Source organism: Pseudomonas sp. S2_H10, from assembly GCF_054668285.1.
Map to the genome: position 1 here is coordinate 1 of NZ_CP162754.1, position 461,373 is coordinate 461,373.

391 protein-coding genes and 18 pseudogenes are annotated in these 461,373 nt (G+C 59.7%); 170 read left to right on the plus strand and 239 right to left on the minus strand.

The annotated features are described in order from the left end of the window. The 13 genes and pseudogenes from AB4O16_RS00005 to glgA all read right to left on the minus strand — a co-directional run. Positions 1–340, minus strand: a pseudogene (locus AB4O16_RS00005) (RHS repeat-associated core domain-containing protein); the annotation flags it as partial. 377 nt (positions 341–717) lie between these two features. Beyond that, entirely contained in the window at positions 718–1,857 is a 1,140-nt protein-coding gene (locus tag AB4O16_RS00010; RefSeq protein ID WP_460156648.1) for an RHS repeat domain-containing protein, read from the minus strand. Between the two features lie 196 nt (positions 1,858–2,053). Then, a complete protein-coding gene (locus AB4O16_RS00015; protein WP_160386499.1) occupies positions 2,054–3,121 on the minus strand; it encodes an autotransporter domain-containing protein in 1,068 nt (355 codons plus the stop codon). Between the two features lie 333 nt (positions 3,122–3,454). Beyond that, positions 3,455–4,804, minus strand: coding sequence for an RHS repeat-associated core domain-containing protein (locus tag AB4O16_RS00020; RefSeq protein WP_460156649.1), 1,350 nt, complete (start codon positions 4,802–4,804; stop codon positions 3,455–3,457). Between the two features lie 98 nt (positions 4,805–4,902). Beyond that, positions 4,903–6,174 carry an RHS repeat domain-containing protein gene (locus tag AB4O16_RS00025; RefSeq protein WP_460156650.1) on the minus strand — a complete coding sequence of 424 codons (1,272 nt, stop codon included), beginning with the start codon at positions 6,172–6,174 and terminating at the stop codon, positions 4,903–4,905. Positions 6,175–6,264: 90 nt separating this feature from the next. Further along, positions 6,265–7,065, minus strand: a complete 801-nt coding sequence (locus AB4O16_RS00030) for an endonuclease/exonuclease/phosphatase family protein (RefSeq protein WP_460156651.1) — start codon at positions 7,063–7,065, stop codon at positions 6,265–6,267. A gap of 78 nt (positions 7,066–7,143) precedes the next feature. After that, on the minus strand, positions 7,144–7,902 hold the full coding sequence (locus AB4O16_RS00035; protein WP_460156652.1) for a PIG-L deacetylase family protein: 759 nt from the start codon (positions 7,900–7,902) through the stop codon (positions 7,144–7,146). Between the two features lie 218 nt (positions 7,903–8,120). After that, positions 8,121–10,283, minus strand: coding sequence for a glycogen debranching protein GlgX (gene glgX, locus AB4O16_RS00040; RefSeq protein ID WP_160386491.1), 2,163 nt, complete (start codon positions 10,281–10,283; stop codon positions 8,121–8,123). Positions 10,284–10,397: 114 nt separating this feature from the next. Then, complete coding sequence (locus AB4O16_RS00045) at positions 10,398–10,733, minus strand: DUF2934 domain-containing protein (RefSeq protein WP_160386489.1); 336 nt, start codon at positions 10,731–10,733, stop codon at positions 10,398–10,400. A gap of 21 nt (positions 10,734–10,754) precedes the next feature. Further along, positions 10,755–13,550: a malto-oligosyltrehalose synthase gene (locus tag AB4O16_RS00050; RefSeq protein WP_460156653.1), complete on the minus strand. Its 2,796-nt coding sequence runs from the start codon at positions 13,548–13,550 to the stop codon at positions 10,755–10,757. Then, a complete protein-coding gene (gene malQ / locus AB4O16_RS00055) occupies positions 13,547–15,625 on the minus strand; it encodes a 4-alpha-glucanotransferase (protein ID WP_460156654.1) in 2,079 nt (692 codons plus the stop codon). The genes AB4O16_RS00050 and malQ overlap by 4 nt, the downstream gene beginning before the upstream one ends. After that, positions 15,622–17,412, minus strand: coding sequence for a malto-oligosyltrehalose trehalohydrolase (gene treZ / locus AB4O16_RS00060; RefSeq protein WP_460156655.1), 1,791 nt, complete (start codon positions 17,410–17,412; stop codon positions 15,622–15,624). The genes malQ and treZ overlap by 4 nt, the downstream gene beginning before the upstream one ends. Before the next feature lie 12 nt (positions 17,413–17,424). Further along, positions 17,425–19,008, minus strand: coding sequence for a glycogen synthase GlgA (glgA, locus tag AB4O16_RS00065; RefSeq protein WP_160386481.1), 1,584 nt, complete (start codon positions 19,006–19,008; stop codon positions 17,425–17,427). Between the two features lie 558 nt (positions 19,009–19,566). Between glgA and AB4O16_RS00070 the strand changes: the two genes are divergently transcribed. Then, positions 19,567–20,379 (plus strand): crotonase/enoyl-CoA hydratase family protein, encoded by an 813-nt coding sequence (locus AB4O16_RS00070; protein ID WP_160386479.1) that lies wholly within the window; start codon positions 19,567–19,569, stop codon positions 20,377–20,379. 6 nt (positions 20,380–20,385) lie between these two features. Further along, the gene (gene nudC, locus AB4O16_RS00075; protein ID WP_460156656.1) at positions 20,386–21,216 is read left to right on the plus strand and encodes an NAD(+) diphosphatase; all 831 of its coding nucleotides are present in this window, start codon (positions 20,386–20,388) and stop codon (positions 21,214–21,216) included. Here the strand turns inward: nudC and AB4O16_RS00080 are convergent. The 3 genes from AB4O16_RS00080 to AB4O16_RS00090 form a co-directional block, all read right to left on the minus strand. Beyond that, the gene (locus AB4O16_RS00080; protein WP_104448285.1) at positions 21,184–21,963 is read right to left on the minus strand and encodes a TSUP family transporter; all 780 of its coding nucleotides are present in this window, start codon (positions 21,961–21,963) and stop codon (positions 21,184–21,186) included. The two genes, nudC and AB4O16_RS00080, sit on opposite strands and share 33 nt — an antisense overlap. 208 nt (positions 21,964–22,171) lie before the next feature. Beyond that, positions 22,172–22,648, minus strand: a complete 477-nt coding sequence (locus AB4O16_RS00085; RefSeq protein ID WP_160386475.1) for a nuclear transport factor 2 family protein — start codon at positions 22,646–22,648, stop codon at positions 22,172–22,174. Positions 22,649–22,705: 57 nt separating this feature from the next. Then, positions 22,706–23,269 carry a TetR/AcrR family transcriptional regulator gene (locus AB4O16_RS00090; RefSeq protein WP_460158103.1) on the minus strand — a complete coding sequence of 188 codons (564 nt, stop codon included), beginning with the start codon at positions 23,267–23,269 and terminating at the stop codon, positions 22,706–22,708. A gap of 215 nt (positions 23,270–23,484) precedes the next feature. Here AB4O16_RS00090 and pssA point away from each other — a divergent pair, with 215 nt between their 5' ends. Further along, a complete protein-coding gene (pssA, locus tag AB4O16_RS00095) occupies positions 23,485–24,828 on the plus strand; it encodes a CDP-diacylglycerol--serine O-phosphatidyltransferase (RefSeq protein ID WP_160386471.1) in 1,344 nt (447 codons plus the stop codon). Positions 24,829–25,011: 183 nt separating this feature from the next. Here pssA and efeO (AB4O16_RS00100) read toward each other — a convergent pair whose 3' ends face one another. Genes efeO (AB4O16_RS00100) through efeU form a run of 4 tightly spaced genes read right to left on the minus strand, consistent with a single transcriptional unit; the run spans position 25,012 to position 29,211 of the window. Beyond that, positions 25,012–25,836, minus strand: a complete 825-nt coding sequence (efeO, locus tag AB4O16_RS00100) for an iron uptake system protein EfeO (protein WP_160386469.1) — start codon at positions 25,834–25,836, stop codon at positions 25,012–25,014. 26 nt (positions 25,837–25,862) lie between these two features. Beyond that, a complete protein-coding gene (gene efeB / locus AB4O16_RS00105) occupies positions 25,863–27,146 on the minus strand; it encodes an iron uptake transporter deferrochelatase/peroxidase subunit (protein ID WP_460156657.1) in 1,284 nt (427 codons plus the stop codon). Further along, positions 27,143–28,363 carry an iron uptake system protein EfeO gene (gene efeO, locus AB4O16_RS00110; RefSeq protein WP_460156658.1) on the minus strand — a complete coding sequence of 407 codons (1,221 nt, stop codon included), beginning with the start codon at positions 28,361–28,363 and terminating at the stop codon, positions 27,143–27,145. The genes efeB and efeO (AB4O16_RS00110) overlap by 4 nt, the downstream gene beginning before the upstream one ends. 8 nt (positions 28,364–28,371) lie before the next feature. Continuing rightward, entirely contained in the window at positions 28,372–29,211 is an 840-nt protein-coding gene (gene efeU / locus AB4O16_RS00115) for an iron uptake transporter permease EfeU (RefSeq protein ID WP_460156659.1), read from the minus strand. Between the two features lie 674 nt (positions 29,212–29,885). Between efeU and AB4O16_RS00120 the strand changes: the two genes are divergently transcribed. Further along, positions 29,886–30,902, plus strand: coding sequence for an AraC family transcriptional regulator (locus AB4O16_RS00120; RefSeq protein WP_460156660.1), 1,017 nt, complete (start codon positions 29,886–29,888; stop codon positions 30,900–30,902). A gap of 2 nt (positions 30,903–30,904) precedes the next feature. Here AB4O16_RS00120 and AB4O16_RS00125 read toward each other — a convergent pair whose 3' ends face one another. From AB4O16_RS00125 to AB4O16_RS00150, 6 genes are all read right to left on the minus strand, one after another. Next, on the minus strand, positions 30,905–31,450 hold the full coding sequence (locus tag AB4O16_RS00125) for a GNAT family N-acetyltransferase (protein WP_460156661.1): 546 nt from the start codon (positions 31,448–31,450) through the stop codon (positions 30,905–30,907). 27 nt (positions 31,451–31,477) lie between these two features. Then, positions 31,478–31,948 carry an LEA/WHy family protein gene (locus AB4O16_RS00130; protein WP_460156662.1) on the minus strand — a complete coding sequence of 157 codons (471 nt, stop codon included), beginning with the start codon at positions 31,946–31,948 and terminating at the stop codon, positions 31,478–31,480. 65 nt (positions 31,949–32,013) lie between these two features. Next, positions 32,014–33,477 carry a nucleobase:cation symporter-2 family protein gene (locus tag AB4O16_RS00135; protein ID WP_160387432.1) on the minus strand — a complete coding sequence of 488 codons (1,464 nt, stop codon included), beginning with the start codon at positions 33,475–33,477 and terminating at the stop codon, positions 32,014–32,016. Between the two features lie 97 nt (positions 33,478–33,574). After that, positions 33,575–34,282: an HPP family protein gene (locus tag AB4O16_RS00140; RefSeq protein WP_460156663.1), complete on the minus strand. Its 708-nt coding sequence runs from the start codon at positions 34,280–34,282 to the stop codon at positions 33,575–33,577. A gap of 160 nt (positions 34,283–34,442) precedes the next feature. Further along, positions 34,443–35,621 (minus strand): MFS transporter, encoded by a 1,179-nt coding sequence (locus AB4O16_RS00145; protein WP_460156664.1) that lies wholly within the window; start codon positions 35,619–35,621, stop codon positions 34,443–34,445. A gap of 156 nt (positions 35,622–35,777) precedes the next feature. Beyond that, positions 35,778–37,157, minus strand: a complete 1,380-nt coding sequence (locus AB4O16_RS00150; RefSeq protein ID WP_160387438.1) for a UDP-glucose dehydrogenase family protein — start codon at positions 37,155–37,157, stop codon at positions 35,778–35,780. 256 nt (positions 37,158–37,413) lie between these two features. Here AB4O16_RS00150 and AB4O16_RS00155 point away from each other — a divergent pair, with 256 nt between their 5' ends. Next, the gene (locus AB4O16_RS00155; RefSeq protein WP_460156665.1) at positions 37,414–38,352 is read left to right on the plus strand and encodes a site-specific integrase; all 939 of its coding nucleotides are present in this window, start codon (positions 37,414–37,416) and stop codon (positions 38,350–38,352) included. A gap of 4 nt (positions 38,353–38,356) precedes the next feature. On the opposite strand, the gene AB4O16_RS00160 is transcribed toward AB4O16_RS00155, so the two are convergent. The 7 genes from AB4O16_RS00160 to AB4O16_RS00190 form a co-directional block, all read right to left on the minus strand. After that, positions 38,357–39,427 carry an ABC transporter ATP-binding protein gene (locus AB4O16_RS00160; protein ID WP_460156666.1) on the minus strand — a complete coding sequence of 357 codons (1,071 nt, stop codon included), beginning with the start codon at positions 39,425–39,427 and terminating at the stop codon, positions 38,357–38,359. Then, positions 39,424–41,022 carry an ABC transporter permease gene (locus AB4O16_RS00165; RefSeq protein ID WP_460156667.1) on the minus strand — a complete coding sequence of 533 codons (1,599 nt, stop codon included), beginning with the start codon at positions 41,020–41,022 and terminating at the stop codon, positions 39,424–39,426. The genes AB4O16_RS00160 and AB4O16_RS00165 overlap by 4 nt, the downstream gene beginning before the upstream one ends. Before the next feature lie 4 nt (positions 41,023–41,026). Beyond that, positions 41,027–42,040 carry an iron ABC transporter substrate-binding protein gene (locus AB4O16_RS00170; RefSeq protein WP_460156668.1) on the minus strand — a complete coding sequence of 338 codons (1,014 nt, stop codon included), beginning with the start codon at positions 42,038–42,040 and terminating at the stop codon, positions 41,027–41,029. Between the two features lie 278 nt (positions 42,041–42,318). Beyond that, on the minus strand, positions 42,319–42,876 hold the full coding sequence (locus AB4O16_RS00175) for a PqiC family protein (protein ID WP_460156669.1): 558 nt from the start codon (positions 42,874–42,876) through the stop codon (positions 42,319–42,321). 17 nt (positions 42,877–42,893) lie between these two features. Beyond that, the gene (locus tag AB4O16_RS00180) at positions 42,894–44,570 is read right to left on the minus strand and encodes a PqiB family protein (RefSeq protein WP_160387449.1); all 1,677 of its coding nucleotides are present in this window, start codon (positions 44,568–44,570) and stop codon (positions 42,894–42,896) included. Next, positions 44,551–45,207 (minus strand): paraquat-inducible protein A, encoded by a 657-nt coding sequence (locus tag AB4O16_RS00185; RefSeq protein WP_460156670.1) that lies wholly within the window; start codon positions 45,205–45,207, stop codon positions 44,551–44,553. The genes AB4O16_RS00180 and AB4O16_RS00185 overlap by 20 nt, the downstream gene beginning before the upstream one ends. Then, positions 45,204–45,800 (minus strand): paraquat-inducible protein A, encoded by a 597-nt coding sequence (locus AB4O16_RS00190; protein ID WP_160387453.1) that lies wholly within the window; start codon positions 45,798–45,800, stop codon positions 45,204–45,206. Before AB4O16_RS00190 ends, AB4O16_RS00185 begins: the two co-directional genes overlap by 4 nt. A gap of 350 nt (positions 45,801–46,150) precedes the next feature. On the opposite strand from AB4O16_RS00190, the gene AB4O16_RS00195 reads away from it, so the two are divergent. Continuing rightward, positions 46,151–47,803 carry an arylsulfatase gene (locus AB4O16_RS00195; protein ID WP_160387454.1) on the plus strand — a complete coding sequence of 551 codons (1,653 nt, stop codon included), beginning with the start codon at positions 46,151–46,153 and terminating at the stop codon, positions 47,801–47,803. 54 nt (positions 47,804–47,857) lie between these two features. Here AB4O16_RS00195 and AB4O16_RS00200 read toward each other — a convergent pair whose 3' ends face one another. The 3 genes from AB4O16_RS00200 to AB4O16_RS00210 all read right to left on the minus strand — a co-directional run bounded on the left by AB4O16_RS00200 (position 47,858) and on the right by AB4O16_RS00210 (position 51,774). Beyond that, a complete protein-coding gene (locus AB4O16_RS00200) occupies positions 47,858–49,159 on the minus strand; it encodes an NAD(P)/FAD-dependent oxidoreductase (RefSeq protein WP_460156671.1) in 1,302 nt (433 codons plus the stop codon). Further along, the gene (locus tag AB4O16_RS00205; protein WP_160387458.1) at positions 49,156–50,244 is read right to left on the minus strand and encodes a polyamine ABC transporter substrate-binding protein; all 1,089 of its coding nucleotides are present in this window, start codon (positions 50,242–50,244) and stop codon (positions 49,156–49,158) included. Before AB4O16_RS00205 ends, AB4O16_RS00200 begins: the two co-directional genes overlap by 4 nt. 171 nt (positions 50,245–50,415) lie before the next feature. Beyond that, positions 50,416–51,774: a glutamine synthetase family protein gene (locus AB4O16_RS00210; protein WP_007974329.1), complete on the minus strand. Its 1,359-nt coding sequence runs from the start codon at positions 51,772–51,774 to the stop codon at positions 50,416–50,418. A 161-nt stretch (positions 51,775–51,935) separates the two neighbouring features. Between AB4O16_RS00210 and AB4O16_RS00215 the strand changes: the two genes are divergently transcribed. Continuing rightward, the gene (locus AB4O16_RS00215) at positions 51,936–52,868 is read left to right on the plus strand and encodes a helix-turn-helix domain-containing protein (RefSeq protein ID WP_460156672.1); all 933 of its coding nucleotides are present in this window, start codon (positions 51,936–51,938) and stop codon (positions 52,866–52,868) included. Here AB4O16_RS00215 and AB4O16_RS00220 read toward each other — a convergent pair. Next, positions 52,865–53,452 (minus strand): cupin domain-containing protein, encoded by a 588-nt coding sequence (locus tag AB4O16_RS00220; RefSeq protein ID WP_160387462.1) that lies wholly within the window; start codon positions 53,450–53,452, stop codon positions 52,865–52,867. The genes AB4O16_RS00215 and AB4O16_RS00220 overlap by 4 nt on opposite strands. Before the next feature lie 177 nt (positions 53,453–53,629). After that, entirely contained in the window at positions 53,630–55,585 is a 1,956-nt protein-coding gene (locus AB4O16_RS00225) for an oxidoreductase (protein ID WP_460156673.1), read from the minus strand. A gap of 315 nt (positions 55,586–55,900) precedes the next feature. Here AB4O16_RS00225 and AB4O16_RS00230 point away from each other — a divergent pair, with 315 nt between their 5' ends. The 19 genes from AB4O16_RS00230 to AB4O16_RS00320 all read left to right on the plus strand — a co-directional run bounded on the left by AB4O16_RS00230 (position 55,901) and on the right by AB4O16_RS00320 (position 80,025). Next, positions 55,901–56,950, plus strand: coding sequence for an ABC transporter substrate-binding protein (locus tag AB4O16_RS00230; protein ID WP_110663098.1), 1,050 nt, complete (start codon positions 55,901–55,903; stop codon positions 56,948–56,950). A gap of 184 nt (positions 56,951–57,134) precedes the next feature. Continuing rightward, on the plus strand, positions 57,135–57,923 hold the full coding sequence (locus AB4O16_RS00235) for a class II aldolase/adducin family protein (RefSeq protein ID WP_460156674.1): 789 nt from the start codon (positions 57,135–57,137) through the stop codon (positions 57,921–57,923). Between the two features lie 245 nt (positions 57,924–58,168). After that, positions 58,169–58,816, plus strand: coding sequence for a TetR family transcriptional regulator C-terminal domain-containing protein (locus AB4O16_RS00240; RefSeq protein ID WP_110659255.1), 648 nt, complete (start codon positions 58,169–58,171; stop codon positions 58,814–58,816). Between the two features lie 92 nt (positions 58,817–58,908). Further along, complete coding sequence (locus tag AB4O16_RS00245) at positions 58,909–59,625, plus strand: response regulator (protein WP_460156675.1); 717 nt, start codon at positions 58,909–58,911, stop codon at positions 59,623–59,625. A 5-nt stretch (positions 59,626–59,630) separates the two neighbouring features. After that, the gene (locus AB4O16_RS00250; RefSeq protein WP_160387472.1) at positions 59,631–60,404 is read left to right on the plus strand and encodes a substrate-binding periplasmic protein; all 774 of its coding nucleotides are present in this window, start codon (positions 59,631–59,633) and stop codon (positions 60,402–60,404) included. Continuing rightward, positions 60,401–62,656: an ATP-binding protein gene (locus AB4O16_RS00255; protein ID WP_460156676.1), complete on the plus strand. Its 2,256-nt coding sequence runs from the start codon at positions 60,401–60,403 to the stop codon at positions 62,654–62,656. The genes AB4O16_RS00250 and AB4O16_RS00255 overlap by 4 nt, the downstream gene beginning before the upstream one ends. Before the next feature lie 208 nt (positions 62,657–62,864). Next, a complete protein-coding gene (locus AB4O16_RS00260) occupies positions 62,865–64,277 on the plus strand; it encodes an amino acid permease (RefSeq protein ID WP_460156677.1) in 1,413 nt (470 codons plus the stop codon). A 775-nt stretch (positions 64,278–65,052) separates the two neighbouring features. Further along, on the plus strand, positions 65,053–65,844 hold the full coding sequence (locus tag AB4O16_RS00265; RefSeq protein ID WP_160387478.1) for an enoyl-CoA hydratase/isomerase family protein: 792 nt from the start codon (positions 65,053–65,055) through the stop codon (positions 65,842–65,844). Between the two features lie 86 nt (positions 65,845–65,930). Then, positions 65,931–67,091: an acyl-CoA dehydrogenase family protein gene (locus AB4O16_RS00270; RefSeq protein WP_007981552.1), complete on the plus strand. Its 1,161-nt coding sequence runs from the start codon at positions 65,931–65,933 to the stop codon at positions 67,089–67,091. 18 nt (positions 67,092–67,109) lie between these two features. Beyond that, positions 67,110–69,209 carry an acetate--CoA ligase family protein gene (locus AB4O16_RS00275; RefSeq protein WP_460156678.1) on the plus strand — a complete coding sequence of 700 codons (2,100 nt, stop codon included), beginning with the start codon at positions 67,110–67,112 and terminating at the stop codon, positions 69,207–69,209. 10 nt (positions 69,210–69,219) lie between these two features. Beyond that, positions 69,220–70,830 (plus strand): 5-guanidino-2-oxopentanoate decarboxylase, encoded by a 1,611-nt coding sequence (locus tag AB4O16_RS00280; RefSeq protein WP_460156679.1) that lies wholly within the window; start codon positions 69,220–69,222, stop codon positions 70,828–70,830. A gap of 13 nt (positions 70,831–70,843) precedes the next feature. Next, positions 70,844–72,034: a pyridoxal phosphate-dependent aminotransferase gene (locus AB4O16_RS00285; protein WP_460156680.1), complete on the plus strand. Its 1,191-nt coding sequence runs from the start codon at positions 70,844–70,846 to the stop codon at positions 72,032–72,034. Continuing rightward, a complete protein-coding gene (locus tag AB4O16_RS00290) occupies positions 72,027–73,442 on the plus strand; it encodes an aldehyde dehydrogenase family protein (protein WP_460156681.1) in 1,416 nt (471 codons plus the stop codon). The genes AB4O16_RS00285 and AB4O16_RS00290 overlap by 8 nt, the downstream gene beginning before the upstream one ends. A gap of 98 nt (positions 73,443–73,540) precedes the next feature. Continuing rightward, positions 73,541–75,142 (plus strand): ABC transporter substrate-binding protein, encoded by a 1,602-nt coding sequence (locus AB4O16_RS00295; RefSeq protein ID WP_460156682.1) that lies wholly within the window; start codon positions 73,541–73,543, stop codon positions 75,140–75,142. 168 nt (positions 75,143–75,310) lie between these two features. Further along, entirely contained in the window at positions 75,311–76,270 is a 960-nt protein-coding gene (locus tag AB4O16_RS00300) for an ABC transporter permease (RefSeq protein WP_110661184.1), read from the plus strand. 3 nt (positions 76,271–76,273) lie between these two features. Next, positions 76,274–77,101 (plus strand): ABC transporter permease, encoded by an 828-nt coding sequence (locus AB4O16_RS00305; protein WP_160387490.1) that lies wholly within the window; start codon positions 76,274–76,276, stop codon positions 77,099–77,101. Between the two features lie 19 nt (positions 77,102–77,120). Continuing rightward, positions 77,121–78,749 carry an ABC transporter ATP-binding protein gene (locus AB4O16_RS00310; RefSeq protein WP_460156683.1) on the plus strand — a complete coding sequence of 543 codons (1,629 nt, stop codon included), beginning with the start codon at positions 77,121–77,123 and terminating at the stop codon, positions 78,747–78,749. A gap of 9 nt (positions 78,750–78,758) precedes the next feature. Further along, on the plus strand, positions 78,759–79,469 hold the full coding sequence (locus AB4O16_RS00315) for an NAD(P)H-dependent oxidoreductase (RefSeq protein ID WP_460156684.1): 711 nt from the start codon (positions 78,759–78,761) through the stop codon (positions 79,467–79,469). A gap of 100 nt (positions 79,470–79,569) precedes the next feature. Then, positions 79,570–80,025 (plus strand): YMGG-like glycine zipper-containing protein, encoded by a 456-nt coding sequence (locus AB4O16_RS00320; RefSeq protein WP_160387496.1) that lies wholly within the window; start codon positions 79,570–79,572, stop codon positions 80,023–80,025. A gap of 134 nt (positions 80,026–80,159) precedes the next feature. Here AB4O16_RS00320 and AB4O16_RS00325 read toward each other — a convergent pair whose 3' ends face one another. The 8 genes from AB4O16_RS00325 to AB4O16_RS00360 form a co-directional block, all read right to left on the minus strand. Continuing rightward, positions 80,160–81,167, minus strand: a complete 1,008-nt coding sequence (locus AB4O16_RS00325; RefSeq protein WP_460156685.1) for an AraC family transcriptional regulator — start codon at positions 81,165–81,167, stop codon at positions 80,160–80,162. A gap of 58 nt (positions 81,168–81,225) precedes the next feature. After that, on the minus strand, positions 81,226–82,503 hold the full coding sequence (locus AB4O16_RS00330; protein WP_460156686.1) for an OmpP1/FadL family transporter: 1,278 nt from the start codon (positions 82,501–82,503) through the stop codon (positions 81,226–81,228). A gap of 150 nt (positions 82,504–82,653) precedes the next feature. Continuing rightward, positions 82,654–84,132, minus strand: coding sequence for a DUF1254 domain-containing protein (locus tag AB4O16_RS00335; protein WP_460156687.1), 1,479 nt, complete (start codon positions 84,130–84,132; stop codon positions 82,654–82,656). Next, entirely contained in the window at positions 84,125–85,561 is a 1,437-nt protein-coding gene (locus tag AB4O16_RS00340) for a DUF1254 domain-containing protein (RefSeq protein ID WP_460156688.1), read from the minus strand. Before AB4O16_RS00340 ends, AB4O16_RS00335 begins: the two co-directional genes overlap by 8 nt. Before the next feature lie 87 nt (positions 85,562–85,648). After that, positions 85,649–87,181: an arylsulfatase gene (locus tag AB4O16_RS00345; RefSeq protein ID WP_160387504.1), complete on the minus strand. Its 1,533-nt coding sequence runs from the start codon at positions 87,179–87,181 to the stop codon at positions 85,649–85,651. 96 nt (positions 87,182–87,277) lie between these two features. Further along, positions 87,278–88,339: an MBL fold metallo-hydrolase gene (locus AB4O16_RS00350; protein WP_460156689.1), complete on the minus strand. Its 1,062-nt coding sequence runs from the start codon at positions 88,337–88,339 to the stop codon at positions 87,278–87,280. Between the two features lie 26 nt (positions 88,340–88,365). After that, the gene (locus AB4O16_RS00355) at positions 88,366–89,187 is read right to left on the minus strand and encodes an SDR family NAD(P)-dependent oxidoreductase (RefSeq protein ID WP_160387508.1); all 822 of its coding nucleotides are present in this window, start codon (positions 89,185–89,187) and stop codon (positions 88,366–88,368) included. A 637-nt stretch (positions 89,188–89,824) separates the two neighbouring features. Further along, positions 89,825–91,084, minus strand: a complete 1,260-nt coding sequence (locus AB4O16_RS00360; protein WP_160388675.1) for a mechanosensitive ion channel family protein — start codon at positions 91,082–91,084, stop codon at positions 89,825–89,827. 308 nt (positions 91,085–91,392) lie between these two features. Between AB4O16_RS00360 and AB4O16_RS00365 the strand changes: the two genes are divergently transcribed. The 4 genes from AB4O16_RS00365 to AB4O16_RS00380 all read left to right on the plus strand — a co-directional run bounded on the left by AB4O16_RS00365 (position 91,393) and on the right by AB4O16_RS00380 (position 95,403). Next, complete coding sequence (locus AB4O16_RS00365) at positions 91,393–93,006, plus strand: mechanosensitive ion channel family protein (protein WP_460156690.1); 1,614 nt, start codon at positions 91,393–91,395, stop codon at positions 93,004–93,006. Between the two features lie 25 nt (positions 93,007–93,031). Beyond that, entirely contained in the window at positions 93,032–94,723 is a 1,692-nt protein-coding gene (gene aspT / locus AB4O16_RS00370) for an aspartate-alanine antiporter (protein WP_460156691.1), read from the plus strand. Positions 94,724–94,855: 132 nt separating this feature from the next. Next, the gene (locus AB4O16_RS00375; RefSeq protein WP_460156692.1) at positions 94,856–95,128 is read left to right on the plus strand and encodes a CopG family ribbon-helix-helix protein; all 273 of its coding nucleotides are present in this window, start codon (positions 94,856–94,858) and stop codon (positions 95,126–95,128) included. Continuing rightward, entirely contained in the window at positions 95,128–95,403 is a 276-nt protein-coding gene (locus tag AB4O16_RS00380; protein ID WP_460156693.1) for a type II toxin-antitoxin system RelE/ParE family toxin, read from the plus strand. Before AB4O16_RS00375 ends, AB4O16_RS00380 begins: the two co-directional genes overlap by 1 nt. Positions 95,404–95,439: 36 nt before the next feature. Here AB4O16_RS00380 and AB4O16_RS00385 read toward each other — a convergent pair whose 3' ends face one another. The 14 genes and pseudogenes from AB4O16_RS00385 to AB4O16_RS00450 all read right to left on the minus strand — a co-directional run bounded on the left by AB4O16_RS00385 (position 95,440) and on the right by AB4O16_RS00450 (position 120,094). After that, entirely contained in the window at positions 95,440–97,536 is a 2,097-nt protein-coding gene (locus AB4O16_RS00385; RefSeq protein ID WP_460156694.1) for an HlyD family efflux transporter periplasmic adaptor subunit, read from the minus strand. Next, entirely contained in the window at positions 97,536–98,882 is a 1,347-nt protein-coding gene (locus AB4O16_RS00390; protein ID WP_460156695.1) for an efflux RND transporter periplasmic adaptor subunit, read from the minus strand. Before AB4O16_RS00390 ends, AB4O16_RS00385 begins: the two co-directional genes overlap by 1 nt. Beyond that, the gene (locus AB4O16_RS00395) at positions 98,879–99,685 is read right to left on the minus strand and encodes an efflux RND transporter periplasmic adaptor subunit (RefSeq protein ID WP_160388680.1); all 807 of its coding nucleotides are present in this window, start codon (positions 99,683–99,685) and stop codon (positions 98,879–98,881) included. The genes AB4O16_RS00390 and AB4O16_RS00395 overlap by 4 nt, the downstream gene beginning before the upstream one ends. After that, complete coding sequence (locus tag AB4O16_RS00400) at positions 99,666–101,201, minus strand: TolC family protein (protein ID WP_160388681.1); 1,536 nt, start codon at positions 101,199–101,201, stop codon at positions 99,666–99,668. Before AB4O16_RS00400 ends, AB4O16_RS00395 begins: the two co-directional genes overlap by 20 nt. A gap of 43 nt (positions 101,202–101,244) precedes the next feature. Beyond that, positions 101,245–112,563 (minus strand): annotated as a pseudogene (locus AB4O16_RS00405) (VCBS domain-containing protein). Positions 112,564–112,805: 242 nt separating this feature from the next. After that, positions 112,806–113,306, minus strand: coding sequence for an outer membrane beta-barrel protein (locus AB4O16_RS00410; protein ID WP_160388683.1), 501 nt, complete (start codon positions 113,304–113,306; stop codon positions 112,806–112,808). A 70-nt stretch (positions 113,307–113,376) separates the two neighbouring features. Beyond that, complete coding sequence (locus AB4O16_RS00415) at positions 113,377–114,972, minus strand: EAL domain-containing protein (RefSeq protein WP_460156696.1); 1,596 nt, start codon at positions 114,970–114,972, stop codon at positions 113,377–113,379. Between the two features lie 233 nt (positions 114,973–115,205). Further along, positions 115,206–116,132 carry a helix-turn-helix domain-containing protein gene (locus AB4O16_RS00420; RefSeq protein WP_460156697.1) on the minus strand — a complete coding sequence of 309 codons (927 nt, stop codon included), beginning with the start codon at positions 116,130–116,132 and terminating at the stop codon, positions 115,206–115,208. 65 nt (positions 116,133–116,197) lie between these two features. Next, positions 116,198–116,530, minus strand: coding sequence for a hypothetical protein (locus AB4O16_RS00425; RefSeq protein WP_460156698.1), 333 nt, complete (start codon positions 116,528–116,530; stop codon positions 116,198–116,200). Positions 116,531–116,662: 132 nt separating this feature from the next. Then, the gene (locus tag AB4O16_RS00430) at positions 116,663–116,947 is read right to left on the minus strand and encodes a hypothetical protein (protein WP_371925979.1); all 285 of its coding nucleotides are present in this window, start codon (positions 116,945–116,947) and stop codon (positions 116,663–116,665) included. A 147-nt stretch (positions 116,948–117,094) separates the two neighbouring features. Next, a complete protein-coding gene (locus AB4O16_RS00435) occupies positions 117,095–117,577 on the minus strand; it encodes a hypothetical protein (RefSeq protein ID WP_160388687.1) in 483 nt (160 codons plus the stop codon). After that, the gene (locus tag AB4O16_RS00440) at positions 117,574–118,392 is read right to left on the minus strand and encodes a winged helix-turn-helix domain-containing protein (protein ID WP_460156699.1); all 819 of its coding nucleotides are present in this window, start codon (positions 118,390–118,392) and stop codon (positions 117,574–117,576) included. Before AB4O16_RS00440 ends, AB4O16_RS00435 begins: the two co-directional genes overlap by 4 nt. A 456-nt stretch (positions 118,393–118,848) precedes the next feature. Continuing rightward, the gene (locus tag AB4O16_RS00445; protein ID WP_460156700.1) at positions 118,849–119,310 is read right to left on the minus strand and encodes a hypothetical protein; all 462 of its coding nucleotides are present in this window, start codon (positions 119,308–119,310) and stop codon (positions 118,849–118,851) included. Positions 119,311–119,413: 103 nt separating this feature from the next. Then, positions 119,414–120,094, minus strand: a complete 681-nt coding sequence (locus AB4O16_RS00450) for a DUF3313 domain-containing protein (RefSeq protein ID WP_160388690.1) — start codon at positions 120,092–120,094, stop codon at positions 119,414–119,416. A gap of 246 nt (positions 120,095–120,340) precedes the next feature. Between AB4O16_RS00450 and AB4O16_RS00455 the strand changes: the two genes are divergently transcribed. The 3 genes from AB4O16_RS00455 (at position 120,341) to AB4O16_RS00465 (ending at position 122,235) form a co-directional block, all read left to right on the plus strand. Further along, positions 120,341–121,141: a transporter gene (locus AB4O16_RS00455; protein WP_371925981.1), complete on the plus strand. Its 801-nt coding sequence runs from the start codon at positions 120,341–120,343 to the stop codon at positions 121,139–121,141. 46 nt (positions 121,142–121,187) lie between these two features. Beyond that, on the plus strand, positions 121,188–121,580 hold the full coding sequence (locus AB4O16_RS00460; RefSeq protein WP_160388692.1) for a GFA family protein: 393 nt from the start codon (positions 121,188–121,190) through the stop codon (positions 121,578–121,580). A 106-nt stretch (positions 121,581–121,686) separates the two neighbouring features. Beyond that, positions 121,687–122,235: a cytochrome b gene (locus AB4O16_RS00465; RefSeq protein ID WP_460156701.1), complete on the plus strand. Its 549-nt coding sequence runs from the start codon at positions 121,687–121,689 to the stop codon at positions 122,233–122,235. A gap of 41 nt (positions 122,236–122,276) precedes the next feature. On the opposite strand, the gene AB4O16_RS00470 is transcribed toward AB4O16_RS00465, so the two are convergent. Next, positions 122,277–123,092 carry a helix-turn-helix transcriptional regulator gene (locus tag AB4O16_RS00470; protein WP_460158104.1) on the minus strand — a complete coding sequence of 272 codons (816 nt, stop codon included), beginning with the start codon at positions 123,090–123,092 and terminating at the stop codon, positions 122,277–122,279. Between the two features lie 95 nt (positions 123,093–123,187). Between AB4O16_RS00470 and AB4O16_RS00475 the strand changes: the two genes are divergently transcribed. Continuing rightward, positions 123,188–124,144 carry a threonine dehydratase gene (locus AB4O16_RS00475; RefSeq protein WP_460156702.1) on the plus strand — a complete coding sequence of 319 codons (957 nt, stop codon included), beginning with the start codon at positions 123,188–123,190 and terminating at the stop codon, positions 124,142–124,144. Positions 124,145–124,255: 111 nt separating this feature from the next. Then, a complete protein-coding gene (locus AB4O16_RS00480; RefSeq protein ID WP_305989801.1) occupies positions 124,256–124,951 on the plus strand; it encodes a tRNA (adenine(22)-N(1))-methyltransferase in 696 nt (231 codons plus the stop codon). Between the two features lie 24 nt (positions 124,952–124,975). On the opposite strand, the gene AB4O16_RS00485 is transcribed toward AB4O16_RS00480, so the two are convergent. Next, positions 124,976–125,173 carry a DMT family transporter gene (locus AB4O16_RS00485; protein ID WP_460156703.1) on the minus strand — a complete coding sequence of 66 codons (198 nt, stop codon included), beginning with the start codon at positions 125,171–125,173 and terminating at the stop codon, positions 124,976–124,978. Positions 125,174–125,247: 74 nt separating this feature from the next. After that, on the minus strand, positions 125,248–126,645 hold the full coding sequence (locus AB4O16_RS00490; RefSeq protein WP_460156704.1) for a DUF2252 domain-containing protein: 1,398 nt from the start codon (positions 126,643–126,645) through the stop codon (positions 125,248–125,250). Positions 126,646–127,378: 733 nt separating this feature from the next. On the opposite strand from AB4O16_RS00490, the gene AB4O16_RS00495 reads away from it, so the two are divergent. After that, positions 127,379–128,023 (plus strand): hypothetical protein, encoded by a 645-nt coding sequence (locus AB4O16_RS00495; RefSeq protein WP_460158105.1) that lies wholly within the window; start codon positions 127,379–127,381, stop codon positions 128,021–128,023. A 106-nt stretch (positions 128,024–128,129) separates the two neighbouring features. Here AB4O16_RS00495 and AB4O16_RS00500 read toward each other — a convergent pair whose 3' ends face one another. Continuing rightward, positions 128,130–129,047, minus strand: coding sequence for a LysR substrate-binding domain-containing protein (locus AB4O16_RS00500; RefSeq protein WP_460156705.1), 918 nt, complete (start codon positions 129,045–129,047; stop codon positions 128,130–128,132). A gap of 377 nt (positions 129,048–129,424) precedes the next feature. Between AB4O16_RS00500 and AB4O16_RS00505 the strand changes: the two genes are divergently transcribed. The 5 genes from AB4O16_RS00505 to AB4O16_RS00525 all read left to right on the plus strand — a co-directional run bounded on the left by AB4O16_RS00505 (position 129,425) and on the right by AB4O16_RS00525 (position 133,307). Next, positions 129,425–129,877 (plus strand): Ohr family peroxiredoxin, encoded by a 453-nt coding sequence (locus AB4O16_RS00505; protein ID WP_460156706.1) that lies wholly within the window; start codon positions 129,425–129,427, stop codon positions 129,875–129,877. A gap of 268 nt (positions 129,878–130,145) precedes the next feature. After that, the gene (locus tag AB4O16_RS00510; protein ID WP_460156707.1) at positions 130,146–131,351 is read left to right on the plus strand and encodes an epoxide hydrolase family protein; all 1,206 of its coding nucleotides are present in this window, start codon (positions 130,146–130,148) and stop codon (positions 131,349–131,351) included. Positions 131,352–131,748: 397 nt separating this feature from the next. Further along, the gene (locus AB4O16_RS00515; protein ID WP_460156708.1) at positions 131,749–132,189 is read left to right on the plus strand and encodes an Ohr family peroxiredoxin; all 441 of its coding nucleotides are present in this window, start codon (positions 131,749–131,751) and stop codon (positions 132,187–132,189) included. A 78-nt stretch (positions 132,190–132,267) separates the two neighbouring features. Then, positions 132,268–132,720, plus strand: a complete 453-nt coding sequence (locus tag AB4O16_RS00520; protein WP_460156709.1) for an Ohr family peroxiredoxin — start codon at positions 132,268–132,270, stop codon at positions 132,718–132,720. Positions 132,721–132,848: 128 nt separating this feature from the next. Next, the gene (locus AB4O16_RS00525; protein WP_160388699.1) at positions 132,849–133,307 is read left to right on the plus strand and encodes a MarR family winged helix-turn-helix transcriptional regulator; all 459 of its coding nucleotides are present in this window, start codon (positions 132,849–132,851) and stop codon (positions 133,305–133,307) included. 3 nt (positions 133,308–133,310) lie between these two features. On the opposite strand, the gene AB4O16_RS00530 is transcribed toward AB4O16_RS00525, so the two are convergent. Then, complete coding sequence (locus AB4O16_RS00530; RefSeq protein WP_460156710.1) at positions 133,311–134,756, minus strand: L-lactate permease; 1,446 nt, start codon at positions 134,754–134,756, stop codon at positions 133,311–133,313. Positions 134,757–134,888: 132 nt separating this feature from the next. On the opposite strand from AB4O16_RS00530, the gene AB4O16_RS00535 reads away from it, so the two are divergent. Next, entirely contained in the window at positions 134,889–135,377 is a 489-nt protein-coding gene (locus AB4O16_RS00535) for an Lrp/AsnC family transcriptional regulator (RefSeq protein WP_460156711.1), read from the plus strand. Between the two features lie 376 nt (positions 135,378–135,753). Beyond that, the gene (locus AB4O16_RS00540) at positions 135,754–137,385 is read left to right on the plus strand and encodes a multiheme c-type cytochrome (RefSeq protein WP_460156712.1); all 1,632 of its coding nucleotides are present in this window, start codon (positions 135,754–135,756) and stop codon (positions 137,383–137,385) included. Positions 137,386–137,433: 48 nt separating this feature from the next. Here the strand turns inward: AB4O16_RS00540 and yghU are convergent, their stop codons facing one another. Next, on the minus strand, positions 137,434–138,273 hold the full coding sequence (gene yghU / locus AB4O16_RS00545; RefSeq protein ID WP_160388703.1) for a glutathione-dependent disulfide-bond oxidoreductase: 840 nt from the start codon (positions 138,271–138,273) through the stop codon (positions 137,434–137,436). A gap of 180 nt (positions 138,274–138,453) precedes the next feature. Between yghU and AB4O16_RS00550 the strand changes: the two genes are divergently transcribed. Then, positions 138,454–138,891 (plus strand): GFA family protein, encoded by a 438-nt coding sequence (locus AB4O16_RS00550; protein ID WP_460156713.1) that lies wholly within the window; start codon positions 138,454–138,456, stop codon positions 138,889–138,891. Between the two features lie 46 nt (positions 138,892–138,937). Here AB4O16_RS00550 and AB4O16_RS00555 read toward each other — a convergent pair whose 3' ends face one another. From AB4O16_RS00555 to AB4O16_RS00565, 3 genes are all read right to left on the minus strand, one after another. After that, a complete protein-coding gene (locus AB4O16_RS00555; RefSeq protein ID WP_460156714.1) occupies positions 138,938–140,797 on the minus strand; it encodes an ABC transporter ATP-binding protein in 1,860 nt (619 codons plus the stop codon). A gap of 174 nt (positions 140,798–140,971) precedes the next feature. Further along, complete coding sequence (locus AB4O16_RS00560) at positions 140,972–141,448, minus strand: hemerythrin domain-containing protein (protein ID WP_160388706.1); 477 nt, start codon at positions 141,446–141,448, stop codon at positions 140,972–140,974. Between the two features lie 976 nt (positions 141,449–142,424). Then, the gene (locus AB4O16_RS00565) at positions 142,425–146,372 is read right to left on the minus strand and encodes a M10 family metallopeptidase C-terminal domain-containing protein (RefSeq protein ID WP_460156715.1); all 3,948 of its coding nucleotides are present in this window, start codon (positions 146,370–146,372) and stop codon (positions 142,425–142,427) included. Positions 146,373–146,848: 476 nt separating this feature from the next. Here AB4O16_RS00565 and AB4O16_RS00570 point away from each other — a divergent pair, with 476 nt between their 5' ends. The 8 genes and pseudogenes from AB4O16_RS00570 (at position 146,849) to AB4O16_RS00605 (ending at position 154,125) form a co-directional block, all read left to right on the plus strand. Then, positions 146,849–147,526 carry a thermostable hemolysin gene (locus tag AB4O16_RS00570; RefSeq protein WP_460156716.1) on the plus strand — a complete coding sequence of 226 codons (678 nt, stop codon included), beginning with the start codon at positions 146,849–146,851 and terminating at the stop codon, positions 147,524–147,526. Beyond that, positions 147,516–148,996 (plus strand): annotated as a pseudogene (locus tag AB4O16_RS00575) (AMP-binding protein). The gene AB4O16_RS00570 and the pseudogene AB4O16_RS00575 overlap by 11 nt, the downstream one beginning before the upstream one ends. After that, the gene (locus AB4O16_RS00580) at positions 148,993–149,667 is read left to right on the plus strand and encodes a TenA family transcriptional regulator (protein ID WP_160388710.1); all 675 of its coding nucleotides are present in this window, start codon (positions 148,993–148,995) and stop codon (positions 149,665–149,667) included. Before AB4O16_RS00575 ends, AB4O16_RS00580 begins: the two are co-directional and overlap by 4 nt. After that, entirely contained in the window at positions 149,654–150,463 is an 810-nt protein-coding gene (locus tag AB4O16_RS00585; protein ID WP_460156717.1) for an SDR family oxidoreductase, read from the plus strand. The genes AB4O16_RS00580 and AB4O16_RS00585 overlap by 14 nt, the downstream gene beginning before the upstream one ends. Then, the gene (locus tag AB4O16_RS00590; RefSeq protein WP_160388712.1) at positions 150,460–151,104 is read left to right on the plus strand and encodes a tetratricopeptide repeat protein; all 645 of its coding nucleotides are present in this window, start codon (positions 150,460–150,462) and stop codon (positions 151,102–151,104) included. The genes AB4O16_RS00585 and AB4O16_RS00590 overlap by 4 nt, the downstream gene beginning before the upstream one ends. 11 nt (positions 151,105–151,115) lie before the next feature. Next, positions 151,116–151,778 (plus strand): response regulator, encoded by a 663-nt coding sequence (locus tag AB4O16_RS00595; RefSeq protein WP_160388713.1) that lies wholly within the window; start codon positions 151,116–151,118, stop codon positions 151,776–151,778. Next, positions 151,775–153,142, plus strand: a complete 1,368-nt coding sequence (locus tag AB4O16_RS00600) for a sensor histidine kinase (RefSeq protein ID WP_460156718.1) — start codon at positions 151,775–151,777, stop codon at positions 153,140–153,142. Before AB4O16_RS00595 ends, AB4O16_RS00600 begins: the two co-directional genes overlap by 4 nt. Positions 153,143–153,423: 281 nt before the next feature. After that, positions 153,424–154,125, plus strand: coding sequence for a response regulator (locus tag AB4O16_RS00605; protein ID WP_460156719.1), 702 nt, complete (start codon positions 153,424–153,426; stop codon positions 154,123–154,125). Here AB4O16_RS00605 and AB4O16_RS00610 read toward each other — a convergent pair. Then, positions 154,122–155,609, minus strand: a complete 1,488-nt coding sequence (locus AB4O16_RS00610) for a sensor histidine kinase (protein WP_460156720.1) — start codon at positions 155,607–155,609, stop codon at positions 154,122–154,124. The two genes, AB4O16_RS00605 and AB4O16_RS00610, sit on opposite strands and share 4 nt — an antisense overlap. A gap of 139 nt (positions 155,610–155,748) precedes the next feature. After that, positions 155,749–156,666 (minus strand): LysR family transcriptional regulator, encoded by a 918-nt coding sequence (locus AB4O16_RS00615; protein ID WP_160388756.1) that lies wholly within the window; start codon positions 156,664–156,666, stop codon positions 155,749–155,751. An 84-nt stretch (positions 156,667–156,750) separates the two neighbouring features. Between AB4O16_RS00615 and AB4O16_RS00620 the strand changes: the two genes are divergently transcribed. Beyond that, positions 156,751–158,541, plus strand: a complete 1,791-nt coding sequence (locus tag AB4O16_RS00620) for an acyl-CoA dehydrogenase C-terminal domain-containing protein (protein WP_460156721.1) — start codon at positions 156,751–156,753, stop codon at positions 158,539–158,541. A 414-nt stretch (positions 158,542–158,955) separates the two neighbouring features. Here AB4O16_RS00620 and AB4O16_RS00625 read toward each other — a convergent pair whose 3' ends face one another. From AB4O16_RS00625 to pdxR, 3 genes are all read right to left on the minus strand, one after another. After that, positions 158,956–160,221 carry an MFS transporter gene (locus AB4O16_RS00625; protein WP_460156722.1) on the minus strand — a complete coding sequence of 422 codons (1,266 nt, stop codon included), beginning with the start codon at positions 160,219–160,221 and terminating at the stop codon, positions 158,956–158,958. 51 nt (positions 160,222–160,272) lie between these two features. Continuing rightward, positions 160,273–161,343, minus strand: a complete 1,071-nt coding sequence (locus AB4O16_RS00630; RefSeq protein ID WP_460156723.1) for a sugar phosphate isomerase/epimerase family protein — start codon at positions 161,341–161,343, stop codon at positions 160,273–160,275. A gap of 112 nt (positions 161,344–161,455) precedes the next feature. Then, complete coding sequence (gene pdxR, locus AB4O16_RS00635; RefSeq protein WP_460156724.1) at positions 161,456–162,964, minus strand: MocR-like pyridoxine biosynthesis transcription factor PdxR; 1,509 nt, start codon at positions 162,962–162,964, stop codon at positions 161,456–161,458. A 270-nt stretch (positions 162,965–163,234) separates the two neighbouring features. Here pdxR and AB4O16_RS00640 point away from each other — a divergent pair, with 270 nt between their 5' ends. From AB4O16_RS00640 to AB4O16_RS00650, 3 genes are all read left to right on the plus strand, one after another. After that, entirely contained in the window at positions 163,235–165,706 is a 2,472-nt protein-coding gene (locus AB4O16_RS00640) for a hypothetical protein (RefSeq protein ID WP_460156725.1), read from the plus strand. A gap of 64 nt (positions 165,707–165,770) precedes the next feature. After that, the gene (locus AB4O16_RS00645; protein WP_460156726.1) at positions 165,771–166,589 is read left to right on the plus strand and encodes an SDR family oxidoreductase; all 819 of its coding nucleotides are present in this window, start codon (positions 165,771–165,773) and stop codon (positions 166,587–166,589) included. Between the two features lie 98 nt (positions 166,590–166,687). After that, positions 166,688–167,560 (plus strand): DNA/RNA non-specific endonuclease, encoded by an 873-nt coding sequence (locus tag AB4O16_RS00650; protein WP_460156727.1) that lies wholly within the window; start codon positions 166,688–166,690, stop codon positions 167,558–167,560. A 17-nt stretch (positions 167,561–167,577) separates the two neighbouring features. Here the strand turns inward: AB4O16_RS00650 and AB4O16_RS00655 are convergent, their stop codons facing one another. Further along, positions 167,578–168,492 carry a LysR family transcriptional regulator gene (locus tag AB4O16_RS00655; RefSeq protein ID WP_160388738.1) on the minus strand — a complete coding sequence of 305 codons (915 nt, stop codon included), beginning with the start codon at positions 168,490–168,492 and terminating at the stop codon, positions 167,578–167,580. Positions 168,493–168,578: 86 nt separating this feature from the next. Between AB4O16_RS00655 and AB4O16_RS00660 the strand changes: the two genes are divergently transcribed. The 9 genes from AB4O16_RS00660 (at position 168,579) to AB4O16_RS00700 (ending at position 179,875) form a co-directional block, all read left to right on the plus strand. Beyond that, positions 168,579–169,640 (plus strand): LLM class flavin-dependent oxidoreductase, encoded by a 1,062-nt coding sequence (locus AB4O16_RS00660; RefSeq protein ID WP_460156728.1) that lies wholly within the window; start codon positions 168,579–168,581, stop codon positions 169,638–169,640. A 60-nt stretch (positions 169,641–169,700) separates the two neighbouring features. Further along, complete coding sequence (locus AB4O16_RS00665) at positions 169,701–170,708, plus strand: flavin reductase (protein ID WP_460156729.1); 1,008 nt, start codon at positions 169,701–169,703, stop codon at positions 170,706–170,708. A 79-nt stretch (positions 170,709–170,787) separates the two neighbouring features. Beyond that, positions 170,788–172,167, plus strand: a complete 1,380-nt coding sequence (locus tag AB4O16_RS00670; protein ID WP_460156730.1) for an MFS transporter — start codon at positions 170,788–170,790, stop codon at positions 172,165–172,167. Between the two features lie 106 nt (positions 172,168–172,273). Further along, positions 172,274–172,687 carry a GFA family protein gene (locus AB4O16_RS00675; RefSeq protein ID WP_460156731.1) on the plus strand — a complete coding sequence of 138 codons (414 nt, stop codon included), beginning with the start codon at positions 172,274–172,276 and terminating at the stop codon, positions 172,685–172,687. Positions 172,688–172,834: 147 nt separating this feature from the next. Then, positions 172,835–174,724 carry a DUF1302 domain-containing protein gene (locus AB4O16_RS00680; protein ID WP_460156732.1) on the plus strand — a complete coding sequence of 630 codons (1,890 nt, stop codon included), beginning with the start codon at positions 172,835–172,837 and terminating at the stop codon, positions 174,722–174,724. Between the two features lie 27 nt (positions 174,725–174,751). Beyond that, positions 174,752–176,125: a DUF1329 domain-containing protein gene (locus tag AB4O16_RS00685; protein WP_460156733.1), complete on the plus strand. Its 1,374-nt coding sequence runs from the start codon at positions 174,752–174,754 to the stop codon at positions 176,123–176,125. Positions 176,126–176,332: 207 nt separating this feature from the next. Then, entirely contained in the window at positions 176,333–177,367 is a 1,035-nt protein-coding gene (locus AB4O16_RS00690) for a YeiH family protein (protein ID WP_160388745.1), read from the plus strand. 213 nt (positions 177,368–177,580) lie between these two features. After that, the gene (gene potE / locus AB4O16_RS00695; protein WP_460156734.1) at positions 177,581–178,921 is read left to right on the plus strand and encodes a putrescine-ornithine antiporter; all 1,341 of its coding nucleotides are present in this window, start codon (positions 177,581–177,583) and stop codon (positions 178,919–178,921) included. Between the two features lie 48 nt (positions 178,922–178,969). Further along, on the plus strand, positions 178,970–179,875 hold the full coding sequence (locus AB4O16_RS00700; RefSeq protein WP_460156735.1) for an amino acid ABC transporter substrate-binding protein: 906 nt from the start codon (positions 178,970–178,972) through the stop codon (positions 179,873–179,875). A gap of 403 nt (positions 179,876–180,278) precedes the next feature. Here AB4O16_RS00700 and AB4O16_RS00705 read toward each other — a convergent pair whose 3' ends face one another. The 4 genes and pseudogenes from AB4O16_RS00705 to AB4O16_RS00720 form a co-directional block, all read right to left on the minus strand. Continuing rightward, on the minus strand, positions 180,279–181,979 hold the full coding sequence (locus AB4O16_RS00705; RefSeq protein ID WP_460156736.1) for an aspartate:alanine exchanger family transporter: 1,701 nt from the start codon (positions 181,977–181,979) through the stop codon (positions 180,279–180,281). A 359-nt stretch (positions 181,980–182,338) separates the two neighbouring features. Further along, positions 182,339–183,313, minus strand: a pseudogene (locus AB4O16_RS00710) (methyl-accepting chemotaxis protein); the annotation flags it as partial. A gap of 312 nt (positions 183,314–183,625) precedes the next feature. Further along, positions 183,626–183,904, minus strand: a pseudogene (locus AB4O16_RS00715) (PAS domain-containing protein); the annotation flags it as partial. 273 nt (positions 183,905–184,177) lie between these two features. Further along, the gene (locus tag AB4O16_RS00720) at positions 184,178–185,515 is read right to left on the minus strand and encodes an MFS transporter (RefSeq protein WP_460156737.1); all 1,338 of its coding nucleotides are present in this window, start codon (positions 185,513–185,515) and stop codon (positions 184,178–184,180) included. Between the two features lie 159 nt (positions 185,516–185,674). Between AB4O16_RS00720 and AB4O16_RS00725 the strand changes: the two genes are divergently transcribed. Further along, positions 185,675–186,241: a nucleotidyltransferase family protein gene (locus AB4O16_RS00725; RefSeq protein ID WP_460158106.1), complete on the plus strand. Its 567-nt coding sequence runs from the start codon at positions 185,675–185,677 to the stop codon at positions 186,239–186,241. A 407-nt stretch (positions 186,242–186,648) separates the two neighbouring features. On the opposite strand, the gene AB4O16_RS00730 is transcribed toward AB4O16_RS00725, so the two are convergent. Continuing rightward, a complete protein-coding gene (locus AB4O16_RS00730; protein WP_460156738.1) occupies positions 186,649–189,969 on the minus strand; it encodes an Ig-like domain-containing protein in 3,321 nt (1,106 codons plus the stop codon). A 367-nt stretch (positions 189,970–190,336) separates the two neighbouring features. Here AB4O16_RS00730 and AB4O16_RS00735 point away from each other — a divergent pair, with 367 nt between their 5' ends. Then, positions 190,337–190,498: a DUF2986 domain-containing protein gene (locus AB4O16_RS00735; RefSeq protein WP_160386998.1), complete on the plus strand. Its 162-nt coding sequence runs from the start codon at positions 190,337–190,339 to the stop codon at positions 190,496–190,498. A gap of 50 nt (positions 190,499–190,548) precedes the next feature. Here AB4O16_RS00735 and AB4O16_RS00740 read toward each other — a convergent pair whose 3' ends face one another. Continuing rightward, on the minus strand, positions 190,549–191,871 hold the full coding sequence (locus AB4O16_RS00740; RefSeq protein ID WP_160386982.1) for a DUF1329 domain-containing protein: 1,323 nt from the start codon (positions 191,869–191,871) through the stop codon (positions 190,549–190,551). A 352-nt stretch (positions 191,872–192,223) separates the two neighbouring features. Here AB4O16_RS00740 and AB4O16_RS00745 point away from each other — a divergent pair, with 352 nt between their 5' ends. The 4 genes from AB4O16_RS00745 to AB4O16_RS00760 all read left to right on the plus strand — a co-directional run bounded on the left by AB4O16_RS00745 (position 192,224) and on the right by AB4O16_RS00760 (position 197,902). After that, complete coding sequence (locus AB4O16_RS00745) at positions 192,224–195,127, plus strand: sensor domain-containing phosphodiesterase (protein ID WP_460156739.1); 2,904 nt, start codon at positions 192,224–192,226, stop codon at positions 195,125–195,127. A gap of 46 nt (positions 195,128–195,173) precedes the next feature. Next, positions 195,174–195,752, plus strand: coding sequence for an eCIS core domain-containing protein (locus AB4O16_RS00750; protein ID WP_460156740.1), 579 nt, complete (start codon positions 195,174–195,176; stop codon positions 195,750–195,752). 149 nt (positions 195,753–195,901) lie between these two features. Further along, positions 195,902–196,720, plus strand: a complete 819-nt coding sequence (locus AB4O16_RS00755; RefSeq protein WP_460156741.1) for a carbon-nitrogen hydrolase family protein — start codon at positions 195,902–195,904, stop codon at positions 196,718–196,720. Positions 196,721–196,801: 81 nt separating this feature from the next. Further along, positions 196,802–197,902, plus strand: coding sequence for a polyamine ABC transporter substrate-binding protein (locus AB4O16_RS00760; RefSeq protein WP_460156742.1), 1,101 nt, complete (start codon positions 196,802–196,804; stop codon positions 197,900–197,902). 324 nt (positions 197,903–198,226) lie between these two features. Here the strand turns inward: AB4O16_RS00760 and AB4O16_RS00765 are convergent, their stop codons facing one another. Beyond that, positions 198,227–199,459, minus strand: coding sequence for an MFS transporter (locus tag AB4O16_RS00765; RefSeq protein ID WP_460156743.1), 1,233 nt, complete (start codon positions 199,457–199,459; stop codon positions 198,227–198,229). 101 nt (positions 199,460–199,560) lie between these two features. On the opposite strand from AB4O16_RS00765, the gene AB4O16_RS00770 reads away from it, so the two are divergent. The 6 genes from AB4O16_RS00770 (at position 199,561) to AB4O16_RS00795 (ending at position 205,521) form a co-directional block, all read left to right on the plus strand. Continuing rightward, positions 199,561–200,019 carry a winged helix-turn-helix transcriptional regulator gene (locus AB4O16_RS00770; RefSeq protein WP_160386976.1) on the plus strand — a complete coding sequence of 153 codons (459 nt, stop codon included), beginning with the start codon at positions 199,561–199,563 and terminating at the stop codon, positions 200,017–200,019. Between the two features lie 219 nt (positions 200,020–200,238). Next, entirely contained in the window at positions 200,239–201,453 is a 1,215-nt protein-coding gene (locus AB4O16_RS00775; protein WP_160386975.1) for an SfnB family sulfur acquisition oxidoreductase, read from the plus strand. Between the two features lie 10 nt (positions 201,454–201,463). Then, complete coding sequence (locus AB4O16_RS00780; RefSeq protein WP_160386974.1) at positions 201,464–202,837, plus strand: LLM class flavin-dependent oxidoreductase; 1,374 nt, start codon at positions 201,464–201,466, stop codon at positions 202,835–202,837. Beyond that, positions 202,834–203,499 carry a methionine ABC transporter permease gene (locus tag AB4O16_RS00785; RefSeq protein WP_160386973.1) on the plus strand — a complete coding sequence of 222 codons (666 nt, stop codon included), beginning with the start codon at positions 202,834–202,836 and terminating at the stop codon, positions 203,497–203,499. Before AB4O16_RS00780 ends, AB4O16_RS00785 begins: the two co-directional genes overlap by 4 nt. 98 nt (positions 203,500–203,597) lie before the next feature. After that, on the plus strand, positions 203,598–204,368 hold the full coding sequence (locus AB4O16_RS00790; RefSeq protein WP_110657897.1) for a MetQ/NlpA family ABC transporter substrate-binding protein: 771 nt from the start codon (positions 203,598–203,600) through the stop codon (positions 204,366–204,368). Positions 204,369–204,477: 109 nt separating this feature from the next. Continuing rightward, positions 204,478–205,521 (plus strand): methionine ABC transporter ATP-binding protein, encoded by a 1,044-nt coding sequence (locus AB4O16_RS00795; RefSeq protein ID WP_160386972.1) that lies wholly within the window; start codon positions 204,478–204,480, stop codon positions 205,519–205,521. A gap of 31 nt (positions 205,522–205,552) precedes the next feature. Here AB4O16_RS00795 and AB4O16_RS00800 read toward each other — a convergent pair whose 3' ends face one another. The 9 genes and pseudogenes from AB4O16_RS00800 to AB4O16_RS00840 form a co-directional block, all read right to left on the minus strand. Beyond that, positions 205,553–206,656: a sigma-54 interaction domain-containing protein gene (locus tag AB4O16_RS00800; RefSeq protein WP_160386971.1), complete on the minus strand. Its 1,104-nt coding sequence runs from the start codon at positions 206,654–206,656 to the stop codon at positions 205,553–205,555. Between the two features lie 12 nt (positions 206,657–206,668). Beyond that, positions 206,669–207,856 carry an acyl-CoA dehydrogenase family protein gene (locus AB4O16_RS00805; protein ID WP_460156744.1) on the minus strand — a complete coding sequence of 396 codons (1,188 nt, stop codon included), beginning with the start codon at positions 207,854–207,856 and terminating at the stop codon, positions 206,669–206,671. Between the two features lie 55 nt (positions 207,857–207,911). Further along, on the minus strand, positions 207,912–209,057 hold the full coding sequence (ssuD, locus tag AB4O16_RS00810; RefSeq protein ID WP_460156745.1) for an FMNH2-dependent alkanesulfonate monooxygenase: 1,146 nt from the start codon (positions 209,055–209,057) through the stop codon (positions 207,912–207,914). A gap of 11 nt (positions 209,058–209,068) precedes the next feature. Continuing rightward, complete coding sequence (gene msuE, locus AB4O16_RS00815) at positions 209,069–209,629, minus strand: FMN reductase (protein WP_160386968.1); 561 nt, start codon at positions 209,627–209,629, stop codon at positions 209,069–209,071. Between the two features lie 266 nt (positions 209,630–209,895). After that, positions 209,896–210,021 (minus strand): annotated as a pseudogene (locus tag AB4O16_RS00820) (metallophosphoesterase family protein); the annotation flags it as partial. 271 nt (positions 210,022–210,292) lie between these two features. Next, the gene (locus AB4O16_RS00825) at positions 210,293–210,466 is read right to left on the minus strand and encodes a hypothetical protein (RefSeq protein ID WP_460156746.1); all 174 of its coding nucleotides are present in this window, start codon (positions 210,464–210,466) and stop codon (positions 210,293–210,295) included. Positions 210,467–210,514: 48 nt separating this feature from the next. Beyond that, a complete protein-coding gene (locus AB4O16_RS00830) occupies positions 210,515–210,850 on the minus strand; it encodes a hypothetical protein (RefSeq protein ID WP_160386966.1) in 336 nt (111 codons plus the stop codon). 58 nt (positions 210,851–210,908) lie between these two features. After that, positions 210,909–211,364 (minus strand): glycine zipper 2TM domain-containing protein, encoded by a 456-nt coding sequence (locus tag AB4O16_RS00835; RefSeq protein WP_110657647.1) that lies wholly within the window; start codon positions 211,362–211,364, stop codon positions 210,909–210,911. Between the two features lie 99 nt (positions 211,365–211,463). Further along, entirely contained in the window at positions 211,464–212,387 is a 924-nt protein-coding gene (locus AB4O16_RS00840; RefSeq protein ID WP_160386965.1) for a LysR family transcriptional regulator, read from the minus strand. Between the two features lie 136 nt (positions 212,388–212,523). On the opposite strand from AB4O16_RS00840, the gene AB4O16_RS00845 reads away from it, so the two are divergent. From AB4O16_RS00845 to AB4O16_RS00860, 4 genes are all read left to right on the plus strand, one after another. Beyond that, positions 212,524–213,579: a tartrate dehydrogenase gene (locus tag AB4O16_RS00845; RefSeq protein ID WP_160386964.1), complete on the plus strand. Its 1,056-nt coding sequence runs from the start codon at positions 212,524–212,526 to the stop codon at positions 213,577–213,579. A gap of 107 nt (positions 213,580–213,686) precedes the next feature. After that, a complete protein-coding gene (locus AB4O16_RS00850) occupies positions 213,687–215,042 on the plus strand; it encodes a dicarboxylate/amino acid:cation symporter (protein ID WP_460156747.1) in 1,356 nt (451 codons plus the stop codon). 86 nt (positions 215,043–215,128) lie between these two features. Continuing rightward, positions 215,129–215,431, plus strand: a complete 303-nt coding sequence (locus AB4O16_RS00855) for a hypothetical protein (RefSeq protein ID WP_460156748.1) — start codon at positions 215,129–215,131, stop codon at positions 215,429–215,431. Next, complete coding sequence (locus AB4O16_RS00860; RefSeq protein WP_460156749.1) at positions 215,373–215,813, plus strand: CBS domain-containing protein; 441 nt, start codon at positions 215,373–215,375, stop codon at positions 215,811–215,813. The genes AB4O16_RS00855 and AB4O16_RS00860 overlap by 59 nt, the downstream gene beginning before the upstream one ends. A 27-nt stretch (positions 215,814–215,840) precedes the next feature. Here the strand turns inward: AB4O16_RS00860 and AB4O16_RS00865 are convergent, their stop codons facing one another. Further along, the gene (locus tag AB4O16_RS00865; RefSeq protein ID WP_460156750.1) at positions 215,841–216,386 is read right to left on the minus strand and encodes a DinB family protein; all 546 of its coding nucleotides are present in this window, start codon (positions 216,384–216,386) and stop codon (positions 215,841–215,843) included. Positions 216,387–216,893: 507 nt separating this feature from the next. Between AB4O16_RS00865 and AB4O16_RS00870 the strand changes: the two genes are divergently transcribed. From AB4O16_RS00870 to AB4O16_RS00890, 5 genes are all read left to right on the plus strand, one after another. Then, positions 216,894–218,144, plus strand: a complete 1,251-nt coding sequence (locus AB4O16_RS00870) for an OprD family outer membrane porin (protein WP_460156751.1) — start codon at positions 216,894–216,896, stop codon at positions 218,142–218,144. 148 nt (positions 218,145–218,292) lie between these two features. After that, on the plus strand, positions 218,293–219,648 hold the full coding sequence (locus AB4O16_RS00875; RefSeq protein ID WP_460156752.1) for a spinster family MFS transporter: 1,356 nt from the start codon (positions 218,293–218,295) through the stop codon (positions 219,646–219,648). A gap of 84 nt (positions 219,649–219,732) precedes the next feature. Next, positions 219,733–220,707 carry an AraC family transcriptional regulator gene (locus AB4O16_RS00880; RefSeq protein ID WP_460156753.1) on the plus strand — a complete coding sequence of 325 codons (975 nt, stop codon included), beginning with the start codon at positions 219,733–219,735 and terminating at the stop codon, positions 220,705–220,707. A gap of 96 nt (positions 220,708–220,803) precedes the next feature. After that, positions 220,804–221,910 carry an NAD/NADP octopine/nopaline dehydrogenase family protein gene (locus AB4O16_RS00885; RefSeq protein ID WP_460156754.1) on the plus strand — a complete coding sequence of 369 codons (1,107 nt, stop codon included), beginning with the start codon at positions 220,804–220,806 and terminating at the stop codon, positions 221,908–221,910. Then, positions 221,910–222,908: a 3-hydroxybutyryl-CoA dehydrogenase gene (locus AB4O16_RS00890; RefSeq protein WP_460156755.1), complete on the plus strand. Its 999-nt coding sequence runs from the start codon at positions 221,910–221,912 to the stop codon at positions 222,906–222,908. Before AB4O16_RS00885 ends, AB4O16_RS00890 begins: the two co-directional genes overlap by 1 nt. Positions 222,909–223,002: 94 nt before the next feature. Here AB4O16_RS00890 and AB4O16_RS00895 read toward each other — a convergent pair whose 3' ends face one another. The 3 genes from AB4O16_RS00895 to AB4O16_RS00905 form a co-directional block, all read right to left on the minus strand. Then, on the minus strand, positions 223,003–223,869 hold the full coding sequence (locus AB4O16_RS00895) for a GNAT family N-acetyltransferase (protein WP_460156756.1): 867 nt from the start codon (positions 223,867–223,869) through the stop codon (positions 223,003–223,005). 113 nt (positions 223,870–223,982) lie between these two features. After that, on the minus strand, positions 223,983–224,435 hold the full coding sequence (locus tag AB4O16_RS00900; RefSeq protein WP_160386953.1) for a thiol-disulfide oxidoreductase DCC family protein: 453 nt from the start codon (positions 224,433–224,435) through the stop codon (positions 223,983–223,985). Between the two features lie 53 nt (positions 224,436–224,488). Beyond that, a complete protein-coding gene (locus tag AB4O16_RS00905; RefSeq protein ID WP_460156757.1) occupies positions 224,489–225,784 on the minus strand; it encodes an MFS transporter in 1,296 nt (431 codons plus the stop codon). Between the two features lie 347 nt (positions 225,785–226,131). Between AB4O16_RS00905 and AB4O16_RS00910 the strand changes: the two genes are divergently transcribed. Together AB4O16_RS00910 and AB4O16_RS00915 are read left to right on the plus strand one after the other, a co-directional pair. Beyond that, positions 226,132–227,217 (plus strand): MFS transporter, encoded by a 1,086-nt coding sequence (locus AB4O16_RS00910; RefSeq protein ID WP_256678274.1) that lies wholly within the window; start codon positions 226,132–226,134, stop codon positions 227,215–227,217. A 61-nt stretch (positions 227,218–227,278) separates the two neighbouring features. Continuing rightward, positions 227,279–228,373, plus strand: a complete 1,095-nt coding sequence (locus AB4O16_RS00915) for a LacI family DNA-binding transcriptional regulator (RefSeq protein WP_460156758.1) — start codon at positions 227,279–227,281, stop codon at positions 228,371–228,373. 60 nt (positions 228,374–228,433) lie between these two features. Here AB4O16_RS00915 and AB4O16_RS00920 read toward each other — a convergent pair whose 3' ends face one another. Genes AB4O16_RS00920 through AB4O16_RS00930 form a run of 3 tightly spaced genes read right to left on the minus strand, consistent with a single transcriptional unit; the run spans position 228,434 to position 232,571 of the window. Continuing rightward, on the minus strand, positions 228,434–230,044 hold the full coding sequence (locus tag AB4O16_RS00920) for an FAD-dependent oxidoreductase (protein WP_460156759.1): 1,611 nt from the start codon (positions 230,042–230,044) through the stop codon (positions 228,434–228,436). Positions 230,045–230,061: 17 nt separating this feature from the next. Continuing rightward, a complete protein-coding gene (locus tag AB4O16_RS00925) occupies positions 230,062–231,849 on the minus strand; it encodes a thiamine pyrophosphate-binding protein (protein ID WP_160386949.1) in 1,788 nt (595 codons plus the stop codon). Further along, entirely contained in the window at positions 231,846–232,571 is a 726-nt protein-coding gene (locus AB4O16_RS00930) for a ThuA domain-containing protein (RefSeq protein WP_160386948.1), read from the minus strand. The genes AB4O16_RS00925 and AB4O16_RS00930 overlap by 4 nt, the downstream gene beginning before the upstream one ends. A 393-nt stretch (positions 232,572–232,964) precedes the next feature. Between AB4O16_RS00930 and hisD the strand changes: the two genes are divergently transcribed. Continuing rightward, positions 232,965–234,248, plus strand: a complete 1,284-nt coding sequence (gene hisD, locus AB4O16_RS00935) for a histidinol dehydrogenase (protein ID WP_160386947.1) — start codon at positions 232,965–232,967, stop codon at positions 234,246–234,248. 395 nt (positions 234,249–234,643) lie between these two features. On the opposite strand, the gene AB4O16_RS00940 is transcribed toward hisD, so the two are convergent. The 4 genes from AB4O16_RS00940 to AB4O16_RS00955 form a co-directional block, all read right to left on the minus strand. After that, positions 234,644–235,816 carry a helix-turn-helix transcriptional regulator gene (locus AB4O16_RS00940; RefSeq protein WP_460156760.1) on the minus strand — a complete coding sequence of 391 codons (1,173 nt, stop codon included), beginning with the start codon at positions 235,814–235,816 and terminating at the stop codon, positions 234,644–234,646. Between the two features lie 151 nt (positions 235,817–235,967). Further along, positions 235,968–237,860, minus strand: coding sequence for a sulfate adenylyltransferase subunit CysN (gene cysN / locus AB4O16_RS00945; RefSeq protein ID WP_460156761.1), 1,893 nt, complete (start codon positions 237,858–237,860; stop codon positions 235,968–235,970). Beyond that, positions 237,860–238,756 (minus strand): sulfate adenylyltransferase subunit CysD, encoded by an 897-nt coding sequence (gene cysD / locus AB4O16_RS00950; RefSeq protein ID WP_460156762.1) that lies wholly within the window; start codon positions 238,754–238,756, stop codon positions 237,860–237,862. The genes cysN and cysD overlap by 1 nt, the downstream gene beginning before the upstream one ends. A 113-nt stretch (positions 238,757–238,869) precedes the next feature. Beyond that, positions 238,870–239,340: an SRPBCC domain-containing protein gene (locus AB4O16_RS00955; RefSeq protein WP_460156763.1), complete on the minus strand. Its 471-nt coding sequence runs from the start codon at positions 239,338–239,340 to the stop codon at positions 238,870–238,872. Positions 239,341–239,549: 209 nt separating this feature from the next. Here AB4O16_RS00955 and AB4O16_RS00960 point away from each other — a divergent pair, with 209 nt between their 5' ends. The 6 genes from AB4O16_RS00960 (at position 239,550) to AB4O16_RS00985 (ending at position 245,159) form a co-directional block, all read left to right on the plus strand. Next, positions 239,550–240,665, plus strand: a complete 1,116-nt coding sequence (locus AB4O16_RS00960) for a DUF1214 domain-containing protein (protein WP_460156764.1) — start codon at positions 239,550–239,552, stop codon at positions 240,663–240,665. After that, positions 240,662–241,831, plus strand: a complete 1,170-nt coding sequence (locus tag AB4O16_RS00965; RefSeq protein ID WP_460156765.1) for a sulfotransferase family protein — start codon at positions 240,662–240,664, stop codon at positions 241,829–241,831. Before AB4O16_RS00960 ends, AB4O16_RS00965 begins: the two co-directional genes overlap by 4 nt. 37 nt (positions 241,832–241,868) lie before the next feature. Then, positions 241,869–242,657 (plus strand): SDR family oxidoreductase, encoded by a 789-nt coding sequence (locus AB4O16_RS00970; protein WP_460156766.1) that lies wholly within the window; start codon positions 241,869–241,871, stop codon positions 242,655–242,657. Between the two features lie 12 nt (positions 242,658–242,669). Continuing rightward, on the plus strand, positions 242,670–243,632 hold the full coding sequence (locus AB4O16_RS00975; RefSeq protein WP_460156767.1) for an acetyltransferase: 963 nt from the start codon (positions 242,670–242,672) through the stop codon (positions 243,630–243,632). Positions 243,633–243,956: 324 nt separating this feature from the next. Beyond that, positions 243,957–244,499, plus strand: a complete 543-nt coding sequence (locus AB4O16_RS00980) for a hypothetical protein (protein WP_160386938.1) — start codon at positions 243,957–243,959, stop codon at positions 244,497–244,499. 309 nt (positions 244,500–244,808) lie between these two features. Continuing rightward, positions 244,809–245,159 (plus strand): hypothetical protein, encoded by a 351-nt coding sequence (locus tag AB4O16_RS00985; RefSeq protein ID WP_460156768.1) that lies wholly within the window; start codon positions 244,809–244,811, stop codon positions 245,157–245,159. 447 nt (positions 245,160–245,606) lie between these two features. On the opposite strand, the gene AB4O16_RS00990 is transcribed toward AB4O16_RS00985, so the two are convergent. From AB4O16_RS00990 to AB4O16_RS01000, 3 genes are all read right to left on the minus strand, one after another. Continuing rightward, entirely contained in the window at positions 245,607–246,431 is an 825-nt protein-coding gene (locus AB4O16_RS00990) for an inositol monophosphatase family protein (protein ID WP_460156769.1), read from the minus strand. A gap of 52 nt (positions 246,432–246,483) precedes the next feature. Continuing rightward, complete coding sequence (locus tag AB4O16_RS00995; RefSeq protein WP_460156770.1) at positions 246,484–246,768, minus strand: hypothetical protein; 285 nt, start codon at positions 246,766–246,768, stop codon at positions 246,484–246,486. A gap of 189 nt (positions 246,769–246,957) precedes the next feature. Further along, a complete protein-coding gene (locus AB4O16_RS01000) occupies positions 246,958–247,485 on the minus strand; it encodes a hypothetical protein (protein ID WP_460156771.1) in 528 nt (175 codons plus the stop codon). An 84-nt stretch (positions 247,486–247,569) separates the two neighbouring features. Between AB4O16_RS01000 and AB4O16_RS01005 the strand changes: the two genes are divergently transcribed. After that, positions 247,570–247,854: a helix-turn-helix domain-containing protein gene (locus AB4O16_RS01005; RefSeq protein ID WP_460156772.1), complete on the plus strand. Its 285-nt coding sequence runs from the start codon at positions 247,570–247,572 to the stop codon at positions 247,852–247,854. A gap of 257 nt (positions 247,855–248,111) precedes the next feature. Here AB4O16_RS01005 and AB4O16_RS01010 read toward each other — a convergent pair whose 3' ends face one another. After that, on the minus strand, positions 248,112–248,561 hold the full coding sequence (locus tag AB4O16_RS01010) for an antitoxin Xre/MbcA/ParS toxin-binding domain-containing protein (RefSeq protein ID WP_460156773.1): 450 nt from the start codon (positions 248,559–248,561) through the stop codon (positions 248,112–248,114). 59 nt (positions 248,562–248,620) lie between these two features. Between AB4O16_RS01010 and AB4O16_RS01015 the strand changes: the two genes are divergently transcribed. Continuing rightward, positions 248,621–249,019, plus strand: coding sequence for an AbrB/MazE/SpoVT family DNA-binding domain-containing protein (locus AB4O16_RS01015; RefSeq protein ID WP_460156774.1), 399 nt, complete (start codon positions 248,621–248,623; stop codon positions 249,017–249,019). A gap of 1,125 nt (positions 249,020–250,144) precedes the next feature. On the opposite strand, the pseudogene AB4O16_RS01020 reads toward AB4O16_RS01015, so the two are convergent. The 3 genes and pseudogenes from AB4O16_RS01020 to AB4O16_RS01030 form a co-directional block, all read right to left on the minus strand. Continuing rightward, positions 250,145–250,774 (minus strand): annotated as a pseudogene (locus tag AB4O16_RS01020) (LysE family translocator); the annotation flags it as partial. 173 nt (positions 250,775–250,947) lie between these two features. Then, positions 250,948–255,294: an NACHT domain-containing protein gene (locus AB4O16_RS01025; protein ID WP_460156775.1), complete on the minus strand. Its 4,347-nt coding sequence runs from the start codon at positions 255,292–255,294 to the stop codon at positions 250,948–250,950. 310 nt (positions 255,295–255,604) lie between these two features. Beyond that, positions 255,605–257,053, minus strand: coding sequence for a hypothetical protein (locus tag AB4O16_RS01030; RefSeq protein WP_460156776.1), 1,449 nt, complete (start codon positions 257,051–257,053; stop codon positions 255,605–255,607). A 378-nt stretch (positions 257,054–257,431) separates the two neighbouring features. Here AB4O16_RS01030 and AB4O16_RS01035 point away from each other — a divergent pair. Beyond that, positions 257,432–258,508 (plus strand): annotated as a pseudogene (locus tag AB4O16_RS01035) (Fic family protein); the annotation flags it as partial. A 198-nt stretch (positions 258,509–258,706) separates the two neighbouring features. Beyond that, positions 258,707–258,916: pseudogene (locus AB4O16_RS01040) on the plus strand (DUF3422 family protein); the annotation flags it as partial. Between the two features lie 241 nt (positions 258,917–259,157). Here AB4O16_RS01040 and AB4O16_RS01045 read toward each other — a convergent pair. Both AB4O16_RS01045 and AB4O16_RS01050 read right to left on the minus strand, forming a co-directional pair. Beyond that, complete coding sequence (locus AB4O16_RS01045; RefSeq protein WP_460156777.1) at positions 259,158–259,511, minus strand: hypothetical protein; 354 nt, start codon at positions 259,509–259,511, stop codon at positions 259,158–259,160. Further along, entirely contained in the window at positions 259,511–260,164 is a 654-nt protein-coding gene (locus AB4O16_RS01050; RefSeq protein ID WP_460156778.1) for a DNA-binding protein, read from the minus strand. Before AB4O16_RS01050 ends, AB4O16_RS01045 begins: the two co-directional genes overlap by 1 nt. 178 nt (positions 260,165–260,342) lie before the next feature. Here AB4O16_RS01050 and AB4O16_RS01055 point away from each other — a divergent pair, with 178 nt between their 5' ends. Then, positions 260,343–261,323, plus strand: a complete 981-nt coding sequence (locus AB4O16_RS01055) for a site-specific integrase (RefSeq protein WP_085702080.1) — start codon at positions 260,343–260,345, stop codon at positions 261,321–261,323. On the opposite strand, the pseudogene AB4O16_RS01060 reads toward AB4O16_RS01055, so the two are convergent. The 4 genes and pseudogenes from AB4O16_RS01060 to cynS (AB4O16_RS01075) form a co-directional block, all read right to left on the minus strand. Then, positions 261,280–261,618, minus strand: a pseudogene (locus AB4O16_RS01060) (aldehyde dehydrogenase family protein); the annotation flags it as partial. The gene AB4O16_RS01055 and the pseudogene AB4O16_RS01060 sit on opposite strands and share 44 nt — an antisense overlap. Before the next feature lie 116 nt (positions 261,619–261,734). Further along, on the minus strand, positions 261,735–263,783 hold the full coding sequence (locus tag AB4O16_RS01065) for a 2Fe-2S iron-sulfur cluster-binding protein (RefSeq protein ID WP_090321783.1): 2,049 nt from the start codon (positions 263,781–263,783) through the stop codon (positions 261,735–261,737). Between the two features lie 468 nt (positions 263,784–264,251). Continuing rightward, entirely contained in the window at positions 264,252–265,064 is an 813-nt protein-coding gene (locus AB4O16_RS01070; protein ID WP_085702082.1) for a formate/nitrite transporter family protein, read from the minus strand. Between the two features lie 47 nt (positions 265,065–265,111). Then, positions 265,112–265,552: a cyanase gene (gene cynS, locus AB4O16_RS01075; RefSeq protein ID WP_085702083.1), complete on the minus strand. Its 441-nt coding sequence runs from the start codon at positions 265,550–265,552 to the stop codon at positions 265,112–265,114. 215 nt (positions 265,553–265,767) lie between these two features. Here cynS (AB4O16_RS01075) and AB4O16_RS01080 point away from each other — a divergent pair, with 215 nt between their 5' ends. Next, positions 265,768–267,660: a sigma 54-interacting transcriptional regulator gene (locus AB4O16_RS01080; RefSeq protein ID WP_085702084.1), complete on the plus strand. Its 1,893-nt coding sequence runs from the start codon at positions 265,768–265,770 to the stop codon at positions 267,658–267,660. A 271-nt stretch (positions 267,661–267,931) separates the two neighbouring features. Here the strand turns inward: AB4O16_RS01080 and AB4O16_RS01085 are convergent, their stop codons facing one another. The 7 genes from AB4O16_RS01085 to AB4O16_RS01115 all read right to left on the minus strand — a co-directional run bounded on the left by AB4O16_RS01085 (position 267,932) and on the right by AB4O16_RS01115 (position 273,825). Next, positions 267,932–269,233, minus strand: coding sequence for an MSMEG_0569 family flavin-dependent oxidoreductase (locus tag AB4O16_RS01085; protein WP_085702085.1), 1,302 nt, complete (start codon positions 269,231–269,233; stop codon positions 267,932–267,934). A 42-nt stretch (positions 269,234–269,275) separates the two neighbouring features. Then, positions 269,276–269,611, minus strand: coding sequence for an MSMEG_0570 family nitrogen starvation response protein (locus tag AB4O16_RS01090; protein ID WP_075944570.1), 336 nt, complete (start codon positions 269,609–269,611; stop codon positions 269,276–269,278). A 1-nt stretch (position 269,612) separates the two neighbouring features. Then, positions 269,613–270,635: a sll0787 family AIR synthase-like protein gene (locus AB4O16_RS01095; RefSeq protein WP_085702086.1), complete on the minus strand. Its 1,023-nt coding sequence runs from the start codon at positions 270,633–270,635 to the stop codon at positions 269,613–269,615. Continuing rightward, entirely contained in the window at positions 270,628–271,188 is a 561-nt protein-coding gene (locus AB4O16_RS01100) for an MSMEG_0567/Sll0786 family nitrogen starvation N-acetyltransferase (protein ID WP_085702087.1), read from the minus strand. The genes AB4O16_RS01095 and AB4O16_RS01100 overlap by 8 nt, the downstream gene beginning before the upstream one ends. A gap of 14 nt (positions 271,189–271,202) precedes the next feature. Next, positions 271,203–272,285 carry an MSMEG_0568 family radical SAM protein gene (locus AB4O16_RS01105; RefSeq protein WP_085702088.1) on the minus strand — a complete coding sequence of 361 codons (1,083 nt, stop codon included), beginning with the start codon at positions 272,283–272,285 and terminating at the stop codon, positions 271,203–271,205. Next, a complete protein-coding gene (locus tag AB4O16_RS01110) occupies positions 272,272–273,249 on the minus strand; it encodes a Nit6803 family nitrilase (RefSeq protein ID WP_075944566.1) in 978 nt (325 codons plus the stop codon). The genes AB4O16_RS01105 and AB4O16_RS01110 overlap by 14 nt, the downstream gene beginning before the upstream one ends. Positions 273,250–273,342: 93 nt before the next feature. Beyond that, positions 273,343–273,825 (minus strand): MSMEG_0572/Sll0783 family nitrogen starvation response protein, encoded by a 483-nt coding sequence (locus tag AB4O16_RS01115; RefSeq protein ID WP_075944565.1) that lies wholly within the window; start codon positions 273,823–273,825, stop codon positions 273,343–273,345. 242 nt (positions 273,826–274,067) lie between these two features. Here AB4O16_RS01115 and AB4O16_RS01120 point away from each other — a divergent pair, with 242 nt between their 5' ends. The 3 genes from AB4O16_RS01120 (at position 274,068) to scpA (ending at position 279,093) form a co-directional block, all read left to right on the plus strand. Then, the gene (locus tag AB4O16_RS01120; RefSeq protein WP_075944564.1) at positions 274,068–275,972 is read left to right on the plus strand and encodes a sigma 54-interacting transcriptional regulator; all 1,905 of its coding nucleotides are present in this window, start codon (positions 274,068–274,070) and stop codon (positions 275,970–275,972) included. Positions 275,973–276,187: 215 nt separating this feature from the next. Next, positions 276,188–277,045, plus strand: a complete 858-nt coding sequence (locus tag AB4O16_RS01125; protein WP_090321786.1) for a Pnap_2097 family protein — start codon at positions 276,188–276,190, stop codon at positions 277,043–277,045. Next, entirely contained in the window at positions 277,042–279,093 is a 2,052-nt protein-coding gene (gene scpA, locus AB4O16_RS01130; RefSeq protein ID WP_460156779.1) for a methylmalonyl-CoA mutase, read from the plus strand. Before AB4O16_RS01125 ends, scpA begins: the two co-directional genes overlap by 4 nt. Positions 279,094–279,153: 60 nt before the next feature. Here scpA and wrbA read toward each other — a convergent pair whose 3' ends face one another. Next, positions 279,154–279,756 carry an NAD(P)H:quinone oxidoreductase gene (gene wrbA, locus AB4O16_RS01135; RefSeq protein ID WP_085702090.1) on the minus strand — a complete coding sequence of 201 codons (603 nt, stop codon included), beginning with the start codon at positions 279,754–279,756 and terminating at the stop codon, positions 279,154–279,156. A 72-nt stretch (positions 279,757–279,828) separates the two neighbouring features. Further along, on the minus strand, positions 279,829–280,713 hold the full coding sequence (locus AB4O16_RS01140; protein WP_460156780.1) for a pirin family protein: 885 nt from the start codon (positions 280,711–280,713) through the stop codon (positions 279,829–279,831). 144 nt (positions 280,714–280,857) lie between these two features. On the opposite strand from AB4O16_RS01140, the gene AB4O16_RS01145 reads away from it, so the two are divergent. Both AB4O16_RS01145 and AB4O16_RS01150 read left to right on the plus strand, forming a co-directional pair. Continuing rightward, positions 280,858–281,751, plus strand: coding sequence for a LysR family transcriptional regulator (locus AB4O16_RS01145; RefSeq protein ID WP_075944560.1), 894 nt, complete (start codon positions 280,858–280,860; stop codon positions 281,749–281,751). 318 nt (positions 281,752–282,069) lie between these two features. Further along, positions 282,070–282,546 (plus strand): nuclear transport factor 2 family protein, encoded by a 477-nt coding sequence (locus AB4O16_RS01150; protein ID WP_075944559.1) that lies wholly within the window; start codon positions 282,070–282,072, stop codon positions 282,544–282,546. Positions 282,547–282,682: 136 nt separating this feature from the next. On the opposite strand, the gene AB4O16_RS01155 is transcribed toward AB4O16_RS01150, so the two are convergent. Then, positions 282,683–283,045: a winged helix-turn-helix transcriptional regulator gene (locus tag AB4O16_RS01155; RefSeq protein WP_075944558.1), complete on the minus strand. Its 363-nt coding sequence runs from the start codon at positions 283,043–283,045 to the stop codon at positions 282,683–282,685. Positions 283,046–283,163: 118 nt separating this feature from the next. Here AB4O16_RS01155 and AB4O16_RS01160 point away from each other — a divergent pair, with 118 nt between their 5' ends. After that, entirely contained in the window at positions 283,164–284,153 is a 990-nt protein-coding gene (locus AB4O16_RS01160; RefSeq protein WP_075944557.1) for an NADPH:quinone reductase, read from the plus strand. Positions 284,154–284,265: 112 nt separating this feature from the next. On the opposite strand, the gene AB4O16_RS01165 is transcribed toward AB4O16_RS01160, so the two are convergent. Both AB4O16_RS01165 and AB4O16_RS01170 read right to left on the minus strand, forming a co-directional pair. Next, positions 284,266–285,087, minus strand: a complete 822-nt coding sequence (locus AB4O16_RS01165) for a methyl-accepting chemotaxis protein (protein ID WP_425415223.1) — start codon at positions 285,085–285,087, stop codon at positions 284,266–284,268. Positions 285,088–285,123: 36 nt separating this feature from the next. Beyond that, positions 285,124–285,918: pseudogene (locus tag AB4O16_RS01170) on the minus strand (cache domain-containing protein); the annotation flags it as partial. Between AB4O16_RS01170 and AB4O16_RS01175 the strand changes: the two are divergent. Further along, on the plus strand, positions 285,820–286,134 hold the full coding sequence (locus tag AB4O16_RS01175) for a hypothetical protein (RefSeq protein WP_460158109.1): 315 nt from the start codon (positions 285,820–285,822) through the stop codon (positions 286,132–286,134). The pseudogene AB4O16_RS01170 and the gene AB4O16_RS01175 overlap by 99 nt on opposite strands. Before the next feature lie 41 nt (positions 286,135–286,175). Here the strand turns inward: AB4O16_RS01175 and AB4O16_RS01180 are convergent, their stop codons facing one another. The 6 genes from AB4O16_RS01180 to AB4O16_RS01205 form a co-directional block, all read right to left on the minus strand. Beyond that, positions 286,176–287,123 carry a SphA family protein gene (locus AB4O16_RS01180; protein ID WP_075944555.1) on the minus strand — a complete coding sequence of 316 codons (948 nt, stop codon included), beginning with the start codon at positions 287,121–287,123 and terminating at the stop codon, positions 286,176–286,178. Positions 287,124–287,338: 215 nt separating this feature from the next. After that, complete coding sequence (locus AB4O16_RS01185) at positions 287,339–288,292, minus strand: fumarylacetoacetate hydrolase family protein (protein WP_075944554.1); 954 nt, start codon at positions 288,290–288,292, stop codon at positions 287,339–287,341. An 8-nt stretch (positions 288,293–288,300) separates the two neighbouring features. Continuing rightward, positions 288,301–288,678: a YciI family protein gene (locus AB4O16_RS01190; protein ID WP_075944553.1), complete on the minus strand. Its 378-nt coding sequence runs from the start codon at positions 288,676–288,678 to the stop codon at positions 288,301–288,303. After that, a complete protein-coding gene (locus tag AB4O16_RS01195) occupies positions 288,671–289,651 on the minus strand; it encodes a VOC family protein (RefSeq protein ID WP_075944552.1) in 981 nt (326 codons plus the stop codon). The genes AB4O16_RS01190 and AB4O16_RS01195 overlap by 8 nt, the downstream gene beginning before the upstream one ends. A gap of 13 nt (positions 289,652–289,664) precedes the next feature. Continuing rightward, positions 289,665–289,979, minus strand: a complete 315-nt coding sequence (locus tag AB4O16_RS01200; RefSeq protein WP_075944551.1) for an NIPSNAP family protein — start codon at positions 289,977–289,979, stop codon at positions 289,665–289,667. Positions 289,980–289,984: 5 nt separating this feature from the next. Then, positions 289,985–290,878: an NAD(P)-dependent oxidoreductase gene (locus tag AB4O16_RS01205; RefSeq protein ID WP_075944550.1), complete on the minus strand. Its 894-nt coding sequence runs from the start codon at positions 290,876–290,878 to the stop codon at positions 289,985–289,987. Positions 290,879–291,016: 138 nt separating this feature from the next. On the opposite strand from AB4O16_RS01205, the gene AB4O16_RS01210 reads away from it, so the two are divergent. Then, positions 291,017–291,919, plus strand: coding sequence for a LysR family transcriptional regulator (locus tag AB4O16_RS01210; protein WP_075944549.1), 903 nt, complete (start codon positions 291,017–291,019; stop codon positions 291,917–291,919). Positions 291,920–291,933: 14 nt separating this feature from the next. Here AB4O16_RS01210 and AB4O16_RS01215 read toward each other — a convergent pair whose 3' ends face one another. Next, the gene (locus tag AB4O16_RS01215) at positions 291,934–292,839 is read right to left on the minus strand and encodes a LysR family transcriptional regulator (protein WP_075944548.1); all 906 of its coding nucleotides are present in this window, start codon (positions 292,837–292,839) and stop codon (positions 291,934–291,936) included. Positions 292,840–292,985: 146 nt separating this feature from the next. Here AB4O16_RS01215 and salA point away from each other — a divergent pair, with 146 nt between their 5' ends. The 4 genes from salA to catA all read left to right on the plus strand — a co-directional run bounded on the left by salA (position 292,986) and on the right by catA (position 297,900). Next, positions 292,986–294,287: a salicylate 1-monooxygenase gene (salA, locus tag AB4O16_RS01220; RefSeq protein ID WP_075944943.1), complete on the plus strand. Its 1,302-nt coding sequence runs from the start codon at positions 292,986–292,988 to the stop codon at positions 294,285–294,287. Between the two features lie 73 nt (positions 294,288–294,360). Continuing rightward, positions 294,361–295,734, plus strand: a complete 1,374-nt coding sequence (locus AB4O16_RS01225; protein ID WP_075944547.1) for an MFS transporter — start codon at positions 294,361–294,363, stop codon at positions 295,732–295,734. Between the two features lie 40 nt (positions 295,735–295,774). Further along, positions 295,775–296,896: a muconate cycloisomerase family protein gene (locus tag AB4O16_RS01230; RefSeq protein ID WP_085702094.1), complete on the plus strand. Its 1,122-nt coding sequence runs from the start codon at positions 295,775–295,777 to the stop codon at positions 296,894–296,896. Between the two features lie 68 nt (positions 296,897–296,964). After that, positions 296,965–297,900 carry a catechol 1,2-dioxygenase gene (catA, locus tag AB4O16_RS01235; RefSeq protein ID WP_460156781.1) on the plus strand — a complete coding sequence of 312 codons (936 nt, stop codon included), beginning with the start codon at positions 296,965–296,967 and terminating at the stop codon, positions 297,898–297,900. A gap of 186 nt (positions 297,901–298,086) precedes the next feature. On the opposite strand, the gene AB4O16_RS01240 is transcribed toward catA, so the two are convergent. From AB4O16_RS01240 to AB4O16_RS01280, 9 genes are all read right to left on the minus strand, one after another. Then, positions 298,087–298,917: an alpha/beta fold hydrolase gene (locus AB4O16_RS01240; protein WP_075944544.1), complete on the minus strand. Its 831-nt coding sequence runs from the start codon at positions 298,915–298,917 to the stop codon at positions 298,087–298,089. Positions 298,918–299,067: 150 nt separating this feature from the next. Beyond that, positions 299,068–301,563, minus strand: coding sequence for an efflux RND transporter permease subunit (locus tag AB4O16_RS01245; protein ID WP_075944543.1), 2,496 nt, complete (start codon positions 301,561–301,563; stop codon positions 299,068–299,070). Further along, the gene (locus AB4O16_RS01250; RefSeq protein WP_075944542.1) at positions 301,563–302,657 is read right to left on the minus strand and encodes a WD40/YVTN/BNR-like repeat-containing protein; all 1,095 of its coding nucleotides are present in this window, start codon (positions 302,655–302,657) and stop codon (positions 301,563–301,565) included. Before AB4O16_RS01250 ends, AB4O16_RS01245 begins: the two co-directional genes overlap by 1 nt. A gap of 177 nt (positions 302,658–302,834) precedes the next feature. Next, entirely contained in the window at positions 302,835–304,211 is a 1,377-nt protein-coding gene (locus AB4O16_RS01255; RefSeq protein WP_075944541.1) for a DUF1329 domain-containing protein, read from the minus strand. 32 nt (positions 304,212–304,243) lie between these two features. After that, positions 304,244–305,938 (minus strand): DUF1302 domain-containing protein, encoded by a 1,695-nt coding sequence (locus AB4O16_RS01260; protein ID WP_083659283.1) that lies wholly within the window; start codon positions 305,936–305,938, stop codon positions 304,244–304,246. 132 nt (positions 305,939–306,070) lie between these two features. After that, positions 306,071–306,835: an SDR family NAD(P)-dependent oxidoreductase gene (locus AB4O16_RS01265; RefSeq protein ID WP_075944540.1), complete on the minus strand. Its 765-nt coding sequence runs from the start codon at positions 306,833–306,835 to the stop codon at positions 306,071–306,073. 189 nt (positions 306,836–307,024) lie between these two features. Further along, positions 307,025–307,483, minus strand: a complete 459-nt coding sequence (locus AB4O16_RS01270) for an SRPBCC family protein (RefSeq protein WP_075944539.1) — start codon at positions 307,481–307,483, stop codon at positions 307,025–307,027. Between the two features lie 74 nt (positions 307,484–307,557). Further along, positions 307,558–308,322 (minus strand): SDR family NAD(P)-dependent oxidoreductase, encoded by a 765-nt coding sequence (locus tag AB4O16_RS01275; RefSeq protein WP_075944538.1) that lies wholly within the window; start codon positions 308,320–308,322, stop codon positions 307,558–307,560. A 163-nt stretch (positions 308,323–308,485) separates the two neighbouring features. Beyond that, positions 308,486–308,698 carry a hypothetical protein gene (locus AB4O16_RS01280; protein WP_085702097.1) on the minus strand — a complete coding sequence of 71 codons (213 nt, stop codon included), beginning with the start codon at positions 308,696–308,698 and terminating at the stop codon, positions 308,486–308,488. A 58-nt stretch (positions 308,699–308,756) separates the two neighbouring features. Here AB4O16_RS01280 and AB4O16_RS01285 point away from each other — a divergent pair, with 58 nt between their 5' ends. Then, positions 308,757–309,695 carry a LysR substrate-binding domain-containing protein gene (locus AB4O16_RS01285; protein WP_085702098.1) on the plus strand — a complete coding sequence of 313 codons (939 nt, stop codon included), beginning with the start codon at positions 308,757–308,759 and terminating at the stop codon, positions 309,693–309,695. 1 nt (position 309,696) lies between these two features. Here the strand turns inward: AB4O16_RS01285 and AB4O16_RS01290 are convergent, their stop codons facing one another. The 10 genes from AB4O16_RS01290 to AB4O16_RS01335 all read right to left on the minus strand — a co-directional run bounded on the left by AB4O16_RS01290 (position 309,697) and on the right by AB4O16_RS01335 (position 318,066). Then, entirely contained in the window at positions 309,697–310,605 is a 909-nt protein-coding gene (locus AB4O16_RS01290) for a LysR family transcriptional regulator (protein WP_460156782.1), read from the minus strand. Positions 310,606–310,702: 97 nt separating this feature from the next. Beyond that, on the minus strand, positions 310,703–311,083 hold the full coding sequence (locus tag AB4O16_RS01295; protein WP_460156783.1) for a nuclear transport factor 2 family protein: 381 nt from the start codon (positions 311,081–311,083) through the stop codon (positions 310,703–310,705). A gap of 133 nt (positions 311,084–311,216) precedes the next feature. Then, positions 311,217–312,254, minus strand: coding sequence for a 4-hydroxy-2-oxovalerate aldolase (gene dmpG / locus AB4O16_RS01300; RefSeq protein ID WP_085702100.1), 1,038 nt, complete (start codon positions 312,252–312,254; stop codon positions 311,217–311,219). A gap of 11 nt (positions 312,255–312,265) precedes the next feature. Further along, positions 312,266–313,204, minus strand: a complete 939-nt coding sequence (locus AB4O16_RS01305) for an acetaldehyde dehydrogenase (acetylating) (RefSeq protein WP_075944533.1) — start codon at positions 313,202–313,204, stop codon at positions 312,266–312,268. Positions 313,205–313,220: 16 nt separating this feature from the next. After that, positions 313,221–313,412 (minus strand): 2-hydroxymuconate tautomerase, encoded by a 192-nt coding sequence (locus AB4O16_RS01310; RefSeq protein WP_075944532.1) that lies wholly within the window; start codon positions 313,410–313,412, stop codon positions 313,221–313,223. A 10-nt stretch (positions 313,413–313,422) separates the two neighbouring features. Then, positions 313,423–314,223, minus strand: coding sequence for a 2-oxo-3-hexenedioate decarboxylase (gene dmpH, locus AB4O16_RS01315; protein WP_460156784.1), 801 nt, complete (start codon positions 314,221–314,223; stop codon positions 313,423–313,425). Between the two features lie 9 nt (positions 314,224–314,232). Next, complete coding sequence (dmpE, locus tag AB4O16_RS01320) at positions 314,233–315,015, minus strand: 2-oxopent-4-enoate hydratase (RefSeq protein WP_075944530.1); 783 nt, start codon at positions 315,013–315,015, stop codon at positions 314,233–314,235. Positions 315,016–315,023: 8 nt separating this feature from the next. Then, on the minus strand, positions 315,024–316,493 hold the full coding sequence (locus AB4O16_RS01325; RefSeq protein WP_075944529.1) for a 2-hydroxymuconic semialdehyde dehydrogenase: 1,470 nt from the start codon (positions 316,491–316,493) through the stop codon (positions 315,024–315,026). 2 nt (positions 316,494–316,495) lie between these two features. Then, the gene (locus AB4O16_RS01330) at positions 316,496–317,167 is read right to left on the minus strand and encodes a class II aldolase/adducin family protein (RefSeq protein ID WP_075944940.1); all 672 of its coding nucleotides are present in this window, start codon (positions 317,165–317,167) and stop codon (positions 316,496–316,498) included. Positions 317,168–317,202: 35 nt separating this feature from the next. Then, complete coding sequence (locus AB4O16_RS01335; protein WP_075944528.1) at positions 317,203–318,066, minus strand: VOC family protein; 864 nt, start codon at positions 318,064–318,066, stop codon at positions 317,203–317,205. A 105-nt stretch (positions 318,067–318,171) separates the two neighbouring features. Here AB4O16_RS01335 and AB4O16_RS01340 point away from each other — a divergent pair, with 105 nt between their 5' ends. Beyond that, positions 318,172–319,134: a LysR family transcriptional regulator gene (locus tag AB4O16_RS01340; protein ID WP_075944527.1), complete on the plus strand. Its 963-nt coding sequence runs from the start codon at positions 318,172–318,174 to the stop codon at positions 319,132–319,134. Positions 319,135–319,164: 30 nt separating this feature from the next. Here the strand turns inward: AB4O16_RS01340 and AB4O16_RS01345 are convergent, their stop codons facing one another. From AB4O16_RS01345 to AB4O16_RS01390, 10 genes are all read right to left on the minus strand, one after another. Then, positions 319,165–320,433 carry an acetyl-CoA hydrolase/transferase family protein gene (locus tag AB4O16_RS01345; protein ID WP_075944526.1) on the minus strand — a complete coding sequence of 423 codons (1,269 nt, stop codon included), beginning with the start codon at positions 320,431–320,433 and terminating at the stop codon, positions 319,165–319,167. 101 nt (positions 320,434–320,534) lie between these two features. Further along, on the minus strand, positions 320,535–320,813 hold the full coding sequence (gene catC / locus AB4O16_RS01350) for a muconolactone Delta-isomerase (RefSeq protein WP_075944525.1): 279 nt from the start codon (positions 320,811–320,813) through the stop codon (positions 320,535–320,537). Positions 320,814–320,871: 58 nt separating this feature from the next. Continuing rightward, a complete protein-coding gene (locus tag AB4O16_RS01355; RefSeq protein WP_075944524.1) occupies positions 320,872–321,195 on the minus strand; it encodes an EthD domain-containing protein in 324 nt (107 codons plus the stop codon). 32 nt (positions 321,196–321,227) lie between these two features. Next, positions 321,228–322,517 (minus strand): MFS transporter, encoded by a 1,290-nt coding sequence (locus AB4O16_RS01360; protein ID WP_075944523.1) that lies wholly within the window; start codon positions 322,515–322,517, stop codon positions 321,228–321,230. A 168-nt stretch (positions 322,518–322,685) separates the two neighbouring features. Beyond that, a complete protein-coding gene (locus tag AB4O16_RS01365) occupies positions 322,686–323,573 on the minus strand; it encodes an acyl-CoA thioesterase (RefSeq protein ID WP_075944522.1) in 888 nt (295 codons plus the stop codon). A gap of 10 nt (positions 323,574–323,583) precedes the next feature. After that, positions 323,584–324,252 (minus strand): 3-oxoacid CoA-transferase subunit B, encoded by a 669-nt coding sequence (locus AB4O16_RS01370; protein WP_075944521.1) that lies wholly within the window; start codon positions 324,250–324,252, stop codon positions 323,584–323,586. Between the two features lie 6 nt (positions 324,253–324,258). Beyond that, positions 324,259–324,951 carry a 3-oxoacid CoA-transferase subunit A gene (locus AB4O16_RS01375; protein WP_085702103.1) on the minus strand — a complete coding sequence of 231 codons (693 nt, stop codon included), beginning with the start codon at positions 324,949–324,951 and terminating at the stop codon, positions 324,259–324,261. Positions 324,952–325,250: 299 nt separating this feature from the next. Next, positions 325,251–326,153: a LysR family transcriptional regulator gene (locus tag AB4O16_RS01380; RefSeq protein WP_075944519.1), complete on the minus strand. Its 903-nt coding sequence runs from the start codon at positions 326,151–326,153 to the stop codon at positions 325,251–325,253. Positions 326,154–326,280: 127 nt separating this feature from the next. Then, entirely contained in the window at positions 326,281–327,159 is an 879-nt protein-coding gene (locus tag AB4O16_RS01385; RefSeq protein ID WP_460156785.1) for an MBL fold metallo-hydrolase, read from the minus strand. Between the two features lie 172 nt (positions 327,160–327,331). Continuing rightward, positions 327,332–328,528: an acetyl-CoA C-acetyltransferase gene (locus AB4O16_RS01390; RefSeq protein WP_090321802.1), complete on the minus strand. Its 1,197-nt coding sequence runs from the start codon at positions 328,526–328,528 to the stop codon at positions 327,332–327,334. 279 nt (positions 328,529–328,807) lie between these two features. Here AB4O16_RS01390 and AB4O16_RS01395 point away from each other — a divergent pair, with 279 nt between their 5' ends. The 9 genes from AB4O16_RS01395 to AB4O16_RS01435 all read left to right on the plus strand — a co-directional run bounded on the left by AB4O16_RS01395 (position 328,808) and on the right by AB4O16_RS01435 (position 338,426). Next, positions 328,808–329,635 (plus strand): HTD2 family dehydratase, encoded by an 828-nt coding sequence (locus AB4O16_RS01395; protein ID WP_075944516.1) that lies wholly within the window; start codon positions 328,808–328,810, stop codon positions 329,633–329,635. A gap of 55 nt (positions 329,636–329,690) precedes the next feature. Beyond that, on the plus strand, positions 329,691–330,854 hold the full coding sequence (locus tag AB4O16_RS01400; protein ID WP_075944515.1) for an acyl-CoA dehydrogenase family protein: 1,164 nt from the start codon (positions 329,691–329,693) through the stop codon (positions 330,852–330,854). A gap of 12 nt (positions 330,855–330,866) precedes the next feature. Continuing rightward, on the plus strand, positions 330,867–331,709 hold the full coding sequence (locus AB4O16_RS01405; protein WP_075944514.1) for an HpcH/HpaI aldolase/citrate lyase family protein: 843 nt from the start codon (positions 330,867–330,869) through the stop codon (positions 331,707–331,709). Between the two features lie 192 nt (positions 331,710–331,901). Next, entirely contained in the window at positions 331,902–332,651 is a 750-nt protein-coding gene (locus AB4O16_RS01410) for an electron transfer flavoprotein subunit beta/FixA family protein (RefSeq protein WP_075944513.1), read from the plus strand. A 2-nt stretch (positions 332,652–332,653) separates the two neighbouring features. Next, positions 332,654–333,583, plus strand: a complete 930-nt coding sequence (locus AB4O16_RS01415) for an electron transfer flavoprotein subunit alpha/FixB family protein (RefSeq protein ID WP_075944512.1) — start codon at positions 332,654–332,656, stop codon at positions 333,581–333,583. A 307-nt stretch (positions 333,584–333,890) separates the two neighbouring features. Continuing rightward, on the plus strand, positions 333,891–335,534 hold the full coding sequence (locus AB4O16_RS01420) for an acetolactate synthase large subunit (RefSeq protein ID WP_075944511.1): 1,644 nt from the start codon (positions 333,891–333,893) through the stop codon (positions 335,532–335,534). An 80-nt stretch (positions 335,535–335,614) separates the two neighbouring features. Next, the gene (gene gabD / locus AB4O16_RS01425) at positions 335,615–337,057 is read left to right on the plus strand and encodes an NADP-dependent succinate-semialdehyde dehydrogenase (RefSeq protein ID WP_460156786.1); all 1,443 of its coding nucleotides are present in this window, start codon (positions 335,615–335,617) and stop codon (positions 337,055–337,057) included. A 152-nt stretch (positions 337,058–337,209) separates the two neighbouring features. Next, positions 337,210–337,857 (plus strand): TetR/AcrR family transcriptional regulator, encoded by a 648-nt coding sequence (locus AB4O16_RS01430; RefSeq protein ID WP_075944509.1) that lies wholly within the window; start codon positions 337,210–337,212, stop codon positions 337,855–337,857. Further along, a complete protein-coding gene (locus AB4O16_RS01435) occupies positions 337,854–338,426 on the plus strand; it encodes an SDR family NAD(P)-dependent oxidoreductase (RefSeq protein WP_085702107.1) in 573 nt (190 codons plus the stop codon). Before AB4O16_RS01430 ends, AB4O16_RS01435 begins: the two co-directional genes overlap by 4 nt. A 26-nt stretch (positions 338,427–338,452) precedes the next feature. On the opposite strand, the gene AB4O16_RS01440 is transcribed toward AB4O16_RS01435, so the two are convergent. Further along, positions 338,453–339,379, minus strand: coding sequence for a LysR family transcriptional regulator (locus AB4O16_RS01440; protein ID WP_178134545.1), 927 nt, complete (start codon positions 339,377–339,379; stop codon positions 338,453–338,455). A 115-nt stretch (positions 339,380–339,494) separates the two neighbouring features. On the opposite strand from AB4O16_RS01440, the gene AB4O16_RS01445 reads away from it, so the two are divergent. From AB4O16_RS01445 to AB4O16_RS01480, 8 genes and pseudogenes are all read left to right on the plus strand, one after another. Beyond that, complete coding sequence (locus AB4O16_RS01445; protein WP_075944507.1) at positions 339,495–340,343, plus strand: pirin family protein; 849 nt, start codon at positions 339,495–339,497, stop codon at positions 340,341–340,343. Positions 340,344–340,447: 104 nt separating this feature from the next. After that, positions 340,448–341,065: an isochorismatase family protein gene (locus tag AB4O16_RS01450; protein ID WP_075944506.1), complete on the plus strand. Its 618-nt coding sequence runs from the start codon at positions 340,448–340,450 to the stop codon at positions 341,063–341,065. Between the two features lie 266 nt (positions 341,066–341,331). After that, positions 341,332–341,511, plus strand: a complete 180-nt coding sequence (locus tag AB4O16_RS01455; protein ID WP_139315735.1) for a hypothetical protein — start codon at positions 341,332–341,334, stop codon at positions 341,509–341,511. Between the two features lie 97 nt (positions 341,512–341,608). Beyond that, the gene (locus AB4O16_RS01460; protein WP_256574619.1) at positions 341,609–341,743 is read left to right on the plus strand and encodes a hypothetical protein; all 135 of its coding nucleotides are present in this window, start codon (positions 341,609–341,611) and stop codon (positions 341,741–341,743) included. Next, positions 341,700–341,939, plus strand: a pseudogene (locus AB4O16_RS01465) (methyl-accepting chemotaxis protein); the annotation flags it as partial. The gene AB4O16_RS01460 and the pseudogene AB4O16_RS01465, both read left to right, overlap by 44 nt. A 601-nt stretch (positions 341,940–342,540) precedes the next feature. Continuing rightward, positions 342,541–343,845, plus strand: coding sequence for an MFS transporter (locus AB4O16_RS01470; RefSeq protein ID WP_245706690.1), 1,305 nt, complete (start codon positions 342,541–342,543; stop codon positions 343,843–343,845). 147 nt (positions 343,846–343,992) lie between these two features. Next, positions 343,993–344,236 (plus strand): annotated as a pseudogene (locus tag AB4O16_RS01475) (SAM-dependent methyltransferase); the annotation flags it as partial. A gap of 334 nt (positions 344,237–344,570) precedes the next feature. After that, positions 344,571–345,620 (plus strand): SDR family oxidoreductase, encoded by a 1,050-nt coding sequence (locus AB4O16_RS01480; protein ID WP_460156787.1) that lies wholly within the window; start codon positions 344,571–344,573, stop codon positions 345,618–345,620. Between the two features lie 107 nt (positions 345,621–345,727). On the opposite strand, the gene AB4O16_RS01485 is transcribed toward AB4O16_RS01480, so the two are convergent. Continuing rightward, positions 345,728–346,342 carry a glutathione S-transferase family protein gene (locus tag AB4O16_RS01485; RefSeq protein ID WP_460156788.1) on the minus strand — a complete coding sequence of 205 codons (615 nt, stop codon included), beginning with the start codon at positions 346,340–346,342 and terminating at the stop codon, positions 345,728–345,730. 337 nt (positions 346,343–346,679) lie between these two features. Continuing rightward, the gene (locus tag AB4O16_RS01490) at positions 346,680–347,567 is read right to left on the minus strand and encodes a LysR family transcriptional regulator (protein ID WP_248692787.1); all 888 of its coding nucleotides are present in this window, start codon (positions 347,565–347,567) and stop codon (positions 346,680–346,682) included. Between the two features lie 138 nt (positions 347,568–347,705). Here AB4O16_RS01490 and AB4O16_RS01495 point away from each other — a divergent pair, with 138 nt between their 5' ends. Next, positions 347,706–348,602, plus strand: a complete 897-nt coding sequence (locus AB4O16_RS01495) for an NAD-dependent epimerase/dehydratase family protein (protein ID WP_460156789.1) — start codon at positions 347,706–347,708, stop codon at positions 348,600–348,602. A gap of 199 nt (positions 348,603–348,801) precedes the next feature. On the opposite strand, the gene AB4O16_RS01500 is transcribed toward AB4O16_RS01495, so the two are convergent. From AB4O16_RS01500 to AB4O16_RS01510, 3 genes are read right to left on the minus strand one after another with little or no spacing between them, the layout of a single operon-like run. After that, the gene (locus AB4O16_RS01500; protein WP_248692785.1) at positions 348,802–349,131 is read right to left on the minus strand and encodes a YciI family protein; all 330 of its coding nucleotides are present in this window, start codon (positions 349,129–349,131) and stop codon (positions 348,802–348,804) included. A gap of 47 nt (positions 349,132–349,178) precedes the next feature. Next, positions 349,179–349,508 (minus strand): YciI family protein, encoded by a 330-nt coding sequence (locus AB4O16_RS01505; protein WP_248692784.1) that lies wholly within the window; start codon positions 349,506–349,508, stop codon positions 349,179–349,181. A gap of 41 nt (positions 349,509–349,549) precedes the next feature. After that, complete coding sequence (locus tag AB4O16_RS01510) at positions 349,550–350,152, minus strand: NADPH-dependent F420 reductase (RefSeq protein WP_460156790.1); 603 nt, start codon at positions 350,150–350,152, stop codon at positions 349,550–349,552. A 111-nt stretch (positions 350,153–350,263) separates the two neighbouring features. Here AB4O16_RS01510 and AB4O16_RS01515 point away from each other — a divergent pair, with 111 nt between their 5' ends. Then, on the plus strand, positions 350,264–350,899 hold the full coding sequence (locus tag AB4O16_RS01515) for a TetR/AcrR family transcriptional regulator (RefSeq protein WP_248692782.1): 636 nt from the start codon (positions 350,264–350,266) through the stop codon (positions 350,897–350,899). On the opposite strand, the gene AB4O16_RS01520 is transcribed toward AB4O16_RS01515, so the two are convergent. Further along, a complete protein-coding gene (locus AB4O16_RS01520; protein ID WP_248692781.1) occupies positions 350,896–351,807 on the minus strand; it encodes a LysR family transcriptional regulator in 912 nt (303 codons plus the stop codon). The two genes, AB4O16_RS01515 and AB4O16_RS01520, sit on opposite strands and share 4 nt — an antisense overlap. A gap of 148 nt (positions 351,808–351,955) precedes the next feature. Between AB4O16_RS01520 and AB4O16_RS01525 the strand changes: the two genes are divergently transcribed. Continuing rightward, complete coding sequence (locus AB4O16_RS01525; protein ID WP_460156791.1) at positions 351,956–352,621, plus strand: glutathione S-transferase family protein; 666 nt, start codon at positions 351,956–351,958, stop codon at positions 352,619–352,621. Between the two features lie 47 nt (positions 352,622–352,668). Here AB4O16_RS01525 and AB4O16_RS01530 read toward each other — a convergent pair whose 3' ends face one another. Beyond that, complete coding sequence (locus tag AB4O16_RS01530; RefSeq protein WP_460156792.1) at positions 352,669–353,646, minus strand: zinc-dependent alcohol dehydrogenase family protein; 978 nt, start codon at positions 353,644–353,646, stop codon at positions 352,669–352,671. A 79-nt stretch (positions 353,647–353,725) separates the two neighbouring features. Here AB4O16_RS01530 and AB4O16_RS01535 point away from each other — a divergent pair, with 79 nt between their 5' ends. Next, positions 353,726–354,367 carry a TetR/AcrR family transcriptional regulator gene (locus AB4O16_RS01535; protein ID WP_460156793.1) on the plus strand — a complete coding sequence of 214 codons (642 nt, stop codon included), beginning with the start codon at positions 353,726–353,728 and terminating at the stop codon, positions 354,365–354,367. On the opposite strand, the gene AB4O16_RS01540 is transcribed toward AB4O16_RS01535, so the two are convergent. Beyond that, positions 354,364–354,939, minus strand: a complete 576-nt coding sequence (locus AB4O16_RS01540; protein ID WP_460156794.1) for a TetR/AcrR family transcriptional regulator — start codon at positions 354,937–354,939, stop codon at positions 354,364–354,366. The two genes, AB4O16_RS01535 and AB4O16_RS01540, sit on opposite strands and share 4 nt — an antisense overlap. A 106-nt stretch (positions 354,940–355,045) precedes the next feature. Here AB4O16_RS01540 and AB4O16_RS01545 point away from each other — a divergent pair, with 106 nt between their 5' ends. The 5 genes from AB4O16_RS01545 (at position 355,046) to AB4O16_RS01565 (ending at position 360,289) form a co-directional block, all read left to right on the plus strand. Beyond that, complete coding sequence (locus AB4O16_RS01545) at positions 355,046–355,927, plus strand: NmrA family NAD(P)-binding protein (RefSeq protein ID WP_460156795.1); 882 nt, start codon at positions 355,046–355,048, stop codon at positions 355,925–355,927. 201 nt (positions 355,928–356,128) lie between these two features. Beyond that, positions 356,129–357,130, plus strand: coding sequence for an alpha/beta fold hydrolase (locus AB4O16_RS01550; protein ID WP_460156796.1), 1,002 nt, complete (start codon positions 356,129–356,131; stop codon positions 357,128–357,130). 147 nt (positions 357,131–357,277) lie between these two features. Then, the gene (locus AB4O16_RS01555; protein WP_460156797.1) at positions 357,278–358,027 is read left to right on the plus strand and encodes an SDR family NAD(P)-dependent oxidoreductase; all 750 of its coding nucleotides are present in this window, start codon (positions 357,278–357,280) and stop codon (positions 358,025–358,027) included. Positions 358,028–358,073: 46 nt separating this feature from the next. Continuing rightward, positions 358,074–358,823: an SDR family NAD(P)-dependent oxidoreductase gene (locus AB4O16_RS01560; RefSeq protein ID WP_460156798.1), complete on the plus strand. Its 750-nt coding sequence runs from the start codon at positions 358,074–358,076 to the stop codon at positions 358,821–358,823. 173 nt (positions 358,824–358,996) lie between these two features. Next, the gene (locus AB4O16_RS01565) at positions 358,997–360,289 is read left to right on the plus strand and encodes an MFS transporter (RefSeq protein ID WP_248692772.1); all 1,293 of its coding nucleotides are present in this window, start codon (positions 358,997–358,999) and stop codon (positions 360,287–360,289) included. Positions 360,290–360,560: 271 nt separating this feature from the next. Here the strand turns inward: AB4O16_RS01565 and AB4O16_RS01570 are convergent. Then, a pseudogene (locus AB4O16_RS01570) lies at positions 360,561–361,991 on the minus strand (aldehyde dehydrogenase family protein). Positions 361,992–362,113: 122 nt separating this feature from the next. Between AB4O16_RS01570 and AB4O16_RS01575 the strand changes: the two are divergent. The 5 genes from AB4O16_RS01575 to grxC all read left to right on the plus strand — a co-directional run bounded on the left by AB4O16_RS01575 (position 362,114) and on the right by grxC (position 365,246). Further along, on the plus strand, positions 362,114–363,016 hold the full coding sequence (locus tag AB4O16_RS01575) for a LysR family transcriptional regulator (protein WP_460156799.1): 903 nt from the start codon (positions 362,114–362,116) through the stop codon (positions 363,014–363,016). A 417-nt stretch (positions 363,017–363,433) separates the two neighbouring features. After that, the gene (cynS, locus tag AB4O16_RS01580; RefSeq protein ID WP_075944500.1) at positions 363,434–363,901 is read left to right on the plus strand and encodes a cyanase; all 468 of its coding nucleotides are present in this window, start codon (positions 363,434–363,436) and stop codon (positions 363,899–363,901) included. 103 nt (positions 363,902–364,004) lie between these two features. Then, positions 364,005–364,253: a DUF2790 domain-containing protein gene (locus AB4O16_RS01585; RefSeq protein ID WP_075944499.1), complete on the plus strand. Its 249-nt coding sequence runs from the start codon at positions 364,005–364,007 to the stop codon at positions 364,251–364,253. A 36-nt stretch (positions 364,254–364,289) separates the two neighbouring features. Continuing rightward, the gene (locus tag AB4O16_RS01590; protein ID WP_460156800.1) at positions 364,290–364,952 is read left to right on the plus strand and encodes a carbonic anhydrase; all 663 of its coding nucleotides are present in this window, start codon (positions 364,290–364,292) and stop codon (positions 364,950–364,952) included. 30 nt (positions 364,953–364,982) lie between these two features. Beyond that, a complete protein-coding gene (gene grxC / locus AB4O16_RS01595) occupies positions 364,983–365,246 on the plus strand; it encodes a glutaredoxin 3 (RefSeq protein ID WP_085702113.1) in 264 nt (87 codons plus the stop codon). 17 nt (positions 365,247–365,263) lie between these two features. Here the strand turns inward: grxC and AB4O16_RS01600 are convergent, their stop codons facing one another. The 8 genes from AB4O16_RS01600 to gorA form a co-directional block, all read right to left on the minus strand. Continuing rightward, positions 365,264–367,336 carry a 2Fe-2S iron-sulfur cluster-binding protein gene (locus tag AB4O16_RS01600; RefSeq protein WP_090321827.1) on the minus strand — a complete coding sequence of 691 codons (2,073 nt, stop codon included), beginning with the start codon at positions 367,334–367,336 and terminating at the stop codon, positions 365,264–365,266. 250 nt (positions 367,337–367,586) lie between these two features. Continuing rightward, complete coding sequence (locus AB4O16_RS01605) at positions 367,587–368,132, minus strand: cysteine hydrolase family protein (RefSeq protein ID WP_085702114.1); 546 nt, start codon at positions 368,130–368,132, stop codon at positions 367,587–367,589. Between the two features lie 44 nt (positions 368,133–368,176). Next, positions 368,177–368,800: a DJ-1/PfpI family protein gene (locus AB4O16_RS01610; RefSeq protein ID WP_075944494.1), complete on the minus strand. Its 624-nt coding sequence runs from the start codon at positions 368,798–368,800 to the stop codon at positions 368,177–368,179. 158 nt (positions 368,801–368,958) lie between these two features. Further along, the gene (locus AB4O16_RS01615) at positions 368,959–369,870 is read right to left on the minus strand and encodes a LysR family transcriptional regulator (RefSeq protein WP_075944493.1); all 912 of its coding nucleotides are present in this window, start codon (positions 369,868–369,870) and stop codon (positions 368,959–368,961) included. Further along, complete coding sequence (locus AB4O16_RS01620) at positions 369,870–370,790, minus strand: LysR substrate-binding domain-containing protein (protein ID WP_075944492.1); 921 nt, start codon at positions 370,788–370,790, stop codon at positions 369,870–369,872. Before AB4O16_RS01620 ends, AB4O16_RS01615 begins: the two co-directional genes overlap by 1 nt. Before the next feature lie 205 nt (positions 370,791–370,995). After that, entirely contained in the window at positions 370,996–371,622 is a 627-nt protein-coding gene (locus AB4O16_RS01625; RefSeq protein WP_085702115.1) for a glutathione S-transferase family protein, read from the minus strand. Positions 371,623–371,764: 142 nt separating this feature from the next. Continuing rightward, complete coding sequence (cynR, locus tag AB4O16_RS01630; RefSeq protein ID WP_075944490.1) at positions 371,765–372,649, minus strand: transcriptional regulator CynR; 885 nt, start codon at positions 372,647–372,649, stop codon at positions 371,765–371,767. 326 nt (positions 372,650–372,975) lie between these two features. Next, positions 372,976–374,337, minus strand: coding sequence for a glutathione-disulfide reductase (gene gorA / locus AB4O16_RS01635; protein ID WP_075944489.1), 1,362 nt, complete (start codon positions 374,335–374,337; stop codon positions 372,976–372,978). A gap of 578 nt (positions 374,338–374,915) precedes the next feature. Between gorA and AB4O16_RS01640 the strand changes: the two are divergent. After that, positions 374,916–375,199, plus strand: a pseudogene (locus AB4O16_RS01640) (aldehyde dehydrogenase family protein); the annotation flags it as partial. Between the two features lie 77 nt (positions 375,200–375,276). Here AB4O16_RS01640 and AB4O16_RS01645 read toward each other — a convergent pair. The 3 genes from AB4O16_RS01645 to AB4O16_RS01655 form a co-directional block, all read right to left on the minus strand. Further along, on the minus strand, positions 375,277–375,534 hold the full coding sequence (locus AB4O16_RS01645; RefSeq protein WP_083659280.1) for a DUF2790 domain-containing protein: 258 nt from the start codon (positions 375,532–375,534) through the stop codon (positions 375,277–375,279). Further along, positions 375,531–376,106, minus strand: a complete 576-nt coding sequence (gene rclC / locus AB4O16_RS01650) for a reactive chlorine resistance membrane protein RclC (protein WP_085702117.1) — start codon at positions 376,104–376,106, stop codon at positions 375,531–375,533. Before rclC ends, AB4O16_RS01645 begins: the two co-directional genes overlap by 4 nt. Positions 376,107–376,280: 174 nt before the next feature. Continuing rightward, complete coding sequence (locus tag AB4O16_RS01655; protein ID WP_075944486.1) at positions 376,281–376,622, minus strand: carboxymuconolactone decarboxylase family protein; 342 nt, start codon at positions 376,620–376,622, stop codon at positions 376,281–376,283. Between the two features lie 111 nt (positions 376,623–376,733). On the opposite strand from AB4O16_RS01655, the gene AB4O16_RS01660 reads away from it, so the two are divergent. Continuing rightward, positions 376,734–377,630 carry an AraC family transcriptional regulator gene (locus AB4O16_RS01660; RefSeq protein ID WP_085702118.1) on the plus strand — a complete coding sequence of 299 codons (897 nt, stop codon included), beginning with the start codon at positions 376,734–376,736 and terminating at the stop codon, positions 377,628–377,630. 367 nt (positions 377,631–377,997) lie between these two features. Here AB4O16_RS01660 and AB4O16_RS01665 read toward each other — a convergent pair whose 3' ends face one another. From AB4O16_RS01665 to AB4O16_RS01675, 3 genes are read right to left on the minus strand one after another with little or no spacing between them, the layout of a single operon-like run. After that, on the minus strand, positions 377,998–378,312 hold the full coding sequence (locus AB4O16_RS01665; RefSeq protein WP_342671323.1) for a P-loop NTPase fold protein: 315 nt from the start codon (positions 378,310–378,312) through the stop codon (positions 377,998–378,000). After that, positions 378,279–378,416, minus strand: coding sequence for a hypothetical protein (locus AB4O16_RS01670; protein WP_231977881.1), 138 nt, complete (start codon positions 378,414–378,416; stop codon positions 378,279–378,281). Before AB4O16_RS01670 ends, AB4O16_RS01665 begins: the two co-directional genes overlap by 34 nt. Before the next feature lie 3 nt (positions 378,417–378,419). After that, complete coding sequence (locus AB4O16_RS01675; protein ID WP_425530738.1) at positions 378,420–379,331, minus strand: DNA-binding protein; 912 nt, start codon at positions 379,329–379,331, stop codon at positions 378,420–378,422. 104 nt (positions 379,332–379,435) lie between these two features. Between AB4O16_RS01675 and AB4O16_RS01680 the strand changes: the two genes are divergently transcribed. Further along, positions 379,436–380,572, plus strand: coding sequence for a site-specific integrase (locus AB4O16_RS01680; RefSeq protein WP_460156801.1), 1,137 nt, complete (start codon positions 379,436–379,438; stop codon positions 380,570–380,572). A 164-nt stretch (positions 380,573–380,736) separates the two neighbouring features. Here the strand turns inward: AB4O16_RS01680 and AB4O16_RS01685 are convergent, their stop codons facing one another. From AB4O16_RS01685 to AB4O16_RS01715, 7 genes are all read right to left on the minus strand, one after another. After that, positions 380,737–381,270, minus strand: a complete 534-nt coding sequence (locus AB4O16_RS01685; protein ID WP_460156802.1) for a DNA-binding protein — start codon at positions 381,268–381,270, stop codon at positions 380,737–380,739. Between the two features lie 24 nt (positions 381,271–381,294). After that, positions 381,295–382,608, minus strand: coding sequence for a hypothetical protein (locus AB4O16_RS01690; RefSeq protein WP_460156803.1), 1,314 nt, complete (start codon positions 382,606–382,608; stop codon positions 381,295–381,297). Further along, positions 382,605–383,564, minus strand: coding sequence for an ATP-binding protein (locus tag AB4O16_RS01695; protein ID WP_460156804.1), 960 nt, complete (start codon positions 383,562–383,564; stop codon positions 382,605–382,607). The genes AB4O16_RS01690 and AB4O16_RS01695 overlap by 4 nt, the downstream gene beginning before the upstream one ends. Then, positions 383,557–385,329, minus strand: coding sequence for a hypothetical protein (locus AB4O16_RS01700; protein ID WP_460156805.1), 1,773 nt, complete (start codon positions 385,327–385,329; stop codon positions 383,557–383,559). The genes AB4O16_RS01695 and AB4O16_RS01700 overlap by 8 nt, the downstream gene beginning before the upstream one ends. 185 nt (positions 385,330–385,514) lie before the next feature. Then, positions 385,515–386,165: a hypothetical protein gene (locus AB4O16_RS01705; RefSeq protein WP_460156806.1), complete on the minus strand. Its 651-nt coding sequence runs from the start codon at positions 386,163–386,165 to the stop codon at positions 385,515–385,517. A gap of 458 nt (positions 386,166–386,623) precedes the next feature. Beyond that, positions 386,624–387,802: a M20 aminoacylase family protein gene (locus AB4O16_RS01710; RefSeq protein ID WP_160386820.1), complete on the minus strand. Its 1,179-nt coding sequence runs from the start codon at positions 387,800–387,802 to the stop codon at positions 386,624–386,626. Between the two features lie 2 nt (positions 387,803–387,804). After that, entirely contained in the window at positions 387,805–389,124 is a 1,320-nt protein-coding gene (locus tag AB4O16_RS01715) for an MFS transporter (RefSeq protein ID WP_160386819.1), read from the minus strand. Positions 389,125–389,510: 386 nt separating this feature from the next. Between AB4O16_RS01715 and AB4O16_RS01720 the strand changes: the two genes are divergently transcribed. Next, the gene (locus AB4O16_RS01720) at positions 389,511–390,650 is read left to right on the plus strand and encodes a porin (RefSeq protein ID WP_160386818.1); all 1,140 of its coding nucleotides are present in this window, start codon (positions 389,511–389,513) and stop codon (positions 390,648–390,650) included. Here the strand turns inward: AB4O16_RS01720 and AB4O16_RS01725 are convergent. The 3 genes from AB4O16_RS01725 to AB4O16_RS01735 form a co-directional block, all read right to left on the minus strand. Then, on the minus strand, positions 390,647–391,570 hold the full coding sequence (locus AB4O16_RS01725; protein WP_160386817.1) for a LysR family transcriptional regulator: 924 nt from the start codon (positions 391,568–391,570) through the stop codon (positions 390,647–390,649). The genes AB4O16_RS01720 and AB4O16_RS01725 overlap by 4 nt on opposite strands. Positions 391,571–391,674: 104 nt before the next feature. Next, positions 391,675–392,343 (minus strand): dTMP kinase, encoded by a 669-nt coding sequence (locus AB4O16_RS01730; RefSeq protein WP_460156807.1) that lies wholly within the window; start codon positions 392,341–392,343, stop codon positions 391,675–391,677. Next, complete coding sequence (locus AB4O16_RS01735; protein WP_460156808.1) at positions 392,340–393,269, minus strand: LysR family transcriptional regulator; 930 nt, start codon at positions 393,267–393,269, stop codon at positions 392,340–392,342. Before AB4O16_RS01735 ends, AB4O16_RS01730 begins: the two co-directional genes overlap by 4 nt. Before the next feature lie 66 nt (positions 393,270–393,335). Here AB4O16_RS01735 and AB4O16_RS01740 point away from each other — a divergent pair, with 66 nt between their 5' ends. The 3 genes and pseudogenes from AB4O16_RS01740 to AB4O16_RS01750 all read left to right on the plus strand — a co-directional run. Continuing rightward, entirely contained in the window at positions 393,336–393,509 is a 174-nt protein-coding gene (locus AB4O16_RS01740) for a hypothetical protein (RefSeq protein WP_160386814.1), read from the plus strand. A gap of 45 nt (positions 393,510–393,554) precedes the next feature. Then, a complete protein-coding gene (locus tag AB4O16_RS01745) occupies positions 393,555–394,142 on the plus strand; it encodes an NADPH-dependent F420 reductase (protein ID WP_160386813.1) in 588 nt (195 codons plus the stop codon). A 275-nt stretch (positions 394,143–394,417) separates the two neighbouring features. Beyond that, a pseudogene (locus AB4O16_RS01750) lies at positions 394,418–394,618 on the plus strand (LysR family transcriptional regulator); the annotation flags it as partial. Between the two features lie 39 nt (positions 394,619–394,657). Here the strand turns inward: AB4O16_RS01750 and AB4O16_RS01755 are convergent. The 4 genes from AB4O16_RS01755 to AB4O16_RS01770 all read right to left on the minus strand — a co-directional run bounded on the left by AB4O16_RS01755 (position 394,658) and on the right by AB4O16_RS01770 (position 398,479). After that, a complete protein-coding gene (locus AB4O16_RS01755; protein WP_460156809.1) occupies positions 394,658–396,028 on the minus strand; it encodes an LLM class flavin-dependent oxidoreductase in 1,371 nt (456 codons plus the stop codon). Positions 396,029–396,062: 34 nt separating this feature from the next. Continuing rightward, on the minus strand, positions 396,063–396,908 hold the full coding sequence (locus AB4O16_RS01760; protein ID WP_460156810.1) for an amino acid ABC transporter permease: 846 nt from the start codon (positions 396,906–396,908) through the stop codon (positions 396,063–396,065). Then, complete coding sequence (locus tag AB4O16_RS01765) at positions 396,905–397,726, minus strand: ABC transporter substrate-binding protein (protein WP_160386810.1); 822 nt, start codon at positions 397,724–397,726, stop codon at positions 396,905–396,907. Before AB4O16_RS01765 ends, AB4O16_RS01760 begins: the two co-directional genes overlap by 4 nt. A 153-nt stretch (positions 397,727–397,879) precedes the next feature. Further along, positions 397,880–398,479: a TetR/AcrR family transcriptional regulator gene (locus AB4O16_RS01770; protein ID WP_460156811.1), complete on the minus strand. Its 600-nt coding sequence runs from the start codon at positions 398,477–398,479 to the stop codon at positions 397,880–397,882. A 167-nt stretch (positions 398,480–398,646) separates the two neighbouring features. Here AB4O16_RS01770 and AB4O16_RS01775 point away from each other — a divergent pair, with 167 nt between their 5' ends. The 4 genes from AB4O16_RS01775 (at position 398,647) to AB4O16_RS01790 (ending at position 402,620) form a co-directional block, all read left to right on the plus strand. Next, positions 398,647–399,747: an alkene reductase gene (locus AB4O16_RS01775; RefSeq protein WP_460156812.1), complete on the plus strand. Its 1,101-nt coding sequence runs from the start codon at positions 398,647–398,649 to the stop codon at positions 399,745–399,747. A 74-nt stretch (positions 399,748–399,821) separates the two neighbouring features. After that, the gene (locus AB4O16_RS01780) at positions 399,822–400,610 is read left to right on the plus strand and encodes an SDR family NAD(P)-dependent oxidoreductase (RefSeq protein ID WP_460156813.1); all 789 of its coding nucleotides are present in this window, start codon (positions 399,822–399,824) and stop codon (positions 400,608–400,610) included. Between the two features lie 96 nt (positions 400,611–400,706). Continuing rightward, the gene (locus tag AB4O16_RS01785) at positions 400,707–401,576 is read left to right on the plus strand and encodes an alpha/beta fold hydrolase (RefSeq protein WP_460156814.1); all 870 of its coding nucleotides are present in this window, start codon (positions 400,707–400,709) and stop codon (positions 401,574–401,576) included. A 45-nt stretch (positions 401,577–401,621) separates the two neighbouring features. Next, positions 401,622–402,620: an NADP-dependent oxidoreductase gene (locus AB4O16_RS01790; RefSeq protein WP_460156815.1), complete on the plus strand. Its 999-nt coding sequence runs from the start codon at positions 401,622–401,624 to the stop codon at positions 402,618–402,620. Positions 402,621–402,754: 134 nt separating this feature from the next. On the opposite strand, the gene AB4O16_RS01795 is transcribed toward AB4O16_RS01790, so the two are convergent. From AB4O16_RS01795 to AB4O16_RS01860, 14 genes are all read right to left on the minus strand, one after another. Beyond that, on the minus strand, positions 402,755–405,841 hold the full coding sequence (locus AB4O16_RS01795; RefSeq protein WP_460156816.1) for an efflux RND transporter permease subunit: 3,087 nt from the start codon (positions 405,839–405,841) through the stop codon (positions 402,755–402,757). Further along, complete coding sequence (locus AB4O16_RS01800; RefSeq protein ID WP_460156817.1) at positions 405,838–406,956, minus strand: efflux RND transporter periplasmic adaptor subunit; 1,119 nt, start codon at positions 406,954–406,956, stop codon at positions 405,838–405,840. The genes AB4O16_RS01795 and AB4O16_RS01800 overlap by 4 nt, the downstream gene beginning before the upstream one ends. A gap of 80 nt (positions 406,957–407,036) precedes the next feature. After that, positions 407,037–407,654, minus strand: coding sequence for a TetR/AcrR family transcriptional regulator (locus AB4O16_RS01805; protein ID WP_460156818.1), 618 nt, complete (start codon positions 407,652–407,654; stop codon positions 407,037–407,039). Between the two features lie 254 nt (positions 407,655–407,908). Further along, on the minus strand, positions 407,909–409,327 hold the full coding sequence (locus AB4O16_RS01810; protein WP_160386809.1) for an aldehyde dehydrogenase family protein: 1,419 nt from the start codon (positions 409,325–409,327) through the stop codon (positions 407,909–407,911). Positions 409,328–409,339: 12 nt separating this feature from the next. Then, positions 409,340–410,380, minus strand: a complete 1,041-nt coding sequence (locus AB4O16_RS01815) for a homoserine dehydrogenase (protein ID WP_460156819.1) — start codon at positions 410,378–410,380, stop codon at positions 409,340–409,342. Positions 410,381–410,494: 114 nt separating this feature from the next. Next, positions 410,495–410,932, minus strand: coding sequence for an Lrp/AsnC family transcriptional regulator (locus tag AB4O16_RS01820; protein WP_030130664.1), 438 nt, complete (start codon positions 410,930–410,932; stop codon positions 410,495–410,497). Next, positions 410,929–412,317, minus strand: coding sequence for a threonine synthase (thrC, locus tag AB4O16_RS01825; RefSeq protein ID WP_460158107.1), 1,389 nt, complete (start codon positions 412,315–412,317; stop codon positions 410,929–410,931). Before thrC ends, AB4O16_RS01820 begins: the two co-directional genes overlap by 4 nt. Before the next feature lie 18 nt (positions 412,318–412,335). Continuing rightward, positions 412,336–413,226 carry a LysR substrate-binding domain-containing protein gene (locus AB4O16_RS01830; RefSeq protein WP_460156820.1) on the minus strand — a complete coding sequence of 297 codons (891 nt, stop codon included), beginning with the start codon at positions 413,224–413,226 and terminating at the stop codon, positions 412,336–412,338. 51 nt (positions 413,227–413,277) lie between these two features. After that, the gene (locus AB4O16_RS01835; RefSeq protein WP_460156821.1) at positions 413,278–414,711 is read right to left on the minus strand and encodes an amino acid permease; all 1,434 of its coding nucleotides are present in this window, start codon (positions 414,709–414,711) and stop codon (positions 413,278–413,280) included. A 136-nt stretch (positions 414,712–414,847) separates the two neighbouring features. After that, complete coding sequence (locus tag AB4O16_RS01840; protein ID WP_460156822.1) at positions 414,848–416,116, minus strand: cystathionine gamma-synthase family protein; 1,269 nt, start codon at positions 416,114–416,116, stop codon at positions 414,848–414,850. 290 nt (positions 416,117–416,406) lie between these two features. Further along, positions 416,407–416,790, minus strand: a complete 384-nt coding sequence (locus tag AB4O16_RS01845) for a VOC family protein (RefSeq protein WP_160386804.1) — start codon at positions 416,788–416,790, stop codon at positions 416,407–416,409. Positions 416,791–416,810: 20 nt separating this feature from the next. Next, positions 416,811–417,923, minus strand: coding sequence for an S-(hydroxymethyl)glutathione dehydrogenase/class III alcohol dehydrogenase (locus tag AB4O16_RS01850; RefSeq protein ID WP_460156823.1), 1,113 nt, complete (start codon positions 417,921–417,923; stop codon positions 416,811–416,813). A 110-nt stretch (positions 417,924–418,033) separates the two neighbouring features. After that, a complete protein-coding gene (locus AB4O16_RS01855; RefSeq protein ID WP_460156824.1) occupies positions 418,034–419,002 on the minus strand; it encodes an ABC transporter substrate-binding protein in 969 nt (322 codons plus the stop codon). Between the two features lie 125 nt (positions 419,003–419,127). Then, entirely contained in the window at positions 419,128–419,967 is an 840-nt protein-coding gene (locus tag AB4O16_RS01860) for a HalD/BesD family halogenase (protein ID WP_460156825.1), read from the minus strand. A gap of 109 nt (positions 419,968–420,076) precedes the next feature. Here AB4O16_RS01860 and AB4O16_RS01865 point away from each other — a divergent pair, with 109 nt between their 5' ends. Further along, positions 420,077–420,988 carry a LysR family transcriptional regulator gene (locus tag AB4O16_RS01865; protein ID WP_160386800.1) on the plus strand — a complete coding sequence of 304 codons (912 nt, stop codon included), beginning with the start codon at positions 420,077–420,079 and terminating at the stop codon, positions 420,986–420,988. 59 nt (positions 420,989–421,047) lie between these two features. Here AB4O16_RS01865 and AB4O16_RS01870 read toward each other — a convergent pair. The 13 genes and pseudogenes from AB4O16_RS01870 to AB4O16_RS01930 form a co-directional block, all read right to left on the minus strand. Next, positions 421,048–422,702 (minus strand): annotated as a pseudogene (locus tag AB4O16_RS01870) (arylsulfatase). 57 nt (positions 422,703–422,759) lie between these two features. Then, entirely contained in the window at positions 422,760–423,554 is a 795-nt protein-coding gene (locus AB4O16_RS01875) for a cyclase family protein (protein WP_110658374.1), read from the minus strand. Next, positions 423,532–424,536, minus strand: a complete 1,005-nt coding sequence (locus tag AB4O16_RS01880) for an NAD-dependent epimerase/dehydratase family protein (RefSeq protein WP_460156826.1) — start codon at positions 424,534–424,536, stop codon at positions 423,532–423,534. Before AB4O16_RS01880 ends, AB4O16_RS01875 begins: the two co-directional genes overlap by 23 nt. Before the next feature lie 10 nt (positions 424,537–424,546). Continuing rightward, positions 424,547–425,530, minus strand: a complete 984-nt coding sequence (locus AB4O16_RS01885; protein ID WP_460156827.1) for a fumarylacetoacetate hydrolase family protein — start codon at positions 425,528–425,530, stop codon at positions 424,547–424,549. Further along, on the minus strand, positions 425,527–426,108 hold the full coding sequence (locus tag AB4O16_RS01890; RefSeq protein WP_460156828.1) for a cupin domain-containing protein: 582 nt from the start codon (positions 426,106–426,108) through the stop codon (positions 425,527–425,529). The genes AB4O16_RS01885 and AB4O16_RS01890 overlap by 4 nt, the downstream gene beginning before the upstream one ends. Before the next feature lie 13 nt (positions 426,109–426,121). Next, complete coding sequence (locus tag AB4O16_RS01895) at positions 426,122–427,369, minus strand: MFS transporter (protein ID WP_460156829.1); 1,248 nt, start codon at positions 427,367–427,369, stop codon at positions 426,122–426,124. After that, positions 427,359–429,827, minus strand: coding sequence for an efflux RND transporter permease subunit (locus AB4O16_RS01900; RefSeq protein ID WP_460156830.1), 2,469 nt, complete (start codon positions 429,825–429,827; stop codon positions 427,359–427,361). The genes AB4O16_RS01895 and AB4O16_RS01900 overlap by 11 nt, the downstream gene beginning before the upstream one ends. A gap of 4 nt (positions 429,828–429,831) precedes the next feature. Further along, on the minus strand, positions 429,832–430,926 hold the full coding sequence (locus AB4O16_RS01905) for a WD40/YVTN/BNR-like repeat-containing protein (protein WP_460156831.1): 1,095 nt from the start codon (positions 430,924–430,926) through the stop codon (positions 429,832–429,834). Between the two features lie 62 nt (positions 430,927–430,988). Continuing rightward, a complete protein-coding gene (locus AB4O16_RS01910) occupies positions 430,989–432,377 on the minus strand; it encodes a DUF1329 domain-containing protein (RefSeq protein ID WP_460156832.1) in 1,389 nt (462 codons plus the stop codon). Positions 432,378–432,389: 12 nt separating this feature from the next. Beyond that, on the minus strand, positions 432,390–434,087 hold the full coding sequence (locus tag AB4O16_RS01915) for a DUF1302 domain-containing protein (protein ID WP_460156833.1): 1,698 nt from the start codon (positions 434,085–434,087) through the stop codon (positions 432,390–432,392). Between the two features lie 44 nt (positions 434,088–434,131). Beyond that, positions 434,132–435,256, minus strand: coding sequence for an FAD-dependent oxidoreductase (locus AB4O16_RS01920; protein ID WP_223595447.1), 1,125 nt, complete (start codon positions 435,254–435,256; stop codon positions 434,132–434,134). 87 nt (positions 435,257–435,343) lie between these two features. After that, entirely contained in the window at positions 435,344–435,754 is a 411-nt protein-coding gene (locus AB4O16_RS01925) for a Rieske (2Fe-2S) protein (protein WP_460156834.1), read from the minus strand. Between the two features lie 9 nt (positions 435,755–435,763). Beyond that, positions 435,764–436,693 carry a VOC family protein gene (locus AB4O16_RS01930; RefSeq protein ID WP_460156835.1) on the minus strand — a complete coding sequence of 310 codons (930 nt, stop codon included), beginning with the start codon at positions 436,691–436,693 and terminating at the stop codon, positions 435,764–435,766. Between the two features lie 277 nt (positions 436,694–436,970). Between AB4O16_RS01930 and AB4O16_RS01935 the strand changes: the two genes are divergently transcribed. Both AB4O16_RS01935 and AB4O16_RS01940 read left to right on the plus strand, forming a co-directional pair. Beyond that, the gene (locus tag AB4O16_RS01935; protein ID WP_160386788.1) at positions 436,971–437,933 is read left to right on the plus strand and encodes a LysR family transcriptional regulator; all 963 of its coding nucleotides are present in this window, start codon (positions 436,971–436,973) and stop codon (positions 437,931–437,933) included. Positions 437,934–437,992: 59 nt separating this feature from the next. Next, positions 437,993–439,149: pseudogene (locus AB4O16_RS01940) on the plus strand (alpha/beta hydrolase family protein). Positions 439,150–439,409: 260 nt separating this feature from the next. Here the strand turns inward: AB4O16_RS01940 and AB4O16_RS01945 are convergent. Next, entirely contained in the window at positions 439,410–439,796 is a 387-nt protein-coding gene (locus tag AB4O16_RS01945; RefSeq protein WP_460156836.1) for a nuclear transport factor 2 family protein, read from the minus strand. Positions 439,797–440,055: 259 nt separating this feature from the next. Between AB4O16_RS01945 and AB4O16_RS01950 the strand changes: the two genes are divergently transcribed. Together AB4O16_RS01950 and AB4O16_RS01955 are read left to right on the plus strand one after the other, a co-directional pair. Further along, positions 440,056–441,405 carry a metal-dependent hydrolase family protein gene (locus AB4O16_RS01950; RefSeq protein ID WP_460156837.1) on the plus strand — a complete coding sequence of 450 codons (1,350 nt, stop codon included), beginning with the start codon at positions 440,056–440,058 and terminating at the stop codon, positions 441,403–441,405. Positions 441,406–441,416: 11 nt separating this feature from the next. After that, a complete protein-coding gene (locus AB4O16_RS01955; RefSeq protein WP_460156838.1) occupies positions 441,417–441,863 on the plus strand; it encodes a GlcG/HbpS family heme-binding protein in 447 nt (148 codons plus the stop codon). Here the strand turns inward: AB4O16_RS01955 and AB4O16_RS01960 are convergent. After that, complete coding sequence (locus tag AB4O16_RS01960) at positions 441,848–442,783, minus strand: LysR family transcriptional regulator (RefSeq protein WP_460156839.1); 936 nt, start codon at positions 442,781–442,783, stop codon at positions 441,848–441,850. The genes AB4O16_RS01955 and AB4O16_RS01960 overlap by 16 nt on opposite strands. 134 nt (positions 442,784–442,917) lie before the next feature. Continuing rightward, entirely contained in the window at positions 442,918–443,388 is a 471-nt protein-coding gene (locus tag AB4O16_RS01965; RefSeq protein ID WP_460156840.1) for a MarR family winged helix-turn-helix transcriptional regulator, read from the minus strand. Between the two features lie 269 nt (positions 443,389–443,657). Between AB4O16_RS01965 and AB4O16_RS01970 the strand changes: the two genes are divergently transcribed. Together AB4O16_RS01970 and AB4O16_RS01975 are read left to right on the plus strand one after the other, a co-directional pair. Next, on the plus strand, positions 443,658–444,611 hold the full coding sequence (locus AB4O16_RS01970) for a PDR/VanB family oxidoreductase (RefSeq protein ID WP_460156841.1): 954 nt from the start codon (positions 443,658–443,660) through the stop codon (positions 444,609–444,611). Positions 444,612–444,651: 40 nt separating this feature from the next. Then, the gene (locus AB4O16_RS01975; protein WP_160386780.1) at positions 444,652–445,728 is read left to right on the plus strand and encodes an aromatic ring-hydroxylating dioxygenase subunit alpha; all 1,077 of its coding nucleotides are present in this window, start codon (positions 444,652–444,654) and stop codon (positions 445,726–445,728) included. Positions 445,729–445,749: 21 nt separating this feature from the next. Here AB4O16_RS01975 and AB4O16_RS01980 read toward each other — a convergent pair whose 3' ends face one another. From AB4O16_RS01980 to AB4O16_RS02010, 7 genes are all read right to left on the minus strand, one after another. Beyond that, positions 445,750–445,986, minus strand: coding sequence for a hypothetical protein (locus AB4O16_RS01980; RefSeq protein WP_460156842.1), 237 nt, complete (start codon positions 445,984–445,986; stop codon positions 445,750–445,752). Between the two features lie 166 nt (positions 445,987–446,152). Further along, positions 446,153–446,947 (minus strand): IS3 family transposase, encoded by a 795-nt coding sequence (locus tag AB4O16_RS01985; protein WP_460156202.1) that lies wholly within the window; start codon positions 446,945–446,947, stop codon positions 446,153–446,155. Positions 446,948–446,982: 35 nt separating this feature from the next. Continuing rightward, a complete protein-coding gene (locus AB4O16_RS01990; protein WP_460156201.1) occupies positions 446,983–447,324 on the minus strand; it encodes a transposase in 342 nt (113 codons plus the stop codon). Positions 447,325–447,589: 265 nt separating this feature from the next. Next, the gene (locus AB4O16_RS01995; RefSeq protein WP_460156843.1) at positions 447,590–449,176 is read right to left on the minus strand and encodes a GMC family oxidoreductase; all 1,587 of its coding nucleotides are present in this window, start codon (positions 449,174–449,176) and stop codon (positions 447,590–447,592) included. Positions 449,177–449,329: 153 nt separating this feature from the next. Then, positions 449,330–450,214, minus strand: a complete 885-nt coding sequence (locus AB4O16_RS02000) for a sugar phosphate isomerase/epimerase family protein (protein ID WP_460156844.1) — start codon at positions 450,212–450,214, stop codon at positions 449,330–449,332. Between the two features lie 91 nt (positions 450,215–450,305). Further along, the gene (locus AB4O16_RS02005) at positions 450,306–451,328 is read right to left on the minus strand and encodes a glycoside hydrolase family 3 N-terminal domain-containing protein (protein ID WP_460156845.1); all 1,023 of its coding nucleotides are present in this window, start codon (positions 451,326–451,328) and stop codon (positions 450,306–450,308) included. Positions 451,329–451,375: 47 nt separating this feature from the next. Further along, positions 451,376–452,545, minus strand: a complete 1,170-nt coding sequence (locus AB4O16_RS02010) for a Gfo/Idh/MocA family protein (protein WP_460156846.1) — start codon at positions 452,543–452,545, stop codon at positions 451,376–451,378. 406 nt (positions 452,546–452,951) lie between these two features. Between AB4O16_RS02010 and AB4O16_RS02015 the strand changes: the two genes are divergently transcribed. Then, positions 452,952–453,818, plus strand: a complete 867-nt coding sequence (locus AB4O16_RS02015) for a helix-turn-helix transcriptional regulator (protein WP_110661413.1) — start codon at positions 452,952–452,954, stop codon at positions 453,816–453,818. On the opposite strand, the gene AB4O16_RS02020 is transcribed toward AB4O16_RS02015, so the two are convergent. Then, on the minus strand, positions 453,809–454,918 hold the full coding sequence (locus AB4O16_RS02020; protein WP_460156847.1) for a thiamine pyrophosphate-dependent enzyme: 1,110 nt from the start codon (positions 454,916–454,918) through the stop codon (positions 453,809–453,811). The genes AB4O16_RS02015 and AB4O16_RS02020 overlap by 10 nt on opposite strands. A 598-nt stretch (positions 454,919–455,516) precedes the next feature. Here AB4O16_RS02020 and AB4O16_RS02025 point away from each other — a divergent pair. The 5 genes from AB4O16_RS02025 to AB4O16_RS02045 all read left to right on the plus strand — a co-directional run bounded on the left by AB4O16_RS02025 (position 455,517) and on the right by AB4O16_RS02045 (position 461,327). After that, complete coding sequence (locus AB4O16_RS02025; RefSeq protein WP_460156848.1) at positions 455,517–456,677, plus strand: ABC transporter substrate-binding protein; 1,161 nt, start codon at positions 455,517–455,519, stop codon at positions 456,675–456,677. A 95-nt stretch (positions 456,678–456,772) separates the two neighbouring features. Beyond that, positions 456,773–457,708 carry an ABC transporter permease gene (locus AB4O16_RS02030; protein ID WP_160386774.1) on the plus strand — a complete coding sequence of 312 codons (936 nt, stop codon included), beginning with the start codon at positions 456,773–456,775 and terminating at the stop codon, positions 457,706–457,708. Between the two features lie 28 nt (positions 457,709–457,736). Beyond that, a complete protein-coding gene (locus AB4O16_RS02035) occupies positions 457,737–458,528 on the plus strand; it encodes an ABC transporter permease (protein ID WP_160386773.1) in 792 nt (263 codons plus the stop codon). A gap of 5 nt (positions 458,529–458,533) precedes the next feature. Then, positions 458,534–459,613, plus strand: a complete 1,080-nt coding sequence (locus tag AB4O16_RS02040) for an ABC transporter ATP-binding protein (protein ID WP_460156849.1) — start codon at positions 458,534–458,536, stop codon at positions 459,611–459,613. Between the two features lie 127 nt (positions 459,614–459,740). Continuing rightward, the gene (locus AB4O16_RS02045; protein WP_460156850.1) at positions 459,741–461,327 is read left to right on the plus strand and encodes a GMC family oxidoreductase; all 1,587 of its coding nucleotides are present in this window, start codon (positions 459,741–459,743) and stop codon (positions 461,325–461,327) included. Positions 461,328–461,373 lie beyond the last annotated feature (46 nt).

Sequence of the window (461,373 nt, forward strand, 5' to 3'; positions counted from 1 at the left end):
CGATCCATACCCAATGAGCATTTTTTGGAATTTGCGAAGACAACCCGTTGGGATCAACTAGTGTCAGTGGACTGTTTTGTACAAAGTAATAGCGATTCGGCCCATCAACATTCCCTGCGGGATCCGGGTTAATCCACCGTTGCAGCCATGGCGCGTAGTACCTCAGCCCATAGTAATAAAGCCCCGTCGCATCTCGCTCCTTGCCCGAGTAGCGCACGGTTTTGTATTTGGCTTCTATGGCCGAGCGGGTCGCGAAACACGCCGTGCCACCATAGGGGTAATACCATTCCTGGCTGATCAGGTCGGCGTTCTGGTCCAGTTCCAGGGTGCTGGACTTCAAGTGGTCGTTGAGGCTGTAGCGAACCTGGTCATTGGTGATGTCTTCGGGAGGTTTGGTAGCCCAATGCAATACCTGCACGCTATTACTGCCCGCGCTGGCGGTGATTACGTGCAGAACTTCACCTGTGCCGCTGTGACTACGGATTTCCACACCGGGCAGGTAGCGTACATCGCTGATCAGCGTGCGGGTATTGGTTCTGGTTGCACGGAGCTTGCGAACCCGCTGGCCACTGCCGTCGTAGAGATAGTGTTCATAGTCGTCGTTGCCGTCTGCTCGGATCACCGGGCGCACGGTGGATAGCTGATTGCGCAGGTCCCAGTCCATCGACTGGCCCGCTTGCAGTTCACGCAGGCAGCGGTTGCTGTATCGGGCGCGGGTCAAGGTGCGGCCATGGGCCTGGGCGCCGACATGCACCAGGTCCAGCAGATTGCCGCCAGCGTCGTAGTGGAAGGTCTGGGTGTACTGGGCAACCTGGTTAGGGTCGAGAGGCAAGGGTTGCAGGTCGGGCAGGGCGGGGCCGCCGTGGCCGGTCTTGGCCTCCAACCCGTGGCTTTGATCAATTGATAGAGGGTGTCGTAGCAATAGTTCTTGATCGGTTCGATGCGCTGGTTGTTGAAGTAGCGGATCGGTTGCGCGGTATCTTCGAGGTCCTGCACGTTGCCGACTGCGTCGTAGCGATATTTCAGGTTCTGCAGTGGCGTGCCGTTGGATTTGTGGGTACTCAAGACGATGAGGCGGCCGTCCGCAGGGTCGTAGAGGTGGCGGGTGATCACGCCATTGCCGGCGGTTTCCGACTCGATCTGGCCGGAGGCGCTGTAGTGCAGTTCGCTGACCAGCGTCTGTTCCTGCGGGTCATCACCGGCCAGGGTCAGACGGGTGTGTTGCAGCTCGCCAGCGACGGTATAGGCAAAGCCCTGCAGGTGACCCAAGGCATCGATTTGCCGGAGCAGTTCCGTGGTAGGCGCGTAGCCGTGGGAGGTGGTCGCCCCCTCGCCGGGTTCGAGCAAGGCATCGCGTGCGACCATGCTATCGGGCCAGTTGACCGGATCGGTTGCCAGCAAAAAGTGCCGAGTCTGTTGCAGCAGCGCGCCAGTGATGCCGAGTTCGCGCAGGTGCAAGCTTCCGGCCGGGTCGTCGTGGCGAATCAACTGGCCGCACAGGTTGTGGGATGCGATGTCGGCATCGACTCCCGCATAGCTAAAACGCTCAAGCACATGCTCGGCGACGTCTTCCCCACGTTCATGCACGGCCACCGGTCGCAGCAGTTCATCGAACTCAGTCACCGAATGACTGCCACGCCCATCCCAGGTCTCGATGCCTTGCCCGGCAGCACCCGGCAACGCCCCCCGCCAACCGGCATCCACGCTGTCACTCGACAACGGTGCGCCAGACAAACTGAACACCTGGCGGAGGTTTGCCGGCACCGCGTCATCCTCCTGCGCCAAGGCAAACAGATACGGATCACGACTGGCCACCGGCCGGCCGGCGGCATCGAAGCGTTGATGTGTCACCCGCATTTCAACAGGATCGACAGCCTGCCGCCGATGGTACTGAACAGCCCTGACCGCCAGCCCGCGCGGGTCTGCAACCGCAAGGGCTGGTGTGCCGTGATGCGCATCGCCTACAGACATCCGTGACGGCCTCGATCAGGGTGGATTGCCCATCACAATGCATCACCGCCAATGCTTCGGATACTGTAAGAAATACCAGATTTCACCAGCGCATCCTTACACCCAGGCTGCCAATCAACCCGTTCAAATCATTGTCGTCCACGTCGCTGCTGTAGTCGGCGCTGACGTACAGGCTCACGGTGGGGGTGACCCTGGCGACCAGTCCCAGGCCCAGTTCGACGGTCGAGGACTTGCGGCTGCTGCTGATCTTGTCGACCTGGTCGAGGGTCACGGCGTTGCCGCTGTACACGGTGTGCCACAAGTTGGTCCGCACGTAAGGTTCGACGGGCATGCCGCTGATGTCGTAGCTGCCTTTCAAGCGCGCACCGACCCGGCCGCTCCACGAGGTCAGGTCGGTGGAAGACGCGTTGCCTGAACCTGCATACGGGGTGTCCAGGGTGATGCGCTGATTGATCAGTTGCGCCTGGGGTTCAATCACCCAGTTTTCGCCCAGACCGATTGGGAAGCCACCTTCCACCGACAGGGTCATCGCGCTGCCCTCGGTGGCTCTACGGGCCCCTTGTTCGTTGCGGCTGAAGCCGCTGACCCGGCCACCGCTGGCGGTCAGGTCGACGTACCAGCCTTGCGGCCCGGTCAGGCTCCAATAGGCGCCGAGGCTTTGCCCCTGGAGATTGAGTGTGTCGCGGTTGGGGGCGGACATCGCCGGTGTGACCTGTGCACCGTTGTTGTTGAGCTGGTACTGGTGCGTGCCGCTGATCAGGCCGACCCTTTGCGTATGGCCGCTGGCGCTTTGCAGGGTGACGATCGCCGGGCCCTTGAGTTGCTGGGTACCGGGGAAGGCCAGCCCCTGGGAAAGGTAATCGGTTTGTGCCTGGCGAGAGGGCTGACCGTAAATTTGGTCCCAGGCCGTGGGCGCGGCATCTTCTGTGGTCAGGCTGGAACTGCGCAGATCGGGATGGGCGCTGAATTGACCGGGCCAGGTTGGTGCAACGCCGGACAGACCGAGTGTCGGGATGTCCTGGCGATACCAGGGTGTTGTTTCCTGCTCGCCAGTGGCGGCTTGCATTTCCATGGAGGAACACAACAGGAGTGAACTCGATACAGTGCAAAAAGTGACTTTGATCTCTTGTGATATGTGGGAAGTATTCATGGAGGTCTACCTTGCAGTCGCATTAGGTATCTCGCTCTGGCGTCTCTCCTACCCCTGATGAGGGGCGACCGAATGGATCAGGGGCAGCACGGGCTGCCCGTTTTGACGGGGGGCTTGGGGCTGGTCCTGGTGGTGATTCCGGGGGTAGTACGGTGAAGTCAAGAAGACCGAAACAGTCGAGTCAAGAAGATGGCCGATAAGTGGTAAGGGTTTAAGTGACGGATTTATGGCGTGTCCATAACTGCTTGTTTGTTCGAGGGATCGTCAAAAAACAAACTTCGTGCCAGAGGGGTTTTCGACCATTACCAGTTCACTCGCCCCCCCCCCCCTACGTTACCGAATGTTCCCTGTTGTTTGATGGTGGCAAAGTAAAAAACTCCGCAAGGAAGAAAGTATTCCTGTTCTCCGATGTTTAAGTGGTAGGGCGTTGTTGGGTAAATTATAGGTAGAATCATTCACGGCATTTTTTTCAAAAGAGGGGGCGTGGGCTTTCGTCGGGTGGGTTGTTATGGGTTTTACGTGTATTAAGAAGTGCACCTTACCTTCGGAAGTAAATCGCTCTACTTTAGTGGCTTTTAATCCGAAGTCGTCAAGAATTTTTTGGGTGGATTTTCCATTGGGTGTCTCTCTCATGAAGGTGTAAAGCATTCTTTCAGTTCCGTTTTTAAGATATTTTGTTTTTTTAAGTGTCTCCATATTTACTACATTGTATCTAGTGATTTTAGAGGGTAGCTGCCCGAAAAAACCCTCATCTTGAGCTATTCTAGAATACTGATATCTTGCAACGTCGCTTGCGTAGTAATTGGGCTCCTTGGGGTCTCTGAAGTTGTATCTGAACTGCCAGTGATGTGGTTCGAATTTGTTGTTGAAGTTGGCTGTTGCAGATGTTGAGTTGATTGTGTATTGTAATAGTTTTTGGTGTGTTAGGTTTTTTTCTACGTGTGCAAACCTTGCTTTTGACTCTTCCGTCAGCGAGTCAAAGCGAGTGTTTAAGTTTGGGTCATGGTGAATGATGATCGGCTGTATGTTTTGTGTATTAACACTTGATGGCCCCTGCTTATAACCATGTATGGATCTACGACCAAGCCCATCGGCATCAAAAAACTCAACCGGATTGTTGTTCACCATCAAATACCGATTCAGCCCATCTACATTCCCTGCCGGATCCGGGCTCATCCACCGTTGCAACCACGGTGCGTAATATCGATATCCGTAATAGTAAAGCCCGGTGGCATCCCGCTCCTTGCCCGAATAACGACGAACCTTGTATCTCGATTCCAATGCACTATTACCCGCCCACCACGCCGTACCACCGAACGGATAAAAACCTTCCTGGTTCAATAGTCCGGCATTTTTATCCAGCTCCAGCGTGCAGGAGCCGAGCAGGTCGCTGAGGCTGAATCGCAGTTGATCATTGATTGCGTTCTTTGGTGGAGGTGATGCCCAGTGCATTATCCGTAACTGGCTACGTCCCGCGTCGGCTGTAATCACATGTCGTTCTTCACCGTGCACGGCGTCGATGTGAATTTCCAGCCCCGGCAAATAACGCGTTTCTGCGAGTAAGGTGCGACGGCCGGTATGGGTGATGCGCACCTTGCGCAGGCGTTGTCCGCGCGGGCCATAGATGTAGCGCTCATGGTCATCAGGCCCGTCCTCGCGCTTGACCATCGTGACTTCACTCAACTGCTGACGACCGTCCCAGTAGAGGTGTTGCCCTTGCTGTAGTTGTCGTTGATTACCGCAGGGATCAAACCCATTAATGATGTCCTCCTCGTCCTCTTTCAGCGCAAGGCTGCGGTTGCTTGTGCGGGAGGTTTTATGCTCAAGGTCGGTGCGCCGGTATGGTGGCGGGTGAGCAGATTGCCGGCGGCATCGTAGTCGAAGGTTTGTGTGTAATGGGTCAGTTGATTCGGGTCCAGCGGAGTGGGCAGCAATGCCGGGAGTGCGGGACCGTAGGTGGCGGGTATTACTTGTCTGCCGCTGGTTTCGACCAGTTGGTACAGGCTGTCGTAACGATAACGGTTGATCGGTTCGACACGCTGGTTTTTGAAAAAAACAACGGGCTGTGCTGTGTCTTCCAGATGAAGGATGTTGCCGACCGGATCGTAACGGTAATGCAGATCCTGGAGTGGAGGGCTGCCGGGTACGGCGCTCACCAGTCGAATCGGACGGCCATCGTCGTCGGCAAAAATAACGCGGGTGATTACGCCATTGCCGACGGTTTCACTGTCCTGTTGTCCGGCAGCGTTGTAATGAACTTCGCTGACCACGATGAGGGTTTTTTGGTCGTTTCCTGCAGGCTTTAGCCAGGTTTCCCTGAGCTGGCCGGCTACCGAGTAAGCAAATTTCCGGTAGTTGTCTTTGGCATCGGTCTGGCTTTGCAAATCGCCGGTGGCGGTGTAACGCCGGGTTGAAACAAAAGCCTCGCCAACTTCCAGCAGCGCCTCGCGCAGTTGAATGTCGAGCGGCCAGTGCGGCGTATCAAGGCTGGCGAGAAACTGCCTGGTTTCAACCAGTATTTCGCCGTCAACGGCAAAGTCGCGCAAATGCTGGCTGCCGGCCCCATCATCGTATCGAATCAGTTGGCCGCATTGGTTGTGTGCCGCGCATTCATCACCGGCCATACCGTAGGTCAATCGCTCGATGACCCGAGGCGCTTCATCGGCTAACGCTTCACTGATAGCGATCGGTCGTAGAAGTCTGTCGAACTCGGTGTGATGGCGGGTGCCACGACTGTTCCAACCCACCCGGATAGTTTGAGCGTCATTGGGCAAATTCAATGACCACCCGGCATCGACGTTGTCACTCAGTAGCGTCTGGCCTGACAGGCTGAAGATCGTCGCGAGGTTGGGGGCGGGGGCGTTGCCCCAAAGGCGCGGATCCCAATGCGCCACCAGCCGTTCGGCTGGGTCGAATACTTGACGGGTGATGCGGGTTTCAGCGAGTTGCTCCACGTATTGTCGGCAGTACGCCACCTCGCGGACGGTCAAGCCACGCGCGTCCGTCACCGTCAAAGTTGGCGTGCCCTTGTGGTGAAGCGCCCGGTAAGTCATCGCGGTACTTCGCTACCTGCCCCTTGTCCGGAATCCAGCATGCCTGTCAATCGGAGAACCGGATACTGTAAGAACTAACAGGTTCACGACTTAAAGATGCACTTCCACCGCCAGCGGCAAATGGTCTGAAAGGTGCGTCCACGGCTTGTTCCCGAGTATTTTCGGCTCGTGGCTGCTGGCGTTGCGCAGGTAGATGCGGTCCAGGCGCAGCAAGGGAAACCTTGCGGGGTAGGTTTTGGCCGGGCGGCCGTGGTGGCGCTCGAAGGCTTCGTGCAGGTAGTCGCGGCGGGCAAGGGCGGCATTGCCTTGCATCTGCCAGTCATTGAAGTCGCCGGCAATGATCACCGGCGCCTGGTCGGGCAGGGACTCAAGGAGCTGACAGAGCAACTGCAACTGCAGCTGCCGATGACTTTCCAGCAGGCTCAGGTGCACGCAGATGGCATGCACTTCGCTGTGCCCCGGTACGTCCAGCACGCAGTGCAGCAGGCCGCGGCGTTCCGGGCCGGTGATGGAGACGTCGAGATTGCGGTATTCGCGGATCGGGTATTTCGACAGCAGGGCATTGCCATGGTGACCGTCGGGATAGACGGCATTGCGGCCGTAGGCGAAGTCGCTCCACATGCTGTCGGCGAGGAACTCATATTGCGAGGTTTGCGGCCAATCGTTGTAGCGCGAGGAATGGCGGTCGTGCTCGCCGACGACTTCTTGCAGAAACACCAGGTCTGCCGACGTACTGCGCACCGCTTCACGCAACTCGGGGAGGATGAAGCGCCGGTTGAGGGCGGTAAAACCCTTGTGGGTGTTGACCGTCAGCACGCGCAGCCGATGAATCGCCGGGGGCGTGTTCAAGGGGGTTGATTCGGCTGCCTGCCTTGTTGAATGAATGGTCACATGCACTCCTCTGATTCAGGGTTGCTTATGTATGCGACTGATGCGACAGCAGGCAGTTCAGTCTGGTGGGGTGCGCTTTCAAACCAAGACGATTTCATAGGGCAAACGGATGCGTTCGAGCAGCGTGCGCGGCAGCGACGGCGCAAGGCCGATGGCCGGCTCGCCGTCGAGTTGGCTGGCGTAGGCGTGGGTGGCGTGGCTCTTGCGCGCGACGGTCCAGGTATCGAGGCGCACCTTGCGCGCGCGATGCCAGGGGATCAGCTCCCGGTCCCGAGCCGGCCAGTGCCAGGCCCAGAACGGCACGTCGTTATAGCGGGCCCCGACACTGGCCGCGGCCCTGGCGCTGGCGCGGCCGACGGTGTCGTGGTCGGCGTTGCCGTCCTCGCCCCAGGTGCTGAACACCACATCACCGGGGCGCAGGTAGCGCGTGATGAATCGGATGATCTGCTCTTCGTGTTCCACCAGTGCGTTGTCGGTAAACCCGCCACGAATCCACTTCAGGCTGTGCATCGGCAACCCGAGTCGGCGGATGGCTTCGACGCTTTCCTGAGGGCGAAACACGCTGAGGCGTTTTTCCGACCACTGCCGGGAGCCGGGATGGCTGGCGCTGCCGTCGGTAATCGAGATCAATTGCAGCGGGTGGCCCAGATTGCTGAGCAGTTGCAGCAGGCCGCCGCAGGTCACGACTTCATCGCCAGGGTGCGGGGCAATGAGCACCACGCGTGCGCCGGTGGGTACCAGGGACGCGGTGCTGATGATCGGAACGCTGTCCAGTTGCGGGGCACTGTTCCAGATCTGGGATGGCAGGCTGGCTTCGCTGACGGAAACGGATTTCATCGGTCATACGTCCTTGTTGTGCTTCGCCTTCAGTCGTGCGCGAGACAAGCCCGGCCGACCCTTGAGGGCTGGTGGATTGCGAGGTGCGACAAGCCCAACCCTGGAATGTCGCGCTTCGAGTATTGCTCATGTCAGGCTATTCGTCGCGTCGCCAACTCAAGCAAAATGAATTTTTCCGCTCTGCGGCAGTGATGCGCGCAAATGCCTGAGCCAGATGGTCATTCTTCTTCCTCATGCTGCAATTCGAACAACAGAAACGAGCGGCCGGTGACCGAGTACTCGTGGCCGAACTCGAAGCGCTCCTGGCCACGTATCGACGGCTGGTTGGTATCGATCATGCAGGTCCAGAAACCGCCGTCAGGCACTTGCGGCAGACGGAAATTGACGATGTCATGGTGGGCGTTGACCACCAGCATCAACGTCGCGTCGGCGCCTTTGCGGCGGATGCCGGTTTCCTGGGCGCGACCGTCGAGCAGCATGCCCAGGCAGCGATTGTGCGCATCGTGCCAATGCTTGGTGGTCATTTCCGTGCCGTCCGGCGCCAGCCAGGTCACGTCCTTGACGCCGATGTCTTCGTTGTAGTTACCCACCAGAAAACGCCCTCGGCGCAGGATCGGGTAGGTCAGGCGCAACTTGATCAGGCGCTTGACGAACTTGAGCAGGGCCTTGCCGTCTTCGCTGAGGTCCCAGTTGACCCAACCGATCTCGCTGTCCTGGCAGTAGGCATTGTTGTTGCCGTCCTGGGTGCGGGCGAACTCGTCGCCGGCCACCAGCATCGGCGTGCCCTGGGCCAGCAGCAGGGTGGCGAAGAAGTTGCGCATCTGCCGGTGGCGCAGCGCGTTGATCTCGGGGTCGTCGGTGGGGCCTTCGACACCGTGGTTCCACGACAGGTTGTTGTTGCTGCCGTCCTGATTGTTTTCGTCGTTGGCTTCGTTGTGCTTGTCGTTGTACGACACCAGGTCATTGAGGGTGAAGCCGTCATGGGCGGTGACGAAGTTCACCGAGGAACAGGGCCGGCGGCCACGTTGGTTGAACATCTCGCCCGAGGCGGTCAGGCGGCTGGCAAAGTCCGCCAGTTGCCCGTCGTCGCCTTTCCAGAAGGCGCGCACGGTGTCGCGGAATTTATCGTTCCACTCGACCCAGCCCGGCGGAAAATTGCCGACCTGATATCCGCCGGGACCGCAGTCCCAGGGTTCGGCAATCAGTTTGACCTGGCGCAGCACCGGGTCCTGGCGGCAGGCGACGAGGAAACTGTGGCGCTCGTCGAAACCGTCGTGATAACGCCCGAGAATGGTCGCAAGATCGAAGCGGAAACCGTCCACGTGCATTTCCGAGGCCCAGTAGCGCAGGGAGTCGGTGACCATTTGCAGCACGCAGGGGTGGCTCAGGTCCAGGGTGTTGCCGGTGCCGGAATCGTTGATGTAGAAGCGTTTGTCCTCCGGCATCAGGCGGTAGTAGGACGCGTTGTCGATGCCGCGCATGGACAGGGTCGGGCCTTGTTCGTTGCCCTCGGCGGTGTGGTTGTAGACCACGTCGAGGATCACCTCCAGATTGGCTTCGTGCAGGTGCGCGACCATTTCCTTGAATTCGGCGATCTTGCCGCTGGCCAGGTAACGCGGGTCGGGGGCGAAGAACGCGATGCTGTTGTAGCCCCAGTAATTGGTCATGCCCTTGTGCAACAAATGCTGGTCGTTGACGAACGCGTGGATCGGCAGCAACTCCACGGTCGACACGCCGAGCTTGCGGATGTGCTCGACCACGTCATCGACCATCAGCCCGGCAAACGTACCGCGCACGTTTTCGGGGACCGCGGGGTGGCGCATGGTGAAGCCGCGGACATGGGTTTCATAAATGATCGTCTTGTCCCACGGCACGCTGACGCGGTGGTCGTGGCCCCAGGTGTGCGCCGGGTCGATGACTTTGCACTTGGGCACGAAGGGCGCGCTGTCGCGTTCATCGAAGCTGAGGTCGGCGTCGGGATGGCCGATGGTGTAGCCGAACAGCGCTTCGGACCATTTCAACTTGCCGACCAGCTGTTTGGCATAGGGGTCGATCAGCAGTTTGTTGGGGTTGAAGCGATGACCGTTGGCCGGGTCGTACGGGCCGTAGACGCGATAGCCATAAATCAGCCCGGGATGAGCATCGGGCAAGTAGCCGTGATAGATCTCGTCGGTGTATTCGGGCAGTTCGATGCGTTCGAGCTCCACCTCGCCGGTGTCATCGAACAGGCACAGTTCAACCCGGGTGGCGTGGGCGGAGAACAGGGCGAAGTTGACGCCCAGCCCATCCCAGGTAGCACCCAACGGGAAGGGCAGGCCTTCACGGATTCGCGTGGCTTCAGCGCTGGGCGCTGGCGCGGCGGCTTTCTTCGGGCTGGTCATAAATTCTCCGGCAAACGTTCAACCTGTAGGAGCGAGCTTGCTCGCGATGGTGTGTCAGCCTGCACAGGTGCTGACGCGAGCAAGCTCGCTCCCACAGGTATGTTTTGGGCCTGATCAAACCGCCGGCGGTTTTCGCGGCGCCCGGGGTTTCTTCTCGACAGCCTTTTCCCCCGGCGGGATCACTTTCGAAGCCGCCGCCGGTTTGGCCTTGGCTTTCGGCGCGGCGGTCTTGCCGTTGAGGGTCTTGTCCGGGCCGGGTTTTGCGTCTGCGGTTTTCTTCGGGGCTGCCTTGCCGGTGGCGGCCTTCGCGGATTTTTTCGGGGCCAGGGCTTCGGCTTCGGCCAGTTTGCACGCCATCTCCCAGTGGCGAGCTTCCTGACCTTCGGGTTTTCCTTCGGACTCCCAGATCTGATAGGCAAATTCGCGGATGCGTTTATCGTCGGTACTCATCGTATTGCTCCTGAACTGAACTCAAGTGTGGGCAGTTTGAATAATGAGATTGACCGGGAAATCCCCCAGCGCGGCGCTGATCAGCAGCTCCCTGTGTTGTGTGACTGCGACGCCGGAAAAAAGTCCCTTCAGATGTTCGTCGGGGACGGTGAACGGCAATCGGACCCGGGTATCGCCCCACAGCGGCGCGTGGACCCGTGGTTCGGCACTGTTTTCCAGCAGTTCGGCACAACGTATCGGCACAATCACGATGGCGCGTTTTCCCTCCCGTTCACGGACAAAACCCAGCACTCGATGGGCCTCGCTGCCCAGCACTTCCAGGGGCTGGTAAGTGCCACGCCGAAACAGCTCGGCATGCTCGGCGCGCAGGCCCAGGGTGCGCGCAATCAAGGTCTGCTTGATGCGCCCGTCACGCCAGTTCGCCAGCAGCTCGGGTAGATCGTTGGGTTGCTGCAGCGCCTGCTGGCGACTGGCGTAATCCACGGCGCGACGGTTGTCCGGGTCGACCAGGCTGAAGTCCCAGAAGTCGTTGCCCTGATACAGGTCCGGCACACCCGGCACGGTCATGCGCAGCAAGGTTTGCGCCAAACCGTTGAGCGCACCGGGGACGGCAATCGAACGGGCCGCTTTGGCGAGGGCCGTTCGCAACAATTCACCTTCGGGGCTGAGCAACAGGCGCCGGATGAAGTGTTCGCAGGCTTGCTCGTAGGTCTCGTTGGGCGCGCTCCAGCTGCTTTGCAGCTTGGCTTCGCGCACGGCCTTGCGTTGCCATTGCCAGAGGCGGTCGGCGTAGTCCTCGAGTGCCGCCGGATTATCGAAAGCCAGCTCGAGCGGCCAACTGCCTAGGATCACCTGGTACAGAATCAACTCATCGCCCGCTGACGGCATGTGATCGTCGTTGCGCAATGGCCGGGCGAGGGCGCGCCACAGGCCGATCTGGTCGGCGTACCAGGCGCTGCGTTCACTCAGTATCGCCAGGCGCGCGCGCGAATCTTCGCCGCGCTTGTGGTCGTGGGTGGCGCTGGCCAGCAGGTTGTCCGGGAAGCTCTCCAGGCGCTCGATGTAGGCCTGATGAAAGTCGGCCACCGGCGCACTGAACTGCTCGGTACTGAACCCCACGTCGTTGCGCGAGAGCAGGACGGCCGAGCGATAGAACGCGGTGTCTTCCACCGCTTTCGCCGCAGCCGGCGAGGTCAGTTGCTGGAATCGTACGCAGGCGTGCTTCAGGCGTTTGCGCGCGCGACCGGCCGGACGCTGCCGCCAGGGCTCACCGCCGAGCCAGCCGGCGAGGCAGTCGAGCACCGGCCAGTCCGCTTCGCCCAGGGTTTGCCGGGCGCCGTCCATGGCCTGGCGGAAAAACACCTCGTCCCCGGCCGACCGGCCAAGGGGGCTGATGTAGGTGCGGTACACCGGGAAATGCACGATCAGCGCCTGCAGGGCCCGGCGAATGGCGCCGAGGGTCAGGTCGCGGGTCATCAGATTGTCCCGGGCCACCTGCAGTAAGGCCTGGGCGACGCTTTCGAAATCGCCGGCCAGGGAGCCGTTGAGGATTTGCTGGCGGGCCAGTTGCGCTTCCTGGTCGAAGTCGGCGGTGCGCTCGCTGTGGCGCTGCCAGCGTTCGGCCAGTGCCTGCGCACCCCGAGGGTCGGTTTGCAGCAGTGACAACTGGTTCATGAACTCGTAACCGGTGGTGCCGTCCACCGACCAATCGCGATGCAGGGTTTCGCCTGCGCCGAGGATCTTTTCGACATAGATGGGCAGATGACGGCCCGGCGCCAGGCTGTCCACCCGGCGCCGAAGTTTGCGGCAGTAGCCTCGCGGGTCGGCGAGGCCGTCGATATGGTCGATGCGCAACCCGTCGATCAGCCCTTCGGCCACCAGTTGGAAGATCTTTGCGTGGGTGGCTTCGAACACCGCGGGACGCTCGACGCGCAACCCGCCGAGTTCATTGATATCGAAAAAACGCCGCCAGTTGATGTCATCGGCGGCGGTGCGCCAACTGGCGAGGCGATAGCTTTGGCGTTCCAGCAGATTGTGCAGGCGCTGGAAGCCTTCGTCGGTCTGTGAGTCGTAGTTTTTCAGGTGCCGGTCGATGGCTTGGGCGATGGCCGGATCGCTGACCAGGTCACGCAGTTCGGCCTTCAGTGGAATGGCCAGGCTGTGGGCGTCGGTCTGGTAGCTCAGGGTGCTGAAGCGATCGGCGATGTTTCTCAGTTGTTCGCTCTGTTGCGCATCGAGCGGCGCATCGGTCTTGAGCAGTTCGCCGTAATCGCTCGGGCAAATGGGAAAGCGGTGTTCGTAGTGCTCGACATGAAAGCTGCCGTGCCAGGCATCGAAACGCAGGGGCAGGGTGCCGTCCTGCAACGCGACGCCGTAGTCGCTGCCCAGGAACGGCAGCAGCAACTGGCCTTCCATCAACGGGTCGGGTGAGTGCCACTGGATGTCGAAAAACTCGCCGTAAGGGCTCAGGCGACCCCACTCCAACAAGTCCAGCCACCAGGGATTGTCACTGCCACCGACCGCCATGTGGTTGGAGACGATGTCGAGGATCAACCCCATGTCGTGCCCGTGCAGGGCACTGACCAGCTCGCGCAGCGCTGCTTCGCCGCCCAGTTCCGGGTTGACCCGGGTCGGGTCCACCACGTCATAGCCATGCATCGATCCGGCGCGAGCGCGCAACAGCGGGGAGGCGTAGACATGGCTGATGCCGAGGCAGGCGAAATACGGCACCAGCGGCACCGCATCCTCCAGCGTGAAGCCTTGGTGAAATTGCAGGCGCAACGTGGCGCGCAGTGGTCGGTTCGGCACTTGGGTCATCGGTCACGCTCGGCCGCCTGGAGTCGCGCACAGGCGAGCAGTTCCAGTCGCCGCGCGGCATCCGCTCCATCGAGCAGGGCTTCGCTGTAGCCGGGCAAGCGCCGCGACCAGTTCGGGTGGGTATCGATGGTGCCGGGCAGGTTGGCTTGCTGTTCGACGCCAAGGGCATCTTCCAGCGGCAGCAGCACCAAGGGTGCCCGGGTATGGCCGAGAAAACGCACGCTGGCATCGAGCACCTGGTCGGTCTCGTGGGACTCTTCGCGAAAGTTTTGCGGGTCCTGGCTCAATGCCCGGCGCAGGCCTTCGCGCTCACGCTCGCGGTGCTGGCGCCATTCGATTTCACCGCTGGCATCGACCATGCCGAGCCGGGCGTTCCAGTCGATGTCGCGGCCATGCCACCAGCCATTGAGGGTGGGCAGGTCATGGGTGCTGGTGGTCGCCAGGGCGTTGTCGGGCCAGTCGAGGATCGGCTTGAAGTGGGTGTTGTCCTGTTCGAACAGCAATACCCGCATGCCGAGCATCGAGCGGGCGATGAGTTTGTCCCGCAAGCCGTCCGGCACGGTGCCGAGGTCCTCGCCGAGGACGATGGCCTGGTGGCGATGGGATTCCAGGGTGAGCAGGCGCAGCAGATCGTCCACCGGGTAATACAGGTAGGCGCCGTCGGCCGGCGGTGAGCCGTTGGGGATTACCCACAAACGCTGCAAGCCCATGACGTGATCGATGCGCAAGCCGCCGGAGTGAGCGAAATTGGCCCGCAGCATCTCGATGAAGGCGCGGAAGCCATTGCGTACCAGGCCCTCAGGGGAGAACGCGGAAATCCCCCAACCCTGGCCGCTGCGGTTGAGAATGTCCGGCGGGGCGCCGACGGTGAGGGCGGCGAGCAGTTCGTCCTGGCGGCTCCAGGCCTGGCTGCCACCGCCATCGGCACCGACGGCCAGGTCAGCGATCAGGCCAATGCTCATGCCGCTGGCGCGAGCGGCGGTTTGCGCGCGCTCCAGGCAACGTGTGATCAGCCACTGACAGAAGGCGAAAAAGCCGATGCGCCCGGCGTTCTCTTCGGCAAATGCCGCCAGTTCGGCGCTGCGCGGGTTGCGCCAGGCTTCGGGCCACTGCCGCCAGTCGAGGATTTCACCGCGGGCGGCGCGCGCTTCCTGGATGGCTTCGAAGCGACAGTGGTTTTCCAGCGCTTCGCCGGCAGCGTGACGAAAACTACTGAAGTCTTCGTGCAACGGGTGCTCGCCCTGGACGAAGCCTTCATACAGGGCCTGCAACAGTCGATGCTTGGCTTCGGCTGCGGCCGGCCAGTCAATCAGCGGTCGCTCTTCCAGCGCCTTGAGTTCTATCGCCAGCCCGGTTGCATCAATGGCGGTACGCAGGGCGCGCTCGCCGAGAATGGTGCCGGGGGCGCAGTAAAGGCTGTTGAGAAACAGGCGGCTGGAAGGGGAATACGGGCTGTAGCGTTGGCTGTCACTGGAAAACATCGCATGCAAGGGGCTGATCGCCAGCGCCTCGGCGCCACGTTCACCGGCGACCCGGGCGAGATCCTCCAGCGCCTGGGTGTCACCAAACCCGCCATCGCCGGGGCGGCGCAAGCCATACAGTTGCACGCTAAGGCCCCAGGCACGCGGGATCGGGTTATCCACGGCATCCGCCACGCTGTAGCAACGGGCCGGGGCGACCGCCAGGGTGAAGGTTTGTCCGTCGATGCCGACCTGTTGATAGCCGACCGGTACCAGCCCCGGCAGCACCGCGTTGGCGTCCAGCTTCAGATTGAGCCGGGAACCGTCTTCGAGGTGGATTTCGCAAGGGGTCCCGGGCTCGAAAAATCGCGCCAGGTCCAGGCCCTTCCCCGCATCGGCGGTGATCAGTGGCGGCAAGTGATGGGTCTGTTGCACCTCTTGCAGTTCCAGCAGGCTCGCATCGATTTCCTGGGCGCTGCCGGCCGGGTGGCCGAGGCCGGTCAGCACGTTGCGCAAGACTGACGGCGCGACTTTTTGCGGGCGCCCGTTGGCGTCGATCCAGTCGACCGCGAGGCCGGCACGGCTGGCCAGGATTTCCAGTTGCGCATCACTCATGGACGCTCTCCAGATAACAAAGGGGTGGCGGCGGCGAGGCTGACCCGCGCGCAATACGGGGCAAGGGTGCTCTGCTGCGACAGGTCGGCGCCGCGAGGCGGGTATTCGAACAACCGCGCAGCATCGGCATGTGGGGTGTGGACTACGGGCCGGTCGCTGAGGTTCAGGTCAATGCGCAACTGACTGCCATCACCCAAACGCCAGGTTGCACTCACCGCGCCTTCGCCCAGCACGGCGGCGCCCAGTGCCTGTGCGCCCGGCAAGCGTGGAATGATCAGCCGGTGGCGGATCTGCAACAGTCGGCAATACAGATCATGCATCTCATTGTGGCCGGTCGGGGGCAGGACCGGACGGGATGCGGCAAACGTCTGCGGATCGTTCGGGTCGGGAATGTGTTCGCGTTGACGCGGGTCGGCAAACGCGCTGAACGCCGCGAATTCGTTACGCCGGCCGTCGCGTACGAGCTTCGCCAGTTCACCGTGGTGGCTGGTGAAAAACAGGAAGGGTTGTTCGACGGCAAACTCGTCGCCCATGAACAGCAGCGGAATCATCGGCGACAACAGCAGCAACACCGTGGCGGCCCGCAACGCTTGCGGGTGAGCGAGTTGATGCAGGCGTTCACCAAAGGCCCGGTTGCCGATCTGGTCATGGTTCTGCAAAAACAGGATGAATGCGCCGGGTGGCAGATGCCCGCTGGGCTCACCCCGCGCGACACCCTGGCGGTTGGCATGGCCCTGAAACACAAAGCCCTGGCTCAGGCAGCGCGCCAGTTGTTCGGTGGGGTTTTGCGCGTAGTCGGCGTAATAGGCCTCGGTTTCGCCGGTCAGCAGCACATGCAGGGCGTTGTGGCCGTCATCGTTCCACTGTGCGTCGAAATCGTGTTCGAGCAGGCTGGCCTGGTTGTGTTCGTTCTCGACCATCAGCCAGACATGCCGCGCCGGTCCCGTTTGCTGGCGCACCCGTTGCGCCAGTTCCCGGAGGAAATCCGGGTCTTCGATGGCATGCACCGCATCCAGGCGCAACCCGTCGAAGCGGTACTCCAGCAGCCACATCAAGGCGTTTTCGATGAAGAAGTCCCGTACTTCGCGACGGCGAAAATCGATGGCCGCGCCCCACGGCGTGTGTTGGTCTTCGCGAAAAAAGCCCTTGGCATAACGATGCAGGTAATTGCCGTGCGGGCCGAAGTGGTTGTAGACCACGTCGAGAATCACCGCCAGGCCGTGGCCATGGGCGGTGTCGATCAAATGCTTGAGCTGCTCGGGGGAGCCGTATGACGCTTGGGGCGCGAACGGCAGGACGCCGTCATATCCCCAATTGCGTTCACCGGGAAACTGCGCGATTGGCATCAGTTCGATCGCGGTGACACCCAGTTCGACCAAGCGCGCCAGATGCTGCTCGAGGGCACTGAAACCGCCGAGCGCACCGACATGCAGTTCGTAGATCACCGCTTCGTTCCACGGCCGTCCCAGCCAGGCACTGTGTTGCCACGCATAGGCCAGCGGATCGACCACCACGCTGTGCCTGTCGATATCGCCGGCCTGGGCGCGGGAGGCCGGGTCGGGCACCTCCAGCTCGCCGTCGATGCTGTAGCGGTAGCGTGTACCCGCTGCGCATCGGGTGTTGATCACGAACCAACCGTCGGCCTGAGGCAGCAACGGCAAGGACTGTCCATTTTCCAGTTCGACACTGACGTAAAACGCATCTGGCGCCCACAACGCGAATCGCGTGTGCTCCGGGTCCAGCATGATTGCGCCGTGGGGCCAGGTCTCAAGGGTCCGTAACGGCATCTTGAAAGCCTCTTACTGTTTGTGCGATTTCCCCAACGCTTTAGCCACCAGCTGTTCATAAAGCTCGGCGTAGGGTTCGACCGCCTTGCACCAGTTGAACGGCGCAGCCATGGCCCGGCAGCGCATGGCGTGCAGCAGGTCGGGGAAGGCGAACACCTTGAATGCGCGGCTCAGGGCTTCCTGGTAGCTCTGCACCGTGGATTCATCGAACAGGAACCCGGTCACGCCGTTTTCGATGGTGTCGGCCAGGCCACCGGTATTGCGTGCCACCGGCAACGAACCGAAACGCTGGGCGTACATCTGGCTCAGGCCGCAGGGCTCGTAGCGCGAAGGCATCAGCAGGAAGTCGCTGCCGGCGAACATGCGCCGGGCATCGGTTTCGTTAAAGCCGATGCGCACGCCGATCTGCCCGGGGAAACGCAGGGCCAGTTCGCGCATCGACTGTTCTTCTTCCGGCTCGCCACGGCCGATGATCGCGATCTGGCCGCCGTTTTTGACGATGTATTCAGACACCGCTTCGGTCAGGTCCAGGCCTTTCTGATAGACCAGGCGCGAAACCACGGCGAACAGCGGCCCTTTGGAGTCCTGCAGGCCGAACAGTTCGCGCACGTGGGCGGCGTTTACCGCCTTGCCATCCCAGTCGCCGATCTCGAACGGGCAGAACAGGTGCGGGTCGGTCGCCGCATCCCAGCTTTCATCGATGCCGTTGGGAATCCCGCTGAGCAGGCCTTGCTGGGTCTTGGCGGCGAGAAAACCGTCGAGACCGCAGCCGAAATCCGGGGTGGTGATTTCCTGGGCGTAGGTCGCGCTGACCGTGGTGATGTGGCTCGCATAGGCCATGCCGGCCTTGAGGAACGACATCTTGCCGTAGAACTCCATGCCTTCCTGTTGCAGCGCGTGATGGGGAATGCCCAGTTCGGGGCACGAGCCCAGGCTGGTCACGCCCTGGTAAGCCAGGTTGTGAATGGTGAACAGCGTCGGCGTGCGCTGCCCGCGCCAGTGCATGTAGGCGGGGGCCAGGCCGGCGGGCCAGTCGTGGGCGTGCACCAGGTCCGGGCACCAGTGGATTTGTGCGAGGTTGGCGGCAATATCGGCCGCCGCCAGGCCCAGGCGGGCGAAACGGATGTGGTTGTCCGGCCAGTCGCGGCCGTTGTTGGCGCCGTAGGGTGAACCTTCGCGCTCGTAGAGTTCGGGGCAGATCAGCACGTAAATGACCAGGCCATCGGGCATGTCCATGCGCCCGATCTTGCACGGTGGCAACGCAGCGTGACCGCCGAGTTCGCCGATGATATGGATCGGATTTTCGCTGTGCAGCACCTGCGGGTACCCCGGGATCAGTACCCGCACATCGTGCAGATGAGCCATGGCCCGTGGCAGCGCCGCGGAAACGTCACCCAGGCCGCCGGTCTTCACCAGGTCGGCGATTTCCGAGGTGACGAACAAGACTTTCTTACGGTTCGGATTCTGGTTGGCTGCCGGGGTCAGTGTGCGGGTGCCGGGAACGCTGACGGGTTGGGTATTTGCGGCAGTCACGGCGCTGGATTCGCCGACCTGATGAGCACGCTCTCCCTGTATTTCCAAAGCCGTACCGATCATATGAATCTCCCGTGTTGTTGATCTAATTCTCAGGTCTGGCAAACGGTGTTTCATGGCCAATTGCTATGGCCGGGCGCAATCGCGCTACGCATCAGTGAGCAAGCGCTGCCCAATGCGTTGAAGCAAAAGGGGTGAATGAGCCGTTGCAAAGATTGCACCAGTCGCAACGCACCTTCTTGTCAGAGGACCGATCGTGATTGGAAAAAGTTTCGACTATTTTTCCCTTTTGTGACCGACCGGTTTCGCCTCGAGAAAATGAGTCTAGGCCAGAACTTAGAGCGGTAAAGGGCAGATGGCAAAATTGTTCGACAATCGGTTTATAACGGTACGGACGTGCCTGATAGAGGTGCAAACGCCCCGACGAAGTGCAGTTTTTTATGCATTTTTGCCGCAAAAAGTCACCGGTCAGTCATATAAGTGTGCAAGGGGATCGGGCGCTGGCGCACCGTTGTAGTGCGTACGCTGAGTCCCGCATTTGGCTGAACCGCTGCCTTACTGCCCACCTTGATGCCTTGTTATAGTTCGGGCCTCGTTTTTGCCCGCAAAAGGATCACTGGCATGTCTCAATACACTGCGTTCAACGTCGAACTGGTAGATAAAATCGCCCATGTGCAGATCAACCGCCCGGAGAAGATCAACTCGATGAACGCTGCGTTCTGGAGCGAGATCGTCGAGATCTTCCAGTGGATCGACGATACCGATGAAGTGCGTGTGGTGGTCCTCAGCGGGGCCGGCAAGCATTTCTCCTCGGGCATCGACCTGATGATGTTGGCCGGCGTGGCCAATGAACTGGGCAAGGATGTCGGCCGCAATGCGCGCCTGTTGCGGCGCAAGATCCTCACCCTGCAAGCGTCGTTCAATGCCGTCGACAACTGCCGCAAGCCAGTGCTGGCGGCCATTCAGGGTTACTGTCTGGGTGGCGCCATCGACCTGATCGCCGCCTGCGACATGCGTTATGCCGCCGAGGATGCGCAGTTTTCGATCAAGGAAATCGACATCGGCATGGCCGCCGACGTCGGCACGCTGCAACGCTTGCCGTGGATCATCGGGGACGGCATGCTGCGTGAACTGGCTTACACTGGTCGCACCTTCGGCGCCGACGAAGCGCGGGGCATGGGCCTGGTCAATCGCGTCTACAGCGACACCGCCAGCCTCCTCGACGGCGTCATGGGCATTGCCCGGGAAATCGCCGGCAAGTCGCCGATCGCCGTCACCGGCACCAAAGAGATGATCAGCTACATGCGTGACCATCGCATCGATGACGGCCTCGAATACATCGCCACCTGGAACGCCGCCATGCTGCAATCCACCGATCTGCGCGTGGCCATGGCCGCCCATATGAGCAAACAGAAACCCGAATTTCTGGATTGATAAACCATGATTCCTCGCTGGACCACCGCAGTACTGGACACCGATCAACCTGGCGGCTGGGCCGTCGCGCGCAGCCCCGAAGGTTTTCTGTTCGATGACAACGGCGCACTGTTTGCGCGCGAATGGCTCAAGCGCCAGGACCTCTCGATCATCGCCGAGCATGGCATCGGTCATCTCGATGGCGAACCGGTCTATCTGCTGGAGCTGCGCAGTCACAGCGAGGTGCCGGGCTGCAACTGGAAAGGCCTGCGGGCGTTCATGCTCGAAGGCGATCACACGGTCTACAAGGTGCTCGGGTACGCCGCGCAGATCGGCACCTGGGCCCGCGAGCACCGCTTTTGCGGCAATTGCGGGCAGGCGACGCATCAGGTGGTGCGTGAACGGGCGATGTACTGCGAGCCGTGCGACTTGCGCTATTACCCGCGCATTTCGCCGAGCATGATCGTGCTGGTGACCCGCGGCGACGAGATTCTGCTGGGGCGTTCACCGCGTTTTGTGCCGGGGGTCTACAGCACCCTGGCCGGGTTTGCCGAGCCGGGTGAATCGGCCGAGGACTGCCTGATTCGCGAGGTTCGCGAAGAGGTGAGCATCGAGGTCAGGAACATCCAGTACCTGGGCAGCCAGTGCTGGCCGTTCCCGCACTCGATGATGCTCGGCTTTCATGCCGAGTATGCCGGTGGCGAGATCGTCTGCCAGGAAGACGAGATCGAGGACGCCCAGTGGTTCAACGTGCACGCGCTGCCGCCGTTGCCGGCGTCACGCTCGATAGCCCGTTACCTGATCGACGTCTACGTGGCGCGGCGTTTAGGCCACGCTGAACCAGTGCTGCCAGGCTAGGCGCACGGTCAGGCCGAGCACCACGGTGATGAACACCGGACGAATGAATTTCGCACCGCCGCTGATGGCGGTGCGGGCGCCGAAGAACGCGCCGACCATCAACGACGAGCCCATGCACAGGCCGATGATCCAGTCCACTTGACCTGAGAAGATGAAGATCGACAGCGCCGCCGCGTTGCTGACGAAGTTCATGCTGCGCGCCACGCCGCTGGCCTTCACCAGGTCGATGGGGTACAGCAGCAGGCTGCTCACGGTCCAGAACGCGCCCGTGCCGGGACCGGCCACGCCGTCATAGAATCCGAGGCTGAAGCCTTGGGTCGACTGCCACTTTTTCTTGATCGGTGCGTCGCTGTCCGTCGGCGCTTTCGGCGTGCCCCCGAACAACAGGTAAACGCCACAGGCGAAGACGATCACCGGGAGCATTTTGTTCAGCCATTCGGCGGGCAGGTAGTGGGCGACCACGGCACCGGTCAACGCGCCGACCAGGGTCCCGACGATGGCGTGCACCCATTGCGCGGGATGGAACAGCTTGCGGCGGTAGAAGGTGAAACTGGCAATCGCCGAGCCGAAGGTCGAACTGAGCTTGTTGGTGCCCAGCACCAGATGCGGCGGCAGGCCGGCCGTCAGCAAGGCCGGGGTGGTCAACAAACCGCCGCCACCGGCGATGGCGTCGATGAAACCGGCAACAAAAGCGACAAGGGCCAGGATGGCCAGGGTGGAGAGGTCAACGCTGAGTTCGAAGGGCATGGGATCGGCTTATTCGGCGGGTGCGGAAGAGGGTGCGGGGAAGGGGCGGTATGTTACCTCTAACCTTTGCATGATGCTTTGTGAACAACACAAAAACCTGTGGGAGCTGGCTGGCCAGCGATGGCGTCATTAAATTCAACATTGATGTTGAATAATAGATCGCTATCGCGGGCAAGCCCGCTCCCACAAGGATTTGTGCGAATTTAAACTACAGGCCCAGATCAGACAGCCCCGGATGATCATCCGGCCGGCGCCCCAGCGGCCAATGGTACTTGCGCTCGCTTTCCTTGATCGGCATGTCGTTGATGCAGGCGAAACGGCGGGCCATCAGGCCTTCCTCGTTGAACTCCCAGTTTTCGTTGCCGTATGAGCGAAACCAGTTGCCCGAGTCGTCGTGCCATTCATAGGCATACCGCACGGCGATGCGGTTGTCGGTAAAGGCCCAGAGTTCCTTGATCAGTCGATAATCCAGTTCCCTGGCCCATTTGCGGGTCAGGAAGGCTTTGGCTTCTTCGCGGTTGTGGGCGAACTCGGCGCGATTGCGCCACTGGGTGTCCAGGGTGTAGGCCAGGGACACTCGCTCGGGGTCGCGGGAGTTCCAGCCGTCCTCGGCCAGGCGAATCTTTTCAATGGCCGATTCACGGGTAAAGGGCGGCAATGGCGGACGAACTTCGGCATTAGACATTTCAATGTCTCCGTATCAAGTTAAAGTTCAAACAAAGTGTCGAGCTTGATCAAGTTGCTACAGGTCCAATAACTTTCGTGCCATGCATTGCGCATTATCGGCGGCACTGTGGTCACCCATGACAAGCGCCACGGCAATGGCACCGTCGATCAGGATCAGCAGCTGTCTGGCCAGCACCTGCGGATCCTCGGCACCATATTCGGTACACAGCTCGCACACGTAGTCGAGCAGCTTCTGTTTATGTTCCTTCGCGACCAGGCGCACCGGGTCGTGCGGGTCGCCGGTTTCGCCGCTGGTGTTGATGAAGGCGCAGCCGCGAAAGCCTTCGCTGGCGAACCACGACGTGAGCACGCTAAACAGGTTGAGCAGTCGCCCGGCCGGGGTCTGTGCCTGGCCGACTTCGCTTCTGTACCAGTGCATCCAGCGTTCGTCGCGGCGCTGCAGGGCGGCCACGACCAGTTCGTCCTTGTTGGCGAAATAGCGGTAGATGCTTTTCCTGGAGACGCCGGCGGTTTTCACCAGAAGATCCATGCCAGTGGCGGCTATGCCACTTTTGTAGATCAACTTTTCGGTGACATCCAGAATGATGTCGCGTGTGTCGTTGCTGGTTATTTCGTTCATGTGGCTAACAGTAGAACGATCGTTCTCCTTGGTCAATGGGTTTTTGTGGTGCCTGATAAATGGCCTTCGCGAGCAGGCTCGCTCCCACAGGGGAAATGCATTTCAATGTGGGAGCGAGCCTGCTCGCGAAGGGGACATTACAGACGGTAACAAGACCCGAACCTTTGCATGGTGTAAGCTCTCGGGTTCTTCGGATTCGACCCATTGCGAGCCCTATGCCGTCGCTTTTCAAACGCTCCCTGCTGCCCAAACTGCGCAGTTTTCCGCTGAAGGCCGATGCCGTCGGCATCCTCTCCGGCGCTGCCGAATTCCGTCGTTGCCTGCTGGAGAAAATCGCCAGCGCAACCCGGCGCATCTACATCGTTGCGCTGTACCTGCAACAGGATGAAGCCGGCCAGGAAATTCTCGATGCCCTGCACGCGGCCAAGCTGGCGCGTCCGGAACTGGACGTGGTGGTGGTCGTCGACTGGCTGCGTGCCCAGCGCGGCCTGATCGGTGCCGGCAAGCAACCGGGCAACTCCGCCTGGTATCAGGAAATGACCCGCACCCACGCAAGTGAAGTGCCGATCTACGGCGTCCCGGTACAGACCCGCGAACTGTTCGGCGTGTTGCACCTTAAAGGTTTCGTGATCGATGACTGCGTGATCTATAGCGGCGCGAGCCTGAACAACGTCTATCTGCACAAGATCGACAAGTACCGCTACGACCGCTATCACCTGCTGCACAACCGTGATCTGGCCGATTCGATGCAGCATCTGGTGCAGCACGGTCTGGTGGCCTCCAAAGCGGTGCACCGCCTCGACCTGCCGAACCTGCCGACCACCCGCAGCCTGCGCAATGACATCGGCGACCTGCGCAGCCGCCTCAAGCACGCGGCCTATGACACCACGCAAGGCAGCACGGACAGGACTGGCTTGTCGGTCTGCCCGCTGCTCGGCGTCGGCAAGAACAATCCGCTGAACCGGGTGATTTGCGAGCTGATCGCCAGCGCTCAGAAACAACTGACCATCTGCACGCCGTACTTCAACCTGCCGCTGGCGATCATCCGCGAAATCAACCGCGCGCTGGCCCGTGGGGTGAAGATCGACATTGTGGTCGGCGACAAGACGGCCAACGACTTCTACATTCCGCCGAGCGAACCGTTCAAGGTCATCGCGGCGCTGCCGTACCTGTACGAAATCAGCTTGCGCCGGTTTGCCAAACGGCATCAGCGCAACATCGACAGCGGTCAGTTGAACCTGCACCTGTGGCGTGATGGCGACAACACCTATCACCTCAAGGGCATGTGGATCGATCAGCGTTATACCTTGCTGACCGGCAACAACCTCAACCCGCGGGCATTCCGCCTCGATCTGGAAAACGCCTTGCTGATCGATGATCCCCATGGCGAACTGCTGGAGCCGCGGGGCAAGGAGCTGGCGGAGATCTTCCAGCACACCCGGCGAATCGAGCACTTCCAGAACCTGGAAACCCTCGCCGAATACCCGGCGGGCGTGGCCAAGTTCCTCAAGCGTGTGAGTCGCGTGCGGATCGAACGGTTGCTTTACCGCATCCTGTGAACCCGCTGGACTTCCGATCTGCTGTTGCTCCTCTGTAGGAGCGAGCCTGCTCGCGATGGGCGCAAACGATAACGCGGGAAACCTGATTCACCTCGGCGTCCTCAGGTTTTTCGCGAGCAGGCTCGCTCCTACAGGTATGCGCGCCAGTCCCCGGATAAACGCCGCTTACGGTCGCTGTAAAACTCAGTTCAGACCGAGCTTCCCGCGCAATGTCGACAAGTCTTCAGCCAAAGTATTGACCGGCCCAACCAGCGCCTTGCGGTCTGCGTCCTTCACCTTGTCATAGGTCTCGAAACCGCCGTCACTGGTCTTGTACCTGGCCAGGATCTTGTCCACGGTCGCGAAGTTCTTGTCGACCTTGGCCACGAACGCGGCATCCTGTTTCTCGATCTGCGGACGGAACAGGTCGACGATTTTCTTCGCCCCGTCGATGTTGCCCTGGAAGTCATAGAGGTCGGTGTGGCTGTAGCGGTCTTCTTCACCGGAGACCTTGGTCGCCGCGACTTCTTCGAGCAAGGCTGCGGCGCCACCCACGACTTTCTCGGGCGGGAAGGTCAGACCGGCGACGCGGGTTTGCAGGTCTTTCACGTCTTTGTTCAGGCCGTCAGCCAGCTCGCCAAGGTCCTTGGTGGTCTTTTCCGAGAACAGCGAATATTCGAGGCGGTGGAAACCGGTGAAGTCCTCGGCTTTCACGCCTTTTTCGTGATCGTCGACGCGCGAGTCGATGGACGCATCGAGGTCACTGAACAGCTCGGCAATTGGTTCGATCGACTCGTAGTAGACGCGAGTCGGTGCGTAGAGTTTTTGCGCGGTGGCCAGGTCGCCTTTTTTCACGGCGTCGGTGAATTGCTCGGTATGGCTGGCGAGCTCGTCCAGTTGTTCGGTGACGTAAATCTTGTAGTCCGAGACCGGCCCCACCAGGTCCAGCGGCGCTGTCGCCGCGAAGGCCGACAGCGAAGTGTTGAGCAAGCCAAGGGTCAGCATTAACGCGAGGGGGGACTTCTTCATGGGACGGCTCCGTGTGGGTTGCGTTGTTAGGCGGTTGTTTTTGGTTGTGTGGAATCGAGCAGCGAGCGGCCGATGAAATCCTGGTCGCTGGTCACCCCGGGCAGCGTGAAGAAGTAACCGCCGCCGACCGGCTTGAGGTACTCCTCCAGCGGTTCGCCGTTGAGTCGGGTCTGCACGGCGATGAAGCCTTTCTCCAGGTCGGCCTGGTAGCAGATGAACAGCAGGCCCATGTCGAGTTGGCCGTTCTTGTTCACGCCGTTGGAGTAGTTGAACGGCCGGCGCAGGATCAGATTGGCCTGGGTCGCGGCGGTGCGTGGGTTGGCCAGGCGAATGTGTGCATCGAGCCGGGTCAGCTTGCCTTGCGGGTCCTTGCCGTAGTCCGGCACTTCGCTTTCGTGGGCGCCGCCCATGGGCGCGCCGGTGCTTTTGACCCGGCCGAGAATGCTTTCCTGCTCCTGCAGCGGCGTGCGGTCCCAGCGTTCGACGAAGTTGCGGATGATCCGCACGGCTTGATAGCTGCCATTGGCGGCCCACGTCGGTTCATCGCTGCCGGGCTGCACCCAGACGATGCTGTCCATGGTCTTGGCGTCGTTGGAATCGGGGTTGGCCGAACCGTCGCGAAAACCCAGGAAATTACGCGCGCTCTGTGCCGGCACGCCGGGTTTTGCCGGGGCCTGGGGCGGTACGCTGCCTTCCTGTTTCCAGCGCACCAGCAGCAGGTCTGGCAGGTTTTTCACGATGTCGCGCAGGGCGTGGATGTTGGTGTCTGTGGTGTTGGCGCAGAACTGGATGCTCAAGTCGCCATGGCAGCAATCGGCTTCCAGCGCGTCGTTGGGGAAGCCAACCATGCGTATCAGGCGCTTGGGCCGGGCGTCGGCCAGGCCGAAACGCTCGTCGAACAACGATTCGCCCACCGACACGGTGATGGTCAGGTTATCCGGAGTGACGACCGGGCCGAGAATGCCCGAGTCCACGGGGGGCAGCTTTGGGTCGACCTGCGCCACCGGGCCGCCCTTCATGAGGAATGCAATGCGCTGGTTCAGGGTGCGAAACAGCCGCTCGAGGTCTTCACGGTCGCTGGCCAGCACATCGAACGACACCAGCATGCCGGCGGCCGGGCGCGGCGTGACGATGCCGGACTGATGCAAACCGTGGAACGGCTGACGGTCACCGGTTTTGTCGCTGCTCGGTGCCTCGGTGACTTGCGCGGGACTGGCGGCCATGGCCGGGCAGCTGAGCGCTACACCTGCGGCGCCCATGCCCATCAGGACGCGGCGACGCTGGAGGTTGAATTGCTCTGGATCATTCATCGGTTGACGTCTTCTGCTGACAGGCCGGAAAGGCCAAGGGCGGGATCGATTTCATCCAGGGCGGTGGCCAGTGCCTTGGCCTTGTCGGCGATCTGATTGCGTTGTTCGGCGCTGACACTGTCGTAACTGGCGTACCCGTCGCCGACCTTGAACGCATTGAGTTCGGCGTCGAAGGCGTTGAGGGCAGTGTCGATTTTCCCCAGCAGCCCGGCCGCGGACTTGCTCAGCAACGGTCGCAACAGGTCGACGACCTTGCGGGTGGCGTCGAGGTTGGCGACGAAGCCGTTCAGGTCGCTGTGGCTGTAGCGTTCCTCTTCGCCGCTGCCGGCGCGCACATCGGCGATGCCGTTGAGATTGCGCACCATGATGCTCACCAGTTGCTCCGGCGGCAGTGACTGGGCCAGCAACTGTTGCTTGAGGGTGCGCACGTCCGTCAGCAGGCGCTGGGCAACCGGCGCCATGCCGGAGAGGTCGCGTTGCTCAAACAATGCGTATTCGATGCGATGGAAACCCGTGAACCCTGGGTCCTGCTCGCGCTTTTCGAAGTAGTCGGCGCGAGCATTGATCGCGTTGTCCAGTTGCGCCAGGCGTTGCGCGGCGGGCGCCACTCGTTGGTACGCCGTGCGCGCCGGCACATACAGGGCCTGCGCCTGACTCAGGTCACCGGACTCGATGGCTTGCTGCAGGGCGGTGACGGCCTTGATCAGCGCGCTGCCCTGGCTGTTGAGGTACACGCGGAACTCCGACAGCGGCCCGACAAACGCCACCATCGACGGACTGGCCTTGGCCGCCGCATCGGACGCGGCTGTCGGCGTGACATGCAAGGTGCCACGCGGGTTGCTCAGCAGGCCGCACGTGATGCTGTAGTCACCGGGCGCCAGGTTGGCGTTGATCACCTGGCTCAGGCCGGGCGCAATATTTTCCCGTTCTTCGATCACCAGCACGCCGTCGAGGATTTCCCATTCCACGGCTCGGTCGGAGCGGTTGACGATGCGAAAGCTCGCGTGACCGGCCGGGACGGTGAGGGCATTGGGTTCGCAACTGTGCGGCTGGATGGTCACCAGCACTTCATCGTGGTTGGCGAGGCGCTTGGCCGCGGCCATTGTCGACGCGTAATAGAACAGGCCACCGGCCGCGATCATCACGATCACCGAGCCGGCCAGCGCCCAGCGCAACGCGCGGGGCGGGGAAGCCTGGAGGGGGGCTTGATTTGACATGGGCGCCCTTACTGGCTGGAAACGGAAGAGGATTGGCTGGCGGGTGCGACGGCCGGGGCGAAGAACATCACCAGCGCCACCAGCAGATAGATCAGATACGCACCCAGGGTGCTGACGGTCGGGGCATCCTGGTAACCGAACATGCCGGCCAGCACCGAACCCAGCGGCCCGTCCATCGGCAGCGTTGCGCTGAAGTCGAAAAGTACCGTTTGCAGGTGGTTCCAGAGCCCGGCTTCATGCAGCGCCTGCACCGAGTTGGCGAGAATGCCGGCCGCCACCACGAGGATGAACAGCCCGGTCCAGCGGAAAAACGCCGAGAGATTCAGGCGCATGCTGCCGCTATAAATCAGCCAGCCGATGATGATGGCCAGGACCAGGCCGAGCAGGGCGCCAACCGGTGCTGCCGGGCCTTGGCTCTGCTGGAATACCGCAAGCAGGAAGAACACCGTCTCCAGGCCTTCGCGGGCCACGGCGAAAAACACCATGGCGATCAAGGCAATCACCTGGTGTGCAGAACCGGTCAACGCGTGGTCGAGGGACTCGTGCAATGAATGCTTGATCGAACGCGCCACCTTGCGCATCCAGAACACCATCGAGCTGAGAATGCCGACGGCGACCAAGCCGACGATGCCTTCAAACAGCTCCTGTTGCTTTTGCGGAAACTCCGCACTGACCAGTTCCAGCCCGGCGCCCACCAGCAGCGCAAGCGTGACGGCAAGAAACACCCCGATCCACATCGCCGGCAGCCATTGGCCACGACCGGTCTGCTTGAGGTAACTGGCGATGATGCCAACGATCAACGCAGCCTCGACACCTTCGCGCAGCATGATCAAAAAAGGAACAAGCATTCAGCGCCGTCTCGAATTTAGATAGGGAGCTAATTTGTAACATGATGACACTCATTCCCATATGCCATTGATTGCCAATTAGCTGAACCTGAGCTGAACGATCCTGAAAATCACGCGTTGGCTTTGGCTTTGCTTTGGCTTTGCTTTGGCTTTTGATCTTCTTGCCCCATCGAGAGGCCGAGTGGAGGTTCTGCGCAGTGGGCAACCCGGCATGGATGCCGGGTTAGCCGCCCCCGGCCATGGATGGCCGATGGCGGCGGGCCCACGGAGCAGGACCGGAGCGAGGGAATGCCGAGCCTAGGCGAGGCACCGAACGAAAGGGGCAAGAGCCTTTGGTTACTTTGGGCTTTTCAAAGTGACCCGCTGTAAGAGCGGAACCATAAGCGGCCGTTACCGCAGAAACGGATATGTACACGTCACGGAAAATAGTCGGCCATAAGGCCGCCATCGCTGGCAAGCCAGCTCCTACAGGCTTTTCCAAGTGACCCAATAGTCGCCGTGACCGTAGCAATGGATATGTAGGCCACACTCACGAAAAATAGTCGGCCATCAGGCCGTCATCGCTGGCAAGCCAGCTCCCACAGGGTTTCATAGCCCACAGGGGATCAGCGGCAGGCAGGCGGTTTCAGCTAAGATGCCCCCCACCCGAACAAGAACAAGGCTTACCGCGATCCATGTCGGAAAAAGACACCATCTCCGCCCAACTGCTGCGTGAAGCACTTCTGCAAAGTTGCGCCCCGGGAGCCGCCACCGCAGAAGTCCTGCACAAACTCGGCATCGACCCCAGGTTGCTCGACAGCACCGAAGCCCGCTTGCCCGCCACCACCTATGCAAAGTGCTGGCGGCTGCTGGCACGGCGCGGGGACGACGAGTTCTTTGGCATGGACCCGCGCAAACTCAAGTCCGGCAGCTTTGCCTTCCTGTGTCGCACGGCCATGCTCCAGCCCAACGTGGCGGCGGGACTGACCTGCGGCCTGGACTTTCTGTCGCTGATGCTTGAACGGCTGCCGGCGCAATTGGTGCGCCAGCAAAGCCTGGCGGAAATCGTCCTGCTGGAGGATGACAAGGACCCGCGCCGGGCCTTCACCTATTTCACCTACTGGATGATCGTGCACGGCGTTGCGTGCTGGCTGGCAGGGCGGCGGATTCCGATTCTGGCCATTGAACTGCGGTGTTCGAAACCGGATTTCTGCGACGACTACCAGGTGATGTTTTCCGAGAACCTGCGTTTCGACCGGCCGCGCACGCGGATGATTTTCTCCGCCGATTGCCTGGACTTGCCGATCAAGCGCAGCCCTGAAGAGCTCAAGCGCTTCCTGGCCCTGGCGCCGGCGAACATTCTGGTGAAATACCGCGACCCGCAGAGCCTGGCCAGTCGCATCAAACACGACCTGCGCCACCTGCCGGCCGAACACTGGCCGGAAACCGACACCCTGGCGCAACGCCTGTGCATGTCGGCATCCACCTTGCGCCGCCGGCTGGCCGAAGAAGGGCAAACCTATCAAGGCCTCAAGGACAGCGTGCGCAAGGAGCTGGCGATTGTCTGGCTGGCCGAGCCGGCGATCAGCTTCAGCGAAATCGCCACACGGCTCGGGTTCGCCGACGTCAGTTCGTTCTACAAGGCGTTTCGCAAGTGGTCGGGGTCAAACCCGGGGCATTACCGCAGCCTGATTCTCAATGACGTTGAGTGAATTCAGCGGCGCGCCAACCATTCTTCGCGGGTGATTTCCCAGGTTTCCTTCGGGAAGACCCCGCCGACAAAGCGACCTTCATCCGTACCGACCAGGCGCATGCCCGTGCGTTCGGAGAGTCTGCGCGAGGCAATGTTGGGTGTCGCTTTTGGCACACGCAACACCGTGCGACCCAGCACGGTGAACCAGTACTCGGTCACAGCCGCGCTGGCTTCGCTCATCAGACCCGAACCTTGCCACTTTGGACCGAGCCAGAAACCGCGATTGTTGTCCTGTTCGTTCATCAGGCTGATGTTGCCGATCAACTGCCCGGGTGCCGATTTCAAGCGGATCGACCAGTGCCACTCCTCGCCACGGGCGACAGCGGGCAGGGCGCTGTGACGCAAGTACATCAACGCACCGTCGGCCGGATAGGGCCATGGCACCAGGGCGTTGAGGTAGCGCACCACTTCCCAGTGCGGGAACTGTTGCTGTATGGCGTCGGCATCCGCCAGTTCCAGCGGACGCAGGATCAGGCGCTCGGTGTAGAGCGTGGGGGTGGCTTCCATTGGCGGTGTAGCTCCTTGGGTCGGGCTTTAACGACTGCCAGTGGTCGGCGCCGGTAGATTGATGGTGCCACTGTCCACGAAACGATTCGTGTTGAACACCCCGCCCGAGAGTTTGCCGCGCAGGACATAAGGCATGTTGTTGAGCGTTTTCATCTGGCTGATGCCATAGGTCTGGCGGATCACCGAAAATGCCGAAACGCTGACCGGCACGCTCACGACGGTGTCGGAAAAGCGCCCGATCGAGCCCCGCTCATCGGTGACGCCGGAGGCGAATGGCTGGCCGTTGATGTCCAGGTCCAGGGCAACGCCGCTGTAGGTGAGGTTGTAGTCGTTGGGGTTCTGCACGCGGATTCTCACGGTAAAGCGCACTTCCATGCCTTCACCCCGCAGGGGTTCGATACCCACGACGTTGATTTTCAACGGATCCCGATTGGGCAGCGAGGAACAGGCGCTCAGGCAGAGCAGGAGGGAAATCAGGACCGCGTGGACGCTGCGCATGGAAGTGCTCTCATCTGAAAAGGGCTGAACCGCCAGCGGCTCAGCCCCTGAGCTCGTCCAGCGGTTTACGGTGCGACCACCGCAGCCTTCGCGGGTTCATCCCTGGCGGTCACATCGGGGTTCTGCATCACCTGAAGCACGGAGGCTTCCGGATCGAATTCGTCCTCTTCCAGCTCGATGAACTCCTCGGGCAGGAAGATATTAAGAACGATAGCGCACAGCGCGCCGACGGTGATGGGTGATTCGAAAATGTTGTGCAGCGCCTTGGGCAGTTCACGCAAGACTTCCGGCACGGCGGCGACACCCAGGCCCATGCCGAGGGAGATCGCCACGATCAGCATGTTGCGCCGATGCAGGCCGGCCTCGGCGAGAATCTTGATCCCGGCCACGGCGACGGTGCCGAACATCACCAGCTCCGCGCCGCCCAGTACCGGTTTGGGCATCAGTTGCAGGACCGCGCCGATCATCGGGAACAGGCCGAGCACCACCAGCAAGCCGGCAATGAAAAACGCCACGTAGCGGCTGGCCACGCCCGTAAGCTGGATCACCCCGTTGTTCTGCGCGAAGGTCACCATCGGCATGCTGTTGAACACCGCGGCCATGGCCGAGTTGAGGCCGTCGGCGAGCAGGCCGGACTTGATCCGGCGAATGTACAACGGGCCTTTGACCGGTTGCCGGGAGATCATCGAGTTGGCCGTCAGGTCACCGGCGGCCTCCAGCGGCGAAACGAGGAAAATCACCGCCACCGGAATGAACGCCACCCAATCGAAGTTGAACCCGTACTTGAACGGCACCGGCACGCTCACCAGCGGGACGTCGGGCAGGCTGTTGAAATCCACCTGGCCCATGAGCCAGGCCACCCCGTAACCCAGGGTCAGGCCGATGACAATCGCGCCCAGGCGCAGAAACGGCACGTCCACCCGGTTCAACACCACGATGGTGCCCAGCACCAGCGCGGCCAGGGCCAGGTGACTGGCGGCCCCCAGGTCCGGCGCGCCGAAGCCGCCGGCGATGTCGGTCATGGCCACCTTGATCAGCGACAAACCCATCAGCGTGATGATCGTCCCGGTCACCACCGGGGTGATCAACATGCGCAGCTTGCCGATGAACTGGCTCAACACCACTTCAATGAACGCGGCAAAAAAACACACGCCGAAGATGGTCGAGAGGATCTCGTCGGTGCCGCCGCCCCGGGCCTTGACCATGAAGCCGGCACTGAGAATCACACTGATGAACGAGAAGCTGGTGCCCTGCAGGCACAACAGGCCCGAACCCACCGGGCCAAAGCGCCGCGCCTGCACGAAGGTGCCCAGGCCGGAGACGAACAGCGCCATGCTGATCAGATAAGGGATTTCGCTTTGCAGGCCCAGGGCGCTGCCCATGATCAGCGTCGGGGTGATGATGCCGACGAAACTCGCCAGCACATGCTGCAGGGCGGCGAAGACGGTGGCGGTCAGGTGCGGGCGGTCATCGAGGCCGTAGATCAAGTCGTTGTGGCGTGGAGCGGGGGCTTTTTCGGAGGCGGTCATGGTGGTTTGCGTGCCAGAAGGCGGGCCGGGTCAGAAAATGGAGGCGCAGGATGCCAGAACCGCCCGGCCACGGCAAAAGAACCTCCAGAACAGCGACTTACAATCGTTGAGCGAGCACCTCGCCAACACTGCGGCGTCTGGCATGCAATTGGCTGGCCTGGATCAACTGTTCGAGGTCCTCGGGTGTGACGTCATAGAACGCCTCCATATCGGCCAGCGCCAGTTTCAGGTCTTCGGCGGTGATGGCCTGACGGTCGACCGGTGGGTGATCGGCAGGAATCCTGGCCACCGGTTCGCTGGCACTCTTGGGGTAACGAACCCGGGTCAGGTTGTTGTAGGCCAGGGCGCAGAGCAGCATCGTCGCGGCGCCGAGCATCACCGGCTCGATGGCTTTCCAGTCCATGGCGATGGTCGCCGGATCGGCCAGTACCAGCGTCAGGGCCAATGCCCCGGCCGGTGGATGCAGGCAGCGTAGCCAGCACATCAGCAACAACGCCATGCCTGCCGCCAGGCAAGCGCTACCCAGGGTACGCCCCAACACATGGGCCACCAGCAGTGCAATCACCCCGGCGCACAAGTAGCCACCCAGGATCGACCAGGGCTGGGCGAGCGCTCCGGAAGACACGGCAAACAGCAGCACCGCCGACGCCCCCAGCGGGCCGATCAGGTGCTGGGCCACCTCGATGCCGAACACCTGGCCACACAGCCACACGCTGACCAGCGTTCCCAGGGCCATGCCGATGGCGGCGCGGCTCCATTCGGTGGGGCGGGTGTTGATGGCGGCGGGCAACCAGCGGGCGAGCATACTGAGGCAAACTCCGGCAGAAAAAATCTAGGTAAAAAAAGGGCTTAGCTGGGAAACCCAGAAAGCCCTTGAAGGTGTTCCAACTGTTGGGGGAGGAACAGGCACAGTGTGCCGTTCAATCCAGCTACTGACAAATTCATATTAATGAGCTTTCAGTGCATTAATTTTGCTCTATAGGGCCCCGTCGACCGCTCATGTAGCACAACAAACCCCCGACGGCGGCGAGTGCACTCAAGGCATAAAACATCGTCGGCGCCGGGGTGTGCATCAACATGAAACCGCAGATCACCGGGCTCAACGCCCCGCCAAGGGCCGCCAGGTTTTGCGCGCCGTAGTAGCTGCCGCGCAGCGCTTCCGGCGCCAGGGTATCGACGAAGAGAAACTCGGCCGGGTAAATGATGACTTCACCGAGGGTGAAGATGAACATCGCCACGCACCAGCTCACCAGGTTGTCAGCGAGGCTGAAGCCGATCAGCCCGAGGATGAACAGGCCGGTGCCGGCGACGATCCACTGGCGCAGTTGCTCGCGCTTGAGAAAACGCCCGACCTGGTATTGCAACAGGATCACGCTGATGGCGTTGCAGGCCAGCAGGGCGGCCATGACGTCCATGGTGTGTTTGGCGTCGCTGGTCGCCAGCAGGTACTGCGACAGGTAGAACGTGAAGCGCCCGTGCACCACCGTGCTGAGCAGGCAACCGGCGGTGAACATGATCAGGGTCCGGTCGTTTTTCAGGGTGCTCAGGGTCTTGAGAAAACTCTGCGCTTGAGCGGTTGCAGGTGCTCTGGCCGGGCCTGCGGGTATGCCGGTCATCAGGAACATGCTGAAAAAAGCGATGGCCGCCGCGATCAGGAACGGCGCACTGGCAAAGACCCCGGCGATCAGCACGCCAATCATCGGCCCGACAGCGTAGCCAATGTTGGTCAGCGTATAGCTCAGGGAAAACGCCTTGGCCCGCTGACCCACGGGCAGGTTGTCGCTGAGGATCGCCTTGGAACCGATCAGGAACAGCGCCGAGGCGGTTTCGGTGACGATCAGGGTGAGCGTTGTCAGGTAGAGGTTGTCGGCAAAGGTCAGCAACACCAGGCCGACCGCGCTGGACGCCATCGACAGCACCAGCAACCGGCGTTTTTCGAAACGGTCGATGATGTAGCCGCCATAGAGGGAGAGCAGGGTGGCGATGAACACCGCAATGCCGAGCAGCAAGCCGACATCCTGTTGGTTGAGGCCAAGCTTGTCGCTGACGAACAGCGTCAGCAAAGGGCTGGTGATGGCGCGGCTGACGACGATGGTCAGCGAGCAGATCAGCAGGCGGCGGATGAGCGGGGAGTAGGCGGTCACGGCGTGAATGTCCTTATTCGATCGGGCCGGTATCAGGCCAATCGTGAGCGCTACTCTAGCAGTCGGACACTCGCTTGTTGCGACGAAATTGACTGGCGATGCCCGCCGACAGGCCCGGCACGCGGGACTGTCGGCGCAGGTCGGGGGGCATGCGGTTCAGGCCACCACGGATTCGGCGAACCATTGCTGGTAAGGCATCGGCAACTTGCGCGACTCGCCCCGGCCGATCGGGAAGTAGGTGAAGCCGATGCGTGCCAGGCGGTCTGCGTCGTACAGGTTGCGACCATCGAAGATCACCGGTGCGCTGAGTCGCTGGCGGATGAGCTCGAAGTCCGGCGCCTTGAACTGTTGCCATTCGGTGCAGATGATCAACGCATCGGCGCCGGACAGGACTGACTCGGGCGTCCCCATGAGCATCAGCTTCGATTCATCGGGATAGAGCTTCTGGGTTTCCTGCATGGCTTCGGGATCGAATGCGCGGACATTCGCCCCGGCGGCCCACAACGACTCCAGCAATACCCGGCTCGGGGCATCGCGCACGTCGTCGGTATTGGGTTTGAATGCCAGGCCCCAGACGGCAAAGGTCCTGCCACGCAAATCGCCCCGGTAGAACGCGTTGATGCGTTCGAACAGCTTGTGTTTCTGCCGTTCGTTGATGGCTTCCACCGCTTGCAGCAGGTCGCTGGAGCAATGGGCCTGTTCGGCGCTGTGGATCAGGGCGCGCATGTCCTTGGGGAAGCATGAGCCCCCGTAGCCGCAACCGGGGTAGATGAAGTGGTAGCCGATGCGCGAGTCGGCACCGATGCCCAGGCGCACTGATTCGATGTCGGCGCCCAGGTGTTCGGCGAGCTCGGCGATCTGGTTGATGAAGCTGATCTTGGTCGCCAGCATGCAGTTGGCGGCGTATTTGGTCAGTTCGGCGCTGCGCAGGTCCATGAACATGATGCGTTCGTGGTTGCGGTTGAAGGGCGAGTACAGGTCGCGCATCACTTCGCGCACTTCTTCGCGTTCGCAGCCGACGACGATACGGTCCGGGCGGCGGCAGTCGGTCACGGCCGAACCTTCTTTCAAGAACTCCGGGTTGGAGACGATATCGAACTGCAAAAGACGCCCGGCGCTGAGCAGGCATTTGTCGATGTGCGCGCGCAAGGCGTCGCCGGTGCCGACCGGGACAGTGGATTTCTCCACCAGGATCGCCGGCTGTTCGCGATGCCGGGCAACCGCTTCGCCCACCGACATCACGTAGCGCAAGTCTGCCGAGCCATCGTCCCGGGACGGGGTGCCGACCGCGATGAACAGCACCTGGCCGTGCTGGACGGCAAATTTTTCCTCGCTGGTGAACTGCAACCGCCTGGCGTCCAGGCCTTCGCGCACCAGGCTGGCGAGCCCTGGTTCGAAAATACTCACGTGGCCCTGTTGCAGCAGCTCGACCTTTTTCTCGTCAACGTCCATGCAGACCACGTCATGGCCGACTTCCGCCAGTACCGCTGCTTGCACCAGGCCAACATAGCCGCTACCAAACACGCTGATTTTCATTGGACACTCCTTTGTTAGGGCGCACGGGCTGGTTCGGTGACGCAGGATAGGCAGGGCCATGTTTCAATTCGGCTATCGCTTGAAAGAACCACTGGGGGGCGTATCGGTTGACTTTTTTCGCTATGGCCGGCAGGTTGCACGTCCATTCGGGCTGCGCCGACTTGCGAAAAGTCCAGCAGGGGCAATGTCTTTTACATCTGCGTAATTTCACTTCCTGCCTGTTTCACTGAACTGTTTACCTTCAAGGCTGTTTCGTTTGATTGACTTACCTGCAACTGATTCACGCACGTCCCTGACCAATCCGCTGACCCTGTATCTGGCGCGACTGGCGCCGTCCAGCCAACTGACCATGCGTTACGTGCTGCAGGATGCCGCCGACCGCCTGGGTTTCGAAGATCACGATATCGAGGAGATCCCCTGGCACAACCTGCAGCCCGAGGACGTGATCGCGCTGGTGGCCACTTTGCGCACGGACGGCTACGCGCCGAACACCTCTTCGCTGTACGTCAACGCGGTGCGCGGGGTGATGAACGAAGCGTGGCGCATGAGCCTGATTTCTCAGGAGCACCTGTTGAAGATGCGCTCGGTGAAGGGCATTGCCGGGACACGGCTGTCCCAGGGGCGCAATCTCAGGCGCACGCTGATCCAGGAATTGATGGCGGTCTGTGCCGCCGATCCACGGCCGCAAGGCCTGCGCGATGCGGCGATCATCGGGATTCTGTACGGTTCGGGCATGCGCAAATCCGAATCGGTGAACCTGGAACTCAGCCAGGTCGATTTCAGCGAGCGCAGCCTGCGGGTGACTGCCAAGGGCAACAAGCAGTTGATCAAATACGCACCGGCCTGGGCCTTCGCCAAACTGCAAGCCTGGCTGGAACTGCGCCGTTCGCTGCTCAAGGAAGGCGAGTCGGACGACCCGTTCCTGTTCAACCGCATCCGCCGGGGCAGCCACATCACCCGTGAGCGCATCACCAAACATGCGATCTACTACATTGCCCGGCAACGCGGGGCGCAGGTCGGGGTGAAAATCATGCCCCACGACTTCCGGCGTTCATTCATTACCCGGGTGATCGAAGAGCATGACTTGTCGATTGCGCAGAAACTGGCCCATCACAGCAACATCCAGACCACGGCCAACTACGATGTGCGCGATGACAACGAGCGACGTCGGGCGGTGGATCGATTCGACCTGTGAACGACTACAGTTCGCTCAGCACATGGGCGTGGCCAATGGTCGAGACCTGGACCGCGCTGCCGGCCGGTGGTGCATACATGCCTGAGCTGCGCACCAGCAATGATCGGCCCGGTTGATCGCGAGGGGTCAATGCCTGGAGTTCGACCGTCAGCGTGCAAGTGTTGCCGCTGAAATCCCGATCGGTGACCACGGCCCGGCAGCCAGTGCCGTCCGGGTCGCTGGGCAGGACACTGGACAGTTGCAGCTGCTCGGGGCGCAGCATGATCTGCGCCGCGCTGTTGTTGCGGTGGTTGTTGACCGGAATCCGCCCCAGGTCGCAATGCGCCCAACCGGCCTCGATGCGTGCCGGCATGACCACGGCATCCCCCAGGAACAGCGCGGTCTGTTCGTCTTCGGGATAGCGGTAAAGGTCCAGCGGATGCCCTGACTGCACCAGTCGGCCGTGACGCATCACCGCCAGCTGGTCGGCGAACGACAGGGCTTCACTCTGGTCGTGGGTGACCAGGATGGTGGTGACGCCTGCGTCTTCCAGCAGCCGCGCAACCATCTTGCGCATGGCGGCGCGCAATCCGGTATCGAGCGCCGAGAACGGCTCGTCCAGCAGCATCAGCCGTGGCTGTTGCGCCAGTGCCCGGGCCAGGGCCACTCGCTGTTGCTGGCCACCGGACAATTCGTGCGGCCAGCGCCCGGCCATCTTCGCGTCCAGCGCCACGCTGTCCATCAGTTCGGCGACGCGCTGTTGTTTTTCCGTGCCCTTGATCGACAAACCGAAGCCGATGTTCGCCGCCACGGTCATGTGCGGGAACAGGGCGCCGTCCTGCGGCACATAGCCGATCAGGCGTTGATGCGCCGGTACTTCGTGGGTGCCGTCGACCAGGGTCTGGCCGTTGAGCGAAAGACGCCCGGAATCGGGGAATTCGAAGCCGGCAATCATCCGCAGCAAGGTGGTTTTGCCCGAGCCGGACGGGCCGACGATGACCGTGCGACTGCCGCTCGGCACCGACAGGCTGATGTTGTCCAGGGCGCAGTAGGCGCCATAGGACTTGTAGAGGGCATTCAGTTCTAGAGTGTTCATCGGCCAGCCGTTTTTTTCGATTGGTGATAAAGAAGTCCGGTCAGCGGCAGCGACAGCACAACCATCAATAAGGCGTAGGGCGCAGCGGCGGCGTAATCGATTTCGCTGGTCAAGGCCCAGAATCCGGTGGCCAGGGTGCGCGTGCCGTTCGGGGCCAGCAGCAGGGTGGCGGTCAATTCGTTGGTGATCGCCAGGAACACCAGCGCCGCGCCGGCGGCAGCCCCGGGCGCGGCCAGGCGCAAGGTGATCAGCCACAAGGCCCGGGCCGGCGAACGGCCCAGGCTGCGGGCCATGTTTTCCAGTTCCACCGGGGCCTGGGCAATGCCGGCGCGCAGGCTCACCAGGGCGCGGGGCAGGAACATCAGCAGGTAGGCCAGGAGCACGGTGATGGTGGTCTGGTAGATCGGCCGGGCAAAATGGATGGTGACGGTCACCAGCGCCAGCGCCACGATGATCCCGGGCAAGGAACTGGTGATGTAGTTGCAGCTTTCCAGCACCCGTTGCAGGCGGCCGGGGTGGCGGATCGACAGCCAGGCAATCGGGATCGCCGCACAGGTGGTCAGCGCCGCGCCGGCGATTCCGAGCAGCAGGGTTTGCTCCAGGGCCGGCAACAGCTCGGCCATGTCCCAGACTTCCACGCCGCCGGCGATCAGCCATTTACCCAGGGTGATCAGGGGCACGCCCAGGGCCAGGGCGCAGGTCACGATCTGCAGGGTCAGAGAGAGCAGGGTGGATGCCGGTTTCAGGCATACCACCCGTTGCTCCCGGGCGCTGCCCGAACCGACGCGCGCATAACGCGCCGAGCCCCGGGCGGCGGATTCGGCCGTCAACATCGCCAGGCAACACAGCGCCAGCACACTGGCGAGCATGTGCGCCGCTGCGCCGTTGAAGGTCGATTTGAACTGATCGAAGATCGCGGTGGTAAAGGTGTCGAAACGGATCATCGCGTACAGGCCATATTCGGCCAGCAGGTGCAGGCCGACCAACAACGCGCCGCCACAGATCGCCAGGCGCAATTGCGGCAGCACCACGCGAAAAAACACTTTCCAGGGTTTGAGCCCCATGGATTCGGCGACGTCTTCGATGGCCGGGTCGAGTCGGCGCAACGTGGCCGCCACCGGCAAATACAGGAACGGGAAGTAGGCGATGACCGAGACCAGCACGCCGGCAAACAAGCCATGGATCGGTGGCACCAGGCTGACCCAGGCGTAGCTGTGAACGAACGCAGGCACGGCCAGCGGGGCGGTGGCCAGCAACGACCACCAGCGCCGTCCCGGCAGATTCGTGCGCTCCGTGAGCCACGCCAGCGTCACCCCCAGTGCCACGCACAAGGGAATCGTCAGCAGCACCAGCAACACGGTGTTGACCAGCAGTTCACCGACCCGGGGGCGGAACACCAGGGCCACGACGGTTGACCAGCCTGTCTGCAGGGACACGCCGATAACGTAAGCGATCGGTAGCAGTGCCAGTAACGAAACCAGCACCGACAAACCGATCACCCATACGCCGCCACGCCCGGCGAATAGTCCGCGCGATCGTCGACGCATATTGGCGGGTGTCGCCTCGGCGACGTCCGCAGGCAGGGTTTCAGGCATCAATTTAGAGCAGTCCGGCCTGTGTCATCAGCTCCACGGCTTTTTTACTGTCGAGTTTCGAAGCATCGACAGTCGGCGCATCGAGTTGATTCAGAGGCACCAGTTTAGGGTTGGATTCAGCACCTTTGCCCACGGCGTATTCAAACGACTTGCCGTTCTTGAGGATGGCCTGGCCGTCCTTGCCGGTGATGTACTTGAGGAACGCCTGGGCCTGTTCGTTGTGCTTGCTGGAAGCAAGGACGCCGCCACCGGAGATGCTGACAAAAGCGCCCGGATCCTTGTGCTTGAAATAGTGCAGGGCGGTGTTCTTGCTGTTTTCGCCAGTCTTGGACTGATCGACCAGGCTGTAATAGTGGTAGATCACTCCGCTTTCGATCTGCCCGGCATTCACCGCTTTGAGTACCGAGCTGTTGCCACGGTAGCTGGTGTAGTTGGCTTTCATCCCCTTGAGCCAATCGAGCGTGGCGGTCTCACCTTTCTGTTGCAGGATGGCAGCGACGATGGCCTGGAAGTCGGCACCGCCTGGCGACGCGCCCCAGCGACCTTTCCAGCTTGGGTCGGCCAGGTCCATGATCGATTTCGGCAGATTGGTTTCCGACAGCTTGCTCGGGTTGTAGACAAACACCGTGGAGCGCGCGGCGATCCCGACCCATTTGCCATGGGCCGGACGATAGGCCGGGTCGACCTGCTCCTGCGTGGTTTTGTCGACAGGGGCGAACAGCCCGGCGTTGTCGACGAGCACCATGGCCGGGGAGTTTTCGGTCAGGAATACATCCGCCGGAGAAGCCGCGCCTTCCTGCACGATCTGATTGCCCATCTCGGTGTCATCGCCGTTGCGCAAGGTCACGGGAATACCGGTCTCCTGGGTGAAACCCTCGACCCAGGCCTTGGTCAGGCCTTCGTGTTGGGCGTTGTACACCACGATGCCGACGGTGTCGGCGGCATAGACCTGGCCAGCGCTCAGCAAAGCGGTGGCCAGCAGGGCTTTTTTCAAGAACGAAGGGGTTTTGGGAATCATTCTGCGGGCTGCTCCTGATGCATTTCTTGAAAGTCATGCGCATTGAAACGCCAGTTAACCAATGCGAATCGTTTGCATGTTTTGGATTGCAGGGAATGTAGAGATCCAAATGAGAAAATAACGTCAAAAAAACCGCTAATACATGTAATTTTCATTCAGATTAGCAGCACTGCGGCCACTGTGTTTCGACTAGTCGCTCAGAATGTGCCGTTGGCCTCGGCTGTTCGCCAGATCAACGGCGAACGTGTCGCCGTCAATCCGCGAGGGGGAAGGGTCATTCAGGACGAAGGGCAGCTCGCCTGGGGTCGGGTGGCCGCCTGGCTGATCATCGCGGCCAGGCGTTTGATGTTGTTTTGCTGGGCAAGCACCAGCTCATCGATGCTCGCGCCTGCCGGCGTTTGCAGGGTGCTGCGGCAAATCACCCGGGCCTTGTCGCCGGTGTCGGCGCTGCGCAGGCGCCATTTCACGTCCATCAACGCGTATTGACCGGGGACCGAGTCAAAACGCTGAACATCGACCCGTACCGAATGCTTGCCCTGTACGGGGCTGTTGCTCAGTTGATCGGCCAGCGCACTGCGCAATTCATCCACCAGCGTGGCGCCCCACCAATGGGTCTCGAGAATCGCCAGGCCGCTATTGCCCTCGCGCACGACGATCTGCGCGCGATCGACCTGGGGCGGCACGCTGAGCGTCTCGATCTGTATCACCCCGACGGTGGTCCTTGAATGATCGCCCACCTGTGTCGGGGTCAGGGTGTGGAACTGAATCGGGTCACTGCGGCAGGCGGCGAGCAGCAACAACGCGGTGAACAGTGTGAACTTCAACGGAAAAGCCATGGGTGTTGCTCCTGTGTTCAATTGCGCGGTGGCCCTTGCAGATCCAGGGGCGCGGCATTGTTCGGACGGCCGCGGATCAGCGATTCCGGATGCCTTCCCAGGTAATCCGAAAGATCACGCAAGGATCTCGACGTGCGTCCCAGTTCGTCCAGGGTCTGCCCCAGTTTTTCCCGCTGTGGCGAGTCATCGGCCAGGGTCGAACTGGCTGATTGCAGGGTCGTATTGGCCGTTTCCAGGGTTTTGCTGAAGTCCGACAGGGTGGTCTGTACGCCCGGCAGGATCTTGCCGTTGAATTGCATCATGCCTTTGCGCAGTTCGACGAGATTGCCGTCCAGATTGCCGGCAATGCGCTCGATAGGCAGTTTGTTGATCTTGTCGACCATGGCTTCGAGTTTTTCCTGCAATTGCTCCAGGCTGCCCGGAATGGTTGGAATGACGACCGGGCGGGCGCTTGCATCGAATGCGACCTTTTCCGCCTTGGGGTAGAAGTCCAGAGAGATGTACAACTGGCCGGTCAGGATGTTGCCGGTGCGCGCCTGGGCGCGCAGGCCGTTGTCGATGAAGGTGCCGATCAGACGCACGCTCCCGGCTTCGTCATTGGGGTCATGATTGAGCGCCTTGAGCATCTTGAGGTGGGCCTGGCCCAGGCGTTGCGGGTAAATCACGATGCCGACGTTGACCGGAAAGGAGCGTTTTTTCTCGTCGAAATCCAGGTTGACCGACACCACCTTGCCGATTTCCACGCCGAGGAATTCCACCGGGGCATCCACCTTGAGCCCGCGCATTGCCTGGTCGAAACGCATGGCCAGGTACTGCGGCTTGCCGTTTGGCGGGGCGAGGGCGGTCTGCTGGTCGTCGAACAGTTCGTAGGCGTATTCGGCTGCCGCAGGTTTGTCGCCAGGGCTGTAGTCTGGCGCGCGGAAGGCGATGCCACCCACCAGCAAGGCCGACAGCGATTCGGTCTTGACCGCGAAACCGTTGGCGCCGACGTTCACGTCAATGCCGCTGGCGTTCCAGAAACGGGTGTTTTCGGTGACGTACTTGTCATTGGGTGCATGGATGAACAACTCGATGTTCACGCCTTTGCCATCCGGGTCCAGTGCGTAGGCGACCACCTGACCCACCGGAATCTTGCGGAAGTAAACCGGAGAGCCGATATCCAGCGAGCCCAGATCCTGGGTGAACAGGGTGAAGCGCTTGCCCGGCTCGCCATAGGTGATGGGGGGCGGATTCTCCAGCCCGGTGAAGTTTTTTGCCCGGGCGTTGGCCTGGCCGATATCGGCACCGATGTAATCGCCCGACAGCAGCGTGTCGATACCGGACACACCGCCAGCGCCAATGCGCGGCCGCACGACCCAGAACTGCGAATCTTCACGGGTAAAGCTTTCGGCCTGCTTTTCCAGCTTGATCGTGGCGTTGACGCTCTTCTGGTCGCCGCTCAACTGCACGTCGGAGACATGACCGATCACGACATTGCGGTATTTGACCTCGGTTTTATTCGCGGTCAGGCCGCTCCCGGTCTTGAACGTGACAACGATGACCGGGCCTTGCTGCAGAATGCTGTGAACCACCAGCGATATACCCACCAGTACCGCAACGATCGGCACGATCCAGACCAGCGAAACGCTGAAACGGCCGGTCTTGATCGGCGCCTGCCCGGGGGCTTGCGGCCCGTCAGTGGCTTGTGACTTCATCCGTGACCTCCTCATTGTGTGGGTTTTCCCGTTCTTTATCCCAGATCATGCGGGGATCGAAACTCATTGCCGAGAGCATGGTGAACACCACCACCAGACCAAAAAACAGAATGCCCGCGCGCGGCTCGATGTCGGCCAGGGCCTGGAATTTCACCAGGGAAGCAACCAGGGCCACCACTATCACATCGAGCATCGACCAGTAGCCGATGACTTCGACGAACCGGTACAGCTTCGAGCGCTCTACGCGTGCCCACTCGCTGTCGCGTTGCACGGTGACCAGCAGCAGGGTGATGGCGACGAACTTGATGCCCGGCACCGCGATACTGGCGATGAAAATGATCAGGGCGATGTCCCAGGCGCCGGCTTCCCAGAACTCCAGCACGCCACCGATGATCGTGCTGTCGGCGCCGTTGCCGACCATCTTGGTGTTCATCACCGGCAGCAGGTTGGCCGGGATGTAAAACACCAGGGCCGCGAGCATGTAGGCCCAGGTGCGGGTCAGCGCATTGGTTTTGCGCCGGTGCAGCGGCGCACCGCAACGCTCGCATTCGTGAGGGTCGTCGGTGATGTCGCAGGCCAGCCCGCAACTGTGGCACAGGCACAGGTTGAGCTCGTCGGCGTACGGAGGCGTGCTCATACGATGTCCCATAGTTCGCGGATGTCGCGCCCGGCGATGCGGATCATCATCAGGCTCAGCGCAGCCAGGGCAAACAACCCTATGCCGGGCAGCACATCGAGCAGGCCGGCGAGTTTGATCACCGCGACCATCGCGCCCAGCAGGCAGACTTCGAGCATGCTCCAGGGCCGCAAGGCTTCCAGCCAGCGCATGCACAATTTGAACCCCGGCGAGCGTTGCCCGGCGAGGGCGAAGCCCAGCACCCAGATCAGCAGCAACAACTGGAAGATCGGCGCGATGATCATGGCGATAGCCGCCACCATGGCGATGAAGGTGATAGGTCCCAGGCTCAGGGCCAGTACCGAATCCCACAGGGTCGCACTGTTTTTCAGGCCTTTGAGGCTGATGCTCATCACGGGATAGAAATTGGCGAACAGCCAAAGCATCAACGCTGTGAAGGTCAACGCCAGACGTTGTTCCACCGTGAGGCCGTTATAACGCTGAAGCACGCCACCGCAGCGCGTGCACAGGGTTTTCTGATGTTTGGCGAGCGATACTTTCTGGTAAACGCTGTCGCAGTGCTCGCAGATGATCAGTTGATCAGTAGTTGCCATAGGTCAAGCTCAACAGAAGGCAGGAAGTTCAGAGCACCCCCTCAATATAGAAGTGCCTCGCAATTGAGCAAATCGAAAGTCCAATCACGGGTGTTATCGGCGGTTTTAATGGCGCTGTGAAAGCGACGAATGACTTTTAATGGCATCGCCTGCGCGGTGCGCCATGAAAATAACGTACTAGGCTATTGCGAGCGCCTTGAGTAGTAGGGGAGTTCCATTATTTGGTCGGCAGTCTTCCTTGAACTTTCCAGGCACATTGTTTGGGGGATCACTCACCAGGTTCCTGTGGTTGAGTACTTGCAGGATGAGTAGCCAGCCACCGGAATCCGTCCGGATAAAGGAAGGTCACCATGAAAAGGCTCCCGCATCGCTTCAGGTTTTACGTTGGCTGCTCATTGTTGATTGCGCTTAACGGCATTGCCCAGGCTGCACAAACGGAAAAGCCCAACATCCTGTTCATCGTTTCCGACGATACCGGTTACGGCGACCTGGGGCCGTATGGTGGCGGTGTCGGCCGCGGCATGCCGACCCCCAGCATCGACCAACTGGCCGCTGAAGGTACAACCTTCTACTCCTTCTATGCCCAACCGAGCTGCACACCCGGCCGGGCCGCCATGCAGACCGGGCGCATCCCCAATCGCAGCGGCATGACCACCGTGGCCTTCCAGGGCCAGGGCGGTGGCTTGCCAGCCGCCGAGTGGACGCTGGCTTCAGTGCTCAAGACCGGCGGTTACGAGACCTACTTCACCGGCAAGTGGCACTTGGGCGAAGCCGATTACGCCATGCCCAATGCCCAGGGCTATGACGTGATGAAGTACGTCGGCCTCTATCACCTCAATGCCTACACCTACGCGGACCCGACCTGGTTCCCCGACATGGACCCGGAAACCCGCGCGATGTTTGCCCAGGTGACCAAGGGCGCACTCTCGGGCAAGGCCGGGGAGAAACCCGTCGAAGAGTTCAAGATCAACGGCCAGTATGTCGATACGCCTGTCATCGACGGCAAACCCGGCGTGGTCGGCATTCCTTTCTTCGACAGCTATGTCGAGAAGGCCGCACTGGAATTCCTCGACACCGCCGCCAAGTCCGACAAGCCGTTTTTCATCAACGTCAACTTCATGAAAGTGCACCAGCCGAACCTGCCGGCACCGGAGTTCGTCCACAAGTCGATATCCAAGACCAAGTACGCCGATTCGGTGGTCGAACTGGATACGCGCATCGGCCACATCATGGACAAGCTCAAGGCGCTGGGCCTGGATAAGAACACGCTGGTGGTCTACACCACCGACAACGGCGCGTGGCAGGACGTTTACCCGGATGCCGGCTACACGCCTTTCCGTGGCACCAAGGGTACCGTGCGCGAGGGCGGCAACCGGGTTCCGGCGATCATGACCTGGCCTGGCAAAATCAAGCCCAATTTCAAGAACCACGACATTCTCGGCGGGCTCGACCTGATGGCGACCTTCGCCTCGGTGGCCGGCATCAAGTTGCCGGAGAAGGATCGTGAAGGCCAGCCAATCTACTTCGACAGCTACGACATGACCCCGGTGATCACCGGCACGGGTCCCGACCCGCGTAAAGAATGGTTCTACTTCACTGAAAACGAGTTGTCGCCGGGGGCTGCTCGTGTGGGCAACTACAAAGCCGTGTTCAACCTGCGCGGCGACGATGGTGTACCGACTGGCGGCCTGGCCGTGGACACCAACCTGGGCTGGAAAGGCGCGACCAAGTACGTGGCGACGGTGCCGCAGATCTTCGATCTGTATCAAGACCCACAGGAGCGCTATGACATTTTCATGAGTAACGTCACCGAGCGTACCTGGACCATGGTGCCGATCAGTCAGGCGATCAACAAGCTCATGCAGACCTACATCAAGTATCCGCCACGCAAGATGCAAAGCATGACCTATGACGGGCCGATCGAACTGTCCAAGTATCAGAAGTTCCAGTCGGTTCGCGAGGATCTGCAGAAGGAAGGCGTCAACATTCCGATTCCTCAATAAGCCTGTCCGGATGCCTGAGGCGAGGGGCCGACCCTCGTCTCAGGCGCCCGCTGGTCAACCCAGCATTTCCCGCATCCGATACCAGAACATGCCCAGGGCCAGCAACGGCGAGCGCAGGGCGCGTCCGCCGGGGAAGGTCATGTGCGGCACGGCGCTGAACACGTCGAAACCTTTGCTGTGGCCGGCATGGATCGCTTCGCCCAACAACTTCGCACACCAGTGGGTCACGTTCAGGCCGTGGCCGGAATAGCCCTGGGCGTAGAAGACGTTCGGGTGCTGGCTGAGGCGCCCGACCTGCGGGAAGCGGTTGGCCGAGATGCCGATCATGCCGCCCCACTGATAATCGATGCGCGCATCGGCCAGTTGCGGGAACACCTTGAGCATCTGCGGGCGCATGTAGGCCGCGATGTCCGAAGGATCGCGCCCGGAGTAATGACAGGCACCGCCGAACAGCAGGCGCCGATCCGCCGAGAGCCGGTAGTAATCCAGGCCGACTTTCTGGTCGCACAGTGCGACGTTGTGCGGGATCAGTTGCCTGGCGGCAACTTCCGACAAGGGTTCGGTGGCGATGATGTAGCTGCCCGCCGGGAGCACCTTGCCGCTGAGCTTCGGTTCCAGCTCTTCCAGGTGCGCGTTGCAGGCCAGCACCAGGGTGCCCGCACGCACGGTGCCCCCGGCGCAGCGCACTTGCACGGTGCTGCCGTGGATCAGCTCCAGCACCGGGCTCTGCTCGAAGATCTGCACGCCGAGGGATTCGGCGACTTGCGCTTCACCCAGTGCCAGGTTAAGCGGATGCAGGTGACCCGAGCCCATGTCCACCAGGCCGCCGGCGTAGACGCCGGAATTCACCACCTGCTCACGGATCTGGCCGGCTTCGATCAAGCGGGTTTCATGGGCATAACCGGACTCGAGCAGTTCGGCGTGCTCGGCCTTCAGCCCGGCAAAATGCGCCGGGGTGTTGGCCAGTTCGCAGAAACCCCAGCGCAGGTCGCAATCAATGGCGTGTTCGCCGATGCGTTTGGCCACCACTTGCACCGATTCGGTCCCGGCGTGTTCCAGGTATTGCACGCCCTCGGCGCCGATGTGTTTGGCGAAACCACTGACGTCATGCCCGATGCCGCGAATCAACTGGCCGCCGTTGCGCCCGCTGGCGCCCCAGCCAATCCGCCGGGCCTCCAACAGGACCACCGAGAGCCCGCGCTGGGCCAGCTCGATGGCGGTGTTGATGCCGGTGAAACCCGCGCCGACCACGCACACATCGGCCTCAAGGTCCGAGGCCAGCGCGGCACGCTGCCTCATGCCCTTGGCGGACGCTGCGTAATAGGAGCGGGTGTGTTCCTTGGTGTACTGATTCATTTGTTGGACTTCACTTTGCTCCACGAGCGGGTCATCAGGCGCATGATCGACTGCGGCGGCGTGGTGGAGATGTAGAGTTTGTCGAGGACTTCCTGGGACGGATACACCTCGGGGTTGTTGACCAGCTCAGGGTCCATGTACTGCTTGGCGGCCGGGTTCGGGTTGGCATAGCCGACCGATGCGCTGACCTTGGCAATCACTTGCGGGTCCAGCAGGTAGTTGATGAAGGCGTGGGCTTCTTTCGGATTGCTGGCGTCGGCGGGGATGGCCAGCAGGTCGAACCATAGGTTGGCGCCTTCCTTGGGAATGGCGTAGGCGATGTTCACGCCGTTGCCGGCTTCCTTGGCGCGGTTGGCTGCCTGGAACACGTCGCCCGAGTAACCGAACGCCACGCAGATGTCGCCGTTGGCCAGGTCCGAGACGTACTTGGAGGAGTGGAAGTAGGTGATGTAAGGGCGGATCTCCAGCAGCTTGGCTTCGGCCTTCTTGAAGTCCTCGGGGTTTTCGCTGCGTGGGTCCATGCCCATGTAGTTGAGTACCGCCGGGAACACTTCGTCCGCCGAGTCCATCATCGACACACCGCAGGCGCTCAGCTTCTTGATGTTCTCCGGTTCGAACAGCACGGCCCAGGAATCGATCTTGTCGATGCCCAGCACAGCCTTGACCTTGTCGACGTTGTAGCCGATGCCGTTGGTGCCCCACAGGTAAGGCACCGAGTGCGCGTTGCCCGGATCGTTTTTCTCCAGCAGCGTCAGCAGTTTCGGGTCAAGGTTCTTGAAGTTCGGCAGTTGCTCGCGATCGAGCTTGAGGAACGCGCCGGCCTTTACCTGGCGGGCGAGGAAGTGGTTGGACGGCACCACCACGTCATACCCGGTGCGACCGGCGAGCAGTTTGCCTTCCAGGGTTTCGTTGGAATCGAATACGTCGTAGATCACCTTGATCCCGGTTTTCGCCTGGAAGTCGGCGAGGGTGGTTTCGCCGATGTAGTCGGTCCAGTTGTAGACACTGACCTGTGGCTGAGCCTGGGCTACGGCGCTGAACAAGACCGCCAGCGCGGCCGGGACCATGGATTTCAATAGACGCATGTCGATACCTTCTTGGAATTATTGGGATCTATAGGAATTCACCAAACCCCTGTAGGAGCTGGCTTGCCAGCGATGGCGGCGTGTCAGGCAACGATGATGTTGAATGTACCGGCCTCATCGCGGGCAAGCCCGCTCCCACAGGGATTGTGTGGTGCCTGGGGGAGCGGGGTGTTAAACGCTGAGCATCAGGAACTCACGCTCCCACGAACTGATCACGCGCTTGAAGTTCTCGTGCTCGGCGCGTTTGACCGCGACATAGCCGCGTACGAACTTGCTGCCCAGGTAGCGGCTGATGGTGTCGCACTCTTCCATCTGGGTCAGGGCGTCCTCGATGGTGATCGGCAGGCGCAGGTTGCGGCGCTCGTAGGCACGGCCCTGTACCGCGGCGCTCGGCTCGATGCGCTCGACCATGCCCAGGTAACCGCACAGCAGGCTGGCGGCGATGGCCAGGTACGGGTTGGCGTCGGCGCCCGGCAGACGGTTTTCCACGCGCATGGCGTCCGGGCTGGAAGTCGGTACGCGCAAACCGACGGTGCGGTTTTCTTCGCCCCATTCGACGTTCACCGGCGCCGAGGTGTCCGGCAGGAAGCGGCGGAACGAGTTGACGTTCGGCGCGAACATCGGCAGCACTTTCGGGATGTACTTCTGCAAGCCACCGATGTGATGCAGGAACAGTTCGCTCATGTTGCCATCGGCATCGGCAAAGATCGGCTGGCCGGTGGCAATGTCCACCACGCTCTGGTGAATGTGCATGGCGCTGCCAGGCTCGTCGCCGACCGGCTTGGCCATGAAGGTGGCCGCCACGTTGTGCTTGAGCGCCGCTTCACGCATGGTGCGCTTGAACACGGTGATCTGGTCGGCCAGGTCCAGGGCGTTGCCATGACGGAAGTTGATTTCCATCTGTGCCGGGCCGTCTTCGTGGATCAGCGTGTCGAGGTCCAGGCCTTGCAGTTCGCACCAGTCGTAGACGTCTTCGAACAGCGGATCGAATTCGTTCGCCGCGTCGATGGAGAACGACTGGCGACCGCTTTCGGCACGGCCCGAACGGCCCATCGGCGCCTTGAGCGGCAGGTCCGGGTCTTCGCAGCGCTGGGTCAGGTAGAACTCCATTTCCGGCGCGACGATCGGCCGCCAGCCTTTGTCGGTGTACAGCTGCAGGACTTTCTTCAGCACGTTGCGCGGCGACAGCTCGATCGGGTTGCCGAACTTGTCGAAGGTGTCGTGGATCACGATGGCGGTCGGCTCGATGGCCCACGGCACCACGTAGACAGCGTCGGCGTCCGGCTTGCAGACCATGTCGATGTCGGCCGGGTCGAGCAGGTCGTAGTAGATGTCGTCGTCGACAAAGTCCCCGGTTACCGTTTGCAGAAGGACACTTTCCGGCAGGCGCATGCCTCGCTCATGCAGGAACTTGTTGGTCGGTGCAATTTTGCCGCGTGCAATGCCGGTCAGATCGCTGACGACGCACTCGACTTCGGTAATCTTGTGATCTTTCAGCCAAGTGAACAGCTGATCGAAAGGGACATTCATAAAGACCTCGTTATTGGTTTTATTAACGCCAGGAGAGACCGGTTTCATCCGCCGGACACTTCCCCTGTAGCGCGTTGACGACTATCTTGTGCGAGCCAAGCGGTTCCATCTATCCACTTTAAGCAGCACAAAGCGCACCAAAAGAGTGCGCAAGGTCACCCATGACACACTGCAACTCACTACAGGTCCAAGCGTTCAACACCGCCGATGTCGCCGAGCAAATCCGCGCCACGCCGGGCTGGACCCAGCATTACCAGCAAATGTCGCCGGGGCATTTCGCGGGGAGGGTGCGCTATCTGGATCTGCAGGGCGTGGAGATTTACGAAGAATCGATGAACACCCGGGTCGAGCAGAATTTCAGCGCGCCCCAGGGTTCGCTGTCGTTCTGTTTCGACCGGGGCGACAACGCGCTGTACGTGTTGAATGGCGAGAGCCGCAACATCTGGATCACCCCGGAGAACTACCAGGAAATCGCCGTGGTGTTCGGTCCGGAGTTTGTGAAGCGTCACAGCCTGGACATCGCCCGGCTCGAAGGGCTGTTCATGGCGCCGCTCGATTCCCAGCAGAACGCGTTGTTCTGCCGTTGGCTCAGCGGGACCCTGACGCGCCTGTCGCAGACCTTCGATCCACCGAGCCGCGAAGCGCTGACCCAGCAACTGCTGGAAGACTGCCTGTTCATTCTCGACAACGCCTGCGTCGGCCTCGACCAGGGCGCGTTGCAGCGCCGTGCCGGAGAGCGGGCGATCATGAAGCGGGTAGGGGAATGGGCGGCGGACACCCCGGAAGAACACCTCAACCTGCTGGAACTGTCCCAGGTCGCGGGCGTTTCACTGCGCCAGTTGCAGCACGCGTTCAAGACCTACACCGGCATGGCGCCGACCCAATGGCTGCGCTTGCGCCGACTCAACAGCGCCCGCCGCGAACTGCTCAGCCGCACGCCCACGCAAACCACCGTGGCCGAGGTGGCGATGCACTGGTCGTTCTGGCACCTGGGACGGTTTTCCAGCAGCTATCGCGCGTTGTTCAACGAGCTGCCGAGCGACACCCTCAAGCGTGCGAGTACCACTCAGGCAAACGGTCGCAGCCGGCGTTAGAACGTCGGTGGCGTAATCACCCAGATCACCACCGCATCGACATCGCCGGGATTGCCGTAGCGGTGCGGTTCCTGGCTGGAAAAGCTGAAGCTGTCGCCTTCATTGAGCTGGAAATGCCGCTCGCCGACCCACAGCTCGAAGCTGCCGGACAACAGGTAACCGGCTTCTTCGCCATCGTGGCTGTAGCTTTGCTGGCTGTAGGTGCCGGGCGGGAAGCGCGAGTGGAGCATTTCCAGTTGGCGGTTGGCTTGCGGGGTCAGCAACTGGTCGACGATGCCGTCTTCGTAATGCACGTTCAGGCGGCTGTGCTTGCGCACCACGATACCGTCGTCTTCGGGCGCGGTGACCGCTTCACTGGCGAAGAACCACTGGATGGTGACGCCGAGGCTGCGGGCAATGTTGAACAGCGCCGGAATCGACGGGTAGGCGAGGTTGCGCTCCAGCTGGCTGATGTAGCCGGCGGTGAGTTCGCTCTGTTGCGCCAGTTCCGCCAGGGTCATGCCCCGGCGTTTGCGCAGGCCGCGAATGCGTGTGCCGAGAAAGTGCGGTTCGGCGGCGGGCTGGGTCTTGCTATTGTTGCTCATGGAAAATTCCGAACCGGGAGGGGGACCACATCCCCCTGTAGGAGCGAGCCTGCTCGCGATGAACCCGAGAACACCGCTGGGTGTCAGGCTTCCAGCGTTATCGTTAGCGACCATCGCGAGCAGGCTCGCTCCTACAGGGGGGGTATTAGCCGTTAAAGCCCCGGAGTATAAACAGCCTCAGAGCTCCCACGCGACTTTCAGCCCTTCATAAATCGCTTCTTCGGCGGTGCGCGGGGCCAGGCAGTCGCCGATGCGGCGAAAATCCACCAGGCCTTGCAGCTCGGCACCCAGGGTGTCCACCGGTTGGTGACCCTGACACAGCACCAGGGTGTCGATGTTCTCCATCAGCATCGGCTCGCCGCTGGCGGTGTGTTGCAGGTAGACCGTGTTGTCGTCGCAGCCATACAGCCGGGCGTACGGCGTGATCGGCACGCCGAGTTTATGCAGCTCGCCGGCCAGTTGATCGCGTACGTACAGCGGCAGGTTTTCCCCGCAATGGGTGCCGTTGACCGCCAGTTGCACCTGGTGCCCGGCGCGGACCAGGCGCTCGGCGATGCCGGGGCCGATCCAGTCGCAGCGCCAGTCGACCACCACCACCGAACGGCCGATCTGTACTTCGTCGCGCAATACCTGCCAGGCGTCCACCACCTGCAACTCACCACCGCGCTCGAAGGCTGGCCAGTAGGGTTCGGCACCGGTGGCGACGATCACCACGTCCGGTTTTTCCTGCTCCACCAGTGCCCGGTCGACCCGGGTGTTGCGCACCACGCGCACGTCGGCCAGCTCCATTTCCCGCTGCAGATTGGTGCTGGCGCCGCCGAATTCGCTGCGCCGAGGCAACAACTGCGCGAGCAACACCTGGCCGCCCAATTGCGAGCTGGCTTCGTACAGCGTCACGTCATGACCGCGCTGGGCGGCGACGGCGGCGGCTTTCATCCCGGCCGGGCCACCGCCGGCGATCATGATGCGCTTGCGCTTGTTCGCCGGTTTACGCTCCGCAAAAATCAGTTCGCGCCCGGTTTCCGGGTGCTGGATGCAGGAAATCGGCAAGCCCTTGTGGAAGTGCCCGATGCAGGCCTGGTTGCAGGCAATGCACGCCCGCACGTCTTCGACGCGGCCGGTGTCGGTCTTGTTGGGCATCTGCGGATCGCAGATCAGCGCGCGGGTCATGCCACACACATCGGCCTGGCCGCGAGCCAGGATCAGCTCGGCTTCCTGGGGCTGGTTGATGCGCCCGGTGACGAACAGCGGAATGTCCAGGCCGGCCTTGAACGTCCCGGCTTCCTTGGCCAGGTATGCCGCTTCGATCGCCATCGGCGGCACGATATGCACTGCGCCACCGAGGGACGCCGAGGTGCCGGCGACGATGTGCACGTAGTCGAGTTGGGTCTGCAGCAGTTGCACGGCGGCCAGGGATTCGTCTTCGGTCAAGCCTTCGGGGTCGCGCTCGTCGGCGGAGATGCGCAGGCCGACGATGAACTGCTCATCGGTCGCCGCACGCACGGCAGCGATGACTTCGCGCAGGAAACGCAAGCGCTGTTCCAGCTCACCGTTGTAGCCATCGGTCCGCCGGTTGACCCGCGGATTGATGAATTGCGCCGGCAGGTACCCATGGCTGGCGACCACTTCGACGCCATCGATCCCGGCCTGATGCAGGCGCCGGGCGGCAGCGGCGTAACCGTCGACGATCTCGTCGATCATCGCCTGGTCCAGCGCGCGGGGCATCACCCGGAAACGTTCGTTGGGCACCGACGAGGCGGAGTAGGCCACCGCCAGCAGGCCATCGCTGGACTCCATGATTTCCCGCCCGGGATGGAACACCTGGGACAACACCACGGTGCCGTGGGCGTGACAGGTTTGCGCCAGTTTGCGATAGCCCTCGATGCACGCATCGTCGGTGGCCATCAGCACATGGGAGGTGTAGCGCGCACTGTCGTGCACGCCGGCCACCTGCAGCACGATCAGCCCCGCACCGCCTTCGGCACGTGCCCGGTGATAGGCGATCAATTGCTCGTTGACCAGGTTGTCGGTGGGCATCGACGTGTCGTGACCGCTGGACATGATGCGGTTTTTCAGACGCTTGCCACGGATCTCCAGGGGTTCGAACAGGTGCGCGAAGGCGGGTGTCGGCATGGTGCGATTACTCCAGGCAGTCTGCTCTATGCAGGAGCGAGCCTGCTCGTGATGGACGTCAACGATAACGCTGGGTATCTGACACCCCGCGGTGTTCTCAGGTCCTTCGCGAGCAGGCTCGCTCCTACAGAGGCATCAGGTTTTCGGTTGTTATTATTGGTCTATAGAAATTTACCTTCAGTAAAAAATCAACTTGTTTTTTTACTATGGCGTGGAGTAGTTTCGTTTCGAGCCCGCTCCCGGGCCAAACCTCACAACAATAAAAAAGGGCTGCGCGGGCCTCGTTCCGGTCAGCACCTGCAAGAGGAACCATCGATGAAATCGCACACGCTCAAGCACGGTTTTTATCCCTTGGTGTTGTCTGTGGCCATGGGCCTGGGCAGCGCCCAGGCAGCATCGGACATGGTGGTGGTCGGTTACGGCGGAGCCGGACAAAAAGCCCAGGACGTGGCGTTCTTTCAACCTTTCGCCGCCGTGGATCAAAGCAAGGTGATCCAGAGCGAATACAACGGCGAGATGGCGAAAATCAAAGTGATGGTCGACACCGGCAACGTCGACTGGGACGTGGTGCAGATCGAAGGCCCCGACCTGATGCGCGGCTGCGAAGAGGGCATGTACGAGCGCCTGGACTGGACACGCCTGGGCCAGGCCGACCAGTTGATTCCCGACGCGGCACAGGAATGCGGGTCCGCCGCGCTGGTGTGGAGCGTGGCGATTGCCTACGACACCGACAAACTGGCCCAGGCCCCGACCTCGTGGGCCGACTTCTGGGACGTGAAGAAAACCCCCGGCAAGCGTGGGCTGCGCAAGCGCGCGGTGTACAACCTGGAATTCGCCCTGATGGCGGACGGGGTGAAAACCGAAGACGTCTACAAGGTGCTCGGCACTCCGCAAGGCGTAGACCGGGCATTCGCCAAGCTGACTGAACTCAAGCCCTACATCCAATGGTGGGAAGCCGGCGCGCAACCGCCGCAATGGCTGACCGCCGGCGACGTGGTGATGACCTCGACCTACAGCGGTCGCATCGCCGACGCCGCGCAGAAGGGCAGCCACCTCGGCCTGGTCTGGCCCGGCAGCCTGTACGGCATGGACTACTGGGCGATCATCAAAGGCTCCAGGCATGTCGATCAGGCCAAGCGTTTCATCGCCTTCGCCAATCAGCCGGACGCCCAGGTCAACTACGTGCAACAGATCCCCTACGGCCCGACCAACACCCAGGCCGCCGCACGCCTGGACGACAAACTGGCGCAATGGGTGCCTACGGCGCCGCAGAACCTCAAGGGCGCGCTGTCGATGAACGTTGGATTCTGGGTCGATCATGGCGAAGAGCTCGAAGAGCGCTTCAACGCCTGGGCCAGCAAATAACCAGACTTTGCAGGAGCCGGCTTTTGTAGGAGCCGGCTTGCTGGCGATGGCTGCCTTGAACCTTGCATTGACCTGCAGGCCGTCATCGCCAGCAACCCGGCTCCTACAGAGATAGTTGGCTGGACGTACACAAGCGTCCAGCCTTAAGGTCTGCCGTAGCCGATTAGCCTGGAGAACCCCGACAATGAATAAAATCGCCACCCGCCTGGCCCCCGAGCGCAGCGCTACCGAACAGCGCCTGCGCGAGGAATTGGCGGCCTGTTACCGCCTGATTGCGCACTTTCGCATGACCGACCTGATCTTCACCCACATCTCGGTGCGCATTCCCGGGCCGGAGCATCACTTCCTGATCAACCCCTATGGGCTGATGTTCGACGAAATCACCGCGTCCAACCTGGTGAAGATCGACCTCGATGGCCAGGCGGTCGAACCGTCGCAGTACCCGGTCAACCCGGCCGGGTTCGTGATCCACAGCGCCATCCACGGCGCCCGCGAAGATGCGCAATGCGTGCTGCACACCCACACCAGGTCCGGGTGCGCGGTGGCGGCGTTGAAGTGCGGATTGTTGCCGGTGAACCAGATTTCCATGGAGTTCTACGGTCGGGTTGCCTACCACGACTACGAAGGCGTCGCGCTGGACCTGAGCGAGCAAGAGCGCCTCGTAAAGGACATCGGCGACAAGCCCGTGCTGATGCTGCGCAATCACGGTTTGCTCACCGTCGGCGAAACGGTGAGCCAGGCGTTCCTGCGCATGTACTACCTGGAAAAGGCCTGTGAAATCCAGTTGACGGCCATGGCGGCGGGAGAGGTCGTGCTGCCACCGGCCGAGGTGTGCGAACACACCGAGCGCCAGTTCAACGACCCGGGGCGGCCGCTGGAAGAAGGCGAGCTGGCTGATCCGGATGCCATGCAACTGGCCTGGGCGGCGTTGCTGCGACTGCTGGATCGGGTGGCGCCGGGGTATCGGGACTGATCTGAAGACTCGGTTGTTCGGGCTGGCCTCATCGCTGGCAAGCCAGCTCCCACAGGGTGTGTGGGTGTACGCAAAATCCGCGAGCAACCGAGACCCTGTGGGAGCGTGGCTTGCCCGCGATGGGCACACCACGGTCTGCCTGACTGACACCCGACTGGAGAAATGTCCCGCTCTTGCTGTACAGTCGTTCAGCTCGCCGCTAACCCGCGCGGGCCTAATCGATCGAACCAAGGAGCGTGTCGCCCATGAATCAGGAAGCCCGTTTTTCCCGCATGGAACCGGAGTTGCGCAAAGCCAACCTGATCGAGGCGACGTTGGTGTGCCTCAAGCGTCACGGCTTCCAGGGCGCGTCGATCCGCAAGATTTCAGCCGAGGCCGGGGTCTCGGTGGGGCTGATCAGCCATCACTATTCCGGCAAGGACGAACTGGTGGCCGAAGCCTACATGGCGATCACCGGGCGGGTCATGACCTTGCTGCGCGATGCAATGGAGCAAGCCGCGCCGAATGCCCGGGAGCGCTTGTCGGCGTTTTTCCGCGGATCGTTTTCCGCCGAGCTGCTCGATCCGCAACTGATCGATGCGTGGCTGGCGTTCTGGGGCGCGGTGAAAACCGCCGAGGCCATCAACCAGGCCCACGATCATTCCTATGGCGAGTATCGCGGCATCCTGCGCAAGGTGCTGGCGGAACTGGCCCGGGAGGAAGGCTGGGAAAATTTCGACGCCGACCTCGCCGCCATCAGCCTCAGCGCCTTGCTCGACGGCTTGTGGCTGGAGTCCGGGCTGAACCCCGGCACCTTCACCCCGGAGCAGGGCATCCAGATTTGCGAGGCCTGGGTCGATGGTTTGCAGGCCGGCGGACGCCAGCGTTTTTGCGTGCAGACGAGCGACTGTTGATCAGTCGTTCAGCAATCGATACTCTCTGGCGCCGATGCAGGAAAACACTCTAATAAGAAACTGGCCTTCGGGCCTGAGCCGGACACCAAGCGATGACTCCTCGGGTATTGATCGTCGATGACGATCCGCTGATTCGCGATCTGCTGCACGCCTACCTGTCCCAGGAAGGCTACGACGTTCATTGCGCCGCCACGGCGGAGCTGGCGGAAACCTTCCTGACCAGCCAGACCGTCGACCTGGTGATGCTCGACATCCGCCTGCCGGGCAAGGACGGCCTGACCCTGACCCGCGAACTGCGGGTGCGCTCGGAAGTCGGGATCATCCTGATCACCGGGCGCAACGACGAAATCGACCGCATCGTCGGCCTCGAATGCGGCGCCGATGACTATGTGATCAAACCCCTCAATCCACGGGAACTGGTGTCCCGGGCGAAAAACCTGATTCGCCGGGTCCGCCATGCGCAAACGCCAGCGCCTGCCGTCGCGGTGGCCAAGCCGGTCAAGCAGTTCGCCGACTGGGCGCTGGACACCGACCGTCGGCGCCTGATCGATGCGTCCGGCAGCGAAACCCTGCTGACCCACGGTGAATACCAGTTGCTCAGCGTGTTCCTGCGCAACAGCGGCCACACCCTCAGCCGCGACCAGTTGATGGACCAGATCCGCAACCGCGAATGGGTGCCCAACGACCGCTCCATCGACGTGCTGGTCGGGCGCCTGCGCCGCAAGTTGCACGACGATCCGGCCGAACCGCAGTTGATCATCACCATCCACGGCGCCGGTTACCTGTTTACCGCCGGTGTGGCGGCCTGAGCCCGATGAGGCGATGGTTTTGCCTGCTGGCGTTGCTGGTGGCCGGCCATGCCGGGGCGGCGGACAAGGTTCGCTATTGCGATTATCCGGTGTATCCGCCGATCTCCTGGAGCGACGGCAAACAGGTGCGCGGCCTGGCGCCGAGCGTGGTTAAAAACCTGTTCGGCCAGTTGGGTTATGAGGTCGAGATTGTCGTGCTGGGCAACTGGAAACGCTGCCTGCTGGACGCCGCCGAAGGCCGGGTCGACGTGGTGCTGGCCTACAGCACCGCGCAACGCGAGCAGAGCATGCTGTTCTCGACGGTGCCGGTATTGCGCGAAGAAGTGGCGCTGTTCATCAACCGCCAGCACCCGGTGAAGTTCGAACAACTGGACGACCTGGCCCGTTACCGTGGCGGCCTGTTGTTCGGCGAGAGCTATGGCGTGGAGTTCGATCAGATGGTCGCGCGCAACAACAATATCGAGTGGGTTTCCGACAGCCACCAGAACTTCGGCAAGCTGATTCGCGGGCGCATCGATTTCATCACCCAGGAGCGGCGCACCGGCCAGCTGTACGTGGAAAAATTGCCCGGTGGCCAGGACATCGTCGCCTTGCCCAAGGCGTTGAGCGTGGACTACCTGCGGGTCGCCGTGTCGCGGCGCTCGCCCTTGGCCGCTCGCATGCCCGAGATCGATGCGCAGTTGCAGCGCCTGGTCGATGCCGGCGACATCGAACGCTGGCTCAACGAAAGCGAGGTGACCTACCGCGACATGATCAACCTGCCGGCGGATGCGCAATGATTCGCGCTCGTCCCGGTGGGCTGCTACGACGGCTGCTGCTGTTCATCCTGCTGTTCAGCCTGTGCTTCACCGTGCTCGCCAGCAGCGTGCAACTGTACATCGAGTATCGCCGGGAAATGCGCGACATCGATGCGCGCATGGAGCTGATCCGCGCCGGTTATCTGGCCAGCCTGGAGCGCAGCCTCTGGGACTTGAACCAGGAACAGCTGAACGTGCAGTTGCGCGGCCTGGTGGACTTCTCCGACGTCGCCCGGGTGCATCTGAGCAGTGCCGATTTCGACCTGGTGCAGGGCAATCCAGACCCGGCGGGACCGTTGCGTATCGAGCGCTTTGCCCTGGACTATCAGCCGCCGTCCGGCCCGTTGCGCCACCTTGGCGAGCTGGAGGTCAGTACCGATCTGGGGGCGGTGTACCAGCGTCTCTACGCCACCGGTTTGACCAGCCTGTTGTGGATGGCGGTGTTCCTCTGCGGCCTGGCCGTGGCGTTGTCGGGGTTGTTTTATCGACTGGTGACCCGCCACCTGAAAGTCATGGCCGAGTTTGCCCGGCGCATCGCCGCTGGTGAGTGGCACGAGCCCCTGCACCTGGACAAGCGTCGCGGCAGTGATGAAATCGACACCGTGGCCCACGCGCTGGACGACATGCGCCGGGCGATCCTGCGCGACATCGAGCGCCGGGAAACCGACCGCCTGGCCCTGCAGGACAACCGCGACGAACTGCTGAAAATGGTCGAGCGCCGCACCGCCAGCCTGATGCGCGCCAAGGATGAGGCGGAAGCGGCCAACCTCGCCAAATCGCGGTTCCTGGCGACCATGAGCCATGAACTGCGCACGCCGCTCAATGGCATCCTCGGCATGGCCGAGCTGCTGCGCGGCGCGCGTCTGGACGCCCAGGACGGCAAACGCCTGGATGCCTTGCACAAGGCCGGCGAAGGCTTGCTGACGATCCTCAATGAAGTGCTGTATTTCGCCAAGCTGGAGGAGGGCGTCAGCCACCCCGAGCCGGTGGATTTCTCGCTGCGCCAGTTGCTCGACGAGGTGCTGACACTGCTGGAACCGCGCGCGCTCGGCAACGACACGGTCCTCAGTTGCCGCGTCGACCAGCGGATTGCCGAACATCACCACGGCGCCGAGCAGTTTTTGCGTCAGGTGCTGAGCAACCTGTTGGCCAACGCGATCAAGTTCACCGAAGGCGGTGAAGTCAGCGTCGAGGTAGCGCTGCTCAACGAAACCGGCGAACAGGGCGGGCAACGCCTGCGGGTCAGCGTCACTGACGACGGCATCGGCATTGCCCCGGCAATGCAGGCGAAGATTTTCGAGCGCTTCACCCAGGCCAGCGAAGAAGTCGCGCAACGTTTTGGCGGCACCGGGTTGGGGTTGGCGATCTGCAAGCATCTGGTGGAGCAGATGGGTGGCAACATCGGCGTCGACAGCGAAGAGGGGCGCGGCAGTTGCTTCTGGTTCGAGCTGTCCTTGCAGCCGGCCAGCGCCGTAGTTGCAATTGCGCCGGTTCGCGCGGCGGGGCCGGCATTGAACATCCTGGTGGTCGAGGACGTGGCGCTCAATCGCGAAGTGGCCAAGGGTTTGCTGCAACGGGACGGCCACCGGGTGTGGCTGGCCGAAGAAGCGGAGCAGGCGCTACAACACTGTGCCGCGCAGGTTTTCGATCTGCTGCTGCTGGACGTGCACCTGCCGGGCATCAGCGGTGTCGAATTATGCAGGCAGATCCGCAACAGCGACGGGCCGAATCGCCACACGCGGATTTTCGCCCTGACCGCCAGCGTGCAGCCGGCGCTGGTGCGCGGTTATCTGGAGGCCGGCATGGACGGCGTCCTGGCCAAACCCCTGAAGCTGGAAAACCTGCGCCAGGTGCTGGAAGGGCATGTGCCCGTCGCCGAGGCGGTTGCGCGTGATGAAACGATGGACTGGCCGCTGTTGCAGACCCATCGCACCCTGCTTGGCGAGCAGAAAGTCCAGGGCTTGCTGGCGGTGCTGCGCGACTCGATCGTTCAGCACCGCGATGCACTCACGGAGGCCATTGCCGCCGATGACTGCACAGAGGTCGCGCAACTGGCGCACCGTCTGGCCGGCAGCGGCGATTCGCTGGGCTTTCGTGCCTTGGCCAATACCCTGAGGGCGCTGGAGGCGTTGGCGCTGGTCAACGATGAATCGGCGATCCGCCGCATGACCCCGGCGCTGGATGAGCAATTGCAACTCGCGCTGAACACCCTCAAAGGCCTGTTGCAGAGCTGACGTACAAGTTTGTTACGACTTTGTACAACTTCGATCCTGATGGTCAACGCGAACTTACATGGCTTTCCAATAATCGACGCAACCGCCGCAGCGCGGTCTTCGAAGCTTATTGGAGATAATAATAATGAATTGCCGTAAAGCTGATCCCTCCCTGCGCCGTGACGTCCTGTCGCGCGTTGCACACCTCACCGACTGCTGAGGTGCCGACATGAACGAGAACACTGATCGTAAAGGCATACAGCTGACCCGCGCCCTGAAAAGCCGGCACATTTTCATGCTGTCCCTGGGTGGCGTCATCGGCACCGGGCTGTTCATGGGCTCCGGCGTGACCATCAACCAGGGCGGCCCGGTCGGGGCGATCCTGGCTTACCTGGTCGCCGGTTTCCTGATGTACCTGGTGATGGTCTGCCTGGGTGAACTGTCGGTGCAGATGCCGGTGTCCGGTTCGTTCCAGACCCACGCCACCAAGTACATCGGTCCGGCCACCGGGTTCATGATCGGTTGGGTGTACTGGATGAGCTGGGCCACCACCGTCGGCCTGGAGTTCACCGCCGCCGGCATGCTGATGACCCGCTGGTTCCCGGCGGTGCCGATCTGGTACTGGTCGGCGCTGTTCGTGGTGGTGCTGTTCGGCATCAATGCCATGGCGACCCGCGCGTTCGGTGAAGCGGAATACTGGTTCTCGGGGATCAAGGTCGCGGCGATTCTCGGTTTCATCGTGGTCGGCGTGCTGGTGATCTTCGGCGTGATGCCCCTGAGCAGCGGCGCCCCGGCACCGATGGCGAGCAACCTGCTTGGCGATTCGCTGTTCCCCAACGGCCTGTCGGCGGTGTTCGCGGTGATGATGACCGTGGTCTACGCGTTCCAGGGTTGCGAGATCATGGGCGTGGCGGCCGGTGAAACCGATCAGCCGGAAAAGAGCATTCCACGGGCCGTGCGCAACGTGGTGTTCCGCGTGCTGATCTTCTACGTGCTGGCGATCATCGTGCTGTCGGCCATCGTGCCGTGGCAGCAGGCGGGGCTGATGGAAAGCCCGTTCGTGCAGGTGTTCGACATGGTCGGCATTCCCTATGCGGCCGACCTGATGAACTTCGTGATCCTCACCGCGATCCTGTCGGTGGGCAACTCCGGCCTGTACGCCTCGACGCGCATCCTGTGGGCGATGTCGAAAACCGGCATGGCGCCGAAAAGCCTGTCGCCATTGAGCAAGCGCGGCGTGCCGTTGCGCGCCTTGAGCATCACCCTGTGCTTCGCGCTGGTGTCGCTGATGACCAGCTTCATCGCCGCCGACACCTTGTTCATGGTGCTGATGGCGGTGAGCGGCATGTCCGGCACCGTGACCTGGATTGTCATCGCGCTGGCGCAGTACAAGTTCCGCAAGGCCTGGCTGCGTGACGGCAACAAACTCAGCGACCTGAAGTACCGCGCACCGTGGTTCCCGGTGCTGCCGCTGATGTGCATCACGCTGTGCTGCTCGCTGTTCGTGTTCCTGGCCCTGGATGAAACCCAGCGTCCGTCGCTGTATTGGGGCTTTGGCTTCATTGCGCTGTGCTATGGCGCGTACTTCCTGATTCATCGCAAGCGCCAGGGCGTGCTGGCACCGAGCTTGCCGACTGCCTGATCCCTTGAGCTGAACACAACCCCCTGTGGGAGCTGGCTTGCCAGCGATAGCGGTATGTCAGTCAACAGAGATGTTGAATGTGATGCCGTCATCGCGGGCCAGCCCGCTCCCACAGTGTTTTGTGGCATCCCCAGCTTCTATGCACACTGCAGATTCCCTGTAGGAGCGAGCCTGCTCGCGATGGTCGTCAACGATAACGCGGGCTGTCTGGTTTCCCGCGGTGGTCTTACGTCCCTCGCGGGCAAGCCCGCTCCCACAGTGTTTTGTGACATCCCCAGCTTCTATGCACACCGCAGATTCCCTGTAGAAGCGAGCCTGCTCGCGATGGTCGTCAACGATAACGCGGGCTGTCTGGTTTCCCGCGGTGGTCTTACGTCCCTCGCGGGCCAGCCCGCTCCCACAGTGTTTTGTGGCATCCCCAGCTTCTATGCACACCGCAGATTCCCTGTAGGAGCGAGCCTGCTCGCGATGGTCGTCAACGATAACGCGGGCTGTCTGGTTTCCCGCGGTGGCCTTGCGTCTCTCGCGAGCAGGCTCGCTCCTACAGGGGGGTGTGGTGGCGGGAAGACCGCGTGTCACCAGTTGTTCGAAGTTGTAACAGCGCCTGCGGTCCATGCTCGCCAATATTGAAATAATCCAATAAAAACAATGTATTACATATTTTTTGAGCTTGTTACAGCTCATTTCCCCACCGATTGCCGCCTTACTGAACACTCGTTTAGTATGGCCTCAAGTCGCATCACCTCAGACCAATCACAATAATTCGAGGATTCCCATGACCACTCAATCGTCGCTGCTCAGCCAGGTCGAAGCAGGCGTTGCCTGGATCACCCTCAATCGCACGGCCCAGCGCAATGCGCTGGACATTCCGACGCTGAAGAACCTGCATGCCTTGCTCGACGGTTTCAACGCCGACCCGGCGGTGCGCGTGGTGGTGTTGACCGGTAGCGGCCGCAGCTTCTGCGCCGGTGCCGACCTCGACGAGTGGGCCGATGCCGAAGCCCGGGGCGCCCTGGAAACCTACGGCTGGACCGAAACCGCCCACGCCCTGATGACCCGTCTGCACAGCCTGGAAAAACCCACCATCGCCGCCATCAACGGCACCGCCGTCGGCGCCGGGATGGACCTGACCCTGTGCTGCGACCTGCGCATCGCCGGGCAATCGGCACGCTTCAAGGCCGGCTACACCAGCATGGCGTACTCGCCGGATGCCGGCGCCAGTTGGCACCTGCCACGCCTGATCGGCAGCGAACAGGCCAAACGCCTGTTGTTCCTCGACGAATTGTGGGGGGCCGACCGCGCACTGGCCGCCGGACTGGTCGGCGAAGTCTGCGCCGACGAGCAACTGCTGACGGTCACCCATGAGCTGGCCGCACGCCTGGCCGCCGGTCCGACTTTCGCCTTCGCCCAGACCAAAAAACTCATGCGTGAAGGCGCCGAACGCAGCCTGGCCGAACAACTGCAAGCCGAGCTCGCCGCCGGCCTGCTGTGCGGTCGCAGCGAAGACGGCACAGAGGCCCTGCGCGCCGCCATGGAAAAACGCCCGGCGAACTTCGTCGGCCGCTAATCGCAGCGGTCCTGTAGGCGCTGGCTTGCCAGCGATCACCTTCAGCCTCGCACACCATTCTTTGTGAACGAACAACAGGTAGCACCATGAATTTCCAACTGACCCAAGAACAAGAAATGTTGGTTGACTCGGTACGCAGCTTCGTCGAGAAGGAGCTGCTGCCCTATGAAGAGCAAGTCGACCGCGCCGACGAGGTGTCCCCGGAACTGGCCGCGCAGATTCGCGGCAAGGCGATTGCCGCCGGTTTCTACGCCTTCAACATGCCCGAGGAAGTGGGCGGTGGCGGCCTGGACTACCTGTCCCAGGCGCTGATCGAGCGTGAACTGTCGAAGGTCTCCTGGGCACTGCACGTGTTCGTCGCACGGCCGTCGAAAATCCTCATGGCCTGCACCGGCGACCAGATCAACGACTACCTGTTGCCGTGCATCCAGGGCGAGAAGATCGACTGCTTCGCCCTGACCGAACCGGGCGCTGGCTCCGATGCCAACGCGATCAAGACCCGCGCCGTGCGTGAAGGCGACGACTTCATTCTCAACGGCAGCAAGCACTTCATCAGCCACGCCGGCCATGCCGATTTCGCCATCGTCTTCGCCGTCACCGACACCTACGAGCACAACGGCAAAAAGCGCAACGCCGTGACCTCGTTCCTGGTCGACCGCAATACCCCGGGCATGACCATCCGCCGTGGCCCCAAGTGTGTGAGCAACCGTGGTTACCACACCTTCGAAATGTTCTTCGACGACTGCCGCGTGCCGGCCAGCAAAGTGCTGGGCGAAGTCGGCAAGGGTTGGGACGTGGCCAACGCCTGGCTGACCGCCGGGCGTGTGATGGTCGCGGCCAACTGCGTCGGTCAGGCCCAGCGTGCACTGGACGTGTCCTTGCAATGGGCGGCGGACCGTAAGCAATTCGGCCAGCCCATCGGTACCTACCAGGGCGTGTCGTTCAAATTGGCCGACATGGCCACGCAGATTCGCGCTGCTGAACTGCTGACCCTGCACACCGCCTGGAAAATGGACCAGGGCACCATGACCGATGGCGAGGCCGGCATGGCCAAGCTGTTCGCCAGTGAAGTGCTCGGCCGTACCGCCGATGAAGCGGTGCAGATCTTCGGCGGCATGGGCCTGATGGACGAAGGCCCGGTGGAGCGCATCTGGCGCAACGCGCGGATCGAGCGGATCTGGGAAGGCACTTCGGAAATCCAGCGCCACATCATTTCCCGCGAGCTGCTGCGGCCGCTGCTGCGCTGATCGGCCCGGAGAACTCCCATGTCCCAATCCATCCGTGACAACCTCAAACGCATGCTCGCGCCGCAACACGTGGCGTTCGTCGGCGGCCGCAGCATGGCCCGCGCCCTCAAGCGCTGTGCCGAAGGCGGCTACCAAGGGCAAATGTGGCTGATCAACCCGCAGCACGACAGCCTCGAAGGCGTGCCGTGCGTGCGCAGCGTGGCCGAGCTGCCTTGCGGCCCGGACGCCGTGTTCATCGCCACCAACCGCGAACTGACCCTGACCTGCGTCGCCGAACTGGCCGCCATCGGCGCGGGCGGGGCGATCTGCTATGCCTCGGGTTTTGCCGAGACCGGCGCCGAAGGCCAGGCCCTGCAACAGCAACTGCTCAAGGCCGCTGGCGACATGGCCTTGCTCGGCCCCAACTGCTACGGCCTGCTCGACTACCTGCACAGCTGCGCGCTGTGGCCGGTGGCGCACGGCGGCAAGGCGGTGGAGAAGGGCGTGGCGGTGCTGACCCAGAGCGGTAACTTCGCCTACAACCTGTCCATGAGCGACCGCTCGCTGCCGGTGGCCTACATGGCCTCGGTGGGCAACCAGGCGCAGCTGGGCGTGGCTGAATTGATGGACGTGTTGCTCGACGAGCCGCGTGTCACCGCCATCGGCCTGCACCTGGAGGGCCTGAAGAACGTGCCGGGTTTCGCCCGTGCCGCGCACAAGGCGCTGGAGAAAGGCATCCCGATCATTGCCCTGAAAACCGGCGTGTCGCAGATCGGCGCCGAACTGGCCTTGAGTCACACCAGTTCGCTGTCCGGTTCCGATGCGCTGTACGACGCGCTGTTCGATCGCCTCGGGGTGATCCGCGTCAGCGGTCCGGTGAGCTTTGTCGAAACCTTGAAGGCCGCGGCCTGCGGCAATCTGCCGGCGGGCAACAGCCTGATCGCGCTGGCCTGTTCCGGTGGTGACGCCGGGCTGATTGCCGACTACGCCGAACGCAACGAGCTGGGCCTGCCGAAGCTCGATCAAGGACAGGTCGGCGAACTCGCACAAGTGCTGCCCGGCTACGCCAACCTGGTTAACCCGCTGGACTTCACCACGGCGATCTGGGGTGATGGCGAAGCCTTGAACCGCATGCTCGACAGCGCGCTGCGCACCGAAGCCGACGCCGCGATGCTGGTGCTCGACTACCCGGCGCAGTTCACCGGCGAGCGCAAGGAGTGCGACCTGCTGCTGGAGCTGTTCTGCGCGGCACTGGTGCGCCACGGCAAGACCGGTTTTGTCACCTCGGCCTTCCCTGAATTGCTGCCGGCCCACGCCCGTGAGCGTCTGCACAGTCAGGGCGTCGCGGCGTTGCAAGGCGTCGAAGACGGCCTGGCTGCGTGGGGGCGCATCGCCGGTTATCAGCGCAATCGTCAGGCCTTGCTGGCCCTGGGTGAATCGGCGTTGGTGCCGCTGTGCCCGAGCGCGCTGGAAGGCGAAGGGCAGTTGCTCAATGAGTGGGATTCCAAACAGGCGCTGAGAGCCTTCGGTCTGCCCACGCCAAACGGTGTTTTGAGCACCCCGGATCAAGCCCTGGAAGACGCCGAAGCACTGGGCTATCCGCTGGTACTCAAAGCCGTCAGCGCACAGCTGCCGCACAAGACCGAGGCTGGCGCCGTGGCGTTGAATCTCAAGGACGGCGCAGCATTGAGCGCTGCACTGGAAAAGATGCGCGTCAGCATCGCCGCCTACGCACCGGGCGTGCCGTTCGATCAACTGCTGCTGGAGCCGATGGCCAAACCGCCACTGGCCGAGCTGATCGTCGGCATCAAGCGCGAAAACGATTTCGGCCTCGCGCTGGTGATTGGTGCCGGCGGCATTCTGGTGGAGTTGCTCAAGAACAGTCGCAGCCTGTTGCTGCCGACCACCGACGGCGCCATCCGCAATGCCTTGCTCGGCCTGCGCAGCGCGCCGCTGCTGCAAGGTTTCCGTGGCCGCGAACCTGCCGACCTGGACGCTCTGGTGACGGCGATCCGCGCCGTGGCCGACTACGCCTGCGAAAACGCCGCGCACGTGCTGGAACTCGATGTGAACCCATTGTTGGTCGGTGCCCAGGGCACCACTGCGGTCGATGCGTTGATTCGCCTCGGCCATGCGTGAGGACATGAACATGCAAAACAAAACCTTGACCGGTGGCCAGGCGCTGGTGCGCCTGCTGGCCAACTACGGTGTCGATACCGTGTTCGGCATCCCCGGCGTGCATACCCTTGAGCTGTATCGCGGCTTGCCCGGCAGTGGCATCCGTCACGTACTGACCCGCCATGAGCAGGGCGCCAGCTTCATGGCCGACGGCTATGCCCGGGTCAGCGGCAAGCCGGGCGTGTGCTTTGTCATCACCGGTCCCGGCGTGACCAACGCCGCCACCGGCATTGGCCAGGCCTACGCCGACTCGATTCCGATGCTGGTGATTTCCAGCGTCAACCACAGCGCCAGCCTCGGCAAGGGCTGGGGCAGCCTGCACGAGTGCCAGGATCAGCGCGCGATGACTGCACCGATCACTGCATTCTCCGCCGTGGCGCTGACCGCCGAAGACCTGCCGGAACTGATCGCCCGCGCCTACGCGGTGTTCGACAGCGAGCGGCCGCGCCCGGTGCACATCTCGGTGCCGCTGGACGTGCTGGCCGCGCCTATCGCCCGTGACTGGAGCAACGAAGTGGTGCGCCGTCCGGGGCGTGGCCCGGCATCCGCCACCGCGCTGGATGAAGCCGTGGCCAGACTCAACGCTGCGAAACGCCCGATGATCATCGCCGGTGGCGGTGCGCTGAATGCCACGGCTGAACTGAAAGACATCAGCACCCGACTGGCCGCGCCGCTGTTCACCAGCGTCGCCGGCAAGGGCCTGCTGCCGCCGGATGCACCTCTCCACGCCGGTTCATCCCTGTGTGTGGAACTTGGCTGGAACCTGATCGCCGAGGCCGACGTGGTGCTGGCGGTCGGCACCGAAATGGCCGACACCGACTTCTGGCGCGAACGCCTGCTGCTCAATGGCGAGTTGCTGCGCATCGACATCGACCCGCGCAAGTTCAACGACTTCTACCCCTGTGCAGTGGCGTTGCATGGCGATGCACAGCAAACCCTCAGCGGTTTGCTTGAGCGCCTGCCGAGCGACGTGCGCGATGCCAGCGCCGCGGTTGCCTCGGTCGCCGCCCTGCGTGAAGCGGTCAAGGCCAGCCATGGCCCGCTGCAGTCGATCCATCAGTCGATCCTCGACCGTATCGCCGCCGAGCTGCCGGACAACGCCTTCATCAGCACCGACATGACCCAGCTTGCGTATACGGGTAACTACGCCTTCGACAGCGCCGCCACCCGCAGCTGGTTGCATCCGACCGGCTACGGCACCCTGGGTTACGGCCTGCCGGCCGGCATCGGCGCCAAGTTCGGCGCGCCGCAACGGCCGGGCCTGGTGCTGGTCGGCGACGGCGGGTTCCTCTACACCGCGCAGGAGCTGGCGACCGCCGTCGAGGAACTGGACAGCCCGCTGGTGGTGCTGCTGTGGAACAACGACGCCCTGGGGCAGATCCGCGACGACATGCTCGGCCTGGACATCGAGCCCATCGGCGTGTTGCCGCGCAACCCGGATTTCGCCGCCCTCGCGCGTGCCTTCGGCTGCACCGTGAACCAGCCGCAAAGCCTGGCCGAGTTGCAGACCGACCTGCGCCATGGCTTCAAGCGCAACGGCGTGACACTGATCGAACTCAAGCATGCTTGCGCCTGTATTTGAAGGGGATGAAACCATGCGCTTTTCCGATCTGACTCAACGTATCGCCGGTGACGGCGCCGCCGCGTGGGATATTCACTACCGCGCCCTGGCAAAGCGCGAACAGGGCGAAGACATTTTGCTGTTGTCCGTGGGCGACCCGGATTTCGACACGCCACAGCCCATCGTGCAGGGCGCGATCGACAGTTTGCGCAGCGGCAACACCCATTACGCCGAGGTGCGCGGCAAGCGTGCCCTGCGCGAAGCCATCGCCAAGCGTCATCAGCAACGCAGCGGCCAGTCCGTTTCGGCGGATCAGGTCACTGTGCTGGCCGGGGCGCAATGTGCGCTGTTCAGCGTCGCCCAATGCGTGCTCAATCCCGGTGACGAAGTGATAGTCGCCGAACCGATGTACGTCACCTACGAAGCGGTGTTCGGTGCCTGCGGCGCCGTGGTGGTGCCGGTGCCGGTGCGCTCGGAAAACGGTTTCCGCGTGCTGCCCGAAGACGTCGCCGCACGCATCACTCCGCGTACCCGGGCGCTGGCACTGAACAGCCCGCACAACCCGTCCGGCGCCAGTCTGCCGCGCAGCACCTGGGCGGCTTTGGCTGAGTTGTGCATCGGCCACGACCTGTGGCTGATTTCCGATGAGGTCTACAGCGAATTGCTGTTCGAAGGCGAGCACGTCAGTCCGGCAAGCCTGCCGGGCATGGCCGAGCGCACCGCGACCCTCAACAGCCTGTCGAAATCCCACGCCATGACCGGTTGGCGCGTCGGCTGGGTGGTGGCGCCGCCGTCCCTGGCCGCGCACCTGGAAAACCTCGCGTTGTGCATGCTCTACGGTTCGCCGGATTTCATCCAGGACGCCGCCGTCATCGCCCTGGAAAGTAACCTGCCGGAACTCGAAGCCATGCGCGAAGCCTATCGCCAGCGTCGCGACCTGGTGTGCGACAGCCTGGCCGACTGCCCCGGCGTACGGGCGTTGAAACCCGATGGCGGCATGTTCGTGATGCTCGATATTCGCCAGACCGGGCTCAGCGCCCAGGCCTTTGCCGACCGTCTGCTGGATCACCACGGCGTGTCGGTCCTGGCGGGTGAGGCCTTCGGTCCGAGCGCGGCGGGGCACATCCGCCTCGGTCTGGTGGTCGGCACCGAACCCCTGCGCGATGCCTGCCAGCGCATTGCCCGTTGTGCTCAAGAATTGATGGAGGCCCAGGTTCATGCTTAATCACAAGACACTGTTCATTGATGGTCGCTGGCAAACCCCGTCGGGGCAGGGCATCGCCGAGGTGCTCAACCCGGCCACGGAAGAAGCCTGCGGCAGCGTGCCGCTGGGTGATGAACGCGATGTCGAAAACGCCGTGGCGGCTGCACGCCGGGCGTTCGACTCATGGTCGCGCACAGCGTCCAGCGTGCGTGCCGGTTACATCCGCGCACTGGCCGATCAATTGCGCAAGCGTGCCGATGAAATGGCTGCGGTCATCACCACGGAACTGGGCATGCCGGTGCAATGGTGCCGCTCGGTGCAGGTCGACGGACCGATCGCTGGCCTCGAGCAGTACGTCGAACTGGCTCATCTCATGGACGAAGTGCGCGAGGTCGGCAACTCGCTGGTGATCCGCGAGGCCGTGGGCGTGTGCGCGTTCATCAATCCGTGGAATTACCCGCTGCACCAGTTGATCGGCAAACTCGCCCCGGCCCTGGCCGCCGGTTGCACGGTGGTGGTCAAGCCGAGCCAGGAAACCCCGCTGCATGCCTTCCTGCTGGCGCAAATGATCGAGGACATCGGCCTGCCGGCCGGGGTGTTCAACCTGGTCAGCGGGCCGGGTTCGAAAGTCGGCGAAGCGCTGGCCAAGCACCCGGACGTGGACATGGTGTCGTTCACCGGTTCCACCGGCGCCGGCGTTCGCGTCGCGCAGGCGGCAGCACCTTCGGTCAAGCGCGTGTGCCTGGAACTGGGCGGCAAGTCGCCGCTGCTGATCGCCGAGGATGCGGACCTTGCCGCAGCGGTGCGCTACGGCGTGCAGGACGTGATGATCAACTCCGGCCAGACCTGCACCGCGCTGACCCGCATGTTGCTGCCCGCCAGTCGTTATGCCGAAGCGGTGGAACTGGCGTTGGCTGAAACCCTGAGCCTGCGCATGGGCGATCCGCTCGATGCGCAAAGTTTCCTCGGCCCGATGTGTTCGGCCGGGCAAAAACGCACCGTGCTCGACTACATCAAGGTCGGCCAACAGGAAGGCGCACGGCTGCTGTGCGGCGGTGATACGTCGTCGGCTTTCGAACGCGGGTTCTATGTCGACCCGACGCTGTTCGCCGATGTCGACAACCGCATGCGCATCGCCCAGGAAGAAATCTTCGGCCCGGTGCTGTGCCTGATCCCTTACGCCGATGAAGCGCAGGCGATCCGGATCGCCAACGACTCGCCGTTCGGCCTGTCCAGCGGCGTCTGGGCCGGCAGCGCCGAACGCGCCTTGCACCTGGGGCGGCAGCTGCGCGCCGGCCAGTGCTTCCTCAACGGTGCGGCATTCAATTATCAGGCGCCGTTCGGTGGCTACAAACAATCGGGCAATGGTCGCGAGTGGGGGGGAGAAGGGCTTAACGAGTTCGTCGAAGTGAAGGCGATCCAGGTGTGACGGCAGGCTATTCATACGTTGTATGCACCGGGCCCTGGCCCGGTGTCTTGCGTGGTTTTGAATTGAAATTCCATTAGCTTTTGATCAGGGGCAATGCAATGAGCGATAACAAAAACAAGATTACTCAAGCGAACCATGAATTCAGCTTCCCGCGTAGGGACTTCTTGAAGTACAGCGCTGCCGCGGCTGCCGTGGCCGGTGCGTTTTCCATGGGCCTGCCGTTCGGCGCCTTCGCCGAAGAGGCCACACCAAAACCGGGCGGCGTCCTGCGCCTTGGGTTGGCCGGTGGCAGCACTACCGACTCCAAGGATCCGGGCTCCTGGGCCGACACCTTCACCTTCGTCGGCTTCTCGGCGGTCTATAACACCCTGACCGAAATCGCCGTCGACGGCACCGCCATCCCCGAGCTGGCCGAAAGCTGGACCTCGACCCCGGACGCGCGCATCTGGACTTTCAAGATCCGTCAGGGCGTGACCTTCCACAACGGCAAGACCCTGACCGCCGACGATGTGGTCGCTTCGATCCAGCATCACCTCGGCGAGAAATCCACCTCGGCGGCCAAGACCGTGCTGGGCGACGTGGCCAAGGTCAGCGCCAACGGCAGCGACAGCGTGGTGTTCGAACTGCACTCGGGCAACGCCGATTTCTCCTATGTGGTCGCCGACTACCACCTGGCGATCATGCCGAGCAAGGACGGCGCGGCGGACTGGCAGGCCGGCGCCGGCACCGGTGGCTATCGCCTCAAGGACTTCGAACCGGGCGTGCGCATGACCCTGGAACGCAGTCCGGACTACTGGAAACCGGGCCGGGCGCATTTCGCCAGCGCCGAGCTGATTGCCATCGCCGACGGTGCGGCGCGGGTCAATGCGCTGGTCACCGGGCAAGTGGACGTGATCAACAAGGTCGACCTGAAGACCGTCGCGCTGCTCAAGCGCAACCCGAACCTGGTGATCGAAGAAACCAAGGGCGCCCAGCACTACACCTTCCCGATGCTCACCGACAGCCAGGTGTTCCTGAACAACGACGTGCGCCTGGCGATGAAGCACGCAATCAACCGCGAAACCCTGCTGGCCTCGGTGCTGCACGGTTACGGCCTGGTGGGCAACGACCACCCGATCCAGCCCGGCAGCCGCTTCATCAACACCGCGCTGGAGCAGCGCACCTACGACCCGGACAAGTCACGCTTCTACCTGAAAAAGGCCGGTCTGGATTCGCTCAAGGTCCGCCTGCAAGCCTCCGACGCGGCCTACACAGGCGCCGTGGACGCCTCGGTGCTGTTCAAGGAGCAGGCGCGTGCCGCCGGGATCGACATCGACGTCGTGCGCGAGCCAGCCGACGGCTTCTTCTCCAACGTGTGGATGAAGCAGCCCTTCACCACCTCGTTCTGGTACAGCAGCCTGACCGCCGACCGCATGTTCAGCATCGGCTACGCCAAGGGCGCGGCGTGGAACGAAACCCACTGGGACAACCCGCGTTTCAATCAACTGCTCAACGCTGCCCGCGGCGAGATGAACGACCCCCTGCGCCGCGAGATGTACAACGAAATGCAGGCGCTGTGTCGGGACGAGGGCGGGGCGATCGTGCCGCTGTTCGCCAGTTCCGTGGCGGCGCGCTCGAACAAGGTTGTGCATGGTGGGCAGACGGCGCCGTACGGCGAACTGGACGGCCTGCGGGTGATCGAGCGGTGGTGGCAGGCGTAATGCCCGGATCCATCAAACAATGAAGATCCCTGTGGGAGCGGGCTTGCCCGCGATGGCGCCGTAACAGTCGACATAGATGTTGGCTGACATACCGCTATCGCTGGCAAGCCAGCTCCCACAGTGGAATTTGCAATCTTCACCAGCGTGCCCACTTCAAGGAACTGCACGATGAGAAGTATTTTCAAACTGTTGGGGCAGCGCCTGGCCCTGGGCCTGCTGTCCCTGTTCGCCGTATCGGTGATCATTTTCCTCGCCGTCGGCATGCTCCCGGGCGATATCGCCCAGGCCATGCTCGGCCAGTCGGCCACCCCGGAAACCGTGGCCGCCTACCGCGCGCAACTGGGCCTGGACTTGCCGCCATTGACCCGCTTCGGCCACTGGATCTGGCAGTTGCTGCACGGTGATCTCGGGGTGTCGCTGGCCAACCAGCGGCCCATCGCCGATCTGGTCAGCTCGCGCCTGGGCAACACTTTCAGCCTCGCATTGCTGGCGGCGCTGGTGTCGGTGCCCCTGGCCTTGCTGCTGGGCATGCTCGCGGCGCTGTACCGCAACAGCTGGTTCGACCGCTTGCTCAACACCTCGGCCCTGAGCGCCGTGTCGTTCCCCGAGTTCTTCGTCGCCTACATCCTGATCCTGGTGTTCGCGGTGAAACTCAACTGGTTCCCGAGCATTTCCAACCTGGCGCCGGACGCTTCGTTGGGCACGATACTGGAGCGCTCGGTGTTGCCGGTGGCGACCCTCAGCCTGGTGGTGATCGCGCAGATGATGCGCATGACCCGCGCCTCCCTGATCAACCTGTTGGCCAGCCCCTACATCGAAATGGCCCGGCTCAAGGGCATCAGCCAGTCGCGGATCATCTTTCGCCACGCCTTGCCCAATGCCCTGGCACCGATCGTCAACGTGGTGGCGCTGAACCTGGCGTACCTGGTGGTCGGCGTGGTGGTGGTCGAAGTGGTGTTCGTTTATCCGGGGCTCGGCCAGTTGCTGGTGGACTCGGTGGCCAAGCGCGATATCCCGGTGGTGCAGGCCTGCAGCCTGATCTTCGCCGCGACCTACATCCTGCTCAATACCAGTGCCGACGTGCTGTCGATTGCCAGCAACCCACGCCTGATGCATCCGAAGGGGTAGACCATGAGCCTGTTGAAACAAGTGTGGCGGGCGCCCCTGAGCGCCAAGTTCGGTTTGTCGATGATCGTGCTGTACGTGCTGGTGGCGGTGTTCGCGCCGGTATTGGCGCCGTTCGGCGAAACCCAGGTGGTGGGCGGGGGCTTTGAACCCTGGGGCGGACAGTTCCTGTTGGGCACCGATAACCTCGGGCGCGACATGTTCAGCCGCCTGGTCTACGGCGCACGCAACACCCTGGGCATTGCCTTCCTGACCACGGTGCTGGCGTTTCTGCTCGGTGGCTTGAGTGGCCTGGTCGCGGCGATCAAGGGCGGTTGGGTCGATCAGGGATTGTCGCGGGTGGTGGACATCCTGATGGCCATTCCGCAACTGATCTTTGCCTTGCTGATCCTCAGCGTGGTCGGCACCACGGCGACCTCGCTGGTGCTGGTGATTGCGCTGCTGGATGCGACCCGGGTGTTTCGCCTGTCCCGTGCCGTGGCGATGAACGTGGTGGTGCAGGACTTCGTCGAAGCCGCACGCCTGCGCGGTGAAGGCCTGTGGTGGCTGGTGACCCGCGAGGTGCTGCCGAACGCGGCGGCACCATTGATTGCCGAGTTCGGCCTGCGCTTCTGCTTCGTGTTCCTGTTCATCAGTGCGCTGTCGTTCCTTGGCCTGGGCATCCAGCCGCCCACCGCCGACTGGGGCAGCATGGTGCGCGACAACGCCGTGCTGATCACTTTCGGCGACATCAGCCCGTTGCTGCCCGCCCTGGCCGTGGCCTTGATCACGGTCAGCGTCAATTTCGTCGTCGACTGGATGCTGCACAAATCCAGCGGCCTCAAGGAGTGCTGAACATGACGACTTCGAAACCTTGCTGGAAATCCGCGACCTGCACATCGAAGGCCATTACGAAGACGCCTGGCATCCGTTGATCAAGGGCATCGACCTGACCCTGCAGCGGGGCGAAGTGTTGGGGCTGATCGGCGAGTCCGGCGCGGGCAAGTCGACCCTCGGCCTCTCGGCCATGGGCTACACCCGCGACGGCTGCCGGATCACTGGCGGCTCGGTGCGTTTCGACGGCATCGACTTGCTCAAGGCCAAACCCGAAGCCTTGCGCAAACTGCGCGGCTTGCGCATCGCCTATGTCGCACAGAGCGCGGCGGCCTCGTTCAACCCGGCCCACCGACTGATCGACCAGCACGTCGAAACCGCCGTGAAGAACGGCGGCATGAGCCGCGATCAAGCGATGAAAGAAGCCGTCGAGTTGTATCGCGTGCTGCGTCTGCCCAATCCCGAAACCATCGGCCAGCGCTATCCGCACCAGGTCTCCGGCGGCCAGTTGCAGCGGGTGATGACTGCCATGGCCATGGCCTGTCACCCGGACCTGATCATCTTCGACGAGCCGACCACCGCGCTGGACGTCACCACCCAGATCGAAGTGCTGGCGGCCATTCGCGATGCGGTAGCCACCTACGGGAGCGCGGCGATCTACATCAGCCACGACCTGGCGGTGGTGGCGCAGATGGCCGACCGCATCATGGTGCTGCGCCACGGCAAACTGGTGGAAGAGGCCGAAACGCGCAAGATGCTCGGCGACCCGCAGGAGGACTACACCAAGTCGCTGTGGGCGGTGCGCAGTTTCCGCACCGAACCCAAGGCCCGCCCGCAACAGGAACAACCGCTACTGGAGTTGCGCAACAGCTGCGCCAGTTATGGCCAGCAACCGGTGCTGCACGACGTTTCGCTGAAGCTGTATCGCGGCCAGACCCTCGCGGTGATCGGCGAATCCGGCAGCGGCAAAAGCTCCACTGCGCGCTTGATCACCGGATTGCTGCCGCCGACTTACGGCCAGGTACTGTACGACGGTGAACCCTTGCCGGCGGACTTTCGTCAACGCAGCAAGGAACAACTGCGGCGCATCCAGATGATCTATCAGATCCCCGACACGGCGCTGAACCCGCGTCAGCGCATTGTCGACATCATCGGCCGGCCGTTGACGTTCTACCTCGGCCTCAAGGGCAAGGCCATGCGCGCCCGGGTTGCCGAGCTGCTGGAGATGATCGAACTCGACCCGGCGACCTTCATGGAGCGTCAGCCCCGGGAGCTGTCCGGCGGGCAGAAACAACGCATCTGCATCGCCCGGGCCCTGGCGGCCGAACCGCAACTGATCATCTGCGACGAAGTGACCTCGGCCCTCGACCAACTGGTGGCCGAAGGCGTACTCAAACTGCTCAATCGCATCCAGCAGCAACTGGGTGTCGCCTACCTGTTCATCACCCACGATGTTGCTACAGTGCGGGCGATTGCCGATGAGGTATTGGTGATGCAACGGGGCAAGGTGGTCGATCACGGCTCGCGCAGCCAGATCTTCACTCCGCCGCATCAGGACTACACCGGGCTGCTGTTTTCTTCCGAACCGCAAATGGACCCCGACTGGCTCGACCGCTTGCTGGCCACGCGCGCTACTTCACCTTCAACCGATTCGCTGGAACAAGTCTAAGGAACCACCATGAAAGTACTGATCGTCCACGCTCACCCGGAGCCGCAATCCTTCACCTCCGCCCTGCGCGACCAGGCCGTTGCCAGCCTCCAGGCCCAGGGCCACGAAGTGCAGGTCAGCGACCTGTACAAAATGAACTGGAACCCGGTGGCCAGCGACGCCGACTTCTCGAACCGGGAAAACCCCGAGTACCTGGTCTATGCCCTGGAACAACGCCTGGGCGCGAAGAGCCAGTCACTGGCGGCGGACATCCAGGCCGAGCTGGACAAACTGCTGTGGGCCGACCTGCTGATCCTCAACTTCCCGATTTTCTGGTTCTCCGCCCCGGCCATGCTCAAGGGCTGGATCGACCGGGTGCTGGTGTCCGGCATCTGCTACGGCGGCAAACGCTTCTACGACCAGGGCGGCCTGGCCGGCAAGAAAGCGCTGGTGACCGTGACCCTGGGTGGTCGTGAGCACATGTTTGGCGAAGGCGCGATTCATGGGCCGCTGGAGGACATGCTGCGGCCGATCCTGCGCGGCACGCTGGCCTATGTTGGGTTCGATGTGCTGGAACCCTTCGTGGCCTGGCACGTGCCGTACATCAGTGAAGAGGCGCGCCAGCAATTTCTGGTCGACTACGACCAGCGGTTGCAGCACCTGAGCGACGACCAACCGCTGGTATTCCCGAAGCTGGCGCAGTTCGATGACAAGCTCTATCCGCTGACCACCAACGCCTGATCAGCGCCTACAGGTGGAAATCGGGCCCACCGTCGGTCAGTAACCGGGTGGCTGAGCGGGGCTGATCTAAACTCCTTTTGGGGGTCATCCGGAGGTCATCATGAAAAGGTTTTCACCGCTCAGCTTATGTATCGCCCTGTCGGTTTTCAGTGCCCCGGGATGGGCGCAAACGGTGGTGCCGATGAAAGGTCAGAGTTCGCAACAAACCCAGACCGACATCAACGAATGCAACAGCATCGCCGCCAGTCAGAGTGCCTCGACGGCTTCCACGCCTTCGGGCGGCAGGGTCAAGGGCGCTGCTGTCGGGGCCGCCGCCGGCGCGGCAGGGGCACAGGTGCGCGGCAATCAGCATGACGAAGCTTATGATCGTGTCGACGATGACAGGAAGCAGGACTATCGCCAGGACCGTGCCAAACAGACCGCCGCGGCCGGGATGGTGGTCGGTGGTTCGCGTCAGCGCCAGGAACGCCGGGCGGACGAGAAAACCACCCAGGCGAATACCTCGTCGGCTTACAGCAGCTGTCTGCAGGGCAAGGGTTATCAGGTCAATCCTTGAATCGGGTACCCAACACACTGTGGGAGCGAGCTTGCTCGCGATGGCTGCGGCACATTTGACATACCAGTGTCTGACCCACCGCTATCGCGAGCAAGCTCGCTCCCACAGGGGGCTTCAGTGTTTTCCGAGTCCGGTTAGTTGCCGGCTTTCTGTTGTTTGAGCCACTGTCGCGGGCTGACGCCAAACCAGCGCTGGAAGGCTCGGCTGAAGGCGCTCTGGTTGGCATAACCGAGCACTTCGGTCAGTTGCATCAGGGTCATGTCGGACTCTTCGAGGTAGCGCAGGGTCATGGTCTGCCGGGTGTCGTCCAGCAACGTCTGGAACGAGGTGCCTTGCTCGGCGAGATGGCGTTGCAGGGAACGCGGGCTCAGGCGCATGAAGTCGGCGATGTAGTCGATGGTCACCCGGCCGCTCGGCAGGAAACTGCGCAACAGGCGCTGGATATGGCTGGGCAACTGGTGGCTGTGCAGGCGGCTGGCATTGTCCAGGTGCTGCTGCATGAGCCGGTGCAACGCCGGGTCGGCATCGGTCAGCGAGACGTTCAACAGATTGACGTCGAACATCCAGGCATCGAAAGCGCTGTTGAACCGCGGGGCCACGCCGAGCAAACGACGGTAGCGCGCCGGATTGACGGCCGGCGCATGCTGGAACATCGCCACGGCCGGCTGCCAGCGGCTGCCAAGCAAGGTGCGCATCAACTGATGCCCGACCCCCACCACCAATTCACTGACCTGGCGGCCGCCGGGCAGGTTTTGCGCTTCGGTGGCGTAGTAGAGCAGGGCGTGATCGTCCGCCCGGTGCACCGCGACATCACCATAGTTGTCGTGCACGTGAAAATAGTGCCCGAGGTCGCGCAGGGCATCGCCGACACACTTGGCATTGCGCATCAGGTAGAGCAGGGACCCGAAGATCCCCACGCCCTGGTACAGGCCGAACTCAAGGCCGAACAGCGGGTTATCGCTGGCTTTGCTGGCCAGCTCCAGCACCAGTGCGAAGCGGTGGAAGGAAATCAGCGCGTCCGGATTGTCCAGCACATCCCTGGCCAGGCCGGCTTCGCGCAGCAGCTCGGCGGGGTTGAGGTGCTGGCTGCGGGCGAATTCATGGAAGCCGTGAAGTGATGACGCACGGGTGAGGTAAGTCATGTCGAAGGGTCTGCCTGTTTTGCGGGTTGGCCCGGCTGCGGGCCATTTCCAGGTTGAATCAGAAACGCCAGGTCACGCCGCCGCCGATGATATGCAGGGCGCTGTCGGGGTAGGTGCCCGACAGGGTTTCGCCTGAACGCTTGCGCTGCTGCACGTCCATGTCGCCGAGCCAGACCAGCGTGTAGCTGAGGTTGACGTCCATGTCCTCGGCGAGCTTGTAGTTGAGCCCGGTCGCCAGGCGCCAGGTCTCGTTCATCGGGTTGTCCACAGTGCGGTCCTTGTCCTTGACCGCAGAGCTGTCGTAGGCCACGCCCATGTTCCAGCGCAGTTTCGGGCTGAGCTGGTTCTGCGCGCCGAAGGACAGGTGCCAGGTGTCCTGGTACTGGCGGCTGACAGTGCCCGAAGGCGATCCGCCCGCCGTGTCCACCGAGACGCCGATGTCGCCGAAATCACTCCAGTCCTGCCAGTTCGCCGTACCCAGCAGCGTCCACTGATCGTTGAGCTGGTGGGCCACGCTCAGGGTCAGCGTCTGCGGAATGTTCATGTCGAGTTCGAGGTTGTTGGCTTGCACACCGGACAGCGCCTGCTGGAGCAGCGGATTCTGGATGCCCTTGGCTTGCGGTGAATCCTCGAAGTCGAGTTTGACCTTGCTGGTGTAGGCCAGGCCGAGCGTGGTGCGCGCATCCAGTTGGTAGCGCAGGCCCAGGTTCAGGCCGACACCGGTGGTGGTGTCCTTGTACTTGAGTTGGCCATCCTGCTTGAACGGGCTGACCGGTAGCAGGGCGTTGTTGTCGACCGCCATTTCGGTGTTGTAGTAGCCGTAGACCAGGCGCGGGCCGATGCCGAACGACAGGTCGTCGTTGATCTTGTAGGCGAAGGTCGGCTGCATCGAGACGCCGAGCAGGGTCGACTTCTGCGTGAAGTAGCGCCCGGCCCAGTCATCGCCGTAATCCACGCTCAGGCCGAAGTTGCCGTACAGGCCGAAACCGATGCTGGCGCGGTCGTTGACGGCATGGCTGATGAAGAAGCTGCTGCCCGGCAGGATCGGCAGCGGGTTGCCGCCTTCATTGCCGGAAAAGTCATTGCCGCTGTCGCGCTCAAAGCCCAGGTCGCCGAGGACTGCCTGGCCGTTGAGGCTGACCTGGGTGCCCTCAAGGGCGGCGATGCCGGCGGGGTTGGTCATCAGCACGCTGGGGTCGCTGGCCAGCGCCGCCGAACCGGCGTTGGCCAGCCCGGCGCCTTCCTGGCCGACCTCGTAGAGCTGGATGCCGCCGGCCAAAGCCTGGGTTGCGTTGCCGGCAAGGGCGAGGAGGATCAAGGGGTGAATCGATTTCATCAGGGCGTTCCTGGTCATTGCGCTGCTTGTGGACCCCTTGTAGGAGCGAGCCTGCTCGCGATGGACTCAAGAGCGCCGCGTTCTGTCAGTCAGCACGCGTAATCGTTGACGACCATCGCGAGCAGGCTCGCTCCCACAGGGGCAGCAGGATTAGTTGTTTTGCGGACCCGGCACCAGCGGTGGTGGTGCCCAGTCGCCTTTGATCAGCGCATCCGAAGGCCCGTAGGCACGGAGGGTCAGGGCGAATTCACCCAGCGGCGCGGGCAGCCAGTTGCCCACTTTGTCTTCGGTCGGGCGCTGGTGCTGGATGTACAGGGTCAGCGAACCGTCGGCGTTGTATTTCAGGTCCTTGTTCTTGGTGCCGGTCGAGTAGCGCTTGATCTCGTTGGCGGCAAAGAAGTGCAGCGGGTCATACAGGGTCAGCGACCAGAAACCCGATACCGGTGGCGTCTGCCCGGCCGGGAAGGTCAGGGTGTAGCTGCGCTCGCCACTCAGGCGCTGGCCGTCGCCGTCCTCTTCGCGGAACAGGTAGGTGGTTTCCCTGGCGTGGTTCTCGAAGATGTTGGATTTGGCAATCGCCAGCCGTGTCAGGTAATCGGTGCCGAAGGCGGCGTTGTTGAATGGACGATTCCAGCCATTGGCGATGCGCACGCCATTGCGGCTCAAATAGAACAACGGATCGACGATGTCTTTCTCGCTTTGCTGCGCGCTGTCTTGCAGCACTTTGGCGATCGCCGGGTCGGCTTCGCCAGCGGCAATCAGCGCACGGAACTGTGCATACAACGACTCTTCGCCGGGCAGCGGCGGCACTTCGGCCAGCACGCGCTTCAATTGCGCAAAAAAACGCTCGGGCGTGACCCATCGGGTTTCACCCGCCGGTTTGTCGGCGGCGGCCTTGGGCAGCGGCAACCGGGGCAGGTGTTTCCAGTCGATGGTTTTGATCTTGCCGTCGAACGTCGACAGCGGGTACATGGCGATCTGGTTGAGCAGCGGCTGGATCGCCTCGCGGTCCTGGGCGGTATCGGCCATGAACACGCGCGGGATCACTACGCCGGTGTTGGTCGGCGAACGCAGCACGGCCTCGACACCGGCCGGTTTTTCGCCTGTCCAGTCCGGGCCGACGATCAGGTAGAAACCCGGTTGGGTGCCGTAGATCTTCGCCACCCGGGCAAAGCTGTCGGTGCGCTGGTCGGCCAGTTCGAACATCCAGAAACGCTCGCCGAAGTCCGGCACTTGCAGGATCACCGGCGCTTTATCCAGCGCCAGGGCGCCGAAACCGTAGACCACGTCCTGATTGGGATGGGCGACGATGCGGATGTCCGGGTCGATGTAGTCCGACAGCATCGCCAACTGGTTGACCGGCGCGACCGGTGTCGGGCCGAGCAGGCCGATGGTCGGCACCTGCTCGTACATCATGCGCCGGGTTTGCAGGTTCACCAGCGGCCAGCCCCAGGCATAGGCCATTTGCGCCACGGCGCGGGCGTAGCCGGGTGTCATCACGGTGTTGGCCACCGGGCCTGCGGGAGCCACGGTTTCGTTGGCGCTGGCCGGCAGGGCCAGCAGCAGGCCGCTCACGGCCAATGCAGTGAGGGTCATGCGCACGAATGGCGGGGGGCTGAGCTTATTCAACGGCTTGTACCTGTGGCAGTTCATATTTGCCCTCGAGGACTTGGCCTTTCGGCTGGTAGAGCCGCAGGATCATGTAGAACGGCCCTTTGGGTGCCGGCAGCCAGTTGGCCGCGAATTCGCCTTCGGGCTTGTCGGCCTGCAACGGCACTTCGAACGATCCGTCGGCGCGCACTTTCAAGCCCCGGGTATCAGAGCCGAGCTTGTAGCGGGCGATGGGGTTGTCCACCAGCATCTTGTCCACGGCGTTGTAGACCGTCAGCGACCAGAAGGCATCGACCGGCGGTGCGCTCTTGAAGCGCAGCACGTAGCGCTTGGCACCGCTGAGCTGCTCGCCCTTGGCGTCCGTGGAACGCAGCGGATACATCGCTTCTTTCTCGCCCTGGCCGCCCAGGTACGGGCCGGAGACCAGCGCGCGCAACGGGTAGTTGGTGCCGAAGTGGTCAAGCCCGGTGGCCCAGGCCCAGCCATTGCGCTGGGTCGCTGCGGTGGCCAGTGCCGACACCGCGACCTTCGGGCCGTCCGCCAGGGCGCGCAGCAGCCCGGCTTTCTGTGGTGGCGAAAGCCGCGCTGGATCGAAACCCTTGGCGGTCAGGCCGAAGCGGGCGAACTGGGCGAACAGCGCCTCGTCGCGCGGGGCCGGCGGATTGTCCTTGAGCGCCGCCGCCAGCTCGCGGAAGAAGTCCAGGCCGTCGTCGCTCGCTGCCGGCAGGGGCGCCAGGGCTTGCGCCTTGGGCTGGTAGTCGCGGTTGTCGCGTTGCGACAGCGGACGCAAGGTGAATTGCTGCTGCAAGGCATGCAGTGGCGCCAGGTCTTCGCCGTCCTTGACGTGCAGGCGACCCCAGAGCCAGACCTTTTTGGTGCTGACATCCAGGCGCTTGAGGCCTTCCGGCAATGTGCCCTGCCAGCCCGGCGGGACCAGGACGTAGTCCCCGGCCGCCGTGCCGGTGGTGCGGCGGCCGACGTAATGCTCCAGCTCCTGCCACATGTTGAACACGTCGACCACGTAGTAGCGGTCGGCGGTGTCGGGCACGTGCAGCACGTAAGGCTCATCGAGTTGCACCACCGCGCTCAGGTACAGCGTGTCGTTGTTGGCGGTCGGCATGTCCTTGGCCGCCGGCGTGGCCAGCGCTTGCGCCCAGCCCAGCTGATTGAGCGGGGCACGGTAGCTGGTGGCGGGGCGCGGGCTCGGCACTGAGCTGTAGTCGCGCATCACGCGCTCCATGCGCACCAGCGGATAACCCCAGACATAGGCGTTGATGCCGTTGGCGTAGGCGTCGGCTTCAAGGCCGGCGACGATGTTTTCCTGGCTGGTGGGCATGCTCAACAGCGCATCGGCTTGACCCTGGGCGAAAACGCTGGCGCCGGGAAGTCCGGCGCCAAGCAGGGCGGTGGCGAGGGCGCAGCGCAGCCATACGGTTTTTTTCGACATGAACGTTCTCCCGTGCGCCCGGCGGACGCCCCGATGGGGGCGCCCGCTGTCGCACGTGCTGACAGTGATGAGAAGGAGGGTGTTGCGTCAGTTCGCCATCGAGGCCATGCCGATCCCGCCCGCACCTTTCTGCGACGGCGGGAAGTCCTTCATGCTCTTGGCGAAGGCCTGCATGTACGGCGCGATGATCGGGATGATCCAGCTGCGCTGTTGCTGCCAGCGGAAATGGTCGCCGGCTTCAGGCGAGCGCTCGTACGGATCGACCTTGATGTCGATGACCAGGCCGCCCGGGATCTTCTTCGCATCCTCCATCCACTTGTCCTTCACCGCGGTGTGGATTTTCCACTGGTCGACACGCACGGCGTTCATGTTGGTTTCGGCAAAAAAGAAGAACTCGTGGCGGTTCGACTTGCCGTCGGGTTTGGTCAGCATGTCCAACTGGTTGTAGCCGTCCAGGTGGTTCTTGAAGGTTTTGCCGTCGACCTCAAGGCCGGTCAGCAGTTTTTCCTTTACATCCGCTTGACCCACCGCCGCCATCAGGGTCGGCACCCAGTCTTCGGAGGTCATGAACTCACCCGTCCAGGTGTTGGGCTTGATGTTGCCCGGCCAGCGCACCAGCATCGGCACACGGAAACCGCCGTCCCATGTCAGGCCCTTTTCACCACGGAACGAAGCCGCGCCGGAGTCCGGCCAGTGGGACAGGTTGACCCCGTTGTCGGAGGTAAACAGCACGATGGTGTTTTGCGCCAGCCCCTGGTCATCCAGGCTTTTCAGCAGTTTGCCCACCAGCGAGTCGAGCTGCAGGATGGCGTCGGTGTATTCGGTATGGCCGCTCTTGCCCAGCCACTCGTCACTGACGTGGATCTTCTGGTGCATGCGCGACGGGTTGTACCAAAGGAAGAACGGCTTGTCGGCGGCTTTCTGCTTTTTGATCCAGTCAATCGACAGGTCGGTGAACTGGTCGTCGACGCTCTTCATGCGCTCGATGGTCAGCGGGCCTTCGTCGGTGATCTTCTGCTTGCCGACACGCCCCCAGCGCGGATCGACGGTGGCGTCGTCGGTCGTGGTCGCGACGGAATGGATCATGTTGCGCGGAATGCCGGGGAAGTTCGGGTCCTTGGGGAAGTTGGTCATCTCGGCGATCTCCATCACGTTCAGGTGATAGAGAAAGCCGAAGAACTCGTCGAAACCATGGGCGGTCGGCAGGTATTCGTTGCGGTCGCCGATGTGCGACTTGCCGAACATGCCGGTGGCATAGCCCTGGGCCTTGAGCAACTGGGCCAGGGTCACGTCGCTGTCCTGGATGCCGACTTTCGCTCCCGGCTGGCCCACGGCGGTCAGGCCGGTGCGGATCGGATACTGGCCGGTGATGAACGCCGCTCGGCCGGCGGTGCAGCTCGGTTGCGCGTAGTAGTCCGAGACCATCATGCCTTCCTGGGCGAGGCGGTCGATGTTCGGCGTCTTCACGGCGCCAAGCCCACGGTTGTAGGCCGAGACGTCCATGGGGGCCATGTCGTCGATCATGATCACGACGATGTTGGGCTTTTCCGCAGCCTGGGAAACGCCCATCGCCGCGAGGCTCAGGCCGATGCCCAGCAGGGCAGTTCGAATCAAGTGCATGTTGAATTCCTGTTCAAGCGCGCGATGGCAAACCGCTGGGAGTGTGGTTCACGATCTGTGGTTGCGCAAAAATGCGCGCGAGGGTTTTTCGGTTGGCTAGACGCCTCGGCGCGGCTGCAGCGAGCCGTGCCTGGCATGGCCGACGTAGAACGCCGGACGGGTGCCCGGGAACAGCCAGAACGGCGTCATCTCGGACGATGGAAAGACGTTCGGGAAGCGTGGGTCGCGTTTGGACGGCCCGGCGACGGTGGCTTCCTGAACCATGGAAATGTACTGGTCGACCGCGTTTTCCAGGGTGTTGCCGTTGATGATCACTTCGGTGCCGATCATCTTCGCGTAGTCGGCCACGCCGCTGGCCGTGGACAGCAATGGCGCATAGGCGTCGACGCTGACGCCGTTTTCGCTGGTCACCCACAGGCCTTCATCGGTGTGCACGACGATCGAGTGGTTGCCTTCGGTGTGCCCCGGGGTGTGCATCAGGGCCACGCCGTCACCGAGCATGATCGAACCGTCGAAGCACATCACCTCGTCTTCCGGCACGCCGGCGATGCCGCTCGGGCAATACCAGTCGGCCTGGTAGGGGTTGAGGTCCTTGGTCGACTCCCATTCGCGCCAGTGCACCAGCAATTTGGCGTTGGGGAACAGCCCGGGCTGCTTGTCCGTGCCCAGCCAGCGGCGGATGTCCTGGGTGTGCAGGTGGTCGTAGGTGATGTAGTCGATGTCTTCCGGGCGCAGGCCGATGCGCGCGAGGATTTCGGGCACGGTGTTCTGGCGGTCGATGAGGATCTTCGTCAGCCAGTTGGCCGTGCGGTCCTGCAGGCGACGGAAAAACGGGGTCTCACCGTTGCGCTCGTGGTCCGATGGCGAGACCAGCAGGGTCTTGACGCCCTGCGGGGTATCGAACTGCACGATGAACAAACGGTTCTGAATGTGCATGTACTCGACCAGGCGTTCGCGCGAGAAGGCGTTGCGCAGGCCATAACGAACCGGGTAGGGCACCTTGACCAGGTTGAACGATTCAAAATAACGGGCCTTGGGGCCCTTGAGCATGTCGGCGCGAAATTGCAGGGCGGCAAAACGGGTGTCTTCGACGCGCGCCTGTTGACCGGCAGCGGCACGGGAATCTTCGAAATGACGGATTTGTTCAAAAGCACTCATGCTGGTGGATCCTGTGTTTGTTGTTGTCAGGCATTGCCGCGAAGACTTCTGGCCAGGTTGCGATCGACGATCCAGCGCTGCAGCGACGTGCACTTGCGCGCCAGGGCGCGGATCAGGCGGGCCTTGAACCCCGGCGTGATCATGAATTGGCGACGCTGGATACCCCGCAGGATGCCCGCCACGGCCTGGTCGACGGTCAGTACCCCGGCGACCGAGTTGAGCGAGCGCGTGACGGGGCTGCCGTGCTGGCGTTCGTAGTCGAGCAGCGGGGTCTGGATTTCTCCCGGGCAGACCACCGACACATCGACGCCGCAGAGTTTCTGCTCGGCCCGCAGCACTTCGGCGAGGCCCACCACACCAAACTTGGAGGCGGCATAGGCCGACTGGGTGTAGCTGCCGACGATGCCGGCCAGGGACGCCATGAACACCAGATGCCCCTGGGGCGCCAGGTGCCTGAGGGCGCTGGCGGCGAAATTGCGGCTGCCGATCAGGTTGACGTTGATCACCTGGTGGAACGTCTCATAAGCGAGTTCGGTGAACAGCGCATTGCGCATCAGCCCGGCGCAGTTGAACGCCAGGTCCGCCGGGCCTTGCTGGGCATGGGCCTTGGCCATTGCGCTGTCCACCACGTCGGGAGCGGTGATGTCGGCCGGGTAGAACACCACCGATTGCCCCGGCTCGCGGCAAGCCTGTTTCAGGCGAACCAGCACCTGTTCGCTGATCTGCAAATCGAAGATCGCGACGCTGGAGCCCTGTGCGATCAAGGCCTGGGCAAACCCCAGCCCGATGCCGCTGCCACCGCCGGAAAGGTAGGTGACCTGAGGCGCGCGATACTTCCAGTTCGTCATGACGTGACCTGCCGAGTGAGGTTGAAGTGGAGCTTTACAGTGGCCACCAAGTTATCTTTTCGCGCCGCCTACAACTTGATAAATCACGAATGAAACTTGATGTATTACGAATATTTTGGGTGTTTACCCTGTAGGAGCCGGCTTGCTGGCGATAGCGTTCTCAAGGACGCCATCGCCGGCAAGCCGGCTCCTACGACGAGACTATTTCAAACTCAATTGCGAATGTTCTCGATGCTGCCCCTGTAGGAGCAGCTTGCCGGCGATAGCGTTCTCAAGGACGCCATCGCCGGCAAGCCGGCTCCTACGACGAGGTTATTTCAAACTCAATTGCGAATATTCTGGATGCTGAACTTGTAGGAGCCGGCTTGCCGGCGATAGCGTTCTCAAGGACGCCATCGCCAGCAAGCCGGCTCTTACGACGAGGTTATTTCAAACTCAACTGCGAATGTTCTGGATGCTGCACCTGTAGGAGCCGGCTTGCCGGCGATGGCGTTCTCAAGTTCCCCATCGCAGGCAAGCCGGCTCCTACGACGAGGTTATTTCAAACTCAACTGCGAATGTTCTGGATGCTGCACCTGTAGGAGCCGGCTTGCTGGCGATAGCGTTCTCAAGGTCACCATCGCCAGCAAGCCGGCCCCTACAGGGCGGTCGCCAACCCGGCGCTGCGCCAGTCATTGCCGCTCGGTTGCTGGTACAGGCTGAGCCCGAATTCCGGCAGCACCGCCAGCAGATAATCGAAAATGTCGGCCTGGATGCGCTCGTAGTCATCCCACTCGGTGGTGCGGGTAAAACAGTAGATTTCCAGCGGCACACCCTGGGCCGTGGCCTGCATCTGGCGCACCATGCAGGTCATGTGCGGCGCAATGTCCGGATGATTTTTCAGGTACGCCAGAGCATAGGCGCGAAAGGTGCCGATGTTGGTCATGCGCCGGCGATTGGCGGACAGGGCGGGAACGTTGCCCTGGGCGTCGTTCCAGTGCTTGAGTTCAGTGTGCTTGCGGCCCATGTAGTCGCTGAGCAAGCGCACCTGATGGAGCTGCTGCGCCTGGTCATCGGCCAGAAAACCCACGCCACCGGCATCGATGAACAGACTGCGCTTGATCCGGCGGCCGCCGCTGGCCTGCATGCCGCGCCAGTTCTTGAACGAGTCGGACATCAGGCGCCAGGTGGGAATCGAGACGATGGTCTTGTCGAAGTTCTGCACCTTGACCGTGTGCAGGGTGATGTCCACCACGTCGCCGTCCGCGCCCAGTTGCGGCATCTCGATCCAGTCACCGACGCGCAGCATGTCGTTGTTGGTCAGTTGCACGCTGGCGACGAACGACAGCAGCGTATCCTTGTAGACCAGCACGATCACCGCCGACATGGCGCCAAGGCCGGACAGCAACAACAGCGGCGAGCGGTTGATCAGGGTGGCGACAATGATGATCGCCGCCAATACGAACAACACCATCTTGGCCAGCTGCACGTAACCCTTGATCGAGCGAGTGCGGGCATGCGGGGTGCGGGCATAGATCACCAGCAGGGTATCGAGCACGGCGTTGATGGCCAGCATCAGGAACAGTAGGGTGAACGCCAGCGCGACATTGCCGAGGAAATTCTGCGCCTTGTCGCTCAACCCCGGCACCACATTCAAGCCGAACTGGACCAGCAGCGAAGGGGTGATTTGCGCCAGGCGGTGGAACACCTTGTGGTCGGCTAGGTCGTTGACCCAGCGCATGGACGGCTTGCGTCCCAGCAGGCCGACCCCGTGCCGCACCAGATAACCGGCGGCTCGCCCCAGTAGCAGGGCGACGATGAGCAACAGCAACAGGGTCAAGCTGGCGTACACATGCGGGTGTTTGTCGAGCGAGCTCCAGAAACCCTGAAGATCGAGCCAAAGCCGGGTGAAGTTCATAGGTCTGATCGATTCCTTTGCCGTGGAGGGAAATGGATTGGATGAATCCATTCAGCAAGGGACCAAGCCTACGCAGCTGCGATGCGCCTGACTTGATGGATCACGAATATGAGTTGACTAAACACGAACGGCTAGGGGCCGGCGCCGGTCAAGCGATCGCAGCCGGCCCCGCAGGCTTGAGTCCGCGGATTGATGGAAGCAGACAACTGCGTCACATGGCTTGAGGCGAAATCTGACAACCGTTCATCGGTGAACTACGCTGCGATACGTACCCTCGGTTTGAATTTTGTGAAGTAAGGATGTGGCACATGCGGAGCAGGCTGCTCGCTGTAATGTTTACTGTTTTCGGGATGATGTGGTCGGTGCAGTCGTGGGCCGAAGATGAAGCACCGAAAGTGGTCGATGCTCCCGTTGAACTGAAAGTGGCCAACCGCAGCATCATGGTGTTTCGCGCGACCATCCTCGGTGAAGGGCCGGCCTCGCGGGTCAAGCGTGCGAAAGCGGTGATCGGTGAGGCGCTGGATGACACCGACGACCTCAAGGTCACCCTCGACCCGATCATGAAAAGCTACATGGTGCTGCTGGGCAGTCGGCGTGCCTTTATCGTTTCGCCCAAGGATTTCGACGCGACCGAATACGACACGGTACAGCAGGCTGCCGAAGCCGCGGCCGACAGACTGCGCCAGGTCGTGGCCGAAACCCGCGAAGCCCGCAGCCTGCAGTTGATCCTGCGCTCGGTAGTCGCCGCATTGATCGCCACCGGCATTTACATCGCGCTGCTGTTTGGCATGTCGTACCTGCGGCGCAGGGTGCTGAAGAAGCTGCCCGAACTGATGCATCGGCACACCAAGGCCCTGAAGGTCGGGCGGGTTCCGCTGGTCGACGCCAATTACCTGTATCCGCTGGTCAGCCGTTTGCTGGAGCTGGTGCGCTGGATCGTCGTGCTGCTGCTGACGTACGAATGGCTGGGTTTTGTCCTGTCACGTTTTCCCTACACCCGGCCCTGGGGCGAAAGCCTCAACAACTATCTGCTGGAACTCGGCGGCTATCTGCTGGAAGGGATCGTCGGTGCCATACCCGGGTTGGGAGTGGCGCTGGCGATCTTCTTCATCGCTCGCGGCGCCACCGCGTTCATGCGCCGGATACTGCGGCGCATGGCGGCCCCGGGAACCCTCAGCTGGCTGAACCATGAAACCCTGCAACCGACCCAACGCCTGACGTCCCTGGCGATCTGGCTGTTTGCCCTGGCCATGGCTTATCCGTACCTGCCGGGGGCCGGCACCGATGCATTCAAAGGGCTGTCGGTGTTGATCGGCCTGATGATTTCCCTGGGCGCCACCAGCGTGGTGGGCCAGGCAGCGGCGGGGTTGATCCTGACCTACACCCGAACCCTGCGCCCCGGTGAGTTCGTGCGCATTGGCGACTACGAAGGCACGGTCACTGAACTGGGCATGTTCACCACCAGCATTCGCACCGGTCTGGGCGAGGTACTGACCCTGCCCAATTCGATGATCACCGGCACCGTCACCAAGAACTACTCGCGGGTCGTACAAGGCCCGGGCTACGTGGTCGATACGGTCGTGACCATCGGCTACGACACACCGTGGCGCCAGGTCGAGGCGATGCTGCTGGAGGCCGCGGCACGCACGCCGGGGATTCTCGAAGTGCCGCCGGCCCAGGTGTTCCAGACGGCTTTGTCGGACTTCTATCCGGAATACCGCCTGGTGGCCCAGGCCATTCCCAGCCAGCCCCGGCCGCGCGCGGTGCTGCTGAGCATGCTGCACGCCAACATCCAGGATGTGTTCAACGAGTATGGCGTGCAGATCATGTCGCCGCACTACCTGGGCGATCCGCAGCAAGAGAAATGGGTGCCCCGGGACAAGTGGTACCCGGCCCCGGCCCAAGAACCGAAGGAATCCTGATTTCGCCTGATAGGGAGTTCGCACCATGCTTGAGTTCATTCTCCACGCCCTGCGGACTGACCCGGAAATCGCGGTGTTCCTGGCCATCGCCCTGGGCGTCTTCGTCGGCCGCATCCACATCGGCAGTTTCCACCTCGGTTCGGTGGCCGGCGCACTGCTGATGGGGCTGCTGATCGGCCAGATCGGCCTGGAAGTGCCGACCGGCCTGAAGTCGGTGTTTTTCGTGATGTTCATCTACGCGGTGGGCTTCAAGAGCGGGCCGGAATTTTTCGGCAGCCTCAATCGCGGCACACTGAAACTGGTGCTGTTGAGCGTGGTGCTGTGCGGCACTGCGCTGGCGGCAATCCTGCTGATGAATGCGGTCTTCGATTTCGACGCCGGGTTCACCGCCGGGCTCGGCGCCGGTGCGCTGACCGATACGGCGATCATGGGTACCGCCACCAGCACCATCAATCAACTGTCGATCGACACCGCGGCCAGGGCCCAGCTCAACAGCCACATGGCGATTGCCTATGCGATCACCTACCTGTTCGGCACCATCGGCCTGATCGTCTTCGTCGGCAGCATTGCTCCGAAACTGCTGGGCGTGGACCTCAGGGCATCGGCTCGGGAGCTGGAGCTGGAGCTGGGCATCGCCAAGGAAGAAGACGCGATCACCGTGCCCTACACGCGCATTGTCGTGCGCGCCCATCAGGTGGCGGACAACGGTTCGGCGAATGGGCAGCGCATTGCCGATGTGGAGAAACAGCACGAGTCGCTGACCGTCGAACGTGTGGTGCGGGCAGGCAAGATCATCGAGCGTGACGAAGCATTCACGCTGATGGCCGGGGACATCGTCGGGGTCTACGCCTTGCGCGAAGCCGTGGGCACGCTCACCCAGTGGATCGGACCGGAAATCGACCATGCCGAATCCTTGTCTTTCCCCACCCGCGAAGTGGACATCGTGGTGACCTCGCCGGAGTTCGCCGGCAAGACCATCCATCAGGCGAAAAGCCGCCTGGAAAGCGCCAGGCGCCTGGGCTGTTTTATCAATACCATCACCCGCCAGGGCTACGAGTTGCCGTTGCTGCCCAAAACGGTGCTGCGTCGGGGCGACGTGATTACCCTGACCGGTCGCACCGCCAGCGTCGAAGCGGTGGCCAAGCGCCTGGGGCGGATTCGCGAAAACAACTACAAGAGCGACATTGCCGTGCACACCCTCGGTATGGTGCTGGGCTCGTTGCTGGGGCTGTTGTCGACCCACATCGGGATGATCCCCGTGGAGCTGGGCATCGGTGGCGGGGTGTTGGTCGCCGCCCTGGTGATTGGCTGGTACAACTCGCGCCACCCGGAAATCGGCGCCTTGCCGCCGGCCGCGCAGTGGGCGTTTTCCGAGTTCGGCCTGACCGCGTTCGGCGCGGTGGTTGGCCTGCTGGCAGGCCCTGCGGCCTTTGCCGCGATGAAGGAACAAGGCCTGGCGTTGCTGCTGTCCGGCGCCGTGGTCACCATCGTGCCGCCGCTGGTGGCCCTGTACTTCGGCCGCTACGTGCTGCGCCTGCACCCGATGATCCTGTTCGGCGCACTGGCAGGCGCACAAACCGAAGCGGCGTCGATGAACAAGATCATCGAACAGTCCGGCAGCAACACCCCGGTGATTGGTTTTACCGTGTGTTATGCGATTTCCAACGTGTTGCTGGCGGTGTGTGGGCCGATCATTGTGTTTGTGGTGGCCGGCTAGTGGACTGCACTGACCATCTATCGCGCTTGATGATTCAGGTTTATTAAATATGATTAAATCTACTTCATATTGAAGCAATTTGAATAACGTCAACAGGTGTCTGCTGCATCTCGCGGCATTGGAGCAAATGTCATGGCTACTACCGTCAAAACCCGATCAGTGACAGCACACGTCCCGGTAGACCTGGCCGAACGGGTTGATGAACTGGCTGAACGACTGGATCGTTCTCGAAACTGGATAGTCAAGCAGGCACTGTCAGCGTGGCTGGATCAGGAAGAGGAGCGTAGTCGCTTGACCCGTGAGGCCTTGGCCGATGTAGACGCCGGTCGTGTCATTGACCATCAGGCTGTCCAGGCATGGGCCGAAAGCCTTGGTACAGACTCTCCATTGCCGGTGCCGCGCTGATGGAGTTGAAGTGGGCCAGCAAAGCGCTTTCTGATGTAGCTCGCTTGTATGAGTTTCTCGCCACCGTCAATCAACCTGCCGCTGTCCATACGGTTCAACAGTTGGTTGCTGCTCCAGCCACTTTGTTGGCCAACCCGCGCATTGGGGAGCGTCTGGAGGAGTTCGACCCGCGAGATGTGCGCCGAATCCTGATCGGTCACTATGAACTTCGCTATGAAATCCAGCATTCGACCCTTTACCTGCTGCGTCTGTGGCATACACGCGAGCATCGATAGCGCTTGCCAATCAGGGACGAATCTCGAGTCCTGCCTTCAGAATCCACTTTCCCTCATCAACACCGCCATCAAGTGCGTCGCACCGTCGGCCAGCAAGCTGCGGCGTTCGCCTTCGATCTTCAGATGCCCGCGGGTTTCGCGCAGGCTTGGCAAGGGTTCGTCGAGCTGGACCAGCACCTGGAACAATGCCGCGCTGGGGATCAGTGCGTGTTCCGCTGACGTCGTCGGCACCGGGCCGCCGAAGCGTGAGGACAGCATGCGGTGCGACAGTTGGCTGGCGCGGGTGCTGCCGATCACCAGTACGCGACCCTTGAACGGGGTGGTCTGGCCGTCCGGGTAGAATCGCACAGGGTCGCCGGTGACCATGCGATGCACCTGGTCCTGGGCGACGTAGGCGTCCACCTGCCAGCTGCGCGGGTCGATCAACATGCCCAGGGATTCCTGGCGACCGACCCACTGGCCGGCTTTCCAGTCCGGATTGACGTCCAGCCAGAGCCCGGCGAAGGGGGTTTGCAGGTTGAGCCGGGCGATCTCCGAGCGCGCGGCCCGGGCTTCTTCGAATTGCACGTTGAGGCGTTGCCGGGTGACGGCGTCTTCCTGCAGTCCGCCGGGGTCGGCCAGCAATCCTGACAGACGCGCCTCGTAACTGCGGGCGTTGGCTTCGCTGCTTTGCAGGCGCGAGGCAATGTCCGGCTCGTCGAGCACGATCAGGGTTTCACCGGCGTTGACCGGGCCTTCGGCCTGGATCGATTGCAGGCGCGCCGGGTAGGGCGCATAGACGCGCAACTGGTGTTCGGCGCGGGCCACACCCACCGCATCGATCTGACTGTGCCAAGGCACCGCCAGCCCGGCGACAATCAGCGCCAGCACGCCATAGAACAGCACCTTGCGTCGGCTCGGGATGCCTGCGCGATGTTGCCACCAGTGATTCAGCTCGCGTACCACCGGCATGGCGATAAACCAGGACAATTCGACCATGAACAGGATGATCCCCAGCAATTTGAAGAAGAACAGGTAGACCGCCAGGGCGATCCCCAGGAACAGCACCAGCCGGTACAGCCAGGTAATGATCGCGAACGTCACCAGCAGTCGGCGTTGACCGGGCGGGAACGCTTCCGGCCAGTCTTCCTGCAGACCCAGCAGATTGCGCCGCAGGGTGACCCGCGCCAGGGCCGATGAGCGCTCGTGCAGGTTGGGAAAGTCCAACAGGTCGGAGAGGATGAAGTAGCCGTCAAAACGCATGAACGGGCTGGCGTTGAGCGCCAGTGACAGCAGCCAGCTGGTGGTCGCCAGGTACAGCAGCGCATTGCGCAGCGGGCCCGGGTCGCACAGCGCCCAGCCCAGGGTCGACAACCCGGCCAGGGACAGCTCGGTGACGATACCGGCCGAGGCGATTGCCAGGCGCTGGCGCGAGCGACTGAGTTTCCAGCTCTCGCCGGTGTCGGTGTAGAGCATCGGCCACAACACCACGAAGGCGATGCCCATGTGGCCGACGCGCAGACCCAGGCGCGTGGCCACCAGTGCATGCCCCAGTTCATGCAGGGTTTTGGCGACGATCAGCGCCAGGGCGAAACTGAACAGGCCTTCGGTGGAAAACGACTCGACCACCGCGTGGGTAAAGACATCCCACTGTTGCAGGACCAGAATCACCCCCCACAGGCTCAGGGCAAACACCAGCAGGCCGGTGAGCGGGTGAAACAGCCAGCCCAGGGCGCGGGCCAGGTGTTGCAAGGGCTGTTGCGGACGCAGCAACGGGATGCGAAAGAACAGGTAGTGGTGCAACCACCAGCGCCAGCTCAGCCAGCTGCCTGCCTCGTCCTTGGCCTTGAGCCGTTCCAGCGCGGCCGGGCCTGCGCGCAACAGTTGGTGCTGTTCAAGGAACTGGCGGAATTCGAGGACCTGCTCGACATCCGGTTTGAGCGCGGTGCCTTCGGCAATCTGTTCGCTGATCCGCCGGGGCGACTGCCCCCAGCGCAGCAGGCATTCGAACTCCAGCCAGCCGATGCGGTAGAAACGGTTGATCACCGTATCCTGGATCACCCAGGCCGGTTCGCCGTTGCTGCCGTTGGCGGCTTCGCTCAGGCGCAGGTCCTCGCGCAATGGCGGCACGGGCAAGTCAGCGGGATCGAGCATTACCAGCCACTCCACGCCCGCAGCGTCGCCAGCGGCCGGCGCAGCAGGTAGTAACCGAGCATCACCCGGCCGCCGTACAGTTTGGCGGTGCCGTGCAGGCCCAGGCGCGCATGCTCCGGCGCACCCTCGACGCTGGCCAGCAGACGGTAGGCGACCACGCCTTCATCGCTGGGGCGGGCCTGGTAACTGGTCTCGAGGATTTCGCCCTTGAGCGGGGTCAGCGGGTACGCCGTGAGAAACAGCGTGACTTGCGCCCCAGGCTCCAGGGCGATGGCATCGGCCACCGCCAACTGGATCAGCATGGCCGGTTGGGTCGGGTCGGCCACCTGCATGATGCGCTCGCCGGTGACCACCGGTTTGCCCAGCCAGTCGTTCGGGTCGCTGAACACCGCCACGCCGCCGCGCGGTGAGAGGACCCTGGTGCGCTTGAGCTGCGCCTGCACCGCCGCCAGTTCGGCCCGACGCTGCTGGGCCCGGCCCTGGAGCAGGGTCAGCTCGCTTTTGCTTTGCGGGTTATCGAACGCCCGCTGGCTGGCCGCCTGCAATTCGGCATCGGCCACGGCGACTTCCTTGCCCAGGACTTCGGCACGGCTGCGCAAGGTGGTTTCGTCCAGGGAGAACAGCGGCGTGCCGGTGTCCACCGGTTGGTTGGGGCGCACCTGGATCTGCTCGATCACGCCGTCGATGGGCGAACTGATGATTTGTGCCTGTCGCGAGACGATTTCCGCCGGGGCCAGGGCGGTTTGCCGTACCGGCAGCAACAGCAAGGCACCGAGTACGATCAGGCCCAACAGCACTTGCTTGCGGTTGGGCCGCCAGCGACTGATGCGCCGATGCCCGGTCAGCGCGGCCCAGCAGTAGCCCCAGGTGGTGACCAGCCCCTTGAGGTGTTGCCGCAGCACCGCCGGCGGCTCTTGTTCCAGTAGCAACACCAACAGGCCAAGGCGTTGCCCGTTACGGTCCTCCAGCGCAACGCACCAGAGGCCCGCTGGCCACCACTCGCTCCAGCCTTCGACGATGTCCGGCGGCGGGGTGGTGGTGTCCGGTGTCAGCCACACCGGTTCGCCATCGGGCACCTGAGTGGCGATCCAGCGACTGGCCCGGCGCAGCCAGACGAGATAAGGCGAATCCTCGCTGGGGCGTGACAGCCCGGAGACGTTCAGCAGATCCAGCGACGATTGCCGTTGGGCAAAGACCAGCGCCTGATGAAACGGCAACAACGGGTACAGGTCATTGGCCATGCTGAACGCCAGGGCGTTCAGCGAGTCGGCGGCCATGGCCTTGTCCCGCAGTGCGTCAAGTTCCAGCAGCAGGTGAGGGTGGGGCAGGGGCTCGTTCATTGTCATGGCTGGGGACTGTTTTGCAGTGCCGGGTTTTGCTGGGCAGTGTCCTGGTTGAACTGAGCGGTGCCGCTCATGCCGGCCATCAGGTCGGGGTATTTCTGGTCGAGCCGGGCCTCGAGCTCGACCGTCTGGGCCACCGCATCGACCCGCGAGTTGATGGCGCTGACATGGGCCGTGTAGGTCTTGCCGGTTTCATGAATGCTCACTTGCAGCGCCAGGCCGGGCTTGAGTGTCTTGAGCAGGTTGGACGGTACGTTGAGCCGCACTTTCAAGGCGCCGTCGCTGACCAGGTCGAACAGCGGGGTGCCGGCCGTGACGGTCTGGTACGGCTTGACGTAGACCTTGGCGATACGCCCGGAGAACGGCGCCAGTACCTGGCAGTAACCACTCTGGGCCACGCCCATGGCGCGGGCGCCGTCGGCTTTCTGTACTTCGGTGTTGGCCATGGACACTTCGATATCGCCCACGGCGTTGAGCTGACGCAGCTGTTTTTTCGCCTCCAGGTTCTGTTTGGCCATGGCCAGTTCGGCGGCGGCCACTTTGCTGCGGGCCTCGGCCTCGTTGCAATTGAAGCGGGCAAGCACCTCGGCCTTGGCGACGTGCTCGCCGAAACCGCTTTTCATCTCGCCCAGGGTGCCGCTCATCTGGCTCGACAGGGTGGTTTCCAGTTCAGCGGCCAGCAACACGCGAATGGCGCTGGCGCTATCGAGGTTGGAGGCCGACGGCGTGTCATCGGCGTTGACGGGCAAAATCATACAGGCCAACAGCAGGGCCCCTACACGGGACTCAAGGGCGGTTTTGCGCATTCGGCGTTCCTTGCTGGCTGATGAGCAGGCGTTGCTGCTCCTGTTCATTCAATGTGCGCTGGATTTCCCGCGACAAGGTCTTGATATCGTGCTTGGAGATTTCTTCCGGCAGGACGTCCAGCCCCACGGAATTGTACAAGCGCCCCCATGCGGCCTGCGCACTGGAAAACGCCGCCTCGCGCTGGTAGCGCGAAAGCAGGTAACGACCTTCGGAGCGGATCACCTCGAGCTCGGAACCCAGGGCACCGCTTTTTGCCGCCTGGGCGTAGTCGAGCAGGCTGCGATCGACCCGCAGGCTGTCTTCGGTGAACTCCACTTCCTGGCGCGCCAGTTGATAGCGCAGGGTGCCGACGCGCACCTGCGTCAGGATCGCCATGGACAGGGCCACCCGGCGGGCGTCATCGGTTTCGCTCTGGGATTTCTGCGCGGCATTGAGCGAGGGCAATTGCAGCAGGCGTATCAGGTTCATCGAGACTTGCAGCCCGGTGGCGTTCCAGTCGTTGTTGTAGAGGTACTTGTTGGTGTCGTACCGGTAGCCGAAATCCGCCGAGACGTTGGGCCACAGTTGCGCCTTGGCAATGTCCAGGTCTTTCTCGTTGACGCGCTTGCGATACCACTCTTCCATGATTTCCGGGCGGTGCTCCAGGGACAGTTGCTCCAGCTGCGCCAGGCTCTGATGCACCTCAGGCAACGGTGGATCCGGCATGTCGGCGAGGATCATTTTCGAGCCCGGCGGCAACGACATCAGCGCGGCGAGTTCGGCCTGGGCGAACTCCAGGTCCTGGCGGCGCACGGTCAGCAGGTAGATGGAGTCGAGCAGGGCGCGTTGGTAGGCGAGGATTTCCTGGCGCGGCAACAGGCCACGTGTTTCGGCTTCCCGGGCCGAGGTCAGCGCGGAGTGGGTGCGCATCAGCAGCTTGTCCACTTCCGGCATCAGTCGTTGCGCACCGAGGGCGCGCCAGTAGGCATTGCGCACATCCTGCAGGACGTTCTGCGCGACCTTGCGCCGACGCTCCTCGGCCATGAGGATCTGATCGGCTTTTTGCTGGGTGCGGTAATAGGCCACGCCGAAATCCAGCAGGCTCCAGCTCAGGCCCAGGCCATAGAGCTCGCGATAGCGCTCTTCGGAGGTCGACGGCCGCAAGCTGACCTGGCGGTCTTCGATGCCGATGGAGGTGCCGCCGGAATCGTTGTTGCGCCCGGCATACCCGGCCGATGCCACCAGTTTGGGCAACATCTCATGGCTGGACACATCGCGCAGGTCCGAGGCCAGGGCGCTCTCCATGAGCTTGAGGCGGTAGTCCAGGTTGTACTTCAGCGCCCGCGCGGCCGCTTCGTAAAAGGTGATGGGCGCTGTGACCGGTTCCTGGCCGGAATACATGCGTGATTGATCGGCGAGGATACGCTGACGGTTCTCTTCGTCGGTGGAGGGCTTGGGCTCCAGTGACGAACAGGCACTGAGCAGCAGCGCAGAAGCGAGGGCGGAACTGATGAACCTCGTCGCATTTTTCGGCATGTTCAATCCTTTGTGCTCTTCGAATTTATTCTGTTGGGTCACTTCAGTTACCCCGATTCGCCGGGTGCAGGCGTTGCGCGGCATGGCGTACCTGTGCGCTGAATCCCCGCGCCGGGCGTTGCTCCTGGGCTTTTTCCGGTTTTTCCACCTGTGCCTGTCCGTGGGTCAACTCGGCGGCATCGATGGCGAACAGCGACGGGTCACTCAACAACCCGTCGGCACTCAGGCCGACGCGGCCATGCCGGCCAAGAATCCAGGCCATTTCCAGTTCACTTTCAATCCGGCTGTCACGCACGGCATCGGCGACGAATTGTCCGGGCACCAACCCCAGGCCATTGCCCAGCGAATCGCTGGTGAACTCGCCGCTGGAGCTGATGCGCAGGTTGCTGCCATCGGCATTCCAGGTCGAGAGCTCATTCAACCGGGCGTTACGCTCGACCACCGGCGTGACAAAGATCGCCGGTAACGGATCGGGGATCAGCAGGCTGCCGTCCGGCCGGGTGAGGTCGCGGTCGAAGAAGTTGCCCTGGGGTGCCGGAATGAACGGCGTGGCAATGTCCAGGGTGATCACCAGTTCCGCCTGGTCGCTGGCCCCGGCAAGATCATTGACGGTGTAGGTAAAGACGTCCTGGAGCACCAGGCCCAGGCCGGCGGCTGCCAGCACTTGGGGATTGCTCTGGTCGATGGTGTAGGTCCAGCTGCCATCGGCGTTGAGTACCAGGGTGCCGTAGAGGCCGAGGATCGGTTGGCCGATCACGCCCGTCGTGCCTGTGCCGCTTTCGGCCCCCGTGCGTACCCCGACCACTTGCAGTTGATCGTTGCCATCGACGTCGCTGTCGTTGGGCAATACATTGCCTGTGGCTTGTGGCGCCGGTGTCTGGTCGCTGGCGGTGGCGCTGTCGTTTTGCGCCACCGGGTTGTCGTCGGCACCCTGGATGACCACGGTCAGGCGTGCATCCGAGGTGACCCCGGCGGTGTCGGTCATGCGGTAGGTGAAGGTTTCGCTGAGGGTTTCGCCCGCCGTGCGCAGAGCCTGCACCACCGGGTTGTTGTTGTCGATCAGGTAGGTGTAGCTGCCGTCCGCGTTGATGATCAGTTGCCCGTAGCGTCCGCTCAGCACTTGCCCCGCGCCGGCGGACTGGCCGTTTTCGCCGGTGACGCTCAGCACCAGTTTGCTTTCGCCATTGGCCACGCCATCGACATCGCTGTCGTTGGCCAGCACGTTGCCCGTGCCGTTGCTGCCTGGCGTGCCATTGGCCACGCCGCCCGCTTCGATGGCGACAGAGTTATCGTCCCGGGCAATCGGCGTGTCATTGCGGCCATCGACGGTGATGCGCAACTCGGCCTGGCTGCTGGCACCGAAGACATCGGACAGGGTGTAGCTGAAGACGTCCGTCAGTGTCTGGCCGCTTTGACGCAGGGCCTGGACCACCGCGAGGCTGTTGTCGACGGTGTAGGTGTAGCTGCCGTCGGCATTGATCAGCAGGTCACCGTAAAGCCCGCGCAGCACAGTGCCCACGGCGCCGCCTGTGCCGGTATCGGCAAGCCCGCCGGTTCGAATCGCCGACACGTTAAGGGCGTCGCCTTCGGCATCGGTGTCGTTGCCCAGCACATTGCCCGAGGGGTCGATGCCGCTCTGGTTGTTGTTGAGCCCGCCAGCTTCCACGGCCGTCGACGCATCGCCACCTGCCACCGGCGCCGAGTTGCGCCCGCGGATGATGATGTGAATCTCCGCCAGATCGTTTTGCCCGCCAAGGTCGGTGACCTGATAGGTGAAGCGTTCATTGAGAAATTGCAGCGGCCCCAGCGCCAGCACCGTCGGGTTGCTGGAGTCGACGACGTAGGTGTAGTTGCCGTCGGCCCCGATGATCAGTTGCCCGTAGAGTCCGTTGATCAAGGTGCCGTTGGTGTTGTCGGTGCCTGGATCGACGGCGTCCAGGGTGCCGCCCGCCGCTTCGGTGCCGAAGCGGATACCTGTGATGTGCAGGCTGTCGCCCTGATCGACATCGGTGTCGTTGGGCAACACGTTGCCGGACGGATTGACGCTGTTGCCCTTGCCGTCATCGGCGACCGCGAGGGCCACGTCGTTGGCCGCCACGGGGGCATCCCAGGCGCCGTCGATGCGGATGTCCAGTTGGGCGACATCGGTGGCGCCGGCGGTGTCGCGCATGCGGTAGGTGAAGGTTTCCACCAGCGAATCGCCGACTTTCAACGCCTGGACAGCGGCCAGGTTGTTGTTGATCACATAGCTGTAGGTGCCATCGGCGTTGATGGTCAGGGTGCCGTACAGGCCATTGAGGGTTTGCGTGGTGCCGACCGTGGTGAACGTGCCTGCGGCCGCTTTGTCGCCACCGCGGACATCGGTGACGGTCTTGCTGTCGTTGGCGTCGACATCGCGGTCATTGCCCAGCACGTTGCCGGAAGGGTTCAGCCCCGGCGTGGCATTGGCGGTGCCGCCGGCCTCGACGGCCACCGTGCTGTCGTCCGCCGCCCGCGGATTGTCGTTGGCGCCGCGGATGATGATGGTCAGGGTGGCGGTGTTGCTGGCACCAAAGAGATCGCGAACCTGATAAGTGAAGGTTTCCGTCAGCACGTCAAAAGGCGTGCGCAGGGCCTGGACCCGCAGGTTGTCGTTGTCGACCAGATAACTGAAGGTCCCGTCGGCGTTCAACGTCAGGGTGCCGAACTGGCCGACCAGACCACTGCCGAGCACGCCGACCGAGGTCCCTTCGTTGTATCCCGTCACGCTGAGCCGTTCGGTATTGCCGTCGACGTCGGTGTCGTTGAGCAATACGTTGCCGAAAGGGTTGGTCCCTGCGGTGCCGTTGTTCAGGCCGCCGGCCTCGAAGGCGATGCTGATGTCGTTGCGCGGGATCGGCGTGTCATCGCGGCCGCGAATGTCGATGTTCAAGGTGGCGCGATCTTCGGTGCCCGCGGCATCGATCACCGTGTAGCTGAAGGCATCCACCAGGCGTTCGCCGAACCGCAACGCCTGGACTTCGGCCATGTTGTTGTCGAGGCGGTAGCTGTAGCTGCCATCGGCATTCAGGGTCAGCCAGCCATAGGTGCCGCGCAGCTCGCTGCCCAGGGTGCCGGCCGTGCCGGTGGCGGCTTCGTTGCCGGTGCGCAGCGAAGACACCGCGCGGGTCTCGCCGTAGTCGTGGTCGGGCAGGTCGGCGGGCACCTCGCCGCCGTCGACGTCGGTGTCGTTGTCCAGCACATTGCCAATAGGGTCCAGGCCGGGCTGATTGTTGTTGGTGCCGCCGGATTCAATGGCGATGGAGGTGTCGTCGGCGGCGACCGGGTTGTCGTTCTGGCCGCGGATCAACACGATGATTTCCGCCGAGTCGGTTTCCGGCGTCGGGCCGGTGTTGTCGCTTTCGGTGTAGGTGAAGCGCTCCAGCAACAAATCGACGCCACGGCGCAACGCCTGGACATCCGCATTGTTATTGTCCAGCGCGTAGCTGTAGCTGCCGTCCGGGAAAATCGTCAGCGTACCGTACAGGCCGACAACCACCGTGCCGCCGGCATTGACTGCGATGGGCGTGCCTGTGCCGCCTTCGGCGCCGGCCTTGATCAGGGTCACGGTCAACGGGTCGCCATCGGGGTCGAAGTCATTGGCCGTGGCGTCGCCGGAAGGATCAAAGCCCGCGGTGCCGTTGGCCACGCCACCCTGTTCGGTGGCAATGGCAATCACGTTTTGCGCCACGGGTGGATCGTTGATGCCGTGCACGGTGATGACCAGTTGCGCGGTATCGGTCAGCCCGTTGGTGTCGGTGATCCGGTAGGTGAAGAACTCGGTCAGGGTCTGGCCTGCCGCGAGCGCCTGGACGGCGGCGTTGGTACTGTCGACATCGTAGAAGTACGAGCCGTCGGCGCCGATGCGCAAGGTGCCGAACAGGCCGGTCACCACCGTACCGTCGGCCGAGGTGGTGCCGGTGGCGACGCCACTCAGGACATCGATGGCCGGGTTGTAGGTGGCCTCGCTTTTATTGATCACGCCGTTGACCAGCAACTGGCTGCTGGGCTGGTCGACGGCGTCGACGTCACGATCGACGCCGTTATCGACAAGCCCCGGGCGACTCGGGAATTGGACAACGTTGCCGCTCGGGTTGCTTTCGCTGGAATTGACGTTGGAGGAGGCCGCCTGTGCCTCGGCCTGGTCATCGCTGGCGACCGGATTGTCATTGGCCCCCTGCACCACGATGCGCAACTGCGCCACGTCGTCGAGGCCGCCGGTATCGGTGAGCCGGTAGCTGAAGAATTCAAGCAGTTGTTCACCGGCGCTCAGGCGCTGGACGCGGATGTTGTTGTTATCGACCACGTAACGATAACTGCCATCGGGGTTGATGGTCAGGGTGCCATACAGACCGGCCACGCTGGTGGCGGCGGCAACCGGCGTGAAAGCGCCCGGCACCACCTCCGGGATCGGACGGATGCCCGTCACGGTCCTGGTTTCGCCATTGGCCGCGCTGTCCACATCGGTGTCGTTGGTCAGCACATTGCCGACTGCATCGCTGCCCGGGGTGCCGTTGGCCACGCCTCCGGCTTCGACGGCAACGCCATTGTCATTCACGCCCGCCGGCGTGTCGTTGGCGCCCTGGATGGTCACGGTCAACGTGGCTGTAGCGGTCGCCCCGGCGAGGTCCCCGGCAACGTAGTCGAAGCGATCGGTCAGGGTCTGGCCGGACAGGCGCAGGGCCTGTACGGCGGCGTTGTCGTTATCGACGACGTATTCGTAGGAGCCATTGCTGCCGACCAGCAACTGGCCGAATTGGCCGTTGATCACCACCACGCCGACCACCGGGGTCTGGATGCCGGCGCCGGGGCCGACCGACTGCACGCTCAAGCGGTCGGCATTGGTGTCGATATCGACATCGGTGTCGTTGACCAGCAGATTGCCCCGAGGGTCGACCCCGATGACCGAGTTGTTGGTACCGCCCGCTTCAACGGCGATGGCGCTGTCATCGACCGCCACCGGCGGGTCATTGACCGGGGCGAGGATGATTTGCAGGGTGTCGGTGTCGCTCAGGGCATCGCCTGCTCCGCCGGGCAAACCATCGCCGTTGGCATCGCCATAGTTGCCCTGGTCATTGCTGACCACGGTCAGGGTATCGGTGCCATTGAAGTCCAGGTTGCCCAGGTAACGCAGGCTGGCCAGCGCCGTGTTGAGGTTGGCCAGGGTGCCGGTCAGGGTCAGTGTGGTGGTATTGGTCCCGGTTACGGTTACGCCGGGGACGGTTGCACCGAGGGACAAGGTGCCGTTGAGCACACTCAGGATCACGCTCAGGTTGCGGTCGGCGGCATTCGGGTCGCGGTTGGCGTCGACGTCGGCGACGCTGATACCACCAATGCTCAGCGGCACATCTTCCTGAGCGTTCTGGGTGCCGGGCAGGGTGTTGACCGGTGCATCGTTCTGTTCGACATAACCGGCATTGGCCGCTTGCGTGGCGGCATCGCCCAGGGTGATGGTGATCTGCCCGAGCGTTCCGGCATCGGTGTCGACCCGCACGCGCAAATCGCCCAGCGGCTGCGGGTAGCTGACCAGCCCGGCCGGCACATCGATGCGGAACACGCCCAGCGGCAGCACACCGAAACGGTACTGGCCGTTGGCGTCGGTGACGGTGGTGAATGTCAGGTTGTCGGCTGTAGTACCCAGCTGGCCGTCGACGCCGGCCCAGGTCAGGGTGACGGTCTGCCCGGCCAGGCCGGCGCCGTCGGGCGTGGCGCTGGCGGTCGGCGACGCGGTGTCGTTCCACAGGGTGCCGGTGATGACGCCGAGCCCGGCGTTGTCGCGCAGGATGTACTGGTTCGGGCCTACGGTGCTGCCGGTGCGCTCTCCGTTCACGCTGCCGTCGATGCCGACAAAGTTGCCGCCCCAATTGGTGAAGTCTTCGGGCAGGCTGCTCCAGGTCAGGGTGGCGTTGCTGCTGGCGACTATCGAGGCGTTGGGCAACGTGACCTGATAGCGCACCTGAATCTGTGCGCCCACGTCCAGTTGGTCGAAATCGACACTCAAGCCGCCGGTGGTGCTGAAGCTCACGCCCGCCGGCAGGTTGCCGGGGCCGAAGGTGGTGCCGTTGATGCTGACGCTGAGCAGGGTGTAGTTGCTGCCTCCGGCAAAGCTGTCGCTGACTCGCGTATCGAATGCCGGCAGGCCGCCGTTCTGAGTGAAGCTCAGTTGCACCGTGGCGCTGCCGGTGGTGCCGCTCGGGTTGGGGTTGAACGTGACGATCTGTTTGTCCAGGCCACTGAAGCTTGGTTCGACGATGCGTTCGAAAACCGTGTCGCTGTTGGCTCGGCCCGCGCCATTGACGATCTCATGGGCCGAGACAGCCAGTTGCGCGCCGCTGATGTTGCTGGCGGTGTTGCTGACCCGTACGTTGAACTCGATGGCGATGCCTTCCAGATCGTCGTCGTCGGCGCTGTTGACCACGTTGCCGAGGTTGAAGGTCACGACCTGGCTGCCGTCGGGATTGGTCACCACGGTCAGGCGGCTCGGGTCGAACACGCCATTGGGCGCCAGCCCCGACAGGTCGGGCGTGATCGGCAAGGCCTGGGGACTGTTCTCGTTGCCATTGACGTCGAGCGTGCCGCCGACGATCAGGTTGGCGTCACTGCTCAGCCCGCCATTGGAAATGAACGCGATGCGCAACGCATTCACCAGGGCGTCGGGTGAAATGAACTGCAGGCCGTTGGCCAGGGTGATCTGAATCTGATAATTGGGGTTGTTGCCCTCGGGGACCAGTACCACCACCCGATAGCGAATCACTTCGCCGATGGTCACCTGTTCCTGGGCGGCCGTGGTCGGGGACGGTGCCGCCGTGTCCGGCAAACCGCCGACCCGGGAGATCTCGATGGACTGTGCCACGGGCACGATCAGGGTCGAAGCATTGCGGTAGTCGTTGAGCGTGCCGCCGTTGATCAGGCCATCGACCCCGGTGCGTTCGCCGCCTTGCGTGCCGTCCAGGCTGGTCCATTGCACGGTTGCCACGTTGGCGAAGTTGGAGGCTGCCGCTGCCGTGGAATTGACCACGCCGGTCACCTGCAAGACGATGCTGCCACCCTTGGTGATGTCGATATTGGCGCCGTTGGCGGTGCGCAACTGACCGCCGACGATCTCGAACCCCACGCCGCCATTGTTGGTGGCGCCGTTCTGGTACAGCACGCCCACCAACGTCAGGTTGCTGAGTTGGGTCGGCAGGTTATCGAGAAAGCTGATGTCGAAGGCATTGAAGTCGCTGGCAGCGCTGCCGTTGCTGATGGTGATCGTGAAGCTGACGGTGTCGCCCTGGTCATAACCGCCGTTGCCGGTGGTCGAGGTCAGCGCCTGATTGATCTGAAGGGTGGGCTCGCGCACGATCACCGAAGGCCGGCCACCGGTGAGCGCGACAGTGCGATCCACCGCGACATTGCCGTTGGCGGTGCTGCTGTCCGGATCGCTGTAGACCAGTTGCGCGTTGTTTTGCCGGGAAACGTTCGCCTGGTTGCCGATGACGTTGCTGGCCACCAATTGCACGCGAATCACGAAGGTGTTGTTGCCGGTCTGGTTGTCGGCCGAGGCGCTGGACACACTGAAGGTCCAGCGCGCATCCACGCCATCGCCACCCTGGGTGCCGCCCTGTCCGGCGAACCCACTGACCAGCACACTGCCGGCGAAGTCCGCACCGAGGGCGCCGCTGCCGGTGCGGGTGGTGATGATCTGGTAGCCCAGGCCGCCGTTGAAGGTGGTGTCCAGGCGCATGCCCGCCGGGATCAGGTCGTCGATGCGCAGGTTTTGCGTGCTGCCTTCGGGCAGGGTGATGACGATGTCGTAGCGCATGCTTTCGCCGATCACCAGGTCGCTGCCGGTGGTGTGCCCGGCACTGGAGTCGCCATTGTCGAGCGTGCCGTCGGCAAACACTTTGCGAATGGCCGGCGCGGCGATCTGCTGGTTGGCAAGGTCGCTGAGGTCGCTTGGGGTGAAATCGGTGCCGCCATCGACGCTGGCGTAATTGCTCAGGGTCGCGGTGGACTGCAGGGTGCGGCTGGCCTCGATGGAGTTGCTGACCGCCACGTCGTAGCTGATCACCACCAGATTGGCGCCGCTGGTGTCGGCGGCGGTGCCGCTGCGTCCGGCCAGAAGCGTGGCCTGGCCGCCGGCATCGAGGAAGGTGATCTGGTTGCCGCTCACGCTGTAGTCGGTGCCCAACACCAGCAGCGTGCCGTCACCGCGATAAATCTGCAGGTTCGCTGCCGCCAGGCTGCCGCCGACGAAGCTCAGGCCGGTCGGCAGGGTGATGCTGGTGCTGACATCGAAGGCGCCGCCACCGCCGCTGTTTTCGATCGCGGTGACCAAACGCAGGCGATCGCCGCCGTCGATGTTGGTGATGTTGCCGTCCACAGCCGCCAGGCTGGTGACGCTGCCATTGAAGGGCACACCGGTGCTGCCCGGCGGGTTCCAGCTGCCGGTCGTGTTGCTGACGGTGCCGTTGGTGCCGGAGACCACGCCGTGCTTGATGTTCAGCACCGGCTCGGCCACGGACACAATCACCGCGACGTCGGAGGAAATCAGCGTACGGTCGGTGAGGGTGGTTTGCTGGCTCTATTGCGCCAGTACGTCCAGCGAGCGCTGGTCGGCAAACGGCTGGTCGCCCACGCGCACGGTGAAGCGGATGACGATGCGGCTGCCGGTGGTGTCGGCCGTGGCGAAGCTGCCGAAATCGAAGACCACCGAATTGCCGTCGGCGCTGGTGACGCTGATCACGCCGCCGGCATTGGTGTTGCCGGGGCCGAGCTGCCATTGGCCGACATCGCTGCCCGTGGCCCAGGTCACGCCGCCCACGTTGAACAATGGCAACGGCAGATACGCCGTGAGCTTGAACTGTTCGTAATCACCGGTGACCAGGTCGTAACTGAGCTGGAACGTCACTTCATCGCCAGGGCGCAGTTCACCGCTGGTTGGCGGGGTGCCGTTATTGACCTCGACCACGCTGATATCGACGACGCTGGTCGGGATCACGCTGGTGGTGGCGGAATTATCGGTTTCGCTCTGGCCGGTGAGGTTGAGCGGGTCTTGCAGCAGGGTGCCATCGACCACCGCACTGTTGCCCAGTTCATCGCCTTCATTGATTTCCGGCTGCGGGTTGCCTGAAGGCGGCTTGTAGGTCTGGCCGACGATGGCCGAATAGCTGAGCACCGCCAGCATCGCGCCCTGCAGTTGATCGTCAAACGCCAGGTCGCCATTGAGCCAGCCACGCAAGGCAAACGAATCGCGCAACGACTGGGCAATGTCGAACGCCATCGACGTGCTGCCGTCGGCGTTGTTGACGACGGTGGTCACCAGGGTAATGGACTGCTGGACGCCGTTGATGGTGACGGTCAGGGTCGGCGTGCCGGTCAGCGTCTGGCCATCGCTGAGCTGATCGCGAATGATCAGCTGACCGCCGTTGAAAATGTCCTTGCCGAAGGCGAAGTAGTCGGAAACGGCCAGGTTCAGGCTGTACTGCAAGGTATCGCCGGGGGTAATGCCGGTATGGCCGATATCGGTCTGCACGGCCACGGTCTTGAGCAGGGTGATCGATTTGGCGATGAAATCCGTGGGCAGCCCGGTGCCGCTGAAGTCGATGGTCGTGTTCGGTGCGGTGACGTCCCGAGGGTCAAGCGGTACCCATTGCCCGGAAGCACTGGGGGCGCCAAGGGTGATGGTTACATCGTCGCCGGTGACCGGGTTGATGATCGGCAGGCCGTTGGCATCGACCTCGGGCACATAGAACGCGACCACGGTATCGGTCTTGCCCGTCAGGCTGGCATAGGTCACGGAGAACGAGTCGATGAATACGTCGTTGGCGGCGATCAGCACGGCGATTTGTGCGGCGTTGGTGACCACCGTGCCATCGTGCAGGGTGATGGACGTTACGCGTCCGCCGGGGCCCGGGGTAATGGCGGTGACCTGGACATTGTCCGGCAATGGCTGGGTCACCACGACGTTGGACAGCGTCTGGCCCGGGGCCGGGGTCACGGACAGGGTCAAAGTCCGACCATAGTTCGGGCCGGTGGCGGTTTCACCCTCGGGGGTGTTGAGGACTTCATCGAAGGTGATGACGGTCGGATGCACCACAAACGCGGCCGTGCCGGCCTGGATCAGGCTCGGGTCGTTGGTCGGGTTGTCCAGGGCGTCGTTGCCGAACTGGAAGCCGCCGCTGGTGCGGATGGTCAGGTCCGGGGTGCCATTGGAAAAACTGGTGTCGGCCAGGTTGCTCAGGCTCGCGTTGATCTGTACCGGGATGACGGGTTGCCCGTTGGTGACGCTGGCAAACGGCAGCTCGATGACCACCAGCGTGTCGCCGGCGCGCATCCCGTAGGTCGATGCGTTGACGATCAGGAAATTGCCGTTGGCGTCCTTGGCCAATGGGTGAGTGGCGTTGCCGTTGGCGTCGAATGTCACCGAGTGGGTGATCAGGTTCTGGCCCAGGTAGCTGGCGGAAATGAAGTTCACGCCGTCATTGCCGTCCCGTCCGGTGGTCGGCAGCGCCAGGTTGATGAAGGGGGCAAAGCCGGCTTGTGTGGACGGGTTACTGAAGTTCACGGTGAACGAGAAGTTGTCGCCCAACAAAACATCGCTGCCAGCGGTGGGCAAGCTGGCGGTCGGTGCGGCATCGGCGAGCAAGCCGTCGAAACCGGCCATGGCGGCGCTGCTGATCGCGATGCTCTTGTCGATGTCGCCGACCCGGGTTTCCAGCGCCCAGTCGCCACCGGCTTTGGTGCTGCCGGTGTCATTGCTGGAGGCGGCCACATCGGCGCCGGTCCACCGCGCCAGTTCGGTGACCAGGGTCTTGCCCGCCGCCCCGGCACCAATGTCGCAACCATAGAGCTGGATGTCCGCACCCTGGGTCAGGTTGCTGCGCCATTGTCCGAGGGTCTGCCCGAGCTGGTCGACGTTGTCTGCGGTTATGGTGCGGTTGCCGAGGGTGAATTGCCCGGCGGCACCGTGGGACATGACCTGGATCGAATCGACTTTGCCCAGCTGCGCCAGTGCCGCGGAAATCGCCGCCAGGCCATCTTCACCGGCGTTGACCACAATGGCGGTGACGTTGCCGGGCAATTGGGCCAGCAGTTGATCGCGATTTTCGATACGACTGTCCAGCACCAGCAGGCTGCGCGCCGCCGATGGGGCCTGCTCGGTGGCGGCACGACCTTCAGTGGCGGTGGCATGAGGAACCGCGGCGTCGGCCGCTGCCGGCGTGGCAGTCGGGTCGCTGTGGTGCTGATCGGCCGCGGCCGAAGCGGCCGCCCCGTCGAAAAGAATCCGCGGTTCCAGCGCCAGCGCCTGGCGCTGTGGACGCAAATGAGAACCGAAAAATGAACGCCCTGACCCTTGCATAGTGAGGCCCTCTGACTACGCGGTTAACCAATCCATTGATACCAAGCCCACTACTGGACAGAGTGAGCGTAGGATGTTTCTGTAGCTTTTCCAGTGTGTTAGCGAAGCTTTTGAAATTCCCGGGAAGGGCTCCGGGAATTTGGTGTTGGTGGCTTTTTGGAATCGCGCGGGGGCAGGCAGGGCGGGGGGATGTTGCGCAGGGTGCGTTGAGCGACCGGCAAGGCCGCTCGGTTGTAGCGGTATTAGAAGAGCATATAGGCCGATGCGGTCGTCTGGTTCAGGTTGATCTCGCCAACCTCAAGGACTTCGTATTCCGCGCGCACGCCGATGTTGCGAAAGACATCGAGCTCCACGCCGACGCCGTAGGTCAGGTCAACCCCGGTATCGTCGTCGGTCGCATTGCCGTCGGCGTCCCAGGCGTGTGCGCCGACACTGCCGAATAGCCGCAACCGGTCACCCAGGGGAAAGCCGACATGAGCGGCAGCCTGGGCCGACTTGCCGTCGAAATCGACATTCTTGTCCTTGAATTGACCGAGATCGACGTAGGCACCCTCGAAGGCCAGGTAGCTGTTGACGCGATACCCTGCATAGACCTTGTAGCTGGTGTCATCGTCGTCCAGCCTGGACTCGTCTGCCTGGATGTTGCTGACGCCGGCCCCAAGATATAAACCTTTGTCATCGGCGAGCGCCTGAAAAGACAGCAGCGATAGCAATGAAGCGAAGCCAAGGTTTCGAAGTAGCATGTGTGGTGGAGTCCTTGTACAGGTTTGTCAGGTGTTAGGGTTCGGCGAGCATTTGAGGGACCTCGGGGGGCTAATAGAAGTCATTGATTGATATTTTTGCGGCGCCAGGCGGGATGTTGGCCGGGCATTGAAAGTAGCGTCTGGCCAACGCCTGCACCGGCAGGGCCTTGCAGAACAACCAGCCCTGGGCCAATACGACGCCCTCCGACACCAGATGCGGCAATTGCTCCGGATGCTCGACTCCCTCGGCCACGACCTTGAGCCTTAGCGACCTGGCCAACCGGGCAATGTGGCGCCACAAGGCATCCGTGGCAGCGATCTTGTCGTCTGCGATGAATGAGCGATCTATTTTCAGAATGTCGAACGGCACCGAGTCCAGCAGCGACAGGTTGCAATAGCCGATGCCGAAGTCGTCCACGGCTATGCGATGACCGCTGGCACGCAGCCTGCGCAATTGCATGGCGGCGGACTGCTGATCGAGCAAGGTTCTTTCGGTGATTTCAAAGGTCATGGCGCGCGCAGGCATGCGATAAGTGGCGAGCAGGCCGGCGACGAAGTCAGGGAAGGTCGGGTCCTGAATATCCCGGGCGGACAGATTGACCGTAATGTAGAAGTCCTTGCAGGCCCACAGGTAAGTGCTGTAGTCCTCCGCCACCTGGCGAATCACCGAGTGCGTCAGCTTGCAGATCAGGTCGGACTTCTCCGCCAGCGCAATGAACACGTCCGCCGGCACCGGGGTGCCGTTGTGGTCCCAGTGGGAAAGTGCTTCGGCGCCTTCCAGATAACCCGTGTTCAAATTGACGATAGGCTGATAGTGAACACCCAGCACGTTGGCTTTTATGGCATGACGAAGGCGTACGGCTGTCGAGGTGTAATGCCGCTGAGTACAGCTTGCGAGCAAGAGCAGTACTGCGAACACGCACGCAAGGCCGATGAATAATTTGAATCTGAGACCTGTCAGCTCGCTCAGCGGAAGCGAAATGACCGCGATCAGTTCATTGCGGTTACCCGGGAAACCGATGAAAACCTTGTCTGCTGAAATGACCAGATCTTCAAGATGGAACGGCTTCAGCATCTTCAGGGGGCTGGCGCCAGTAGAGGCAATGGGGATGGCGCCGCCGGGGCCGATGAGGTCCAGTTGCAGGTCCTGGGGAAACTTCAGGTTGTCGAGCAGGACCTTCTTGTTTGCCCATACGTAGGTTGACTGTTCCGACACGATGATAAAGTCGGCGTCCGCAGAAACGGCGTGGCCGGTATCGATCCAATAGGTTCGCTTGCCAATGGAAAACTTGCGCTTCTCGTCCGCGGCCGGTATCGACGGGAGCTCTTGTCCGTAGGAGGAACAGATCTTGCCATTGGGCAACTGGATTGCCGCCTGATCAACAAACCGCAGGTTTTTGACCAGCTCGGCCAGTCGCCAATATTGCTCCTCGGAGCATTCCTGACCTGAGCGATCCAGCTCGCCGAGGTTTTCCAGCGCCTTGTCGATCTGCGCATTGGGCTCCACTCGGGCCACACGCAGATCGGTATAAACATTGTTCAACTTGCGTGCAATGAACGACTCAGCCATTGCGCCAGCACACCACCATGCGGCCCAGCCCGCTGCGGCAATCAGGCATACAGCGATTGCGTGCCTGGCAGATAACGCTTTATAGACGGCAACCATCGAAAGACCCCGAGTATCGTTATTTCACTGTGCACCTTGCTGCTGCGGTTGAACGTCTTCAGTACCAGTCAATGACCCATGCCAACAGAATGCCGCTGACATAGGCGGTCATGCACAGGATGATCTTCTGCTTGAGCGGCAGTGTGTTTATACGAAGGTGCATGCTTATCTCCTTGGGTGGGAAAACAAGCAATTGTCGGGGGCTGTCGTTGATCAACGAAAATCATTAATCATCATTTGCGGGGCTTGACCGAGTTACGCCTTGCCGTTTCTGACGGTGTCTCTCCATAAGCAATCTGATACGCCCTGGAAAACCGCCCCAGATGGTGAAAATTCCAGAACATCGCGGTTTCTGTCACGGTGGGCCACGTGTTGTTGATCAGATCGCGACGGGCACTGGCCAGTCGCAAGTTTCTGATATAGGCGATCGGCGACATTCCGAAGGTTTCAATAAAGCCGAAGTGCAGGGTGCGAGTGGTGGTTTCAAGCTGCCTGACGAGTGACTTTATATTGAGTGTTTTTTTCGTGTTTTCGTGAATGTACTCGATAGCCTGTATCGCCACCTTTCTTCTTGTCGGGACTTTCCGGTTGCAGCTGCCAGCGGGTGTCAACGACTGCAGCAGAGAGACAAGTACCGCGGACGCACAGTCGTTGACTTCGACGCAGGAAGCGCTGATGGCTTGAATGGCTGACTGTACGAGCTGGAAGTTTTCAGCCTGGAAGCTGTGTTGTGTCCTGTTGGCAAGTACATCCACGACAGGGTGACGTTGGCGGCACTGCTCATACAACTCGAGTGTCGTGGTAATGCTGAAGACTGTTTCATTCGGCTCGCAGGTGTAATGCACCTGTTCATCGCTGAGCAGTACCATGATTTCGTTGGGCTGCAGTTTGTGATTGTTTACCACCGGGCGACCAATCGGCGCCTGCGAGATGGCGAATGTCACGAAACCTGCAGGGACCGAACTGACCAGGGTGACGGACGAGTCGAACTCAAGACGGCTGCACTGGAGTTCCGGGCTGTGAAACAGCTTGTGTTGCCGAATGCGCGCCTCATGTTCGGTCGGGATCAGGCTCATTTCCCATTTGCCTATTGTTCGATTCAATAGGCTTGGCACGGCAGTGGACAAATGAAAGATTTCATCGGGCGGTGCGATACTCATGGAATTGAAAACTCAGCTGTTAAAGGATGGGAGTCAAGTAATGACTGTCCGCGTCGAGAGGGTTGTCAGAGTCCGCGGATTAGTTCCAGCTCCGCCGAAAATGCGTATTTGCTGTCCGGTGACGAGTCGTTCAGTTGCTGTACGTTGCGCTGGTCAATCTTCGAACTGAAGATTTTCGACTGGGGTTTCATCGGGTCTATGGCGGCAATGGTAAAGGAATGAAAATCGTCAATACGATAACCGGTTTTTACCTGATAGCCGTTTTTCACAGAACCCGGGGCCTTCTTGTTGGTTTCGACACTACTCAATTTTGCACTGTAGATTCCCTTCTCGTCGGCCATGGCCTTGAGCGAAAGCAATAAACCGAACGACACGGTGACGAAGTTTTTCAGTAGCATCAGGGCGACTTCCTTACTTGCAGTTTATTCGGGCAGGTCCTGGTATCAGCTGTATTCCTGCCACGGGTTGGTCTGCAAATAATCTCTGCGCGGTTGCGCCTGCCGAAGTCAAAAATTCATATTTGTCGGGCCTCAAAGCACGATGAGCGAGCTGGTGTAACGGCTGCCGGAGTCACCTTGTGCCGGGGCAGGGGGCGGGAAATCAGGCTCCTGTTCGTCGGTGTGATACTCATTTTCGCTATGAATTTTCAGATGCGACAGTTTTTGCGTGTCATCCGGGTTTGTCTGGATTTCATAATATTCAATGGTCGTGCTTTCGACGCTGCGCTCGTCGTACGCTAACGAATAAGCTGGCAGGGCGAGCAGGAATAAAGCCATCAGCAATCTGAAAGTGTTCGGTTTATTGTTTGTGTTCACTTGAATCCCCTGTGCAGGGCATTGTCCCGGGCAGAATCAAGCAGGCTCGATTCCGGCTATTATTGGCGGGGGATTTTTTGCCGGGGCACCATCTGATTCAAATCAATAACCGTTATTTCTGCCTCTGCCGAACGGGTGGCAAGTCAATCAATGGTTCATGCAGCGCAAGCGGCCCAGTTCATGTACGTAAAAACACACGGCGTCTTTACTCTGGGTCGGGATCAATTCGTAGTTGAGGATGGCGCCTTCTTGCAAGACATATTGGCGCCTGAAGAACAGGTCAGGGGTCTTTTCAATGGCAAACAGTTCTTTGTCCTGGCTGAGCTTTACGTTGCTGACCTTGATCTGAACGTGGGTTTTGCTTTCCGCGATGATATTCGCCGTGATGGTGGCATTGCGGATCTTCTCGTTCAGGCTTTCCAGCGTGGTCCCGGTGAGTCGGCCGTGCCCGATAGTCAAATACTCTTCGGTGTTGAGTTGATTGAGGTCTTCCAGCCACTGTCGGGTTTTTGTCTGATAGCTGGTGTTTTCCATATAGTGCGAAGGAGAGTAAACAAAGGAGAAAATGCACAGCGCATTGATCAAGGCGATGATCGGCCAGTGAACGACCTGTGGAATTCCAAACTTCATAGGGTGACTTCCAGGCATTGGCGAATCATCAAGGCAAGGTCTCTTTCGCTGCTGTTGAGCTGTAGATTTGCAGTGCTCAGGTCCGGACGGATGCACGAAACGGAATAGCTGGCTTTATACAGGTTGATCCAGACCTGGCCTTTCAGGTCTGGCGGCAACTGTTCGGATTGTTTTGCCGACAGGTTCATCAACGCTTGTGCCTCGGCAATATCATTGCCGACGGCATGAATGACCAATCCATTCTTGTCGATGCTGGAAATTTCAACTTTTGGCGCGTCGAGGCCGGATTGGAAAACAGTAAAAGCCGCGACTGCCAGCGTAACGATATAGGCGACCCGTTGAGCTTTGGTCATGCGGGTGGACTTTTCAGTTGTGCTGCAGGGTGCTGGCGACTCATCGCCAACAGTCGGCGCCAGTTGTTCGGGAATGGCCGCCGATGGCTGCGCAGTTTCCTCTGAAGGTGCCGGTCTATCTGCCGCATCGACTACTGCATGGCGGTTGAAGCAATAGCCTCTTCGCGGAACAGTCATCAGAATCTCGTGATCGCGACTGTCATTGAGGATGTTGCGTAACGAGAATACGGTTTGATTCAAACTGCCGGAAGCAACCACGCGGTCATTCCAGGTGTAGTCGATGATTTCATCGCGGCTTTTAGTGGTTCCCGGCTCCTTGAGCAACAGGTCCAACAGTCGCGATTCAGCCCTGCCCAGCGTGGAATTCTGTACATCTCCATGGGGTGTTGTAATGGTCAGCATGGCGCTGTCCGGGTCGAACACCGCCACGGCGCCATTTTTCAACTTGAAGGTGTAGCTCATAGAAATCTTCCGTTCAGGCGGTACTGGCCTGAGTATAGGGGCCGGATTTGGCTCGGTACATTCGGGTCCGGGAGGTGAACGAAGAGGGGGCCAGGCGCCAGGAGCGTGCAGTGCGGAAAACAGCCCTGCCTGTCAGAGGTATCGGTTGAAACAAAGGAAAAGCATTACTGGATGACCCATGGTTCCTGATTTGGACTGCATGAATAATGCGTGCAATGGATTATCCGCGCTATCCGAAAACTGCAAGCCCGGGCGGGCGAGTTTGCGTGCAACCCGTTAACGATAACCCGTATGAACCGGATAAACGCGGTCACTTGTAGGAGCCGGCTTGCTGGCGATGGTCGTTAACGATAACGCGTGTAAACAGGATAAACGCGGCGCACTCGAGTCCATCGCCGGCAAGCCGGCTCCTGCAGTTCCCCCGGGGAGGCAGTCGAGGGGCATTGTCGCCGCTGATCAGGGTAAAACGTCGTAGCCACGTTGTTGCAGGCAACTGCTATAGACCGAGTTGTTGGCGGTGACGCTTTGCTCGCTCGCAGCAAGATTCTGCCGGCGCGCCTGGCGTTGCCTGGAAGCCCCGACGACGGCGCCGGCAGCCGCGGTACTGCGTGCCTGGTTCTGGCGATAGTCTTGCCGGGTGTCGTCGTCGATCTGGTCATAGACCTGTTCATGTTGGCGGCCCCGGACCTCTGCCGCGGTCGCCCCGGCTACGGCCCCGGTGACGGCGCCCTTTGCCCGGCCACCGGATGGCACGCTGTTCTGTACCGGATGTTGTGCATTGGCCTGGGATTGGCAGGTACCGGTGTCCTGCTGGCTGGTCTGGGAGGTCTGACCTTTGAGGGGAACCACCGTCGTCGCCAGGGCACTGGTGCTCGGCAACAGCATCAGCACCGCCAGGGTATGGGCCAGTATTTTCATCGTCGGGTCTCACGTCAGGCGTGGGCACGGCTGACGGTTTGTCAGGGAAGAAATGTGTTCGAAACCCCACGCCGTTGCGCATGCGATGGGGTCTATCCGGGCATCAACGCTTGAGGAGCAGGGCCTGCATATCGTCCGTCATGCCTTTGAGCGCGACCTTGAAGTCACTGGCAAGCACCGGTTGCTGGGCATTGTCGAGCGTCGCGCCGAACACCTTGCGAACGACCTTGGCCACCGGCAGACCGGTTTTCGCGTCGATCAGGTTGGCTTCGATGTACATCTCGGCAGTCTGGTCGCGATGCCCGGTGGCTGCTTGTGTCGCCCCGACAATGGCGCCGATGGGAACGGCTTCATACCAGTGCATGCCTTCGTTGTTGGCGCTGACGTGGGTGATCGCCGCTTGCAGGATCAGCGACCGTGAGTCGGTTGGCGCCAGCTGCGGATAAGGGACGATCGCGTAGCGATGGGCGAAGGCGCTCTTGACGCTGTTGCTGGCCATCAATTGCAGGTCCTGCAGCGTCTTCAGGCTGACGCGTGCGGTCGGCTGCGGCGACGGATACAGTTCCATCTGCCTGAACACCACGGTTGAATACGCGCGAGGGTCGAACCCCGGTGACACCCAGCGCAAGACCTTCTGCTCACTTGGCGTAGTTTGCTCCTCCAGGCCCTGGTAGTTGCCCAGGAAACCCGAGTATTGCTCTTGCTGCGCCACTTTCGAGACGCAGCCGACCTGAAATACACAGCTCAATGCGATACCCGCAATCCATTTATTCGACATGCCCATGTGTTTGCTTCTCAAGTGATTAAAGTTGTCATTCGGGTACAGGTGCTTGCACGCCGGTCAATGCGGGCCGGATGCTGCCTGCGGCGGGGGAATAATCCGAATCAATAACTCTCAAAAACCGTTAAACACACGCCCGCCGAGTGGCCGGGCCATGTTGCACTTCGATCACAGTTGCCTACGCTAACTCCTTGCAACACCGGTTTTGGTGTCTACAGGTGAGTGAGAATGGATGTGAAAGTACGATGGATGGGCTCCGCGTCGACAGTCGTCGTTGCGTTGGGTCTCATGCCGCTGGCTCAGGCCGAGGATTCTGCTGAACTGGCGAAGAAGGCCCTCAACCCGGTCGCGGCGATGTACAGCCTGCCGGTGCAATACAACTGGGACCAGAAAATGGGGCCGACCGGCGAGGGCATGCACAGCGTGACCAATATCCAGCCCGTGCTGCCGTTCGCCCTGAACGAGGACTGGAATCTCATTTCCCGCACCATTCTGCCGATCATCGACCAGCACGGCCTGGCCCCCGATGGTGCGGCGGACAAGTCCGGCACCGGCGATATCACCCAGAGTTTTTTCTTCTCGCCCACCAAGCCCACTGAGAGTGGCTGGATACTCGGCGCCGGCCCGGCGTTGCTGATTCCCACCGGCAGCGACGAATTGCTCGGCAACGAGCAATGGGGGCTGGGCCCGACGGCGGTGGCGTTGAAGCAGTCCAATGGCTGGACCCGAGGCATTCTGGCCAACCATATCTGGGGCCTGGACGGCAGCCCGCCGGACGACAAGGAAAAGGTCAACGAGACCTTCCTGCAGCCGTTCCTCTCGTACACCACCAGTACCCTGACGACCTATGGGGTCAACACCGAATCGACTTACAATTGGCAATCTCGGGAATGGTCGGTGCCCGTCAACCTGACGGTCACCCAGCTGCTGAAGATCGGCGGCCAGCCGCTGACGGTGCAGGCCGGCCCGCGCTACTGGCTCGACAGCCCGGAAGACGGCCCGCAAGGGTGGGGCTTTCGCGCCGCAGTGACCTTACTGTTCCCGCGCTGAGGCGCGTTGTTGTCATGCGCCCGGCATGATCAATAGGAGGCACGGCATGGACCGATTCACCGGCGGTTGTCTGTGCGGCAAGGTGCGAATCGTCGCATCGGGGCGCCCGTTCCGGGTTGGCGTCTGTCACTGCCTCGATTGCCGCAAGCATCATGGCGCGCTGTTTCACGCCTCCGCGATATTTCATCAGGATGCCGTGACCGTCGAAGGCGAAACACGTGACTATGCCGGCCGGCATTTCTGCCCGCACTGCGGTTCGTCGGTGTTTGCGCGCAGTGCAGACGAAGTCGAGGTGAACCTCGGATCCCTGGATGCCCCTGACCAGCTGACGCCCACCTACGAGAGCTGGATGGTGCGTCGCGAGGCGTGGTTGCCGGCGTTTCCTTTTAAACGACGCTACGAGGGCGATCGGGACTCCACGGGGCGCCTTGAGGACTAGCGGGCACCTATCGACTACATCGATGTGTTTAAGCAACATTTCACGGTTTTTTCGATAACGCCATGTCGCGATAATCCGCCTTCAAAAATGGCAGGAGGACAGCGGGATGACTAAACAAGGAAGTTACACCGGTACAGCCAAGTGGCTGCATTGGGGCATGGCCCTGATCTGGCTGGCTGCATGGATCATCGGGATTTTGGCGACGCATTGGCGCGACGAGTTCAATGCTGACCGTGGGCTCACCTACTTGCACAAGTCGATGGCCAGCACGCTGCTGTTCCTCATCGTCGTGCGTATCGCCTGGCGCTTGAGTCACCCGGCCCCGGCGCTACCCGACTCGATGAGCCGGACCATGAAGCGTGGCGCGCTGGTCGGGCATGTGCTGCTGTATGCCGTGGCCTTGATCGGGCTGCCGTTGTCCGGCTGGTACTGGAGCTCGGTCGCCGACAAACCCATCATGGTGGCGTCGCTGTTCATGCTGCCGCCCATCGTCGCCCCCGACGAGAGCCTGTACGATCTGGCCAAGGCGGTGCATACCTACACGGCCTGGGTGTGTGGCGCCCTGGTGGGCGGCCATCTGCTGGTTGCCCTCAAGCATCACTTCGTTGAAAAGGATGATGTGCTCAAGGGCATGCTGCCCGCACGCAAGCACTGATTGTCCTGTGGCCGCCAGGCCAGGGCCACGCAGAGCCCGCGCTAAACGAACCTCGAACGCAGCTGCGCCGGGCTCACTCCAAGGCGTTGCCTGAAGGTGGTCGCCATGTGCGCCTGGGAATTGAAGCCGCAGGCGTAGGCGATTTCCGCCAGGGTCGCCGTCGAGTCGCGCATCAGGGCCCGGGCCTTGGCCAGGCGCCGGTCGATCAGGTAGCCATGGGGGCTTTTGCCGGTGGCGTTTTTGAAGGCCCGCATGAAATAACCTTCGGACAATCCAAGCAGGCCCGCCATCGCCGGAACGCTCAGCGGGCCATCCAGGCCAGCGTCGATGAACTCGTCGAGCAAGCGCATGCGGCTGCCGGTTATCGAACCATGGGGCGGTGTCGACACGGCTTCGCCAGCCGTTGCGCGCTCGGACAATGCCAGCGCCCAGGCCTCCCAATCGTCCTCTACGCCTGCGTGCAACAGCGCGGCGCGCATTCGCCAGGCGAGGGCGGTGGCCTGTGGATCGATGCGATTGTTGAAGGCGCGATCCCCCACCAACGCCACACTGTCGGTGCGTATCACCCGCAGGTACTCACCGCCTGTGGCGGATTCGGACAACACATCACAGCCGGCGGGGACAAACGCCAGGCCGTTGGGCATGGCATCGAAGGGATGGACCCGGTCGCTGCCGATCGCGTGCAGGCCGCGCTGGCTGTCGAAGGCAAAGCCGATGCCTGCCTGTGGTGCTACATATCGGGTCGCGTAGGCGCGGCCGGGCAGCAACTCTATCGCCCAGGGGCCGGCCTCGATGCGACGGACCGGTTCGGGCACAAGCTTGGATGGCAGGCGGTTTCGATGGCTCATGAACACCATAGTAATGAAGAGGGGGCGCAAAAGTCAGGTCGGTTTTTTGAAAGCCCTGGTACTGCACGGGGGCCAGACTGGGCAAAATCCCCGGGGAGACGCTCATGCACAAACTGACTCGCGACGACATCGAACAGGCCGCACGCCACGTTTATCAGGTAATGCCTGCCACCGCCCAGTACGCCTGGCCGTTGCTGGCCAGGCGCCTGGGTTGCACGGTGTGGGTCAAGCACGAAAATCACACGCCTACCGGTGCATTCAAAGTGCGCGGCGGTATCACCTTCATGCACTGGCTCAAGCGCGAGCACCCGGGCGTGAAGGGCATCGTCAGCGCTACCCGCGGCAACCATGGCCAGAGCCTGGCGCTGGCGGCGGGCGCAGTGGGTTTGCGCGCGTTGATCGTGGTGCCGCAAGGCAACTCGCTGGAAAAGAACAACGCCATGCGCGGCTTTGGCGCTGAAGTGGTCGAGTATGGCCGGGATTTCGACGAGGCCCGTGAAGAGGCGGCGCGCCTTGCGCAAGTACACGACCTGTTCCTGGTGCCGCCGTTCCACACCGAGCTGGTCAAGGGCGTCGCCACCTATGCACTGGAGCTGTTCAACGCAGCGCCGGACCTGGACACCGTCTATGTACCGATTGGCTGTGGATCGGGGATTTGTGGCGTGATCGCCGCCCGCGATGCGCTGGGCCTGAAAACACAGGTGGTGGGCGTGGTTTCCACAGAGGCGGCGGCCGCGCAGTTATCGTTCGACACCGGCGCCCTGCGCGAAACCGCCTCGGCAAACACCTTTGCCGACGGACTGGCCGTACGCAAGCCGGTGCCTGAAGCCTTTGCCGTCTACTCGCAAGGTGCGACGCGGATTGTAGCGGTGAGTGACGCGCAGATCGCCGAGGCCATGCGCGTGTATTACACCGATACCCACAACCTGGCCGAAGGGGCGGGTGCCGCGGCGCTGGCGGCACTGATTGCCGAGCGTGAGGCCATGTCCGGCAAAAAGGTGGGGGTGATCCTGTCCGGTGGCAACGTCGACAGATCGGTGTATGCGCACGTGATTGCGTAAGGAGCGCCATGACCCTGGTCGCATAAATTTGAAATGCACGGCGTTGCCCGACACAATCGCGCCCCGATCCGGCCAAAGGCGCCGGACGTTCGTGGTGAGAAGGGGCCGCAGTTGAACGAACAGACATTGTCCATGCGCCTGGAGCGTGTGGCGGCACATGTGCCGGCCGGTGCGCGCCTGGCCGATATCGGCTCGGATCACGGCTACCTGCCGGTGGCGTTGATGCGCCGTGGCGTCATTACCGCAGCGGTGGCCGGCGAGGTGGCGTTGACACCGTTCCACGCGGCCAACCGCACCGTGCGCGAAAACGACCTGGATCAACAAATCACCGTGCGCCTGGCCAACGGCCTGGCAGCCATCGAGCCGGGTGACGGGATCACCGCGATCAGTATCTGCGGCATGGGCGGCGAAACGATCCGCGACATCCTCGACAGCGGCAAGGCCTGCCTGAGCGGTGAAGAACGCCTGATCCTGCAACCCAACGGCGGCGAGCAGCCACTGCGTCTGTGGCTGATGGACAATGGCTATCGCATTCTCTGCGAGGAACTGCTGCGGGAAAATCGTTTCGACTACGAAATCATCGTCGCCGAACGCGCCGGGCCGGTGATCTACACCGCCCAGGAGCTGTACTTCGGTCCTTTGCAGATGCAGGCCCGCAGCCCGGCGTTCCTGTCCAAGTGGCAGCGCAAGCTGCGCCAGAAGCACAAGACCCTGAGCCAGTTTGCCGGGGCGCAACGCGCCGTGCCCGAGCAAAAGGTGCAGGACCTCGCGCGTGAGGTGCAGTGGATCAACCAGTTGCTGGCTTGAGCCCGTTGCGCAGGGTAGGCCGCTTCAGTTTGCCGACACCAGTTTCAGGCCAACGATGCCGGCCACGATGACCCCGATGCAAAGGATCCGCGGCGGTGCCATGGAGTCGCCGAGCAGGGCCATGCCCAGGATCGCCGTGCCTACCGCGCCGATGCCGGTCCATACGGCATAGGCCGAGCACCGCGACATGCTGATCTTCGACACCGATCCGTGCTCGCTCATCGATGCACTCGAGCAGTGGCAAGCGCCGACCGTAACCAAATGGATTGGCCTTTGAAGTCGATGGATCGGCCTGGTCACTCCTCTTCCCTGAGTGCGTTGATCCGCCCTGACTTTTCTGCCGCCAGCAGCGCGGCATGGTCTTTCGCATTCTGATTGGCATAGGCGATGGAAAACCTGCCGATGGCCTGGTCGAAGGAGTCCATCTTGCCCAGGTAGCCACTGATGAGCGCTGCATCCCCGGATTTGGCATGGGCACGGGCCAGGGTATGCCCGCACCACTCGGCGTACATCTTCATTCGTGCCGCGGAAATGCCTTCGATAGGGGCTGACATTTTCATGTCGCGCAACTGGCGCACAAAGAAATGCCGGCCATTGTTGCCGCGTGTCCAGCCCAGAAAGATGTCGCTGGAGGACTGCATCAACCGCTGCCCCGTGACCACGCGCTGCCCCTGGTTTTCGTAGTCGCTGTTGCCTGCATAGGGCGCCAGTACCGAGGGACAGGCTTCCTTGAATTGCAGAAGCAGGGGGTGGTTTTCCGCAGAAAAGAACAGGCCGACGAAACAATAGGTGCCGACGCTGCCGATGCCGACCGCTTTGACGGCAATGTCTTCGAGCCGGTAACGATCGAAGAGCACGCGTCGTTCATGGGACAGCGACAAACGATAATCACGCAAGGCGGTACGGACCCGCTGCTTGAAGCCCTTTTCGTACACATGAAAAAGCACCGGCGGTTGGTCGATCAGGCGCCGTCGCCCGCCGACTTCGCTGCTGATCCTGGGGTAGAGGTAATCCCCCAAACGCAACTTCGCCTTTGCCACCAGTTGCTCACGAATTTTCCTGATTTGCGCATTGGGCGCCATGTCGATGATCGCCTGGGCATCGAGGCGGTCATACCAGACATCCAGCGGGCCCATTTTCGAGAATTTGCGCAGGCCCTCGCGGTAAGCACACACGCATCTGATGGCAATGCCCCGTGCCTCTTTGTCGCTGAGCCGGTTGTCGCGCGCGGCCACGACAAAACTGATGGCCAGGCGTTTGACATCCCATTCCCAGGGGGCTGGGAGGGTTTCGTCGAAATCGTTGATGTCGAAAATCAGATTGCGCTCAGGTGTGGCGAACAGCCCGAAGTTCATCAGGTGGCAATCGCCGCAGGCCTGCACCTCGATGCCAGTGGTCGGGGTAGTGGCCAGGTCATGCGCCATCAAACCCGCGGAACCGCGCAGAAAGGTGAACGGGCTGCGCAACATGCGCCCGTAGCGCAACGGCACCAGGTTGGGCAGCCGGTAGCGGTTGGATTCTTCGAGCAGTTCGATAGGGTCGCGGTGTTTGCCTGGCGGTTTCCATTCGCAGTGAGCGGCATGGGGCAGGCGTTCGCGTAGTTGCTCACCGGCGAACAGGCGTTCCTTGCGCGAGAGAAAAACCGATTCGTCACCGGTGCCGTCGTCGGCAGACTTGCTTTTGCGGGGGGGCATGTCCACTCCTTTGCTCAACGAAGGTTGACTCCCTCGGGCACAGGATCTGGTAATGCGACTGTTCCATCAGCCTTCAGGGCACGCCTGTACGGGTATTTCGGAAAGAGTCGAAGCAGTTGTTCAAGCGTAGCAGTTCCGTTGTGGGATGCTGTATTGCCAGCATGATTGTCAGCATGGATTTGGCGTGACGGCGAGCGGGGTAAAATTCGCCTTTTGCAAGGCCAGACGGAGTGAGTTCCGTGCGAAATCCGCATTTTTTTCGGCCTGAAAAATGAAACGTTTCAGCCCCATGGGACGGCGGTTTCGGCCAATGAAACCGGGCTTGCGAGGGCTTGGATGGAGTACCGTCTGTCGAGGTTTTTGTTCGAAAAATGAACGATCGGGATATGCTGGGCTCTGATCTACCAGCAGGCGGATCCCTGGAGCTTCGCACTGCACTCCCTAGTAACCAAGAAAAAAAATGGACGAATACCTCATCTGCATTGAATGGAATGCTCATGGGGATTTTTTTTACCTGAGACCTGGAGTGATAGTATGTTGTCATCACTGACTCGCTGGTCGAGTCGCTCTCTCTTGTACGGGTAATACCCAACTATTCTAGTTGCTTTAATTCTAGTTGCTTTAATCAATGTGAGTTTGATTGTGCAGGCGTGATTAATCATTTCGCGTGCCTGGGGCATGGTCAATTCACACTGCCGCAATAAGTGGAGATGTAATCGTGGATATTAATACAATGATCGGCCTTCTCGGCCAGAAAGAATCCATGGAGTTCATGCGTTTAGGAGTTGTATACGTACACTTGCTGGCTTGTTGCGTAGCCATTGGCCTGGTGTTTGCCAGCGATGTTGCAATGGTCAAGGACTTGTTGAAGGGCCGCGTGTCGTCCGGGCACGATAATGATCATATGGCCAGTCTGCAGAAGTCTGTATCCAATGCGTTGCTGTTCTTGTGGATTACCGGCGCCGCGATCATAGGTATTGATTACCTTGATAAAGGAATGACCTACTTTGCCAACCCTAAACTGCAAGCCAAAGTCATTATTGTCTTGTTGCTGACATTCAACGGCATGTTGTTGCACCGCTATGTATTGCCGGCAATGCTCAAGGCCGGTTCCTTGATTGATCTCCACGTCAATGTACGCATGTTTGCCCTGTTCTCTGGTGCACTGTCCGGCGTGTCCTGGTTGTATGCCGCCATGCTCGGAGTCGGTCGACCGCTGGCCTGGAAATACTCGCTCACCGAGTTGCTGATGGCCTATCCGGTGTTGATCCTGCTCGGCTTTGCAATGATGTTGGCGCTGACCCAGTGGGCCCGCAGCCGCAGCGCGGCAGCACCTGCCGAAGAGACTTGGCTGTTCGCCGGCATTCCTGCACGATGAGCGGACGTCAGTCCAGGTAAGGACGGCTCCAGCCGTTTGCACCTTTGAAACATCGGACCCCCTCCATGCGAGGGGGTTTTTGTTTGTGCGGCCGATGGTTGTCCGTTCATCCCCTGGCCCGGTGACGCAGGCGCGAGTAGGAAATCAGCATGCTGGCCAGTTCTTGTGTCACCTGGCTCATTGGCGAGACTCGACGGCTGATCAGACTCACCTCGCACGACTCCAACGGCTCGCGAATCGCCAGGCTGACAAGCGACGATGAAAACAGCTTCATGCCGGGAAGCATGCCGGGTTCGATGGTCAGGCAATCCGTCTCGCTAATCAGGTGGAGGATCTCCAACAGCGATTCGCCAGTGATCGCAATGTTCGGAGGGGGCAGGCCCTGAGCCCTGAACAGCTCGATCAGGTGGTTCTCCGCACTACCGATAACGCCGCCCGGCCGGACGCTGATCCACCGACAATCGGTCAACTCGTGCAACGAGCGGGCATCCGCCAGAGGGTGCCCCTTGCGCGCAATGATGCTGGCTGTCGAGCTGTAAAGACGTTCGATCTGCAGATCGCTATTGCCCACATCGGGAGCGAGGGGGCACATCACGAAGTCGAGTCGACCGGCGCGAATCATCTCGATCAGCATCTTCGTCTTGCCGCTGGCCACGTGTAACTGCACCTTGGGAAATCTGCCGGCAAAGCTGCTGAAGACCGGCATCAGGCACGCACCCAGTGGTTCGGCCGAGACACCCAGGGCGATCTGGCCTTCGTGCATCCCGTTGCATTGCCGGACATCCTGGACCGCGCGATCGCAATCGAGGACGATCGAGCGTGCCCGGGTCAGGAATACCTTGCCGGCCTGGGTAAGGCTGATGCCCTGAGCGGATCGCACCAACAAGGTGACGGCCAATTCTCTTTCCAGGCTTTGAATCGAGTCTGTCAGCGTGCTCTGGGCCGAGTTCAGTTGTCGTGCCGCCGAACGAAAGCTGCCCATGTCGACCACTGAGCAGAAGGCCCGAAGCTGAATCAACTTCATGAACCACCACCTTTGCGGTAGCTATCGAGCGGGGTTGTGAAGTCGATCGGGAATGACAGGGCTGCCTCTGTTTTGCGCATGGATGTTTCCTCGGGGCCTGGATTATTTGCGTGGAGCAGTGGGTTGTGGATTTTAACTCGACTGCGATTATAGCGCACGCGATGTATGTATGTTCAATCAAAGACCCAATGATGTCAAAGCCGATGCCGAGTCCTGGCGACGAGCGGTGTGAAGGGCTGCGCAATGACGGAAAAGTCGAAGGTGATCGTTTTTTCCGTTCTATTCGCCATCTATTTCATACCTATAAAATCAACATTGTCAGGCAGTTATGTAACCTTTCTGTACCTGATTCTCGTTAAATTCTCCAGGAATCACCGATGAGCAAAATCGAAAAAGTACTGGCCACCGGCAAGTCTCACACCACCCTGAGCAACGGCGGCAACACCTCGCGGGGGAATACCGGCAAACTCGATATCGAACTGTCGTCACCCGGTTCCGCCGGGCCGGCCCATGTGTTCACCGCCACCCAACCGCACCCGACAGCCGAGCAACTGTTTGCCGGAGCATGGTCGGCCTGCTATATCGCCGCGCTTGGCGTGGCGGCCAAAGAGTTGAAGGTGACACTGCCTGCTGGCATATCCGTCGACATCGATATCGACCTGGGACAAACCATCGACGGCTACCTCCTGCAGGCTGGCTTTAATGTCCACCTGCCAGGTCTTCCTCATGAAGTTGCTTGCACTGTCGCACATGCGGCGGACCAGATGTGCCCCTATTCGAAGGCAACGCGCGGCAACATCGATGTTTATCTGAATGTTCAGACTTCGTGATTGAACTTGCTGTTGCTCTGGCACTTGGGCAAGTTTTGACAGCACCCCACTAGATCATTGTTGTCGATAGTGCTCTGTGCAGAATTCTAACCAATAGCGGCTGCCAATCAAGAATTGGTTCTGCGTGTGCTTTCACGCTTTGGGAGCCTGTATGCCAGGACGCATCAAACTACCTTCCCTGACCAGGCGCAAGTTTTGTAGCGCGGCGGCACTGACTTGTGCTGCCGCGCCCTTGGGGTTACTCGGTTTTTCAAACAGGACTGAAGCTGTGACTGATACTTTAAAAACAACAAATAGTACTTCCACCGAAATACGCCCGTTTAGTTTTATCGCCAAAGAGGCCGATCTTTCGGAGTTGCGTCGGCGCATAGAAGCCACACGATGGCCTGACAAGGAAACAGTCGACGACTCCTCTCAAGGAGTGCAACTGGCAACGATCCAGAAACTGGCCGATCACTGGGCAAATAAGTACGACTGGCGAATGATTGAATCGAAAATCAACGCCGTTCCCAACTTCATTACCAAGATTGACGGCCTGGATATCCATTTCATTCATGTCCGCTCGAAACACGAGAATGCGTTGCCATTGCTCATGGCGCACGGATGGCCCGGGTCGATCATCGAGTTGATGAAAGTCATCGGGCCTCTTACCGATCCCACCGCGTACGGTGGCAATGCCGCCGAAGCGTTCAGCCTGGTGATTCCGTCGATGCCGGGATACGGCTTCTCGGAGAAACCGAGCGTCGCCGGCTGGAATCCGGATCGTATCGCCGATGCCTACATCGAACTGATGAAGCGTCTCGGATACACCCGCTATGGGGCGCAAGGAGGGGATTGGGGATCGATCGTCGTCGATCTCATGGCGGTCAAGGCGCCACCCGGTCTGATCGGTATTCATTCGAACATGCCTGGCGTCATCCCGCCTGAACTGGATGCGGCATTGTTTCGCGGCGAACCGGTACCCGGCGACCTGTCCGGGGAAGAGAAACTTGCGGCCGATCAACTGGCCAACACCTACAAGCATATTGGCTACGCAATCATGATGGGGGACAGGCCGCAGTCGCTGACAGGCCTCGCTGACTCACCCGTGGGGCTGGCGGCCTTCATGCTCGATCACGACCCTAAAAGTTACGAGATGATCGCGCGTTCCATTGACGGACAAGCGGAAGGCCTTACGCCCGATGACGTCCTCGACAACATCACGCTGTTCTGGCTGACCAATACGGCCATGTCCTCGGCTCGGCTCTATTGGGAGAACACGTCGACCTTCTTCGCCGTCAAGGGCGTCAACATCCCGGTGGCGGTCAGCGTGTTTCCCGATGAACTGTATGCGGCGCCGCAAAGCTGGACGCGCAAGGCCTATCCCAAGCTTGTGCATTACAACCGGTTAGCCAAGGGCGGACACTTTGCCGCGTGGGAGCAGCCGGCGCTGTTCTCGCAGGAAGTCCGTGCCGGGTTCAAGTCACTGCGCTAAGTGACGGGCCCGGGGCCGTCCTGATACCCGGTGTGCGGAGATCAGGACGGCGCGGTGCGGATTGGGGAGGAGGGCAGCCAGGTCAGCCTCGAACTGCCGCTCATCGCCAAGGCATAAAATAATCTTTGACTTCATTGGGGCTTTGGTTGAATATTAATTCATCGCATGCGATCAAGTCGAGTGCGACAACAAACAAAAACAACCTTGCCGTTTGGAGATTCAGCCATGAACACCGGAAGCCGCCGCACCATGTTGATCGCTACCGCTCAAGCTTCCCATGGCCACAACGGCAACAACTGGATCGTTGCACAGGCCCATTGAGCACTGTTGTTTTTTTAATGTCACATACATCGCATCCGATACGATCGCACGAACTTTAAACCCTGAGGAAATCACCATGAGCAAGATCGAAAAAGTACTGGCAACCGGCAAGACCCACACCACTCGCAGCGCTCTCGGCGGTCACGACGGCAACCTCGATATCGAACTGTCGTCACCGGGTTCCACCCAACCAGCCCACGTCTTTACCGCTACCCAGCCGCACCCGAAAGCCGAGCAACTGTTCGCCGGGGCCTGGTCGGCCTGCTACACCGCGGCAGTGGGGCTGGTGGCGGGGGAGCGCAACATCGTGTTGCCGGCGGACATGGCCGTCGACATAGAAGTGGACCTGGGCCAGACTGGTGCGGCCTATTTCCTTCAGGCCCGACTGACCCTGCGAGTGCCTGGGCTGGCGCACGATGTCGCGACTGAACTGGCGCACATCGCCGACTCCATTTGCCCTTACTCCAAAGCCACACGCGGCAATATCGACGTTGCCCTGAACGTGATTACGGCGTGATGCCCGCAAGCACCACTAATATCGCATGCGAATCAAGCGCATACGTACATAACTAATTGTAATTCTGAGGGAATCATCATGAGCAAGATCGAAAAAGTACTGGCCAGCGGCAAAACCCACACCACTCATAACAGTGCAGGCACCACGTCGCGCGGGCATAACGGCAACCTCGACATCGTGCTGTCGTCACCCGGCAGCGACACCCCGGCACATGTGCTGACCGCCGTGCAGCCGCACCCGAAAGCCGAGCAACTGTTCGCCGGAGCGTGGTCGGCCTGCTACATCGCAGCGGTGGGGCTGGCCGCCCAGCAAATGAAGGTGACGCTGCCGACCGACACGGCCGTCGACATTGAAGTCGATCTGGGCCAGACCGGCGCGGCGTACTTCCTCCAGGCCCGGCTGACGTTGCGCGTGCCAGGGCTGGAGCAGGGCGTGGCAACCGAGTTGGCGCACAACGCCGATGCAATCTGCCCGTACTCCAAGGCCACGCGCGGCAACATCGATGTCGCCATCAACGTCCTGACGGCATGAACCACTGCACGGCCAGCTCACCGGGGATTTTCCCGGTGAGCTGGCCGTCAGGGTTTATACGCACTTCCGATATCATCGCGTACGACGTATAGTCTCAGCCTGGCACGACTGACCCAAGAGAAACGTCCATGAAAAACACCGACAAGACATCCGCCCTGGATCTCAAACTCACCGACTTCCTGTGTTTTGCGGTCTATTCCACCAACCTGGCGTTCGGCAAGGCCTACAAGCCGATGCTCGAACGGCTCGGCCTGACCTATACGCAATACATCACCCTGGTTGCGCTGTGGGAGGAAGACAACCAGACCGTTGGCAGCCTCGGCGAAAAGCTGTTCCTCGAATCCAACACCCTCACGCCGATCCTCAAGAAGCTGGAAGCGATGGGGTATCTGCTGCGCCAGCGCGACCCGGAAGACGAACGCCAGGTGCGGATCAATCTCACGACAGAGGGGCGAAAGTTGCGTGAAGGCCTGAGTGAAGACGGCTTCCCGCAAACCGGTCTGGATCCCGACGACTTCGTGCAAATGCAAAAAGCCATCGTGAAGTTGCGCGGTAATCTCATCCGCACCACGAAAGACCGGGACTAAGCGCTATCCAGGCCATCCACCGAGCAACACTGCGCCCAACGCAACCAGCGCGGTATTGAGACAGACCAGCGCGAAGCCAAACCTCACCAGTTCGCTTTCTTCCCGGGCCTGGGTTTTGGCCAGCCCCAGGATCAGCATGACGATCGACAGCGATCCCAGTGCCGCGTGGCCTGCCGAACTGTTCTGTACCGCTGCCAGCAACAGGCGCGAGGACTCGGGCAACATGGCGATAGCGGGCATGAAAATCGCGTTGCCGCCCACATTCGACCCGGTCATGTAGCCTGACAGGGCGCCCAGCAGGGCCACCAGCGATGTCGCGGCGCTGGGCGAAAGCCCCGCGAGCAATTGCATCAAGCCCGCCAGGAAGCCTGCCTTCACCATCATCTGCGACATCGCCAGAAAGAACAAAATGGTCAACAGCGGCCGCTTCGCGCGCGCGGCCAACGCGGCAGGCACGCTGACCTCGGGGGCCGTCCGGTCTCGCGTGTAAAACGCCAGCCCGGCCAGCAGCAACAGCAGGGCCAGCCCGGGCGAGGCCAATGGTTTCCAGCTGACTTGTGCGCCCTGTACGACCCAGAGGTCCTGCCAGGCGGTGAACGTCCACAGCAGTTTCAGCGCGACAATGCAGACAATCAGCACCAGATAGGGCCATGCCTGACGCGGCCAGTGCACCGCACCGCGCTCGCTGAGGCGCAAACGCCACAACCCGACAGAGAGTACGGCGGCGGCCGTCACCAGGCCCGCGGCAACGCCGGCAACTTCCGGCCCCAGCCAGCGACTGGCACTGTAGAGCACTCCGACAAACAGCAGCCAGCAAGCGCCCAGCGTCCTCCATTCGCGCCACTCACGAACACCGGCCAGAAACAGCGACATCGCACCGAGGGCCAGGAACACCGGTGCGCTGGTCAGTGCCGAGGTCGCAGCCAGCGCGCTGGCGTCCAGGTGAGCCAGCGAAGCGCCGATGACCGATGCCAGCCCCAGCGTTCCCCACGGCATGATCGCCATGCCGGCCAGCGCAATGCGCAATGCGGCCCTGCGCTCGAACAGGCTGAGCAGCAGGGGCACTGTCGCGATCAACGACACACCGAAGCCGGTCATCGCTTCCAGCAACGGGGCCAATCCGAGGACGATGAACACAACCTGGTCGCCACGCCGCAGGCCCAGTGAGTTCACCCATTGGCTGACCGCCAGGTTGATGCCCAGGCGCTCGATGTAAATCACGAAGGCCAGGCCCGGAACGATCACGAAGGCCGTACTGGCGAACAGCACGGCCGTATCCTTAGCGGCGGCCAGCATACTGCCCGGGTGCCACGCGTCGGCAGCGCCGGCGAGCCAAAGCACCACGACCAGCAATGTGCCGGCGATGGCGGCGTGAACGGGTGGCCGGCGCAGCACGACAAGCATGGCCGTGACCAGCAGCACAGGGGAGAGATGAAACAGGGCGAGCATGCCAGGGATTTCCTGTGTGAGTTCACTTCCAAGGCTGCGAATGCAGACCGTTGGCAAGATAATATTTCTCACGACAGGATAAAGGGTCGCAGTTTTCTGCTAGTTTTCGAGAAAATTTCTCGCGGACCGATCATGTTAAAACACGACGCTGCATCTCAATCGCTGGATAAATTCGACCGCGCCATCCTCGACCTCGTCCAGCGCGACAACACCCTGCCGCTGCGCCTGATGGCCGAGCAGGTCAATCTCTCCACGGCCGCGGTCCAGCGTCGCATCAAGCGGATGCAAGAGACGGGCGTCATCACGGGCAATATCGCCATCGTCGATCCCACCGCCGTAGGGCGCCCGATCACGATCATTGTGGAAGTGATGACCGAGCGCACTAGCCTCGCGGAACTCGAAGCGATGAAGGCCCACTTCGCGGTGCCTGAAGTTCAGCAGTGCTACTACGTCACCGGCGAAGTGGACTTCGTCCTGGTGCTGACTGTCGCCAGCATGCAGGAATACCAAGCGTTGGCGCGGCGCCTGTTCGCCGAAAACGCCAACGTGACCTGGTTCAAGACCATCGTGGCGCTGGACCGGGTGAAGGTCGGGCTGGCCGTGCCGGGCACGTCAGGCTGAACGCTGGTGCAATAGCGCCCACAAGGTTGGCGCTATCTACCTTTAGTCTGACACCGCCCCCGATTCCGGTGTGATTTTCCCCACAAGCGGGGTGGCATTCCCCAACCGTATTCGCACGTGCATTGCTCGGCACTGCAACTCTTGATGAATGTTTGCGGGGGTATTCCGGTCGTCGCACATATTTTGTTACATCGATGGCAGAGTAATTGCTCAGTGAGCTTGTCCCGTTCATCGAAGGTGCAGATTCGGCAAGCTGAGGAGCTGCAGGTACCTGGTTGAGTGATTGCCCGTAACCATCGGTTTGCATCACCCGATGCCCTTGGATACTCAATGCAAGTGCTGCAGTCATCCTCTGCCACCGGTCAGGGGAAAACTTATGAGCCACTCCGGACGTACGTGTGCGAAGGCAACGCTGCTTGGGTTATCGGCCGTGTTTGTTCTATGGACGATCTGCACGGGCACCTACATGGCAACCTTCCACATACCGGCAGTCGTCAAGCTGGCTCTCGTCGACTTGAACATTTCCCTGGCGGCGTTGTTCTTGCCGTTCCTGCTGGTGGGCAGAACGCTCGCTCGTCGTCTGGTGTGCTTTCTGGTCTGCCTGCTGACGGTAACGCTGGTGGTGGCCGACGAGCCCCAGGGCAATGACAACCAGAGCAACGAGAAGTGGCTGGAGCCGGCGCGTTCCAGGCTCATTCACGTGAATGGCGGGATGCCGTTCTTTCCGCACCGGGCCAATACCACCGGCAACCTGGTGTTGAATGTGAAGGACTTCGACAACGCCCAGGTCTGTGGCGCCTGCCATACCGAAATCTACAAACAGTGGCGCTCGTCGATGATGTCCCAGGCCTGGGATGAACCCATCTATCGGGCCTTGCTCAAGCGCGCGAGTGCGGCCACCGAAGGCAGGGTCGACAACTTCTGCACCGGCTGCCATACCCCGATCGGTCTCACGACCGGGCAGATCAATTCCGACGTCAACCGCTCCTCGATCGAGGACAGCACGAAGAATCATCCGATGCCCGGGGTCGATTGCGAGACCTGCCACAACATCAGTTCCCGCACCGGCCTGGATAACGGCGCCTACGTGCTGAGCCCGCGGGCGCACGGCAAGCCGACCAAGTTCGGGCCGCGCAAGGATGCCGTTTCGCCTTACCACGACACCGTGTATTCGGCCCTGCACACGCGCTCGGACTTTTGCGCCACCTGCCACAACGTCACGCATCCCTTCAGCAGTGTGGCGGTCGAGCGGACCTATGACGAATGGCAGGAGAGCACCTACAGCCTTAACGATGTCACTTGCCAGAGCTGCCACATGCCCGGTTTCAAGGGCAAGGCCGCGATCATGGGGCCGGATCGCGAAGAGGTCGCGTCGCACTGGTTCAGCGGCGCCAACGCGATGATGCTCAAGCATCTGGGGCAGGAAGAAGGCGCACAACGCGCGCGCGACATGCTTGCGCGCGCAGGGGATATAACGTTCGAACAACTGCCGGCAGCCATCATTCCCGGGCAATACACCTCGATCGCGGTCAAGGTTTCCAATGTCGGCGCCGGGCACAAGCTGCCGACCGGCTTTCCGGAGGGACGGGAGATGTGGATCGATTTCCGCGTGCTCGACGCCGGCGGCCACGAACTCTATCGCCTGGGCTCGATCAAGGACGGCAAGACCGAAGCCAACACGCGCAATTTCAAAGTGCACATCGGCGACAAGGACGGCAATCCGTTGGACGTCGAGGTCTGGAACGCCACGCAAATTCTCTCGGACAACCGCATCCTGCCCAAGGGCTACGAGATCGGCGAGTTTTCCTTCCTGGTACCGGTCGATGCCACAGGGCCGCTGACATTGATTGCCGAACTGAATTACTGGCCGTTTTCGCAGAAGCTGGCCGACTACCTGCTCGGCAAGGATCAGATGCAGGTGGAAATCACCCGGATGGCCAAGGTCACGCAGAGCGTACCCCTGGCGACCAGCCTGTCAGCCGTGGGGGCGGATGCGCGGCACTTTTAGGCGTGGCGGGTGCGCCCGATCACCCACCGCACCTGTTAAACCGAGTGCTCAGTCCAAATCGCCAGCCTGATGCCGTTCAGGCACCTGGCTCGCCTCATCGCCCCACGTCCGGTTGACGCGCTGTCCACGGATGACTGCAGGCCGGTCGGCGATCGCCTGCGCCCAGCGTTGGACGTGGGTGTATTCGTGCGCCGAAAGAAACTCGGCAGCCGAGTACACCTTGTCCCGCACCAGTTGGCCATACCAGGGCCAGACCGCGATGTCGGCGATGGAGTAGTGATCACCGGCCAGGTAGCGGCTTTCGCCCAGTCGACGATCGAGAACGTCCAGCTGACGCTTGGCCTCCATCGTGAAGCGGTTGATCGGGTACTCGAGTTTCTCCGGCGCGTAGGCATAGAAGTGCCCGAAGCCGCCTCCCAGATAGGGTGCAGCCCCCATTTGCCAGAACAGCCAGTTCAAGGTTTCGGTGCGACCTGCCGGATCGGTGGGCAGGAAGGCGCCGAACTTTTCCGCCAGGTACAGCAGGATCGAGCCGGACTCGAACACGCGGGTCGCCGGCTCGGTGCTGCGGTCCAGCAGCGCCGGGATTTTCGAGTTCGGGTTGATCTCGACAAAACCGCTGGAGAATTGCTCACCCTCGTTGATGCGGATCAGCCAGGCGTCGTATTCGGCACCGCTATGTCCCAGGGCCAACAACTCCTCCAGCAGGATGGTCACCTTCACACCGTTGGGCGTGGCCAGTGAATACAGCTGCATCGGATGCTTGCCGACGGGCAACGCCTTGTCATGGGTCGGGCCAGCGATCGGCCGGTTGATGCTGGCGAACTGGCCGCCGGACGGGGCGTTGTTTTTCCAGACCTTCGGAGGAACATAAGGCGCTTTGCTCATGAGACGAACCCTGTCGTTTGTTTGCTGTGATCACATGGACCGCGGGAGGTCGATTTTCTGACCATGGCAGAAGGCAAGCGGGATGTCATCCACCTGTGGCGATCGAACGGCGGCCGACGTGTCGCGAAACCAGGGCTCGAGCCGCTAGAATATCGGTCTGATTCTTTCAAGGAGATACCCATGGCATCAGGGAAATGTTTGTGCGAGGCAGTAAGATTTTCCATCGAGGTCGAGCCGCGATTGTTTTATCGCTGCCATTGCACCTTGTGCCGAAAGCAAACCGGGGTTGGCCATAATCTCGCCACGCTGGTCCACGCTCGCGACTTTCGCTGGGAAGAGGGGCAGCCTGTGATCAGCAGTTGGCACAAACCCAGTGGCTACAGAAATGACTTTTGCTCACGATGTGGCTCAACCGTGCCCAATGCACTTCGCGAGTCAGACTACTTCTGGATTCCGCTGGGTCTTCTCGATGTCGAACTGAACATGGAGTGTGTTGGAGATTTCTGCACCGATGATGCAATGCCGTGGGATGAACAGCGTTCGGCGAACAGTCATCACGCCGCCCCGGACTCACTTGAGTTTCTTCTGCAGGCACTTCAGGTGCGCCACTTTCGATAGTGTGTTGAAACGGCAGGACCTGCCCTGGGGCGACGGGCGTTCATGGCTACTCCATCGCCTCGGCCACTCCCTGGTCCTCGCCCAGGAACCCACCGCTCTGATGCTGCCACAGCCGCGCGTAGGTGCCGTTTTTGCGCAGCAGCTCGGCATGGGTGCCTTGTTCGATGATGCGTCCGTCATCCATGACAATCAGCCGGTCCATGGCCGCGATCGTTGACAGCCGGTGGGCGATGGCGATGACGGTCTTGCCCTCCATCATTTCATCGAGGCTTTCCTGGATGGCGACTTCGACTTCCGAATCGAGGGCGCTGGTGGCCTCGTCAAGCAACAGGATCGGGGCGTTCTTGAGCATCACCCGAGCGATGGCGATGCGCTGGCGCTGGCCACCGGAAAGCTTGATGCCGCGCTCGCCCACCAGGGTGTCATAGCCGCGATGGCCTTGCCGGTCGCTCAGTTGGCTGATGAAACCGTCGGCCTGGGCGTTGGCCGCGGCCGTGTGGATCTGCGCGTCGGTCGCGTCCGGCCGGCCGTAGGCGATGTTGTCGCGAATGGAGCGATGCAGCAGGGAGGTGTCCTGAGTGACCATGCCGATGGCGCTGCGCAGGCTGTCTTGCGTCACCCGAGCGATGTCTTGACCGTCGATACGAATCTCGCCGCTGTCCACGTCGTAGAAACGCAGCAGCAGGTTGATCAGCGTGGATTTGCCGGCTCCGGAACGGCCCACCAGGCCGATTTTTTCGCCTGCGCGAATGTTCAGGCTCAGGCCATCGAGCACCTGGCGTTCACCGTTGTAGTTGAAGCCGACATTGTCGAAGGTCACCGCGCCGCCACCGGGCACCAGCACACCGGCGTTCGGCGCATCCTGCACCTTGGGGCCACGGGTCAAGGTCGCCATGCCATCCTGCACGGTGCCGATGTTTTCGAACAGCGAGGTCATTTGCCACATGATCCAGTGCGACATGCCATTGATCCGCAACGCCATGGCGGTAATCGCCGCGACGGCCCCCGTGCCGACTTCGCCCTGGTGCCACAGCCACAGGGCATAGCCGCCGGCGCCCATCAGCAGTGCGACCACCAGGGCCTGGTTGACGATTTCGAACTGGCTGACCAAGCGCATCTGGCGAAAGCCGGTGAGCTTGAAATCCTCCATCGCCGCGCGCGCGAAGTGTGCCTCGCGTTTGGAATGCGAGAACAGCTTCACGGTGGTGATGTTGGTGTAGGCGTCCGAAATGCGCCCGGTCATCGACGACCGGGCATGGGCCTGTTCCTGCCCGACCTGGCCAAGGCGCGGCACAAAGTACAGCATGGCCAGGCCGAACAGGGTGAGCCAGGCAATGAAAGGCAGCATCAGCTTCAGGGCGAAGCCGCCGGCCAGTGCAATGATCGCGATGAAATAAACGCCGATCCCGGGTGCGATCTCGATGACGGTGAACAGGACCTCGCGCACGGCCAGAGCAGTCTGCATGACCTTGGTCGTGACCCGGCCGGAGAACTCGTCGGAAAAGAATGAAAGACTTTGCCGCAGCATCAGGCGATGGAAATCCCAGCGCAGCCGTAGCGGCAGATTGATCGCCAATATCTGGTGCTGAACCATGGTGCGCAGCGCGACCAGGCCGATGCTGGTGACCAGTACGATGCCGATGCCCCACAGCACCCGACTTTCCTGCGCTTGCGCCTGCGCATCGCCGCCAGCCTGCCAGGTGGAGAGCAGGTCCACGACCTGCCCGAGAAAGGAAAACAACCAGGCTTCGTAAATCGAGACGCTAGCGCTGAGCAGCGCAAATATGAGGATGTAGCCGCGGGCGCCACGGGTGCAGGCCCACAGGAACCGCACCAGGCCGACAGGTGGCGGCGGCGCTTCATCGGGCGGGAAAGGGTCGAGTCTTCGTTCAAACACACGAAGCATTGTGGCCTCCGAAAGGATCAAGTTAAGGGCATTCTGCCATCTAACGACCGCTTTGAGGCATTTGTGGGGCAGGGGTTCGGCACGATGGGGCGTGAGTCCGATTGATTGCCGAACCGTTGAGTAACGCTTGTCTGCAAAGCCCGGCGTGCAACCGGGCTTTGCACCAGCGCAGGCTCAAGCTGCCAAATGGTTTGCGTCCCAATCCTTTTTGAAACTGGCCTTCATCGACTCCATCTGTTCCCCGAGGTCGTCGAGCCTGGCTTTGCCCAGCAGCTTTTTCGCCTGAGGAAACAGTTCGGTTTCCTCCTCTTCAATATGATGCTCGAGCAGCTCCTTGACGACTTTGACCCGCCCGGAAAATTCCGGCGTGCCCGGGTCCGTCTGCTTCAGATCCGGCAACACCAGCGAGTCGACGGTGCGATGCTCCTCTTTTGCCTCGAAGTACATGACGTCCTGTTCTTTGCTGCCTGCTTGCTTGAAGGCGGGGTAGAGTATTTCCTCTTCCAGTTTTGTGTGGATGGAAATCTCCATCTCCAGCTTATCGAGCAGTTCAGTGCGTTTTTTTGTGGCTCTCTCCGTCGATTCACTCAATTGGGCAAGGATGGCTTTCACTTTCTGGTGATCGGCTTTCAGAAGGTCGATTGCGTTCATGTCTGCTGCCTCGGCTAGCACGGAAATGGTCCTCGATGGGGTCAGGCATCGAGGTGTCCGGATAGCAATCGCATTTCCTGTGCCAACGGCATCACAGGTCCAACTCGAAGGTAAACAATGACTTGCGAGACGTGCGCGTTACCCGAGGCGTGCAGTCTGCAAGAAAGGGCGAATCAGGCATTGCAGATAGCCTCATCGCAATCCCGGGAAACACCAACGACGCAATCCCTGTAGGAGCCGGCTTGCCGGCGATGGACTGTAGGAGCCGGCTTGCTGGCGATGGACTCAAGTGCGCCGCGTTTATCCGGGTTACCCGCGTTATCGTTGACGACCATCGCCAGCAAGCCGGCTCCTACAAAAGACCGCGTCAATCCCGGGAAACACCGACGACGCAATCCCTGTAGGAGCCGGCTTGCTGGCGATGGACTCCAGTGCGCCGCGTTTATCCGGGTTACCCGCGTTATCGTTTACGACCATCGCCAGCAAGCCGGCTCCTACAAAAGACCGCGTCAATTCCGGGAAACACCGACGACGCAATCCCCGTAGGAGCCGGCTTGCCGGCGATGGACTCAAGTGCGCCGCGTTTATCCGGGTTACCCGCGTTATCGTTGACGACCATCGCTGGCAAGCCGGCTCCTACAAGGGACCGCGTCAATCCCGGGAGTCACCGATGACACAATCCCTGTAGGAGCCGGCTTGCTGGCGATGGACTCCAGTGCGCCGCGTTTATCCGGGTTACCCGCGTTATCGTTGACGACCATCGCCAGCAAGCCGGCTCCTACAAAAGACCGCGTCAATCCCGGGAATCACCGACGACGCGATCCCTGTAGGAGCCGGCTTGCCGGCGATGGACTCCAGTACGCCGCGTTCATCCGGGTTACCCGCGTTATCGTTGACTCACCAATCAAATAAAAGAAAACCCCGACAAGCACCAGGGCTTGTCGGGGTTGTCGGTCTCGCGGTTTTCAGCGGTAGATCAGAGAATGAAATCCGTAGCCGCCAGGGTCGGGACGCCGACGAGCTTGATGGCGAACTCGGCCTCGCTGTCGGTATCGGTGTTGCCGTACAGCACATTGTCCTGCATCCGCAGTTGCCCGGCGCCGGTAAAGGCAACGGTATTGCCGATGAACGAGAAGGCCTCGTTGGTGAAGGTCGTGCTCGTTACGGCATCCAGTGTCCCCAGGTCGATTTTGTCCTGCCCGCGCACGAAGTCGTTGATGACATCGGTAATCGCACCGGTCGTGCCCATGTCCGACAGCGCCGTGAAGATGAAGGTGTCGTTGCCGGCACCCCCGATCAGCATGTCGTTGCCCGCACCGCCGATGAGAATGTCGTTGCCGGCGCTGCCATTGAGCACGTTGGCAGCAGCGTTGCCGGTCAACGTGTTGCCCAGGGCATTGCCGGAGCCATTGATGGCCGCCGTGCCGGTCAGGATCAGGTTCTCGACATTGTCGCTCAGCGCATGACTGACCGAACTCTGGACCACGTCGGTGCCGGCGCCGCCGTACTCGATCACCTGATCGCCGGCATTATCGACGATGTAGGTGTCGTTGCCGCGGCCACCGAGCATCCGGTCGGCACCGGCGCCGCCGGAAATGACGTTGGCACCGCTGTTGCCGACGAGCTGGTTGTTCAGGGTGTTACCCGTGGCGTCGATGTTCGCGATGCCGGAAAGCGTCAGGTTTTCCACGTTGGCCGACAGCGCATAGCTGCCGGAGCTGACGACCAGGTCGGTGCCGCCCAGGTTCGCTTCAACCACCACGTCGCCACTGTCCTGGACGTAGTAGGTATCGTTGCCGGCCAGGCCTTCCAGGCGATTGTCCAGTCCGTTACCGATCAGGGTGTCGTTGTAGAGGCTGCCGATGGCGTTCTCGATCCGCGCCTCGGTGATCTGGGTCATGCCATCCGTCAGGGCATCCACCAGGTTGGAGCTGTCCGCCGCCAGGGTCACGACCGTGCCGAAGCCAAGCTGATCGACCAGGTTGTTGTAATAGCCTTCGTTGCCGGCGGTGACGGCAAAGACCGGTACGATAGCGGCCGCCAGCAGCTTGGCCTTGAGCAGTGCAACGGTCGGGTAGTCTTCGAGCTCCAGCACCGCATCACCGTCGTTGGCGACGTAAGACGTGTCGCCCGCCTTGTGATAGTCGGCATCGGTCATCACTACCGCGACCCGGAAGGACTCCGGGCGGAAACCCAGTTCGGTCTGGCGCACGGCGGCCTGCATCAGTGCTTCGATCTGCGACTCCGGCGAGTCGCCGCCACTGCCGATGGTCAGGGTATTGAGGGCATTGACCAGGCTGGTCTGGTTGGAGGTCATCGCCAGATCGGTGCGATAGACGTATTCGCCCTTGTCGATGAAGGAGGCCAGGCCGAAACGGTTGTCGGCCTGGACCGAGGACAGGGTGGAGAGCACCTGGGGCACCAGCGTCTTCACTTTTGCGACGTCGTCGCCAAACGAGCCGGAGGCGTCCTGGAGGAAGAGTACGTCCAGTGGTACGTCGACCGTGCCGCCGGAAGACAGCGTGACCATCCGTCCATTGATGTTGCTGGTGCCGCCGGGCGTGAGATCGATGGTGACACCGCCTGTCGCTGTCGAAGCGTCCAGCGTATCGATGCCGCTCGAGTCTTCGATCAGGATAGACCCGGTGGTGCCGGCCACGACGTAGGTGTCGTTGCCCGCGCCACCGCTGAGCGTGTCATCGCCGATCGAATCGGACAGGCGATCATTGCCCTTGTCTCCGTAGAGCTGGTCATTGCCAGCGCCGCCCACGAGGCTGTCGTTGCCGTCAGCGCCGCGCAGGATGTTGGCATTGCCGTCACCGGTGAGGGTGTCGGCGAAGCGGCTGCCCGAGAGGTTTTCGATGTTGCTCAGCGTGTCGATACCCGAGCCGCCAGTCGCCTGGCCGGCGCCGTTGACCGCCACGTTGACACCCGCAGTGGCGCTGGCATAGCTGACGGTATCGTTGCCGGCCCCGCCATTGATCGTACTGTTACCTGCGTTGGCTGAGATCAGGTTGTCCAGGGCGTTGCCGGTAGCGGTCATGGCGCCGGTGCCGATCAGCGACAGGTTCTCGATGGTCGGACGGCTGTCGAGGGAAAAGCTGACCGTGCTTTGCACGGTATCCACGCCTGAAGTGTCGGTGATGACATCGGTGTTGGTGTCGACGATGTAGAGGTCGTTGCCATCGCCGCCGTTGAGCGTGTCGATCCCGGCGCCGCCGTTAAGGGTGTCGTTGCCGGCCAGACCGTTGAGGGTGTTGTTGCCGGCAGTGCCCAGCAACGAGTTGTTGCCGGCGTTGCCCGTGCCGATGACTGCGGTACCGCCCAGTGTCAGGTTTTCCAGATTGGCGCCGAGGGTGTAGTTCAGGTAGCTGATCACGGCGTCGGTGCCACCGGTACTGGTTTCGGTGATGACATCCGTACTGTCGCGCACCACGTAGGTGTCGTTGCCGGCCCCGCCGATCATCTGGTCTGCACCGGCACCACCGTCGATGGTGTTGGCGCCGGCATTGCCGATGATGGTGTTGGCCAGGCCGTTACCGGTGCCATTGATGGCGGCGGTCCCGGTCAGCGTCAGGTTCTCGATGGCGGCATAGGCGCCCAGGTTGAAAGTCACCGAGGACTCGATCAGGTCCGTACCGGCCGAATCGACAATGACATCGGTCGCGGTATCGACGACATAGATATCGTTGCCGCCGCCGCCATTGAGCGTATCGACGCCGCCTTCGCCCCTGAGGGTGTCGTTGCCGTCACCCCCGATCAGCACGTTATTCGAGGCATTGCCGATCAACAGGTTGGCGTTGGCGTTACCGGTAGCGTTCAGGGCCGTGCCGGTCAGCGTGATGTTTTCGACGTTCAGCAGCGCGGCAATGCTGAAGTTGACGCTGCTCTTGACGGTATCGATGCCGCCATTGGCAAGCTCGATGACCTGGTCGCTGGCCGAGTCGACGACATAGAGGTCATTACCGGCGCCGCCGTTGAGCAGGTCGTTGCCGATGCCACCGTCGAGGGTGTCATTGCCGTTGCCGCCGAACAGGGTGTCGTTGCCGGCCCCGCCCAGGAGGGTGTCATTGCCGTCATTGCCGGTGAGGGTGTTCGCCGCGCTGTTGCCGGTAATCGTATTGTCGCGCCCGTTGCCGGTGCCGTTGATGGCCGAGGTTCCGGTCAGCGTCAGGTTGTTCTGATGCGCAGCGAGAGTGGCTGTCACACTGCTGGAAATGTCCTGGGTGAAGTTGGCCAGGCTGCTCAGGTCGCTCGCACTCATGCCGGTCAGATAGCCGCTGTTCGTCAGCCCGGCGAGCGAATTGCCGATCACCTGAGCGCCGGCGGTGGTGCTGGCCAGCGCATGGAAATGCATGACGACCTTGGTTTCGCCGGCGGCCAGCGTCAGGTTGTAGCTGCTCTGCGGTTGATCAACCGAAGTGGAGTACTGAGTGGTGGCGCTTGGCGAACCGGCACCGCCGGACACCACGTGGACAAGATTGGCATCGGAAACGTTGGTGCTGCCGACGGCAAACCAGTCGTCCGCGGTCGTGCGCAGGGTGTCACCGCTGCTGGTGGCGGTCACCACCGTCCTTGAGTCGTAATAGATGTTGTCAGTCAGTTGAAGATTGACCGACTGCGCGGCACTCCCGGTGTTTTTGACGATTTCCAGCGTGCGGACAAAACCATCGCCGATATAGGTGGTGCGCGTGAGTGTAATGCCGGTGCTTGATTCAGTCCCCGTGACCGTCTGGGTATTGGCGGTAGTGGTGGCCGTTCCCCATGACAGGTAGGCAGACGAAGTCGATCCGCCGATGTAAAGATTCAACGAACTGCTGTCCAGCGTATTGGAGTAGGGCGCTGAAGTTTTTGCCTGGTTCACGTTGCCGCGGCTATCGACGGCCCAAATGTTTCCTGATGCATCCGTGTAATTCAATGCCATTGCCAATGCTCCTTGCTTTTTATCAGTTCGAGAAGAAGGGAATAGGGGACAGATTTATTGTTTTGACCAAGTGCGGTGCGCGGTTAAAAAATCAGTCCGCGTTCCTGATGCATGGCAGGAGGGGCAGAAATACAGACTCGGGGGCGTGGGCCCGTCATGAAAGCGAGGTTTTTTCGGCTCATCAGGACTTCCATGTTCAAAACAGGGGGGTGGATTTCCTCGCCGGGGGGGTGAAAGCACAGCGAAGGAAAGCATAATATCCTGCGGGATGGCCTTCTGCCATAGCCTGGCTGAATTGCCCTGTTTGAATTCGCAAATACGGGAGAACGACGGAATTGGCGATGTGCGGGGGACCGGTCCGTCGCGCAAGGTGACGCCCGGGAAACCAGCGAACAGAATCTTTTTGTCACCTTCAGACTTCGTTAAGAATTGCCTTTGATACTGCTCCCCAATTGATCCGGGGGAGACGTTTTTCAATGTCCGATTTCAACTGGAACGTTCAGTTGCCGCTGCACTTTGGCCAAGCCGAAACATCGCAGATGCAGCTCGTCAGAGCATTGCCGGGGGACCCGCTGCGGGGCGCGTTCGAAGCCTTTATCCAGCAACGTTTTCGTAAGGCCCACGGTGCCGATATTCGCCATTTCATGCCGGAACTGTTCGGCATGAGTGATGCGGTCGGTGCGCTGTGTGCCGTGGTCGGCGTGCGTCGGGGAAGCGCCGGCCCCTTGTTTCTGGAGGGGTATCTGGACGAGCCAATAGATCCGCTGATCAGTGCCGCCGCCGGACAAGCCGTAGACAGAACGGCAATCGTCGAGGTCGGTAATTTGGCCGCCAGTGACACCGGCAGTGCGCGGATGAGCATTATCGCGATGACCTATGTGCTGGCCATGGGTGGTCTGGAATGGGTCGCCTTTACGGGCAGCCTGGGGTTGGTGAACAGCTTTCATCGCCTGGGTTTGCAGCCCGTGACGCTGTGTGCTGCCGACCCGGCGCGCCTGGGCGAGGACCGCCACGCCTGGGGCAGTTACTACGAAAGCAAGCCCTGGGTTCATGTCGGCAATATCCGCAGCGGTTTCATTCATTTGCGCAATGTAGGCCTGTTCAGTCGCCTGGGCTTGCCAACCTCTGTCGAGGGGGCCTGCCATGTCGCCTGAAATGGAGCGTTTCAAACAGACCCTGCGTCAGCATGCAGAGCAAAAGACCAATGCCATTGCCTTGTGGGGCGACCATCTGCAACTGGACTACGCCACGCTGTATACCGAGGTCATTCATCGCCAGCAGCGCCTGCGCGATAAGCGGGTCAGGGTGGTCGCCCTGGCGCTGGACAATGGCGTCGAAGCCATGTTGTGGGACCTGGCCGCGTTGTTCGAGGGCTTGACCTGCGTGGCCTTGCCGCCTTTTTCAGTCCGGCGCAACGCAAGCACTGCCTGGAGCAAAGCCAGGCCGAACACGTCATTGCCGAACCGCAATTGCATGACGAGCTGCAAGCGGCTGGTTATCAGAAGTGCAGCGAGTTCTGGCACCGCACCTTCACTGGCCCGAACCGGATGCCGGCGGGCACCGCCAAGTTGACCTTCACCTCGGGCACCACAGGCACACCCAAGGGCGTGTGCTTGAGTGCCGAGAGCATTCTGCGGGTCGCCCGCGAGTTGCACCTGGCCAGCCAGCCCACCGACCCGCAACACCACCTGGCGCTGCTGCCGCTGGCCATTTTGCTGGAGAACATGGGTTGTTACGCCGCATTGTATGCCGGCGCTGCGTTGAGCCTGCCCAGCCAGAAAGCGCTGGGGATCGAAGGTGCCAGCGGCGTGGATGTGGCGAAACTGTTGGGATGCCTGGCCAGCCGATCGCCCCAGAGCCTGATTCTGGTGCCTCAGCTGTTGCTGATACTGGTCAGTGCTGCCGAGCAGAAGGCCTTCGACCCACAGCACTTGCGCTTTGCCGCCGTGGGCGGTGCCCGGGTCAGCGAAGACCTGCTGCATCGCGCTCAACGGGTGGGGATACCGGTCTACGAGGGTTACGGGCTCTCGGAGTGCGCGTCCGTGGTGTGCCTCAATCGCCCGCAAGCACGGCGGCCCGGCAGTGTCGGACGGCCATTGCCCCATGTAGAGATTCGCCTGGCGGACGACGGCGAAGTGCTGATCAAGGGTTCAACCTTGCTGGGCTATCTCGGAGAGGCGCCGCACACCGCCCAGTGGTGGCCCAGCGGCGATCTCGGCGAGTTCGACGCCGAAGGTTTCCTCTACCTCAAGGGGCGCAAGAAACATCAGTTCGTGACCAGTTTCGGACGCAACGTCAACCCCGAGTGGGTGGAGGCCGAATTGACCCAGCGCGGGCCTGTCGCCCAGGCCTTCGTCCATGGCGAGGCCATGCCTCACAACCATGCGTTGCTCTGGCCCCATCGCCCGGACTGCACCGACGAACAACTGGCCAGCGCCGTGGCCGAGGCCAACAGGGCTTTGCCCGAGTACGCCCGGGTCCATCACTGGCGTCGGCTCGACCAACCCTTCACGGCCACCAACGGCCTGCTTACCGCCAATGGCCGGCCCCGTCGTGACGCGATCATCGAACGCTACCGGGGGCTATTGAGCGAATCTGAATTTTCCGAGGAACCCGCACCATGAGTTTTTTTGACCGGCTGCAACAAGCCACCGAGCAAGAACGTACCGAGCTGTTCAACCTGCCGATCATCCGTGATGCGCTGCAGGGCGACGTCAGCCTGGAAAGCTACCGGGCCTTTCTGGCGCAGGCCTATTACCACGTGCGACATACGGTGCCGTTGATGATGGCCTGCGGTGCGCGCCTGCCGTTACGCCTGGAATGGCTGCGCGAAGCGGTATGTGAATACATCGAGGACGAATACGGCCACGAACAATGGGTACTCGATGACATTGAAGCCTGCGGCGGTGACAGGACCGCTGTACGTGACGGGCGTCCGTCATTGCCGATCGAGTTGATGGTCAGTTTCCTCTACGACCTGATCGCCAGGGACAATCCGGTGGGACTGTTCGGCATGGTCAACGTGCTCGAAGGCACGAGCATCGCCTTGGCCACGCATGCCGCCGGCAGCATTCGCCAGCGCCTGGACTTGCCGCAAAGCGCCTTCAGCTACCTCAGTTCCCACGGCTCGCTGGATGTCGAACATATGCAGACCTACCGTCGATTGATGGACCGTCTGGATGACCCGGGCGACCAGGCCGCCGTCATTCACGCTTCCAAAGTGGTGTATCGGCTCTACACCGACATGTTCCTTGGCTTGCCGCGTAACGGGGAGCACCTGCATGCGCCTGTCTGAAGCGCGTGTCGTGTTGACCGGTGCCAGCGGCGGCATCGGCCTGGCCATCGCCACCGCACTGTGCGCCAGTGGTGCCCGGGTGCTGGCGGTGGCTCGGCATCGCGAACCCCTGGTGCCGCTGCTCGAGCTTTATCCGCGCAACCTGAGTTGGGTCCGTGCGGACCTGACGTTGGTCACCGACCGCCGCCAGGTGTTGGCGCAGGCCGAGAGCATCGGCGGCATCAACCTGCTGATCAATGCCGCCGGGGTCAATCATTTCGCCATGCTCGAACAGCTGGACGACAGTGAAATCGATTCGATGCTCGCGGTGAACATCAGTGCGCCGATGTGCCTGACAAAACTGATGTTGCCACTGCTCAAGCAAGCCGACAGTGCCATGCTGGTGAACGTCGGTTCGACCTATGGCTCCATTGGCTACCCCGGCTACGCCAGTTACTGCGCCAGCAAGTTTGCCCTGCGCGGGTTCTCCGAAGCCCTGCGCCGAGAGCTGGCAGATACCCGGGTCAGTGTGCTGTACGTCGCCCCGCGGGCGACCCGTACCAGCATGAACAGCCCGGCAGCCCAGGCGCTCAACGATGCCCTCAAAGCCAATGTCGACGATCCGCAGACCGTGGCGGCTGCGGTGATTCACGCCATTGCCGGTGACCGTCGCGACTTGTACCTGGGCTGGCCCGAACGTTTTTTTGTACGTCTGAACAGCCTCCTGCCCCATCTGGTGGACCGTGGTTTGCGCAAGCAATTGCCACTGATCCGCCGCCTGAGCCAGAAACCCGACCAGGAGAATCCCGAACCATGAAAAAGATCATCGCTTGCCTGTTGCTTGGCGCATTGAGCCAGAGCGCGTGGGCGCTGGATGCTGCCGACCAGCAGCGTCTCAACGGTATCCAGCAAAGCTGGGCGCACATTCAGTACGAGTTGCCCGAGGGACAACGAACCGCGGCTTTCGAAAAACTGGCCGCCCAGGCTTCGAGCTTCAAGCAGGAACGCCAAACGGTGGCGGAGGCCTGGATCTGGTCCGGCATTGTCACCAGTAGCTGGGCGGGCGCCCAGGGAGGGCTGGGGGCGCTGAGCAAGGTCAAGGATGCCAAAGCCGACCTGGAAAAAGCCCTGGCCCTGGACCCCAAGGCCCTGCAAGGCTCAGCCTATACCAGTCTGGGGGCACTCTATGACCGCGTACCGGGCTGGCCCATCGGTTTCGGCGATTCGGACAAAGCCGAGCAGTTGCTCAAGATGGCCTTGCAAATGAACCCCAACGGCATCGACAGCCTGTACTTCTGGGGCGATCACCTCTACCGTCAGAAGCGTTATGGCGAAGCCAGGGCAGCGCTGCAAAAAGCCTTGCTGGCGGCACCCCGGCCTGGCCGCGAGAGTGCTGACGCCGGGCGCCGCAAGGAGATCGAGACGCTGTTGGTGGACGTGAACCAGAAACTCGGCTGACAGGAGACCCTGTGCGCTTATTACTCGTAGAGGATGACGTGGCACTCGGCGAGGGCATTCATCAGGCCCTCTGCCGTGAAGGCTATACCGTCGACTGGTTGCAGGACGGCAACAGCGCCTTGCACTCGTTGCTCAGCGAAATCTTTGATCTGGCCGTGCTCGACCTCGGTCTGCCACGCATGGACGGTCTCGAAGTGCTCAGGCGCTTGCGTGACAGCGGTTCCAACCTGCCGGTGTTGATCCTGACCGCGCGCGATGCCACCGAAGACCGCATCGCCGGCCTGGATGCCGGCGCCGATGACTATCTGATCAAGCCTTTCGACCTGGCGGAGTTGAAGGCGCGCATCCGTGCGTTGCTTCGGCGCAGCGCCGGGCGTGGGCAATCGTTGATCGAGCACGCCGGCGTCTGCCTGAACCCCGGCACCCAGCAAGTCAGCTACAAAGGCGAACCGGTGGCCCTGACGCCCAAGGAATACCGGTTGCTCCACGAGCTGCTCTCGCCACCGGGCCGGGTAATGACTCGCGATCATCTGATGCAGTTGCTGTACGGCTGGAGCGAGGAGGCCGAAAGCAACACCCTGGAAGTGCACATCCATCACCTGCGCAAGAAGCTCTCCACCGGTCTGATCCGCACCGTCCGTGGTATCGGTTACCTGGTGGAGGATCGTCGATGACCTCGATCCGGCGTCGCACCCTGACCCTGATCATCGGCCTGATGCTCGCTGGCCTGGCCGTGATCAGCGTGCTGAACCTGCACGACAGCAACCATGAAATTGCCGAAGTCTATGACGCCCAACTGGCCGAGAATGCTCGTCTGTTACAAGGCGTCATGCGCATGCCGATGGCCAGCAAGGACCATGCTGATCTGTATCGGGCCTTCAATCAGGCCCTGAGCGAAGCTGAACCGAGGATCGACGGCCATCCCTATGAAACGAAAATTGCCTTTCAGGTCTGGAACTCCAGGGACGAATTGCTGGTACATACCGCGAGCTCTCCATCCTTCAGCGCACCGCCACGAACGCCGGGGTTCAGCGATGTCGTCGATCTGAACAAGCGTCATTGGCGTGCTTTCCTGCTCGAAGACAAACAGAACGGCTTGCGCATCTGGGTGGGCGAGCGAGACGACGTCCGCGCGGATCTGGTGGACCGCATCGTACGCCACACGTTGTGGCCCAATATCCTCGGGAGTCTGATACTGGCCGCCATGCTCTGGCTGGCCATCGGCTGGGGCTTGAAACCGCTGGTCAACATGGCTGCAACACTGCGGGCGAGGCATCCCGGCTCACTCGAACCCCTGCAATTGACGCCGCTACCGACTGAGCTCGAGCCGATGCAGGCAGCGCTTAACCGTATGCTTGCGCAGATTCAGCAAGTCATGGGGCGTGAGCGACGTTTCATTGCCGATGCCGCCCACGAAATGCGCACGCCGCTGGCCGTGCTCAGGGTGCATGCGCAGAATCTGATGGAAGCGGGGAGTGAAGGGGAGCGTCGTGCATCGCTTGAGCACCTGATTGCCGGCGTGGACCGTACCAGCCGACTGGTCAATCAATTGCTCACGATGGCTCGTATCGAGCCTCAAGCCGGAGCGCTACCGCCCGTACCTATTGACCTGGCGGCCACGGTTCGCGACAGCCTGGTTCAGATGACACCCTGGTTGTTGAGCAAGGACCTTGAATTGGTTTTCGATGTCAGTGACGGCATCGGCCTGGTGAGGGTCGACCCTGTGGCCATCGACATTGCCTTGAACAACCTGGTCACCAATGCAGCGAATTTCTCCCCCAGGCACGCAGTGATCACCGTCAAGCTGGTCGAAAAGAAAAACAGCTACGAACTGTCTGTCGAAGATGAGGGGCCAGGTATCAATGAGCAGGATCGTGATCGGCTGTTCGAGCGTTTCTACAGTTGCGCAAATGATCAGGGGGCAGGGTTGGGGCTGACCATCGTCAAGGCCATTGCGGTTCGCTTTGGTGGACAGATCACACTCGAGAATCGAATCGCCGGTGGGTTGCGCGCTACGCTGGAGATTGGTCGCGTGTGACGCTGATCCTGGACTGTTGGTCGGATGAAAACGAATCCGGGTTCTATCAGGGTTTCTGTTTGTTTTTAATAAAAAATAACTATTAAAAACAATAATATAGAGCATCAATATAAAGTGATTTGTGATTATTTTTGCTTGTTCACGCTCTGTTTGCATCCGACCTAAGTCTGATATCCGAACGCCTGGAACCCGCGACCTACGGCTGTGCTGAGCGGCGGCGTCCGCGATTCCCTGCTATTAATCAATGGATGTTCGAGTGCTTATCTTTTGGGGAGCGCGTCATGAATCCATCCATCCGCATCGGCATTGTCGACGATCATCCGCTGTTGCGTGAGGGTGTTGCCAATACGTTGAAGAAACGCACGGACCTTGAGGTCGTGGAGCAGGGCGCCAATGCGCAGGATGCCCGGGATATCGCGCTGAGGGTGCGTCCGGACGTGATGTTGATGGACGTCAACATGCCGGGCGATGTTTTCGCCGCGGTGCGGTTCATCTCCACGGAGCTGGCGGATGTGAAGGTGCTGATGCTGACCGTTTCCGAAGCCGAAGATGACGCCTTCCTGGCCCTCGAGTCCGGCGCGCGCGGGTATGTGCTCAAAGGTGTCAGCGGGCCGGACCTGGTCCAGGCGATCAGGTCGGTTGCCAGGGGGGAGTCGTACATCACCCCCGCGTTCGCTGAAAAACTGCTGAACAACATCAAGAAGCATGAAGCGGAAACCCGCAAGTTCGACCTGACCCATCGCGAGGAAGAGGTCATTCGCGAGGTTTCCAAGGGGCTGACCAACCGGGAAGTTGCGGCAAGGCTGTTGATCAGCGAAAAAACCGTCAAGCACCACATGGGCTGCGTGATGCAGAAGCTGAACGCGCGAAATCGTGTCGAAGCGGTCACGGCCCTGCGCCACTACCGGGAGCGCGAAGCTATCGGGCGACTGGATATCGGCGCAGTGAAAACGCCCATGGGCGCCGAAACGACTGCTGACTAGAGTTTGAACTGTGCATTGACCGACGTACCCTTGCCGCAGGATTCGATGCTGAACAACCCGCCCAGGGATTCCACGCGATATCGCAGACCGGCAAGGCCCAAACGGGTTCTGCCGGACTTCTCGAGCTGCATGGCGTCCGCCGCCATGCCCGGACCACTGTCCCTGATGCTGATGCTCAACACCTTGTCGATGTATTGCGCGCGGATCACCTGACCTTCGCCGTTGGCGTGCCGGTAAGCGTTGTTGAGGGCTTCCTGCACAAACCGGTAAAGACAGAGCTTGAGCGGCAGTGGCGCGCATTTCGGTAACTGCCCGAGGGCCAATGTGACCTTGGTGCCGGTGCGTTGCTCGTGCCGTTGCGCCACCAGTTGCAACTCTTCCACCAGGCTCACGTCGTTGATTTCCGGAAGCGCCAGGCCGCGTGACAAGTCGCGGACCTCGCGCAATGCGTCGGTGGCGGCGCCACGAATGGTTTCCAGCGCTTCCTTATCGACCGTGGAGCAATCTTCGGCGAGGTCGTCGAGGCGGATCAGAATCAAGGTCAGCAACTGCGCCGGCCCATCGTGCAGGTCTGCACCGATGCGCCTCAAGGTGAGTTCGTTGACGCGGGAAAACTCCTGGGTCGCCGTCGCGATCTTGCGCTGCAGTTCGGCATTGCTGACGTGCAAGCGGGTTTGCTCCAGCAGCCGCAAGCGCAGCGCCACTTGTTGGCGCTGGATGATCTTGTCACTGCGTCGCACGATGAAGAACAGCAGCGTCAGCATCGACAGGGTCGCAGCGCCAACGACCACCCAGACCTGCTGGCGGACGCGATTGATCTCGCGGTTCAGGCCGTCGGCCTTTTCATAAAACTCGCCTATCGCGATGATTTCCCCGGTGCTTGCATCACGCAGGGGCGCGTAGATCTCATAAAGCGGCAGGTTGAGCTTGCGCTCGAACTCGTTCTCATCCTGCTCCGGGTCTTGAAGGTCGGTGACGATCTTGCCCTTGAGTGCCTCGGCGATCTCATCTAGCGGAAATTGCTGGTTGGTAATGGCTTTATTGGTGCTGAAGATCACCGTGCCATCCGCCCGCCATATCTTGATCGAGACGATGTGCTGCCGTAGCGAACGGGTTTGCGTGAGGCGGTCGAGGGACTCGACACTTGACGCCGAGAGCTTGTTGTCCCGGCTCAGCTCCTGCACATAGGGCTCGAGGAACGTATCCATGTACTGGGCGGCTGCGGCGGCTGCGCTGTTTACCGCCGCGCTTTCTATTCGTTGGGTCACCAGATTGCCGACGAAGAACATGGTCAGCCCCAGGATCACCGTAGCGGCAATGACAAACTGGGTCGTGAGACTCAGCTTGCGTGCCTTGACCTTCAGCCGTGTACGCCAGATGCCATTGGCAAGCGCATCGGCACCCGGCGCCGGTTCGTGCGCAGCATCGGTCTGCGGCGCGGTGAAAGCCTGGTTTTTTGATTCGACCTTTGCGTCTTTTGCCATCGCACGGGTTCCCTGATCATCGTGACGGGTCGGTTGGAAACCTGTAACCCGACGCATATCCGCAGCCTGGTTGTATGCGCCACATCCATGACTGACAGTAGTTCACGGCATGGCGATCCGACAGCTTGCGCGCTGAACTTCACGCCGGGCGTACCGCCAGGATTTGCTCGATCAGCCAAGCCAGCGCCGGGTCATGTTGGCGTTGCGCCAGGTACACCAGTTCGAGCTGGAACGAGCCGACGTCGAACGGCAGTTCGAACAACCGCAGCGGCAGCAACTGCGCGAACTGACTGGCCAACTGGGTCGGCAGCACGACGGCCAGGTCGGAATGGGCGACCAGGTGCGCCGCCTGCAGGTAATTGGGCGTGGTGTAGACGATTTTTCGCGACAGGCCTTGCTTGCCCAGCCATTGGTCGACCATGCCGCGCGACTGACCGCCGCTGACCCACAGATGACGCAGGCCCAGAAAGTCATCCAGCGTGAGGGTGTCGAGTGCCAGTGGATGGTCTTTGCGCACGGCCAGGCGCAGGGTTTCGCTGTGCCACGCGCGGCGGGTGAACCGCGCCGGCACCTCTTCGAAGCGCCCCAGCACCATGTCCAGTTCACCCTTGTCCAGCAGCTCGGCAGGCAGGCTGGGGGCGAGGTGGGCGATGTCGATCCGCAGGTTCGGCGCCAGTTCGCCCAGGCGCGCCAGCAAGGGCGGCATGCACAGCTGTTCGACAAAGTCGGTGAGGGCGATGCGCACCTGCTGCTGGCTCATGCGTGGGTCGAAGGCTTCGCCGGCATTGAGTGTCTGTTCGATCTGTTGCAAGGCCGCGCGAATCGGCCCTTCAAGCGCCAGCGCCCGGGTGGTGGGTTGCATGTGGCGGCCAACGCGCACCAGCAGCGGGTCGTCGAACAGGGCGCGCAGGCGGGCGAGGGCGTTGCTGACGGTGGGCTGGCTGAGCGCCAGGCGCTCGGCCGCCCGCGACACGTTCTGCTCGCGCAGCAACATGTCGAGCACTCGCAGCAAATTCAGGTCGAAGGTTTTTAAATTCAAATTACAAATACCAGGCATATGAAAATGAAATTTCAAAAATAGTAGGCGCCTGCTTAGGGTGGCGGCAATCTTTTCCACCCTGCCAATCAATGAGGCCCGCTCATGACTTATCAAGCTCCCCTGCGCGACATGCGGTTCGTGCTGCACGAAGTGTTCGATGCCGTCGGCCATAACGAGCGGCTGAACAACGGACTGGACCGCGAAACCATCGACGGGGTCCTCGAGGAAGCGGCGCGATTCGCCGGCGAAGTGGTCGCACCGCTGAACCGCAACAGTGACGAACAGGGTTGCCGGCTTCACGATGGCCAGGTCACCACCCCCCAGGGCTTTCCCGAGGCTTATCGGCAGTACGTCGACAACGGCTGGGCGAGCATGACCGGGCCGCTGGAATTCGCCGGGCAGGGTTTTCCGCAGCTGGTTTCGGCGTGCTTCCACGAGATGCTGATGGGCGCCTCGTTGTCCTTTCGCATTTATTCCGGCCTCACCGAAGGCGCGGTGCTGGCCCTGCATCGCCATGGCAGCGCGGCGCTCAAACAGGCCTATCTGGGCAAAATGGTCAGTGGTGAATGGTCCGGCACCATGTGCCTCACCGAGCCCCAGGCCGGTACCGACCTTGCCCTGCTGCGCACCCGTGCCCAGCCTCTGGTCGACGGCAGCTACCAGGTTAGCGGCAGCAAGATCTTCATCAGCGGCGGCGAGCAGGACCTGACCGCCAACATCGTTCACCTGGTCCTTGCCCGTTTGCCGGATGCGCCGGCCGGGGTGAAGGGCATCAGCCTGTTCCTGGTGCCCAAGTTCATTGCCGCTGCCGATGGAACGCCTGGGCCGCGCAATTCGCTGAGCTGTGGCGCACTGGAACACAAGATGGGCATCAAGGGCGCTTCGACCTGTGTGATGAACTTCGACGGCGCCCAGGGCTGGCTGGTCGGTGAGCCCAACCAGGGGCTGGCGTGCATGTTCACCATGATGAACGACGCGCGTTTCCAGGTGGGCTTGCAGGGGCTTGGTATCGCCGAGGCCGCCTTCCAGGGTGGCCTCGCTTATGCCCGCGAGCGCCTGCAGTCGCGGGCCATCAGTGGGCCGGTGGCGCCAGAAAAGAGTGCCGACCCGATCATCGTCCACCCCGATGTGCGGCGCATGCTGCTCACGCAAAAAACCTTGAGCGAAGGCTGCCGTTTGCTCGCGGCCTACACCGCCATGCAACTGGACCTCGAACACGGTGACCCGCAACCTGAAGGTCGGCAAAAGGCCGGGCGTCGGGCGGCGCTGCTGATCCCGATCGTCAAGGCGTTCTTCACCGACGTCGGCCAGGAAGTCGCCAGCCTTGGCGTGCAACTGTATGGCGGCCACGGTTACATCCGCGAGTGGGGCATGGAGCAGTTGATGCGCGACAGCCGCATCACCCAGCTATACGAGGGTACCAACGGTATCCAGGCGCTGGATCTGCTGCGGCGCAAGGTGCTGGGCGATGGCGCCACGGAGCTGGGCCTGTTGATCGATGAACTCGCCGTGCAGGTCGACGCAGCCGGTGCGCAAGCGTCGCTCAGGGAAATGGCCGAGGCCATGCAGCAGCGTCTCGTCGAGTGGCGCGAGCTGGGTGCCGAGGTCGTCGAGGCGTGCCAGCGTGATGTGCAGGAAATCGGCGCCATGTCGGTCGACTTCCTGGCGTACAGCGCTTATGTGCTGGTGGGTGGGCTGTGGATGCAGGCGGCTGTGCGTGCCCAAGCCGTTCTGGATGCCGGTACCGACGAACCTGCGTTCTATCGGGCCAAGCTGCAAGCGGCGGACTTCTACTGGCGCCGGGTGCTGCCCCGTGCCAGTGGCCACCGCGAAAGCCTGCGCGGCGGCGCCCATTGCCTGATGGCCATGGACGAGGCCGATTTCGCATTTTGATTTCTTCACGCAATCCCGGAGAACTGTAGGATCCCGGCTTGCTGGCGATGGACTCAGGTGCGCCGCGTTTATCCTGTTCACACGCGTTATCGTTAACAACCATCGCCAGCAAGCCGGCTCCTACAAAAGGCCGCGTTTATCCGGTTCATGCGCGTCATCGTTAACGACCATCGCCAGCAAGCCGGCTCCTACAAAAGGCCGCGTTTATCCGGTTCATGCGCGTTATCGTTAACGACCATCGCCAGCAAGCCGGCTCCTACAAAGGGTCGCGTTTATCCGGTTCATGCGCGTTATCGTTAACGACCATCGCCAGCAAGCCGGCTCCTACAAAGGGCCGCGTTTATCCGGTTTACACGCGTTATCGTTAACGACCATCGCGGCGATCCGACAAGTTCCCTCGCCACAGGTTGCTTATCAAGCCTGCGCAGCGCTGATCTGGCCCGTGGCCGTGGCGTTCTTGCGCACCGCTTGATACAGCAGGCTGGACACCATGAACCCGACAATGGCCAACACACTCATCAACGAGAACACGTAGTTGTAGCCTTGCTGACCCGGGAAGTGGTCAAGGATTGCGCCATAGATGACGTAGGCGAACATGCCGGGCGCATAACCGATCAGGCAACCGATGCCAAAGGCCGAGCCGGTGATGTGCTGGGGAATGCCGACTTCACCCATCGGCGCCCAGAACACGCCGCGCATGGAAAACACGATCAGCGCGAAGGACAGGGTGGCCGCCATGCCGGCGTAGATGAAGCCCGGGCTTTTCGGGATGAGCATGATCGCGCCCATCAGCGGCAACAAGGCCAGGAATGCCCATTTCAGATAGCGGCTGGAACTCTTGAACTGCTTGTCGGCAATGAAACCGCCGGCTGGGCCGCCGAGGATCTTGAGGAAATACTGGTTGATGATGCCGTAGGCGCCCACCAGGGCCACGGGCAGTCCGTACATTTCCTTGAGGTAGGGAATGAAGTAGGTCAGGCCGCAGTAGACGATATAGACCATGAACACGTTGAGGCTGACCAGCCAGATGCCCGGCACCTTGATGGCCTCGAGCAGGTTCGACAAACCGTTCTTCGGCTTGACGGTCGACTGGGTGTTGCCGCTCTTGAGCAGCAGCCAGGTCAGGGTGCCGGCAAGAATATCGATGACCGAGTAGAAGAGGATCGCCGACTTCAGACCGTTTTCACCGGAACCCATGGCCACGAAGACGCCCAGCGCGGAAAACGCGACCAGGGTATCGATGACGCCGCGTCCACCTTCGAGCAGGCCGAACAGGCGCCCCTGTTCCTTATCGTCACCCAGGTTGCGGATGGCTTTGAGCAGCGACGGCCAGAAGAGGCAGTCGGCACACACCGCCAGCAGGCAGAACACGATCAGCAGGTTGCTGAAGGGCGGAAAGGTTGCCAGGTAGAGCCCGAGGCTGCCGGTGCCGATCAGGCCGAGGGGGATCAGCTTGCGCGTGTCGAACCGGTCGGCGAGCATGCCGCCGACGACAAACAGCGCGGTGGCGATGATGGCGTTGGCGCTCAGCAGCACGCCGATTTCAGTGTGGGACAGCCCCATGAATTCCTGCATGGGGATATAAAAGGCGTCCTTGAGATTGGCCAGCTTGTAGATGGTGCCGCCACCGAGGATGAGAATCAGGAATCTGAGCCATTTGGCCTTGTCTTGGGATGTCATTATTGTTCTCCAGGCGTATTGGGGTAAGCCGTGCCGCTCGGCACGTCAGGTTCAGGCGTCGGCGCAATCGGCCAGGGTCAACTCGGCCAGGGTTCGGAACTCGGCCAGCAGGCCGCGTACAAAGGCCACCTGGTTGTTGGCCCAACGGTGTTCGCCGGCGAGCATCTGCTCCAGCGAGAAACCTTGCGGCAGCGCCGTTTCACTCATTTCCCGGTAGGCGATGAACGGGTCGGCGGCTTCGTCGAGCTGACGGAACGCCGGGGCGACGTAGTGGTTCTCCTGCTCGAGAATGAAGGCGATCACTTGCGGGGTTGATTCGCCGAGCATCAGCAGTTCGAACAACATGCGGGCGTTGGGCAGGTCGTCTTCGTCACAGCCCTGCAGCACGCCGTAATGGCCGAAGGCGTTTTGCTCGGGGACGATGCGCACACCCTTGAGGTGGGTCTGGCGGATGTGCGGCGCGAGGTTGCGCAGCGCCGCAAGGGGTTGTTCGCAGGCGTTGATCATGTTGCCGAAATCGAACAGGGCATGCAGGCGCGGGTGGTTCAGCCGGGTCAGCAGTTGCGCGATTTCCCCGCTCTTGAGTTCCTCATGCTGCTCGAAGTCGAAGTACAGGTCGTGCGCGTCGGCCTGCTGCGCGAGGTAGTGCAGGTCCGACTCGATCACGTCCATGACCCGCGACAGCGCGCCTTCGTAGCGTGAGTAGACACGGATGTTGCGCGTGCCCAGCGCCTTGGCGATGGCGATCACTTGATCGACATCCTTTTTCAAGGTGCTGCTGATTTCCAGATGCACATCCAGCCCGAGTGTCCTGGCCTTGTCGGCAAACACCTGAAGCTGTGCGGGCGTCATTTGGCTCAAGCTGTTTTGCTCACCGTCGAGCAGGTGCAGGCTCAGGCCTTGCAGCTCGTGGCGGTAGGCGAAGTCCAGCAGGTCGGCAGGGGTGACGCGGCCGTGGGTGAGGTTGGTCAGCAAGGGGTAGGCATGGGCAAACAGGCGCAGTTGGCCGATTCGGTCGAGCAACCGGCGGGCCAGTGCCTCGGTCAATGCGGGGGGAGTTCCGGCCTCGACAGCCTTATGGCTGAGCAGGGCGTTGAAACGTTCCTGGATCTTATTGTTCATTCGAGTCGTTCCTGGTTCAGACACCGGGTCTACCGGCGCAGCCTTTATCGCGCCAGTCAGGAACTCTCGATAGATCCATTATCGGTTAAATCATAAGACCACTTGCCTCGGGTCAAGTGGCCTGCTGCAGGTAACCCAACGTGTCCAAGGCCTGGGCCAGCGCTTCGACGCGTGCACGGGCCTGGTCCTCGGGGGTGCTGGCAAAGCCGATCAGCAGTGCCGGCGGCAAGGCATGCGCGATGCAGTAGTCACTCAGGGCATAGGTATGGATGCCATGCTGGCCGAGCTCCCTGGCAAGGGTGTCGCCATCGAGATGCGCGGGTAACCAGGCGATCAGGTGCATGCCGGCTTCCACGGGCGTGATCCTGAAGAACGTACCGAGCCGTTGCTGCAGTTGTTCGACCAGTGCGTGCTGGCGAGCCTGATACAGCGCACGCATGCGCCGAATATGGCCGATGAAATGGCCTTCGCGCATGAAGTCTGCCGTGACGGCCTGAAGCAGTGTGGGCGGGCTGCGGTCCATGACCGCCCGCAGGGTGCAGAAGGGCTCGACCAGGGCGTTCGGCAGGATCACGTAGCCCAGGCGCAGCGAGGGGAACAGCACTTTGCTGAATGTACCGGCGTAGATGACCCGGGCCCATTGATCCATCGCATAGAGTGCCGGCAGGGGGCGGCCGTTGTAGCGGAACTCACTGTCGCAGTCGTCTTCGATGATCCAGCTTTGATTGCGCGTGGCCCAATCGATCAGTTCTTGGCGCCGCGCATAACTCATGGTGATGCCCAAGGGATGCTGACGCGAAGGCGTGGTGAATACCAGGCGGGCGTCAGGGCACCGGGCCAGGCCTTGCTCGACATCGATGCCCTGTTCGTCGATTCGCAACGGCACGACCAGGCCGCCCTGGGCCTGGAGCGCAATGCGCGCCGCGATATGCCCCGGGTCTTCCATCCAGAAGCTGTCCTGCGGATTGAGCAACAGCATGCCCAGCAGGTTGAAGGCCTGCTGGGCGCCGGAAACGATGACCACCTGTTCGGCCGTGCAATCGATGCCACGGGCATCGAACACGTATTCGGCAATCGCCTCGCGCAGGGCCAGCAGTCCCTGCAGTTCGCCATAGCCGAGCATGGCCTTGGTCGGCTTGAGCAGATGGCGATTCATCAGCCGCTTCCAGACCGATTGCGGGAAAGCGTCGTAGGCGCTGTGGCTGGGCAGGAACGAGGTCGGGGTTGCGGTTGCCCAGTCGGTATAGGAAACCCCGCGAAAATGATCGCTGCGCAGCGACAGCATCGACTGGCTCAGGTCGGACAGGCGAGGCGGCTGGCGCCGCTGCTCATCGTCATCGACACCGCGACCTTCCCATTCATCGCCGACATAGGTGCCGGCCCCGGTGCGCGAGGTCAGGAAGCCTTCGGCAATCAGTTGATCGAACGCATTGAGAATGCTGATTCGAGAAAGCTGCAGCTCCTTGCTCAGGGTCCGCGTCGACGGCAGACGTACGCCGCCCTGCATCCTGCCACTGAGAATCTGTTTGCGAATCTGCAAGTAGAGTTGGCGGTACAAGGGGATGGAACTGGCGCGGTCCAGCTCGATACCTGACAACAGCAGACCTGCGGAGGATTTCATTATTCGTTCGTCTGGATGGCGTGGGGTCTGGCCTGGACGGGTGTCAGGCAACCGGGGTAAGAAAGGGTAGCGAGCGGGGCTGGATAAGTCATCTTTTGACGCATCTCTCAATTTGCAGGCGTCGGCTGCGTTCAACCGGTCTGCCACTGGTTCTACTGCTGTCAATATGATATCAATCGCGCCCTCAAGGACATTGACCGAGGGCGTTATGCCATTGCCAGGAAGCTCGCGACTCCCATCCGCTTGTGCGATTCAACAGGATGACAACTGATGGGGGTTGTCGTCGGGATCATCGTTTTACTCATCGCCTTGGCGCTGTTGGCCAAATTGCTGCGTTACATCGGCGTGGCCCTGCAGTTCGCGCTTGGCCTGGCGGGACTGGTCACGCTGGGGTTGCCTGGCGGGTATGGCATGGCCGTGGCAGCCCTCTGCAAACGGCCTCGACTACGTGCCGGCGTTGCCTGGCTGACCACGCTCGCGACGATCGCGCTGGCCTTCTGCTGGGGCGTGGCGGGTTGGCATCCTTACTACCTGGCCGGCAGTTTCGCGAGCCTGAAATTTGCGCTGCCCGCTGCATTGTTCGTGGTCATGCTGGGGCTGCACGGCAAGAGCCGGCGCAGCCATCTGAACAACCGCGCGGATGCCTGGTTGCACAACAAAGACCAGCAATTCCATGCTTGCCTTCACGGCACATTCGCGTTGCTGCTGACCAGCGCAGCGGTACCCGGTCTATTCGACATGCTGCGCTGGCCTGCTGCGACCGTTGTTGCCTATGCCTACTGGGGTGTGGCGCTACTGGTGCAGTTTTACTGCATCAGCCAGGAGCATGCCCGTATCAAGCTGGAAGCAGATACTGCGCAAGCGTTGCAGGTGCAGACCTCGCTCAATGTCAGCCAGACACTCAACGACCTGACGGCCGACAGTCTTCTGGACCGCGAGGAAGTCGAGACCGTGTTCAATGGTCGTCTGTCCCATCTCGTCGCCACTGGCACTTTGCGTGAGCTGGAGGTCGCCGGCCAGCGCTGGGTTTTTGCCGAGGGCTGGTACCGTAACCGCTACAAAGCGTTGCATGGCGTGCTGCTCAAACAGGTCCGTCACAGCTCGAATTTATTGGGAGGCATTGTGCGCAGTGCCTTCGGATTGGAAGGCGCTGCCGCGCAGGATTTCATCGAGCAACACATGAGTTTTGGCCAATACCAGGACTTTCGCGACGGACGCTTCTGGTGTGCCTTTGCCTTGTCGCAGCGAATCAGTTGCTGCACCGCTTGCGGACTGGCCGAGGTGCGCAGCAGTGCGAATGACGCCGAATGGTTCTGTTCCACCCTCTGCGCTGAAACCGAGCAGGTGTGCCTGACTGTCCGGGACAAACCTCAAGCGGAGTTCCTGACCGAGGCAGCCACCAATGGTTTTGTGCTGATGGCGGCTGGAAGTGCCTGGGACGCGAACCACAAGCTGTTCGCCGCCGGCGGCCAAGGTCATGGATTCGCTGCCGAGAAGGCCAATCACCGGGTCGACCGGCTGATGTGGCGTGACGCAGAGGTCCTGGGCGACAACAACGCGAAAAATGGCGCCGACCGCATGGTCCAGGGGCAGATGATCCAGACCAAATACTGTGCGACAGGTGCGCGAAGTGTCGGCGCTGCCTTCGAGGGGCAGCAGGGCGGCTACAAGTACTTCGACCCCCAGGGCCGCCCCATGCAAATTGAAGTGCCGAAGGATCAGTACGTCGATGCGGTACGCACCCTTCAGCGAAAGATCAGCGAGGGCAAGGTCCAGGGCGTCACGGACCCCAAGGACGCGGTCAAGCTCATCCGCAAGGGCCATTTGACCTACAGCCAGGCACGCAGCATCACCAAGTTCGGAACCTTCGAGTCCATCGCCTATGACATCAGCGAAGGCATCGTGGTGGGTGCGGTGGCCGGGGGCATCAGCTTCGGCGTCAGCGCTACGCTGTTCTACTTGAAGACCGGGGATCGTCGGCAGGCGCTGCAAGTGGCCTCTGTCCAGGCTGGCAAGAGCTTTGGCCGCAGCCTGACCGTGTATGTCGCCGCCCAGCAACTGCACCGGGTGCAGTTCATCCAGCGTTCGCTGACGCTGATCGACGTGACCAGCCTGGCACCGAGCACCCGCGGGCTATTGGCACAGGGTATGGGCGTGAGCAAGAGCGGCTTGAACAAAGCCTTGCGAGGGACACTGATCAGTTCCATTGCGGTGATCGCCGTCACCACGGGGCCCGATCTCGTCAAGCTGGCCCGGGGGCGCATCTCCAAAGCGCAATTTGCCAAGAACCTGGCTGTCGCGTCTTCGGGGGTGGCCGGCGGCGCGGTGGGTTCTATCGCCGGCGGCATTCTTGCCGCACCCCTGGGGCCCATTGGCACCATGGTCGGGCGCACGGCAGGGGGCATCATCGGCGGAATCGTAGCCACCGCAGTCTCCAGCAAGCTGATGGGTAAACTGGTTCAAGAGGACCGCGTCCTGATCATCGGCATCATCCAGGCTCAACTGGAGTACCTGGCCATCGCGTTCATGCTGGCCAAGGAAGAAATCGACAGCGTCAACGCCAATCTGGATAAGGCGCTGACCCAGAAAAGCCTGGAAGTGATCTTCGCTGCCAAGGAGCAACGTCGCGCGATGGCCAACTTCTACCTCAAGCCGGTGGTCGTGGCGGTCGTGCGCCAACGCCCGGTCGTGGAGTTTTCGCCCGTGGATGTGGTGGAGGCATGGGAGGACATGGTGGCTTGAGCCGGCGTAGACTGCGCCCTTCGGTCTGGACAAGGTTCAAACACAGGGAGTCTTGGCATCGCTCATGAGTAAACTCACTTCCAGGATTGCACTCGTTACAGGGGCGGCCCAAGGGATCGGCGCCGCGATTGCGCAACTTTTCGTGCAAGAGGATTGTTTTGTCTACCTCACCGACATAAACGACGAACTCGGCAGCACGGTTGCAAACGCACTCGGTGACCGCGCCGGCTATCTGCGTCTCGATGTACGGCGCGAAGAAGACTGGCAGCGCGTGACCACGCAGATTCTGCAGGAACGCGGCAGGCTGGACGTGCTTGTGAACAACGCCGCCATCACCGGATTCGAGCAGGGTGCCGTGCGGCACGACCCGGAACATGCGCGCCTGGAGGACTGGCACGCGGTGCATCACACCAATCTGGACGGTGTGTTCCTGGGCTGCAAGTACGCCATTGGCACGATGCGCCGCTCAGGGGGCGGCTCCATCATCAATATCTCCTCTCGCTCCGGGCTGGTCGGCATTCCCGGTGCGGCGGCCTACGCGTCGTCCAAGGCCGCCGTGCGCAACCACACCAAGACGGTCGCACTGTATTGCGCCGAACAAGGCCTGAACGTGCGGTGCAACTCGATTCATCCAGCCGCCATTCTCACCCCCATCTGGGAGCCCATGCTGGGCACCGATGCCGACCGTGAAAAACGCATGGCGGCGCTGGTTCGCGACACTCCGTTGAGGCGATTCGGGATGCCCGAAGAAGTGGCGGCCATGGCCCTGTTTCTCGCCGGGGATGACGCGACGTACGTCACTGGCAGTGAGTTCAATATCGACGGCGGCCTTCTGGCAGGCTCGGCGGCGACCCCCACGGTTGTCGATGACAGCGCAAAATAACCTCTGGCCGGCAGGCACCAACCTGACTGGTCATGGTCAATAACCCCCGCACGACCTCGCCGCACGTTTTCCCTCAATTCCCTTCGAAGATCTAACCCATGCACCTACGCAAAATTGCCGTTGGGCTGTCCGCCCTTGTTTTGCTGTCGACCGGGGCACAAGCCCGCGGTCTGCTCGACCTTCTCAAGCCGCCGGCCGCGCATCACGAGCAAAGCTCCCGCTCGGGCTCGATCAGCCAGAGCGCGGCCCTGGACCTCTATTCGCACAAACAGAAACAGCCATCGTTTGACGGCTGTGCAGAGCTGTTCCCGGCAGCGAACCCGATCAACACCGCCACAGTGCCTGCATCGATGAAGCCCCTGGCGTTGTGTTCCGACAATTTCGCGGTGCTGTACTCGCAAACCAGCAAGACCCCGCTGGTCGTGGTCGAACGCCTGAACGCGGCCCAGTTGCAGGATGCCAAAGGGGAGGAGCGCACCAACCAGTTCTATCCGGATCCACGCATTCCCAAGGGCGGGCGTGCCGAGTTGAGCGACTACCGCAGCCAGAAACCGGCGGTGGACCGTGGCCATCAATCGCCGGCAGCCGACGCACCGAACCCCAATGCAATGGCCCAGTCCTTTGCGCTGTCGAACATGGTGCCGCAGGACCCGACCAACAACCGCAAGATCTGGAGCAAGGTCGAGGCGGATGTGAGGAAGTTTGCCAAGCGCGCCGAGGGCAATGTGTTTGTCTTTACCGGCCCGCTCTTCGACCCGGGCTACTCGACCATCGGCGACAACCAGGTCTGGGTGCCGACGCGCCTGTTCAAGCTGGTGTACGACGCCTCGTCAAAACGGGCCTGGGCCTACGTGCTGCCGAACGCAGAAACCCGTATCCAGAAGCCGATGGACTACGACGCTTTCGTCAAGAGCACCGGGCTCAAACTGCTCGGCAACCTACCTGTCACAGGTACCGCAGGGCGTACCTGATGGCTGGATACGACGCATCAGGACCGAATGGACTGCTTTACTCGTTCTCGTAACCACAGCAGGCCGGGGTCGGCATCGTAGCGAGTGTGCCAATACGCCACCAGTTCGGGTTGAGGAAACTCAACGGGTGGCTCATGGCAACTGAGTCCGAAGTTGTCGGCGAAAACCTGAGCGATCAATTTCGGTAGATTGCAGATGTAGCCCGTTTGCGCGGCGATCACCGGCATCGCCATGAAGTTCTGCACCAGTGCGCCGATGCGTCGTTCCAGGCCCAGCGAAGTGAGCGTCCGGTCGATGATGTTGCCATTGCGTTGATGCAATTCGATCATCACTTGTGGCCGCTGAAGATAGAGCTCCAGGGGGAAGCGCCCTGGCGGAACGCCTTCACGCGCCCAGATCATCGTCACCAGCTCGATGACGGTGATCTGCTCATGGCGCAGCCCGGCGCCAAGCGTCATGGGGGTATTGATCACCAGATCGATTTCGCCGCTTTCCAGCATCGCCGACAAGACGTTGGTCGCCGGCAACGGAACCACTTCGATCATCACGCCCCGGGCTTCGAGGGACATGTGCTGGATCAAGCCCGGCAGGATCAAGAACTCCACGAAATCACCGGCGGCGATGCGGAACTTGCGTTGCGTGGTGGCGGGCATGAAGGCGTCACCGCCTTGCAACGCCTGATCGATCTTTTCCAGCGCTTCGCGCACCGGGGCAATCAACTCGGCCGCTCGTGGCGTCGGCACCAGGCCGCTGCTGCCCAAGACGAACAATTCGTCGTCAAGGCGTTCACGCAAACGGCGCAATGCATGACTGACGGCCGATTGGCTCAGCGCCAGGCGCTCGCCCGCGCGCGTCACGTTGCGGGTGTCCCACAGCGTGGAGAACACCACCAGTAAATTCAGGTCGAGTGTCTTGGTATTTATATTGTGCATACCTTGAATGTTACATATTCATTTCCCCCATTGTCGAGGGTTTGATTTAGTGCCTCCCATCGTTCATTAGCGCGAGTGCACAAATCATGAATAACAATAAAAAGATTCAATTCGGCTGGTTCATCCCGACTCTGGGCGACACCACTGCGTTCAGCGATCCGAGCAAAAACATCCCGCAATCCATGGAGCATTTCGAGCGAGTCGCCCTGGCCGCTGAAGATGCCGGTTTCGACTATGTGTTGGTGCCGGTCACTCCTTACTGCTGGGATGCCTGGGTCACGGCCTCGTTCCTGATCGCGCGGACGACAAAACTCAAGGCGCTGATTGCGGTCAAGCCCGGCATCATCCATCCCTTGGCGCAGGCCAGGATGTTCTCCACTTTCGACCAACTGTCCCAGGGGCGCATCTACGTCAACCTGATCGCCGGTCTCAGCGAAAAAGACGCCTACGCCGAAGGCTCGATTGTCTCCAAGGAGGCACGTTACGAGCAGCTGGAGGAAGAGGTCGAGCTGATGAAACGCCTGTGGACGGAGGAGGGGGTCGAGTACAACGGCAAGTACTATCAGGTTCACGGACCGCGCAAGACCCTGGAGAATTTCCAGCAGCCACACCCGCCATTCTTCCTCGGCGGCGGTTCGGAGCAGGCCGCGGAAATTTCCGCCAAGCACTCGGCCGTGCATCTGTTCTGGGGTGACTACCCGGAACGTATCGCCGAGCAAATCAAGGAAATGCGCGAGCGCGCCGCCAAGTACGGCCGTGGCGAGGAAATCGAGTTCGCCATGCGCCTGCAGATCATCTGCCGGGAAACCGAAGAAGAAGCCTGGGCGGCGGCAGACGCGTTGGTCACGGGTGCCGATCCGACCTGGCTGTCCGAGGTCAAGACCATGATGGCGGAGTCGGTGGCCAACCAGCGGCAGAAGGAATTGTCCCAGACCGTGGGCCGCAAGATGACCCCGCACCTGTGGACCGGCATCACGGAAGTGCGCCCCGGTGCGGGTGTCGCCGTGGTCGGCAATCCGCAGCAGGTCGCGGATCAATTGTTGGCGTTCGTCGACGCAGGTTGCAGTGGGTTCTGCCTTTCCGGCTACCCGCATCACGAAGAAGCCGAGCGCTTTGGCCGTCTGGTCATGCCACTGCTGAACCGCTGAGCCTCTCTGAACCCAAGTCGACAATTCGCTGCCGCTCGCCGGCAGCGATGGAGCACGCCCATGAACACCACCAATTTCGATCCCAAGGAGTTCCGCCAGGCACTTGGGTCTTTCACCACAGGTGTCACCATCGTCACCACCCGTGGCGAAGACGGGCAGGACTATGGCCTGACCGCCAACAGCTTCAACTCGGTGTCCCTTGAGCCGCCGATGGTGCTGTGGAGCTTGAGCAAAACCTCGTCAAGCGCACCTGCCTTCATGACGGCCGAACACTTCGCGGTGCATATTCTCGCGGCCGATCAGGAGTCACTGTCGAACCGCTTTGCCAAACGTGGCGAAGACAAGTTCGCCGCTCTGCCGATCCAGCGCGGTCCGGGTGACATCCCGCTGCTCGAAGGCTGCTCGGCGCGTTTCCAGTGCCGGACCACCTACCGCTATGAGGGCGGCGATCACATCATCTTCGTCGGTGAAGTCGTGGCCTTCGACAGCTTCGACAAGTCGCCGCTGGTCTTTCACAGCGGTGGTTATGGTCTGTTGCTGAAGAAGAACAGCGACCTTGCGCACGCAAGCTCCAACTTTGGCGACGACTGGCTTGGCTTTCTGCTGGGGCGCACCTACTACCAATTGCTCATGCCGATTCGAGAGCGACTCAAGGAGCATGGCCTGCGGGACATCGACTACGAGTTGCTGACCATCCTCAGCATGGGTGATGGCCGGACCCTGGCCGACCTGCAGCATCTGGTCGCGATCACGGGCCAGGAGGTGGCGGCGAAAGACCTGCAACCGCTGGTCGAGCGCGGCCTGCTGGTCATCGACCAGGATCGACGGGTGCACTTCACCGAGCAGGGCCGTCGTTTCGCCATTGAGCTGCTGGCCTTTGCCAAGGCTGCCGAAACGTCCGCCGAGCAGGGTTTGAATTTCGAGGAAGCACAGCTGCTGAAGATGCTGCTCAAGCGTGTGATCCGCTCGACGGGCAGCGAACTGCCGGCGTACTGGCGCAAGGAAAACTTCTGGCGTGAAAATAGCGTCTGGACTCAGGCGCTTTGCCAGGATGCCACGCCTGGCTGAACCGGCTTGGTCCGATGGCCTGCGCCGCAGGCAAGTGTCTGAGTTCCTCCCTTGAAAACAACAACAATGAGGCAGAACGATGTTGCACAAATCCGATGCTGCCGTGAGCGGTGAGCAACCCTGGCTGGGGGTGAGCCGGCATAGCGCGTGGTATGCCGTCTGTACCCTGTTGCTGGCTTATGTTTTCTCCATCATGGACCGGCAGATCCTGACCCTGCTGGTCGGTCCGATCCAGCATTCGCTGGGTGTCAGCGATACCCTGATGGGGCTGTTGCATGGCTTCACCTTCGCGGCGTTCTACGCCGTGGTGGGTATGCCGATTGCCCGCCTGATCGACCACGGCAACCGACGCATGGTGATAGCCGTGGGTGTCGCCCTGTGGTGCCTGGCCACGGCCGCGGGCGGGCTGGCCAGCGAGTACTGGCATCTGTTGCTGGCGCGTATCGGCGTGGCGGTCGGCGAAGCCGTGCTGATTCCGGGCACGGTGTCATTGCTGGCGGACCTGTTTGCGCCCGGGAAGCGGGGCAAGGCCCTGGGCGTCTTCGGTGCCGCCGGCCCGTTTGGCGCCGGTGCGGGTTTGCTCATCGGTGGCACGGTGCTGGGGCTGTTCACCGCCGCAGCGCCCACACTGCCGTTGCTTGGCAAGCTGGAGGCCTGGCAACTGACTTTCCTGACACTCGGTCTGCCGGGGCTGCTGATCGCCTTGCTGGTGACGGCCATCCCCGAACCACGAGCCCGAAAACGCCGGTCCCGACAGCGCGTGCCCGAGGCCGGTCAGCTGCCGTTTTCCGAGGTCATGGCCTTTCTTCGCGCGAACCGCAGAAGCTACGCGGCCTTGATGCTGGGCGGCGGGTTCTTCTACATGGGTGTGTACGCCATGAGCAGTTGGGTGCCGACCTTCTTCGTCCGTGAGTTCGCATGGTCCTACGCCGAAATTGGCAAGCAGCTGGGCCTGTACCTGTGTTTCCTCGGTCCCTTGGGGGCGTTGGTCGGCAGCTGGCTGGGCGATTACTGGCGCAATCGCGGCGTGGTCCATGGCAATTTGCGGGTCGCCCTGGTCGGCAGCCTCGGCCTGACGCTGAGCAGTTCGGTCATGTTGCTGATGCCCACGGCGCAGATGGCGCAGATCTTCCTCGCGATCTCTTGCCCGTTCTGGTTCATCTTCTTCGGTGCCGGGCCTGCGGCCATCCGAGGAGAGTGCGCCGGCACCGATGCGGGGTCAGTTCGCGGCGATGTACACCGGCATCATCAACCTGCTGGGCGCCGGACTGGGCCCCGTAGCGGTTGGCTTGCTGACCGACTATGTGCTGCACGACCTGGCGGCGATCAAGTACGCGATGCTGATCGTCTGCCTGCTGTCGGGGCTGCTGGCCTGTCTTTGGTTCAGCAATGGTTTTTCATCGTTCGGGCGCACCCAGCGCCACGCGGCCATCTGGAAACCCAGCTCTGCCACCCCTGACCAAAGCGGCATGACCGCGCCCCGGCATTCGCCTTTGCTTTAGCGCACGGCGCCGCCTGGCGCCGGCAACAAAACCTGCCTGTTTCATTCATAAGGAAAAACTTCCATGACCAGCATCGATGGTGGCTGCCTGTGCGGCTGCGTTAAGTACTCCAGCCACGTGGCGCCACTGACCACGGCCGTGTGCCATTGCACGGACTGCCAAAAACAATCGGGCAGCGCTTTCTCGATCAACCTGCTGTTGCCGGCCGAGGGTTTCGTCGTAGCGGGCGAGACGCTCGCCAGCTACGAGAAACCCGGTGGCAGCGGCCATCCGGTGCGGCGCTTTTTCTGCAATGCCTGCGGCTCGGCGTTGTACTCCGAAATAGCGGCCATGCCAGGCGTGCTGGCAATCAAGGCCGGAACCCTGAGCAATGCCGCGCAAGCGCAACCGGGCATGCACCTTTGGTGTGCCTCGGCGTTGCCATGGGTAGCCCCAGATCGCGATTTGCCGTGCTTTGAACAATCGCCGACCGCCTGACCAGCAAGGCAAGAGCCTGTAGGTCAGCCACGACATCAACCCGCCGGACTTCCTCTAACCGCTCGGTAACGGGAAGTCTGGCCTGGAAATTCCCTTTTCCGGCATCCGTCACATAAAAACAAAAACAACAACCCGACAGGGAACCGCATGAAAACAACAACAACGCGTGCCGAGTTCAAACTGAGGGCGCTTGCAAGCGCCATTGCCCTGGGCTGCGTCACGCAAGCGCAGGCGGTCAATTTCAACGTCGGTGAAATCGAAGGACAGTTCGATTCCTCGCTGTCGATCGGCGCCAGTTGGTCGACCGCCAACCCGGACAGCAATCTGATCGGCGTCAATAACGGCGGCAAAGGGTTGTCGCAGACCTCCGACGACTCGCGCCTGAACTTCAGGAAGAACGAAACCTTCTCGAAAATCTTCAAGGGCATTCATGACCTGGAGTTGAAGTACGGCGATGTCGGCGTGTTCATGCGCGGCAAGTACTGGTACGACTTTGAACTGCAGGACGAGAGTCGCCCGTTCAAGGACATCGACAACGATGGGCGCAAGGAGGGGGCCAAGTCTTCCGGCTATCAACTGCTCGATGCGTTCGCCTACTACAACTACAACCTGGCCGACCAGCCAGGCAGCGTGCGACTGGGCAAGCAAGTGGTCAGCTGGGGGGAGAGCACCTTCATCCAGAACGGCATCAACTCGATCAACCCGGTCGACGTCTCCGCCTTTCGCCGTCCGGGTGCGGAGGTCAAGGAAGGCCTGATTCCGGTGAACATGTTCTTCGTTCAGCAAAGCCTGACCGATAACCTGTCGACCGAGGCGTTCTACCAGCTCGAGTGGGACCAGACCGTGGTAGATAACTGCGGCACGTTCTTCGCCCAGTCGGATTTGGTCGCCGACGGTTGCACCGACAATCTGCGCCTGCTGACCAACAACCCGGCAGCGGGCAACCTGATCAACAACCGCTTGCCGGGCACAGCCCTGGACATCAACCAGAACGTCGAAGGCACCCGGGTCAACCGTGGCCCGGACCGGGATGCGCGCGACAGCGGCCAGTGGGGCCTGGCGTTGCGCTACATGTTCGACCCGCTGGACACCGAGTTCGGCGCCTACTTCATGAACTACCACAGCCGCGCGCCGTTCTTTGGCGACACGGCCCCGGCGCAAAGCGTCTACAACGCAGCCGCTCCCTTCGGCGCCGCCGCGCCGCTGGTGGTCGCGGGTAATGCGCATTACTTCATGGAGTACCCGGAAGACATCCACCTGTACGGCCTGAGTTTCTCTACCACGCTGCCTACCGGCACGGCATGGCAGGGCGAAATCAGCTACCGGCCCAATGCGCCGGTGCAGCTGAGTACCACTGACTTGTTGTTCGCCGTGGTCGATCCGCTGAAGGCCAGCGTCAGCCCGCTGTACGGCAACGCTTCGTTGCTCAACGGCACCCCGGGCAGCGACCTGCAAGGTTACCGGCGCAAGGAGATCACTCAACTGCAGACGACCTTCACGCACTTCTTCGATCAGGTGATGGGCGCCGAACGCCTGACGCTGGTGGGTGAAGTCGGGGTGGTTCACGTCGGGGGCCTTGAGTCCACCGACAAGGCCCGTTATGGCCGTGATCCGGTGTTCGGCCCTGGCGCATTGCCGGCCACTGGCGCAGTGAACACCTGCCAGGCGCTCAACCAGACCACCATCAATGGCGCCGTCGGCAACACCGGTGCCACGCAAAACCTGGTGCGCAATTGCGACAGCGAAGGCTTCGTCACCGCCACCTCCTGGGGCTATCGCGCACGGGCCATCTGGGACTACAGCAACGTCTTCGCCGGGGTGAACCTCAAGCCGAACGTGGCCTGGTCCCACGACGTCAACGGCTATGGCCCCAACGGCCTGTTCACTGAAGGCGCCAAGGCCGTGAGCCTCGGGCTGGATGCCGAGTACCGCAACACCTACACCGCGAGCATGAGCTACACGAACTTTTTCGACGGCAAGTACAACACCCAGGTCGATCGCGATTTTCTCGCCCTCAGCCTCGGCGTGAACTTCTAACGGATCAACATGAGAAAGGCGATAACAATGAACATCACCAGAAATCTGCTGCAAACCGGCGCTCTTTCCCTGTCGCTGCTGGCCACCGGCGTCATGGCTGCCGTGCCCGCCGATCAGGTCGCCAGACTGGGTGCGAGCCTGACGCCAATGGGCGCCGAGAAGGCCGCCAATGCCGATGGTTCGATTCCGGCCTGGACCGGCGGCCTGCCCACCAACGCCGGCGCGGTGGATGCCAAGGGTTTCCTGGCCGACCCGTTCGCCAATGAAAAGCCACTGTTCAGCATCACCGCGGCCAACGTCGAGAAATACAAGGACAAGCTGACGCCGGGCCAGTTGGCGATGTTCCAGCGTTACCCGCAGACCTACAGGATTCCGGTGTACGCCACCCACCGTACGGCAGCGTTGCCCGACGAGATTTACAGCGCGATCAAGACCAGCGCGGCCAAAACCGAAACCCTGGGAGGCGGCAACGGTCTGCAGAACTTCAGTGACAGCCGCTATTACGCCTTCCCGATTCCGGCCAACGGCGTCGAGGTCGCCTGGAACCATACCACCCGCTATCGCGGCGGCAACGTGCACCGCTTCGTCACCCGTGTGCAGCCACAGACCAATGGCTCGTTCACCATGGTGCATTTCGAAGACGAGATTTCTTACCCGAGCAACCTGCCGGACCTCGAGAAGAGCAAGGCCGAGAACAGCCTGTTTTTCTTCATCCAGCGGGTAACCGCGCCAGCACGTCTGGCGGGCAACGTACTGCTGGTGCACGAGACCATCGACCAGGTCAAAGAACCGCGCATGGCCTGGCTCTACAACGCCGGTCAGCGCCGCGTGCGCCGCGCTCCGCAAGTGGCGTACGACGGGCCGGCCACCGCCGCCGACGGCCTGGCCACCTCCGACAACTACGACATGTTCAACGGCGCCCCGGACCGCTACGACTGGAAGCTGATCGGCAAGAAAGAACTCTACATCCCGTACAACAGCTACAAGCTCGATTCGCCGCAGCTGAAGTACGACGACATCATCAAGCCCGGCCACATCAACCAGGACCTGACCCGCTACGAACTGCACCGAGTCTGGGAAGTCGAGGCCACGCTCAAGCCGGGCGAACGGCATATCTATGCCAAGCGCCACATGTACTTCGACGAGGACACCTGGCAACTCGCCGAGGTCGATCACTATGACGGCCGTGGCCAACTGTGGCGGGTCGCCGAAGGTCATGCGCAACAGTATTACGACCATAAGGTACCGGGTTACACCGCCGAGACGTTGTATGACCTGGTGTCCGGCCGTTACTCGGTCCTGGGCCTGAAGAACGAGGAAAAACGCAGCGTCGAGTTTGGCGTGAAAGCGTTGATGGCCAACTACACCCCGGCAGCCCTGCGTCAGGAAGGGGTGCGCTGACCCGCCAAGTCCCCGCGATGTGCCAGGGACGGCCTGTATTCGCGCTGTGCATACCATGAATGATGGATATTCACTTCCGTCATTGTTCGACGTTTGATTTAGTGCGCCTCATCGTACAAATGCATGTGAACCCAAGTCATGAAAAACAAAAAAAACAGGCAAATGGGAAGGGCCGTTCCTCAACGAGGCGAGTTGGGGAGCAGTGTCATGATCAAAGATGTTTACTACGCATCTTCCGGCAGTTTCCTGCGCAGATTCTCAGGCCGTGTGCAAACACTTGGCCCAGGCCTGATGGTCAGCCTGGCAATCGCCATGGCTTCCGCTTTCATTGCCGACCATTACGGCGGCCCCACGTTGTTGTATGCGCTGCTCTTTGGCATGACGTTCCACTTCTTGATCGAAGACGGCCGTTGCCTGCCCGGCATCGAGTTTGCCTCGCGCACCATCCTGCGTTTTGGCGTCGTTCTGCTCGGTGCGCGAATCACACTGGAGCAGATCGGCTCACTGGGTTTTGAAACGGTGATTGCCGCCGTGCTGGCAGTCGCCGCGACCCTCTGTGTCGGTTGGGCCAGCGCCCGGCTGCTCGGCCAGCGTGCCGACTTCGGTGTACTCACTGGCGGTGCCGTGGCGATTTGCGGCGCATCGGCAGCACTGGCGATCTCCGCGGTGCTGCCCAAGCACGAGAACAGTGAACGCGACACCCTGCTCACCGTCGTCGGCGTCACCGGCTTGTCGACATTGGCGATGATCACCTATCCCATCCTCTGCAAGCTGCTGGGCCTGAGCCCCGAGCAGACCGGCACTTTCCTCGGCGGGACGATCCATGATGTCGCCCAGGTGGTCGGGGCGGGCTACATGATTTCACCGGTCACCGGTGATATCGCCACAGTGGTGAAGTTGCTGCGTGTGGCCCTGTTGGTCCCTGCGGTCGTCGTGGTTGCCTGGCTGTTCCGCCGCCAGCATGCGGGCAACGAGCGCGGGCGCATTCCTGTGGTCCCCGGCTTCCTGGTCGCTTTCATGGCCTTGGTGGCAATCAACAGCACCGGGGTCATTCCACACGCACTGACCAGTGGCATGAACGACTTGTCACGCGGTTGCCTGGTTTTCGCCATCGCCGCACTGGGCGTAAAAACCTCTCTGCAGAAATTGGCAGAGGTGGGCTGGCGACCGATCGTGATGCTGGTGGGTGAAACCTTCTTCCTGGCCGCCCTGGTCATGGGCCTGCTGTTCCTGGTGCGCTGAATAGTAAAAATGAACTATACCCAATAGTGCATTCGCTCCTGACCCCCGGGACACATGCCTTTGAGGTCCGAGGAACTCCAGCGTCAGCGAACGGCACGGCACGGCACCCAACCGGTTCAAGTGCTCGAGCAGTAAGCATTAGCCCCTGTCCGGCCGCGTGCCTCACGTCGCCAGGCCCAGGTTCAAAACTCTGAACAAGGCAAGGAGTTTGCGATGGCTGATTCAAGCAAGAAAATGGGCCTGATGGGGCTCACGACGCTGGTGACGGTCAACATGATGGGTTCGGGCATCATCATGTTGCCCACCAACATGGCGCAACTGGGTGCCGTCTCGCTGCTGTCATGGATCTTCACCGCGATCGGCTCGATGGCCATCGCCTACTGCTTTGCCCAGTGCGGGGTCTTCTGTCCGCGTTCGGGCGGTTTGTCCGCCTACACCGAGGAGGCCCATTCAAAGTCGGGCTTTTTCCTCTGTTCGTACCTGTACTTCCTGTCCCTGGCCATCGCCAACGTGGCCGTGGCCATTTCGGCGGTGGGCTATATGACGGCCTTCATCCCCTGGCTGGGCACCGGTGCCATTCCACTGTGCGTCGGCACGATCGCGCTGATCTGGCTGACCACCTTCGCCAACTTCGGTGGCCCGGGCATCACCGGCAAGATCGGCGCCTTCACGGTGTGGGGCGTGATCATTCCGGTCGCGGGCCTGAGCATCATCGGCTGGTTCTGGTTCAAGCCCGATGTGCTGGCCGCCGCCTGGAACCCCAACAGCCTGCCGATTTCCGAAGCCATCGGCAAAGCCATCCCCCTGACCCTGTGGGCCTTCCTCGGTATGGAGTCGGCGGCCCAGGCCACCGATGCCGTCGAAAATCCCAAGCGCAACGTGCCCCTGGCCTGCCTGTTCGGCACCCTGGGTGCCGCCGTGGTCTATGTGCTGTCGACCACTGTCATCCAGGGCATCATTCCTAACGCGGAACTGGCCAAATCCTCGGCACCCTTCGCTCTGGTCTACGCCACAATATTCAACCCGATGGTGGGCACAATCGTCATGGCCCTGGCGGTGATGGCGTGTGTCGGCTCGCTGCTGGGCTGGCAATTTACCCTGGCGCAAACCGCCAAGATGACAGCTGACCAGAACCTGTTCCTCAAGCTCTTCAGCAAGGTCAATTCGATGAATGCGCCCGTCGTCGGCATGATCGTCTGCGGCGTGCTGCAGACCCTCATGGCCCTGTCGACCATCTCGCCCGACGCCGCCGCCCAGTTCAGCAAGCTGGTCAGCCTGGCCGCGGTCACCAACCTGATCCCCTATATCACCGCACTGACCGGCCTGCTGGTGATCATGCACAAGGCCGGGGTTTCGTCGGCGATTCACACGCGTAACGTGGTGGTCTTGCTGATCGCCGTCACCTACTCCTTGTATGCCCTGTATGCCTGCGGCAAGGACGCTGTGATGGGTGGCACCCTGGTGCTCGCTGTCGGCTACCTGCTCTATGGATTCCTCGCCAAGCGCTTCACCGAAGCGCCATCCGCCAACCAGGCCACGGCCGGTAATCCTTAGGCGTGGCCATCTGGACTGCACAGACATCTGCATACGGGGAAACCGGACATGAACGTACCATTTGCCATAACCACCAGACTGCTGCTGGCCTTCGCATTCTTGACGCTGCCGCTGGCGGCCGGCGCCAACACCCTTGAACGCGTGCGCAGCAGCCACACTTTTACCTTGGGCTACCTGCCGGACCTGGCCCCTTTCAGCAAGCAGGAAGGCGACAAGGCCAGCGGTTATGCCATCGACCTGTGCCTGAAAATCGCCGACACGCTCAAGAGCGAGTTGGGCCTGCCCGACCTGCAGGTGCGCTATCAACCGGTAACGGTTGCAGACCAGGTCAGCGCCGTGAGCCAGGGCAAGGTCGATATCCTCTGCACGCCGACCGCGCCCACCCTGGAACGGCGCAAGATGATCAGCTACTCCATCCCGGTCTACACCGCCGGCCTCTCGGTCGTGGTGCGCAACGATGCGGGCGAACCCTTGCTCAATGTGCTCAATGGCAAGGTCGCCAACACCGGCCCGACCTGGCGCGCCAGCATCAACAATGGCCTGGCCAACCAGACCTACGCGACCCTCGAGGGCGGGGTGACCGAAGACTGGATTCGCGAGCAGATGCGCCTGCTCAACGTGATCGCCTCGCTGGTGACCGTGGCCAACAACGACGAGGGCGTCAAGCTGGTTGCCGAGGGCAAGGCCGATGCGTTCTTCTCCGAACGCATGCTGCTGCGAAACGAAGTGGCCAAGGAAGGCGCGGCCAAAAACCTGATGATCCTGGACCGCATCTTCGAGTACTCGCCGGTGGCGATGATCGTGGAGCGCAACGACGAAGACTTCCGCCTGCTGGTCGATACGGCCCTGAGTGAAGCCTATTACTCGGGCTTCGTGGCAAAGGCCTACGACCAATATCTGGGCGGGAGCAACGCCACGGTGAAAAAACTCTTCAGGGTGTATGCGTTGCCCTGATACAACTGTAGGAGCGAGCCTGCTCGCGATGGACGTTAACGATAACGCGTGCAACCTGAATAAACGCGGCGCATTTGAATCCATCGCCGGCAAGCCGGCTCCTACAGGGATTGCGTCATCGGTGATTCCCGGGATTGACGCGGTCTTTTGTAGGAGCCGGCTTACTGGCGATGGACGTTAACGATAACGCGTGTAACCTGGATAAACGCGGCGCATTTGAGTCCGTCGCCGGCAAGCCGGCTCCTACAGGTATTGCGTCATCCCGGGATTGACGCGGTCTTTTGTAGGAGCCGGCTTGCTGGCGATGGTCGTTAACGATAACGCGTGCAACCTGGATAAACGCGGCGCACTTGAATCCATCGCCGGCAAGCCGGCTCCTACAGGGATTTGCGTAAAGAACCATTTAATTGGCAAAGACCATGGCGAAGTAGCCAAGCACCGTCAGCAGGATCCCCGAGACTGCAAACGCGACCGGAAAACCGACCCAGGGCACATTGCTGCCGATCTCCGCCGCGGCCTCAAGGCACGGGCCGGAATGACTGCGGGCACCGGCCATGCCACCCATCAGTACCGCCGGATTGATCTTCATCACGTGATAGCCAACCACCCAGACGGCGAACGGCGGCAGCATGCAGGCGACGAAACCCACCAGGAAAATCTGCACAGCGAGCATCCCCGTCAGTTGAGCGAGCAGGGTGGCGCCGGCATTGATCCCGACAATCGCAACGAACACCAGCAGGCCGATGTCCTCGAGGATGTTACGCGCTGCGTTCGGCGTATTGCCGAAGAAGCGCAGGCGCGAGGACAGCGACGAGACGATGATGCCCGAGACCATCAGGCCACCGGCGCTCCCCAGGCCGACAGAAGCACCAAAGGCGGGGAACTGGATCAGACCGATCAGCAGCCCCAGGGACATTCCGACAAACAACGTTAATAAATCGGTGATGCTGCTGGGCCGGGCGATAACCCCGAACAACTCGCCCGCGCGTTGCACGGCGCTGGACAGGCCGGTGACAAACAGCACGTCGCGACGCTGCAGCCGCGTCTCTGGCCCGACGGGCAAGGGCACACCGCCGCGCTGGATGCGAGTCAACTGCAGCTGCCCGGCCAGGTCCAGGCCGCGAAACTCCTTGAGCGGCTTGCCGATCACGGTCTTCTCGGTCACCAGGATCTCCGCGTGGTCCAGGGGGACGGCGAGCGCCTTGGCGTCATCGACCTCCGGGCCGATCAGGCCGATGTTGGCGGTCAGGCCTGTGCGTGTGCTGCCAAGGGTAATCACATCCCCCAGTTGCAGCTGGATGTCAGGATCCGCCCCTATCGCCTCATCATCGTGATGCACGTTGACGATGCGATACTCCGGGAAACGAGCGAGAAACTCGCGGATGGTCAGGCCGGCAGTCGTGCGGTTTTCCAGGCGATAAGCACGCAATCCGAAGGCCTTGTCGGCGGTAATACCGTCGTCCTCGAGATCATGCATCCCATGCTGTTCCTCATAACGACGGGCTGCCGCCCTGGCATCGACCCCCCACCAGCGCGGCATGTACTTGCACATCAGCACGATGCCGACGGTGCCCCAGATGTAGGTGATGCCGTAGGACAGGGTGATCATCGCCGACACCCCTTCGACGGTGTCGCCCGGTGCGAGGCGGACGGCACCCGAGGCAACCGCTTGTTCGGCCGAGCCGATGGCGGATGACATGGTCGTGGCCCCGGCGAGGATTCCGCCGGCCGCGCCGGTCGGCAGGTCGAAAAGCCGCGTGCCCAAGACCACCACGGCCAGACTGAACACACTGCAAATGACCGCGAGGACGGTGAACTTCAGCCCGTCATCCTTCAGGCTGTTGAGAAAGGAGGGACCGACGCGCAAACCGACCCCGTACATGAACAGGTAGTAGAAGAGGTTCATGGTGAACGTATCGAGCTTGTAGGTGATGCCATAAAGGGAGGCGGCAATGGCGATGCCACAACCCACCACGATGGCGCCGCCGACGGTACCCAGCCCGTAACCCTTGATGGTGAAGCGGCCGATCAGCACCGCCAGGCTCACCACCAGGAACAGCAGCAGGTAGGGGTTGGCATTGAGAAACGCGAAGAGTGCCTGCACGGTTTGAATCCCCCGATTTCGCTACGTTGATGCCTGACGTCAGAAAAGCCTCAGGCAGTAGCGTAGCGTGTGAAACCGGGGAGGTTGACCCAAGTACCAGACCAGTAAAGTCCATGGCTTTTCCTCCCGCTGTGAGGAAAAGCCTGAGCAGACCTTTGGCAAGCCTTCAGTGGTCGATCAGACAATACCGACAAACGACAGGATGAACAGGATGATCACAACAGCACCGACGAGGTAGATAATGTTGTTCATGGCTTCAGCGCTCCATCTGGATGGGGATGCGAAACAGAGGTGTCTATACAGCTGACACCTTCGCTCGCATTTCCGTTCCGCAATCCATTTTGCCGGGGCGCTGATGACTATCGACTGAAGCGCGCCGCCAGGCTGTGCAGGTACTCGGCCATGACTTCCAGGTCCTGGCTGATCGCGGCGCCTTGCTTGGCTTGCCCGGCGCTGTGATCACAGAGTTGGGCGATACGCGTGATCTGTTGATTGATGTCTTCAGCCACGTGGCTCTGTTCTTCGGACGCCGAGGCCATCTGCTGGCTCATTCCGGTAATCCGGGTGACGGCCTGGCTGATGCCGACCAGAGCCGTCTGCACCGCCTCGACACGCTGCATGCTTTCGCGGGACATCTGCTCGCCACGGCTGGCCGTCGAGACGGCGCGATCGGCACCGCTATACAGCGAAGCGATGATGCCGTGGATCTGCTCGGTGGAGGTACGGGTGCGTTGTGCAAGGGAGCGCACCTCGTCGGCCACCACGGCAAAACCGCGACCTTGCTCGCCGGCGCGGGCCGCCTCGATCGCCGCATTCAGCGCCAGCAGGTTGGTCTGTTCGGCAATGGAGGTGATGACATCCACGACACTGCCGATCGATTGCGTTTCGCTGGCCAATGCATTGACCGCCTGGCCAATCTCGTTGACCGCTTCATGCATGGTTGCCATGGCGCTCAGGCTTTGCTCCGCCAGCTCAGTGCCGTCACGGGTCAACTGGTCGACCTGCGACGCGGCATGTGCGGTGTTGATGACGTTCTGGGTGACTTCCTGGATGGTCGCGGCCATCTGGGAAATGGCGGCGGCGGACTGATCGGTTTCACTGCGCTGACGATCCAGCGACTGCGCCTGCGAGCCCGAGAGTGCCGATGATTGCGCCGCCTTGGCCTTGACGTTGACCCCGGCATCGACGAGCCGGCTCAAGGCGGTCTGCAAGCGCGCTTCCTCACTGAGCATGGCCATGTCCAGGCGCCCCTGGGGACCGTGGTTGTCGCTATAGGTGAGCGCGACCAGCGGATCGGAAAAGGCTTTCGGATGCTCGGCCAGGGTGCGCTCGATGGCTTTGCGCTGTCGGGACTCGATCAGGTACCAGGCAAAACCCAGGCTCGCCACCAGGACCCCTTGTGCCGCCGTTTGTGCCAGCCACTGGCTGCCCAGCAGTGAAACCCCGCCAGCCAGCAGCAGCGGCCAGCCGTGTTGCAGCGGCCGAAGAATCCGCGCGCTGCGGGCAACGATCGGCTTGCCGGCGCGCATCCTGGCATAGAGTGCCGCTGCCCGACCGACCTGGTCGCGGCTGGGCAACGAACGAACCGACTCGTAGCCACTCAGGCGACCGTTTTCATAGATGGGCGTGACGTAGGCACTGACCCAATAGAAATCACCGTTTTTCGAACGGTTTTTCACAAGGCCCATCCAGGGTTTGCCTTGCTTGATGGTGTGCCACATATGAATGAACACCCCGGGTGGCATGTCGGGGTGTCGAACCAGGTTATGGGGCTGACCGACCAGTTCGTCGTAGGTGAAACCGCTGATGGCCACAAAGGCGTCATTGCAGTAGGTGATGCGGCTGTCGAGATCGGTGGTGGAGATCAATCGCTGTTCGGCAGGGAATACTCTTTCATGCTCGGTTACGGGTAGATTCACGCGCATACGGTGTGGCCCCTCGGATTATTATTATGATGTTGAGCCTATAAAGCACACGCGCCCAGGCATGGCGCCGGGCCCGACGAGGAATTTATGGGCGGGGGAGACAGGCGGCGATTCATTCGACGACAATTTCTTTTCATTTCATGACAAGTCCACGATGTCGAAGTGGAATTGTGAGGGACGTCGAATCGAGTGGTTTGTGGGGCGCAGAATGCGCGCAAAGCCCGGTGGATCACCGGGCTTGCTGAGTTGATACCGTTTGGCTCGTTTCGTGTTTCAGGCCGATGCGCTCACTCCTGCGCCTTTCTCCTGCGCCGCAACATCATGCAGGGAAATCCTCGAGGTCTCCGGCAATGCCAGTCCACCCGCCAGCGCGAGCAAGGCAACCGCGATCAGGTAGAACGCCGGCGACAGGTTGCTGCCGGTGGTGCTGATCAACCACGTCGCCACCAGCGGTGCGGTGCCACCGAACAGGGTGTAGGCCATGTTGTAGGTGATCGCCGAGGCGGTGTAGCGAGTGCGGGTCGGGAAGGTTTCCGAGAGCAGGGCCGCCGTCACCACGCCGCACAACACCGCGCCGATCGCCAGCAGCATCACGCCGACGACGGACGCTGCGAACGAGCCGGAGCTGGCCAACAGGAACGAGGGATACACGACCACAATCAACAGTGCGCAAGCCGTCATCACTGTCTTTCGACGCCCGACCCGATCCGAATACAAACCGGCCAGCGGGCAGATCGCCGCGGCGAACAGCAATGCGATCAGCGACACCAGCAACGCCGTGGCGCGACTCAGGCCACCGGCGACTTGCAGGTAGGTGGCGAAGTAGGTGGTGAACATATAAAACGACAGCGCCGTCAGCGACACAAAGGCACCCAGGCAACAGATCGCCGCCCCATGGTTGCGCAAGGTTTCCTTGAGTGGCGAGTGGGCGACTGCATGTTCCTCGGTCACCGCCTGGAATGCCGGTGTCTCATCGAGTTTCCAGCGCAGGTAAAGCCCGACCAGGCCCAGGGGCGCGGCAATCAGGAACGGCAGGCGCCAGCCCCAACTGCCCATCGCTTCGGCGGACAATGAGGCCTCGAGTGCGTAGGCCACCACGGCAGCCGCGGCGAAGGCGGAAAAGGTCGACACCGGAATGAAGCTGCCGTACCAGGCGCGTTTGTCATTCGGTGCGTGTTCCATCAGGTAGGCACAGGCCCCTGCGTACTCGCCCCCGGCGGAAAAGCCCTGGGCGCAGCGGATCAGCGACAGCAGTATCGGCGCCATGACCCCGATCGCCGCATAAGTGGGCAGCAGGCCGATCAGGGTCGTCGCCCCGGCCATCAACAGAATGGTCATCGCCAGGGTTCGCTTGCGCCCGATCCGGTCGCCCAGCATGCCGAAGAAAATCCCGCCAAGGGGCCGAAAGGCGAAGGCCACGGCGAACACCGCAAAGGTCTTGAGCAGCGCGGCACTGGCGTCGCCACTGGGGAAAAACTGCTGGGCGATGGTCGTGGCCAGAAAGCCATAGACGGCGAAGTCGAACCACTCGACGAAATTGCCGATGCCGGCGGCGACAATCACTCTTCTCAGCGTTTTCGGGCTGACCTGTTCCATCGTTGCGCTCGTCATGCTTGACCTCGACAATTCGTCAGTAAGCTATCGATTATCAGGGCAGGCTCTGCGGCGGTTTACTTCAAAAGTGTCATCCACATAGTCAGTACCGACGTCTTGGCGTTAAATTGCCCGCTGTTCGCCCACCAGGACTTCAACGATTCAAAAGGGATGAAAATGACATTGACTGTCGAAAGCCTGATCAGCGTCGCAATGACCAATCCGGTAAACGCAGCACTGGCCAAGCGTCTGCCCGAGCTCGGTCTGCAGCAATGCATGCTCACCGCCGGTTGCCTGTTCCAGGCTGTCTGGAATCATCAGACGCAGCAACCGGTAGCGTGGGGCGTGAAGGATTACGACGTCTTTTACTTCGATGAAGACCTGTCCTGGGAAGCAGAGGATGAGGTCATCCAGCGTGCCCGGGGTCTGTTCGAGGACCTTGAGGTGAACGTCGAAATCAGGAATCAGGCGCGTGTGCACCTGTGGTACAGACAGCGGTTTGGCGGGGAGTATCCTCAGCTCCGGTCGGCCAGGGACGGGGTCGATCGTTATCTGATTGCCGGTACGTGCATGGGTTTGGATGTGGCAACCGGCGAGGTCTACGCGCCTAATGGGCTGGCCGACACAGAGCAGGGGCTGCTTCGAATCAATCCAAGGAATCCCAGGCCAGACTTGTTCGATCAGAAAGCCAGAAGTTATCAGGCCCGCTGGCCCTGGCTCAGGATCATCGAACCCCAGCGTTGAATTGTAGATGCTGCCTCACGCAATCCGGGGAACTGTAGGAGCCGGCTTGCTGGCGATGCATTCAAGTGCGCCGCGTTCATCCGGGTCACACGCGTTATCGTTGACGACCATCGCTGGCAAGCCAGCTCCCACAAGGGACCGCACCATACCTGTGGGAGCCGGCTTGCCAGCGATGGACTCAAGGGCGCCGCGTTTATCCTGGTTGCACGCGTTATCGTTGACCACCATCGCGAGCAGGCTCGCTCCCACAAGGGACCGCACCATACCTGTAGGAGCCGGCTTGCTGGCGATGGACTCAAGGGCGCCGCGTTTATCCGGGTTACTGACGTCCATCGCGAGCAGGCTCGCTCCTGCAATAAAAAGGGCCTCAAATCCTTGAGGCCCTCGTTGCTACAGCCAGTTCTGACTCAGTTCTTCACGACTGGCACCGTCACGGTTTTGCCGAAGGCCGACTTGATGGTTGCTGTCGGGGCTGTCGCCGGGCCGCTGCCGACGGTGGTCACCGCTATGTTCCAGCGTGCGCCGGTAGGCGTGGTGGTCAGGGTGGCGTTGCCAAGGTTCACCGTTCCGGTGGTGGTCGTGGCAGTCGCCGAGATGGTATTGCCCGTGCCGCGCGAGGTGGTGCCGGACAGCACCCAGTAGTAGCGACTGTTGCTGCGGGAGGTGACGGTAGCGCCGGTGACGATCAGGTTCTCGACGACCCCTGCGGTGACCGCCACGGACACCGTCGCCGGTTCCGATTGCGCACCAATGGCATCGGCGGCCTGATAGGTGAAGGTCGCGGTGAACGGTGCGGCGATCGTGGCCGGTGGTGTGTAGACCACGCGCAGGCCATCGGTGCTGACGCTGCCCTTGCCGGAGTCCGGTTGCGCCAGGCCCACCACTTTGAGCGGCAAGTTACCGTCTGGGTCGGTGTCGTTGGCCAGCACGTTGATGGTGACCGGTTGGCCTGTGTTGCTGATGGCACTGTCAGGGTTGGCGACCGGTTTTTTGTTGTCGCCTTCGTTGTTGCGTCTATCGCCCGTGCGGAAGGTTGGCAGCGCGGCGGAGTTGACGTAGGTCACACCGTCCCAGCCGGGCAGGGGTGTTGGCATCAACTGGAACTGGCCCGGATTCTCGACGTCCCAGCGCATCAGCATGGAAGTGTCTTCGTGCTGGGTGTTGTGGCAGTGCTCCAGGTAGGTCCCGGCGAATTCGCGGAAGCGGATCGCGATGTCCACGTCCACCGTACTGTCGATGCCCTGGCCGATGAGATAGACGTCCTTGCGCGCCCATTTCTCCCATTCCGGCGGTGCCTTGCCGTCGCGGCTGAGGACGACGCCTTCTTCGAAGTGCACGTGCACCGGGTGGCTCCAGCCGTTGCCGCCGTTCTTGATTTTCCACACTTCCAGGGTGCCGTCGCCGGAGAAGCCGGCAGGGGTCGGGCCAGTGGCCAGTTGCGGCGCGGCGCTGATCCGGCGCAGGTCGGCGCGTTCGCCGAAACCACCGTCGGTCTTGATCGTCCAGGGTTCTTCGTCGGTACCGTCCGAGCGGCCGAAGATGAACTCGCGATGCCGCGCCTGCTGCAGCTTGGCCTGCATCGCTGGATCGTCGCGGTTGATCGTCAGCGGGATCATCACCTTGCCCACCGGTTTACCCGGTTTGGCGGGTTCGTAGTCAGCGGGGTTCATGGCCACGTCCTGGCCGGCATAAGGCTGCACCACCATCTGCATGAACTTGCCCACCGTCGGGTCGCCCAGGTCCCATTCCAGCCCCTTGCTGCCGAGTTTGAGCACCGCTTTGTACTTGCCGGACAACACGTCGGCCAGGCTCAGCGGAATACTCTCCGGCCCCTTGCCGCTCTGGTGTTCCATCAGGTTGACGAAGTACAGCTTGTCACCGGTCCGGATCCCGTATTTGGAGAAGTTGACGATGATGTCGAAGCGCTCGGCAATGCCCTGGGTGGGCAGGATGGCGTTGTGGTCCTGCACATCGCCGTCGGCGTCCAGGTCCATGCTGCCGTCGAACGGCACGGCGTGTTCCATGAGGTTGCCGTCGTTGGCGATCATGTGGAACGGCACGCGGGTGTAAGACAGGCCGGAACCCGCCGGACCGGGGAATTCGCCACTGGTGCCGGCGATTTCACGCACCAGCGCGATCCTGAAGAAGCGCGACACCGAGCCATTGAGGATGCGGAACCGATAGCTGCGCGCCCGCACGTTGAGGCGCGGCTGGTACTGCCAGTTGACCAGGATCTGGTCGCCGAGGAAGCCATCGGTATTGAACGGGTTGAACCACAGTTGGCCGTTGGCATCCCAGGCCTTGTCGGCGATCATCAGGTTGACGTCATAGTCGCGGTTGCCCCAGGGCAGCGCCGAACCGCTGGGCAGGCGCAGGTTGACGCCGTCCTGCAGCGCTTCGTTGCCACGGTCCATGGCGCTGTAGTAGTTCATCATCGTCGCGTTGCCTTTGTAGACATTCTGCGCGGTGAAATCGAGCATGTGGTCGTGAAACCAATGGGTGCTCATGGTTTCGCGCCACTCGCCACGGATCTTGATGGTGCCGTTGTTGCACGTCTTCATGCCCGGCGTGGCGTCGTTGACATACAGGGTTTCACCCGGTGCGCAAGGGAACGCCGCGCGTGCATCCTGGGCATTGGTATTGATGCTGTCGTAGCCGGCCAACTGGATCGGCCAGCGATAGTCGTAGTACTGCCCCGGAAAGAAAAACGCATTGGCATAACCGTCGCTTTCGGCCGGGGTGTGGCCGTTGTGTTCGTGGGTGCTGAGGGTGTGCAGGCCAAAGCCCATGTTGGCCGCCGGATCGATCGGCAGGGCGTTGTAGTGCCGCATCAGCACCCCCTGACCGTAACGCACCATCAACAGTTTTGGCGGAAAGGTGCCGTCGAAAGTCCACAGTGCCTTGTGGTTCTGGATCGGCATGTTGGGGTGAAAACGCGTGTCGATGCCCTTGGTGGTACCGGCAATGATCGGCGTGTCCGAAGTCTGGTTGTACAGCCCGCCCGGTCCGAACTCGCCGACGGCGTAGTTGTGCAACTGGCGGCGGTCGCGCATGCCGCCGTTGAGCTTGGCGCCCGCCTGCGCGGTCTTGAAGGCGACCTGTGGGTAGAACTCGTTCCAGCGCTGGTGCGACCAGCCTTTTCCCGGTGGACGACCTTCAGCCGGCGAGCCGACCGGATGGCGGTTGAGGAAGGCTTCGACCTGCGCCTTCCACGGGTTGCGGTCCAGCACATTGGAATACTGCGAGGGGAACGGATACAGCCCCGGCTGGCGCATGAAGGCTTCCAGCGCCGCGGCCGAAGGGCCGCTGCGGGCGATGCTGTTCGGGTCCTGCGTGGGCGCCGGGCCGATGATCGGAGGCGGGAAGGTCAGCGGCGGCGCGGGCAGTGTCGGGTCGAGTTTTTCCGTGCCGAATTCTTCGAACAGCAGCAGTTGTTGCGTGTACGGCAAGGCCCCGAACAACGGGCTGGGCTTGCCGTTGGTGGGGATCTTGAACGATGTCTGCAGGGCGGGCGGCAGCACGTTTTCGGCCCGGGGCGAGTTCCGGTCGCCGTACCCGCCGTTGGGATAGGCGATGGAACCCTGGTTGGTATGCGGCAAGGTCAATAGGGCATCCAGCGCGGCCTTGGGGTCGGCCGGCGGATTGGTAAACGCCGAGGGGTCCGTCGGTAGGGGGGGGCCGAAGTCATCCAGCGGCACGGCCTCTGCCGTGGCCAGGGAAAAGAACATCGCACAAGGCAGACCTGTTTTGCGCAGCAGATGGAGCGAATTGCTTGAGTGTGTTGCGCGTTTCATAGGTCACCCCTCGCTTGATGTCCCGCCGTCTCCATGGCCGGGACGACTGCTGTTTTTGGGCTCAAGCAGGGGTGTGCAACTAATGAGCCATTACCTGGCCAAGAAAAGATTCAGGTCAACGAACCGGTTTTTCCGGGTATTGCAGCCCAAAGAAGCGGGGGGGCAGAGGGGGATATTCCTCGAGTTTGGTGGTAAACACCCGGATAGGTGGGTGAAGAACCCCATTTCCGGGGGACGTGGCGGCCCCGGTCTGAGACTTAGGTCTGATATGATTGAGCAATTACAGGTTGAGCAGAACACCATGAATCGTCGCAAGAAACTGAATCAGATACTCAAGGCCAACGCGAAAAAGGCCAGTGCCAAACTGGCACCGAAAAGCAAGGATAAATACATCAGCAAGGCTGACCGGTTGAAGCTGGCTGCCGAATCCGCTCAAGATCCTGTCGTTGCCTGCGAAAGCTGATCCCGGCAGCCCGGCCCCCTGAACCAGCGGGGCTTTTTATCACCACACACTCAACGAATACCGGTGCCCGCCATGGACTCCGGCACCCACTGCGCCGTCGATAATGGCTCGATGTAGCGGATGCCGCCGTGAGGGCCCACCACGCCATTGATGTTGTAGGTGCCTTTCGACAGGTCGTAGGTCATGAACGGGGTGGCATCCGGGACCTGCTTGTCATAGCTCTGGCTGAAGAAGGCGAAGGACCCGCGATAAAGCTGGCCACGGGTGTCGTACTGGTCGGAGGCGACCGCTGCCCAGGTGTCTTCATCCAGGTAAAAGCGGCGCTTCTGGTAGATGTGCTTGGCACCGGGCTTGAGGTTGCCCTCCACGACGTAGACCCGGTGTTTTTCCCAGCGTACGAAGTCCGGCGCAATGAAATTCGGCGTGGTCAGCGATTTGGCTTCGCGAGCGTAGGTGAGCTTGTAGGTATTGTAGGGCACGATCATTTCCTGCTTGCCGATCAGCGTCCAGTCATACAGCTCGAGTGCACGGGCGGTACCGGGGTTGGGCGTGTCGTAGGCCAGGATCGAAATCTGTTTGACCCGGCGCTGGGCCGGCATGTACTGCCAGGCACGGCCGGGACGCTGCAACGGGTTGGTGGCGTTCTTGAGCATGATCGACTCGCCGGCACGCCGCGCAGGTCCGGTGTAGGACAGCTTCAACTGGTAGTAGATGTCGGAGTTGTTGATCGGTTTCGCCATGTTCTCGTAGATCGGGAAGGAGACGAACGCCTCGCCGGTGACAGCCAGGCTCGCCACGCCGGCCGTGTCGACGCTCCAGGAATCGTACTTGGAGTGGATGTTGACGCCCTGGTAACGCAGCAGGAAATTCCACATGGCCTCGGCGCCCGATTGCGGAATGGGGAACGGCACACCGGGCAGAACGTTGTCGAACGCTATCCCGCCGTTGAGGGACCGGGCGTTGGTGGCGTTGCTGCGACTGTTGTCGAGCACCGCCTGCGGCAGCGATGCGGTGCGGTGGGTCGGGTACACGTCGACGCGAAAGCCGGGGTAGCGCTTGGCCAATGCGACGGTGGTGGCGGTGAGCATGCCTTTGTAGGCATCGACGTTCCTGGCGTTGATCACCAGCAGCGGCTGTTCGCCGGCAAAGGGATCCGGGCGCATGCTGTCGCCGGACTTGAAGCTTGCGGGGGCAGTGGTCAGGCCACCGCTGTAGGGCGGAATGGAGCCGTCGGCATTACCGGCCTTTTCGGCCCCCACCCACGTCAGGCTGGCGCCGAGCCGGGCGGCTTCCTGGTTCGATACGGCGGCATGGGCATCGATGGCCAGCGCCATGAGCGGCACGGCGGCCAGAAGACGTTTCACTAATTTCATATTGTTATTCTCCTGCCTGGCGTACCAGGCAACTCGTGACACAGGCGCAACGGTCGTATCCGTCGGCTCGATGCCAGAGACTTTTTAGTGCCTCCATTAAAAAGCCCCCGGGTCGGGGGCGCTTTTCATTCGACGACAGTCCCTTGGCTATTGATGACAGGCTCCTTGTCGAACCGCTGAATCGGTTGTCTCGGCCAGGTCATTGCGAATAACTTGTGGCCTGTCTCAAAGTTGGCTTTAAAGTGAACAAATCGTTGAAAAAAACAGCTATAAGTTTTAAATGACAGTTTGATGGCATATTGATATCGGCCGGTCAGCACGTATCGGCAGTTTTCTGGCTCAGGGAGCCCTGATGAGTTTTCGTACATTGACCGACTCCCGACGGCAATCGAGCCATGGCGAAGTTGCCGCACTTCAATCCACAGTGAATCCGGATACTGTCGGCATGGCTTACGCTGGCAACGACGACACGATCGAACGCTTGCTGGACGCCGCGCGCAACTGGACCCATGGCACCGCCTGGGTGTTTTACCGCGCCGGTGAACAAATGCATCGGGTCGGGCAGGGCGACCCGCAGGTGCAATGGCCTTCAAGCATTGCCAATGAAGACTTCGACGCCTTTTGCCACGCCTCGAACCTGCACCGTTGGCCGACCGGCAAAGGCGAAAGCGTGCTGGGTTGGCTGCTGGCACCGCTCAACGATGCCGCAGAGCCGGCGCTCGCCGGGTTTGCCCAGCGCCTGGGCAACCAGTTGCAGACCGACACCCTGGCCCGTGCGCAGGTCACCCAGCGTGTGCTCTACGAAATTACCTACCTGGCCAGCTCGACCCGTGACCGCTCGGTGTTCCTGGTGGGGGTCCACCGTCTGCTGGCCAGCCTGATCGACGCCGAGAACTTCTATCTCGCGCTGTATGACCCGCACACCGGCAAGATCGATTACCCGTACTACGTCGACATCATTGACCCGGAAGCGCTCGAAGCCGAGAACTACGAATACCTCGATCTGTCGCACATGTCGCTGACCGGCCAGGTGCTGACCTCCGGCCAGCCATTGCTGATCGACGCCGCCGGGATTCTCGCAGCGCAAGCCGAGCGGCGTTTCTACTGTGTGGGCGAGCGTCCCGAGTACTGGATGGGCGCGCCGCTGAAAAATGCCTCGGACGACGTGTTTGGCATGCTGGCCATGCAGGTCTACGACGTTTCCCGCACCTACAGCGCTGAAGACCGTGCCTTGTTCCTGGTGGTGGCGCGCCACGTGGCCATGGCGCTGGACCGGATTCTGCACCGCGAGGACCTGGAACAAACGGTGATGCGTCGCACCCTGGAACTGTCGGCGCTCAACGACGCCTTGAGGCAGGAAGTGGCCGAGCGCGAGCGTGCCGAACATCTGCAGAGCGCGCTGTTCCAGATTGCCGAACTGTCGAGCAAGCCCGGTGACATGGCCGAGTTGTTTCAATCCTTGCATGGCATCGTCGGTGATCTGCTGTTCGCGCAGAACTTCTACATAGCGCTGTTCGAGGACGCGACCGGTGAAGTGACGTTTCCCTATTATGTCGATGAACGCCAGACCACCTGCCCGGCGGCACGCCGCGGGCGCCGGGGCTTGACCGAGTACGTGATCCGTCAGCGCCGGCCTTGCCTGATCGACGTCGGCGAGGCTGAGCGACTGTCTGCGCAGGGCGAGATCGAACTTGCCCAGGAGTCCGTACGCTCGCACTCGTGGCTGGGCATTCCGCTGTTCGAAGACGACGTGGTGCGGGGCGTGCTGGCGGTACAAAGCTATACCGCGCAGGTGCGCTATACCCAGCGCGACCAGGAACTGCTGACCTTCGTCTCGCGGCACATCGATACCGCGTTGTCGCGTCGTACGGCCGCCGAAGCGATCCATGCCGCCAACCTCAAGCTCGAAGCCCGGGTGCAGAGCCGCACCCGCGAGCTCGATCACGCCAATGCCAAGTTGCAGCACGAAAACGCCCACGATGCACTGACCGGGCTACCGAACCGCACCTACCTGCAACAGCGCCTCAATGTCGCCTGGTCGCGTTTTGGCAGCGAAGGCGGGCACCTGGCGGTGATGTTCATCGACCTCGACCGCTTCAAGATGGTCAACGACAGTCTCGGCCACCATTTCGGCGACTTGCTGTTGATGCAGGCCGCTCACCGCTTGCGCGGTTGCCTGCGGGACACCGACATGCTGGCGCGCCTGGGCGGCGACGAGTTTTCGGTACTGGCGCCCGAAGCGCCGCTGGAGGTGTTGATCGAAATCGCCGAGCGCATCCTGGTGGCGTTCGACCTGCCGTTTTTCATCAACGGCTATGAGGTTTTCTCGTCCTGCAGTATCGGCATTGTCAGTGCCGACACTCAGTTCCACCACGAGCCCGCCGACTTGCTGCGCGATGCCGATGCGGCGATGTACCGGGTCAAGAGTGCCGGGCGCGACAGCTACGCGGTGTTCAACCAGGAAGTGCGCCGTGAGGTCTCCGACCAGGTCGAGCGTGAAGGCGCCTTGCGCAACGCGCTCAAGCGCACTGACGAACTGCTGCCGTATTTCCAGCCGATCGTCAGCGTCGAAACCGGCGAACTGTTGGCCCTCGAAGCGCTGATCCGCTGGCATCAGCCGGGCGGCCGGGTGATCGCGCCGGGCGAGTTCCTGCCGGACTTCGAGGGCTTGCGCCTGATCGGTCGACTGGACCTGTACATGCTGACCAGCATTGCCGCGATCCTCGCTCAACCCGAACACGCCAACTGGCCTGCGGTGCACGTCAATTGCTCGAGCTACAGCATGACGCGTCCCGATTTCGCCACTGAAGTGCTGGCCCTGTTGGCGCAGCACGGGGTCTCGCCCTCACGGATCTGCCTGGAATTGACCGAAGGCGCGCTGGTCGCCGAGCCGGCCATCGCGCGCCAGACCATGCAGCAGTTGGCAGACAATGGCATGTCGGTGGTGCTCGATGACTTCGGCGCCGGGTTTTCGTCCTTGAGCTATGTGCATCAGTACCGATTCAGCGGTTTGAAAATCGACAAATCCTTCATCCTCGAACTGACCACCAGCGCCCGCAGTCGTGCGATCGTCCGGGCGATCGTGCGCATGGCCGAATCGCTGGACCTGAGCGTGGTGGCCGAAGGTGTCGAGGATCAAGCGACGCTGGAGCTGTTGCGCGAAATGGGCGCAGGTCAGGCGCAGGGTTATCATTTTGCAAAGCCGATGGCACTGCAAGCGCTGTTGGCAAGTTCAATGCTCGGTCCCCAGGGGTAGCCTGGACCGGAATGGCTTCACCGTTGTCTGCTGGCTGGAGCATCCGATGCCACCCATCATCACGCCCCTGGTGGCGCTGTTGGTTCTTTGCCTGGCGCTTGACGTGTCAGCCCAGAGCAACGGCTGCCCGGCCGGCGAGAAGCAGGTGTGCCTGGACGGCTGCATCTGCCTGCCAGACATGGTGCCCGAGGACATCTACCAGATCGCGACGCCGGCCCTCGCGCTGTGGCTGACCCAGGCGCGTGCCGAAGCCGCCAGCGCCGGCACCCGAGCCATTCCACCGCACATCCGCGAGCAATTGCTGGCCTGGTACGACCCGGGCGTGCTCGATGCCGCGCGCTACAGGATCAGCGACAACGGCCAGTTCAGCGCCGCCACCGCCATGCTGCAAAACCCCGATATCGGTGCCGTGACGCTGATCGACGTCATCCTCTTTCGCGACCCTCAGGCGGCAGAACAGGACGTCGCACTCTGGGCCCACGAACTCAAGCACGTGCAGCAGTATCAGGAGTGGGGGGTAGGGGGATTTGCCCAGCGCTATACCCATGACTTCGATGCCGTGGAGGCACCGGCCTATGCCATTCAAGCCGAGGTCAGGCGGTCGCTGCGCCAGGTGACTGACTGAACCTTGCCGATCCATTCCATGTACTACCCCTTAAGGAGTACTCACTCCGCGTGATAGGAAGTTTTTCTGCGATCCGCATACTTGTCAGGCCTTTGACAAAGTCATCCGCCTCCTGGCCAGGACGCTTTTTTTACCTGATAGGTCTGATAATGAAGCTTGAGCTCGTACAGTTGGCGTGTCGCGATGGCGATGTCGCCTACAATCTGGAACGCATTCTGCGGGCGATTGCCGAAAGCGCGCCGGGCACCGATATCCTGATGTTCCCCGAGTCCTACATCACAGGCTTTCTCGACCACCATAATATCGCCCGGCTCGCCGAGCCCATTTCCGGCCCCAGCGTCCAGGCCATCTGCGCTGCCGCGCGGGAGAGGGATGTCGCGGTGGTCGTGGGGTTGATCGAGCGCGATGGCGAACGCGAACGCTTCTACAACACCACGTTGTTCATTACCCCAGAAGGCGTGGCACTGAGTTATCGCAAGACTCATCTGTGGGTCGGCGAACCGGGCCTGGTGCTGCCTGGCGAGCGGTTTTCCACGGTGCAATGGCGCGGCGTGCGTATCGGCTTGTTGATCTGCTACGACATTGAATTCCCCGAAGGCGCGTGCGTTTTGGCGGCGCTCGGCGCGGAGCTGATCCTGATCACGGACGGCAACATGGAGCCCTACGGCCACGTGCACCATACCGCCGTCGCCGCCCGGGCCCAGGAAAACCAGCTGTTCGCCGCCATGGTCAATCGCGTCGGCGAGGGCGCCGGCGAAGTCTTCGCCGGCGGCAGCAGCGTCGTCGACCCGTTCGGCAGGCGGCTGTTTGAAGCCGGCGCGCAGGAGTGCCGGCACGTCGTCGAACTGGACATGACGCAGATCGCCGAGGCACGGGCGCGATATGACTACCGCACGGAAAAGCGCTTGAAATTGCAGGGTGCATTCGATGAGCAGCCGGACGGTCTGCGTGAGTTCCTGATTCCCTGAGCCACGAACGCCGACTCGAGTTTGCATAAAAACAATATGGCGGCGATTGCCGATCGATGGCCAATTCGCCAGGAGCACCCCATGAAAGCAATGCGTTTGCTGCACCTTGGCCTGTTTACGTTGTGCGGGCTGGGCACGGCCGTCAGTTGGGCGCAGGCCCCCAGCGTTAACCTGTACAACTGGTACGACTTCATCGCCCCTGAAGCGCCCAAGGAGTTCGAGAAGGAAACCGGCACGCCCATGGTGCTCGATACCTTCGACAGTTCTGAAGTCATGCAGAGCAAATTGATGGTTGGCCGCAGCGGCTACGACGTGGTGGTGGTGACGAACAGCGCGCTGCCCAACCTGATCAAGGCCGGCGTCCTCCAGGAACTCGACGGCAGCCAATTGAGCAACCGCGCGCACCTCGATCCCGAGATCCTCGCCAAGGTCGCGCAGAACGATCCCGGCAATCGCTACGCCATCCCCTACATGTGGGGCACCACGGGGATCGGCTATGACGTCGACCAGGTGACCAAGGTACTCGGGGCGGCTGCCCCGGTGGATTCCTGGGACCTGATCTTCAAGGAAGAAAACATCGCCAGGCTCAGCGAGTGCGGCGTCGCGATGCTCGACTCCCCCAGCGAGATCATTCCGATCACCTTGCACTATCTGGGCTTGCCGCCGGACAGCAAGAACCCCGAGGACTACGCCAAGGCCGAAGCGCTGCTGCTGAAGATTCGCCCGTACATCACTTATTTCGACTCATCACGGTTCATCACTGACCTGGCCAACGGCAACATTTGCGCCGTGGTGGCCTGGTCCGGCGGGGTGTACGACGCGAAGGTCAACGCCGAACGCGCCAACAACGGTCGCCGCCTGGCCTACAAGATTCCGCGCGAGGGCTCGTCGGTGTGGATGGAAACCCTGGTATTGCTCAAGGACGCCCCGCATCCGCAGCAAGGATTGAGCTTCATCAACTACATGATGCGCCCCGAGATCATCGCCAAAAGCTCCAATTACCTGGGTTATCCCAACGGCAACAAGAGCGCCACGGCCTATGTCGACGAGGGCCTGAAAAGCAATCCCGAGGTCTACCCGCCAGCCGCAACGCTTGCCACGCTGTTCCCCGACCAGCCACTGCCGCTGAAAATCGAGCGCCTCCGCACCCGGGTCTGGAGCAAGGTCAAAAGCGGCACTTGAGACTGGCTGAAACTCACACTGCCGCGAGCGCTTCATGCAATCCCGGGAAATCCAGACAACGCAATCCCTGTAGGAGCCGGCTTGCCGGCGATGGACTCAAGTGCGCCGCGTTTATCCGGTTTATACGCGTTATCGTTGACGACCATCGCCGGCAAGCCGGCTCCTACAAAGTCCGCGTCAATCCCGGGAAACCCCGACGACGCAATCCTTGTAGGAGCCGGCTTGCTGGCGATGGGCTTATTTCCTGTCCCATCGCTTGAGCGCGCAAGGCAACCCCGGTCTTCATCCGCACCCCGAGAATGACGAGCAAGAGGTGCCGGGTTTTCATGCGGATCGTTCTTGATGGACCGTTGATAAATTCAGGGTGAAAAACCACAGCATCAGGGCCGTCGTGCTGATCAAGGCACCCAGCAGGCTGACGGCTGTCCAGCCCCACAGCGCATAGACCTGCGTCGCGGCCGCGGCGCCCAGGGCACTGCCCACCGAGTAGAAGCACATGTAGGCACCGACCATGCGGCTGTGGGCGTCGGGTCGTGCCGCAAAGACGAGGCTCTGGTTGGTGACGTGTACGGCCTGCACGGCGAAATCCAGCAAGACCACACCGCAAACCAGCGCGATCAGTGACGACTGGGCAAAACCGATGGGCAACCACGACAGCGTCAGGATCGTCAGCGACATGCCGGTCACGCGTTGCCCCAAACCCTGATCGACCCAACGACCGGCTCTTCGGGCCGCCAGGGCTCCGGCGACGCCGGCCAGGCCGAACAGGCCTATGGCCGTGTGTGAAAGCGACAGCGGCGGGGCGCTCAACGGCAGCACCATGGATGTCCACAGCACGGAAAAAGCGGCAAAGTTCAGCAGGGCCAGCAAACCCCTGATGCGCAACACCGGTTCGGTCAGGAACAGCCTGAACAGCGAGCGGATCAGTGCCGGGTAGGTGTATCGACTGCGCGCAGGCACTGCACCAGGCAGCACCTTCCAGAACACCGCCGCGAGGGCCAGCATCAATCCCGAGGACACGAAGTACACGGCGCGCCAGCCTGCAAGGTCGGCGATCAGCCCGGAGGCAAAGCGCGCCAGGAGAATCCCCAGGACGATGCCGCTGGTGACGAAGCCCACGGCCTGGCCACGTTGTGACGGCGTCGCCAGCACGGCGGCATAGGCCACCAGTACTTGCACCACCACCGCCAGCAAACCCACAAGAATCATCGCCCCGAGCAGGGTCAGCCATTGCTGTGCGGCGCCGACCGCCGCCAGCGCAATCGCGGACAACAGCACTTGCGTCAGCACCAGGGCCTTGCGGTTCAATAGGTCGCCCAATGGCACGATGAACAGCAACCCCAGCGCGTAACCGACCTGGGTGGCCGTCACCACGACCCCGATCATCGATGGGGCAACCCCCAGGCTCAGGGTCATCGAATCGAGCAAGGGTTGAGCGAAGTAAACGTTGGCGACCGCCAGCGCGCAGGTGACGGAGAACAGTAAGGCAAGTGACGGGGAAAGCCCCGGGGACTGCGTGACGAAAGGGCGGATGGCGCAGTCGCAATCGACTGTCATATGAGTCTCCGAGGCGCTAAACTGGTTTCAATTAAAAACTTGATTGGATTGTTGCTGAATCAGGTTTCATAATGCAACCACTTTGCTCGGGGTCCCACGATATGGCCGAAGACACTTCATCCCAGGGCAGCGAATGCCCGGTCGCCAGAACACTCGAAGCCATTGGCGATCGCTGGTCGCTGATGATCATCCGCGACGCATTCGACGACATCCGAAGGTTCAGCGAATTCCAGAAAAGCCTGGGGGTGGCCAGGAACATCCTTGCAGCACGCCTGAAAACCCTGGTCGAGGTCGGTGTTCTCGACGTTCAGCCGGCGTCGGATGGCAGTGCCTACAAGGAGTACGTGCTCACGGACAAAGGCCGGGAGATCTTCCCGGTGGTGGTCAGCATGCGCCAGTGGGGCGAACGTCATCTGTTCAGGCGCGAAGAAACCCGCTCTGTGTTGCTGGACAATGCGTCCGGCCAGACGCTGATGCCGATGGAAGTGCGCTCTTCGAGCGGTCACACACTCGGGCCGTTCGATTGCCACCGAGTGCGAGTGGTGGCCGACGAGTCGTAATAACCGGGAATACTGCAGTCACTGTTGCATTCCCAACAGTAGTTCAACAGCAAGTGTCTGGCTGGCGATTGCATTATTCACTGAATTTTATAACCTATTGATATATAACGATTAAATCTCATGGCATGGATCATGCTCTATCTGGTCAAGGCTTCGTACCGACAGTCATTTCCAGGACTGTGCGGCCGTTGGCGGAGCCACCGTTAGAGTGAGGAATCCATGTCAGTTTCAGCCGCCTACCCGATCAATCAACCTTCGGCCCACGTGATCCGTGACGATGCCGAGGCCATTCGCATTGCCCATGAAGTCGCGGCGCTGTTGCAGGTTGGCGCCAGCGAGCGCGATCTGACGCGCCAGGTGCCGGCCGAAGTGGTCGACGCCTTTTCCAACAGTGGGCTGTGGGGCATTACCGTGCCTCGGCAGTACGGTGGCGCCGAGGTGTCTTATGCGACGCTGGCGCGGGTCATTGCGATTGTCTCGGCGGCCGATCCTTCCCTTGGCCAGATCCCGCAGAACCATTACTGCCTGCTGGAAGACATCCGTTTGCAGGGCAGTCACGACCAGAAGCAGTTCTTCTTCGACCTGGCCCTGACGGGAAACCGGTTCGCCAACGCGCTGTCGGAAACCGGCGGCAAGAACGTGCAGGACATCCGTACCCGCCTGGTCGCGGACGGCGAGGGCTATCGCATCGATGGGCGCAAGGGTTACTGCACCGGCTCGCTCTATGCCCACTGGCTGGGCGTGTTGGCCCTGGACAGCGAAGACCGCGCTCAGCTTGCTTTCGTGCCGCGCCATGCCGAGGGTTTGCAGGTGGTGGACGACTGGGACAGCATCGGTCAGCGCACCACATCCAGCGGCACCGTGCTGGTGGAGGGGTTGTGGGTGCCGGCCTTCAACCTGTTCCCGACTTACCGCTCCTACGAGCGTCCGACCCTGGCCGGGCCCTTTGCGCAGATCACCACGGCGGCCATCGATGCCGGCATTGCCCGTGCAGCACTGCGTGACACCATCGCCTTTGTGCGTGAGCAGGCACGGCCATGGATCGACGCCGGCGTGGAGAAGGCCAGTGAAGATCCATTGACCATCATTCAGGTCGGTGCCCTGGACATCCGTCTGGAGGCCGCCGAGGCGATGCTCGAGCGTGCGGGGCTGGTGCTCGACCAGGCCCGCTCGGCGCCCGATGAGCAGTCCGTCGCCGAGGCATCGCTGGCCGTGGCCAGGGCAAAAGTGTTGACCACTGAAATCGCCATCGAGGCCAGCAACAAGCTGTTCGAGCTGGGCGGCACGCGCTCGACGCTGCGCAAGCACAATCTCGATCGCCATTGGCGCAACGCGCGGGTCCACACCCTGCACGACCCGGTGCGCTGGAAGTACCACGTGATCGGCAACTGGTTGCTCAACGGCATCAAGCCGCCTCGCCATGACTGGTCCTGAGGACGCGCAGATGCCCAAGCAAATTCGCCTCAACGCCTTCAGCATGAACACCGTGGGGCATTTGTCGCCCGGCCAGTGGCGGCACCCGCGCGATCAGTCGACGCGCTACACCGACATCCATTACTGGATCGAACTGGCGAAAACCCTGGAGCGCGGCAAGATCGACGGGCTGTTCATCGCCGATGTGCTCGGCGTCTATGACGTCTACCAGGGCAGTGCCGACGAGGCGCTGCGCAGTGCCGCGCAAGTGCCGGTCAACGATCCGTTGCAACTGGTGCCGGCCATGGCTGCGGCGACTCGTCACCTGGGGTTTGGCGTGACGGCGTCGGTGTCGTTCGAGCATCCGTTTCCGTTCGCCCGGCGCATGTCGACCCTTGATCACCTGACGTCGGGGCGTGCGGGCTGGAACATCGTCACCTCGTACCTGAGCAGTGGCGCGCGAAACATGGGCCAGCAGCGGCAGTTGTCCCACGATCAGCGTTATGCGCTGGCCGAGGAGTATCTGCAGGTCTGCTACAAACTCTGGGAAGCCAGCTGGGAGGAGGGCGCGGTGCAGGCCGACCGCACCAGTGGGGTATACGCCGATCCGCGCAAGGTGCACGGCATCGCTCATCAGGGCGAGTTTTTCAGCGTGCCGGGCTTTCACCTCAGCGAGCCGTCGCCACAGCGCACGCCGGTGATCTACCAGGCCGGCGCTTCGAGCCGTGGCCGGGTCTTCGCCGCCGCCAATGCCGAGTGCGTGTTTGTCGCCGCGCCGAGCAAGGCGGTACTCAAGCAACAGGTCGCGCAGTTGCGTGCGGCGGTTTCGGCTGCCGGACGTAAAGCCGATGAAGTATTGGTTTTCGAGCAGCTCACCGTCATCGTCGCCGCGACAGACGCCGAGGCCCTGGAACGCCTGCGCGAGTACCGCGAGTACGCCAGCGCGAGCGGCGCCCTGACATTGATGTCGGGCTGGACCGGGATTGATTTCGGCGAGTACGCACCCGATCAGGTGCTGCGTGAAGTGCCCAGCGATGCCATCCAGTCGGCTGTAGAGGCGTTCACCCGCGCCGACCCGAATCGAACCTGGACCACCGCGGAAATTGCCGATTACTGTGCCATCGGTGGCGATGGCCCGGTGCTGGTGGGCTCGGCGAAAACCGTGGCTGACCAGCTCCAGGAGTGGGTCGAGGAGACCGATGTCGACGGCTTCAACCTGGCCAGCGTGGTCGCACCCGAGACCTTTGAGGCGGTGGTCGACCTGCTCGTGCCGGAGTTGCAGGCACGCGGGCTGTTCAAGCGTGAATACGAAGACGGCACCCTGCGCCACAAGCTCTTCGGGCAGGGCGATCGCCTGTCCGCGCCGCATCCGGCGGCGGCCTTGCGTGTGGGAGAGCCGCGATGAACGAATGGTTCACTCACGTCAATTGGGGCGAAGTGGCCGAGGCTTGCCTGGATACGTCGAGCATGCTCGGCGTGGCCCTGGGCTGCACGGTGTTGCTCGGCTTGCCGCTGGGGGTGCTGTTGTACCTGACGGGCCAGCGCCAGCTGCTCGAATCGCCCAGGCTCTACCGGCTGTTGTCGGTGGTGGCCAACGTGCTGCGCTCGATGCCCTTCATCATCCTGCTGATCGTGCTGATCCCGGTCACTACCCTGGTCACCGGCACATCGCTGGGCGTGCGCGGCGCGATTCCGCCATTGGTGGTCGGCTGTACGCCGTTCTTTGCCCGGCTGGTGGAAAGTGCCTTGCGCGAAGTCGATCGCGGCCTGGTTGAGGCCGTGCAATCGATGGGCGCCAGTACCCCACAGATCATCCTGTTTACCTTGTTGCCTGAAGCCCGGACCGGGCTGATCGCCGCCGTCACGGTCACCGCCATCGTGCTGGTGGACTACACCGCCATGGCCGGCGTGGTGGGCGGTGGCGGCCTGGGGGACCTGGCGATCCGTTTCGGTTACCAGCGTTTCCAGACCGATGTGATGGTGGTCACCGTGCTGCTGCTGATCCTGTTGGTGCAGGCATTGCAGATGAGCGGCGATCGCCTGGTACGGCATTACACACGGCGCTAAGCGCCGGACCTACCCGAACGCAGTAGCCGGGTACCGCTGCTGCAGGCCCTACGTCCACCTCACGACGGCCACTTTCCGATCATTCTGGAGTCATGAGCATGAAAAAGACCCTGGCCGCCCTCGCTGCCGTTTTATCCCTGAGCGCCCACGCCAACGAAAAACTGGTGGTGGGCGCTACCCCGGTGCCCCACGCGGAAATTCTCGAGTTCGTCAAACCGGCGCTGGCCAAAGAAGGTGTCGATCTGGATATCAAGGTCTTCAGCGACTTCATCCAGCCCAACCTGCAACTGGCCGAGAAAAACCTCGACGCCAACTACTACCAGTACCGGCCGTTCCTCGATGACTTCAACAAGACCCGGCACACCGATCTGGTGCCGGTCGTGGGCGTGCACATCGAGCCGTTCGGCGCCTATTCGACCAGGATCAAGAAACTCGCCGATCTGCCCGAAGGCGCCAGTGTCGCCATCCCCAACGACCCGGTGAACACCGGGCGCGCCCTGGTGTTGTTGCACGAAGCCGGGTTGATCAAGCTCAAGGACCCGAGCAATACCCTGGCGACGCAACACGATATCGTCGAAAACCCGCACAAGCTGAAGATTCGTGAACTGGAAGGTGCGTTGCTGGCCCGTGCGGTCAGCCAGGTGGACCTGGCCTTCGTCTTTGCCAACTACGCACTGGAGGCCGGTATCGACACCAACAGCGCGCTGATCGTCGAGAAGGGCAAGGACCTGTACGTCGAGTTCCTGGTCGCCCGACCGGACAACATCAATGATCCGGGTATCCAGAAGCTGGCCAAGGCACTGAACTCGCCGCAGGTGCGCGACTTCATCCTGACCCGTTACAAGGGCCAGATCGCTCCCGGTTTCTGATTGGCAGCAGGCGTGCCGGCGGTGCCCTGAGGTGCCGCCAGCACGCGCTTTAGCGCAGGCCCCGCAGGTATCGGGGCATGCTCACTTTTGTTTGTGCAGGATTTTGTTCATGGTCAGTTTCAATCCACAGGCCCTGGCTGCCGCCGTGCATATACGCTTGGTGGGGCTGGGCAAGCATTACCGGGTCGGGCAGCAGGACGTGCAAGCGTTGCACGACATCAACCTGGACATTCGCCGCGGTGAAGTGTTCGGCATCATTGGTCGCAGCGGCGCCGGCAAGTCCTCGCTGCTGCGCTCGCTCAACCGGCTGGAGCAACCGAGCAGCGGCCAGGTACTGATCGAGGGCGAGGATATCGTCGGTTTCGATCGAGCACGTCTGGCAGGCTTGCGTCAGCGCACCGGGATGATCTTCCAGCATTTCAACCTGATGGCCTCGCAAACCGTCGGCGACAACGTGGGGTTGCCGCTGCGGCTGGCGGGCATCGGCCGTGCCGAGCGTGCGCGAAGAGTTGACGAGCTGTTGCATCTTGTGGGACTGCAGGACAAGCGTGACGCGTACCCGGCGCAGCTCTCCGGTGGGCAAAAGCAGCGGGTCGGCATTGCCCGTGCATTGGTGTTGCAGCCGGATCTTTTACTGTGCGACGAGGCGACCTCGGCACTCGACCCCGAGAGCACCCAGGCGATCCTCGCGTTGCTGCGCGATATCAATCGCCGCCTGGGGCTGACCATTGTGCTGATCACCCACGAAATGGAAGTGATCCGCGATCTCTGTGATCGTGTGGTGGTCCTGGAAAATGGTCGGGTGGTCGAGCAGGGCGATGTCTGGCAAGTGTTCGGTGACCCGCGACACGACGTCACCCGCTCCTTGCTTGGCACGCTGCAGCCTGCCGTGCATGACGCGCCGTCAGAGTCCGGGGCGCAGATCATGCTCGATCTGCATTACACCGGTGCCAGCGGCCACGAACCGGAGTTGTCGGCAATCGCTGCGCTGTTCGGTTGCCGGACGCACCTGGTGCAAGGCGGCATCGAGCGCATCCAGGGCCGGGCATTGGGCTGCCTGCGGGTGCGCGTGGAGGCTTCCGGTGGCGGGTTGGAGGCGTTGCTGCAACGGGCGCGACAGATCGCCGATCGGGTCGAGCGGGCGGGCGCGTGAGTCTGCCTTTGGCGGCGGCAGTGCCGGACAGTCATATCGATAGCTGGAGAACCCGATTGTCCGGCACGTCATCGACAACGCGGCGCTTGTTGACCACCAGCTCGCCGATGGCAATCAGGCGTGCGCGGGTGACGTTGCGCGACAGACCGAGCAGGCTGGCGGTGTGCACCTGGTTGTGATGGCAGAACTGATACGCGGCGCGCAGCAAACTGTCCTCGACCTTCTCGTACAGCGCGCCCTGGTGTTCTTCGAATAGCCGCCTGAATGCGCGATGCAGCAGCGCCTGGGCTGACTCTTCAGGGTTATTGACCTTTTCTTCCTGGCGCTCGATACGCAAGTTCGACAGGCGCAAATCCTCCTGTCGTACAAGGCCGTCGCGGCAGATCAGCAAGGTGTGGTGGATGACGTTTTCCAGCTCGCGAATGTTGCCGGGCCAGCCATAGCCGGCCAGCTTGCGTTCGGCGTCGGCGCTGAGGGCAATCTGTCCATAGCCCAGGCGTTCGCTGTAGGTACGGATGAAGTGGCGGGTCAGCGGCAGAATGTCGCCGGGGCGGTCACGCAGCGGATGCAAATGCAGGCTGACCACGTTGAGCCGGTAGTAGAGGTCTTCGCGAAAATGCCCGGCGTTGATCGCTTTCTCCAACTGCACATTGGTTGCGGCCAACACCCGTACGTTGATCGCAATGCTCTTGCGCGAGCCCAGCCGCACCACTTCACGCTCTTGCAGCACGCGCAGCAGCTTGACCTGGATGGGCATCGGCAGATCGCCGATCTCATCGAGGAACAAGGTGCCGCCGTTGGCCTCTTCGAACCAGCCGGGCTTGGCGCTGATGGCGCCGGTAAAGGCGCCTTTCTCATGGCCGAACAGTTCGGCCTCGACCAGGGATTCCGAGAACGCGCCGCAGTTGACGGCCACGAAGGGACCCTGGCTGCGGCGGCTGAGATTATGGATATGGCGGGCGACCAACTCCTTGCCGGTGCCGGTTTCACCGATGATCAGCACACTGGCCTCGCTTGGCGCGACCTGCTGCAAATGGGCGAGCAGGGCCTGCGACTTGGGGTCCTCGAAAACCTGGGCGGTGGCCCGGATCGAGGTGGCCAACGATGGGGATGGGGGCAGAGTCAGCAGTTGCATGGGCTCCCTCGCTCAGGAGTAGAAAGTGGGAGTGGGGCGGTTCTGGTTCAGCGCCCAGTCCCCCAGCTCGTGAATTTTGTAGTCCACCGGGTCATGCAGTGTCTGCGTGCGCAGGTTGCGCCAGTAACGGTCGAACCGCAGCGAGGCGTGAGTCGCGCGCGCCCCGGTGACTTCGAACAAACGGCTGCACAGGTCGAGGCCGGTACGGGTCGCCGCCACTTTGGCGCAGGCGATCGAGAGCGCCAGTTGCGCACGCTCTTCGCTGCCCAGGCTGTGTCCCTTGCGCCAGGCGTCGTCGAGTTGCGCGGCGGCGCGTTCAACCAGCACGCGCACGCTTTCCAGACCGACCCAGAACTCGCCGTAGTGGCGCAGGATGTAGGGGTCTTCACTGACGTGGCGGGCCTTGGAGGTGAACCACGGGCGTCCTTCCTTGAGCGTGTACTGACGGGCTTCCTCGAAAGCCCCTTCGGCGATGCCAAGGAAAATATGCGCGAAGTGCAGCTGGGCGATCAGGGGGCGCAGGCAGGCGAACGGGATACTCAAGGGGCCCGGATCAAGCAGCAGCTCCGACTCTTCCACCCGTACCCGTTCGAATGTTGCGCTGCCGCTGTCGGTCTGGCGCTGGCCCATGTTGTCCCAGTCGCCGTGCAGGGTGATACCGGTGCGGCCACTCGGAATGGCGGCGATCAGCAGCTTGCCGCCGGCACTTTCGTCGACCGCCGAGGCAATCAGCATTTCCGAGTCGCTGGCCCCGGAGCAGAAACTTTTCTTGCCGGAAAACTCACGCCAGCCATCGAACTTCTTCACCACGGTGCGGGTGTCGAGCGGGTTGAGTGCGTTGCCCCAGAACCAGTTGTTGCGCGCGGTCTGCTCAAACCAAGGTTGCCATTGCTCGGGCCTCGAGAACAGACGCACGGTGGCCAGCATCAAGTGCTGGAAACCGAAGACGTGGGCGATGGAGCTGTCGACCTTGGCGAACTCGCGGACCACGCTGAGTGTCTCGCTCCAGTCGGCACCGAGGCCACCGAACTGGGTGGGGATGCTCAGGGCCAGCAGGCCGCTGTGGCGCAGGGCGTCGCGTTCGGCCTTCGGCGTGCCGCCGAGCTCGTCCCGTTCGGCGGCGGTCTCGGCAAAGGTAGCGGCCAGTTTGCGCGCGATCTGCAAGGGGCTGAGGACAGCAGTCTGTAGTTGGGTGCTCACGCGCAATTCCTCGATAGTTCTGGGGTGACTGCCAGGTGGGTCGTTGGCGACAGGCTCATGCGGTTTGTGTCCGTGGCAGGACATCGTTGGCGATCATTTCGCCAAAGGGTCCGGTGAGATTGGTCACGCCGCGACCTGCCAGGCTGGCATAGGGTTCGGGTAACAGGGGGAAGACCAGCTCGGCAAAGCGGTAGGCTTCTTCGAGGTGCGGGTAACCGGAGAAGATGAAGCTGTCGATGCCAAGGTCGGCGTACTCCTTGATGCGTGCCGCCACCTGTTGCGGGTCGCCGACCAGTGCCGTGCCTGCGCCACCGCGCACCAGGCCGACGCCGGCCCACAGGTTGGGGGCGATTTCCAGGTTGTCGCGGCGACCGTCATGCAGGGCGGCCATGCGCCGCTGGCCTTCGGAGTCGAAGCGGGAGAATGACTTTTGCGCCGCGGCAATGGTCTCGTCGCAGATGTGCTCGATCAGTCGGTCGGCGGCCTGCCAGGCGTCTTCGGCGCGCTCGCGCACGATGACATGCAGGCGGATGCCGAACTTCACGGTGCGCCCATGCCTGGCTGCCCGGGCGCGGACATCGGCGATCTTTTCAGCCACCGCGGCCGGCGGCTCACCCCACGTCAGGTAAACGTCCAGTTGCTCGGCCGCCAGGGTATGGGCCGCGTCCGAAGAACCGCCGAAATACAAGGGCGGGTAGGGCTTCTGCACCGGTGGGTAGAGTGCCTTGGCGTTTTCCACCTGGAAGTGCTTGCCATGGAAATCCACGGCTTCGCCTTGCAGTACACGGCGCCAGATCTGCAGGAATTCATCGGTGACTTCGTAACGCTCGGCATGGCTTTGGTGGATGCCATCGCCACGGTTTTCGTCCGGATCGCCACCGGTCACCACATTGATCAGCAAGCGCCCGCCGGACAACCGGTCAAGGGTGGCGGCCATGCGGGCCGATACCGTCGGCGAAATGATCCCCGGACGAATCGCCACCAGATAACGCAGGCGTTCGGTCAGCGGGGTCAGGGCCGAGGCGATGACCCAGGAATCCTCGCAGGAACGTCCGGTCGGAATAAGCACCCCGTAGTAACCCAGGCCATCCGCCGCCTGGGCAATCTGCTTGAGGTAGTTGAGGGTCACCGGGCGAGCGCCCTGGCTGGTGCCAAGGAAGTGCCCGTCACCGTGGGTCGGGAGGAACCAGAATACATTCATCGTCATGCTCCTCAGGCGCTCTGGCGCAGGCGTTGGTGGCTGCTGAAAAAGGGCAGGGCGCGTTCAACGGCCAGACCGATGCGCGCCTGCAGCAGGTCGCAACTGATGCGGTAATTGCTGAAGTCGGATTCGCTGGCGTACACGCCCAGTGGCAGGGTCAGCGCCTGGAAGAAGCTGAACAGTGGCCGCAGTTGGTGATCGATCACCAGCGCGTGGCGAGGGCTGCCTCCCGTAGCTGCGAGCAGCACCGGCGTATCGATCAGGGCGTCCTGGTCGATCAGGTCAAACAGGTGCTTGAGCTGACCCGGGTAAGAGCCGCGATAGACCGGCGACGCGACGATTAATAAGTCGGCGTTTTCGATGGCTTGCAGTTGTGCCTCGATTTCGTCAGGCAGCTCTTTGCGGCTGAGGGCGCCGCCCACGTCGCGGGCGAGATCGGCCAGCTCGATCACCCGGCCAACAATATTCAGATGGCTGGCGACCTCGTCGAGGATGGCCTGGCTGAGCACCTGGGTACGCGAAGGACGGTAGGCACCGCCGGATACTGCGATAACGTTCAAGGGGGCATTCATGGGTTCGATTCCTGTGCTGTCGCTCTACAAACAGAGTCGGTGGCAGTACTCAGCAAGAACCGAACCAGTTTTTATCTATATGAAACCAAAGGGTTTTATTTGGTTTCTTGGGTTGGTGTGTTGCTGCCGGGCAACTTTTGTTGAAGTGCTGTTGGCCAGGGAACACTTGTGAGGTGTTCCATTTCGGACAGTTATAGGGGAATGTTTATATTCTTTAAAGGAATCAAATAGCATTTTGATATTCGATAAAGTTTTATGTGGGTGATTCAATCGAGCAATGACACCAGCTGCGGTTCGATCGTTTGGGCGTTTATTTGAAGCAATGCCAATGTGACAGGCAACTTGAAGCGTCGACGCCCGGCGCTACCGGGATTGAGGAACAACCGCTCACCGCTTATCCGGGTTGCCCGCGTTATCGTTGACGACCATCGCTGGCAAGCCAGCTGCTACAAAAGACCGCGTCAATCCCGGGAAACCCCGACGACGCAGAACCTGTAGGAGCCGGCTTGCCGGCGATGGACTCAAGTGCGCCGCGTTTATCCAGGTTGCACGCGTTATCGTTAACGTCCATCGCCAGCAAGCCGGCTCCTACAAAAGACCGCGTCAATCCCGGGAAACCCCGACGACGCAATCCCTGTAGGAGCCGGCTTGCTGGCGATGGACTCAAGTACGCCGCATTTTTTCCTGCTTACCCGCGTTATCGTTGACGACCATCGCTGGCAAGCCAGCTCCCACAAGAGACCGCGCAATCCCTGGAGCCGGCTTGCCGGCGATGGACTCCAATGCGCCGCGTTTATCCAGTTCATACGCGTTATCGTTGACGACCATCGCCGGCAAGCCGGCTCCTACAAGGGACCATGTCCACGCTGCCGTCCATGCCGCCCCCTAACTCAGGGTAATCGCCCAGGTGATGAAGCCGGCAATGCCGGTGGTACAGGTCAGCGCAATCAGGAAAAGCGCATCGGTCAGCTTTTCCAGAAAGGGACTGCGCTGCATTTTTCGGGTGCGCAGCGTCCAGTAGGACAGCAGGGTGGTGATCAAATACAGGATGGCGTTGATCGCAAGAAAGTCATCACCCAGCGAGTTTTCACTCCTCAACGTGGTGATGACCTGGAATATCCCGATCACCGTGATGCAGACGCCCACCATGGCGGCGGAGGCGGTGAAGACATGAACGCAGATGTCTTCATCGAGACTGACAGGCGACTTGTTCTCGCTCATCGGGTGTCACCCCTTCAAGGGTCAAGACCGACATCTGCATCCATTACCCCGGACGCCACTAGCTTTGTGGCACTACCCGTGCTTCGTTGCCGGAACCCTCGACATAAACGTTCATGCCTTTTTTCAACGCGGGGTTGATCGGCTGGGTCACCTGGACCAACACGCCGCTGTGGGTGCGGACGATGATCTGCTGGGCGTCCATGGGCTGATCATATTTTTTCTTTTCGACGTAGTTGCCGCCTACACCGCCGGCGAGGGCTCCCGCGACCATTGCCACATCACGGCCGGTACCCTGGCCGATCAGGCTTCCCAGGGCTAAACCGCCGATACCACCCAATATGGCCCCGACGCCGCTATCGTGATTGGTCTGCATCTGGGTCTGGGTAATCTGCTCGATCTTGCCCGAACGAATCTCCGTCTCGCCAGCGCCTCCACTCACGGAGTCGACCGCGGAACAGGCACCAAGCACTAAACCAAGCAGCGTAATCGTCAGCCAGGAAACGATAGTTTTCATCGTCGAACTCCATTTTCAGAGGAAGTGGTTCATGCAAAAGCATCCATTGACGTTAGACGAAAAAGCGGCCTCTGCTGGCAATGTGGCGCCAGGGGCCATTCAGTCATCGATAGACATCGCTTCATCCAGGTGATCGATGTGCTTGAAACGCTCAACCAGAAAATCGATAAGACTGCGCACTCGCGCCGACAGGTGTAACTGTTGTGGGTAAACCGCATAGACATCGGCGCGGGTGGGTGTCTGGTCTTCCAGCACTAATCGCAAGCGACCACTGCGCACATACCTGGCGATGTCCCATTCGGCCCGCAGCAGAATGCCGTAGCCTTCCAGTGCCCAGTTCAAGGCCACTTCACCGTCGTTGCAGCCCAAGGCACCGCGCACCTTGATGTTTTGCGTGCGCCCCCCGTTGGTGAAGCTCCAGACGCCGTAGGGCGTTTCGTTCTGCCGCAGGAAGATGCAGTTGTGTTGCTGCAAATCCGTCAAGCGTTGCGGCACGCCGTGCTTTTCCAGGTACAGCGGTGACGCGCATAACAAGCGGCGATTGGAGGCGATCTTTCGCGCATGGAAAGCCGCGTCCGGCAGTGTGCCGAAGCGAATGCCCAGGTCAAACCCGTGAGTCGTCAGGTCCAGCGGGTGATCGCTGATTTCCAGCTGTACTTCCACTTCCGGGTACTGCGCGAAAAACGCGCCCAGGGCAGGGCCGATGTAACGACGGCCAAACCCCAGCGAAGCGTTGACCCGTATCAGGCCTTTAGGCGTAGCCCGACTGCTGTTGATCAACTGCTCGACCTCATCGATCTGGGTCAGGATCCGGGCGGCATGGGAAAAAAGCAGTTCACCTTCCGAGGTCAGACTCATCGAGCGCGTGGTGCGATTGACCAGGCGCACACCCAGTCGTGCCTCCAGCGCGGTGAGACGCTTGCTCACCGCCGGCGGCGTGATGCCCAGCTCTCGTGCCGTCGCGGCAAGGCTGCCTTTGTTGGCCAAGAGGTAGAAAAATGACAGATCCAAGGCTTGGTTCATTCGTAACTCAAAGTTATTTATGTAGTGATTCTGAGTAACTCACACCTATTTGTTCACTACATATACTCCGCTCACACCCTGATTGAACAGCCCGTTCGACAGGCAAAACAAGAACGTCAAGAGAGTGGAGTTGACCATGAGTGCATACAAGATTGCAGCGGTTCCAGGTGATGGCATCGGTGTTGAAGTGATCGCCGCAGGCGTCGAGGTGCTGCAAGCCCTGTCGAAAAAATCCGCCTTCGAACTGGATTTCAAACACTTCGACTGGAACTCGGATAACTACCTGAAAAACGGCTACTACATTCCTGAAGGCGGTCTGGAAGAACTGAAAACCTTCGACGCGATTTTCTTCGGTGCCGTGGGCGCGCTCAACGTACCGGATCACATTTCCCTGTGGGGCCTGCGCCTGCCGATCTGCCAGGGCTTCGACCAGTACGCCAACGTACGCCCGGCCCGCGTGTTGCCAGGGGTGAAAAGCCCGCTGCTCAATGGCGAGCAGATCGACTGGGTGGTGGTGCGGGAAAACTCCGAAGGCGAGTACTCCGGCAACGGTGGTCGAGTACACCGGGGTTTGCCGGAAGAGGTCGCCACCGAAGTGTCGGTGTTTACCCGTGCCGGGGTGGAGCGTATTCATCGTTTTGCCTTCGAACTGGCGCAGAGCCGCCCACGCAAACACTTGACCATGGTCACCAAGTCCAATGCCCAGCGTCATGGCATGGTGTTGTGGGACGAGATTTTCTACGAAGTCGCCAATGATTTCCCCGACGTCAGGATCGACAAGGAGCTGGTCGACGCCGTGACGACGCGCATGGTGCTCAAACCCTCGACGCTGGACGTGATCGTCGCCACCAACCTGCACGCTGACATCCTGTCCGACCTGGCCGCTGCACTGTCCGGCAGCCTGGGTATCGCGCCGACCGCCAACCTGAACCCTTCGCGCAAATTCCCCTCGATGTTCGAGCCGATCCACGGCTCGGCGTTCGACATCACCGGCAAAGGCGTGGCCAACCCGATCGCGACCTTCTGGACGGCGGCCATGATGCTCGAGCACCTGGGCGAAGCCGCTGCGGCGAAACAGCTGATGTCGGCCATCGAAGCCGTGACCGAAAGCGGTCTGCATACCCCTGACCTGGGCGGTACGGCCACCACCCGCCAGATCACGGATGCGGTCATCGCGCTGATCAACCGCTGATATTTTCCAGCGATTCAAAGTAGTACTGCGGCACTACGCCAAGGGGCGGATCACTGGATCCGGCTCCTTGGCATTTCCTGACAACAATAAAAAATCAGGGCCCTGTCATGAAAAGAATACTAGGCAAACTCTACGTACAAGTGCTCATTGCGGTCGTCCTCGGCGCCATCGTCGGGGTGTTCGTTCCGGAAACCGGCGCTGCGCTCAAACCCTTGGGCGACGCGTTCATCAAGTTGATCAAGATGCTCCTCGCACCGGTGATTTTCCTGACCGTGGTCACGGGGATCGCCCGCATGGAGAACATGAAGGAGCTGGGCCGGGTCGGCTTTCGCGCGCTGCTGTATTTCGAAGTGGTGTCGACCCTGGCGCTGGTGGTCGGGCTGGTGGTGGTCGATGTGTTCAAGCCCGGCGCGGGCATGAACATCGATGTCGCCACCCTCGACACCTCCAGCCTGGCGACGTACACCTCGGCGGTGAAACATGCCTCGTTCATGGATTTCGTCATGAACATCATTCCCGACACCATTGTGGATGCCTTTGCCAAGGGCAATGTGCTGCAGATCCTGCTGTTTTCCATCCTGCTGGGCATTGCCCTGGCGCATGTCGGGCCGCGCGGGAAAGTCTTTGTCGACACACTGGACAGCCTGATGCAGGGCATGTTCCGGATCGTCAACATGGTCATGCGCCTGGCGCCGATCGGTGCCTTTGGCGCCATTGCATTCACTATCGGCAAGTACGGCTTCGGCTCGTTGTTCTCCCTCGGCAAGCTGATGGCCTGTGTCTATCTGACCTGCGCAGTGTTCGTGATCTTCGTGCTGGGACCTATCTGCCGATACAGCGGTTTCAGCCTGTGGAAGTTCCTCAAGTTCATCAAGGAAGAATTGTTCACGGTACTGGGCACCAGCTCTTCGGAATCGGTGCTGCCGCAGATGATTTCCAAAATGGAAAAGGCCGGTGTATCCAAACCCGTCGCCGGGATGATCATTCCATCCGGTTTGACCTTCAACCCGGACGGCCAGGCGATTTACTACACCATCGCCGCGATCTTCATCGCCCAGGCAACCAACACGCCGCTGACCCTGACCGACCAATTGATCGTGCTGGCCGTCTTGATGTTCACCTCCAAGGGATCGGCAGGCGTCACCGGGTCGGGGTTCATCATCCTGGCCGCCACCTTGTCGTCCCCGGGGACCATTCCGGTAGCGGGCATGGTGCTGCTGCTGGGCGTCGACCGCTTCATGTCGGAGGCGCGGGCGATCACCAATACCATTGGCAACGGTGTCGGCACCATGGCGATTGCCAAATGGGTCGGGGCACTGGACACGGTGAAAATGCACAAGGCGCTCAACGGCGAGACACCAGAGCAGAAGCCTGAGGTTGTACAGGCGCAGGCTGTCCATGGCGCATCTCCAGTGACGGGCAGTCCTTTGCTGCCCAGCCTTGAAAAGGCTTCGAGGGCATGATTGCAGGGCCCCTCGGGGCCCTTTTGTATTTCTGCACGTTTTTACAGCGCCCTGCATGGCATCGTGCACCAGGCGGATGCAGCCCAATGGACTTTCGCCTGCATCCGCCCAAGCGCACTCAGGATCAGGAGTCTGCTGCCGACTGGCACAAAGGCTGCAAGGTTCACATCGGACTCACCTGCAGTGCCTGCCTCGGGGCGCCCTCGGTCAACGACGACCGATTGGCCGGGCAGAGCGTGGGTGACACTGCAAAAGAACAGGCAAAGGCGCCTGGAACCGAAGGGTTTCAGGCGCTTTTTTTTGCTTTTTCAACTGCTCTCGGGGGCACTTATGAAAACAGCCGCACAATTGCTGAAACTGAAGGTCATGCAAAACCAGCAAGTCCATAGCATCGCACCCGATCAGATGGTGCTTGAAGCGCTGAAGTTGATGGCTGAAAAGAATGTGGGGGCGCTACCCGTGATTGAAGAAGGGCGGGTGGTGGGTGTCATCAGCGAACGCGACTACGCGCGCAAAGTCGTTCTACAGGGGCGCTCTTCGGTCGGTACGCCGGTGCGGGCCATCATGAGCGCGCCCGTGGTGACGGCAGACAGCAGGCAGAGCATCGAGCGTTGCATGGTGGTCATGACCGACAGTCATCTTCGACATCTGCCGGTGGTGGACGGTGATCAACTGATTGGCCTGCTGTCGATTGGTGATCTGGTGAAGGAAGCCATCGTCGAGCAGGCCGACCTGATCCGGCAGCTGGAGCACTATATCCGTGGACAATGAAGCGACCCGGGCTGAAACGGATGGCGGCTATGGTGTGCCGGGTTCGGATGGAATGAGGATGACCAGATCCGTATCACCGATGTCGACACCGGCTTGTGAAAGCAAGGTCGTCACTTGTCCGCGGTGGTGGGTCTGGTGGTTGAAGAAGTGCATGAGCAAGCCATAAAAATCCTTGTCGGCGGGCACTCCCTTCATGCTTGAGTAGTTGAGGATGTGATCCAGTTCCGACTCGGTAATGGAGCGAGACCAATCAACAATGACTTGGTCGAGCCACACTCGATGTGCCGACAGCTCGCGGATATTCGAGAACAGCAACTCGTTGAGGTTCCTGGGGGCAGGCAGTTGTCGAATCGGTTCCAGCGCCAGGTAGTTCGCCGGGTGCGTGGCGAATCGCTTGAGCCAGACGGTGTCCCCGGCCACCAGGTGATTAAGCGTGCCGAGAATGGAACCGAAGAATGCTTTGCGGTCCGCTGCGAGTTCTTCATCGGACAGGCTGTTGGCCGCTTGATAGATCTTTGCGTTCATCCACTGGTTGTAGGTCGCCATCAGGCAGGTATGGCGGGTGCGGCTCATGGTGTTACTCCTTTCAGGTCACCCATATTGAAGTCTGTTTTCCAAACAGTCTCTGCGTTTTTACACACTCTGGGTCGGGAGCGGCCACATCTTTACCTGTAGGCCTGGGTTCTGGCCCGGTTCAGTGCCAAGGCGCTCCGCATCAGGCTGCGCAATCGGAGAGTTGCCTGCGCAATCGGGGAGGTTGGCAGGCAGTGCAATCGCTAGTTTAGGGCTCATCCACTACCACGATGTCGGTGCCGGTTTGCGCAATGCCGGTGGTGTGGACTAAGGGAAACCTTTAGCCGGGTTGGAGATTACCCCTCAACGGATGCTGTTCATCTTGATACCCGCGCGGCGCCTACTGACTTACCTTGCACAGGCACGAAGCGTGTCGTCGTAGCGGATTGCACCATTGAGCCCCCAGGCGCTTTACCCGATAACAACAAAAGGCCGGCGATTTTAGTTTTAGTTTAATTCTGCTCCTATAAATACAGTGCCCAGCACATACAGATGTGGAGAAGTTAGATGCATGAAGTAAAGCAGTCTTGCCGTGGGCTCAGTATTGCCAGCGTGTTGGGGATGATCTGTTCGCCATTGGCAGTACATGCCGATGTTATTGATGACAGTCACTTCAAAGTCGATACGCGTAACTTCTACTTGCACCGTAATTACACCAATACCAATGCGCCGGTTTCTGAAGTGCATAGTTGGTCTCAGGGTTTCGATGCGCAGTTCACCTCCGGTTACACCGACACGGCCCTGGCCATCGGTCTTGATGTGGACGCGCAATACGCCGTGCGCCTGGATTCGTCGGGCAACGACGGTTCGCTGCCGTACAGCGTCAGCGACCAGCAGACGGCCGATGACTACAGTCGCGCCGGTGCAACCTTGAAGATGCGCTACAGCAAGACCGAGTTGAAGGTGGGTGACCTTCGTCCACAACTGCCGGTGGCCTACGATGACACCAGTCGGCAGCTGGATACGATCTATCAAGGCGCTGTGGTCGAGTCCAAAGAAGTCGATGGGTTGACGATGACCGGCGGTCGTTTCTGGTCGGCGGCGACACGGGAGTCTTCCAACCACGAGAAACTGTACAAGTTCGGCTCTACCGATAATCTCGACAGTGACGGCCTGGACTTTGGCGGCGCCACTTACGACATCACCAAAAACCTGCAAGCCAGTTATTTCTATGGCGTGTTGCACGATATTTATCAGCAACACTATTTCGGCCTGATGCATATGGCTGACTTGGGTAATGGCTACAAACTTAAAACCGACTTGCGCTACTTCAACAACAATGAAGACGGCAATGCCTTGAATGGTGAAATCGACAACCGTTCCTACGGTGGCTTGTTCACCTTGCTCAAAGGCGCCCACATGTTTGGCCTCAGTTACCAGCGCATGCTCGGTGACAGCGTGTTCCCGACGATGAACGGTTATATCCCGCAACCCTACCTGGTGCACTGGTCGTCCCTGGGGTTCGTCCGCCCGGGTGAAAAGTCCTGGGGCGCTCGCTACAGCTATGACTTTGCCGGCATGGGCATGCCGGGGCTGAAGCTCTACACCCGCTACATCAAGGGCACCCACTGGAACCGCGGCAACAACCTCAGCGACAACCAGGAAAGCGAACGTTTCCTCGGGCTCAGCTACGTGGTCCAGAGCGGGGCGCTGCAAGGCCTGGGGCTGGACGTGCGCAACATCGACGTGAAACAGAAGTACGGCTACGACTACAACGAATTCCGAGTCGCCACGACCTACACCTGGAAGTTCTGGTAAGCCCGGTCCACCCAGTGATTGCCCCCATAACAATAAGAGGCCTGACCATGTTCGAACCCTTTGTCCTTTGCATCTGCCCCGCAACTTTCCAGTCGTTGTTCTGCGCATCGCTACGCGCATGAGCGGATTCCAAGAGGAGCAAACACTAGTGAATATCCAGGTCGATAACGCGGTCCTGCAAAAGAAAAAAACCTACCTTTACGAGTGGTACGTGGTCGGCCTGTGCATGGTCGCCTACATCTTTTCATTTGTGGATCGGCAGATCCTGGCGTTGATGATCGAGCCGATCAAGGCCGACCTGCAGATCAGCGACACCCAGTTCAGCTTGCTGCACGGGCTGGCCTTTTCGTTGTTCTACGCCTTCATGGGCATGCCCATCGCCTACCTGGCCGACCGCTTTTCGCGACCGAAGATCATCGCCGTCGGCGTCGTGTTCTGGAGCCTGGCGACAGCGGCCTGCGGCCTGAGCAAGAACTTCCTGCAGATGTTCCTCGCGCGCATTGGCGTCGGCGTCGGCGAAGCGGCCCTGTCGCCCTCGGCCTACTCGATGTTCAGCGACATGTTCCCCAAGGAGAAACTTGGTCGCGCCGTGGGCATTTACTCGATCGGCTCGTTCGTCGGTGGTGGCCTGGCCTTCCTGGTGGGCGGCTATGTGATCGCGATGCTCAAGGACATGAACACCATCGAAGTCGCTTTTCTCGGCGCGATGAAGGCCTGGCAGCTGGCGTTCTTCATTGTCGGCCTGCCCGGCATCGTCGTCGGCCTGTTGATCTGGCTCACGGTGCGCGACCCGGCGCGCAAGGGCCTGCAGGTCGATGCGCAGGGTAAGGCGAAGAAGGTCGCGATGACCGATGGCTTGCGCTTTCTCGCCCGCCACCGTGCAACCTTCACCTGCCATTACCTGGGCTTTTCGTTCTACGCCATGGCCCTGTTCTGCATGATGAGCTGGAGCCCGGCGCTGTACATTCGCAAGTTCGGCCTGTCGCCAATGGAGGCGGGCTACATGCTCGGCACCGTGCTGCTGGTGGCCAACACCGCCGGGGTACTGTTCGGTGGCTGGCTCACCGACTATCTGGCCAAGAAAGGTCATCAGGATGCGGCCATGCGCACCGGCGTCATCGGTGCCCTCGGCATGGCGGTGCCGGCCGTGCTGTTCCCGCAAGCCGATCAACTGTGGCTGTCGGTGACGCTGTTGGTGCCGGCGATGTTCTTCGCCTCGTTCCCGATGCCAGCCTCCACGGCGGCGATGCAGATCCTCGCGCCGAACCAGGTGCGTGCTCAGGTTTCTGCCGTGTTCCTGCTGATCAGCAACCTGCTGGGCCTGGGCCTGGGCACCACGCTGGTGGCGTTGCTGACCGACCGCTACTTCGGCTCGCCCGCGGCTGTGGGTTCTTCGATGTCATTGGTAATCGCCGGCGCGTCGGCCTTGACCGTACTTCTACTGTGGCGCGGTTGCCGTCGCTTCCGTGAAAGTTATGCCCGGGAATATCCGACCCGGGCCTGATCAGCCACAGACCGCAATCGGCACCTCGGCCTCGCTCCTTCAACGGATGCGGGGCTGATGTGCTTCAGACAGGGGGAACCCTTGATGTTGAATGACGTACACCTGCTGGAACGGCACAGCCTGCTCAGCTCGGCCGATTACCGCGAGATCAAGGACAAGGTCAGCCACTACCTGTGCCCGCACAGTTTCAACGTACTGCGTGACGAGCCGATGTACACCCGGCTCAACGGCGTGTTTTTCGGCGATTCGGCGCTGCTCGACTTGAGTTATGGCGCGCCGGTGGAGATCACCATCGGCGACATCGCCGATCAGTACCTGTTCCGGATTACCTTGCAAGGGCAGTGCGAAGTCGCCCACGGTCGGCGCAGCGCGGCGATGCAGTCGGGCTACCTGAGCGTGTCCTCGCCGTTCGCGCAAAGCCGCATCGTCACCGATGGCGAGTGCCGCAACCTGATCCTGCGAGTCGACCGTGATGCCCTGGAGACGCAACTGCAACGCCTGCTCGGCCGCAGCCTGCGGCAGTCGGTGATCTTTGATGTCAGCGTCGATCACCTGGACGCCGGCGTCGTCAGTCTCTATCACACCCTGGACTACATCTGCCGGCTGTACGGCAGCGGCGTCGACGGTTCGCGCCTCGCCGGCGGCCTGTCCGAATACCTCATGCAACTGCTGCTCACCCAATTGCCGCACAACTACTCGGCGGATCTTTTGCTCGATTCGCGCGCGCCGCTGCCGCACCACGTGAAAAAGGCCCGTGACTACATCGAGGAGCACCTCGACCAACCGATCAGCCTGACAACCTTGAGCGAGCTATGCGGCGTCTCCGTGCGCACCTTGCAGAACGGCTTCAACCAGTTCCTCCAGCAAGCGCCGGTCGAGTACATCCGTGACCGCCGGCTGGCGGTGATCCACGAGTCGCTCAAGCAGGGCAATGCCTGCGAAACCGTCACCGATATCCTGTTGCGTCACGGCATCAACAGTTTCGGGCATTTCTCCAGTGCCTATCGGCAGCGTTATGGCTGCCTGCCGTCGGACACCCTGCGGCGGCAGAAGCATTGAGACTGCTGCGCAATCCGTCATACGGCTGCGCAATCGGATGAGTCTGCGGCGGTGTGGCTCGATAGGATCGAGTCTCCAACAAAAAGGAGTATCTGCATGAATATTACCGTGCTGGGTGGTGGTCACGGCTGTTACGCCGCTGCTGTCGAAATGGCTGAAAAAGGGCACCCGACCCGCCTGTGGCGCCGAGACTGCGCCGCGCTCAAGGAGCTGCTGGCCATCGGCAGCCTGACCATCAAGGACTACAAGGGCACTCGCCAGTTGTCCGTCGGCCAGCAGGGCGACAAGCTGTCGTTCACCGACGACCTGGCTGAAGCCCTGGCCGACGCGCAACTGGTGATCATCCCGTTGCCGTCGACCTCCCACGAAGACCTCGCCAGGCATGTTGCGCCACACCTGCACGATGGTCAGGTGGTGTTCCTGCCGCCGGGTACGTTCGGCAGCTTCGTGTTCGCCAAGGCCATGGCCGATGCGGGCAACCGCAGCCAGGTCGCCTTCGCTGAAACCGGCACGCTGCCGTACCTGGTCCGCAAGCACGGCGCCAGCGACCTGGTGATCAGCGGCTACGCTACCCGCCTGCCGACCGGGGTATTCCCCAGCAACCTGTCCGAGCACGCCTTCTCGGTGCTGCGCGAGGCCTACCCGAGCGTCGAGCCGATTGAAGACGCGCTGAGCGGTGCGTTGATGAACGCCGGCCCCATCATTCATCCGCCGCTGATCATGATGAACGCCGGTCCCCTGGAGCATTTCGAGTCCTGGGACATTCACAACGAAGGCACCCAACCGTCGATTCGCCGCGTAACCAACCAGCTCGATGCCGAGCGCATGGCCGTGCGCGAAGCACTGACCTACGGCGCGCCGCACTTCCCGCTGGCCGATCACTACAACACCACCGAGGGCGAAGAGTGGATGTACGGTCGCGGTGCCCATGGCAAGCTCACCGACAGCGGCGACTGGCGCGAAGACATTGACCTGCAAAAGCATCGCTACATGCTCGAAGACACCCGCCTGGGCCTGTCCTTCCTGGTGTCCGTCGGCCGCTGGGCCGGTGTGCCGACTCCGGTCGCACAGGGCTTGTTGAGCATTGCCTCGGTCGTCGCCTGTCGTGATCTCTACGCCGAAGGCCGTACCCTGGAAAACCTCGGCCTGGCCACGCTGAGTCGGGCGCAGATGACCGAACTTCTGACCAAGGGCTACAACTGATGAACGCCGCGCTGCCTCAAGTCAGCGTGGTCGGCGCCGGCCGGATGGGCGAGGGCATTGCCCTGGCATTCATCCATGCGGGCCTGCCGGTAACCCTTATCGACATCAAGGACCGTGCCGAGGATGAGCGGCACGGCTACTTCGAGCGGGTGCGCAACAACATACGCGGCGAACTGCAGACGCTGGTGCGCCTCGGCATGCTCCAGCTGGAACAGGCGGACATCGCGATATCGCGGTTGACGCTGCAATCCAGATCGCAAGCGGCAGAGGTTTTGCGCCAGTGCGACCTGGTGTTCGAAGCGGTTCCGGAAGTCATCGCGGTCAAGCAGCAGACCTTCGCCTGGGTCAGCGAGCATGTCCCGGCGTCCACCATCATCGCGTCCACCACCTCGACATTCCTGGTCACCGAATTGGCCGAAATGGTCAGTGAGCCGCAGCGCTTCGTCAACGCGCACTGGCTCAACCCGGCCTACCTGATGCCGCTGGTGGAAGTCAGCCGCAGCGCAGCGACCTGCCCACAGGTGGTCGAGCGGCTGCTGCAACTGCTCAAGCGCATCGGCAAGGTGCCCGTGGTGTGCAATCCGGTGGCTGGCTACATCGTGCCGCGCATCCAGGCATTGGCGATGAACGAAGCGGCACGGATGGTGGAAGAGGGCGTGGCCAGCGCGGAGGATATCGACACTGCGGTACGCGTCGGCTTTGGCCTGCGTTTCTCGGTGTTGGGCCTGCTCGAGTTCATCGACTGGGGCGGCGGCGACATTTTATACTACGCCTCGCGCTACCTGAGTGGAGCGCTGTCACCGCGTTTCGAGTCGCCGCAGGTGATTGCCGACAACATGCAGAGCGGCCGCAATGGCTTGCGCGATGGCCAGGGTTTCTACGATTACCGTGACCTGGACGTGGACGCCTACAAGCAGCAGCGTCTCGGCGACTTTGTGCGCAAGCTGGAGTTGTCGGGATTGACGCCTGAGTTCGAGGGAGCGTTGAAGCAGGGCTGAGCTATCAGGCGGGGAATCGGGTTATCCAGTGCCTCTCCCGGCCAGTGCGGGTGGGGCGGGCGGCCGCCATAACCGGTCAAGTCGCGGGCGGACATCAGCCCAGCTCGAAGGTGGTGACGCCGAACACGCGTTCGTGCGCGATCGCCGGGGGAGGGCCGAGGTACATGCGTGCGCAGCCGAACACCTCGGTCATGGCCTGTTGCTGCACCAGTGCCATTGCCGCGGGGTTGTTCTGCGGGGCATCGAGAAACAGCGGGCCACCCAGCGCAAATTGCGCCAGGCGCGAGTACAGGGCATTGGCTGCCCGGGCGTCATCGGCGAACAAGGGACCGATCTTGCAGCCTTCCCGGCAGCGCCTGACCACGCCATAGCCGCTCAGCCTGCCGTCGCGCCGACAACCCACGGCGAGTGCATCGGGCTGGGCTATCCAGCCGCTGAGGAAGGTGGCGCGCTCGGCGGGGAAACAGGTGCGGTCGTAATCGACAACCTGCTCGAACGGCACGCTGGCCAACGGCACGATGTCTTCGTCGCCTGCCTGGGAGGAGCGTTGGCTGATCCCGGCACGAAAACGCATGTTGCGATGGGAGAAGACGAAACCACCCTTGGCGTAGTAGTCCTGCATCGCGAAGACGCCGTCCATGCCGATGCTCGCGCCAGGGTGCAGGCGGGTGAGGAGGCGCTCGCGGCGTGCGTGCCAGAGGGTATTGCCCAGTCCTTGACCGCGAAATTCGGGCCGGACGATGAAAAACCCCATGAAACCGAAATCGCCATGGTAGGAGGTGATGGCGCCGCCGCCGATCAGTTCGTCGCCCCGGCACGCCGCGATGAAGGCGTCAGGGTCCGTGGCCCAGAACAGCTCGGCATCGTGAAAACCGGGATTCCAACCCTCACGGGCAGCCCAATCGACGAGCTCGTCCAGCTCGGGACGGGTCATGTTGCGTATGACCAGCTGATTCGACACCGCGAAGTTCTCCTCAGTCGCTGACCAGGCCTGTGGTCAATCCCCACGCCGAACCCTTTGGGTATAGCTTCAAGCCGGGTATTGAGCCAGGTCGTCACGTCAGCTCAAGGCGCTCATCGGGGCATTTTCAGGAAGCGCTGTTCATGATCGGGATCAGGCAACAGGCAGGTGTCGTATTTGCCGAAGAGTCGATAACGGTTTAGCGCAATGCGGTCGTAGGCCCAGTCCAGCAGTTTGCGCGGGAAGATGCGCAACAGATTCACCGGGCGCCAGCGTGCGGGCAGCTGGGCAAAGACTTCGAAATAGGCATCCGAACGGTCCCAGTAGTGCCGGTCGCGGATCACCGCCAGGGTGTCGAATCGGTCCAGGGGCAAACCCGCCCAGGCGAGCAGAGCCTGCCCCTCGGGTGACTGAACCGCCGCCAGCCGCAGGCGCCGCTGGCGGTCATGGCGAATCAGGAACCGCACCCAGCCGTTGCACAGTTTGCAGACACCGTCGAACAAGACCACCGTCTCACCGGGTTCGAGCAGTGGCGCGGGCGAGGGGCGGACTTGCGAGGCTGGCATTGGCGTGGGTCCGAGGGAGCCTGGTGATCCCGGATCATAACCGTGTGCCAGCGTTAGCGTCTGCATCGGGCCGATGAGCTAGGCGCCGGTGTGGTGGCGGCGCACTGTTTTACCCGTTTGTCGTTTTTTGGCGCCCTCATCAGCAGCGGGCCGAATGTTGCCAGCAGGCCCAGCATGATCAACGGGAAGAACATCAGCGAATCCAGACCGAAATGGCTGACGATCACGGTGATGGCGGCGGGCCCCACGAGCATGCCGGAGAAACCGATGCAATTGACGATGCCGATGTTGCGGCCCGCATGTTGCGGGTCCCGGCGTCCGGCGGCGGAAATCATCAGCGGCGCGATGCAGGAAAGGCCGAGGCCGAACAACGCGAAGCCGAGGATGCCGGTAACGGCCGTGCCGCCGACGATGGTGAGGGTCATGCCAAGGACGCAGACCGTCCCGCAGGCGAACACCACTTGGGCATTGCCGAAGGTTGCCGCCAGCCGGTCGCCAAACAGACGCCCGATGAACGCCGCACCGACGAATATCGACACCGCCATGCCCGCGGTGGAAGTCGAGGTGGAGAACTCGCGGCGAATGTATTCCTGGCCCCAGTCGGCGATTGCGTTTTCACCCATCATGCTGCCCAGCAGCAGGGTACCGAGCGCAATCATCACCAGAAACGTTTTGGTCGACGGCCCCTTGCCGATTTCATCTGCGGTCTGAGCGCCCGCTTGCCAGTCGCCCAGGGCAGCGTCGGGGACGTCATGCTTGCCCAGCAGCCACCGGCTGAATATGCAGCCGACGATCAGCATGGCGATACCCAGCACGGTAAAGGGCACTTGTACGCTGTCGGTGTAGAACCCCGTCAGCCAGCTGCAGGCCATCCCCAGCAGAAAACCACCCAGCGAATAGAACGCATGGAAGCCGGACATGATCGAGCGCTGATAAAACCGCTCGACCTGCACGCCATGGGCATTCAGCGCCGTATCCAGGGCGCCGCGCAGCAAACCCAGGACAACGCCAAAGCACATCGCGAACCAGAAACCGCTGACGAAACCCAGCGGGATAATCGACAGCGGGTAGGCGAGGGCGCACACGGTGATCACCGGTTTTGCACCGAAGGAGTCCAGCAGACGGCCGACCAGCAGTGCGCCGGCCGCCGAGCCGACGCCGACCCCGAGTGCGATCAGGCCGAAGTTGGCGTCACCCAGCTCACCGGTAAAGCCCAGTTGTGTCCTGAACACACTCACCCCGGTCGACCAGATGTACATCATTGCGCCGATCATCATGAATCCGAGAAAGGTCGCGATACGCGCCTTGCGGATGCGTTTGGGCACTGGAGTTTTTTTAACGTTATTCATTACGCTGCATTGTCCCTGTTGTTTTTGTTGGGTGTGCATGCAAAAGCTGGATAAGACGAGAAAGGGTTATACGTATAACTCCAGCAAAAATAGCATTGGTGGCGCCACTGATGTCAACTGTTTCGAGCGTCATTCTCAAGTCAGGCGACGTATAGCACGCAACCCGGTTCACCGAGGCTGCCGGTTTTTAATGGATCCTGTGGCCGAACGGATTATTTTGAGTTATACGTATAACTGGAAATAATCCGAGCACAGGGGTGTCCGTGTCGTCTCAAGAATTGCTACTGCCGTGCGCTACGCCTCATCTGCCGGCCTATCGATCGACGTTCCTGTTGTCTGGGGTGTGCATGGGCGCCTGGGCGCCGTTGGTGCCCTATGCGCGCACGAGGGCGGGGATAGACGACGCGGCACTGGGGCTGCTGTTGCTGTGCCTTGGCCTGGGGTCACTGGTGATGATGCCGCTGGCGGGCATTCTCAATGCGCGCAGGGGCTGTCGCTTTACGATGCACGTGGGTATTGCCCTGGTGCTGCTGACCTTGCCTTTGTTGGCGACGACGCATTCCTTCGCCGGCTTGATGTTCAGTCTTGTCGTGTTCGGGGCAGGGTGTGGGTCGGTCGACGTGACGATGAACGTTCAGGGCGTCATGGTCGAACGCGCGACCGGACGCTCGCTCATGTCCGGCTTTCATGGGCTGTTCAGCCTTGGAGCGATTATCAGTGCGGCAGGTATCACCGCATTGTTATGGCTGGGCGCCACGCCGTTGGTGGCAAGCAGTGCGGTCATGGCGATCCTGGTCGCCTTCGTCCTCACGCATGGCCGGCAATTGCTGGGGCGCAGCGGTGACGAAGGCGCCCCGATATTTGTCAGGCCAACCCGAAAGGTATTACTGCTGGGTATGCTTTGCCTGTTCGCCTTCCTTGCGGAAGGGGCGATCCTCGACTGGAGCGCGGTGTTCCTGGCTGACGAGCGAGGTGTCCAGCACTCGCTGGCCGGCCTGGGCTACGCGGTGTTTGCGGTCATGATGGCGCTGGGCCGATTGAACGGAGACCGGATACTGTTGAAGCTGGGCGCGCGGGTGGTGCTCATCGGCGGCGGACTGGTGGTCATGTCCGGGTTCGCGATGGTGGTGTTGGCCAATGACTGGCTGTTGAATCTCGTGGGGTTCGCGGTGATAGGCGCAGGTCTGGCCAACATCGCTCCGGTCTACCTGTCGCTGGCAGGCGCGCAAACGTCGATGCCCGGTGAGCTGGCCATTGCCGCCGCCACCAGCCTGGGCTACCTCGGCATATTGATGGGGCCGGCGGCCATCGGGTTCGTCGCCCATGCAAGCAACCTCTCGCTGGCATTGCTCGTCGTTGCCTCGTTGATGATCGCGATCATTTTCAGTGCCACTCGACTGGTTCCGAAGGTTTCGCCGCAACGGTTACACTGAGCACATGGCGTTTTTTTACTGACCTCTCATGAGGTTTTCAAAACAGATCGGGAAGCAAGCGATGGCATCCGTTTCAATGAAAGATGTAGCACTGGCGGCGGGGGTGTCTCAGCCTGCGGTGTCTTACGCCTACAATCGCCCATCCAAACTGTCCGAGGCCCAACGTGAGCATATCCTTGCCATAGCCGCGTCATTGGGCTACCCGGGACCCAATGTGCTTGGCCGCAGCCTTCGCTCGGGCAAGATCGGGGCGATCGGGTTGATGATGATGGACAAGTTGTCCCTGGCGTTCGCCGACCCTTGCACCGTTGCCTTGCTGCGCGGGATCAGCGAGGTGGGCGAACTGGAGAACGTCGCGCTGACGTTGTTCCCGCTCAACAACAATCGGATCATTGGCCGCACACCCGCCGCGAACCACGGCAGCCTCGCGCTGCGCGGGCTGGTGGATGGCTTGATCATCTCGACCCTGCCTGACGACCATCCAGCCGTGCTGGCCGTGGTGAAACAGAACATTCCGTTTGTGGTGATCGATTCGCCGTTGGTGGAAGGTTCTTTTTTTGTCGGGATCGATGACCGCGGTGCCGCACGCGCGCAGATGCGTCACTTGCTCGAGCTGGGGCACCGCAAGATAGGGGTCATCATCGACCGTCTGAACCCGGACGGCTATCGCGGCCCTATCGACCGGCACCGCTTCAAGAGTGCCAGCGAGCGTATCGTCAGGGAGCGGCTGACCGGCTATGTGGAGGAGGCCAGTGCAGCGGGCCTGGCATTCGAGGACCTGAGCATCATCGAGGCCGGCGGGCTGGATTCGACGTCCGGGCAAGCCGCGGCCTTTACCTTGCTGACATCCAGCGACGTCACGGCAGTGGTTGCCTGTTCGGATGTCATGGCGATCGCGTGCATGAAAACCGCCCACGCGCTCAATCGCGAGGTTCCACAAGCCCTTTCGGTGATTGGCTTCGACGATATTCCCGAGGCGGTGCAACTGGGCCTGACCACCATTGGCCAGCCCATCGTCGAGAAAGGCGTCTATGCGGCAAGGCTGTTGACCGAGCAGTTGAATGCGCCGGCCGATGCTCCGCTGGCGCCTGAACAGAAGATTTTCGCCACCAAGCTGATCGTGCGCACTTCGACGCGCAAGGTGCAGGACGCTTGACACCGTTCGATGAACAAGGCTGCGGTGACAACCGCAGCCTTCACTTTCACCCTATGCCGTTCACGGCGCCAATTGCCTGAAGTTCGCCGCGACCCGCAGGGCGTTGGCGGCGATGGTGAGTGCCGGATTGACCGCGGCCGATGACGGGAAGAAAGAACTGTCGACCACCCAGACATTGTCCAGGTCATGCATCTTGCAATTGGTGTCCAGCACGCTCGACGCCGGGTCCTTGCCCATGACCGCCGTACCGCATTGATGGGAGTTGGTGGCAATGCCCATGCGCGCTTTCAGGATCAGCGGGTAGCCAGCCGCCCGCATGACCTGGCTGGTCTTGCTCACCAGGCCTTCATGGGCCTTGAGGTTGTTGGGTTGCCAATGGACCTTGATCGCACCGCGCTCTGCGTCATAGGTGACCCGGTTCTCCCCGGTCGGCAGGTCCTCCGACGTCAGGTACAGGTCGACGCTGTGATCGGTGATATAGCGCGAGGCGAACTTCGGCAGCCACGGACGCATGGAAGTGATCATCGGTTCGCGGATTTTCCCCAGCATCTGCACGTTCCCCAGGGGGAACGAGTTGTTCGCACCGGCGCTGTACCAGTCGTTGATGGCCAGGGTCTTCTGGAAGATCACCTTGTTTTTGCGTCGAGGGTCGACCGCCAGCATGAAGGTGCTGTTGTGCACCATGTAGTTGCGACCCACTTGCCCGGAACTGTTGCCCAGGCCTTCGGGGTGCTGTTCGTTTGCCGACTTGAGCAACAGCGCGGCGCTGTTCACCGCTCCGCAGGCCAGAACGAAGCGCTTGGCGTGCAGCGTCACGGCGCGACCATCGATCAGGCCGTGGGCGTGCGTGACTGTGCGCCCGTCCGCTGCGGTTTTCAGTTGCTTGATCGTGGTACGGGTCAGCAACCTGACGCTTGCGCTGCGCAAGGCCGGTCTCAGGGCAGAAACTTCAGCGTCAGCCTTGGCGTCCAGCAGGCAAGGATAACCATCGCACGTTGAACACAGTACGCAGTCACCGCCATTGCCATAGTCCACGGCCGCAGGCATCACGAAAGGCTTGAGGCCTGAGCGGCGCATGCTCTGCTCCAGGGAAGCCAGGGCAGGGTCGTGCTCGAGCGCCGGTTGTGGGTAGGGGCCCGAGCGCCAGGGCTCGCTGGGATCGACGCCTGCCTGGCCGTGTACCCGGTAGAGTTTTTCCGCCTCGGCGTACCAGGGTTCCAGATCGGCATAGCTGATCGGCCAGGCCGGGGAGAGGCCTTCGGCGTGGCGGATTTCGGCAAAGTCTTCTTCGCGAAACCGTGGCAGCATCGCGCCATAGAATTTGGTGTTTCCGCCGACGTAATAAAACACCCCAGGCGAAAAGGGTTGGTTGGCTTCGTCCAGCCATTGCTCGGCATTGCGGTAACGGCCTTGTCCGAAGACCGATTCGGCACTCCAGTTGTGTATTTCTCGCGGCAGGAAATCCCCGCGTTCGACGATCACGATGTCCAGCCCGCTGTCACGCAGTGCATGGGCAAAGGTCGAACCGCCCATGCCCGAGCCGATAATCACCACATCACAATTGATATTGCCATCTGCATCAGGTGTCACCACGTCGAGGGCGCGCGGTTCGCGCGGCGCCCCCGATTGTGGATTCAGCTCTGCATGATGCGAAATCAATGCATCACTCATTTGAGCTGCTCCAGTTCTTACAGGTGTTGTTCGGAATTGCGGATTTGCCAGTACTCGTCCTGACGTTCGTCAGTGATGTATTCGGGAATCGGGAAGTCCCACCAGCCCGGTACCCAAGGGCCGGCGGCGTCGCGGTCGGTCGGGATTTCGATCAGCACCGGAGCGTTAAGGTCCAGGGCCTCCTGGAGGATCGGCTCAAGGTCTTCCGGGCGCTCCACACGGTAAGACTTCAGGCCGAAGGCTTCGCCCACCGCTTTGAAGTCCGGGCTGTATGGCGTGCCGTCCGGATGGTTGAACTCGGTGCCGATATGGCGGCTGGTCTGCTTGCGCTGGCCACCGCGAATCGACATGTACCCGGCGTTGTTCTGGATCATGAACACGACCGGAATGTTGTTGGTCACGCAAATCGCGATTTCCTGCGACGTCATCAGGAAATCACCGTCGCCCAGGATGCAGACCACCGGCTGGTTCGGCGCCGCCAGTTTGGCGCCGATGGCGGCAGGCACGGCCCAGCCCATGGAGGAGAACCCGCCGGAGGTCAGGTGCGTGCGCGGGGTATAGACCGGGAAGGTCTGCTTGACCGCGCCCTGGGTGTTGCCGGAACCGACCACGACGATGGTGTCGCGCGGGAAGATCTTGCGCAACGCGCCCAATGGACGTTGCGAGGTGAACGGGAAACGGTCGGAGTCACGACGGCCGGCCAGTTTGGTTTCCCATTCGTCCTGATAACCGCGCAGGTCGCTGAGGTACTCCTCGCGATCGACAGTCTGGCCTTTCAGGCCTTCGACGATATGGGCCAGCGCGTGTTTGGCGTCTGCACAGATGCCCACGGTGACGGGGTAGTTCTTGCCAATTTCGTGCGGGTCGATGTCGATGTGGATCAACTTCGACGGCGGAATGGCGAAGGTCACGCCCTTGGCATAACTGGACGACGACCAGTCGGTGAAGCGGCAACCCACGGCGATGATCACATCGGCGGTGGAGGCTACTTTGTTGCCGCACATGGTGCCGGTCTGGCCGACGCTGCCGGCGAACAACGGGTGGTCTTCGGGGAAGCCGCTTTTGCCGTTCCAGGTGGTGACCACCGGAATCTTCCAGGCCTCGGCCAGGGCGAGCACTTCAGCGCTGGCCTCGCCCGTGATGACACCACCACCGATGACCAGCACCGGGCGCTTGCAGGCCTGCAGTTCTTCAACGGCGCGGGCCGTGGCCGCCGGATCCGGGAAGCACTTGCCGATCGGCGTGCGTTCTTCCAGGGCATGCAGGGTCACTTCCGCGGCTTCGGCCTGGACATCCATCGGGATTTCCAGATGCACCGGACCCGGGCGGCCGGTGACCATCGAGCTCCAGGCCCGATGCATCATGAACGGCAGCTCTTCAACACGCGTCGCGACCCAGTGGCGCTTGGTCACGGCTTCGGCGATTTTCGGGAAGTCATTGTCGGTGTAGCGTTCCAGCTCCTGCAGCAGACCGTGGCCACGCATGTGCGTGGGCGGCCCACCAGTGATCAGCATCAGGCTGGTGGAGTCGGTGAACGCGGTGGCCATGCCGATCACGGTGTTGGCAGCACCGGCACCGATGGAGGTGACCGCCGCCATCGGCTTGCCGGCCACGCGGTAGTAACCATCGGCCAGATGCACGGCGCTCTGTTCGTGGAAGACCTGGATGAACTTGAGTTTCGAGTCTTCTTCGAGGAAGGCGTCGGTGAGTGTCCAGATACCGTGGCCGGGAATGCCGGCGACATACTCGACGCCGTAGTTTTTCAGGGTTTGTGCGACGATCTGGCTGCCGGTCAATTTGCTCATGACAGGACTCCTTGGGTTGATGAAAGCGGGGTGGATGCGGTGGTTTTGCCGTGACCTTCAGCTCGTCCGCGCGTTGCCCAGTTCAGGCCCTGTTTGGTCAGGCGGCGGATATTGGGATCGGCCAGGTTGCTGGTGTCGTGTCCGATGGAGTGGTAGAAAACGCGCCCCAGGCCCCACTGGCGTACCCAGGCAACCGGGCTGCGATGGCCCTTGATCCACGGGAACGGGTTGCCATCGAAGGTGGTTTCGGCGAGCACATGGATGTTCGGGTCCACCTGCATGTAGTACTGCTCGGAACGCACCTCGAAATCCTCGACGCCTTGAGTGACCTCATGCGTGCGGTCGATGACGTTGACCTGGTAAGGATGGGGAAAGCCTTCGCCCATCGGATGCTCGAGAAAGGAGCCGCCCAGTACCCAGTGGTACTTGAGGCTTGCGCGAAAGGCCGCCCCCGCACCGTGCCAACCCACCAGGCCGGTGCCGCTTTCGATCGCTTCGAGCAGGCGGTTTTCCTGCGAGGCGGTCAGCGTTTCCGTGGTGACCGCGTTGTTCCAGCCAATCACGATCAGGTCGTAACCGGTCAAATCCCTGTCCAATGTGAAGATGTCGGTGGACTCTTCAACGTCGAAATCCAGCTCCTGGAAAACGGTCCGGGCCCATGCGGCGATTTCATAGGGGAAATGGCCGGGCCAGCCACCGTATAGATACAAGACTCGACTCACGGTTGGTCACCTCTTAAGTTGGGTGTGATTGTTAGGTTATACGTATAACCGCTTATTTAAGCTATCACTCAAAACGGCGCTGTCAATGCCTTGATCAAATTTAATGGAATAGCCAGGCCGGCTTGGGTTTGCGTGGAGATGCGGTGAACAAGCACGGACAGTAGAACGGTTTTGTTCAAGTCGGTTTTGATAATAAAAGGTTATACGAATAACACGATCGCCCGCGCCAGAGCGGCTGCGCTGCCGCAAGTGCTTCAACTTTGCGTCTGTGCTGCGTCAGATCGCGTCAGCAATAAGGCGGCTGCGAAATTGCCCGGAGCAGGGGGGTGCGAAAAGATGTTTGCCAATGCTGAGTGCATGTTGCGTGCATCAAGAACCACCAGGAGCAAATTGATGATTCGTTATCTGAAAAAAAGTAAGCCGGTCGAAGCCCAAGCCGAAATCGCTGCGCAAGTGCGCGATACGGTCGAGCAGATCATTGCCGATGTCGCCAAAAACGGCGATGCAGCCGTTCGCGAGTATTCGAAGAAATTCGATAAGTGGGAGCCTGCCACCTTCCGCCTGACCGACGAAGAAATCGCCGCGTGCGTCGCCAGTCTTTCGGAACAGGAAATCGGTGACATCAAGTTTGCGCAGGCACAGGTGCGGCGATTTGCCGAAGTGCAAAAAGCCTCGATGCACGATGTCGAAGTCGAAACGCTCCCGGGCGTGATCCTCGGGCATCGCAACATTGCGGTGAACTCGGTGGGCTGCTACATCCCTGGCGGCAAGTATCCATTGCTGGCATCGGCACACATGAGCGTATTGACGGCCAAGGTTGCGGGCGTCAAGCGCGTGGTTGCAGCGGCGCCACCGTTCGACGGCAAGCCTCATCCGGCCATCGTGACGGCCATGTACCTGGCCGGCGCCGATGAAATCTATTGCGTTGGCGGCGTCCAGGCCATTGCTGCGTTGGCGTTGGGCACCGATGCCTTCAAGCCGGTCGATATGATCGTCGGCCCGGGCAACGCCTATGTCGCCGAAGCCAAGCGTCAGCTGTTCGGCAAGATCGGCATCGACCTGATTGCCGGCCCGACCGAAACGCTGGTGATCGCCGACGACAGTTCTGACGTCGAAATCATTGCCGCGGACTTGCTCGGGCAGGCCGAGCACGGCGTCAACTCGCCAGCGGTGTTTTTGACCAACAGCGCTGAGCTGGCGGAAACCCTGCCGGCGGAAATCGAGCGCCAGCTGGGCATTTTGTCGACCGCGCCCGTGGCCTCCGTTGCCTGGCGTGACTATGGCGAGATCATCCTGTGCGACACCGTGGACGAACTGGTCGAGGAAGCCGACCGCATTGCCTCCGAACACGTCCAGGTCATGACCCGTGACCCTCTGTACTTCCTGGAACACATGACCAACTACGGCGCGTTGTTCCTCGGGCAGCGCACCAATGTCTCCTACGGCGACAAGGTGATCGGCACCAACCACACACTGCCCACCACCGGAACCGCGCGTTACACCGGCGGCCTGTGGGTCGGCAAGTTCATCAAGACCTGCACCTATCAGCGCGTCCTGACTGACGAAGCGTCTGTGCTGGTCGGCGAGTACTGCTCGCGCTTGTGCGGCATGGAAGGTTTTGCCGGGCACAAGGAACAGGCGGATATCCGGATTCGCCGCTACAAACAGGCGGTCTGATCGTCCAGTGGTAAAAAAGGCTCCCCATTCGGGGAGCTTTTTTTTGGCTTTCAGCGATGGTCGTTAACGATGACGCGTGTGAACCCGGATTTACGCGGCGCACTCGAGCCCATCGCCGGCAAGCCGGCTCCTACAAGGTTTGAAGGTCACGAGATTCCGTGTGGGAGCTGGCTCGCCAGCGATGGTCGTTAACGATGACGCGTGTAACCCGGATAAAACGCAGCGCACTCGAGTCCATCGCCAGCAAGCCGGCTCCTACAAGGTTTGAAGGTCAGGAGATCCCGTGTAGGAGCTGGCTCGTCGGGTCGCCGCATCGCAGCGATGGTCGTTAACGATGACGCGTGTAACCCGGATAAAACGCGGCGCACTGGAGTCCATCGCCGGCAAGCCGGCTCCTACCCGAGCGACGCCACGCTGTTGAGCAGTGTCTTGACCAGTTGCGCCTGGCGGGTGGCGCCGGTCTTGGCGAACACTCCGCGCAGGTGGGCGCGCACCGTGTTGCGGGAAACCCCGAGGGCCAGGGCTGTTTCGTCGAGGGTTTGCCCGTCCATGACGAGCATGGCCACTTCGGTTTCCGTCGGCGTCAGCTGGAACAGGCTGCGCAGCAGGTTTCGCGATGCCTGCGGTGAATCCGACGGGTCGCGGATGAATACCGCCACGGCGGGCCGGCGTGCGCCGTTGCGGGCTTGATAGCTCATGGGGATGGGGCGCAGCAGCAAATTGAGTGGCATCTCGCCGCTTGGCCGGGTCAGGGTCAACACTTCGATGTCATCGAGGCCACGCTGGCGTTGTTTCAATACGGCCTGGATGGCTTGTTGCACCCTGCGGTTCTGTTGGCTGGTGAAGGCACAGAGCTTGTCGTGCCGGCATTCCAGGCCGTCACGGCTGTCAAACAGGCGCTGGGCCGCGCGGTTGCAACGCATCATGGTGCCGTTATCGTCGAGGATCGCCGTGCCCACCATCAGACGGTCGATGGTCGCGGCATAGAGTTGGCGTTCGGAGTCCAGTTGCTCTACGGCCGAATGCAGGTCCACCGCTTGTTGCAGGTGGGGCAGGAGCAGGCGGATCAGGGCAGTCTCCGCGGCATCGAAGTCGCGGCTGGCGTGGTTGCGGCAAGCGAACAACGCGCAATGCATGCCCGTGGGCGTGCGCATGTTGGCGACCAGAACGTGGCGCAAATCCAGCGGCTGCAGATAATTACGGTAGAAGTCGTGGGCCAGCCAGGTCTCCGTTCCCAGCACCTGATCGGCACTGGCCACCTGCTCGACGGGCCAGTCGATGAAGGGGCAGATCGAGTAGTACTGTTCGCTGTAGAACGGCTCGCCTGGCAGCAGCGGACCATGAATCGACGCGTTGACGATCAGCCCCGGCCGTTCATGGTCGGGGTTGCGCAGCACCAGGGTGAAGAAGCTTGCCTCGAAACGCTGGCGCAAGGTTTCCAGCAGGCCGGACCAGGGGGTCGACTCAAGGGGGCCTTGATAGACCAGGGCAAGCAAGCTGCTGAGTTCGGCAGACGGAATGTCGGTATGGGACTGAAGGTCCTTGCAGGCCGGAAAAGGGAGGTTCATGGATGCGCCTCACTATTGCTTGTTATTGTCGTTCGAGTATTGATCGCGCCCACGGCGGGAAAATCGTCCGTATGGCTTAGGCTGGCAATCGGGTTATGTGATAGGGCCGCGCCACACCGGTACAGGCCGGTATAGCGCTGCTCATTGGCTTTTACAGTGCCCTCAGTGCCTCGACGATACGCTCGGCGGCCGTTTCGGCCGACTCATGGCGGGTATCGATGTGGATGTCCGGCGCTACCGGCGGCTCGTAAGGCGAGTCGATCCCGGTGAAGTTCTTCAGCTCACCGCGCCGGGCTTTCTGGTACAGGCCCTTGGGGTCGCGCTGTTCGGCCAGGGCCAGCGGCGCGTCGACGAAAATCTCGAGGAAATTGCCGTCTCCCGCCAGGCGGCGTGCCATCTCGCGCTCGGCACGGAACGGCGAGATGAACGACACCAGGGTGATCAGGCCGGCATCGAGCATCAGCTTCGCCACTTCCGAGACCCGACGGATGTTCTCCACCCGGTCGGCTTCGGTGAAGCCCAGGTCGCGATTGAGGCCATGACGGACATTGTCGCCATCGAGCAGGTAAGTGTGCCGGCCAAGGGTGTGCAGCTTGCGCTCCACCAGGTTGGCAATGGTCGACTTGCCCGCACCGGACAACCCGGTGAACCACAGGATTCGCGGTGACTGCCCCTTGAGCGTCGCATGGGCTTCGCGGTTCACGTCGATGGCCTGCCAGTGCACGTTCTGCGCGCGACGCAAGGCAAAGTGCAGCATGCCGGCGCCGACCGTGCGGTTGCTCAAGCGATCGATAATGATGAAGCCACCCGTATCGCGGTTGTCGGCGTAAGCATCGAAGGCGATCGGCCGGTCCAGGTGCAGGTTGCACACGCCGATACCGTTCAGCTCCAGGGTTTTCGCCGCCAGGTGTTCCAGGCTGTTCACATCGACCCGGTGCTTGAGGTTGGCGCAGCTCATGCTGACGGTCCGGCAGCCGATCTTCATCAGGTAGGGACGCCCGGGCAGCATCGGCTCTTCGTCCATCCACACCAGCGTCGCTTCAAACTGGTCGGCAACGGCCGCCGGTGCATCGGCCAGCACCATCAAGTCGCCGCGGCTGATATCGATTTCATCCTTGAGGGTCAGGGTGACGGCCTGGCCGCAAACGGCTTGCTGCTGTTGCCCGGCGCTGCCGAGGATGGCAGTGACTTCACTCTGCTGCCCCGATGGCAGCACGCGGATACGATCACCGACGCTGACGCTGCCGGCCGCGACATTGCCGCAGTAACCACGGAAATCGAGGTTCGGCCGATTCACCCATTGCACGGGCAGGCGAAACGCGGCGTCTACTTGTCGAGCCTGCTCAAGCGGGACGTTTTCCAGATGCTGGAGCAGGGTAGGCCCCTGGTACCAGGGTGTGTTCGGGCTGGCTTCAAGCATGTTGTCGCCACGCAGAGCCGAGAGCGGGATGCACTGGATGTCATGCAGGCCGATCTGCTTGGCGAACGCGCGATAATCCGCTTCGATGCGCTCGAACAACGCTTGTGAATAGTCCATCAGGTCCAGCTTGTTGATGGCGACCACAACCTTGCGGATGCCCAGCAGCGACACCAGGTAACTGTGCCGGCGGGTCTGGGTCAGTATGCCCTGGCGGGCATCGATGAGGATCACCGCGAGGTCGGCGGTCGAGGCGCCGGTGACCATGTTGCGGGTGTATTGTTCGTGGCCGGGGGTGTCGGCAACGATGAACTTGCGCTTGTCGGTGGCGAAAAAACGGTACGCCACATCGATGGTGATGCCTTGCTCGCGCTCGGCGCTCAAGCCATCGACCAATAGGGCGAAATCCAGTTCGTCACCCTGGGTGCCGAGCTTTTTCGAGTCGGCTTCCAGTTGGCCCAACTGGTCCTCGAACAGTACCTTGGACTCATACAGCAGGCGGCCGATCAGGGTGCTTTTGCCATCGTCGACACTGCCACAGGTAATGAAACGCAGCAGCTGCTTGTTCTGTTGCTGTTGCAGATAGGGCGTCAGGTCGTCATTGAAGGTTTCGTTCAGCGCGCTCATCAGAAATACCCCTCTTGTTTCTTTTTCTCCATGGAACCGGCCGAGTCGCTGTCGATCAGTCGCCCCTGACGTTCAGACGTACGGCTGACCAGCATCTCGCTGATGATCGCCGGCAGGTTGTCGGCGTCGCTGTCGATGGCGCCGGTCAGCGGGTAACAGCCGAGCGTGCGGAAACGCACCTTGCGCATTTGCGGGGTTTCGCCCGGCTTGAGCGGCAGTCGCTCGTCGTCGACCATGATCAGCGTGCCGTCGCGCTGCACGACAGGACGCTCCTTGGCGAAATACAGCGGCACGATGGGGATCTGTTCGAGGTAGATGTACTGCCAGATATCCAGCTCGGTCCAGTTCGACAACGGGAATACCCGCAGGCTTTCGCCCTTGCGCTTGCGTGTGTTGTACAAGCGCCAAAGCTCGGGACGCTGTTGCTTGGGGTCCCAGCGATGCTGTTCCGAGCGCAGGGAAAACATGCGTTCCTTGGCCCGCGACTTCTCTTCATCGCGGCGGGCACCGCCGAAAGCCGCGTCGAAACCATAGTGGTCCAGGGCCTGCTTCAGACCTTGGGTCTTCCACACGTCGGTGTGCAGGGACGAGCCGTGGGTAAAGGGATCGATGGCCTTTTCCACGCCCTCGGGATTGATATGCACCAGCAGTTCCAGGCCCAGGCGTGCAGCGGTCTGGTCGCGGAAAGCGATCATTTCGCGAAACTTCCAGGTGGTGTCCACGTGCAGCAAGGGGAAGGGCGGCTTGCCCGGGGCGAAGGCTTTCATCGCCAGGTGCAGCATCACGGCGCTGTCCTTGCCGATGGAGTAAAGCATCACCGGGTTTTCACATTCGGCGACCACTTCGCGGATGATCTGGATGCTTTCCGCTTCCAGCCATTGCAGATGAGTCAACATCGGATACCTCCTCGAGTTCTGCCGGGTTGGGCTCCGGCTGGACATCACGGTAGGTAAAGCGCCACTGGCGCTTCTTCGTCTGCTCGGACGAAGAGGGCGCCAGCGGCTGAGGGTCACGCGACGGACGCGTAAAGCGACTCGGCGCGGACCTTGAGGGCCCGGGCAACGGCGTCGAAGCCCTGTTGCACCCAGGGACCGTGGTTGGCCATGACCTGGTCTGCGGTCGCGCCGAGGAACTGGTCGGTGGTGTGGTAACGGCAACTGTTCGCGCCGGTGCGTTCGATCAACTGCTCGCGCCGGGCGGCGTCGGGGTTGTCGGCGTTGGCGTACATCTCCCAGGCGAGTAACCGGTGGGGTTCGATGTCCGCCAGGTACTCGATCACGTGCAGCAGCTCACCTGGCCGGCGTGGGTCAGGCAGGAACAGATTGACCGCTTCGCCCAATTGCAGGCTCGACTCGACCTTGACGGTGTACGGGTTCCACTGCGGATAACGGGCAAGGTCGATCAGTATCGACCAGACAAAATCGGCCGGGGCGGCGATGTCCACGGTCACTGACCGGACCAGGTTTTTCTCTGTGGGCATGGGTAACTCCTCTGAGGATGACGGCGCACCGCGAACAGCGGCGCGAACAAGCCTTGGGCTCAGGCGCGATCCTCACCGCTCGGGGGCAGACCGTTCCTCGTCCAGGCGGACTAGGCGGGCACTTAGTCCGCTCGGACGAAGAACCGGCAAGCGGGTACTCCCTAATGTCACTGGCAGAGGCGGGATGTCCGCCAGCAGTGGAGAGCGACATGGTTACAGACAGGATCGATCAGGAGGTTGTCAGCGGTGAGAGCTGGAACCTCTTTTGCGAGCAATTGCGCCGCAGCGGCGAGCAGATACTGCGCCGCGAAGCGCCGGACGATGTGCAGACCCGTGCCGAAGGCTTTCGCTATCTCACCCGGTTACTGCGCATTGCCCTGGAAATGCACCTGGAATTCGCTGACCCGGACTTTCCGGGCTTCATCACGCCGTCCCATGAAACCGCGAAAATCGGCGCTGACAACCCGGATAACCTGTACAGCTATGCGCGTCTGAACGGCGAGCATGAGTACCGGGTCAGCGGTCACCGTGGCAGCGTTGCCTACCTCAGCTTCGGCTCCCAGAAGGGTGGCTACGAAACGGATGGCAAGATGACCCAGACCGGCTTCCTCGATGCCGGGCTACTGGCGCTGGATGCCGAGGGTAACTTCGAAATCATCCTCAGCCAGCGCCCGCCGGCCCAAGGCAACTGGCTGCGACTGGAGCCGCAGAGCAATGCCCTGATCGTGCGCCAGACGTTTCTCGACCGCAACACCGAGCAACCGGCACAACTGCGAATAGAGCGCCTGAATGCTGGCCTGGCACCCGAGCCGCTGACCGCACAACGCTTGCAGCAAAGCCTGCAAAGGGTGGGCAGTTTCGTCGAGAACACCGCCCGACTGTTTGCCGATTGGGCCCAGGGTTACCAGGCCCACCCCAATCAGCTGCCGGCCGCTGACCAGGCGCTGTGCCAGTCAGTGGGGGGCGACCCGAACATCTTCTATTACCACTCCTATTGGGCCCTGGCCGCAGACGAGGCGTTGCTGATCGAGGTCGACCAGGTGCCCGACTGCGACTTCTGGAATCTGCAGATCAACAACTACTGGATGGAGTCGCTCGACTACCGCTACCACCGCATCTGCCTGAACAAGCATTCGGCACGCCTGGACGCCGATGGCCGCTTGCGCATGGTGCTCTGCGGCACTGATCCCGGCCTGGCGAACTGGCTGGAAACCGCCGGCCATCCGCACGGCACCCTCTGTCTGCGCTGGGTGGGGGCCAAGCATCCGGTGCACCCGACCACACGCGTGGTCAAGCTCGATGAATTGAAGGAGAGTGTGCGATGAGCGCCGAGGATTTCGCCCTTGATGCCTTGCTGGCCGAAGCCAGCGCCCGTGCGGGAGGGCTCGATGATTTCGGCCCCGGCGAGTTCCGCCAGGGTCTGCTGGTACTGGCTGACGCCCTGAACAATGAAGCGTGCCTGTCGTCCTCCGGGCGGGAGCTGTTGCGCGAAAAACTGCTCGGGCAACTGGTCAACCGCCTGGTCATGGAGGATCACCTTCGGCGTTACCCGGACATCCTCGAACAACCCATCGATGATCCCTTGGTGATCGTCGGCCTGCCGCGCACCGGCACCACGTTGCTGCAGCGCACACTGGCGGTGGACCCGCAGTTCAGCAAGGCGCAGTGGTGGGAAACCCGTTACCCCGCACCCTTGCCCGGAGAAACACTGGAGCAGCCACTCAAGCGCATCGCCCGGGCACGCGCCGAAGTCGCGGGAATGATCGAATTCCTCCCGCAGTTGCTGGCCATCCACCCGTTGGACGCGGAGCAGCCCGACGAGGAATTCATGCTCATGGAGCACTCGTTCCTGTGCGCCATGGATTCCTACGTCAATGTGCCGAGCTATACCGCCTGGCTTGACGCTCAGGATCAGACGCAGGTGTATCAGTACCTCAAGCGAACCCTGCAGTTCCTGCAATGGCAGCAGGCTCGTCGCGGCATCGAGCCTGGTCGCCGCTGGTTGCTCAAAAGCCCGCAGCATCTGCATACCCTGGAGCTGCTGTTCGAGGTTTTTCCCAAGGCGCAGGTGGTCCTCACTCACCGCGAACCGGCGAAAACCATTCCTTCACTGGCCAGCTTTATCCATACCCTCTGGTTGCTCTACAGCGACAAGGTCGACGCCGAGGCCGTGGGCGAGCAGTGGAACCGCCGTATGGCCCGTGCATTGCGCCATGCGATGGCCGTGCGCGAGTGCATGCCCGCAGCGCGTTTCCTTGATGTGCACTTCGAAGACACCGTGGCCGAGCCGCAGGCGGTAGTCGAAAGGATCTATCAGTTTGCCGGTCTTGAATTGACCCCGCAGACCCGATCGGCCATGGGGCAATGGCTGCAGGCGAACGGCCGTGAAAAGCGTGCGGTTCATCACTACAGCCCCGGCCAGTTCGGCCTCAGCGAAGCGATATTGCAACGCGACTATGCCGAGTATCGAGCCCGGCACATTCAGGCCTGAAACCCGTGCAGTTCATAACAATAAGAGGAGTTTCCCCATGCTGTTGAAAGACAAGGTCGTGATGGTCTCGGGTGTCGGCCCGGGACTGGGTATCAAGTTGGCACTGGAGGCCGCCCGCGAAGGTGCGCGCGCCGTCGCCCTGGGTGCGCGGGACAAGGGACGGCTGCTCGAGGCGCAACAACGCATCCTCGCGCTCACCGACACCTGCGAGGTGTTGTGCGTTGCCACGGACATTACCGATGCCGACGCCTGTCACCGCTTCGCCGCCAACACCCTGGAAAAATTCGGCCGTATCGATGCGTTGCTCAACAGCGCCTTTTCCCATGGCGGCTTTCAGGCCGTGGAGGAGGGCGACAACGACCCGTTGCGCGAGGCCCTGGAAGTCAATCTGCTGGGCTCGTTGAACATGAGCCGCGCCGTGCTGGGACAAATGCGCACCCAGGGCGCGGGCGCCATTGTCATGATCAATACCCTGGGGGTGCGCAAGCCTTATCAGGGCGGTGCCGCCTATGCCGCATCAAAAAGCGCGCTGGCCGCGACGGTGCGCTACCTGGCGAGCGAGCAAGCAGTGCATGGCTTGCGGGTCAACGGCCTGGCGTGTGGCTGGATGTGGGGCGAACCGGTCCAGGCGCTGGTACGCCAGACCGCCGCCGCACGGGGCGTCAGTGAAGAACAGGTGCGTGCCGAATTCAGTGCCGGGATCCCGGGCGGACGCATGCGCACCGATGACGAGTGCGCGCGGGCGGCGCTGTTCCTGGCATCGGACTACGCCAGTGCAATCAACGGCGCACAACTGGATGCCAACGGCGGCGAAGTGATGCACTAAGGAACCTGACAGATGATTGATCACTGCGCTTTTAATGGCGATGCGGATGGCCTCTGTGCCCTGCAACAATTACGTCTGGCCGGCGAACTGGACCACGAGGTGCGCCTGATCAGCGGGGTCAAGCGCGATATCGCACTGCTGCGCCGGATAACCGCCGCCCATGGAGAGCGTGTCACCGTGCTGGACGTGGCTCACGAACAGAACCGCGAAGACACGCAACGCCTGCTCGACGCCGGTACCCGGGTGCGTTACTTCGATCACCACTATGCCGGTGAGCTGCCGCGACATCCGGCATTCGAGTCGTTTATCGACACCGCGGCCGACGTCTGCACCAGCATCCTGGTCGACAACCACCTCGCCGGACGCGAGCACCGCTGGGCGGTGGTCGCCGCGTTTGGCGATGGCCTGGCCGGTCCGGCGCGTGCACTGGCCGAACGACACGGCCTGACCGCGGATGAGCAGGCGGCGCTGGAAGAACTGGGTCAGCTGTTGAACTACAACGCCTACGGCGACAGCCTCGAGGACCTGCATTTCGATCCGTTGGCGCTCGCCGGCGAACTGTTGCCTTACCGCAATCCAATGGATTTCATCCGCGAAAGCACCAGCTTCAGCACCTTGAGAGAAGGGCATGCCGCCGACATGGCTGCCGCCGCAGACCTGACGCCGTGGTGCGAGGGCCACGGCGCGCGGCTCTATCGCTTGCCGGCGCAACCCTGGGCGCGAAGGGTCAGCGGGGTGCTGGCCAATCAACTGGCCGCACAGGCTCCGCACCTGGCCATCGGTCTGCTCAGTGCCGGGGCCGATGGTGAGTGGGCGTTCAGCGTTCGTGTACCTGAAGGCGCTGAACTGACGGCGGATGCGTTCTGCCGTCAGTTCCCGACGGGGGGAGGGCGTAAGCGTGCGGCCGGGATCAACCGGTTGGCTGAGGCGGATCTGGCTGGGTTTGCGCAGCGGTTGCTTGCGAGTTATCCGTGAAACCAATAGTCCTCATCCATGGTAGCAGCGCAACTTTCCAGTCCGTTCGGGCGAGGCAGATTGTCGCTGCTGTTTTAAGTCTGACAATATTTTAATGCGGTTAAAGACAGTCAAAACTTAACTCAACTAAATAGATGTTTAGTGTAGTTATAGCTCATGATTATTAGTGGAGTAGGGTAGCTCACCAGATGATCTACGGGTAGCTCATCCTTGTTCGTTATCTTCCAAGCATGTTCGGTATCTTTCAAGCACACGTCTAATCGGTAAAATCCCCGTAAATCAAGGGCTCTAGCCATCTGAGGTGCCTATTCAAAGGAGTATTCAATGGGTCATTTTCCAAGCTGGATGCTTCAAAGCGCTCATAATTACCTGAAAGCTTGTGAGGTTCTGGACGCGCAGAACCTACCGCACGTTGCCCAGGTCAATGCGGCGATTGGTATGGAAATTCTGCTCAAGAGCTTTATTTCCGTGCCTGACCAACATCAAGGTACATCCGGCGAGACCTACAAACTCGACTCTGTAGCGTTGGCCGCGGCTCACCAACATCTGAAAAACGTCGGCAAAACCAACCGTAAAACGGCTGATAAGCACGATCTGTTGACGTTGTTTCATGCGATGCCCGAAGCGATTCGTAGCAGCTTGTCCCTGGACAGCCAGGAAGATTCCTTCGAGAGATACCGCGACGTGTTCACCAACAGCCGGTATCCGTATGAGTCGAGCAGCTGGAAATTTTCCGACCCGGTGCTGATGAGGTTGCTGCGGTGGACGCTGGCCAATGTGGTTGGCTATTACAAGGCGCAAGGTTCTCAGGATCAGTTCGTCCTGAATTACATCGTTGAGGTGCAGGCACGAGCTGCGGCAGAGTGAATCGAGGCCTGGGCGTGGCTTCAAATCTGAACACCAGAGCCCCCCAGTTCTGTATAGGTCAGTACGCATAATGTATATTATGTTAAATCATACATCGGGATCAGGATAGAGCATCTGCCCTTTGGAGCGCACCGAACTAAATATCAAAAAGTCCGGCCACTAAATGTCCGAAATTGTGCGTCCGCACACCTTTTTTGACTTTTACTCCATTGAATTAATAGTACCTCTATTACATTGATTGCGCCGCCTAGGCTTGGCGATTTGGCGTTAACGGCCTAAGCTTGGCAAAGCCGTAGCGGAGAAATTCAAATGACCAAGACATTCGCTCAGATCGATTTGGTGTTGGTTGATGATGAGTCCCAATCCCTTTGCGTCCATGCAATTTTGTCCGATGGAAAACTTGCATCAGAAAAAATGTATTGCCACCTTTGCGAATGGAACGGCCAAGAAGATGAAATATACCCCGGGCTCCTCGTCGATCAAGGCGGTAAACGCTGTACTTATTCTGCAGAATGGGGATTCGACCAAAAATGGATCGATTTTTTTGTTTTTTTAGACAAGCCTCTCGCTGTTGGTCAGTCAGTTAGTCGGACTCTCGTGTTGAGCACTCCGGATACTCTCACTTACAGAATCACCGCAATTATTCAACTGCTCACCTGAGTGCTAATTTACGTGGTTGTTAAGTGCTGGGTATTTGTCCGTTGCCGGCTCAGATATCTATTAAGCCTATGAAGCTAGTCAAGCAAAACGAAACCATCGATAAGCAGCGCCATCCGCCTACGAACGAATAGCAGGCGTAGCCTGGGTGCAACGCAGAAGCCGATAATGATCGGGTTCAAAACAGCCCATCTACGATTTCATGACACGGTCAGCTTGCGCTGGCCGTAACTAGGCATTACAAGCGGATGATCCCTCAACGGCGACTTATGTCGTAGACCACGCCCAGCTCGGGTATATCGGCGCCAGCGTTCGTAAATTGCCTGGGCTACAAACGCAAGTGGACCACTGAAGTAACCGGAAGTAATTCTCCGAAATACTAGGAACTAATCATACGAAACCGGGCGGTTTACCCGATTTTCGCAAATTTACTTCTTCGCGAGCTTGGGTCTATCTTCGGTCGACTGCGAAAATACGGTTCCAATCTCGAGCCACCAATGTCCGACACGCGATCTCTGATCCCCCGAAGCAGCGTCTTGAGACCGTCTGCATGTTTGCTTCGGTTACATAGTAAATTGACTCACCATTTTCATTGAGCAAAATGCCACCCGCACCTCGCAACAACGCGTGTCCTGCAACGACGTCATGTGCAGAAACCGCGTACAGAGAAACTCCGCAGACGCCATCTCCTGCGGCGACTTTTGCAAGCCTATAGGCAATTGAGGGCATCGCAACAAAACTGCTGGGGGTACAGAGCTCACGATTGATCTCTGGCCTGATGATCGCGGCGGCACTCACCATCACGTAGGAGCTGCTCGACAACGCCAGTCCAGAAAGCTTTGTTGCTACTGGCTGTCCATTGCGTAACAAATCGGGTAGTCCCTCAGACCAGGCGATGCAATCAGGCGAGCCCTCAACAGTGACTGGTGCGTAGACCACGCCCAATACCGGAATTTGCTTATGCAGAAGGCCGACAGAAATGGCAGACCCTTTGAGACCCTTGAGAAAGTCACTCGTACCGTCGTTAGGATCGACGACCCAACACCAGGAATGTCCCATGAGGCTATGCCCAGTTTCTTCGCCCCAGAAGTCGCAGGAAAAAAGATCCAGCAGTTGCTGGCGTAGGATGTGTTCGATTTCTACGTCTACTACTGCCTTATCGCCCTTCCCTCGTGGTCCATTTACCCTCGCCCATTCCGCAATAAGTAGCTGTCCCGCGCGGATAACCACCTCGATAGTCTGAGTGAGTAGCATTGGAAGATCTGATTTGTGCATGGGGCTCTCAATATCGGAAGAAATACTGGGGCGCTTGATGTGGGTTAGGCTGTTAGCTGGGCAATCCAGATTCGTCTATGCATCCAGGGGCATTATCTGACCACATGTAATGGGTTGAAAGTAGGCGTATGGAGCCGCGGTCACCTTGAGGGTTAGGGTTATGCTTGCCGCCCGCAAGGCGCCCAGTAGGTTCATGTTCAATTCTGAATTGCGAGGCGGCATCAAGAAATCTATGTGCTGCTTTATCAGATCTATTTGCCATCATGCGCTGAGCTTCGGCCTCAAATTGAGCCTTTAAAAACCACTTAGACGTTTTGACTTTACGTCTTCCTTTCATGACGGCCTCTCGTCAACGCTGTTGGGTAAGGGGGCTTCGTCGTCGAGCTCGTCGTGTCTTATCGCCGGCGGCGAAGCGTGGAGAGCGATAAGTTCAAAAGCCATCGGTACCCGTGCCCTCCTCCCCCGGTTTGATCTGCAAAAAGGTCTCCGTTGGGATTGAGCTACGGTACCAAAAGAGAGTCGACAACTACTCAGGGGCATCCTCCTCATCAGGTAGATTTACTGCGTTGACCATTCGAGTGATGACGATAGACAACCAGGTTTGATGGGCGACAAGCTCTGGGTCAACGTCACCATCCGCATTGGACGTTTCATAGAGTGATCTCCAGCCCAGGATTTCTGCTGGGCCGACCTTAGCGTTGTCTCTGAATACAGCTTTTGAAGCAAGCCGGTAAGCGTATGTATCCAAGCAAGCGTCATCCGCCAACCTTAGCTCGACTCGGCCAAAATCAAGCACATTCTCAGCGATCCATCGCGGAGAGCCGTTAAGTTTTGGAGGAATTGCCAGCAGGACACCAACGATGGCCTTCTCTGAACCAGGCCGATCCATTTCGTTGAACAGGTCGATCAGATGTTGGCCGGAGAAGCGTTTGACTATCTCTATGCCCTGCTCTGGCTGAGCAACGTTCGCCACCGCGACCATCAGCATGGTTGAAGGGCTGTGCTCATTACTCGTCGCAGATAACTGACGGGCGCTAATCTGAAGTGCGGACATAAATCTCTCTCAAAATGAACACTATAGATTGTAGCCCTATAGAGCTCAAAACGGCTTCATCGTTCCTTTTGTGGATTAAGCAAAATGGAACTGAAGGAAGCGTTCGCCATTGCGTTACGTAACACACGGCTTCGCCGGGGCTTGACCCAAGAAGATTTCGGAATCGTCAGTAGCAGGACATATCTCAGTACGCTTGAGCGCGGCCTTAAGAACGTTACATTGGAAAAGGCATCGGAGCTTGCCGACAGAATGGGTGTGCACCCGCTCACCCTCCTCCTGGAGAGCTTTTTGCTTCTCGATCCGGATACAGATTTAGACTCGCTGCTTGAACGAATTCGGCGTGAGATCAATACGGACCAAAACTTTTAGCTAAGCGCCGGTGATATCTAACTATTGCGGAGCGTTATCTGGCGCCTCGTACTGAGTCAGGTATATCGACCTTAAGCAAGTTGAGGATTCCGGGGAGAAGTCCTCTAGTCAATCTCAAGGTATACGAGAATCTTCAGCATGGCCCCGATGGCATGCAGGCTAGGTAAACGATTGGTTTCCGGCGATATACCCCTATCGTTGACCAGCCCTTTCCCCGGGGCCTGTGATATCTGCAAAAGTACCGATGCGCCACAGGATCAAAATGCAAACCCTTCTGCTGTCTGGATCAGCATCTCCTCAATCAGGCGAGTGCCCTGGGTGGTGGAAAGCATCGCAATAGGGCTTTTGCCCGAAAAGCGATCCTTGGACTTGGAGAGCCAGTGCTTGGCCTTTTCGTCGTCCCCGAAGAGCGTTTGGGCCATGGCCATGATGTGTGCAACACGAAACAGGCGATCGCTCTCCTCCACCGTCAATCGCTGGCCGCGCGCCAACCTCGTTTTGAGAGCTTTGAGCGGAATGATCTGATCGAGCTCTAGCGGGCTTATTGCGCCAAGGTCGCAAAAGGCTTTGACGCTACCAGCCGAGAAACCCGTCTCGATCAGTTCGTGGATGTCCTGATCTGAAGCGTCCGTGGGGATGTGGAGAAGTGTTTCCAGCCTTACCCGGTAGGCACCATAGGCATTCTCGCGCAGAATTTCAGCAAACATAGGGCTCCCTCTTGATTCGGCATTTGCCTTGCGCCTTTCGCGACAGGCAGCGATTGGACATGACCGTCTATGACCGGCCGTTAATATCCGTCCGAGGAGAACTCAGCACTCGCATAGCGCACACGTCGATGACGACGGGCCTCAGCTACAGAGGCAAGGGCCACAACCGAGCAGAAGAAGTCATCAGCAGTCAGCATCACGCTTCAACTGGCGAAGACATTGCGATCATAATGAATCATCCCCGCCAAGACCAAAGTGTGAGTAGCATCATGACCGAAGCCCAGCGTTGGACAGTGAAATGCCAAGATCCTGCGGATGGAAGCGGTGACGTCATCATTGACATACCGCCTGACCTACTCGCCAGTTTAGGATTGAGCATCGGCGACGTACTGACCATTGAAGTGATCGACGGCGCGATAGTTCTGACGCCGAAGTCGAGCGACTCAGCTACACCCTGAATCGCGCCGGCGCGCATGACCTAATCTCCAAACGGGCATATGCGAACAGCACAACTGAACGGCGGCGATTGGGCAGATTTTACGTAGCGACTCAGACTTCAAAGCAGTGGCTACGTTTTTACACAGCTACGGTCGATTGCGGCCCATCGCTACAGGCCGAATCCGCCACAAAAGGTCTCTTAGGTATTTGCCTTTAATAGGGACTCATCACTGGCTACGTAGTGGTACTCATGTGGGCAAAGTCTTCCGCCCGGACCAAATAAAAGCTTGGCTGTGAAACACTCTAGATACGTGAGAGCTTCCAGTTGAACGTGGTGTTCGTAAAAAGCACGTCGTCGGCCGCCTATGATCCTAGCTCGGTTTTTCAGGCTCAACTTCAACAGTTCCGCCAGCATGTAGCCGCGAATGTCGTACCGCGCCCCGACTGCCTTCGTTACTGTCGCATAACAAAAATGGAAGGTCAGCCTGTATTTACGGGGGCTTTGGCACAGTTGTCGATCGCTCACATCTCGCCCTCCTTGGAATTTTTCAACAGCCGTATGAAGCTGCCAAACTAGAAATGAGAATAATTTATTAGCATGTCACCCGCAAAATAAAGAAAAAGTTGGAAAAACCACCAGAAATGAAGATTTTGTTTGGTGACTCAAGAAAATCTCTAGCGTAGACGCTGCCTAAAAGGAAAAGTGCAGATTACGCACGCTTGGTCGAGAACTCCGCCCTCTGGGAGAGCCAGCCTGCGATCAGTGTAGAGCGATCTTAATATCTTCATCGCGGTGCCTGCTGAGGCTGCGAACCTGACGCTGAGCATTCATCACGCTGTCTAGTCCTGAAATAGGTTTACACCTGTTTCACCCAAACGCCCGATGCATCGCATCGGGCGTTTTATATTTCAAAGGCTGGTCGAAAGCTACCGATCCTGAACGGCAGCTACTGGCCGATTCTGTTGAAAAAGTCGGATTTTCAGATCACCTGGATAATTGCACTGACTTGACCACCTATTTGCATTCGATCTGACCAATCATCTTCATCGGATTCACCATCACGCCGCGTGCCCTATGGCTAGCCAGCATGCCCCCAGACGTGATCATGAGCTGGTTGCTGCTGCCACTGACACTGCGCGGCTTGAACCAGCTGCCGGATCCCTAGAGACAAAATCAAACCACCGCATAATCGATCAATAGCTTTTTTCCTCCTTCGATACGCTGAAGCGATCTCAGGTTGCGAAAGAGCGATTGCGACCACTCCATACCAAGTCATCGAAACCACCACTACGACTGCCAGCATCGATAAAAACGTGCTTGGTGAAACGTGGGTGGGGGCTGCCGCTGAGAAAATAGCGGCATAGAAGGCCTTGGATTTAGGGTTGTCACTGTTCGTAACGACCACCTAAATGAATGACTGCCGAAAGTTTCCAACGACAGCATTATTACAGGGGGAAAGCGCGCTCTTCCCGGCCTTGAGCAGCAGACGGAATCCAAACCACATCAGATAGGCTGCCCCCAGAACTTTTACGATCAGCGCCGCCCAAGGGAACGCAGCAAATACAACGCCGATACCTGCGATTACCCAGGTGGCCCAGGTGGCCCAGGTGGCCCAGAATAAATTGACCAATACGAGGCCTGCTACCAAGGCCAAAGCTTCTGACCGCGTAGCAGCTACCGCTTTGTGGACTACTGCAACGAAATTTGGCCCTGGAATAACGACACCGGCCAGGTAAACCAAAAAGACTGTCAAAACGGCGGGACCATTGATCATGTGCATTCCTTTGCGAGTGTTGTGGCTGGGGACGGTCATCATTCAGTTCAAGGCCGCCCGCGGCTTCAACGTACAACGAAATAAAAATTCGATGCAGGGCATATTAGGGTAGTTGTGTTTTTACACACTCTGGGCCCGAAGCGGCACGTAGCATATGGTTAGAAAAGCTGGGGCTAGTTGCTAATCACTCCACCTGAGCCAGTAGAGAGTCGTGGTCGAAGATCCAGTACCTTAACCAGCAACCTGACACTGTTACCCATTTCGCGAACAACTCGAGATGCTTCGGTCTCAAGCAGCTCTCGTAGCCCCGCAATATCAATTGATTTGCCCGTGTCGGGGTGCTCCCATGTGCGTGCGCCCGTAACGGTCACTAAAAGGCAGCCGGAACGACAGCTCTCTGCTGCCATATATCGAGTAACGAGTTGGTTTTTTATCGTGTCACGCAGCACACGACCTGACCAATTTTCGCCAAGCTTGAGTTCAACCGTGGCTTGCTGCCCCGACTGCGCTCGCATGCGGATGTCCGTTTCCTTTTCGTCAGCAGTGACCGCTTCTTGGTCAACCGTGTAGACATGATTGGATGTGCCTCGTAACACCCTAGCAATCTCACGGCGCATCACTTTTTCCTCACGGATCAAAACCCAAGCATCGCGTGGCGTGACATCCTGAAGCATCAAATCATCGAGATCCTCGAACCGGTCGACAAGAACGGCATACATGTCGTCGCTGGTGATCGGTGGTGCCTCACCGTATCTATTAAGAGTCGCCACATCTGACTCGCTGAGCACGGCACCGTCAACTTCTTCAGCCGACTTTTCGCGAGCAAGTAGCGCGAGACGATCACGGAAATGAGCAAATAATGGATCTTCAAGCATCTCCAGTTTGACCCTCCATGCCTCATCACCTTGAATTTCGAGAATTGCGGTGAGGAGCGCATTTCGTGCGTTTTGCGCCTCGTCTCTAGGACCAGGTGAATAAGTCCCCACATGAGTAATGTCGTCGCAAGGACGCACATACTGATATGCAAGTCGGAGGAGTCTGAGGAGCAACTGGGGAGTGAAACCTGATATCCGTAAATCGACTCGCAGAGTAGAGAAGCGGTCTCCAAACAAGGTACTGAAGGAACTGATAGCGAAACCAGTTGGCATGGGCTCAAGCGGTGCCAGCAATAGCTCCAAGGCTTCTACCCCAGCTACCGGATCAAGACGCATCAATGTAGTGAGCCATATTTGGGTAAATGGCCCGTTGTCGGAAACGGTCAGTTGAGTCACAGCCAATGTGTGAATCCTGCTATGCACTGCTTCGCCGCCGTGTTGGAGGAGAATTTTCAATACTCGCTCAAGTCGACCTAGCGCGGCTTCCACGTCTTCGGTATGACAAAAATTCACGACATAAGCATCAAGCCAAGTGATCAATCGAGGCACGAACAATTGGGCGACAACGTCCGGGGCATAGCCCACGTCCTGAAGTAGCATGACGAACGAATTCGTTTTAGCGACTTCATTGAGTTCAGCAGACAGGTCGGGACCAAGTGTCTCTTCGACCGCAGCGGGAAACTCCCGCGAGAGGGACTCAAACCATGCTGGAAAACCGCTGCACTCAATTCGCGCGTAGCGTGCGGCCAATTTAGCCTCATCCACGGAAAGATTCTGCACCCAATCAGGGTCTTCAGCTTCGGCGGCTATCGCAGCCAACCCGAGCTGCCATTTAATAAGAAATGTACCTTTCTTGTCCTCAGGTCTCTCGTAACGAAGTGTCGGATGGTCCCCGCGCCACATAGAACGCATGCTGACACGCAGTCTGTCGGCGGTCTCTTTGCCAAAGTGGTCCTCGATAAAACGACGATCCCATCCGGAGGCACGGCTTTTGTTTCCGGAACGTTGCATTGCCTGCCACAAATTCCAAGCAGTATTGCCTTCGCGGTCAGGTTTAAAAGCGTCATCAGGACGTTCGGCAACCTCACACCAGAATGCCACCCAAGCCGCATGCTGCGTTGCTTGACGCTCTTCAGCGGCCTTACGTTGCTGTTCTCTGCGCGCCTCTATCGCGACTATCTTCGGATCGATCTCCGCCGGAACGAGAAACAGGTCGATCATGGCAATCAGCACCGGCTCATCGAGAACATACTGCTTTAGTCCTTCGATGTGATTTCGCGAATCGCCAACACCATTCCACATACCACGCATTGAGGCATGGAGCATCATTGCGCGCTCAGGCAACGGGCGATCGCAGTCAGCCATAATTCGGCGAACCCAGGCCGCATCTTGTTCGTAATTTAATAGGATAGGACCGTTGAATGAAGCCTGAAAAAAGCGCTCCCAGGAGTCCGCTCGCGGGTGCAAGCTTTCATTGAATTTATCGTCAGCCCAGAAAATCGCCTCGCGCTGAATTGCGCCCAATTCCGCAAGCGATTTGCGCAGGCTATCCATTGGCTCGTCGTGGTTATGGTCATCAGGCTGGAGACGCAACGCAATCGTCGAAGAGCGGAGAACTTCCAACCGTAAATCACCCTCGCGTACAAGTTTTAAGGAAACCGCTGCAAGCATCGAGAGCAAATGTGCGCGCTTACTGACGAGATGCGGCCACTCATTCACCCAAGCCAAATCCTCGGTGACCAAGTAGGTCAAACCCTCGCGCAGCGTCTCTAAATAACCCGGAGGGAATTCAAGCTCTGCAATGCTGTACGGTAGCGACCACTCTTGCTCGAAATCAATGCTTGATGACTCCGAAAGGCCCCTCAAAATCCCACAGAGTCGATCAGGCGTAAAAAACAGAGGGAGCAATCGAGCGAGTGCGCCACGAACCACTGAATCAGGCCAAGTTGCTTGCGCCTCTTCCATCGACTGTGCGAGAAACTCAACCCGAGCGTCGCCAACACGAGCGAGTGCCGTAATCGCATCAAGGCGCTCACCCACCAAAGCCGATCCATCGATTGCGACTGCATGAGCAATATCTGCACACGCAGGCATTGGCCCTGCGCCAATCAGATCTAGCAACAGCTCACGGACTTCCTGATTCTCAATGCTCTCCCCCCACAACTGTAAAACTTGCGCCTCCAAATCAGGCGTAGCAAAACGATGGATCTGCACCTGCGGAGCTTGCAGCCCACGCCAACCTCCAGATCGGTAATGCTTCACATAGGCTCGTAATGCGTCCTGACGCTGAGAAAGCGTAAGTGATTCTGGGTCAGCGTGGTCCAGTAGGACGTTGGGCTCTCGATCACGAACTTCGGAAAAAATAGTAGGCTGCAATGCGGCTAGCCATGCGGCGACCGGGCGCATAGTCGGTCGAATGACCTTATCGTTCTGTTGAGTCTCAGCAAAGAGCAGTCGCTTCACCGCCTTGATCGGCATGCCTTGGCTCAATCTACGGTCAAGATACTGTGCCGCTAGAAACTCGAGTACCGATCGGTGATGGAATCGGACGCGCCCATAACTCGCAAACCCGAACAGCGGACGCTCCAGCAATGTCTCTCGCTCCTGCGGCGTCCAATCATGTAACAGCACTTCGGCATCTAACGCCCCACCAGGCTCACCGCCGCGATCTGACTCCACACTAAAGCGTATGGTTAACTTCCGGGTGAGCAGCGCAGCTAGTGCAAGCCGGCTTGCTCCCTCTAATGACTTATCGGGTGAGAGTTGCGCAGGCTCACGACGATCAGTACGCGGCTTGAGCTTGATGCGGATATTGTGCTCCACCTGCTCTCGATGGGTGCGAATGCGGCGGTGCTCGCGCCAATCAGAGCAAAGCTCGACAAGATCTTGCGGTCGCCGCGCAAAATCTTCAGCGTTCCGTTTTCGTAAATCGGCAAGTAAGGCATCAGCATCGCCGACACCCTCAATGACCGCCATTTCTCTAATCTGCCGGTCGGACAACGGTATTAACGTGACGTTACGCCATACCGGAGGTACGTCCTCCTTCTTCTCGGGGGCACGCCGCACACGCCCTGTCGCGATGTCTGCAAAATCATCCCTGCTTGGTGCCAGTTCAATGTGTACCGGCACTGGTAAATGGCGCTGGATCAGTGTCTGATCTACAGCAATTGGACGGGTTGTTATTACGATCCGCACCCTTCCGAGCTGACTGCCAATGGCCTTGCCCAAACGCTTCAGAACCCCATCAAAAGAACCGAGGGTCAGCTTTAACTCATCAACCGAGTCTAGAAAAAACGTGGCTATTTCGGATTGAGAAGCCAGCCAAGCCTCAAGCCGCGCCTCCTCCTCTCGTGACAATAGGTCCGATAGGTTGGTTGTTGCGAGTTGCGATAGCTCCAGAAAAAACGCAGGCTCGCCTTGGTCCCACATTGCTTGCTGCTGTGTTTGACACTCATAAGTCTTTCCGGTGCCGGCTTCCGAAACGATCAAAATACGCTGCGATTCAAGCAGCACTTCCCAGCCAACATCTTTTGCCCATCCCAATCGCGACAGCAGTGATGCCTGCTCAATGCCCGCGATCTCTTCCTGAGATAAATTGCGGAAGGTACGCTGAATACGTTGGTTGTTTTTTTGTAGTGATTGCATCGGCGACCTATATCCCTATCAGTTGGACCTGCCACGTGTTTGCAAGCAATCTTACATACGAAATGCTCAGACCTTTGCCCTGAAGTTGCGACAAAACGTCCGCACTCGTTGGACGGTCTGATTGAGATGCCAGACCCTGGAGCGATCGCCTCGACATCGCAAGTCCATCGGGACGGTGCCGCGTCGTTACCGTTTTTGATCACAGTGTGATTGGGATCGAGAACGCAGGTCAGCTGACTGAAGCTCAATTCACCGTCAGAATTGAACGCTACAGCTAATTCATTTTCTCACCTTCTGATAGATATTCCTTTCATGGAGCAACTGAGCGTTGATCGCGCGGGAGGAATCCCTTCTGAAAAAACACCTGTCCTTTCTCAAGTTTTAAATTGATGCAAGTCGATTCGTTAAGCATTACCAACGGACCGGTCTTGAGGTTGATGTCAGGACCTTGCTCCAGCAGTTGCATCAGCTGATCGACACCCTCCCAGATCACCTTTTCATCCAGGCGTTCGTGGAAAAACTCTTCTGAAAATATGAAAGGCAGTTCGAGCTCATCTGCCAACTCATACCCAAGTTGAACCCTCCGACTGCGCCTCACCAAGCAGTCAAGCTGAGCAGACTTGAGACGGTTTTCAATGGAAAAGGCATCTGGATGCACCGAGGGTTCATGCCCCGTTAGGTCTGTAGGCTCGGTTCCCACATAGGCAATTGGCTCCCAGCCGGCAGCTAGGTAATCCAGGACCCTGGCGTAGCTCTCAAACGCTTCTCGGTCATGCACGTTGTCACTGGGTTTTGGGAGCACATATCTGCTGGGATGTAAATAACTTAGTATCCGGCATCTGCCATCCCGAACCCATAGGTCCAGATGCCAACGCAGACCATTGCTCCCGTTGCCGTGAGCGCGTACTCCGAGGTAAATCACTTCTCCATGCAGCATGGTGAAGCTGTGGCTACAGCAGGTGTACGACGTGGTAGTGATTGTTGAGCTGCAAATCGCACCATCCTGAGGGTTTCTCGCGCTAATCAACACCACACCATACAGGGTGTGGGCGTAATCTCCCTTGTCATCATTGCCCTCAGAGTGGTGTATTGCGCTGGTGATCTCTACCGCACGAGTCCGATGTGCACGGAACACTAAATCTTCGGCGAAAGGCGAGCGGGTTGTCTTTTCACAGGCCACCGTCGTGACAAGTGGTTTCAGGGCAAAGATGTTTGGTGGCAGAGGCATTTGGGCACCGTCTCGGTAGGTCCGGAATAGCTCCCAGAGCGCCACTTCTACCTGAACATCCTTGGTGATTTCATCCACCTTTGACCCATGTTCTGGAAAATACCCGCGCACGATTTCATCAAGATTTTTTTTCGGAATGGACGTGCTCAATTCTCGAATTTTAGGGTGAACAACCGCCAAGTTTTGGGAGAACTCACGAACGGTCTTCATCTCGAGCAAGAGTTCAACGGGAAATTTATTCCTGAAATCATCGATGGCTCCAGCGCAGTTCCTGCACATCCAAATGCCATTTTCTACGGAACTCAACTCCTCACTGGACATCCCGTTACCGGGGCGCGGCCCTTTTTCCGCAGCAGCGTTGATATGTGCCGCTATCCCAATTGATGCTATAGATTCCTCCCCCTTGCCGTTGGTCGTCGGCGCTACGGTTTCATTGGCGCAGCCATAGTTTGAGCAGATGTACCCAGACCTAGCAGCCAATTTGCGCCGAGTATCAAGCGAGAAATCACTGCGTCCGGATTTGCTTCCCACAAAACTCTCCCTAGGCTCTACCTATCAGTTATGTCCCCCAGAATGGGCAAGTGAGGGGTTTCGATCAAGAGCCCGTTTATGCCTCGGTTTCAGCGGGCTACCTGCACGGGACACGTCTCATCGTTGGTGGCAATTTATATCCAGCCATTGATGTGACAATGGAACCCTTGGGATGACCGAGGTCGTCATCCGCTCGGTCGCCTCAAGAAATGGGGGCTCCAGCTGTCGCTCAACCCCCATTAGGTACCAGCTCCGGCGTTGCCGAGCACACGACAAGGCGGGAGGATCCGCGTGCCAGGGCAACGTAGAGATGCCGGGCATCCATGTTTTCAGGGGACGGGATGACGGCCACCTCGGCTTCCAAGCCTTTGAGCAGCAGACTTCAATGGTCTGGGGACACTCCAATACTGCGCGACGGTAGAGCGCACGCCTGAGGTCCAAGCCCTGCTTGAATACGACATTCTAGGGCGTTCGAAAGAGTTCATTGCTTCCTTGCCTAAGGAAATGATGGATCGCGCCATCAACTGGGCGTACCTGAGCGAGACAGATTCCTCATTTGCGATTGAAAAGGAAGCACCAAGCCAGCAGAAGTCAGAGCGTTTCGTTCAGTTGCTGCGCCAGGCACATGACCGCCAGCCGCTTACCGAAGACTACTTGGTCTCTCTGCAAAACAATGCAATTTCCCAACCGCTTGAATGGGCGGTGGCCTTCCGGCATGAACAAAACCACCTGACCAACTCCTTTCGAGGAGCGGCTGGGGTCACCTATATCCCCCCACCTCCAGACCTTTGCCGGGATCTGATGTTCGAACTCATGGCCTTCGCAAACCGTGCACCGTTGGAGCTTGACCCGCTGGTGGCCGCCGGCATTGCCTCATTCGGGTTCGGGTTCGTGTTCTTGCATCCCTTCATGGATGGGAATGGCCGACTGTCGCGCTTCTTGATACACCAGGCATTGTGCTGCAGCGGTGCGCTGGAGAACGGTTTGCTACTCCCTGTCTCCGTTGCCATGAAGCGAGAGGAGCAACGCTACCTTGAAGCTCTGCAGAGCTTCTCGAAACCAGCCCGGCAATTCTGGGACGTTCGTTGGATCGATGCCGACAACATGTCGCTTAACTTCACCGGCGACCCAAGCCTCTATCGCTACTGGGATGCGACTGAATGTGTGGCCTTCACGCTGGAAATGGCCAAGCGGGCATTGGAAATCGAACTGAGGGAAGAAACCGAGTATCTGCAACGATACGACACGTTGCTCAAGGTGGTTAATGACAACTACGACGTGCGCGGCAGCCTCTTGAGCAAGCTGATAATGCAGTGCTTAGACCAGAATGGGGTCGTATCAAAAGGCCGGCGGAAGCAATACAACGGGTATATCCAAGAGGAGGTTTTCGACTTCCTCGAAAGTCACGCCCAGGCCGTTCTGGCAGACGCCTTCGCAGAGCCCGACGACCAATAGTCTAGCGACCGGGGCGGTTATATGACCGGTGGCACCATGCCCATCTCAACCGCGCCATCCCGACTAGCTATTAGGCGGCCCGACCTTTAAAACCGAACAGTTTTGAAAAGGCCCAAAGCGTGCGGTAGTTCACCCACTTGGCCAGAACCATCGCCCTTAATTTGGAGATTCTCAACGTGTGTTCACCGGACGCTTACCAACGTTTTCGATAAAACGCTGTCTGATCTGTCGGAGCGAAACGCCGCGCCCGACAGAAGCAATACAAAAGCCCTGCTCGCGGAAATCGCAGAGCTTTCTGCAAAAGTCGTCAGTCTCGCAGACAAGCACCGTCACCGCTTCAGTGCCACACAAGCGTACGCACAACTCGTATTCGAACGCCTGGCAGAGTTACGGGAAAATCGCGTAGGTTCAATGTAGATTCTGGCTACTGATCTACTAGCCTACTACGCATCGAAACCCTCCCTGCTCATTTTGGACGCCACCTTCTTTGCACTTGATGCAATTCGCCCAATACGCTTCAGCGGCCCCGAACAATCATCCGAAGAAACCATCTGGTTCAGGCGCTCATGCGCATGTTTCAGGCCAAGAGTACTTGCAACAGAACCGCTGCACACCGTGTTAAATTTGATCAATCTAACTCTCCATGGTTTTATTTAGTGGTGCTTTCATTGCCAGTATCAGGATGATCCGCGGCTTGTCGTAGCTGAGTGAGCTCCGCTGAATACTGCTCCGACAACCTCTTGGCATCGGCCAATTGCGCGCTTGCCTGCGCGAGGCCCTCCTCTAGTCGCTTGCATTCGACGCGCGACACACCGAGCTGCTCTTGAAACGCTTCCTTCGCTCCGTCTGCCTTGGCAACCGCTGTCTTCATTGCAGTAATCTCACCGGCCAATCGAAGCACCGAGTCTTCCTGCGTCGCGACCGCTTTGCTCTGCTGGCGAGCCTCACTCAGTAGGCGCTCGTTATCTCTGTTGAGTCGAGTCAGTTCATCCTGCTTAAGCATCAAAGTCTGCTGGAGCTGTCGTAGCTCAACCTGAACTTGTTGCACCTGCCCTTCGTGTCGCTGTTGTTCCTGCTCCCGCTGCTCCTTGACCGCGTTGCGATAATGTTCCAGCGCATCGCGTGAATGCAGGTGCTTTTCTTCCAGGGAGCGGTCTGCTCATCCTTCTCCTGCACGCGCAGTTCGAGATCACTGCAATTTTGGCTAAGGCGCGCATTGCGGGTGATTTCAGTTTGAAGGCCGGTCTGGCAGATCAGCAACTCTTCCGTTTGAGCCTCCAATGCCGCCTTCTGACTATCAAACTGGCGCTGCAAGAAGGTGAACTCTGCATTGAGAGTTTCGTATTTTTTTTCCAAGGCAACACGCTGTTCGTCAAAAACGCCTTGGGCGTGTGCAATAGCTTCACCCCCCTCCTCCGTCATTCGCGCCAACAAGCCGGCCACAAGCTCAGTCAGCTCGTCACTTAATCGCTCCCTGGATGCCCGAGGCCGCGGATCAAAATCTTCAATCTCCTTCAAATAACGGTGAATGGTCGTCTTCGAGCCGGTATTACCCAGCTCAATGCGCACGGCGTCGATGCTCGGATTCTCTCCCCGAGCAAGCAGCGATTCCCGCGCTTTTTGGACAATCGCCTTGTTAATTCCGCCGCGTGCCATTTTCCTCTCCTACGATTTCGTACTGTTTTACATACCACGAATATACATAGCACTTTACTGCCAAAAAAAGAACATTATGAGAGTGTTTCTTTGATAAAATAATCGAGCGTTATCGCATCATAGAGCTGGTTTTCGTTTTTTCCAGCGTGGGAAAAGGTACGTTTGGCGTAGGAACGATATGAACATGGCGGATCGCTACCTGCAGGCCGGCACCCGGGAAAATACCCGGCGCAGCTATCGTGCAGCGGTGGAACATTTCGAAGTGACTTGGGGTGGCTTCCTCCCCACGACGGGCGATGGCATCGTGCGCTACCTCGCCGAGTACGCGGACAAGCACACCATCAGCACGCTGAAGCAGCGCCTGGCCGCCCTCGCCCAATGGCACATCACGCAGGGATTCCCCGACCCCACCAAAACACCTACCGTGCGGCAGATGATCAAGGGCATCCGCGCGTTGCATCCCGCTCAGGAGAAACAAGCGACTCCCCTGCTCCTGCAGCACCTGGAACAAGCTGTTCAGTGGCTGGAGCAGGACGCGGAGAAAGCAGCTGCCCGCCAGGATCTGACCACCCTGCTGCGCAGCCGGCGTGACATGGCCTTGGTGCTGATCGGGTTCTGGCGTGGTTTTCGCGGGGATGAGTTGTCGCGCTTGCAGATTGAGAACACCCAAGCGCAGGCAGGGGTGGGCATTACCTTCTACCTACCGCACAGCAAGGGCGATCGCCAGCACCGCGGCACGACGTTCCGTACACCTGCCTTGAAGAAGCTTTGTCCGGTGCAAGCCTATGTGAACTGGATCACCATCGCCGGCATTGCACATGGCCCAGTCTTCAGAAAGCTCGATCGTTGGGGGCATCTAGCTGAAGACGGCTTTAACGCTAACAGCCTGATTCCACTGCTGCGGCGAATTTTTAATCGCGCGGGGGTGTCTGGCGATCTTTACACCAGTCACTCATTACGTCGCGGCTTCGCCACCTGGGCAGCGGCCAATGGCTGGGATATCAAAGCGATGATGACGTACGTCGGCTGGAAGGACATGAAGTCAGCCATGCGCTACATCGACACGGCAGATTCCTTTGGGGAGTTGGCGACAAGTCGGCCACTCACTTCATCAGCTATTTCCCAAGTGCAAGCGTTGACAGTGGCTGAAAATCCCTAAGGGCCGGATGAAGTGTCGCGAGTAAATTTGTTTCACCGTTGATGGAGCGGATGGACTCGGTTCGCGTGGTTGCGCGCCATCGAATGAAATGTTGTGCGCGGTCAACTTGGGCGCGGCTGACTAGTGGGCCGATGGAGCTTGCCGAATCGTGATGGTTGTCGACTAGTACCGCTCTGACTGAAGTCTTTATCCTTTTAAGCGCATCCTTAAAGCGCGCGCGACGCAACCATAGTCTTGTGCCAGCAACCCAGGCCCGACGGTTGTTCCTAAAGGCCGCATACAGTGTCAGGGGAACTGCGTCGTCGAGAGTTCTGCCTCATCCAGCACTATAGAGGCAGTTGCCCTGCGTTATCGTAGACACCCATCGCTCGCAAGCTCGCTCCTACAGGAGAACTCGGTCTGCTGTGAGAATCAGATGTCCAGTACTAGGGTCTCACTGCCTGCGGCCGGCACGGCGCAGCAGATCAGTACTTCATCCGCCGCCAAGCCTTGTTCCGGGGTGTTTAGGTAGTGGACCTGCCCACTGGTCATCTTGGTAGTACAGGTGCCGCAGGAGCCGCCACGGCAGCTGAACTCAGGGTTAAGGCCGCGGGCTTCCGCCAGTTCCAGTAGAGTCCCGGTGCCTGGCTCCCAGCGCGCTTCCTTGCCGGAAGTGGCGAACAGCACCTTCACAGGCTCACTGGCGATAGGCACCTGCAGTGCGGCGGGAACGCTGACTTCGGCGTCACGCACTAGCGTGGACGGTCCGAATGTCTCGGCATGAATGCGGTCATCTGGGATGCGCATTTTGCGCAGGCCGTCATACAACGCCTGGGTGAAACTCCCCGGCCCGCACAGGTAAAAGTCGTAGTCGTTGAGCGGCAGCAGGGTCTTGAGCAGTTCGACATCGATCCTGCCGGCCAGGTCATAACTCTCGCCACCGCCCTCGGTCGGCGGCTGGCTGACCACCCGCAGGACTTTGACCTTATCCCCTGCCCTCGCCACTAACTCTTCGAATTCCTCGCGAAAGGCCAGGTCGTCCACCGAGCGACTGCTTTGTAACACCCAGGTCGGGCGCATGCGGTTAATGCGTTTTCCTTCGTAGACTACTTCCCGCAGCATCGACAACATCGGCGTAATGCCAACGCCCGCCCCCAGAAGCACAAGAGGACGCCGCTCCGAGGGTTGAACCGTGAAATGCCCCTGGGGTGCCCGCGCTTCGATCAAGTCACCGACCTGAATCCGATCGTGCAGATGTGAAGACACCACGCCATCACGCTTGACGCTGATGCGCAAAAATTGATCCGAGGGTGCACTGGACACGGTGTAGGTACGAATCGTCGGCGGTTGCCCATCCAGCAACAGCCGCACAGGCATGTGTTGGCCCGGCTCGAATCTGGGCAAACCAACGCCATCGCACGACTCAAAATAGAACGAACGAATACTGCGGCTTTCATCGACGATGCGCGCCACCCGCAGCGGACGCCAGTGAGTACGAAGGGCTTCGGCCTCCAATCGCTCCGCAGCCTGCTCCCAACTTCCTGTCATTGTCGAGTTGAGTGATTCGCCTTCGGCCTGGTCGGCCCAGCGCAATGCCAGCGCAGCCTGACGGTGAACGATGCGCTGCGGCGTGAAACGCCAGAGCCGCTCGGCGCCTTGGAACGCGGCGATTTCCGGGTCGTCTAGCAGTACTTCAGCGGTGCCGGTCATTTGTAGCAGGTCACCGTTCTCGAAATTGATAAACGTCAGCCCGGCACGGGGGTTGAGCAAGATGTTGCCCAGGGTGTTGAAAAAAAGGTTGCCGGAAAAGTCCGGGATAGTGAGCGAGCCGTCTTCTTCCATTCGTACAAAACCAGCCTTGCCGCCGCGATGAGAGGCATCGACTTGGTTCTGACCATCACGCACGACGTAGGTCGCTACATAAAACGAATCCGCCGATGTGACCATGCGGCGTATCAGTGGATCGGTCACGGTCAGCTCTTGAGCGATGTCTGCCGTCTCTTCGACGAACTCGTACTGACGCAGATTAATGTAGCGTGGGCAGTTACCATAGGCTTGAGTCACGACGATCTCGATACGATCGTCCAGCGCCCGCAGTACATTGCCATTCATACGATTGCGGCGGCGAGTGTGCAACTCAATGCCTAACATACCTATCGCATCGCCCGGCTGCATGCCTTCATGAGCAGGATCGTTAGGCTGTGGTTCGAGCTTGATCTGTAAAACTTCCGGTGTGGGAGAGATCATGAAGCCCGGTTGCCCGGTGCGAAGGGTGGCCCACACATCGCCTTGCCGATCCACGGCGCCCAACACCACAAAAGGTAGTTGCGAATAAAACTCGCGATGCTGGTCCGGCATCCACGTCCGCGACATCTGCCGCTGACCGACACCCACCATCATGTCCACTGCACCGACGGCGCGCTGTAAAGTCAATTCACCTTCATGCCAAGGTGAAGATCGAGGTTTTGAGGTGTCGTCCATTCGCTTTCCCCTTGCGCCCGCCGTAACGGTCTGTCTGCTTCGTCACCTCAAACGTGGAGGTGAACTGAGTCAGGCGCATGTTGACGCTGAAGTGCCTGTGGCGGAATGGGCACAAAATGCAATCCAGCATTTCAGAAAATGAAATGCTGGGGCGTCAATAGCGAGTTTGTGAATCCCTGTAGAGCGAGTTGGCGAAGGCACCCCGTATGACTACTCCGAAGGCGTTAGCTAAAAGTCGTTCGAGGATCGCTTTACGTGCATGGACGTGGACAGCATCGACTTCGTCTGGATTCACGACACCTCCAAGGTTTTCCACGATGACGCCTAGCTCGCAAAGTTCGAGAACCCCGCACTGGTGCGTTCCTGTCGACTCAAGCTCATGAATCACAACTGCCGCCTAACCATACGCTCACGCCTTGTAAAAATAATCAGCGGTGAGCGTTTGTCGCCTTGGCGTGACTTTTCATATCACGCCAGAGCGCGCTTGGCCGCCGTTTTGATGTGGGTGCTGTACAGCGTCAACCCGGTGAACGCCAGGCCACCAACCAGGTTGCCCAGCACGGTCGGGATCTCATTCCAGACCAGGTAGTCCATCACCGAGAACCCGCCACCCATGATCATCGCCGACGGAAACAGGAACATGTTGACCACCGAGTGCTCGAACCCCATAAAGAAGAACAGCATGATCGGCATCCACATGGCGATCACCTTACCGCTCACCGAGGTCGAGATCATCGCGCCGACCACACCCATGGAGACCATCCAGTTGCACAGCATGCCGCGCAGGAAAATCGTGATCCAGCCGCCCACGCCATAGTGTGCATAACCCAGGGTGCGGGCCTCGCCGATGCTGGCGATCTTTTCCCCGACCGCGCCCGGACCGGTATTGAAGCCGTAGGTAAAGACGAACGCCATCATGAACGCCACGGTCAGCGCACCGGCAAAGTTACCGACAAACACCAGCCCCCAGTTGCGCAACACACCGCGCACGGTGACGCCCGGACGCTTGTCCAGCAGCGCCAGTGGCGTGAGCATGAATACCCCAGTCAGCAGGTCGAAACCCATCAGGTACAGCATCGAGAAGCCCACGGGGAACAGCACCGCACCGAGCAGCGCGGAACCGCTCTGCACCGCGATGGTGACCGCAAACACTGCGGCCAGAGCCAGAATCGCCCCCGCCATGAAACTGCGAATCAGGGTGTCGCGGGTCGACATGTGAATTTTCGATTCGCCGGCATCGAGCATCTTGGTGACGAATTCGAATGGAAGTAGATAGGACATTGGGCTTTCCTCGTAGCTGATTTTTCAAAAGCGGAACGGCTGCTCGATCACCAGGACCGGTAAGGCAGGAACTTGCCATTGAGGGTCAGCAGGACGCGATCGCCCTTGGGGTCTTCAATTTTTTCGACATGCATGGAGAAGTCGATGGCGCTCATGATGCCGTCGCCAAATTTTTCCTGGATCACGTCCTTGAGCGTCGGGCCGTAGACACCCACCACCTCGTACAGGCGATAGATCAGCGGGTCCTGGGGCACGGTCTTTTCCCAACTCTTGACCGGGAACTCGGTCATGGCTATGGCCACGTCTTCACCCAACTCCAGCACCTCACAAATACGCGCGGCGACATCCGGCGAGGCGCTGTTCATGCCGTAGCACACCGAGGCCAGCCACACCGGCGCCTTTCTGACCAGTTCGCTCAAGTGGTCCCAGGTCATTTCCTTGCGAGCCTTGGCGGCCATGATGGTGTGATGCATTTCGACTTTGTTCATGTTGAAGATCTCTCTTGTGGGTTTTAGCGATACTGGAGAGATAGCGAGAGTCGTGCCAATTGCTAAATTATTCTTATCACGTTGATTTTTAGAGGTTTATTCTCAGAATAGTTTCAAAAGAAACTAACGAATTATCGTAAATAACGAAACTTGGTTAATTAATTTACGATTTTTCGTATATTCGACGTACCGTATCAGTTAGGGTCTCCCGGACCATGTCCACCGCCATCGACAAAATATCCGCTGCTTACGCTCCGCTCGCCATGCTGGTGGTGGACCCGGCATCGGACGCTCTGGTCCAGGTCAATGCCGCCGGCCTCGCTCTGCTTGGCTGCGAAGAGAATGCTACTTCCCTCACCCGCTTCAGCCATTTCTTCGGCAGCGCCATCGCACTGTGGGTCAGCTTCACCGACGAGGTGCTAACTCAGGGCGAAGCCTGGTCCGACGATCTCAGCCTGCTCGACCTGACCCGCAAACACCACGCCGTCGAAGTCAACGCCCGGGCACTGGAGGATGGCCAGCGCATCCTGCTGATGATCCAAGACCGCGATCAGCTGGAAACCCGCCGCAACCGTTCCGAAGCCCGCCGCCAACATCGCTTGGGCCACGTTGGCTGGGAGCGCATCACTCAAGTGTTCGAACGCATCGAGCGACAGAACCGCCTGATCCTCGGCGCCGTAGGTGAAGGCATCTACGGGCTGGACGCCGCTGGGCAAACCACCTTCATCAACCCGGCCGCCGAACGGATTCTCGGGTGGAGCGCAGGGGACATGGTCGGCCATGATGCCCACCAGTTGTTTCACCACAGCCACAGTGATGGCAGTCTGTTTGAAGTACAGCAGTGCTCCATTCACACCTCGTTCAGCGACGGCCAGGTGCGCCGTGTCGACAACGAGGTGTTCTGGCACAAGAACGGCGAAGCCATACCCGTGGAGTACACCAGCACACCGATTTTCGAGATGGGCCGTCTGGTGGGGGCGGTGGTGTTGTTCCGCGACATTCGTGAGCGGCAGCGGGCCGAACTGCGGTTGCGCGAAGCCTTGAATGAAGTGGAGCAACTCAAGCAACGTCTGGAGCTGGAAAACCAATACCTGCAGGAAGAGATCAAGGCGGAGCGCAATCACCACGAGATCGTTGGCGACAGCCCTGCGGTGCTGCACCTGATCCGCCAGATCGAACTGGTGGCGCCAACCGACGCCAACGTGCTGGTCACTGGCGAATCCGGGACCGGAAAGGAATTGATTGCTCGGGCGATCCACGCAAGCAGCCGGCGCAGCGACCGCCCGTTAATTCGCGTCAACTGCGCGGCGATTCCTCGGGACTTGTTCGAAAGCGAGTTTTTCGGTCACGTCAAAGGCGCCTTCACAGGGGCCACCAATGATCGGGTCGGACGCTTTGAACTGGCCGATGGCGGCACGCTGTTTCTCGATGAGGTGGGCGAAATCCCCTTGGAGCTGCAAAGCAAACTGCTAAGGGTGCTGCAGGACCAGCAGTTCGAACGGGTGGGCGATAACCTGACCCGAGCGGTGGATGTGAGGGTGATTGCCGCCACCAACCGCGACCTGCGGGAGATGGTCGCCGCTGGCGGATTTCGTGAAGATTTGTACTTCCGCTTGAACGTGTTTCCGGTGCGTTCGGTGCCCTTGCGCGAACGCCTGGGCGACATACCGCTGTTGGCTGGCCACTTTCTTGAGCGCGCCTGCCAAGCCTTCAACAAACCGGGAGTGCGTCTGCCGTTGACCCAGGTCGAGGTGCTCAAGCGTTATCCGTGGCCGGGCAATATTCGAGAGCTGGAAAACGTGATCGAGCGACAGATCATCGTCTCGCAGGATGGCCGCTTACGCTTCGATGAGCTATTGCCGGCCGCCGCTCGCGAGCAGATTGAGACACCCGTAGAACCGCTGGACGACAGCGAACCGCTGCGCGATGAGATTGTGCAACAGCAACTTCGCCTGAACACCGTGGCGATGCTCAAACGCACTGGAGGCAAAGTCTCCGGCGAAGGCGGAGCTGCGCAACTGCTGGGGCTCAAACCGACCACCCTGGCCTCACGCCTGCGCAAATGGAACATTGATCCGCGGAATTACAAACCCGGTCGCCGCGAGTGATAACGGGCTTCGTCTGGTTATCCGCAGCGTCTATGAGACCATCGCGAGCAGGCTCGCTCCCACAGGGGTGATGTGACGGGTACAGGATCAGGTATAACCTGGATCATGGGAGCGAGCCAGCTCGTGATGGACGCCAACGATGACGCAGGCTGCCAGAATGACCGAGTTACCGGAGGTCGGTGCGAACTGGCAATCAACCAACTTGCTCAATCATCGTCAGCGCCTGCTTGCTCCCATTGGGTCTGAGGCATGGCTCAAAACCTTTGCTCAATCACCTCGCCGCTGCCCGTTTTCCCTGAATCAAGCTCTCGGCCCGGTCAGAGCTGATCTGGTCCACGAGGTAACGCGCATCCTTGGCCACCCCGGAAAACCGCCCCGAGCCCCAGGTGTACAACCAAGGCAACCCAAGGAAGTACAACCCCGGCTGCGCGGTCACGCCGCGCTGATGGCCCGGATGGCCACGGCCATTGAAGACCGGTGCCTCGACCCAGGTGAAGTCCGGGCTGAAGCCGATGCACCAGATGATGCTGGTGATGCCAGCCGCCACAAGGTCCACTTCACTGCGTTCTTGCTCAGGCGTCCAGTTGGGAACATAGCGCTCACCGGCCGGCGCCTCGATGCCGTGCTGTTCGATGTAGTTGTCGATCGAGCCGTTGATGCGGTTGTACACCGCATCGGCGCTGTCGAGGCTCTCCGCTAGGTTAAGCGCGAACTGCATCCGCGTGCCCTGCAAGCCTTCTAGTCGACCGAGCAATTCCATGCCTTCCACGGCAAACTTGCGCAGGTCGATGTCGCGCCCGCCGTCACGCCCGGTGACGTAGTGGTTGGTGTTATCGCGAACGCCTTCGCGCAACGGATGGGTGTCAACCCCGATTTCGTAGTAGCCCATTTCCGCCAGCCAATCGACCACGTCCTTGCCCCGGTAGAAGCGTGCGCAACGCGGTGCATCACCGACCGCCAGAAAGACCTTGCGCCCGGCCAAGTGAAGGTCTTCGGCGATTTGCGCCCCCGATTGTCCAGATCCGACCACCAGCACATTCCCGGCAGGCAAGGCCGCGGGATTGCGGTACTGCTCCGAATGCAACTGATGAACGCCCGCAGGCAGACGCTCGGCCAGGCGCGGAATGATTGGCGTGTGATAACCACCCGAAGCAACAATCACCTGATCGGCCGAAAACTCGCCCTGGGAGGTATGCACCTCGAAACCACCGATGGCGCGCGGCACCACGCGCTGTACTGTCACGCCCTCGCGCACCGGCGCATTCACCGCTTTAACGAAGCCCGCCAGGTACGCGTTGATCTCGTCTTTTTTCATGAACCCGTGAGGATCGGCGCCCTTGAAATCATCGACGTAGGTGTAACCCGGTAAGGCGCACTGCCAGTTCGGCGTGACCAGGCTGAAGGCATCCCAGCGCTGGTTGCGCCATGTGTGGGTGACGCTGTGCTTTTCCAGCACCAGATGATCGACCCCTTCCTGTTGCAGGTAGTAGCTGGCAGACAATCCGGCCTGCCCGCCGCCGACGACGATCACGCTGTGGTGTTGAGTTTTGATGGAAGTGAGGTGGCTGGTCATAACGTTGCTCCGGTCATCGGTGACGATAAAAATTCAGAAAAATCAGAACGAGCTCCAGCCCGCACCGATCACTTGCCCCGCGCCCTCGGTGCGCATGCTGATCACGTTCACCCGCCCCTCGACGTCGGCCGGTTCAACCAGATAACTGGCCTGACCCTTCAGCGAACTCAAGGTGTCCATGGCCGAACTGCAATAGAACCCCTTGACCTCCTTGACCCGTTCCGAGGCGTTGTTCAGCGCGCTTTCGATGCGCTGCAAAAAGTCCGGCAGCGGGTAACTGGCGCCCTCTTCTAGGTATTGGAAAATCACCGTTGAAGGCGAGTAACCGGTGGCTTCGCGGCCATTGGGCCAGCGGATCTTGAAGTTGACGGCGGGCATGTCAGTGCTCCTGTTGCTTGAGGTTTAAAGGGGTCAGGTCCAGATGGGGATAGCTGAAACCGGTGAAGGCCTGCTCGCGCAGATTCCAGAACAGGCCGCGTTGTTCGCCGTGGCGGACGGTCATGACGCCGCTGGCATCGACCGCGCCAATGCGCTCACAGCGCAGCCCTTCGAAGGCGAAAGCGGTCTGGACCTGGTCCCAGTCACCTTCATCGAGGGTCATCAGAAAGCCGTAGCTGGGGAACACCTGCAGCCAGCGCACAAGGTCGGCATCCGGCGGGCACGGCAGCGCCGCCAGATCGACGCTCGCGCCGCAACCGGTGGTTTCCAGCAGCATCAACAGGCTGCCCAGAACCCCGGCGTTGCTGATGTCCTTAGCGGCGTGTAGCAATCGGGCATCGGCCAGGCGCGGCAGCACGTCGAGCTTGCTGCGCAGGCGTTCGGCGGGCACGCCTTCGAATGCCTTCCAATAGGTACTGTCAGCGTGCCAGGCACCTTCAAGGTCCACGGCCATGGAGATTACCTGCCCCGGAGCGACATGGAGGGTCGACAACAGGTGCTGCGCAGTGCCGGTAATCGCCACGGCCAGCGCCGTCGGGTTATCGCGGGTGAGGCTGGTATGGCCCCCGGCGAGCAACAGGCCGTAGGCCTCACATGCCGCACGGATACCCGCCAGAATCTGCTGCGCAGCCGTGTTGTCGTGATGCCAATAGGCGTTGACCACCGCCGTCGCGCGGCCGCCCATGGCGGTGATGTCGCTGACGTTGGCCATGACCGCCGACCATCCCGCAAACCACGGCGTCGCCTCGACGAAGGCCGGCAACATGCCTTCGATGGCAAGCAGTTGAAAGTGATTGCCACAGGCAATGGCCGCGGTGTCGTCGCCGGGCAAGGCGTACAGCTGTTCACGGGTCAGGGCTTGTTTAGTGCTGCCCATGACCGCCGCCGGCTGCTGGATCGCCTGTTTCGACAGCATCGCGGGGGTGCTGCGCAGGGTGTCGATCAAAATCGCGAGATCATTCATGGCGCGCCACCTTCAGCGCCCGCAACGACACCTGACGCGGCATCAACGGGTAGCTCGCCAGATCCGCCTGCATCAGGCAATGAGGCTGGCCGAGCAACTCCAGTTGTTCCAGGCTGTGCCAGCGCAAACCATGGAAATAGCCTTCGTTCTGCGCCTGAACCGTGGCGCGGAACACCTCGCAGCCCAGGTCCTTGGCCCGTGACACCGCTTCGTTGACCAACGCCTTGCCGATCATGCTGTGCCGCCGATACGCCGGCGCCACGCACAAGCGTCCGCCAAACCACAGACCCGGATCCGGCTGGTAGATGCGCACCGCGCCCACCACCTGATCGGCGATCCCGCAATTGCCGGCCAGGGCGACGATGGCAATTGCCTGGAAGTCATGGCTGTCCTTGTCCTGCACCAACAGTTGTTGCTCATCGGAAAACACCGAGCGGCGCAGGGCGAAATACGCCTGTTTCTCCCAGTGTTCACGGGCGGGCTTGACCAGCAACTCACCGGCGCGAAACGGCTCGAACGTGCTGTCGACCAAAGCAAAGACGGAATGGGCCATGGGAGTTCTCCGGCTTATTCGTAGTTTTTCAGGGCCGAGCACGCGCCACATTTGGCGCAGCCGGCGTTGATCTGATCGGAGTGCAGACCATGACGGCGCAGGCTCGCGCCGATCTGCGGATACAGGCGAGCCATCATGGCGCTGTCGGGTTTGGGGTGATGGGCCAACGGTGTGCCGTCGATGGGCACGAACGGCACCACGAACGGGTACACGCCAAGGGCGCACAAACGCTCGCTCATCTCGCTGATGGCCGCTTCGCTGTCACCCAGGCCGGCGAGGATGTAGGTGCTGACCTGGCCGCGACCGAACACGTCGACCGCTGCGCTGAAGGCTTCGAAGTAACGACTCAGCGGTACTTCGGCCTTGCCCGGCATGATCCGCTGGCGCACTTCGTCGGTGACCGCTTCCAGGTGCATGCCTAGGGATACCACGCCACTGTCGGCCAGGCGCTGGAACCAGCGATCATCGTCCGGCGGCTCGCACTGCGCCTGGATCGGCAGGTCGACTGCCGCTGTCACGGCTGCGGCGGATTCACACAGGATCGACGCACCGCGGTCCGGGGTTTGCGGCGTGCCGGTGGTCATCACCATGTGCTTGACGCCATCGAGCTCCACCGCGGCCTTCGCCACTTGCGCCAATTGCTGCGGACGCTTGCGAGCGATGGTCTTGCCCGCTGCCAGCGACTGGCCGATAGCGCAGAACTGGCAGGAGCTGCCGCGATCGTTGAAGCGAATGCAGTGCTGCAATACCGTGGTCGCCAACACGTCGCGGCTGTGCAGCGTGGCGATTTTCCAGTAGGGAATGCCGTCGGCGGTGCTCAAGCCGTAGAAGTTCGGCACTCCGGGCATCTGTACCTGACCGACCTGCAAGCCTTCACGGAAGATCAACGCCTGGCTGCCATCAGCACTGGGTTGCGCCTGGTAAGGCGAGGTCTGCGAGGCCTGGTTGAGGATCGGCACCATCATGGTCCGGCTGCCGAACGTCAGCGCCTTGTGGTCCGACGGCCCGGCGCCGCCCTGGCGGGACAGGCCGTTTTGCGCCGCTGGCCAGCGCACGCCGTGGCACTGCAACTCGGCCAGCAGTTCATTTGTTTGCATGATCGAGCTCCTCGGTAGCAGCCGTTGCCAAATGGGCAGCACGCTCATGCACATAGGCCGTGGGCGTGCGGTCGATCAGCAGGCTGAGCAGTTCCGGACGACTGTAGTGCCCGACCGAATCCATCATGCGTTTGCGCTTGTCGATCAGCGCCAGGTCGAGGTCGGCAATCACCACGCCTTCGTTGGCACGCAGCGGCTCGCCGAGCAACTTGCCCTCAGGTGAAACGATGGCAGTGAAGCAACCACCGGAGATCGGGCCCAGGCCACAACCGGTGTCCTGCATGATCTGGCCTTGCTGATCGGCATCCAGCCAAGCAGTGGCGTTGACTACGAAACAGCCGGACTCCAGGGCGTGATGGCGAATGGTGACTTCGATCTGTTCGGCGAAGATGTCGCCCACCAGGGAGCCGGGAAACATCGCCGCGTGGATCTGCTCGCCGTCGGCCATCAAGGCGTAGCGCGCCAGCGGGTTGTAATGCTCCCAGCACGCCAGCGAACCGATGCGCCCGATGGCGCTGTCGACGGCGCGCAGGCCGGAGCCGTCGCCCTGCCCCCAGACCATGCGCTCGTGGTAGGTCGGGGTGATCTTGCGGCGATGCTGGATCAGCGTGCCGTCGGCGTCGAACAGCAGCTGGGCGTTGTAGATCGTGCCGCCATCGCGCTCATTGACGCCGATGGACACCACCATCCCCGCCTGCTTGCACGCCTCGCCAATGGCCAGGGTGGCGGCGGACGGTACAGTGACCGATTGATCGAGCAGTTTCAGGTGCTGGGCACCCATGGTGAAGGCCGGCTGCACAAAGGAAAAATACGGGTAGTACGGCACCACCGTCTCCGGGAACACGGCGAACTGCACGCCTTGCTGGCCCAAAGCGATGATCTGTTGGCAGACCTTGTCCACGGTGCCTTCGCGGCTGTAAAGCACGGGGCTCAGTTGAACGGCTGCTGCGCGAATGATGGGCATGATGGGGGTCCTGAAGTGTTGTGTGTTCACAAGATCGATGTCGCTGTTGTGGCGAGCGAGCTCGCTCGCCACAGGGGTATTTCAGCGGCGCTGTCAGGCCGTCCAGGTATCAATGATCATTGCGCCCTCGCGGCGCATCAGCAGGCGCAGGTCCATCACGTCCAGCGGGTTGATCGGGCGGATGCCTTCGATCAGGGCTTTTTCGGTCTGGCCGTACAGGGCTTGCAGGGCAAAGCGGCAGGCGTACACCTCGCCGCCCTCCTCCATGAACTGCATCAATTGCTTGTTCACCGCCAGGTGCCCGGGAAACGCCTCGGCGCCCAAGGTCGGGAAGCCGCGTTGCACGCCCAGTTGCACGCCCGGCCCGTACAACAGGATTTTGGTTTCGAAGCCTTTGCGCAGCAGGCGCTTGGCCTGAAGCATGTTGACCAGGCCGATGGAGCCTTCGAAGGCGATGGTGTGGAAGGTGATCAATACTTTTTCGCCCGGTTCGGCTTTGATGTCCTCAAAGACTTTCTCTTCGTAATTGACCAGGAAGTCGCCGTCTTTGTAATGGGGGATGTCCACGGTTGGCATAGTGTCGCTCTCCAGTGTCTTCGTGCTTGAACGTCAGCCTGGGTTGGCTGCCGGGTTGCAGGAGATAGAGCGAACGCCGTGCCAGAAAATAAAACGTTTTTCTGCAGTGGGTTAAGCATCTGATTTGTATGAAGATACCAATCTGATCCGGTTTTTGTTCCGGCATCTGATGCTATCGCCGAACCACGCATTCCCGTAGAAATACGAATATTCGTAGCCACAGAACACGAGATTTCGTAGCCATGAACGAAGCAGACTCCCTCAGCGGTTGGGCCGACCTGGCCTATTCCTCGCGGCACATGGTGTTCGAGCATTGCGCCGAAGCCATCGCGTTGCTCAATCCCTACGCCGATCGGCTGGTGGACCTCAACATCGCCGCCTGCAAACTGCTCGGCTATCCCAGGCAGGAGCTTCTTGAACTGCCGGTGAGCAAACTCTTCGGTCATCAACTGGCAGACTTGATCGTCTTCACCCAGGCGGTGATGGACAAGGGACGCGGCTGGAGCGACGAGCTCAGTTGCAACTGCAAGAGCGGCGAACGCATCGAGCTGGAAATCTCCGCCACCACCTTGCAGGTCAAGGGCGAGCAGCAGCTGATTCTGGTAATGCGCGAACTCAGCCTGCAGAAGTACCAGCGCGACCAGGCGGACACCGAACGCACCATGCGCGGCGGGCTGATCGAGTGGCGCAATATCCTCAACCTGTTCCAGGAAAACGAGCGCGATAACCAGTTGCTGCTCAGCTCCGTGGGCGACGGCATCTACAGCATCGACAGCGAAGGCCTGGCCACCTTCGTCAATCCAGCCTGCGCGCGCATGCTGGGCTGGGAAACCCAGGACATGATCGGCAAGAACATCCACCGCATTCACCACCATACCCATGCCGATGGCAGCCATTACCCGGTGGAACAGTGCCCCATCTACAAAGCGGTGCACGACGGTGTGATCCACGAAGGTCGTCAGGAGATTTTCTGGCGCCGCGACGGCAGTTCGTTCCCGGTGGAATTCACCAGCACCCCGGTGATCTCCGATGGCCGTATCGTTGGAGCCGTGGTGGTGTTCCGTGACATCACCGAGCGGCGCAGCACGGAAAACCAGCTGCAAAGCGCCCTCGAAGAACTCAAGGTGCTCAAGGATCGGCTGGAAGAGCAAAACGCCTATCTGCAGGAAGAGATTCACATCGAGCACAACTACCGCGAGATCGTCGGCCAGAGCGAACCGATCAAGAAAATTATCCGGCAGATCGACGTGGTCGCGCCCACCGATGCCAGCGTGTTGATCAACGGTGAATCGGGCACAGGCAAGGAACTGATCGCCCGCGCGATTCACCAGGCCAGCCGCCGTAACGGCCACCCGCTGATCCGGGTCAACTGTGCGGCGATCCCCGCAGAACTGTTCGAGAGCGAATTCTTCGGCCACATCCGCGGCGCCTTTACCGGCGCCGTGCGCGATCGGGTCGGCCGCTTCGAGCTGGCGGATGGCGGCACGCTCTTTCTCGATGAAATCGGCGAAATCCCCCTTGAGCTGCAAAGCAAACTGCTGCGTGTGTTGCAGGAGGGGCAATTCGAACGGGTCGGCGAAGAGCGCACGCGCAAGGTCGATGTGCGGATCGTCGCCGCGACCAACCGCGACCTGCGCCAGGAAGTGGCGACCAAGCACTTTCGTGAAGACCTGTATTTCCGCCTCAACGTGTTCCCGATCCAGTCCCCGGCGTTGCGCGATCGCCTGATGGACATCGGCGCCCTGGCCGCGCACTTCCTCAAGCAGACTGGCAAACGCCTGAACATGCCCGGCCGGCGCCTGCGCAATAGCGATATCGAACGCCTGCAACGCTATTCGTGGCCGGGGAATATTCGCGAACTGCAAAACGTCATCGAGCGCGCGTTGATCACCTCGATTGGCGCCGACCTGAACCTGGACCTGCCGGACGAGCCCAAAACCAGCCTGCCTGCACCACAGCAACCCTCCTCCGAAGTTGCGATCATGACTGACGCGCAAATTCGCGAACTTGAACGCAGCAACATGCAGGCCGCATTGAAGGCGGCGGATGGCAAGTTGTTCGGCAAAGGCGGCGCAGCGCAATTGCTGGGACTGAAACCGACGACATTGGCGTCGCGGTTCAAACGGCTGGAGATCAAGCTCGAATAAAGCGTGGGCCCGGTCGCCACGCAACTTCGTAAAACCCGCTACGAAATGTCGTATTCCTACGGAGTTACGTAGCGGGCCGGCTCAGAACGGAACGTCCCACAAATCAAAAATACCGTTATTAATCATAACGATATGAAATCACCAACAAAGTGGTACGTCATTCGCAATTGGGTAGCCGTCAGCCGCCCTCCGCGGCGAAACGACGGATTCCTGCCATGCCAACAGCCACCACGCTCATCGCTTCCCGTACAGAAACCTACCTGGCTTCGATGCCCAACCTGGCCTTCACCGGGTTGTCGGAAAACTGGTTGTTGAAAGAGTGCGGCCATCAACACTGGCTCGCCCTGGCGCAATTGCATGATCGAGCGTTGCCTGATTTCGTCGATGACCAAGGACGCATCGCCTACGCCGCGTTCACGGCGGTCAATACTTGGGATTTGAAGCTGGAAGCGATCATCGAAAATCGCGAGTTCCGGATTCATACCCGGATCGGTCGCGGCGGCCAGGCCCGGCATTTCAGCGAACATGAAGTCTGGCTGGGCGATCGCGTCGTGGGGCAACTGGCGCTACTGTCGACCTTCATCAGCCGGCATGTACCGGGGGACAATCGCAGTGTCAGCAAGGCTTGCCTCAGGGGCTCGACGGCAGCAGTGACCGAGCTGCCGCAGGCACTGCAAGTGCTGCATGTCGACAACCGTCGGATACGCAGCGGGAATTGGCACAGTCATTACGGTATCGATCGCCAGGCAACCGCGGCGCAGGCATTCGATTTCACGCCCTGCCCCGACATCGATTTCAACGGTGCCGACCTGCTGTACTTCGCCAACTTCCAGGCCATGGTCGAGCGTGCCGAATGGGCCCTGCTAGGGTTGCGCCGCCCAGGTCATGTCCGCCAACGCGAGCTGCATTTCTACGGCAACCTCAATATCGGTGACAGCGTGCAACTGCTTTTGCACACGACATCGCCAAGCCATCGCGAGCTTCACTGGTGCGAGGTATTTCGGCGTAGCGACGGGTTCAAGCTGGCCGATGTGTTCACCCGCAAACACCATCTTTCGGACTGCAGCCGATGAGCCATTCTCCCCTTTGGCGACCCGAAGGTCTGCGACTCAAGAGGTTGTACCAGAGCAGTGACGTCGAAGGTCTTGAGCACCTGCACAGCCTGCCCGGCAAGGCACCCTTTGTGCGTGGCCCCTACGCCAGCATGTACCTGCAAAAGCCCTGGACCGTGCGTCAATACACCGGGTTCGCCGGCGCCGAGGCGAGCAATCAGCGCCTGCGCCAGCGCCTGGCCGAAGGCGCCACCGGCCTGTCGCTCGCCTTCGATCTGCCGACCCATCGCGGCTACGACTCCAGCGATCCACACTGGCAAGCCGACGTCGGCAAGGCAGGCGTGGCCATCGACAGTGTTGAGGACATGATCGAGTTGCTGGACGGCATCGCCCTGGACCAGGTCTCGGTGTCATTGACCATGAACGGCGCGGTACTGCCAGTGCTGGCGGCCTTCATCGTTGCCGCTCAGGAATCCGGCGTCGCGCCGGAACGGCTCAGTGGCACGATCCAGAACGACATTCTCAAAGAGTTCATGGTTCGCAACACCTACATTTTTGCGCCGAAACCTTCAATGCAGATCACTCTTGATGTGATCAGCTACTTGAATGCGCACGTACCTCGGTTTAATCCGATTTCGGTGTCCGGTTATCACTTTCAAGAGGCCGGGGCCGACACCGTGCTGGAGCTGGCACTGACCCTGATCAACGCAAGGACTTACGCCGAGCAAGTGCAAAACAACGGCCTGGACGTGCAGCGATTCTGCGAACGCATCAGTTTCTTTTTCGGCATCGGCAGCGACTTTTTCAGTGAAGTCGCCAAGTGTCGTGCGGCACGCCTGTTGTGGTGGGAAATTACCCGGGACCTTGGAGTCACCCTCGATAAAGGCCAGGCGCTGCGCATGCATTGCCAGACCTCCGGCTGGTCCCTTAGCGCTCAGGACCCGCTGAACAATGTCGTGCGCACCACCGTCCAGGCCATGGCCGCGGTCTTCGGCGGCACCCAGTCGCTGCACACCAATGCCTGGGATGAAGCCCTGACGCTGCCCAGTGAGGCCTCGTCGAGACTGGCGAGCAATACCCAGCACATCCTTCAACAGGAAACCGGCCTGTGCGACGTGGTCGACCCGTGGGCGGGGTCTTACATGATGGAAGCCTTGACGGCGCAGCTGGCGCAACAGGCGCGTCTGCAAATGGCCGAGATCGATGCCCTGGGTGGTGTGTTCCAGGCGATTGAGTCCGGCGCGATCAACCGGGCCATTCACCATCAGGCCATGGCTACCCAGGCACGTCTCGATAGCGGGATTGCACGGCGTGTCGCTGCAAATGAACCCGCGCAGGAGCCGGTGACGCCCGTGGACAGTCAGGCACTGCGCGCCCGCCAGGGCCAACGCCTCAACCGCCTGCGACTCAAGCGCGACAACGCTCGGGTTGAGGCGCAGCTGCATTCGATCACCGAGTGCGCACGCTCGGGCCAGGGGAATCTGCTGGAGAATACCGTGGCGGCCATCAGCGCGCGGGCGACACTTGGTGAGTGCACCCAGGCACTGGAAAAGGTCTGGCCTCGGTTCAGGCAAGGGCTGGATTTCAGTGTGGGGCACTATGGACCGTCTATGAGTCAGCAGCCCGATTGGGCGATCGTTGCGCAGCGCCTGTCGACCTTTGTCGCCCAGAGTGGTCGCCGGCCCAGGATCCTGCTGTCTAAACTGGGCCAGGACGGGCATGACCGCGGGATTCGCTTGATGGCTGCAGCGCTGGCCGATGCCGGTTTCGAGGTGCGCCTGTTGCCGCTGTTTCAAACGCCGGCGCAGGTGCTGGACGTCTTGGACGATGCCGATTTACCAGATCTGATCGGCGTTTCAAGCCTGGCCGGAGCGCACACGGAACTGCTGACTGAACTGTTGGGTTTGTTGAATCAACGAAGGATTGACGTTCCGCTGGTCGTCGGCGGCATTATTCCGCAGGCCGATGTACGACTGTTGCTGCAACGGGGGGTCAAGGCCTGCTTCGGACCGGGACAGGAGGTAGCGCAGATGGTCGGCCAACTGATCGATCTGCTCCACGTTGCCTGACTGTAGGAGCGAGCACGCTCCTACAGAAAGGCGTTCAGGCCGGTGTGAGTTTCACTACATTCAGGACGCGGCGAGTTTCGCGGCAATCTTCGTCACGTACTCACCTTGGTACCGTGCGATGCCCAGTTCCTTGGCATCCGGCTGGCGCGAGCCGTCACCGCCGGCGATGGTGGCCGCGCCGTACGGTGAGCCGCCGCGCGTCTGGGAAATATCGAACAGCGCCGGGTCGCCGTAGCCGATGGGCACGATCACCATGCCGTGGTGCGCCAGGGTGTTCCAGGTGGAGGTAATGGTAGTCTCCTGACCGCCACCGGTGCCAGTGGAGGTGAACACGCTGGTCACCTTGCCCACCAGCGCGCCTTTGGCCCAAAGGCCGCCGGTCTGATCCAGGAACGTACGCATCTGCCCGGCCATGTTGCCGAAGCGTGTGGGCGTGCCGAAGATGATCGCGTCGTAATCGCCCAACTCGCTCGGCGAGGCAACGGCCGCCTGTTGCTCGGTCTTGCCGTGAGCGGCCTTGAACGCTTGCGGGTCCATGGTTTCCGGGACGCGCTTGACGGTCACTTCCACCCCGGCCACCTTGCGGGCGCCTTCGGCGACAGCGTGAGCCATGGCCTCGATATGGCCGTACATCGAATAATAAAGAACCAGTACCTTTGCCATCGTGCTTTCTCCTGAATCGCTATGGACGAGCAACATTGCCCGTTATGGGTGATGGATCTACTGCGCAAAACGCTACTTGAAAACGGGAATGGAGGCCGAAGCCTGGCGAGCCGTTTTTTGCTGACGCATCCGATTGGCAATCTCGGCGATTTTCGCCTCACCGGCGCGTAAGGCTTCGTCGTTGGTATGCACCGAGTAGTAGCCAAGCTTGAGATCGTACGGGTGAGGAAAGGCCGACCCCAGGACGAATACGGCGCCCCTGTTCCCGGCTTCCAGCGTTAACGCCTGATGACCTGGCTGGAAGACCACCATTTCCCCGGATTCGATCTTATCTGGCGTGTGAACAGCACCTCGGCTGACGCATAGCCACAACGTGCGGTGTCCTTTGGGCGGTGTGTAGGTCCAAGACTCGCCGGCAGGTATTGTCACCAGCAAATAGTTCACGCCTGCAGGCGCTCGGATGGGGCTTTGCACGCCTTCGTAGCGTCCGACGATGACTCGAGCAGGACCGACCTGGGGCGTTGCACTCGCCTCCAGATACTGACTGTCGACCGGAGCGCTCTCCAGCTCAGCAGGTAGGGCAAGCCACAGCTGAAAACCCTGTACTCGCGCGGATGTGCCACTGGACAGTTCCTTGCCATGCCAGACCCCTGCCCCCGCTCGCAGCCATTCAACGCCTCCGTAACCAATGGTTCCGCTGCCGGCGTCCGGATCATCGAAGTGCATGTTGCCTTCAGTGATCACGGTGACTGTCGCGATGCCCGAATGCGGATGCACGGGCATCTGCCCCAGAAATGAACTGGGCGCATCGAACAGGTCCAGGAACACGAACGGCTTGAGCAACTGACCGAAATCCGAGGGGCTCATCAGCCGGACGATGGGGCCGTGGCTACTTCCGGAGTTGCGGTGGCTGATTTGACGAGTATGGCCAGTGTTGCGAAGGGCGGTGAGGTTCATGCGATGTCCTCTGATGATGTGAGTACCCACAAGCGCCGGAGTCAATCTGCGGTGACCTGTAACGTGAATTCATCATAGACAGTCGGTATTCGTTTGATTAGCGGCTAGAGTAGAGTTTCACTCATCCATATCTGGCCTAATCGAATGTTCGACTTGAACGACGTCGCCATTTTCATTCAGATCGTCGACGCCGGTAGCTTTGCCGATGCGGCCCGTCGCACCGGCGCATCCGCCAACACGCTGAGCCGGCGCATGAAGCAGCTGGAAGAATCCATGGGCGTGCGACTGCTGCATCGGTCCACCCGCAAGCTGGTACTGACCGACGCTGGAAAATCGCTCTATAGGCAAAGCGCCAGCCAGATAAACGAGTTGTTCGAGCTCAGCCGTCAACTCATCGGTGGGGTTCGGGAACCGGTCGGCAGGCTGCGGATCGCGGCGCCGGCTGATTTTTTTGAAGTATTCCAGATGGATTTCGTCGCGGATTTCCTGGCCCGTTACCCCAAGGTCAGCCTGGATTTTGTCTTGAGTGACCAGCGGGTGGATCTGATTGCCGAAGGTATCGACATCGCGTTCCGGTCCGGCGTCATGTCCGATTCGAGCCTGGTCGCGCGCAAAATAAACACCGGTCGCCGAATACTCGCAGCCAGCCCGCGATACCTCGAAGCTTATGGTGTGCCAAAGGATATTCAGTCGTTAAGCGAACACAACTGCATTTTTCCGGCGCACCCGTCGGGTCAAGCCACCTGGCACCTTGTCGGCCCCCACGGCGCCACACAGTTGAGCGTGACCGGCCGATTCAGCGCGAGCAGCGCCCAGGCGCAATTGAAAGCAGCCGTAGCCGGATTGGGCATCTGCTTTTTGCCGGACCCCATTCTGCGTGCAAGCCTGGGCAGTGGCAGTCTGGCGGAGGTGCTGTGTGACTACGGCCAGCAAACCAATGATTTATTCATCGTCTTCCCCAGCCGCAATCAAATCCCCTTGGCAGTCAGCAAGTTTGTTGAAGAGGCGATCGGGCATTTGCAAGGGGCGCTGTATTAGCAAGGTACGTCCACTCACCCTTGACACCAGGTCACTGATCGCAACAATGCGATAGCGTTTGCTACAACTCGACACGGCGGATGAGTTGCACTCTGGAAAAGAGCAATCAACAACTCGAATTATCGATATCTATTAACGACAGCCATACATATCTATAACTATTGAAAATACATTAAATAACCCTGCACCAGTATTGCCATCAGCGCGAACATCAAAATTCGGCAACTTAAAAAATAATGTATGCGAGTATATCCTCGCCTACACTCGCTTGAAGTTAATGAAAATGCTCTCCGTTATTCACCCACTGGAGTTTTAAGCATGGCTGATTCTGAAACCCGCCCCCCTCTCCCTCCCTTTACTCGTGAAACCGCTCTGCTCAAGGTCCGTCTTGCCGAAGATGGCTGGAACACCCGTGATGCGCAGAAAGTATCGCTGGCTTATACACCCGACACGAAGTGGCGAAATCGTGTCGACTTCGCAACCAACCGGGCCGAAGCAGCAGCATTCCTGACGCGTAAATGGAACAAAGAGTTGGACTACCGACTGATCAAGGAACTGTGGGCTTTCACGGATAATCGTATCGCCGTTCGCTATGCGTATGAATGGCATGATGACTCAGGAAACTGGTTCCGCTCCTACGGTAACGAGAATTGGGAGTTCGCTGAAAACGGTCTGATGGCGCACCGTTTTGCCTGTATCAACGACATGCCCATCAAGGAATCGGAGCGCAAGTTCCGCTGGCCGCTGGGACGCCGCCCTGACGATCATCCCGGCCTTAGCGAGTTGGGCCTGTAATAGTCAATTCATCAATCTACGCCAGCCTGCGTGTTTCGATCACTGGCGATTACCTGCAGGAGGCCCGCTTTACGCGGGCCTTTCTTTGGCTGCCTTGAGGATTGCGTGGACCAGTCCGCGACACTGCTTTGTGCTTTCAGTCGTCAAAACTCAACACCGTATCAGGCGGAAAAATGCCCACATGCGCCTGAAACGCAACACCCCACTCCTTCATCGCCAGCATGACCGGCCCCAGCGTAAGCCCCAGATCAGTCAGTGTGTATTCCACCCGGGGAGGCACCTGGGCGTACACCTTTCGCGCGAGAACCCCGTGGGCTTCCAGTTCGCGAAGTTGCAGAGTCAGCGAGCGTTGCGTAATCCCCTCGCCAATGAGGCCTTTCAACTCGCCAAAGCGCTTCGTACCGCTGAGCAAGTGGTACAACACCAGCGGCTTCCACTTCCCTCCTGTTACCTCGAGCATCACTTTTACGCCACAACGATAGGCTGTTCTCTCAGTCATTTACGGTCCCGTTGGTATACATTTTTTCCCTATATATCAGTGATGTGCCTACTTGTGAAATAACCTGAGTCAGTGACCAATAAGGTGTTCGCATTATTACTACTCAAGGACACTTTGTATGAAAGCTGCATATTACGATCAACTGGGAACTGCGGTCGAAGTACTGAAAGTCGGTGATGTTCCGACGCCGGCTCCCGGCCCTGGAGAAGTCAGGGTCAAAGTGGCCATGTCCGGCGTGAACCCTAGCGACATCAAGGGCCGGAGCGGCTTCAAAGGTGCCATGCCTTTCAAACGCATCATTCCTCATCAGGATGGCGCTGGTGTCATCGACTCGGTGGGACAAGGAATTTGCGAATCCAGAATCGGCGAACGGGTATGGATGTTCGAAGCTCAATCGGGCCGCGCATTCGGTACCGCCGCCGAGTTCGTGGTGCTGCCCGCAGGCAACGTCGTTCGTCTGGCCGATGACGTCTCTTTCGAAACCGGCGCGAGCCTCGGCATTGCTGCGCTCACTGCTCACTATTGCCTGTTCGCCGATGGCGAACTCACTGGCAAAAGAGTATTGGTTCAGGGTGGCGCAGGCGTAGTGGGCGAAGCGGCGATTCAGTTGGCGAAGTGGACTGGCGCGTGGGTAGCAACCACAATTCGCCATGCCAGAGATGTAGAAACGGCAAAAGCCTCGGGAGCAGACCTGATCATCAACATGCGCGAGGAGGATGTCAGTGTGGCAATCAAAGCAGCGACCCATGGCAAAGGCGTCGACCGTATCATCGAGGTTGACCCAATCGCCAACCTGAAAATCGACATGGACTGTCTGGCCAGGGGCGGCACCATTAGTGTTTACGCGGTAACTACACCAGATGCAGAATTATCCATTCCCGTCATGAAATCCATGGGCAACTGCTCCGTGTTGCGCTTTGTACTGGTCTATAACATTCCCGATGAAGCCAAGCGTCGTGCAATTGGAGATGTGACATCGTGTATTGCCCAAGGCGCGTACAAACCTACGATCGGTTTGACGGTACCGCTGGAGCAAATCGCGCAGGCGCATGGGGCGTTGGAGACCCGTGCAGTCAAGGGCAAAGTGTTGATAGACGTTCAGCCGTAAACCATCGCCCCTCGAGCTGCGCCCTCTCGGCAAGTACCATCGAATGGCACTTGCCGAGAGGGCGCAGCTCGTTACGTTCCTGAGTGCATGCCCAGTACGATCACTACCGGGATCATACCCGGAACTGTTTGACCGCCAGGTTCAGGCTCTCACTTAAACTCGCCAGGTCCCGCGCAGTCTGAGCGCCGTGTTGCGTTTCCTGAGCGACCGTTTCGACTGCCTGTGCGATCTGCTGGATGCTGCGATTGATGTCTTCGGAGACCATGGTCTGCTCATCGGCCGCGCTGGCGATCTGCGTGTTCATGGTGTTGATGGTTTCGATCTGGGTCGCGATGACGCGCAACGACGCGGTGGCATGCGCAGCCTGCTCGCTGGTGCGGCTGCCGGCGTCACTGGATTGCTTCATGGCGTTGACGGTGTCGATCGTGCCTCGCTTGAGCCGATCGATCATGGCCTGAATTTCCTGGGTGCTGGTTTGCGTGCGACCGGCCAGGGCGCGCACTTCATCGGCTACTACCGCGAACCCGCGCCCCGCCTCACCGGCGCGGGCGGCTTCGATGGCGGCATTGAGCGCCAGCAAGTTGGTCTGTTCGGCAATGGAGCGAATGACCCCGAGTACGCCGACGATCGATCCAACATCGTGTTGCAGGTGGTCCAGGGATTCGCCACTGATTTTCAGATTGCCAACCAGGGTGTAGATATTGTCCACGCTGGCATCCACCACACGGCTGGCCGAAGCGCCTTCGCCTTCCGCCTGACTCGCCGCTTCGGCGGCTTCTTGCGCGCTACGCGCCACTTGCAATGCGGTGGCGGACATTTGGTTGATCGCTGCGGCCACTTGTTCGGTTTCCTGGCGTTGCATGTTCATGGCTTTTTCCGATCGGCTGGCTTGTTCGGCGACATCGGTGATCAACACATTGAGTTCCCGTGACATGTGGGTGATTTGCCGGATCAGGCCATGGACTTTGTCCACAAAACGGTTGAAAGAGCCCGCCAGTTGCCCCGCCTCGTCGTTGCGAAGGACCTGCAGTCGACGGGTCAGGTCGCCATCGCCGGCAGCCACCTGTTCCATTTGGGTCCTGAGCAATTTAAGCGGTGACAGCAAGCGTCGAACCATCCACAACGCAAAGAACGCCAGGCTGACGGCCAACACCACGGTAAGGCCGAGCATGACGGTGATGAATTGCTCGCTGAGGGTTTTGATCCGCACAGTTGTGTCGGCAAGTTTGGGTTCGACGTCATCCAGGCTCAGGCCGGAGCCAATGATCAGGTCCCACTTTTCCAGGTACACGGCGTATCCGATTTTCGTGACTATGCGACCGCTGTCAGGCATCGGGATTTTGTAATTCTGGTAGTGGCTACCTTCCTTGGCTTTCCGGATCAGTTCGTTGATGGCGTAGACACCGTCGGCGTCACGCAGATTCCTGAAGCTCTCACCGATTTTCAGGTCCTTGTCTGCCCAGAACACGCGGGTGCTCTGGCTGTCATAACCGAAAAAAATGCCATCGATACCGTAGTGCAGCTGCTTAAGTATCGCCACGGCCTTGTCCCGTGCTGCCAGGTCACCCTGCGCCGAAGCCGCGTAGATCGGCGCAATGGCACTTTGCGCGACCTGCATGGCTTGCTCGAGTGCAACTTTGCGCTCGTTGATCAGGACTTCACGGGTATGAAGCACCTGTTCATCCGTAACCTGCTGCAACAGTACGATGGATACCGCGGTGATGATGCTGGCAAGGAGTACGACAGGGACGATACACAACAACACGAGTTTGCTACGGATGGAGTGGATCATTTTTTCGACACCGTTTTGTGGCGACGGACCCGCGCGTCAGTGGTCCGCTGCAAAAAAATAATGGACAGGCTGGCGAGCAAGCTCGCCAAAACGACGACAGGCACAATGCAGATCAGCAGGCATTTGCTTCGCAGTGAAAGATTCATTTCGTGGCTTTGGTCGAAGATGTCGAGATTGCCGAGCCCGTGATTCCTTTCCCGAGCCCAACTCAACTGTGAAACAGCGCAGCTTCAGAAGCGAAAGACCGCCTGCACCCAGAAACGATCACCTTCGGACCGGTTTTCCACTTTCATTTCATGCTGCCACTTCATGGCGAAACCCCATTGCGGCGTTTGATATTTAACGGCCGGACCAATGGCAAATACTTGCCCCTTGTTTCCGTCCAGATAGGTTTCACCATTTTGTTCATCATCGGTGATTTGCTTGTAGATGTAGCCGTTGACACCTACTTGCCATTCCTTGGTGACGTTATAACCAATGTTGTAGTCGGCGTTAAATTCGTCACCGGATTTATAGTTGGTTGCATCGTTCTTGGTGTTAACGAAATAGACCATCTTGGAACTTATTTCCAAGTTGTCTATTGGATAAGCGGTAAACGAATACCACGGCCCGTAAGACCAGGTATTTCGACCCGGGTTGAAGAGCCGATCTTCGTCGTAGGAACCGATCGGCGCGACGATATCCAGACCTAGCAGTTGGTGGAACCGTGGAGTACTCCAACTCAGGATTAGCGGAACCAGCGTCAGATCGCCCATGCCGTCCTGATGCTCGGTCTTGTGCACCCGGCCGCGCGGAGTGTCCACGTCGAAACTGATTTCGCCCTTGACCAGCGGCAATGCCATGCGGGTCTCAACCTTGGCGCCCAACAAAGTGAAATCCGTATAGACATAGTCCAGACGCAGAGAAATGGCCTGCACGTTCAGATCGAAATTATGGATGCCGGCTTTGTCGTGACCATCGCTGTCTTTGGTCGAGTTGGCAACATAATCACTAAGATACCAGAACGACGTCAGGCCCGGCGGTGGCAACCTTCCGGAGGCTACGGTATTGACGCCAACCGGATAAACACTTCCACCGCCTTCCGTCGCTTGGGCGCTAGAAGGAAGTACTACGCCGGCCAACAGCAAGGCGGCAAAGTACTTGGACTCAGTGTTGGAGAATCGGACTACAGGCTTCATTTTTATATACCTTGTTGTATTTTTTATAGCGGTCGTTTCTTGCTTACTTGCCATTTGCAGGCAGCACCAAACCCTTCCCTGATTTGGGAACTACTGATATTTGGAGCTACAGACATGTTGGCATCGACTTAATAAATAGTCTCGCTATTTAAAAAGTGTGCAACCTTGTGGCATAAAACCTGCCGATCAATAGCGATCGGCAGTTCGCACTGATATCAGGCGATAATCGTTTCCAACTCTCCCAGACCATCGATCCAGACTTTCAGCACGTCGCCCCGGGCTAGGAACACGCCCTTCTCCATGCCCACACCGGCCGGCGTGCCGGTCAGGATGACATCACCTGGAAACAGTTCGACGCGTTGGCTCAGGTATTCGATCTGATCAGCAATGCCATACAGGTGGTTGGAGGTGTTGGAGTCCTGCTCGATCGTGCCGTTACGCCACAATTTGATGTCGAGGTTTTCCGGGTCTGCGACGAACTGTGCCGGTGTTAGGTAAGGCCCCAGCGGACACGCGCCATTGAAAACCTTGTGACCGATCCAGTCAAAGCGGAACGGCGAACTGGCATCGACCGCGTCACGCACCAGGCTGTCCCTAGCCGAAAGGTCATTGGCGCAGGTGTAGCCGGCGACATAATCGAGCGCTTTGTCAGCACTGACACGATACGCGCGGCGTCCAATCACCACCGCCAGTTCGGCTTCCCAGTCGAGTTTCTTGGTGCCCTCAGGCATCTCGACGATCTGTTTGTGCGCCGCCAGACTGCCACGGCCGGCCTTGATGAAATGCCAAGGTGCAATGCCATCGGCGCGCGGATCGAGGGACAGGTTCATATTGAAGGCCAAGGCCATGGCTGCCACGTGATCGCGGTAGTTGGCACCGGCCGCGTAGATAGTGCCCGGCCGCTGCAAGGGTGACGCTAGTTCCAGTGCCTGCAAGTCGAGTAGATGAGCATCAAAATTACTCGGGTTGGCCGCAATGCTGTCAGCAAGAATCTGAAGCTGCTCGTTGGCGCCTGCCCAGTCCTCCAGCAAACCATCGATCGCGATCACCTGCAGATCAACCGAAGCCGACTTTGCCGCCCGGCCCAAGTCGTAGGCCCGCTCACCGACCAACAGCCCTGTCGCAGGAACGACAGCGTCGGACTGATAGGCGAAAAGTTGATATTTCATAAGTCACCTTAAAGAAGCGAACCGCGTTTATCCGAGAAGGTCATGTGTACGGTGATGCCGCCTTCCATGAGCATCCACTTGCGTACCTCCGCACCGAACACACCGTTGGCAATGAACGGGTCGGCCTGGACCAGCCGTTCAGCCTCAGCCTGGTCCGCAGCCCGCAGAATGGTCATGCCGCCCAGTTGCCCCGGCGCGTACTGCTCGGAGACAAACGGCCCGGAAGCAAACAGCTCGCCACGATTCTGCGCGGCGATGGCCCACTGCAGGTGGGCCCCCAACAACTCCGACATGCGTGTCAAGTCCTTGGGCGTACGAAAAGCCACGAACAGGGGTTTGTTCAGCATGCCGGCAAGCAACGCTTGCTCCGGAGTCGTGTCAGCCATGGGCGAGCGCCTCATTCAGAGCCATGGACGGGCCTTGCTCAGCACCATCAGGCACTTCGTAGTTGTGGGCGAAGTCTTCCTTGGGTGGACCGACAGCCCACACAGCGGCCAGCTCATGCGGGCCCGCAGCATTCAACACGACCCAGTCGCTGTCATCTTCGGGGATCACGTCGATATCCCAGAAGTACTCCACCAGGCTATTCCACGGATCGCGGATGTAGTGGAAGTAGTTGGAGCCGCCAACATGGCGACCCAGGCCGAAAGCGCTGATGTAACCCTTGGCCATCAGGCTCTGGGCACCCATCTCGATTTCGTCGATGTCCATCACTTCGAAACTCAGGTGGTGCAGGCCGCTGTGGGAACTCTTGGCCAGGCCCAGCGCGTGGTGATCGCCACCACAACCGAAACGCAGGAAACCGAGGATATCGCCGGCGCGATCGGACACCTTCATGCCAAGCACCTGGGTATAGAACGCGATGGACTTGTCCACGTCCGGACTGAACTTGATTAGGTGGCCCAGGCGCAGCGGTGTAGCGATGCGCGACGACGAGGTCAGGTCGCAGGCACGCTGACCGATCCGGCGATAACGGCCATGGGTGTTCACTTCCGGGGTAGGCCGTGGCGCCGCAGGAGCTTCTACGCCTTCACAGATGTGGACCCAGTCGTTGCTCGGATCACGGAACCAGATGCCCTTTGAATCGATATTGAACGGCGCATCTTCAAGGGTAACGTTATGGCTCTTAAGGTTTTTGCGCACCTGTTTCATGCCGGCGGCATCGGTGCCATAGGCGACGTAACTCAAATGCTTAGGGCTGCCGGGCATCAAGCGAATCTGATCCTGGCCGCGACCTTTGCATCGCAGCACCAGATGCTCGCCCGATACGCGCGCTTCCAGGCCGAAGGCCTCATAGAACGCACGCCCTACTTCCAGATCCGGAACAGACAAACCTACGTGATGAAGAAAACGGATCATGACGGTATCTCCTTTACTGAATCGGGGAAAACGGTGCGCCGGTCAGCAACTCGACCTGCTGCGCCGTCACCATGTGCCCTGCCTTGCCGAGGAATTCGTGCCATTTCGGATTGCCCGACAGAGCGGCGCGCCGTTGAGCGCGGTCCTCATAGCTGGAAAAGCCCCAGATGTGGATGACCCTGTTTACGTCACCGGTTTCAGGCTTGAGGTAGGCAATGAGGTTACCCAGCGCTTCACTCTGGATTTTCAGGCCTTCGGCCTGGTACACACGAAGGAATTCATTCAGGGTGCCAGGCTTGAGTTGGTAGGTGCGTTGTTCAATAAGCATGTCGTTCACTCTTGTTGGGGACGTACACGGGAATCGGCTTCGATCAGCTTGATCACGGCGGAGATATCTTCTTCACCCATGCCCAAGTCCAGCGCACGGTTGAAGTAGGATTGGGCTGCACTGAACAGCGGCGATGCACAGCCCAGGTCCGCGGACAGGTCACCGGCCATGTGCAGGTATTTTTCCAGCGTCACGATCGGGCCTGGCGCTGGCTGGAAGGTGCGGCTGGCCATCATTGGGGCACGCACCATGAACATGGTCGAACTGCCCGCGCTCTGGCGGATCACTTCGACCACTTTTTCGGCGCTGAAGCCGGCGCGTACGCCCAGGTTCATGGCCTCAGCGGCGGCGAGCGTGTGGATGGTCAGCAGGTAGTTGGCGATCAGCTTCATTGCCACGGCACTGCCGAACTCGCCGATCCTGAACTGGATGTCCGCGATGGCACTGAGCACCGGTTGGCAGTGCTCGATCAGTTGCTCGTCACCTCCCAGGAACAGCGACGCCTTGCGGGCGAGCACCAGGGGTGGAGAACCGCTGACTTCCGCTTCCAGCACGCGGGCGCCCTTGCCTTGAATGCGCTCGGCCATCTGCACTTTGAAGTCGCGCTCATAGGTGCCCATCTCGATCAGAGTGTGATCCGGGCGCAAGGCACCGAGCAGTCCGTCAGGCCCCTCCATGATTTCGATCTGGGACGCTTCGCTCGGCAAGCAGGTGAGGATGAAGTCCGACTCGGCGGCGACTTCGGCAGGACTGTTGAGGGCAATACCACCCAATTGCACAAAGGGTTCACGGTCACGGCGACGGTAACCAACCACTCGATATCCGGCAGCGAGCAGGTTACTTGCGATGGGCAGGCCGAGTTGGCCGATACCCACCATTCCGATAGTGATAGCGCTCATTTTAGGCTTCTCTTGTTGTTATTGTTGCGGTTGTACACCGCAACGCGTCATTGGCTGCTAACTTAGGCGCGGCTTTGATCGAGAACAAATAGCCTGAGTTATTTATAACTAGTAATGAGAGTGATACGAGGCGCTGCGATGAAGGATTTGAACCTGCTGTTTGCGTTCGAGGCACTGTGGCGTGACCACTCTGTGTCCATCGCAGCCGATAATCTGGGGGTCACCCAGGGTGCGGTCAGCAGTTCGCTAAAACGCTTGCGCCAGGAGTACGGCGACCGTCTGTTCACTGTAGTAGGCCGGCGCATGGAACCCACGCCGTTCGCCGTGCAAATCGCACCGACGCTTCTCGAAGCCCTGGACCTGGTGCGCGAGGCACAGAGCCGCGCCCTTGAGTTTTCCCCGCAGCACTGCCGCAAAGTATTCACCGTGCGCACACGAGACATCGGCGAGGCCGTGTGCCTGCCGACGATTCTGAAGATGCTGCAAACCCAGGCGCCTATGAGCCGCATCAATACCGTCGCCAGCAGTGTCGAAGAGACCTTGATCGGACTGTCCACGGGTCGCATTGACCTGGCGATTGGTTACCTGCCGACTCTGAAGACGGACATCCACCGGACTATCGTGTCTTCGCAGCATTACGTCTGTGCGCTGCGCCGGGGCCACCCGTTGGCCGACGCAGAGTTGACCCTAGAGCGCTTCTTGGCGCAGCAACACTTGCTGGTGGAAACCGGCGGCACCGGGCACGTGCTGCTCGAGCGCGCGCTGATCGAAGCCGGCGCGCGCCACAACATCGGTGTGCGCATTCCCCAATATCTCTCGGCCCCGCACCTGTTGCTGGAGTCGGACATGCTGTGGGTAGTGCCCAACGTGCTGGGCAAGACCCTGTCGAGATTCTTTCCCCTGCTACTCAAACCCCTGCCCCTGGTGCTGCCGGAATTCGACATCGCGCTCTACTGGCATGACCGCTTTCACCGCGATCCGCAGAACAAATGGTTTCGCGAGATGTTGGCGGCCGCCCTGCGCGAGTCCCTTGCAGACTGAGAGCGGGTCGACCGTTAGGCCTCGGAAAACAGCTCGAACATCAGTTGACGCAACCAGCGGTTGGCCGGGTCGCGGTGGTACCGCGCATGCCACAGCATGTTGATGGTGAACTCGGGAATGTCCACCGGGTGCGGCAGCGCCGTCAGGCCGAAGTGTTCGAGGTTCACCGTGGCATAACGCTCCGGCACCGTGGCCACCAGATCGGTGTGTTTGAGGATGTGGCCGATGGCGGCGAAGTGCGGCACTTCCAGGCGAATCGAACGCTCGATGCCCAAGCGCATCATCAGTGTATCCGCTTCGCCGTGGCCGGTGTTGGCCGCAACGACCCGCACGTGACCGTAGGCACAAAACCGCTCCAGGGTCAGCGGTTCCCTGGTTGCGGGGTGATCCTTGCGGCAAAGGCACACATAGTGCTGGCGCATCAAACGACGCTGGAAGAAGCCTGCGCGCAATTGCGGGATCAGGCCGATTGCAACGTCCACAGTACCATTCTGCAAGTCTTCGTTGAGGCTCATCGCATTGTCGCGAACGGTGCTGATCTTGCAACCGGGGGCCAGGCGCGCCAGGGCATCCATCAACCGGGGTATCAGGTAGATCTCCCCGATATCGGTCATCGCCACGGTGAATGTCCGCGCGCTGCTTAGGGGGTCGAAGGTGTTGGCCCGACTCAAGGCATCGCGCAGCGTGTCCATGGCCTGCAACACCGGCTCGGCCAGTTGCTCGGCGTACGGTGTGGGCTGCATGCCGTGATAAGTACGCACAAACAGGTCATCCCCCAGCGCCGCCCGCAGGCGCTTGAGCGCATTGCTTACCGCCGGCTGCGTAAGCCCGAGGTTTTCCGCCGCAGTCGAGACGCGACGGTCGAGCAACAGCTGGTTGAAAACCACCAGCAGGTTCAAATCCAGGTCATGCAGTTCCATGGTTACGCTCTAAATCGGGGCTGGGCAGGTCCGCAAAAGTAATATTCAGACTGGTGATAGATCTTATACGGGTCAGTGCATTTATCAATGTCACTGCGTTACTCATGATGGTTCCCACAACAAGAATTTCCGTCATGGGTATCCCAATGAATAACAACAGCTCCAAGCAATCCCTGCGTATAGGTATCGTCGGCGGCGGCATTTCCGGCGTCGCCCTGGCCCTTGATCTCTGCCGCAACAGTGACGTCGAGGTGCAGCTGTTTGAAGCTGCACCGGCCTTCGGTGAAGTGGGTGCCGGTGTCGCGTTCGGCGCTAACTCGGTGCGTGCTCTCAACGGCCTCGGTATCGGCGACGCCTACCGCAAAGTCGAAGACCGCACCCCTGCCCCCTGGGAAGACGTTTGGTTCGAATGGCGCCACGGCACCGGCGAATCCAAGTACCTGGCGACCACCGTAATGCCGGGCATGGGCCAGTCTACGGTGCACCGCGCCGACTTCCTCGATGTGCTGACCACGCACCTGCCTGCGGGTATCGCGCAGTTCAATAAACGCGCCGTGGGTGTTGAGCAGAACGGCAACGAGGCCCGTGTCACGTTCGCCGACGGTACCGACTACCGTTGCGACCTGCTGATTGCCGCAGACGGCATCAAATCGGCGCTGCGCGCTCACGTACTCGAAGGTATCAACGCTGAACCGGCCGAGCCGCGCTTCACCGGCACCTGCGCCTATCGCGGCATGATCGACAGCGACACCCTGCGTGCCGCCTACCGCGCCAAGGGCATCAATACTCATCTGGTGGACGTGCCGCAGATGTACTTGGTCAAGGACGGGCACATCCTGACCTTTCCGGTGAAACAGGGTCGCATTATCAACGTGGTGGCGTTCCTTTCCGACCGCTCCAGCGCCACCCCGCAATGGCCGGCCGACGCCCCGTGGGTGCGCAAGACCACCCAGGCGCAGATGCTCGAAGACTTCGCCGAGTGGGGTGAGGCTGCCCGCACGCTACTCGAGTGCATTCCCGAGCCGACCTACTGGGCATTGCATGACCTGGCCGAGTTGCCGGGCTACGTGCACAACCGCGTGGTGCTGATCGGCGACGCCGCCCACGCCATGCTGCCGCACCAGGGTGCCGGTGCCGGCCAGGGCCTGGAAGATGCTTACTTCTTGGCACGCCTGTTGGGCGACTCGCGGCTGACCGCCGACAACCTCCCCGCCGTGCTCACCACCTACGACGAACTGCGCCGTCCGCGAGCGTGCAAGGTACAACGCACCTCCTGGCAGGCAGGCGAGCTGTACGAGATGCGCGACCCCGAGATCGGCGCTGATGAGCAGGCCCTGGCGGCCAAGCTGGAAAGCCGTTTCAACTGGTTGTGGAACCACGACCCGGAAACCGATGTGGTCGAGGCGCGCGCGCGTCTGGGCTGGGGGATGCCGTCAGACGCATCCTGATCGTCTGCGCTCAAACCGGGGTGCGCCCAGGCGACACCCCGGCTCAAATAACAATTACAAGAAGAGCCATGCCATGCGAACTATCGACGTAGCCACCCTGCTCGACGGGGCCCGATTCAATGCCTTTCACGCACGCCTGCTGTTCTGGGGTGCGCTCATCATAATTTTCGACGGTTACGATCTGGTCATCTACGGCGTGGTGCTGCCCGCCCTGATGAAGGATTGGGGCCTCACTGCGTTGCAGGCCGGTCTGTTGGGTAGCTGCGCGCTGCTGGGCATGATGGTCGGCGCGCTGTTTTTCGGTCAATTGTCGGATCGAATCGGCCGGCGCAAGACCATCACAATGTGCGTGGTGCTGTTCAGCGGCATCACCGTAATCAACGGCTTTGCCCGCACCCCTGAAGAGTTCGCTTTTTTCCGTTTTCTGGCCGGTATCGGCATCGGCGGGGTCATGCCCAACGTCATCGCGCTGATGAACGAGTACGCGCCGAAAAAGTTGCGGGGTACGCTGATCGCCGTGATGTTCACCGGTTATTCCGTCGGCGGCATGTTGTCCGCCGGGCTTGGCATGTGGCTGATTCCGCAATATGGCTGGTCGTCGGTGTTCTTAGTCGCAGCCGTGCCATTGGTCGTGTTGCCCCTGTTGGTCAGCCAGCTGCCGGAGTCGATCAACTTTCTGCTGCGCAAGACTAGGGTCATAGATGCCCAGCATTTGCTGCACCGGGCAGAACCTGAATACATCCCGCACATGGATGACGAACTGCATCGCGAGGCTGGCCAGGCCCCCAAGGTCTCTGTCGTGCAGATCTTCCAGGACGGACGCCTGATCAATACCCTGCTGCTCTGGTTGGCGTTCTGCTGCAGCCTGCTGATGATCTACGGCATCAGTGCCTGGCTGCCCAAGCTGATGAACACCGCCGGTTACGGCATCAACTCCAGCATCGGCTTTTTGCTGGTGCTCAATTTCGGCGCGATCTTCGGTTCTCTGTTTGGTGGCTGGCTGGCCGACCGCTTCGGTCTCGGCCGGGTGCTCCTGTGTTTCCTGACCGCCAGTGCGCTGGTCTTGGCATTGATGGCGGTGAAGGCGCCACTGTCGGTGCTCTATGTGTTGATCGCCATAGCCGGCGGCGGCACCACTGGCGCGCAGATCCTCGCCAATGCCTTCGCGGTGCAGTACTACCCGGCGCACATCCGCTCCACCGGACTGGGCTGGGCCATGGGCATCGGCCGCATCGGCGCAATCATCGGCCCGATGCTCGGGGCGGCCATGCATGCCGCGGAACTGCCGTTGCAGTTTTCCTTTCTGGCTTTCGCTGTCCCGGGGCTGATCGGTGCCGGGGCGATCGGACTGTTCCTGATTCGGGTCAGGCGCCAGCGCCCCACCGACCCGGACGTGAAGGCCGTTCAACCGTTGTCGCCCTCCTCCGTGCCACAGGCCAATCCGTAATGACCCCTGACGTTCTTGCAACCTGCATCTGGAAGCCGGTATGACCCAAGCCAAAATCGAAAGCATCGAGACGATCCTCGTCGATCTGCCCACCGTCCGCCCGCACAAGTTGGCGATGCACACCATTTCGCAGCAGACCCTGGTGATCATTCGCCTGCGCTGCAGCGACGGTATCGAAGGCCTGGGCGAGTCGACCACGGTCGGCGGGCTGTCCTACGCCAACGAAAGCCCGGAAAGCATCAAGACCAATATCGACGTGCACTTGGCGCCGGCCTTGATCGGTATGGACGCCAGTAACTTCAATGCCGCGATGCAACGTCTGGACCGGATTGCCAAGGGCAACACCTTCGCCAAGTCCGGCCTGGAGAGCGCCTTGCTTGACGCCCAGGGCAAGCGCCAGGGTGTGGCCGTCAGCCAATTGCTGGGCGGTCGTGTGCGCGACAGCCTGGAAGTGGGCTGGGTTCTGGCCAGCGGCAATACGGCCAGGGACATCGCCGAGGCCGAGCATTTTCTCGATGTGCGCCGCCACCGCATTTTCAAAGTGAAGATAGGTGCCAATCCGCTGGAGCAGGACCTCAAGCACGTGGTGGCGATCAAGCAGGCCCTGGGCGATCGAGCCAGCGTGCGGGTCGACGTCAACCAGTATTGGGATGAAGCGCAGGCGATTCGTGGCTGCCAGGTGCTGGGCGACAACGGCATTGACCTGATCGAACAACCGATTTCGCGGATCAACCGTGCCGGCCAGGTGCGCCTCAATCAGCGCAGCTTGGCCCCGATCATGGCCGACGAATCGATCGAATCGGTGGAGGACGCATTCAGTCTCGCAGCGGATGGCGCGGCCAGCGTGTTCGCCCTGAAGATTGCCAAGAACGGCGGTCCACGCGCGGTACTGCGTACTGCTCAGATCGCTGAAGCGGCGGGCATCGCGCTGTATGGCGCGACCATGCTCGAAGGCGCCATCGGCACCCTCGCCTCCGCCCATGCCTTCCTGACCTTGAAGAAGCTGGCCTGGGGCACCGAGTTGTTCGGCCCGCTACTGCTGACCGAAGAGATCGTGAACGAGGCACCGGTTTACCGCGATTTCGAATTGCACGTCCCCAATACACCGGGTCTTGGCGTGAGCCTGGATGAAGAACGCCTCGCGCTGTTTCGTCGCCGGTAGCCAAGGCGATTTAACGCGCAGCCCTTGATAGCTCGCCGAATCTAAAACAAAAAACGAGGAACTGAGACATGACCGTAAAAATCAGCCACACCGCTGAAGTGCAGGACCTGATCAAGGAGGCCGCCGGTTTCAACAGCGACCAGGGCAGCCCGCGCCTCAAGCAACTGATGCATCGCCTGATCAGCGACGCCTTCAAGATCATCGAAGACCTGGAAGTGACCGAAGACGAATTCTGGTTGGCGGTGGATCGCCTGAACAAGGTCGGCGCCCACGCTGAGTTCGGCTTGCTGCTGCCGGGCCTGAGCATGGAGCACTTCATGGACCTGCTGCAGGACGCCAAGGACCAGCAGATAGGCCTGGCCGGCGGGACCCCGCGGACCATCGAAGGGCCTCTGTACGTGGCTAACGCGCCGCTCAGCGAAGGTTTTGCGCGCATGGATGATGGCAGTGAAGATGAGGTCGGCATCCCGCTGTTCATCAAGGGTACGGTCCTCAATACGGACGGCAAGCCGGTGGCCGGTGCGATCGTTGATCTGTGGCACGCCAACACCAATGGCACCTACTCCTACTTCGACGAGAGTCAGTCGGCGTTCAACCTGCGTCGCCGGATCAAGACCGACGCTGAAGGCCGTTACACCGCGCGCAGCATCATTCCGAGCGGTTACGGTGTGAATCCCGAAGGGCCGACCCAGGAATGCCTGAGCGCCCTGGGCCGCCACGGTCAGCGCCCGGCACATATCCATGTGTTCGTTTCCGCACCGGAACATCGTCATCTGACCAGCCAGATCAACCTTGCCGGCGACAAATACCTGTGGGACGACTTCGCCTACGCCACCCGTGAAGGGCTGGTCGGCGAAGCCAGACTGCTCGACAACGCCGACGCCTCGAAAGCCCATGGTCTGGACGGGCGACAGTTCGCTGAACTCGAATTCGACTTCGTTCTGCAACCGGCGGTCAACGCCGACGATGAACACCGCAGCCAGCGTCCACGCGCCGGCCAATGATCTTGCGGTATCTGTAAAGCGCGAACGACAAGGCCCCATCCAATGATGGGGCCTTGTCGTTTGCGGAACCTCTAGGATCGAGCAGGCTCGCGATGCTCGTTAACGATGACGTTGGCTGCCTGAATGCCCGCGTTGCACGGGTGTTATTCGCGATCAAGTTCGCTCCTACAAGGGGTTCGCGCCCACTCAGGTACTTTTGAGAAAATTCGTAACCAGATGCGCGAACGCCGCCGCGTGCTCGATCTGTGTCCAGTGCCCACAGCGGCCAAACACATGCAACTGACTGTCATCAATCCATTGCTGCAGGGTCAGCGAGGTGGAAAGAGGTATTACCTTGTCGTCACGACCATGAATCAACAACGTCTTGTGACCGATGTCGCGTATATCGGCCTCAGGATGCGCCATCGCCTCCACCCAACGCTGGCGTGGCGCCGGGAACATAGCTGAAAACGCTTCCTGAACCCCGGCACGGTTGCTCGCCTCATAGCGCATGCGCACCAGGTCATCCCCCACCAGCGCCTGGTCATAGGCGAACACCTGCATGATGGCGCGCATGTTGTCTTCACTCGGCTCGTACCCCCAAACCGCATCCAGGCCCGGCGTAAGCTCGAACGGCACGCCGACACTGCCCATCAGGATCAGCCGGTTGACGCGCTGCGGGTGGTGGATCGCCAGGGCCAGGGCCATGGAGCCGCCGAACGAATTGCCGATCACATTGACTTTATCGACGCCGGTGGCATCCAGAAACGCGACGATCTGCTCCAGCCAGAGGTTGCGCGAATAGACGATATCCGCCGGCGTCTGGCTGAAGCCGAAACCCGCCAGGTCCGGGGCCAGCAAGCGGAAGTCCGATTGCAGGCTCTGAATGCTCAGGCGCCAATTGGCCCAGGCACTTACGCCGGGACCGGAGCCGTGCAACAGCAGCATCGGCTCTCCACTGCCCACATCATGGTAATTGGTCATGATGGACCCGGTTTGAACGCTACGGCCGATCTCGGGGTTATGTTGGCTGTTCATACTGTCTCCCTGTTTTCAACGGTCGGTATTGCCCTTGGGGCTGACGCAAAAATCGGCCTGTGAACCAGTCACAAACCGAAAGCTGCGGAAGAATGTGTTGCCGGGAGCCCGGCGCAGTGGGCGCCGGGTTGCCAGCTCTGGTTCAAGCGCTCACGACAGCGTGATCGCCGACGAGGTCGCTTGATGGGGCGGGCAAATGCCCGGTTTGCTCGCCGTGGCAAGATTGACCTTGGTGGCCGGTTCACCGCGTGACGGTTCGGACGATACCTGCGCCTGAGGCAACAGGAAGTGCGCCAGCGCCGGCAACAGGATCAAGGCACCGAGCATGTTCCAAATGAACATGAACGCCAGCAGAATCCCCATGTCGGCCTGGAACTTGATTGGCGAAAACGCCCAGGACGCCACGCCCAGCGCCAGTGTCACGCCAGTCAGCATCACCACTTTGCCGGTGAAGGTCAGTGCCCGGTAATAGGCTTCGGACAGCGTGGAACCCTGGCGAAGTTGCCCCAGGACGATGGTCAGCACATACAGCGCATAATCCACGCCGATCCCGACGCCCAGCGCAATCACCGGTAAGGTCGCAACCTTGATGCCCATCCCCAGGGACACCATCAAGGCTTCGGCCAGGATCGAGGTCAAGGCCAAAGGCACCACGGCGCAGACCACGGCGCGCCAGGAGCGGAAGGAGATAAAGCACAGCAGGATCACCGCGCCATACACCCAGAACAGCATTTCGTGACTGGCCTTTTTCACTACGATATTGGTCGCCGCTTCGATGCCGGCGTTGCCCGCCGTGAGCACGAACTTCACGCCGTCGGTGTTGTTTTTCGCAGCGAAGGCTTCGACCTTGTCCACCACGCCCGCTAGGGTGTCGGCCTTGTGGTCTTGCAGGTACACGAACAGCGACAGCAGGTTGCAGCCCTGGTTGAAGATTTCCCGCGGCGTGCGGTTGGCCACGGTGTTCAGCGTCCATTGGTTGGGCACCAGTTCATACCACTTCGGATTGCCTTCGTTCATGCCTACGGTGATCCGGCGGCTGAGCAACGGCAGCGAATTGGTCCCCTCCACGCCCGCCACGTCATGCAATTCCCACTCGAGCGCATCCACCAGCGCCTGAGTCTTGTAGGCGGTGCATTGATCATTCGGCGTTTCGACCATCACCACCAGCACGTCACTGCTCGCTGAATAGGCCTTGGCCATAAACGCGTTGTCCAGGTTATAGCGCGAATCGGCACGCAGCTCCGGTGCGCCTGGGTCGAGATCACCGACCTTGAGATGCAGGCTGACCATGAACCCTGCCACGCCCAGAATGATCGAAACCACCACCGCCACACTGGCCCATTTGCGCTCGGTGAACAGATCGAGAAAACGCCAGACCACATGTTTTTCGACGCCGGCCGCCTCACCCGCCTCGTCCCTCATGCTGCGCACGGCTGCACTGCGGCTGACCCCGGTAAAGCTCAGCAACACCGGCAGCAGGATCAGGTTGGTGAAGATCAACACCGCCACGCCGATGCTCGCGGTAATCGCCAGTTCCTGAATCACCCGGATGTTGATGACCAGCAATACGGCAAAGCCCACTGCATCGCAAAGCAACGCCGTCAGACCTGCGAGAAACAGCCGGCGAAAGGTGAAGCGCGCCGCCACCAGCTTGTGCATGCCACGGCCGACGTCCTGCATGATCCCATTCATCTTCTGCGCGCCATGGCTGATGCCAATGGCGAAGACCAGGAACGGCACTAGGATCGAATAGGGATCCAGTTCGAAGCCTAGCAACGGCAAGATGCCCATCTGCCAGGTCACCGCAATCAGTGAGGTGACGACCACCAGCAAGGTGCTGCGCACGCAACGGGTATACCAGTACACCGCGGCACCGGCGATCACGATAGTCAGAAAGAAGAACCACAGCACCAGGCGAATGCCATCGATCAGATCCCCCACGACCTTGGCAAAACCGGTGATGTGCAGTTCGACACCCTGGCCTCGGTACTTGTCCCTGAGGGTTTCCAGTTGCTCGGAGAATTGCTTGTAGTCCAGGGCTTTGCCTGTCTCAGGATTCACGTCCAGCAGCGGCACGAAGATGATGCTGGACTTGTAGTCCGAGGCCACCAATTGCTCGGCATCTCCCGAACGCTCGACGTTGGTCCTGGTCTGGTCGATGCTTTGCGGCGACTGATCATAGTTGTCCGGAATCACCGGACCACCGTCCAGCCCTTCTTCGGTCACCCCCAGCCAGCGCGTATTCGAAGTCCACAGCGACTTGAGGAACGCACGATCGACACCCGGGATCAGGAACACTTCATCGTTGAGTTCCTTCAGGGTCTCCAGATACGCCGCATTGAAAATCGTGCCTTGCTTGACCTCGACGGCGATGCGCACCGCGTTGCCAAAGCCCTTCATATCGCCTTTGTGCTTGAGGTATTGCTCGATGTACGGATGCCCCGTGGGGATCATCTTTTCGAAATCGGCATTTAGCTTCAGTTTGGTCGCGTAAAAACCCAGCACCAGGGTGACCAGCAGGCACACCACCAGCACTATCATCCGATGATTGAAGAACAGGCGCTCCACGATCGAACCGGATTGCTTGTCAAAGTCTTCCAGGTTGCAAATGACGGGTTTGCCGTCCGCGCAATTATCAAATTTCATTACTTACTCCCGACAACGCTGGACAAGCTGACCTTCGTGACACCCCGCATACCCACCACGACCAGGCCGCCATCGGCTGCCTGGGTGATGCCCGCCAGCGGCGGCAGTTGTTTCATTGGCGACAACTGGAAACTGTTGCCCTTGTCGCGGCTGAGCAGAAGTTGGCCGGACTGATTGACCAAAACAAAACCGCCGTCCTTCAAGCGCACGCTGCCGGTGATCGAAGCGCTGGACGGCACCTCGACCTTGGTCCAGTCGGCGCCACTGTCGCTGGAGCGGTAGGTGCTGCCACGCAGGCCGCTGACCAGCAGTTGGTCGTTGGCGTCCACTATCAAGTCGAAGTAGCTGCCCTCGTAAGGCGTCTGGACCGCCTCGAATTCGGCGCCGTCGTTTTGCGAGCGAAACACGCTGCCCTGCTCACCGACGATGTACAGGCTCGAACCACTGCCTCCCATGGCATAGAGGTGCAACCCGGTCGGGTTGTCGACGTGTGCCTGCCATGGCTGCCAGTTATGGCCGCCATCGTCCGTACGCAAAATGAGGTTGTAGGAACCGATGATGTAGCCGGTGCGTCTGTTGACGAAATAGACGTCCAGCAATGGCTTGTCCGGACCATCGGATACCATTAGCTCGGCGGCCTTCACCTGGCGCTCAAGCTCATCCGGATCGCCGTTGTTGCTCTGCTGGCGTTCTTTGGCAATACGTAACAGGGTCTGGGCCAATTCGATACCGTCGAACTGTTTTTCCCAGGTTTCGCCACCGTCCTTGCTATGTAATGCAACACCGCCATGACCGACGGCCCACCCCTGTTTCGCGTCGACAAACTGCACGGAGGTCAGTGTCACGCTTACCGGGACTTTCGCCTGGCGCCAGGAGATGCCGTTGTCGTCCGACAGCACGACGATGCCCCGCTCGCCCACCGCTACCAGGCGATCAGGCGTCGAGGTCACGGCTACCAGCACTGAGTTTTCGGCATGGGGCGAAAGCTGTGCCGGACGCTCAAGCGGTCCGGGAACGACTGCCTGAGCGGACCAGGACGAGGCCAGCAAAAATGCGGCAGTGAGCAAATCACCGACCGTTCGATTACAGCGCATAGACATTCTCCAGCTTTTTTTATAATTGTTATCTGACGCGGATCTACAACCTTTTATCGGGCCCTGCAGGAGCGTGCTGGCGATGGACTCAAAGGTGACGCGTTAATCCAGAAGCTTCGCGCTTTCGTCGACGTCCATCGCGAGCAAGCTCGCTCCTACGGGGAATTGCAGGTTGCTTTAACGCACGCCTTCGCCCGACATCGCTTCAGGCGTGAAATCGCCGGACCTGGCATCGGTCAGCATCTTGAGGTGGAAGGTGTAGGAAGGATTGCTCCAGTCTGTCGCGCCCTCGCCGCTCCAGCCGCCGGTTTGCAGGTTGTGGGTCGACCATTGCAGGTTCGGGTACACGAAAGGACCGTCCGGGATCAGGAAAGGCAACGAGATCTGGGTACGCCACAGTTGCCCCTGACCGTCCCAGCCATCCGCCAGAATCGCGCCCCAGGTGTCTTCATCCAGGTAGTAACGACGCTTGGGCACCACATGCCGCTTGCCTGGCGCCAGATCGGCTTCCACGACCCAGACACGGTGCAGTTCCCAACGGGTCGAATCCGGGTTGATGTGGTGGGGCATCAACTGCTTGTCGATCGACACGTTTTTTTGCAGGAACTTGTTGTTGTTATAGGGAATATAAAGCTCTTTTTTCCCGACCAGCTTCCAGTTGTAACGGTCCAGGTCGCCCAGAAAAATGTACGACTCGTCGTAATATTCCATCCCCGAGTTCACATCCGAAGGCGTGTCGTAACCCAGGGTCGGCGCCTTGCGCACGCGACGTTGCCCCGGCAGGTATTGCCAGGCCTGACGCGGTTTGTTGGTCGAGTCGATAAGCACGAACTGCTCACCGGACTTGATGGGTGGATCAGTCATCCATACGCGCAAAAGAGTGGATTGGCCCTTGAAGGTTTCAAGCGAACCATTCTTGTTGTAGTACGGGAACATGGCCTTGTTATAGCCCCGCACCGACAGCACCAGCTTGCCGTCCGGCGTGCCGACGTAGTTGTTGAAGGCGTATGAGGTCGCCTCCCCGGCATAGAGCAACTTGTGATTCCACATGGCTTCGGCGCCGTTTTTCGGAATCGGAAATGGAATGCCGCCATAGGCGCCTTCGACCCAGACCTTGTCGTCAGTCAACTTGGCGCGGGTCGCGTTAGCAAAGGTGTTGTCGTAGACCCATTGTGGTGCCGCCGCCGTGCGGTGAGTCGGATACACGTCCAGGCGATAGCTGTCCGGGTACTTCTTCAACATGGCCTTGATGCCATCGCTCAACTTGTCGGCGTACTTGTCCATGTTCTTCGAATCGATGGTGTACAGCGGCTTTTCGCTGGCGAAGGGGTCCAGCCGTGAGTCGCCGTTTTTGTAACCGGCCGGCACCGTGGTGTAGCCACCATCCCAAGCGGGAATCGTGCCTTCCTTGTTGCCGGCCTTTTCCGCCCCCATGGGGGTCAGGGTCGATTTGAGCTGTGCGGCCTCGTCAGGGGACACCGCCGCCAGAACGTGTGGTGTCGCGAACATCACGCTCCACAACGCAGCGCATAAAATCGTGTGTTTTGCTTGCATCTTCACATCTCCTGCTCGGCTTATTGTTTTTACTAGAGCGAACGCTGCACGGAGAACGCGATGAAATCGCGATCCTTCAGGGATTGGTCGTAGGAGTAGGATTGATCCGCGGAGTTGGCCGGCACCACGCCGGTTTCTTCAGTGCCGAAGAACGTGGTGTACATCAGGCTGAGCTTCCATGTTTTCAGGTAGTCGGCCTTGAGCCCGACACTGAAGTCACCGCCATGATTGACGCTGAAACCCGGGTTGATCACCGAGGACTTGCCGAACAGGCCATAGCCCACGCCGATCGGCACCGTGAGGTCGACCCCGTCCAGCACCTGGTAGTAGGCAGGCTCGAAAATCATGCGCACCGCACCGGCATCGCGGGTGGCATTGGGGTCCAGTGCGTCGGCGTTCTTGGTGATGCTCAGGCGGCGGTTCCACGCCACTTCACCGAGAAAATTACCGCCTTCCCACAACGGGCCAGCGTCGAGCAAGGCAATCCATGAGACCTGGCCGTGAGCAGTACGGCCGACGGGATACAAAGGGTGGTTGTTATTGTTGATTTGTTCCCCTGGCAACACGGTCACCGAACCGGCGTGCGGCACCAGAGGCATATTGTCCCGCACCGAAAACTCACCGGCAACGTTGGTGTCACCCACCGTGGTACTGAAGCTGACACCCAGGGCCTTGATCTTCTCCGGGTACACCAGCTCGTACGTGTCCGGCGCAAAGGCCGGGCTCAGACTGGCATGCACCACCGGGCTCTTGGCGTTGTATTGAATGGCATAGAGACCAAACTCGCCGTCGATATCTTCTGGCCGAAAGCGCAGTTGCAAACCACCCTGGCCGGAGTTGCTGGCCTTTTTGTCTTTACCACGGATAAAACTCGAACCGGGACCAGCGAGAATCTGTTCACCGCCGTCATCGAGAATGTCCACAGTGGAGAAGTAACTGCCCGCCGCTGGTAAGCGATCTGCTTCCCAATGCACCTGGTAATACGCGCCGAGTGCTAGGTTGTCCCGCAGCTGGATTTGCCCGGAGATCTGCGGCACCGGACGCACCAGTTCCTTGAACTGCGTACCCGGTACAGACAGCAACTTGACGATATCGGTCGGTGCCTGGCCTCCCGCAATACCGTTGGCGCCGTAGAACAGGCTTTCGCCATAGAGGACAGTATGTTGACCGACACGAATGGTCGTGGGCATGTCGCCGATTTCGGTCTTGCCGAAGACAAACGCATCCAGCAGTTCCGCCTTGCGACCGTGCAGTTTCTCGGTCTCGGAGGTGAACTCGTTGTAGTCCACAGAGCGCGAGTTATTGGTGAACGGTGAATCGTTGTCGTTCTTGCGGTTGTAGATGCTGTCATACCAGCCGGCGCCGCTCACGCGCAGCCCCATATTGTTCTTGGTCAGGTCGAATTCGGAAAACAGATCCATCCGGTTCGAAATCATGCCCTTGTCGAAGTTGCGGTCACCGTCGTCCTGGTTGGCGTCGCCGGTCAACTTCGAAGATTGATCCTTTACACGCCAGGCGGCGCTGTACTTGATCGTGTTGTCCCAGCGAATCTTCAAATCTTCGACGCCGGTATTGAACTCGAACGCACTGGCCATGGGGGCGGCGAATGCAGTCATCGCGGTCACAACGGCACACGCCAGCGCCCGGTGTTGAAACTGATGACTTTCCGAATCCTGACGTTGCGCGCACGCAAGCGCACCTGACTCTCTTGTTTTCTTGACGATCATTTTCTCTTCACCAACTTAGTTATTATTAGTGCTTGGTTTTGAAGAAGCCGTGACGCTCGCTGGCCATAAAGACAGCGATATTTTTAGTGATTTACAATCCCTTGAAGTTAGCGACTTAGCACATTGCGTGTTTCACCACGCGGTAGTTCCGCCGTCGATTTTTATATCCGTGCCGGTGATGAACGAACTTTCCTCCGAGGCCAGAAACAGCGCAGTTGCGGCCACTTCCTCGGGCTTGCCGATACGACCCAACATGATCTTGCCGACCATCACATCGACCCACTCCGGATCTTCCAGCAGCGGAAGCGTTTGCTTGGATTCGATCAAGCCGGGTGAAATGCTGTTGGCACGCAATCCATAGGTACGGCCTTCCATCGCCAGTTGTCGGGTCATCGACAGCACGGCGCCTTTGGCTGCGGAATGCGCGATGCCGGGCAACATGCGATAGGTCGACCAGGCGGACACCGATGCAGTGTTGATGATGGACGAGCCCGGCGTCTTGATCAGCTCAGGCCAGGCGGCTCGTACCAGGTGGAAAACCAGATTCAGCTCCTGGTCGATTGTACGGTGCCAATCGAAGTCGGAAATCTCGTCGACCCAGCCGAAATAGGCCATGGCCGCGTTATTGAACAGGACATCGACACGACCATAGGTCGAGACGGCCAGTTCAACCAGTTCCTTGCATTGCAGCGTATCGGTCAAGTCACATTCGCTCAGGGACACCATCTCCCCCCCGAACGACAGCACTTCGTCGACCGTCGCTTCAGCCGACTCGCGGTTGATATCGCAGCCGACCACTTTTGCGCCCTGGCGGGCGAACATAAGTGCTGCGGCTCGTCCCATCGAACCACCGGTGCCGGTGATGATACAAACCTTACCCTTCAGACGATCACTCATGACGTTCTCCTGCTTGATGGGAAGTCAACGTGTCACGGTCGCCTCCGTTGCGATCAACCGTTGATGGCAGAGCGCAAAGCGAGCGATGGACAAGGTCGGGTTCTCATTCTCCGTTCACCCAGAACAGGTTGAGATCAAACCCGAGGTCCTGCGTGACCTTGCCATCGCCGCACCGCTTGCCCTCGTCCGTCAGGCGACGTTTTTTTTCGCGCGCATACGGCCCAGCGTGGTGTTTACCGCTTCGCAGTAAGAGATTTCCATGCCTTCGGCAAAGGCTTTTTCTTCCGGGCTGCCAGCCTTCACGCCTTCCAGGGAAAAGGTGAAGGTAAAGCGCAGGAACAGCGTGCCGTTCTCTTCTTCGATGATGTTCTTGATGATGCCGCGTGCGCCGCCGGAAATACGCACGAACTCGACACGCTCTTGCGGGAAAAGCGTGATTAGCTCTTGCAGAGTTTCACCGTGCAGCACCACTTCGCGAATGAATGGGTTGCGGCCTTCGGCTTCTTCAACGATCGTGCATTGCTCGATCGGGCCGACATAACCGATAGGATTGCGCGCCTTTTCTTCCAGACCTTCCCAGACCTGGGCTCGGGTCAACTCAACTTCACCGGCCGGATTGATTTCCAGACGCTTACTTACAATGATCATCTTGCTCACCTTTTTATTTTCAAATGACGCGGCCGCCCGTTCATGAGTGGCCGCACACCACACAACAGCGGTTTTCAGATGGCGAGGTAGCCGCCATCCACGGACAAGGATGTCCCGGTCACGAAACTGGATTTGTCTGACAGCAGCCACAACGCAGCGGCGGCGATTTCCTCGGGCTTGCCGAAGCGACCTATCGGGTGGCGCTCGCGCAATGCCTGGAACTGATTGGCAAAGTTGTCTTCCTGGCTCAGGCGCAGAATCATCGGGGTCTCGATGATTCCGGGAAGGACGGCATTCACGCGGATTCGCTGCGGGCCGTAATCAACGGCGGCGGCTTTGGTCAGGCCGAGTACGCCATGCTTGGCCGCGATGTAGTCGGAGGCGGCGGCGATGGCCACCGCACCCAGGGCTGATGCCGTGTTGACGATAGAGCCGCCGCCGGAGGCGAGCATGGCTCGGATCTGATGCTTCATGCAGTAGAAGACGCCGGTCAGGTCGACCTTGATGATGCGGTCCCAGGCTTCGGCGGAGATTTCATGCAGCGGCAGGTGGCTCTGTTCGATGCCAGCATTGTTGAAAGCGCCGTGCAGCACACCGAAGCGGCTGATCACCTCGTCGACGGCGTCTTTGACCGCGGCTTCGTCGGTGATATCGCAAGGTATGGCATGGACGGCACCGCCGCAGGACTGCACCACTTCAACGATATCGTTCAAACCGGCGGTATCGCGGTCCAGCATGATGACCCGGGCGCCGGCCTCGGCAAACGCAATGACCGAAGCTTTGCCGATGCCACCGGATGCGCCAGTGACAATGATATTGCGTTGGTTCAAATCACTCATAGCTAGCTTCCATTGGCGACTTTTTTGTTATTCATCTCGTTCCTGGCCAAGTGCCGCATTAAGCCCTTGCACTGAATCTGGCCAACAACCATGACTGCCTTCGGTGATGCTGCTGCCCAACATCGGGGGCTGGTCAGTGGTTCAACTTTAGGTAGGCGACCGGTCACTGACTAGATGAATAAATCACTAAAGACTGTTGCTTTAATGCACCAATGAAATGCCGCAAAACCCTTCCACTGCCGAAGGGGTCCATGCTCCAATGCGGCGCGAACACGATCATCGTGAGCACGGTGATCCCTGTCGGAGCGAGCATGCTCGCGAGGAACTCAAGGGCGCCGCGTTCATCCTGCGGGCACGCGTTATCGTTGACGTCCATCGTGAGCGTGCTCGCTCCTACAGGGTTGCTATTGGTTCCGAAAAAGGGGGGACGTTGCATGAATGACCTGAACGATCTGCACTACTTCGTCCTTGTCGTCAGGCATGGAGGGTTTTCACCCGCGGCCAGGGCCACGGGCATCGAGAAAACCCTGCTCAGCCGGCACATTGCCCTTCTGGAGAAACGCATTGGTGCGCGCCTGTTGCACCGCACCACGCGCCAGGTGTCGCTGACGGAAGCCGGCCAACATTTCTTTGCACTGAGCCAGGCTGTGGTCGAGGGCGCGCAGACCGCCTATGAGAGCGTCGAGCACATGCGCCGTGAACCCGTAGGTCTGGTGCGCTTGAGTTGCCCTCAGGTCATGGCCAAGACCTACGTGTCACCGCTCCTGCCCAGCTACATGGCGAAGTACCCAAAGGTTCGCTTGGAGCTGAGCGCGGTAGACCGCGAGGTCGATTTGTATGAGGAGCGACTCGATATCGCTCTGCGTGCCCGCACCCATATCGACGAAACCGCCGGGCTGGTGGCGAAAACCCTGGGCAGCGCCAGGCGATTAATGGTCGCAAGCCCGACGCTGCTCGATCGCGTGGGCCGCCCCGACACCCTCAAGGCCTTATCGGGCCTGCCGACCCTGTGCCTGCCAGCGGACATGCACGATGGTTTCGGCCGCTGGCTGCTGCACAACGGCGTTCACGAAGAACGACTGATGCCCCATCTGCCCTGCCTGATTTCCGACGATTTGAGCATGCAGCTGGACGCCGCGCTCAATGGCCTAGGCATTGCGATGTTGCCGGAGCCGATCGTCGTAGGGTGGGTGCGCAGCGGTGCGCTTGAGGTGGTGATGCCCTCGTGGGCCGGACCGCCCCACCTGATTCATCTGCTGTATCCGAAACCCAAGGGCATGTTGCCCTCGGTGCGCAGTGTGATCGACTACCTGAGCCTACATCTGCCGCAGCTCATACTCGATGGCACGCTGAGCGGCAAAGCGTCCGATTGAGTTATTGCCACTGCGCCTGCTGACTCTTCAAAACCCGGCCCATCATTTCGCGCAGCCATTTATTCTGTGGGTCTCGATGAAAGCGATCGTGCCAGTACAGATCAATCTCGAACGAAGGAATCTGCAGCGGCAAGGGCTGGATAGCCAACGGGTAAAAGCGCGCCAGCGTCTTGCCGAGCGCACATGGCAGCGTCCAGATTAGGTCACTGTCCAGCAGTAGGTGCGGACTGGACAGATGATGAGGCACGCGCATCTTGACGCAGTCCGCGCCCCCCGCATCGATCAAGGCACGCTCCAGCGCCTGATGGCCGGTACCGCCCGCCTCCACCAGTAGATGGTCGCAAGCGATAAACTCGTCCAGGGACATTACCTTGTTGGCCAAGGGATGGTCGCGGCGCATGGCACACACGTAGTGCTGGGAAAACACCGGCAATCGATGTATGTCGGTTTGCAAAGTCGGCATGAAGCCCATTGCCAGATCGATCCTGCCGGTGGCCAAGCCGTTGAGGGTTTCCTCCACGCCGCCTCCGACGGTGTTCATGCGCGCCAGGGGGGCATCGGCGGCCAGCTTTTTCAGAATCGGCGGTAGGCACACCACTTCCCCCACATCGAGCATTCTAACGGTAAACGACTTGCGGCAAAGTCCCGGATCGAACTCGATCATCTGGCTTTCCGCAGCCCGGATCAGGGCTAGTGACTGCAACAGGCGCGGCGCGATTTGAGCGCAAAAAGGTGTAGGTTCCATCCGCCGGCCGACCAGCGTAAACAACCGGTCGCTGTAGGTCTGGCGCAGGCGCTTGAGACTACTGCTGACGGCCGACTGAGTGACGCCCAGGTTCTGCGCTGCGATTGACGTCGAATGATCCCGCCAAAGCGCTTCGAAGATGTACAGCAAATTCAGATCTTTCATCACGGTGCCTTGATCACGTCTTTCCAGAACGCCGGCGACCTGCCGGCCTCGAGAGAGGCAGCTGGCAGGTCACTGGCAGGGGAACCTGGAACGAAGGTCAGGCGGTGGCGCGGATCAGATGACTGTCGGGCACACTAGCGAACACCGGGGACAGGTCGATGTTGATCCGGTAATCGTTGATCAGTCGATCGGCATTGAAACGCAGGACAACACAACACGGCACGCCAACGGTGACGCCCGTGTGTTTGGTGTAGTAGCTGTCGAACTCGATAATAGTCACGTGATCGAGTTCCCACACGCCGGTCATGACATGCTCAAGGCCCTGGATCTGCGAGTAAAAGGCGCCCACACCGTCCTTGATCGCCACCTTGCCCACCAGTTTCGGTGCGTTGCCAAAGCGGAATTCGACGTCATCCGCCAGGTAGCTCAGGAAGCCTTCGATGTTTTTGCTGTCGACACAGTCAAACATCGCTTTCATTGCGTAATTCATCCAGCAATCCTCGTTTTTGTTGTTGTTTTCTTTCACCCGACTTTATTTTCCGCGCCCTGATACCGCAATACAGCAAAATCACCAAAGCCTGTTGCGCCAGTGCACCAATCAAGCCCGGGGTTCAGGTCGGGTAGATCTTCGGACAATTGAGCAAGTCCAGCGCCACATCGACAATCATGTCTTCCTGGCCACCCACCATGCGCCGCTGGCCGAGCTCCACCAGAATGTCCACAGTCTTGAGACCATATCGCCTGGCGGCGACTTCAGCATGGCGCAGGAAGCTCGAATAGACGCCGGCATACCCCAGCGCCAGGGTTTCGCGATCGACGCGCACCGGCCGGTCCTGCAGCGGACGGACGATGTCATCGGCGGCGTCCATCAGGGTGTAGAGGTCGGTGCCATGATGCCAACCCATCCTATCGGCGGCGGCGATAAAGACCTCCAGCGGCGCGTTTCCAGCGCCGGCGCCCATGCCTGCGAGGCTAGCGTCGATGCGGTCGCAGCCCTCCTCCACGGCGACGATCGAGTTGGCTACGCCTAGCGACAAATTATGGTGAGCGTGCATGCCGGTGTGTGTCGTAGGGTCGAGCACTTCCTTGAGCGCGCGGAACCGCTCGCGAATGTCCTGCATGCTCATCGCGCCACCGGAGTCCACCACATAGATACAGGTGGCACCATAGGTCTCCATGATCTTGGCCTGGGTCGCGAGATTCTGCGGGCTGGTCAGGTGGCTCATCATCAGAAAACCTACGGTGTCCATTCCCAGTTCGCGCGCGTATTCGATGTGTTGGCGCGAAACGTCCGCTTCGGTGCAATGGGTGGCGACCCTGACAATTCGTGCGCCGGCGTTGTACGCTGCCTTGAGGTCGTGAACGGTGCCGATGCCGGGCAACAGCAGCGTGGCGACCTTCGCGTGAGAAATCACATCGCTGACCGCTTCGATCCACTCAAGGTCGGTGTGCGCGCCAAAGCCGTAGTTGAAACTGGAGCCCTGCAGGCCATCGCCATGCGCCACTTCGATGCTGTCCACACGTGCCTTGTCCAGTGCACGGGCAATGGTCTGGACGTTGTCGATGGAGTACTGATGACGAATCGCATGGCTGCCGTCACGCAACGTAACGTCAGAAATGTAGAGTTTTTTTCCGGGATTGAACGTCATGGTGTGTTCCTTTAGTTAACCATCGAACGCGCGATGCGCTCTGCGGTGGCCAAAGCGGCGCAAGTCATGATGTCGAGGTTGCCCGCATAGGCCGGCAGGTAATGTGCGGCACCCTCGACTTCGAGAAAGATCGACGTTTTCAGCCCGCTGAAACGTCCATGCCCAGGGATGTTCACGGGTGCGTCGACTGGAATCTGCTCGAACTGCACACGCTGCTTGAGCCGATAACCCGGAACATAGTCGTTGACGGCACGGACCATCTCCTCCACGGATCTCCTGACCTCGTCCTCATTGGCCATCGCGGACAACACGTAGACGGTGTCGCGCATGATCAACGGCGGCTCGGCCGGATTGAGCACAATGATGGCCTTGCCCTTGGCTGCGCCACCGACTTTTTCGATGGCCCTGGAGGTGGTTTCGGTGAACTCATCGATATTGGCACGGGTACCGGGCCCAGCCGATTTGCTGCTGATCGAGGCCACGATTTCCGCGTAATGAACCTCGGCTACCCTAGACACGGCTGCCACCATGGGAATGGTCGCCTGGCCGCCGCAGGTCACCATATTGACGTTGGTGGCGCTGAGGTTCTGTTCCAGATTCACCACCGGAACGCAGAGCGGACCGATCGCCGCCGGTGTCAGATCGATGATCCGGATGTCGGGTTTATGTCGACGCAGCAAGGTTTCATTGTCCAGATGGGCACTGGCAGAGGTGGCATCGAAGACAAATTCGATGTCGGCGAACTCAGGCATGCCGATCAAGCCTTCGACGCCTTCGTGGGACACCGCCACCCCCATTTTTCTGGCTCGCGCCAGGCCGTCCGAAGCTGCATCGATGCCCACTAGCACCGAAATCTGCAAGTGCTGACTCTGGCGCAGTATCTTGATCATCAAGTCCGTGCCGATATTGCCCGAACCCAAAATCGCGACTTTCTTCTTGTTTGTATTCATAACGGTTTCCTCGCACCTAACGCCCGAGCGCCTTGGCGGTTTTGCCAGCAATACCGAAATCTGTCTTCGGCATTTCGTTGATGATGACGCGCACCGATTCGATGGGCGCCTGCAGCGAGCTCACGGCCGCGTCGGTCAGTGCGGCTATCAATCGAGCCTTCTGTTCCTCGCTGCGGCCTTCGACCAGAAATACCTGCATGATTGGCATGGGACTGTTCTCACAGAAGGCTGGACTGAAAGCGCATCGAAACGCTGCCCAGATGTTGATACCGCACATTGATCTGATCGCCCGCCTGAACGGCGATCGCTTCGGTCATGCCTCCAGTCATGATGAAAGTGCCCGCGGGCAGCTCACGGCCCCGCGCGCCCAGCATGTTGGCCAACATGGCCACGCTTTGCGCCGGATGCCCCAGCACCGCCGCGCCTGCGGCGGTTGCCACCACCTCGCCGTTTTTTTCCAGCACCACGCCGAGGCATTTGAGGTCGATCCCTTTGGGGTCGAGGGCGTTGCCGCCCACAACAAAGCGCGCCGCCGAGGTGTTATCGGCGATCACACTCTTGAGGTCGAAGCGAAAGTTTTCGTACCGCGAGTCGATCACTTCCACGGCGGGAATAATGAAGTCGGTGGCGGCCAGCACATCGCCCACATGACAGCCTAGGCCCTTCAATGGGTGCTTGAGGACAAAGGCAATTTCCGCCTCGATCTTGGGGTGGATCAAATGATCGACATCGATAGCCGAGCCATCCATGCACGAACCGTAGTCCGTCAGAAAGCCGTAGACCGGTTCACTGACGCCCATCTGTTTCATTTTTGCGAACGAGGTCAACCCCATCTTTAGCCCGACGATGCGCACACCTCGCTGCTCTTTGTGGCGGCGAATCGTGTCTTGAATGGCATACGCGTCCTCCCAGTCCATATCAGGGAATTTGTCAGTTATTTTGGTCACGGCCACACCTGTCAACTCAGCTCTTTCCAGATGCAGGGCCAGCTCGATGACCGTCTCGTGTGTCAGTTTCATGGGATCCCCTCAAACAAAACGAACGGACGCAGAGCCGATACCGCCCAGGCTTATGCGCAATTGATCACCGGCCTTGACCGGCACCATGGCGGCCAGTGAGCCGGACAGGATCACCTCGCCTTTCTTCAGGCCGATACCCAAGCGCCCCAGCGTATTGGCCAGCCACGCGACGGCATTGGCTGGGTGACCCAGTGCCGCAGCGCCAGCGCCCGTCGCAATCAGTTCGCCATTTTTTTCCAGTGTCATGCCGACACAGGCCAGGTCGACATCCCGTGGATCGACGCACTCGCTGCCCAGCACGAATGCACCGGCCGAAGCGTTATCGGCGACGGTGTCCTGAATGCGGATTTTCCAGTCTCGAATGCGCGAATCGACAATCTCGAAACAAGGCATGACAAAGTCCGTGGCCCGAATGACATCCGCCACCGTGACACCGGGGCCGGTCAAATCGTGTTTGAGCACGAATGCGATTTCCCCTTCAGCCTTGGGGGCGATCAGTCCGGCGCATTCGATCGCCGCACCGTCGCTGTACAACATCCCGCTGAGCAGGTGGCCGAAGTCCGGTTGATCCACACCCAGCATGTCCATCACGACCTTACTGGTGGCCCCAATCTTCTTGCCGATGATGGTCTGACCGGCATCCAGTCGCGCCTGGATCATGCCCAGCTGGATCTGGTAGGCGTCTTCAATCGTCAGCTGCGGATACCGTTCACTCAGGGGATCGATCGCCTCACGGCTGGTCAGTGCATTGTGCAACTCGCTGCCCAAGGCATGCAGTGTCTGGGTATTCATGAAAGACCTCACAGGCGCACGCAAACGTTGCGTAATTCGGTGTAGAACTCCAGGGAATGCACTCCGCCCTCTCGGCCGATACCCGACTGCTTCGCACCGCCAAAAGCGGTGCGCAGATCGCGCAGGAACCACGAATTGATCCAGCAGACACCGACGTTGAGAACCGAGCCCATGCGGTGGGCCACTTGCAGGTTGGAGGTCCAGACGCTGGCCGCCAGGCCGTACGGCGTGTCATTGACGAGACGCACCACCTCGTCTTCTTCGTCGAAGGGGGCGATGTGACAACACGGGCCGAAAATCTCCTCACGGATCACCGCTGAGTTTTCCGGCAAGTCGGTCCAGATGGTGGGCTGTACCCAGGCACCTTCTGCCAACTCGGAATTGAACTCAGGAACGCCTCCGCCGGTGACCACGGTAGCGCCATCGGCGACGGCCTGACGGTAGTAACCCAGCACTTTTTCACGGTGGCCCAGAGAAATGAGCGGGCCCATGTTCACCCCCCGTTCGTAGGGGATGCCCACGCGCAGGGATTCAGCTTTTGTCTTGAGCGCTGCGACAAAACGTTCGAACACTGGACGCTGGACATACACGCGCTCGGTGCCCAAACAGACCTGGCCGCTGTTCTCAAAGGCCGAACGAGCGACGCCCGCGGCGGCTTTTTCCAGATCGGCATCGGCAAATACCACGGCCGCATTCTTGCCGCCCAGCTCCAGGGACACCGGACGCAGGCCCTTGGCCGCTGCCCTCATGATCACTTCGCCGGTGCCGGTTTCACCGGTGAAGGTGATGCCGTTGACGTCCGGGTGAGCGGTCAGAAACGCACCGGCCGAGTTTTCACCAAAGCCGTGCACGACGTTGTAGACACCCGCCGGGACCCCCGCCTCGAGCATGACTTCACCCAACAAAGTGGCGGTCGCCGGCGTCTCTTCGGACGGTTTGACCACGACGGTATTGCCGCAGGCCAGCGCGGGGCCGACTTTCCAGGTCATCAACAACAGCGGCAGATTCCACGGACAGATCACCCCGATGACGCCGCGCGGTGCACGTACGGCGTAATTGACCGCCTTGCCACCATCGGGGGTGTCCATGGTGAAACATTCGTTCGGGACATTTTTCAGCAGGTCTGCAAACACCCTGAAATTCGCCGCGCCACGGGGAATGTCCAGGTGACTGGCCAGATCGTAAGGCTTACCGGTATCGGCGATTTCCGCGGCGACGAATTCCTGGAAACGACTTTCAATACCTTCGGCGACCTTGTGCAAAATAGCGATGCGTTGCGCAGCGGTCATACTGCCCCAGGGGCCCTGCAAGGCGCCCCGGGCTGCCTGGACCGCCGCGTCCACTTGTGCCTGGCCGGCTTCGTGGACCTTGCCGATCAGGCTATTGTCCACGGGGTTGCGGTTATCGAACGTGCGAACGCCCTCGCACCATTGGTTATCAATGAAATTGCGGAACTCATTAAGAGGCAGTGTGGCCATGTTCAGTTTCCTTGCTGTGTGAGCTCGACCGCCTCGATGTCACCGGCAGTGAGGTAATCCCACATACGTTCGAAGATCCGACCGGAGTAAGTCGCTCGTTGTCGTGTTTGCTCATCGTCAAGTGGCGGCACCCGGTCAGCCAGCCCCGCGGCATGCAGCTGCAACTCGATATGAGCGGCATCCTCCAAGTACCAGTTGAGCGTCAGCGCCTCGACCAGCGAGGCACCGGCCACAACGGCGCCGTTGCCGCGCATCACCAATGCCGGACCGTCCGCCAGTTGCTCGGCCAGCGCCGCCGCCTGAACGTCATCGCGCAACAGTTGCGGGTCATCCCATAGAGGTATGGACGAGTGAAAATAGGCGCCAGCGCCATGCCGTGACTTTGGCGTAATACCGGCGCAGGACAACGTCATGACCTGATCGGGCATGCTGCGAATCACTGCACCGACATCGGCACGACGCTGATAGATCTGCTGATGGATTCGCACCTCACCCAGCACGCCTTCCGGCAACGGGCCCTCGACGGGGACCACCACACCGGGTTCTCCCGGGCCGATCAGCCCCATCGGTTTGGCTGCGCACACCAGGAAGTGATGCGCGTCCAGGCGCAGGCTGCAATGACCATAGGCATGCACCAGGCCCGCCCGAGCCAATGCCCGTGCCGCTAGCCGCACTTCTCGTTGCTGGGCGGCCGTGGCGGTCACGCCACTCACGAACGGAATTCCGCAATATCGGGTTTCGACCCCCAGCAGCAATACGACGTAGGGACCGCCGGGAACTGCCGTGGCCGGTAACCGGCTTCCTCCTCGGCGCTGATGTGCCTGACCCCCGAGGAGTACTCATATGTCATGCCATCGGGCCCTTCGAAATACAGGAAGTAGGCGCCCGAAGTCGGATGGCGACCGGGGCCGAAGAGAATCCGAATGCCACGCTCGCGAAGGAAGTACCAGGCGCGCATGATGTCATCGACGGTTTCGACCTGATGGTTGATGTGCTGCACGCCCGCATGCGAGGACGGAAACAGCGCAATCTTGTGATGCACCTCATCGATGCGCAGCAGCGCCGCCTCGCCGATGCGGTCACTGACCCTGGCGTTGCACAGGCGTGTCCAGAACGCTTCGTCGCGTTTTGCGTTGGTGGTACGCAGGCCGATGTGGTTGAAACCGGTATTGCCGGCATCCCGCGAGGGGAAATGCCGCACGCCACTGGCATGAGGGCCGAGCACCAATTCGATGCGGTTGCCACTCGGGTCGCGGAACTGGATCAGGTCATTGACCGCACGCAACTCGATGTCTTCGCGAGTGCCATGACGAACAGCAAAGCCATTATCTTCGAGCACCTGCGCGGCATGGTCCATCTCCTCGGGCGTGCTCACTTCGAAAGCCGCGGTGGCCTCCTGCGGGTCACCTTCGTAGTAACACAAAGTGTGGTCGCGATCATCGGATCGGAAATAGATGGCGCCATTGGCAACCCGGGCCACTTCCAGACCCAGAATCTGGGTGGCATAGAGGCGGGTTTGTTCCAGATCCGGCGTCCCCAGACGGACATAGCGGATGTCGTGAAGATTGATCATGAAGCGGCCTCGAACGTTATTTTTATGTGGACTTAATCCTCGCGTCGCGGCAAAAATAAAAATAGCAAATTATCTTTATTCATTTTATTTGTTTTGGTTATACCCATGAAAACCGATCTGAATCTTCTCAGAGTGCTTCTGGCCGTCCATGAAGCCGGCAACGTGACCGCCGCGGCACAACGTCTAGGCATGAGTCAACCAGCCGCCAGCGCGGCACTGGCCCGTTTGCGGCGGTCACTGGGAGACGCGCTGTTCGTACGTTCGGGTCAGACAATGGCCGCAACGCCACGAGCCCAAAGCATCATTGATCGCACGCGGGAGGTGATCGACATCATCGACCGCGACATCCTCAGCAATCCGGTGTTCGACCCATCCACCAGCACCGCCCCCTTCATGTTCTGTTTGAGCGAGATTGGCGAAATCGCCTTTCTACCGATGCTGCTCGGGCACCTTCGCAGCGTCGCGCCGCTTGCGCAGATTTGCAGCCTGAGTCTGGCCGCCAAGGACGTGGACGAGCATCTGCGCGAAGGCAAGGTCGACCTGGTCATGGGTTACTTTCCTGACCTCGGCGCGGCGAACATCTATCAGCAAAGATTGTTCTCCCATGACCTGGTCTGCCTGATCCGAGGGGGGCACAAGATCCGGCACGAACAATTGACCCTGGATGAATTCTGCACCCTGGAACATGTACAAGTGCGCGATGGCGGGCGTAATCAGGAGATGTATGAGAGCTACCTGGCTAAGGCCGGTGTTAAGCGAAATATCGTTTTGCAGATGGGTCACTACATGAGTACGGCTTCAATTATCGAGCGGTCGAACCTAGTGGTCGTGCTGCCCCGGACCGTCGCCAGCCTTTACGCGAAATACGCCAATGTTCGCAGCGTCGAATTGCCCGACGGCTTTCCGGTTTACGACATCAAGCAGTACTGGCATGCGCGGTTTCAGAACGACCCGCGTCACCAATGGATTCGCCAGACCGTGCGTACCTTGTTCGAGAACGACCAACCGGGTGTCAGCGCCGCGCTGCCCCACGATCTGCCAGGAAAGGAAGTGGTTTTCGACGACTGACTCCGCCCTCGCTCGGGACTGTCGGTACCGTCAGGATCCTGCGAGCCCTCCCCGCGCCCACGCCGCCTCCAGATCGGCTCGGTGCTGCGGGGCGGCGATGCTGAGCATTTTGTCGACCCTTTGCTTCATGGTCAGTCCACGCAGGTCGGCGACGCCAAACTCGGTGACGATGAGCCCGGCATCACTGCGGGGAATGGTCGTTGGACCATTGAGGCGGGCAACGATTCGACTGTTGCTCCGTGCGCTGGACGGCAGTGCGATGATCGGCAGACCGCCCCGTGAACGATGGGCGCCGCGGATGAAGTCCAGTGATCCCCCTACCGCGCCCAGGTAACTGCCTGCCGCGACCTCAGAGTTCACTTGCCCGGTGAGATCGACCTCCACCGCGGAGTTGATCGCCACCAGACGATCCAGACTGGCCAGCACCTGAGCGTCGTGGGTATAGGCGCTGGAACGCATATGCACTGACCGGTTGCGATGGGCGAACTGCGCCAATGCCTGGCTGCCAATCAGCACGCCGCCCACGCTGAGCCAGGCGTCCCTGCTCTTGCGTGAATTATTGACCACGCCGCTTTGCATGAGCCGCATGACGCCGTCGCCGATGCTGCCCGAATGCACACCCAGATTGTGGTGGTCATTTAAGGCGCTGAGCACTGCATCCGGTATGGCACCGATGCCCGTCTGCAGGGTCGATCCGTCTTCGACCAAGTCGGCGATGTTCCTGGCGATTTTCATGTCTACCTCGCGAATGCTCGCGCTTTCGCTCGCCAGGGGCGCACGGTCGGTGTAGACCACAGCGTCCAGTTCATCCAGACCCAGGGTACGCTCACCATAGGTCCAGGGAGCCTGTTGATTGACCTCCCCGATCACCACGGCCGCCTGTTCCAGCGCACAGAGCAAGTATTCGCTGGCCAGACTGAGGCTGTGCCGGCCGTTGGCATCCGCCGGCGAAAGCTGCAGCATCAGAACATCGACGCGCAATTGCCCAGAACTCAACTGCGACGCCATTTCAGAGTAGTGGCAAGCAAGAATGTCCAGCACACCGGCGTCAGCCAGCGCACGATTTGCGCCGGCACCGCAATAGGCGAGAAAGTCCACGGCATCGGCATGCTCGGGCCGGCAGGTGTCACTGTTGGCAATGCCCAGCAGCACCCGGATGCGCTTGAAATCATGACGCTGTGCCATGAGCGCACGGGTCAGGGTCAGCGGCTCGGCGTTCGCCTGTCCCCATAACACGGTGTCCCCGGGTCGGATCAGGCTGGAGAGGTCCGGTGCATTGGCTTGTAATTCGAGAGGCATGGCAAAACCCTGGCAATAGCGAGCCGGGCCCTGTGGTACAGGACCCAAGGCAGACAGGGCTCAAATGGAAAATGGCGGCCCGTTGCGGGCCGCCGCGACAATCAGAAAATCGACGACGGGTGCTTGGCCAGCGGGGTGACTTTGATCTTCATGAAAGGGAACAGAGGCAGACTCGACAGCAGGCTGTGCAGTTCATCGTTACCTTCGACGTCAAAGATGCTGATGTTGGAGTACTCGCCCACGACGCGCCACAGGTGGGGCCACTTGCCCGACTCCTGGATGTCGATGGCCCTTTCCTTCTCCGACGCCTTGATCCGCTCCACTTCGTCCAGCGGAATGTCACGGGGAATACTGACGGTCATTTCTACGCAATACAGCATGTTGAACTCCAGATATTGTTGTTGAACGAGCGCCCCCTGCCAGCGGCGGCGCGAAACCTCAAACCAGCTCTTCAGTGACGAAGGGCTTAAGCTGGCCGATGAAATACTTACCATGTTCGAACCAGGCCTTGCGGATATCGGATTCCATGTAGACCTGATACTGCTCCTCACTGGCAAACCAGCATTCACCGATCGCATCGATACGGCCTACGTCCAGATACGGCACGTGGGTATCCGTAGGATTACCGGCAACCAGTCGCACTTCGTATTTGTGCAGCCCCGGCATTCCGGCGGACATCTGGAAATGCACCACGCACTCTTTTCGAAACTGCTCGTGGCTCATGCTTTCCGGTTTAACCAACAGATAAAGGATACGAATCATGGGGACCTCGATGAATGGCTAAAGAACGGCGCTCAGGCGGTCTTCGGCGTTGTGGAATTTGTAGGGGCGGCAGCGTCAGCGGCCGGGTCTTGTGCATCCAGCACTTCAATGCTGATGCCCTTGGTTTCCGGTAGCAGCAACAAGGCCACCACGGAGATTGCATAAGCACACAGGCAAAAAAGGCCGATCGCTTGCGCCAGGCCGACATGCACCGAGAGCACACCGACGCCTGTGATCGCCGTGGCACCGACCGACTTGCCGACATTGTAGGAAAAGCCCATGCAGGTGGTGCGCACATGGGTGGGAAACAATTCACTGAGAAACGGCCCCAGCGCCGCGTACATGCCAATGGCGGCGAAGCCCACCAGGAAACCCATGACGTGGGTGACCAGTGGATTGAGCGGGATCATCATGTAGGTGACGGTCACGATCCACGACATCAGCGACAGCACGATCAGCGTCGGACGCCGTCCCAGTTTGTCCGCCAGATAAGCAGTACTGGCGAAACCGGCAAAGCAGCCCAGCGCCATGACCAGGATGGTAGCGATCAACGAACCGGACTCCACACCACGGTCCTTGAGCAACGACGGTATCCACACCAGAATCACGTAGCTGCCCGCTTGCAGACCGACCACCAGAATGCTCGATAGCATTGTCAGCCGCCGGTACTGCGGTTTGAACACGGTCGAGAAAGAGGCTTTGGGCGCCTTGCTTGCAACGGCCTGAACAAACGCATCGGAGTCTTTGACGTGACGGCGGATAAACAACACCATCAGTGCCGGGATGACCCCGAACCAGAACGCGACACGCCAAGCCAGTTCCGCCGGGAACTGGCTGAGGATGACGGTGATGATAATTACCGCGCCTGCCCAACCCAGTGCGAAGCCCGACTGCACAAAGCCCATCGCGCGACCGCGATTACTCGGGTTGATCACTTCAGCCATCAGCGCAGCACCTACCGCCCATTCACCGCCGAAGCCGAAACCTTGCAAGGTCCGGGCGATCAGCAACTGTTCGAAGTTTTGCGCGAAGCCGGCTACCACACCAAAAAAAGTGAACCAGAGAATCGAGAAGATCAGGATGCGCACACGACCGTGGCGGTCGCTGAGAATACCGGCGGCCCAACCGCCAATGGCCGCCGACAGCAATGCGGCAGTGCCGACCATGCCGGCTTCGGCCTTGGTCAGCCCCCACAGGGCAATGATCGTTGGCAGCAGAAAGCTGAACATCTGCATGTCGTAGGAATCCAGCGCCCAGCCGGAGTAGCAGGCCCAGAATGTCTTGCGTTCACGAGGCGAGCCTTTCCTGTACCAATCGAACATGATGACCTTCCTTATTGTTATTGGTGAACTGCTCATGGCCTCAGAGCAACGCCATGGGTGTTTCTGTTACCGATGCGCAATCCGCATTCGCAGCATGAGGGAGTTCGTTGCTTCTGCCCATTTGCCGTTGTGGAAGTCCCTCTTTCGCAATAGCTAAGACCATCTCATTCACGCAACCAACGGCGACAGCAACATGTCTTGAGTCATGCTCGCGACAAGCCGGCCATAACGCTGATAAATGTGGGTCGTGACCAAACCGCGACCGGCCAGGCTACGAACAGGCTCGCTCAGAAAAAGCAGCCAGTCGTTGGCATCGATTAACGAGCTGTGGAACCACAGACTGTGATTGAGCTGACTGACGCGGCCGTGCTGCCACGGATCAGGCATCGAAGGCGACGGCACCAGACATCGGTTGAGCCAGCAGTCGGACATATAGGCCAGCGCCGCAGGGTGCAGACAACCTTCGTTCGGCAGCGGCTGGTTCAAACGCACCCAGTAGCCGACCTCGGGCTGATCGTCTGGTCGCCCGCCCGCTCTTTCAGCGTGGATTGGCCGCACGTCAAGAACAGGCCGGTCAATTAAGCGCAAACGAAGAGCGTGGCCCTGATGCATCTGACTGGCGGCCGATTCGGCGAGAGTCGGCAGGCTTTCGGGTGTCGGCAGCAGGCGGTCCAAGTGATAGACCCTGCCACTGTCAGTGCTGGTTTTCTGGAATGACGCGTTGGCGCTCAACACCAGGCCGGTGCCCTGCACGCCATAGATATGCCGGTTGGAGAAGCATCGGCCGTCCTGCAGCAACTCCACGCTGTACTCAATGGTGTCCAGCGGGCTGGCATCATTGAGAAAGGTCATTTGCAACAGACTGGGGCTGCGCCCTTCCAAGCCTTGCGCCGCCGCCCAAAGCGTTTGGGCGATCAATTGTCCGCCATAGACATGTCCGTGGTTGTCGACGTCACTGGTATGGCTGCGGTATCGGTTTTGCCCATCCAGATCCAGCGCAAGCAATTCGGTCAGGTCCCGCTGATCCCAGTACTGTCCAGAGGTATGCAGCTCCATGACCGGCGCCTTATATCTTAGCCATTGATGCTAAGTTGAGGATGGAAAAGTCCAGTGGCACGGGTGTCAGCTCCTGCAGACGTTCGGCAGTGACATCGCCAATCAGCTCCAGCACCAACACACCGTCATCGGTCAGTTCCAGGGTGGCCATGTCGGTGTAGACCCGACTGACGCAGCCCAGCCCGGTCAATGGGTAGGTGCAGGCGGACAAAAACTTGCTCTGACCGTCCTTGCCCAGGTGATCCATCATCACAAAGATGCGCTTGGCGCCGATCGCCAGGTCCATCGCACCGCCTACTGCGGGAATGGCATCCTTAGCGCCGGTATGCCAGTTGGCCAGGTCGCCGTTGGCTGCGACCTGGAATGCGCCAAGGACGCAGATGTCCAGATGGCCCCCGCGCATCATCCCGAAGGAGTCGGCATGGTGAAAGAATGCGACGCCCGGTAGCGGCTGGATCGGCTCTTTGCCGGCGTTGATCATGTCCCAATCTTCCTGACCGGGAAGCGCGGCCACCCAGCGCCCCAGTACGCCGTTTTCACTGTGCAGGAAAATGTCCTTCTCCTGTGGCAGGTGGTTGGCCACCAGGGTTGGCAGGCCGATGCCCAGGTTGACGTAGGCGCCTTCAGGGATGTCGCGGGCGACGCGAGCCGCCATTGCGTTGCGAATGTTTTTGTCCATTTTTGTTCATCCCACCTGCTGCTGTGCCGGCGCAACATCGGTGCGCTGGACAATGTGTTTGACGAAGATACCGGGGGTGATGACCCGCTCCGGATCAAGCTCACCCAACTCCACCACGCGACCGACCGAAGCAATGGTGTTGTGCGCGGCCATGGCCATGATCGGGGCGAAATTGCGCGCGGTTTTGCGGTACACCAGGTTGCCCCAGCGATCGCCCTCCTCAGCATTGATCAAGGCGAAGTCAACGTGGATGGGGTATTCGAGCACGTAGTTGCGGCCGTCGATGGTGCGCGATTCCTTGCCTTTGGCCAACAAGGTGCCAAAGCCAGTCGGCGTGTAAAAACCACCGATGCCGCAGCCGGCGGCCCGCAGGCGCTCGGCCAAGTTGCCCTGAGGGACGATCTCCAGTTCGATTTTTCCGGCACGGTAGAGGGTCTCGAACACATGAGAACCGTTCATTCGCGGGTAGGAGCAAAGGATCCGGCGAACGCGGCCCGCCTTGAGCAGCGCGGCCAAACCGGTATCGCCCTGGCCGGCGTTGTTGCTGACCAGAGTCAGGTCGGTCGCGCCCTGAGCGATCAATGCCTGAATCAGGTCGTCGGGCATGCCAGCGCCGCCGAAGCCGCCCACGGCCACCACAGCCCCGTCGGGAATGTCCGCCAGCGCTTCAATGGCGCTAGGCAACAGCTTGTTGATCATCGCTATACATCCTTTCTCGTTCTTGGGGCCAGGCCGGAGTCTGGCAAGCAGTGCAAGGCGCTACCCCGCGTTTGAATCAGCTTGCCAGTGCGGCCCGAGGCCCACAATTTCGGACTTCGAAAGGGCGAATTAACGATCGATTAATGGCTGCCTGCGTAACATGCGCGAAACCCTGTAGAAGCTATCGAGTGCAACGAGGCTGCGATCTTTTGATTTTTAAAAACAAAATCAAAAGATCGCAGCCTGCGGCAGCTCCTACAGTGGATTTCTGCATCTATGGGGAGGCAATTCAGGCGGATCTAGACCGTGCGGTAACGCTCGATGAGCGCGTCGGCGAATTCGCGGGCGAAGGTCGAGAGGCCGTCGAAATCCTGGGAACAGAGCTGGAAGGTCCGCACCGCCCAGGGATCAAGCAATTGACAGGCACCGATACCCTGCCGCCCCTTGAGCCGGTCGTAACTGGCCTGAGGCACGATGGCAATACCGGCCCCTGCTTCGACCATACGGAAGATGGCGTCGGAACTGGCAACCTGTACCCGAATGGTCAGCGGCAGGTGCAACGCGGCGGCGGCGCGGCTGAGGAACACATTGATTGCGCTGCCCTCGAGCAACGATACAAAGGCGTATTGCAGGGTTTCCTTAAAAAACACATCACCGCGCAACAGAATTGGGTGATCCAGCGGCGCGATGACCATCAAACGGCTGGATACCAGCGGCACACTCTGCAAGCCGTCGGTGACCACGCTCCCGGACACGATGCCCAGATCGGTGCTGCCCTCGCGAACGGCACGCACGATGTCGTCACTGAGACGCTCGCGCATGTCGATGTGCACATCCGGATGACTGATCAGATACTCACCCACCACCGGCGGCAGGTATTCGGTAATCGCGGTGGTGTTGGCTTGCAGGCGCAACTGCCCCTTGAGGCCGTCGGTGTATTGCTGTAGATCGCCGGTGAGCATTTCCAGCTGGGACAGGATCACCCGCGCGTGCTGTAAATAGGTCTTGCCGGCGTTGGTCAGGGTCACACCCTGAGGCGAGCGCTCGAGCAAGCGCACGCCGAGGTTTTCTTCCAGGTTTTTGATACGGTTGCTTGTTGCGGGCACCGAAAGGAACGAGCGCTCGGAGCCGCGGGTAAGACTGCTGGTTTCCGCGATGTTGATGAACAGACGGAAATCGGTGATATCGAAATGCATCGCCATGGTCGGACGGTTCCTGCCAAGTGAGACTTACTGTACTCACAGTACATTGAGTCTGCCTAGTGGCATTCAACATAGCCACGACCGGCGCGGTCGCGGCTACTTTACAAGCACGGCAAACAAGCCGGTATCAAACCCAGTGCGACGGCTCGAACACGAAGCCGTTGCCCTGGCGACGGATGAAACCGCAATGCGGCTCACCAAAGTGCACCGGCATGATCAGCGCTTCGCGGTCGGCCGCGTTATTGAGAAATTCCAGACGGGTGCGGCGAGCGATGTCTTCCCAGATGCAGTAACCGGAGTTGATGTCCGGGCGCACGATCTGGATCGGGCTGTGCAGGATGTCGCCACAGAAAATACCTTCTTGCCCTTGAGATCGCACACGGAAAGCCACCTGACCAGGACTGTGCCCCGGCGCAGCTTCGACCACCAGGCAATCGGCGATTTCTTCACCTGGCAACATCATTTCTGCAAGGCCTTCGTTGACGATCGGCATCACGCTGTCGAAAAACGACTCTCCGAACACGTCAATCACGCCGGCTTCCTTGTTCTTGCCCTGGTGACAGAAATCGAAGTCGTCCTTGGGCAGGTAGTAACGCGCATTGGGGAACGTCGGCACCCAGCGGCCGTCCTGCCAGGTGGTGTTCCAGCCCACATGGTCGGAGTGAAGGTGGGTGATGACCACGTGTGTGACTTTCTCGGGCGGTGCGCCAGCGGCGATCATCCACTCCTTGACCAGGGTGTTGAGCATGTTCATGCGCGCAATGCCCGGCCGCGGCTTAAAGTTACCGACGCCGGTGTCGATCACAATGATGTTGCTGCCCACGTGCACGATCCAGAACTGGATAGTGACCAGCAACTTGTTCATGTGCTCGATCCAGTGATTTGGCGCCATCAGGTCACGGTGCTGTTGCAGTACACCCTCCTCCATGCCCGGAAACAGGAACGCGGGATCATGGGTCGGGCCCGCGTATTCAAGAATACGGGTAACTTTAATGTCTCCGATCATGCGGGACTGCATCATGGCTTTGTACCTCAACGGTTTTTGTTAGTTCGCGGCTGTGCCGCTGGTTTTTCCGGATTATCCGTTGCCGGTACCGACTGCGCAGTTGATATCTCGTTAACAGCACCTTAAGAAGCGCTTAAGGCGAGTGTACAGCCGCGCAAACGGCATCGGTCGATCAAACGCGCTCGAACAACGCCGCCAGTCCCTGGCCGCCACCGATGCACATGGTTTCCAAGCCATAGCGTGCCTCGCGCCGACGCATTTCGTGCAACAGCGTGGTCATAATGCGCACACCCGTGGCCCCAATGGGGTGGCCCAACGAAATCCCCGAACCGTTGACGTTCACCCGGGACAAGTCGTCCAGGCCCCAGGCCTTGAGCACCGCCAGGGCCTGGGCAGCGAAGGCTTCGTTGAGCTCGATCAAGTCCAGTTCGGCCAGGCTCAACCCGGTTCGCATCAACAGCTTTTGCGTGGCAGGTACTGGCCCGATGCCCATACGCGAGGGTTCGCAACCCGCGGCGGCCCAGTCCACCAGACGCGCCATTGGCGTCAATCCGTGACGCGCGGCGTACTCCGGCGACACCACCAGACAGCCCGCTGCCGCGTCGTTCTGCTGGCTGGAATTGCCCGCCGTGCACACGCCTTCGGGGCGAATGAGGCGGAGGGCCTTCATGCTTTCGAGGCTGGCGTCCTCACGAATGCCCTCGTCTATTGTTACCCGCGTGACGGCGCCGCGCTTGCCGGGCACATCTACCGCGACCACTTCATCGGCGAAGCGCCCTTCTCGCCAGGCAGCCGCGGCATTCTGGTGGCTGCGCACGGAGAAGCTATCCGCTTCCTCGCGGCTAATGCCATAGTCCAGGGCCAGGTTATCGGCGGTTTCCGGCATCCCGGAAATGTGCCCGAATCGCTCGGAAGGCTGCGAACGCTCGCGACCGCGCTCCAGGCGGTCATGAAAGCGCACGCTGCCAGCTCGCGCGCCCCAGCGCATGTCGGTGCTGTAGTACTCAATGTTGCTCATGCTCTCTACACCAACCACCAGCACCGCTTCGGCATTGCCAGTTTTGACCATCATGGAAGCATCGATCACCGCCTGCAGGCCCGAGCCGCAACGACGATCCAGCGTGTAGCCCGGCACCTCAACAGGTAGGCCCGCGGACAACGCAGCGTATCGACCGATGCACGGTGCCTCACTGGAGGCGTAGGACTGTGCGACGATCACCTCGTCCAGTGAGTGTCCCGGCACTCCCGTGCGCGCCATCACCTGGCTAATCATGAACGAGGCCAAATGCTCGGCTGTGAGCGGAGCCAGCGCGCCGCCAAACTTGCCGATGGGTGTGCGAAGGGGCGAAACGATCAGCGCGTTTTTCATTGCAGCTCAACCTCAATGGGGGCAATGCGCACAGCATGGGCGGTCAACGAACGCGCCGGCAATTTTGCATCGCGAAAGCCCGCGTTTCGCCTGGCTTAAGCTCCTGAGTTGTGCCTGTGATCCAGCGGATGCGTTTGCCTTGCCGCTCAAACCCTCACCGCTAAAACTGAATGGCCTACCTCCTTAGCCATTAGTTGACCCCCTCTTCCGCAAAAGCTAATTCCCCCTCTCGCCACGCTCCTAGCATCATGCATCGCACAACATCAGCGGATGCCAGACATGCTCAGTTTCGATCCATCCCAATGGCTGGGACGTACCCAGGAAGCCCACGACCAGTTCAGCCGTAACCTGATCCAGCGCATTGCCGCGACTTTCAACGTGAAAGTTCCTGGTCAGGGTGAAGAACTTCCGTGGCTCTGGCACTGGTGCTTCTTTACGGAGCCAGCCGACAGCAGCGATCTGGGTACGGACGGGCACCCGGCACTCGGCACTTTCATGCCGCCGGCTCATGGTCGCAACCGGATGTGGGCTGGCGGGCGCCTGGATTTCATCGAGCCGTTGCGCGTGGGGTTGCAAGCCACCCGCAAGACCCGGATCGAAAAGATCGCGGAAAAGACCGGTCACACGGGCTCGCTGCTGTTCGTGACACTCAAGCATGAGTATTGGCAGGACGGCCAGCTATGCATCTCGGAAGAACAAGACATTGTCTACCGCGAGCCTAGCCCACCCAAGCTGGGGCAAGGTGAGCCAGTGCCTGAATCCGAGTGGAGGGAGAACTTTAGCCCCACTCCGGTGTTGCTGTTCCGCTATTCCGCATTGACCTTCAATGCCCACCGCATTCACTTCGACTGGCCCTACGTCACAGAGACCGAAGGCTACCCCAACTTGGTAGTTCATGGCCCATTGACCGCCACCCTGAGCATGACTGCTTTCGTGCGCGCCAATCCCCTGGCCCGCGTGCGCCGCTTTAGTTTCCGCGGGCTGCGTCCGCTGATTGCCCCGGACGACTTCCAACTCGGTGGACGACACACGGGTTCCGGCACCGCCGAACTGTGGGCAAGCAATGCGAGCGGCCTTTGCCAGCAAGCCGAAGTGCATTTCGACTGACTCTATAAAAAATGCGCCCGCCTTGGTCGCGGACGCCCAATTCGAGGAACGCTCCATGAGCCACCGTAACAGCGAAGACATCAAATCCATCCGTGAAGGCGTCCGCGCCCTGTGTGCCGAGTTCGACGCTGCCTACTGGCGCAAGATCGATGAAGAAAAAGGTTTTCCTGAAGCCTTCGTCAGCGCCATGACCCAGGCCGGGTGGTTGTCGGCAATGATCCCCGAAGAGTACGGCGGTTCCGGCCTGGGCCTGGCCGAAGCCTCGGTGATCCTGGAAGAAGTGAATTACTGTGGCGGCAACTCCGGCACCATTCACGGCCAGATGTACAACATGTTTACGCTGCTACGTCATGGCAGCGACGCGCAGAAGACCTACTACCTGCCGAAACTGGCCAGTGGCGAACTGCGCCTGCAATCGATGGGTGTGACCGAGCCTACCACTGGTACCGACACCACCAAGATCAAGACCACCGCCGTGCGCAGGGGCGACAAGTACGTGATCAACGGCCAGAAGGTGTGGATCTCGCGTATCCAACATTCCGACCTGATGATCCTCCTCGCCCGCACCACACCGCTAGCGGAGGTGAAGAAGAAGTCTGAAGGCATGTCGATTTTCCTCGTCGATCTGCGCGAGACCATCGGCAAGGGCCTGACCGTGCAGCCGATTGCCAACATGGTCAATCACGAAACCAACGAATTGTTCTTTGACAACCTTGAGTTGCCGGCCGACAGCCTGATCGGTGAAGAAGGCAAAGGCTTCCGCTACATCCTTGATGGCCTCAATGCAGAGCGTACCCTGATCGCTGCCGAGTGCATCGGCGATGGACGCTGGTTCACCGAGAAATCCAGCGCCTATGCCCGCGACCGTGTGGTATTCGGCCGTCCGATCGGACAAAACCAGGGCGTGCAGTTCCCGATCGCGGAAGCCCACATCGAAATCGAAGCGGCTGACCTGATGCGTTGGCGCGCCTGCGAAGAATACGACAGCGGAATCAACGCCGGCGCAAGCGCCAACATGGCCAAGTACCTCGCAGCCAAGGCGTCCTGGGAAGCGGCTAATGCTTGCTTGCAAACCCACGGTGGCTTCGGTTTCGCCTGCGAGTACGACGTAGAGCGAAAATTCCGCGAAACCCGTCTGTACCAGGTTGCACCGATCTCAACCAACCTGATCCTGTCGTACGTGGCCGAGCATCTGCTCGAGTTGCCCCGCTCGTTCTGAGGGAAGATGCCGATGCATAACCCAACATTGCGTTCTGCCCTCTTCGTTCCGGGGAATCGCCCGGAGCGCTTTACGAAGGCGCTGATCAGCGGCGCAGATATCGTTATCGTTGATTTCGAAGACGCGGTCGAAGAAGAACAAAAAGCCAAGGCGCGCGCCAACCTGAGCGCGTTCCTTGACACCAACACCACTGCCCGCGTCTGGGTTCGGGTAAATATGGCCGGCCATGCCGAACATCAAGCCGACCTGGAAATGTGTTGTCACCCAGGCGTCGAAGGCATCTTTTTACCCAAGGCTGAAACGGCGGAGCAACTGCTGCGGGTATCTGCGACGGGCAAGATGATGATTCCTATCGTTGAGAGTGCCCTGGGCCTTGATGCGCTACCGGCTATGGCACGCGTACCCGGTGTCGTGCGCCTGACCTACGGCCGATTGGACCTTGGGCTGGATCTGGGCCTGGACGTGACCAGCTATGGCGCAGAACGCATGTTCGATCAAGTTCGGTACTCCTTGCTGTTGCAGACTCGTCTGTCCGGCCTGGCCGCTCCGCTGGAAAGCGTGTTCTCGAACATCGAAGACAGCGAGCGTCTGCAACATTACGCCCGCACCGCTGGCAATATGGGCTTCGCCGGGATGCTGTGTATTCATCCGAAACAGGTTGCCGTGGTTCACACCGCCCTGGCACCGACGGAGGAAGAACTGGTTTGGGCCCGCCACGTCCTCGATGCGGCCGATGGCCGAGGCGCCTTCAGACTCGATGGCGAAATGATCGATGCCCCGGTGATGGCGCGCGCTAGGCAATTTCTGTCCCTGAGTGCATGGACCACACCGACGAAGCCTGACGCTGATCGCTGATACGTCCGAATACACCCGATTTAAAAGACACCCATAAAGAGTTGCCTCCGCCGGTACGCCCACGACGCCCACCGGCGGCGGTAACTCAGGAGGTATTCACGCGGTCTGTGAGCCCAGCAACGCGGGCTCCATGGCCGACACCGATATCGCCCACTGATACTGCGCATGAAATTTGTTTGGAGGCCCCCTGCTATGAGAGTTTTGGTATCGATCAAGCGTGTGGTCGACTATAACGTCAAGATCCGCGTGAAAGCGGACAACTCCGGCGTCGACCTCGCCAACGTCAAGATGTCGATGAACCCGTTCTGCGAAATCGCAGTGGAAGAAGCCGTACGCCTGAAGGAGAAAGGTGTTGCGACTGAAATCGTCGTCGTTTCCGTCGGCCCGTCCACCGCTCAAGAGCAACTGCGCACCGCGCTGGCTCTGGGTGCCGACCGCGCCATCCTCGTCGAATCCGCTGAAGATCTGACTTCCTTGGCCGTTGCCAAGCTGCTCAAAGCTGTTGTCGACAAGGAACAGCCTCAGCTGGTAATCCTTGGCAAACAAGCCATCGACAGCGACAACAACCAGACTGGCCAGATGCTCGCTGCACTGAGCGGTTACGGTCAGGGCACCTTCGCTTCGAAAGTCGAAGTGTCCGGCGACAGCGTTGCCGTGACCCGCGAAATCGACGGCGGCGCACAGACCGTTTCCCTGAAACTGCCGGCCATCGTCACCACCGACCTGCGTTTGAACGAGCCGCGTTATGCGTCCCTGCCAAACATCATGAAAGCCAAGAAGAAGCCTCTCGAAGTGCTGACTCCGGACGCTTTGGGCGTTTCCACCGCCTCCACCAACAAGACCGTGAAAGTCGAAGCGCCGGCTGCACGCAGCGCGGGTATCAAGGTCAAGTCGGTGGCTGAACTGGTCGAGAAACTGAAAAACGAAGCGAAGGTAATCTAATCATGACTATCTTGGTAATCGCTGAACACGACAACAAGGTAGTGGCTCCGGCCACCCTGAACACCGTGGCTGCCGCTGCCAAAATCGGCGGCGACATCCACGTTCTGGTCGCTGGCCAGGGCGCTGGCGCCGTGGCTGAAGCCGCTGCGAAAATCGCTGGCGTGGCCAAAGTGCTGGTGGCCGACAACGCTGCCTACGCTCACCAGTTGCCGGAAAACGTCGCTCCTCTGGTAGCCGAGCTGGGCGCTGGCTACAGCCACATCCTGGCTGCCGCGACTTCCAACGGCAAAAACATCCTGCCGCGCGTTGCCGCTCAGCTGGAAGTTGACCAGATCTCCGAGATCATCTCGGTGGAAAGCGCTGATACCTTCAAGCGCCCGATCTACGCCGGTAACGCCATCGCTACCGTTCAGTCGAACGCTGCGGTCAAAGTGATCACCGTGCGTGCCACCGGTTTCGACCCGGTGGCTGCTGAAGGTGGTTCGGCTGCTGTTGAAGCGGTTGCTGCTGCGCACAACGCTGGCACCTCGAGCTTCGTTGGCGAAGAACTGGCCAAGTCCGATCGTCCTGAACTGACCGCTGCCAAGATCGTCGTTTCCGGCGGTCGCGGCATGCAGAACGGCGACAACTTCAAACACCTGTACGCCCTGGCCGACAAGCTGGGCGCTGCCGTCGGTGCTTCGCGCGCCGCGGTCGACGCAGGTTTCGTACCCAACGACATGCAGGTCGGTCAGACCGGCAAGATCGTTGCTCCACAGCTGTACATCGCGGTCGGTATCTCCGGCGCGATCCAGCACCTGGCCGGCATGAAAGACTCCAAAGTGATCGTGGCGATCAACAAGGACGAAGAAGCGCCGATCTTCCAGGTGGCCGATTACGGGCTGGTGACTGATCTGTTTGAAGCTGTGCCCGAAATGGTTTCGCTGGTTTAAATATCAGGAATGACCAGAGGGTTGAATCGGGCCTCTTAATATATATAACAAAAGCAAATAGTATCAATGCGTACAATTCGCTTTTATTATTTATGCGGCGGCGCGAGGATTATTCCCCCCATAAAAATGAGTTAAATCCTCGTTGTATGTTGAGGTTCGTTTAAGTGGAAAACCGTTCGCCGGTCCGATTGCAGGGATCATGTGGCAGATGCTGGAGGACAATGGTGTTACCCACTTAACCGTTTTTCAGCTTCGCGAGTCTTTAATGGAACCTCAATCCGCTGCCCCTTAATTCGAGATCAATAAAATGGCCAAGGCTGCCGATGTCGTTGTGCAATGTCTGGAAAATGAAGGTGTCGAGTTTGTATTCGGCATTCCTGGCGAGGAAAATCTCGATCTGCTTGAGTCCCTGCGAAAATCGAAAATCAAGCTGGTACTGACTCGCCACGAACAGTCCGCCGGCTTCATGGCTGCCACCTATGGAAGGCTGACAGGCAAGACTGGTGTGAGTCTGTCGACTCTTGGTCCAGGGGCCACCAACCTGGTCACCGCCGGAGCCTACGCCTACCTGGGCGGCATGCCGATGCTAATGATCACCGGCCAGAAACCGATCAAAAAGTCCAAACAGGGTCGCTTCCAGATCCTCGATGTGGTCGGCATGATGCAGCCACTGACCAAGTACACCCACCAGCTCGCTTCTGCCGACAACATTCCGTCCCGTGTACGCGAAGCGTTTCGCTTGGCGGAGGAAGAAAAGCCCGGTGCCGTGCACCTGGAGTTGCCAGAAGACATCGCCGCCGAGCAGACGGATAGCCTGCCTGTCCCGCCGAGCTTGCATCGACGCCCTTTGGCCGAGCACAAATCCATCGAAGCAGCCGTTCAGAAACTGCAGGCGGCCCGTAGCCCGATTCTGGTTATCGGTGCAGGTGCCAATCGCAAGATGACGGCCAAGGTGCTCAAGCAATTGATTGACAGCACCGGCATCCCCTTTGTCACCACGCAAATGGGCAAGGGCGTGGTGGATGAGCGTCATCCACGCTTTCTCGGCAACGCTGCCCTTTCCGCTGGAGACTTCGTGCACCGCGCTGTCGAAGCCGCCGATCTGATCGTCAATATCGGCCACGATGTCATTGAAAAGCCGCCATTTTTCATGGTCCGTGGCGGTACCGAAGTGATCCACATCAACTTCCGTTCTGCCGAAGTCGATCCTGTGTACTTCCCGCAAATCGAGGTGGTGGGCGACATTGCCAACGCCGTGTGGCAGATCGGTGAAGCGCTGCAGATCCAGACTCATTGGGATTTCAGTCGCCTCATGGCGATCCGCGAAGCCAACGAAGCACAGATCATCGAGGGCGCGGACGACAAGCGTTTCCCGATTTACCCGCAGCGTTTCGTTGCTGACGTGCGTCGCGCCTTACCGTCAGAAGGCATCGTCGCCCTGGACAATGGCATCTACAAGATCTGGTTCGCGCGTAACTACAAGGCCCACAAGCCCAATACCGTGCTGCTGGACAACGCCCTGGCGACCATGGGCGCGGGCCTGCCGTCGGCCATGGCCTCGCATCTTGTCTACCCGGACCGCCCGGTAGTCGCCGTGTGCGGTGACGGTGGTTTCATGATGAATAGCCAGGAACTGGAAACGGCCGTGCGTTTGAAGATGAACCTCACGGTCATCATCCTGCGCGACGACGGCTACGGCATGATCCGCTGGAAGCAGTCGAACATGGGCTTCACCGACTTCGGTCTGGACTATGGCAACCCGGACTTTGTCATGTATGCACAAAGCTATGGCGCTAAAGGCCACCGGGTAGAAAGCGCCGAAGGCTTCCTTCCACTGCTGGAGAGCTGCATCAGTGAGCCGGGTGTGCACGTGATCGATTGCCCCGTGGACTACTCGGAGAATGATTTCATTCTCAACAGCGAACTCAAGAGAAGAAGCGCGTTGGTCTGATCCTTCTATCATCATTCAATCTCAGGGGCGGTGCCGCGATGCCGTGCCGCCCGCGTTCAATGACAACACTGGAGTTCATGATGCAGCTTAAAGACACCCAGTTGTTCCGCCAGCAAGCCTTCATCGATGGCGCTTGGGTCGATGCGGACAATGGTCAGACGATCAAGGTCAACAACCCGGCAACGGGCGAAATTCTGGGCACCGTGCCGAAAATGGGCGCTGCCGAAACCCGCCGTGCGATCGAAGCCGCTGACAAGGCGCTGCCGGCCTGGCGTGCACTGACCGCCAAGGACCGTGCGAACAAGCTGCGTCGCTGGTTCGAGCTGATCATCGAGAACCAGGACGACCTGGCTCGCCTGATGACACTGGAGCAAGGCAAGCCATTGGCCGAAGCCAAGGGCGAAATCGTTTACGCCGCTTCCTTTATCGAGTGGTTCGCCGAAGAAGCCAAGCGCGTCTACGGTGACGTGATTCCGGGCCACCAGCCAGACAAGCGCCTGATCGTGATCAAGCAGCCAATCGGCGTGACCGCTGCCATCACCCCGTGGAACTTCCCGGCTGCAATGATCACCCGTAAAGCCGGCCCAGCCTTGGCTTCCGGTTGCACCATGGTGCTCAAGCCTGCTTCGCAAACGCCGTTCTCGGCATTCGCTCTGGCTGAACTGGCCCAGCGTGCCGGCATTCCTGCTGGCGTGTTCAGCGTGGTGTCCGGCAGTGCCGGCGACATCGGCAGCGAGCTGACCAGCAACCCGATCGTGCGTAAATTGTCCTTCACTGGCTCGACCGAAATCGGTCGTCAGCTGATGGCTGAATGCGCCAAGGACATCAAGAAAGTCTCCCTGGAACTGGGCGGCAACGCGCCGTTCATCGTGTTCGACGACGCGGACCTGGATAAGGCCGTCGAAGGCGCGATCATTTCCAAGTACCGCAACAACGGCCAGACCTGCGTCTGCGCCAACCGTCTGTACATTCAGGATTCGGTCTACGACGCGTTCGCCGAGAAGCTGAAAGTGGCGGTGTCCAAACTCAAGATCGGCAACGGTCTGGAAGAAGGCACCACCACCGGTCCGCTGATTGACGAAAAAGCCGTGGCCAAGGTGCAAGAGCACATTGCTGACGCCGTTTCCAAAGGCGCCACCGTGCTGTCCGGCGGCAAAAGCATGGAAGGCAACTTCTTCGAGCCGACCATCCTGACCAACGTGCCGAAGAACGCAGCCGTGGCCAAGGAAGAAACTTTCGGTCCATTGGCGCCGCTGTTCCGCTTCAAAGACGAAGCCGAAGTGATTGCGATGTCGAACGACACCGAGTTCGGTCTGGCCTCGTACTTCTACGCTCGCGACCTGGGCCGTGTGTTCCGTGTGGCCGAAGCCCTGGAATACGGCATGGTCGGCGTCAACACCGGGTTGATCTCCAACGAAGTCGCGCCGTTCGGCGGCATCAAGGCGTCGGGCCTGGGGCGTGAAGGCTCCAAGTACGGCATCGAAGATTACCTGGAAATCAAATACCTCTGCCTGAGCCTGTAACACGCGACCGAATCAGCTCTTTCAATGATGGAAGGGCTGATTAAGTTATTCAAAACTGCCAAGTATGGCGCGCACCACTCCCCGACTGCTCATGACGAAGCGATTGTTGGCGAAACGATACTGGTTGAATTGGATGACCGCAGGATCACATCATGAACAGGACTGAAAGCACCATTCGCTTGGCTGCCATCAAACTGATTTCCCGTAACGGCTATGAGTCGATGAGTCTTCGTCAACTGGCGGCTGAGTCCGGGGTCAATGTCTCGACGCTCTATCTGTATTACAAAAGCAAAAGTGAGTTACTGCTGGAACTAATCCTGGAGTACCTCCAGAGTCTGGGTCACGAGTGGAATCGCAACTGCCCCGCCGCTAATGTCAGCGCCAGCATACAACTGCGCTCCTTTATTTCGTGCCATATACGCTACCACCTGGAACATCAAGACCAAGCGATGTTAGGCAACCTCGAACTCCGAAGCCTGGACGAGGAATCGTTATCACAGGTTTGCCAGGCTCGACAGATATACCTGAAAACCTTGCAGGACTTACTCGAGCAGGGCGCGAGGGAGGGGGCTTTCGTTTGCGCCGATTCAAAGCAGATGGCGCGCACCTTGCTCAATATGCTGACCCACGCTTGTGTCTGGTATCAGGCCGATGAACGCTGGGGCATCGATGAGGTGATCCGACATTACTCCGAACTGGTGATGAGAATGCTCAGCCCCACTCTAGTCGCTGTGGCCGGTGTACCAGACCGCCGACCTTCCATTACTCGAAGAGTCGTGCCAAGGGAACTATGCCGATGACCGACCCGCAGCAATCGTTTTCCATGGAAGGAAAAGTCGTATGGGTCGTAGATGCCTCAACCCGGTTGGGTGCGCGTTTCGCTCGCCTCATCGCCCGCGCCGGAGCGCAGGTGGCCATTGGTGCACAGCATTCCTGGCAACTGGTTCAACTGGCGGCGGATCTGCGCTGCGAAGGCGCCGTGGTGTTGACCGTCAGCCTAAACAGCGAATGCCGTGTCAGTGTGGAGGCAGCGCTGGCAACGATTCAAGAGTGCTTGGGCAACGTCGATGTACTGATCAACAACAGCGGCGAACACGAATACACTCCACTGAACGATCACATCGTCCACTGCACCAATTTACACATGATGAATAGCGAACATGGCGGCAGTATTGTGACCATTGAGCCGCCACCGAGCGCCATAAGCGAACCCAATCCATGTCTGCGGCCCAACAGTAGCCTGATCCGCATGAGCCGAGCCTTGACCCAGTCGCTGACACCCCATCGCGTTCGTGTCAGCGTGATCGCAGCAGGACGTGGAAATAACCCAAGACTAAAAGAGTCCAGGCGTTCATCTTCAATGACCTGAACGTTGGTCATTGAATAATATTCAACTCAGATAACGACGCTGTGTTCTTGAATGCTCGCGGGCAAATGGATGGAAAGGTAGTCAATCAAGCTCCTTACCGATGGCAGCATTCCCTTCGGCTTTGGAAACAACAAGTGAATAATATGTTCCGCACCTGTCCAGCCACGAAGTACCAACTCCACTTGATTGCGTGCAACAGCTGATGAAGCGATGGGTTCTGGAAGGAGCGCTACACCGAGACCATGAATCGACGCCTCAAGTTGCATCCTCAAGTCATCCGATAATAACCGCGGCGTGTGAGCAGCCAGACAACTGCTTCCCCCATTTTCCAGCAACCATCTCCCCTTACCATCCTGAACGTCTCCCGGACGGCAAAGTGTGTCTACTTGCTTGAGATCTTCTGGCGACTCCAACTGGCCACAACGTGCGATAAATGCAGGGCTGGCCACCAGCACACGCCGAGCCACGCCGAGTTTTCGCGCAACCAGTCCGGCCGAATCTTCGATTTGCGGGCGGGCCCTGAGCGCGAGGTCGAAGCCCTCCTCGATCAAGTTGACCTCGCGATCCGTTGCATTGAGTTCCAGGCGTACCTTGGGATGCATCAACAGATAGCCCGGCAGAATCGGCGACAAATACGTCTCCGCCATCACTTGCGGGCAACTGAGCCGGACCATACCCGCCGGCTCGATTTGCAGGTTGGCAATGCTGTCGAACGCCGTATTGGCCCCTTCGACCACGGTCAGGCATTGCGCATAAAAGTGCGAGCCTGCCTCAGTCAAGGCAATTTGACGGGTAGTTCTGTTTAGCAGGCGTACACCCAGACGCGACTCGAGGATAGCCACCCTGCGGCTTAAACGCGTTTTTTCAACACCCGAGATTTTTGAGGCAGCGGTAAAGCCTTTATGGCGCACCACGAGGACGAAGTATTGAAGGTCATTGAGGTCATCAATCATTGGTGCTGCCCTGCAACAGTCTTGGGTGATTTGACCATCTTATCGATGATTAATGCCTAGTTTACAGTTCATCGCATGAAAACAGCGCTATAAATACGTGCGAAGGATGACAAAGATGTCGATCAAGTTTTCCCCAATAGCTGAAGCCAAAAAGGCTGAACTGGGTGCTCAATTTTCCGCACATCGCCTTGATTTGGACGCACTGACGGGGTTCAGCGCCCCAATCATGGGATTTGATCATTTCCGTGCGAGCGGCCCGACCTTTGCACCGCACCCCCATGCCGGTTTTTCCGCCGTGTCATATCTCTTCGAAGACTCCACTGGCGGCCTGCGAAACCGAGACTCCCTTGGCCACGACTTGGTCATCGAGCCCGGCGCCATGGTCTGGACCCAAGCTGCCCACGGCGTGGTCCACGATGAGCACCCTGCCGTCAACGGCGAGGAAGTACACGGACTGCAACTGTTCGTCAACCTGTCCCGGTCGCACAAAAATCTGCCGCCGCGCGTGATCCATGCATCCGCAGACCAGGTTCCGACCGTGGTCACCGGGCAAGGAGCGCGGGTACGGATTTTGACGGGGTGCTTCAATGAAATCGAAGGGCCCATCGCGCCGGTTGAGCCGTTTACTTTCTTGGATGTGACCCTAAGCGCCAGCTTCACCTACTCGGTACCCAACGGGCAAAACGTCCTGATCTACGTGCTGTCGGGTGCTCTCACTCTTAGCGCCTTTAGCGAACAACGATCATTAACGGCACATCAAGCGATTGCCGCCCGAAGTCTGTCGCAGCCGGAAGATGTACACCTTGTCCCTGACCAAGACGCCCATGTGCTGATTCTTTCCGGCTTCGACCCACAAGAGCCGGTGGCGGTGTACGGCCCATTCATCATGAACGATCAGGCCGGACTCCAGGCCGCCTACTCCCGCTACGTGGAAGGAAAGATGGGCAAACTGCCTCCCCTCTGAACCTCACTGAAATCATCCCGGCGATCCACGAATCGTCGCAACGGCCATGGATTCCATGGCCGCATCACCGGCTGCAAGCCGACTGAAAACCCAGGAGAAACCCCATGAGCTACGATCGTCTGTCAGCTGACAACGCCGCCGTCGTGTTTGTCGATCACCAGACCGGCCTGTCCAACGGCGTGCAGGACCAAAGCCTGCCCGAATACATGACTGCGGTGGCCGCCTTGGCAAAGCTGACCAAGGCCTTCAACCTGCCCGCAATCATCACCACCAGCGCCGCAGATGGCCCCAACGGTCCGGTGCTGCCAATCATCACCCAGACGCTGCCCGATGCTCCAATCATTCACCGCCCGGGTGAAATCAATGCGTGGGGTAACCCGGCCTTTGTCGAGGCTATCGAGAAAACCGGCCGCAAGAAACTGATCGTGGCGGGCGTTTCCACCGAAGTCTGCGTCACCTTCGTCGCGTTGTCGGCGATCAAGGCCGGTTATGACGTGTACGCGGTGATTGATGCATCGGGTACCTGGAACAAGCTGGTGCAGGAAGTCGCCCTCGCCCGCATGGTCCAGGCAGGTGTCGTTCCGATGACATGGGTCGCAGTAGCCGCCGAGTTGCAAGCGGACTGGCGTAACGTCACCGGCGAAACACTGGCCCAGATCATGGGCTTACACCTGCCATTCTATGGCAACCTGCTGGGTAGTTTCATGGCGGCCAAAGGCTAAGCGAACGGCGCCACCGTTTGGCCTATCATCCGCTAGAGTCCATCGCCAGCCGGCTCGCTCCTGCTAAAATAAAACCTGCAGGAGCTAGCTTGCTCGCGGAACAAAGCCCTGGAAACAACCTACTGCTGGTGACCTAGCCGGAGGAACGGGCGCTGATCGAGGGATTCAAAATCACTTACCAACGCTGCGTCAGCCAGGCGGATGTGATTCATGAACTGATCAAAAACGGCCGAGGCGATGCAGGTCTTCAGTTGGCGTGGGCCGACATGGACAAGGTCGCTCGGACCATGATCGATCAACTGGAAAAGCTTGAACAACTTCACGACGCGTCGAAAATCAAGTCCAGCACCGAAGCCACGCAGTTTTACCTGAATGCCAAACGGACCACTCTGTTGCTGGCCTTGCGATTGACCCTGAGTTTGGCCTGCCCATCAGCCAGACACTGACTGCATCGGAAACGGTCGCCGGCGGTGACCTGCGCCCTTCTCGTATCCACATCACCGGCAGCGACGGGCGGCCCTGTTGCTGAAATCCATGGAGCGCATGCGGAAAATCCTTCGCGGCACCCTGATTCATGCGGGTGATCCCGCCAACCAGCTGTCCTCGGCCACCCACGAAATGAGCGCGTTGATGCTCAGCAGTTACAGCCTTGGTCGCAAGTTCGGTGATGGCCATTGACGAGCGCAACACCGTGATTGCCAGCGCTTATGAAGAACAGGTGCAAGTGGCGCATGAGGTGGACAGCAATTTGGTACGCATCCGCGACTTATCCGCACAATCAGCGGTGCGTTCCTTTAAGACCTGCAGGGCCAGCGACGCTCTAGCCGACTTGGCCAATGGTGTGAATGCCAGGCTGAAACACGTTCAGTTATGAGATTGGCTCAGCCCGTTTAACGAGAGTCAGCCAACTCATCTTGGGAAGACGAGTATGGAAGGGCAGCTAAAATCTCGCCTCTCACGCTTGGAGTGACGTTTGTCTGGTTTGAAACCGCGACCTTTCGGGTCACCATCAAATATTACACATTCAGTTACCAATTTCCGTGACCGCTCCTGAAGGACGTCAGCACTCCCACAAGGCTCAGAAAATGCGCTAAGTGGCCGTTTTATAACGCATTGACCAAGGAGGCAGTCTCCGCATGTACCTTCGCATTCATCCTATAAACGAGATTTATTCATAAGCATAAACCAGATTATTTGTTTCCAGCTTCCTTAGCCTCTAGTTTGTCCTCAAAGCAGATCTACTTTTGCACATAATAATTAAAAATAAGGCTTGAATATGACTATTCCACACATCTAGATCCGCTGACGCAGATTATTAGAGCCCGATCATCCAAACCTCACATTAAAATGGCACTTGCGCTAGATTTGAAAACTCATCTTCCCAAAAAGTAAAACTCATTAACGTTCCACATCCCTTCAACGCCAAAATAAAAACTCTCGGCTCTATGATTGATTGCATTAGGCAACGTGTCACATTGACCATTGCCAATCTACCAATGCATAAATATGTCAATCGCCACATCCAAACAGATAGGAAAATAAAAATGAATAAAATATCGAAATGGCATGTATTGATAGGTTGCTTTATAGCATATTTCTTTGATGCGATCGAAATTGTAATGCTTTCACTTTCACTGCCAGTGATCAGGCAGGACATGGACCTCAATATTAACCAAGGGGGACTCTTGGCAACCGCCACTCTTTTAGGTATTGGAGTAAGTAGTGTTATTGCTGGCTGGTACGCAGACACCTTTGGGCGAAGAAAGGCTATGCTTACCTGTTTGCTACTGTTTGGTTCATTAACAGCGATACTCTCGAGCATTGAAAATCTTTATGTATTCATGGGTCTGCGCTTTCTTTCCGGACTTGGGCTGGGCGGCCTGTGGGGAATTGTCGCAGTATACATCGCTGAAAGTTGGCCATCACATCAACGGGCCAGAGCGACGTCACTTGCAATCAGCGCGTTTGCCATTGGTGCTATCGCGGCGTCATTAGCGGCAAAATACATGCTACCCGAATGGCGGACCATGTTTGTTTACGCAGGCGGCATGGTCGTTATTCCTGTGCTTTACATCTATTTCTGGGTTCCAGAAACACCTGCATGGAAGGCAGCCAAGGCGCAGAATCTTAGCCTCAAAAAAAGCGCTACGATTACTGAGATTTTCTCACCGGCGCTCATAAAATCGACTCTACTGGGTACTACAGCAGCCAGTTTTGCCCTGCTCGGCTACTGGGGTGCCAATACGTGGCTACCTACCTATCTAGTCCAAGAACGAGGCTTGAGTTTGAGTTCCATGGCAACCTTCATGGCCATACTAAATATTGGCAACTTTATTGGTCTGAATTTCTTCGGATACTTGGCGGACATTATTGGAAAGCGAAAAGTTATCATCATTTCCCTCGTATGCACCACGGTAATGTTACCAGTTTATATTTATGCCTCCCAGGCAAACACACTGCTCTGGCTTGGTGCCCTGTATGCATTTTTCATCGCCTTCGCGGGTTTGTTCGGTGCATATTTCAGCGAATTGTATCCTACTCACGTTCGAACGCTGGGCGCCGGGTTTTGCTTCAACGCCGGGCGCGGCTTGGCCGCTCTTGCGCCGTTATTGCTAAGCGGTATCGCAACATACTACAGTTTGGCGGCTGGTTTGATGGTTTGCGCCGGATTTTTTTTCGTCTCGGCATGCGTTATATGGTTCATGCCCGAAAAGCCAAAGTTGGTGACTCAGGACATCATACTCGAACCCGTTTCGGCAAACCGGCAGGAGGCAACATGAAATGAAATATTTTAAGGGTGGCCACATATTGCACGCGGATTAACGCTTAAATAAACCCGGATACCATCCGGGTTTATTCAGGTATCTTTTATGCATCCACCCAAAGGAAAAATAAGTCGATCCACTTGGCTTATTGTTTTTGATTAATATGCCTATGCCACTCAGCCGGTCTCCTCGATGTCTATACGCAACGTTGGCGGCGGCACGGAGCTAGTCCGGATGAAGTGAAAGTCAAACTTGGAAAAATTCTTCAAGGCGCTGCCCCTCCACATTCTGAGGCGGCTGTTCAGAAGCTTTTGCATGATGCGGTTTTTGGGGACGCTACCCGCTTTTCAGCAGTCTGTTCTGGGGTGCTTGGTTAACGTGTAAAACAGTCTTAATGGTGATCTGAGTAGCAGTTCCTGGCCGTTTTCAGCCTTTCGCGACGGATAGCAATCGGCCAGTAGCGGTCAGTCAAACATGTGCTCTAAAAGCCAAAGGACGGGACAATCACTAGTCAATTCCTGAAAGCAGTCATTCATTTGATATTCGGATATCTGATGTTCGTGGCCAGTGGATACCAAAGGAATTATGAATGACGCAGCATAGCTGCTCATCGCGTGATGCCCTTCATACCCTGTCCAGGAATCCCTCATGGTGCTGTCGTTCAACCCTAGCAATAACCTTTCAGTCACTCGGATTGCACCCCGCTGTGTTTGTGCGCCCATAACCAAAGAGGGTCGAGCATGAGCAGTCATTTACATGCATTGGTAGTTGGAGCCAGCGGCATCATTGGTAATGCTTTGGTCGAGACATTGGTAGCAGATCCACAATGGACTGTCCGCGCGCTACGCCGCAGCTTGAGCCCCGCTGTCGACTCCATCGACTGCGACCTTACTGATGCCGCAGCCACGTTGGCCGCACTGGCAGACGTCGACGATATCACCCATGTATTTTTCGCTGCCTATCAGCCCGACAGCAATGCCCTCATCGAGGCACAGACCAATTCGGCGATGTTGCGCAATGTGCTCGACGGTTTGAAATCCGCCGGTGCCAAAGTCGAGCGGGTGGTGTTGTACCAAGGAGCAAAGGTCTACGGTGGTCACTTGGGCGGGCCGGTTCCTACGCCATTTTACGAGGACGCTTCTCGGCATCTGGCGGCGAATTTTTACTTCGCCCAGGAAGACGTCCTGCGTGAACGCCAGCTCGCCGGCGAGTTGGAATGGTCAATTCTGCGGCCGGATGCCGTATTGGGCGACATCGCTGGCAATCCTTTCAATATCGCCATGGTAATCGGTGCTTACGCGGCACTGTGCCGCGAAGCTGGCGTGCCACTCAAATTCCCCGGTTCGCCACACACTTATCGTGGCATTTACGCTCAATTAACAGATGCCCGCTGGCTTGGACGCGCAAGCCTATGGGCCGCAACTGCCGATAGTGCGCGCAATGAAGCCTTTAACTTAGTCGGTGAACCGTTCCGCTGGAATCACCTGTGGAAGAAGCTGGGTGAAGCCCTACACCTGCCGATCGATGAGCCACAACCGATGTCGATGAGCACACACATGGCTGATCAGGCAGATATTTGGCAGAACCTCGCAGAGAAACACGACTTGCAACCCATACCATATGCACAGTTAGTGAACTGGGGGTTCGGCGACTTTGTATTCAACCTTCAACAGGATCTGCTTTCAGACATGGGCAAGATTCGCCGTGCCGGATTCACTGAGCCGATGCACACCGAAGTTGCGTTGTTCGAAATGATCGCCAGCTTGCGAGCAAAACGTTTTCTGCCCTGATGATCTTGTTTCCCAGTCACCGAAGCTTCGCCCCACTTCACCACTACGCCAGGATCTTGAGGTCCTGGCGGCTTACCTACCGACCGAGCAACTTCTGCTCAGCCTATCTATTGAAAGGCGTTCAAGCCTCGCTGGACGGCTGGCCTGGCTTCGATGGCGCGAAACCAGTCTGCCAGTCGTGGATGGCTCTTCCAGTCCAAACGGTCGCGAACAGATGACGCGATGGTGAATGCAGAAATATCCGCCATTGAGAAAGAATCTCCAGCCATGAATCCCTCCGTCAGAAAACTTTCTGCAAAAATGAGCTGCTCAATAACGCGCTTGTCTATCACGACGGCGGCATCGTCCAGTCCGGCTTGGCGTAAGAAGAATGCCGCGTGGCTAGGAGCGATAACGTCAGTCACGAAAAAGAAGTAGCGATCAAAAACTCTGACAGTTTCGTGGTCAGGCAACATCGGCGCTAACCGGCCGGGGGCTTTGGCATGCGCGTATTGGATGATTGCGTTGGATTGGTTAACGACCAGCGCGGGCGTCAGCGTGTGGTCGACCAGCGTCGGGACTTTACCGGCCGGGTTGAGTGCCTTGTACGGCATATCACGCTGCTCATGAGCCCATAGGTCCACTTTTCTAGCGGTATAGGCAATGCTGGCTTCTTCCAGTGCGATTGCGGCCCGGATGCTGTTACCCGTGTTGGCGCCATACAGCTCTATCAAATTGTTCATAACACACTCTTGTAGAGTTCAGAGTCCAAGCGGTGAATCAATCGTTGTAGCGTGACCAGAACGCGGTGGCGACGGCCAAACCCTGAACCAGGAACTGGTGGGTAGCGGAGTCATTTACACTTTAATCCGCATCCCGGGTGCAGGTGTCGATGCCGACAGTTGCGCTACGAGCGACATTGATAGCGATCGTTATCAATAAGAGGAATCTACCAGCTCAATGAAAAAAATTCAGCAAAGCTTTTTTCTGTTGGGGAGCGGAATATCGAATTCACGCGATTCAAAGGAGCAACACCCGGTAAGACCTACGCGACTTCCAGTTCAACCCAACAAGTGCCACTCAAAGCGACAGCATCACCTCTGAAAGAAACTCAGTGAACAGCCGGACTTTTTGCGAAGGCACCCGTCCCGCTGGGTAAACGGCATTGACCTCAATTGAATCCAGCATCCAGTCCGGCAAGACCGAAACCAGCTGTCCAGATTCCAACTCTGCCTTGCATATCCAAGCGGACGCGATCGTGACTCCTAGCCCCGAACAAGCACTGGCGAGGGCCGCCTCCGCCGAAGCGACACGGATACGCGGTGACATCTTCACCACCGTCGATACGCCATCACGGCTGAAATTCCAGCCCGGACTTGCTGATCCGCCGGGGCCTGCAATGCAGTGAAAATTCGCCAGATCCGCCGGGTGTCGAGGAGTGCCTGTGGCAGCTAAAAACATCGGCGAGGCAACCAACAACCTGTGCTCAATCGCGAGTCGCTTGAAACCAAATGACGAGTCTTCCAATTCGCCAAAACGGATCGCCATATCAGCGCCTTCAGCTACTAGATCATGCATTCTGTCCAACGTCAGAAGCTCCAGTTTCAGCTCAGGATGAATGGCCAAAAATTTCGGCAACTGGGGGATGACGATCCTTCCCGCCAGGATGGAGGGCAGCGCTACTCGCAATACACCTTTGAGGCTGTCCATCCCCTTCGCGGCATGATCGGCCTCCTCCAGATCAAACAGAATTTGCCGAGCTTTTTGCAAAAAAGCCTGCCCGGCCTCTGTTGGCACAATGCGGCGGGTGCTACGGAGCAACAACCGCGTATTCAATCTTGATTCGAGTTCAGAAATTATCCGGGAGACAGAGGGCTGAGATAACCCAAGCTCTCGACCTGCCGCTGAGAAGCTGGCTGTCTCAGCCGCTCTCACGAATACCATTAGCTCTTGAAAGCGATCGCTCATTTTGATCTCGGATAGGTGATATTCGAACACACCCAATAGTCTCCAAATAGTGAATACCGCACCATTCTTCGACACGCGCTGCGCAACGCTGTCACGCCTGAGCGCAGTGATTTGGACCGTCACCACAGAGGATTGAAGATGAAAGTATTTGTCACCGGAGCATCGGGTTACCTGGGTGGTTCCATCAGCCACCGCTTGGTAGAAAACGGACATGAGGTTATAGGTTTGGTAAGGACGCCTGAACAAGCTCAATGGTTGGAGACGCGAGGTGTTGCTGCGCAGATCGGAACGCTCGATGACGCCGATTTGCTACAAGAGGTCGCGCGCGCTGCCGACGCCACTATTAATGCTGCGAACTCAGATCATTACTTCTCCATTCGAGCGCTGATCACTGCGTTGGCCGGTACCGGAAAAACTCTCATCCATACCAGCGGAGCCAGTACCGTCTGTGACGACGCGATGGGAGGTGAACCCAGTCAGGCCATTTACGCAGATGATCAGCCTTTCATACCCATGCTGCACCGCGTCCCTCGAATCGAAATCGATCGAATGGTCAGGACTGCCGGCGTCAACCAGGGCCTGCGCGCTTTTGTAATCAGCCCGTCGACGGTTTACGGCAACGGCCTGGGCATGAAAACCGAGAGCGATCAATTGCCCAAGATCGTCGCAAAATCTAAAGAACTGGGTGCCGGCGTTTACATCGGCAGCGGCAAAACGATCTGGTCCAACGTCAACATAAACGACCTTGTGGATCTTTACCTTTCAGCCTTGGACCGCGCGCCATCCGGCGCATTTTTCTATGCTGAGAATGGTGAAAGCACCTTCGAATCAATCGCCCGCGCAGTGAGCAAGTCGCTCGGTTTCGAAGGTAGAACCTTAAGTTGGGACATTAATGAGGCGATGTCTGAACTAGGTGGTTTCGCTCGAATTGCCCTGGCAACAAACGCACGTGTACGCGCCATCAACGCACGCAAGCTGTTGAATTGGCGACCCAGTGGTCCGTCGCTTGAGCAAGCAGTTGAACAAGGGCTCTGACAGGCAGTTTTTTGTCGTTCATTGAGATTACGTCCGCGTGCAGTGCGATTTTCTGGCGGACGGGTCCCATATCTGAACTGTTCCTGCAGTCAATCATCAGTGGCTGGCCCGCCGTTCCTGAAAAAGAGCGGGCTGTAAGGCACCGCTCAAAGGATGAAGACTCCACCCAAAGAAGACCCTATGAGTCTTCCTTGGCGTATCAGGTATGGAACGGCACCCACATCATTTTCACTTCAACATTCAACAATCCAGATTTGACCGTTGGATCATCAGTGCCAATCCTGATGGCTTCTTCGAGGTCAGCAGCCTTGAAGATGGTCATGCCGCCGTCTGCCAGCACACCGTTGAGGCCCCCGGCTTTTTCCATGAACGGACCGCTGAGCACGGTCAGGCCTTTCTCCTGCATTTCGATCATGTAGCCAACATGATCCATGAACCCAGGCTGCTCGTTGTATTTCACGCCCTGCACCCAGTTCGGGCCCGGCGTTTGGAAGGCGACAAAATAGTGTGGGCCGTTTTCGTCAATCATGGTTTGGTACTCCAGAGGAAAGTGGAATCGAGTGCAGTTCCAGCCGATCAGGTATGGAACGGTACCCACATCATCTTCACGTCGACGTTCAGAAGGCCCGACTTCACCGTAGGATCGTCCGTGGCGATCTTGATGGCTTCAGCAAAGTCTGCGGCTTTGAAAATCGACATACCGCCGTCTGCCAACACGCCATTAAGTCCCCCTGCCTTTTCCATGAATGGGCCGCTGAGCACGATCAGACCCTTCTGGTGCAATTCGATCATGTAGTTCACATGATCCATAAACTCGGGTTGTTCGTTGTATTTCACACCCGGGGCCCAATTCGGGCCAGGTGTGTGAAAGGCGACAAAATAGTGCGGGCCGTTTTCGTCAATCATGGTTATGTACTCCAGAAGAATAGTTTGTTTTAAAAGAACGCTTATTGAGAAAGCAGGAAGTCATGCCCCGCCAGAGGGCCGCCAGCCTGTTGCATTTTTCCTCCGTCCTTGAGTCCACCGAGATCGACGGTGCGAAAGCCAATTTTTTGAATGAACTCGGTCACGAAAGCCTTGGCTTCGCTGTCATCGCCAGATACGAACAGCACCCTTCGGCCTTGGTTGTGCACGGGGCCGGCATTGAAGTTGGTCATTTCAAGATTGTTGAACGCCTTGACTACCCGCGCACCCGGCGCCAGCTCAGCAACAATTTCACTCGCGCCACGCTCCCCAAGATCGTCAAACACCCACTTTGGCGTGGTCTCCAAGAACGGGTTTGTGGCGTCGATCAGGATTCGGTTGTTCCATGCTGGCAATCCGCTGAGCACTGTCTCGATGGTCGTCCAAGGCGTCGCCAGCAAGACCACCGGCGCAGCGGCGGCTTGCGCGATGCTGACCACGGATACCTTAGGTCCCAACTTGGAAAGTGCGTCGGCCAATTTGCTCGCGCCGCTGCGGTTGCTAAGCAGGACCTCATGACCCTGTTCAATAGCGTGCCGGGCAACGGATAACGCCACAGTGCCTGAGCCCAACATCCCAATTTTCATACAGGTCGCCTCGTTATCAATGGGTTGAACCGGGGAATAAATGTTTTTGGAGTGATTGCTCCGACATGCAATACTATGGCGACAGAAATCCCGTAGTCAAGGAATATTGGAGTGAATGAGCCAAAATTATCCGAAGCCAAGAAACGCAGCCGCGGCCGCCCCTCGAATTTTGACCGGGCGACCGCTGTGCATCAGGCAATGAAATTGTTCTGGGAGTCGGGTTATGAAGGCACGTCTTTCGAAAGTCTGGTTGCGGCCATGGGGATCAGTCCGTCCAGTTTCTACAACTCGTTTGGCAGCAAAGAGCAACTGTATGCGGAGGCGACAAACGCCTATCTTGAAGCTTCAGGTGAGTGGTTCATCGGAATTTTAAGCGACCCGACGGATACCCGGACCGCGTTCAAACGATTGATGGAGGCGACCGCGACCGAGTTCACCCGCGACGACTTGCCCTCCGGCTGCATGATTTCCGTGGCCTGCGTGCACGTGCCTGCGGCGCTGCATTCAGTTCGCGAGATGATGACGCAGCACAGAGCCATGGCGCGGCAGATGATGGAGGCGAGAATTCAGCGCGGCGTCGAAGAAGGCGACCTCCCCGCCAATACCGACGTCAAAGCACTGGCCGGCTATTTCAACGTAGTGGCCAGAGGTTTGGCCGTGCAGGCGAGAGACGGTGCCACTTCCGAGCAACTCATGGAAATTGTTCAAGTCGCCATGCAGGCTTTTCCCGCCGGATCAGCGCGTTAGTCCGGCCCCCTGAGCCACGGATTGCGCTGGAATTCCTCCACCAGGAAATCCACCATGACCCGAGTTTTTTGCGGGATCCAGGTGGAAGCCGGCATGACCGCGTAGACGGGAATGAATGCGGCGTCGTAATCCATCAGCACTCTCACCAATCTGCCCGCCTCAAGATCGTCACCGCAAGCCGACAACGGGGCTCTCAATACCCCTACCCCCGCAATCGCGGCTTCGCATAACGCTTCAAATACGTCCACCCGGTAGGGCCCGTTGACTTCGACCGTCAGCCGTTCACCGTTGAACCCGCTGAACGCCCACTCCGAAGGCGTTGGACTGCGTAAGTAGATCAGGCACGGAACTGTAGCCAGGTCGCGAGGATGAACAATCGCCGGGTATTTCTGAAGAAAGGCGGGCGAGGCGACGGTAACGGGTTGCAAGGCTCCCAGTTTTCGGGCCTGGTGCGAACTGTCCTTCATCTCGCCCACCCGGATGGACAAATCGATGCCGTCGCGAATCAGGTCCGTGGCTGAATCACTCAGCAAATGCTCCAGTTTGATGTCGGGGTATCGCTCAAAAAAACGAGGGAGCAAAGGGGTCAACTGTTTTCGCCCTAACAGAATCGGCGTGGCAATCTTTAGCGTACCCGATGGCGTCTGGCGGGTGTTGAGCACATCGCCCAGGGCCATGGCGTACTGCTCAAGTATTGACTTGGCTTGCTCATAAAACAGCTCGCCCGCTTCGGTTAAGAACAAACGCCGGGTAGTGCGCGAAAACAGCTTGGCCTGGAGCTGTTTCTCAAGATCAGTGATCTGCTTGCTGACCGTGGATTGACTGATTGACAGCGCAATCGCCGTGCGCGAAAAGCTACCGATCTCGACAACCCTCACGAAAATTTCTAACGCCGTAAATCTGTCCACACCGCCCCTCTACCGTTGTCATACCCGGCCTGCATTTATTCCGGTCGACGATAAATTTTATCGTCGACCAACCAATTATCACTGTTGAACCGCTCTATTAGTCTGGCCCTGCGCAACGCTCAACACATTCAGTTCTATGGAGTCAGTCATGACCATCAACATCTACGGCGATAGTGGTTCCGGCAGTTTTCGCCGCGTATGGACCGCTGCAAAACACATGGGCATTGAGTTCGAACATATCCCGGTCGACTTGTTGAAAGGCGAAAGCCAAGCGCCAGAATTCCTGGCGATCAGTCCGGTCGGTCGTGTACCGGTATTGGTCGATGGCGATGTCGTCATCTCTGAAGCCTCGGCCATCAACCTCTACTTGGCGGAGAAATTCGACTCGCCGCTGTTGCCCAAAGGCACCGACCGGTATGAAACCTTGCAGTGGATGTTCTGGTCCGCTGAACACTGGCGCGTATTTTCGTCCTACCTGTTCAACGAACGCATCGGCAAGCGCGTGATGGGTGTGGCGGAGGACCCGACCCTGGTCGAGTTCATCTTCACAAACATCCGCAGCAACGCCGCCATGCTCGACAAACACCTCGAAGGCAAAAAATTCATCGTCGGTGATCAAGTGACGCTGGCGGACTTCGATATCGCAGCACCGTTCTCGCAAATGGCCAGAACCAAAACGCCGTACGATGAATTCCCGAACATCATGGCCTGGCAGCAACGCCTGCTGGATGAAGTTCCGGCCTGGAAAGAAACCAAAGAGCTGCTGGATGACCGCATGGACCGCGCGTTTACCGCGTTCGGGATCACGTTCTGATCTGACTGCGCGGGGGCGCTAAGCATCGGCGCCTCCTTAACCAACTGTCAGCGAGCCCCGTTGATCTCCAACAACACCTTGCCGCCTTTTTGAGTGTGGACGATGGCGTCCTTGAACGCGGCCAGCGGGTACACCTTCGCCACCGGAACTTGCAGACTTCCGGATCTGATCAGCTCGACTGCTTCACGCAATATCTCGGGCACTTTCACTCTGAACGCAGGTTTGTTTTGATAAAAGTTGTGCAGCGTAATGCTCTTTCTCATGAGCGGCCTGAGATCCCCCGGTGCAGACATGTCACCGCTCATTTGTGCGTAGTTGACCAACGATCCCCCGGACGATAACGCGCTGACCAATCGCGCAGTCGCCACTCCGCTGATGCCGCAGAGCGCCAAGCGCACAGCACCGTCACCGACCATCTCTTGCACGCGCTCAGTCGCATCATTTTCATCCACCAATACGATGTCGCCACCCGCTGCCTCAATTTCAGCGACTTGCTCCTGTCGCCGCACAAAATTGACCGTGCGCAACCCGCGCCCCTTGGCGATGGCTATTACCGCCCTGCCCACGCCGGAGCTCGCGCAATTTTGCACCACCCAATCGCCGGGTTTCAGATCAACGAATTCACTCAGCAGCAGTGCCGCTGTGGGCGGATTGATGCGCAACATGGCGAGCTGCTGAATATCCGCGTCCATGGGTAAAGCGAAGAGATCTGCGGCGGGAATGACCATCCGCTCGCGCCAGGTAAAACCGTAGAGCGGCGGCGTTACGCGGTCCCCGACCTTCACGTTATCTACGCCCGCCCCGACACCTAAAACGATCCCCACGCCTTCATTGCCGACCACACTCGGCAGCGGCGGATGGACCGGAAAGTTACCGCCGAACAACAGCAAATCGTTGTGGTTGACCGGGGCGAACTCAACACCGATCAACACCTCCCCGCGCCCAGGTGGCGGCGGCTCTGCGATGTCCACCAGTTCAAGACCTTCAAGGGGATCGCCGTATGCGTTGATCTGGATCGCTTTCATGCTGAGTACCTGGCTGAGGGGTTTAAATGTCCATGCCGCACACCTATCATAGTGATCGCCCTCAAAATTATCCATCCTATTGAAGGCGATCACAATAAATGGACAAGTGTCGTGCGGGAGTGAATGCGTGAAGGTTTCAAAAGAGCAAAACGCCTATAACCGGGAAGCGCTCATCGCCGCGGCTTTCAGCCTGTTCCAGAAGCAGGGCTTCGCCGCCACCGGCGTTGCGCAGATCAGCGAAGAGGCGGGACTGACCCAAGGTGGTTTTTACGGTCATTTCAAATCCAAGAACCTGCTGGTGGAGGCAGCGTGCCGCCAGGCGATGGCCAACGGTCGCGATTCATGGCGCGCCATGATGGGGTCGGCTGAGAATGACATGGAAACGCTGATTGACGCCTATGTTTCCCCCGAGCACGTTGAGGCCGTCGCAGAAGGTTGTCCCATGGCTGCGTACACCTGCGAAATCAAGAGTCAGGACGACGCCGTCAAAAGCACCTTCACCCAAGGTTTCGAGAACATGGTCGCCATCCTCCAGGAAATACTTGCCGGGGATTTCGCGGATGAAACCGCACGTCGCGAAGCGTTGTTTTTCATGTGCAGTATGGTCGGCAGTGTCGCCATGGCGCGGGCGACCAAAACCACGAACCCTGAGCTTGCCGATGAGATCATTGCGGCAACCCGACAGAATCTCAAAGCGATCGCCAACTCGGCAGGCTCCTAGGCATCCGGCCGCTCGGATCGGGACAGATGGATGACCGCGGTCTCGAGAATTTCAGCTGACAGCGCTGGGTGCGAAGCCATTCTCGACAAGGTCAGCGCCCCCATCATTGTGCACATCGCAACGAGCGCTCGAGCACGTTCTGACTCGCTGTTCCCGGATTTGGATTGGGCAGCCAACACACCGATGACCCTTTCCAGACCCTGGGTCGCGATTGCTCTTACCTGGTCATTGCTTCGCACCAGCTCACTTCCCAGCGCCGCGTAGGGACAACTTTGCTCAAGCGCGTCCCGATGATGAGCCGACAGGTAATGACCCACGATCGCATCAAATCCTCCGTTGTCAGCGACCTCCTCCAGCTCTGATACCAACCCGCCAATCGCTGCGCCACACGCCTCTGCCACCACCTGATCCTTGGATTGGAAGTGGCGGTAAAAACCGCCGTGCGTCAGACCCGCCGCCGTCATCAAGCCAGAGAGACCCGTCCCGCCAATACCGTTCTTGCGAAACTCGACGCTGGCAGCCTCAACGATTCGCTGCCGGGTTTCGCTGGTTTCCTGCCGTGACTTGCGCATGCTCGAAAATCCTGATCAATGGCGTTTGACTTAGATGTTACTTAACATCTATATTTATGACGAGCGTAATATTTAACCTTCTGCACCACAACTTGAGGCTACCAACATGACGCAAGTCACCATTCTCGTAACAGGCGCTACTGGGTACACCGGTCGTAAAACTGTCGAAATCCTCACCGCCAAAGGTATGCCGGTCAGGGCTCTGGTGCATAAGGAAGATGAGCGCTCCGCAGAGCTTCGCGCCATGGGCGCCGAAGTCGTGCTCGGTGATCTGCTGGACCTCAATGCCGTGCGCAGCGCGCTCGAAGGTATTCGCACCGCTTACTTCGTATACCCGATTACCCCAGGTCTGATTGACGCGACCGCACGGTTCGCCCAGGCAGCGAAAGAAGCTGGCGTCGAAGCTGTCGTCAACATGTCGCAGATCTCCGCACGACGCGAAGCCAAGAGCAATGCAGCGCTCGATCACTGGACGGCAGAACGCGTCTTCGACTGGTCAGGACTGGCCATGACCCACCTGCGTCCAACCTACTTTGCACAGTGGCTGATCTACCCGCATTTCCGCTCGCACATCCTGGAAAAAGGCGAGATCCGCTTGCCGTTTGGTGAGGGTCGCCATGCCCCCATTGCCGCCGAGGATCAGGCGCGTCTGATTGCCGCCATTCTCGAAAATCCGCAACACCATGCAGGCCAGACCTATACGCTGCACGGCCCTGCCGAGTTGAATCAGCAAGGTGTCGCCGACGCTATCGGCGAGGTGCTCGGGCGCAAAATCACCTACCGGCCCATCAGCCTCGAAGAATACAAAGACGAACTGCTTGAAGCCGGCTTGCCTGCTTTCGTCGTTCAACACTTGGGTGAAGTCGCCTTGGATTACCAGCATGGTGTGTTTGAAGGCGAGGACACGATTATTCGTGACGTAACCGGAGAAGCACCGATGACTGTGCAAGCGTTCGTCACGTTGCACAAAGACTTGTTCCAGGCGTGATGCTGGTGGGATGAGGCTGTGTTCTGGGACCCGATGACGACGCGCTGCCTTGACACATTCATAGTGATCGCCTTCAATAAATCACTATGGGCATTGCTCGTCATCGGTTCCTGAGCAATTCGCAAAGTGCTGCTGCAAATCCATAGAACTGGAAATCCGCAGCACAGTGGCTGACTTGCACGGGCAGAACGGGAGTAAAAAATGAATAGTCTCAAACCCAGTGAGTTGTCGCGTCGTGATGTGCTCAAGCACTCCATGCTTCTTGCCGCCGGGATAGCGACTATCAGTCAGGGCTCAGCCTGGGCAACCATGGCTGAGTCTTCGCCCAGTTCCCCAAAACCCGCAACAGGCTTCACTGAAAAATTCGTGCTGAGGGACGGCCACCGAATCTACGTTCGTGACTATCCCGGCAAAGAACCTGCATTTGTCCTGCTGCACGGCTTTCCCGATAACTGCCGTATCTACGAAGATCTGGCCCCCCGCCTGAGCGCCGCAGGTCGACGCGTCATTGCTTTCGATTTTCTTGGCTTCGGTGCGTCCGACAAGCCAACGGACTTCCGGTATGACTTTGAACAGCAACTGGTTGACTTCGAGGCTGTCGTCGATGATCTGAAGTTGCAGTCGATCATTCCAGTCGGGCACGACGCAGGTGGTCCGGCAGCGGTCAACTTCGCACTGGATAATCAGGATCGCGTGAACTCTCTGGTTCTGCTCAATTGTTATTATGCAAACGCTTCAGTACTGGCGTTTCCCGACTTCATTGAGCTGTGCTGCAACCCGAAAACCAAACTGTTGGCCCACGCCATGATGACGGACCCCAAGCAGGCGGCCTACCTCTTCAACTTCCAGCAGGGCTTGCTACTGGCCAACATGACGCCGCCAATGAGGACCCGCTTCGAAACCGTGCTGCAACCTATCATTGCGCACAACTTCACTCAGCAGCCGAGTGCCATGCCCGCCTTTTTGGCCATGACTGGAAACGCTTACGCCAACCTTGCGCACAATGATCGGCGCCTGCCAGAGCTGGGTAAATTCAATAAACCGGTCAAACTGATCTGGGGTGGTTTGGACAAATACCTTAATACTGCCGTCGCCAAGGATATCGCTGCCCATTATCCCCACTCGACGCTGACGACACTCGATGCAGAGCATTGGCCACAGTTCGATCTGCCCGACGAGGTCGCCAGGCACATGCTGGCCTGACCTGACCGGCCGTGTTCACGTCATGCTGATTTATTCCGCCTATCGATAGGTTTTATCGTGGCTCGGGCAATTATCGCCTGCCCTTCTCCCGGTTACTTTTGGCTCAAGACTCATCAACGAATGTCTTCAGCCATTATGGGATTCAGCATGACAAAATTATTCACCGGCAAAGTCGCCTTGGTAACTGGCGGGTCGCGCGGCTTAGGCGCAGCGACCGCAAAAGCCCTCGCCGAGCAAGGCGCAGACGTCGCCATCAGCTACGTGTTCGCCGAAGAGCAGGCACAAAACGTGATTGAGTACGTGACTGCTCAAGGCGTGCGAGGCGAAGCATTTCAAGCGGATCAGGCAGATGTCGACGCCGCGCAATCGCTCATTGATCGGGTCATGGCCAAATTCGGCCGTATCGACATCCTCATCAACAACGCCTCGATCGATCAGTTGGGCAGAGTCGACGATCCCGCCCGCGATGCCGAAGCGTTCGATCGCTTCTGGGCCGTTACGCTTTCGGGGTTCATGGCCACTGTGCGCGCGGCGTCCAAAGTACTCAGCGAACAGGGCCGAATCGTGATGATCGGTTCTAACCTGGGCAACCGACCTGGCATGTCGGGTATCGCCGATCTCGCGGCATTGCGTGCAGCCATCGATGGCTATTCCAGAGGCGTCGCCCGAGACCTGGCCGAGCGCAACATCACCGTCAACGTCGTACACGCCGGGTTCATGAAAACCGACCTCAACGCGCATCTGCGGGATGCTCTGGCACCCTTGGTCGAGCGCTTGTGCTTCCCTCGATTTGGCCGACTGGAAGAAGTCGTCGCACCGATCCTCTTTCTTGCCAGCCCTGCCGCGTCTTACATCACCGGCACGATCATCGATGCCGATGGCGGTTACAACATTTAGTCGCCACCGCGGCGATTGCCAGGCTCAAATTTTTAGGGAATGCAGCATGAAAAAACTTGAAGGGAAAATTGCACTCGTCACCGGTGGCAGTTCCGGCATTGGTCTGGCGACAGCACGCTTGCTGGTGGAAGAAGGCGCGCACGTATTCATCACGGGTCGTCGTCAGGCTAATCTGGACGAGGCAGTCCGCTTGATCGGTAGCAATGTCACAGGTGTCCAAGGTGACATCGGTAACCTTGAAGATCTTGATCGGTTGTTTCGGGTCATCGCCGAAGAGAAAGGTCGGCTGGACATGGTGTTTGCCAATGCGGCCATTCAAGCCAGTGCACCGTTGGGTGCGATTGAGATCGAGCAGTACAACCGCATCTTTGATGTGAATGTTCGCGGCACCTTGCTCACCGTCCAGAGCGCCTTGCCGTTGTTGTCAGATGGCGCTTCCATTCTCCTGATGGCATCCGTCGCTGCGTCAAAGGGCAACCCGTCCAGAAGCCTCTATGCCGCGTCAAAGGCGGCGATTCGATCATTTGCACGGTCGTGGGCAAATGACCTCAAATCGCGCGCCATCCGCGTCAACGCGATCAGTCCCGGCCCTACTGATACTGCCGCATTCAATTCACCGGGTGTTCCGGCCGAGCAGACCGCTCAGATCAAGAATCGGATGGCATCGAACATCCCCCTCGGTCGACTGGCCCGTTCTGAAGAAATCGCTAAAGCAGCCGTTTTTCTTCTTAGCGACGACAGTAGTTTCACCACGGGCTCTGAAATGTACGTGGATGGCGGCTTCACCCAGATCTAGTGCATCGGCCATCCCCACTGTGCGGTAGCGAAATATTTACTTTAGAAAAGTGGAAGGCGTGCCAAGGCAGTGACAGGCATTTGCTCGCATACGCGACGGAGCGGCGGATGGCTGAATGAGCCACCTGGCTGTCCTTTTTTCTAATCTCCAGGTGGCAAAATCCAGAGGTCCCTATGCTTTCAGAATGGCTCTCCAATCTCCTCACCCGACGAGGATCCCACTATGCCTGGGCCATGGTCGCCGTGACATTTTTGGCTGCCTTGGTAAGTGCCGCGGCGGTAGGTGCGCCTGGCATTTTCATCGTACCCATGCAGATGGAATTTGGTTGGAACACCACGCAGATCTCATCAGCACTATCGATTCGATTTGTCTTGTTCGGTCTGACGGCTCCGTTTGCTGCTGCATTGATGAGCAAATACGGACCGCGCAATGTCACAGTCGCAGCAATCATCTTGATCATGATCTGCCTCCTCGTGTCACTCAAAATGACGAAAGTCTGGCAGTTAGTGGCGTTATGGGGAGTCGGTGTTGGCGTGGGCGCCGGCATGACCGCCCTGGTACTGGGTGCTGTCGTTGCGTCCCGCTGGTTCGAACACCGTAGGGGTATAGTGATTGGTGTATTGACCGCGAGTAACGCCACAGGCCAGCTTGTTTTCATGCCACTGCTCGCAAGCATCACCGAACATTACGGCTGGCGTTGGGCGCTCGTTGTGCTCTCTGCGCTGCTTGCCTTGGCTGCGTTCGCAGTTCTTATGTTCATGCGTGACCGCCCGAGCGATCTAGGTCTGCGCCCTTACGGCAACACGAGCACTGATCCAATCGTCGCGCCAGTCGCAAGTGGTGAGTCAGTGTTCATGGCGACTCTGCATACGCTGCGCGATGCATCCAAAACGCGTGTGTTCTGGATTTTGTTCACCACCTTTTTTATCTGTGGCGCCAGTACCGCTGGTTTGGTTCAGGTGCACCTGATTCCATTGTGCGGCGACTTCGGTATCAATCAGATTCAAGCCTCGGGTCTGCTTGCAGCCATGGGCGTTTTCGACCTGATCGGCACCGTTCTGTCGGGATGGCTCTCAGACCGTTACGACAGCCGGCACCTGCTGTTTTGGTACTACGGACTGCGCGGCCTTTCGCTGATCGCACTACCGTATTCAGACTTCACGATCTTCGGGTTGTCGGCCTTCGCGATGTTTTACGGACTCGACTGGATCGCAACCGTCCCACCCACAGTTCGCCTCGCCGTCAACAAGTTCGGGCCAGAGCGTGCAGGCTTGGTGTTTGGATGGGTATTCGCAGGCCACCAGATTGGTGCTGCGGTAGCTGCTTACGGGGCAGGATGGTCCCGAGTAAATCTACTCAGCTATCTGCCAGCGTTTTTCACAGCGGGTGTGCTGTGCTTTTTTGCTGCGGCAATGATCATGACCATCAGGCACAAGAAGCCTGCATCTGAATTCGCTGTCGCTTGAGATTCCCTAGAGGAGGATGCCAGCTCAGCGAATGCCTTTGCTGAGCTGGCAACCACCGTGCCACTCGACCCAACCGAGTTCGGCGGGCCGTAATCACTTGCGATTCTCGTGCCTTCGGGTTTCAGATCAATGCACTGTCGCAGAACCTCAGAGGCTTTCGAGGCGACCACCATGGGTCGTTCACGGCCTCTCTCGACTGGCAGAAAACGGCCATTAGCGGACGCTAACTGCCCATCCCCATCCAGTGCTCCCAGACAGGGACCTGACCCAGTCATTTCAACGGGTCATACCTGATCAACGTCTTCGGCTCCAAATACGCGCTCATCCCCCACCTGCCCATTTCGCGCCCAAGGCCTGAATGCTTGAATCCACCGAAGGGGGCACGTGGTTCGTGGGCCAGCGTGTTGATGAGCACGCGCCCCGAATCGATCTGCCGGGCGACGTTCATACAATGTTGGGAGCTTTTGCCCAGCACCAGGGCGCTCAGTCCATAGTCCGTATCGTTGGCAATGCTGATCGCATCAGCATCATCCTCGTAGGGGATGATCGTCAGCACGGGGCCGAAGATTTCCTCACGCGCGATGCGCATCCGGTTGTTGGCATCAGTGAAGATCGTGGGCTTCACGAACCATCCGGCGTGCAAGCCTTCCGGGCGACCTTCGCCACCCGCCAGCAACCTCGCGCCTTCTTCCTGGCCGATACGGATGTAGCGCTGCACCCGTTCCCACTGTTTCTGGCTCACCATTGGACCGATCTCGGTGTCGGCGTTGCCTGGATCGCCCGATTGAATTTGTGAGACACCCTCCTTCGCAATCCGCTCGAACTCTGCCAGCCGGCTGCGCGGAACGAGGATGCGAGTGCCCGCGATGCAAGCCTGGCCGCTGTTGAGAAATCCGGCTTGCAGCACCAGCGGCATGACTGCCTGGAAATCCGCATCGTCAAGCACCACGGTGGGCGACTTACCGCCGAGTTCAAGCGTCACGCGCTTCATGGTGTCAGCACCGGTTTTTACCAGATGTTGGCCGACAGCGGACGACCCCGTGAACGAGATCTTGGCAACGTCGGGATGACGGACGATTTCCTCGCCTACCACATCGCCTCGTCCGTTGACGATGTTGAATACACCCGGCGGCAGCCCCGCTTCGTGCAACGCCCTGACCACCACCTGCGTCTGCAACGCGCTCATCTCGCTGGGCTTGATGACCGCGGTGCAGCCTGCCGCCAGCGCGGTGGTCAGCTTGTTGCAAATGAAGCCCGCATTGCTGTTCCAGGGTGTGATCAGACCGGTCACGCCCACGGGCGTCAGAATGACCCTGGCCATGCCGACCTGCTCCTCGAAATCGAACGCCTCCAGTGCATCGATTGCTTGCGCGATCACGTCAGCCGGATAAGTCGCCATCCAACGCCCGCGAACCGCAGGTGCGCCGTATTCCACGAGGATAGCTTCCAGCAGCTCTTCCTCCTTTGCCGCCACGGCCTGGTGCATGCGTTGCAATGCCGAAATTCGTTCTTCCCTGCTTGTACGAGCTCACGCCGGGAACGCAGCCTTGGCGGCTGCGATGGCACGCTGAGCGTCCAGTGCATCGCCCAATCGAACCTGACCAATGACTTTCTCGGTGCTCGGGTTATGAAGGTCGAACCATTCCTGACCGTGTGGAATGACGAACTCGCCGTTGATGTAGATATGTTCAATGCGTTGCATGGCGACTCCTCGCTCAAAATGACTCGCCTGAATCGAGCCTCTGTGATCAAGTCTAAGAAGGGTTCATTATTCCGATAAGCCATCCTTTGGCTTATGAAGAATCCTTATATTCAGGACAATCCATGCACAGAACAGGAATGACCGAGCTGGAAGTGGTTCTGGCCGTTGCGCGCCGCAGCAGTTTTCGCGGCGCAGCACAGGAGTTGGGAATGTCCACTACCGCCGTGAGCAGCGCGGTGGCCGGCCTGGAAGCACGCCTGAAAGTTCGCCTGTTCAATCGCTCCACGCGCAGCGTTGCCCTCACCGACATCGGGCAACGCTATGTGGCACGCATCGCACCTGCGTTGGCCCAGATCAAAAGTGCCGACGAAGAAGCCAGCGTCGGCCTCGATGAACCCAGCGGCACATTGCGCATCAATGCACCGCATGGGGCGGCCTATCTGCTGCTGGAGCCGCTATTGAAGCAGTACGCTGAGCGCTATCCCGAAGTGCGCATCGACATCGTCAGCGAATCAAGCATGGTCGACATCGTCGCCGGTGGCTTCGACGCCGGGATTCGCCTGGCAGAGTCTGTGCCGCAAGACATGATCGCCGTGGCACTGTCAGGTGACATCCGGATGCTCGTGGTCGCAACGCCCGAGTACCTCGAACGCCACGGCGTGCCCGAGCATCCGCGAGACCTGCTCATCCACCGGAGCATCGGCATGCGCATGGCCCATGGTGGCCTCTACCAGTGGGAATTGGAGCGCGATGGCCAAAAGCTGCAGATGGATCTGCCGGTGCGCTTCGCCTCCAACGAGTTGCTGGCCATCAAACAGGCCGTGTTGTTGGGCCTTGGCATTGGATTTATTTCCGAGTGGTTCATCGTCGATGAACTGGCAAGCGGCGCACTGGTGCCGGTGTTGATGCCGTGGTGCCCTTCATTTGGCGGGTTGAGGCTCTACTACTCGGGCCATCGTTTCGTACCAGCGCGATTGCGCGCACTGATTGAACTGGCGCAGAAGTTGCGGCCCACGGTGGGTTGATTTTTATGCCCCCTTGTATCGTCGAACATAACTGTAATACCCCATATAAACCCGCCTCCTGCGTCGCTTGCTCCTGGGAACAGCCGAGTGTCATTGCGCTGTCGAGTCATTCACTTTCATATTTGAGGCTTGCGTCGAACTTGTGTCGATTCGCAGGAATGATTGCTGGTGGTCGTTTCGGGTCCGATGAGTGCGTGGTGACGCTTTCCTCAGCCACGTCAATCCGAACCGGGTAGCCGTTGAAGGTCAACGGTAGCGTTTCTGAGTCTTCAACGTTTGTGAGCACTCCGGGATGCACCTATAGGTAGGACTTATGCGATGGATTGTTTATCGGTCTTGGACGCTATTGATCGAATGGCAGAAGATTGCTTCACACCCAAGCAACAGCAACCGAGCCAACCGGACAGGAGAAACACCATGCAACAGTCCCACGCTTACAACGACACCAGCCTCGAACTGACCGCGAAAATACTCGACGCCAAGGCGCGCAAGAATCTGTCCTTCGAACAAGTGACTGAAGGCACCGGCCTCGGCCTCGCTTACGTCACCGCCGCCCTCCTCGGCCAGCACCCGCTGCCTGAAGCCGCTGCCAAAGTGATCGGTGAAAAACTGGAGCTGGATGCCGATTCGGTGGCCCGCCTGCAAATCATCCCGCTGCGTGGCAGCCTCAATGGTGTCCCGACCGACCCGACCATCTACCGTTTTTACGAAATGATCCAGATCTACGGCACCACGTTGAAAGCCCTGGTTCACGAACAGTTCGGCGACGGCATTATCAGCGCAATCAACTTCAAGCTCGACATGAAGAAAGTCGAAGACCCTGAAGGCGGCCACCGCGCAGTGATCACTCTCGACGGCAAGTTCCTGCCACTGCGTCCTTTCTAAGGATGCAACCACAGCTGTAAATCGGCCCGCAGCCTTGCGGGCCTGCTTCAAAAAACGACTAAGCCCTTTCGATCAATCACCACATTTGAATGGAGGATTCATCATGAGAAAAATTCTGTCGCTGGCCCTGTCTCTGACCGCTTCGCTGTCGGCCTACGCCCAGCCAGCCGTGGTCGCACCCGAGGCCGTTCCATTTGCGTACGGCATGCATCTGGATATCGCCAAGGTCGTCAATATCACGTCGGCGGCGGATGTCTGCGGCCCGACACCGGTGCAAATGACCTACCGCGATTCCCATGGTGAAACCCATGTTCTGGAATACAGCGTGATCGGCAGCGGTTGCACCAACTGATCGTTCCCCACACACCACTTATTGAAGGCACACACCATGAAAGCGCTCATCGAAGGATTCTTGAAGTTCCAGAAAGAAGCATTCCCACAACGCACTGACCTGTTCAAACACCTGGCCACCACACAACATCCAGGCACGTTATTCATTACCTGTTCCGACAGCCGGGTTGTTCCGGAACTGCTGACGCAGCAAGAGCCAGGCGAGCTGTTCGTGATCCGTAACGCTGGCAACATCGTGCCGTCCTACAGCCCGCATCCCGGTGGTGTGTCTGCCACTGTCGAATACGCTGTCGCCGTACTGGGCGTGACCGATATCGTGATCTGCGGCCATTCCGATTGCGGTGCCATGACCGCTGTCGCCAAGTGCGAATGCATGGATCACCTGCCTGCGGTCGCCGGCTGGTTGCAACATGCCGAGTCGGCGAAAGTCATCAACGAATCGCGTCCTCACACCAGTGAAGCCGCCAAAGTCAGTTCCATGGTGCGTGAAAACGTCATCGCCCAACTGGCCAACATTCAGACTCATCCAAGCGTGCGCCTGGCTCAGGAAAAAGGTCAGGTGAATCTGCATGGCTGGGTCTACGACATCGGGACCGGTTCAATCGACGCCCTGGACGCCGACAACAAGACGTTCAAGTCTCTGGTCAAGCATCCGAACACCGTTGCCGTTCATGCCCGTCCAGCCAAAGCTGTTGCCTGAATCAGCCTGTCATTTTCAGGAGTACTGAACATGCTGGAAGTCACTATGTACACCACCACGACATGCCCCTACTGCCGCAAGGCCAAGCGCTTGCTAGACGGCAAAGGGATTGCGTACAAAGAAATCGATGTGCGCCCGCTCGGCGTGAAGAACGAAATGGTCAGCCGAAGCGGTCGCCGTACGGTCCCGCAGATTTTCTTCGGCAATAGGCTCGTTGGTGGCTTCGATGACCTGGCTCAACTTGAAAGCGAAGGCGGCATCGACGTGGTACTCAGCCCGCGCATGGCGGGATGAGTACGGATGACGCCAAATCACAAATCCAGCACCAGGGGGGCCTCGCCCTCCTTGGCTTGCGCTGGCACCGCACAGCAAATCAGTACCTCCCCTTCGGCCGGCATCTCAGCCGGCAGGTTCAGATAATGCACTTGACCACTGACCAATCGGGTCCGGCATGTACCGCAGGATCCGCCCCGGCAACTGAAGTCCGGGTTCAGGCCACGGCTCTCGGCCAGTTCCAGTAAACTCCCGCCACCCGGCTCCCAACGAGCTTCCTTCGCCGACGCCGAAAACAGCACTTTGACCGGGCTGCTTGCCGCGGGTACCTGCTCGACCGCCGGGGTTAGATGATCCCGTTGGCGAACCAGAGTCGAAGGGCCGAAAGTCTCCGCGTGAATACGATCATCGCCAATACGCAACTGACGCAGGCCGTCGTACAGCGCCTGGGTAAAAGCACCAGGGCCACACAGGTAAAAATCGTAATCGTCCAGGGGCAGCAATGCCTTGAGCAGCTCGACATCCACCCGCCCCGCCACCTCAAAATCCTCACCAACGCGAGCGTGAGTTTCCGGCTGACTGAGCAGACGCAGCGCATGAATTTTATTCTTGGCACGGGTCGCCAGTTCGTACAGCTCATCGCGAAACCCGAGTTCACCCAGGCTGCGCGCACTTTGGATGAACCAGGTCGGTCGAGTGCGACGGATACGTTCGCCTTCATAAATCACTTCACGCAGCATCGACAGCAGTGGGGTCACGCCCACGCCCGCGGCCAGCAAAACCAACGGTCGATATTCATCGGCTTGCACCGTGAAACGCCCTTGAGGGGCACGGGCTTCAACCAGATCCCCTACCTGAACGCGGTCGTGCAGATGCGACGAGATGAGTCCGTCACGCTTGACGCTGATGCGGAAAAAACTGTCCGACGGCGCACTCGACAGGCTGTAGGTTCTGACCAGAGGCGCCTGTCCTTCAGCAAGGCAAAAGCGCACCGGCAGATGTTGGCCCGCCTCGAACCGCGGTACGCCCGCGCCATCGGCCGGTTCAAAATAGAAGGAGCGAATGGAGCTGCTCTCGTCAACGATCCGCGTCACCCTCAGCGGTCGCCATTGATCGCGCAGGTTATCGGCTTGCAATCGGCCCTCAGCTTGCTCCCAACTGCCAGTCATCAGGCTGTTAGGCGAAAAACCATCAAACCGCCAACGGAGAGCCAACACAGCCTGACGTCGAACCACCTGCTCCACGGTCAGCGTCCAGAGCCGCTCAGCCCCCTGAAAGGCGGCAATCTCCGGTCCCTCGAGAATGATCTCGGTACGCCCGCTGACTTGCAGCATGTCGCCTGTTTCAAAATCGATGAACACCAGCCCCGCGCGCGGGTTGAGCAGGAAATTACCCAAGGTGTTGAAGTGCAGGTTGCCGGCGAAATCGGGAATCGTCAGCACGTTGCCTTCGATCCTGACGAAACCTGAATTGCCACCCCGGTGAGAAACGTCCACCGAGCGCCGGGATGCATCGTCATCCAGGTCGACATAGCTGGCGATGAAAAAGGTATCGGCCTTGGTGATGGCCGCCTTCGCGGCTTCATCCAGTTCGCTGAGACATTCGGCCGCAACATTTGCTGAGGCTTGGCCAAGGCTGACCGGCTCAACGCCTCGCAACTGAATGTATTGCGGGCAGTTGCCGAAAGCGTGCACCACAGAAACGGCAAAACCGCCTGACGAGGCGGTGCTGATGTTACCGTTCATGCGATTGCGCCTTCGGCTCTTCAGGTCAATACCCAGCAGTCCCACCGCAGCGCCCTGCTTAAGGGCTGCCCTGACCGGATCACCCTCGGCAGGCAGGCGGTCGAGTTGCAGCATTCGCGGATCGGGTGAATGGATGAAGCCAGGGGGGCCTTCGACCAACGTGGCCCAAGGCATCCCTTGTTCATCGACCGCGCCCACCACCAGGTAAGGCAACTGGTTGTAAAACAATCGATGCTGATCAGGCATGAAGTCACGTACGACCTTGCGCCCGAATATCTCCATTTGATCGGCGACACCGACGCTTTCCTGCAACTCACGCTCACCCGCATGCCAAGAGGATGCTCCTGGCGCGTCCGACTGATTCATGATCACCTCTACGCATTCGTGAACAGGTGCCCTTCACCCGCCGCCCGGCGAGGAATGGTTGAATCCCGGTACCGGGGGCTAATTCGCAGTTGCCGGGAATCATCAACTCTGTGCTTTACAGCCTCATGAAGCGTTCCGATTCTTCCAGAAAAATGGCGACTTTCTGCCCGTTGGGTGTTGGCCAGTAGTAATCGACAGCATTGGAAAGACTGAACATTGGGTCACCCTTTTCGCCAGCAGAATCGAAACCCTAGGCCACATACTCGTCAGTGCTCAGCACTTCGGCGTACCCGAACTTTAAGGCGGCCATGAACGCCGCATGCACCAGAAGCGCAGGAACCTTGACGTTGTTGAATTCCAGATCGTGGGTCGTACAGGCATCGTGAATAACGGTCGTCTCAAACCCGAAATCGTCAGACGCGCGGGTGACTGCATCGATGCACATGTGGCTCATGTTGCCGACCACGGTGACCCGTTCAATCTCGTTGTGCTCAAGCACTTCGAGCAATTGAGTTTCGCGGTACGGGTTCATGAAGTGTTTGACGATGACCAACTCGTCCCCAAGATTGCGCACATTCTCGTGCAATTGCGCGCCGTCGGAGCCTGGAACAAAAAACGGTGCATTAGGGGCTAAAGTCTCGTGACGGATATGGATGACCAAGTCACCCCGCTCACGTGCTGCTCCAATCACACGAGCCGCATTGTCAGCAGCCGCGTCAGTAGCATTGAGTTCCCATTTGCCGCCGGAAAAATAGTCGTTCTGAATATCAACGACGATGAGTGCTGTGTTAGTCATACGGTTACCTTGGTAAAAAGTCGATCAGGAGTGGGTTGATCATTTCAGGGCACTTGCGGCGTGTCATACCAATCACGGTCGGGGGTGGCGAAGCGCATTTTCTTGCGGATAAAAGCGGCGTTTTCGACGCTGGTTATTTTTTCCAGCAGTACGAATGCAACTTCGGTGGCAGTCCCCGGCCCGCTTGAAGTGATGATCTGGTCATCGACAACCACCGGGCGATCGACAAAGCGTGCACCGGTTTCCAACAGTTGGTTTTTCCGCTTGCCGCCCTCTTGGTGGTAGGTCGTGGCGTTCCTGTCACGCAGCACGCCGGCCACGCCCAGGCACACGGAAGACACGCAAACGCTGGCAACGGGTTTACCGGCTTCGACGAAATGCCGGATGGTCGCCAGGAAGGGTTCGCTCAAGGCTTCCTCGTAAAAACCCGACGGTTCAAAACCACCCGGCAGTGCCAGGGCATCGAAGCTGCTCACGTCCAGATCGCTCAATAAAAAACTCGGATTGAGCATGAGACCGAAGGTGGTCACGATCTTTCTGCGAAGGCCGGCGTTGACCAGTTCCACAGGGTGATCACCCAGCAGGTTGGCCCAGCCAAGCACATCGGTAAAAGCGGCCATTTCCAGGGGCTCTACACCGTTGGCCAGTAACATAAGCACGCGTTTCATCGGTCATGAACCTCTGCTGTGCAGCATGGAAGAGCGTGTGCTTATGCTCCGCCTTAACTGCCGTACAAAGAACGACCACAAAATACAATCCACTATTTCGCTCACTGAAATACCCGATGGGCATCTGTATCAGTGCAAGTTGCGTGCGCTGCACACGCTTAATCAGCATCCGGCTGCATCGCCGGATGTTCGCGCAGGCCTTCGACGATGTGGTCAACGAAGCTGCGTACCCGCATCGAGGCCTTGCGCCCCTCGCGGTACACCACATGCACCGGCAGCGCCGGTAATTCAAAGGGCTGTAATACACGGCGTAATCGCCCAGTATTCAAATACTCGTACAACGGATAGCTCAGGCAGCGGGTAATACCGGCGCCATGTGCGGCCGCATCGATGGCCGCCTGCACTGTCGCGCAACTGATCCGTGTCCGGGCTTTCAAGTGATTGACCTCACCGTTGTGGTGAAAGCCCCACTGGACCCTGTCTCGATAAGCATGGGTGGCGACCAGGCGATGATCTCGCAGATCCTCCGGTACGCCGGGCTCACCGTGAGTAGCCAAATAAGCAGGGCTGCTGCAGACCATCGCGCGCACATGGCCTACCTGTCGTGCGATCAATGACGAACTGGGCAGATGCCCGACCAGCACAGCCACATCGATGCCCTCTTCGTTCATGTTCGGAAAACGATCATGGTATTGCGCAAAAACCTTTACCTCGGGGTACAGATTCATGTAGTCCGAGAGAATCGAGGTCATGACGTAACGGCTGAACAGCAAAGGCATCAGCACCTTGAGATTGCCTTTGGCCTGAACGTGCAAGCCCTTGGCCGAAGCCTCCGCGTCTTCGATGGCCTCGATAATGCGTGAACAATCGGCCATGAAGCCGGCACCGGCCTCAGTCAGCGATACCCCGCGGGTACTTCGAAGTAACAGCTGCACGCCAAGACGTTCCTCCAGCCGTGCAATGGCGCGCACGACCGTAGGTCCTGACACGTTCAAACGACGGGCCGCAGCAGCCAGGCTGGGTCGCTCCGATAATGCTTCGAACATCAGCATTTCATGGTAGCGATCCATCAGTTGGAACCCCTCACCACAGCCTTGAGCGCCGAATCCTTTGCGAGTCTATCCGCGAGAAAATCCACGAAGGTATGAACCTTCGCCGCAATTCTGGCGCTCTTGAGGTAGACCACTTGAATGGGCAACGCAGGCGGTTCGAAATCCTCCAGCACCAACTCCAGTTCACCAGCTGCCACCTGATTGGCCACCTGGTAGGACAACACCCGTGTGACGCCCCAGCCCAGGCTGGCGATATTGATCGCAGCCTGATTGGCAGTAACCACCAATCGCGGTTCGAATCGAAAGCTCAGTGCGTTGCCGTCGTTGACGAATTGCCAGTCACTCAGCAAATGACTGGCCGAAGACATGACGATGTTGGCGGTACTGAGTTCACCGGGATGACGCGGCCTGCCGTTGCGCTCGAAATAATCGGGCGTACCGCAGATCACCTGGCGTACCTCGCCGACTTTGATTGCGTGCTGATTTGACTCATGCAAATGGCCAATGCGTATGGCCACATCGATACCCTCATCAGCCATATTCACGACGCGATCCACCAGCAAGGCATTGATGTGCACCGAAGGAAACTGATCCACGTAGTCGGCCAGCAGCGGAGCGATGAACAACTCGCCAAATAGCACCGACGCGGTCACGGTCAAATGCCCGCACGGTATCGAGTAACTGCCGGCGGCTGCTTCCTCCGCCTCGTCGATATCACTGAGGATACGCCGACAATCCTCAAGATAGCGTTGACCCGCTTCGGTGAGGTGCAGGCTGCGAGTGGTTCGAGAAAGGAGCTGTGTGCCGATGCGCTCTTCCATCGCGGCGATGGCACGGGTCACGCTGGGGGGAGAAATGTTAAACCGGCGAGCGGCCGCGGCAAAACCTTCTTCCTCGGCTACTGCCATGAATATCTGCATTTCTTGAAAACGATCCATAGACGACCTTGTCTTTATGAGAGAACCGCAAGGAGTCTGGCCGCTTAAGCGGTAAGACCTGGTTGCCAGTATCGTCGGCCAAAGCAACTTTCGCACGCGCCGTCGGGCTGGCTGCATGTACGCAAAGTAATCCTGAGGGATATGCGCAACCCGTGAAAAGCAGCTTGCCGGAAGTATTCTCCCGGCAAGCGCTTTGAGGATCGAATCAAGCCGTCTGCAGGCCTACCGCGGTACGTTGCATGCCAACGAAGTTTGGCAATGCTTCGATGCTGCTCAGCCAGGCACGGACATTCGGGTAGTCAGTCAGCGCCACGTTACCTTCGGGAGCGTGAGCCACGTACGTGTAGGCGGCAACATCGGCCACGGTCGGCTTGTCACCGGCCAGGAATTTGCTTTGACCCAGCCCATCTTCCATGACTTTAAGCAGGGCGTGAGAACGTTTGATCGCTTCTTCTGGGTCATAACCGGCACCAAAGACGGTAATCAATCGCGCGGTGGCAGGGCCCGAACTGATTTGACCGGCGGCTACTGACAACCAGCGTTGAACCTTGCCCAGCGCTACCGGATCGGTCGGCAGCCATTGGCCGTTGCCATATTTGGCGGCCAGGTAAACCACGATGCCGTTGGAGTCGGCCAGTACGGTGCCGTTGTCATCGATCACCGGTACTTGTCCAAAACTGTTGATCGCCAGGAACTCGGGGGTTTTGTGTGCGCCCTTCATCAAGTCCACAAAGACCAGTTCTGTCGGCAGGCCGAGCAGGGACAGCATCAATTCAACCCGATGAGAGTGGCCGGACAATGGGTGACGATAAAGTTTGATCGCTTGGGACATGACGTACTCCGATTGTTTTTGAGTTCGACCCGGTCATCGCGTCGATGGAGCTATCTTCCCCTGCCCTCCCAAACTGAGGAATGACCAGCAATTACAATCCAGCATTTCACGGGAAGTAATAATCAGCACTCTTGCATCGAGTCTACTGACCCACTGACACGCCTACCATCAAGTCCATGAAGGCCACTGACGCCGCGCTGTGGTAGTTGTTCTTGCGTCGCAGCAACGAGGCGCCCCGTTGCGGTCCCTTATCCAGCAACGCGATCTTGCGCAGGGCGCGGTCCTGGGTAGCGATGGGTTCCGGAAGAATGGTGGCGACCGCCGTGTGCCGAATCACTTCCAGCAAGGTATTGACCGAGTTGACCTCGATCACCACTTGGGGAGTGATCTGCGTCTTGACGAAATACTCATCGATGCATACGCGGGTGGCGAAGTCCGGCGTCAGCAGTGCGAATTGCAGTTGCGCCACCTGCTCGGCGGTCAACGGCGTCCTGCAGTCGTACAACGGGTGATCGCGTCCCACCATCAAACCCAGGGTTTCGGTATAGGCCGGGATCGTTTCGATGTCGGCGTTTCTCACATCATCGAACGCAATGGCGATATCCAGCGAATCATCCGCCAGGCCGGTTTCGATATCGTCCATCGACAACTCGAAGATTTCCAGATGGATGTTGGGATAGAGGGCCATGTAGTCGCGCATCAAAGGCCCGACCAGATACGCCATGAACGTCGGCGTCATGGCCAGGCGCAGGGTGCCGCGCGACAGGTCCTTTACATCGTGCAGCGCCCGCTTGCCGGCCGCAAGTTCCACCAGCACGCGACGCGCGCATTCGATGTAAGCCTGCCCCGCATCGGTCGGTTTGACGGTACGCGAGGTTCGGTCGAACAGCACGACACCCAGGGTTTCTTCCAGTTGCCGGATCTGTTGCGACAGGGTCGGCTGGGAAACATGCAGCGCCTCTGCAGCGCGGGTGAAGCCGCCGTTATCGGCGACGGCCAACAAATAGCGCAAATGGCGCAGCAGCATAAGAACTCTCCTCTATAGGCACTGCTTATGCGCTGCATTGTATAGCGGAGTGGACTGTTATTGATTAACTGCAGACAGGTTGGCCCCTGTAGGAGCTATCGAGTGAAACGAGGCGGCGATCCTTTGATCTTGTTTTAAAAACAAAATCAAAAGATCGCCGCCTGCGGCAGCTCCTACAGGGCCAATACTTGCTCGACCTCCGGGTCATCGACAGGTGAGCGCAAGCTGGTGCCAGATGCAGGTCGACGAGCTCAGGTCCTTCGTGACGAGATAAGTGGACTTCATAGCAAGACTGTTAGTAAAAGTCGTGAGTTGGTTGCCTGCCATCATCTGCCGGATACAGGCGTACGTAGGGTCACGAACTCTTCTGCCGAGGTCGGGTGGATGCCGATGGTTTCATCGAACAGGCGCTTGGTAGCACCGGCCTTAAGCGCGATGGCCAGCCCCTGGATGATGTCGCCGGCGTCGGGGCCGACCATGTGGGCGCCCAGCACACGATCCGTCTGGGCGTCCACCACCAGTTTCATTAGCGTCTGCTCGGACGATTCTGTGAGCGTCAGCTTCATCGGCTTGAACCGGCTCTCGAAAATCAGCACTTTGTGGCCATGCTCCAGCGCCTGTTCCTCCGTCAGCCCAACGGTGCCGATGTTGGGCTGGCTGAACACCGCGGTGGGAATGTGGCGGTAATTCACCGGGCGATAGTCTTCGGGTTTGAACAGGCGACGCGCGACCGCCATGCCTTCCGCCGTGGCGACCGGGGTCAATTGCACCCGGCCAATCACATCGCCCAATGCCAGAATCGATGGTTCGCGGGTTTCAAAGTTGTCGTTGACGTCGATGAAACCCTTGTCATTGAGTACGACGCGGGTGTTTTCCAGGCCCAGATTGTCGAGCATGGCGCGGCGGCCAGTGGCGTAGAAAATGCTGTCGGTCTCCAGTTGACGACCGTCGTTAAGCGTCGCCAGTAAACTGCCGTCTGCTTGTTTGTCGATCTGCACGATATCGGTGTTGAACTGCAATTGCAGACCCCGTTTAGTCAGCTCTTGCACCAGGTGCATACGAACCGATTTGTCAAATCCGCGCAGGAATAGCTCACCGCGATACAGTAGGCTGGTGTCGGCACCCAGTCCATTGAAGATGCCGGCAAATTCGACGGCGATGTAACCACCGCCAACCACCAATACTCGCTTGGGCAGTTGTTTCAGAAAGAATGCTTCATTCGAAGTGATTGCGTGCTCATGACCTGGAATATCCGGGATCTGTGGCCATCCGCCGGTGGCAATCAGAATGTGCTCAGCGCTATAACGTTGGCCGTTGATTTCAACGTGATGGGCATCGGCCAGCCGTGCATGGCCTTCGAGCAAGGTCACGCTGCTGTTGATCAGCAAATTGCGGTAAATCCCGTTGAGTCGTTCGATCTCGCGATTCTTATTAGAGATCAATTTTTCCCAGTTGAATTGCGCCTTGCCGGCCGTCCAACCAAAGCCCTCGGCCTGTTCGAAGTCGTCAGCGAAATGCGAGCCGTAGACCAGCAGTTTCTTTGGCACACAACCGACGTTGACGCATGTGCCACCGAGGTAGCGACTCTCGGCTACCGCTACTTTCGCGCCGAACGCGGCGGCAAAACGCGCTGCCCGCACACCGCCGGAACCTGCACCAACTACAAATAAATCAAAATCGTAGGTCATCTCAATTCTCTGCAAGGCACACAACACATGAACTGTTGATTGTCGTTAAAGGGGAGGAAAACGAAGTTTCAATGCACGCAAAAACGTCGCGCGTGGTGTCAAGAGCGAAGTATCGTTCTGATACTTACTGGATCGGTGCGTAACAGGGGCCGCTCTGGACTCGCTAGCCAGCGCTCCCATCAATTGGGGCAGCAGAAAGCCACCTTCGTATTCGGTATCGGCCATGGCTGGGGCGTCCAACCAGCGGTTACCGTCGCAGGAATGAGCGACATCAATCATGTGAAAACTCCCTGGATGGACACTGCATTAACCCGAAATGAGTCAATTGCTTCTGAATTAAGTCTCCCCATCTATGGACAATTAGAGAACCAGCAGGGATGTCATGACTTAATTGTGCTGGGTGAAATAATCTAGCGAGGCGTTGTCATAAGGCCCGAACATCAGCGTCTTATGCGAGGTCATTGATATTCAAAAAAGTCCAAGCCTGCAAAACGCTTTCTGAACGCATCGCGCCGCCAGTCAGTTGGGCAGCATCGCGCAACAGGCCGGCACCGCCGTCAGCCTGCACGGCATTGGTGGCGCTTGGTCGGTTCAATCGCTACAGCCCGCAGTTCGCCGTATCGCTGATCAGCGACGATGCCGCGACGAAGGAGCGCGCTTCTACAACGCCGTCAACGCGCCTTTTGTTGGCAACGGCATCACCCGTCGGGTTGATGGTTAAAACGCGCTCAACAAGCCGGAACTGGGTTTGTCGAACTGGAAGAGCGGACATTTACTTGCGCGCAGTACGATTCTCTCGGGTGATGACCTGTTCACCATTCGCAGCCACATGACCCAGGTCGATCTGGGCGTCAAAAGCTGAGACCGTCGCTTCCAGCGACCATCCACTATGAGGTCGCTGGAAGGAAACGGAGGCCTATCGTGTGTTGCCAGGGACGCTTAGCCACCGCTGCACGCCGTTCCCCAGACTTGATACGTTACGGTGTGACGCTGTCCATGTGAATCGTCATACGTCAGCTCCACGGGGACGATTCCGCATGCATTACTGACATCGGTAATGCTAATGGTTTTGGCAATATCCAAGGGAACCCCGGGACGTGCGACCTCCTCGGTCGGTTCTGCCAGGATGCTGCTGGATACGATGGCAAACGCCAGAGCAACCGCGGGTTTCAATATGTTTTCCGATAAGCGATTCATGCGCGACTTTCTCGCAGCAGATGACGAGCGGAGTCGGCCATCACAGTGAGAGAGCCTGCCAGCATCAATACGTCTTTAAGCACCAGACGACCGCCACCGGACAGGTAGGGAAAACCGTGCTGAGCGTCGCCTAGGGCACCCACCCAGGCTTCGGGCGTGGTGATCAGAAAGCTCAAAGTCACCAGCGGCGTACCGAAGGCCAACGCACCACCGAGCAAGCCGGTGCGTCGTGAGATCGGGTTGGATAGAACCAACAGCCCAATCAGAAGTTCGACAATGCCCAGACCGGTCGAGAATCCGTAGGTGTTGTTACCTGTCTGCCAGGCGCGCTTCTCGACGTTCAGTTCACCTTCATGTGTCAGGTGAGCGTTGTACTCTTGCGGGTGTTCGTAGAAGAACGACATGAAGGGGCTGTTGGCGACAAACGGCGTGATGCTATCGGCCTCGTATGGGACGAATTTTAGTGCGCCAATCCACAGGAAAACGATGCCGATGGCCAGTCGCATGAGCGAAGCGCCAAAGGTATCCACTTTGCTGAGGAACCGTAACCAGGTTGTAAATGAGGTGAGCATGGGACTTCTCCAGAACATTGAATGTGGAGCTAGTCTGCTGGTTTGGAGACCGGTGCTTTTGTTCGTCATGCTCAAGTTGTTGCTTGATCGTCTCAACGTGACCTTAACGTTTCAATGACGTAAAAAAGCCTCGGCTCTTTGTAGTGCCGAGGCTGCGGTGGACGCGATGTCAGACTAGTTTTTCAGCGTATCAAACGCTTCGAGCGTGCGTAGCGAATAGATGTACGCAGCACCCGCGTTCATCGAGATAGCCGTGGCCAGGGTCGCCGCCACCTCTTCGCGGCTCGCGCCTGCCTTGATCGCTGCGTTCGTATGTGCGGCGATACAACCATCGCAACGAGTAGTGACAGCGACGGCGATCGAGATCAACTCGCGTGTCCTGACATCCAGCACATCGTTTTCGGCAGCGGCTTCACCGAGTGCCATGTAGGCTTTGACCATCTTAGGGTTGCTCTTGCCCAGTGCGCCGAAGGCTTTCTGGATAGTGGGCAATAATTCAGACCAATTATTGAACATAGCGTTAATTCCTGAACAGGTTGAGTGTACTGTTTCGACAGACTCAGTTTTCTCCAGTGGCGCGATTCAGGTTTGTTCAATCGGCTCAGCTTTTATTGCGAAAGACTCAAAATGAATTCAATCGATAAACTCATCAGCTTGGCCAACGTACGCGGCAGCCTGGATTTACGCTGCCAGTTCGAGGGGGATTGGGCGCGCGAGCATGAGCAGGAAGCCTTGGGCAAGGCGCCCTATCACATCGTGTTGGCCGGAGAGTGCCAGGTTTATTTTCCCGATGGCCAGCGTGTTCCCATGAAGACCGGGGACATTTTGTTGCTTCCACGAGGCGCGCCGCATGTCATGCACAGCACAGGCAAAACCGTAGCGCCGACCGTGCCGTACGTTAGCGAAGGTGGTGTCGTGCCGATGCATCGTATTGGCGGGGCCAGTCGCGATTTTGACATGCTCTGTGGCGGGTTTCACTTCAATCGCACGTCACTACTCTTCGCCGCGCTGCCCGAGTATCTGGTCGTCCCGCCCACCGCCAGTGGGCAGCTGCCTGCGCTGGTGGAGATGCTGCGTGGCGAAGCGGACGGCCACCAGGTCTGCTCCAGATTCATGCTCGACGCGCTATCCCAGGCGCTGTTCACCCTAATCCTGCGAGCGCACTTGGCAAGCGATGGCCAGACCGCCGGCTCATTGGCCTTGCTCAGCGATAAACGCCTCGGACGCGCCTGGCAGGCGATGCTGGCCGACCCTGCATTCGAGTGGACCGTTGAAGGGCTGGCGGAAATGGCGAGCATGTCCCGCGCAACTTTTCTGCGCGCATTTGCACGCTTGGCGGGCGCATCACCCTGGGTGCTGTTGACTCAGGTTCGCATGGAATTGGCGTTCAACTTGCTGAGCCACTCCCATCTGGGTTTGAGCGATATTGCCGTACAGGTCGGGTATCAGTCGCAGTCGGCGTTCAGCAAAAAATTTAAAGAGTTTTACGGGGAAGCGCCGGGAAAACTACGTCGTCAGAAGTAGTTTGTGGAACTGTCGCGAACCGTGACAGCGGGGTCAGAGTTTGATTCTATTCTAACAGGAGTCAACTTCTGGCCTAGCTGCGCCGCTTGGTGTGGCCGGTGAACCTCTCCTATGTGTGGCGTCGGCACCAGTCCCACAATTGTGACAAGAGCTATTAATTCCCACGAGAGCATCGCCCAACCGCAGAGTCATCAAAGAATTTTTGTAGTCCGGCCCCCTACGACCTCTCAGGAGAGACGGATCCAACATCTTGCGCTCGGACTTTGATCACTTCGGGGAGCGCGTTGGATGGTCTGCTCTTAAAAAGAAATTCTACGTGTCCTGAACAGATTTTCCCGCAAGTAGTATGCCCTCGCGGAGCCGGTTTTTACCAGACCGGTAGGTAGCGGGTCATTCCGTCCACCAACTCTGCGCTGGCATTGATCCGTTGCCCATACTGGCGCAGGACCTTGGCCAGTTTCTTGCCGTCCTTGCTTTTGTCCTTTCGCCGAATGGCACGCGAGACCTCATCGGAAAACGACGCGCTCAGTTTTTCCTGGCCAGTCCACTCCCTAGGGTTGTACTCAATGACGTCAAGCTGAGGCGTTGCGGTTAACTCCTGAATGGCCAGATTCTTGATCGAACTCTTGCCGCTGCCCCATAGCCCCGTCAGGGCAACGACCAGGCTCTTTGGTTTTTCCAGCCGACAATCGCCGCCGCTAGGTTTTTAGCAAATGTGGATCGCCCTAGTAGATCCTGCTCGGCAGCTTTGATCGGTCGGTCATTCGCGAAACCCAATTCATCCATCGCTCATTCCCTGTGTCGTGTCATGTCCAGCCGTTGAAGCGTAGGCGCCGTATGCTGAAGATGTAGCCTGGGGTGCTTACTTCGCTGACTTGGGTTCGGGCTTTTTCCTCGCGCGTGTCTTGCGTTCGCTGACCGGCGATGAGCGAGATGCACTAACTTCTGCTCCAGCGTGTCGCCACGCGCTTGCTGTGCTGCGGCGTTTTGCAGTGCTTGACCCAGCGCGGCCTGCGCACCTTCAATCTTTTGCTGCAACTGCTCAAGTTGGTTGCCTGCTTCCTTCACTTGGGGGGCATGGCTTGCTCTCTTCTCTGGCACGATCGACTTCACGATGCGCACGATCCTCGACCCCGCGCACGTAGATCTCCTGCGCGACGCGTTCCTACTCGGCCTTAAGTCGCAACTCCTGCAATTCCTGCTGCAAGGTCTGGCTTTACTGCTGCGCGTCACCGCGTTCCCGCAGCAGGCTGTCGCGCTGCTCAGGTCTTGAATCTGCGTCGCACGCTGTTCCAGCAGCAACTCCAGGTCCGCCAAGCGAGTCTCGCTCACCTGCTGGGCCGCCTGCGCAGTCGTCGCATGTTGCCGCGCTAGTGCGGCGACTTGACGCGCCTGGCCCTCCACCGCGGCGACTCGCTCGCGTTCGGCAGCCAAGACCTGACGTTCTTCGGACAACGCCTGCTCAGCAACGCCATGGGACAGATGAATCGCCTGTTGCCACAGGGCGACAAAGGCCTGCGAGACCTCCGCCGGCAACGTCAGCAGGCGAGTCTCGCCGCTCAGCCGTTCGGCCAGCCTCACCCAAGATTGAACGAGCAACCCGCCGACGCACGTCGGACTGCCGCCCCCCAGTTCCAAGCGCACACGTTCCACCGTTGGCCGCTCCCCACGGGCCAGCACCGCATCCGCGGCGGCAAACACGTCGCTTTCCGGCCCCCCTACTGCCATGGCCCGCCTCCGGCTATATTGGGTCTGATAAGGGAATGTTATCCGACGTTATTTCCGAAGACGGAAATTTCAGTCCGATGACCGTACTCAATACTACCGATCAGTTAGCGCTGGTCGACGCAACGCCGCTGGAAATGCATTGCCTGGCGAGCAACGCGCAGGCAGCCGCGGCAGCATTCGTGGCCGCCGGCACGGCGGCCAACACGGTACGCAGCTACCGCAGCGCCCTCGCCTATTGGTCAGCCTGGTTGCAGCTGCGTTACGGCCAGGTACTGGGTGACGCCCCCTTGCCATCCACGGTGGCCGTGCAGTTCGTCCTCGATCACCTGGCGCGGCCGTTGGCCGACGGCGGCTGGGTGCACCTGTTACCGCCCAGCATTGATGCCGCCTTGGTCAAGTCGCGGGTCAAGGCCAAGCCCGGACCGCTGGCCTTCAGCACGGTCAGCCACCGCCTGGCCGTGTTGGGTAAATGGCACCGGATCAATGGCTGGGACAGTCCATGCGAAGAGCCGGCGCTGAAGACCCTGCTGCGCGAAGCGCGCAAGGCCCAGTCGCGCCAGGGTGTGAGCGTGCGTAAGAAAACTGCCATGGTGCTCGAACCGTTACAGGCGCTGCTCGCCACCTGCGACGATGGCGTGCGCGGCATTCGTGACCGCGCCCTGCTCCTGCTGGCCTGGAGTGGTGGCGGTCGACGCCGCTCGGAAGTGGTGGGACTGCAGATTGGCGACGTGCGTCGGCTCGACGCCGACACCTGGCTGTACGCCCTGGGCGTCACCAAAACCGACACCGCCGGCACGCGCCGCGAAAAGCCGCTACGCGGCCCCGCCGCACAAGCGCTGGCGGCTTGGCTGGCGGCGGCGCCGACCAGCTCGGGGCCGCTGTTTCGGCGCCTGTACAAAGGCGGCAAAGTCGGCACGACGGGATTATCAGGCGACCAAGTGGCACGGATCGTCCAGCGTCGCGCCCAGCTCGCTGGCTTGGAAGGTGACTGGGCGGCGCACAGCCTGCGTTCGGGGTTTGTCACCGAAGCCGGTCGCCAGGGTGTGCCGCTTGGCGAGGTGATGGCGATGACCGAGCACCGCAGCGTTAGCACGGTGATGGGCTACTTTCAAGCGGGATCATTGCTCGGCAGCCGTGCGAGCCAATTGATCTCAAGGAATGACTCACAGGCTGATGAGTCCGGAAATACTTTGCCCAATCGAGACGAGCCCTAGCCGAGATGAAGATGGCCAGCGCACAGGTCGCCTAATGCCCATTGAGAAGAGGGCTAGGAAAGTTTTCTAATGCAATGGCGGTTCGCGGTTTGGGAGTGAGTAAACCGTGTTGTGGCGGCTCGATGCACCGTCGAGGCGAGCAGGACGAGAGAGGTAGAACAGCCCTACCCATCATCCCTGTGGTCAGGGTCATCAGCCCTGTGCAAATATTGCAGCACCTCGCGCATTTCTCGATTCTCTGCCAGCATTCGCCTGCGCTCCGTTTCCATGAACTCAACCTTGCGAGCATATATTTGAATTTTATCCCTAGCTGTGGCAAGAGTACGGTTGGCATCAGAAATCAGCTCGTCGAAGTCATCTTGCAGCCTCCTGAAGCGCTCAGCGAGTGCGAAAAGCTCATCGTCTACAACCCTATCAACCCTTGGACTAGCGTGATAACTTGAGGGGGGATACTCACTTTGAGGTTCGAGTAGCTTTTCTGCCCTCTGTTTTTCTCGTTTTACGTAATATGCGAGTTCAACTGCTGCAATGGAATATTCAAACGTCCCTTCCCTGACCCCGGGGAGTTTCAGCCAATTGGAGATGGTGGTGAGACTGCCCCCTGTCATCGCGCGCACGCTTCTCGTGGTAATACGCTCTCCCGCAGCCAACAACTTTTCTACCGCAAAGGCAACTTGTTCAGGTGTAACTCCTTTCATAATTACCTCCTGAAAAACTTAAGATCATAAGTTCAGCACAATACTTCTCTTACCAGAATACCCAGCCGACGTTACCACCCAACCAAAGTTATCATTCCGGCTAAAGCTAAGAACAGAACGCTCACCACTAATGTTATCGCAGTAGAACGCCTTGTTCAGCGGCGAGACACCGAGTATCGTCCCCCCCTGCCCCTCGCGCCTGCCAGGTCGAGACAAATCATAAAGCAACCCCTCCCACGGAAGCAGCCGAAGCCTTACCGAATAACCAAGGTTGAGATAAATACTCAAGTTGTATAATAATTTTAAAAAATAAACCCTTATCAGCACCGCCGGAAACCCAAATCTGGCAGGCTGAACATTTTGCAGGATCCCTAAATAGTCAAAACCAAACTTCTTATAGTGACCAGCGGGGATGCTCAACTGACTCAAGGAAGAGCAACGAATGCGCACTAGAAAATACACGATTAGCTTGAGGCAGACCATGCATGATAGCTCCTCCCCATTCCAATATCCTGAAAAAGACTCGATGCTGCTCTCGCACTGTGAACAAGGGGCGCGAAAGTGCATTTTTTCAAGCCGTTGGCACTCCGCCTTCCACTCCAACACTGCTTGAAGTTTTTCTTCCGCCACCCAACGAATGAGCCTCGCTCTACGCCTGGCCACAGCCTCCTCGCAAAGCTCGAGCGGCAGCGGCCAACCCAACGCTTTGATAACCGTTGCGTCGATGGGATTCGCGTCATAACTGTCCATTCTCTCAATCAGCAAGAACAGTGAACTGCCCGATCTACAATATTGAGAAATATTTGTATACCACCTGTCCAATGCAACCGCAGCACGATGTATTTGCACTTTCAACTGAGCATTTCGCCTACAAAAAATCTGATGGGAAGGAGGCGTAAGATAAAACCCGCACGAACGACATGGAGAGACAGTTACATTGATCGTATTGAAACTTTGACAACCTGCGCAAGCGACAATGAGTGGCTCACGGTGAATCGCACAAACCTTGACCTGCGGCATGCAAAAAAAAACTGAATGATAGCCAATCTTCAAACACGATAAACAAAACTTGAATTTAAGGCTGGGCGGTGCGTGGGACAACAAAAACGCCCCAGGAAAACATTGCGCAGGCTGAGGGAGCCAGACCTGCTCAGTAAAATCCCCTTTCATGGATGCCGCATGGTAATGCAGGGTGATTTTTGTGACCGTAGGCTTGCTACTGATCATTCTGAGGATCGTAACGGGAGGTACTTTATGAAACAAAGCGAGATTAAGAACAACCCCCGTCACGGACTCGTACGGGTAAAGTCCACCGCGGTAAAAGCCGATCGGGGTCATTGCATTTTTCTCCCATTGAGCAGGCAAAACTCCTTTAAGCTGGAGCGTTCCACCACATCAGTACACAAAACACTGGTTATTTCTAACTTCGATCCGTCATGGCTGGCGATATACCTGAGCAAATACCTGATGGATAGAAACACATGTTCAAGTGGAACATTGTTTTTATAAGCACCCACCGCGCCCGCATCGAACGCCTGCCATAACGACTGGACGTAGTCGGCCAACCTGAAGCCGGCTTTAAAAGCGGCGGGAGCGAAATTTTGAGTGTAGGGCTCGCATGATCCAATCGGATACTCAGATTTTTCATCAAAAGTCTTTAGAATGACAGCGAGGTCGTGCGCGCTGCGACAGCCTTTGAATTCGACCAACTTGCTCATGAAGCGCGCAATCAGTTGCTCATTTTCACCGCCTACGACTTCCATAAGTTTATCTCTTTGCTTAAAAACTTGAGGCATCGCAAATGACAAAACGGTCATTGTAACCCCCTTTCTGTCAAGACGATTAAATAAATGAAATAGGATATTTATATCATGCACTCGAAGGCGCTGAAATTCATCCAGGAGCAGCACCCAATGGTTGCAGTTCTTTTCGTGACAACGATTTATAATCATGTCGGCCATCTGACCTAGCTTTTCTACCGCGAGGGTACTGCGACGAAAAACAAGTTCTTCCTCCTTGGCCAATTGCTCCACAATATTGTTGGTATAGGACCCTTCTTGCTTGATTACCTCTATTTGCGTCACGTATGCGCGCGGCATGAAACCGCTGGTTTGGGCGTGGATGCTTTTAATGCAGCATGTTTTACCTACTCGCGAGAGGCCATAAAAAATAATGCCCGTCTGCCTCATGAATATTGCTTCCAATGCAATATTGGATGCTTCCGACACGGCGTTAGTTGCGATGGTAAAATCCTTGCGGAAGACTGGATGTGCATCCATTTCATCTCTATTCATCGATCACTCCGCCGGACTCGACATTAAAAAAATCGTCGATATTTGCACGCCTACTCCCCCCCTTAGGCTCAATTACCTCGAAACCAGCTTTGAACTCCGCCTCAGGAGGTTTAGGAGCTTCAGGCCATTCAGCATTAACTTGGCGACCAAGTACGTCACTCTTCATCTTCTGAACCTGCAAGAGGTTTCGCTTCGAAGGGCTGAGCATTAGATGATCAACATATGATAAAACTATGTCATCCGGTCGAGTCAACTCGAAAGCCCGGTCTTTATAAGCCCTATTTATTTGCTGCCGGGTCGTGACGCTATGCAGCGTCTTGCCCCAATAGCCCAAGACCTTAAGGGTTCCCAATTTCTCACCGGTATCCAGGATGGCTTCTACAAATCGATAGTCTTTCGGATTTATCCTGACAATAACCCGGCGCCCTATCAGGCTGAGATCACTGCACATAACTTTATTGGTGTAGTGGGCCTTATCCAGCGTTATATGAGGAGCTCTTCCGCCTTCGGCGCTGCCTCTGATCACGCAGTAGCGGACGTCATGCCCCAGCGACACTTTACTTGTCTTAGATTCAGGGAGTTTAGGAAAAACTACATCCCGCTTGGCGTTATCAAAATGCATCCTGACAATCTCAATCGGGCTCAAGGAAAAATTGGCCCCTTGCTTCGGAGTACAATTAAAATTGGCCAGCCAAACATCCAGAACCATTTCCGCTTCGTCTACATAAATCTCATATTTTTCCGCATTTTCCTCAGGGGTTGCCGCCCTACCTTGCTGAGGGCCGCTGCCAGTGGTGGACTGCACGCGATGCATTATTTTTTGTGCTACTTGTTTAAATGTATTCTCTATCGTGGATCTGCGCTCAGGCCTTTTGAGCTGTCCATAATTTATTGAACACCCCCCATTCCGCTTGAACTTATGCTTTATTTTGCCTGCATGATGTGCCATTGCATTATCTAGCATCAAGGTCCCCCAAATGGCGCCTTGAGCCTCCGGCACTGCATATCCGAGCATTCCGCCACCTTGCGTATACTTCAGTTTGGGTATTGTTATATTGTCGCAAGGTGTCCAGTCACCTATGATCGCGTCCAACAATACACCCTCAACATCTATCGCTGTGACTTCGCTACTGAACACATATCGAGCTGCAAGAACACCATCAGACGCTGCATCTACGGCCGCTAGCATCCAGAAGCGATCGAGGACCCGCTGCGTATAGATGCCGGGTTGCGTTTCAATACGGAGAATGCAAAATTTATCAACCTTGTAGGCATCCAATTGAATGATATCAAAGGGCATATCCGCCGACACGAGCCCGACAACACCCGTCCCCAGCGGCGCATGAGTGACACCGTGGCTCCCCAGCGTCAGCGCTGCGACAACAAAGTCCTGCCTTACAAGTTTGGCTAGATGTTTTTCAATCGTGCGCTGCCCTAATCTTTTCTGACTGAACGGCCAGTCCTCCTCAGAAGCACCAGCCTTTTTCAATGCAGCTCTAAACTTGGCTGCCATAAACATTATGTCGAACTTTTGACCCTTGAAGTTTCGATGAAAGTCCAGGACCGCAACTTCTATTTCTTTTGCTGCCTGTGGAAATCTTTTGAGTGTCTGGGCGAGCATACCGCTCGCGCCACCTTTTTGCTGGGAGCGCATTTTTTTCAAAGGAGTTCGCCGTTCGTATTCCTTGAGACGGGCATTAGGCAATAACGCACGATCCCCCCAACAAACACCGGCGGCGTCCACGTCTAGAAAGCGGTTGATCAAACGTGTCTGCTCTCCATCCGATACGCCGCACGACTTATAGATCTCAGCACCAGACCTACCCCTGTGGACCATTTTTACGGCCTTAACTCTTCGCTCAAATATTTCGCGAACGTCATCCGCCAATACCTCGGCCTGCACTGTAAACAGAGGCGAAATGTCGGTACATCTCAATTTTTGCCTTGAGCTCACAGTGCCTCCCAGCCGGCGGCACGATCGAAAAAGCCGGGCAAGACTTCAACTTTAATAATGCCTTCGGAATACAGCCTCGCGATTAAAAAACACGCAAGACTGTCGCTCTCTTCATCATTAAATTGAAACAAATCCCTAAGACACCCGCGCTTATGCTTACGAACGAATGCTATTAGCCCATGGTATGCTTCGTAACTAATTTCGACAGTATGCCAGGCGGAAAGGCACGCACAAGCTTTCAAAAGCGGGACAATATGTGCTTTGCGGGGCTCTATATCTTCTGCGCGAAACAGCCGTAACTTCACCCCAATCAAATCTGCGTACTTCTCCAGCTCGTTTAATAACAGAGGGCCAAACTGCTGGGTTGAGCACAGCATATGCCATTCCAGATCGCCATTTTGGGTCATAACCTCCGCAGTAAGCGATACCTTTCGCGGCTGCGGGCAAGATATTACTCGAGCAAGGGGATGAAGCTCGTATCGAGCAATAGACGGATCGAATTCCAAATAAAGAAGCCAATAGCCTAGCTCAATATCGCTGCGGACCTCAACATCGCACTTTGACTTAAAACTAAATGACGCCCAGATATTTCCGAAATGCTTTCCTCGATTTGTAAAATTATGCGTTCTAGACATTGCTTTGGGCATACACCATCCTCCTTAGCGCAAGGCGTCGTAAGAAAAGATGGGTCTATTTTGATCTCTTGGAAGCGTTCGAAACGCAGTGTGGAATAGCCCATTAGCAGCTTAGCGCTTCCATTGAGCATCGGTATAACTAATCGCTATTTCCCATGATTTTTTAAGAATGCAAAACCGAGCCAGCAGCATGGATAACTCTGCCCACAGGGATAAAAGTCCGAAAACATCAAAAATCTTTTTAAATACATCAAATTGCGACGACTCTGACTTTTTTGATTTTTAGTTCGGTGTGCTTTTGGGTACTCAGTTACACCGAGCCGCTTCTACATGGGTTCAGTAACCAGCTCAAGCAACAACACCAACGACCCCGACCGCATCCTCAAGTCAGTTGTGGGATGCGGTCGCTGATCCTTCTTCAATCTGAAGCAGCATCTGCCTTACGTCGCGAGGTCCTTCTCAGCCCGGGCTCAAACAAGGAAATCCTCCACCAGCTTGACCCAGCAATCGGACCCCAGGCGGATCAACTCGTCGTTGAAGTCATAGTGCGGGTTGTGCACCGAGCAGCCATGAAACTCGCCCTCGCCGTTGCCCAGCATGAAGTAGCAGCCCGGTACTTCACCGAGCATCCACGCGAAGTCCTCAGTGCCCATCACCTTGGGTCCACGGCTATGCAAGTGACCGGGCTCGAACAGTGATGCCAGGCTTTGGCGCACCAGCTCGGTTTCAGCCACGTGGTTTATGAGCGCCGGGGCCAGTTGGGTGATCGAAAGATCGATGCTGACGCCGAACATTTGCTCGTGACCGCGGACGATCTGCTCCAGGCGCTGGTTGATTTTCTGCTGGGTCTGCGGGGTGTCGGTGCGCACGCTGATCAGCATGCTGGCCTCATCAGGAATGATGTTGTAGACGCTCCCGGCCTGCAGCATGCCGATGCTGATCACCGCGTATTCCTCAGGCGCCAGATTGCGCGACTTGATGGTCTGGATCGCGTTGATCAGGCTCGCTACCACTGGCACCGGATCGACGGCCAGTTCGGGCATGGCACCGTGTCCACCCTTGCCGGTGATCTTCAGTTGCACCCGTTCAGAGGACGCCATGGTCGGTCCCGCTTGAACAACGACTGTGCCCACGGGTGAACCGGGCATGTTGTGCAAGGCAAAAATTGCATCGCAGGGAAAACGCTGGAACAGGCCGTCGTCGATCATCGCCTTGGCCCCGCACAACCCCTCCTCGTCAGGCTGGAAAATCAGATTCAGGGTGCCGTTGAACTCGGCGCTGGTCGCCAGGCGATAGGCGGCCGCGAGCAGGATCGCGGTGTGCCCGTCGTGACCGCAGGCATGCATGCGCCCGGGAATCTGACTGGCGTGGGCGAAGGCATTTTTCTCCTGCATCGGCAGCGCGTCCATGTCGGCGCGCAGGCCGATGCGGCGGCTACCCTGGCCTTTGCGAAGGACCCCGACCAGGCCATGCCCGCCGATGCCACGATGGACCTGGTAGCCCCACTGCGCCAACTTGGCAGCCACCAGTTCAGCAGTGTGTGGCGTCTCGCCTCCAAGCTCGGGAGCCGCGTGAATCTGTCGGCGCATCGCCACGAAGGTTTGCAGATCGGAGTCGCTCAAAGCAGTGTTGGTTTGTTGAGTGCGCATGGTTAGGCTCTTCCAATGTTTTCCGGGAACAGTTTCAGGCAGGTCAGGCTGATCACCCCACCGGCCAGCAAATAAAAGGCCGGGGCCAACGGATCGTTGAGCGTCGCCGTCAGCCAGGTAGCGATCAGCGGCGAGAACCCGCCGAACAGGGTCACGCCAAAGCTGTAGCTGACCGAGGTGCCAAGTGCCCTTTGCGGTTTGGCAAAGGCTTCCATGATCATCGCGAAAAACGCCCCCGAACCAACACAACCGGGCAGCACCAGCAGCGCCACGATCAGCATCGCCAGGTACAGGTCGGTGGTGTTCGACAACAACCACAGCGCCGGCCAGGCTGCGATGACAGGCAAGGTGACAGTCCACACCAAAAGCTTTTTGCGCAGGCCGTGACGGTCGGCGTAACGCCCGGCGATCGGCGTGATGATCGCCAGGCACGCGGCAGCCACACAGGCAATCGCCAAGGCGCTGCGCTGCGGATAGTGCAGCGCGGTGACCAGGTACGACGGCATGTAGAAAATGAACAGGTACATGCCGATGGTTGCGCTCGCCATCAGGCCAGTGGCGAGGATGGTGTTGCGCAGGTCGATCACCTCGCGCCAGCGAGGTTTGCGCACCGTGGACGGCTGTAGCTCAATGGCTGCGTGCTCGAGTGTTTCCGGCAGGCAGCGGCGGATGTACCAACCAACCGGGCCGATCAGCAAACCGACGATGAACGGGATGCGCCAACCCCAGCTTTCCAGGTCAGGCGTGGTCATGACACTGGTCAGCAGCAGCCCGATGCCAGCCCCGACCAAGGCTGCATAACCTTGGCTGGCGGCCTGCCAACTGACGTTGCCGCAACGATTCCCCGTCCCGGTCGACTCCATCATCAGCACCGAGGCGGTGCCGATTTCACCACCGGCGGAAAATCCCTGAGTAAGACGCCCTATGACCAGGAGCACCGTGCCAAAGACCCCCGCTTGCTGGTAGGTGGGGGCGAATGCGATCAACGCCGTGCCCAGTGTCATCAGGAAAATGGTCAGCGTCAGGGCCGCCTTGCGACCTTTTCGGTCGGCGAAACGGCCGATCACCATCGCCCCGATCGGCCGCATCAGAAAACCCACGCCGAAGGCGGTCAAGGACATCAGCAACGACGCTATCGGCGACTGCGCCGGAAAGAAATTTTTGGCGATCACCACGGCGAAAAAACTGTAGATGGTGAAATCGTACATCTCCAGGGCGTTGCCCAGAGCGCAGGCGACGGTGGCTTTGCCAGATCCGACGGCGGCGCTGTCGCGCCGTATCGTGCCGTTGGCCAAATGAGTGTCCGAGTGCAAGGTGGTCATGGGGGGCTCTCTCCGAGTCATTCGTGTTGTCGACACCAACTATCGGGTAACTTCTGCGATGAATCACTTGCGCTTTTTGCACACGATTAACCATTGGTTCATTTCGTTGCGCTTTGCCCCGCAGTTTCGCCCCGCCACGGTGCGATTCATGGTCATAGAGCCCTTCCCTGCACCGGCTTTTGCCAGAAACAACGCTTGCTAAAGACGGTGGATAGGTAAAAAGAGACGTCTCCAAGAGCAATGCCCCCTACTCCACTCCCTGAAAGCCTGTATTCAGCGAGCAAATTAGCAAACGGGCATACCCATACAAAATTGACAATTTCCGGCTGATTTTATTTTCGTGGAGGCTGCGAACCTTCACTCATCAGCTACACGGAGAGTCTGTAATGGGTAAGTCCGTCGCGTGTCATTCGTCCCTGGTCACCCTGCTCCTGGGGTTAAGCCTGCCGGTTGCCGGTCAGGCCGAGGGGTTTCCCTCCATCGCTCGGGTAGCGTCAGGGTTTGGCTACTACAACGTCGACAAGGGCTTTGATGACAAGCTCAAGATCTATGGCACTGTCGATGCCTTCGTGAACTATCAGGACTCAGGGCATTACTCGGGGTTCAAGGTCGCCGGCGGCGCGGCATGGACCAACAAACTGGGACTGTACATGCGCAAAGCGCTCGACGAGGACACGGTACTGGAAGCGGATGTCGAAGAAGGCTTCAACCTCAATGGCCAGGCGCTGGACGAGCATTGGAAACAGGTTGGCGCATTGCGCCTGGCTGTTGTGGCGCTGCGCTCGCGCAACTACGGCAAGCTTGAGTTTGGCAAAACCTACGGCATGGGCACGCCGACCTACGCCGACCCGTTTCTGGCCACCTATGGGTCGCCCTATACCTACCTGACCTCTCCGCCGGCCGGGCGTGGCGCCTATTATCTGGACATGCGGCCCAAACACACCCTGGCCTACACCACCCCGAAATACGCCGGCTTCAGTCTCGGCAGCGCATTGAGCTTTGGATTGAACGATACGGCCAGCTCGGGAAAAACCCTGCGCGGTAAGGGTGTCAGCTTGCAGTACAGCAATGCGCGCTGGATCTTGATTGGCTCGTTCAACGACTATCTGAGCGACCCCTGGGACGATGGTGATCGCCAGCGCCAGACCCACAACTACTTCAAAAGCGCCTCAGTGTTTTACGACTTCGGCCCGCTTGCAGCCAGCGTCACCTGGCAGCGCCAGGACGTCGACTACCACGCTACGCCGAGCATGACCGCGTGGACCGCGGGCATTTCCGCTCCTGTGGGCAAAGCTGATGTGGCACGCCTGGCACTGGTCAAGCGCAACATCGAATTCGGCGACAAGGACGCCTTCGGCATGATGCTCGGCTACGACCATTTCCTGCGGCCCAACTGGGCCATCTACGGCCGCGTCGCACTGATCGATAATCGCCCCAATTCATCCATCACCTATGCGGGCATACCGGTCGAGCAGCCCGGTGACGACCCGCAGAACCTGGCAATCGGCATGTACTATCACTTCTAACGAGCGAGTTCGGCCAACGACTCCGCGGCCAGCCTCGACTTGAGGCTGTAGAACAGATCCTTGGCCGGCGACGTCAGCGAATGACGGTCGATGCATACCAGGTAGATCGGGTATTCGGGGATGATTTCCTCGATCTCGACGCAGGCCAACTCCGGCGCCCGCCCAGGCGGCAATGTGTTGCCTACCGCCAGGTTACTCAGGGTCATGAACGCGTCGGCGTTCTCTACCAGGCGCAAGGCCAGCAGCAGCGACGCGCACTCGATGACCTTCTGCGGCGGGTGAATGTCGTTGACCTCGAACATCTGGTAGAACTGCGACGAGCGATCGTCGATCTCATCCAGGCTGATCCAGTTGGCGTACTGCAACTGGCGCAGTGAGCGAGAATGACGCAACGGGTTGTCCGGGCTACAGACCACGGCCCCCTGAATGCGATGCAAGGCTTCCCAATCCAGATTCAGACGCTGGGTGTTTTGCTGCGAAGTCAGGGCAAAATCCAGGCTCCCGTCGCGCAAGCGCTGCACGATATGGCTCGGGCGCTGCTCGATGAGTTTGATCCGCACCCGTGGATTCTTCGCCTGGAAATCACTGATGCACTGCTCGAATCCGGGCAACATCGCTGTCAGTGAAGTAATGCCGATGGCCACATCGCCAACCGCCATGTCATGAATATTATCGGCCTCGATCTGCAGCCGTCGCATGCTTTCGACCGCCATGTGCGCGTGGCGAATAATGCGCCGGCCCTCCTCGGTCAGCGACATGCCTTTGTACGAACGCTGCAGCAAGGTCAGCCCGAGCTCTCGTTCCAGATCCTTGATTGAACGGCTTAATGCAGGTTGAGTAACGTGCAGTATCTGCGAAGCCTCATTGATACTGCCGCACTGATTGATCGCTACCAAAGCTCTGATTTGATGAAACTTCACAGTGTTCGACTCGCCTTTTATTGTTCACCAAGGATATAGCAATATCCCGGCCACAAGCCGCTCGCCGATCCAATGCTTGCGTTTGATGTAGCCAACAAGGGGGCTCAGTTTTTCACATGTGCAGTGCACACGGATGGCATGGAGGGCTTGAAGTTTTCGGACTGATGAAGCGCTTTAAGGATCTCGGCAACAACCTGCATCGTTGCATCTTCGATCGTTCCTTCGTTACGGCACAAAACCCAGTCGTGATCTGCCATCGCTCGCTCGAACGCCTGGGTACACGCGATCTGTTCTTCCAGGTTATGGATCACGGTACTGCCCAACCCACGGGATCGTGCCGCTGCCCTTGCCCATGAAATATCAGGGTCGGTGACAACTCCCACATGCAGATCCGGCACTTGCACGCCTCGATCAATGTTCAACAGTAGAATCTCTGCAAACGGGATCATCCGGCGAAACGCAGCATCTGACGGGTACCAGCGATCCATCAGGATAATGCTGCCCGGTGGCTGTTCCGGCAGCACATGCTGCGAAATCCACCTACGGCTATCAGCAAAGCGCTCACAAACCTCAAGCTCCAGATCCCTGTCGGGATTTCTGGCGAGTTCGTTAACGAGGGCCATTGTTTGCCCCCTGTAGGGATCGCTTTTTCTCTCGCAAAGCCGGATCACTTTCTTGTTGTCTGCCCTCAGTGCCTTCGTAACGGCTTCCAGCAGTGTGGTTTTTCCGGTGCCCTTGGGCCCATCCAGAGAAACAAACCAGGGACGATTCATTCTTCAAATGACGATTGATGGACGGTTTTTCCATGACTCAAATCGTGCATACGATCAATCAACCACCGCCCAGCCGGCCCGGGCAACGTACTGGTCGCGTGAACTGCAGAAATATCGATCTTCACCCCCTCTCTGGGGATGCTTTCGACATCGAGCATAACCAAGGTGCCGGCCGCCAAGTCTTGTTCGATCATGTGCAACGGCATGCTGCCCCAGCCGACACCATCTTTCAGGAAAGCGTACTTGGTCGATAGATCGGCCAGGCGCCACGTCGAAGGCGACATCACGCCATAGTCCTGGCCCGCCAACATCTCCGAGCGATCAGTCAGCACCAGTTGAATGTGCTTGGCCAGTTCTCGCCTGGATAGTTTGCCACTCAGGCTGGACAACGGATGATCGGCGGCGGCCACCATCACCAGCGAAAACTCACCGATTCGCTCGCTGGACAAGGTCGCAAATGTAATGGGTAACGATGCCAAGATACCCAAGCTACAACGACCGTCCAGTATGGGTTGATAGCCAGCCCCAAGCCCCTCGACGAATATTTTAAGGCGAGTCAACGGGAAGCGCTCAGCGAACTCCTTGACGACGGCGGTGATCGCCGATGTCGGGAAAAACACGTCCACCACCACCGACAATTCTGGTTCGAGCCCCGAAGCCATGAGTTTGGCGCGCGCCTTCAAAGTGTCTACCCCAGACACGATGTTGCGTGCATCGGTAAGCAAGAGCGCACCTTGAGGCGTCAACTTGGGAAGTCGCCCTGAGCGGTCGAACAGCACGACACCCATCTGATCCTCCAGACTGCCAACCCAACCACTGACGGCCGACTGGACTCGATTGAGCTTTCTGGCCGCCGCCGAGAAACTGCCTTCATCCACTGCCGCAATGAAGGTTCGCAACTGATCAAGTGATACGCCGTCGAGCATTTCCCTATCACTCCATCTCAAATAAAGATACTTAACATCTCAATATACCGTCTATTCAGATGCTACGTGAAAGCTCATCGTTCTCGTGACGTTCAAATCCACGAGATCTGGCTGCTGCTAGGTTTTCTGGGAATCAGCGATACGACCGTTATCCGCGCAGAGGGTTTGGCGATCAATGCGCAGGTCAAGGATGCAGCCATCGCTCAAGCACTAGAAGACATAGCTGCCATTAGCGCGTGATCACGACCAGCCTCCCGTTCTTTTATCGCTTTTGAGGATATCGACATGACTTATTCCATCATCGGTTCCGGCAAAGTGGGCACTGCCCTCGCCCGCCAATTCGCCCGAAACGGCATTCCCGTCGGGATAGCCAACACCCGTGGCCCACTGAGCCTCGCGCTGCTTGCCGATGAACTGGGAAGCACGGTCGCAGCACAAACTCTCGAAGAGGCACTGGCTGCAGACGTCGTGATTTTGGCCATTCCGTTCAGCGCTCATCGCAATATCGGTGGGACACACGCGAACTGGAACAACAGGATCGTCATTGACGCGATGAACACCTATGGCGTGCCGCCTCAGGAACTGGGCGACCAGGCCTCAACTGACGTCGTGGCGGCCGCATTCACTGGCGCCAGGGTAGTCAAGTCCTTTAATCAACTTCCGGCAGCACTGCTCGCCAAAGAGCCGGCGCAAGACGGCGGACGACGTGTGATGTTTTTATGGGGTCGTGATCAAGACGCCAACACCAGCGTAACCGCTCTGGTGGAAAAACTGGGCTTCGCAGCCATTTCTCTTGGCACAACGACCGATGGCGGAAAACTGCTGGGCCTGGGTGGCCCGTTGATTCTGCAGAACATCATCAAACATCAGTGATTGAGCTCGCAGTTTGCCGAGTCGCCCTGCTCTGCAGTCCTGGCTCTGTCAAACGCTACCAGCCCCTTGCGAAGTTACGTTATGGGTTATTGGTTTCATTGTCTTGGAGGTCACATGGTCCCCTGTAGGAGCCGGCTTGCCGGCGATGGTCGTTAACGATAACGCGTGTGAACCGAATAAACGCGGCGCACTTGAGTCCATCGCCGGCAAGCCGTCTCCTACAGTTTCCCGGTAATCCGTGAAGAACCATTTTTTTACGGGTTAATTAATCAACCGTTGCTGCTGTACGCCTGCACTCAGATAGCATGGCTGTTTGTGAGCAGATGCTGATTCACGGCCAGGTTCAATTTCTGCGTTGCCATCGCCATCCCGACGTCCCGCCTTTGCTGGCCCCAGATCAATTCATTGGAAAGAAGGTTGGAGAGGATGTGCTCGTGCCTTTGGCAAGTGCCTCTGCCAATTTTGGTACTTCACCTAAGCCTGACGGAACAGGCACATCCACTCTAAAAACCTTCTTAAAAGCGGAACGAGGCACCATAAGCAGAATCCGGTAAATGGTCAGCACCATCGCCCCGTAACCGCGAACGGAAAGTACCGCTCTGTGGCTGGGTGCGATACAAACCACGCTTTTGCAGTTCAGGAATGACCAGTTCAACAAAGTCTTCGAGGCTGCCCGGGCTGATCAGCGGGTTGAGCATGTAGCCGCTGGTGCCGGAGATCCGTGCATGCTCCTCGATGCGATCGGCCACCTGCTGCGGCGTTCCCACCAGAATCAGGTCACTGCCCCGGGTGACGTTGGCAAAGCGCTGTTTGACATCGCCGGCGGTCAAGGGCTTGCCACTGCCATCAGGGCGCATCACGTAGGACGTCATGCCTTCAGTGTGAGTCGACAACGCGTCGCTGTCCGCGTAGCGGCTGATATCGATACCGGTGTCGCCGGCATAACTCACCAGTTGCGCTTGCAAGTGATAGTTGCTTTGCAGTTCGTCATATTTGCTCTGGGCTTCGATCTCGGTCCTGGCCGTGACGATGCGCAGTACGGTCAGTGATTTGACATCCCCGGCTTGACGCCCGCGTGCCCTGGCCTGTGTCCATATATCTTCCAAGCCCTGGCGAATCTCCAGCGGGTTGGACTTGGCGATGAAAATCAGTTCGGCGTGCTTGGCCGCAAACTCACGACCACGGCCTGACCAACCGGCCTGGATCAGCAACGGTGTGCGTTGCGGTGACGGGGACGTCAAATGCGGCCCGGCCACCCGGTAATGCTCGCCAACATGATTGATCGGTCGCACGCGATCGCCCTTGGCATAGACCTGGCGAGACTTGTCGGCCACCACGGCATCGTTTGCCCAGCTGCCTTCCCAGAGTTTGTAAACCACATCGAGAAACTCCTCGGCGCGTTCATAACGATCATCGTGCTTGATCATCTGCTCCAGGCCGAAGTTGCGAGCGGCGCTGTTCAGGTAGGAAGTGACGATGTTCCAGCCGACCCGGCCATTGGTCAGGTGATCCAGCGTGCTGAAGCGCCGGGCATGGGTGAACGGATGCTCGTAGCTGGTGGTGACAGTCACGCCGAACGCGAGGTTTTCCGTCACGGCGGCCAATGCCGGGATGATCATCAACGGATCGTTGGCCGGTGCTTCCACCGCCCACTTCATGGCCGCGTCGGCATTACCGCCAAACACATCGTAGAAACCCAGCACATCACCAAAAAACAGCATGTCGAGATGAGCCTGGTCGGCGATGCGTGCCAGGTTAGACCAGTAGCCCAGCGAGTTGATGGTCAGTCGCTCGTCAGCCGGGTGCGTCCAGAGGCTCGGCGCGCCGCCACAGCCAACACTGGCTTGCTCGTATAACGCAAACAACAGAGGTTTTGGATCGGACATCGTAGTACCTGTAAAAAGTCATTAAACGGGCGGATCAGCGCTGATGCTTGAAACCTTTGCCGTAGTGGCGTTCAAGACGGTTCTGTATCAACTCCAGCCCAATGGACAGGAGCCAATAGATCACGGCTGCCGTGGTGAGCATTTCGATGTAGCGATAGGACGAACGACCGTACGACTGCGCCAGGAACATCACTTCCCAGACGCCCATCACCGATATCAACGAGGAGTCCTTGAGCATTGAAATGAACTGACTGGTTGTCGGGGGAATGATCGTGCGCATGGCTTGCGGCAGGACGATGTGCAGGAACGTTGCCACCGGCCCCAGCCCCAGGGCCATCGCCGCTTCGCGCTGTCCGGGTGCTACAGCCATGATGCCGGCACGAAAAATCTCGCTGAGGTAGGCACCGTAATTGAGCGAGAGCGCAATGATCCCTGCGCTGATGGCGCCAGGAACCACACCCAACTGCGGCAGCCCCAGGTAGATCAGCAGGATCTGGATCAGCAGCGGCGTACCGCGAAAAAAGGACGCATAGAAACTGGCAATGCCGAAAGCCACTGCACTGCGGGACAGGCGCGCCAGCGCCGTCACGAAGCCCAGGAGCAACGAAAGCCAGATCGAGCAGAAGCACAGGAACAGCGTCAGCGCGGCACCTTGCAAAAAACCGTCAGGCCCCAAATGCAGGCCCATCAGGTTGGGCAACTTCTGCACAATGATCGAGAACTTCAGATCGAAGCTCATGAAAAACATGACGCACAGGCCGAACAGCACTGCCCAGGTCAAATACAGGCGAGTGCGAAAACCAGGTAGCGGGCTGAAACGACGCGTCTCGGTGTCGGGGGCGAGAGCCGCCTTGGCCGGGTGTGGATTGAGGGCTGTCATTGGCTGATATCGGCACCGATCCATTTCTGTGAAATCTTGCTTAATGTGCCGTCGGCCTTGAGCTGGGTGACGACCTCAGTGACTTTGGCATTCCATTGCGGATCGCCCTTTTCGATCGCTACCACGTTGGGCTCTGCATACAGCGTGTCGCCAGCAATTTTGAAACGCGGATCCTGGGCGATGCGTTCACGAGCGGTGATGAGGTTGGTGACCATGGCATCCAGACGCACGCCAGTGCCCAAGGCCAGATCCTGGAAAGCTACCGTTTCGTTGTCGTATGGCGCGACCTGGACGCTTTCGAATGGATAGCTCAACGGCTTGTCCTCGGCGCCCTCGATCACCAGATCCTTGTTCAGATAGGCTTCATAGGTCGACGCACTGATCACACCGACTTTTTTACCCGAAAGATCCTTGCCCGTGACAATGCCCTTGTCTTTGGCATTCACCACGATCACGGCCGGTGACTGGTAATACTCAACCGGGAAGTCGAACACTTCGGCCCGCGCCTTGCTCGGGGTCATGGAGCAAACGCAGATGTCATATCGTCCGTTCCAGTGTCCGGCTGCGATGACATCCCAGGACGGTGTCTGCAACTTCAGCTTCACCCCTAGCCGTTGCGCAACGGCCTTGGCGACATCGACGTCAAACCCGTCCAGTTGGTTCTGTTCATTGAGAAAGGAGAATGGCGGATAGCTTTCCATCAGCACGCCGGTCAGCTCCCCGCTGCTGGTTACACGATCCAGAGTGGCGCCCGCGAAAGCCGTCGAGCAGGTAGCCAGCAGTGCCAGGCCAAAAGGTAAAAGCGCCTTAGTTTTCAAAGACAAGTGCTCCAATCAATTCAGAAGATCTGCATAGATTAAAACGCACTATAAATTAGTTTAAAACTTGTTTTATGGAATAACAGACTATGTTCAAGCTATATTGGATATAGCGATTCAGAAGACGCCAGCGCCTTGACTGAAAGCGTCCAGCTATTGCTTCTCCTGCGGCTCATTGACTGGCGACAACGGTAATGACGCCACTATCTCAGCGTGGCAAACCTCGAGTATTTCATCAGCCAGCGAAGAGTCATCCGGGCAGGCGCGCGACAACATGACCGCACCGATTGCATGCGCCAGCATGTCGATCATTTTTGCCCGCACCCCATCCTGCGGTGCGTCTGGCCTTGCTTTGTACTTTTCTTCGAGCGCTGCCAGCGTGGTTTCTACCCCGTTGGCAAAGGTGGCTTTCAACTCGCCTGATTGACGCGCAGCGTCTCCACATAGAGCCGCCATTGTGCAACCCGTGCCCCTTCCGTCTCGGTGATCTCTCGACACATACAAATCTACGAATTCGGCAACGTCGAGACCTTCGGAACTGGTCAGCGAATGCGAAAGACTATTCGCTGCCGCTTCAGCCATCAAATCGGCCTTGGAGCCGAAATGCTTGTAGAACCCTCCTTGCGTAAATCCGGCAGCTGCCATGAGTTCCGCCACCCCCACGCCATCGTAGCCACGTTCGCGAAACAGCTCTGAAGCCGTCTCAACGATGTGAGCTCTATTGGCAAGCGATTGAGCCTTGGTGATCTTCATTTCCTGCGCCTCTGCACCTCAAAGCAATGACCTCATCATACTCTGATGTCGATCATAATCAAAAGCGTTGACAGTTTTGAGTATGATCGACATCATAAAAGCGTCAACGCGAATCTTCCCTGGCACGGCGCATGTCGCCCTCATTAATCAACGAGTATGGAAACGAAATGAACGATAAGACGTTGTTTGAGCCGTACACGCTCGGCTCGCTGACACTTTCCAATAGAATCGTGATGGCTCCGCTGACGCGTAACCGTGCGGGCGAAGGCTTCGTCCCGAGCGAGTTCGCTGCAACCTATTACAGCCAGAGAGCCTCTACAGGCCTGTTGATCTCCGAAGCCTCGCAGATCTCGCAGCAGGGACAGGGCTACCAGGATACGCCCGGTATCTACACGCAGGCGCAGATCGATGGCTGGCGCCAGGTCACCGATGCCGTCCACGCAAAAGGCGGACGAATTTTCCTGCAACTGTGGCATGTCGGACGCGTATCGCACGTTGACCTGCAGGAGAACGGTGCCGCTCCGGTAGCACCCTCCGCTCTCCGTCCCGCGACCAAGGTCTTCGTCAATAATAGCTTCGTGGACGTTTCAGAGCCGCGAGCGCTTGATATCAGCGAGCTTCCCGGGATCGTCAATGATTTTCGCCAAGCGGCGGCAAACGCCATCGCTGCGGGATTCGATGGCGTAGAGGTCCATGGCGCAAACGGCTATTTGCTGGATCAGTTCGTAAAAGACGGTGCCAACATCCGCACCGATGCCTACGGTGGCACGATTGAAAATCGCGCTCGCCTACTGCTGGAAGTGACGGCGGCGGTCGTAGCCGAGGTCGGTGCAGACCGCACAGGCATCCGTATATCGCCAGTTTCGCCAGCCAATGGTGTCTCCAGCAGCGAACCGCAAGCCCAGTTTGACTACATTGTCGACCAACTCGATGCCTTGGGCATTGTGTACCTCCATGTGGTCGAAGGCGCGACTGGTGGGCCACGCGATATTGCGCCCTTCGACTTTGGTTCTCTGCGCCAACGCTTCAAAAATACTTACATCGCGAACAATGGCTACGACGTGAGTTTGGCCACCTCTCAACTAAACGATAACAAGGCCGACATGATCGCCTTTGGACGCCCCTTCATCGGTAACCCGGACTTGGTCGAGCGCCTTGAAAACGCTGCCGCTTTGTCGGCATTCGATCCTGCGACCCTGTATGGCGGCGGTGCAGAAGGCTACATCGACTACCCCACCCTTGCTGAATCCAGTACCCGGCACGGCTAAAAATCAGGTCTGCGCACGTCCTCCGGACACCACGCATGACTCGCCTGTCGATATCCGAAACTGAGGAACAATTCATGAGCATCCCTACTACTGTTCTGATTACCGGCGCTTCAACTGGCATTGGCGCTACTTATGCCGAGCGCTTTGCAAAGCGCGGGCACGACCTCGTACTGGTAGCCCGCGACAAAGGGCGGCTGGATGCTCTTGCAGCCCGGCTGCGTGAGAAACACAACGTCGCCATCGTTGTTCTCCAGGCTGACCTGACCCAGATCAGCGACTTGACCACGGTCGAGGCTCGCCTGCGCGACGACGCCAGTATCGGCATCCTGGTGAACAATGCCGGCGCCGCACAATCGGGCAGCTTTATCGAACAATCCACCGACAGCGTTGCTCAGTTGGTCACGCTCAACACTACCGCACTGGTACGGCTTGCCAGCGCCATCGCCCCACGCCTGGCACAAGCCGGGGACGGAGCGATTATCAACATAGGCTCGGTCGTGGGCCTGGCACCAGAGTTCGGGATGACGGTCTACGGCGCGACCAAGGCTTTTGTGCTGTTTCTATCGCAAGGTATGAGCCTGGAACTGTCGCCCAAAGGCGTCTACGTGCAAGCCGTTCTGCCGGCAGCCACTCGCACCGAAATCTGGGAGCGAGCGGGCATCGACATCAATACCCTCAGTGACATCATGGAAGTGGGTGATCTGGTCGATGCGGCCCTGGTCGGTTTCGATCGTCGCGAGCCCGTGACCATCCCACCCTTGCAGGACGCCGCCCGTTGGGATGCCTTGCAGGCCGCACGCCAGGGCTTGCTGTCAGAGATCAGGCAATCCGATGTCGCCGAGCGTTATCAAGCCAAGGCGTAATCATCGTGCAGCAGGCACTGGTGCGCAGCACTCGATTTAAAAGCGCCTGCAACACAGTCTCACTTGCAGCTTTTCGACCCGCAGCACGGGGCCAACATGAATATTCAAGACACAACACCTCATCCCGGATCGCGCACGCAGTTCGTCAATGCAGCGAACCAATGGATCAAGGTTGAAGGAACAGCCTTCGCTTACCGTGACATAGGCCCCAAGGGTGCGTTGCCGCTCGTTCTGCTTAACCATTGGGGCGCAGTGCTGGACAACTTCGACCCACGGATCATGGATGGGCTCGCAAGCACCCGGCGCATCATCGCCACTGACTATCGGGGTATCGGCGCCTCAGATGGCACCGCCCCTGCGACGGTCAGTGAAATGGCAAACGATGCCATCGCTGTGATTCGTGCGCTGGGTTTCGACAAGGTCGACCTGCTGGGTTTTTCACTTGGAGGGTTCGTGGCCCAGGAAATTGCCCTGAGCGCCCCTGACCTGGTGCGCAGACTTATTCTGACCGGCACCGGCCCTGCTGGCGGCACTGGCATCGACAAGGTCTGGTCAGTGTCATGGCCATTGATGCTTAAAGGTTTGCTGACGTTGCGCGATCCGAAGACCTACCTGTTCTTCACCTCGACGGTCAATGGCCGGCGAGCCGCCAAGGATTTTCTGAATCGCCTGAAGGAGCGCAGGAAAGATCGAGACAAAAATCCAACACCAAGCGCTTTTTTGCGGCAGTTGAAAGCCATTCATGCATGGGGCAGACACCCCCCACAAAATCTCAGTCGCATACAGATACCGACGCTGATCGCCAACGGTGACCACGACATCATGGTGCCCACGGTGAACTCTGCTGACTTGGCGAACCGGATCCCGAATTCACAACTGATCATTTACGAGGATGCAGGGCATGGCGGTATTTTCCAACATCATGCCGACTTCGTGGCCCAGGCAACGATATTCCTGGATGCCTGAGCGTGTTCGGCCAGTCCCATTTGTATCTATGAGAGATGAATCAACATGAAGGCATTTCTAATCGACCGTTACGGCAAGAATAGTGGCCGTATCGCCGAGGTGCCCGCACCTGAAGTGGGTGCCCATGACGTCCTGGTTCAAGTGCATGCCACAAGTGTCAACGTGCTTGATTCAAAGATCAGTACAGGCGAATTCAAACTGATCTTGCCGTACTCATTTCCGTTGATTTTGGGCAATGATTTGGCTGGAGTGGTGGTTGGCGTGGGCTCAGCCGTGCGGCGCTTCAAGCCAGGTGACGAAGTCTACGCACGCCCTCCTCAAGAGCGCATAGGCACGTTCGCCGAGCTGATTGCGGTGGAAGAAAATGCAATCGCGTTGAAACCCAAAAATATCAGCATGGAAGAAGCGGCTTCCCTCCCCCTGGTCGCTCTGACGGCCTGGCAGGTGTTGGTTGAAACAGCCAGGTTGCAAAAAGGCCAGAAGGTCTTTATCCACGCCGGATCCGGCGGCGTTGGCAGCATCGCCATCCAGCTCGCCAAGCATCTGGGCGCCTTCGTTGCGACAACCACCAGCACAACCAATGTTGAATGGGTTAAAGCCCTGGGAGCCGACGTTGTCATCGACTACAAGAAGCAAAACTTCGAAAGCGTTTTGCAGGACTACGACGTCGTATTGAACAGCTTGGGCGCGGATGAACTGGAGAAGTCGCTCACCATTCTGAAGCCTGGTGGCCAGCTCATTTCCATCTCCGGGCCGCCGACGCCAGAGTTCGCTGAAGAGCAAAAACTGTTTTGGGGATTGGGTTTGGTGATGCGTCTGTTGAGCAGCGGTATCCGCAGAAAAGCTCGCCAGCTGAACGTCAGCTATGCGTTCGTTTTTATGCGTGCCAGTGGTGCTCAACTGAGTGAAATCACTGCTCTGATCGAGTCCGGCATTATCAAACCGGTGATCGACACAACCTTCCCTTTCGAATCGACAGCCGAGGCTTTGAGTTATGTCGAACAAGGACGATCCAAAGGTAAGGTCATCATCAAGCTCTCGTGAAGTGAGTGATCGCCAGGAATATTGCCGACGGCGCAAACGGGCCGCAGGTTCGTCGAGGCGCAGCGCCAAGGTGTAATTCAACTTCAGCATTTTTTCAAAGTCAGCGCGGCGGGATGATCCGCCGCGCTTTCCGTTTACGCAGGCTGCGCTACAGGGGCGTGATTCCTGACAGGCTTGATCCTGAACCAGATGGAATACATAGCCGGCAGGAACACCAGAGTCAGTACCGTACCCGCCAACGTTCCTCCGATCAGCGTGTAGGCAAGCGTTCCCCAGAACACAGAGTGAGTCAGCGGGATAAAGGCCAGAATCGCCGCCAGTGCGGTCAGGATCACCGGCCTGGCACGCTGTACGGTCGCCTCGACCACTGCATGAAACGGATCAAGTCCCGCTCGCTCGTTGTAATGAATCTGCCCAATCAGAATCAGCGTATTGCGCATGAGGATGCCAGACAGCGCAATCAGGCCAACCAATGCGTTAATACCGAATGGCTGCTGAAAAACAATCAGCATCGGTACGACACCGATCAGCCCTAACGGACTGGTCAGGAAAACCATGACCATGGCAGATATCGAGCGAACCTGCAGAACGAGAATTACCAGGGTGATCGCCAGCATGATGGGAAAAAGCGGCAACATCGCGACCGTAGCCTTACCGGACTCTTCGATCGAACCCGCTTGGTCGATGCGATAACCCTTCGGCAATTTCTCAATGACAGGCTGTAACTGTTCGGAAATCCTCGTTGATACGTCTGGCGGCTGCAGACCTTCGGCGATATCGCCACGCACAGTGATCGTTGGCACCCGGTCGCGCCGACGCATGACCGGCTCTTCCATGCGCACATCAACCTCGCCGAGTTGCGACAGCGGGATGCGTTGCCCGTTTGCACCAGCCAGCGTGAAGTTCATGACCATTGCCGGATCGAAGCGACTGCCTCCTGCCGAGCGGGCCACCACTTGCACCGTGCGGATGTCCTCTCGCACGGCGGTCACCGGCACGCCGCTCAACAGGAATTGCAATTGTTGCCCTACCGCGCTGGAGGTGAGTCCAAAGGCTTGCAAGCGATCCTGCTGCAAGGTGAAGTGCAGAGCAGGTGCGCGCCCTCCCCAGTCGCTATTGACTGTGCGCATCATCGGGCTGGCAACCATGACTTGCTGCACCTGGGCGGCAATCTCGCGCAACCTGACCGGATCTGGCCCGGTAACCCGGTATGCGACCGGGAATGGCGAATAAGGGCCGAACACAAGTTGCGTGACTCGCACCCGTGCCTGTGGAGCCAAGCCCCCGGAAATAGCCTCCCGCAACCGATGTTTCAACGCCTCGCGCTCTTGCTCGTTGTCCGTACGAATCACAATCTTGGCGAATGACGGGTCAGGTAGCTCCGGCCCCATCGCCATGTAAAAACGTGGCGCGCCCTGACCGATGTACGCTGTAACGATCCTGGCTTCTTTCTGCTTTGCCAGCCAGGCTTCCACTTCTGCAGTGGCGGCGCTGGTTTGGGTGATCGATGTGCCGTAAGGCATCTGAATTTCCACGAGCACTTCAGGGCGGTCGGAGACTGGGAAAAACTGCTTCTTGACCAATCCCATTCCGAGTATGGCCGCCACGAAAAGACTGACTACAGCGATCGCGACCAGCCACTTATGCGCTATGACCCTTTGCAGTATCAGGCGAAAGCGGTTGTATCGCGGCGTAGCGTACATCGCGTCATGAGCACCAGCGACCTGTTTGATGTCGGGTAGCAGCTTGACGCCAATGTAGGGTGTAAACACCACGGCAACCAGCCACGAGGCTATCAAGGCGACACCAACGATCCAAAACATGTTACTGGTGTATTCGCCTGCCGTAGAGCGGGCGAAACCATTGGGCATAAAACCGACGGCAGTGACCAGCGTGCCTGATAACATCGGAGCGGCAGTATGGCTCCAGGCGTAAGCAGAAGCGGCGATGCGGCTGTAGCCCTCCTCCATTTTCACCACCATCATTTCGATGGCGATGATGGCATCATCCACCAGCAGGCCCAGCGCCAAAATGAGCGAGCCCAGGGTGATACGATCAAAATTCTTGCCAGTCGCCGCCATCACCACGAAGACCATCGCCAAAGTCAGCGGCACGGCCGCTGCAACCACCACGCCGACGCGCCAGCCCATGCTGAGAAAACTCACCAGCATCACCACCAACAACGCGACGAAGAACTTGATCATGAATTCATCAACCGCTGAGCTGATGTTGACTGCTTGATCCGTCACCTTGGTCAGGCTCATCCCCAGCGGCATCTCTGCGTTGATCCCCTCTACCTCGGTGTCCAGTGCCTTGCCCAGATCCAGGCCGTTCCAACCATCGCGCATGACAATACCCAACAACAGCGCCGGCTCACCACCATTGCGGATCATGAAGGTTGCCGGGTCTTCATAGCCACGCTTGATGGAAGCGATGTCCGACAACTTCAGCGTCATGCCCTGCGCGATGATCGGGGTGTCACGGATTTTCGACATTTCATCAAACGAGCCATCCAGACGAATGAACACTTGGGGCCCTTGGGTTTCCACGGAGCCGGCCGGCGTCAGAACGTTCTGGCCGTTCAGCGCGGCGAACACTTCCTGCGGGCCGATGCCCAGCGTTGCCAAACGCTCATGCGAAAACTCTACATAAATGCGCTCGGCTTGCTCACCGATAATGTTTACCTTCTTCACACCCGCTACATGCAGCAAACGCTGACGCAGTTTCTCGGCGTCACGTACCAGCAAACGCTGTTGCTCCCCTCTGGCCTTGAGCGCGAACAGAGCAAACGTGACATCCGAGTATTCGTCGTTGACCATTGGCCCAATCACACCGGCCGGTAGCTCCTTCGATTCGTCGCTGACCTTCTTGCGCGCCTGGTAGAACTCTTCGGGCACCTGCGATGGTGGCGTGCTGTCGAGCAGCGTCAGGGTCGTAAAGGCGAGACCAGGACGCGTGTAGGTTTCGCTACGGTCGTACCAGCGGAGCTCCTGGAGGCGCTTTTCGATTTTCTCCGCCACCTGATCCTGCATTTCCTGGGCAGTTGCCCCAGGCCAAGCGGTGACGATAGTCATCACTTTCACCGTGAACGCCGGGTCTTCCGCTCTCCCTAGCTTGAAGAATGCAACGAGCCCGGCCAGAGAGATCAGGCACACCAGGAACAGTGTCACGGAGCGCTCGCGTACCGCGAGTGCGGACAGATTGAAGCGACGCTCACTCATCGACGCACCCCTTCAATAGTCGCGACGTTGCTTTGCTCCGTCACTCGAACTGGCTGGCCTTCCCGTAGCAGGTGGACGCCGAGCGCAACGATCTGCTGACCTGGCTTTAACTCACCGGAGATTCGTGCGAGTTCATCATCAAGTTGTTGAACCACAACTGGCTGCCAGTGAACTTGCGTCGGCTCTCCCCTTACGAGCCATACTCCCGGGCCGTCGCCGGAGTCGTACAGCGCGCCTATTGGTACCTGCACACTGCCTGCCTGGATGGAAGACAGTTCATCTGGAATTTGCAATGTGATGGTGGTGCCCAGAGGAGCAATTGCCTGCTCGCCGTCCAGCACGTAGCGCGCTTCGAACGTTCTGGTCAGGCTGTCGGCAACATCCGATAACTGCCGCAACTTCGCAGCCACGCTGGGGCCTTCTTTGCCGTAGAGCGAGGCCTGTGCAATCGAACCGATTGTGGGGCGCAGGGTTTCCGGCAATTGGATCAGCGCTTCTCGTGGCCCGGCATGCGCTACGCGTACCACCACCTGTCCGGCATTCACCACCTGACCTGGTTCGACCAGCGTGTCCATGACGATGCCATCCGCGTCCGCACGCAATTCTGCATATTGGATGGTGTTAAAGGCCACTTGCGCCTGAGCCTGGGCAGCGCTGAGCTGTGCCCCGGAAGCATCCGCCGCCGCCTTGAATTGGTCGTAGGTCGAGGCGGATATCGCACCCGTTCCACGCAGCACGCGGTAACGTGCTTCGTCCTGGACTGTTTGTCGCGCTCGCGCTTGCGCAGCTGTAACCGCCTCGCGTTGCGCATGTGCGGCCAGTTTCAAATCGACTGGGTCGATGCGCATGAGGGTTTGGCCGCGCTTCACGGTTTGCCCCGTATCAACCAGGCGTTCCAGCACTTTGCCGGAGACTCGAAAGCCCAGGTCACTTTGAACACGAGCCGCTACGATGCCGGTGAAAGTGCGTGGTGTTCGTGTCGCCGCTTGAGCGATCGCGATACGCACCGCCGGCGATTGGGTGCGTGGATCGTTTAGCGTTGTTTCGCCGCAAGCGACCAACGCAAGTGGAAACAGGCAAATGACAATAGGTAATGCAAAGCGGCGCAGGCGCATGAGCGTCCCATACAAAAAAGATCGGGACGCCCACATTGTATCCAGTGACCAATATAGTCAATAGTCACTATCGTATTTAATTAAGGCGAAAGGCTGCGCAGCACCAGGCTGGACAATTTACCGGGCGCCTCATCGATGTAATCGAAACCGTGCTGCAGGAGCAGCGGGTTAAGGTATGGCCGAATGACCAGATAAATCGACATGACGGTTTCATCCAGAGGTGTCTTGTGCTCGAAGTCTCCGCTTTGGCGACCTTCCTGCAGAACATTTTGAAGCAATTCGCGGATGCGCTCCTCGTAATCGATCGTCGCCCCCCAGCGCTCGGACGCTGCTGAAGTGGCAATCTCGTAGAGCTTGCGATCCTGTGAGAAAAGGCGAAGGCTCGCCTCGACTATCGCCTTGAACAACCGCCGTAACTTCTCCGGCGGGTGATCGGCTTCGTTGACCGCTGCCCTTACCTCGGCCTCGATCTGGCTCAGGCAATTGGCACAAATCATCTCGCCAATCGCCTGTTTGGATTCGAAAAACTTGTAGATATAGGCCTTGGAGAAACCGATTGATCGAGCGAGATCGGAGACGGTCGTCTTCTCGTAGCCATAATGACTGAAGTGCTCGGTGGCGGCCGCGACGATCTGAGTGCGTACATCGTGGTCGGCCGGGCCGCGAGCCGGTGCTGAATTAGTGACTGTTTGACCCATGATTTACCGCTCACCGTCTGCCATAGAAGTAGACAATTAGTGACTTATTTTCTTTTTGGTTACAAGAGTGAAGACCCTGTCTTTGGCTTTTTTGGCGGGGCGTTCATTCCGGATGAGAGCATCCGAGAGGAATTCAACGACTCATGACGGTTGCAAGTTCGTGCGATTCACTTCCGCTTCTTAGCAAAGGGAACATCGGGTGTCAGATAAAAATGTCCACCCGATGTGAGTCGATGACAACCTGATTCGCAGGTTTAATCCAGCTCGCTGATGCAGACCACTTTAGGCTGCGTCATGTCCTCATACGCAAATCGAACACCCTCGCGCCCCAGGCTTCCGTACTTGAAACCACCGAAAGGCATGGCATCGAAACGATAGTCGGAAGAGTCATTGATCATCACGCCACCCGCTTCAATCTGTCGCGCCAGTTTCAAAGCCTTGGAAATGTCACGTGTGAAAAGACCTGCATGCAGGCTGTACTCTGTTGTGTTGGCCAGAGCGACAGCGTCTTCCAGGTGGTCAAAAGGCTCCAGGATAACCACCGGCGCGAAGACTTCCTGTTGCCAGATCGTACTGCCATGGCTCACATGCTCCAGCACGGTCGGCGCATAGCTTCCCGATTGGCGATGGTGCCCGCACAGAAGCACAGCGCCCTCGGCCAGAGCCTCATTGACCAATTGCTCGGTACGACGCGCTGCCTGTTCCGTAATCATCGGACCTACATCCGTTGCTCGCTGGTCAGGATCGCCCACTACCAATTCGCGCGTTTGACTGACAAAACGCTCACGGAAGTCCTCGTAAATTGAACGATGGACAAGGATGCGCTGCGTGCCGATGCAATTCTGCCCTGCTGCCCAGAAGGCACCAGACACACAGGACTCGACTGTCGGTTCGATATCACAATCTTCAAGCACGAGAACCGGGGCATTTCCTCCCAGATCCATTGCCAGCTTCTTCAACCCGGCACTACGAGCGATGGCCTCTCCCGTGGCAAAACCACCGGTAAAGGAAATCATCCGAACTTCGCGTACTTCCACCAAGGCTTTACCCAGGTCGACGCCACCCGTAGCCGGGGTAATCACAGAGGGTGGAAGACCCGCTTTGACCAAGCACTCAACGAGCTTGAGAGCAGACAGTGGCGCGAGTTCCGAGGGTTTCAAAATCACGGCATTGCCACCGGCGATTGCCGGGCCGAGTTTATGGGCGACCAGATTCAGTGGGTCGTTGTAGGGCGTGATTGCGACGATAAGCCCCAACGGTTCCCGCGTGAACCAGCCTTGGCGCGACTCCGATCCTTCATAAGCCCCAAATGGAATCACTTCCCCGGCGTTGCGACGCGCCTCTTCTGCCGAAAGCTTCAACGTGTTCACGCAACGCTTCACTTCCTTCTCTGCTTGTCGCAGCGTTTTTCCCGCCTCGGCAACGATCAGCCTGGCAAATGCTTCAGACTCAAGCTCCACATACCGGGCGGCGTCCTCAAGAATGCGCGCACGCAGGTGACGAGGCATTGCCGCACTCTCGCGCACGCCGATTCGTGCGCGTTCCAGCAGGCCAGGAACGGCGGCTGCATCGAGGCAAGGGACGCTCCCTACCAAGCGACCATCGAATGGACTGAACACATCAATCTGTTTGGTTTCAACAAGCTGGATACTGGCCATGCTGGATACGCTCATGACTATCTCCTGTTATTTGCCGTGGGCGGTGTGGATGGCGACGATGTCCGACAGCAATGCGAAGGCTGTCTCGATACGCCCTGCCCCAGGCCCGGATACCGTGACGGCGCCGAGCAGTTCGGTATTGAATGACACGGCATTCGTGGCGCCGGCAATACCTGCCAGAGGATGGGCATTGGGCAGCAGACGGGCCTCGACACTCGCTCGAACCGAGCCATCGGCTTCACGATTGGCTGAACCAATCAGTTTCCAGCTCGCGCCATTGGCGCTTGCCTTAGCGATATCTTCTGGACTGATGCCGCTGATACCCGAACATGCCACATCACTGACTCTCAATCGCGCATCGAGCAGTTCGTTGGCAAGAATCACGACCTTGAGGCGCACATCAAACCCTTCCACATCGGCGGTCGGATCTGCCTCGGCATAACCGAGTTGTTGCGCTTGCGTGACTGCATCGTTGAACGTCATGCCGTCTTTCATTTGTGTGAGCACGTAGTTCGAAGTGCCGTTGAGGATGCCTTCGAAGCCTTGTACGTTGACACCTGCCAAGGCCTGCCGGGCCAGACGAATCACCGGGGTGCCACTCATCACCGCTCCCTCGTATTCGAATGCGACCCGGTTGCGCCGGGCCAATGCCTTGAGCTCGGCACCGTGCAGCGCAATAGGTCCCTTGTTGGTGGTTACTACATGAATGCCGCTTTCCAGGGCCCAGCGGCAAAAGGTAGTGGCGGGTTCGCCATCCACCGGGTTGGTGAAGGTAGCCTCAGCGATGATGTCTGCACCGCAATGCTTGATCACGGTTTCGTTGAAGGCCTCGGCATTGCCGCCGGGCACTTGAGCGAATGCGCCTTTCTCAACCGGCAGCGCGACCAGCTGCTTTGCATCCAGACCGTCTTTGGCAACGATGGAGCCGAGGAACAGATCGGTGACACCGACAATCTTGACCGTGAAGCCCAGGGACTCTTTCCACTCGGCATTACGATCGGCGACCAATTGGGCGAAGCCACGGTTCACGCCACCAAACCCTACCAAGGCAATTTTGTACTCAGTCATGAACGCTGTTCCTTTATTGATGTTGTTCGACAGGAACATCCTAAGAGCCGGGCTTTGGCAGTTGAATATGGCAGTCTGCTGTATTAGTTGGGCGTTTTGCCCAAGCACGATGTTTCAGAACACCGCCGAAAGGACGAACGATGTCACGGTGTTTTCCACCCCCGGCATGGCCGCGATTTCCTTCCACACGAGATGGACACGTTCAGGTGTGGCGGCATTCACGCGCAGCATCAGATCGAACTCGCCACTGAGTACTTCACACTGCACGACTTCGGGAATGGAGCGCAGCGCAGCCAGTACTTCCTCGCCACGCATGCGGTCGTAGCGGTAGACGAAGATCACCGCGCTGATAAGCGACGTCGGCCGCCGCGACTCACCGAGCAGTACCGTATAGCCCTGGATCGCACCGTCGCGCTCAAGACGCTCGATGCGTTGGCGCACCGCATTGCGCGACAAGTTGATCTTGGCGCCGAGTTCGATGTGGGCTATGCGCGCATTGGCGGTAAGCTCGGCCAGTATGCGTTCGTCCAACGGATCCAGAATGCGCTTCATGCAAACCTCTGTTGTGCCAGACGAAGAGCCTGGCACAGCCCCTCCAGATCGCCCTTGGCCAGGTAAGGCGGTTGCGCGAGCACCTCGACAGTGCTCGCAACGCTTGCTTGCCAGACACCCAGTTCGGCCAACAGCGCCGCCGACTTGACCGGCGCAATTTGCCCGAAGGTGACCATTGGCGCCCCCAGGCTGCGTCGATGAAGCCGGCCGGCGAGTACACCGACAGCGGTGTGAGGATCGATGGCCGAGCCTGTCTCCCGGAACAGCCCGACCACCTCATCGCGCACCTGGGATTCGTCTACCGCATAGGAGTCGAAGAGTACTCGGGCACGCAGCCATTGCTGATTGCCGATGCTCATTTCTCCGCAACTTTCAAAATGCTCCATCAGCGCTTTTGTTGAGCCGCCATCGTGCTCGTAAATCTCCCAGACAAACCGCTCCAGGTTGGAAAACAACGAGAAGTCCATCGCCGGCGATACGGTTCGACTCGTCATCCGGGTGGAGTAGCGATTGCAATGAAAAAACTGGTGCAGGGCATCATTGCTGTTGGTGGAAATGATCACCTGATTGATGGGTAATCCCATCTTTTGCGCAATATAACCAGCGTAGATTTCGGCCGAGCTGGCAGCGGGAACGCTAAAGCCAACGGGACGCGAGCCACCGCCCAGTTGCAACGCCGCGTGGAAGTAGAAAACGATCTGCGCCAGAACGCCGATCCAGTTGGTCGAGTTGAAACAGACCGGTAACACTCCGTCCAACGGCCACTCACGCAAGAGTCGGGCGACCAGCGTCTGGCAATCATCGAAATTGCCGTCAACTGCAAACAGCTGAACCCGCTGCGGGTCGGCTGCCTGCAAGGCACTGAGTTGCTCAGGCGCAAGCCCGTCGCGCGGATACAGTATCGCCATGCGGGTGGCCGGGCTGTCAGCAAAGGCTTCAAGCGCAGCGACGCCGGTATCACCGTTGGTTGCACCGACCACCAACGCTTCCTTACCGACCTCCTCCAGAAAATGCTCGACCAGGCGCGCCTGCAATTGCGCGGCGAAATCCTTGGAAGAACCGGTCGGACCATGAAACAGCTGGAGTATCCATTCGTTATGCCCGATCTGTTCAAGCGGCGTGATCGCACGGTGTTTGAACTGCTGATAGCTGTCACTGAGCAAACCACGCAGGGTGCTTTCGTCTATGGACGAACCAACGAAAGGCGAGATTATCCGCCATACCAGTTCATCAAACGGCAGCCATGACCAGCTGGTGATTTGTTGCTCAGTGAATACCGGCAAACGGGTCGGGACATACAGACCACCCTTTTCGGCGAGCCCCGACAGCACCACACTGCGAAAATCCGCCCGCATGTCACCGCCGCGCGTGCTTACATAATCCATGACCCCTCCCAATCGGTATTACAAAAGGCGATGGGCTTGAGCCACCAGCCAGGTAGAAAAATTTGCGGCATCTGGCGATAGCGCTTCGGTCTGTTCGTGCACCAGATAAAAAGACTCGCTGGCCTCGATTCGGTGACTGAATGGCGCAACCAATTGCCCACTCTTGAGCAAGTCCTCGACCACGGAAGAGCGTGCCAGCGCAACGCCCTGCCCCAACTCGGCCATGCGGATCGTGGAAATCAGCGTGTCAAACTGAAGGCCACGGGAATAGTCGACGTCGCCGGCTCCCACTCGCTTCAACCAGTAACCCCATCCTTCTTCGTACCCCAACACATGAAGCAGGGAATGGTTCATCAAGTCGCGAGGCTCATGGATGGGTGAGCTGGCCATGAGCGTTGGGGAGCAAACAGGCTGAAGGATGTCCCAGGTCAATCGTTGAGCGTGCAAGCCCGACCACTCACCACATCCCCAGCGAATCTCCAGGTCATCCTCGCCGTCCGGTTCTTTCACCCAAATATTGCTGATGTATCGAATATCAATCTGCGGATACTCCCGACAGAAATCCGCGAGCCGGGGGGCCAACCAATAGTGAAGAAAGGACAGGCTGCCACGCACCTTCAAATGTCTTCGATTGTGCTGGCCGAAAATCTCGTTTGTGCCGACTGCAAGGCGACTGATCGCGTCCTGTACGACAGGCAGGTACGACTGCCCTTCCTCGGTCAAGCCAAGCCCTCGGGGCAAGCGCTTGAACAGCGCCACACCGAGGTGACCTTCCAGCTGACGGATCTGCTGACTCACAGCCCCTTGAGTCAAATGGAGCTCCTCGGCCGCGTGGGTAAAGTTCAAATAACGCGCCGATACTTCGAATGCCCTCAACCAGTTCAAGGGTGGTAGTGACTTTTGACTCATCGGCGCAACCTCATCAGGACTTTATCTATGCTCAATCATTGCCTGAGAAATTCACGCGGTGCCAGAGGAATGAACAGCGGTGGCTAAAGCCAACCGCGCTGCCCTCTTGTTTCGAGTGATCCAGTAAACGAAATAACACCACGCGATAAAGGGCAGGCCGAAGTAAAGCGCCACTCGCTGCTCAGGATCAAAAGCGATACCCACACAGGCCAGCAGACAACACAAAATCGCACCGATAGGCACCCACGGATAGCCGCGTACACGGAAATGCAGGTCTTCAACGCGTCCGCCATTGGCGACGTAATGACGACGGAACGCGATCTGGCTTGCAGCAATGCTCATCCACACGACGACGACCGCCAGACCGGAAATGGACACCAGGGCCAGGTAAACCGTATCAGGGGCGAACACACTGCTGAGCAGAGAAGCCACGGCACCGGCCATACTGAGAACGATGGCGTTCACCGGAGTGCCACGACTGGAGAGCCTGGCGTAGCGTTTAGGCATGTGTCCTTGATCGCTCAATGTCCACAGCATGCGCGATGCTGCATACAGCCCCGAGTTGGCAGCGGAAATCAGTGCCGTAAGAATGACGAAGTTCATGATGTCGGCAGAGTACGGGATGCCGATCAACTCGAACACCATGACGAACGGACTTTCTACCAGCCCCGCCTGTTCTCGTGGCAGTAACGTCGCAAGGACGAAAATAGTCCCCACGAAGAACAGCGCCAAACGTACCACTGTCGTGCGGATTGCCTTGGGTACGCTGGTTTGTGGATCTTGCGCTTCACCTGCCGCAATCCCGATCAGCTCGGTTCCGGAAAATGCGAAGGAAACCGCCAGGAGGGTCATTGCAATGGGTAAGAACCCGGTGGGGAAGAGCCCCTCACGGGTGAAGTTGGAAAGTCCCGCTCCCTGCAAGTTCTGTACTTGCAAAAGACCGAAAATTGCCGCTCCGCCGATCGCAATAAAGGTGATAACCGTCAGAACCTTGATCAGCGATAGCCAGAACTCAGTCTCCGCAAACAACCGGACAGAGACAACATTGCTCAAGAACACTGCAATGGCAAACAGCGCACTCCAAATCCACACCGGTGTATCAGGAAACCACCGAACCATCAGAATGCCCGCAGCGGTAAACTCTGAACCGATAGCGACTGCCCACGTGAGCCAGTAAAGCCAGGCCACTGTATAGCCTGTGCCTGGGCCCAGGTATCGCGTTGCGTAGCTACTGAAAGATCCGGTTTCCGGCATCTGTACAGCCAACTCACCGAGACAGACCATGACCAGATACACCATCACTGCACCGATGATGTAGGCGATCACTGCGCCGAGTGGCCCTGCCTGATTAACCGTGTAACCGGAGGTCAGGAATAACCCCGTACCGATCACACCGCCCAACGCCAACATAACGATGTGACGGGTTTGCATTTCCTTTTTGAAATGCGAGTTTGGATCTGGCTGTTTATCTATCTGTGTGGACATAGTTGTAGTCTCATGAAATGTTCGGACAAACGCCTTGTAACTGGCTGTTGGGCAGTACAATTTCGCTGTCGCTGGATTTTATTATTTTCATTCTTCATGAAGGGCTTAAGATGAATGTCGAAAGTCCTGCTCCTATTCAGGCTCCTGCCTCAATTAAACGTCGGGCACTGTCGGCGTGAAGGCTTGCATCACCTTGTGTACTTCGCACTAAAGCGAAGGCTTGTTTTAGATCCGCCAATAAATCTGCTGATTCTTCAATACCTACGGACACTCGAACCAAACCTTCGGAAATGCCAAGTGCCTGACGTTCTTCCAGGGTGTTTTCCACGTGGCTGGTTGTCCGTGCGGGCCCATAGATGGTCTCGACTGCGCCCAGATTACCCGCCCGATGCGCATATCTGAGCAGCGGGAGCAAACGAGTCACAGTGTCCATGCCGCCTTTGAGCACGAAGCTGACGATGGCGCCGAATCCGTTCATTTGCGAACGGGCGATGTCATGACCTGGATGTTGAGGCAACCCCGGATAGTTCACCGACTCGACCAACGGCTCGGTACAGAGGTACTCGGCCAACAGTTGTGCGCTCGTCTGTTGCTGGCGAAGACGCAGCGCCAGGGTCTTGATGCCGCGGATGATCAGATACGCCGAAAAAGGATCCAGCGAGGCACCATTGATCTCGCGGTAATGGCGAACTTGCGCCATCAAATGCTCGGCGCCGCACACCACGCCGCCGAGTACATCGCCATGACCGGAGAGGAATTTGGTCGCGCTGTGCACAACCACATCAACGCCTAAAGCGAGCGGATTCTGATTCAGCGGCGTCGCGAATGTGTTGTCTGCAACAACCAAAGCACCCACTCGCTTCGCCGCTGCCACAAGGCGCCGAATATCAACGATTTTCAGCGTTGGATTCGTGGGTGTTTCCAGGTACAGGACGTTGCAGCCTTTCGCGATCTCCTGCTCAAGCTCCACGGTGTCGAGCGTATCGCAAAGGGTGACTTGCACACCCATGCGTGGAAGAAACTCCTCGAATATCTTGTTCGTTCCACCGTAGCTGTCACGTGTAGATATCACACGCTGCCCATGGGAAAGGAAGGTGTGCAGTACACCGCTGATTGCGGCCATTCCGGTACTGAAAGCTACAGCTGACTCTGCGTTTTCGAGCTCACAGAGTTTATCTTCCAGGACAGAGACAGTGGGGTTGCTCATCCGGCTGTAAATGAAGCCGGGTTCCTTTCCCAATGCCACGTCGTACCACTTATCGATGTCGTCATAGCCATAGGCGGCACTGACCACGATGGGGGTCTGGGTCGCATTGTAGGGATGTTGAACTTGCTCTCCGCCCCATACGACTCGAGTCCCGATCCCGACCTCCGACGCCTGGACGGCACGTTTCCTGTTTTCCATAAAAGTCTCTCGCATCAAGGGAAACACAACCGTGTTCCAAGTGGGCTTGGGAGGACTATAAGGAAGGCTCATGATTGTGAAAAATCATGATATCCGGGAGTAAGGGGTGCTTTTTTTAATGGCTGGAAGCGGATGGCAGGATGGCAGGATGGCAGGATGGCAGGGAATCAGCGTCGTTTCATGAAGGTGGCGGGGATCGAACCCGCCAGGATTATGGCAGGTTCGATGAAAAGCTCGCGGGAGTCATGCCGGGGCCCGCTCAAAGGAGGAATGCGAAGCCCCGATAGGGCTTAGTCTGCCTTGAAGCAGTACGCGGCCAGTTTGTTACCGTCCAGATCCCGGGCATAGGCGGCATAGGCATTGGGTGCCCAGCCCCGTGGCCCGGGTGCGCCTTCGTCGGTGCCACCGCTGGCCAGGGCGGCCGCATGGAAGGCATCGATAGCAGCGCGATCCGGTGCTTCAAAGCTGACAGTGACACCGTTGCCGACGCTGGCAGGCGCGCCGTTTGCCGGCTTCAAAACGAAGAAAGACGGCGCGTTTTCGCCCCAGATGGAACCATTGTCCTCCAGGTCGGCGATGCGTTTCTGGCCGAGTGCACCGAGTACGTTGTCGTAAAAGCCCCGGGCTTTTTGCAGGTCGTTGGTACCGACGGTGACATGGGTGAAGATGCTCATCTTGATGCTCTCTTTGTTGTTCAAAAATGGATAACCGTGCGAATGCTTTTGCCTTGCTGCATCAACTCGAATGCCTTGTTGATGTCTTCAAGCCCCATGGTGTGGGTGATGAAGGTATTCAGCGGGATGTCGCCGGACTGAGCCTTCTCGACATAGCTCGGCAACTCCGAGCGACCTTTGACGCCGCCGAAGGCGGAGCCGCGCCAGACTCGACCGGTCACCAGTTGGAACGGTCGGGTACTGATTTCCTGGCCCGCGCCGGCGACCCCGATGATCACCGACTCGCCCCAGCCTTTGTGGCAGCACTCCAGGGCCGCGCGCATGAGTTGGACGTTGCCAATGCATTCAAAGGAGTAGTCGACACCGCCTTCTGTCATCTCGACGATCACGTCCTGGATGGGCCGGTCGTAGTCCCCGGGGTTGACGAAGTCGGTAGCGCCCAATTGCCTGGCGATGTCGAACTTGGCCGGGTTGATATCGATCGCGATGATCCGGCCAGCCTTGGCCATGGTGGCGCCGATAATGGCTGCCAGGCCGATGCCGCCCAGGCCGAAGATCGCCACGCTGGCGCCCTCTTCCACTTTGGCCGTGTTGAGCACCGCGCCAATCCCGGTGGTCACTCCACATCCGAGCAGGCAAACCTGTTCCAGTGGCGCGTCCCGGGGAATCCTGGCCAGGGCGATTTCCGGCAGCACGGTGTATTCCGAGAACGTGGAAGTGCCCATGTAGTGAAAGATCGGCTGCCCCTGATAAGAGAAACGGCTGGTGCCATCCGGCATCAGGCCTTTGCCTTGGGTGGCACGGATCTTCTGGCAAAGATTGGTTTTACCGGACCTGCAGAATTTGCATTCGCCACATTCCGGGGTGTACAGCGGGATCACATGGTCGCCTACCGCCAGTGAAGTCACGCCCGCGCCAACCGCTTCGACGATACCGCCGCCTTCGTGGCCAAGGATGACCGGGAAGATCCCTTCGGGATCGGCGCCAGACAAGGTAAATGCATCGGTATGGCAGACACCGGTCGCGATGATGCGCACCAGCACTTCGCCGGCTTGCGGCGGCGCCACATCGATTTCGACGATTTGCAGAGGCTGGTTCGCCGCGAAGGCGACAGCCGCTCGTGATTTGATCATGTTCATGATTCCCGGACGCAAAGAGGCGCCACTTCTTGTGTAGAAGCAGTCAAGAGATTGAGTTCAGAGGGGCGTTGCAGAGTGCGGGCGTCCTTGCCCTGGAGGCTCGGTTAAAGCGCTGCCTCGATCTTTTTGGCGGCGGTTTCGTCGACCCAGGCATGCCAGACTTCCGGGTGTTCCTTGAGGAACATCCTGGCCAGCTTCGGTGACTCGATACGTTCGCGGGTCATTCTCGCCAGGTTCTGATTCAGCAGATCGATGGGGATATTGACCTTTTCCAGGACCGCGACCAGTTCGGGCGCCTGTTCATGAAAGGCCTTGGAGAGCCCGACCATGGTAACGACGTCTTTGTTGGCCCCGGTCTTTTCTTCCAGTCTGATCGCATCGATCTGCCCCATCAGCGGAGTCGGTGACCAGTAGTAGAACAGTACCGGCTCACCGCGTTTGTAGCTGGACAGGACCGCCGCGTCCAACGCAGCGCCGGTGCCCGGGCGGAAGTTGGTGAAGGTATTTTCAAGACCGTATTCCTTGAGCATCTCGGTATTGTCCTGCTCACAAATCCAGCCCGCGGGACAGTTATAGAACCGGCCCTTGGACGGCTCTTCTGCATCGTGAAAAACACTGGCGTACTTGCTCAGGTCGGCGACGGTCTTGAGGTCGGGTGCTGGCGCCGGTCGATTGCGTTTGACGTCCCCCTCGACGACGTAACGCGGGACGTACCAGCCCTGGGTCGCACCGATGATCGGCGCGCCGACGCCGATGACCTTGCCGGCTGCCGCCGCCTTTTTCCAGACTTCGCTGCGCTCCATCCACTCCTCGCCAAACACCTGGATGTCGTTGGCGGCCAGGGCGGTCTCGAGAATGATGGTGTTACCCACCAATTGATCGGTCGCACAGCCATAACCATCCTTGAGCACGATCATCATGATGTCGGAGAGGAGCATCCCGCTCTCCCAGTTCAGGCCGGCAAACTTCACCGGCTTGCCCGACTCACACCAGCCTGCCGCCTGGCTTGACGCGCTACCGGCGAGCAGGCCAAGGGTGAGCAACGAGGCCAGCAACTTCTTCCTGCTTTTCATGATCAGACGCTCCGAATCATTATTATTGGGGGCAGCGAACTGTTGTGTGCGACACAGGAATAAACCGGCCGCAAACACGTGAAGCAAAGGCGTGAATCAATTGCATTTATTGTTATGGGTGACACTCAAACCAGTGGCTCGACCGTGGTGCGCCCGTAAAACAGTTGGCGGGCATAATTGCTGAATTCGACATTGGGTTGATCCACATAGGCGAACACCGCGTTGAGCCGCAACCGGTCCCCTTCCACCGGCGTTACCCGATGCAGTGAATAGCGGCCACGGAACAATGTCAGGGTGCCCGGCACTTGCGGCAGCACTTCCACCTGCTGTGTTTTCGGGTCATCGAGGAACTGCCTGACCGCGTCGTGGCAATCGTCGTTTTCGTTGCGCAGCATGCGCACGTACTCGAAATCCCCACCGGCGCTCGCCGCCTGGAGGGACAGCGTGACACTGAAGTCGGATCGATCGAAATGCCATCCCAGCTGCTGCCCTGCGGTGAATCCCTGCAGGTTGAGGGCGGCCAACGGATCGGCATGCCGATAGAGCGCGTCCAGGTCCAGCACATCCTTGATGAAACACAGTACATCGTCCGATTGATAGATCTGCCGGATCGAGTGGTCGGCAGGAATATCGGCATAAGCCACGGTGTCTTTTTCGGTGTCCATCAGCCGTCGCAGCGGATGCTGCGCATCGACGCCCTCCTCCTGGGGTTTGAAATAAACCGTGTGCTTTTCCCGAAAATGGAACATGCGCGGGTGCAGTGCCAGGGTTTGGTCCGCCATGGCGTCAACCGATTGATCGCGAACGAACCCCGGGAAGATTGCAACGCCCTCCTGCCCCAGCAACGACTGGCTGTTTGCGACCAGTTCAAGGTAAGCGGGATGGCTGCGATCGGTAATGGGGTAACGCTCCAGGTCGACGATATCGCCCAGGGTCAATACAGGTGTGAAAGGCAGGTTAGTCATTGTTGTTGGTCTCCGGTGGGCTCTGCTGGATTCAGATTGCAACGGCACCAAAAACAAGTCACGCTCATAATTTTACGCAATTTTGTGAATTATTTTCAGGTCGCCTGCCATGAGACTGACGCTCGATCACCTTGTGATGTTGAAAACCCTGTCGGAAGTCGATTCGGTCACAGCCGTGGCCGAGCGTCTATGGTTGACGCCTTCGGCTGTCAGTCATCGTATTCGCGAAGCCGAGCGGCGGCTTGGGGTGAACCTGACGGAACGATCGGGCGGAAAACTGCGGCTCAGCCCTGCCGGTGTGCGCCTGGAGCGAGCCGCCAGGGACATCATCGCGATACTCAATGAGGCCGAGTCCGAGGCCCGGTCCATGGCCGGTGGCGTCACCGCTTTTGTCCGCATGGGCGTCACCTCCTACGGCCCGTTTCGCTGGATTCCGAAATTCATCAAGCACTATTCCAGCCTTCGGCCCGACATCGAAATCACCCTGGTCACCGTGCCCCGCGATGACGTTTACGCGAGCCTGATGCAAGGCCGGCTCGACGTGTCCATCATCGATGACGGCATGGTGCCGAGTGGCGTGGCAAAACTGCCGCTGTTTCGCGATGACCTGATTGCGATCATGGCCACGGACCATCCCCTGGCGGGCAGGACGAATATCTACGCCGAAGACTTCAAGACCTACAACCTGGTGACCTACTCGACCGATCGCGCCAGCGGTTGGGAATACGACCGGTTCTTCGCCCCCGCCAGCATCTTGCCGCGCCGCATGATCACCGTGGAGTTGATCGAAGCCATCGTCGAACTGGTGCGTTCAGGCTACGGAATCAGCATATTGCAACGCGACCTGGTGACCCCCAGCCTCGAGCGCGGGGAATTGGCGTGGGCCGCTCTGAATGACGGACTGGATATCGCCTGGAACGCCATCGTCCGCCCTTCGGAGCGGGATGACAGTGAGGTCAATCAAATGGTCAGAGCGCTTGATGCGTGGATAAAGAATGCTGAAACACTTGGGCACCGCTAATAAAGCCGGGCGTTCAAACGTTCAATTCCCAACGTTCCGGAACACGCAAGGACTGAGGGTTAATGCGTCGCAAACACCACACCCACCTGCTCTGCATACTTTAACCAGGCCTCCTTGAGCCGCTGCACCGTCTCAGGCTGGGAGGCAGCCAGGTCTGTGGTTTCGCCGCGGTCCTGTGCCAAATCAAACAATTGCCATTGCAACGGTTGCGCGCTTGCGCCAAAGCCTGCCTGGGGTCGCAGGCCCAACAGCTTGAGATTGCCTTCTCGGTAATAAGCATTGCCGAACAGCTCTCCGGCCAGGCCGTCGTTGCCGTGCGGGCTGCCATTACCGGCAAGCATTGACAGCATTGATTTACCGGTGATCGGGTGTTTACTCGTGTCCGTTGGCGCTTCGTTTGGCAATGCGATACCCGCCAGTTCCAAAAAGGTTGGTGCCAGGTCATCTACCCGTGCAACACCGCGCTCCATGCCTTGGCGACGCAGTGTCTTGGGCAGTTGGATGATCGCCGGCACGCTAATGCCGCCCTCGGCGGTGGTGCCTTTGAACAAGTGGAACGGCGCTGCACTGACCTCGGCCCAGCGCAGGCCATAGTCGATCTGAGAACCCTTCTGCCCGAGGTTGGCAAAGCCATTGTCAGTGTGCGCGCCCGGCGGATAGAACCGGGTGTGGTTCTCCCCGGCCGCACCGTTATCCGACATGAACACGATCAACGTGTTGTCGTACTGCCCACTCTCGCGCAGATAATCGATCACCCGGCCAATGTTATGGTCAAGGTTATCGACCATGGCGGCGTAGATTTCCATCTTCCTCGACTCGACACGCTGCTGTTCAGGACTCAACTGGTCCCATCCCGGCAACGCTGGATTGACCGGTAGCGGATTCGCAGGCTGGGCATCCCTGGCTATAAGGCCGAGGCTTTTCATCCTTTCGATCCGGGCCAGACGAACGCTGTCATACCCCTGATCAAATTGTCCCTGGTACTTGTCCAGGTATTCCCTGGTGCTTGTAGCGGCCAGTGCGGCGAGGTGTAGGCGGCGTAGGCGAAAAACGGCTTGCCGTCCTTTTTGCTGTTTTGCAGGTAGCTGATCAGCTTGTCGGTGTAGAAATCCGTGGAGTAAAAGTTGTCCGGCAACGTCACGGCCTTTCCGTTTTCGCGATAGTGCACTTGCTCGATTTTTGTCGGATCGACACTCGAGGGTTTGAAGTGTGCAGCACCGCCCTCAAGCAAAGTGAAAGACTGCTCGAACCCCCGTTGGTCCGGGCCCTGATCCGCCTCCAGCCCCAAGTGCCACTTACCCACCATCAGCGTGCTGTAGCCGCCTTTTTTCAGTAGTTCGGCAATTGAATAGGATCGCTGGTTCAAATACCCCTCATAACCTGGCTTGCCGCGTTGAAAGGGTTGCAGCGCTTCAGCCATGGTGCCGAGCCCGGCGAGGTGATTGTCGGTGCCGGACATCAGCATCGAACGCGTGATCGAACAGGTGGGCGCCGCGTACATGTTGGTGAACTGCACACCATCGTGGGCCAACTGATCCAGGGTCGGCGTACTGATGTCACCGCCATAGCTGCCCAGGTCGGAGTAACCCAGGTCATCGGCCACAATCAGCAGGATATTGGGCTGTGCAGATTCAGCGCTGGCCGCCATGACCAGGCTGCTGCCCAACGCCAGCATGGCCGTCAATAAAGTTTGCGGCAGACGAAAAAGAGGCATGTTGTTTCTCTTGTTGTGTTTTGATCGAGGACTTTTCCTGCTGTTCCCCCAGGCGCCCTACTCTTCGAATATCGCTACCGCTCGCACAAATCCGGCCGACGCGTGCTTGATCTTGTAGGGGAAGCATGACACCACGAATCCACTGGCCGGCAGGGATTCCAGGTTGGCGAGCTTTTCCATTTGCCCATAACCGATATCGCGCCCGGCCTTGTGCCCTTCCCAGATGATCGAGGCATCGCCATCGGCTGCAAAGCGCTCGCGGGTGTACTTGAACGGCGCGTCCCAGCTCCAGGCATCGGTGCCCACGACCCGCACGCCACGTTCCAGCAGATACATCGTGGCTTCACGACCGATGCCGACGCCGGCATCCAGATAACCCGGTTGCCCGAACAACGCGCCGGCACGGGTGTTGATCAGCACGATGTCCAGCGGCTGCAATTGATGGCCAATTCGCGCCAGCTCGGTTTCGATCTCGTCGGCGGTCACCACATGACCGTCCGCCAGGTGCCGAAAGTCCAGCTTCACACCCGGTTGCAGGCACCAATCGAGCGGTAACTCGTCGATGCCAAACGCCGGCTGGCCGCCGTCGGTGGTCGAGGCGTAATGCCAGGGCGCATCCATGTGCGTTCCGCTGTGGGTGGTGATGTGCAGCCGCTCGGCCGCCCAGGATTCGTTGCCCGGCATCTGCTCGAGTTGCAAACCCGGGAACATCGCCGCCATCTCCGGCCAGCCTTGCTGGTGATCCATGTAATCGATTTTCGGCAGCAATGGCGGCGGATCGGTGTAGGGATTATTGTCCAGGGTGACCGAGAGGTCGACGAGACGACGTTTAGGCTTGGTTGGCAATGACATGAAAGGTCTCTCCGGTGAGCGGCATGCGTCGGGGGGCCGCGGGATTCAGGGAATTGCGCACCAGCGCGGCAGCGTTGCGGTCATGGCTGAAACCGGCAGCGCGCGCCTGCGGTGTTTTCAATGGCGGCATACGTCCGAACAATGCTTCCAGGCGAACGTCAGGCGCAAAGCTGATCAATGCGCGGCGCTCCTGCCCGTAACGCTCAGCCAATGCATCGATGACCTGGGCAATCGACAAATGCAGCACCGGCAACTGCCACACCCGTTGAATTCCAGGCACGTCGCCATCGAGCTCCGCAGCGTGGATCAGGTTGTTCACGCAACAGCGGGCGGACATCCACCACGCGGTCGCCTCTGGCGAGACCGGGCATTGATAGGGTTCACCTTCGGCAAAGGCCCGCATCAGGTCGCTCATGAATGCAGAACGCAACCCGTTGGGTTCGCGAGGCCGGGCGACGATGCCTGGCAGGCGCAACACACGACCGTCCACATCGCCGCGCCGGGCCAGATCGCTGATGGCGCTTTCCACCATCGCTTTGTGGGTGCCATAGGACAATTCGGGACGCAGTTCGGCAGTCTCGTTCATGCGTGGCGGAAGAACCCCGCCGTACACCGCCACGCTGCTGGCGTACACCAGAACAGGCGGCTGGCTTTTGTTGCGCAGCTGGTTGAGCAATTCCAGGCTGGCCAGCAGATTGACCTGGTATCCGAGTTCGTACTGTTCTTCTGCCGCGCCACCTGGAATGCTGACCAGATGGAACACCACGTCGATGCCGTCGGCCAATACCCGACGCATCAAGGCCGGGTCGGTCACACTGCCGAAATGACGGCGAAGACGGGTGTCGTCCGGCAAGTCCTGCAAGTCTCTATCCAGCACCAGTAACGTGCCAATGGCTTGCCCTCGCAAGTTGCCCTGCGCCAGCAGGCAACGCACCAGCTCACGGCCGACAAAACCATTGGCACCGGTAATCAACACACGCATAAGCCGCTCCTCAGCCTTGGGCCTGAACGATGCATTGATCGATTGCGCCGAACAGCGACTGTCCATCGCTGCCGGTGACATCCATGTGCACGCGGTCGCCAAAGCGCATGAAGCCGGTTTGGGCAGCGCCATGCTCAATCATCTCGATGGCACGGCGCTCGGCGATGCACGCCGAGCCCGCGGCTTTTTCGGCATTGGAGACCGTACCGGAGCCGATCAGCGTGCCGGCGCGCAGCCTGCGGGTGAGCGCGGCGTGAGCGATCAACTGACCGAAACTGAAGTTCATCTGCCCGCCGTGCGGATGACCAAACCACTGGCCATTCCAGTGCACCTGCAAAGGCAAATGCACGCGACCGTCGCGCCAGGCATCGCCCAGTTCGTCCGGTGTGATGGCCAGCGGCGCGAAGCTGGAGGACGGTTTGGCCTGCAAGAATCCAAAACCCGTGCGCATTTCCCGAGGGGCCAGGGCGCGCAAACTGACGTCGTTGATCTGCAGGATCAGCTTGATGTGTTGCTGCGCCTGCTCGGCGTCGCAGCCCATGGGCACCTCATCCACCAGCACCACGAACTCGCCTTCGAAGTCGATGCCCTGGCTCTCGCTCGGCAGCGCGATGTCGTCGCGTGCGCCAATGAAATCGTCGCCGGCTCCCTGGTACATCAGCGGCGTGTGTTCGACGCCGTCGATGGGGTCAAGATTGAATGCCTTCTGCATCAGCGCACCGTGGCTGAGAAAGGCCGAGCCATCGCACCATTGATAGGCGCGGGGCAGTGGCGCCATCGCCTCGACAGGGTCGAAGGCAAAGGCACCCGCCGCCTCGCCCGCATTCAACTGATTCGACAGCTGCTGCAAGCGCGGCTCGACGCTACGCCAGTTCTCGATGGCCTCCTGCAAGGTGAGCGCCACGGAACGGGCATCCAGCGCCCAGGCAAGATCGCGCGAGACCACCACGAGTTGACCATCGCGACTGCCGTTTTTCAGGGTGGCGAGTTTCATGCCGATGCTCCCTTGCCGTTGCTCAATTCAACGGCATAGCGCCCGTCGAGCAAGATGAAAACCATGCGCGCCATCGCTTCGGTGCGGTTGCTCCAGGCATGATTGGTACCGCGTTGAACCACCACGTCGCCGCGTTTGAGGTGCACTTCTTCCTCATCCAGCACCAACCAGACTTCACCTTCGGTGACGATGCCGTAGTCGAGGGTCTCGGTGCGGTGCATCAATTTATGCTTGGAGTCACGCTGGCCGGTGCCTGCATGGGATTCACCGATTTCGGCGAACACCGCCGCGGCATCTTCAGCGCTGACCTGGTTCTGCACGCTGTCCGGCGGAATATCCACCACCCGGATGACACTGCCCTGTGCCCCGGGACTGAGTTGCAGGGGTTTGTTGCTGGGGTCGCTGGCGTTGTCGAGCGAAGCCGGGCTGGTCGTGCTGTTCCACAGTTCATGAAACACCGTGCCCGGCACCGCCGAAAGCGCAAACACGTTCGGCGTCGGCCCGTTGCTGGCGACAATGGCCTGGCCCTGCTGATCGTGACCGGTGACCACTCGTTTGAATTCAGGAAGCGCTTGCATGGAAAATCCTCGTTCAATTTTTGTCGGCGAGGGTCGTGCCACCGACCACAACGTTTGCGTCGTGCAACAAACCACCCAGCCTGGGCACGGCCAGACAAAACACCGCCACCAGCAGTTGCAGGCCACCGACGATGGCCAATGCCTGAGGTAGCACCGTGGAGTCACCACGGGTCATGCCGAGAACAACGAGAGGGCTGATGAATTCGCCAGCGAAGATCGCGGCGGTGAAACACCCAGCCGCCCGCCCGCGCTGATGAAAACCGACTTGCGCCATGATCCAGGTGATCAGTGTCGGCAGCATCAAGCCGATGCCCAGGCCATTGATCGTCACTGCAACCACGACCTGCGTATGGGTCGCGGCAGCCGCCATCAATAACCCGCCAATGCCTGCAAGTACGTAGGCACTCATCAGCAGATGCTGCCCTCGCATGCCACTGAACAATCGAAAACTCAGTGCACCGACCAGCACGCCCAGTTGGTTGGCGCCCATGGTCATGCCGATTTGTTGTGGAGCATCGACGTGCAGCAGGTTGAGCAGATACCCGGCCTGCACCGGCACGATGAACAGGCTCAAACCTGCCAACAGCGACAACACGTACAGGGGTGTAAGCCCGCGCCACGGGAATTTTCCGGTAGGCAATGCCTGTGAAGGTTGCTCAGGCTGCGTGCGGGCTTGCGGCTCCCACAGCTGCCAGGCCATCAGCGGCAGAAAAATCAAACCGACGGCGTACAACGCAAACGGCGTACGCCAGTCGTTCTGCCCCAGGAAGCCACCCAACGCGATGAATGCCGCAGCCGACAACGACGTCGCGACCATCTGCAAGGCAAACAGACGCTCGCGTTTGGCACCGCTGTAGTAGTCACCCATCAGTGTGGTGCAGCAGGTCATGATGCCCGCCTCGGCCAAACCAATGCCGGCACGGCTGAGCACGATGGCCTGCAGCGACTCGAGCCAGAGCGGCAGCACGCCGCAGAGCACATACAGCACCATGCTCGCCAGCAGTAACGGCTTGCGCCCAAGTCGATCGGCAATCAGCCCGGCGAACGGTGCCAGCAAGGCAATCACCAACGCTGGCAGCGTCAGTACGATGGGGACCAGCACGGCGCTGCCGTCGACGCTGGCAAAATGCGCCTGCATCCTCGGCAACACCGGGGCCAGCAACACGGCACCCAGCACTGGCAAGCAACTGCCCAACAGCAGCAACAGCGATTGCGCCAGTCCGGCTTGCCGAGCAGGTTTTACGACGGTTTCAGCGACCATGACAGGGCTCCTTGATTTGCAGGTGTTGAACGTGCGCAACCACTGCCTTCTCGGCATCCGTCTCGTTGGGCATCGGCACAACGGCACCCTGCGCCTGGCTGCGTGCGGGTAACAGGAAGTACGCCAACGCCGGCAGCAACACCAATGCGCCAACCATGTTCCAGACAAACATGAACGCCAGCAGCACGCCCATATCGGCCTGGAATTTGATGGGTGAAAATGTCCAGGTCGCCACGCCGATGGCCAAGGTGATACCGGTCAGCATCACCACCTTGCCGGTGGAAACCAGGGCGCGGTAATACGCTTCAGACAGGCTCTCCCCCTGGCGCAGATGCCCCAGGAGAATGCTCATTACGTACAACGCATAGTCGACACCGATGCCGACACCCAAGGCGATGACCGGCAGCGTGGCGACTTTCACACCGATGTTCAGCCAGACCATCAACGCTTCGCAGAGGATGGATGTGAGCATCAGCGGAATCACCGCGCACAGCGTGGCGCGCCAGGAGCGGAAGGTGATCAGGCACAGTAGAATCACCGCAGCGTAGACCCAGACGAGCATCTCGCGGTTGGCTTGCTTGACCACGATATTGGTCGCCGCCTCGATGCCGGCGTTACCGGCTGCCAGGAGGAATTGCACCTCGTCGGTGTTGTTCTCGGCGGCAAACTTTTCCACGTGCTCGACCAGACGGGTCAGCGTTTCCGCCTTGTGGTCGGTGAGGTAGGCGTACAGGGTCAACAGGCTGCAATCTTCGTTGTACAACCCCCGCGGCGCGCTGGCGGTGATCATGTTGAGCATCGCCTGGTTGTTCTGCAGCTCGTACCACTTCGGATTGCCCTCGCTGAGCCCCACCAGCATGCGTCGGTTCAGCAACGCCAGCGAGTTGGTCGAGTCAACGCCCGGCAAGGCGCGCAGTTGCCAGTCGAGGGCATCGACCTTGGCCAGAATGTCGTAGCGCGCACAACTGCTGGCGGGGGTTTTCACCATCACCGCGAACAGGTCGCTGCTGGCACCGTAATGACGGGTCAGAAAAGCATCGTCCTGGTTGTAGCGCGAGTCTGCACGCAGTTCCGGCGCACCGGCGTCGAGGTCACCAATTTTCAGTTGCAGGCTGACCAGAAAGCCGAGCGCTGCCAAGGCGAGGCTGATGGCGATGCACAGGCTGGCCCAGCGCCGATGGGTGAACAGGTCCAGAAAGCGCCAGAACCCATGGCGCTTCTGACCGCTTTGCTCGGCCTGCTCGCTCTTGAGGCTCAGTTGCGCGGCACGCGGTGTCACGCCGACATAAGAGAGCAGGACCGGCAGCAGAATCAGGTTGGTGAAGATCAGCACCGCCACGCCGATGCTGGCGATCACCGCGAGGTCTTGAATGACCTGGATCTTGATCAGCATCAGCACCGCAAAACCTACGGCATCACACAAAAGCGCTGTCAGCCCGGCGAGGAACAGGCGCCGGAAGGTGAATCGCGCAGCCACCACCCGGTGCATGCCACGCCCGATGTCTTGCATGATGCCGTTCATTTTCTGCGCGCCATGGCTCATGCCGATGGCAAACACCAGGAACGGCACCAGCACGGAGTACGGGTCTAACTGGTAATTCAACAATGGCAGCAGTCCGAGCTGCCAGACCACCGCCACCAGCGAGCACAGCACTACCAGCACCGTACTGCGCAGGCAGCGGGTGTACCAGAACAGCACGGCGGTGGTGATCAGGATCGCGACGGCGAAGAACAGCAGGATCTGCTTCAGGCCGGCGATCAGGTCGCCGACTTTTTTCGCGAAACCGGTGATGCGAATATCGATGTCATCGCTTTGATAGGTGCTGCGCAGGGCTTCCAGTTGCGCGGACAAGACCGCGTAGTCCAACGCTTTGCCGTCAGGGGTGGTTGCCAGCAACGGCACGTAGATGATGCTGGAGGCCTGGTCGAACGCTACCAGTTGACCGAGTTCGTTGGAGCGCTGCACATTGCGCCGCAGTGCATCGAGGTTGGCGGCGGTGCCGCTGTAGTCATCCGGGACCACCGGGCCGCCGTCGAGACCGTCTTCGGTGACGGCGACCCAGCGCGTGGCCGGTGTCCATAGCGACTTCATGTACGCCCGGTCGATGCCCGGCAGCAGGTAGAGTTTGTCACTCAGCGCCTGCAAGGTTTTCAGGTACTCGGCATCGTAGATATCGCCGTGTTTGTTGGCTACCACGATCCGCAGCGCGTTGCCTAAACCCGTGAGCTGCTTCTGATGCTCAAGGTAGTTGGCAATGTAGGGCTGTTGCGTGGGGATCATTTTTTCGAAGCTGGCATTGAGCTCGATACGGGTGGCTTGATAACCCAATACCAGGGTCGTCAACACACACACCAACAAGACCCACAGGCGGTGATTGAACAGTGTGCGTTCCACCACTGAACCGGAGCGTGGATCGAAATTCGCCAGGCTTGCCGTGGCGTTGTCGAAAGACTTCATAACCTCACTCCGAAGCGTTGGCGATTGACGGCGACAGGCGCGTCAATCCAGTGAAACCCGCCAGCGTCAGGCTGCCGTCGGCGGCCTGGATAACACTGGAGACGGGCTTGCCGAGCGGTTTGCCGATAGGCTTGAGCATTGCGCCGGGCGGGTTGTCGGTGCGAAACAAGGCGCCACTCTGATTGACCAGCAACAACTGGCCGTCGTCGGTACGGATTGCATCACTGAAAGACACCGGCATCGTCACCGGCGCAGGCTGGAAGCTCTGGCCCAGGTCGCTGGAGACAAACGCATTGCCCTTCAACCCGGCCACGAGCAAGACACCGTCATCGCGCATCTGCACGGTAAAGAAGCTCCCCGTGTAAGGGCTTTCCAATTGCGTGAATGACTGGCCGGCATCGTCCGAACGAGCGAGGTAGCCCTGCTCACCCGCCAGGAACCAGTGTTGTCCCTGTTGGGTGATCGCAGACAAGTGCGCACCCATCGGGTTATCGATGTTGCCCATGATGGATTGCCACGTGACGCCGCCATCGTCGGTGCGAAAGGCAAGGCCATACGCCCCCACGATCAAGCCGTGTCGGGCGTCCACGAATTGCACGGCTAGAAACGGCTTGTCAGCGCCCTCGCCGGCCAGTCGTTCAGCCGTTTGCACCCGCGCGGCGGCCGCCTCCTGGTCGTTGGCCGAAGGCAGTTGCTGACGAGCGGCTACCAGTTCTAGCTGTGCGGCACGCAGCCCATCGAGTTGCACAGCCCAGTGCTCACCGCCGTCATGGGAGACCAATACGACACCCGCATGCCCGACGGCCCAGCCCGTATTCGCGTCGATAAACTGCACGGCCGTAAGGCTGACGGAAACCGGTACCGCCGTTTGACGCCAGCTCACGCCGTTGTCATCGGAAAGCAGCACGATGCCCCGCTCCCCCACCGCCACCAACCGCGCGCCCGCACGGGCCAGGTCCAGCAACACCGCGGATTTCGCCTGCGGCGCCTGCATCGCCGGCGTATCGAGCGTGTCGCCCACCGCAGCGGCATGCGCCAGGCTCAACGGCAACGCCATAAGACACATGAGCCGACCCACCACCTGACAGATTCTGTTCATTACCGACCTCGACAAACCGTTTGAAACCGGATCACGGTCCACTCACCGCGATCCGGTCCGTCTCAACGAACCCCGGCACCCGCCATTGCCGCCGGCGAAAATTCGGAGGCCTTGTAGCGATCCACCATGCCGTACTGTTCTGGCAGGCCTGTGTAGACGTTCTGGATAAACCAGGCGCCGGAGGTCAGGTCGTAAAAGCCCGAGGACAATTGCGCTTGCGCGGGCAGGTCCGGGAGTACCGCCGGCAACGACCACAACGTCTTGGCCAGTTGGCCGTTGGCGTCCCAGCGGTCGCCCAGCATGGCTTGCCAGGTGTCCTCATCGAGGTAGTAGCGGCCCTTCGGCAACTGGTGACGCTTGCCCGGTGCCAGGTCCGCTTCCACGACCCAGACGCGATGCAATTCCCAGCGCACGTAATCCGGGTTCATGTGGTGAGCGAGGAACAGGTCTTCAGGTTTGGCGGCGGCTTGCACCTTGTTGGTGTTGTAGGGGATGTACATCTCCTGCTTGCCCACCAGTTTCCAGTTGAAGCGGTCCATGCGGCCCTGGAACACGCTCAACTCGTCGAACGACATCACCCCGGCAGTCGCCGGTGTCGGCGTATCGCAGCAGGCATTGGGCAGCTTGCGCACACGGCGCTGGCCGGTCAGGTAAACGTGCGCCTGGGACAGGTCGCCGTTGATGTTGGTGCGACCCATGATCTGCTCGCCCGCACGCAATGGTGGACCGACGTTGAGCAGCCGGAACAGCCAGTAGTCACCGGCAAACGACTCCGGCGTCCCTTCCTTGTAGTAATACGGCATCTCCTGAATGGCCTGGCCGTCGGTGGTCATCACTTGTTTGCCATCAGCGGTCATCAGGTAATGACGGAAATGCATCGACACTGAGGTGCCACGCCAATTCAACACGTGGTTCCACATGGCTTCGGCGCCGTTTTGCGGGATCGGGAACGGGATCCCGCCAAAGGCGCCTTCAGGTACCGGACCTGCGCTGCTGTCCACCAGTTTGGCGCGGGTGGCGTTTTTCAGGGTGTTGTCATACACCCATTGCGGCGCGGCGGCGGTGCGACGAGTCGGGTAAACATCGATGCGATAGGTGTCCGGAAAACGCTTGAACATTTCCTTGGTGCCGTCGCTGAGTTTGCCGGCGTATTGCGCCAGGTTTTTCGAGGTGATGCTCAACAGCGGCTTGTCAGCGGCGAACGGGTCGCTGCGCTTGCCGCCTTCTTTGAACGAAGGGTCGACCTTGGTGTAGCCACCGTCCCAGGCGGGAATCGAGCCGTCAGCGTTACCGGCGCGCTCGGCCCCGAACGGTGTCAGGTTTTTCGACAGTTTGGCGGCGTCTTCGGCCGTCGCTGCCAATGTCACCTGACTGCAAATGGCCAGGCTTCCGAGCAGTGCCAAGCCAAGGGCTTTGAGCTTGAAGGCTGCGGTTTTCTTGTTGTGGGTCATGCGCAAGTCCTCTTAAAACGTGGTCTTGACGGAGAAAGCCAGGTAGTCCCGGTCTTTCAGCGATTGCTTGTAATTGAACTGGCTGGCGGCGTTGAGGTTGGTGTCTTCGGCGCCGTAGTAATGCGTGTAGGTCAGGCCGGCGGTGACGCGATCCAGGTAAGTGGCGGTGATGCCGATGTTCATGTCGCCGCCGTTGTCCGGGCCGAAGGAGCTGACAACGGCCGATTTGCCCAGCGGGAAGTAGCTGAGGCCGACCGGGAAACTGATGTCGATGCCGGAGAAGAGTTGGCGATAGGTCGGGGTGTAGACCACCTTGAACCCGAGGCCGTCGTCGGTGGCATTGGGGTCGAGGGCGGCACGGTTTTTGGTGACGCTCAGCAGTCGGTTCCAGGCGATCTCGCCGACCAGTCCCGATTCCCTGGCAAGGAAGTTCGGCCCGAACGAAGCAAGGACGTTGAGGTTGACGTGGGCAGTACGGCCGACCGCGTAGAGGGCGTCGTCATCGTTGTCAGCCACGACCCCGGGCAGAACGGTTTGACCGTTGGAAACCAGCGGCATGTTCCAGCGCATCGAGGCTTCACCGGCGAAGCTGTACTCATCAACCGTGGTAGAAAAACTGGCGCCGAAGGCACGAATGTCTTCCGGGTAGACCCAGTAGTATTCGCCGATCTGGCCCGTGCTGAAGTTCGGTGCACCGGCGGAGGGCTTGAGGTACAGCTTGGGGGTTTTGTCGTGATACTGGATCGCGTACAGGCCGTACTCGACCGTCTCGGCGCTGTACTTCAACTGCAAACCACCCTGCCCCGAACTTCTTGCTTCCTTGTCATTGCCGTGGAAGAACGCCGCCGGACTGCCGGGATTGCCACCGAGAAACGCAGGGAATGGCGCCCCCACGATCAGGCGTTCGTTGCCTTCACCAATGGTGTCGCTGGTGGAGAAATAGCTGCCGGCACCTGGCAGGCGTGTCTCTTCCCATTCCAACTGGTAGTAGGCACCGAGCGACACGTCGTCGGTCAGCTGAAAAGTCCCCGACAGTTGATTGACCGGACGGGTGATTTCCTTGAACTGGGTGTTGGGTACGGACTGCGCCTTCACCACGTCGACCGGGCCCATGCCACCGGCAATCCCGTTGGCCCCGAAGAACAGGCTCTCACCCCAGATCAAGCCGTGGCGGCCAGCGCGCACGGACGTGGCGTGATCGGCCAGTTCGCCGTTCCAGTACACGAATGCATCGAGCAATTCACCGTCACCGCCATGCAGGTGGCGAGTGTCATCGGTAAATTCGTCGTAGGCTACGGAACGGGCGTTGGCACGCGCCGGATCGTCGTTGTCATTGTCGTGTTGATAGGCGCTGTCGTACCAAGCGGCGCCACTGAGGCGCGCACCGACGTTCTTGAACGACATATCCAGTTCGGAGAGGATGTCCGTGCGATTGGAAATCAGGCCTTTTTTGAACGCCCGATCGCCATCGTCCTGGTTGAGTGACACCTGCCCTTCGGTCAGTTTGCTGCTGGGATTTTGGGTGCGCCATGCGGCGCTGTACTTCACTGTGTTATCCCAGCGCAGGTTGAAATCAGGATTACCGGTGTCTACCTGAAAGGCATGGGCAGCCTGGCTGCACAGCACCAGCGCAGCGGCCAAGGTGAAACCAAAGGGTGCAGACGTGCAGACCGGGCGGCGCGCAAGCGTCGCAGTCGTGGAACTAACCATCGCGTTAACCTCTTGTTTTTATAGTGGTAACTGCTGTGGGTGAATCAAATGGGCTCGGCCGTCAGCGCAAGCATCTGCTTGACCAACCCGATCCGATCGAATTCGCGGTCGTGCTGCATTTCCTTGTCGCCAGCCAACACCGAGCTTTCGCTGATGTACTTGCAACGCTCGAACCGGCGCGCCATGAAGCGCTGGAGAACCTGCTCGATGCTGCCGTCGCCAGTCAGTTCTTCACTCAGTACGATGGCGTCTTCGATCGCCATGCCCGCGCCCTGCCCCAGATGTGGCGTGGTCGCATGGGCAGCGTCGCCGATCAACAGGACACGACCGCGGTACCAGGGCTCGTTGACGAAGACCACCTCCATGGGCTTGTAAACCACTTGGCTGCTGTCGGTGATTTGTTCACGCAACTGACCAATGAGGCCGGTGAAACCTTGCAGGCGCTGACGCATCTGCTCGGCCAGCGTCTGTGGGTCCATCCAGGGATTGGACGGTTCGTGGGAGGTGAGGAACAGGTACATCAAGTCACCAGCCAACGGCACCAGGCCGGCGTTGCCGTCAGCGCTCTGGTAGTTGGCGAGGTGATCGATTTGCGGGTCGCGAGGGAAGTTGTAGCGCCACACCGATTGACCCGTAAACCGTGGCTTGTAAGTGTCACCAAACAGCAGGTCGCGCACTTTGGAGAACAAGCCATCGGCGCCCACCACAAGGTCGTAGTCACCGCGGCTGCCATCGGTGAACAACACGTCGACGCTGTCGCCCTGGTCATTCAGTGTTTCCACACTGAGCCCCAGGCGTACTTTGGCGCCCAGCTCCAGGGCGGTTTCACTGAGGACTTTATGCAGTGCCAGACGTGAAATACCGACGTTCGCCGGGTAGGCAGGCCCCGCCAGGCGCTGACCCGGAATGCGCGCCAATTGCTGGCCGGCCGGGCCATAGATGGCGACGTCTTCAAAGGCGTACGCCGCATCCAGATAACCGTCGAGCACGCCCAGTTTGGCCATCTCGCGGACGACGTTGCTTTGCTGGATGATCCCGACACCGTAAACGGTCCATTCTGACTTGAGTTCGATCAGATCGACTTCAATGCCCTTGCGTCGCAGTGCAATGGCCGCACACAAGCCACCAATGCCACCGCCCACGATCAGAACTTTGTTCACTGCACTCATGGCTTACTCACTTTTTATTCTTGTGATTCGATGCAGCGCCGGGCACTGCGTCGTCAGGTTCAGCTTCCCGGCAAAGCAGGGATTTGACTAATCGCGAGTAGGGATGCGATGTATCGCCAAACGCGATACCTCAACCAACCCTGACAACGCCGTCGCTACAGGCATTTGCAGCACCACCCAACCCTCCTCCAGGCGCCATGGCAACGCGTCCAGCTGTTGGCCCAGACACGGGCCGTAGACACATTCGCCAGTGCCCGGAAGAAACTGCGCGCCGTGGGCGTAACAGACGATCAGCTGACCATCAGCCGACAAAAACCGGTCCTTGCGGTACTCCAGGCGCACATCCAGATGCGGGCAACTGTTGCGATAAATCCGCACCTGCCCCTCGTGCACCAGTGCAAAGACACTGTCCCTGCCACGCTGCAATGGATCGAAGCCGCGCGCCTGCCCTTCCACCAGTTCGTCGATCCGGCACAGGGGGAAATCGCTGTGATCCATGACAGATACCTACCGCGGCGGGCCGCCCGGCGCCCATTTTTCCTTCGAGGTAAACAGGAACAACTGCGAGTTGTCCGCCGACAGCGGCGCACGGCGCGCCTCCCAGGCGTCATCGTGCTTGTCCATGTCGGCGTCGTATTCGATGTGGCAGCCCAGCGGACTGTTGAAGTACCAGAACCAGTTGGAGCCAAAGAGGTGACGGCCAGGGCCCCAGAAACTGGTCCAGCCTTTTTGCTCGAAGCGCGTACCGGCCAACAACACTTCAGTGCCGCTGCCCATGTGAAAGGTGAAGTGTTCGCAGCCCTTCATGTGCGGCGGGGTCTGGATCATGAACAGGCAATGGTGATCATCGGAACCCGCAGGGCGCATGAATGGCCCCGCGCCGATGAAGGTGTCGGTGGTCCTGAAGCCCAGGCGTTCGGCGTAGAAGGCTTCGGCCTTGGCGGCATCGGGGACAAAATACACCACGTGGGACAAGGTGCGTGGCACCGCACTCATGTCGAGGGTAATTCCGGGTTGGTTCAGCGGGCGCTGCGGTAAATTACCGGCAGCGTTGGTCAAGTCATCGGGGGCGCTGTACGCCTTGCGAAGGGTGACCTGAAACGCGATCGCGAATCCCATGTCGTCGACGCTGTGCAGCACGCCGTTTTCACGGGTGACCTGACGGTCTCGCGCCAACTCGTCTTCGATGGCGTCAAGGTCAGCCGCGCTGGCAACGCCGTAGATGGTTTCGCGAATCGAAGGCGCCGGGCCGATGGCAACCGGCAGGCTCGGGTCATCCGCACGGCGAATGATCACGGCCGTGCCGTCCAGTGCTTCAAAACGCCCGCCATTGCTGTCGACGTCAACCGGCGCCAGGCCGTAATCACGCAGGCAATCGGTACAGGCTTGGATGTCATCGACGCCAAAAATCAGGGCATCAAGGCCAATGATGTTCATCGCTACCACTCCATTGAAATTAGTATCCGGAAGCAGGCACCGAGGGCTCGACAGGCCCATCAGCGATGCATGGAATCCGGTGGTGGTGTCGGCGAAAAGTCCGACTGCGGCGAAGATTGCCGTGCGGTTTGGCAGCTGACTAATCGCAAGTGGGGATGTGACCTATCGGCAAACGCGATACCTGAGCGTGCTGGGTATCGGCTCACGGGCGGGGTTGACGGGACGATGAATTAACCGGAATGTATCGTGAAAATAAATACAAGAACGGACATGCCTGATGCGTTTCAATCACCTGGATCTGAATCTGTTGGTCGCACTCGATGTACTGCTTGAAGAGCAGAACATCACCCGCGCCGCCGAACGCCTGCACATGACGCAGTCCGCCACCAGCGGTGTATTGGGACGCCTGCGTACCTATTTCGAGGACGAACTGCTGGTGCAAGTGGGGCGTAAAATGCAGCCCACGCCTTACGCGCAGGAGCTCGCCAAGCCCATCCGCGAAGTGCTGCTGACGATCCAGTCGTCGATCACCGCCAAGCCGGTGTTCGACCCCACGACCAGCAAACGACACTTCCGTCTTGTGACCTCGGATTATCTGATCAGCGTACTGTTTGCCCAGGTGATTCAGAAGATCCATCAGGAAGCGCCCAACATCACCTTCGAGATGCTCGGCCCTGGCGACAATTCCGGTGAATTGCTGATTCGCGGCGAGGTCGACCTGATGATCGTGCCTGAGCGCTACATCATCGAAGGCCACCCTCACCAGCTGTTGTTCGAAGAGGACCACGTCTGCGTGGTCTGGCAAGGCAATACCCTGGTCGGCGACAGCCTGACCCTTGAGCAGTACATGGACATGGGCCACGTGTCTGTCGGCTTTGGTCGCACCCGGCACTTGAGCATCGAAGAATGGTTCATGAACCAGTACGGTTTCAACCGCCGTATCGAAGTCATCACCAACGACTTCAACACCCTGCCACAACTGGTCGTCGGCACCCAGCGCATCGCCACCATGCACCAGCGTCTGGCGCGGTTGTACGCCGAGCACCTGCCGCTGCGCATCCTCAATCCACCGGTGAGAATACCGGTCATGCGTGAATTCATGCTCTGGCACCGCAGCGTCGACGGCGACCCCATGCACCGTTGGCTGCGTGAACGCATCAGCGAATTCATCCAGCATCTTGAGCATGATCATATCGCCGCTCGCGATACCTCCCATCCCGAGTCACGATTGGCGCATTAGTCGGCGCGTCCTTAACGTGCCTTGTGAACGACAAGGCAACCACAAGGACAACAACAATCATGTTCCGTTATTTCCCGACCAATTACGTGTGGAATCTCTCCGTCGACCTGGCCATCGAGATGGGCGCCCGCATGGGTGAAATCGAAGAGATGTGCGCGCCGCTGCAGGACGCCGCCCAGCAACCCGACGCCGCTGGAACCAAGGCGTTTCGCGAAACCTGGGCGAAGATGGCCGACAAACTCTGCGGCCTGGCCGAGGAAGATGAAGGCCATGGACGACTGCTGTCCGCCGGCGAAAAATACAACCGCGCGGCCACCTACTACCTCACCTGTGAACGTTTGCAGGCGCATGGCGCGCCGGGCCGGACGGAGCTGTACCAGCGTTTTTTGCAGACCTTCAAACGCGGTATCGAACTGTCTCGCGAGAATTGTGAACGCGTAGAAATCCCCTACGAGGGCAAACACATTTCCGGCTTGCTGGTGCGTGCAGAAGGCGTGAGCGGCCCGGCCCCGATCCTGGTGCAGGTCAATGGGCTGGATTCGACCAAAGAAATGAAATATCGCGTCGGACTGCCGGCGTGGTTGGCCAAACGCGGTATTTCATCGTTGATCATCGACCAGCCCGGCACGGGAGAAGCATTGCGACTGCATGACCTGGTCGCACGTTTCGACAGCGAACATTGGGCCAGCCGGGTGGTCGACTGGCTGGAAACCCGTAGCGACGTGGATGCCAAGCGGATTGGCCTGGAGGGTGTCTCGCTCGGCGGCTATTACTGCCCACGTGCCGTGGCGTTTGAACCACGGTTTGCCTGCGGTGTGGTGTGGGGCGCCAACCATGACTGGCGCGATGTGCAAAAGCGTCGTCTTGAAAAAGAAGGCAGCTTCCCGGTTCCGCACTATTGGGCGCACGTGTGCTGGGTGTGGGGGCGAAAGATATGGATGAGTTCATGGCCATCTCCGAAAACGTGCACCTGGATGGCGTGCTGGATCGCATCAAGGTTCCGTTCCTGGTGACCCACGGTGAAAAGGACTCACAGATCCCACTGAAGTGGGCGCATCGCACTTACGAGCAATTGGTCAACAGCCCCAAACGAGAACTTAAAATCTTCACCGAACGCGAAGGTGGCGTGCAACATTCCAGCTTCGACAACAGCATCAATGCGGGTCATTACATCGCCGACTGGATTGCCGAAACATTGGGCGGCCACACCGCGTAACCTGCTCCCGCGATGGCGATGTCACATTCGCCATCGCCATCGCCAGCAAGCCGGCTCCTACAGACTTGTGTGATGCCAACCAATCCGAACTCACCCACGACCCTGTAGGAGCTGGCTTGCCAGCGATGGCGGCATCACATTCGCCATCGCCAGCAAGCCGGCTCCTACGGATTTGTGTGATGCCAAACAATCCAGGCTCACCGACGATCCTGTGGGAGCTGGCTTGCCGGCGATGGCGTTTTGTCGAGCGCCGAACGAGCTCAGTTGGGGCCTCGGGTACCCTGGAAGGAGGTGATCTGCCACCCTTGCTCGCCAAACACCCAGACCTGCGTGGCAAAGCCCTCCCCGCGAATCGACTGGTCACCGCCCCGCTTACGCAACGTGTTGCACTGCGTACCGGTCATGACCGCCAGGCCTTCGCCATAAAAACGGATCAGCAATTCTCCCCGCTCGATTTCCAGATACTCTACGGCGCTTTTCGCGTACTCCAGATATTGCGCCTTGCCTTGCACCAATCCCGTGGTATGCACATACACCAGATCATCGGCGAACAGGTCGGCGACACGCGAATAGTCTTCCTCTACCAATGCCCGGCGGCGCTCTTGCTCAAGTGCCAGGAGTTCAGCTGTTACGGATGCGGTGGTCATGGGGACTGCTCTCTATGGATGATGAGCGCGCACCATAGACGCCCGATCAGGCTCATAAAAAATCGCCAATCACGATGCCTGTCATCGTCACTCGCGATACCCGCCCCTTGAACCTGACCCGCGTCGCAACGCCCCATTCCTGCTGACGTACAGCCGCTATCGACGCCATCAATACGTGAGCATTGATACAAGTTGCTGGTGGCTGCCATGGCCCTGCCCTAGCTTCGCTTTGCATAACAATCAGCAAAGCGGAACTGCCATGAATGCCCTGCACCTGAAATGCCAGACCTTGTTCGACGGTACTGGCCTGCAAACCCGTCAACAGCAAACCCTGATCGTGGAAAACGGATTGCTGTCCTATGTCGGTCCAACGGCCCTGGCGCCACAGCCGCAACCCGGAGACACCCTGCTGGACGCCGGCGACAACTTTGTCATGCCGGGCCTGGTGGATGTGCACACCCACTTGGCTTTCGGCAACGCGCAGAGCGAAGAAGACATCGATATCTGGACCAGCGACGAATTCCGCGCACTGCGTGGCATGTTCTTCGCCCAACATGTGCTGGCTGCCGGGGTCACCAGCATGGTCTGCCCGGGCGATAGCGGCCAACTCAGCATCGCCGTGCGCAACGCAATCGCTGCCGGTTTGTTTGAAGGCCCGCGAATTGCGGCCAGCAGCCGGGTCATCACCAATCGGCAGAGCCTCAACGACTGGTTCCCAAGCCGCGTAGGCGCCCCGGAATTTTTTACTGCGCGCCTGGTTACCAGCCGCAGCGAAGCGCTGGCTGAAATCCGCAAACAGGCCAAGGACGGCGTCGACCTGATCAAAATCGCCATGGACGGCACCCACCGCCGCCCGAATGGCGAAATCATCGCCGCGTTCACCGCCGAAGAAACCTGCGAGATGGTCGAAGAAGCCCATCGCCTGGGCTGCAAAGTGGCGACCCATGCCTACGGCCGTGAGGCTGTGATGTACGCCGCACGCGCTGGGGTGGACCTGGTGTTCCATGCCTTCTACATGGACGACGCGTGTATCGAGGCCTTGCTCGACGCCGGCAGCATCCTCGCGCCGACCATGACGTTTCCGCAAAACACCGTGGACTTCTGCCAACCCCACGATCCGGCCATCACTACCGGTTACGCCGGCTACTGTGCCCGTACCCTGGAAATCGGTTCGGCAGTGCTCAAGCGTGCCAAGGCTGCTGGCGTGCCTTTCGCGTGTGGCAGTGACAGCGGTTTCGCGGTAACGCCCTATGGCGAGTGGCACGCTCGTGAGCTGGAACTGCTCGTCACCCGATTGGGCTTCACACCCGCAGAAGCGCTGTATGCCGCCACCAATGTGGGTGCGCGCTGCATGCCACGCAGTGAAACCATCGGCACCCTCGAAGTGGGCAAGCAAGCCGACTTCCTGTTGCTCGACGGTTCGCCGTTGCACGACATCCGCATCCTGCAAGACCGCTCTCGCCTTAAAGCCGTGTACAAGGCTGGCCAAGCCGTGCGCATGGAGCGCAGTCCCTACAACCCCAAACAGGTATCCGATTTCAACTCGTTGAAGTGGACTGACCTTTACACGCGAGACCGCGTAGCCCAATTGGGCAAGTGGGCACAATGAGGACCAACACCATGCAGCCACTCGACTTGATCACCGCCACCAACATTGCCAGTACCGCCATCAGCATCGCCCGGGAAAAGGGCTTCAACCCCCTGGCGGTCGCCGTGCTGGATGCCGCGGGTCATCCACTCGCAGTCCTGCGTGATGAAGGTGCGAGTTTCCTTCGACCACAAATCGCCACCGGCAAGGCACGGGGTTGCCTGGGAATGGGTTTTGGCGGGCGAGAACTTGCACGGCGCGCGCAAGCAATGCCGGCATTCTTCGACGCCATCAACAGCCTGACTGGCGGCGAAGTGATACCCGTCGCCGGCGGCGTGCTGATTCGCAACGCCGAAGGACTGATCCTGGGTGCCATTGGCATCAGCGGCGACACGTCGGACAATGACGAACGATGCGCTTTGCAGGCGATTGCCCAGGCTGCGCTGGTGGCGGACAACGGCGATCAGGTGGCGCGCTGATCAAGCAACGCGGCCTGCTCCGATAACAGGCCGCGAAACCACAGCATTGCCGGGTCGTGGTCCTGATAAGGATGCCACTGCAATACCTGGACAGCGTCGGGAAATGCCAGCGGTGCCGGGTGAATACGCAGTGGATAATGTTGAGCGAAACGCTGCGCCTGGCGACGAAATACGGTGGCGATCCGCTCCGTACCGACGATGAATTCGGGCATCAACACGAAGCTTTCAAGGGCCACCGCCACTCGACGCTCAATACCCAATTCTTGCAGATGCGCGGCATCCATCGCCAGGTTTCGGCCATCGGCAAACTCGCGAACCACGTGTTGCGCACCGCAATAGTCGGCCAGGCTCAAGCCTTCGGCGAACCGGGGTTGCCCAGCACAGACGATGCAACAGAGCTGGTCGGTCATCAGTGGTATATGGGGATAAGCCGGGTTCAATCGCCCCTGAGGCACAATCACACAATCACTGCGGCGATAATCGAGTGCTTCGCTGACCACGTCACCGTCACGCGGTACAGGCATATCCCGCAGGCTCAAGCGCACGCCTGGTGCGACTCGGGCCAATTGAAGACTGACGGCTGGCAGCAGGACGCCAGCCACGTAGTCGGAAGCCACCAATGTGAAGTGTCGGTTGCAACTGGCCGGTTCAAAATTGACCGGTGCATCGACAATCTCACGGGTCAGTGCCAGCGCTTCACGCACTTTTGGAAGCAGTGCCAGACCGAGTGCAGTCGGCTCCAGACGCCGTCCGACCTGGACCAGCAACGGATCATTGAAGTGCTCGCGCAAACGTCCGAGCGCCGAACTGGTTGCCGATTGTCCCAGGCACAATCGCTCGGCAGCCCGGCTGACGCTGCATTCGCTCAACAACGCATCCAGGGCGACCAACAGGTTCAAGTCAAGACGTCGATAACGCATGGTTTGCCTGGCTTGCGTCCAGAAGGTTTCTGATGACCGACAGACTGACGTGACAGAACGAGGCTGACTAATCGCGTTGAGGGATGCGACCTATCGTCAATCGCGATACCTGGAACCTATGCGAGCGTATGAACTCAAGCGTCGACCGGGTCGTACTCGTTCACGTTGGCTACTTGGCAATGCAGCCGGCCCAACAACTCGACGAGGGTGTCCACCTCCGAGGCAGAAAGCCCGCTGAGCAGGCGTCGCTCTCGCTCCAGTGCAACCTTCAATACTCGCTCATGCAAGGCTATGCCGCTGTCCGTCAGGCTGACGGTGTAGCGCCGCGCGTCGGTTGAGTCCACTTGGCTGCGAATGTGCCCTGCCGCTTCCAGGGACTGGAGTGAGCGACTGACCGCGCTCTTGTCCAGACCGATCGTCTGGCAGATTCGGTTGGCGGTGATGTCATTTTCAACGGCAAGCATCGAGAGCATTCGCCACTCGACCACACCGATACCGAAGTGTTTGCGATAGCACTGCGATGCGCCCGCGGAGAGTTTGTTGGACAAAAAATTCAACAGCGCGGGGACATAACGCGTCAGGTTCAGTTGGGATTCTGCGGACATTGAATGAACACCTGGGATCGGCGGAGCCTTTTAAAATTGGTTGACACCGCAACTAAATAATCAGAGGATTTCTCAACCGAACGTCACGGGCGATTCGCTGCATGATATGCCGCCGCCCTGCCTCATAAAAATAATTATCAGGTTTTGGTCATGAACCCTTTCCATCTCATCGTCTGCTCCTTCCTCGTGCCAGCGCCCGGCTGATCCGTCCCCGGCCAGAGCTCCAACCGACTTTTTTCAGCAGCCACTTCCGTGTGGAGGGACAAGTCATGCTTCAAGTCAACGTCACCCGCAAAGCAGACGAAGCCGAAGGCATCTGCAGTTTCGAATTATCTGCCGTCGATGGCAGTACGCTGCCGGCGTTCGAGGCTGGGGCCCACATCGACATTCACATTGCCGATGGCCTCACCCGCCAATACTCCTTGTGCAACGATCCCAAGGAGCGCCACCGCTACCTGATCAGCGTGCTCAAGGACCCTGGCTCACGGGGCGGCTCCAGAGCCATGCATGAGCAGGTGCGGTCAGGGCAAACGCTCACCATCAGCGCTCCGCGCAATCTTTTTCCGCTTGATCGCTCGGCACAACGACACCTGTTGTTTGGCGGTGGCATCGGTATCACCCCCATGCTGGCCATGGCTTGGGAGCTATCGCATCAAGGGGCCGACTTCGAGTTGCACTATTGCTTCCGGTCAAGCCAGCGCGCGGCGTTCATGGAGATGCTTGCTCAAGCCCCTTTCGCCGATCGCATCAGGTTTCATGACGACAGTGGCTTGCAGATACAGAAGCTCGATGCGCCGGCCCTGCTGGCAGCGCCGAACACCGACACCCATCTTTATGTGTGCGGCCCGGCCGGATTCATGAGCTACATCCTTGATGCCGCGCAGAACGCTGGCTGGTCAAAGGACCGGGTACATAAAGAGTTCTTTGCCGCAGACCCTGTCGATCAAAGCGCCAATGTGCCTTTCGAAGTTGAACTGGCAAGCAATGGCCAGGTTTTTCGGATCCCTGCCGACCGTACGGTATTCGAAGTGCTCGACGAGGCCGGTATCGCGATCGAGTCATCTTGCGAGCAAGGCGTCTGCGGCACCTGCGTAACCCGCGTATTGAAGGGCATGCCCGATCACCGGGACAAGTTCCTGACTGTGGCCGAACAAGCCGCAAACGATCGTTTTACCCCCTGCTGCTCTCGCGCCAGGTCATCACGCCTGGTGCTCGATCTGTGAATTCAAACAACAACATCAACCGTGCCTCCTGGAGAACACCATGAACACCTCCACTCTCCAAACGCTTGCCGAAGAAATTCCGGCGCCTGCCTTGCCCAGCTTTCCCCTTGACCAGTGGTACGTCGCTGCCCTGGGTTGGGAATTGAAGGACAAACCGGTGGGCCGGACATTACTCAACAAGCCTGTAGTACTGTTTCGCAAAGCCAACGGCGAGGTCGCGGCGCTGGAAGACCGCTGCTGCCACAGAGCATTGCCACTGTCGAACGGTACGCTCGAAGCAACGGGCATTCGTTGCGGCTATCACGGCCTGCTGTTCGATGACAGTGGAAAATGCGTCGAAATCCCGGGCCAGGACAAGATCCCGAGTAAAGCCAAGGTTCCTGCGTATCACGTGCGTGAGCAGGACCAGATTGTCTGGATCTGGTTTGGCAGTGAGGCTCGACCTGAGCCGAGTTGTGAGCCGCCTGTTTACTCAGTTCACAGCAGCGGCAAATACCTGTTCGACGGCAACGTGTACCACTACAACGCGCCTTATCAGCTGATTCACGACAACCTCATGGACTTGAGTCATCTGGGGTATGTCCACCTGCGCACCATCGGCGGCAACGCCAGCATTCACATGAATGCGCAGATGAATGTGGAAAGTGAAGACAACGTCGTACGGGTCGTGCGCCACATGCCTGATTCCGTTCCACCACCCACTTACACCGCCGCCTACCCCTTCAAAGGCAACGTGGACCGTTGGCAGGAAATCGAATTTCACGTCAGTCATCTGCGTATCTGGACCGGCGCGGTGGATGCCGGTACCGACTCACTGGATAACCCCGATCGAGGTGGCTTCCACATGCGCGGATTCCACGGCGTAACGCCGGAAACCGAAACCACCAGCCACTACTTCTGGACCATTGCCACCAACCCGGCGAGTGATCCAGAAACCATCAAGGCCAAGGTCGTGGAGCAAACCATCCTGACCTTCGATGAAGACAAGGAAGTGATTGAAGCCCAGTACCAGAACATGTGCCGGTTCGGTGTGCGCCCAATGATCGACATACACGTCGATGTCGGCGCCAATCGCGCCCGCCGGATCATCGAGCAACTTCGCCAATCCATCGCTTGAGTCATGGTACAGGCTTACTTCTCAGGCATTCGGGAGCGTCAGCGTTTGGGCTCGCTGCGACGCTCGGTGGGTGCTGCCGCCACCATTTTCGATGATGAAAATGAAGAAGGCATGCCCTCGATGTCCGAGTAAAACGCCGAACTGCGACGTCCAAAGCTGTTCCGGCTCAATGCCGGCCTGACGATTGCCTCGATGACTGGCCTGGTGGTGGAAGTGTTGCCGCTCATCCGGATTACACGCGTTATCGTTAACGACCATCGCGAGCAGGCTCTTTCCTACAAGGACTGCGCAATATCTGTAGGAGCCGGCTTGCTGGCGATGGACTCAAGAGCGCCGCGTTCATCCGGTTTACACGCGTTATCGTTAACGAACATCGCGAGCAGGCTGTAGTGGTTCAGTTTTTTTGAACCGCTCTGTAGGAGCATTAAGCCGCTTGCTGCTCAAATAGCGCAGGCGGCAGGTGGTTTGAAGCGGAATGGCAACGGCGATGGTTGTAATGTGAGATGAAGCCCATCACATCCTTCTCCGCTTCGAAATGATTTTGGTAGCCGTTTTCTGGCATCCAATCGTGCTTCAACGTCCTGAAATAGCGCTCAACCACCGCGTTATCCCAGCAGTTGCCTCGACGACTCATGCTCTGAACGATCCGGTTTTCTGCCAGACATGCAACAAATCGATCAGCGGTGTATTGGCAGCCCTGGTCGGAGTGAAATAGCAACTCAGGCATCGGACGGCGTAACGCCACTGCCAGCTTAAGTGCTTTCATAGACAGCTCAGTATCAGCGGTTCGCGAACAAGCCCACCCCACGATCCTGCGTGAAAACAGGTCCATCACCACGGCCAGATACAACCAGCCGCTCCCCACCTTGATGTAAGTGATGTCGCCTGCCCAAAGCGTGTCAGGCCGGACCGGATTGAAACGACGATCAAGTATGTTCGGTGCAGCGACTGCCGGCTTCGTCGCACGGCGATAATGGGCGTAGCGAGGCCTACGCCGGTGCAAACCGAAGGTCTTGATCAAGGTGCGCATTCGATAGCGGCCAATGAAAATGCCTTCTTTTCTTAATTCCTTGGATAGCCCGCGAGTACCTAACGCTTTGCGATGCTCCTTATGCAATGCACGGAGTTTGCGCCCCAGCCATCGCTGCGCAGGTAGCAACAGTTCGGGTTTGCGCTTCACGTAATAGCTGCTGCGGGCCAGACCGAACACGGCGCACATACGCCTAATCGACATCGCGCCTCTAACGCCATCAATCACTTGGTTCGACCAAACAGAACCTTTAGATGAGAGGGCAATTGCTTTTTTAGCACTTGGTTCTCAGCTTCGAGTAGCGCCAATTTCGCCTGAAGCGACTCGATCAGTTCCTGATCCTGCAGTCGAGGAGGTTGCACCATCCCTTCCTGCTCTCGCCGCCAACGCGAAACCCAGCGGCGCAGGGCTGTAGCGCCAACACCGGTAGTTTCACAGGCTTTAGGTATGGAGTAATCCATTTCCACAACCAAACGGATCGCCTCCGCTTTTTCCTCAGATGTAACAACCCGATATCCCATGATGATTCCTAAAGTCGACGCTCCTACATCATGGTCCAAAAACATTTGACCACTACAGGCTCGCTCCTACAAGGGGCCGTGCAATACCTGTAGGAGCCGGCTTGCCGGCGATGGACTCAAGTGCGCCGCGTTCATCCGGTTTACACGCGTTATCGTTAACGACCATCGCTGGCAAGCCAGCTTCTACAAGGACCGCGCAATATCTGTAGGAGCCGGCTTGCCGGCGATGGAACCGTAGTCCCTGCTGACCGCCAGCAGGCACGGCAGTCAAGGGTTACCCCGTGACTGCCGCGCTATCCCGAGTGCCGGATCAGTGCCCGCTTCTGATCATGTCCGCAGCCTTCTCGCCGATCATGATGCACACCGAGTTAGGGTTCCCCGAGATCAGCGTGGGCATGACCGATGCGTCGGCAACGCGCAGCCCCTCCATTCCGTGCACGCGCAGATCCGGGCCGACCACCGAAAGCTCATCCACCCCCATGCGGCACGTGCCGGAGGGGTGCAGCGCGGCGTGCGCGTGCTCGTGGCAGAATTTTTTCATTTCTTCCCGGGTCCGGACCGCCCCGTCCGGCACATGCCGCCTGGCGATGAAAGGGTTGAAGGCCGCCTGGGACATGATTTGCTCACCCACCAGGCAACCATCCACCAGACTTTCAATATCGTAAGGGTCGGAGAAATAGTTGGGCACGATCCGCGGCGGTGACATCGGGTCGGCTGAATAGAGTTCCACATGGCCTCTGGACCTTGGACGTATCTGCCCCAGGTTCAGCGTGCAGCCATTGCCCCCGGGAACTGAATCGACGCCCTCTTCTATGCCGGCACCGACGACCATGAAGTATTGGATATCCGGATGGGCCGCTGCCTTGTCGCCCCACCAGAAAGCGCCGCCTTCAATGAGGTTGGACGCCGCCGGGCCTTGTCTGAACAAGGCGTATTGCAAACCGGCCATCATTTTCCAAAGGGGCTTTTTGTACTTGTCGTAGCTATGCGGCCCGGTCAGTTCATACACCAGCGACACTTCAATATGGTCCTGAAGGTTCTGACCGACACCGGGCAAGTCGCTGACCACCTTGATGCCATGTTTATCCAACTGCGCGGCGGGTCCGATACCGGACAACATCAACAAACGCGGTGAGTTGATGGCGCCGGACGACAGAATGATCTCCTTGTCGGCATGCATTACATGACGCACGCCCTTCTCGATGTATTCAACGCCAATGGCTTTGCTGCCTTGGGTCAGGATACGGATGACCCGACACCCGGTCTTTACGGTGAGGTTCTTGCGCGATTTGGCGGGTTTCAGGTAGGCCACTGCCGCACTGCTGCGAAAGCCGTTTTTGGCGGTGATCTGATACAGCCCGCAACCTTCAGGCTGGCCCGAATTGAAATCCTCGTTGTACGGCAGGCCGTATTGCTGGCAAGCGCGAAGCCACACTTTGGTCAGCGGATGGATATTGATCGGATCGGAAACACCCAGCGGCCCGCCAACACCATGGGCTTCATTGCAGAAGCGCTCGTTGTCTTCGGCTTTTTTGAAGTACGGCAATACGTCCTTGTAAGACCAGCCGGCGGCGCCCTGCTCGGCCCAGCCGTCGTAGTCGGCCGGGACACCGCGGATGTAGATCATCGCATTGACCGAACTTCCGCCCCCCAGCACGCTGGCCTGGACCATCGTCGGCGTCTCGGTGCGGCGTTGATCTTCGGTAGGCTCCCAGGCATAGCGTTTGAGCAGCGGGCCTTGCGCCGTCTTGTAGTAGGCGCCGGGAATATGGATATAGGGGTTGCGATCGCGCGGCCCCTCTTCGAAAAGGACGACGGATGCCGTCGCGTCTTCGCTCAGTCTCGAAGCCACGGTGCAACCTGTCGATCCGCCTCCGATTACGATGAAATCCACCATTACGACCTCAGATCTTTTTAGTATGGAGAACAAGGCTGCCGGGAGCGGTGGCAGCCAATAGAGAGTGACAAGCCTTGACTTGCGCCTGCGCACTAACGGGCAGGCCGAAATCAAACTTGAAAAAGTACTTTTTGGTTGTTGTCGAAAAACTGGTTATCGACCCACAAGCCGGGTCAACAGTGACTTCAACTCTTTGGCAACTTCGTAACTGTTCTGTTGTTGCTGCTTCTTGCAAAACAACTCGCAACTCCACCAGCCCTCGTACCCGGTGGCCTTCACCGCGGCCGTCCACTCGACAAGGTCCAGGACCCCGCTGCCCGTCGGCACATCCCTGAGGATTTCTTCGTTGGCGATACCGCCTTCATACGGCAGCGAGTCACATACGTGCACGCCGTAGATCAGGTCTTTGTTCATCCTGGCAATGTCTTGCGGCTTCACGCCTGAGGTAAAGCAATGCCAGTAGTCGATGACCATCTTGACGTTATCGCGCCCGCTGCGATCAATCAGCTGAAGTTGGTGGTCCAGGCTGTTCAGTGGCGTCCAGGACAGCGCTTCAAGATAAAGAAGGACGTCATACTGCTTGGCCAGATCAGCCAGCAAGGTAAGGTTTTTGGCGGTCAAGTCATACTGGGTCGCTTCATCAAGACCCAGCAAGCCCGAGTAATGCTTGCTCTTGCCGTGCTGCTGGAAATCGATCACGGCCTGGACATTGATGGGCCCGGTGAGCACTTGCACACCTTTGGCGCCGGCCAGGTTGGCCAGCTGGAAGAGTCGCTCGGCCTCTTTGAGCAAGTCATCGCGTTCGGCACCCTGGCGCTCGATATCCCTCAGGTAACCAATGCCTGTGACAGGCACGTCCTTGAGCAGCTCTTTCAGTTCCGCTTCGGTGTAACCGGCCTGCAGCCAGGCTTCCAGTTTTGCGCTGTTGATCTCCAGCGCATCGAAACCCGCGGCCTTTTTGATGTCGATGTCCATCGCCAGGGTCGAGTGCTTTGCAACTGTGGAATGCAGGGCCAGGATATTGTTTTGGGTTTGCATATGACGCTCCTCCCGTTGTTATTCATTGTAGAGCGATCGGATTCAGGTAGAGATTTCGCAGCCACGCTAAATAAGGCGCGAACTGACGCAGTTACCGCGTCAGGTCGTGCGTGGCATTGGCCAACGCCCGTACCTTGGACGCGGCAGCCAACAGGACCTGGCGGTCCAGAACCCCCGCATCGACGGCCGCGACAATGGCTTCGGCGATGGCATCCAGACCCGACTCACTGGACACCAGCAACAGGTGTGCGCCAGCCGACAGTGACGCAACGGCGGTATCCATGATGGAGTTTCCGCGCAGGATGGACACCGCATCGAGGTCATCGGAAATGATCAAGCCGTCGAAACCAAGGGTGTCACGCAGCAGGCCGATCACGGTCGGCGAGGTGGATGCCGAATGCTCGGGGTCGAGCGCCGGGAACACCGCTGGCCCCGGCATCACCGCCTTGACGCCGGTGGCGATGACTTGCTTGAAGACCTCAAGGTTGTCGTGCAGCAAATGCGCTGGCCCGGGAACCGTGGCCGGGGCAATCGCCGGATCCTCTTCAGTGATGTAATGGCCCGGGAAGTGTTTGGCCGTGGCAATCACGCCCGCCCGTTGTACCCCGCGGATAAAGGCACAGCAAACCCGGCTGACCTCGAGCGGGTCGGCGCCCAGGTGCCGGTTGAGCAGCCATGGGTTGGCGCCGGTGACCACGTCGACAATCGGCGCGAGGAACAGATTGACGCCCAGGCTGCGTGCCGCCCGGGCCATCTCGAAGCATCGATCTTCGATGGCCTGCGCGCCCAGCGCCTTGAGCTGCTCTCTCGAAGCGACGGCAGGAACCAATTGATGAAGGCGTTCGATGCCGGCGAGTTCCTGGTCAACTGCAATCAATACTGGCGACCCCGCCAACGAGGCCGCTTGCCGGGCGATGTTGACGAAGTCCGCCTGGGTTTCCGCGCCCTTTCGCGCCGCGCTCATGGCTCTGCCCACGTACTCGTCCCGTGTCTCCCCCAGCAACAGGGAAACGCCCCCGCGGCTCAGATAACGACGGAGGTTTTCGTCCAGGTGCAAATCCCCGAACGCGGGAAGCAGTACCGAATATGCCGCTCTGTAGAGTTCGCTAGACATCGATTTTCCTTGGTTGCGTAGTGTTGAGCACTGAGAGCGTGCGCGTGTCAGCTGGAGGGAAAAGGCACCCAGGCACGCCGTCGGCTGGACTCGACGCACGCCTGGGACAGGCCGACGCCGCGCACGCCCTCATGGATGTCGGGTAACGCAATGCCGGTTGCGCTGCGCCAGCCTGTGCCGGCATCGAGTGCCTCGGCGAAATCGGCGTAGAGAACGGCGAGCGCCTCCAGATAACCTTCGGTGTTGCCGGCGGGCAAGCTGGTGAAGTTCAGTGTCTGGGCGGCGTTGTCACTCTGGCCTCGGCGGTAGATGCGCTCTGCACCGTCGACGGGAGTAAAGCGCAGTGTTTCCGGGGACTCCTGGCACCATTCGAGCGAAGCCTGGCTGCCGATGATCTTGAAGCGCAGGCCATTACGATGGCCGGGCGCCGCGAAACTGGCCCACAGCAGACCGTCCACCCCGCCTTCGAACTCCAGCTGCACCACACAGGTGTCGTCCAGCCCCCAGCCGGGTACGACCGTGGTCAACTTGGCATTCAGGCTGGTGCAACGGCGCCCGCCCAGGAACTCAAGCATGTTGAAGGCATGGGTGCCGATGTCCCCCACGACACCGGTGGGGCCGGCCTTGTGCGGATCACCGCGCCAGGCCAGGCTTTTATTCAGCGTCGAGACACCCGGCGCCAACCACTCCAGCAGATATTCGACATACATGAAGCGAATGTCGCCAAGCTCCCCGGTCTGAATGCGACTGCGGGCATCCCTGACCATGGGATAGCCCTGATAGGTGTAGGTCAGCGCGAAGAACGTATCGTGCTGATCGGCAATGCTCGCCAACTCGATGGCTTCCTGTGGGCTGTTGACCAGCGGTTTGTCGCAAATGACCGGAATGCCCGCCCGCAGAAACAACCGGCAAGGTTCAAAGTGCAGGTGATTGGGTGTCACGATGACGACCGCCTCTATGGGGTCGGATCGACGCGACTCGGCAGCGGCCATGTCCTCGAACGACAGGTAGATGCGCTCTGGTTGAAGGCCAAGCGCCGCGCCCGCCTCCCGGCACTTGTCGGCATCCGAAGAAAAGGCACCGGCGACAATGTCGAAGCGATTGCAAAGACGCATGGCCGCCCGGTGATAACTGGCGAAGTAAGCGCCCTGCCCGCCGCCAACCATGCCTACCTTGATTCGCCTTTGTCCTGGAATGTCGCCGGTCAACCTTGCCATCGTCTGAGACTCCCATCGTTAAGCCTTGAAGTATCGTTGGCGAACTTTCTTTGCACCATTTCGCACACCGTCGATAGATGACGCGGACTGAAGCACTCGGCCATGGCACGGATATCTGTTACCGACGGCCGGGCGAAGTGTTACTGCGGGGCTTGCGTCGACTCAATGGTGAGCACCCTGAGCGCTTACAAACTGACGCATTGACTGATATTGGCGGATTGAACTTAAATACTCTGAGCGGGCATGGAACATGCTTGATTAACTATTGAAAATTCAATTGTTTAAGTGGGCACCAAGTTATACAGGCGGTTATTTCGATAACTGATTTATAACCTATATAACCTTCCGCTCTTACACCCTGGCCTATATCGAGAAAAAAATGCCCAGCCGAGGAGATTCGTCGCCCATGTCGCTAACTGCCGCCACCTCGCACCCTGAGCGACAACAGGTTCGCAGCGACTTGCAAGCCAACGTGCAAAAGAACCTGAGTACGCTGGTGGAGTCTTGTCGCTCGGTGGCGGACATGTGCCGCAAAGTTGATGTCAATCGCCAGCAGTTCAACAAATACCTGGTGGGCCAGCACGTCCCCTCGCAGAAAATCCTGCAGAAGATCGGCCGGTATTTCATGATGGAGGCCGAAGACCTTTTCCGGCCGCCCGCCGAGTTCAAGAAGTTCTATGAAGGCTACGAAAACGAACTGCCGACAGACTTGCGGGCCTCGGCGCAATTCAATCATTTCCTGCCCCTGGCGAAGCAGTCGGCGGATCTGCTCGAGGATTATCTGGGTGTCTATTACCGGTACCACAACTCATCTATCTATAAAGGCCGCATCCTGCGTTCGGTCACCTGCCTGTATCGGGCCGACTCGATGGTCCAGTACGTCACCGTAGAACGCTTTCCCTTGCTCGATGGCAGTGGAAAGATCGGCTATTCGTTCACTTATCACGGTTTCTGCCTGCTGCTCGGCGATCGCCTGTTCATGGTCGATTTCGAGGGCAAGCAGCGTAACGAAATGACCTTTTCGATTCTCACGCCGCAGCATCGCCGGCCGATCCGGTTTCTCTATGGATTGGTCACCGGTGTGGCGTCATCGTCTTTTCGCCAGCCCTTCTCGACGCGCATGGCGTTGGGGCTGGTGGACAAAGGCAAGATCCGCAAACATCACCTGCGCAACGCAACCGCGGTGCTTCCCAGCGATCAGTCGTTACCGCTGGAAGTGCGCGAATACATGACGGGCGATAACGCCACTATCGTCTGGGGCGGTCAGGATTGAGACGTACGCGAACTGCGCGCAGTAATGATCTCGACCAACGAAGGCCCTTTGCTGTTCAGCGCCTTGATGAAGGCCGGATTGAGTTGCGAAGCATGTTCGACTCGCCACGCCTCCAGACCAAAGTTTCTGGCGATGCCTGCGAAGTCAGGCGAGTAAGGTTTGCCGTCCGGCAAACTGAATTCCCCGGCCCGATGTTGCCCGGCGAGCGAAACCTGCACATCGCTCAACGACTCAGGCCCGCTGTTGTTGAACACCAGGAACACCACGGGAAGACTGTGCATCACGCACACCGCCAGCTCCTGCATCGACTGTAGAAAGTCCCCGTCACTGACGGCACACACCACTTGGCGTGCCGGCATGGCGAGCTTCGCGCCAATGGCCGCTGGAACCGCCCAACCCAGGGCACCGGCGCCAGTGGTGCAGAAATGGCCTCGGTGTTGATAATCCGGGAACAGCTCACTGACGGTCTCCTGGAGACTCTGCGTCCCGACCATCAATAGCGCATCCCCTTCCAGCACCGAACTCAGTTGCGCCAGAGGCCTGAGCGCCATCAGCGGCGGGATGTCGCCGGCGTTGTTGGCCCGCAAGGTGGCGGGTGACAAACTGGCGTCAACCGAGGCGCCTTGGACCGCCGCCGGGATATCCAGGCTGACCGGGCCGACGCGACCGCTGAACATCGTATCGAAGGCCTGGCGCAGGGCCTGCGCCAACTGTTCAATCGACGCAACCCGCACATGCTCTTTGCTGATGCCGGTGGCTGTGAACCCAGGCGAATCAACACCGCGTTCAGCATCGCCGGCCGTGATCACCAGCATCGCCGAGGCATCCGCCAACGCCACGGCGATCGCGCCCAAGGCTTTCGAAAGGCCCAGTGGCGCCGGCAGAAGAATCGCCATCGGTCGACCGCAGGCGCGAAAATAGCCGTCGGCCAGGTGGACTGCGCTTTGCTCCTGTATGACATGAATGAAAGGGATGTCGGAGCCTGTCCTCAGCAATGCTTCGACCAGGGCCCATGAGCCTTCACCCGGCATGCCGGCAACATAATCGACACCGTTCGCTTTCAGCGCCTTCGCAACAATCTGACCACCCGTGAGCTTCACAGAAAAACTCCCATCGAATAGACGCCGGCGCCCGTGCGGATGCACGTTGCTGCGTCTCAAGACCGTCATCTGAGTATTCGCCTGGAACAAACACGGCTCAATTTCGCACCCCCTGCAAAAGAGACGCACGTTGACGCACGTGAACACCACCCGTCCCCCGCTCAAGCGGGACTATCGTTATCAGGAGACTGCTGCGCCGATTAGGTCACTTTGATGCGTCAGAGTGCGTCGCTTTTAAAGGTGCTGCGAAATTGAGTGCCCTGCCCGCCAGGCCAATACTCGATCCATGAAAACAACAAGCCGAGCCTATCAAGCGCTGGGCGCGCCACGTGAAGCCTTCACCCTGCTACCTGAAGAACACGGCGCGCACCCAGCCAAGGAAGAGTCGATCGGACCAGTGGAGGCCACCTGCGCAATGCTCTCTCTACCAGGCAGCACAGCGCCACAACCTCCCCAGCCGCATGGAAACATCGCTGGCCATAACTCTGCCGATTTACCTGACTGCATGCATAAGGACATGCCCGGCGAAACCCGCCGAGCGCACGCCATTGCAAGTCGTTAACCGTTAGCAAACAACCACCCTAGGCAGGAACTCAAAATGAAAAAAGAAACAGAGTCGGGTTATGGATCAACCGGCATCAACCTGGATTCGATCAGCCTGAACCGGCGCTCGTTCATGCTGGGGGCTGCCGCGTCTGCCGCAGGGTTGTACATTGCTTCGTTCGTGCCAAGTGCATTTGCCGCCTCCTCCGGTCACCTGGAGATTCTTGGCTGGGAAGGTGAAACCGGTGATGCGGAGCTGGCCGAGTGGCGCAAACAGCGTGGCATCACCGTGCGCTCCAGCTATGCCAGCAACCAGGACGACATCACCGCGCGGCTGGCCGGTTCCGATCCCGTGCAGCTTGACCTGACCATGTACGCGCTGGGCTACGAGACCATCTATCAGCAGATGGGCCTGCTCAAGGCGATCGACACTTCGCAGATCCCCAACTACTCCGCAGAAAACACCGTGCCGCTGTTCTATAAAGGCAGCCGCTGGTACTGGGATGGCAAGCAATGGGGCATCCCGCTGTTGTGGGGCATGAACACGATCGTCTACAACCCCAAGAAAATGAACAAACCCGGCGAGTACAAAGACCTGCTCGACCCGAAACTGAAGGGCCGGCTGACCTTTGTCGATGACGGGACTTCCAACTGGTCACTGATCGCGATCATTGCCGGCTACGGCGACAAGTTCCCCAACCTGACCCGCGCCGAATTCGACGACGCCTTCGAAAAACTCAAACCCTATCGTGATCAATGCCGAGTCTTTGCGGCCTCCTCGGGCGATGCGGTTTCGCTGTTGGTGTCGGGCGAAGTCGACGCGGTGTTCTCCGCGTCGGCCAACACCCCCAGCGAGACCAAAAAGCGCGGCATAGTCACAGAGCTATCGGTGCCCAAGGAAGGTGCGGCCCTCTGGTGCGATGCCCTGTTCATCCCCAAGACCGCCAAGGACATACCCCTCGCGCTGGAGTTCATCAACAAGACGCTCGAGGCCGATACGCAGGCAAAAATGGCCACCACCATGTTCTCCGGCGTGGTCAACAGCAAGGCGGTGCCGCTGCTCCCCGAAGAACTCAGGACAACGTTCGACTACGCGAACCTGGACAGCTTTTTCGAGAAGTCGAAGCTCTACGGCCAGCCGCCCCTGAGCTCCGACAAGTACGTGACCTATGCCGAATGGATCGATCAGTGGGCGAACTTCAAAGGCTCGTTCTAGCGGCCCCGGCTAACCGCCCGGGTGAAACAACGGCCTGAGAGGGCGCCCGGCAAGGCGCCCTCGTTATCGAAACAAAAAGCAAAGGCACAATCATCATGAACGTAGTCAACAACAGCGAGCCCATCCTCCTCGATGACAGGGATTCAAAGGCTGGCAAACACGTGAAAATCGACAAGAAAACACTCAGCGGCTATCTACTGGCATCACCGCCCCTGTTCTTCCTGGTGGTGTTCTTCCTCATTCCGTCGCTATTGCTGCTGGTCGCGAGTTTCTGGACCGCCAAGACCTTCAGCATGGAACCTGCGGCAACCCTGGCCAACTACGCCAAGGCCTTGAGTGCCACCGGGTTCTACGACTCGCTCTGGATCGCCCTGCAGAATGGCTTCTGGACCGCGGTGCTGTCGACGGTCATCAGTGCCCCGGTCGCCTACTACATTGTCTACCGCACGCGCTCCAATGCCGTGCTGTACCTGGCCCTGGTTTCCTGGTTCTCCAGCTACCTGGTGCGGGTCTACGCCTGGCGCTCGATCCTGGGCACCAACGGCGTGATCAATTCCACCCTGATGCACCTGGGCCTGATCGACCAGCCACTGGAATGGCTGGTCTTCAGCAAGTTTTCAGTGGTGTTGACCCTGGTGCACATCATGCTGCCCTTCACCCTGCTGCTGTTGGTGTCGGGCTTGCGCGACATCAAGCGGGACTACCTCGAAGCCGCCGCGGACCTGGGTGCCGGCGGCGCCACCATCCTGTGGCGGGTGATCATGCCGATGGCGCACAAGAGCATCGTCAGCTCGTTCATGTTCACCTTCGTGCTTGCCGCCAGTGACTACGTCACTCCCCAGCTTTTGGGCGGCCGTGACGCGATGACCACGGGCCTGGTGATCGCCAACCAGTTTCGCTCGGTCGGCAACTGGCCACTGGGTGCTGCGATGGCCTACTTGCTGCTGCTGGTTTTCATGCTGGTCTATGCGTTGCTGCTGGGTGTGTTGCGGGCTGCAAACCTGGCACCCGGCAAGCGTTACCACGACTGATGACCGCCCATAAAAAAGGTAACTCGCCATGATCAGGCTCTTCACTTACGTCTACATGCTGTTTCTTTATGCGCCCATCGCGATCATCGCGCTGTTCAGCTTTCATTCGTCGGCCTCGCTGTCGTTCCCCTTCGAAGGCTTTTCGACCCAATGGTACGAAGCGCTGTTCAGCAGCCCGGACTTCATGACGGCATTGACCAACAGTGCCATCGTCGCCGCGGGCTCGGCCATCCTGACCACCGTGCTGGGAACGTTCTCGGCCCTGGCGCTGATGCGCATGAAGGGCCGGATCAAATCCATCTTCGCCTTCATGAACTTCGCTCCGATCGCCCTGCCCGGTCTGTTCCTGGGGATCGCGCTGGTGATTTTCTTCTCGTTGATCGGCCTTCCGCGCTCTCTGTTGACGGTGATCATCGGCCATACCTTGTTCACCTTCCCGTTCTTCGTCGAGTCCGTGCGTTCTCGCCTGGAATACTTCGATCTGTCGTTCGAAGAAGCCGCACGTGACCTCGGCGCGTCGCCGCTCAAGGCGTTCTGGCTGGTGACGCTGCCGATCATCGGCCCGACGATTGCCGGTGCCGCGATCCTGGCGATCGCCCTCTCCCTGGACGAGTTCCTGATCACCGTGTTCGTCACCGGCAGCGACACCACGTTGCCACTCATGATTCTTTCGATGATGCGCCGCGCCGTCAGCCCAACCATCAATGCCGCCTCGGTGTTCATGCTGGTCGTGACCATTGCCATCATTGTCATTGCCGGCCTGGTCATGACCCTGCGCCGTCGTCGTCTCGAACTTGAACGTGCTGAAACTGCAGAGTAATCGCCATGACCAACAGTATCGAACTGACCGGAATATCCAAGAGCTACGGCAATCTGACTGCCCTGGGCAAAGTCGACCTGACCGTAAAGCGCAACGAAATCCTGACCCTGCTCGGCCCCAGCGGCTGCGGCAAAACCACACTGATGCGCATCATCGCGGGCTTCGAGGAACCGACCACCGGCAAGGTCGTGATCGACGGCAAGGACTCCACCGCGCTGGCGCCGGAACATCGCCCCGTCAACATGGTGTTTCAGAAGTACGCGCTGTTTCCGCATCTCGATGTCTTCGACAACGTGGCGTTCGGGCTGCGCCTGAAAAAGAAACCTCGGGACGAAATCAAGCGTGAAGTGACCAAGGCGCTGGAGCTGGTGCAACTGGAAAGCTTCAAGAATCGCTGGATCTCCGAGCTCAGTGGCGGCCAGGCGCAGCGGGTCGCCCTGGCCCGGGCGCTGGTCAACCGCCCCGCCGTGCTGTTGCTCGACGAACCCTTGGCGGCCCTGGACCTGAAGATCCGCCACCACATGCTCAACGAGATCAAAAGGATCCACGAAGAGACCTCGACCACTTTCGTCTACGTCACCCATGACCAGGACGAAGCGATGATCCTCTCCGACCGGGTGGTGCTGTTGAACAAAGGCGGCATCGAGCAGATCGGTGGGCCACAGGAGATGTACTGGTCGCCGCGCACCTTGTTCGCCGCCAAATTTTTCGGCGACACCAATATCGTCAACGGCACCTATGGGCCGGCCGATGCCAGCAGCGGTTATGTCGAGCTTCCGTTCGGACGCTACGCACACACGGCCAAGAACACCCTCGGTGCCGGGCCGGTCAATGTGTCGATCCGTCCGGAAACCATCGGCCTCGAGCCTGCCCTGGGCAAACCGCTGGCCAACGGGGCCTTTGCCGGGAAAGTCAAAGACACGTCGTTCATCGGCAATCGGGTGATTTACCGCGTCGCCGTAGCCGGCGGAACCCTCGACCTCAAGTGCCAGCAGCTGCCTACCCCCGGCAGCCTCACACTGCCGCCCGGTGCGGATGTCGCCCTGACCTGCAAACCGGACAGCTTCGTGGTGATACCCGTCTGAACAGCTTTCGTTTGAACGACAAGCCCTGCGGCATTTCGCGCAGGGTCTGCGATTAGCGCCAACGCTGGATCACCTCTTCACCAAGAGTCTGATCCGGCGTTTTTTTTGACCTGAACGGTGAACAACAATGGTCCAATATATCGTGGTCGGGGGTGGGTCAGCCGGGTGCGTCATCGCCTCGCGCCTGAGCGAAGACAAACAGGCGTCGGTCGTGCTGCTGGAAGAAGGGCCGAGAGACACCCACCCGTTCATTCATCTGCCGGTGGGCTTCTATAAAACCAGCCAGGGCAACCTGGTGGAACGCTACCCCTGGGAGCCACCGGCCGGCTATATCGGCACGCCGAATCCGACCATGGTGCAGGCCCGGGTACTCGGCGGCGGCAGTTCCGTCAACGCCATGGTGTACTTGCGCGGGCAACCTGCCGACTACGACAGTTGGGCCGAGGGCGGTGCCAGGGGCTGGGCCTACAAGGACGTCCTGCCGTTCTTCAGGAAATGCGAAAGCAATGACCGTTTCAGCAACGACGCCCATGGCACCGGCGGCCCGCTCGGCGTCTGCGATCAACGTTTTACCCATCCCTTGACCAAGCTCTGGCTACAAGCCTGCCAGCAGGCTGGGCTGGCCTATAACGCCGATTTCAACTCCGGGGTGCAGGACGGTTGCGGGCTGTATCAGATCAACGCCAGCAACGGCCTGCGATCGAGCACCTCGGTGGCCTATCTGAAACCCGCACGGCGGCGCCCCAACCTGACGGTCAAGACCGATTGCCGGGTGTTGCGCATCCTTGTCGAGAACGGTCGCGCCATTGGCGTTGAATACCTCGAGAAGAACCGTCGCCAGGTGCTGCGGGCCGATTGCGAAGTGATTGTCAGCGCCGGAGCGATCAACACGCCAAAACTGTTGATGCTGTCGGGCATTGGTCCGGCCGCTCACCTGCACGACAAAGGCATCAGGGTCATCCATGACCTGCCGGGGGTCGGACAGAATTTGCAGGATCATATCGAGGTATCGCTGATCAATGAACTGCGTCGCCCCCTGAGCTACGACAAGTACAAGAAGCCGCACTGGAAGATCGCCGCCGGCTTGCAGTACGCCTTGTTCCGACAAGGCCCGGTGACCTCCAACGTGGTCGAAGGTGGCGCCTTCTGGCGGACTTCCCTGGCCGAGAACCGTGCGGACGCCCAGTACTGTTTCATGGCCGGGGCCGGCGTCGAGGACGGTGTAGGTTCCGTCCCCGGTGGCAACGGCTGCACCTTGAACGTGTGCCAGACCCGCCCCCGTTCCAGCGGCTTCCTGCAACTGCACAGCGCAGACCCCATGGACTTGCCCCGCATCGAGCCCAATTACCTGGCCGACCCGTTCGACCTGGAGTGCATGGCGCAGGCCACCGAGTTTGGTCGGCACATCATGTCCCAGGCCGCATTGGCCGGCCACATTCAGCGCGAGCACATGCCCGCGGAACCTTTGCGCACACCAGATGACTATCGACGATTCGTACGCCAGCACGCCCACGCTGCGCTGCATCCGGTAGGCACCTGCAAAATGGGTACGGACGCCATGGCGGTGGTGGACAACCAACTGCGCGTACACGGGATCGATGGCCTGCGGATCGCCGACAACTCCATCGCACCGAGCCTGTGCTCCAGCAATACCAATGCGCTGGCGATCATGATCGGCGAAAAGGCGGCTGATCACATTCAGCGCGCCGGGTAACCCGGGCAAAGGCGCAATACCTGTAGGAGCCGGCTTGCTGGCGATG

Coding starts and splice junctions, on each gene's coding strand:
- AB4O16_RS00225 (WP_460156673.1), bottom strand. CDS start 55,585: ATGCCGACACCCGCCTTCGCGCACCTGTTCGAACCCCTGGAGATCCGT.
- AB4O16_RS00470 (WP_460158104.1), bottom strand. CDS start 123,092: ATGGTGTTCATGAGCCATCGAAACCGCCTGCCATCCAAGCTTGTGCCC.
- pdxR (WP_460156724.1), bottom strand. CDS start 162,964: ATGAAATCCTCCGCAGGTCTGCTGTTGTCAGGTATCGAGCTGGACCGC.
- AB4O16_RS01420 (WP_075944511.1), top strand. CDS start 333,891: ATGGCCAAGGCTGCCGATGTCGTTGTGCAATGTCTGGAAAATGAAGGT.
- AB4O16_RS00255 (WP_460156676.1), top strand. CDS start 60,401: ATGATTCGCGCTCGTCCCGGTGGGCTGCTACGACGGCTGCTGCTGTTC.
- AB4O16_RS00035 (WP_460156652.1), bottom strand. CDS start 7,902: ATGAAATCCGTTTCCGTCAGCGAAGCCAGCCTGCCATCCCAGATCTGG.
- AB4O16_RS01990 (WP_460156201.1), bottom strand. CDS start 447,324: ATGTTTTTGGACCATGATGTAGGAGCGTCGACTTTAGGAATCATCATG.
- AB4O16_RS00790 (WP_110657897.1), top strand. CDS start 203,598: ATGAAAAAGACCCTGGCCGCCCTCGCTGCCGTTTTATCCCTGAGCGCC.
- AB4O16_RS01380 (WP_075944519.1), bottom strand. CDS start 326,153: ATGGCGATGCATTTCGATATCACCGATTTCCGTCTGTTCATCAACATC.
- AB4O16_RS00165 (WP_460156667.1), bottom strand. CDS start 41,022: ATGCCTGAAACCCTGCCTGCGGACGTCGCCGAGGCGACACCCGCCAAT.
- AB4O16_RS01270 (WP_075944539.1), bottom strand. CDS start 307,483: ATGATCATTGTAAGTAAGCGTCTGGAAATCAATCCGGCCGGTGAAGTT.
- AB4O16_RS01830 (WP_460156820.1), bottom strand. CDS start 413,226: ATGAGTCAAAAGTCACTACCACCCTTGAACTGGTTGAGGGCATTCGAA.
- AB4O16_RS00045 (WP_160386489.1), bottom strand. CDS start 10,733: ATGAGTACCGACGATAAACGCATCCGCGAATTTGCCTATCAGATCTGG.
- AB4O16_RS00050 (WP_460156653.1), bottom strand. CDS start 13,550: ATGACCCAAGTGCCGAACCGACCACTGCGCGCCACGTTGCGCCTGCAA.
- AB4O16_RS01540 (WP_460156794.1), bottom strand. CDS start 354,939: ATGCGCAAGTCACGGCAGGAAACCAGCGAAACCCGGCAGCGAATCGTT.
- AB4O16_RS01945 (WP_460156836.1), bottom strand. CDS start 439,796: ATGACCACCGCATCCGTAACAGCTGAACTCCTGGCACTTGAGCAAGAG.
- AB4O16_RS01325 (WP_075944529.1), bottom strand. CDS start 316,493: ATGGCCACACTGCCTCTTAATGAGTTCCGCAATTTCATTGATAACCAA.
- AB4O16_RS00910 (WP_256678274.1), top strand. CDS start 226,132: ATGGGCGCCTGGGCGCCGTTGGTGCCCTATGCGCGCACGAGGGCGGGG.
- cysD (WP_460156762.1), bottom strand. CDS start 238,756: ATGTTGACTCATCTGCAATGGCTGGAAGCGGAAAGCATCCAGATCATC.
- AB4O16_RS01600 (WP_090321827.1), bottom strand. CDS start 367,336: ATGAATCAGTCGGACGCGCCAGGAGCATCCTCTTGGCATGCGGGTGAG.
- yghU (WP_160388703.1), bottom strand. CDS start 138,273: ATGAGCAAAGCGCCTTATGTTCCTCCGAAGGTCTGGAAAAACAACGCC.
- AB4O16_RS00485 (WP_460156703.1), bottom strand. CDS start 125,173: ATGAGCGAGCACGGATCGGTGTCGAAGATCAGCATGTCGCGGTGCTCG.
- AB4O16_RS01445 (WP_075944507.1), top strand. CDS start 339,495: ATGTCGATCAAGTTTTCCCCAATAGCTGAAGCCAAAAAGGCTGAACTG.
- AB4O16_RS01815 (WP_460156819.1), bottom strand. CDS start 410,380: ATGACTGAGTACAAAATTGCCTTGGTAGGGTTTGGTGGCGTGAACCGT.
- thrC (WP_460158107.1), bottom strand. CDS start 412,317: ATGGATTATGTAAGCACGCGCGGCGGTGACATGCGGGCGGATTTTCGC.
- AB4O16_RS00340 (WP_460156688.1), bottom strand. CDS start 85,561: ATGTCGAAAAAAACCGTATGGCTGCGCTGCGCCCTCGCCACCGCCCTG.
- AB4O16_RS01410 (WP_075944513.1), top strand. CDS start 331,902: ATGAGAGTTTTGGTATCGATCAAGCGTGTGGTCGACTATAACGTCAAG.
- AB4O16_RS01625 (WP_085702115.1), bottom strand. CDS start 371,622: ATGTCCCAAGCGATCAAACTTTATCGTCACCCATTGTCCGGCCACTCT.
- AB4O16_RS00870 (WP_460156751.1), top strand. CDS start 216,894: ATGCATGAAGTAAAGCAGTCTTGCCGTGGGCTCAGTATTGCCAGCGTG.
- AB4O16_RS01610 (WP_075944494.1), bottom strand. CDS start 368,800: ATGAAACGCGTGCTTATGTTACTGGCCAACGGTGTAGAGCCCCTGGAA.
- AB4O16_RS00730 (WP_460156738.1), bottom strand. CDS start 189,969: ATGTTCTTTTCCCTGGCCACGGCAGAGGCCGTGCCGCTGGATGACTTC.
- AB4O16_RS01925 (WP_460156834.1), bottom strand. CDS start 435,754: ATGGATCACAGCGATTTCCCCCTGTGCCGGATCGACGAACTGGTGGAA.
- AB4O16_RS00325 (WP_460156685.1), bottom strand. CDS start 81,167: ATGACTTACCTCACCCGTGCGTCATCACTTCACGGCTTCCATGAATTC.
- rclC (WP_085702117.1), bottom strand. CDS start 376,106: ATGCTCACCTCATTTACAACCTGGTTACGGTTCCTCAGCAAAGTGGAT.
- AB4O16_RS01305 (WP_075944533.1), bottom strand. CDS start 313,204: ATGAATACAAACAAGAAGAAAGTCGCGATTTTGGGTTCGGGCAATATC.
- AB4O16_RS01705 (WP_460156806.1), bottom strand. CDS start 386,165: ATGCCCAAAGCAATGTCTAGAACGCATAATTTTACAAATCGAGGAAAG.
- AB4O16_RS00195 (WP_160387454.1), top strand. CDS start 46,151: ATGAAAAGGCTCCCGCATCGCTTCAGGTTTTACGTTGGCTGCTCATTG.
- AB4O16_RS00450 (WP_160388690.1), bottom strand. CDS start 120,094: ATGGGCATGTCGAATAAATGGATTGCGGGTATCGCATTGAGCTGTGTA.
- AB4O16_RS01995 (WP_460156843.1), bottom strand. CDS start 449,176: ATGGTGGATTTCATCGTAATCGGAGGCGGATCGACAGGTTGCACCGTG.
- AB4O16_RS01885 (WP_460156827.1), bottom strand. CDS start 425,530: ATGAAACTCGCCACCCTGAAAAACGGCAGTCGCGATGGTCAACTCGTG.
- AB4O16_RS00645 (WP_460156726.1), top strand. CDS start 165,771: ATGAGTAAACTCACTTCCAGGATTGCACTCGTTACAGGGGCGGCCCAA.
- AB4O16_RS01285 (WP_085702098.1), top strand. CDS start 308,757: ATGAATGACCTGAACGATCTGCACTACTTCGTCCTTGTCGTCAGGCAT.
- AB4O16_RS01260 (WP_083659283.1), bottom strand. CDS start 305,938: ATGATCGTCAAGAAAACAAGAGAGTCAGGTGCGCTTGCGTGCGCGCAA.
- AB4O16_RS01195 (WP_075944552.1), bottom strand. CDS start 289,651: ATGATCCGTTTTCTTCATCACGTAGGTTTGTCTGTTCCGGATCTGGAA.
- ssuD (WP_460156745.1), bottom strand. CDS start 209,057: ATGAATGTATTCTGGTTCCTCCCGACCCACGGTGACGGGCACTTCCTT.
- grxC (WP_085702113.1), top strand. CDS start 364,983: ATGCTGGAAGTCACTATGTACACCACCACGACATGCCCCTACTGCCGC.
- AB4O16_RS00200 (WP_460156671.1), bottom strand. CDS start 49,159: ATGAATCAGTACACCAAGGAACACACCCGCTCCTATTACGCAGCGTCC.
- AB4O16_RS00140 (WP_460156663.1), bottom strand. CDS start 34,282: ATGCTCGCCCGCTGGTTGCCCGCCGCCATCAACACCCGCCCCACCGAA.
- AB4O16_RS01930 (WP_460156835.1), bottom strand. CDS start 436,693: ATGAACATCATTGGCCTTGATGCCCTGATTTTTGGCGTCGATGACATC.
- AB4O16_RS00415 (WP_460156696.1), bottom strand. CDS start 114,972: ATGGTTGCCGTCTATAAAGCGTTATCTGCCAGGCACGCAATCGCTGTA.
- AB4O16_RS01225 (WP_075944547.1), top strand. CDS start 294,361: ATGCGAACTATCGACGTAGCCACCCTGCTCGACGGGGCCCGATTCAAT.
- AB4O16_RS01735 (WP_460156808.1), bottom strand. CDS start 393,269: ATGCTCGACGGCGTATCACTTGATCAGTTGCGAACCTTCATTGCGGCA.
- AB4O16_RS00630 (WP_460156723.1), bottom strand. CDS start 161,343: ATGAACAATAAGATCCAGGAACGTTTCAACGCCCTGCTCAGCCATAAG.
- AB4O16_RS01205 (WP_075944550.1), bottom strand. CDS start 290,878: ATGAGCGCTATCACTATCGGAATGGTGGGTATCGGCCAACTCGGCCTG.
- AB4O16_RS01000 (WP_460156771.1), bottom strand. CDS start 247,485: ATGTCCGCACTTCAGATTAGCGCCCGTCAGTTATCTGCGACGAGTAAT.
- msuE (WP_160386968.1), bottom strand. CDS start 209,629: ATGAATGCCCCCTTGAACGTTATCGCAGTATCCGGCGGTGCCTACCGT.
- AB4O16_RS00560 (WP_160388706.1), bottom strand. CDS start 141,448: ATGAACGCAATCGACCTTCTGAAAGCCGATCACCAGAAAGTGAAAGCC.
- AB4O16_RS01500 (WP_248692785.1), bottom strand. CDS start 349,131: ATGATTGACGAAAACGGCCCACACTATTTTGTCGCCTTCCAAACGCCG.
- AB4O16_RS00690 (WP_160388745.1), top strand. CDS start 176,333: ATGATCAAAGATGTTTACTACGCATCTTCCGGCAGTTTCCTGCGCAGA.
- nudC (WP_460156656.1), top strand. CDS start 20,386: ATGATTCCTCGCTGGACCACCGCAGTACTGGACACCGATCAACCTGGC.
- AB4O16_RS01605 (WP_085702114.1), bottom strand. CDS start 368,132: ATGACTAACACAGCACTCATCGTCGTTGATATTCAGAACGACTATTTT.
- AB4O16_RS01480 (WP_460156787.1), top strand. CDS start 344,571: ATGAGCAGTCATTTACATGCATTGGTAGTTGGAGCCAGCGGCATCATT.
- AB4O16_RS01155 (WP_075944558.1), bottom strand. CDS start 283,045: ATGACTGAGAGAACAGCCTATCGTTGTGGCGTAAAAGTGATGCTCGAG.
- AB4O16_RS00390 (WP_460156695.1), bottom strand. CDS start 98,882: ATGACAATGAACGAGCCCCTGCCCCACCCTCACCTGCTGCTGGAACTT.
- AB4O16_RS01355 (WP_075944524.1), bottom strand. CDS start 321,195: ATGATTCGTATCCTTTATCTGTTGGTTAAACCGGAAAGCATGAGCCAC.
- AB4O16_RS01165 (WP_425415223.1), bottom strand. CDS start 285,087: ATGTCACGGGAACTCAATGTGTTGATCACCGATGTCGCCGAACAAGCC.
- AB4O16_RS01090 (WP_075944570.1), bottom strand. CDS start 269,611: ATGCCCGCCGTCAACTTCAAGATCCGCTGGCCCAATGGCCGCGAAGCC.
- AB4O16_RS01975 (WP_160386780.1), top strand. CDS start 444,652: ATGAACACCTCCACTCTCCAAACGCTTGCCGAAGAAATTCCGGCGCCT.
- AB4O16_RS01210 (WP_075944549.1), top strand. CDS start 291,017: ATGAAGGATTTGAACCTGCTGTTTGCGTTCGAGGCACTGTGGCGTGAC.
- AB4O16_RS00605 (WP_460156719.1), top strand. CDS start 153,424: ATGAATCCATCCATCCGCATCGGCATTGTCGACGATCATCCGCTGTTG.
- efeB (WP_460156657.1), bottom strand. CDS start 27,146: ATGAATGATCCAGAGCAATTCAACCTCCAGCGTCGCCGCGTCCTGATG.
- AB4O16_RS00245 (WP_460156675.1), top strand. CDS start 58,909: ATGACTCCTCGGGTATTGATCGTCGATGACGATCCGCTGATTCGCGAT.
- AB4O16_RS00665 (WP_460156729.1), top strand. CDS start 169,701: ATGAACACCACCAATTTCGATCCCAAGGAGTTCCGCCAGGCACTTGGG.
- AB4O16_RS00505 (WP_460156706.1), top strand. CDS start 129,425: ATGAGCAAAATCGAAAAAGTACTGGCCACCGGCAAGTCTCACACCACC.
- AB4O16_RS00530 (WP_460156710.1), bottom strand. CDS start 134,756: ATGCTCGCCCTGTTTCATCTCTCCCCTGTGCTGCTGGTCACGGCCATG.
- AB4O16_RS00260 (WP_460156677.1), top strand. CDS start 62,865: ATGAACGAGAACACTGATCGTAAAGGCATACAGCTGACCCGCGCCCTG.
- AB4O16_RS01430 (WP_075944509.1), top strand. CDS start 337,210: ATGAACAGGACTGAAAGCACCATTCGCTTGGCTGCCATCAAACTGATT.
- AB4O16_RS00090 (WP_460158103.1), bottom strand. CDS start 23,269: ATGAACGAAATAACCAGCAACGACACACGCGACATCATTCTGGATGTC.
- AB4O16_RS00500 (WP_460156705.1), bottom strand. CDS start 129,047: ATGAAGTTGATTCAGCTTCGGGCCTTCTGCTCAGTGGTCGACATGGGC.
- scpA (WP_460156779.1), top strand. CDS start 277,042: ATGAGCCATTCTCCCCTTTGGCGACCCGAAGGTCTGCGACTCAAGAGG.
- AB4O16_RS01590 (WP_460156800.1), top strand. CDS start 364,290: ATGAAAGCGCTCATCGAAGGATTCTTGAAGTTCCAGAAAGAAGCATTC.
- AB4O16_RS00135 (WP_160387432.1), bottom strand. CDS start 33,477: ATGACCGCCTCCGAAAAAGCCCCCGCTCCACGCCACAACGACTTGATC.
- AB4O16_RS01245 (WP_075944543.1), bottom strand. CDS start 301,563: ATGAAATTTGATAATTGCGCGGACGGCAAACCCGTCATTTGCAACCTG.
- AB4O16_RS01950 (WP_460156837.1), top strand. CDS start 440,056: ATGAATGCCCTGCACCTGAAATGCCAGACCTTGTTCGACGGTACTGGC.
- AB4O16_RS01140 (WP_460156780.1), bottom strand. CDS start 280,713: ATGAACCTCACCGCCCTTCGCAACACTGGCCATACTCGTCAAATCAGC.
- AB4O16_RS02025 (WP_460156848.1), top strand. CDS start 455,517: ATGAAAAAAGAAACAGAGTCGGGTTATGGATCAACCGGCATCAACCTG.
- AB4O16_RS00275 (WP_460156678.1), top strand. CDS start 67,110: ATGTCCCAATCCATCCGTGACAACCTCAAACGCATGCTCGCGCCGCAA.
- AB4O16_RS00920 (WP_460156759.1), bottom strand. CDS start 230,044: ATGAGTGATGCATTGATTTCGCATCATGCAGAGCTGAATCCACAATCG.
- AB4O16_RS01070 (WP_085702082.1), bottom strand. CDS start 265,064: ATGTCCTATCTACTTCCATTCGAATTCGTCACCAAGATGCTCGATGCC.
- AB4O16_RS00720 (WP_460156737.1), bottom strand. CDS start 185,515: ATGACGAGCGCAACGATGGAACAGGTCAGCCCGAAAACGCTGAGAAGA.
- AB4O16_RS01920 (WP_223595447.1), bottom strand. CDS start 435,256: ATGAGTGCAGTGAACAAAGTTCTGATCGTGGGCGGTGGCATTGGTGGC.
- AB4O16_RS01770 (WP_460156811.1), bottom strand. CDS start 398,479: ATGAAGATCACCAAGGCTCAATCGCTTGCCAATAGAGCTCACATCGTT.
- AB4O16_RS00175 (WP_460156669.1), bottom strand. CDS start 42,876: ATGGCTTTTCCGTTGAAGTTCACACTGTTCACCGCGTTGTTGCTGCTC.
- salA (WP_075944943.1), top strand. CDS start 292,986: ATGAATAACAACAGCTCCAAGCAATCCCTGCGTATAGGTATCGTCGGC.
- AB4O16_RS00925 (WP_160386949.1), bottom strand. CDS start 231,849: ATGAGCAAATTGACCGGCAGCCAGATCGTCGCACAAACCCTGAAAAAC.
- AB4O16_RS01370 (WP_075944521.1), bottom strand. CDS start 324,252: ATGGACAAAAACATTCGCAACGCAATGGCGGCTCGCGTCGCCCGCGAC.
- AB4O16_RS00965 (WP_460156765.1), top strand. CDS start 240,662: ATGAGCGCCGAGGATTTCGCCCTTGATGCCTTGCTGGCCGAAGCCAGC.
- AB4O16_RS01230 (WP_085702094.1), top strand. CDS start 295,775: ATGACCCAAGCCAAAATCGAAAGCATCGAGACGATCCTCGTCGATCTG.
- AB4O16_RS01585 (WP_075944499.1), top strand. CDS start 364,005: ATGAGAAAAATTCTGTCGCTGGCCCTGTCTCTGACCGCTTCGCTGTCG.
- AB4O16_RS01685 (WP_460156802.1), bottom strand. CDS start 381,270: ATGAAAGGAGTTACACCTGAACAAGTTGCCTTTGCGGTAGAAAAGTTG.
- AB4O16_RS01645 (WP_083659280.1), bottom strand. CDS start 375,534: ATGAATCGCTTATCGGAAAACATATTGAAACCCGCGGTTGCTCTGGCG.
- AB4O16_RS00210 (WP_007974329.1), bottom strand. CDS start 51,774: ATGAATGTCCCTTTCGATCAGCTGTTCACTTGGCTGAAAGATCACAAG.
- AB4O16_RS01805 (WP_460156818.1), bottom strand. CDS start 407,654: ATGGGTCAAACAGTCACTAATTCAGCACCGGCTCGCGGCCCGGCCGAC.
- catA (WP_460156781.1), top strand. CDS start 296,965: ATGACCGTAAAAATCAGCCACACCGCTGAAGTGCAGGACCTGATCAAG.
- AB4O16_RS01180 (WP_075944555.1), bottom strand. CDS start 287,123: ATGAAGCCTGTAGTCCGATTCTCCAACACTGAGTCCAAGTACTTTGCC.
- AB4O16_RS01775 (WP_460156812.1), top strand. CDS start 398,647: ATGAACGATAAGACGTTGTTTGAGCCGTACACGCTCGGCTCGCTGACA.
- AB4O16_RS01495 (WP_460156789.1), top strand. CDS start 347,706: ATGAAAGTATTTGTCACCGGAGCATCGGGTTACCTGGGTGGTTCCATC.
- AB4O16_RS00755 (WP_460156741.1), top strand. CDS start 195,902: ATGAAGCTTGAGCTCGTACAGTTGGCGTGTCGCGATGGCGATGTCGCC.
- AB4O16_RS01710 (WP_160386820.1), bottom strand. CDS start 387,802: ATGCGCACTCAACAAACCAACACTGCTTTGAGCGACTCCGATCTGCAA.
- AB4O16_RS01865 (WP_160386800.1), top strand. CDS start 420,077: ATGAGACTGACGCTCGATCACCTTGTGATGTTGAAAACCCTGTCGGAA.
- AB4O16_RS01390 (WP_090321802.1), bottom strand. CDS start 328,528: ATGAAAAACGCGCTGATCGTTTCGCCCCTTCGCACACCCATCGGCAAG.
- AB4O16_RS01400 (WP_075944515.1), top strand. CDS start 329,691: ATGAGCCACCGTAACAGCGAAGACATCAAATCCATCCGTGAAGGCGTC.
- cynS (WP_075944500.1), top strand. CDS start 363,434: ATGCAACAGTCCCACGCTTACAACGACACCAGCCTCGAACTGACCGCG.
- AB4O16_RS00025 (WP_460156650.1), bottom strand. CDS start 6,174: ATGACTTACCGGGCGCTTCACCACAAGGGCACGCCAACTTTGACGGTG.
- AB4O16_RS01365 (WP_075944522.1), bottom strand. CDS start 323,573: ATGGAGCTGCATACCTCTGGACAGTACTGGGATCAGCGGGACCTGACC.
- AB4O16_RS01960 (WP_460156839.1), bottom strand. CDS start 442,783: ATGCGTTATCGACGTCTTGACTTGAACCTGTTGGTCGCCCTGGATGCG.
- AB4O16_RS01980 (WP_460156842.1), bottom strand. CDS start 445,986: ATGGTCGTTAACGATAACGCGTGTAATCCGGATGAGCGGCAACACTTC.
- AB4O16_RS00125 (WP_460156661.1), bottom strand. CDS start 31,450: ATGGAAGCCACCCCCACGCTCTACACCGAGCGCCTGATCCTGCGTCCG.
- AB4O16_RS01095 (WP_085702086.1), bottom strand. CDS start 270,635: ATGAATGATCTCGCGATTTTGATCGACACCCTGCGCAGCACCCCCGCG.
- AB4O16_RS00985 (WP_460156768.1), top strand. CDS start 244,809: ATGACCAAGACATTCGCTCAGATCGATTTGGTGTTGGTTGATGATGAG.
- AB4O16_RS00915 (WP_460156758.1), top strand. CDS start 227,279: ATGGCATCCGTTTCAATGAAAGATGTAGCACTGGCGGCGGGGGTGTCT.
- AB4O16_RS01840 (WP_460156822.1), bottom strand. CDS start 416,116: ATGGAAAACAGGAAACGTGCCGTCCAGGCGTCGGAGGTCGGGATCGGG.
- AB4O16_RS02035 (WP_160386773.1), top strand. CDS start 457,737: ATGATCAGGCTCTTCACTTACGTCTACATGCTGTTTCTTTATGCGCCC.
- AB4O16_RS01485 (WP_460156788.1), bottom strand. CDS start 346,342: ATGAACAATTTGATAGAGCTGTATGGCGCCAACACGGGTAACAGCATC.
- AB4O16_RS01150 (WP_075944559.1), top strand. CDS start 282,070: ATGGCTGATTCTGAAACCCGCCCCCCTCTCCCTCCCTTTACTCGTGAA.
- AB4O16_RS00205 (WP_160387458.1), bottom strand. CDS start 50,244: ATGCGTCTATTGAAATCCATGGTCCCGGCCGCGCTGGCGGTCTTGTTC.
- AB4O16_RS01125 (WP_090321786.1), top strand. CDS start 276,188: ATGCCAACAGCCACCACGCTCATCGCTTCCCGTACAGAAACCTACCTG.
- AB4O16_RS00460 (WP_160388692.1), top strand. CDS start 121,188: ATGGACCGATTCACCGGCGGTTGTCTGTGCGGCAAGGTGCGAATCGTC.
- AB4O16_RS00845 (WP_160386964.1), top strand. CDS start 212,524: ATGAGTGCATACAAGATTGCAGCGGTTCCAGGTGATGGCATCGGTGTT.
- AB4O16_RS01385 (WP_460156785.1), bottom strand. CDS start 327,159: ATGATCGGAGACATTAAAGTTACCCGTATTCTTGAATACGCGGGCCCG.
- AB4O16_RS01405 (WP_075944514.1), top strand. CDS start 330,867: ATGCATAACCCAACATTGCGTTCTGCCCTCTTCGTTCCGGGGAATCGC.
- AB4O16_RS00850 (WP_460156747.1), top strand. CDS start 213,687: ATGAAAAGAATACTAGGCAAACTCTACGTACAAGTGCTCATTGCGGTC.
- AB4O16_RS00975 (WP_460156767.1), top strand. CDS start 242,670: ATGATTGATCACTGCGCTTTTAATGGCGATGCGGATGGCCTCTGTGCC.
- AB4O16_RS01065 (WP_090321783.1), bottom strand. CDS start 263,783: ATGGACGACACCTCAAAACCTCGATCTTCACCTTGGCATGAAGGTGAA.
- AB4O16_RS01200 (WP_075944551.1), bottom strand. CDS start 289,979: ATGCTTATTGAACAACGCACCTACCAACTCAAGCCTGGCACCCTGAAT.
- AB4O16_RS00320 (WP_160387496.1), top strand. CDS start 79,570: ATGAAAAGGTTTTCACCGCTCAGCTTATGTATCGCCCTGTCGGTTTTC.
- AB4O16_RS01120 (WP_075944564.1), top strand. CDS start 274,068: ATGAACGAAGCAGACTCCCTCAGCGGTTGGGCCGACCTGGCCTATTCC.
- AB4O16_RS02010 (WP_460156846.1), bottom strand. CDS start 452,545: ATGGCAAGGTTGACCGGCGACATTCCAGGACAAAGGCGAATCAAGGTA.
- AB4O16_RS01050 (WP_460156778.1), bottom strand. CDS start 260,164: ATGGCACGCGGCGGAATTAACAAGGCGATTGTCCAAAAAGCGCGGGAA.
- AB4O16_RS01965 (WP_460156840.1), bottom strand. CDS start 443,388: ATGTCCGCAGAATCCCAACTGAACCTGACGCGTTATGTCCCCGCGCTG.
- AB4O16_RS00250 (WP_160387472.1), top strand. CDS start 59,631: ATGAGGCGATGGTTTTGCCTGCTGGCGTTGCTGGTGGCCGGCCATGCC.
- AB4O16_RS00285 (WP_460156680.1), top strand. CDS start 70,844: ATGCGCTTTTCCGATCTGACTCAACGTATCGCCGGTGACGGCGCCGCC.
- AB4O16_RS00235 (WP_460156674.1), top strand. CDS start 57,135: ATGAATAAAATCGCCACCCGCCTGGCCCCCGAGCGCAGCGCTACCGAA.
- AB4O16_RS02005 (WP_460156845.1), bottom strand. CDS start 451,328: ATGTCTAGCGAACTCTACAGAGCGGCATATTCGGTACTGCTTCCCGCG.
- AB4O16_RS01045 (WP_460156777.1), bottom strand. CDS start 259,511: ATGCTTAAGCAGGATGAACTGACTCGACTCAACAGAGATAACGAGCGC.
- AB4O16_RS00410 (WP_160388683.1), bottom strand. CDS start 113,306: ATGCTACTTCGAAACCTTGGCTTCGCTTCATTGCTATCGCTGCTGTCT.
- AB4O16_RS00330 (WP_460156686.1), bottom strand. CDS start 82,503: ATGAAATCGATTCACCCCTTGATCCTCCTCGCCCTTGCCGGCAACGCA.
- AB4O16_RS00280 (WP_460156679.1), top strand. CDS start 69,220: ATGCAAAACAAAACCTTGACCGGTGGCCAGGCGCTGGTGCGCCTGCTG.
- AB4O16_RS01175 (WP_460158109.1), top strand. CDS start 285,820: ATGAAGCACCTGTTCATCCGTAACCTGCTGCAACAGTACGATGGATAC.
- AB4O16_RS02015 (WP_110661413.1), top strand. CDS start 452,952: ATGTCGCTAACTGCCGCCACCTCGCACCCTGAGCGACAACAGGTTCGC.
- AB4O16_RS01905 (WP_460156831.1), bottom strand. CDS start 430,926: ATGAACAGAATCTGTCAGGTGGTGGGTCGGCTCATGTGTCTTATGGCG.
- AB4O16_RS00130 (WP_460156662.1), bottom strand. CDS start 31,948: ATGCGCAGCGTCCACGCGGTCCTGATTTCCCTCCTGCTCTGCCTGAGC.
- AB4O16_RS00590 (WP_160388712.1), top strand. CDS start 150,460: ATGAAAAAGATCATCGCTTGCCTGTTGCTTGGCGCATTGAGCCAGAGC.
- AB4O16_RS00685 (WP_460156733.1), top strand. CDS start 174,752: ATGAACATCACCAGAAATCTGCTGCAAACCGGCGCTCTTTCCCTGTCG.
- AB4O16_RS00780 (WP_160386974.1), top strand. CDS start 201,464: ATGCCCAAGCAAATTCGCCTCAACGCCTTCAGCATGAACACCGTGGGG.
- aspT (WP_460156691.1), top strand. CDS start 93,032: ATGCTTGAGTTCATTCTCCACGCCCTGCGGACTGACCCGGAAATCGCG.
- AB4O16_RS01055 (WP_085702080.1), top strand. CDS start 260,343: ATGAACATGGCGGATCGCTACCTGCAGGCCGGCACCCGGGAAAATACC.
- efeU (WP_460156659.1), bottom strand. CDS start 29,211: ATGCTTGTTCCTTTTTTGATCATGCTGCGCGAAGGTGTCGAGGCTGCG.
- AB4O16_RS00465 (WP_460156701.1), top strand. CDS start 121,687: ATGACTAAACAAGGAAGTTACACCGGTACAGCCAAGTGGCTGCATTGG.
- dmpG (WP_085702100.1), bottom strand. CDS start 312,254: ATGACGTTCAATCCCGGAAAAAAACTCTACATTTCTGACGTTACGTTG.
- AB4O16_RS00840 (WP_160386965.1), bottom strand. CDS start 212,387: ATGAACCAAGCCTTGGATCTGTCATTTTTCTACCTCTTGGCCAACAAA.
- AB4O16_RS00610 (WP_460156720.1), bottom strand. CDS start 155,609: ATGGCAAAAGACGCAAAGGTCGAATCAAAAAACCAGGCTTTCACCGCG.
- AB4O16_RS01265 (WP_075944540.1), bottom strand. CDS start 306,835: ATGAGTGATCGTCTGAAGGGTAAGGTTTGTATCATCACCGGCACCGGT.
- AB4O16_RS02045 (WP_460156850.1), top strand. CDS start 459,741: ATGGTCCAATATATCGTGGTCGGGGGTGGGTCAGCCGGGTGCGTCATC.
- AB4O16_RS00745 (WP_460156739.1), top strand. CDS start 192,224: ATGAGTTTTCGTACATTGACCGACTCCCGACGGCAATCGAGCCATGGC.
- treZ (WP_460156655.1), bottom strand. CDS start 17,412: ATGCCGTTACGGACCCTTGAGACCTGGCCCCACGGCGCAATCATGCTG.
- AB4O16_RS00425 (WP_460156698.1), bottom strand. CDS start 116,530: ATGCTACTGAAAAACTTCGTCACCGTGTCGTTCGGTTTATTGCTTTCG.
- AB4O16_RS01915 (WP_460156833.1), bottom strand. CDS start 434,087: ATGGTTAGTTCCACGACTGCGACGCTTGCGCGCCGCCCGGTCTGCACG.
- pssA (WP_160386471.1), top strand. CDS start 23,485: ATGCCGTCGCTTTTCAAACGCTCCCTGCTGCCCAAACTGCGCAGTTTT.
- AB4O16_RS00800 (WP_160386971.1), bottom strand. CDS start 206,656: ATGCAACTGCTGACTCTGCCCCCATCCCCATCGTTGGCCACCTCGATC.
- glgA (WP_160386481.1), bottom strand. CDS start 19,008: ATGATCGGTACGGCTTTGGAAATACAGGGAGAGCGTGCTCATCAGGTC.
- catC (WP_075944525.1), bottom strand. CDS start 320,813: ATGCTGTATTGCGTAGAAATGACCGTCAGTATTCCCCGTGACATTCCG.
- AB4O16_RS01860 (WP_460156825.1), bottom strand. CDS start 419,967: ATGACTAACCTGCCTTTCACACCTGTATTGACCCTGGGCGATATCGTC.
- AB4O16_RS01680 (WP_460156801.1), top strand. CDS start 379,436: ATGACCGTACTCAATACTACCGATCAGTTAGCGCTGGTCGACGCAACG.
- AB4O16_RS01985 (WP_460156202.1), bottom strand. CDS start 446,947: ATGTGCGCCGTGTTCGGTCTGGCCCGCAGCAGCTATTACGTGAAGCGC.
- AB4O16_RS01100 (WP_085702087.1), bottom strand. CDS start 271,188: ATGGCCCATTCCGTCTTTGCTTTGGTCGACAGCACGTTCGAGCCGTTT.
- AB4O16_RS01730 (WP_460156807.1), bottom strand. CDS start 392,343: ATGAATCGTCCCTGGTTTGTTTCTCTGGATGGGCCCAAGGGCACCGGA.
- AB4O16_RS01620 (WP_075944492.1), bottom strand. CDS start 370,790: ATGGATCGTTTTCAAGAAATGCAGATATTCATGGCAGTAGCCGAGGAA.
- AB4O16_RS00735 (WP_160386998.1), top strand. CDS start 190,337: ATGAATCGTCGCAAGAAACTGAATCAGATACTCAAGGCCAACGCGAAA.
- AB4O16_RS00540 (WP_460156712.1), top strand. CDS start 135,754: ATGAGCCACTCCGGACGTACGTGTGCGAAGGCAACGCTGCTTGGGTTA.
- AB4O16_RS01910 (WP_460156832.1), bottom strand. CDS start 432,377: ATGACCCACAACAAGAAAACCGCAGCCTTCAAGCTCAAAGCCCTTGGC.
- AB4O16_RS00355 (WP_160387508.1), bottom strand. CDS start 89,187: ATGACGAACTGGAAGTATCGCGCGCCTCAGGTCACCTACCTTTCCGGC.
- AB4O16_RS00725 (WP_460158106.1), top strand. CDS start 185,675: ATGACATTGACTGTCGAAAGCCTGATCAGCGTCGCAATGACCAATCCG.
- AB4O16_RS00955 (WP_460156763.1), bottom strand. CDS start 239,340: ATGCCCACAGAGAAAAACCTGGTCCGGTCAGTGACCGTGGACATCGCC.
- AB4O16_RS00170 (WP_460156668.1), bottom strand. CDS start 42,040: ATGATTCCCAAAACCCCTTCGTTCTTGAAAAAAGCCCTGCTGGCCACC.
- AB4O16_RS00760 (WP_460156742.1), top strand. CDS start 196,802: ATGAAAGCAATGCGTTTGCTGCACCTTGGCCTGTTTACGTTGTGCGGG.
- AB4O16_RS01720 (WP_160386818.1), top strand. CDS start 389,511: ATGGGTAAGTCCGTCGCGTGTCATTCGTCCCTGGTCACCCTGCTCCTG.
- AB4O16_RS00300 (WP_110661184.1), top strand. CDS start 75,311: ATGAGAAGTATTTTCAAACTGTTGGGGCAGCGCCTGGCCCTGGGCCTG.
- AB4O16_RS01755 (WP_460156809.1), bottom strand. CDS start 396,028: ATGTCCGATCCAAAACCTCTGTTGTTTGCGTTATACGAGCAAGCCAGT.
- glgX (WP_160386491.1), bottom strand. CDS start 10,283: ATGACCAGCCCGAAGAAAGCCGCCGCGCCAGCGCCCAGCGCTGAAGCC.
- AB4O16_RS02000 (WP_460156844.1), bottom strand. CDS start 450,214: ATGCAAACCCAAAACAATATCCTGGCCCTGCATTCCACAGTTGCAAAG.
- cynR (WP_075944490.1), bottom strand. CDS start 372,649: ATGCTGCTGCGCCATTTGCGCTATTTGTTGGCCGTCGCCGATAACGGC.
- AB4O16_RS00240 (WP_110659255.1), top strand. CDS start 58,169: ATGAATCAGGAAGCCCGTTTTTCCCGCATGGAACCGGAGTTGCGCAAA.
- AB4O16_RS00990 (WP_460156769.1), bottom strand. CDS start 246,431: ATGCACAAATCAGATCTTCCAATGCTACTCACTCAGACTATCGAGGTG.
- AB4O16_RS01415 (WP_075944512.1), top strand. CDS start 332,654: ATGACTATCTTGGTAATCGCTGAACACGACAACAAGGTAGTGGCTCCG.
- AB4O16_RS02040 (WP_460156849.1), top strand. CDS start 458,534: ATGACCAACAGTATCGAACTGACCGGAATATCCAAGAGCTACGGCAAT.
- AB4O16_RS00830 (WP_160386966.1), bottom strand. CDS start 210,850: ATGAGCGAGAACAAGTCGCCTGTCAGTCTCGATGAAGACATCTGCGTT.
- AB4O16_RS01275 (WP_075944538.1), bottom strand. CDS start 308,322: ATGAGTGATTTGAACCAACGCAATATCATTGTCACTGGCGCATCCGGT.
- AB4O16_RS00675 (WP_460156731.1), top strand. CDS start 172,274: ATGACCAGCATCGATGGTGGCTGCCTGTGCGGCTGCGTTAAGTACTCC.
- AB4O16_RS01185 (WP_075944554.1), bottom strand. CDS start 288,292: ATGAAATATCAACTTTTCGCCTATCAGTCCGACGCTGTCGTTCCTGCG.
- AB4O16_RS00700 (WP_460156735.1), top strand. CDS start 178,970: ATGAACGTACCATTTGCCATAACCACCAGACTGCTGCTGGCCTTCGCA.
- AB4O16_RS01690 (WP_460156803.1), bottom strand. CDS start 382,608: ATGACCCCGATCGGCTTTTACCGCGGTGGACTTTACCCGTACGAGTCC.
- AB4O16_RS01025 (WP_460156775.1), bottom strand. CDS start 255,294: ATGCAATCACTACAAAAAAACAACCAACGTATTCAGCGTACCTTCCGC.
- AB4O16_RS00525 (WP_160388699.1), top strand. CDS start 132,849: ATGAAAAACACCGACAAGACATCCGCCCTGGATCTCAAACTCACCGAC.
- efeO (WP_460156658.1), bottom strand. CDS start 28,363: ATGTCAAATCAAGCCCCCCTCCAGGCTTCCCCGCCCCGCGCGTTGCGC.
- AB4O16_RS01375 (WP_085702103.1), bottom strand. CDS start 324,951: ATGATCAACAAGCTGTTGCCTAGCGCCATTGAAGCGCTGGCGGACATT.
- AB4O16_RS00350 (WP_460156689.1), bottom strand. CDS start 88,339: ATGAGTGCTTTTGAACAAATCCGTCATTTCGAAGATTCCCGTGCCGCT.
- AB4O16_RS01085 (WP_085702085.1), bottom strand. CDS start 269,233: ATGACCAGCCACCTCACTTCCATCAAAACTCAACACCACAGCGTGATC.
- AB4O16_RS00220 (WP_160387462.1), bottom strand. CDS start 53,452: ATGAGCAACAATAGCAAGACCCAGCCCGCCGCCGAACCGCACTTTCTC.
- AB4O16_RS01670 (WP_231977881.1), bottom strand. CDS start 378,416: ATGGATGAATTGGGTTTCGCGAATGACCGACCGATCAAAGCTGCCGAG.
- AB4O16_RS00455 (WP_371925981.1), top strand. CDS start 120,341: ATGGGCTCCGCGTCGACAGTCGTCGTTGCGTTGGGTCTCATGCCGCTG.
- AB4O16_RS01015 (WP_460156774.1), top strand. CDS start 248,621: ATGACCGTCTATGACCGGCCGTTAATATCCGTCCGAGGAGAACTCAGC.
- AB4O16_RS00890 (WP_460156755.1), top strand. CDS start 221,910: ATGAACGCCGCGCTGCCTCAAGTCAGCGTGGTCGGCGCCGGCCGGATG.
- AB4O16_RS00295 (WP_460156682.1), top strand. CDS start 73,541: ATGAGCGATAACAAAAACAAGATTACTCAAGCGAACCATGAATTCAGC.
- AB4O16_RS00445 (WP_460156700.1), bottom strand. CDS start 119,310: ATGAAAATACTGGCCCATACCCTGGCGGTGCTGATGCTGTTGCCGAGC.
- AB4O16_RS00080 (WP_104448285.1), bottom strand. CDS start 21,963: ATGCCCTTCGAACTCAGCGTTGACCTCTCCACCCTGGCCATCCTGGCC.
- AB4O16_RS01955 (WP_460156838.1), top strand. CDS start 441,417: ATGCAGCCACTCGACTTGATCACCGCCACCAACATTGCCAGTACCGCC.
- AB4O16_RS01855 (WP_460156824.1), bottom strand. CDS start 419,002: ATGAAAAGCAGGAAGAAGTTGCTGGCCTCGTTGCTCACCCTTGGCCTG.
- cysN (WP_460156761.1), bottom strand. CDS start 237,860: ATGAGCGCGCTGAACGAAACCTTCAATGACGACCTGACGCCCTATCTG.
- AB4O16_RS01345 (WP_075944526.1), bottom strand. CDS start 320,433: ATGCCTCTCGAATTACAAGCCAATGCACCGGACCTCTCCAGCCTGATC.
- AB4O16_RS01880 (WP_460156826.1), bottom strand. CDS start 424,536: ATGCGTGTGTTGATTACCGGTGCCAATGGTTTTGTCGGCCGTGAGCTG.
- AB4O16_RS00660 (WP_460156728.1), top strand. CDS start 168,579: ATGAATAACAATAAAAAGATTCAATTCGGCTGGTTCATCCCGACTCTG.
- AB4O16_RS01240 (WP_075944544.1), bottom strand. CDS start 298,917: ATGAACAGCCAACATAACCCCGAGATCGGCCGTAGCGTTCAAACCGGG.
- AB4O16_RS00655 (WP_160388738.1), bottom strand. CDS start 168,492: ATGCACAATATAAATACCAAGACACTCGACCTGAATTTACTGGTGGTG.
- AB4O16_RS01785 (WP_460156814.1), top strand. CDS start 400,707: ATGAATATTCAAGACACAACACCTCATCCCGGATCGCGCACGCAGTTC.
- hisD (WP_160386947.1), top strand. CDS start 232,965: ATGATTCGTTATCTGAAAAAAAGTAAGCCGGTCGAAGCCCAAGCCGAA.
- AB4O16_RS01890 (WP_460156828.1), bottom strand. CDS start 426,108: ATGCAAGCGCTTCCTGAATTCAAACGAGTGGTCACCGGTCACGATCAG.
- AB4O16_RS01895 (WP_460156829.1), bottom strand. CDS start 427,369: ATGGTCGCTGAAACCGTCGTAAAACCTGCTCGGCAAGCCGGACTGGCG.
- AB4O16_RS01810 (WP_160386809.1), bottom strand. CDS start 409,327: ATGAGCGTATCCAGCATGGCCAGTATCCAGCTTGTTGAAACCAAACAG.
- AB4O16_RS01010 (WP_460156773.1), bottom strand. CDS start 248,561: ATGTTTGCTGAAATTCTGCGCGAGAATGCCTATGGTGCCTACCGGGTA.
- AB4O16_RS01545 (WP_460156795.1), top strand. CDS start 355,046: ATGACGCAAGTCACCATTCTCGTAACAGGCGCTACTGGGTACACCGGT.
- AB4O16_RS01295 (WP_460156783.1), bottom strand. CDS start 311,083: ATGAAAGCGATGTTTGACTGTGTCGACAGCAAAAACATCGAAGGCTTC.
- AB4O16_RS00615 (WP_160388756.1), bottom strand. CDS start 156,666: ATGCCTGGTATTTGTAATTTGAATTTAAAAACCTTCGACCTGAATTTG.
- AB4O16_RS00380 (WP_460156693.1), top strand. CDS start 95,128: ATGGAGTTGAAGTGGGCCAGCAAAGCGCTTTCTGATGTAGCTCGCTTG.
- AB4O16_RS00360 (WP_160388675.1), bottom strand. CDS start 91,084: ATGAACTTCACCCGGCTTTGGCTCGATCTTCAGGGTTTCTGGAGCTCG.
- AB4O16_RS00150 (WP_160387438.1), bottom strand. CDS start 37,157: ATGAAAATCAGCGTGTTTGGTAGCGGCTATGTTGGCCTGGTGCAAGCA.
- AB4O16_RS01160 (WP_075944557.1), top strand. CDS start 283,164: ATGAAAGCTGCATATTACGATCAACTGGGAACTGCGGTCGAAGTACTG.
- AB4O16_RS01790 (WP_460156815.1), top strand. CDS start 401,622: ATGAAGGCATTTCTAATCGACCGTTACGGCAAGAATAGTGGCCGTATC.
- AB4O16_RS01795 (WP_460156816.1), bottom strand. CDS start 405,841: ATGAGTGAGCGTCGCTTCAATCTGTCCGCACTCGCGGTACGCGAGCGC.
- AB4O16_RS00570 (WP_460156716.1), top strand. CDS start 146,849: ATGTCCGATTTCAACTGGAACGTTCAGTTGCCGCTGCACTTTGGCCAA.
- AB4O16_RS00365 (WP_460156690.1), top strand. CDS start 91,393: ATGCGGAGCAGGCTGCTCGCTGTAATGTTTACTGTTTTCGGGATGATG.
- AB4O16_RS00435 (WP_160388687.1), bottom strand. CDS start 117,577: ATGAAGTTTGGAATTCCACAGGTCGTTCACTGGCCGATCATCGCCTTG.
- AB4O16_RS00580 (WP_160388710.1), top strand. CDS start 148,993: ATGAGTTTTTTTGACCGGCTGCAACAAGCCACCGAGCAAGAACGTACC.
- AB4O16_RS01290 (WP_460156782.1), bottom strand. CDS start 310,605: ATGAAAGATCTGAATTTGCTGTACATCTTCGAAGCGCTTTGGCGGGAT.
- AB4O16_RS01760 (WP_460156810.1), bottom strand. CDS start 396,908: ATGACAGCCCTCAATCCACACCCGGCCAAGGCGGCTCTCGCCCCCGAC.
- AB4O16_RS01360 (WP_075944523.1), bottom strand. CDS start 322,517: ATGTTCGATTGGTACAGGAAAGGCTCGCCTCGTGAACGCAAGACATTC.
- dmpH (WP_460156784.1), bottom strand. CDS start 314,223: ATGAAACTGACACACGAGACGGTCATCGAGCTGGCCCTGCATCTGGAA.
- AB4O16_RS01440 (WP_178134545.1), bottom strand. CDS start 339,379: ATGATTGATGACCTCAATGACCTTCAATACTTCGTCCTCGTGGTGCGC.
- AB4O16_RS00650 (WP_460156727.1), top strand. CDS start 166,688: ATGCACCTACGCAAAATTGCCGTTGGGCTGTCCGCCCTTGTTTTGCTG.
- AB4O16_RS01455 (WP_139315735.1), top strand. CDS start 341,332: ATGGACAAGGTCGCTCGGACCATGATCGATCAACTGGAAAAGCTTGAA.
- AB4O16_RS00865 (WP_460156750.1), bottom strand. CDS start 216,386: ATGAGCCGCACCCGCCATACCTGCCTGATGGCGACCTACAACCAGTGG.
- AB4O16_RS01845 (WP_160386804.1), bottom strand. CDS start 416,790: ATGAGCATCTTCACCCATGTCACCGTCGGTACCAACGACCTGCAAAAA.
- AB4O16_RS00640 (WP_460156725.1), top strand. CDS start 163,235: ATGGGGGTTGTCGTCGGGATCATCGTTTTACTCATCGCCTTGGCGCTG.
- AB4O16_RS00880 (WP_460156753.1), top strand. CDS start 219,733: ATGTTGAATGACGTACACCTGCTGGAACGGCACAGCCTGCTCAGCTCG.
- AB4O16_RS01105 (WP_085702088.1), bottom strand. CDS start 272,285: ATGCAAACAAATGAACTGCTGGCCGAGTTGCAGTGCCACGGCGTGCGC.
- AB4O16_RS00160 (WP_460156666.1), bottom strand. CDS start 39,427: ATGAACACTCTAGAACTGAATGCCCTCTACAAGTCCTATGGCGCCTAC.
- AB4O16_RS00185 (WP_460156670.1), bottom strand. CDS start 45,207: ATGAGCACGCCTCCGTACGCCGACGAGCTCAACCTGTGCCTGTGCCAC.
- AB4O16_RS00960 (WP_460156764.1), top strand. CDS start 239,550: ATGGTTACAGACAGGATCGATCAGGAGGTTGTCAGCGGTGAGAGCTGG.
- AB4O16_RS01565 (WP_248692772.1), top strand. CDS start 358,997: ATGCTTTCAGAATGGCTCTCCAATCTCCTCACCCGACGAGGATCCCAC.
- AB4O16_RS01450 (WP_075944506.1), top strand. CDS start 340,448: ATGAGCTACGATCGTCTGTCAGCTGACAACGCCGCCGTCGTGTTTGTC.
- dmpE (WP_075944530.1), bottom strand. CDS start 315,015: ATGAATACCCAGACACTGCATGCCTTGGGCAGCGAGTTGCACAATGCA.
- cynS (WP_085702083.1), bottom strand. CDS start 265,552: ATGAACAAAGTCGAAATGCATCACACCATCATGGCCGCCAAGGCTCGC.
- gorA (WP_075944489.1), bottom strand. CDS start 374,337: ATGACCTACGATTTTGATTTATTTGTAGTTGGTGCAGGTTCCGGCGGT.
- AB4O16_RS00490 (WP_460156704.1), bottom strand. CDS start 126,645: ATGCCCCCCCGCAAAAGCAAGTCTGCCGACGACGGCACCGGTGACGAA.
- AB4O16_RS00770 (WP_160386976.1), top strand. CDS start 199,561: ATGGCCGAAGACACTTCATCCCAGGGCAGCGAATGCCCGGTCGCCAGA.
- AB4O16_RS01850 (WP_460156823.1), bottom strand. CDS start 417,923: ATGATCAAATCACGAGCGGCTGTCGCCTTCGCGGCGAACCAGCCTCTG.
- AB4O16_RS00515 (WP_460156708.1), top strand. CDS start 131,749: ATGAGCAAGATCGAAAAAGTACTGGCAACCGGCAAGACCCACACCACT.
- AB4O16_RS01460 (WP_256574619.1), top strand. CDS start 341,609: ATGCGGAAAATCCTTCGCGGCACCCTGATTCATGCGGGTGATCCCGCC.
- AB4O16_RS01190 (WP_075944553.1), bottom strand. CDS start 288,678: ATGGCTGACACGACTCCGGAGCAAGCGTTGCTTGCCGGCATGCTGAAC.
- AB4O16_RS01080 (WP_085702084.1), top strand. CDS start 265,768: ATGTCCACCGCCATCGACAAAATATCCGCTGCTTACGCTCCGCTCGCC.
- AB4O16_RS00860 (WP_460156749.1), top strand. CDS start 215,373: ATGAAAACAGCCGCACAATTGCTGAAACTGAAGGTCATGCAAAACCAG.
- AB4O16_RS00495 (WP_460158105.1), top strand. CDS start 127,379: ATGATCGGCCTTCTCGGCCAGAAAGAATCCATGGAGTTCATGCGTTTA.
- AB4O16_RS00120 (WP_460156660.1), top strand. CDS start 29,886: ATGTCGGAAAAAGACACCATCTCCGCCCAACTGCTGCGTGAAGCACTT.
- AB4O16_RS00015 (WP_160386499.1), bottom strand. CDS start 3,121: ATGAATACTTCCCACATATCACAAGAGATCAAAGTCACTTTTTGCACT.
- AB4O16_RS00265 (WP_160387478.1), top strand. CDS start 65,053: ATGACCACTCAATCGTCGCTGCTCAGCCAGGTCGAAGCAGGCGTTGCC.
- AB4O16_RS01110 (WP_075944566.1), bottom strand. CDS start 273,249: ATGCCCATCATTCGCGCAGCAGCCGTTCAACTGAGCCCCGTGCTTTAC.
- AB4O16_RS00980 (WP_160386938.1), top strand. CDS start 243,957: ATGGGTCATTTTCCAAGCTGGATGCTTCAAAGCGCTCATAATTACCTG.
- AB4O16_RS01555 (WP_460156797.1), top strand. CDS start 357,278: ATGACAAAATTATTCACCGGCAAAGTCGCCTTGGTAACTGGCGGGTCG.
- AB4O16_RS01490 (WP_248692787.1), bottom strand. CDS start 347,567: ATGAGCGATCGCTTTCAAGAGCTAATGGTATTCGTGAGAGCGGCTGAG.
- AB4O16_RS01875 (WP_110658374.1), bottom strand. CDS start 423,554: ATGTCATTGCCAACCAAGCCTAAACGTCGTCTCGTCGACCTCTCGGTC.
- AB4O16_RS00190 (WP_160387453.1), bottom strand. CDS start 45,800: ATGGCAACTACTGATCAACTGATCATCTGCGAGCACTGCGACAGCGTT.
- AB4O16_RS00885 (WP_460156754.1), top strand. CDS start 220,804: ATGAATATTACCGTGCTGGGTGGTGGTCACGGCTGTTACGCCGCTGCT.
- AB4O16_RS00215 (WP_460156672.1), top strand. CDS start 51,936: ATGACACACTGCAACTCACTACAGGTCCAAGCGTTCAACACCGCCGAT.
- AB4O16_RS01820 (WP_030130664.1), bottom strand. CDS start 410,932: ATGAAGCGCATTCTGGATCCGTTGGACGAACGCATACTGGCCGAGCTT.
- AB4O16_RS00565 (WP_460156715.1), bottom strand. CDS start 146,372: ATGGCATTGAATTACACGGATGCATCAGGAAACATTTGGGCCGTCGAT.
- AB4O16_RS00305 (WP_160387490.1), top strand. CDS start 76,274: ATGAGCCTGTTGAAACAAGTGTGGCGGGCGCCCCTGAGCGCCAAGTTC.
- AB4O16_RS00345 (WP_160387504.1), bottom strand. CDS start 87,181: ATGCACTTGATTCGAACTGCCCTGCTGGGCATCGGCCTGAGCCTCGCG.
- AB4O16_RS01550 (WP_460156796.1), top strand. CDS start 356,129: ATGAATAGTCTCAAACCCAGTGAGTTGTCGCGTCGTGATGTGCTCAAG.
- AB4O16_RS01695 (WP_460156804.1), bottom strand. CDS start 383,564: ATGAATAGAGATGAAATGGATGCACATCCAGTCTTCCGCAAGGATTTT.
- AB4O16_RS01780 (WP_460156813.1), top strand. CDS start 399,822: ATGAGCATCCCTACTACTGTTCTGATTACCGGCGCTTCAACTGGCATT.
- AB4O16_RS01655 (WP_075944486.1), bottom strand. CDS start 376,622: ATGTTCAATAATTGGTCTGAATTATTGCCCACTATCCAGAAAGCCTTC.
- AB4O16_RS01215 (WP_075944548.1), bottom strand. CDS start 292,839: ATGGAACTGCATGACCTGGATTTGAACCTGCTGGTGGTTTTCAACCAG.
- AB4O16_RS00585 (WP_460156717.1), top strand. CDS start 149,654: ATGCGCCTGTCTGAAGCGCGTGTCGTGTTGACCGGTGCCAGCGGCGGC.
- AB4O16_RS01255 (WP_075944541.1), bottom strand. CDS start 304,211: ATGCAAGCAAAACACACGATTTTATGCGCTGCGTTGTGGAGCGTGATG.
- AB4O16_RS00070 (WP_160386479.1), top strand. CDS start 19,567: ATGTCTCAATACACTGCGTTCAACGTCGAACTGGTAGATAAAATCGCC.
- AB4O16_RS02030 (WP_160386774.1), top strand. CDS start 456,773: ATGAACGTAGTCAACAACAGCGAGCCCATCCTCCTCGATGACAGGGAT.
- AB4O16_RS00550 (WP_460156713.1), top strand. CDS start 138,454: ATGGCATCAGGGAAATGTTTGTGCGAGGCAGTAAGATTTTCCATCGAG.
- AB4O16_RS00375 (WP_460156692.1), top strand. CDS start 94,856: ATGGCTACTACCGTCAAAACCCGATCAGTGACAGCACACGTCCCGGTA.
- AB4O16_RS00670 (WP_460156730.1), top strand. CDS start 170,788: ATGTTGCACAAATCCGATGCTGCCGTGAGCGGTGAGCAACCCTGGCTG.
- AB4O16_RS01745 (WP_160386813.1), top strand. CDS start 393,555: ATGACTTATTCCATCATCGGTTCCGGCAAAGTGGGCACTGCCCTCGCC.
- AB4O16_RS01575 (WP_460156799.1), top strand. CDS start 362,114: ATGCACAGAACAGGAATGACCGAGCTGGAAGTGGTTCTGGCCGTTGCG.
- AB4O16_RS01660 (WP_085702118.1), top strand. CDS start 376,734: ATGAATTCAATCGATAAACTCATCAGCTTGGCCAACGTACGCGGCAGC.
- AB4O16_RS01115 (WP_075944565.1), bottom strand. CDS start 273,825: ATGCCAACCGTGGACATCCCCCATTACAAAGACGGCGACTTCCTGGTC.
- gabD (WP_460156786.1), top strand. CDS start 335,615: ATGCAGCTTAAAGACACCCAGTTGTTCCGCCAGCAAGCCTTCATCGAT.
- AB4O16_RS00395 (WP_160388680.1), bottom strand. CDS start 99,685: ATGCGCAAAACCGCCCTTGAGTCCCGTGTAGGGGCCCTGCTGTTGGCC.
- AB4O16_RS00620 (WP_460156721.1), top strand. CDS start 156,751: ATGACTTATCAAGCTCCCCTGCGCGACATGCGGTTCGTGCTGCACGAA.
- AB4O16_RS00270 (WP_007981552.1), top strand. CDS start 65,931: ATGAATTTCCAACTGACCCAAGAACAAGAAATGTTGGTTGACTCGGTA.
- AB4O16_RS01715 (WP_160386819.1), bottom strand. CDS start 389,124: ATGACCACCTTGCACTCGGACACTCATTTGGCCAACGGCACGATACGG.
- efeO (WP_160386469.1), bottom strand. CDS start 25,836: ATGAAGAAGTCCCCCCTCGCGTTAATGCTGACCCTTGGCTTGCTCAAC.
- AB4O16_RS00600 (WP_460156718.1), top strand. CDS start 151,775: ATGACCTCGATCCGGCGTCGCACCCTGACCCTGATCATCGGCCTGATG.
- AB4O16_RS00970 (WP_460156766.1), top strand. CDS start 241,869: ATGCTGTTGAAAGACAAGGTCGTGATGGTCTCGGGTGTCGGCCCGGGA.
- AB4O16_RS01280 (WP_085702097.1), bottom strand. CDS start 308,698: ATGGACGTCAACGATAACGCGTGCCCGCAGGATGAACGCGGCGCCCTT.
- AB4O16_RS00555 (WP_460156714.1), bottom strand. CDS start 140,797: ATGCTTCGTGTGTTTGAACGAAGACTCGACCCTTTCCCGCCCGATGAA.
- AB4O16_RS01395 (WP_075944516.1), top strand. CDS start 328,808: ATGCTCAGTTTCGATCCATCCCAATGGCTGGGACGTACCCAGGAAGCC.
- AB4O16_RS01310 (WP_075944532.1), bottom strand. CDS start 313,412: ATGCCAATCATGCAGGTATTTCTGGTCGAAGGCCGCAGCGAGGAACAG.
- AB4O16_RS00775 (WP_160386975.1), top strand. CDS start 200,239: ATGTCAGTTTCAGCCGCCTACCCGATCAATCAACCTTCGGCCCACGTG.
- AB4O16_RS01835 (WP_460156821.1), bottom strand. CDS start 414,711: ATGTCCACACAGATAGATAAACAGCCAGATCCAAACTCGCATTTCAAA.
- AB4O16_RS01525 (WP_460156791.1), top strand. CDS start 351,956: ATGACCATCAACATCTACGGCGATAGTGGTTCCGGCAGTTTTCGCCGC.
- AB4O16_RS00290 (WP_460156681.1), top strand. CDS start 72,027: ATGCTTAATCACAAGACACTGTTCATTGATGGTCGCTGGCAAACCCCG.
- AB4O16_RS01005 (WP_460156772.1), top strand. CDS start 247,570: ATGGAACTGAAGGAAGCGTTCGCCATTGCGTTACGTAACACACGGCTT.
- AB4O16_RS01250 (WP_075944542.1), bottom strand. CDS start 302,657: ATGCGCTGTAATCGAACGGTCGGTGATTTGCTCACTGCCGCATTTTTG.
- AB4O16_RS00180 (WP_160387449.1), bottom strand. CDS start 44,570: ATGAAGTCACAAGCCACTGACGGGCCGCAAGCCCCCGGGCAGGCGCCG.
- AB4O16_RS00900 (WP_160386953.1), bottom strand. CDS start 224,435: ATGCCAGCCTCGCAAGTCCGCCCCTCGCCCGCGCCACTGCTCGAACCC.
- AB4O16_RS00400 (WP_160388681.1), bottom strand. CDS start 101,201: ATGCCGAAAAATGCGACGAGGTTCATCAGTTCCGCCCTCGCTTCTGCG.
- AB4O16_RS00085 (WP_160386475.1), bottom strand. CDS start 22,648: ATGTCTAATGCCGAAGTTCGTCCGCCATTGCCGCCCTTTACCCGTGAA.
- AB4O16_RS00230 (WP_110663098.1), top strand. CDS start 55,901: ATGAAATCGCACACGCTCAAGCACGGTTTTTATCCCTTGGTGTTGTCT.
- AB4O16_RS01935 (WP_160386788.1), top strand. CDS start 436,971: ATGCGTTTCAATCACCTGGATCTGAATCTGTTGGTCGCACTCGATGTA.
- AB4O16_RS01900 (WP_460156830.1), bottom strand. CDS start 429,827: ATGAAGTCTTTCGACAACGCCACGGCAAGCCTGGCGAATTTCGATCCA.
- AB4O16_RS00010 (WP_460156648.1), bottom strand. CDS start 1,857: ATGCGGGTGACACATCAACGCTTCGATGCCGCCGGCCGGCCGGTGGCC.
- AB4O16_RS00835 (WP_110657647.1), bottom strand. CDS start 211,364: ATGAAAACTATCGTTTCCTGGCTGACGATTACGCTGCTTGGTTTAGTG.
- AB4O16_RS00765 (WP_460156743.1), bottom strand. CDS start 199,459: ATGACAGTCGATTGCGACTGCGCCATCCGCCCTTTCGTCACGCAGTCC.
- AB4O16_RS00740 (WP_160386982.1), bottom strand. CDS start 191,871: ATGAAATTAGTGAAACGTCTTCTGGCCGCCGTGCCGCTCATGGCGCTG.
- AB4O16_RS00680 (WP_460156732.1), top strand. CDS start 172,835: ATGAAAACAACAACAACGCGTGCCGAGTTCAAACTGAGGGCGCTTGCA.
- AB4O16_RS00995 (WP_460156770.1), bottom strand. CDS start 246,768: ATGAAAGGAAGACGTAAAGTCAAAACGTCTAAGTGGTTTTTAAAGGCT.
- AB4O16_RS00795 (WP_160386972.1), top strand. CDS start 204,478: ATGGTCAGTTTCAATCCACAGGCCCTGGCTGCCGCCGTGCATATACGC.
- AB4O16_RS00315 (WP_460156684.1), top strand. CDS start 78,759: ATGAAAGTACTGATCGTCCACGCTCACCCGGAGCCGCAATCCTTCACC.
- malQ (WP_460156654.1), bottom strand. CDS start 15,625: ATGAGTGATGCGCAACTGGAAATCCTGGCCAGCCGTGCCGGCCTCGCG.
- AB4O16_RS00520 (WP_460156709.1), top strand. CDS start 132,268: ATGAGCAAGATCGAAAAAGTACTGGCCAGCGGCAAAACCCACACCACT.
- AB4O16_RS00625 (WP_460156722.1), bottom strand. CDS start 160,221: ATGACATCCCAAGACAAGGCCAAATGGCTCAGATTCCTGATTCTCATC.
- AB4O16_RS01145 (WP_075944560.1), top strand. CDS start 280,858: ATGTTCGACTTGAACGACGTCGCCATTTTCATTCAGATCGTCGACGCC.
- AB4O16_RS01800 (WP_460156817.1), bottom strand. CDS start 406,956: ATGCGCCTGCGCCGCTTTGCATTACCTATTGTCATTTGCCTGTTTCCA.
- AB4O16_RS01340 (WP_075944527.1), top strand. CDS start 318,172: ATGAAAACCGATCTGAATCTTCTCAGAGTGCTTCTGGCCGTCCATGAA.
- AB4O16_RS01510 (WP_460156790.1), bottom strand. CDS start 350,152: ATGAAAATTGGGATGTTGGGCTCAGGCACTGTGGCGTTATCCGTTGCC.
- potE (WP_460156734.1), top strand. CDS start 177,581: ATGGCTGATTCAAGCAAGAAAATGGGCCTGATGGGGCTCACGACGCTG.
- AB4O16_RS00385 (WP_460156694.1), bottom strand. CDS start 97,536: ATGCTCGATCCCGCTGACTTGCCCGTGCCGCCATTGCGCGAGGACCTG.
- AB4O16_RS01335 (WP_075944528.1), bottom strand. CDS start 318,066: ATGATCAATCTTCACGACATCCGCTATGTCCGTCTGGGGACGCCGGAT.
- AB4O16_RS01530 (WP_460156792.1), bottom strand. CDS start 353,646: ATGAAAGCGATCCAGATCAACGCATACGGCGATCCCCTTGAAGGTCTT.
- AB4O16_RS01505 (WP_248692784.1), bottom strand. CDS start 349,508: ATGATTGACGAAAACGGCCCGCACTATTTTGTCGCCTTTCACACACCT.
- AB4O16_RS01970 (WP_460156841.1), top strand. CDS start 443,658: ATGCTTCAAGTCAACGTCACCCGCAAAGCAGACGAAGCCGAAGGCATC.
- wrbA (WP_085702090.1), bottom strand. CDS start 279,756: ATGGCAAAGGTACTGGTTCTTTATTATTCGATGTACGGCCATATCGAG.
- AB4O16_RS00785 (WP_160386973.1), top strand. CDS start 202,834: ATGAACGAATGGTTCACTCACGTCAATTGGGGCGAAGTGGCCGAGGCT.
- AB4O16_RS00440 (WP_460156699.1), bottom strand. CDS start 118,392: ATGAGCTACACCTTCAAGTTGAAAAATGGCGCCGTGGCGGTGTTCGAC.
- AB4O16_RS01615 (WP_075944493.1), bottom strand. CDS start 369,870: ATGGATCGCTACCATGAAATGCTGATGTTCGAAGCATTATCGGAGCGA.
- AB4O16_RS01560 (WP_460156798.1), top strand. CDS start 358,074: ATGAAAAAACTTGAAGGGAAAATTGCACTCGTCACCGGTGGCAGTTCC.
- AB4O16_RS00535 (WP_460156711.1), top strand. CDS start 134,889: ATGTTAAAACACGACGCTGCATCTCAATCGCTGGATAAATTCGACCGC.
- AB4O16_RS00750 (WP_460156740.1), top strand. CDS start 195,174: ATGCCACCCATCATCACGCCCCTGGTGGCGCTGTTGGTTCTTTGCCTG.
- AB4O16_RS00420 (WP_460156697.1), bottom strand. CDS start 116,132: ATGAGTATCGCACCGCCCGATGAAATCTTTCATTTGTCCACTGCCGTG.
- AB4O16_RS01435 (WP_085702107.1), top strand. CDS start 337,854: ATGACCGACCCGCAGCAATCGTTTTCCATGGAAGGAAAAGTCGTATGG.
- AB4O16_RS00940 (WP_460156760.1), bottom strand. CDS start 235,816: ATGAACCTCCCTTTTCCGGCCTGCAAGGACCTTCAGTCCCATACCGAC.
- AB4O16_RS00475 (WP_460156702.1), top strand. CDS start 123,188: ATGCACAAACTGACTCGCGACGACATCGAACAGGCCGCACGCCACGTT.
- AB4O16_RS00855 (WP_460156748.1), top strand. CDS start 215,129: ATGGACTTTCGCCTGCATCCGCCCAAGCGCACTCAGGATCAGGAGTCT.
- AB4O16_RS00905 (WP_460156757.1), bottom strand. CDS start 225,784: ATGAATAACGTTAAAAAAACTCCAGTGCCCAAACGCATCCGCAAGGCG.